The 461,373-nt window shown below is 28.1% G+C and carries 388 protein-coding genes, 4 tRNA genes, 3 rRNA genes, 4 pseudogenes, 5 riboswitches and 3 other annotated features (2 of these 407 running past the window's edge); of the genes and pseudogenes, 337 read left to right on the forward strand and 62 right to left on the reverse strand.

Annotated elements, in window-relative coordinates; translation table 11 throughout:
* Nucleotides 1-777: the 3' portion of an NPCBM/NEW2 domain-containing protein gene (locus AC2A4K_RS02525; RefSeq protein ID WP_322504544.1), read on the forward strand. 2,163 nt of this gene lie to the left of the window's left edge; 777 of the gene's 2,940 nt are visible here — the last part of the coding sequence; its start codon lies off the left edge, out of view; its stop codon occupies nucleotides 775-777.
* A gap of 68 nt (nucleotides 778-845) precedes the next feature.
* Here AC2A4K_RS02525 and AC2A4K_RS02530 read toward each other — a convergent pair whose 3' ends face one another.
* On the reverse strand, nucleotides 846-2,207 hold the full coding sequence (locus AC2A4K_RS02530) for a uracil-xanthine permease family protein (RefSeq protein WP_322504543.1): 1,362 nt from the start codon (nucleotides 2,205-2,207) through the stop codon (nucleotides 846-848).
* Nucleotides 2,208-2,479: 272 nt separating this feature from the next.
* A riboswitch (purine riboswitch) is annotated at nucleotides 2,480-2,581 on the reverse strand.
* A 363-nt stretch (nucleotides 2,582-2,944) separates the two neighbouring features.
* Here AC2A4K_RS02530 and AC2A4K_RS02535 point away from each other — a divergent pair.
* The 4 genes from AC2A4K_RS02535 to AC2A4K_RS02550 all read left to right on the forward strand — a co-directional run bounded on the left by AC2A4K_RS02535 (nucleotide 2,945) and on the right by AC2A4K_RS02550 (nucleotide 6,835).
* Nucleotides 2,945-4,360: an alanine/glycine:cation symporter family protein gene (locus tag AC2A4K_RS02535; RefSeq protein ID WP_322504542.1), complete on the forward strand. Its 1,416-nt coding sequence runs from the start codon at nucleotides 2,945-2,947 to the stop codon at nucleotides 4,358-4,360.
* 213 nt (nucleotides 4,361-4,573) lie between these two features.
* Nucleotides 4,574-5,392 (forward strand): purine-nucleoside phosphorylase, encoded by an 819-nt coding sequence (locus AC2A4K_RS02540; protein ID WP_322504700.1) that lies wholly within the window; start codon nucleotides 4,574-4,576, stop codon nucleotides 5,390-5,392.
* A 90-nt stretch (nucleotides 5,393-5,482) separates the two neighbouring features.
* On the forward strand, nucleotides 5,483-6,160 hold the full coding sequence (gene pnuC / locus AC2A4K_RS02545) for a nicotinamide riboside transporter PnuC (RefSeq protein ID WP_322504541.1): 678 nt from the start codon (nucleotides 5,483-5,485) through the stop codon (nucleotides 6,158-6,160).
* Nucleotides 6,161-6,193: 33 nt separating this feature from the next.
* Entirely contained in the window at nucleotides 6,194-6,835 is a 642-nt protein-coding gene (locus tag AC2A4K_RS02550; protein WP_322504540.1) for a Crp/Fnr family transcriptional regulator, read from the forward strand.
* Between the two features lie 158 nt (nucleotides 6,836-6,993).
* On the opposite strand, the gene AC2A4K_RS02555 is transcribed toward AC2A4K_RS02550, so the two are convergent.
* Both AC2A4K_RS02555 and AC2A4K_RS02560 read right to left on the reverse strand, forming a co-directional pair.
* Nucleotides 6,994-7,497 (reverse strand): hypothetical protein, encoded by a 504-nt coding sequence (locus tag AC2A4K_RS02555; RefSeq protein WP_322504539.1) that lies wholly within the window; start codon nucleotides 7,495-7,497, stop codon nucleotides 6,994-6,996.
* A gap of 91 nt (nucleotides 7,498-7,588) precedes the next feature.
* On the reverse strand, nucleotides 7,589-8,113 hold the full coding sequence (locus tag AC2A4K_RS02560; protein ID WP_322504538.1) for a hypothetical protein: 525 nt from the start codon (nucleotides 8,111-8,113) through the stop codon (nucleotides 7,589-7,591).
* A gap of 154 nt (nucleotides 8,114-8,267) precedes the next feature.
* On the opposite strand from AC2A4K_RS02560, the gene AC2A4K_RS02565 reads away from it, so the two are divergent.
* The 3 genes from AC2A4K_RS02565 to AC2A4K_RS02575 all read left to right on the forward strand — a co-directional run bounded on the left by AC2A4K_RS02565 (nucleotide 8,268) and on the right by AC2A4K_RS02575 (nucleotide 9,519).
* Nucleotides 8,268-8,585, forward strand: coding sequence for a hypothetical protein (locus AC2A4K_RS02565; RefSeq protein ID WP_322504537.1), 318 nt, complete (start codon nucleotides 8,268-8,270; stop codon nucleotides 8,583-8,585).
* Between the two features lie 12 nt (nucleotides 8,586-8,597).
* On the forward strand, nucleotides 8,598-8,858 hold the full coding sequence (locus AC2A4K_RS02570; protein ID WP_322504536.1) for a hypothetical protein: 261 nt from the start codon (nucleotides 8,598-8,600) through the stop codon (nucleotides 8,856-8,858).
* A gap of 124 nt (nucleotides 8,859-8,982) precedes the next feature.
* Nucleotides 8,983-9,519: a YcxB family protein gene (locus AC2A4K_RS02575; protein ID WP_322504535.1), complete on the forward strand. Its 537-nt coding sequence runs from the start codon at nucleotides 8,983-8,985 to the stop codon at nucleotides 9,517-9,519.
* 83 nt (nucleotides 9,520-9,602) lie between these two features.
* Here the strand turns inward: AC2A4K_RS02575 and AC2A4K_RS02580 are convergent, their stop codons facing one another.
* Entirely contained in the window at nucleotides 9,603-10,361 is a 759-nt protein-coding gene (locus AC2A4K_RS02580) for a DeoR/GlpR family DNA-binding transcription regulator (RefSeq protein WP_322504534.1), read from the reverse strand.
* Between the two features lie 237 nt (nucleotides 10,362-10,598).
* Between AC2A4K_RS02580 and AC2A4K_RS02585 the strand changes: the two genes are divergently transcribed.
* The 20 genes from AC2A4K_RS02585 (at nucleotide 10,599) to AC2A4K_RS02680 (ending at nucleotide 33,281) form a co-directional block, all read left to right on the forward strand.
* Nucleotides 10,599-11,351 (forward strand): ABC transporter ATP-binding protein, encoded by a 753-nt coding sequence (locus AC2A4K_RS02585; protein WP_322504533.1) that lies wholly within the window; start codon nucleotides 10,599-10,601, stop codon nucleotides 11,349-11,351.
* Nucleotides 11,344-13,791 (forward strand): extracellular solute-binding protein, encoded by a 2,448-nt coding sequence (locus AC2A4K_RS02590; RefSeq protein WP_322504532.1) that lies wholly within the window; start codon nucleotides 11,344-11,346, stop codon nucleotides 13,789-13,791. Before AC2A4K_RS02585 ends, AC2A4K_RS02590 begins: the two co-directional genes overlap by 8 nt.
* Before the next feature lie 6 nt (nucleotides 13,792-13,797).
* Nucleotides 13,798-13,983, forward strand: coding sequence for a hypothetical protein (locus tag AC2A4K_RS02595; RefSeq protein ID WP_322504531.1), 186 nt, complete (start codon nucleotides 13,798-13,800; stop codon nucleotides 13,981-13,983).
* Between the two features lie 279 nt (nucleotides 13,984-14,262).
* Nucleotides 14,263-15,348: a 2-aminoethylphosphonate--pyruvate transaminase gene (gene phnW / locus AC2A4K_RS02600; RefSeq protein WP_322504530.1), complete on the forward strand. Its 1,086-nt coding sequence runs from the start codon at nucleotides 14,263-14,265 to the stop codon at nucleotides 15,346-15,348.
* 2 nt (nucleotides 15,349-15,350) lie between these two features.
* Nucleotides 15,351-16,166, forward strand: a complete 816-nt coding sequence (gene phnX, locus AC2A4K_RS02605) for a phosphonoacetaldehyde hydrolase (RefSeq protein WP_322504529.1) — start codon at nucleotides 15,351-15,353, stop codon at nucleotides 16,164-16,166.
* Nucleotides 16,167-16,439: 273 nt separating this feature from the next.
* Nucleotides 16,440-16,709 (forward strand) — a binding site (T-box leader).
* A gap of 221 nt (nucleotides 16,710-16,930) precedes the next feature.
* On the forward strand, nucleotides 16,931-18,280 hold the full coding sequence (gene brnQ, locus AC2A4K_RS02610; RefSeq protein ID WP_322504528.1) for a branched-chain amino acid transport system II carrier protein: 1,350 nt from the start codon (nucleotides 16,931-16,933) through the stop codon (nucleotides 18,278-18,280).
* 270 nt (nucleotides 18,281-18,550) lie between these two features.
* The gene (locus tag AC2A4K_RS02615; RefSeq protein WP_322504527.1) at nucleotides 18,551-19,423 is read left to right on the forward strand and encodes a YitT family protein; all 873 of its coding nucleotides are present in this window, start codon (nucleotides 18,551-18,553) and stop codon (nucleotides 19,421-19,423) included.
* A 131-nt stretch (nucleotides 19,424-19,554) separates the two neighbouring features.
* Nucleotides 19,555-20,901, forward strand: coding sequence for an FAD-dependent oxidoreductase (locus AC2A4K_RS02620; protein ID WP_322504526.1), 1,347 nt, complete (start codon nucleotides 19,555-19,557; stop codon nucleotides 20,899-20,901).
* 246 nt (nucleotides 20,902-21,147) lie between these two features.
* Nucleotides 21,148-21,501: a hypothetical protein gene (locus tag AC2A4K_RS02625; protein ID WP_322504525.1), complete on the forward strand. Its 354-nt coding sequence runs from the start codon at nucleotides 21,148-21,150 to the stop codon at nucleotides 21,499-21,501.
* A 200-nt stretch (nucleotides 21,502-21,701) separates the two neighbouring features.
* Entirely contained in the window at nucleotides 21,702-22,526 is an 825-nt protein-coding gene (locus AC2A4K_RS02630) for a Cof-type HAD-IIB family hydrolase (RefSeq protein WP_322504524.1), read from the forward strand.
* A gap of 63 nt (nucleotides 22,527-22,589) precedes the next feature.
* Nucleotides 22,590-24,011: an NAD(P)/FAD-dependent oxidoreductase gene (locus AC2A4K_RS02635; protein WP_322504523.1), complete on the forward strand. Its 1,422-nt coding sequence runs from the start codon at nucleotides 22,590-22,592 to the stop codon at nucleotides 24,009-24,011.
* A gap of 4 nt (nucleotides 24,012-24,015) precedes the next feature.
* Nucleotides 24,016-24,906, forward strand: coding sequence for an NAD(P)/FAD-dependent oxidoreductase (locus AC2A4K_RS02640; protein ID WP_322504522.1), 891 nt, complete (start codon nucleotides 24,016-24,018; stop codon nucleotides 24,904-24,906).
* Nucleotides 24,907-25,169: 263 nt separating this feature from the next.
* Nucleotides 25,170-25,547: a gamma-glutamylcyclotransferase family protein gene (locus tag AC2A4K_RS02645; RefSeq protein WP_322504521.1), complete on the forward strand. Its 378-nt coding sequence runs from the start codon at nucleotides 25,170-25,172 to the stop codon at nucleotides 25,545-25,547.
* 317 nt (nucleotides 25,548-25,864) lie between these two features.
* Nucleotides 25,865-26,449 (forward strand): beta-class carbonic anhydrase, encoded by a 585-nt coding sequence (locus AC2A4K_RS02650; RefSeq protein WP_322504520.1) that lies wholly within the window; start codon nucleotides 25,865-25,867, stop codon nucleotides 26,447-26,449.
* A gap of 316 nt (nucleotides 26,450-26,765) precedes the next feature.
* Nucleotides 26,766-27,413: a putative ABC transporter permease gene (locus tag AC2A4K_RS02655; protein WP_322504519.1), complete on the forward strand. Its 648-nt coding sequence runs from the start codon at nucleotides 26,766-26,768 to the stop codon at nucleotides 27,411-27,413.
* Nucleotides 27,414-27,444: 31 nt separating this feature from the next.
* Entirely contained in the window at nucleotides 27,445-27,765 is a 321-nt protein-coding gene (locus AC2A4K_RS02660; RefSeq protein WP_322504518.1) for a hypothetical protein, read from the forward strand.
* 499 nt (nucleotides 27,766-28,264) lie between these two features.
* Entirely contained in the window at nucleotides 28,265-28,654 is a 390-nt protein-coding gene (locus AC2A4K_RS02665; protein ID WP_322504517.1) for a zinc ribbon domain-containing protein, read from the forward strand.
* Nucleotides 28,655-29,058: 404 nt separating this feature from the next.
* A complete protein-coding gene (gene htpG, locus AC2A4K_RS02670) occupies nucleotides 29,059-30,930 on the forward strand; it encodes a molecular chaperone HtpG (RefSeq protein ID WP_322504516.1) in 1,872 nt (623 codons plus the stop codon).
* Nucleotides 30,931-31,539: 609 nt separating this feature from the next.
* On the forward strand, nucleotides 31,540-33,063 hold the full coding sequence (locus tag AC2A4K_RS02675; protein ID WP_322504515.1) for a sodium-dependent transporter: 1,524 nt from the start codon (nucleotides 31,540-31,542) through the stop codon (nucleotides 33,061-33,063).
* A gap of 104 nt (nucleotides 33,064-33,167) precedes the next feature.
* Complete coding sequence (locus AC2A4K_RS02680; protein WP_322504514.1) at nucleotides 33,168-33,281, forward strand: MetS family NSS transporter small subunit; 114 nt, start codon at nucleotides 33,168-33,170, stop codon at nucleotides 33,279-33,281.
* A gap of 92 nt (nucleotides 33,282-33,373) precedes the next feature.
* On the opposite strand, the gene AC2A4K_RS02685 is transcribed toward AC2A4K_RS02680, so the two are convergent.
* Nucleotides 33,374-34,192, reverse strand: coding sequence for an aldo/keto reductase (locus AC2A4K_RS02685; protein WP_416173359.1), 819 nt, complete (start codon nucleotides 34,190-34,192; stop codon nucleotides 33,374-33,376).
* A gap of 299 nt (nucleotides 34,193-34,491) precedes the next feature.
* Between AC2A4K_RS02685 and AC2A4K_RS02690 the strand changes: the two genes are divergently transcribed.
* The 4 genes from AC2A4K_RS02690 to AC2A4K_RS02705 all read left to right on the forward strand — a co-directional run bounded on the left by AC2A4K_RS02690 (nucleotide 34,492) and on the right by AC2A4K_RS02705 (nucleotide 40,061).
* Complete coding sequence (locus AC2A4K_RS02690; RefSeq protein ID WP_322504513.1) at nucleotides 34,492-35,484, forward strand: LacI family DNA-binding transcriptional regulator; 993 nt, start codon at nucleotides 34,492-34,494, stop codon at nucleotides 35,482-35,484.
* A 317-nt stretch (nucleotides 35,485-35,801) separates the two neighbouring features.
* Complete coding sequence (locus AC2A4K_RS02695; RefSeq protein WP_322504512.1) at nucleotides 35,802-37,466, forward strand: glycoside hydrolase family 13 protein; 1,665 nt, start codon at nucleotides 35,802-35,804, stop codon at nucleotides 37,464-37,466.
* Between the two features lie 142 nt (nucleotides 37,467-37,608).
* The gene (locus tag AC2A4K_RS02700; protein ID WP_322504511.1) at nucleotides 37,609-39,258 is read left to right on the forward strand and encodes a PTS transporter subunit IIBC; all 1,650 of its coding nucleotides are present in this window, start codon (nucleotides 37,609-37,611) and stop codon (nucleotides 39,256-39,258) included.
* An 11-nt stretch (nucleotides 39,259-39,269) separates the two neighbouring features.
* Nucleotides 39,270-40,061 carry an endonuclease/exonuclease/phosphatase family protein gene (locus tag AC2A4K_RS02705; RefSeq protein WP_322504510.1) on the forward strand — a complete coding sequence of 264 codons (792 nt, stop codon included), beginning with the start codon at nucleotides 39,270-39,272 and terminating at the stop codon, nucleotides 40,059-40,061.
* Nucleotides 40,062-40,252: 191 nt separating this feature from the next.
* Here the strand turns inward: AC2A4K_RS02705 and AC2A4K_RS02710 are convergent, their stop codons facing one another.
* Entirely contained in the window at nucleotides 40,253-40,816 is a 564-nt protein-coding gene (locus AC2A4K_RS02710; RefSeq protein WP_322504509.1) for a TetR/AcrR family transcriptional regulator C-terminal domain-containing protein, read from the reverse strand.
* A gap of 150 nt (nucleotides 40,817-40,966) precedes the next feature.
* Here AC2A4K_RS02710 and AC2A4K_RS02715 point away from each other — a divergent pair, with 150 nt between their 5' ends.
* Nucleotides 40,967-42,670 (forward strand): oleate hydratase, encoded by a 1,704-nt coding sequence (locus tag AC2A4K_RS02715; protein WP_322504508.1) that lies wholly within the window; start codon nucleotides 40,967-40,969, stop codon nucleotides 42,668-42,670.
* 583 nt (nucleotides 42,671-43,253) lie between these two features.
* Nucleotides 43,254-45,866 (forward strand): 3'-5' exonuclease, encoded by a 2,613-nt coding sequence (locus AC2A4K_RS02720; RefSeq protein ID WP_322504507.1) that lies wholly within the window; start codon nucleotides 43,254-43,256, stop codon nucleotides 45,864-45,866.
* A gap of 348 nt (nucleotides 45,867-46,214) precedes the next feature.
* Here AC2A4K_RS02720 and AC2A4K_RS02725 read toward each other — a convergent pair whose 3' ends face one another.
* Nucleotides 46,215-46,871 carry a hypothetical protein gene (locus AC2A4K_RS02725; protein ID WP_322504506.1) on the reverse strand — a complete coding sequence of 219 codons (657 nt, stop codon included), beginning with the start codon at nucleotides 46,869-46,871 and terminating at the stop codon, nucleotides 46,215-46,217.
* 211 nt (nucleotides 46,872-47,082) lie between these two features.
* On the opposite strand from AC2A4K_RS02725, the gene trmB reads away from it, so the two are divergent.
* A complete protein-coding gene (gene trmB / locus AC2A4K_RS02730; protein WP_322504505.1) occupies nucleotides 47,083-47,742 on the forward strand; it encodes a tRNA (guanosine(46)-N7)-methyltransferase TrmB in 660 nt (219 codons plus the stop codon).
* 274 nt (nucleotides 47,743-48,016) lie between these two features.
* Here trmB and AC2A4K_RS02735 read toward each other — a convergent pair whose 3' ends face one another.
* Nucleotides 48,017-48,313, reverse strand: coding sequence for a hypothetical protein (locus AC2A4K_RS02735; protein ID WP_322504504.1), 297 nt, complete (start codon nucleotides 48,311-48,313; stop codon nucleotides 48,017-48,019).
* A gap of 396 nt (nucleotides 48,314-48,709) precedes the next feature.
* Here AC2A4K_RS02735 and AC2A4K_RS02740 point away from each other — a divergent pair, with 396 nt between their 5' ends.
* The 4 genes from AC2A4K_RS02740 to AC2A4K_RS02755 all read left to right on the forward strand — a co-directional run bounded on the left by AC2A4K_RS02740 (nucleotide 48,710) and on the right by AC2A4K_RS02755 (nucleotide 52,153).
* Nucleotides 48,710-49,993 (forward strand): glycoside hydrolase family 125 protein, encoded by a 1,284-nt coding sequence (locus tag AC2A4K_RS02740; RefSeq protein ID WP_322504503.1) that lies wholly within the window; start codon nucleotides 48,710-48,712, stop codon nucleotides 49,991-49,993.
* A 463-nt stretch (nucleotides 49,994-50,456) separates the two neighbouring features.
* Entirely contained in the window at nucleotides 50,457-51,038 is a 582-nt protein-coding gene (locus AC2A4K_RS02745) for a hypothetical protein (RefSeq protein WP_322504502.1), read from the forward strand.
* Nucleotides 51,039-51,161: 123 nt separating this feature from the next.
* Entirely contained in the window at nucleotides 51,162-51,317 is a 156-nt protein-coding gene (locus tag AC2A4K_RS02750; RefSeq protein WP_322504501.1) for a hypothetical protein, read from the forward strand.
* Nucleotides 51,318-51,625: 308 nt separating this feature from the next.
* A complete protein-coding gene (locus tag AC2A4K_RS02755; protein ID WP_322504500.1) occupies nucleotides 51,626-52,153 on the forward strand; it encodes a hypothetical protein in 528 nt (175 codons plus the stop codon).
* Between the two features lie 5 nt (nucleotides 52,154-52,158).
* Here AC2A4K_RS02755 and lepB (AC2A4K_RS02760) read toward each other — a convergent pair whose 3' ends face one another.
* Nucleotides 52,159-52,701, reverse strand: a complete 543-nt coding sequence (gene lepB, locus AC2A4K_RS02760) for a signal peptidase I (RefSeq protein WP_322504499.1) — start codon at nucleotides 52,699-52,701, stop codon at nucleotides 52,159-52,161.
* Nucleotides 52,702-52,968: 267 nt separating this feature from the next.
* On the opposite strand from lepB (AC2A4K_RS02760), the gene AC2A4K_RS02765 reads away from it, so the two are divergent.
* From AC2A4K_RS02765 to AC2A4K_RS02780, 4 genes are all read left to right on the forward strand, one after another.
* Nucleotides 52,969-53,811 (forward strand): metallophosphoesterase, encoded by an 843-nt coding sequence (locus tag AC2A4K_RS02765; protein ID WP_322504498.1) that lies wholly within the window; start codon nucleotides 52,969-52,971, stop codon nucleotides 53,809-53,811.
* 265 nt (nucleotides 53,812-54,076) lie between these two features.
* Nucleotides 54,077-54,916 carry an alpha/beta fold hydrolase gene (locus tag AC2A4K_RS02770; protein ID WP_322504497.1) on the forward strand — a complete coding sequence of 280 codons (840 nt, stop codon included), beginning with the start codon at nucleotides 54,077-54,079 and terminating at the stop codon, nucleotides 54,914-54,916.
* A gap of 91 nt (nucleotides 54,917-55,007) precedes the next feature.
* A complete protein-coding gene (locus tag AC2A4K_RS02775) occupies nucleotides 55,008-56,303 on the forward strand; it encodes a WG repeat-containing protein (protein WP_322504496.1) in 1,296 nt (431 codons plus the stop codon).
* A gap of 513 nt (nucleotides 56,304-56,816) precedes the next feature.
* Complete coding sequence (locus AC2A4K_RS02780) at nucleotides 56,817-57,308, forward strand: GNAT family N-acetyltransferase (protein WP_322504495.1); 492 nt, start codon at nucleotides 56,817-56,819, stop codon at nucleotides 57,306-57,308.
* 53 nt (nucleotides 57,309-57,361) lie between these two features.
* On the opposite strand, the gene AC2A4K_RS02785 is transcribed toward AC2A4K_RS02780, so the two are convergent.
* Nucleotides 57,362-57,697 (reverse strand): hypothetical protein, encoded by a 336-nt coding sequence (locus tag AC2A4K_RS02785; protein WP_322504494.1) that lies wholly within the window; start codon nucleotides 57,695-57,697, stop codon nucleotides 57,362-57,364.
* Nucleotides 57,698-57,703: 6 nt separating this feature from the next.
* Complete coding sequence (locus AC2A4K_RS02790) at nucleotides 57,704-58,120, reverse strand: YtxH domain-containing protein (RefSeq protein WP_322504493.1); 417 nt, start codon at nucleotides 58,118-58,120, stop codon at nucleotides 57,704-57,706.
* An 891-nt stretch (nucleotides 58,121-59,011) separates the two neighbouring features.
* Between AC2A4K_RS02790 and AC2A4K_RS02795 the strand changes: the two genes are divergently transcribed.
* From AC2A4K_RS02795 to gloA, 11 genes are all read left to right on the forward strand, one after another.
* Complete coding sequence (locus tag AC2A4K_RS02795) at nucleotides 59,012-60,349, forward strand: hemolysin family protein (RefSeq protein WP_322504492.1); 1,338 nt, start codon at nucleotides 59,012-59,014, stop codon at nucleotides 60,347-60,349.
* Between the two features lie 502 nt (nucleotides 60,350-60,851).
* Nucleotides 60,852-61,904: a Fe(3+) ABC transporter substrate-binding protein gene (locus AC2A4K_RS02800; protein WP_322504491.1), complete on the forward strand. Its 1,053-nt coding sequence runs from the start codon at nucleotides 60,852-60,854 to the stop codon at nucleotides 61,902-61,904.
* Nucleotides 61,904-63,499: an ABC transporter permease gene (locus tag AC2A4K_RS02805; RefSeq protein WP_322504490.1), complete on the forward strand. Its 1,596-nt coding sequence runs from the start codon at nucleotides 61,904-61,906 to the stop codon at nucleotides 63,497-63,499. Before AC2A4K_RS02800 ends, AC2A4K_RS02805 begins: the two co-directional genes overlap by 1 nt.
* A complete protein-coding gene (locus AC2A4K_RS02810) occupies nucleotides 63,499-64,176 on the forward strand; it encodes an ABC transporter ATP-binding protein (RefSeq protein ID WP_322504489.1) in 678 nt (225 codons plus the stop codon). The genes AC2A4K_RS02805 and AC2A4K_RS02810 overlap by 1 nt, the downstream gene beginning before the upstream one ends.
* A 563-nt stretch (nucleotides 64,177-64,739) precedes the next feature.
* On the forward strand, nucleotides 64,740-65,429 hold the full coding sequence (locus AC2A4K_RS02815) for a nitrite/sulfite reductase domain-containing protein (protein WP_322504488.1): 690 nt from the start codon (nucleotides 64,740-64,742) through the stop codon (nucleotides 65,427-65,429).
* 177 nt (nucleotides 65,430-65,606) lie between these two features.
* The gene (locus AC2A4K_RS02820) at nucleotides 65,607-65,780 is read left to right on the forward strand and encodes a (2Fe-2S)-binding protein (RefSeq protein ID WP_322504487.1); all 174 of its coding nucleotides are present in this window, start codon (nucleotides 65,607-65,609) and stop codon (nucleotides 65,778-65,780) included.
* Nucleotides 65,781-65,916: 136 nt separating this feature from the next.
* Entirely contained in the window at nucleotides 65,917-66,288 is a 372-nt protein-coding gene (locus tag AC2A4K_RS02825; protein ID WP_322504486.1) for a GntR family transcriptional regulator, read from the forward strand.
* Between the two features lie 36 nt (nucleotides 66,289-66,324).
* Nucleotides 66,325-67,188, forward strand: coding sequence for an ABC transporter ATP-binding protein (locus AC2A4K_RS02830; protein ID WP_322504485.1), 864 nt, complete (start codon nucleotides 66,325-66,327; stop codon nucleotides 67,186-67,188).
* 1 nt (nucleotide 67,189) lies between these two features.
* Complete coding sequence (locus tag AC2A4K_RS02835) at nucleotides 67,190-67,816, forward strand: ABC-2 transporter permease (RefSeq protein WP_322504484.1); 627 nt, start codon at nucleotides 67,190-67,192, stop codon at nucleotides 67,814-67,816.
* A gap of 1 nt (nucleotide 67,817) precedes the next feature.
* Nucleotides 67,818-68,486 carry an ABC-2 transporter permease gene (locus AC2A4K_RS02840; RefSeq protein WP_322504483.1) on the forward strand — a complete coding sequence of 223 codons (669 nt, stop codon included), beginning with the start codon at nucleotides 67,818-67,820 and terminating at the stop codon, nucleotides 68,484-68,486.
* 173 nt (nucleotides 68,487-68,659) lie between these two features.
* A complete protein-coding gene (gloA, locus tag AC2A4K_RS02845) occupies nucleotides 68,660-69,040 on the forward strand; it encodes a lactoylglutathione lyase (RefSeq protein ID WP_322504482.1) in 381 nt (126 codons plus the stop codon).
* A 435-nt stretch (nucleotides 69,041-69,475) separates the two neighbouring features.
* Here gloA and AC2A4K_RS02850 read toward each other — a convergent pair whose 3' ends face one another.
* Nucleotides 69,476-70,330, reverse strand: coding sequence for an AraC family transcriptional regulator (locus AC2A4K_RS02850; RefSeq protein WP_322504481.1), 855 nt, complete (start codon nucleotides 70,328-70,330; stop codon nucleotides 69,476-69,478).
* Between the two features lie 185 nt (nucleotides 70,331-70,515).
* Here AC2A4K_RS02850 and yiaY point away from each other — a divergent pair, with 185 nt between their 5' ends.
* The 4 genes from yiaY (at nucleotide 70,516) to AC2A4K_RS02870 (ending at nucleotide 76,292) form a co-directional block, all read left to right on the forward strand.
* Complete coding sequence (gene yiaY, locus AC2A4K_RS02855; RefSeq protein ID WP_322504480.1) at nucleotides 70,516-71,664, forward strand: L-threonine dehydrogenase; 1,149 nt, start codon at nucleotides 70,516-70,518, stop codon at nucleotides 71,662-71,664.
* Between the two features lie 306 nt (nucleotides 71,665-71,970).
* A complete protein-coding gene (locus AC2A4K_RS02860) occupies nucleotides 71,971-72,294 on the forward strand; it encodes a CGGC domain-containing protein (RefSeq protein WP_322504479.1) in 324 nt (107 codons plus the stop codon).
* A gap of 127 nt (nucleotides 72,295-72,421) precedes the next feature.
* A complete protein-coding gene (gene gloA2 / locus AC2A4K_RS02865; protein WP_322504478.1) occupies nucleotides 72,422-72,805 on the forward strand; it encodes an SMU1112c/YaeR family gloxylase I-like metalloprotein in 384 nt (127 codons plus the stop codon).
* Nucleotides 72,806-73,100: 295 nt separating this feature from the next.
* Complete coding sequence (locus AC2A4K_RS02870; RefSeq protein WP_488458838.1) at nucleotides 73,101-76,292, forward strand: endo-beta-N-acetylglucosaminidase; 3,192 nt, start codon at nucleotides 73,101-73,103, stop codon at nucleotides 76,290-76,292.
* A 181-nt stretch (nucleotides 76,293-76,473) separates the two neighbouring features.
* Here AC2A4K_RS02870 and AC2A4K_RS02875 read toward each other — a convergent pair whose 3' ends face one another.
* Nucleotides 76,474-77,259, reverse strand: coding sequence for a MerR family transcriptional regulator (locus AC2A4K_RS02875; protein WP_322504476.1), 786 nt, complete (start codon nucleotides 77,257-77,259; stop codon nucleotides 76,474-76,476).
* A gap of 346 nt (nucleotides 77,260-77,605) precedes the next feature.
* On the opposite strand from AC2A4K_RS02875, the gene AC2A4K_RS02880 reads away from it, so the two are divergent.
* From AC2A4K_RS02880 to AC2A4K_RS03005, 26 genes are all read left to right on the forward strand, one after another.
* Entirely contained in the window at nucleotides 77,606-79,405 is a 1,800-nt protein-coding gene (locus AC2A4K_RS02880) for an FUSC family protein (RefSeq protein ID WP_322504475.1), read from the forward strand.
* A 262-nt stretch (nucleotides 79,406-79,667) separates the two neighbouring features.
* On the forward strand, nucleotides 79,668-80,177 hold the full coding sequence (locus AC2A4K_RS02885; protein ID WP_322504474.1) for a DedA family protein: 510 nt from the start codon (nucleotides 79,668-79,670) through the stop codon (nucleotides 80,175-80,177).
* Nucleotides 80,178-80,252: 75 nt separating this feature from the next.
* On the forward strand, nucleotides 80,253-81,578 hold the full coding sequence (locus AC2A4K_RS02890) for a glycosyltransferase (protein WP_322504473.1): 1,326 nt from the start codon (nucleotides 80,253-80,255) through the stop codon (nucleotides 81,576-81,578).
* A gap of 235 nt (nucleotides 81,579-81,813) precedes the next feature.
* Entirely contained in the window at nucleotides 81,814-82,446 is a 633-nt protein-coding gene (locus AC2A4K_RS02895) for a hypothetical protein (protein WP_322504698.1), read from the forward strand.
* A gap of 249 nt (nucleotides 82,447-82,695) precedes the next feature.
* Nucleotides 82,696-83,400, forward strand: coding sequence for a response regulator transcription factor (locus tag AC2A4K_RS02900; protein ID WP_322504472.1), 705 nt, complete (start codon nucleotides 82,696-82,698; stop codon nucleotides 83,398-83,400).
* Nucleotides 83,375-85,609 carry an MFS domain-containing histidine kinase gene (locus AC2A4K_RS02905; RefSeq protein WP_322504471.1) on the forward strand — a complete coding sequence of 745 codons (2,235 nt, stop codon included), beginning with the start codon at nucleotides 83,375-83,377 and terminating at the stop codon, nucleotides 85,607-85,609. The genes AC2A4K_RS02900 and AC2A4K_RS02905 overlap by 26 nt, the downstream gene beginning before the upstream one ends.
* 165 nt (nucleotides 85,610-85,774) lie before the next feature.
* Entirely contained in the window at nucleotides 85,775-86,353 is a 579-nt protein-coding gene (locus AC2A4K_RS02910) for a class I SAM-dependent methyltransferase (RefSeq protein ID WP_322504470.1), read from the forward strand.
* A 372-nt stretch (nucleotides 86,354-86,725) separates the two neighbouring features.
* Entirely contained in the window at nucleotides 86,726-87,409 is a 684-nt protein-coding gene (locus tag AC2A4K_RS02915; RefSeq protein ID WP_322504469.1) for a response regulator transcription factor, read from the forward strand.
* The gene (locus AC2A4K_RS02920) at nucleotides 87,406-88,548 is read left to right on the forward strand and encodes a HAMP domain-containing sensor histidine kinase (protein WP_322504468.1); all 1,143 of its coding nucleotides are present in this window, start codon (nucleotides 87,406-87,408) and stop codon (nucleotides 88,546-88,548) included. Before AC2A4K_RS02915 ends, AC2A4K_RS02920 begins: the two co-directional genes overlap by 4 nt.
* Before the next feature lie 317 nt (nucleotides 88,549-88,865).
* Nucleotides 88,866-89,063, forward strand: coding sequence for a hypothetical protein (locus AC2A4K_RS02925; RefSeq protein ID WP_322504467.1), 198 nt, complete (start codon nucleotides 88,866-88,868; stop codon nucleotides 89,061-89,063).
* A gap of 16 nt (nucleotides 89,064-89,079) precedes the next feature.
* Nucleotides 89,080-89,625 carry a TVP38/TMEM64 family protein gene (locus AC2A4K_RS02930; protein ID WP_322504466.1) on the forward strand — a complete coding sequence of 182 codons (546 nt, stop codon included), beginning with the start codon at nucleotides 89,080-89,082 and terminating at the stop codon, nucleotides 89,623-89,625.
* A gap of 434 nt (nucleotides 89,626-90,059) precedes the next feature.
* The gene (locus tag AC2A4K_RS02935; protein ID WP_322504465.1) at nucleotides 90,060-91,097 is read left to right on the forward strand and encodes an FUSC family protein; all 1,038 of its coding nucleotides are present in this window, start codon (nucleotides 90,060-90,062) and stop codon (nucleotides 91,095-91,097) included.
* Between the two features lie 425 nt (nucleotides 91,098-91,522).
* The gene (locus AC2A4K_RS02940) at nucleotides 91,523-94,699 is read left to right on the forward strand and encodes a LamG-like jellyroll fold domain-containing protein (protein ID WP_322504464.1); all 3,177 of its coding nucleotides are present in this window, start codon (nucleotides 91,523-91,525) and stop codon (nucleotides 94,697-94,699) included.
* 485 nt (nucleotides 94,700-95,184) lie between these two features.
* Complete coding sequence (locus tag AC2A4K_RS02945; protein WP_322504463.1) at nucleotides 95,185-95,478, forward strand: DUF202 domain-containing protein; 294 nt, start codon at nucleotides 95,185-95,187, stop codon at nucleotides 95,476-95,478.
* A 586-nt stretch (nucleotides 95,479-96,064) separates the two neighbouring features.
* The gene (locus AC2A4K_RS02950; protein WP_322504462.1) at nucleotides 96,065-96,727 is read left to right on the forward strand and encodes a YveK family protein; all 663 of its coding nucleotides are present in this window, start codon (nucleotides 96,065-96,067) and stop codon (nucleotides 96,725-96,727) included.
* A gap of 18 nt (nucleotides 96,728-96,745) precedes the next feature.
* Nucleotides 96,746-97,438: a CpsD/CapB family tyrosine-protein kinase gene (locus tag AC2A4K_RS02955; RefSeq protein WP_322504461.1), complete on the forward strand. Its 693-nt coding sequence runs from the start codon at nucleotides 96,746-96,748 to the stop codon at nucleotides 97,436-97,438.
* 34 nt (nucleotides 97,439-97,472) lie between these two features.
* A complete protein-coding gene (locus AC2A4K_RS02960; protein WP_322504460.1) occupies nucleotides 97,473-99,395 on the forward strand; it encodes a polysaccharide biosynthesis protein in 1,923 nt (640 codons plus the stop codon).
* A gap of 163 nt (nucleotides 99,396-99,558) precedes the next feature.
* Nucleotides 99,559-100,701: a DegT/DnrJ/EryC1/StrS family aminotransferase gene (locus tag AC2A4K_RS02965; protein WP_322504459.1), complete on the forward strand. Its 1,143-nt coding sequence runs from the start codon at nucleotides 99,559-99,561 to the stop codon at nucleotides 100,699-100,701.
* 35 nt (nucleotides 100,702-100,736) lie between these two features.
* On the forward strand, nucleotides 100,737-101,969 hold the full coding sequence (locus AC2A4K_RS02970; protein ID WP_322504458.1) for a nucleotidyltransferase domain-containing protein: 1,233 nt from the start codon (nucleotides 100,737-100,739) through the stop codon (nucleotides 101,967-101,969).
* 14 nt (nucleotides 101,970-101,983) lie between these two features.
* Complete coding sequence (locus AC2A4K_RS02975) at nucleotides 101,984-102,397, forward strand: hypothetical protein (RefSeq protein WP_322504457.1); 414 nt, start codon at nucleotides 101,984-101,986, stop codon at nucleotides 102,395-102,397.
* Between the two features lie 58 nt (nucleotides 102,398-102,455).
* Entirely contained in the window at nucleotides 102,456-103,376 is a 921-nt protein-coding gene (locus AC2A4K_RS02980; protein WP_322504456.1) for a hypothetical protein, read from the forward strand.
* Between the two features lie 29 nt (nucleotides 103,377-103,405).
* Nucleotides 103,406-103,693, forward strand: coding sequence for a lasso peptide biosynthesis PqqD family chaperone (locus AC2A4K_RS02985; protein WP_322504455.1), 288 nt, complete (start codon nucleotides 103,406-103,408; stop codon nucleotides 103,691-103,693).
* On the forward strand, nucleotides 103,668-104,123 hold the full coding sequence (locus AC2A4K_RS02990) for a lasso peptide biosynthesis B2 protein (protein WP_322504454.1): 456 nt from the start codon (nucleotides 103,668-103,670) through the stop codon (nucleotides 104,121-104,123). Before AC2A4K_RS02985 ends, AC2A4K_RS02990 begins: the two co-directional genes overlap by 26 nt.
* Before the next feature lie 160 nt (nucleotides 104,124-104,283).
* Nucleotides 104,284-104,496, forward strand: a complete 213-nt coding sequence (locus AC2A4K_RS02995; protein ID WP_322504453.1) for a hypothetical protein — start codon at nucleotides 104,284-104,286, stop codon at nucleotides 104,494-104,496.
* Nucleotides 104,497-104,651: 155 nt separating this feature from the next.
* Nucleotides 104,652-104,846 (forward strand): hypothetical protein, encoded by a 195-nt coding sequence (locus AC2A4K_RS03000; protein ID WP_322504452.1) that lies wholly within the window; start codon nucleotides 104,652-104,654, stop codon nucleotides 104,844-104,846.
* Between the two features lie 760 nt (nucleotides 104,847-105,606).
* A complete protein-coding gene (locus tag AC2A4K_RS03005) occupies nucleotides 105,607-105,837 on the forward strand; it encodes a hypothetical protein (RefSeq protein ID WP_322504451.1) in 231 nt (76 codons plus the stop codon).
* A gap of 139 nt (nucleotides 105,838-105,976) precedes the next feature.
* Here the strand turns inward: AC2A4K_RS03005 and AC2A4K_RS03010 are convergent, their stop codons facing one another.
* On the reverse strand, nucleotides 105,977-107,857 hold the full coding sequence (locus tag AC2A4K_RS03010) for an ABC transporter ATP-binding protein (protein WP_322504450.1): 1,881 nt from the start codon (nucleotides 107,855-107,857) through the stop codon (nucleotides 105,977-105,979).
* A 511-nt stretch (nucleotides 107,858-108,368) separates the two neighbouring features.
* Here AC2A4K_RS03010 and AC2A4K_RS03015 point away from each other — a divergent pair.
* The 18 genes from AC2A4K_RS03015 to AC2A4K_RS03100 all read left to right on the forward strand — a co-directional run bounded on the left by AC2A4K_RS03015 (nucleotide 108,369) and on the right by AC2A4K_RS03100 (nucleotide 127,233).
* Nucleotides 108,369-108,986: a sugar transferase gene (locus AC2A4K_RS03015; protein ID WP_322504449.1), complete on the forward strand. Its 618-nt coding sequence runs from the start codon at nucleotides 108,369-108,371 to the stop codon at nucleotides 108,984-108,986.
* Nucleotides 108,987-108,988: 2 nt separating this feature from the next.
* Complete coding sequence (locus AC2A4K_RS03020; protein WP_322504448.1) at nucleotides 108,989-109,633, forward strand: acetyltransferase; 645 nt, start codon at nucleotides 108,989-108,991, stop codon at nucleotides 109,631-109,633.
* Nucleotides 109,634-109,651: 18 nt separating this feature from the next.
* On the forward strand, nucleotides 109,652-110,809 hold the full coding sequence (locus AC2A4K_RS03025; RefSeq protein ID WP_322504447.1) for a glycosyltransferase family 4 protein: 1,158 nt from the start codon (nucleotides 109,652-109,654) through the stop codon (nucleotides 110,807-110,809).
* The gene (locus AC2A4K_RS03030) at nucleotides 110,775-111,881 is read left to right on the forward strand and encodes a glycosyltransferase (protein ID WP_322504446.1); all 1,107 of its coding nucleotides are present in this window, start codon (nucleotides 110,775-110,777) and stop codon (nucleotides 111,879-111,881) included. The genes AC2A4K_RS03025 and AC2A4K_RS03030 overlap by 35 nt, the downstream gene beginning before the upstream one ends.
* A gap of 19 nt (nucleotides 111,882-111,900) precedes the next feature.
* Entirely contained in the window at nucleotides 111,901-112,785 is an 885-nt protein-coding gene (locus AC2A4K_RS03035; protein ID WP_322504445.1) for a glycosyltransferase family 2 protein, read from the forward strand.
* 27 nt (nucleotides 112,786-112,812) lie between these two features.
* Nucleotides 112,813-113,889 (forward strand): EpsG family protein, encoded by a 1,077-nt coding sequence (locus AC2A4K_RS03040; RefSeq protein WP_322504444.1) that lies wholly within the window; start codon nucleotides 112,813-112,815, stop codon nucleotides 113,887-113,889.
* 20 nt (nucleotides 113,890-113,909) lie between these two features.
* Entirely contained in the window at nucleotides 113,910-115,019 is a 1,110-nt protein-coding gene (locus AC2A4K_RS03045) for a glycosyltransferase family 1 protein (protein ID WP_322504443.1), read from the forward strand.
* A gap of 17 nt (nucleotides 115,020-115,036) precedes the next feature.
* Nucleotides 115,037-116,233, forward strand: coding sequence for a glycosyltransferase (locus AC2A4K_RS03050; protein ID WP_322504442.1), 1,197 nt, complete (start codon nucleotides 115,037-115,039; stop codon nucleotides 116,231-116,233).
* A 79-nt stretch (nucleotides 116,234-116,312) separates the two neighbouring features.
* Entirely contained in the window at nucleotides 116,313-117,341 is a 1,029-nt protein-coding gene (locus AC2A4K_RS03055) for a glycosyltransferase family 2 protein (protein ID WP_322504441.1), read from the forward strand.
* A 17-nt stretch (nucleotides 117,342-117,358) separates the two neighbouring features.
* Nucleotides 117,359-118,513, forward strand: a complete 1,155-nt coding sequence (locus AC2A4K_RS03060) for a CDP-glycerol glycerophosphotransferase family protein (protein WP_322504440.1) — start codon at nucleotides 117,359-117,361, stop codon at nucleotides 118,511-118,513.
* 13 nt (nucleotides 118,514-118,526) lie between these two features.
* On the forward strand, nucleotides 118,527-118,949 hold the full coding sequence (locus tag AC2A4K_RS03065; protein ID WP_322504439.1) for an FAD synthase family protein: 423 nt from the start codon (nucleotides 118,527-118,529) through the stop codon (nucleotides 118,947-118,949).
* A gap of 15 nt (nucleotides 118,950-118,964) precedes the next feature.
* Nucleotides 118,965-119,933: a glycosyltransferase gene (locus AC2A4K_RS03070; protein ID WP_322504438.1), complete on the forward strand. Its 969-nt coding sequence runs from the start codon at nucleotides 118,965-118,967 to the stop codon at nucleotides 119,931-119,933.
* A gap of 3 nt (nucleotides 119,934-119,936) precedes the next feature.
* A complete protein-coding gene (locus AC2A4K_RS03075) occupies nucleotides 119,937-120,884 on the forward strand; it encodes a carbohydrate deacetylase (protein ID WP_322504437.1) in 948 nt (315 codons plus the stop codon).
* A gap of 25 nt (nucleotides 120,885-120,909) precedes the next feature.
* Complete coding sequence (locus AC2A4K_RS03080; protein ID WP_322504436.1) at nucleotides 120,910-122,106, forward strand: glycosyltransferase; 1,197 nt, start codon at nucleotides 120,910-120,912, stop codon at nucleotides 122,104-122,106.
* A gap of 13 nt (nucleotides 122,107-122,119) precedes the next feature.
* Nucleotides 122,120-123,298: a glycosyltransferase gene (locus tag AC2A4K_RS03085; protein ID WP_322504435.1), complete on the forward strand. Its 1,179-nt coding sequence runs from the start codon at nucleotides 122,120-122,122 to the stop codon at nucleotides 123,296-123,298.
* A gap of 27 nt (nucleotides 123,299-123,325) precedes the next feature.
* Complete coding sequence (locus tag AC2A4K_RS03090; protein ID WP_322504434.1) at nucleotides 123,326-124,447, forward strand: glycosyltransferase; 1,122 nt, start codon at nucleotides 123,326-123,328, stop codon at nucleotides 124,445-124,447.
* A 67-nt stretch (nucleotides 124,448-124,514) separates the two neighbouring features.
* Nucleotides 124,515-126,053 (forward strand): oligosaccharide flippase family protein, encoded by a 1,539-nt coding sequence (locus AC2A4K_RS03095; RefSeq protein ID WP_322504433.1) that lies wholly within the window; start codon nucleotides 124,515-124,517, stop codon nucleotides 126,051-126,053.
* A gap of 112 nt (nucleotides 126,054-126,165) precedes the next feature.
* Nucleotides 126,166-127,233: an acyltransferase family protein gene (locus tag AC2A4K_RS03100; protein ID WP_322504432.1), complete on the forward strand. Its 1,068-nt coding sequence runs from the start codon at nucleotides 126,166-126,168 to the stop codon at nucleotides 127,231-127,233.
* Between the two features lie 18 nt (nucleotides 127,234-127,251).
* Here the strand turns inward: AC2A4K_RS03100 and AC2A4K_RS03105 are convergent, their stop codons facing one another.
* The gene (locus AC2A4K_RS03105) at nucleotides 127,252-130,056 is read right to left on the reverse strand and encodes a hypothetical protein (protein WP_322504431.1); all 2,805 of its coding nucleotides are present in this window, start codon (nucleotides 130,054-130,056) and stop codon (nucleotides 127,252-127,254) included.
* A gap of 646 nt (nucleotides 130,057-130,702) precedes the next feature.
* On the opposite strand from AC2A4K_RS03105, the gene AC2A4K_RS03110 reads away from it, so the two are divergent.
* The 21 genes and pseudogenes from AC2A4K_RS03110 to AC2A4K_RS03210 all read left to right on the forward strand — a co-directional run bounded on the left by AC2A4K_RS03110 (nucleotide 130,703) and on the right by AC2A4K_RS03210 (nucleotide 155,495).
* The gene (locus tag AC2A4K_RS03110; protein ID WP_322504430.1) at nucleotides 130,703-131,350 is read left to right on the forward strand and encodes an RNA polymerase sigma factor; all 648 of its coding nucleotides are present in this window, start codon (nucleotides 130,703-130,705) and stop codon (nucleotides 131,348-131,350) included.
* 364 nt (nucleotides 131,351-131,714) lie between these two features.
* Complete coding sequence (locus AC2A4K_RS03115) at nucleotides 131,715-134,606, forward strand: hypothetical protein (RefSeq protein ID WP_322504429.1); 2,892 nt, start codon at nucleotides 131,715-131,717, stop codon at nucleotides 134,604-134,606.
* Nucleotides 134,607-135,141: 535 nt separating this feature from the next.
* Nucleotides 135,142-135,837: a YveK family protein gene (locus tag AC2A4K_RS03120; RefSeq protein WP_322504428.1), complete on the forward strand. Its 696-nt coding sequence runs from the start codon at nucleotides 135,142-135,144 to the stop codon at nucleotides 135,835-135,837.
* A gap of 11 nt (nucleotides 135,838-135,848) precedes the next feature.
* Complete coding sequence (locus AC2A4K_RS03125; protein WP_322504427.1) at nucleotides 135,849-136,502, forward strand: CpsD/CapB family tyrosine-protein kinase; 654 nt, start codon at nucleotides 135,849-135,851, stop codon at nucleotides 136,500-136,502.
* Nucleotides 136,503-136,633: 131 nt separating this feature from the next.
* A complete protein-coding gene (locus tag AC2A4K_RS03130; RefSeq protein WP_322504426.1) occupies nucleotides 136,634-137,302 on the forward strand; it encodes a sugar transferase in 669 nt (222 codons plus the stop codon).
* A gap of 20 nt (nucleotides 137,303-137,322) precedes the next feature.
* Entirely contained in the window at nucleotides 137,323-138,369 is a 1,047-nt protein-coding gene (locus tag AC2A4K_RS03135; RefSeq protein WP_322504425.1) for a mannose-1-phosphate guanylyltransferase, read from the forward strand.
* A gap of 26 nt (nucleotides 138,370-138,395) precedes the next feature.
* Entirely contained in the window at nucleotides 138,396-139,130 is a 735-nt protein-coding gene (locus AC2A4K_RS03140; protein WP_322504424.1) for a WecB/TagA/CpsF family glycosyltransferase, read from the forward strand.
* Nucleotides 139,131-139,146: 16 nt separating this feature from the next.
* Nucleotides 139,147-140,361 (forward strand): glycosyltransferase, encoded by a 1,215-nt coding sequence (locus tag AC2A4K_RS03145; protein ID WP_322504423.1) that lies wholly within the window; start codon nucleotides 139,147-139,149, stop codon nucleotides 140,359-140,361.
* Nucleotide 140,362: 1 nt separating this feature from the next.
* A complete protein-coding gene (locus AC2A4K_RS03150) occupies nucleotides 140,363-141,205 on the forward strand; it encodes a glycosyltransferase family 2 protein (protein ID WP_322504422.1) in 843 nt (280 codons plus the stop codon).
* A complete protein-coding gene (locus AC2A4K_RS03155; RefSeq protein WP_322504421.1) occupies nucleotides 141,189-142,112 on the forward strand; it encodes a glycosyltransferase family A protein in 924 nt (307 codons plus the stop codon). Before AC2A4K_RS03150 ends, AC2A4K_RS03155 begins: the two co-directional genes overlap by 17 nt.
* On the forward strand, nucleotides 142,112-143,362 hold the full coding sequence (locus tag AC2A4K_RS03160) for a hypothetical protein (RefSeq protein ID WP_322504420.1): 1,251 nt from the start codon (nucleotides 142,112-142,114) through the stop codon (nucleotides 143,360-143,362). Before AC2A4K_RS03155 ends, AC2A4K_RS03160 begins: the two co-directional genes overlap by 1 nt.
* Nucleotides 143,334-144,473: a glycosyltransferase gene (locus AC2A4K_RS03165; RefSeq protein ID WP_322504419.1), complete on the forward strand. Its 1,140-nt coding sequence runs from the start codon at nucleotides 143,334-143,336 to the stop codon at nucleotides 144,471-144,473. Before AC2A4K_RS03160 ends, AC2A4K_RS03165 begins: the two co-directional genes overlap by 29 nt.
* 11 nt (nucleotides 144,474-144,484) lie before the next feature.
* Complete coding sequence (gene murJ / locus AC2A4K_RS03170; protein WP_322504418.1) at nucleotides 144,485-145,996, forward strand: murein biosynthesis integral membrane protein MurJ; 1,512 nt, start codon at nucleotides 144,485-144,487, stop codon at nucleotides 145,994-145,996.
* Nucleotides 145,997-146,132: 136 nt separating this feature from the next.
* Nucleotides 146,133-147,149 (forward strand): UDP-glucose 4-epimerase GalE, encoded by a 1,017-nt coding sequence (galE, locus tag AC2A4K_RS03175; protein ID WP_322504417.1) that lies wholly within the window; start codon nucleotides 146,133-146,135, stop codon nucleotides 147,147-147,149.
* A 34-nt stretch (nucleotides 147,150-147,183) separates the two neighbouring features.
* A pseudogene (locus tag AC2A4K_RS03180) lies at nucleotides 147,184-148,908 on the forward strand (phospho-sugar mutase).
* Between the two features lie 290 nt (nucleotides 148,909-149,198).
* Entirely contained in the window at nucleotides 149,199-150,215 is a 1,017-nt protein-coding gene (gene galE / locus AC2A4K_RS03185; RefSeq protein ID WP_322504416.1) for a UDP-glucose 4-epimerase GalE, read from the forward strand.
* Nucleotides 150,216-150,384: 169 nt separating this feature from the next.
* A complete protein-coding gene (galU, locus tag AC2A4K_RS03190) occupies nucleotides 150,385-151,338 on the forward strand; it encodes a UTP--glucose-1-phosphate uridylyltransferase GalU (RefSeq protein ID WP_322504415.1) in 954 nt (317 codons plus the stop codon).
* Nucleotides 151,339-151,629: 291 nt separating this feature from the next.
* Nucleotides 151,630-152,322, forward strand: a complete 693-nt coding sequence (locus AC2A4K_RS03195; protein WP_322504414.1) for a VanZ family protein — start codon at nucleotides 151,630-151,632, stop codon at nucleotides 152,320-152,322.
* A gap of 256 nt (nucleotides 152,323-152,578) precedes the next feature.
* A tRNA-Met gene (locus tag AC2A4K_RS03200) sits at nucleotides 152,579-152,654 on the forward strand.
* Nucleotides 152,655-152,968: 314 nt separating this feature from the next.
* Nucleotides 152,969-153,044 (forward strand) — tRNA-Met (locus AC2A4K_RS03205).
* A gap of 258 nt (nucleotides 153,045-153,302) precedes the next feature.
* A complete protein-coding gene (locus AC2A4K_RS03210) occupies nucleotides 153,303-155,495 on the forward strand; it encodes an alpha-galactosidase (RefSeq protein WP_322504413.1) in 2,193 nt (730 codons plus the stop codon).
* A gap of 67 nt (nucleotides 155,496-155,562) precedes the next feature.
* Here AC2A4K_RS03210 and srtB read toward each other — a convergent pair whose 3' ends face one another.
* Entirely contained in the window at nucleotides 155,563-156,309 is a 747-nt protein-coding gene (gene srtB, locus AC2A4K_RS03215; protein WP_322504412.1) for a class B sortase, read from the reverse strand.
* Nucleotides 156,310-156,852: 543 nt separating this feature from the next.
* Between srtB and AC2A4K_RS03220 the strand changes: the two genes are divergently transcribed.
* The 8 genes from AC2A4K_RS03220 (at nucleotide 156,853) to AC2A4K_RS03255 (ending at nucleotide 164,713) form a co-directional block, all read left to right on the forward strand.
* Complete coding sequence (locus AC2A4K_RS03220; protein WP_322504411.1) at nucleotides 156,853-157,380, forward strand: signal peptidase I; 528 nt, start codon at nucleotides 156,853-156,855, stop codon at nucleotides 157,378-157,380.
* 50 nt (nucleotides 157,381-157,430) lie between these two features.
* Complete coding sequence (locus AC2A4K_RS03225) at nucleotides 157,431-158,162, forward strand: BsaA family SipW-dependent biofilm matrix protein (RefSeq protein ID WP_322504410.1); 732 nt, start codon at nucleotides 157,431-157,433, stop codon at nucleotides 158,160-158,162.
* Nucleotides 158,163-158,194: 32 nt separating this feature from the next.
* Nucleotides 158,195-159,028: an LPXTG cell wall anchor domain-containing protein gene (locus AC2A4K_RS03230; RefSeq protein ID WP_322504409.1), complete on the forward strand. Its 834-nt coding sequence runs from the start codon at nucleotides 158,195-158,197 to the stop codon at nucleotides 159,026-159,028.
* Nucleotides 159,003-159,722 (forward strand): hypothetical protein, encoded by a 720-nt coding sequence (locus tag AC2A4K_RS03235; RefSeq protein ID WP_322504408.1) that lies wholly within the window; start codon nucleotides 159,003-159,005, stop codon nucleotides 159,720-159,722. The genes AC2A4K_RS03230 and AC2A4K_RS03235 overlap by 26 nt, the downstream gene beginning before the upstream one ends.
* 19 nt (nucleotides 159,723-159,741) lie before the next feature.
* On the forward strand, nucleotides 159,742-161,445 hold the full coding sequence (locus tag AC2A4K_RS03240) for a vWA domain-containing protein (protein ID WP_322504407.1): 1,704 nt from the start codon (nucleotides 159,742-159,744) through the stop codon (nucleotides 161,443-161,445).
* 303 nt (nucleotides 161,446-161,748) lie between these two features.
* The gene (locus AC2A4K_RS03245; RefSeq protein ID WP_322504406.1) at nucleotides 161,749-162,465 is read left to right on the forward strand and encodes a LytR/AlgR family response regulator transcription factor; all 717 of its coding nucleotides are present in this window, start codon (nucleotides 161,749-161,751) and stop codon (nucleotides 162,463-162,465) included.
* 11 nt (nucleotides 162,466-162,476) lie between these two features.
* Nucleotides 162,477-163,766 carry a sensor histidine kinase gene (locus tag AC2A4K_RS03250; RefSeq protein ID WP_322504405.1) on the forward strand — a complete coding sequence of 430 codons (1,290 nt, stop codon included), beginning with the start codon at nucleotides 162,477-162,479 and terminating at the stop codon, nucleotides 163,764-163,766.
* Nucleotides 163,767-163,906: 140 nt separating this feature from the next.
* The gene (locus tag AC2A4K_RS03255) at nucleotides 163,907-164,713 is read left to right on the forward strand and encodes an SGNH/GDSL hydrolase family protein (protein WP_322504404.1); all 807 of its coding nucleotides are present in this window, start codon (nucleotides 163,907-163,909) and stop codon (nucleotides 164,711-164,713) included.
* Nucleotides 164,714-165,152: 439 nt separating this feature from the next.
* Here the strand turns inward: AC2A4K_RS03255 and AC2A4K_RS03260 are convergent, their stop codons facing one another.
* Entirely contained in the window at nucleotides 165,153-165,707 is a 555-nt protein-coding gene (locus tag AC2A4K_RS03260; protein ID WP_322504403.1) for a spore coat protein, read from the reverse strand.
* 198 nt (nucleotides 165,708-165,905) lie between these two features.
* Here AC2A4K_RS03260 and AC2A4K_RS03265 point away from each other — a divergent pair, with 198 nt between their 5' ends.
* From AC2A4K_RS03265 to AC2A4K_RS03280, 4 genes are all read left to right on the forward strand, one after another.
* Nucleotides 165,906-166,349: a PTS sugar transporter subunit IIA gene (locus tag AC2A4K_RS03265; RefSeq protein WP_322504697.1), complete on the forward strand. Its 444-nt coding sequence runs from the start codon at nucleotides 165,906-165,908 to the stop codon at nucleotides 166,347-166,349.
* Nucleotides 166,350-166,459: 110 nt separating this feature from the next.
* Complete coding sequence (locus tag AC2A4K_RS03270; protein WP_322504402.1) at nucleotides 166,460-166,735, forward strand: PTS sugar transporter subunit IIB; 276 nt, start codon at nucleotides 166,460-166,462, stop codon at nucleotides 166,733-166,735.
* Between the two features lie 153 nt (nucleotides 166,736-166,888).
* A complete protein-coding gene (ulaA, locus tag AC2A4K_RS03275) occupies nucleotides 166,889-168,160 on the forward strand; it encodes a PTS ascorbate transporter subunit IIC (RefSeq protein WP_322504401.1) in 1,272 nt (423 codons plus the stop codon).
* Between the two features lie 365 nt (nucleotides 168,161-168,525).
* Entirely contained in the window at nucleotides 168,526-169,320 is a 795-nt protein-coding gene (locus AC2A4K_RS03280) for an HAD family hydrolase (protein WP_322504400.1), read from the forward strand.
* Nucleotides 169,321-169,602: 282 nt separating this feature from the next.
* On the opposite strand, the gene AC2A4K_RS03285 is transcribed toward AC2A4K_RS03280, so the two are convergent.
* The 3 genes from AC2A4K_RS03285 to AC2A4K_RS03295 all read right to left on the reverse strand — a co-directional run bounded on the left by AC2A4K_RS03285 (nucleotide 169,603) and on the right by AC2A4K_RS03295 (nucleotide 171,652).
* Nucleotides 169,603-170,262: an NAD(P)H-dependent oxidoreductase gene (locus tag AC2A4K_RS03285; protein ID WP_322504399.1), complete on the reverse strand. Its 660-nt coding sequence runs from the start codon at nucleotides 170,260-170,262 to the stop codon at nucleotides 169,603-169,605.
* Between the two features lie 277 nt (nucleotides 170,263-170,539).
* Nucleotides 170,540-170,971 (reverse strand): nucleoside 2-deoxyribosyltransferase, encoded by a 432-nt coding sequence (locus tag AC2A4K_RS03290; protein WP_322504398.1) that lies wholly within the window; start codon nucleotides 170,969-170,971, stop codon nucleotides 170,540-170,542.
* A gap of 234 nt (nucleotides 170,972-171,205) precedes the next feature.
* Nucleotides 171,206-171,652: a MarR family winged helix-turn-helix transcriptional regulator gene (locus AC2A4K_RS03295; RefSeq protein ID WP_322504397.1), complete on the reverse strand. Its 447-nt coding sequence runs from the start codon at nucleotides 171,650-171,652 to the stop codon at nucleotides 171,206-171,208.
* A 228-nt stretch (nucleotides 171,653-171,880) separates the two neighbouring features.
* On the opposite strand from AC2A4K_RS03295, the gene AC2A4K_RS03300 reads away from it, so the two are divergent.
* From AC2A4K_RS03300 to AC2A4K_RS03375, 16 genes are all read left to right on the forward strand, one after another.
* The gene (locus AC2A4K_RS03300; RefSeq protein WP_322504396.1) at nucleotides 171,881-174,178 is read left to right on the forward strand and encodes an ABC transporter ATP-binding protein; all 2,298 of its coding nucleotides are present in this window, start codon (nucleotides 171,881-171,883) and stop codon (nucleotides 174,176-174,178) included.
* On the forward strand, nucleotides 174,171-176,027 hold the full coding sequence (locus AC2A4K_RS03305) for an ABC transporter ATP-binding protein (protein WP_322504395.1): 1,857 nt from the start codon (nucleotides 174,171-174,173) through the stop codon (nucleotides 176,025-176,027). Before AC2A4K_RS03300 ends, AC2A4K_RS03305 begins: the two co-directional genes overlap by 8 nt.
* A 285-nt stretch (nucleotides 176,028-176,312) precedes the next feature.
* Nucleotides 176,313-177,197: a hypothetical protein gene (locus AC2A4K_RS03310; protein WP_322504394.1), complete on the forward strand. Its 885-nt coding sequence runs from the start codon at nucleotides 176,313-176,315 to the stop codon at nucleotides 177,195-177,197.
* A 266-nt stretch (nucleotides 177,198-177,463) separates the two neighbouring features.
* The gene (locus AC2A4K_RS03315) at nucleotides 177,464-178,513 is read left to right on the forward strand and encodes an AEC family transporter (protein WP_322504393.1); all 1,050 of its coding nucleotides are present in this window, start codon (nucleotides 177,464-177,466) and stop codon (nucleotides 178,511-178,513) included.
* 284 nt (nucleotides 178,514-178,797) lie between these two features.
* Nucleotides 178,798-179,796 (forward strand): 2-hydroxyacid dehydrogenase, encoded by a 999-nt coding sequence (locus AC2A4K_RS03320; RefSeq protein ID WP_322504392.1) that lies wholly within the window; start codon nucleotides 178,798-178,800, stop codon nucleotides 179,794-179,796.
* A 217-nt stretch (nucleotides 179,797-180,013) separates the two neighbouring features.
* Nucleotides 180,014-181,594, forward strand: a complete 1,581-nt coding sequence (locus tag AC2A4K_RS03325; RefSeq protein WP_322504391.1) for a sensor histidine kinase — start codon at nucleotides 180,014-180,016, stop codon at nucleotides 181,592-181,594.
* Nucleotides 181,563-182,231 carry a response regulator gene (locus tag AC2A4K_RS03330; protein WP_322504390.1) on the forward strand — a complete coding sequence of 223 codons (669 nt, stop codon included), beginning with the start codon at nucleotides 181,563-181,565 and terminating at the stop codon, nucleotides 182,229-182,231. Before AC2A4K_RS03325 ends, AC2A4K_RS03330 begins: the two co-directional genes overlap by 32 nt.
* 80 nt (nucleotides 182,232-182,311) lie before the next feature.
* Entirely contained in the window at nucleotides 182,312-182,491 is a 180-nt protein-coding gene (locus AC2A4K_RS03335; RefSeq protein WP_322504389.1) for a hypothetical protein, read from the forward strand.
* A 226-nt stretch (nucleotides 182,492-182,717) separates the two neighbouring features.
* On the forward strand, nucleotides 182,718-183,248 hold the full coding sequence (locus AC2A4K_RS03340) for a hypothetical protein (RefSeq protein ID WP_322504388.1): 531 nt from the start codon (nucleotides 182,718-182,720) through the stop codon (nucleotides 183,246-183,248).
* A gap of 351 nt (nucleotides 183,249-183,599) precedes the next feature.
* Nucleotides 183,600-183,740 (forward strand): hypothetical protein, encoded by a 141-nt coding sequence (locus AC2A4K_RS03345; protein ID WP_322504387.1) that lies wholly within the window; start codon nucleotides 183,600-183,602, stop codon nucleotides 183,738-183,740.
* Nucleotides 183,741-184,139: 399 nt separating this feature from the next.
* Nucleotides 184,140-184,808, forward strand: a complete 669-nt coding sequence (locus tag AC2A4K_RS03350) for a GerMN domain-containing protein (protein ID WP_322504386.1) — start codon at nucleotides 184,140-184,142, stop codon at nucleotides 184,806-184,808.
* Between the two features lie 262 nt (nucleotides 184,809-185,070).
* Nucleotides 185,071-185,709 carry a manganese efflux pump MntP gene (locus AC2A4K_RS03355; RefSeq protein WP_322504385.1) on the forward strand — a complete coding sequence of 213 codons (639 nt, stop codon included), beginning with the start codon at nucleotides 185,071-185,073 and terminating at the stop codon, nucleotides 185,707-185,709.
* A gap of 449 nt (nucleotides 185,710-186,158) precedes the next feature.
* Nucleotides 186,159-186,572, forward strand: a complete 414-nt coding sequence (locus tag AC2A4K_RS03360; protein ID WP_322504384.1) for a hypothetical protein — start codon at nucleotides 186,159-186,161, stop codon at nucleotides 186,570-186,572.
* A gap of 308 nt (nucleotides 186,573-186,880) precedes the next feature.
* Nucleotides 186,881-187,996: a 4-hydroxybutyrate dehydrogenase gene (locus AC2A4K_RS03365; protein WP_322504383.1), complete on the forward strand. Its 1,116-nt coding sequence runs from the start codon at nucleotides 186,881-186,883 to the stop codon at nucleotides 187,994-187,996.
* Nucleotides 187,997-188,004: 8 nt separating this feature from the next.
* Nucleotides 188,005-188,187, forward strand: a complete 183-nt coding sequence (locus AC2A4K_RS03370) for a hypothetical protein (RefSeq protein WP_322504382.1) — start codon at nucleotides 188,005-188,007, stop codon at nucleotides 188,185-188,187.
* A 31-nt stretch (nucleotides 188,188-188,218) separates the two neighbouring features.
* Nucleotides 188,219-188,899, forward strand: a complete 681-nt coding sequence (locus AC2A4K_RS03375) for a TrkA C-terminal domain-containing protein (RefSeq protein WP_322504381.1) — start codon at nucleotides 188,219-188,221, stop codon at nucleotides 188,897-188,899.
* Between the two features lie 99 nt (nucleotides 188,900-188,998).
* Here the strand turns inward: AC2A4K_RS03375 and AC2A4K_RS03380 are convergent, their stop codons facing one another.
* A complete protein-coding gene (locus AC2A4K_RS03380) occupies nucleotides 188,999-189,451 on the reverse strand; it encodes a MarR family winged helix-turn-helix transcriptional regulator (protein ID WP_322504380.1) in 453 nt (150 codons plus the stop codon).
* Nucleotides 189,452-189,712: 261 nt separating this feature from the next.
* Here AC2A4K_RS03380 and AC2A4K_RS03385 point away from each other — a divergent pair, with 261 nt between their 5' ends.
* Together AC2A4K_RS03385 and AC2A4K_RS03390 are read left to right on the forward strand one after the other, a co-directional pair.
* On the forward strand, nucleotides 189,713-190,843 hold the full coding sequence (locus AC2A4K_RS03385; protein WP_322504379.1) for an AI-2E family transporter: 1,131 nt from the start codon (nucleotides 189,713-189,715) through the stop codon (nucleotides 190,841-190,843).
* Nucleotides 190,844-191,266: 423 nt separating this feature from the next.
* Nucleotides 191,267-192,658 carry a peptide MFS transporter gene (locus tag AC2A4K_RS03390; RefSeq protein ID WP_322504378.1) on the forward strand — a complete coding sequence of 464 codons (1,392 nt, stop codon included), beginning with the start codon at nucleotides 191,267-191,269 and terminating at the stop codon, nucleotides 192,656-192,658.
* A gap of 128 nt (nucleotides 192,659-192,786) precedes the next feature.
* Here AC2A4K_RS03390 and AC2A4K_RS03395 read toward each other — a convergent pair whose 3' ends face one another.
* Together AC2A4K_RS03395 and AC2A4K_RS03400 are read right to left on the reverse strand one after the other, a co-directional pair.
* Nucleotides 192,787-193,002, reverse strand: coding sequence for a hypothetical protein (locus AC2A4K_RS03395; protein ID WP_322504377.1), 216 nt, complete (start codon nucleotides 193,000-193,002; stop codon nucleotides 192,787-192,789).
* Nucleotides 193,003-193,015: 13 nt separating this feature from the next.
* On the reverse strand, nucleotides 193,016-193,237 hold the full coding sequence (locus AC2A4K_RS03400) for a hypothetical protein (RefSeq protein WP_322504376.1): 222 nt from the start codon (nucleotides 193,235-193,237) through the stop codon (nucleotides 193,016-193,018).
* Nucleotides 193,238-193,483: 246 nt separating this feature from the next.
* Between AC2A4K_RS03400 and AC2A4K_RS03405 the strand changes: the two genes are divergently transcribed.
* The 5 genes from AC2A4K_RS03405 to speB all read left to right on the forward strand — a co-directional run bounded on the left by AC2A4K_RS03405 (nucleotide 193,484) and on the right by speB (nucleotide 199,379).
* The gene (locus AC2A4K_RS03405; RefSeq protein ID WP_322504375.1) at nucleotides 193,484-195,034 is read left to right on the forward strand and encodes a nitrite/sulfite reductase; all 1,551 of its coding nucleotides are present in this window, start codon (nucleotides 193,484-193,486) and stop codon (nucleotides 195,032-195,034) included.
* Nucleotides 195,035-195,378: 344 nt separating this feature from the next.
* Nucleotides 195,379-196,194: an adenosylmethionine decarboxylase gene (gene speD, locus AC2A4K_RS03410; protein ID WP_322504374.1), complete on the forward strand. Its 816-nt coding sequence runs from the start codon at nucleotides 195,379-195,381 to the stop codon at nucleotides 196,192-196,194.
* 17 nt (nucleotides 196,195-196,211) lie between these two features.
* Nucleotides 196,212-197,666: an aminotransferase class I/II-fold pyridoxal phosphate-dependent enzyme gene (locus tag AC2A4K_RS03415; RefSeq protein WP_322504373.1), complete on the forward strand. Its 1,455-nt coding sequence runs from the start codon at nucleotides 196,212-196,214 to the stop codon at nucleotides 197,664-197,666.
* 14 nt (nucleotides 197,667-197,680) lie between these two features.
* On the forward strand, nucleotides 197,681-198,535 hold the full coding sequence (gene speE / locus AC2A4K_RS03420) for a polyamine aminopropyltransferase (RefSeq protein WP_322504372.1): 855 nt from the start codon (nucleotides 197,681-197,683) through the stop codon (nucleotides 198,533-198,535).
* Nucleotides 198,528-199,379: an agmatinase gene (gene speB, locus AC2A4K_RS03425; RefSeq protein ID WP_322504371.1), complete on the forward strand. Its 852-nt coding sequence runs from the start codon at nucleotides 198,528-198,530 to the stop codon at nucleotides 199,377-199,379. Before speE ends, speB begins: the two co-directional genes overlap by 8 nt.
* A gap of 239 nt (nucleotides 199,380-199,618) precedes the next feature.
* Here the strand turns inward: speB and AC2A4K_RS03430 are convergent, their stop codons facing one another.
* Entirely contained in the window at nucleotides 199,619-199,882 is a 264-nt protein-coding gene (locus AC2A4K_RS03430; protein WP_322504370.1) for a DUF1294 domain-containing protein, read from the reverse strand.
* 233 nt (nucleotides 199,883-200,115) lie between these two features.
* Between AC2A4K_RS03430 and AC2A4K_RS03435 the strand changes: the two genes are divergently transcribed.
* The 4 genes from AC2A4K_RS03435 (at nucleotide 200,116) to AC2A4K_RS03450 (ending at nucleotide 209,743) form a co-directional block, all read left to right on the forward strand.
* On the forward strand, nucleotides 200,116-203,646 hold the full coding sequence (locus AC2A4K_RS03435; protein ID WP_322504369.1) for a sialidase domain-containing protein: 3,531 nt from the start codon (nucleotides 200,116-200,118) through the stop codon (nucleotides 203,644-203,646).
* A gap of 342 nt (nucleotides 203,647-203,988) precedes the next feature.
* Nucleotides 203,989-207,510 carry a sialidase domain-containing protein gene (locus AC2A4K_RS03440; RefSeq protein WP_322504368.1) on the forward strand — a complete coding sequence of 1,174 codons (3,522 nt, stop codon included), beginning with the start codon at nucleotides 203,989-203,991 and terminating at the stop codon, nucleotides 207,508-207,510.
* 630 nt (nucleotides 207,511-208,140) lie between these two features.
* Nucleotides 208,141-208,959: a cohesin domain-containing protein gene (locus AC2A4K_RS03445; protein WP_416173358.1), complete on the forward strand. Its 819-nt coding sequence runs from the start codon at nucleotides 208,141-208,143 to the stop codon at nucleotides 208,957-208,959.
* Between the two features lie 142 nt (nucleotides 208,960-209,101).
* Nucleotides 209,102-209,743, forward strand: coding sequence for a TasA family protein (locus AC2A4K_RS03450; protein WP_322504367.1), 642 nt, complete (start codon nucleotides 209,102-209,104; stop codon nucleotides 209,741-209,743).
* Between the two features lie 119 nt (nucleotides 209,744-209,862).
* On the opposite strand, the gene AC2A4K_RS03455 is transcribed toward AC2A4K_RS03450, so the two are convergent.
* A complete protein-coding gene (locus AC2A4K_RS03455; protein WP_322504366.1) occupies nucleotides 209,863-212,514 on the reverse strand; it encodes a heavy metal translocating P-type ATPase in 2,652 nt (883 codons plus the stop codon).
* Between the two features lie 342 nt (nucleotides 212,515-212,856).
* Between AC2A4K_RS03455 and AC2A4K_RS03460 the strand changes: the two genes are divergently transcribed.
* The 10 genes from AC2A4K_RS03460 to AC2A4K_RS03505 all read left to right on the forward strand — a co-directional run bounded on the left by AC2A4K_RS03460 (nucleotide 212,857) and on the right by AC2A4K_RS03505 (nucleotide 226,406).
* Nucleotides 212,857-213,513: an FMN-dependent NADH-azoreductase gene (locus AC2A4K_RS03460; protein WP_322504365.1), complete on the forward strand. Its 657-nt coding sequence runs from the start codon at nucleotides 212,857-212,859 to the stop codon at nucleotides 213,511-213,513.
* Nucleotides 213,514-213,712: 199 nt separating this feature from the next.
* Nucleotides 213,713-215,344: a glycoside hydrolase family 13 protein gene (locus AC2A4K_RS03465; RefSeq protein WP_322504364.1), complete on the forward strand. Its 1,632-nt coding sequence runs from the start codon at nucleotides 213,713-213,715 to the stop codon at nucleotides 215,342-215,344.
* A gap of 1,126 nt (nucleotides 215,345-216,470) precedes the next feature.
* Complete coding sequence (locus AC2A4K_RS03470; RefSeq protein ID WP_322504363.1) at nucleotides 216,471-217,607, forward strand: ABC transporter ATP-binding protein; 1,137 nt, start codon at nucleotides 216,471-216,473, stop codon at nucleotides 217,605-217,607.
* Complete coding sequence (locus AC2A4K_RS03475) at nucleotides 217,600-219,153, forward strand: ABC transporter permease/substrate-binding protein (protein WP_322504362.1); 1,554 nt, start codon at nucleotides 217,600-217,602, stop codon at nucleotides 219,151-219,153. The genes AC2A4K_RS03470 and AC2A4K_RS03475 overlap by 8 nt, the downstream gene beginning before the upstream one ends.
* Before the next feature lie 316 nt (nucleotides 219,154-219,469).
* Entirely contained in the window at nucleotides 219,470-220,045 is a 576-nt protein-coding gene (locus AC2A4K_RS03480; RefSeq protein ID WP_322504361.1) for a sigma-70 family RNA polymerase sigma factor, read from the forward strand.
* On the forward strand, nucleotides 220,038-221,117 hold the full coding sequence (locus AC2A4K_RS03485) for a DUF4179 domain-containing protein (RefSeq protein WP_322504360.1): 1,080 nt from the start codon (nucleotides 220,038-220,040) through the stop codon (nucleotides 221,115-221,117). Before AC2A4K_RS03480 ends, AC2A4K_RS03485 begins: the two co-directional genes overlap by 8 nt.
* Before the next feature lie 297 nt (nucleotides 221,118-221,414).
* Nucleotides 221,415-222,836, forward strand: coding sequence for a PTS system trehalose-specific EIIBC component (treP, locus tag AC2A4K_RS03490; RefSeq protein ID WP_322504359.1), 1,422 nt, complete (start codon nucleotides 221,415-221,417; stop codon nucleotides 222,834-222,836).
* Between the two features lie 425 nt (nucleotides 222,837-223,261).
* Entirely contained in the window at nucleotides 223,262-224,929 is a 1,668-nt protein-coding gene (treC, locus tag AC2A4K_RS03495; protein WP_322504358.1) for an alpha,alpha-phosphotrehalase, read from the forward strand.
* Nucleotides 224,930-225,209: 280 nt separating this feature from the next.
* Nucleotides 225,210-225,917 carry a trehalose operon repressor gene (gene treR / locus AC2A4K_RS03500; protein WP_322504357.1) on the forward strand — a complete coding sequence of 236 codons (708 nt, stop codon included), beginning with the start codon at nucleotides 225,210-225,212 and terminating at the stop codon, nucleotides 225,915-225,917.
* 360 nt (nucleotides 225,918-226,277) lie between these two features.
* Nucleotides 226,278-226,406, forward strand: a complete 129-nt coding sequence (locus AC2A4K_RS03505) for a hypothetical protein (RefSeq protein WP_322504356.1) — start codon at nucleotides 226,278-226,280, stop codon at nucleotides 226,404-226,406.
* Nucleotides 226,407-226,758: 352 nt separating this feature from the next.
* On the opposite strand, the gene AC2A4K_RS03510 is transcribed toward AC2A4K_RS03505, so the two are convergent.
* A complete protein-coding gene (locus tag AC2A4K_RS03510; RefSeq protein ID WP_322504355.1) occupies nucleotides 226,759-228,945 on the reverse strand; it encodes a stage V sporulation protein D in 2,187 nt (728 codons plus the stop codon).
* A gap of 239 nt (nucleotides 228,946-229,184) precedes the next feature.
* On the opposite strand from AC2A4K_RS03510, the gene AC2A4K_RS03515 reads away from it, so the two are divergent.
* From AC2A4K_RS03515 to ribH, 5 genes are all read left to right on the forward strand, one after another.
* On the forward strand, nucleotides 229,185-229,853 hold the full coding sequence (locus tag AC2A4K_RS03515; protein ID WP_322504354.1) for a peptidoglycan recognition protein family protein: 669 nt from the start codon (nucleotides 229,185-229,187) through the stop codon (nucleotides 229,851-229,853).
* Between the two features lie 89 nt (nucleotides 229,854-229,942).
* Nucleotides 229,943-230,060, forward strand: a riboswitch (FMN riboswitch).
* Nucleotides 230,061-230,500: 440 nt separating this feature from the next.
* On the forward strand, nucleotides 230,501-231,610 hold the full coding sequence (ribD, locus tag AC2A4K_RS03520; protein WP_322504353.1) for a bifunctional diaminohydroxyphosphoribosylaminopyrimidine deaminase/5-amino-6-(5-phosphoribosylamino)uracil reductase RibD: 1,110 nt from the start codon (nucleotides 230,501-230,503) through the stop codon (nucleotides 231,608-231,610).
* A 25-nt stretch (nucleotides 231,611-231,635) separates the two neighbouring features.
* Complete coding sequence (locus tag AC2A4K_RS03525; protein WP_322504352.1) at nucleotides 231,636-232,292, forward strand: riboflavin synthase; 657 nt, start codon at nucleotides 231,636-231,638, stop codon at nucleotides 232,290-232,292.
* Between the two features lie 96 nt (nucleotides 232,293-232,388).
* Nucleotides 232,389-233,588 carry a bifunctional 3,4-dihydroxy-2-butanone-4-phosphate synthase/GTP cyclohydrolase II gene (locus AC2A4K_RS03530; RefSeq protein WP_322504696.1) on the forward strand — a complete coding sequence of 400 codons (1,200 nt, stop codon included), beginning with the start codon at nucleotides 232,389-232,391 and terminating at the stop codon, nucleotides 233,586-233,588.
* Nucleotides 233,589-233,730: 142 nt separating this feature from the next.
* On the forward strand, nucleotides 233,731-234,192 hold the full coding sequence (gene ribH / locus AC2A4K_RS03535; protein ID WP_322504351.1) for a 6,7-dimethyl-8-ribityllumazine synthase: 462 nt from the start codon (nucleotides 233,731-233,733) through the stop codon (nucleotides 234,190-234,192).
* Between the two features lie 138 nt (nucleotides 234,193-234,330).
* Here ribH and AC2A4K_RS03540 read toward each other — a convergent pair whose 3' ends face one another.
* Complete coding sequence (locus tag AC2A4K_RS03540) at nucleotides 234,331-234,738, reverse strand: secondary thiamine-phosphate synthase enzyme YjbQ (RefSeq protein WP_322504350.1); 408 nt, start codon at nucleotides 234,736-234,738, stop codon at nucleotides 234,331-234,333.
* A 308-nt stretch (nucleotides 234,739-235,046) separates the two neighbouring features.
* Here AC2A4K_RS03540 and AC2A4K_RS03545 point away from each other — a divergent pair, with 308 nt between their 5' ends.
* The 14 genes from AC2A4K_RS03545 to AC2A4K_RS03610 all read left to right on the forward strand — a co-directional run bounded on the left by AC2A4K_RS03545 (nucleotide 235,047) and on the right by AC2A4K_RS03610 (nucleotide 251,788).
* Nucleotides 235,047-235,589, forward strand: a complete 543-nt coding sequence (locus AC2A4K_RS03545) for a sigma-70 family RNA polymerase sigma factor (protein ID WP_322504349.1) — start codon at nucleotides 235,047-235,049, stop codon at nucleotides 235,587-235,589.
* 12 nt (nucleotides 235,590-235,601) lie between these two features.
* Nucleotides 235,602-236,726, forward strand: a complete 1,125-nt coding sequence (locus tag AC2A4K_RS03550) for a DUF4179 domain-containing protein (protein WP_322504348.1) — start codon at nucleotides 235,602-235,604, stop codon at nucleotides 236,724-236,726.
* Between the two features lie 623 nt (nucleotides 236,727-237,349).
* A complete protein-coding gene (locus AC2A4K_RS03555; protein ID WP_322504347.1) occupies nucleotides 237,350-237,598 on the forward strand; it encodes a CPF_0552 family protein in 249 nt (82 codons plus the stop codon).
* A 229-nt stretch (nucleotides 237,599-237,827) separates the two neighbouring features.
* Entirely contained in the window at nucleotides 237,828-240,032 is a 2,205-nt protein-coding gene (gnpA, locus tag AC2A4K_RS03560) for a 1,3-beta-galactosyl-N-acetylhexosamine phosphorylase (protein WP_322504346.1), read from the forward strand.
* A gap of 183 nt (nucleotides 240,033-240,215) precedes the next feature.
* Entirely contained in the window at nucleotides 240,216-241,967 is a 1,752-nt protein-coding gene (locus AC2A4K_RS03565) for a sensor histidine kinase (protein WP_322504345.1), read from the forward strand.
* 12 nt (nucleotides 241,968-241,979) lie between these two features.
* Nucleotides 241,980-243,572: a response regulator transcription factor gene (locus AC2A4K_RS03570; RefSeq protein WP_322504344.1), complete on the forward strand. Its 1,593-nt coding sequence runs from the start codon at nucleotides 241,980-241,982 to the stop codon at nucleotides 243,570-243,572.
* Nucleotides 243,573-243,724: 152 nt separating this feature from the next.
* Nucleotides 243,725-245,110, forward strand: a complete 1,386-nt coding sequence (locus AC2A4K_RS03575) for a carbohydrate ABC transporter substrate-binding protein (protein ID WP_322504343.1) — start codon at nucleotides 243,725-243,727, stop codon at nucleotides 245,108-245,110.
* A 79-nt stretch (nucleotides 245,111-245,189) separates the two neighbouring features.
* Complete coding sequence (locus tag AC2A4K_RS03580; RefSeq protein WP_322504342.1) at nucleotides 245,190-246,116, forward strand: carbohydrate ABC transporter permease; 927 nt, start codon at nucleotides 245,190-245,192, stop codon at nucleotides 246,114-246,116.
* Between the two features lies 1 nt (nucleotide 246,117).
* Nucleotides 246,118-246,999 (forward strand): carbohydrate ABC transporter permease, encoded by an 882-nt coding sequence (locus AC2A4K_RS03585; protein WP_322504341.1) that lies wholly within the window; start codon nucleotides 246,118-246,120, stop codon nucleotides 246,997-246,999.
* A 413-nt stretch (nucleotides 247,000-247,412) separates the two neighbouring features.
* Nucleotides 247,413-248,108, forward strand: coding sequence for a TVP38/TMEM64 family protein (locus tag AC2A4K_RS03590; RefSeq protein WP_322504340.1), 696 nt, complete (start codon nucleotides 247,413-247,415; stop codon nucleotides 248,106-248,108).
* Entirely contained in the window at nucleotides 248,098-249,210 is a 1,113-nt protein-coding gene (locus tag AC2A4K_RS03595; protein WP_322504339.1) for a (Fe-S)-binding protein, read from the forward strand. The genes AC2A4K_RS03590 and AC2A4K_RS03595 overlap by 11 nt, the downstream gene beginning before the upstream one ends.
* Nucleotides 249,210-249,797 (forward strand): CDP-alcohol phosphatidyltransferase family protein, encoded by a 588-nt coding sequence (locus AC2A4K_RS03600; protein WP_322504338.1) that lies wholly within the window; start codon nucleotides 249,210-249,212, stop codon nucleotides 249,795-249,797. The genes AC2A4K_RS03595 and AC2A4K_RS03600 overlap by 1 nt, the downstream gene beginning before the upstream one ends.
* Before the next feature lie 367 nt (nucleotides 249,798-250,164).
* Nucleotides 250,165-250,797 carry a DUF47 domain-containing protein gene (locus AC2A4K_RS03605; RefSeq protein WP_322504337.1) on the forward strand — a complete coding sequence of 211 codons (633 nt, stop codon included), beginning with the start codon at nucleotides 250,165-250,167 and terminating at the stop codon, nucleotides 250,795-250,797.
* Entirely contained in the window at nucleotides 250,790-251,788 is a 999-nt protein-coding gene (locus AC2A4K_RS03610) for an inorganic phosphate transporter (protein WP_322504336.1), read from the forward strand. Before AC2A4K_RS03605 ends, AC2A4K_RS03610 begins: the two co-directional genes overlap by 8 nt.
* Nucleotides 251,789-251,993: 205 nt before the next feature.
* Here AC2A4K_RS03610 and AC2A4K_RS03615 read toward each other — a convergent pair whose 3' ends face one another.
* The 3 genes from AC2A4K_RS03615 to AC2A4K_RS03625 are packed head-to-tail and all read right to left on the reverse strand — an operon-like array spanning nucleotide 251,994 to nucleotide 255,547.
* Nucleotides 251,994-253,877, reverse strand: coding sequence for a PTS fructose transporter subunit IIABC (locus AC2A4K_RS03615; RefSeq protein ID WP_322504335.1), 1,884 nt, complete (start codon nucleotides 253,875-253,877; stop codon nucleotides 251,994-251,996).
* 3 nt (nucleotides 253,878-253,880) lie between these two features.
* Nucleotides 253,881-254,801, reverse strand: coding sequence for a 1-phosphofructokinase (gene pfkB / locus AC2A4K_RS03620; protein ID WP_322504334.1), 921 nt, complete (start codon nucleotides 254,799-254,801; stop codon nucleotides 253,881-253,883).
* On the reverse strand, nucleotides 254,801-255,547 hold the full coding sequence (locus AC2A4K_RS03625; RefSeq protein WP_322504333.1) for a DeoR/GlpR family DNA-binding transcription regulator: 747 nt from the start codon (nucleotides 255,545-255,547) through the stop codon (nucleotides 254,801-254,803). The genes pfkB and AC2A4K_RS03625 overlap by 1 nt, the downstream gene beginning before the upstream one ends.
* A gap of 162 nt (nucleotides 255,548-255,709) precedes the next feature.
* On the opposite strand from AC2A4K_RS03625, the gene AC2A4K_RS03630 reads away from it, so the two are divergent.
* Nucleotides 255,710-256,162 carry a hypothetical protein gene (locus AC2A4K_RS03630; RefSeq protein ID WP_322504332.1) on the forward strand — a complete coding sequence of 151 codons (453 nt, stop codon included), beginning with the start codon at nucleotides 255,710-255,712 and terminating at the stop codon, nucleotides 256,160-256,162.
* 92 nt (nucleotides 256,163-256,254) lie between these two features.
* On the opposite strand, the gene AC2A4K_RS03635 is transcribed toward AC2A4K_RS03630, so the two are convergent.
* On the reverse strand, nucleotides 256,255-257,355 hold the full coding sequence (locus AC2A4K_RS03635; RefSeq protein ID WP_322504331.1) for an AI-2E family transporter: 1,101 nt from the start codon (nucleotides 257,353-257,355) through the stop codon (nucleotides 256,255-256,257).
* 239 nt (nucleotides 257,356-257,594) lie between these two features.
* Here AC2A4K_RS03635 and AC2A4K_RS03640 point away from each other — a divergent pair, with 239 nt between their 5' ends.
* The 3 genes from AC2A4K_RS03640 to AC2A4K_RS03650 all read left to right on the forward strand — a co-directional run bounded on the left by AC2A4K_RS03640 (nucleotide 257,595) and on the right by AC2A4K_RS03650 (nucleotide 261,453).
* Nucleotides 257,595-258,254, forward strand: coding sequence for a cysteine hydrolase family protein (locus AC2A4K_RS03640; protein WP_322504330.1), 660 nt, complete (start codon nucleotides 257,595-257,597; stop codon nucleotides 258,252-258,254).
* Nucleotides 258,255-258,337: 83 nt separating this feature from the next.
* Nucleotides 258,338-259,825 carry a glutamate/gamma-aminobutyrate family transporter YjeM gene (gene yjeM / locus AC2A4K_RS03645; RefSeq protein ID WP_322504329.1) on the forward strand — a complete coding sequence of 496 codons (1,488 nt, stop codon included), beginning with the start codon at nucleotides 258,338-258,340 and terminating at the stop codon, nucleotides 259,823-259,825.
* Between the two features lie 176 nt (nucleotides 259,826-260,001).
* Nucleotides 260,002-260,061, forward strand: a riboswitch (Fluoride riboswitch).
* A gap of 81 nt (nucleotides 260,062-260,142) precedes the next feature.
* Nucleotides 260,143-261,453 carry a voltage-gated chloride channel family protein gene (locus AC2A4K_RS03650; RefSeq protein WP_322504328.1) on the forward strand — a complete coding sequence of 437 codons (1,311 nt, stop codon included), beginning with the start codon at nucleotides 260,143-260,145 and terminating at the stop codon, nucleotides 261,451-261,453.
* A gap of 240 nt (nucleotides 261,454-261,693) precedes the next feature.
* Here the strand turns inward: AC2A4K_RS03650 and AC2A4K_RS03655 are convergent, their stop codons facing one another.
* The gene (locus AC2A4K_RS03655) at nucleotides 261,694-262,905 is read right to left on the reverse strand and encodes an ammonium transporter (RefSeq protein ID WP_322504327.1); all 1,212 of its coding nucleotides are present in this window, start codon (nucleotides 262,903-262,905) and stop codon (nucleotides 261,694-261,696) included.
* A gap of 301 nt (nucleotides 262,906-263,206) precedes the next feature.
* Between AC2A4K_RS03655 and glsA the strand changes: the two genes are divergently transcribed.
* The 22 genes from glsA (at nucleotide 263,207) to AC2A4K_RS03765 (ending at nucleotide 288,784) form a co-directional block, all read left to right on the forward strand.
* Entirely contained in the window at nucleotides 263,207-264,139 is a 933-nt protein-coding gene (glsA, locus tag AC2A4K_RS03660; protein ID WP_322504326.1) for a glutaminase A, read from the forward strand.
* 417 nt (nucleotides 264,140-264,556) lie between these two features.
* Entirely contained in the window at nucleotides 264,557-265,279 is a 723-nt protein-coding gene (locus tag AC2A4K_RS03665; RefSeq protein ID WP_322504325.1) for an MgtC/SapB family protein, read from the forward strand.
* Nucleotides 265,280-265,739: 460 nt separating this feature from the next.
* Nucleotides 265,740-267,254 (forward strand): 16S ribosomal RNA (locus tag AC2A4K_RS03670).
* 187 nt (nucleotides 267,255-267,441) lie between these two features.
* Nucleotides 267,442-270,346, forward strand: a 23S ribosomal RNA gene (locus tag AC2A4K_RS03675).
* Between the two features lie 53 nt (nucleotides 270,347-270,399).
* A 5S ribosomal RNA gene (rrf, locus tag AC2A4K_RS03680) occupies nucleotides 270,400-270,517 on the forward strand.
* The 16S, 23S and 5S rRNA genes sit together here with 1 tRNA gene alongside, the layout of an rRNA operon.
* 6 nt (nucleotides 270,518-270,523) lie before the next feature.
* Nucleotides 270,524-270,598: transfer RNA gene (locus AC2A4K_RS03685), tRNA-Glu, on the forward strand.
* A gap of 165 nt (nucleotides 270,599-270,763) precedes the next feature.
* On the forward strand, nucleotides 270,764-271,456 hold the full coding sequence (gene sfsA / locus AC2A4K_RS03690) for a DNA/RNA nuclease SfsA (protein WP_322504312.1): 693 nt from the start codon (nucleotides 270,764-270,766) through the stop codon (nucleotides 271,454-271,456).
* A 221-nt stretch (nucleotides 271,457-271,677) separates the two neighbouring features.
* A complete protein-coding gene (locus AC2A4K_RS03695) occupies nucleotides 271,678-272,217 on the forward strand; it encodes an NAD(+) diphosphatase (RefSeq protein WP_322504311.1) in 540 nt (179 codons plus the stop codon).
* Nucleotides 272,218-272,325: 108 nt separating this feature from the next.
* Nucleotides 272,326-272,495, forward strand: a riboswitch (Lysine riboswitch).
* A gap of 133 nt (nucleotides 272,496-272,628) precedes the next feature.
* Entirely contained in the window at nucleotides 272,629-273,924 is a 1,296-nt protein-coding gene (lysA, locus tag AC2A4K_RS03700) for a diaminopimelate decarboxylase (RefSeq protein ID WP_322504310.1), read from the forward strand.
* Nucleotides 273,925-274,338: 414 nt separating this feature from the next.
* Nucleotides 274,339-274,557: a DUF3006 domain-containing protein gene (locus AC2A4K_RS03705; RefSeq protein ID WP_322504309.1), complete on the forward strand. Its 219-nt coding sequence runs from the start codon at nucleotides 274,339-274,341 to the stop codon at nucleotides 274,555-274,557.
* A 2-nt stretch (nucleotides 274,558-274,559) separates the two neighbouring features.
* Nucleotides 274,560-275,090, forward strand: coding sequence for a signal peptidase I (gene lepB, locus AC2A4K_RS03710; protein WP_322504308.1), 531 nt, complete (start codon nucleotides 274,560-274,562; stop codon nucleotides 275,088-275,090).
* A gap of 24 nt (nucleotides 275,091-275,114) precedes the next feature.
* Nucleotides 275,115-277,220: an ATP-dependent zinc metalloprotease FtsH gene (ftsH, locus tag AC2A4K_RS03715; protein WP_322504307.1), complete on the forward strand. Its 2,106-nt coding sequence runs from the start codon at nucleotides 275,115-275,117 to the stop codon at nucleotides 277,218-277,220.
* A gap of 270 nt (nucleotides 277,221-277,490) precedes the next feature.
* Nucleotides 277,491-279,608, forward strand: coding sequence for a HelD family protein (locus AC2A4K_RS03720; protein ID WP_322504306.1), 2,118 nt, complete (start codon nucleotides 277,491-277,493; stop codon nucleotides 279,606-279,608).
* Nucleotides 279,609-280,002: 394 nt separating this feature from the next.
* Nucleotides 280,003-280,839 carry a transporter substrate-binding domain-containing protein gene (locus tag AC2A4K_RS03725; protein WP_322504305.1) on the forward strand — a complete coding sequence of 279 codons (837 nt, stop codon included), beginning with the start codon at nucleotides 280,003-280,005 and terminating at the stop codon, nucleotides 280,837-280,839.
* A gap of 34 nt (nucleotides 280,840-280,873) precedes the next feature.
* A complete protein-coding gene (locus tag AC2A4K_RS03730; protein WP_322504304.1) occupies nucleotides 280,874-281,545 on the forward strand; it encodes an amino acid ABC transporter permease in 672 nt (223 codons plus the stop codon).
* Nucleotides 281,542-282,264: an amino acid ABC transporter ATP-binding protein gene (locus AC2A4K_RS03735; protein ID WP_322504303.1), complete on the forward strand. Its 723-nt coding sequence runs from the start codon at nucleotides 281,542-281,544 to the stop codon at nucleotides 282,262-282,264. The genes AC2A4K_RS03730 and AC2A4K_RS03735 overlap by 4 nt, the downstream gene beginning before the upstream one ends.
* A 220-nt stretch (nucleotides 282,265-282,484) precedes the next feature.
* Complete coding sequence (locus AC2A4K_RS03740) at nucleotides 282,485-284,293, forward strand: LTA synthase family protein (protein ID WP_322504302.1); 1,809 nt, start codon at nucleotides 282,485-282,487, stop codon at nucleotides 284,291-284,293.
* A gap of 165 nt (nucleotides 284,294-284,458) precedes the next feature.
* Nucleotides 284,459-285,370, forward strand: a complete 912-nt coding sequence (locus AC2A4K_RS03745; protein ID WP_322504301.1) for a decaprenyl-phosphate phosphoribosyltransferase — start codon at nucleotides 284,459-284,461, stop codon at nucleotides 285,368-285,370.
* A gap of 82 nt (nucleotides 285,371-285,452) precedes the next feature.
* Nucleotides 285,453-286,088, forward strand: a complete 636-nt coding sequence (locus AC2A4K_RS03750) for an HAD family hydrolase (protein WP_322504300.1) — start codon at nucleotides 285,453-285,455, stop codon at nucleotides 286,086-286,088.
* Between the two features lie 9 nt (nucleotides 286,089-286,097).
* Complete coding sequence (locus AC2A4K_RS03755; protein ID WP_322504299.1) at nucleotides 286,098-286,436, forward strand: EamA family transporter; 339 nt, start codon at nucleotides 286,098-286,100, stop codon at nucleotides 286,434-286,436.
* Nucleotides 286,429-286,761 (forward strand): EamA family transporter, encoded by a 333-nt coding sequence (locus AC2A4K_RS03760; protein ID WP_322504298.1) that lies wholly within the window; start codon nucleotides 286,429-286,431, stop codon nucleotides 286,759-286,761. Before AC2A4K_RS03755 ends, AC2A4K_RS03760 begins: the two co-directional genes overlap by 8 nt.
* A 178-nt stretch (nucleotides 286,762-286,939) precedes the next feature.
* Entirely contained in the window at nucleotides 286,940-288,784 is a 1,845-nt protein-coding gene (locus tag AC2A4K_RS03765) for an LTA synthase family protein (protein ID WP_322504297.1), read from the forward strand.
* Nucleotides 288,785-288,882: 98 nt separating this feature from the next.
* Here the strand turns inward: AC2A4K_RS03765 and AC2A4K_RS03770 are convergent, their stop codons facing one another.
* Nucleotides 288,883-290,064, reverse strand: coding sequence for a cation diffusion facilitator family transporter (locus tag AC2A4K_RS03770; protein WP_322504296.1), 1,182 nt, complete (start codon nucleotides 290,062-290,064; stop codon nucleotides 288,883-288,885).
* Nucleotides 290,065-290,325: 261 nt separating this feature from the next.
* On the opposite strand from AC2A4K_RS03770, the gene AC2A4K_RS03775 reads away from it, so the two are divergent.
* Nucleotides 290,326-291,990, forward strand: coding sequence for an N-acetylmuramoyl-L-alanine amidase (locus AC2A4K_RS03775; RefSeq protein WP_322504295.1), 1,665 nt, complete (start codon nucleotides 290,326-290,328; stop codon nucleotides 291,988-291,990).
* 134 nt (nucleotides 291,991-292,124) lie between these two features.
* Nucleotides 292,125-293,426 (forward strand): M18 family aminopeptidase, encoded by a 1,302-nt coding sequence (locus tag AC2A4K_RS03780; RefSeq protein WP_416173357.1) that lies wholly within the window; start codon nucleotides 292,125-292,127, stop codon nucleotides 293,424-293,426.
* A gap of 120 nt (nucleotides 293,427-293,546) precedes the next feature.
* Here AC2A4K_RS03780 and AC2A4K_RS03785 read toward each other — a convergent pair whose 3' ends face one another.
* A complete protein-coding gene (locus tag AC2A4K_RS03785; RefSeq protein WP_322504293.1) occupies nucleotides 293,547-293,753 on the reverse strand; it encodes a hypothetical protein in 207 nt (68 codons plus the stop codon).
* A gap of 327 nt (nucleotides 293,754-294,080) precedes the next feature.
* Between AC2A4K_RS03785 and AC2A4K_RS03790 the strand changes: the two genes are divergently transcribed.
* Complete coding sequence (locus AC2A4K_RS03790) at nucleotides 294,081-294,920, forward strand: Cof-type HAD-IIB family hydrolase (protein ID WP_322504292.1); 840 nt, start codon at nucleotides 294,081-294,083, stop codon at nucleotides 294,918-294,920.
* A 172-nt stretch (nucleotides 294,921-295,092) separates the two neighbouring features.
* Here the strand turns inward: AC2A4K_RS03790 and AC2A4K_RS03795 are convergent, their stop codons facing one another.
* The 3 genes from AC2A4K_RS03795 to AC2A4K_RS03805 all read right to left on the reverse strand — a co-directional run bounded on the left by AC2A4K_RS03795 (nucleotide 295,093) and on the right by AC2A4K_RS03805 (nucleotide 301,089).
* Nucleotides 295,093-298,413 carry an MMPL family transporter gene (locus tag AC2A4K_RS03795; protein WP_322504291.1) on the reverse strand — a complete coding sequence of 1,107 codons (3,321 nt, stop codon included), beginning with the start codon at nucleotides 298,411-298,413 and terminating at the stop codon, nucleotides 295,093-295,095.
* A 261-nt stretch (nucleotides 298,414-298,674) separates the two neighbouring features.
* Nucleotides 298,675-300,270: a peptide chain release factor 3 gene (locus AC2A4K_RS03800; protein WP_322504290.1), complete on the reverse strand. Its 1,596-nt coding sequence runs from the start codon at nucleotides 300,268-300,270 to the stop codon at nucleotides 298,675-298,677.
* Between the two features lie 213 nt (nucleotides 300,271-300,483).
* Nucleotides 300,484-301,089, reverse strand: coding sequence for an ATP-binding protein (locus AC2A4K_RS03805; RefSeq protein ID WP_322504289.1), 606 nt, complete (start codon nucleotides 301,087-301,089; stop codon nucleotides 300,484-300,486).
* A gap of 401 nt (nucleotides 301,090-301,490) precedes the next feature.
* Between AC2A4K_RS03805 and yidA the strand changes: the two genes are divergently transcribed.
* Genes yidA through AC2A4K_RS03840 form a run of 7 tightly spaced genes read left to right on the forward strand, consistent with a single transcriptional unit; the run spans nucleotide 301,491 to nucleotide 308,361 of the window.
* The gene (gene yidA / locus AC2A4K_RS03810) at nucleotides 301,491-302,291 is read left to right on the forward strand and encodes a sugar-phosphatase (protein ID WP_322504288.1); all 801 of its coding nucleotides are present in this window, start codon (nucleotides 301,491-301,493) and stop codon (nucleotides 302,289-302,291) included.
* Nucleotides 302,292-302,344: 53 nt separating this feature from the next.
* Nucleotides 302,345-302,992, forward strand: coding sequence for a sugar transferase (locus tag AC2A4K_RS03815; RefSeq protein ID WP_322504324.1), 648 nt, complete (start codon nucleotides 302,345-302,347; stop codon nucleotides 302,990-302,992).
* Nucleotides 302,993-303,010: 18 nt separating this feature from the next.
* Nucleotides 303,011-303,733 (forward strand): WecB/TagA/CpsF family glycosyltransferase, encoded by a 723-nt coding sequence (locus AC2A4K_RS03820; protein WP_322504287.1) that lies wholly within the window; start codon nucleotides 303,011-303,013, stop codon nucleotides 303,731-303,733.
* 3 nt (nucleotides 303,734-303,736) lie between these two features.
* Nucleotides 303,737-304,816: a glycosyltransferase gene (locus AC2A4K_RS03825; protein WP_322504286.1), complete on the forward strand. Its 1,080-nt coding sequence runs from the start codon at nucleotides 303,737-303,739 to the stop codon at nucleotides 304,814-304,816.
* Between the two features lie 14 nt (nucleotides 304,817-304,830).
* Complete coding sequence (locus AC2A4K_RS03830) at nucleotides 304,831-306,051, forward strand: O-antigen ligase family protein (RefSeq protein WP_322504285.1); 1,221 nt, start codon at nucleotides 304,831-304,833, stop codon at nucleotides 306,049-306,051.
* Nucleotides 306,052-306,065: 14 nt separating this feature from the next.
* A complete protein-coding gene (locus AC2A4K_RS03835) occupies nucleotides 306,066-307,007 on the forward strand; it encodes a glycosyltransferase (RefSeq protein WP_322504284.1) in 942 nt (313 codons plus the stop codon).
* A 58-nt stretch (nucleotides 307,008-307,065) separates the two neighbouring features.
* Nucleotides 307,066-308,361: a lipopolysaccharide biosynthesis protein gene (locus AC2A4K_RS03840; RefSeq protein WP_322504283.1), complete on the forward strand. Its 1,296-nt coding sequence runs from the start codon at nucleotides 307,066-307,068 to the stop codon at nucleotides 308,359-308,361.
* A 36-nt stretch (nucleotides 308,362-308,397) separates the two neighbouring features.
* On the opposite strand, the gene AC2A4K_RS03845 is transcribed toward AC2A4K_RS03840, so the two are convergent.
* On the reverse strand, nucleotides 308,398-309,537 hold the full coding sequence (locus AC2A4K_RS03845; RefSeq protein WP_322504282.1) for a glycosyltransferase: 1,140 nt from the start codon (nucleotides 309,535-309,537) through the stop codon (nucleotides 308,398-308,400).
* A 538-nt stretch (nucleotides 309,538-310,075) separates the two neighbouring features.
* Between AC2A4K_RS03845 and AC2A4K_RS03850 the strand changes: the two are divergent.
* From AC2A4K_RS03850 to AC2A4K_RS03860, 3 genes and pseudogenes are all read left to right on the forward strand, one after another.
* Nucleotides 310,076-310,840, forward strand: a pseudogene (locus AC2A4K_RS03850) (glucosaminidase domain-containing protein); the annotation flags it as partial.
* Nucleotides 310,841-310,903: 63 nt separating this feature from the next.
* Complete coding sequence (locus tag AC2A4K_RS03855; RefSeq protein ID WP_488458851.1) at nucleotides 310,904-313,207, forward strand: N-acetylmuramoyl-L-alanine amidase; 2,304 nt, start codon at nucleotides 310,904-310,906, stop codon at nucleotides 313,205-313,207.
* A gap of 75 nt (nucleotides 313,208-313,282) precedes the next feature.
* A complete protein-coding gene (locus AC2A4K_RS03860; RefSeq protein ID WP_322504280.1) occupies nucleotides 313,283-314,179 on the forward strand; it encodes a beta-1,6-N-acetylglucosaminyltransferase in 897 nt (298 codons plus the stop codon).
* A gap of 163 nt (nucleotides 314,180-314,342) precedes the next feature.
* On the opposite strand, the gene AC2A4K_RS03865 is transcribed toward AC2A4K_RS03860, so the two are convergent.
* Together AC2A4K_RS03865 and brnQ (AC2A4K_RS03870) are read right to left on the reverse strand one after the other, a co-directional pair.
* On the reverse strand, nucleotides 314,343-315,347 hold the full coding sequence (locus AC2A4K_RS03865; RefSeq protein ID WP_322504279.1) for an LCP family protein: 1,005 nt from the start codon (nucleotides 315,345-315,347) through the stop codon (nucleotides 314,343-314,345).
* Nucleotides 315,348-315,654: 307 nt separating this feature from the next.
* Nucleotides 315,655-316,929 (reverse strand): branched-chain amino acid transport system II carrier protein, encoded by a 1,275-nt coding sequence (gene brnQ / locus AC2A4K_RS03870; protein ID WP_322504278.1) that lies wholly within the window; start codon nucleotides 316,927-316,929, stop codon nucleotides 315,655-315,657.
* 423 nt (nucleotides 316,930-317,352) lie between these two features.
* Nucleotides 317,353-317,568: a binding site (T-box leader), on the forward strand.
* A gap of 207 nt (nucleotides 317,569-317,775) precedes the next feature.
* On the opposite strand from brnQ (AC2A4K_RS03870), the gene trpS reads away from it, so the two are divergent.
* From trpS to AC2A4K_RS03915, 9 genes are all read left to right on the forward strand, one after another.
* Nucleotides 317,776-318,774, forward strand: a complete 999-nt coding sequence (trpS, locus tag AC2A4K_RS03875; protein WP_322504277.1) for a tryptophan--tRNA ligase — start codon at nucleotides 317,776-317,778, stop codon at nucleotides 318,772-318,774.
* Between the two features lie 697 nt (nucleotides 318,775-319,471).
* Complete coding sequence (locus AC2A4K_RS03880; RefSeq protein ID WP_322504276.1) at nucleotides 319,472-320,584, forward strand: anaerobic sulfatase maturase; 1,113 nt, start codon at nucleotides 319,472-319,474, stop codon at nucleotides 320,582-320,584.
* Between the two features lie 284 nt (nucleotides 320,585-320,868).
* A complete protein-coding gene (locus tag AC2A4K_RS03885; protein WP_322504275.1) occupies nucleotides 320,869-321,702 on the forward strand; it encodes a phosphate ABC transporter substrate-binding protein in 834 nt (277 codons plus the stop codon).
* Nucleotides 321,703-321,924: 222 nt separating this feature from the next.
* Nucleotides 321,925-322,743, forward strand: coding sequence for a phosphate ABC transporter substrate-binding protein (locus AC2A4K_RS03890; RefSeq protein ID WP_322504274.1), 819 nt, complete (start codon nucleotides 321,925-321,927; stop codon nucleotides 322,741-322,743).
* A 78-nt stretch (nucleotides 322,744-322,821) separates the two neighbouring features.
* A complete protein-coding gene (gene pstC, locus AC2A4K_RS03895; protein ID WP_322504273.1) occupies nucleotides 322,822-323,709 on the forward strand; it encodes a phosphate ABC transporter permease subunit PstC in 888 nt (295 codons plus the stop codon).
* 2 nt (nucleotides 323,710-323,711) lie between these two features.
* Nucleotides 323,712-324,533 (forward strand): phosphate ABC transporter permease PstA, encoded by an 822-nt coding sequence (gene pstA, locus AC2A4K_RS03900; RefSeq protein ID WP_322504272.1) that lies wholly within the window; start codon nucleotides 323,712-323,714, stop codon nucleotides 324,531-324,533.
* 17 nt (nucleotides 324,534-324,550) lie between these two features.
* Complete coding sequence (gene pstB / locus AC2A4K_RS03905; protein ID WP_322504271.1) at nucleotides 324,551-325,312, forward strand: phosphate ABC transporter ATP-binding protein PstB; 762 nt, start codon at nucleotides 324,551-324,553, stop codon at nucleotides 325,310-325,312.
* 24 nt (nucleotides 325,313-325,336) lie between these two features.
* Nucleotides 325,337-325,990, forward strand: a complete 654-nt coding sequence (gene phoU, locus AC2A4K_RS03910; protein WP_322504270.1) for a phosphate signaling complex protein PhoU — start codon at nucleotides 325,337-325,339, stop codon at nucleotides 325,988-325,990.
* 101 nt (nucleotides 325,991-326,091) lie between these two features.
* A complete protein-coding gene (locus AC2A4K_RS03915) occupies nucleotides 326,092-326,784 on the forward strand; it encodes a response regulator transcription factor (RefSeq protein WP_322504269.1) in 693 nt (230 codons plus the stop codon).
* 178 nt (nucleotides 326,785-326,962) lie between these two features.
* Here the strand turns inward: AC2A4K_RS03915 and AC2A4K_RS03920 are convergent, their stop codons facing one another.
* The 6 genes from AC2A4K_RS03920 to AC2A4K_RS03945 all read right to left on the reverse strand — a co-directional run bounded on the left by AC2A4K_RS03920 (nucleotide 326,963) and on the right by AC2A4K_RS03945 (nucleotide 332,614).
* Nucleotides 326,963-327,586 (reverse strand): DUF3793 family protein, encoded by a 624-nt coding sequence (locus AC2A4K_RS03920; protein WP_322504268.1) that lies wholly within the window; start codon nucleotides 327,584-327,586, stop codon nucleotides 326,963-326,965.
* A 40-nt stretch (nucleotides 327,587-327,626) separates the two neighbouring features.
* Nucleotides 327,627-328,043 carry a flavodoxin gene (locus tag AC2A4K_RS03925; protein ID WP_322504267.1) on the reverse strand — a complete coding sequence of 139 codons (417 nt, stop codon included), beginning with the start codon at nucleotides 328,041-328,043 and terminating at the stop codon, nucleotides 327,627-327,629.
* Between the two features lie 471 nt (nucleotides 328,044-328,514).
* The gene (locus AC2A4K_RS03930) at nucleotides 328,515-328,979 is read right to left on the reverse strand and encodes a DUF3284 domain-containing protein (protein WP_322504266.1); all 465 of its coding nucleotides are present in this window, start codon (nucleotides 328,977-328,979) and stop codon (nucleotides 328,515-328,517) included.
* Nucleotides 328,980-329,148: 169 nt separating this feature from the next.
* Entirely contained in the window at nucleotides 329,149-330,807 is a 1,659-nt protein-coding gene (locus AC2A4K_RS03935; protein ID WP_322504265.1) for a glutamine--tRNA ligase/YqeY domain fusion protein, read from the reverse strand.
* 415 nt (nucleotides 330,808-331,222) lie between these two features.
* Nucleotides 331,223-331,378, reverse strand: a complete 156-nt coding sequence (locus AC2A4K_RS03940; protein WP_300348435.1) for a zinc-ribbon domain-containing protein — start codon at nucleotides 331,376-331,378, stop codon at nucleotides 331,223-331,225.
* 147 nt (nucleotides 331,379-331,525) lie between these two features.
* On the reverse strand, nucleotides 331,526-332,614 hold the full coding sequence (locus AC2A4K_RS03945; protein ID WP_322504264.1) for a GerAB/ArcD/ProY family transporter: 1,089 nt from the start codon (nucleotides 332,612-332,614) through the stop codon (nucleotides 331,526-331,528).
* A 96-nt stretch (nucleotides 332,615-332,710) separates the two neighbouring features.
* Here AC2A4K_RS03945 and AC2A4K_RS03950 point away from each other — a divergent pair, with 96 nt between their 5' ends.
* The 13 genes from AC2A4K_RS03950 to AC2A4K_RS04010 all read left to right on the forward strand — a co-directional run bounded on the left by AC2A4K_RS03950 (nucleotide 332,711) and on the right by AC2A4K_RS04010 (nucleotide 348,180).
* Nucleotides 332,711-334,132 carry a spore germination protein gene (locus AC2A4K_RS03950; RefSeq protein ID WP_322504263.1) on the forward strand — a complete coding sequence of 474 codons (1,422 nt, stop codon included), beginning with the start codon at nucleotides 332,711-332,713 and terminating at the stop codon, nucleotides 334,130-334,132.
* On the forward strand, nucleotides 334,107-335,231 hold the full coding sequence (locus AC2A4K_RS03955; RefSeq protein WP_322504262.1) for a Ger(x)C family spore germination protein: 1,125 nt from the start codon (nucleotides 334,107-334,109) through the stop codon (nucleotides 335,229-335,231). The genes AC2A4K_RS03950 and AC2A4K_RS03955 overlap by 26 nt, the downstream gene beginning before the upstream one ends.
* Before the next feature lie 125 nt (nucleotides 335,232-335,356).
* Nucleotides 335,357-336,490, forward strand: a complete 1,134-nt coding sequence (locus tag AC2A4K_RS03960) for an AlbA family DNA-binding domain-containing protein (RefSeq protein WP_322504261.1) — start codon at nucleotides 335,357-335,359, stop codon at nucleotides 336,488-336,490.
* A gap of 77 nt (nucleotides 336,491-336,567) precedes the next feature.
* Entirely contained in the window at nucleotides 336,568-336,981 is a 414-nt protein-coding gene (locus AC2A4K_RS03965; protein ID WP_322504260.1) for a hypothetical protein, read from the forward strand.
* A 228-nt stretch (nucleotides 336,982-337,209) separates the two neighbouring features.
* Nucleotides 337,210-338,430, forward strand: coding sequence for a tyrosine--tRNA ligase (gene tyrS, locus AC2A4K_RS03970; RefSeq protein WP_322504259.1), 1,221 nt, complete (start codon nucleotides 337,210-337,212; stop codon nucleotides 338,428-338,430).
* Between the two features lie 421 nt (nucleotides 338,431-338,851).
* Complete coding sequence (locus tag AC2A4K_RS03975; RefSeq protein WP_322504258.1) at nucleotides 338,852-339,544, forward strand: metallophosphoesterase; 693 nt, start codon at nucleotides 338,852-338,854, stop codon at nucleotides 339,542-339,544.
* A 172-nt stretch (nucleotides 339,545-339,716) separates the two neighbouring features.
* Entirely contained in the window at nucleotides 339,717-340,508 is a 792-nt protein-coding gene (gene yjbM, locus AC2A4K_RS03980) for a GTP diphosphokinase (RefSeq protein WP_322504257.1), read from the forward strand.
* A gap of 209 nt (nucleotides 340,509-340,717) precedes the next feature.
* Nucleotides 340,718-341,503 (forward strand): hypothetical protein, encoded by a 786-nt coding sequence (locus tag AC2A4K_RS03985; RefSeq protein WP_322504256.1) that lies wholly within the window; start codon nucleotides 340,718-340,720, stop codon nucleotides 341,501-341,503.
* A 145-nt stretch (nucleotides 341,504-341,648) separates the two neighbouring features.
* The gene (locus AC2A4K_RS03990) at nucleotides 341,649-342,764 is read left to right on the forward strand and encodes an ATP-binding protein (RefSeq protein WP_322504255.1); all 1,116 of its coding nucleotides are present in this window, start codon (nucleotides 341,649-341,651) and stop codon (nucleotides 342,762-342,764) included.
* A 13-nt stretch (nucleotides 342,765-342,777) separates the two neighbouring features.
* A complete protein-coding gene (locus tag AC2A4K_RS03995) occupies nucleotides 342,778-344,115 on the forward strand; it encodes a vWA domain-containing protein (protein ID WP_322504254.1) in 1,338 nt (445 codons plus the stop codon).
* A 179-nt stretch (nucleotides 344,116-344,294) separates the two neighbouring features.
* Nucleotides 344,295-345,686, forward strand: a complete 1,392-nt coding sequence (locus tag AC2A4K_RS04000; protein ID WP_322504253.1) for a DUF2334 domain-containing protein — start codon at nucleotides 344,295-344,297, stop codon at nucleotides 345,684-345,686.
* A 170-nt stretch (nucleotides 345,687-345,856) separates the two neighbouring features.
* The gene (locus AC2A4K_RS04005) at nucleotides 345,857-347,350 is read left to right on the forward strand and encodes a YjjI family glycine radical enzyme (RefSeq protein WP_322504252.1); all 1,494 of its coding nucleotides are present in this window, start codon (nucleotides 345,857-345,859) and stop codon (nucleotides 347,348-347,350) included.
* Between the two features lie 8 nt (nucleotides 347,351-347,358).
* Complete coding sequence (locus AC2A4K_RS04010; RefSeq protein ID WP_322504251.1) at nucleotides 347,359-348,180, forward strand: YjjW family glycine radical enzyme activase; 822 nt, start codon at nucleotides 347,359-347,361, stop codon at nucleotides 348,178-348,180.
* A 114-nt stretch (nucleotides 348,181-348,294) separates the two neighbouring features.
* Here AC2A4K_RS04010 and AC2A4K_RS04015 read toward each other — a convergent pair whose 3' ends face one another.
* Entirely contained in the window at nucleotides 348,295-349,074 is a 780-nt protein-coding gene (locus tag AC2A4K_RS04015; protein WP_322504250.1) for a DeoR/GlpR family DNA-binding transcription regulator, read from the reverse strand.
* A gap of 444 nt (nucleotides 349,075-349,518) precedes the next feature.
* Here AC2A4K_RS04015 and ulaG point away from each other — a divergent pair, with 444 nt between their 5' ends.
* The 7 genes from ulaG to AC2A4K_RS04050 all read left to right on the forward strand — a co-directional run bounded on the left by ulaG (nucleotide 349,519) and on the right by AC2A4K_RS04050 (nucleotide 355,946).
* On the forward strand, nucleotides 349,519-350,583 hold the full coding sequence (gene ulaG, locus AC2A4K_RS04020) for an L-ascorbate 6-phosphate lactonase (protein WP_061426562.1): 1,065 nt from the start codon (nucleotides 349,519-349,521) through the stop codon (nucleotides 350,581-350,583).
* 24 nt (nucleotides 350,584-350,607) lie between these two features.
* Nucleotides 350,608-351,042, forward strand: a complete 435-nt coding sequence (locus AC2A4K_RS04025) for a PTS sugar transporter subunit IIA (protein WP_322504249.1) — start codon at nucleotides 350,608-350,610, stop codon at nucleotides 351,040-351,042.
* Nucleotides 351,043-351,228: 186 nt separating this feature from the next.
* A complete protein-coding gene (ulaA, locus tag AC2A4K_RS04030; RefSeq protein WP_322504248.1) occupies nucleotides 351,229-352,695 on the forward strand; it encodes a PTS ascorbate transporter subunit IIC in 1,467 nt (488 codons plus the stop codon).
* Between the two features lie 114 nt (nucleotides 352,696-352,809).
* Complete coding sequence (locus AC2A4K_RS04035) at nucleotides 352,810-353,100, forward strand: PTS sugar transporter subunit IIB (protein WP_003457096.1); 291 nt, start codon at nucleotides 352,810-352,812, stop codon at nucleotides 353,098-353,100.
* A gap of 107 nt (nucleotides 353,101-353,207) precedes the next feature.
* Nucleotides 353,208-354,242 (forward strand): hypothetical protein, encoded by a 1,035-nt coding sequence (locus AC2A4K_RS04040; RefSeq protein ID WP_322504247.1) that lies wholly within the window; start codon nucleotides 353,208-353,210, stop codon nucleotides 354,240-354,242.
* A 138-nt stretch (nucleotides 354,243-354,380) separates the two neighbouring features.
* Nucleotides 354,381-355,079: an L-ribulose-5-phosphate 4-epimerase gene (gene araD, locus AC2A4K_RS04045; RefSeq protein ID WP_322504246.1), complete on the forward strand. Its 699-nt coding sequence runs from the start codon at nucleotides 354,381-354,383 to the stop codon at nucleotides 355,077-355,079.
* 18 nt (nucleotides 355,080-355,097) lie between these two features.
* On the forward strand, nucleotides 355,098-355,946 hold the full coding sequence (locus AC2A4K_RS04050; RefSeq protein WP_322504245.1) for an L-ribulose-5-phosphate 3-epimerase: 849 nt from the start codon (nucleotides 355,098-355,100) through the stop codon (nucleotides 355,944-355,946).
* A 40-nt stretch (nucleotides 355,947-355,986) separates the two neighbouring features.
* On the opposite strand, the gene AC2A4K_RS04055 is transcribed toward AC2A4K_RS04050, so the two are convergent.
* From AC2A4K_RS04055 to AC2A4K_RS04070, 4 genes are all read right to left on the reverse strand, one after another.
* Nucleotides 355,987-356,787 carry a tetratricopeptide repeat protein gene (locus tag AC2A4K_RS04055; RefSeq protein ID WP_322504244.1) on the reverse strand — a complete coding sequence of 267 codons (801 nt, stop codon included), beginning with the start codon at nucleotides 356,785-356,787 and terminating at the stop codon, nucleotides 355,987-355,989.
* A 516-nt stretch (nucleotides 356,788-357,303) separates the two neighbouring features.
* A complete protein-coding gene (locus AC2A4K_RS04060) occupies nucleotides 357,304-358,614 on the reverse strand; it encodes an alpha-L-fucosidase (RefSeq protein ID WP_322504243.1) in 1,311 nt (436 codons plus the stop codon).
* 173 nt (nucleotides 358,615-358,787) lie between these two features.
* Nucleotides 358,788-359,114 carry a HesB-like protein gene (locus AC2A4K_RS04065; protein WP_322504242.1) on the reverse strand — a complete coding sequence of 109 codons (327 nt, stop codon included), beginning with the start codon at nucleotides 359,112-359,114 and terminating at the stop codon, nucleotides 358,788-358,790.
* Nucleotides 359,115-359,215: 101 nt separating this feature from the next.
* Nucleotides 359,216-359,560 (reverse strand): HesB-like protein, encoded by a 345-nt coding sequence (locus AC2A4K_RS04070; protein ID WP_322504241.1) that lies wholly within the window; start codon nucleotides 359,558-359,560, stop codon nucleotides 359,216-359,218.
* A gap of 367 nt (nucleotides 359,561-359,927) precedes the next feature.
* Here AC2A4K_RS04070 and AC2A4K_RS04075 point away from each other — a divergent pair, with 367 nt between their 5' ends.
* Nucleotides 359,928-360,659, forward strand: a complete 732-nt coding sequence (locus tag AC2A4K_RS04075) for a hypothetical protein (protein WP_322504240.1) — start codon at nucleotides 359,928-359,930, stop codon at nucleotides 360,657-360,659.
* Between the two features lie 540 nt (nucleotides 360,660-361,199).
* Nucleotides 361,200-362,213, forward strand: coding sequence for a pectate lyase-like adhesive domain-containing protein (locus AC2A4K_RS04080; protein ID WP_322504239.1), 1,014 nt, complete (start codon nucleotides 361,200-361,202; stop codon nucleotides 362,211-362,213).
* 147 nt (nucleotides 362,214-362,360) lie between these two features.
* Here the strand turns inward: AC2A4K_RS04080 and leuS are convergent, their stop codons facing one another.
* Nucleotides 362,361-364,811, reverse strand: coding sequence for a leucine--tRNA ligase (leuS, locus tag AC2A4K_RS04085; RefSeq protein WP_322504238.1), 2,451 nt, complete (start codon nucleotides 364,809-364,811; stop codon nucleotides 362,361-362,363).
* A 90-nt stretch (nucleotides 364,812-364,901) separates the two neighbouring features.
* Nucleotides 364,902-365,108, reverse strand: a binding site (T-box leader).
* A gap of 160 nt (nucleotides 365,109-365,268) precedes the next feature.
* On the opposite strand from leuS, the gene AC2A4K_RS04090 reads away from it, so the two are divergent.
* The 4 genes from AC2A4K_RS04090 (at nucleotide 365,269) to AC2A4K_RS04105 (ending at nucleotide 367,258) form a co-directional block, all read left to right on the forward strand.
* A complete protein-coding gene (locus tag AC2A4K_RS04090) occupies nucleotides 365,269-365,412 on the forward strand; it encodes a hypothetical protein (protein WP_322504237.1) in 144 nt (47 codons plus the stop codon).
* A gap of 159 nt (nucleotides 365,413-365,571) precedes the next feature.
* A complete protein-coding gene (locus tag AC2A4K_RS04095; protein WP_322504236.1) occupies nucleotides 365,572-365,745 on the forward strand; it encodes a hypothetical protein in 174 nt (57 codons plus the stop codon).
* A 35-nt stretch (nucleotides 365,746-365,780) separates the two neighbouring features.
* Nucleotides 365,781-365,960 (forward strand): hypothetical protein, encoded by a 180-nt coding sequence (locus tag AC2A4K_RS04100; protein WP_322504235.1) that lies wholly within the window; start codon nucleotides 365,781-365,783, stop codon nucleotides 365,958-365,960.
* 41 nt (nucleotides 365,961-366,001) lie between these two features.
* A complete protein-coding gene (locus AC2A4K_RS04105) occupies nucleotides 366,002-367,258 on the forward strand; it encodes a chloride channel protein (protein WP_322504234.1) in 1,257 nt (418 codons plus the stop codon).
* Nucleotides 367,259-367,387: 129 nt separating this feature from the next.
* On the opposite strand, the gene AC2A4K_RS04110 is transcribed toward AC2A4K_RS04105, so the two are convergent.
* A complete protein-coding gene (locus AC2A4K_RS04110) occupies nucleotides 367,388-367,954 on the reverse strand; it encodes an NUDIX hydrolase (protein ID WP_322504233.1) in 567 nt (188 codons plus the stop codon).
* 460 nt (nucleotides 367,955-368,414) lie between these two features.
* Between AC2A4K_RS04110 and AC2A4K_RS04115 the strand changes: the two genes are divergently transcribed.
* From AC2A4K_RS04115 to AC2A4K_RS04130, 4 genes are all read left to right on the forward strand, one after another.
* Entirely contained in the window at nucleotides 368,415-368,774 is a 360-nt protein-coding gene (locus AC2A4K_RS04115; RefSeq protein WP_322504232.1) for a hypothetical protein, read from the forward strand.
* 410 nt (nucleotides 368,775-369,184) lie between these two features.
* On the forward strand, nucleotides 369,185-374,068 hold the full coding sequence (locus AC2A4K_RS04120) for a S8 family serine peptidase (protein WP_322504231.1): 4,884 nt from the start codon (nucleotides 369,185-369,187) through the stop codon (nucleotides 374,066-374,068).
* 602 nt (nucleotides 374,069-374,670) lie between these two features.
* The gene (locus tag AC2A4K_RS04125; RefSeq protein ID WP_322504230.1) at nucleotides 374,671-375,657 is read left to right on the forward strand and encodes a biotin--[acetyl-CoA-carboxylase] ligase; all 987 of its coding nucleotides are present in this window, start codon (nucleotides 374,671-374,673) and stop codon (nucleotides 375,655-375,657) included.
* Between the two features lie 175 nt (nucleotides 375,658-375,832).
* On the forward strand, nucleotides 375,833-376,948 hold the full coding sequence (locus tag AC2A4K_RS04130) for an NERD domain-containing protein (protein ID WP_322504229.1): 1,116 nt from the start codon (nucleotides 375,833-375,835) through the stop codon (nucleotides 376,946-376,948).
* A gap of 98 nt (nucleotides 376,949-377,046) precedes the next feature.
* On the opposite strand, the gene AC2A4K_RS04135 is transcribed toward AC2A4K_RS04130, so the two are convergent.
* Nucleotides 377,047-377,238: a hypothetical protein gene (locus AC2A4K_RS04135; RefSeq protein ID WP_322504228.1), complete on the reverse strand. Its 192-nt coding sequence runs from the start codon at nucleotides 377,236-377,238 to the stop codon at nucleotides 377,047-377,049.
* Nucleotides 377,239-377,717: 479 nt separating this feature from the next.
* Between AC2A4K_RS04135 and AC2A4K_RS04140 the strand changes: the two genes are divergently transcribed.
* From AC2A4K_RS04140 to purD, 13 genes are all read left to right on the forward strand, one after another.
* On the forward strand, nucleotides 377,718-378,452 hold the full coding sequence (locus tag AC2A4K_RS04140) for a DUF4184 family protein (protein WP_322504227.1): 735 nt from the start codon (nucleotides 377,718-377,720) through the stop codon (nucleotides 378,450-378,452).
* Between the two features lie 213 nt (nucleotides 378,453-378,665).
* On the forward strand, nucleotides 378,666-378,971 hold the full coding sequence (locus AC2A4K_RS04145; protein ID WP_322504226.1) for a hypothetical protein: 306 nt from the start codon (nucleotides 378,666-378,668) through the stop codon (nucleotides 378,969-378,971).
* A gap of 299 nt (nucleotides 378,972-379,270) precedes the next feature.
* Complete coding sequence (locus AC2A4K_RS04150; protein WP_322504225.1) at nucleotides 379,271-379,921, forward strand: dUTP diphosphatase; 651 nt, start codon at nucleotides 379,271-379,273, stop codon at nucleotides 379,919-379,921.
* Nucleotides 379,922-380,126: 205 nt separating this feature from the next.
* On the forward strand, nucleotides 380,127-380,912 hold the full coding sequence (gene kduD / locus AC2A4K_RS04155; RefSeq protein WP_322504323.1) for a 2-dehydro-3-deoxy-D-gluconate 5-dehydrogenase KduD: 786 nt from the start codon (nucleotides 380,127-380,129) through the stop codon (nucleotides 380,910-380,912).
* 143 nt (nucleotides 380,913-381,055) lie between these two features.
* Nucleotides 381,056-381,160, forward strand: a riboswitch (TPP riboswitch).
* A 149-nt stretch (nucleotides 381,161-381,309) separates the two neighbouring features.
* Nucleotides 381,310-382,620 (forward strand): phosphomethylpyrimidine synthase ThiC, encoded by a 1,311-nt coding sequence (thiC, locus tag AC2A4K_RS04160; RefSeq protein WP_322504224.1) that lies wholly within the window; start codon nucleotides 381,310-381,312, stop codon nucleotides 382,618-382,620.
* Between the two features lie 239 nt (nucleotides 382,621-382,859).
* Entirely contained in the window at nucleotides 382,860-386,663 is a 3,804-nt protein-coding gene (locus AC2A4K_RS04165) for a phosphoribosylformylglycinamidine synthase (RefSeq protein WP_322504223.1), read from the forward strand.
* A 66-nt stretch (nucleotides 386,664-386,729) separates the two neighbouring features.
* Complete coding sequence (gene purE / locus AC2A4K_RS04170; RefSeq protein ID WP_322504222.1) at nucleotides 386,730-387,209, forward strand: 5-(carboxyamino)imidazole ribonucleotide mutase; 480 nt, start codon at nucleotides 386,730-386,732, stop codon at nucleotides 387,207-387,209.
* Nucleotides 387,209-387,916 (forward strand): phosphoribosylaminoimidazolesuccinocarboxamide synthase, encoded by a 708-nt coding sequence (gene purC, locus AC2A4K_RS04175; protein ID WP_322504221.1) that lies wholly within the window; start codon nucleotides 387,209-387,211, stop codon nucleotides 387,914-387,916. Before purE ends, purC begins: the two co-directional genes overlap by 1 nt.
* A gap of 36 nt (nucleotides 387,917-387,952) precedes the next feature.
* Nucleotides 387,953-389,401 carry an amidophosphoribosyltransferase gene (gene purF, locus AC2A4K_RS04180; RefSeq protein WP_322504220.1) on the forward strand — a complete coding sequence of 483 codons (1,449 nt, stop codon included), beginning with the start codon at nucleotides 387,953-387,955 and terminating at the stop codon, nucleotides 389,399-389,401.
* Nucleotides 389,402-390,403, forward strand: a complete 1,002-nt coding sequence (gene purM, locus AC2A4K_RS04185; RefSeq protein WP_322504219.1) for a phosphoribosylformylglycinamidine cyclo-ligase — start codon at nucleotides 389,402-389,404, stop codon at nucleotides 390,401-390,403.
* Nucleotides 390,391-391,005 (forward strand): phosphoribosylglycinamide formyltransferase, encoded by a 615-nt coding sequence (gene purN / locus AC2A4K_RS04190; RefSeq protein ID WP_322504218.1) that lies wholly within the window; start codon nucleotides 390,391-390,393, stop codon nucleotides 391,003-391,005. The genes purM and purN overlap by 13 nt, the downstream gene beginning before the upstream one ends.
* A 12-nt stretch (nucleotides 391,006-391,017) precedes the next feature.
* Nucleotides 391,018-392,523, forward strand: coding sequence for a bifunctional phosphoribosylaminoimidazolecarboxamide formyltransferase/IMP cyclohydrolase (gene purH, locus AC2A4K_RS04195; protein ID WP_322504217.1), 1,506 nt, complete (start codon nucleotides 391,018-391,020; stop codon nucleotides 392,521-392,523).
* A 298-nt stretch (nucleotides 392,524-392,821) separates the two neighbouring features.
* Nucleotides 392,822-394,072, forward strand: coding sequence for a phosphoribosylamine--glycine ligase (gene purD, locus AC2A4K_RS04200; protein ID WP_322504216.1), 1,251 nt, complete (start codon nucleotides 392,822-392,824; stop codon nucleotides 394,070-394,072).
* A gap of 315 nt (nucleotides 394,073-394,387) precedes the next feature.
* Here the strand turns inward: purD and AC2A4K_RS04205 are convergent.
* A tRNA-Leu gene (locus tag AC2A4K_RS04205) sits at nucleotides 394,388-394,476 on the reverse strand.
* A 332-nt stretch (nucleotides 394,477-394,808) separates the two neighbouring features.
* Between AC2A4K_RS04205 and AC2A4K_RS04210 the strand changes: the two genes are divergently transcribed.
* From AC2A4K_RS04210 to aroQ, 15 genes are all read left to right on the forward strand, one after another.
* Nucleotides 394,809-395,171 (forward strand): YccF domain-containing protein, encoded by a 363-nt coding sequence (locus AC2A4K_RS04210; protein ID WP_322504215.1) that lies wholly within the window; start codon nucleotides 394,809-394,811, stop codon nucleotides 395,169-395,171.
* Nucleotides 395,172-395,610: 439 nt separating this feature from the next.
* Nucleotides 395,611-396,153 (forward strand): NADH peroxidase, encoded by a 543-nt coding sequence (locus tag AC2A4K_RS04215; RefSeq protein WP_322504214.1) that lies wholly within the window; start codon nucleotides 395,611-395,613, stop codon nucleotides 396,151-396,153.
* Between the two features lie 532 nt (nucleotides 396,154-396,685).
* Entirely contained in the window at nucleotides 396,686-397,333 is a 648-nt protein-coding gene (fsa, locus tag AC2A4K_RS04220; RefSeq protein WP_322504213.1) for a fructose-6-phosphate aldolase, read from the forward strand.
* A 226-nt stretch (nucleotides 397,334-397,559) separates the two neighbouring features.
* Nucleotides 397,560-398,441: a potassium channel family protein gene (locus AC2A4K_RS04225; RefSeq protein ID WP_322504212.1), complete on the forward strand. Its 882-nt coding sequence runs from the start codon at nucleotides 397,560-397,562 to the stop codon at nucleotides 398,439-398,441.
* A gap of 152 nt (nucleotides 398,442-398,593) precedes the next feature.
* Entirely contained in the window at nucleotides 398,594-403,651 is a 5,058-nt protein-coding gene (locus AC2A4K_RS04230; RefSeq protein ID WP_322504211.1) for an endo-alpha-N-acetylgalactosaminidase family protein, read from the forward strand.
* Between the two features lie 593 nt (nucleotides 403,652-404,244).
* Nucleotides 404,245-404,376 (forward strand): hypothetical protein, encoded by a 132-nt coding sequence (locus AC2A4K_RS04235; RefSeq protein ID WP_322504210.1) that lies wholly within the window; start codon nucleotides 404,245-404,247, stop codon nucleotides 404,374-404,376.
* Nucleotides 404,377-404,557: 181 nt separating this feature from the next.
* Nucleotides 404,558-405,571 carry a 3-deoxy-7-phosphoheptulonate synthase gene (gene aroF, locus AC2A4K_RS04240; protein ID WP_322504209.1) on the forward strand — a complete coding sequence of 338 codons (1,014 nt, stop codon included), beginning with the start codon at nucleotides 404,558-404,560 and terminating at the stop codon, nucleotides 405,569-405,571.
* 158 nt (nucleotides 405,572-405,729) lie between these two features.
* Nucleotides 405,730-406,782, forward strand: a complete 1,053-nt coding sequence (gene aroB / locus AC2A4K_RS04245) for a 3-dehydroquinate synthase (RefSeq protein ID WP_322504208.1) — start codon at nucleotides 405,730-405,732, stop codon at nucleotides 406,780-406,782.
* 348 nt (nucleotides 406,783-407,130) lie between these two features.
* Nucleotides 407,131-408,495 carry a 3-phosphoshikimate 1-carboxyvinyltransferase gene (gene aroA, locus AC2A4K_RS04250; protein ID WP_322504207.1) on the forward strand — a complete coding sequence of 455 codons (1,365 nt, stop codon included), beginning with the start codon at nucleotides 407,131-407,133 and terminating at the stop codon, nucleotides 408,493-408,495.
* A gap of 92 nt (nucleotides 408,496-408,587) precedes the next feature.
* Nucleotides 408,588-409,661, forward strand: coding sequence for a chorismate synthase (gene aroC, locus AC2A4K_RS04255; RefSeq protein WP_322504206.1), 1,074 nt, complete (start codon nucleotides 408,588-408,590; stop codon nucleotides 409,659-409,661).
* Nucleotides 409,662-409,690: 29 nt separating this feature from the next.
* On the forward strand, nucleotides 409,691-410,812 hold the full coding sequence (locus AC2A4K_RS04260; RefSeq protein ID WP_322504205.1) for a chorismate mutase: 1,122 nt from the start codon (nucleotides 409,691-409,693) through the stop codon (nucleotides 410,810-410,812).
* Nucleotides 410,813-411,512: 700 nt separating this feature from the next.
* Nucleotides 411,513-412,328, forward strand: a complete 816-nt coding sequence (gene aroE / locus AC2A4K_RS04265; protein WP_322504204.1) for a shikimate dehydrogenase — start codon at nucleotides 411,513-411,515, stop codon at nucleotides 412,326-412,328.
* A gap of 174 nt (nucleotides 412,329-412,502) precedes the next feature.
* Nucleotides 412,503-413,012 (forward strand): shikimate kinase, encoded by a 510-nt coding sequence (locus tag AC2A4K_RS04270; protein WP_322504203.1) that lies wholly within the window; start codon nucleotides 412,503-412,505, stop codon nucleotides 413,010-413,012.
* A 24-nt stretch (nucleotides 413,013-413,036) separates the two neighbouring features.
* Complete coding sequence (locus AC2A4K_RS04275) at nucleotides 413,037-413,498, forward strand: GNAT family N-acetyltransferase (protein ID WP_322504202.1); 462 nt, start codon at nucleotides 413,037-413,039, stop codon at nucleotides 413,496-413,498.
* A 99-nt stretch (nucleotides 413,499-413,597) separates the two neighbouring features.
* Nucleotides 413,598-414,032: a type II 3-dehydroquinate dehydratase gene (gene aroQ / locus AC2A4K_RS04280; protein WP_322504201.1), complete on the forward strand. Its 435-nt coding sequence runs from the start codon at nucleotides 413,598-413,600 to the stop codon at nucleotides 414,030-414,032.
* Between the two features lie 20 nt (nucleotides 414,033-414,052).
* Here the strand turns inward: aroQ and AC2A4K_RS04285 are convergent, their stop codons facing one another.
* Entirely contained in the window at nucleotides 414,053-414,394 is a 342-nt protein-coding gene (locus AC2A4K_RS04285; protein ID WP_322504322.1) for a winged helix-turn-helix transcriptional regulator, read from the reverse strand.
* Between the two features lie 256 nt (nucleotides 414,395-414,650).
* Here AC2A4K_RS04285 and AC2A4K_RS04290 point away from each other — a divergent pair, with 256 nt between their 5' ends.
* The 12 genes from AC2A4K_RS04290 (at nucleotide 414,651) to AC2A4K_RS04345 (ending at nucleotide 426,085) form a co-directional block, all read left to right on the forward strand.
* On the forward strand, nucleotides 414,651-415,757 hold the full coding sequence (locus AC2A4K_RS04290; protein WP_322504200.1) for an NADH:flavin oxidoreductase: 1,107 nt from the start codon (nucleotides 414,651-414,653) through the stop codon (nucleotides 415,755-415,757).
* A gap of 511 nt (nucleotides 415,758-416,268) precedes the next feature.
* The gene (locus AC2A4K_RS04295) at nucleotides 416,269-417,117 is read left to right on the forward strand and encodes a prephenate dehydrogenase (protein ID WP_322504199.1); all 849 of its coding nucleotides are present in this window, start codon (nucleotides 416,269-416,271) and stop codon (nucleotides 417,115-417,117) included.
* A 198-nt stretch (nucleotides 417,118-417,315) separates the two neighbouring features.
* Nucleotides 417,316-417,831, forward strand: a complete 516-nt coding sequence (locus AC2A4K_RS04300) for a hypothetical protein (RefSeq protein ID WP_322504198.1) — start codon at nucleotides 417,316-417,318, stop codon at nucleotides 417,829-417,831.
* Between the two features lie 97 nt (nucleotides 417,832-417,928).
* Nucleotides 417,929-418,384 carry a GNAT family N-acetyltransferase gene (locus AC2A4K_RS04305; RefSeq protein WP_322504197.1) on the forward strand — a complete coding sequence of 152 codons (456 nt, stop codon included), beginning with the start codon at nucleotides 417,929-417,931 and terminating at the stop codon, nucleotides 418,382-418,384.
* A gap of 122 nt (nucleotides 418,385-418,506) precedes the next feature.
* On the forward strand, nucleotides 418,507-418,839 hold the full coding sequence (locus AC2A4K_RS04310) for a PadR family transcriptional regulator (protein ID WP_322504196.1): 333 nt from the start codon (nucleotides 418,507-418,509) through the stop codon (nucleotides 418,837-418,839).
* A 1-nt stretch (nucleotide 418,840) separates the two neighbouring features.
* Nucleotides 418,841-419,698: a permease prefix domain 1-containing protein gene (locus tag AC2A4K_RS04315; RefSeq protein WP_322504195.1), complete on the forward strand. Its 858-nt coding sequence runs from the start codon at nucleotides 418,841-418,843 to the stop codon at nucleotides 419,696-419,698.
* A 62-nt stretch (nucleotides 419,699-419,760) separates the two neighbouring features.
* Nucleotides 419,761-420,243, forward strand: coding sequence for a thioredoxin family protein (locus AC2A4K_RS04320; RefSeq protein ID WP_322504194.1), 483 nt, complete (start codon nucleotides 419,761-419,763; stop codon nucleotides 420,241-420,243).
* A gap of 343 nt (nucleotides 420,244-420,586) precedes the next feature.
* Nucleotides 420,587-421,477, forward strand: a complete 891-nt coding sequence (locus tag AC2A4K_RS04325) for an ABC transporter ATP-binding protein (protein ID WP_322504193.1) — start codon at nucleotides 420,587-420,589, stop codon at nucleotides 421,475-421,477.
* Nucleotide 421,478: 1 nt separating this feature from the next.
* On the forward strand, nucleotides 421,479-422,690 hold the full coding sequence (locus AC2A4K_RS04330) for an ABC transporter permease (protein ID WP_322504192.1): 1,212 nt from the start codon (nucleotides 421,479-421,481) through the stop codon (nucleotides 422,688-422,690).
* 597 nt (nucleotides 422,691-423,287) lie between these two features.
* Nucleotides 423,288-423,770 carry an Lrp/AsnC family transcriptional regulator gene (locus tag AC2A4K_RS04335; RefSeq protein ID WP_322504191.1) on the forward strand — a complete coding sequence of 161 codons (483 nt, stop codon included), beginning with the start codon at nucleotides 423,288-423,290 and terminating at the stop codon, nucleotides 423,768-423,770.
* Nucleotides 423,767-424,945 (forward strand): aminotransferase class I/II-fold pyridoxal phosphate-dependent enzyme, encoded by a 1,179-nt coding sequence (locus AC2A4K_RS04340; protein ID WP_322504190.1) that lies wholly within the window; start codon nucleotides 423,767-423,769, stop codon nucleotides 424,943-424,945. Before AC2A4K_RS04335 ends, AC2A4K_RS04340 begins: the two co-directional genes overlap by 4 nt.
* Nucleotides 424,946-425,059: 114 nt before the next feature.
* Nucleotides 425,060-426,085, forward strand: coding sequence for a phospholipase C/P1 nuclease family protein (locus AC2A4K_RS04345; protein ID WP_322504189.1), 1,026 nt, complete (start codon nucleotides 425,060-425,062; stop codon nucleotides 426,083-426,085).
* A 55-nt stretch (nucleotides 426,086-426,140) separates the two neighbouring features.
* On the opposite strand, the gene AC2A4K_RS04350 is transcribed toward AC2A4K_RS04345, so the two are convergent.
* Entirely contained in the window at nucleotides 426,141-426,614 is a 474-nt protein-coding gene (locus AC2A4K_RS04350; protein WP_322504188.1) for a hypothetical protein, read from the reverse strand.
* 305 nt (nucleotides 426,615-426,919) lie between these two features.
* On the opposite strand from AC2A4K_RS04350, the gene AC2A4K_RS04355 reads away from it, so the two are divergent.
* From AC2A4K_RS04355 to AC2A4K_RS04365, 3 genes are all read left to right on the forward strand, one after another.
* Nucleotides 426,920-427,471: a GNAT family N-acetyltransferase gene (locus AC2A4K_RS04355; protein ID WP_322504187.1), complete on the forward strand. Its 552-nt coding sequence runs from the start codon at nucleotides 426,920-426,922 to the stop codon at nucleotides 427,469-427,471.
* Between the two features lie 38 nt (nucleotides 427,472-427,509).
* Complete coding sequence (locus AC2A4K_RS04360; protein ID WP_322504186.1) at nucleotides 427,510-428,037, forward strand: nitroreductase family protein; 528 nt, start codon at nucleotides 427,510-427,512, stop codon at nucleotides 428,035-428,037.
* A gap of 133 nt (nucleotides 428,038-428,170) precedes the next feature.
* Complete coding sequence (locus AC2A4K_RS04365) at nucleotides 428,171-428,674, forward strand: GNAT family N-acetyltransferase (protein WP_322504185.1); 504 nt, start codon at nucleotides 428,171-428,173, stop codon at nucleotides 428,672-428,674.
* 70 nt (nucleotides 428,675-428,744) lie between these two features.
* On the opposite strand, the gene AC2A4K_RS04370 is transcribed toward AC2A4K_RS04365, so the two are convergent.
* Nucleotides 428,745-429,509, reverse strand: a complete 765-nt coding sequence (locus tag AC2A4K_RS04370; protein WP_322504184.1) for a hypothetical protein — start codon at nucleotides 429,507-429,509, stop codon at nucleotides 428,745-428,747.
* Nucleotides 429,510-429,926: 417 nt separating this feature from the next.
* Here AC2A4K_RS04370 and AC2A4K_RS04375 point away from each other — a divergent pair, with 417 nt between their 5' ends.
* From AC2A4K_RS04375 to AC2A4K_RS04445, 15 genes are all read left to right on the forward strand, one after another.
* Entirely contained in the window at nucleotides 429,927-430,445 is a 519-nt protein-coding gene (locus AC2A4K_RS04375; RefSeq protein ID WP_322504183.1) for an RNA polymerase sigma factor, read from the forward strand.
* Nucleotides 430,446-430,568: 123 nt separating this feature from the next.
* Nucleotides 430,569-431,981 carry a DUF4179 domain-containing protein gene (locus tag AC2A4K_RS04380; RefSeq protein WP_322504182.1) on the forward strand — a complete coding sequence of 471 codons (1,413 nt, stop codon included), beginning with the start codon at nucleotides 430,569-430,571 and terminating at the stop codon, nucleotides 431,979-431,981.
* A gap of 376 nt (nucleotides 431,982-432,357) precedes the next feature.
* Entirely contained in the window at nucleotides 432,358-433,560 is a 1,203-nt protein-coding gene (locus AC2A4K_RS04385) for an alanyl-tRNA editing protein (protein WP_322504181.1), read from the forward strand.
* Nucleotides 433,561-433,732: 172 nt separating this feature from the next.
* The gene (locus AC2A4K_RS04390; RefSeq protein WP_322504180.1) at nucleotides 433,733-434,737 is read left to right on the forward strand and encodes a glycosyltransferase family 2 protein; all 1,005 of its coding nucleotides are present in this window, start codon (nucleotides 433,733-433,735) and stop codon (nucleotides 434,735-434,737) included.
* Nucleotides 434,738-434,913: 176 nt separating this feature from the next.
* The gene (locus AC2A4K_RS04395; protein ID WP_322504179.1) at nucleotides 434,914-436,089 is read left to right on the forward strand and encodes an AI-2E family transporter; all 1,176 of its coding nucleotides are present in this window, start codon (nucleotides 434,914-434,916) and stop codon (nucleotides 436,087-436,089) included.
* A 474-nt stretch (nucleotides 436,090-436,563) separates the two neighbouring features.
* Nucleotides 436,564-437,406 carry a zinc transporter ZupT gene (gene zupT, locus AC2A4K_RS04400; RefSeq protein ID WP_322504178.1) on the forward strand — a complete coding sequence of 281 codons (843 nt, stop codon included), beginning with the start codon at nucleotides 436,564-436,566 and terminating at the stop codon, nucleotides 437,404-437,406.
* Between the two features lie 456 nt (nucleotides 437,407-437,862).
* Entirely contained in the window at nucleotides 437,863-438,627 is a 765-nt protein-coding gene (locus AC2A4K_RS04405) for a DeoR/GlpR family DNA-binding transcription regulator (RefSeq protein ID WP_322504177.1), read from the forward strand.
* Nucleotides 438,628-438,683: 56 nt separating this feature from the next.
* A complete protein-coding gene (locus AC2A4K_RS04410) occupies nucleotides 438,684-439,472 on the forward strand; it encodes an HAD family hydrolase (RefSeq protein WP_322504176.1) in 789 nt (262 codons plus the stop codon).
* Nucleotides 439,473-439,962: 490 nt separating this feature from the next.
* Entirely contained in the window at nucleotides 439,963-440,760 is a 798-nt protein-coding gene (locus AC2A4K_RS04415; RefSeq protein WP_322504175.1) for an HAD family hydrolase, read from the forward strand.
* Between the two features lie 231 nt (nucleotides 440,761-440,991).
* Complete coding sequence (locus AC2A4K_RS04420; RefSeq protein WP_322504174.1) at nucleotides 440,992-441,885, forward strand: SPL family radical SAM protein; 894 nt, start codon at nucleotides 440,992-440,994, stop codon at nucleotides 441,883-441,885.
* A 126-nt stretch (nucleotides 441,886-442,011) separates the two neighbouring features.
* On the forward strand, nucleotides 442,012-442,914 hold the full coding sequence (locus AC2A4K_RS04425; RefSeq protein WP_322504173.1) for a carbon-nitrogen hydrolase family protein: 903 nt from the start codon (nucleotides 442,012-442,014) through the stop codon (nucleotides 442,912-442,914).
* A gap of 341 nt (nucleotides 442,915-443,255) precedes the next feature.
* Nucleotides 443,256-444,089, forward strand: a complete 834-nt coding sequence (locus tag AC2A4K_RS04430; protein WP_322504172.1) for a helix-turn-helix domain-containing protein — start codon at nucleotides 443,256-443,258, stop codon at nucleotides 444,087-444,089.
* A gap of 161 nt (nucleotides 444,090-444,250) precedes the next feature.
* Nucleotides 444,251-444,505 carry a hypothetical protein gene (locus AC2A4K_RS04435; RefSeq protein WP_322504171.1) on the forward strand — a complete coding sequence of 85 codons (255 nt, stop codon included), beginning with the start codon at nucleotides 444,251-444,253 and terminating at the stop codon, nucleotides 444,503-444,505.
* 907 nt (nucleotides 444,506-445,412) lie between these two features.
* Nucleotides 445,413-447,503, forward strand: a complete 2,091-nt coding sequence (locus AC2A4K_RS04440; RefSeq protein WP_322504170.1) for a sialidase family protein — start codon at nucleotides 445,413-445,415, stop codon at nucleotides 447,501-447,503.
* A 52-nt stretch (nucleotides 447,504-447,555) separates the two neighbouring features.
* Complete coding sequence (locus tag AC2A4K_RS04445; RefSeq protein ID WP_322504169.1) at nucleotides 447,556-448,710, forward strand: cyclically-permuted mutarotase family protein; 1,155 nt, start codon at nucleotides 447,556-447,558, stop codon at nucleotides 448,708-448,710.
* A 44-nt stretch (nucleotides 448,711-448,754) separates the two neighbouring features.
* Here the strand turns inward: AC2A4K_RS04445 and AC2A4K_RS04450 are convergent, their stop codons facing one another.
* Entirely contained in the window at nucleotides 448,755-450,419 is a 1,665-nt protein-coding gene (locus AC2A4K_RS04450) for a GxGYxYP domain-containing protein (RefSeq protein ID WP_416173355.1), read from the reverse strand.
* A gap of 182 nt (nucleotides 450,420-450,601) precedes the next feature.
* On the reverse strand, nucleotides 450,602-451,297 hold the full coding sequence (locus AC2A4K_RS04455; protein ID WP_322504167.1) for a MurR/RpiR family transcriptional regulator: 696 nt from the start codon (nucleotides 451,295-451,297) through the stop codon (nucleotides 450,602-450,604).
* A gap of 79 nt (nucleotides 451,298-451,376) precedes the next feature.
* Between AC2A4K_RS04455 and AC2A4K_RS04460 the strand changes: the two genes are divergently transcribed.
* From AC2A4K_RS04460 to AC2A4K_RS04500, 9 genes and pseudogenes are all read left to right on the forward strand, one after another.
* Complete coding sequence (locus AC2A4K_RS04460) at nucleotides 451,377-451,991, forward strand: AAA family ATPase (protein ID WP_322504166.1); 615 nt, start codon at nucleotides 451,377-451,379, stop codon at nucleotides 451,989-451,991.
* A 156-nt stretch (nucleotides 451,992-452,147) separates the two neighbouring features.
* A complete protein-coding gene (locus AC2A4K_RS04465) occupies nucleotides 452,148-453,449 on the forward strand; it encodes a PTS sugar transporter subunit IIC (protein ID WP_322504165.1) in 1,302 nt (433 codons plus the stop codon).
* A 219-nt stretch (nucleotides 453,450-453,668) separates the two neighbouring features.
* Complete coding sequence (locus AC2A4K_RS04470; RefSeq protein ID WP_322504164.1) at nucleotides 453,669-454,868, forward strand: MFS transporter; 1,200 nt, start codon at nucleotides 453,669-453,671, stop codon at nucleotides 454,866-454,868.
* A gap of 62 nt (nucleotides 454,869-454,930) precedes the next feature.
* A complete protein-coding gene (locus tag AC2A4K_RS04475) occupies nucleotides 454,931-456,154 on the forward strand; it encodes an MFS transporter (RefSeq protein ID WP_322504163.1) in 1,224 nt (407 codons plus the stop codon).
* Nucleotides 456,155-456,244: 90 nt separating this feature from the next.
* Nucleotides 456,245-457,069, forward strand: a pseudogene (locus AC2A4K_RS04480) (SDR family oxidoreductase).
* 233 nt (nucleotides 457,070-457,302) lie between these two features.
* Nucleotides 457,303-457,425, forward strand: a pseudogene (locus AC2A4K_RS04485) (NAD-dependent malic enzyme); the annotation flags it as partial.
* Between the two features lie 52 nt (nucleotides 457,426-457,477).
* A complete protein-coding gene (locus AC2A4K_RS04490) occupies nucleotides 457,478-457,921 on the forward strand; it encodes an N-acetyltransferase (protein WP_322504162.1) in 444 nt (147 codons plus the stop codon).
* Between the two features lie 29 nt (nucleotides 457,922-457,950).
* Nucleotides 457,951-459,075 carry a DUF4037 domain-containing protein gene (locus AC2A4K_RS04495; RefSeq protein WP_322504161.1) on the forward strand — a complete coding sequence of 375 codons (1,125 nt, stop codon included), beginning with the start codon at nucleotides 457,951-457,953 and terminating at the stop codon, nucleotides 459,073-459,075.
* Between the two features lie 155 nt (nucleotides 459,076-459,230).
* Nucleotides 459,231-459,407, forward strand: coding sequence for a hypothetical protein (locus tag AC2A4K_RS04500; RefSeq protein ID WP_322504160.1), 177 nt, complete (start codon nucleotides 459,231-459,233; stop codon nucleotides 459,405-459,407).
* Between the two features lie 196 nt (nucleotides 459,408-459,603).
* Here AC2A4K_RS04500 and AC2A4K_RS04505 read toward each other — a convergent pair whose 3' ends face one another.
* Nucleotides 459,604-460,065 carry a DUF2798 domain-containing protein gene (locus tag AC2A4K_RS04505; protein WP_322504159.1) on the reverse strand — a complete coding sequence of 154 codons (462 nt, stop codon included), beginning with the start codon at nucleotides 460,063-460,065 and terminating at the stop codon, nucleotides 459,604-459,606.
* 281 nt (nucleotides 460,066-460,346) lie between these two features.
* On the opposite strand from AC2A4K_RS04505, the gene AC2A4K_RS04510 reads away from it, so the two are divergent.
* Nucleotides 460,347-460,760, forward strand: a complete 414-nt coding sequence (locus AC2A4K_RS04510; protein ID WP_322504158.1) for a MarR family transcriptional regulator — start codon at nucleotides 460,347-460,349, stop codon at nucleotides 460,758-460,760.
* A gap of 174 nt (nucleotides 460,761-460,934) precedes the next feature.
* On the opposite strand, the gene AC2A4K_RS04515 is transcribed toward AC2A4K_RS04510, so the two are convergent.
* Nucleotides 460,935-461,373, reverse strand: the 3' portion of a protein-coding gene (locus AC2A4K_RS04515) for an HAD-IA family hydrolase (RefSeq protein ID WP_322504157.1). It continues 290 nt past the right edge of the window; the window shows 439 of its 729 coding nt (coding positions 291-729); its start codon lies beyond the right edge, outside the window — the gene reads right to left on this strand; it ends in the stop codon at nucleotides 460,935-460,937.

Here is a 461,373-nt window from a genome sequence, read left to right on the forward strand (position 1 = left end):
AATGGCCCAATAGTTATTAATGAAAAAACTTATACTTCAGGATTAGGTACTCATGCTAATGGTGAAACACAAATATTCTTAGGAGGAGATTCTTATAATTTTACATCAATTATAGGTATTGATGATGAAACTGAAGGGGGATCAGATCAATGGGGACGCCCATCAGCGACTTTTGAGATTTGGGCTGATAATGAAAAAATATATGATAGTGGAAGAATGGGATATAAAGATGAGAAGACTGTAAACCTAGATATACATGGAACTCAAATATTAACATTGAAGGTCACAGATTATGGTGATGGAAATGCTTATGATGAATGTAATTGGGCAAATGGAGTATTTTCCATTATAGATGAACAGGAAGTTGATAAATCAGTTCTTAAGAAGAAAATAGAAGAGGCAAGAGAGATTTTAAATGCTGCTATAGAAGGAATTGAAAATGGACAGTATCATTTAGGTGCTAAAGGAATTCTAGAAGAAGAAATAAAGAATGCAGAAGTGGTATCAGAGAATAAACTTTCTACTAAAGATGATGTGGAGCTTGCTTTAATTAATTTAGAAAAATCCATTGATAAATTTAATTCTTTAATAATAACAGTAGAAACTGATGATCTAAATAAGAATGGAAAAATAGATTCAGGTGATTTAGCAATTGTATCTAAAAATTATGGAAAAAGTTTAGGTGATGAATCTTTTAATGAATCTGCTGATGTAAATAAGGATGGTAAGGTCGATTTATTAGATTTAGATTTTGTTACAAAACGTATTTTGAAGTAGCTTATAAAATAAAAAAAGGATACATGAAGTTTTTATTTCATGTATCCTTTTTATCTATTATTAATACTTTAGCTTGCTTTTATTTCTTCATCATCGTACATATTTTCAAATTCCATAGATTTAGGACTTTCTTTTAACACAGCATTTAATATTAAGGCTGCTATTGTTCCAGTTGATATTCCAGAAGAGAAAATCATTCTTATTGCTTCAGGAAGATTTTGAATTACATCAGGTCTAAATGTAACACCAAGACCAAGACCCATAGAAATTGCTATTATTAAAAGATTACGTTCTGTAAGATCTATATTACTTAAGGTTCTTATACCAGCAGCGGCCACAGTTCCGAACATCATTATTCCAACGCCACCTAAAACTGGGTTTGGTATTCCTGTTATTATAGCAGCTACCTTAGGTAAAAAGCCAAGTATAACTAATAGTATTCCTGCCATAACAGCCACATGACGGCTAGCTACTTTTGTAAGAGAAATAATACCTATATTTTGGCTAAAAGAAGTATTAGGACAAGAACCTACTAATCCACCTAAGGCACTTCCTACACCATCAGATAATACTCCAGCAGCCACTCTTTTATCATCAATATCAATGTTAGATGTTTCTCCAATAGCTTTTAAACAACCAACAGTTCCGATTGTAGCAACAAAGTAAGCAGGGATAAATGCCATTACAGCTTTAGCATCAAAAGTTACTCCGAATTCAAGTATCTTAGGGAATGATAACCAACTAGCTTCTTTCACAGGAGTAAAATCAACTAATCCAAGAGGAATACAAATTATATATCCAACAACTATACCTATAAGTATTGAGGCACTACTAATCATTCCTTTTCCATAATTATTAAGTAAAAGAGTTATTACCAATACAAACATTGCTACAGCTAAGTTTTCTAAGCTAGCATAATTAGATGAACCAGCACCGCCAGCAGCCCAATCTATTGATACAGGAAGTAGAGTTAATCCTATTAATGCAACTACAGTTCCAGTAACAAGAGGAGGAAAGAATTTCATTAAAGGTTTTATAAAGAAGCTTAAAATAACTTCAAATAAAGATCCAAGTATTGTAGCCCCAATGATCCCCGGTAAGCCAAGAACTGAACCTACTGAAATTGCTGGTGATACAAAGGTGAAATCAGTCCCCATAATACATGCAACTCTTGCACCAACCTTTCCAACTCCCTTAGCTTGTATAACTGTAGCAAGTCCAGAAGCTAAAATTGAAGCACTTATTAATGCCGTTGTAGTCTTATTATCGAAGCCAAGAGAGGTAGCTATAACTAAAGGAACAACGATAATTCCTCCAAAGGCAGCGAATATATGTTGAAGTCCAAATAAAACTTTTTTAGGTAAATCTAAATCATCATCTACTCCATAAATTAAGTTAACTTCCGTATTTTTCACTTTTTGCTTTTCCATCTTTTCATCTCCTTATAATTTTCATTAGAATAATTAAATCTAAGATTTTTAATATATTTCTTAAATAAAAATTCTCTATAAGTCTAGAAAGAATACAAGATATTAGTTCAAACTTGAAAACAATCTTAAAAGAACTATTTATTTAAAAGGATATATTTTTAAATCTTAAAACTCATATAAAGAAAGTTTTCTTAGAACTTTTAGGAAGTTATACTTAATAAAAAAAGCAACACCTTTTTAGAGGTGTTGCTTTTATACACTAGTATTTCTAGATATATCGTACAACTCCTCGTAGTCTGCTGTTTTACGGTTAGCAGGTAGAAACTTTCGGACCATATTACCGATTATATACGAGTTAAAATTATTATATATTATATCACGAAAAATTTAAATATCAAGTGTTTGTATTGTTCGTTGTCTAAAATTTATTTATTTTTATAAAAAATTTAATGATATGATTCTTCATAATTATTTAACATAATTCTAATAAAATTAAAAGGAGTATGAAAAAAACGAAAAATATATAGTTATAATAAAAATATATTCGAAAATGGTATATTTTAAAAGTTATATAGATGAATTAATGTATAGACAACCTTGCAATAAATAGTGCATATACTATGATAATTGAGGTTAAATAATGAATAATGAAGGATTAAAAATAATTCTTGCATTTTATTTATTTGTAGTGTAGAATTAATAAAAAGTTAAATTTGTGTTTTACGGAGGATGAAGGGATGGAATTGTTAAATCAAATAATTTCAAATGTTAATAATGTATTATGGAGTTATATCTTAATTGCGTTACTTATAGTTTTAGGAATTTATTTTTCTATTAAAACAAGATTCGTACAATTTAGGTATTTTAAAGAAATGATAAGACTATTAGGAGATGGTATAACAGCATCTTCTAAAAAAGATAAGAAAAAAGGAAGTATATCTTCTTTTCAGGCTTTTTGTATTAGTACAGCATCAAGAGTTGGTACAGGAAATATCGCTGGTATTGCAATTGCCATTTCTTTAGGAGGTCCAGGAGCTATTTTCTGGATGTGGTTAATAGCATTAATAGGAGCGGCTTCAAGCTTTGTTGAATCAACATTAGCACAGGTATATAAACAAAAAAATCCAGATGGTACATTCAGAGGAGGTCCTGCTTATTACATGCAAAAAGGACTTAATAAAAAATGGATGGGTGTAGCATTCTCAATACTTATATCAATATGTTTTGGATTAATATTCAATTCAGTTCAAGCAAATACAATAACTATAGCATTTAATAATGCTTTTGGAACAGATAGATTATTAGTAGGGGTAATAATAACTATTATAACTTGCTTCGTAATATTTGGAGGAGTTACAAGAGTTGCTAAGGTTTCAGAAGTTATAGTTCCTGTAATGGCATTAGCTTATATAGGGGTAGCTGTATTTATCTTAATAACTAATATAACAGAGTTACCTTCAGTTTTAAAATTAATATTTGAAAATGCTTTCGGATTTAGAGAAGTAGTAGGTGGTACTTTAGGTGGTGCCGTACTTATGGGAATAAAGAGAGGGCTTTTCTCAAATGAAGCTGGTATGGGTAGTGCACCTAACGCAGCAGCGACTGCAGATGTAAGTCACCCAGTTAAGCAAGGTCTTATTCAAACATTAGGTGTATTCACCGATACATTATTAATATGTAGCTGTACAGCATTTATGATACTTTTATCAGATGTTAATTATATGGACAAGTCTATAACAGGAATATCTCTTGCACAAAATGCATTAACAACTGAATTAGGATCATGGGCAGGAATATTCTTAGCAATATGTATATTATTATTTGCTTTCAGTTCAATAGTTGGTAACTACTATTATGGAGAGTCAAATATAGAATTTTTAAATAGTAAAAAATATTTCTTAGTTATATATAGAGTATTAGTTATTGGTATGGTTTTATTTGGATCAGTAGCAGAAATACAAATAGTTTGGAACTTAGCTGATTTATTTATGGGACTTATGGCAATATTAAACTTAATAGCAATAACATTACTTAGCAAAAAAGCTTTCTTAGTTTTAAAAGACTATACAAAGCAAAAGAAAGCAGGAATAAAAGAGCCTGTATTTAAAGCATCATCTATTCCAGGATTAGAAAATGTTTCAGAGTGGAAATAGAGTTATAGAATATTATTTAAATTAAGATATATTAAAGACAAATATTATAATTATCAGAAAAATAAGTACGTCAAATTTTAATTGACGTACTTATTTTTTTATACAATTATATGAATTTTTTAGGTGAAAAACTCTTGGACAAATGTCCTTGAAAACATTTACCTAATATTTAATAATAAGCTTGTAGGAAATAAATGAGGAGGAGAATCAATGATTAATCTATCAAAAGAAATTAAAGAAGCTTATGAATATATAAATTCTAAAAGTAAATATTCTCCTAAGATAGGTATAGTTTTAGGAACTGGCTTAGGAGATTTAGCAAATGAAATAGAGGACGCTGAATATTATAGATATATGGATATACCTAACTTTCCTGTACCTACTATTGATGGACATGAAGGTATTTTAATAATTGGAAAGTTACATGGTAAAGAGGTTGTAGCCATGAAAGGAAGATGCCATTATTATGAGGGGCATTCAATGCAAAGGATAACATTGCCTATTAGGGTAATGAAGCTTTTAGGAGTTGAAACACTTATAGTTACTAATTGTTCTGGACAGGCTAAAGAAAGTATTGAGGCAGGAGATTTACTAGTAATAAGAAATCATATAAACTTTGCTGGAGATAATCCATTAAGAGGAGAAAATTTATCTGAATTTGGTGAGAGATTTCCTGATTTAGGCTATCCATATGATAGAGTGTTAAGAGAAAAAGTTAAAAATATTGCAAAAGATTTAAATATAAACTTAAAAGAAGGGGTATATGCAATGTTCTCTGGACCAAGCTATGAAACTGCTGTGGAGACATTAATGGCAGCTTCTTTAGGGGCCGATGTTGTAGGAATGTCAACAGTTCCAGAGGTTATAGTAGCTAATCATTGTGGAATGAAAGTCTTAGGATTTTCAGGAGTACCTTGCTTAGCGGCAGCATACTCAGATGAAGAAATAACTCACGAAGAGGTCTTAGAGAATTTTAAAAGTATTGCTGAAAAATGTACAAGTATTGTGAATCAATTTTTAAAGGAATATTAGAATCAAAAAGTGGATTTGTTCTTTAAATATTTAGAAAGAAATTAATATAAAATCTTAAAGGGAAATTAGAAAACTAAGGAGGATATTATTATGGAATTAATGAAAAAATTTACTTCATATACTTGTAGCCCATTATTTGTTGTAATATCATGTGCTATATGTTTATTAGTAGGATTTTCAATAAACTCAAGCGCAATAGAAATGTTTGCATCGGTAATGGGAATAATAAATGTATGGTTATTATCTAGAGAAAAGGTATCAAACTTTATATTTGGAATAATTACAGTATTAGCTTATTTATACATATACTACAACACAGGATTATATGCTTTAGCAATATTAGCTTGTTTCCAAGTTGGTTTTAACATATTTGGTTGGTATTATTGGGTTAAAAATGCAGATCAAGAGGATAACGTAGTAACATCAGGATTAACCAATAAAGGACAAATAATATGGACTATTGTTATATTAGCAGCATGGGCAGTTTGGGGATATATAGAAATAAATATATTACATGCTCAAAACGCAGTACTAGATAGTTTAACAGCTGTACTTGGCTTAGTAGCTCAGTATTGGTTAAGTAAGAAGTTATATGAAAACTGGATTTTATGGATATTAAGCAACATATTGTTTATAATTATATATATATTAAATGGATACTATGTAATGTTAATTTTAGTTGCTATTCAATTAATCTTATCAATATCAGGATTATTGGAATGGTACGCTAGTTATAAGGAACAAGGTGAAAATAAATTAACACTATAATAGATAAAACTATTTTTATGGGTGTGATTATAAGTGAAAGGTTGCGAATTAATAGAGTTTATAAATAACTGTCCAAAAGAGATTAAAAAAGAATTAAAACATAGAAGTTTTAAATATGGAGAAAAGTTATTAATTCAAAATGAAGGTTGCGATTTTGTATATGTCTTATTAGAAGGAAAAATAAAGACATATCATTCAGATTTTACAGGTGCTATATACTTAGAAGACATTGATAGTGAAGCAACCATATTTGGTGAATTAGAAGCTTTAATTGATAAGGAAGTTGTCACAACAGTAGAAGCTTTATCAGAATGTAAAACATTAGAGATAAGTAAAGAAGCTTTTGTTAAATGGATGGAATTAGACAATAAGTTTTCAGTGTTTATAAGTAAGCTTATAGCAGAAAGAAATTATGATTGTTGTAAAAGAGAGCGAGTTAATGCTTTCTACACTTTAAGATATAGGGTTATGTACATCATATTAAACACACTTTATAAAAATAATTTGGTTATTACCAAAGATTTATTAGTTGAAGGGGTAGGATCAAATATTAGAAGTATAAATAGAATAATAAATCAGTTGGTAGAAGAAGGAATTCTTGATTATAATTCAGGAAAAATAAAAGTTAAATCAATAGAAAAGCTTAAAGAAGAAGTAGATTATTACAAGCCTTAAGAAGCTTACAAAATAAATTTTAAACTACAAAATTAAAAAAATAAGGTGCATTTAAGTTCTTAAGAATTAAGAGTTAAAGCACCTTATTTTGTTATTCTATAGATATTTAAACTATAGTAATATTTATAAATAAAAACTTGTTTAGACTAAACTTTAAGCTATTTATTAACTACCTGATTCATTATAAGTTCTATAAGTTCTATAGATTCTTTTAGTGGTCCTCTTGATGAATTGGTATATCCATTCTTAGAAGTACCGTATTGAAAGTAGTTAGATATATCTAAGTTTTCAGAACTAACTAAAAGAAAGAATAGTTTAGTATATTTCATAGGCATAAAGCCATCACCAGTTAAATTCATTTCTTGTTCATCATCATATAAAAATTCTAAGGAAAGTTTTTTTGTCTTAAGAGAATCTACATAGTTTTCGGAAACAATATCCTTAACAGTAGAGATTTCATCTTTATCAATTCTTCTGTTGGTTAAATCAACTATTTCTTTGAATATTTTATCATCTTTTGAAACCTCAATAGGAGCACCATCATAGTAAACAACGATTTTATTAGGTGGTTTTATGATTTCCTCATTAGATATATTACATCCTTGAAATAAAAAATTAATGGGTAGTAGCATTAATAATAAAATTGTACTAACTTTTTTCATACTAATCTCCTTAATAATTTAAATAATATAATCTAATAAAATATAAAAATAAGGTATAGTAGAAATTTATTTTGCTATAGCTTATTTAGTATTATTTTTTATTAGTGATGTTGTTCATAAGAAGTTCTACTAGTTCTTTAGATTCATTTAGGGAGCCTCTAGAGGAATCAGTATATCCTTGTATATTACTATATTGAAAAGTACCTATTATAGAACTAGAATCATAATTTGAATTATCACTAATTACTAAAGGAAAGAAGAGTTTGGTATATTTTATAGGGGTGAAGCCATCACCAGTTAAATTCATTTCTTGTTCTTCTTCATATAAAAATTCTAAGGAAAGCTTTTCTTTCTTTAGAGAATCCACATAGTTCTCGGAAACAACATCCTGAGCAGTAGAAATTTTATCTTTATCTATTCTTTTGTTAGTCAATTCAACTATTTCTTTGAATATTTTATCATCCTTTGAAATTTCAATAGGAGAGCCATCATAGTAAACAAAAATTTTGTTAGGTGATTTTATAATTTCATCTTTAGGTGAGCTACCACATCCTAAAAAAAGAGTGCTTATTGGCAGAATAAAGATTAGTATAATAAGTGCACTAAATTTTTTCATACAATCCTCCATAATTAATTGTTTGTAAATATAATTATACTCATTAATAATATCCAAATAGTTACAAAAAAAGAAATTTAAAGGATTAAAATATATATAATGATAATAAAATATGATAGAATGAAAACGGATACTTAAGAGGAGGAGAGAAATTATGGATGATTACTATAATAATTATGATGATGGAAGCGATAATGGAGAGAAAAGCTTAGCAAAAAGAATAGCCAATCAAATAATATCTTTTATAGTGTTGCTTACAATTTTTTCAATAGGTTTTAGTTTTTTACAACCGATGGTTTATCATAGCAAAACTGAATTAAGAGCAGTACAAAAGGAAAGAGAAGCTTTAGAACAAGGTCAAATAGATGCTAAAGAGACAATAAAAAAACAAAAAGAAGAATTGATTTCTCAGCAAAAAGATTTAGAAAAGAAAAATGCTGATCTTAAGAATGAATTAGATAAATTAAATTGATTAGAGGTATAAATGATGAGTAGGATTATTGATTTTATAAAGACTCATAAAGTAGTTATTGTATTAGCGGTGATTTTAGGTATTACGCCTAACCTTATGGTTCATGATTACTCAAAGGAATACAATGAAGAGGTTGCAAAAATAAAGACTATAAAAAATGATACAGAAAAATTATATGATGACAAAGAACTGAAAAGTCTTAAAGGTAATGTAAAAAATCTTAAAGATGAGAATGCTAAATTAGAAAAAGAAATACAAGCTAAGCAAAAATAATTTTATTTGTAGTAGCTAGACCTTTTAGAATTTAGTTCTGACACAAATTTTTTTGAATATTTATTAATTTATCTTGTTTTGATAAAATACTTATTATAATAAATATTTCATGAGGGAGTTTAACATGAGCGAAAAGAAATTATTTACCATAAAAACCTCTATGGATAAAAAAGATTACCATAGGTTTTTGTACATAGCTACTTTTTTAAGAAAGAAATTTACAATACCAGTTATTATAATAATTACTGCTTTAATGGCAGGATTTGTTTCTTATAATAATGGAGCTTTTGAAATAAAGAGCTTTTTAATTTATTGGTTAATATTATTAGCTATAACTCTATTTGCAATAATTGTGAAAATTGAATTTCAAAATAGAGAAAGAGTCAAGGCTGATAAAGCTGGAGTTTTAAAGGCAATAGAAACTTTAGATTTCTTTGATGATGTTGTAGTGGTTAAGAGTACAGCTTTTAAAGGAAAAAGTAAAGTTAAGTATTACAAATTTTATGAGGTAATAGAGACTAAGGATTATTTTTTAATATATTTCAATAGAAGACAGGTTTCCATAATAAGAAAGATTGATTTAGAAGGTTCTTTAATAGATGAATTAAGAACTTTATTAATAGAAAAAATAGGACCTAAATACAGAAAACTTTTTAAGTAAGATATTAGAATATACAGTTTATAGAAGAGATTAAATAAAAAACTTAATTTAATCTCTTCTATTTTTTATTTTTAGGTTCTGTTTTAAACTTCAGCTATAATAAGCTTATCTTCTTCAAAGGTTTTTTGAAGATTTTTATCTAAGAATGAGTCAGTAACAATATAATCTATAGCATCAATAGGAGCTATATTAATAGTTACATCTTTTCCAAATTTACTACTGTCGGCAACTATGAAAACTTCCTTGGAACGTTCAAGAATATGTTTTCTAGTAACAGCTTCTTGCATATCAAAGTCAGAAATTCCATTTTTAGCAGTGATTCCACCAGCTCCTAAAAAACTTTTTTGTATATTTAATTCAGAAAAGTTAAAAAGGTAATTATAAGATACAATAGAACGTTCACTATGTCTTACTGATCCACCAATTATTATGATTTCAAAATCTGTATTTATTAATTCATTAGCTACTAATAATGAATTAGTTATTATTAATAGATTTTTCTTATCTGAAAGATTTTTAGCTATATGATGAGGGGTTGATCCACTATCTATAAAAATACAATCACCATCATTTATAAATTCACTACATTTTTTACCTATAGCATCCTTTTGAGAAAGTTTAGTATTCATTCTAGATTCCATAGATGGTTCACTAAAGTTTAAATCCTTAAGTTTAGCTCCACCATAAACTTTTTGAATTTTACCTGCCTTTTCTAATATGGATAAATCTCTTCTTACAGTTTCAATTGATACTTGAAATTCTTTTGAAAACTCTATAATAGTTACAACATCTTTTTGGGATAAAAGTTCTAAAAATTTGTTTTGTCTTTCGCTAGGTAACATTTTAATCCTCCCATAAAAATAGATATAAAGAAATTTTATCATATTATTACTATTAAGTTAAAGAATTTAGGATAATTTACAAAGTTAAAATAAAGAGTTGATAAACATATAGTAAAGAGTTTATAATAACTTTGTAATATTTTACTTAGTTTTAACATGTTCATAATATGGTTTAACTTAAGAGAAGTTATACTTAAGTTAAAGAAATTAAGTAGTGATTTATTAGGGGGAATAAAAGTGTTAGAACTAAGAAATATAAAAAAAGCTTTTGATGGTAAATCAGTATTGGATGGAGTTAGTTTTGAAATACAAAAGGGAGAAATAGTATCAATGCTAGGTCCAAGTGGAAGTGGGAAAACTACTTTGCTAAATATAATTTTGGGATTTACAGATGTTGATAATGGAGAAATAATTTTTGAAGGAAATGATATAAGTAATGTATCAATGAAAAAGAGAGGGTTTAATATAGTTTTTCAAGATTATGCTCTTTTCCCAAACCTTAATGCTTATGAAAATATAATTTATGGGTTGAAAAACAAGAAAAATACAATATCAACAGAAGAATTAGATGAATTAATTGATTTATTGGGATTAAAACCTCATCTAAATAAAAAAATACAATATTTATCTGGGGGACAGAAACAAAGAGTTGCTTTAGCACGTACCTTAGCTACAAGACCGAAAATATTACTTTTAGACGAGCCTTTAAGTGCTTTAGATGGAGTAATAAAAGAAACTATAAAAGATAAAATAAAAACTATAACTAAAAAATATAATCTTACAACAATTATAGTAACACATGATCCAGAGGAAGCACTAACAATGTCAGACAAGATTTTAGTTATAGATAAAGGAGAGATATCTCAATTTGGAACTCCAAAAGAAATTATAAATAAGCCTGAAAATAACTTTATACAAGAGTTTATATTAAGACAATTAATAATAAAAAAAGAAAATATTTATAATTTATTTGGAGAATGTTATGCATAGAAAAAAGATAGAAATAAAATCACTATATTTAATAATTTTAGTTTTTTTCATGGTTTTTCTTATTTCTCCTTTATTTATACTTTTTATAAATTCATTTAAAGAAGGAGATGGATTTGGGTTATCAAATTATATGTTGATATTTAGCAGTAAAGAAGTTTTTATAGCTCTAATAAATAGTTTGAAAATTTCTTTAATAACAGCAACAATAACAACAACTTTAGCTTTCTTATTAGCATATGGAGTAAATTGTACGAACTTTTCAGAAAGAATAAAAAAGTTATTAAATATATCAATATCAATACCTATGCTTTTACCAACAATAACATATGGGTTTGCCATTATGTATTCCTTTGGAAAAGAAGGATTAATAACAAGATTTGTAGGGAGAGAGATCTTCGAAATTTATGGTTTTAATGGGCTATTAATTGGGTATTTGATCTATACATTGCCGTCAGCATTTTTGCTTATAAATAATTCATTTCAATATATTGATAAAAAATTTATTTTAGTTTCAAAACTTATGGGAGATGGGAATATAAAGAGCTTTTTTAGCACTATTGTTAGACCATTAATTGGGACACTATCAGGAAGTTTCTTATTGTCTTTTGTACTTAGTTTCACTGATTTTGGTATACCAGCATCTTTAGGTGGTACATATAGTGTAATTTCAACAAAGCTTTATGAGGTTATGTTAGGATCTATGCCTAACTTTGAATTAGGAGCTGCCATTGCAATATTTATGTTAATACCATCAGCTATGGGTATATTACTTCTTGGGTACTTGGAAAAATTTGATTTCCATTATGACAAGATATCAAAAGTTGAACTTACTAAAAATAAATTTAGAGATTCAATTTTTTCTATATTTTCAATTTTAATAATGATTGTAATTATATCTATTTTCATAGTTATATTTATAGTTCCATTTGTTAATGATTTTCCTTATGACATGAGCTTTACTACAAAGTTTTTTAAAGAAGCTTTTGAATCTAATCAAATAATAGATATATTCAAAAATTCTTGTTTAGTAGCATTTATGACAGCATTAATTGGAACGTTTATTGCATATGTAGCTGCTCTTATAAATGTTAGAACAAATATGAGTAATAAAGAAAAAAAATCAATAGATGTTTTTTCTATGATAACTAATACTGTTCCAGGAATGGTTTTAGGATTAGCTTACTTATTTTTATTTAATAAAAGTAATTTAAAAGGTACTTTTACAATAATAGTACTCTGCAATATTGTACATTTTTTTACTACTCCATATATGATGGCAAAAAGTTCCCTTTCAAAGATGAATCCATCATGGGAAACCACAGCAGAATTATTAGGAGATAGTTGGGGGAAAACGATTTTTAGAGTAGTAATTCCTAATTCAATATTAACAATAATAGATATGATAAGTTATTACTTTATAAATTCAATGGTTACTATAAGTGCAATTATATTTTTAATTACAGCTAGAACTACAGTGATAACAAGTAAAATTAAGGAATTTCAACATTATGGAGATTTCAATAATATATTTATTTTATCCATTCTAGTTTTTATTACAAATATTATAGTTAGAGTTTTTTCAGAGAGCATAAAAAGAAATTTAGCTGATGATAAGAAAAAAGTTGAAAATAAGAGACTTAAATTTTTAAACAAAAGATTTAAAATTGCTACTTCTTTAGGTGTTATTTTAGTTTTAATCATTGGTTTTATTTCTTGTAGAAATAAAGTAGAGGATAAAATAATCATTTATACCAATGCAGATGATGAAGCAATCCAATTTATAAAAGAGAGTTTAGATAGTGAAGGATATGAAGATATGTATATTGTTCAACCTATAGGTACATCAGAATTAGGTGGTAAGTTATTAGCTGAAGGAAAAAACATGGAGGCTGATATAGTAACCATGAGCTCATATTTTTTAGAAAGTGCACAAGTTAAGCATAACATGTTTGAGACCTTAGATTTCAAGTTAGATACATTAGAAGAATATCCAGATTTTTATCTGCCTATTTTATCTAATACAGGAACCATGTTTATAAATACTAATTTTATAAATTATAAGGGATTAGAGTTTCCAAAATCATTAAAGGATCTTACAAAAGAAGAGTATAAGGGATTGATATCAATACCAAACATAATGAATTCTTCAACAGGATGGCTTTTAGTACAAGGTGTAATAGGAGCTTATGGAGAAGAGGAAGGAAAAGAGATTATGAGAGGAATTATTAATAACTCAGAATCTCATATAGAGTCATCAGGTTCAGCCCCTCTTAAAAAAGTTAGCGTTGGAGAAGTTGCAATAGGATTTGGGTTAAGGCATCAGGCTATTTTATATAAGAAACAAGGAAAAGCAATAGACTATGTAGATCCACTAGAAGGGAATTATTCTCTTACAGAGGCAGTAGCTGTTCTTAAAAAAGATAATAAAGATAGGCAATAACTATCTATGAGAATGACAGAAATAATATTAAGTAAGGCAAGAAAAAAGTTAATAAATAATTATCCTGTTCCTTTATATAAAGGAGAAATAGTTCAGGATTTTAATAAACCTAGTTATCAAAAAAAGTTTGAAAAGAATTTAACTGCAGAACTATTAAATGAACATCAAGAATTTTTTAATGAAGCAAAGTAATTTTAAATATAGGATCTGTTTTCGGTACGTGCTGATTTTTAGATAGAACCGTAAGATTATCTTAATGAGCAGTTAGTATTGCATTATATGCGTAAGAATAATAGCGTTAAGAAGCTTTTTCTGTTTGAGCATAGCGAGTTTAAAAGCTTTAGCTATTATTCTGAAGCGGATGATAGCAATACTTTGCGAAATTAAGTTAGGTCTGAAGGGCTAGCTAAAAATCAACACTAGTTTAAAAAAGAGCCAAAGTATAAATTATAAAGTGAGAGGGAGAGAAAAATGAATTATAAACTTTTAACACCAGGACCTTTAACAACAACTAAAACAGTAAAGGAAGAAATGCTTTTTGATCGTTGTACATGGGATGATGATTACAAAGGAATAACTCAAAAAATAAGAAAAGATATTTTGGAAATAGGAAATGTTTCAGGTGATGAGTACACTGTTGTTTTAATGCAAGGTAGTGGAAGTTTTGGAGTTGAGTCAGTTCTAACAAGTGCAATAAAAGATGAAGATAAAGCTTTAATTATTACTAATGGAGCTTATGGAGAAAGAATTGTTAGTATGGTTAATTGCTTAAAAATTAATAATTTAGTTTATAGCTGTGATTACGATAAGTTACCTGATAAGTATGAAATAGAGAATATTCTAAAGGAAAACCCTGAATTAACACATGTTATTATGGTTCATTGTGAAACCACAACAGGAATATTAAATCCCCTTGAGGATATAGCAAAGTTATGTAAAAAATATAATAAAAGTTTTATAGTTGATTCTATGAGTAGTTTTGGAGGAATTCCAATAGATATCAATGAATTAAAAATAGATTATTTGATTAGTAGTGCTAATAAATGCATACAAGGGGTACCGGGCTTTAGTTTTATAATAGCTAATACTGAAAAACTTTCAAAGTGTGAAGGAATATCAAGAAGTGTTTCTTTAGATTTATATAGCCAATGGAAAGAGATGGACAAGGATGGTAAGTGGAGATTTACATCTCCAACTCATGTAGTTGCAGCTTTTTCTAAGGCTTTAGATGAGTTAAGAGAAGAAGGTGGAGTTCAAGCAAGATATGATAGATATAAGAAAAACAATGAACTTCTTAGAGCTAGATTAAAAGAAATAGGAATCGAAGCATATATAGATGAAAACTTACAATCCCCTATAATAACTACATTCTTTTTAGATAGAGATAAGTTTGAGTTCGGAGAGTTTTATAAATATATAAAAGAAAGAGGGTTTGTAATTTATCCAGGAAAACTTACCTATGCAGATACATTTAGAGTGGGAAATATTGGAGAAATTTATATAGAGGATATAGAAAAACTTTGTAGCATAATTAAAAATTATATGGAGGGAAAATAAAGATGAAAAGAGTAGAGGGAGTAATATTTGACTGGGCTGGAACAACTGTGGATTTTGGATGCTTTGCACCCATAAATGTATTCATAGATATATTCAAGGATGCAGGAATAGATGTAACTATGGAAGAGGCTAGAAAGCCAATGGGGATGCTAAAGAGAGATCATATAAGAACTATGCTTGAGATGGATAGAATTAGGGGGTTATGGAGAGAAAACTATGGTAGAGAATTTACTGAAGATGATGTTGAGAAACTTCATAGTAAATTTGAAAAAACTCTTTTAGAATCTCTTTCAAAATATACTGAACCTATACCAGAAATTTTAGATGCAATTAAATATTTAAGAGAAAATAACATAAAAGTTGGATCAACAACAGGATATACTAATTCAATGATGGATATAGTAACTAAGGGAGCAAAAGAAAATGGTTATGAACCAGATTTTTGGATTACTGCAGATTCAACAAATTCATGTGGGAGACCATATCCTTATATGATTTTTAGAAATTTAGAAGAATTAAAAATTTCCTCTGTTTTAAGTGCAATTAAAATTGGAGATACTGAATCAGATATAAAAGAAGGAAAAAGTGCAGGAGTATGGACTGTTGGAGTTGTTGTTGGTAGTTCTACAATGGGTTTAAGTTATGAAGAATTTAATTCTCTTTCAGTCGAAAAAAAAGAAGAGGCAATACAAGAGACAGAAAAAAAATTCTTAGAATGGGAAGCTGATTTTACTATAAGAACTATGGGAGAAATCGGAGAACTAATAGAAAAAATTAATACATTAATATCTGAAGAGAAAAGTCCGAAAAAATATTAGTTTTTATAAGAAAAAATAGCATATTTAACTGGCTATAAATATACACTAGTTATTATAAATAAAAAACTATATTAATCAAAAGGGATTAATATGGTTTTTTATTAAACCTTTTAAGAACTTTAAGAGATTAGTTTTTGTTTTAAAATAAGAAAAATTATTCATTATAATTTATTTTTTATTAATTAAAAATAGAAATGAATAAAAAATAAATAAAAAATACACTTGTAGTTGACAGATGGAAAAATAAAAGGTAATATACATATAAATTCAAAAGCAAATTCTATGAAGAGAAAAAGTAAGAAATATTTATTGTTCCACAGAGAGTTGACAATTTGCTGAAAGTCAATGTTCAAGGTATATCTGAAAATCATCTCGGAGAAGTAAAACTGAAGCTATATTTTAGTAAGTTTTATCGGATTTTCACCGTTAAAGGAAAAGCGTATTATTTAGTACGTATTTTACGAGTGCTATAAGTTTAATCTATTTTATTTAGGTTATATTTATAGAATTAGGGTGGTAACGCGATTAAACCTCGTCCCTTTTTATAAGGGGACGAGGTATTTTTATTTTTAAAGGGGGCTTTTTTATGGACATAGAAGGTGAAATTATAATTTTTTACAGTGATTAAAAAGTAAGACTATATTTTATATTAATTTTTAGAGTGAGTAAAATATTAATTTAGATTTGATTTAAATTAATATTTATTTAAAACATAATTATTATTTAAAATACGGTCAATAAAAAAAGAAATGGGGCAGGTATTTATGAAAAAATTATCAAGAAAAGATTTGTTATTAGTAAGTTTAATGTTATTTTCATTATTTTTTGGAGCTGGAAATTTAATTTTTCCGCCATTTTTAGGACAAGCTGCTGGGGGAGCCACTTGGATTACTATTTTAGGTTTCTTCGTTACGGCAGTAGGATTTCCTGTTTTGGGAGTAGTTGCTGTGGCTAAATCAGGAGGTTTACATGCCTTAGCTAGTAGAGTAAATCCGCTTTTTGCAACGTTTTTTACTGTACTTATATATATTTCAATAGGACCAGGGTTAGGGATACCTAGAGCAGGAAGTTTGCCTTTTGAAATGGCGGTAGCACCTTTTTTACCAAAAGGACTTATATCTAATAATTTAGCTTTATTTATATATACTTTTGTATTTTTTGCTGTGGCATATTGGTTATCTTTATCACCAGCAAAGTTAGTAGATCGAATGGGAAAAGTTTTAACACCAAGCTTACTTATATTAATATCATTGATTTTTATAGCCAGTATTTTTAAGCCTTTAGGAGCCTATGGAGAGGTAACTGGGGTTTATAAAGAATCACCATTTATAAGTGGATTTTTAGATGGATATATGACTATGGATACAATTGCCGCTCTAAATTTTGGAATTGTTATAGCTCTTGTAATCAAATCAAAAGGGGTAAAAGAAGAAAAATACGTTGTTAAAACATCTGTAAAAGCAGGAATAATAGCAGGAGGATTATTGATTTTAATATATTCAATGCTTGCTCATTTAGGAGCTACAAGTGGAGGAAGATTTGGACTAACAGAGAATGGGGCTCAAACTCTTGGGAACATTATGACATATATATTTGGAAAACCAGGTGCGATTTTATTAGCAGTAATATTTACACTGGCTTGCTTAACAACTTGTGTAGGGCTTATAACTTCTTGTAGTCAGTATTTTCAAACTTTAACTAAAAAAATAAATTATGTTTCTTGGGTTAGGATATTAACAGTAACAAGTATGATTTTAGCTAACATGGGGCTTAATAAGATATTAGCAGTATCAGTACCAGTATTAAATGCAATATATCCTATGGCAATCATGCTTATTCTTTTATCGATGTTAGATAAATTTATAAAGGAAAATTCAATTGTCTATGGTACAACTATAGCATTTACCACAGTAGTTAGCGTTTTTCATGCATTAAGTGGAGCAGGTATAAATATAGAGTTTATAAATAGACTTTTTGAAAAATTACCATTTTACTCAAAGGGATTAGGATGGGTTTTACCAGCCTTCTTTGGATTGGTAATAGGCTTAGTATTAAAGTCTTTTGTAGAAAAGATTAGAGAAAAAGATACAGAAAAAATCTTAGAGGTAAATTAAATTTTTTATATTAAAGTAGTAGAGGACTTTTCACTCCAACTTTATAAAAATTTTTCTTTGACATATGAAAAAATACTATTATCGAATATTAATATTTTAACTTATATAGAGAGAAAATAATAAATAGTTAGTAAAAAGTATAAAATATCATAAATTGTAAAAATAGTAATTAAAACTATTTAAAAGAAAATTATTGATGATATAATGAATTAAATAAATTTTCAAACAATAAGTAATAGTAAAAAAATAACTTTGAACGGAGTGAAGTGAGTGAATAAAAAGAACAAAAGAATTTATCAGGTTGCCTATAGAATTACTGCCATAATTCTTTTTGGGGCTTTAGCTGGAATTGGGGTTAATTTTTTCTTGACACCTGCACATATTTATTCATCAGGGGTTACAGGAATATCTCAGCTATTATCATCAATTGGTGGGGATTTCTTTAATATTCATATTGATATTTCAACATGGGTTCTAATTTTAAATCTACCACTTGCTTATTTATCCTTTAGAAAACTTGGTAGGAAATTTACTTTATATAGTTTTCTTTCAATAATTTCATTATCATTTTTTATAGGTTTTATTCCAACAAGAGCACTTACTGATAATCAATTATTAAATTCTATATTTGGTGGAGTGTTTATGGGAGCTGGAGTAGGAATGTGCTTTAGAGCAGGATTCTCTACTGGTGGTACAGATATAATAGTTTTAGTTGTACAAAAAATGACTGGTAAATCAGTTGGACAACTAGGATTCTTAGTAAATGGAATAATACTTTTAGTTGCAGGATTAGTTTATGGATGGGAATTAGCTCTTTATAGCTTAGTTTCAATCTATGTTACTACTAAAGTTATAGACTTATTTTATATACAGCAATTTAAACTTACAGTAACTATATATACTAAGAAAGAAAAAGAAGTAGTTGATAGCTTAATTAAGAGTCAAATGAGAGGAGTTACAATTGGAAGAAATCTTTATGGTGGATATACTAATGAGCCATTAAGTTCAGTTACTACAGTAATTTCAAAACATGAATTACTAATTGTTAAGAAAAATGTTATGGATATAGATCCAGAAGCTTTTGTAAATATACAACCAACAGTTGAGGTTGTAGGAAAATTCTACGATAATTCTCTTATATAGTTTAATAAGTGAAGGATTATTTTAGTTAATTTAACTAAAGTTATAATCTTTCACTTCTTTTTTTGATTTTATAAATAAAAAACTTATGATATCATCATTAAAGGAAAGTATTTAGTATAGAAGGTGAGCTTATGATAAATGTTGATTTCTCTAAATTGACTGGACAAGTTATAACTAGGGGAGATTTAGAATATGAAAAAAGTATAGAATCATGGAATAGAGCTATAAAAAAGTATCCTTTAGGAATAGTATTTTGTAATAATATTGAGGATGTAAAAAATGCCTTAGCTTGGGCTAAAGAGAATGATATTTCTTTTAGAATAAGAGTTGGACGTCATAATTATGAAGGTTATTCTACAGGAAATGACGTATTAGTAATAGACTTAAGTAAAATGAATAATATAATTATTGATGAAAATAACATGATGGTCACTATAGAAGGTGGCGTTAAGAATGAAGAAATATATGAAGCATTAGGAGTTTTAGGATATCCATTTCCAGGAGGTGGATGTCCAACAGTTGGAGTTGTAGGATTCGCACTAGGTGGAGGTTGGGGATATTCAAGTAGATTATTTGGACTTGGATGTGACAATCTTTTAGAAGTAAAGTTTATAAATAGTAGAGGGAAAATTATTATTGCTAATGAAAAAGATAATCCAGATTTATTTTGGGCTGCTAAAGGTGGGGGAGGTGGCAACTTTGGTGTAGTTGTTTCGATGACCTTTAAAATTCCTCAAAAAATAGAGATGGCAACTTTAATAGATATAGATTATCCTAATGTAGAAAAAGAAGAAATGGTTTATGTAATAAAGACATTACAGGAAACATTTAAAAATTTAGATAGAAGAATGAATTTAAAAACAGCTATCTATAATTCAAAAGATAAAGGCATAGGAGTTAAAATTACAGGATTATTTTATGGAAATAAAGATGAAGCAAATGAAATATTACTTCCATTTAAATTACCAACAAAAGTTAATTTTAATTTGAGCTACATGAGGGTATTAGAAGCTAATAGAAAAATAGAATATAGTCATCCTCCATATGAAAAGTATAAATCAACAGGAAGATTTATATTTAGAGATTATGAAACTTTTGAAATTGAAAATCTTATAGACATAGTTTCCAATAGAGCAGAGGGAGCATATTATGCTGCTATATCTTTTTATGGATTAGGTGGAGCAGTATCAGATGTAGAAAAAGATTCATCAGCATTTTATTATAGAGATGCAAGATTTATTATGGGCATACAATCTGTTTGGGAAGATGATGTTTTTGCAGAAGAGAATATAAAATGGATAAAAAATAATTTTGAATATATAGAGAGTATAACTAAAGGATCATTTATAAATTTTCCTTTTGAAGGTCTTAAAGATTATGAAAGAGAATATTATGGTGAAAATAAGGACAAGCTAAGAGAGATTAGAAAGATATATGATGAAAATAGCCTTTTTTCTTTTGAACAGGGAATAAAATAGAGTTATATAAATCAAAAAGCATAGAAAGCTTAAAAGTTTTCTATGCTTTTTACATATATGCATTAATTTTAATATATTGATTAACAGTTAATTATATATTTTTCATATAATCTATATATACATTTATTTTAAAAAGAAATAATAATTAGGAGTTGTTGATAATTTTTCTAAATGTATTATTATATATTTAAGAAAATTATAAGTGTAGTTAAGCGAAAAATATTAATAAACAAAAGGAGAAATAAAATGGCTCATAAATCATCAATTATTTTAAATAAAGAAAAATATGACTCCTACTTTGATAATACAGTTAAAAATACAATTTTTCATCATTTAAAATGTTTATTATTAGGAATAGTGACTTTAGGATTAGCTTACCCATGGATTCTTTGCATGAAGTATGAAGAAAAATGTGAGTATACAGTTATTTGTGGGAAAAGACTAAAATTTATAGGTGATCCTAAGGAATTAATAGGACATTGGTTACTTTGGTGGATATTAATAATAATAACTTTAGGATTTTATAGTTTAGTAGTATCAGTTAGATTTGAACAATGGACAACTGCAAATACAATTTTTGAAGATATTGAAATAAAATAAAAGTATTTGATATTTAAAAGTATAGGAATTTATTGAAAATTTCTATACTTTTTTATAATATAATCAATTTATTTTTATTATTACATATATAAGTATAAGATTATTATTATTATCTAAAACAAATATTTAACTTATTAACAAGAAGGGTATATAATAAATATGTAAAGAGAGAGAATTAACAAAAGAAAGAAGTGGTTAGTATGAGTATAAAATTAATATGCATTGATATGGATGGAACTCTACTTATGGATCAGCAAAAGGTTGCTGAGGAAGATAAAAAAGCAATAAAAGAAGCTGTAGAAAAAGGAATAACTGTAGCCATAACAACAGGAAGAGTTTATGATTGTGCAAGAATGTACTCAGACACAATAGGATTAAAAACTCCAATTATAGCTTGTAATGGAGCATATATTGGTGGTGCTAATAATGAAGAGATATATAATAATCCTCTTAAGCTTGAAGATTTAGAGGACTTTAATAGAATAACAAAGAAAAATAATCTATTTACATATGTTAATACGAACTGGGGAATTATTTCAACAAAAGAATTACCAGACAACCATGTGTATAAAGTTTTAAATAAAACATTACCAGAAGAAGAAAGAGTAAGATTAGAAGTTGTTAAAGATTTAGATGAAGCATTTAAGAAATATGATGGAGAAATATTAAAAGGCGTATGCGTAGAAAAAGAATTTAAAGATAAATTAAAAGAAGCAAAAGAAGAATTAATTGCTTGTACAACAGATTTAGAAGTTGTATCTTCATGGGATGATAATTTTGAAATTATGAAAAAAGGAAGTTCAAAGGGAGAGGCTGTTAAGATGCTTGCTAAGCATTTAGGAGTTTCTCAAGAGGAAGTAATGTGTATAGGTGATAGTGAGAATGACCTATCAATGCTAACTTGGGCAGGAACTGGAGTGGCAATGGGAAATGCTATAGATTCAGTTAAAGAGGTTGCTAACTATGTAACATCAGATAATAAACATGCAGGTGTTGCAGAGGCTATAAGAAAGTTTGCACTTTAAAATTATTAGACAAGCTTAATAGCCTTTTATTAAAGTGAAATTTTGGTTAAAAGGAGATACAGTATGAAAGATATTATAGTAATAGGAGCTGGAGTAGTTGGATGCTCAATAGCTAGAGAATTATCAAAGTATGATTTAGATGTTTTAGTTGTAGATAAAAATAGTGATGTATCAGAGGGAATATCAAAAGGAAATAGTGGTATAGTACATGCTGGATATAATGAAAAAGTTGGTACTTTAAAGGCAAAATTAAATATAGAAGGAAATAAAATGTTTGATGATTTATCAAGAAATTTAGAATTTCCTTTTAAAAGAAATGGTGCACTTATTTTAGCATTTTCAGATGAAGATATGAAAGCTTTAGAAGGATTAAAGGAAAATGGCGAAAAACTTGGAGTTGAAGGACTTGAAATACTTAATAAGGAAGAAGCTTTAGAAGTTGAATCTAATTTAAATAAAAGTATAGTTGGAGCTTTAAGTGTAAAGACATCTGGTATAGTAAGTCCATATGAAATGACAATTGCTTTAGGTGAAAATGCTGCTGAAAATGGAGTAGAGTTTAAATTAAACTCAAGGGTAACTAATATAGAAAAAGTATCAGAAGGATATAAAATAACTTTAAATAACCAAGATGTATTAAATGGAAAAGTTATAATAAATGCATCAGGATTAGAGGGAGCATTCCTAAACAATCTTGTAAGTATGAAGAAAAGAGAAATAGAGCCAGTAAAGGGTGAATATTGTTTATTTGATAAAGTAGCGGGAGCTATGATAAATAAAACTTTATTCCAAGTTCCAAATAAATTAAGTAAAGGAATTTTAGTGACTCCAACAGCAGAGGGAAATCTTTTAGTTGGACCTAATGCAGAGAGCGGGGAAAAATTAGGAACATCTAGAGAAGGTATTGATGAAATTTTAGAGAAGAGTAAAAAATCAGTTGAAGAGTTACCTGTAGCTAGAATTTTAAATACATTCTCAGGAATAAGACCTAAAACTAAAGATGGAGATTTCATAATAGAAGAAGCAGAAGGTGCTGAAAACTTTATTAATGTTATCGGAATTGATTCACCAGGATTAACTGCAGCTCCAGCTATAGGGGTATATGTAGTTAATATGCTTAGAGAAAAATTAGATTTAGTAGAAAAGAAAAATTTTAAAGGAACTAGAGAAAAAATAGCTAGATTCGCAGAACTTTCTTTAGAAGAAAAAAATAAATTAATAAAAGAGAAACCAGCATATGGACATATGATTTGTAAATGTGAATTTGTTACTGAAGGTGAGATAGTAGAAGCTATTCATAGACCTATACCAGCTACTACTGTTGATGCCATTAAGAGAAGAACTAGAGCTTCAATGGGAGGATGTCAAGGTGTTGGTTGTACACTTCCTATAAGTAAAATCTTAAGCAGAGAATTAGGCGTGGATATAAGTGACATAAACAAAAATAGTGAAGGTTCACCAGTTATTGGTTTTAAGGAGGATTAATGCTATGAGAGAATATGATTTAATTATAATTGGGGGAGGAGCATCAGGTCTTCTTTCAGCTATTAATGGTAAAAAAAATGGAATAGAAAATATTCTTTTAATAGAAAAAGATCCAAGCTTAGGTGGAGCTTTAAATTCAGCTGATTATAACATAAGTGAAAATGGTAATTTAACAGGAATAGAATATAAAGAAAGTTTATTAAAAGAATTTAATGAATTAGATGTTGATGTTAAATTAAATACTATGGTTTTAAAAATAGAAGATTCTAATGAGGTTCTTTGCACAAGTAGTGAATGTGGAGTAGAAAAGATAAAAGGTAAAAACATAGTAATCGCTAATGGTGGTAAAGAAAAAAGTAGAAATGCAGTTCAAATACCAGGAGACCGTATAGCTGGTGTTTTAACTGTAGGAATGGCTAAAAAAGCTTTTGGAATTAAAAATATGGTTCCAGGTAAAGATATCTTTATAGTAGGAGATAATACTTTTTATATGATTCAAGAGGATTTAAAGAAACATAACATTAAAATTGCTGGAATCATAACTGATAAATCTAAAGATGAAGTTTTTGATTTAAGTGAGAACTTATATTCTGGTTATGAAATAACTTCAATTCATGGAGAAGGAAGAGTAAATTCTGTAACTATAAAAAATGGCAATGAAAAGAAAGTTATAAAATGTGATACAGTAATGTTTGCTTATCCAATGATTTCAGATGGCTTAGTTGCACTAAGAAGTGGATTAAAATTAAATCCAAGCACAACAGGTCCAGAGGTAGATGAAAATTTAGAAACTTCTAAGAAAAGTATTTATGCTTGTGGAAATGCAATTTATGTGCATAAATCAATAGAAGAAATTGAAGATGAGTGTAAAAAACTTATTAGTTATGTAAAATAAATTTGATTAAATTTTATATTACTATTTATATCATTAAATCTTAGAATAGTAATATAAATAATATATAATATATTATTTAATAAATCCATTAAGAAATAATATTTGGCAATATTACATAAGGATTTATAAAATTTTAACTCTACTAAAAAATTAATTTAACTTTTTAGTGGAGTTATTTTAGTATATTATGGTAGAATAAGTTAACAGATTATAGATATATTGGAATAATATATATGGTATACGTTAAGAAAAGGGGAGAGTATATGGTTTATTTTGCTTATGGAAGTAATCTAAGTTTAGAACAAATTAAAAGAAGATGCCCTGAAGCTATTCCTATGGTTAGGGTATATCTTGAGGATTATAAATTAGTTTATAATAAATATGCAGATATAATTCCATGCCAAGGGGAAAGGGTATATGGAGCTATTTATGAGCTTTCAATAAATGATTTAAAAAATTTAGATGAATTTGAAGGGTATCCATATCTTTATGAAAAGATAAACTTAAAGGTTCAAGATAGTAATGGTGTTTTTTATGAGGCATTTGCTTATGTGATGGTTGAAAAAGGAAATAAATTACCGGAAGATGATTACTTAGATATAATAAATAAGGGATACCAGGATTGGAATATTGTTTTATAAATCTAAAAATAAGGATTATGGTGAAATTTTTCATCATAATCCTATTATTTTTAATTTTTCTAGGTTATGTTTTAAGTAAATATTGATTTTTAGATTTAGTTAAAAATCAACACTAATTTGAAACAAATCGCTTTTTTAATACTAAGATTAAAGGAGAATACTTAGTTTTTTCTCTTAATAAGGCTCTAAAATTAATATTTTAGAAGAAAAAAGCTTTTAGGACATGGTTCAATATTATGATATAGTATTATAAACGTTAATTTTTAAAAATCTAAAATGTAAAATATAAATAATAAATATAATTTAGAGGTATTGGTATGGAAAAAAACATAAAAAGACTAGATGAGATTTTATTATTTAATAAAAATTTTGTGGAAGATAAAGAATATGAGAAATATAAGGCTACAAAAAAACCAGAAAAAAAATTAGTAATCCTATCCTGTATGGATACAAGACTTACAGAGCTTTTACCAAAAGCTATGAATATTAAAAATGGAGATGCTAAAATAATAAAAAATGCAGGAGCTACAATAATGCATCCTTTTGGAAGTATTGTTAGAAGTATACTTGTTGCCATTTATGAGTTTGGTGCAGAGGATGTTTTAGTTGTAGGTCATCATGGATGTGGAATGAGTAATTTAAATCCTGTAGATATGATTGAGAAAATGGAAAGTAGAGGAATATCAGAAGAGACTATTTTAACTATAAAACATTGTGGCATAGATGTAGAAAAATGGCTTCATGGATTTGGGTGTGTAGAAGACTCTGTAAAGGAGAGTGTAACAGCCCTAAAAAATCATCCTTTAATGCCTACTGATGTTAATATACATGGACTTATTATTGATCCGCATACAGGAGAACTTCAAGTTGTAGTTAATGGATATGAAGAAAGCACTTTATAAATAATAAAATTAGTTTTATGCATAATTTTTAAGATTTTTTCTTAGAAATTATGCATTTTTATTTATAAAAATCAAAATTGGTTTAAAAGAGAGACTTAATATTAAAAGATTCAATAATTAAAAAATTCAATAATTCAAAAATAATAATGCTTATACACTATTATGAGTATTGATAAGTAAAATATTAAAATTCATAGGATTTTAAAGATATTAAACTAATCATAAAAATAATGGATAAAAGCAAAATATTAATTATATGTTAATTTTTTCTAAACATGATATAATTGTATTATTACATAAATATGGAGGTGAGTATATGTTCAATATCAGCAATTCTATGAATATATATAAAATAGTATGGATATTTACTATAGGATCTATTTTAGGTTATTGTGTTGAAATGATTTGGTGTTATGTAAAACATGGATATTTCGAAAGCAGAAAAGGCTTAATTTATGGTCCAATTAGTCCAGTATATGGAATAGGGGGGATAGTTCTTACATTAATACTATATAGATTTATTAATTATAATGGAATAATAATATTTTTCATAAGTGCAATTATAGGAGGAATTTTTGAGTACTTATGCTCATGGGTACAAGAAAAGACTTTAGGAAGTGTTTCATGGGATTACAACAGTAAAAACCTCAGTATCCATGGAAGAACGAGTGTTGAATATTCAGTATTTTGGGGAATACTAGGAGTGTTTTTCTTAAGAGATATTTATCCACTATTTGATAAATTTATGGGTTGTTTTTCAGATGGAGCAATAAAAATAATTACAATTATATTCTTAGTATTATTAATACCGGACATCATTATTTCAGCTTTAGCTGTAAGAAGAGAAGTTGCAAGAATGAAAGGTGTACAAGCAAAAAATGCTTTAGAGAGATTTTTAGATAGAAAGTATCCAGATGAATTTTTGAAAAAGATTTATCCAAATATGATATTTAAATTTAAATAATTAAAAGTATTAGTACTATGGGGTGAGGAATATGAGTATTTCAAGAGAATTTAAAGAGGCATTAAGTAAACATAGAGAGTTGGAATTAGAGGATTTTGAAGAATATAATGATATGTTTACATTTTTATTAGGTAGTTTTAGTTTTTCTCGTAAAAAGCTAAAGAAAGAATTACTTAAATATTTAAAAAAATACAATTTTCAATGTGAAGATACTAATATGAATATTAATGGCGATCCAGTTATAAAAATATATGGTCAATTTTTTAGACTTTCCCTTAGAAATTGTGATGAAGGATCTACATTATTACCAATACAAGTGGCATTATTAACTTTAGTTGAGGATAAATATTAAATTAAATGAGGTTAGTATAATAAGATGTTTTGAAATTATTTAATAATAAATAACATAGGGATTATGAACAATAAAAATTTATTTGAAGAAGAGAAGTTGTATTAAAAAATTTTATTTTAAATTTTTGATACAACTTTTTTACTTGGCTATGTTTAAAATAGTGTTGATTTTTAGATAAAATAGTAAGGTATTCATAATGAGCAAATTAGTATTGAATAATTAATAAAGTGACTTTTCGCTTTACTCTAAGGTGTAAGTTCAAGATATAAAATTAAAAATTTTAACTTTCACTTAAAAATGAATTTAAAGTGACATATTATTAAATTACAGATTATACTATTTATTTGAATTTTTAAGTAGTAGTTTAGAATAGATTGCTATTGAAGTATAATTAAATATATGAAGAAAAATGTAAAGAGAAAGTAGAAATAAGCTATAGGTACAGAGGCAAAATAAATAGATACATTTTTAAAGATAATATTTTTTATAGGAGAAAAGCATGTTTTTTATAGGTATATTTGGAGTCGAAAATAAACAAAAAGAAATAAAAGATTTAGATCAGATAGAATGTTCCAACTGTGGAGTTAAAACTAAAGGAAAGTTAATAAAAATATATGAATATTTTCATATATTTTTTATCCAACTTTTTAGATGGAATGAAAGATATTATATTATATGTAAAAGATGTAATTCAATATATGAGATTTCAAAAGAAAAAGGAAAATCTATTGAAAAAGGAGAAGATGTAGCCTTAGAAAAGGAAGATATGAGGGGTGTTCAAGAAGGGAAAAGGTATGGTAAAAATGCTCTAGAAAGAAGATGTCCTAATTGTGGGCAGGTTTTAAAAGAAGATTATGAGTATTGTCCATACTGTGGCAAAAAATTATAATAATCTAAATATAATTTTTAGATTATTATAATTTTAACTTTGAAGATACAAGTAAGCAGATATCTTTAGAGCCAGTAATAAAGTTATAAAGACAGTATTTTAAAATTGCACTTAGAAACTATGTTTTAGGAACAATCATATTTCCAGTACAAATAGCTGCATTAACATTAATAGAGAAAAAATAAAAGTTTTAAATAGAGATACATTAAAATAAATCACAGATATCAGTGATTTATTTTGATGTATCTTTTTATTTTAAAAGAGATAATATTATCAATAAGTTATAAAAAATAATTGATATTGACATTAATTTCAAAAAATGATATATATAAATTATATGGTTAGCACTCGTTATGTTAGAGTGCTAACAAAAGAGATTTTTGTTTTGGAAGGAGTAATTCAAAATGGAGAAAAGAGAATTTAAAGCAGAATCAAAAAGGTTATTAGACATTGTAATTAACTCAATTTATACAAACAGAGAAATCTTTTTAAGAGAATTAATTTCAAATGCCAGTGATGCAATAGATAAGGTTTATTATAAGACTTTAGGAGATAGTTCCTTAACTTTTAATAAAGACGATTATTATATAAAGATAATACCAAACAAAGAAAATAGAACTCTTACAATATCAGATAAAGGTATTGGTATGACAGAAAAAGAACTTGATGAAAATTTAGGTGTAATAGCTAAAAGTGGTTCTTTACAATTTAAAAAAGAAAATGCCCTTGAAGAAGGTTTTGATATTATAGGACAATTCGGAGTTGGATTTTATTCAGGTTTCTTAGTTGCGGATAAAATAACTGTAATAACTAAAGCTTTTGGATCAGATAAAGCATATAAATGGGAATCAGATGGGGTAGATGGATACACTATTTCAGAAACTGAAAAAGATTCTTTTGGAACAGATGTAATTTTACACTTAAAACCAAATAATGAAGATGAAAATTATGATGAATTTTTAGAAGAATATAAATTAAAAAGTTTAATTAAAAAATATTCAGATTTTATAAGATATCCAATTAAACTTAATGTTACTAAATCAAGAATTAAAGAGGGAACAGAAAATGAACATGAGGAATACGTGGAAGAAGAAACAGTAAATAGCATGGTTCCTTTATGGAGAAGAAATAAAAATGAACTTACAGATGAAGATTATAATAATTTCTATGTGGAAAAAAGATTTGGATTTGACAAGCCTTTAAGACACATGCATATAAGTGTTGATGGGATGATAAGTTATAATGCAATTCTTTATATTCCAGAGAACATACCATATGATTATTACACAAAAGAATATGAAAAAGGTTTAGAACTATATTCAAATGGTGTTTTAATAATGGAAAAATGTTCAGAACTTTTACCAGACTATTTTGGTTTCGTAAAAGGTATAGTAGATTCTCAAGACTTATCACTTAATATTTCAAGAGAAATGCTTCAACATGATAGACAATTAAGTCGTATTGCTAAGAACATAAAAACTAAAATTAAAAATGAATTAGAATCTATGCTTAAAAATGATAGAGAAAGTTATGAAAAATTCTATAAATCTTTTGGTAGACAATTAAAATATGGTGTTTACGATGATTTTGGAATGAACAAAGATGAATTAAAAGATTTATTAATGTTCTATTCATCTAAGGAAAAGAAAATGGTAACTTTAGCTGAGTATGTAGAAAGAATGGCTGAAGATCAAAAATATATTTATTATGCTGTTGGTGAATCAAATGAAAGAATAGAAAAAATGCCACAAACTGAAATGGTATTAGACAAAGGATACGAAATTCTTTACTTCACTGAAGATGTAGATGAATTTGCAATAAAAATGCTTATGAACTATAAAGAAAAAGAATTTAAATCAGTATCAAGTGGTGATTTAGGAATAGAATCAGAAGAAGAAAATAAAAAAGAGAATGAAGAAAATAAAGGTATCTTTGAATCTATGAAAGAAGCTTTAGGAAACAAAATAAGTGCAGTTAAGGCTTCAAGCAGACTTAAAAATTATCCAGTATGCCTATCAGCAGAGGGCGAAGTTTCAATAGAAATGGAAAAAATCTTAAGTGCTATGCCTAATAATCAAGGGGTAAAAGCTCAAAAGATTTTAGAAGTTAATACAAACCACGAAGTATTTAACTCATTAAAAGATGCCCTTGAAAATGATAAAGATAAATTCAATTTATATACAAAATTACTTTACAACCAAGCTTTACTTGTTGAAGGACTAAGTATTGAAGATCCAGTTGACTTTACAAATGATATATGTAAGTTAATGAAATAATTTAATTATAAAAGGGGATGTATCAAAACTCGTATATAAAACTTATAAATATATTCCGAGAATTACTGAATTTCACTAAGAATTTATAGCAATTACTCCGAATAATTTGCTAAAGCTCAGAACTCCCGCTGGTCAAACAGCTTCGCTTCTTAACACAAATTATTCTACGTAATAGCTTAAATTCTAAAGTTCATTCAGATATTCTCTTCATATTATTTATAAGTTTTATTGATGAGTTATTTTGATACATCCCCTTTTTATTTTAGATTAAATTTTATACTTAAAGAAGTTAAGGAACAATACTAAAAATCGGTGATTAATAAAAGAAAATATTTAAGAATAAATGCAAAAAGTAGTTGCTTAATTAAAGTAACTACTTTTTTATGAAATAAATCGTAGAACATTTATATCAATTCTAATGTTTACTAAAATTTATATATACTTTAAATAATAAAATGATAATAAATTAGGAGTTTTATAAATATAATAATAATAAAATTAATTTAAATATATTATTTATTTAAAAAACACTTGAATTTATTGATAAGTTGTAATATTATATATTAAAAGATAAATGGAAAATAAAGAGATAAAAGAGGGGGCATTAAAATGGATGAAAAAAGAGAGCAGTGGGGATCAAAGGTTGGCTTTATTTTAGCAGCTATAGGTTCAGCCGTAGGATTAGGTAACATTTGGAGATTTCCTTATGTGGCTTATTCAAATGGGGGAGGAGCATTCCTGATACCTTACTTCTTTGCAATATTTACAGCAGGAATTCCACTTTTAATTTTAGAATATTCTCTTGGACATAAATACAGGGGGTCAACACCACTTGCAGTAGCAAGAGCATCCAAAAAGTGGGAGTGGATAGGTTGGTGGCCAACTATAAGTTCAGCAATTATAGTAGCTTATTATTCAATGATTTTAAGTTGGGCAGCGAATTATTTTGCATTAAGTTTCACTAAAGGTTGGGGCAGTGATTCAAATGCATTTTTCCATAATGATTTTCTTAATTTAAGTTCATCACCTTTTGATTTAGGTGGAATTGTTTGGTATGTGTTAGGTGGAATAGCATTAATTTGGGTTATAAATTGGTTTGTTTGTTATAAGGGAATTAAAAAAGGAATTGAAAAGGCCAATAAGATTTTATTACCTACGTTAGTTATAATCATGATAATAATAGCGGTAAAATCAATAACTTTAGAAGGCGCAGCAGAGGGATTAAATACATTATTTACACCAGATTGGTCTATGGTTATGAAACCATCTGTTTGGATAGCAGCTTATGGACAAGTATTTTATTCACTTAGTTTAGCCATAGGAATAATGATGACTTATTCAAGTTACTTGCCTAGAAAGACAGATATAAATAATAGTGCTTTTGTAACAGCCTTTGCTAACTGCAGTTTTGAATTCTTATCAGCTATAGCAGTCTTTGCAATATTAGGATTTATGGCAACATCTCAAGGAGTACCAGTTTCTGAAGTTGTATCAAGTGGAGTTGGACTTGCTTTTGTAGCCTTCCCACAAATATTTAGCGAAATGGGTGCTGTAGGCTCATTACTTGGACCATTATTCTTTTTATGTTTAATATTCGCAGGAATAACATCTTCTGTTTCTTTAACTGAGGCGGTTTCAGCACCATTTAGAGAGAAATTTGGATGGAGTAGAAAAAAAGTTGTAACTGGAATGTGTATAATAGGATTTTTTATAAGCTCAATATTCGCAACTGGAGCTGGATTATATATGTTAGATATAGTTGATGCCTTTATAAATAACTATGGAATAGTAATTGTTGGATTATTAGAGGTTATATTAATTGGCTGGATTGTTACACCAGAGAAAATTAGGGAACATGCTAATGGAATATCACATTTTAAAGTAGGAAAATGGTGGGATATAACTATTAAGTTTGTAACTCCAGCACTTTTAATATATATGACAGTTCAAAATATTATAACTGAAATAAAAACTCCATATGGTGGATATGAACTATCGGCATTGTTGGTTTACGGATGGAGCATAATAGCCTTTGGAATAATATGTGCTTTAATAATTTCTAAAAAGCCTTGGAAAGATAAGAAAATTGAAGATTATGTTGATGAAGAGGAAGAGGTTGTTTCAAATTGTTAATTAAAAGCTATAGCTAAAGAGAAGCGGTAAGTTAAATAAGACTTTTATAAAATTAAAAATTTATAATTGAAATTAAGATGAATTTCAATAGAGGAGGGAATAAAATGAATTCAACATCAATAGTATTTTTTTTAATAGGAGCAACTGTTTTATGGGGAGGTTTTGCACTAACTCTTAGTATGTTATTAAAAAATGAAAGAAAATCAGTTCAAAATTAAATAGGTAGCATTTTAAAATTCCCATATATAAATAGTACATAAGTCTAAATTTAGACTTATGTACTATTTTTTTATTTTAATTATATAAAATTTTAAAATACTATATGGTCTGGATCAGGACCAACTCTTTCATCAGTATTTAAAGTTGCTATTTTAGCCATATCTTCATCACTTATTTCAAAATCAAATATTTTTGAATTTTCTTCAATTCTATGAGGGGTAATTGATTTTGGAATTGTTACTACACCCATTTGAATATCCCATCTTAGAACTATTTGAGAAATAGATTTATTATATTTTTCAGCTAGATCTTTTAAAATAGGTAATTCAAATACTTTTCCACGCATAAGAGGACCCCATGCTTCTAATTGTATGCCATTTTCTTTACAGAATTTTAGAAGTTCTGGTTGAGCTAGTTGTGGATGAAATTCAACTTGATTTACCATCGGCATTATTTCAGCAGTTTCTTTTAATTCTTCTATGTGATGTTCTTTAAAGTTAGAAACTCCAATAGCTCTTATTTTACCATCCTTATAAAGCTTCTCTAATGCTTTCCAAGTTTCTTTATTTAATGCTTTTGGCCAGTGGATTAGATAAAGGTCTAAATAATCAACCCCTAACTTAGTTATTGTTTCATTAAAAGCTTTAAGAGTATTTTCATATCCTTGATCAGTATTCCAAACTTTACTTGTAATAAAAATTTCTTCTCTTGGAATTCCACTTTCTTTTATTGCGATTCCAACACTATCTTCATTTTCATAGCGAGAAGCACAGTCTATGTGTCTGTAGCCTAAATTAAGTGCTGTTTTTACAGAATTTATAGTAGTTTGGCCGTTTTCTACTTCAAAAGTACCAAAGCCAAGTATTGGCATTTTAACACCATTTTTTAATTCAACATATTTATTCATCATAAATTCTCTCCTCTTTACTTATTAAAAGTTTAAATTAAAATTTTTTAGTATATAAAATTTATATAACTATATTAATCTTATAAATTTAAGTATAAAAATATATTAATATATTAATTAAATTTTATCAATAAATGAGAGATTCATATATTTTTTTATTTTTCACCTCATTAAAAATTAAAAAAAGTTTTTATTAAGCATAAAGATAACTTTAATTAGGGCTTTTCTATTTAGGTACTTTGTGGATTGTAAAAGAGTTTTATGGTATATTCTAGATAAACAAGTTGGGAAGGAGTGATTTTGTGAAAGTTACTATTAAAGACGTGGCTAGAGAAGCTAACGTAGCCCCTTCTACTGTTTCAAGAGTTTTATCTGATAGTCCTAAAATTAGTGAGGAAACTAAGGTAAAGGTCAACAAAGCCATAGAAAAATTAAATTATAAACCCAATGCCATAGCAAGAAGTCTTGTTAACAACAAAACTAAGATATTAGGAGTAGTTCTTCCTAATGAAGCAGATGATTTATTTAAGAATCCTTTTTTCGTGGAAGCTATGAGAGGAATGAGTATGTCAGCAGACGAGAATGGATATCATATAATGTATGCATTTAGTAAAAATGATGATGATGAATTAAAAATAATAAAAGAATTTGCAACTAATAATTTATTAGAAGGATTATGTTTATTATCAGTTAGAGAAGATGACAGAACTATAAAATATTTAAAAGATATAAATTTTCCATTTGTAGTTATTGGAAGACCAGATGAAGAGGGTGTATTATGGGTTGATAATGATAACTTTGAAGCTATGTTTAAACTAGTGGATAAATTTATAAAAGATGGAGAGTCTGACTTAGCTTTTATTGGAGGAAAAAGAAACTGGAATGTTTCAAAAGATAGATTAAATGGGTTTAAGGATGCTTTTAAAGCAAATAATTTAAGTTATGATAGCACTATGGTTATTGAAGGGGAAGATTTTTCAGAAGGCTGTGGGTATTTGGCTATGAAGGAGATAATTTCAAAAAGAACTCCTAAAATAGTTGTTACTACAGATGATTTTCTTGCTTTCGGAGCAAATAAATTTTTAAATGAAAAGGAAATTAAAGGAGTAAAAATAGTAGGTTTTAATAATACACCTATGACAAAATATCAAAATCCACCAATTTCCTCTATAGATATTAATGCTAGAGAATTAGGATATGAGGCTACTAAACTACTTATAGACTATTTAAATGGCAACTTAAAGAACAGAAACGACTACTGTATAGTGGATACTGAGTTCATTGATAGAGGATAGGATTCCTCATACAATTTGGGCAAACGTTTGCACAAAAAAGTGAGAATAAATGAGAAAATAGAAGTTATAAAGAGAAAATAGTATAGAATTTTGCTGAAATCGATTTTGTAAAGGGTTTAATTATCTGATATTATAAAAATGTAAAATGAGACTTAATTCAAAGGAGCTTCGCGAACTTGAATTTTAGTCGAATTTATCTTATTACTATGTTTTTTAGATTATCTAAAAAACAAATTTTTTTGGAAATTGGGCAAACGTTTGCACAATTTTGAAATTTAAGGCATTCAAATAATATAATAAAAATGCAAGGAGTAGTTATGAATAAAAAGTGGTGGAAAGAATTAATCGCTTACCAGATTTATCCTAAGAGTTTTATGGATTCAAATGGTGATGGAATTGGTGATATTCCAGGGATAATATCTAAGTTAGATTATCTAAAGGATTTAGGGATTGACTTAATTTGGCTATGTCCAATGTATAAATCACCAAATCATGATAATGGATATGATATTAGTGATTATAAAGACATCTTAGATGAATTTGGAACTATGGATGATTTTAATGAATTACTTAATGAGGTTCATAATAGAGGGATGAAACTTATTATAGATTTAGTAATAAATCATACTAGTGATGAACATCCATGGTTTATAGAATCAAGATCTTCTAAGGATAATCCTAAAAGAGATTGGTACATTTGGAGAGATGGAAAAGAGGAAAAAGAACCTAATAACTGGGAAAGTATTTTCAAAGGTTCAGCTTGGGAATTTTGTGATAATAGTGAACAATATTACTTACACTTATTTGCTAAGGAGCAACCAGATTTAAACTGGGAAAATAAAGCGGTAAGAAATGAATTATATAAAATGATAAATTGGTGGCTTGATAAAGGAATTGACGGATTTAGAGTTGATGCTATAAGTCACATAAAAAAAGAAGATGGTCTTAAGGATATGGATAATCCAGAAGGGCTAAAATATGTTTCATCCTTTGAAAAACATATGAATGTAGAAGGTATAAATGATCATCTTAAAGAGTTGAAAGAGGAAACTTTTTCAAAATATGATATAGTTACTGTTGGAGAAGCTAATGGAGTTAGTGCTCATGAAGCTGATCACTGGGTAGCAGAAGATGAGGGAACATTTAATATGATATTCCAATTTGAACATCTTAGTCTTTGGAATTATGAAGAGGGACAAGGATTTGATGTAAAGGCATATAAGGATGTTTTAACTAATTGGCAAAATTCTTTAGAAGGTAAAGGATGGAATGCACTTTTTGTTGAAAATCATGATATACCTAGAGTTGTTTCAACTTGGGGAAATGACGATGAATATTTAACTCAGTGTGCAAAAGCTTTTGGAACAGTTTATTTCTTGCAAAAAGGAACACCTTTTATATATCAAGGACAAGAACTTGGTATGACAAATGTTAAGTATCATAGCATATCTGATTATGATGATGTTAGAACTATAAATACTTATAATGAGAGAATTGAAAATGGTGTTTCAGAAGAAGTAGCCTTAAAAGAAGCTTGGGTAACTTCAAGAGATAATTCAAGGACACCTATGCAATGGAACTCAAGTAAAAATGCAGGATTTACTGAGGGAAAACCTTGGATAGGAGTTAATGAGAATTATAAAACAATAAATGTAGAGGTTGAAGAAAAGGATGAAAATTCAGTTTTAAACTTCTATAAAAAGCTTATAAGACTTAAAAAGTCTAATGAAGCTTTAATCTATGGTGTATATGATTTAATTCTTGAAGAGGATAGAAGTATTTATGCTTATACAAGAACTTTAAATGAGGATAAGTTCTTAATAATAGCTAATTTAACTGGAGAGAATGCTAACTACAGTTACGAGGGAGAAAAACTTAATTCTAAAGACTTACTTCTTAATAACTATGAAGTTTGTGAACACAGTGATTTAGTAGAATTTACTTTAAAACCTTATGAGTGTAGAGTATATAAACTTTCTTAATAAATTGAGACTTGATTCAGAGTGGAGTTTTTACTTTGAATTTTAGCTAGATTTATCTAAAGACAAAACTTAGGGGTAGAGTGTGTATGGACTATAACCTGAGAGTGAGTGTTATAAGATTAATAATTGGAGGTATTTGAGAATGAAGAAATTTAAATTAGGGTCTTTTGATTTCTGGCAAAAGTTTGGTAAGGCATTACTTGTAGTTGTTGCTGTAATGCCTGCTGCCGGACTTATGATTTCAATAGGTAAGGTAATGGGAATTTACATCGATGTAGATTTCGTAAGAACTATAGCGAGAGTTATGGAGGATATAGGTTGGGCAATAATTGGTAACTTAAACTTACTATTTGCCGTTGCAATAGGTGGTTCTTGGGCTAAAGAACGTGCAGGGGGAGCTTTTGCAGGTACCATAGCATTTGTTCTTATTAATAGAATTACTGGGGTAATATTTAGTGTAAGTAATGCTATGTTAGCAGCAGATTCAACTGCCACAGTTCAATCATTTACAGGACAAACACTTTTAGTTAAAGATTACTTTGTTTCAATACTTGGCGCTCCAGCACTTAATATGGGTGTATTTGTAGGTATTATTTCAGGTTTCTTGGGAGCAGCTTTATATAACAAGTACTATAATTATAATAAATTACCTAATGCATTAGCATTCTTTAATGGTAAACGTTTTGTTCCTTTCGTTGTTATAGTAGGTTCAACAATAACAGCAATTATACTTTCTTTTGTATGGCCATTTGTACAATATGGATTAAATACTTTTGGACAATGGATAGCTACATCAAAGGATACAGCTCCAATAATAGCACCATTCTTATATGGTACATTAGAGCGTTTATTATTACCATTTGGATTACACCATATGCTTACAGTTCCAATAAACTATACAGAACTTGGTGGAGTATATCATATACTTACAGGTCCAACAGCTGGACAAGTTGTTGCAGGACAAGATCCATTATGGCTTGCTTGGATAACTGACTTAAATAACTTTAAACAAGCAGGAGACATAACTTCATATAATCAACTTATAGGCTCAGTAGTACCGGCTCGTTTCAAAGCTGGTCAAGTAATACTTTCAAGTGCATCATTAATCGGGGTAGCACTTGCTATGTACAAAAATGTTGATCCAGATAAGAAGAAAAAATATAAATCAGTATTCTTCTCAGCTGCTATAGCAGTATTCTTAACTGGTGTAACTGAACCAATAGAATTTATGTTCATGTTCATTTCACCAATATTATATGTGGTTTATGCTGTTATAGCTGGTTTAGGATTTGCCATAGCGGATGTAATAAACTTAAGAGTACATGCTTTTGGATTTATAGAACTTTTAACTCGTTCACCACTTATGATAAATGCAGGCTTAACTCAAGATTTAATAAACTTTGTAATAGTTGCAGTAGTATTCTTCTTCATAAACTACTTTGTATTTAGCTTCTTAATTAAGAAATTCAAAATAGCTACACCAGGACGTATGGGTAACTATATTGATAGTGAAGATGAAAACACTGGTTCAACAAATAGCAATGCTTCAATGGATGAATTAGCAGTTAAGGCTATTGAGTTATTAGGTGGAAAAGAAAATATAGTAGATGTAGATGCTTGTATGACTCGTCTTCGTGTTACTGTTAAGGAAATTGATAAGGTTGGAGACGAAAAGGCTTGGAAAGAAAATAAAGCTTTAGGTCTTATAGTTAAAGATAAAGGAGTTCAAGCTATATATGGCCCTAAAGCAGATGTATTAAAATCAGATATTCAAGATATCTTAGGTATTTAGGAGTTTATAAAATGAAATTACTTACTTTAAACTGTCATTCTTGGCTAGAGGAAGAACAATTAGAGAAGATAAAATATTTAGCAAAGACAATAGTTCAAGAAAAATATGATGTCATAGCTCTTCAAGAGGCTAGTCAAAGTATTAAGGCTAGTATTAAAGAAGGAAACATAAAAGAAGATAACTATGGATTATTATTAGTTAAAGAAATAAACAAACTAGGTGGAGAAAAGTACCACCTAGTTTGGGATTATTCTCATATTGGATATGATATATATGAGGAAGGCTTATGTATATTAACTAAGCATGAAATAGTAAATAGTGAAAGTTTTTATGTATCACAAAATCAATCAAAGGCTTTTTGGAAATCAAGAAAAATAGTAAAAGCAACAATAAATATAAATAATGAGCATATAGATTTTTATTCTTGTCATATGGGTTGGTGGAATGATGAGGAAGAAAGTTTTATAGTTCAAGTTAAAAATTTACTTTCACATGCAAAAGAAAGTAAAAATAGAGCATTCTTTATGGGTGACTTTAATAATAATGCTTTCTTAAAAAATGAAGGATATGATTTTCTTAAAAGTAACGGATTGATTGATACATATAATTTAGCAGAAAGCAAGGACTCTGGTGTTACAGTTAAAGAAAATATTGCTGGCTGGGATGATAACACTGAAGAGTTAAGAATAGATATAATTTTTACAAATGAAGATACTGAAGTCTACGAAAGTAAAGTTATATTTAATGGAGAAAACAAAATAGTTATATCAGATCATTTTGGAGTAGAAGTTTTATTAAAATAATAAAATTTTTATATTAAAACAAAAGCATAATTTATCTAAATGTAGAAGCTATTAAGTAAGTATTTAATAGTCTATAGATATAAGATGAAAGCTATTTTTAATCCCTTTTATTTAAATGGGGCTGTATCAAAATTTTTATTCAGTTATTTTGATACAGTCTCATTTTTTATGATATTTCATAGTTAAGATAGTTAACTTTCATTTGTAATTCTACCTATACTTCCTTCTAAAATCTTTGATATGTTTTTTACCAATTTTTCAGGTGATTCCTTCATTCCAGATTCTATCCATTGAAGTAAAAGTGCTGTGAAACTTAGACTATAGAAATTACAAAGGAATTTCTCATTATAGTCAGAGAGATTGAATAATTCCTTATTATTTTCTATAACATTTATAATAATTTTATTTATAGAATTACAGATAAAAGTTTCTATATATTTTCTGTTTGAAAAACGGATAAGTGAATAGCTGATTTCTTTATTTTCATAAAAATAATCCAAAAGATCATAAAAACAAAGTTGCCAATGTTGGAAGTCTAAGGATTCATGAATTTTTTCATCAATTTCTGTTTTACAAATCCATTCTAATAAATCATAAATATCCTTAAAGTGTCTATAAAAGGTTCTTCTATTAAGTCCACAATCTTCTGATATTTCTTTAACTGTGATTTTTTCAATGAGCTTTTCTCTCATAAGTTTTTTTAGTGAGTTAGCAAAAAGTTCTTTTGTCATTTTTGATATTATTTCACTTCTCATAATACACCACCATATAATCATTTTTTGCACAAATTTAAATATATGTGACAGCATGTCTCAGAATGAAAAACTTGATTATTTTCATCATATTCTTCTAGGAATATAATGTCAATATAAAGAAGAATAAGAATTAGAGAGGATGATGAGTTTATGGAAAATTATCTAAGAATAAAAACTGATGTTCCAGAAGGTATAGATAAACGTAAGGCTTACTTAGTAGGTGGCGGTATTGCTTCTTTAGCTGCTGCATTTTATTTAATACGTGATGGTCATATGCCAGGAAAGAATATAACTATTTTTGAAAAGCTAGATATTGACGGTGGATCACTTGACGCTGCAGGAGATCCAGAACATGGATATGTTTGTCGTGGTGGAAGAGAATTAGAATCACATTATGAATGTACATGGGATCTTTTTGGAGAAATACCTTCATTAGAAAAAGAAGGATATTCTATTTTAGATGAATTTAAAGAACTTAATGATAAGGATCCTAATAGTTCAAATTGTAGATTACTTAGAAATTGTGGTGAGAAAATTAATCTTGATGACTTAGGACTTACTCATGAACACGTTAAAAAAATTACAAAGTTATTCCTTGCGACTGAGGATGCACTTGATGATGTTACTATAGAGCAGTTTTTTGACCCAAGTTTCTTTGAAACAAACTTTTGGCGTTTATGGTACTCAATGTTTGCTTTCAATCCATGGCATAGTGTATTAGAAATGAAGAGATATATGGAACGTTTCATACATGCTTTCCCTGGATTTGCAAAGATGGATTGTTTAGTGTTTACAAAATATAATCAATATGAATCATTCGTATTACCACTTACTAAATATTTAAAAGAAAAAGGGGTAAATTTTGAATATAAAACTGATGTTAAAGATTTAGATATAGAAGTTATAGGAAAACAAAAAACTGTTACAGGAATTCATTTAGTAAGAGATGGACAAACTAAAGAACATATAGATGTACTTCCTAGAGATTTAGTAATGGTTACTAATGGTTCTATGACAGAATGTACTGGATATGGGGATTTAGACACTGTACCACAATTAATAAGAGAACCTGGTTCTATTTGGACATTATGGGAAAACATTGCTAAAAATTCTCCTGATTTTGGACATCCAAAAGTATTCTGTGGAGATATAGATAAATCAAAATGGGAATCTTTCACTATTACTTGTAAAAAATCTAAACTTACAGATAAAATACATGAATTAAGTGGAAGAGATCCATTTGCAAAAAATAAAACTGTTACTGGTGGAGTTATTACTGCCACTGATTCTAATTGGTTAATGAGTGTAACTTGTAATAGACAACCACAATTTAAAGAACAACCAGATGATATAGTTGTATTATGGGCATATGGTTTAAGACTAGATAAAGAAGGTAATTACATTAAAAAGAAAATGGAAGATTGTACAGGAAGAGAACTTCTAGAAGAACTTCTTTATCACTTAGGACTTGAAAAAGATATTCCTGAAATATTAAAAACAGTTAAGGTTATTCCAACAATGATGCCTTATATAACTGCTCAATTTATGCCAAGAGCTAAGGGGGATCGTCCTGAAGTTGTCCCTGAAGGTTGTGTTAACTTAGCATTCTTAGGACAATTTGTAGAAATACCAGGTGATGTTATATTTACAGTTGAATATTCCGTACGTTCAGCTATGATGGCAACTTATAAATTATTAAACATCAATAAGAAACCACCTATAGTATATCCTTCACAATTTGATATTCGTGCTATTATAAATGCAATGAAAACATTAAATAGTGGAAAATCATTTCCAGGTGAAGAATTTGCTAAGAAATTACTTAAAGGCACAAACTACGAAGGATTAATTTAAGTTTGAAATAAGTATAATTACTAAGTTTATATTATAAATGTGTGTAATTTACAATAAAAAGATAAACTATTTAAAAAATAGCACCAGCATGGAAAAAATCATGTTGGTGCTATTTTTTAGTGTTTATTTTTATTTATACCAGATTTTAAATTTTAATTTTTGGCTATGTTTTAGGTGAGTGTTGATTTTTAGCTAACTCTTCAGACCTAACTTAATATCGCAAAGTATTGCTATCATCTACTTCAGAATAATAGCTAAAGCTTTTAAACTCGCTCCGCTCAAACAGAAAAAGCTTCTTAATGCTATTGTTCTTACGTAGATAATGCAATACTAGATGTTCATTAAGACGGTCTTACAGTTCTATCTAAAAACCAATACTAGTTTAAAACAGAGCTAAAATTTAAAGAGTAACAAATAAATTAAGTTTTGAAAAGCTAGATGAAAATAAAAATTTACTTAAAACAAGAAGAAAATAAATTAGCAATTTGGAATTTTAGTCTATAATAATAAATATAAAATATTTAAAGAGTATGATTTAATAGAGTGGTTTTACTATAAAGAATTAATGGAAAGGAAGGCTATTATGATTAATTTAAATGAAGAGCAGCAAAAGGTTGTAAATGAACAAGATAGTAATATTATTTTGCTTGCTTCTGCTGGTACAGGAAAGACTAATACTTTAGCAGAAAGAGTAGCATCTATAATTAAAAATGGAAATTCAAAGCCTTCAGAAATTTTATGCATTACCTTTACTAATAAGGCGTGTAAAGAGATGAATGATAGAGTAATTAAAATTGTAGGGGGAGAAGCTAAGGATATAACAATAAGGACCTTTCATAGCTTTTGCTTTGATATAGTTAAAACTTATGCAAAGAGAAATACTGATATATTTTCAGATTTTATAATATTTGATGAAGATGATTGTAAGGAAGTTATAAGTAAATTAAGTTATTATTATGCAACAAGTAACTTAATGGCTACTACTATGCAAATACAAAAAGTTATTGATTTTATAAAGATTGAAAAGGCTAGAAGAGAAACTTTAGAGGATAGAGTTTTAAATGAATATAAAACTGTAATTGATGAAATTTTTAAGTTTAGCGAAGAGAAAATAAATCAAGTTTGTAGTGACAGAGGAAATTTAAATTTAAAGCTTAAAACATATATTAAGTTTCATGGACATGAATTAGTTACACTATATGATTCTAAGCTTAGGGAGGATCATGCTTTAGACTTTAATGATTTAATAATACTTACTAAGGAATTATTTAAGGATGAAAAAGTGGTTCAAGCTCTTAAGAACAGATTTAAATATATAAATATAGATGAAGTACAAGATACAAGTATTATAGAGTATTCAATAATTGAAAAACTTTTTGAGGGAAATAATGTTCTTATATGCGGAGATTTCTTTCAAACCATATATAGCTGGCGTGGATCGGATCCAGAAATGATTTTTAATAAATTTAAAGAAAAATATAAGCCCATAGAAGTTGTATTTTCTAAAAATTATAGAGCAACTCAAAACTTAAGCCAAGCTTCTTTGGAGTTTTTAAATAATGCTTTTTCAAAGAAAGTATCTAGTATGTATAAGGATGGAATTTCAGCAGAATCCCAAAATACTGGTGAGAAAATAATATTAAAGGAAACAAGAGGATTAAGAGAAGAGGCTAGATTCATTTTTGATTCTGTAAATAATTTATGCAGAAAAGGAGAAGATTTAAAAAAAGTTTGTGTACTTACAAGAGATAATAACTACAATATAGGACTTAGTGAAGAGCTTTATCAAATTGGTGGTTATGAGGGAGCTGATTTTGAGTTTATACTTGTAGATCAATTTAAGTTTTTTAGAAGACAAGAGGTTAAAGACATATTAGCCTTTTTAAAGTTAATAGCTAATAGATATGATTCTCTAAGCTTAAAAAGAATAGTAAATAGATTACCTACTGGTATTGGTATGAGAACTTTAGAAGCTATAGATTCTTTACAATACAAAAAGGTAGGGATAAGATTATCAGACTATATAGATCCTCTTGTACTAGAATATGGAGAAAAATTTTCCTTACTAATAAATGAGTTTGAAAAAGAAAATATAATAGTTTTTGATGTAGAAAGTACAGGTGTTGATGTTACAGAGGATGAAATAATTCAGATAGCAGCTATAAAATTAAATAAAAACGGAGAGGTAATAGAAAAGTTTGAAAAATTCCTAAAAAATAAGAAACCAGTTAAGGATTCTTTTTATGTTCATGGTTTTTCAGATGAAATGCTTCAAAAAATTGGTGAGGATAAAGAAAAAGTTTTAAAAGAGTTTGTGGAGTATTCTAAGGATGCTGTAATAGTAGGTCATAATGTTCAGTATGATATAAATATATTATCTAGCGAGTTGGAGAGAAATGGCTTAGGAAAACCTAAGTTTAAAACTTTTTATGATACCTTAGATATATATAGGCGATTTTATCCTGGAAATATAAATTATAAGTTAGAGAATTTAAGTAAGGTATATGATACCAAACATAAACCAAGCCATGATGCTATGGATGATATCATTGCTACTGGAGAACTTTTGGTTAGGGCAATTAATGAGAAGATAATTCCAACTTCAATGGAAAGAATGGCCTTTATGTCAAAGCATTTAAAAGCATTCACGGTTATTAGTAAGAAATTAAATGAGCTTTTTCAATTATCAGAGAGTAAAAGACCATATGAATTGGTTGCTTGTGTAATGAATGGTTTTAATATTAAAAGCATGTATTCTGGAGATGAAAATAAGGAAAAGTTAAATAGGCTTAGAGATTTGTATGCTTTATTTAGAGACTTAGATGATAAAAGTAAAGGAAATAGAGATGCCTTATTAGATATTATACGAATAACAGGGCTTTCTAATGGAGAGTTAGAATCATTAATAATAAATAGGACAAAGAAGCCTAGAATACCAATAATAACAGTACATCAAGCAAAAGGATTAGAATTTGATACTGTATTTTTAGCTGGTATTCAAGAAAATACATTTCCTTCATATATGTCTATAAAAAGTGGAAACCTAGCTGAAGAAAAAAGAGTGTTTTATGTAGCTATAACTCGTGCTAAGAAAAGGTTAGTAATAACATATAATTCTCAAGGAAAATATGGCCGCAGAAATGAAATAAGTCAATTTATAAATTATATTCATAATGATTTTTTTAAGATTATATAAGCTTCATTTCAATAATTAAAATAGGCTATATTTTAAACTAGTGTTGATTTTCAGATAGAACTGTAAGTTAGGTCTGAGGGAATATCTGAAAATAAACACTTAAATAAAACATAGCTTTAAAATAAAATATTATTAAGATAGGAATAACCCAATTGAGAGTTAAAACTTCAATTGGGTTATTTTCCATGTATTTAGAACAAATATTTTATTCGCTTAATTTATTTTTTAAATATGATTTTTAGAATTTCAGAATGAGTAGAAAAAGTTTTTTTAAAAATTTTTTATTGATTTTATCATTATATATAGATTGAGAGTTAGAATTTTTTTGGTTTTTAGTAAATTCTTTAATTAAGCAGGAGCTTCAGTTTGATTGGTTTCTTCAGAGTTCTCAATAGTTTCTGATTGTGAAGTAATAGCGGAATCTTCATTTTTAGAATTAGGTTCTTCGTTTAAATTTTCATCTGAAACAATGCTTGGAGGAAGTTCATCAGAGTTTAGAACGTTGTTAGTTTCTTCCTCTAAGGATGGAGAAATATTTTCTGGAATTTCATGAGTTATATCTTCATGAATATCTTCTTCATCTTTAGTAATATTTTCATATTCTAATAAATCATCCTTAGGTAAGGTTTCTAAAATAATTTCAGATGAATCAAAGTTTTTATCTGTATATATTATAGAATTCATAGAAATTGGTTCTGATTCAGAAGTATCTTTTGGTATTTGAGTTTGTTGATTCATAAGAGATATAACTTCTAAACATATATCTTTTTCTATTGAGGTATAAGTATTTTGAAATTTTTCTAAGTTATTTAAAATTAAATTTGCTTTTTCAACTATTTTATTAGGTTCAGCCACAGTTAAATTTTCTCTTAGTATAGATTCTAAATAGTAATATTGATGTTCTAAATATTTCAGTTCATTTGAGCAGTCTATACACAGTCCATTATTTAGTTTTAAAAATATACCTCTTTTTTTACAGGCAGTACATTCTTTAATCAGTGACATAAAAATACTCTCCAACAAAATTAATCATAATATTATAATATTGGCCTTAGTGATAATGTGTTAATAAATTTTTTGAGAGTCAGAAAATATCTATAGGAACTTTAATAATAATATGTACTAATTTTCAAATATTTAGATAAATACTAAGGTTGATATACTTCCTATAAATCTGTATAATAATTCTGAAACTAAACAATGGAGTGGATTAAAAATGAGAATGAGAAGAAAGCCTTGGGCTAGACCAGAATTAGAAGCATGTGACTTCTTTGTAGCTAACCCAAAAGATAACAAAGGAAATTGGAATAATACTTTTAAAAATACAGAAAACCCAATATATTTAGAATTAGGATGTGGTAAAGGAACATTCATGGCAGTTCATGGTTCAGAGCATCCAGAAATAAATTACATAGCAATAGATATAAAGGATGAAGTTCTTGTTTTAGCTAAAAGAAACATAGAAAAAGCTTATGAAGAAAAAAATCAACCTTTAGATAATGTTAAATTAATGCCTCAAGAAATAGCATTAATAGACACTATATTAGACAATAATGATAAAATAGAAAGAATTTATATAAACTTTTGTAATCCATGGCCTAAAGACAGACACAAGAAGAGAAGATTAACTCATACAAGACAGTTAACAAACTATAGAAACTTCTTAGTTGATGGTGGTGAAATACACTTTAAAACTGACGATGATAATCTTTTTGAAGAGTCTTTAGAGTATTTCAAAGAATGTAATTTTGAAATAACTTACATAACTTGCGATTTACATAATAGTGATTATAAGTATAATGTAGTAACAGAACATGAGGAAATGTTCTCAAAACAAGGAATAAAAATAAAATTCTTAATAGCTAAGAAATTATAGTATTTTAGTTATAGGAGGCTGTGTCAAAACTTAATAATAAAACTTACAAATATATTCCGAGAACTACTAGATTTCGCTAAGAATTTATAGTCATTACTCCGAAGAGATTGCTAAAGCTTCAAAACTAGCTTCGCGTCGAACATTTCAGCTTTTTAACGCAATATCTTCTACGTAATAACTTAAATTCTAAAGCTTATCTAGATATTCTCTTCATACTATTTGTAAGTTTTATTAAAAAGTTGTTTTGATACAGGTCCCTTTATTTAATTAATGATTAGACTCTTTTTTCTACTCTAAATGGCCTATTTAATGGAATTGATAATAAGTATATTACCAATTCATCATACTCTTCTTTAGTAATTTCAAAAGGAGTCCACCAACCACTTCTAGGCCAACCACCATCTAATAATATTTTATTTAATACTTTTAATTTAGGAATAACCTTGTCAAAGGGTAACCCCATAAGAATTCCATTATCTAATATTAAATCAGCAACAGTTCCTTTTTTATCTACAAACTCGCCTTTGGATCCATATGCTTCAGGTTCTAAGCTATATTCAATAATTCTCATAAATAAAAATCTCCTTTAAAGTAAATCCCTTATTATATAGCTGAGCTTTTAAGTTATTCTACTAGAAGTAGTTAGAGTTTAGTAGTAGTGGTAGATGAATTTAATAGATTCTTAAAAATATGATTACTTATAATATTTTAGTTTTTGTCTAGTTTCTAGATTTAGGTGATAAATTTTAGAAACATAAAGAACTTTAAAAAAGTATATTTATTACAGTGATGAAATGGTATACAATGTATCTGAAGTTGATTGGAGGCTTTATATATTTTTGATATTCTTAAGTCAACTTTGAGTTAAGTTGTAAAGTAAAGCATTTAAATAAAAGTTACTGTTTTAAATAAGTATTGATTTAGAACATGGCTAAATAATAAATATTTGAACTTGGGGGTAAGGGAAATGAGTTTATCAACTAATGAATTAAAAGAAATTGTGAGAAAAATTGGTAAAGATTTATCAACTAAAATAGACGATAAGGAATTGCAAGGATTATTTTATAATTGTTTCATAAATACAATGGATACAACTGTAGAGGTTTCAGAAGGAGATGCTTTTGTAATCACTGGAGATATTCCTGCAATGTGGCTTAGAGATTCTACATCTCAAGTAGAGCATTACTTACCATTTGTTAATGAGTATCCAGAGCTTAAAGCTATTTTTACTGGATTAATAAATAGACAAGTAAAATGCATATTCATAGATCCATATGCAAATGCATTTAATAAAGAGGCTAATGGACAAAAGTGGGATAATGATATAACTAAGGACAGTCCATGGGTTTGGGAAAGAAAATATGAAATAGATTCACTTTGTTATCCAGTTAGATTAATACATAAATACTGGAAAGAATCAGGAGATGAGACTTTCTTCAATGAAGATATCAAGAAAGCTTTCAATATGATAATAGATCTTTGGAGAGTTGAGCAATATCATAGAGAAAAATCAGATTATAGTTTCCAAAGATTAAATTGTTCAGTAACTGATACATTAAGTCATGAAGGTTTAGGAACTCCAGTAGAGTATACAGGAATGACATGGTCAGGATTTAGACCAAGTGATGATGCTTGTGAATATGGTTATTTAATTCCAGCTAATATGTTCGCTGTAGTTGCCTTAAGATATATTTCAGAAATTGCAGAGAAAGTTTACAAGGATGAAGAGCTTAAAGAAAAAGCTGATAGCTTAAGAGAAGAAATAGACAATGCTATAGAAAAGCATGGAAAAGTTTATAAAGAAGGTTTCGGAGATGTTTATGCATATGAAACTGATGGTATGGGTAACTATAACTTCATGGATGATGCTAACGTACCAAGTCTTTTATCAATTCCTTATCTAGAGTACAAAGGAATTGAAGATGAAGTTTATCAAAACACTAGAAAATTCATCTTAAGTAAAAACAATAGATTCTTCTTCGAAGGAAAAGCTGCTAAAGGAATTGGAAGTCCACATACTCCAGATCAATATATCTGGCATATAGCTTTATCAATGCAAGGATTAACAACAAATAATCAAGAAGAAATAGATGCATTAATCAAACTATTAAAAGAGACTCATGCTGGTACTGGATACATGCATGAAGGATTCCATGTAGATGATCCAGCTCAATTTACAAGAGACTGGTTTGCATGGTCAAACTCATTATTCTCACATTTCATATATGAGAAAGTTATAAATAGAAAATAATAACTATGTTTTAAACTTGTGCTGATTTTTAGATAGAACTGTAAGATCATCTTAATGGGTAATACTTTGCGAAATTAAGCTAGATCTGAAGGATAGCTAAAAAGCAACACTCATATAAAACAGAGACAAAATAATAAATTTGTTCACCTGAACTTATTTAGTGATTATTTTAAAGTATTATATTCTTTGAATATTAATCTCCGTTGTTGTTTAAAATATAAAATTTATAATTTTTAATAATAATCATCTAAATTAAGTAATTTATATATTCATATATTTCAAAGGAAGTATCAATTGATACTTCCTTTTTTATGGATAAAAATTCATATGTATAACAAAAAATGAAATTTTATTTTATAAAAATGAAAAAAAGATATGATAAAAAGTTTTATATTTATTTAATAAGAGAGTTTGTTGAGAATAAACATTGGATAAAAAGGTAAAAATAGACTGAGGTGAATTTATGAGAAAGTTGAGTCTAGTTTTATTAAATATATTTTTAGTATTTAATTTAATATCTTGTGGATCACAAGGAAGTGATATTGTCATAAATTTTGTTGATAATGAAATCGAGGTTGAAGAAAACGAAAAAAGAGATATAACAATACAGTCTAAAGATAAATTCAAACAGTTTAGAAATAATAAAACTAAAATAAATAAAGAAGATTTGAAAAGTTATTTTGAAAATGATTTAACATTAAAAAAATTTGAGGCTCCTAAGAAAACAATAGAAGAATATGAAAATTGGTTTATAAATATGGCTAGAGATAGAGGTGAAAGTGCTAAGGAAATTTCAGATGCTTTTAGATCAGTAGATATTTTAATAGGAGAGGATATAGTTAAGTTTCCTGTAATATTAGATACTGTTATTTTTAATGATAGAGAAGCATATGCTATAGCTTATTTGTGTGAAGAAAGTGAAAATTTAGATATGGAAGCACAAGAGGCTATGGAATTAAGAAGGTTTGATGATGTTTTAATAATAGGAGTTTATAAAGACTCTGCAGATATATTTTATAAAGATAAGTACAAGTATAAATTTTAATTACACAAAATACGTTTTTAAAGGAGTAATCTTTAAAGAAAATTGGTTTCATTATTTACCATAATAATATTTTCTTATTATGAGAAAAATAAAATGAAACTTAATTGAAAAGGAGGATTACTTATGTCAAAGGATAGTCAACCAGATAACAAGGTCGCTAGAATGGAGAAGTGTAATTTTCAAACTCCAATAACAAGCGAAGAGGGCAAAAATCATAATAGAACAGCTAAAAAACATTCAGTAAAGAGAGAAGGATTCCAAAGTCCACATATAAATTAGAATATTATGAACAATAAGTTATAATTTAAAATTTTAGAGATTATAATAAACTTTAAAAAGTTCTAAATTTGGTGAAAAATAGGTTGTTTTCAAGGGTATTTTATTAATATAAAGGGATTAGAATCAAAAAATGTTTATTTTTTGAAAAAACACTTGAAATTTATTTAACGATATGTTAATATAATGTTAACAGGTTAAAGCATAAACCTAATTTCCCTATATTTCATATATATATGCATTTGTCCTATAAGTATCCCTTAGCTTATAGGACTTTTTGTTATATGTTGAAAATTAATGGAGGCGTTATTATGGTAAATAAAAAGTTTGGCATATTAACAAAAATAGTTTTATTATTTTTACTATTAGTACCTATAACTTTTAGAGTTTATAATCTTTATTATGTTGATTCAAACTGGGATATAAATTCTAAAGTTGTTAAAAGAGGAAAGGTATATAGGGATTATATTAAAGAAAAGAATTTAGTTGGAGTTCCCCAAATTTATTATAAATATAATTCTTTAACTCCTGAAGAAATGATGACTTTAGATGTCTTAGCAAATACTAAGGGATATAATGTTGAGGAAGTTATTCCTGATGTTCAGAAATATGTATTATCAGAGCAGGATGAAAGCAAAGGAGCAAAACTCACAGAAAGTCAAAAAGAAGAAGTAAATAATTATATAGATGAAATAAAATATAGTGTAAATCAATCTTTAGAAAAAAATTCAAGATATATATATACTATGAAAATAATATTGTCAGTATTTACAGGTTTAATGATAGTTTTAAGTATTTATGGGATTTGCATGATGATTATTTTTATAAATGAGAAATAGGCCTTTTATTTTAAAAGGCCTATTCTTTCTCTTGGGTATATAGTAAAAAAGGCTTTTCCATCTAAATCTTTTTTGGGAACATAAGGATTTTCCCATTTCCTCGCATCTTCTGAACGTGCCCTGTTATCTCCAAAAAACAAATAATGTCCTTGAGGAACATTAAAAGTTTTATTCAATATTTCATTATTTTTTACGTATGGTTCATCAATTAAAATATCATTTACGTACACAATACCATCTTTTATCTCAACTTTTTCCCCAGGAAGACCAATAACTCTTTTTATAAGTAGTTCTTTAGAAGATTCATGACTAAATACAAATATATCACCTCTATTTACACTAGTAAAAATTTTACTAACAAGCACTTCATCCTCTTCCATTATTGTTGGTTTCATTGATCCAGTAGGAATATATGCTTTAAAAAATAGATAATTATTTATAAAGTAGGAAACTCCAAAAACAACTATGAAAAAAATTATTACATCCTTTATCCTTAAGTATGATTTCTTTTTAAAAGTAGATACATTTCTTTCAGATAATGAACTCATAAAATATTATGTTGCCTTAAATATTATATTGAATTTTATCAAATTTATCTAAAAACTTATTAGTTTTAATTTTAAAAGTAATATATAATTTATAGTTTTTAGATAAAAGAATATGAATTGCAACAAGGCACCTCCTGTCTTAAAATAATAATACCATAAAAATCAATAAATTTGAATAAATGTAATAAAATGTATTTGGATTAAAAGTTTTAAATAAAAAAATATTTACATATATAAAATATAAGAACAAAAAAATAAGAGGTTAATATGAATGAGGTTTCGGATTGGTTGAAGATCACTTCGATTTTAGGTATTGCAGCAACTACTTATTTAATATATGAAAATAATAGTATAGCAATAAAAGAATATGAGTTATTTACTAGAAAAACTCCCTTGGCTTTTAGGGGATTTAAAATATTACATTTAAATAATTTATATGGCAAAAGTTTCGGAATTGATAATTATAGACTTATAGAGAAAATACAACTTTTAAAACCAGATATTATAGTTACTACAGGGAATATGCTTACAGCTAGACTAGATAAAGATTTTGTTTTTTTAGAGCTTTGTAAAAAATTAAGAAGTTTTTATCCAATTTATTATGCAATAGAAAGCCCACTTACTTTAGAGAATGAAAAGAATAATAAATATAAAATTTATTTAGAAAAATTAAAAGAAGCTGGAATAATACTTTTAAACAATAATAAAGTTTCTTTAATAAAAAAGGAAGATAAATTAAATATTTATGGGATTCTTATAGGGGAAGATGAAATAAAAAAATACTCTTTCAAAGAAAAGAATAATGATATTACTTTTTCAAGGGAAGAGATAGAAAATAAATTGGGGGAGCCTAATAGAAGTGAGTTCAATATTGTCTTAACAAATGATGTTATAAATTTTGAAGCTTATGTAAAGTGGGGTAGCGATATAACTTTTTCAGGATATAGCAGAATAATAAATAGATATATTTTTAATAATCTTATGGAAAGAAAAAAGGGGATTTTTATAGAGAGAGATTCTTCTATGATTTTAAGTAGAGGACTTGGAAATAAATTTTTTAGGATAAGAATTAAAAACAGACCGGAAATAACCTTAGTTACTATAAGGTAATATTGCATAGATTTAAACAATGTTAATGCTATGTAAAATTTTGTTCAAATATCATAGATATTGCTACATACCACCACAAAAGGTGATAGAATTTAAGCAATATAAAATGAGACTTAATTCAGTAGAGCTTTGAGAACTCTGAATTTTAGCCGAATTTATCTAAATAATATGACTTTTAATTTTTCTAATTAAAGTTAAGAGTTACTAGATCATAAGACAAAATGTGAAAAGCTTTTAAATCAGAATATTAAGGAGTGTAATATGTATGCTATATCATAAGGTAGTAAATAATAAATATCTCCACAATGATAAAGAATGGATTCTGATGCTTCATGGAATAGGTGGGAATTTAAATATATTTAAAAAGCAAGTAGATGTACTTTCAGAAAATTATAATTTGCTTTTAATAGACCTTCATGGCCATGGAAATTCACAAAATCATACTTTAGAAAATATGAAAAAAACTAAAGGTGAAATATGCTTTAAATACATTTGTGAGGATATCATAGAGGTAATAAATAGTTTGAATATAGAAAAAGTAAATGTATTAGGTATATCTCTTGGTACTATAGTTGCAATGCAGTTTGAAAAATATTTTCCAGAGAGAATTTCTTCAATGATATTAGGTGGAGGAATCGTGGGAATGAATTTAAAATCTAAACTTTGTTTAAATTTAGCTATTTGTGCCAAGAATATTATTCCAAGAGAAATTTTTTATAAAATTGTAGCTTATATGTCAATGCCATGTAAAAATCATAAGCTTTCAAGAAGTATATTCTTAAAAGCTTCTGAAAAATTAGATAAAAATGAATGTTTTAGATGGGTTGAACTTATGAGGAAACACTTGGAAAATTATAAATATAGTAAAAGTCATATTAAGAAGATTTTTATTATGGGAGATCAAGATCATGTTTTCTTGCCAACTATTAAAAGGTTTGTACCAAAAGAAGATATTGTTATTTTTAAAAATTGTGGTCATATATGTAATATTGATTCTTTTGAAAATTTTAATAATCTTGCATTAAACTTTTTAGTAAACAACCATGGATATATGTTAACTACAAAAGAAAGAAGAAAATATGTATGCAAATATAACTTTACATAAAATATTTTTGTAAAAAGCTAAGAGATAAATATTTTAAGAGACAAAAGTTAATTAAAATAATAGGAGGGTATATTTAAGGGGAGAGTTTAATATGAGACTAAAAAGTATTTGTTGTATGGCGATGACTACTATATTATTTACATCAGTATTAACTGGTTGTGGAACAAGCAGTGCTAAGGAAAAAGCAGAAGATGAACTTTATATTGTAACAGAGGATAAGTCTACAAAATCTTTAAGAAATTCTAAGCCAGGAATGTTTGGTATAACAGAAGATGGAGAAATACTTATGGAAAAAGGATATGAAGGAAAAATTGGGTATATAGATAAAAATGGGAAAAAATCTATAGATTTTAAATTTGAGAAAGGTAGTGAGTTTACTTACGGAATGGCTGGTGTTAAAGATGGTGATAAATATAAAATCATAAATCAAAGAGGGAAAACACTAGTAGAGAAAGAGGACGGAGTCTTATCGCCTTTAAGTGATAAGCTTATAAGGTATGAAAAGTTAGCTAATGAAATTTTAACTAATGAAAATACCACAGAAGCCATAGAGTCTTTAGCTGAGTCTGGTAAAACATTAAAATCAACTGGAATAATAAATATTGATGGTGAAGTTGTGGTTGAACCAGGAAGATATGATGTTATTTCTTCAGATATTGGAGATGGATATATATTAGTTCAGAAAAATAAATTGTATGGGCTTTTAGACCCTGATGGAAATGAAATAGTACCTTGTGAGTACACTTCTATAGGAACCATGAATGAAGGATTTATTCCGGTGTCAAAAGGAAATCTTTGTGGAGCTTTAAATGAAAAGGGAGAAGTTATAGTTCCAATAGAATATTTTTACGTTGGGCCAATGAATGAAGGGGTAGCACCTGCAAGGCTAGATGAAACAGGAATAGGCTTTTTAGACAAAGAAGGAGCTTGGGCTATAATGCCAGACTTTGATGGAGTAACGGAAATGAATAAGGGCTTTGCATTTGCTAGAAAAGACGGAAAGCATATAATAATTGATAAAGAGGGAAATGAAATAGAAAGTGAAATAAACTTTGAAAATAACATATCTATAAATGGATTTAGTGACAGTGGACTTGCTGTTGTTGATATTTTAGATGGAGAATCAAAATATATGTCTGTTATAAATACTAAGGGAGAAGAAATTAAGAATCTTGAGAAGAAGGATTATGCTTCTTTAGAAGTTTCTCCTAGTGGATTAATAGTTTCTGTTAACCAAGAGGGAAAAAAAGGGTTACTTAAAGAGGACGGCAGTGTAATTTTAGAAGAGGAATATAGTGATATAAGGGTTATATCAAAAGATGTTATCTTAGTAGATAAGGATGGAACTTATTCATACTTGGATTCTACAGGAAAAATATTATATTAATTTTTATTTTAAAAATAAATAATAAGAGAAGTTAAATTTTGTTATTAGAGAAGGTTTTTATTAAGTCTTACTATATTAAATAGTGCTTAATAAGAACCTTTAATTTTTATAAAATTATTTGAAGAGTAATCATTAAACTTAAAAAAGATATTAATTTCTAGATAAAGTTTATAATTTCAAGTATTTGAAAAAAATACAATGAGATTAAGTAGCATAATATGATAAATATTCATAAAGTGAGTATTCATGGTTTTTAATGAAGAATAAGTTACTGGAAATCATGTTAAAAAAGCTCTATAATTTAATGTAAATGATTATGGCAACTCATATTATAATTAGTAAGTTAAAATTATTATTTAAAAAATTATAAGATTTTAAACTAAACACTTAAAAGAGATGCCTTAATTAAATTTTACATAGTAAAAACTCATTTTTTCTGTGAGTAATCATACATATAAGTAAAATAAGATTTGTTATATTTCTTAATATAAGATTTTATAGGAGGGATAGGAAATGGAGAATAAAGAAAATAGTAAAAAGTCTTTTATGGCAAAGAATAAACTAGAAAAAATTTACAGTACCTCCCTGCCTAGTGGGTATAGATTCACTGAATTTAGACCTGGTGATGAGAATAACTGGGCATATATTCAATATTCAGCAGGTGCATTTAAAGATTATCAGTTAGCTGTAAGAGCTGTTTTTAAGGAAGTTGATAAATTTAGAAGGGAATTTTCAAAAAGATGTACATTTCTTGAAAATGAAAATGGTGAGAGAATAGGAACCGTTATGGTTTTGCCTAGTGCCACAGAAGAGATAGGAGTTCAAGAGATTAAATATTTAGCTATTGTTCCAAAATATCAGGGACAAGGCTTTGGTAAGGTGCTTATATCAAAGGCATATAAAATAGTTAATGATATAGAGGGCGCTACTAGAATTAATTTAGAGGCAGATAATGATAAGTCTGTAGGCTTTTTTGAAAATTTAGGCTTTGAAAAACTTGGTTAATTAAAAACCCATTCCAAAGAAATCTTCAGAGATTTAGATTGGAATGGGTTCTTTTATTTTTTAAAGAAAATTTGATTAATTATTTTAGCTATTTCTCTTACAGTTTCAACATTAGATTCTATATTTTCTTTAGCAACGATTAATTCTGCTGTAGTTTCAGTTGCAACATCTGATATATCCTTAACGTTTTGACATGTATCATTAAGATTGCTAGCTATAGTAGGTAGATCTTGAATAGTTTTATTTAGGTTGTCCTTATTTTGATCTAAGAGGCTATTTATATTTGATATTAACTTTAATACTTTATTTAAAGTTAATATTAAATAAACTATAGCCACACAACCTAATACAGCTAACAATAAATAAATTACATTTAAATCTATATACATAGGCTACTATTTATCTTCTTTAACTTCTTCAGTTTCAGTAGCAGCAATTTCATCTGCAACTTCAACAGGTTCGTCTAAATTTTCTTCTACAGCTTCCTTAGTGTTTGTACCTTTTTTGCTATTAAGGTATTCTCTTATTTTGCTTTTAGCTTCACAAACATTTTCTTTTCCTTTTGTAACTTGTGTATTTAAGTTTTCTCTTAATTCAGAAGTTTTATCATTTAATTTTTGAGCTGCTTTCTTTGAACCCTCTTTTATATCATTTCTAGTTTCTTTTCCTGATTTAGGAGCTAATAATACACCACCTAATACCCCTGCTAATGTTCCAATAGCTGCACCAGTTACTGCAAATTTAGCTTTTTTGTTTCTTTCTACTCTTGCTTTAGCTTTTCTTTTTTCTTCGATTAATCTTGATAAACTCATAATTAGTACCTCCCAATAAATTTTTCGTTTCGTTTAATTAAATTATACTATACAGTATAAAAAAATCAATAATAATTATTACTTAATATATTTATCTTATAGAAACATATTTTGAAGTTTGTTCTAAGAAAATGTAATATACTATCAATAAGCTTTATATACATTTATATTAAATAAAAATTATATAATATTTTGATCTATATATTAAATTTTATTTAATTATAAGCTTGTAAATAAAAATCTATAAATAATTTTTTATTTATAGATTTCTATTTGAATTTGTTAGTTATGATTATTAGAATTCTATTCATTATTTCCTCTTTCTATATATTTTAGCTTTTAATGTTGTTTTGGTGTATTTTATTGAATTTAGAATTATATCTTTGCCAGTGTTACACAAGAGAATAGTTGTTCCAAGAATGAATTTAAAGAGATTCAAATTTTCTTTCACAATAAACCACCTTACTCATATTATTTATTATAAAAAAGGGAATAGGGGGAATGATTAAGTCCTTATAAACTTGAAAGCTACAGCTTGTAAAATTATTAATAAGCAAATATATATTTTAGAGAAAGTTAACTAAACTTCTAAAATAGTGAAAACTTAAGATAAATTAAGTCTTATTTTATTATATGTAGGAAAGATCATATAAGTTAAATATGAGAGTATTATATTTCAAGTATATGTAATAAATAATATAAGTGACTTAAATTATTTATTTAGTATAATTTAGGCTAAATTGTGCATATTATATAATTGAATAAAACGTACCAGTATGGTATTATGGTCTAAAATTGAATATCTTATTGTTACTGTTTTAACAATAAGTTTTGAAATGGTAAATAAGATAAATAAATCAAAATTCATTTTTTTAGAGGAGGAGTTAAAGGATGGACCCGAGTCCCAGTATTTTACCAAAAATTATTCTAATATTATTTCTTATCTTAATTAATGCATTCTTTGCAGCTGCAGAGATGGCTATGGTATCTGTAAATAAATCTAAGATAAAGATGCTTGCAGAGAAAGGTAATAAAAAAGCACTTTTATTAAGAAAGGTTTTAAAATCACCTGGCAACTTTTTATCTACTATTCAAATAGGAATAACATTTGCAGGATTTTTTGCCAGTGCATCAGCAGCGACTAGCATTTCAGAAACTCTAGCGCAATTCATGTACAAGCTAAATATTCCATATAGCAACGAGATATCAGTTATACTTATAACTGTACTTTTGTCCTATATAACTTTAGTATTTGGAGAATTACTTCCAAAGAGAATTGCATTACAGAAGCCAGAAGAAATTGCTTTAATGGCTATAAGACCAATCAATTTTATTTCTAAAATATCAACACCATTTGTAAAGATTCTTTCAGCATCAACAAACTTTTTTATAATGATTTTAGGTTTAAATAAAGCTGAAAGCCAAGAAAGTGTATCTAAAGATGAAATAAAATCTATGATAAGTATAGGACAAGAAAATGGTGTAATTGATAAAACCGAAAAAGATATGTTAGATAATATATTTGAATTTGATCACAAAGTTGTTAAAGAAGTTATGACTCCAAGAGGAGAAGTCTTTGCTATAAAATCATCAACTCCAAATGAAACAATTGCTAAGAAACTTATAAGTGAGCAATTTTCAAGAGTTCCTGTTTATAGTGAAACTAGAGATAATATAGTAGGAATACTTTATCTAAAAGACTTTTTTGAAGCTGTTGTAAAAGTTGGGGTTGATAACATTAAATTAGATCAATTAATACGACCAGCTTACTTTGTTCTTGAAAATAAAGCTATAGATGATTTATTTAAAGAACTTCAAGATAGTAAGCAACATATGGCTGTAATAATAGATGAATATGGTGGTTTTTCTGGAATTGTTACTATAGAAGACTTAATTGAGGAAGTTATGGGTGATATATTAGATGAATATGACGACTCAGAGAACTTCATAGATAAAATAGATAATAATACCTATGTAGTTGATGGTTTATTAACATTAGACAAATTAAATGATTTTTTAAACCTAAATCTTGAAAGTCAAAATATAGAGACTATTGGTGGTTTTGTTGTTAACTTAATAGGAAATATTCCGCAAAGTGAAAATCAAATGGTTGAATATAACAATCTTTCTTTCCAAGTTTGTAAAACAAATAAGAAGAGAATAGAAAAGCTTAAGATATGTTTAAACAATTCAGATAGTTTTAACTCAGATGTTATATTAAATAACTAAAAAGGAAAGTGAATTAAAGTTCATTTGAAATAGATAAAGTGTTTTACACTTAATGATTAAAGAGCTTATAAATTATGATAAATAATTTATAGGCTCTTTGTTTTTATAAGTTAGAAAAAAATTTTAAATAGAAGTTTTATGTTAAATACTATTTTAATAAGAAAAATAATAATGTTAAAAGTTTTTTTAAGAAAAGTTTACCAATAATATGTACTAAGTGAAAATTTTTATCCGTTAATAATAAAAATCATTGACTAAAATAACGATAATCATTATCATCTAATTAGTAATCGATTTATTTAAAATGAGACTTAATTCAGAAAAGTTTTGCGAACTTTGAATTTTAGTCGAATTTATTTGGAGCATAGCAATTCTTGGTGACAGCTCAAATAAGTTGGAATCTTAGAATTGATAACTGACAGGAAAAATAGAGGCTTAATTTAGAGTAAATTTGTAAACTCTAAATTTTAAACTAAAGGATAAATTAAGGGGGAAAAATAAAATGTTAAGAAGAAAAAAATTAGTTGCGTTAACAGTAACAGCTATAATGGCTATGGGGATTTTAGCAGGATGTTCATCTAAAAAAGCAGAAGCTCAAGATACATCTAATGCATCAGGAGAAAAGGTGGTTAATGTTTACTCAGCAAGACATTATGATGTAGATAAAAAACTATTTAATGACTTTGAGGCTGAAACAGGAATAAAGGTAAATTTAGTTGATGGTAAAAGTGATGAATTAATAGAAAGAATGGCTAGAGAAGGAGAAAACTCACCTGCAGATGTATTTTTAACAGTGGGGGCTGAAAATATATCTTTACTTAAAGGAAAAAATTTAATTCAAGAGATATCATCAGAAAAAATAGAGAACAATATACCACAAGAATATAGAGGAAAAGACTGGGTTGGATTAACTTCAAGAGCGAGAGTGATTGTTTATAATAAAGATAAAGTAAATCCAGAATCAATAAAGACTTATGAGGATTTAACAAAGCCAGAATTTAAGGATAAAGTTTTAGTTAGAAGTTCAAGTTCATCATACAATGTAGCTTTACTTTCATCATTTATTCAATTAAACGGAGAAGAAAAAGCAAAGGAATGGGCTCAAGGAATGGTTAATAACTTTGCAAGAGTTCCAGAAGGAAATGATAGAGATCAAGCTAAAGCTATAATGGCTGGAATTGGTGATGTAGGTGTTATGAATTCATATTACATAGCTAAAATGATAACATCATCAGATCAAGAGGAAGCAAAGGCTGGAAAAGAAGTAGGTGTTTTATTCCCAGAAAACACACATATGAATTTAAGTTTTGGGGCTATAACTAAGAATTCTAAAAATAAAGATAATGCAGTAGCATTATTAGAATACTTAACTGAAGAAAAGGCTCAAAAAGCATATGCTGAGGAAAATGGAGAATTTGCATTAAATAAAAAAGTAGAAAAAACTGATCTTCAAAAATCTTGGGGAGATTTCACTGTTCAAGATGTTAATTTTGAAACATTAGGAGATTTTAAAGAAGAAGCAGTCCTAACTTTCGACCAAGTTGGGTGGAAATAATGAAAAAGCTTAGATTTAATGGCTGGGCAATTTTAAGTACAATCATCAGTTTGATGATTGTACTTCCTAATATAGACATAATTATTCATTTATTTCAAAAGCCTAATAAAACATGGTATCACATAAAAGAATATTTACTAAAAGATTATGTAACCACGTCTATTATAGTTGTGGTATTTACAGTAATATTAACTGTGATAATAGGGGTAACTCTTGCGTGGCTTGTATCAGCATATGATTTCCCATTTAGAAAATTCTTTAGATGGGCTTTAATACTTCCATTAGCTATACCACCATATATTGGAGCATATACTTATGCTGGAATGGTTAGCTATACTGGAGTTATACAAAGATTTTTTAGAAATACTCTAGGTATGGAAGTAAATCAAAAGTATTTTGATATTATGTCAATTGAAGGAGCAATATTCATATTTACTTTATTTTTATTTCCATATGTTTATATGGTTACTAGAGCATTTCTAGAGAAACAATCCGCTGGATTAATAGAAAGTGCAAGACTTTTAGGAAGCAATTCTATCGAAATATTCTTTAGAGTTATTATGCCTATAAGTAGGGGAGCAATAGTAGCAGGTGCTACTTTAGTAGCCTTAGAAGTTTTAAGTGATTATGGAGTTGTTTCTTATTTAGGGGTTCAAACATTCAGCTCAGCTATATTTAAAAGTTGGATTTCTCTAGGAGATGTTGATTCGGCTATAAGGTTAGCTGGAATGCTTATGGTTGTTGTATTCATTATACTTTCAGGAGAAAAGGCTTTAAGAGGAAGAAAAAAATATAGTTTTACTAATACAAAAGTTAGACCTATAAAAAGAAAGAAGCTAAAGGGACTAGGAGGAGTTTTAGCAACTACTTATGTGATTATAATATTTGCCTTAGGATTTATGATCCCTGTAATGCAAATGATAGCATGGGCATTTATGAGTTATAAAAATATTTATTATAATCAATTTTTAAGCATGATAATGAACTCAGTAATGCTTGCAGTAGGATGTAGTTTATTAATAGTAATCATGGCTTTAATAGTTGCTAATTATGTTAGAACTAGAAATGGAATTTTATCTAAGGCTTATGCAAAGGTAACACTTATGGGATATTCAATTCCTGGAGCTGTTGTTGCTATAACTATGATTCTTTTCTTTGTGGATATAGATAGTAGAATAAAAGGATTAGCTTTAAGTACTAGTATAATAATGTTGATTTTTGCATATGTTGTAAGATTTTTAGCAATAGGATATCAAAATATAGAAGGTGGTTTTGAGAAAATAGGAAATAAGTTTACTGAGGCATCTAGAACTTTAGGGTATGGAGTTACTAAAACATTCTTTAAAGTTGATATACACCTATTAAAACCAGCGATTTTGGGGGCTTTTGCCTTAACTTTCGTTGATATAATAAAAGAATTGCCTTTAGTTTTAACTTTAAGACCTTTTAATTTCTATACATTATCAACAAAGGTATTTGAATATGCAAATGATGAAATGATACCAGAATCAGCTATACCTTCTTTAATAATAGTTTTTGTTAGTTTTATTGCCATATATGTTTTATATAAGGTTGCTGATAAGGAGGAAGCTTAATGTTTGTAGAAATTAAGAATTTACATTTTAAATATAGAAATTCTAAAAAAGATACTATAGAGAATTTTAATATGGAAATAGAAAAGGGAGAAATACTTGCTATTTTAGGTGAAAGTGGTAGTGGAAAAAGTACTATGCTAAGAATTATAGCTGGTTTAGAAGAGGCTTATAGAGGAACTATTAAAATTGGTGATAAGATAGTTTTTTCTAGTGGTAAATTTATTGAGCCAGAAAACAGAGGCATAGGAATGGTATTTCAAGACTATGCTTTATTCCCTCATATGACTGTAAAAAAGAATATACAGTATGGATTAAAAGGAAAAAGTAGAGATGAGAAAGAAAATATTGCCACAGAAATGCTTACCCTTGTAAACCTAATTGAGCATAAAGATAAGTATCCTTATGAGTTAAGTGGGGGACAACAACAAAGAGTAGCCATAGCTAGAGCAATAGCACCAAAACCTTCAGTATTGTTATTAGATGAACCTTTTTCAAATTTAGATGCAGATCTTCAAGAAAAAATAAGAAGTGAGATAAAGGAAATATTGAGAAAGGCAGGTATAACATCTATATTTGTCACTCATGATAGAGAGGATGCTAAAGCTTTAGCAGATAAATTTATAGAGCTTAAAGACGGAAAAATAATAAAGAGTGGCTCTGCTTTAGGTGAATGTTGATTTTTAGTTAGCTCTTTAGACCTAGTTAAAAATTACACCAGTTTAAAATAAAGTCTAAATGATAAGCCTATAGGAGAGTTAAAATTATAGGTTTATTAAATAATAACTTTATAGAGTGGATTAGATAATTTATATTCTTTAATCAATCTTACAAGACTAATGTATTTAAAAGGGTTAAGAGAGATTAAGAAATAGGATGTATCAAAACTTAAAATAATAAATCTCATAAATAGTATTAGGAAAATATCTTAATGCATTATAGGTTTTATTTTAAGTTATTTGATACATTCTTTTTTATTTTTTACTAAAACCAATTAGTCAGATATAAGATAATTTAATAAAAAAAAAACTCTTATTATTAATAGATCTAATAAAAGATAAGAGTTATTTTTCGTATAATTTATAAGGTTAAGAGAAAAAATAAAATTTTATTTAGAATTAACATGTTTTTTATCAACTTAGTAACCTGAGTTACTTTTGGAAAAGATTTTTTAGTGTATACTAACATTAATAAAGTTGATTTTAATATTTTACATAGGTTTTTATATAGAGGAGGAGTTTTTATGGACGGCATAGGAATAGGAATACCTAAGATGGTTAGTGGAACTCATTATGGGAATTTACAAAAGGTTAGAGATGGAAAAAGAACTTTTGGAATAACTCCACATATACCAGGAGGATTTATCTCACCTGAGCAACTAGAAAAAATAGCTAAGGTAGCTAAGAAATATAATGGAGTTATTAAAATAAATTCAGGACAGAGAATACTAATAACAAATTTAAATGGAGAAGATTTGCCACAAATTTGGGAAGAACTTGGTATGGAACCAGCTGTTAAAAAACAAAATTCAGTAAAAAATGTAGAGATGTGTCCAGCTGGATTCTGCAAAAGATCAAAATTCAATACTATAGGTACTGGAATGAAACTTTTAAACAAATATAAGCATATGGATATGCCATGTAGAACTAAAATAGGAGTTGCTGGATGTAGAAATGCATGTGGAAGTGTATATTCAAAGGATGTTGGAGTTATAGCTGATAAAACAGGATTTTTAGTAACTGCTGGCGGTTCAGCAGGATATAATCCTAGAATGGCGGATATACTAATAAAGGATGTAGATGAAAAAGAAGCTTTAAGAATTGTGGATAAAATTTTTGAAGTCTACAAAGGAGAAGCAGAAGATGGTGAAAAACTAGGAGATTTTATAGATAGAATAGGAATTGAAAGTTTTAAAAAGAAAACCTTAGAATAATTAAGAAAAACAATCCTAATTTAACTAAATGATCTAAAAACATTTAAAATAGCTTAAAATAATGTGTGCGTTGAGTATTTTTATCTGATATTATATGTTTAAAGATAAAGATTATTAATTAAGAATAAAAATTAAGAATATAAAATATACAGGTAAAATGAGAGGAGAATTTTTGTTATGGCAAATGTTTGTTTATGTAAAGGTGTTTCAGAAGAGAAGATAGTTGAGGCAATAAAAGATGGAGCTCTTTCTTTTGAAGAAGTAGGAGAAAAAACAGGAGCAGGAACAGGTGCTTGTAGAGGCGCTAGATGCAAATGTAAAATTGAAGAGTTAATAGAAGAAAATAAATAATAATATAAACCGAAGAGGTGCACGTTTTTGTGCACCTCTTTTTTTATTTAAAAAAATATATTGACACTATATGGAATTGGTGTATATACTGTATATAAAGAATATATACAGTATATACACAGAAAGAGGTGAGTTTTTGAATATAGTAGTTTCAAACACTTCAGGGGTACCCATTTATGAACAAATAGCTAAGGCTATAAAAAATGATATTTTATCAGGAGAATTAAAAGAGAATTCATCATTACCATCAATAAGAAGTTTAGCTTCTGAACTTAGAGTAAGTGTAATAACAACTAAGAGAGCTTATGAAGAGCTTGAGAGAGATGGATTTATATATACTCTGCCTGGTAAGGGGTCATATGTAGCAGAGCAAAACAAAGAGCTTTTAATAGAAGAAAAACTTAGGGAGATAGAAGAAAAATTTAGTGAAGCAATAGATATAGCAAATAGCATAGGATTAGACTTTGAGGAACTAGTTAGAATGCTTAAGACTTTGAAGGAATTATAAAAAAAATAAGGGATAGGTTTAAGGAGGAAAATTTATATGGAAAATGTGCTTGAAGTAAAGAATATAAGTAAAAATTATAAAGAATTTTCTTTGAAAGATGTGAGTTTTAATATACCTAAAGGCTTTGTAATGGGGTTAATAGGTCCAAATGGAGCCGGAAAAACAACCACTATAAAGGCAATCATGAATTTAATACATCTAGATGGTGGAGAGATAGATATCTTTGGTGAGGATATTAAGAAAAATGAAATAGAAATAAAAGATAGAGTTGGATTTGTTTATGATGATTGTTGTGCTTTTGAGGATTTTACTATAAAGGAAAATAAAAATATTATTGCACCTTTTTATTCTAAATGGGATGAAGAAAAATTTAAGTATTATATAAGTAGATTTGAATTAAATGAAAAGAAGAAATTAAAAGAATTATCTAAGGGACAAAAAATGAGATTTTCTTTAGCAATAGCACTTTCACACAAAGCAGAACTTTTAATATTAGATGAACCAACATCAGGATTAGATCCAGTTTTTAGAAGTGAACTTCTTGATATTTTATTTGAAATAATAGGTGAAGAAGAAGTTTCAGTTCTTTATTCAACTCATATAACAACAGATCTTGAAAGATTAGCTGATTATATAACATTTATAAATAAAGGGAAAATTGAATTTTCTAAAGAAAAAGACCTTTTATTAGAGGAGTATTTCATAGTTAAAGGTGCTTTAGATGCCTTAAATAAGGATATTGAAAAAGAATTAATTGGATTAAGAAAAACAAGATATAACTTTGAAGGGTTAACTAAGAATATGAGAAAAATAAAATCAATATGTGAAGATAGTATTATTTTTGAAAAAGCCACTTTAGATGATATAGTTGTTTATTACTCTAAAAAGGATGTGAAATAGTATGAAAGAATTGATTAAGTTAGATTTTTTTATACAAAAGAAATATATTAAGAGTTCAATTATAGTTATGCTTTTACTAGGAGTTACTTTCGCATTAACTCAAGGATTAAATTATTTGTTCACTATGGGAACTTTTATCGTATTTTATTTTATGATAATTCCAATTGAAGTTGAACGAAAAACAAAATTCAATGTATATCTAAATTCATTACCAATGAAAAAAACAGATTATGTTTTTAGTAAATATGTAGCAACATTAGTTTATATGGTAGTAGTTAATGTCTTTTTATATTTTTTATGTACAATATTAGGTTTGATTTCAGGAAATGTCTTTACGCTAACATTAAGAGAGATACTTCCTAGTATAACAATTCAACTATTTTATGTGGCAATAACTTTACCTATATATTTAGTTATAAATTATAAATTTTATAGAGTATTTAATATAATCTTCATCATGATAATAACCATAATGGGTTCAATGTTATTTAATTGTCTTGAAAATGTAAAATTACAGGCTTTATTCGATATTACTAGAGGAGGATATGGGTTAATATTTGGACTAATAGCTTTAATAATATCTTTAATCGTTTCTATGATTATTTATAAAAAAAGTGAGGTGAAGTAATATGAAAAATTTAATAATTAAAGATTTGAAGAATATAAGAGTGTTAGCTATACTATATATCTTTGCAATGGCCTTCGGATATTCTCCTTTTTTTATAGATTTACCAAAAGAACGTTATGAGTTTTTAATAAATAGTATATTTATCTATTTTACTTTATTAGCTTCAATGATTAGTGTTAATCTTATAGTAGCTAAAAATACCAATAAAGGGACAATGACAAATAGGTTATTAAGATCACTACCAATCGATGCAAGAAAGGTAGTAGGAACAGCCTTCATATTACCTATAATAATTTTCTTAATATTTGCTTTGCCTAATATAATTGCTAGTATAGGCGTAAGTTTTATCGTTGGAGAAAAGATTATTGTAAATTCTCTAAACCTGCTTTTAGCATTTATACTTTTCTATATATACGCATCAATAACATTTAGTATGGCAATAGTATATCCAGAAAGTAGTACAATGTCTTATTTAAGAAGTATTCCGTTATTTATTCTAATAATAGGACTTTCTTTAGTGGAAAAGTTCTTAAAAAGTATAAATTATGATATTTCAAATATTTTAAATTCATTACCACTTATCATAGGGATATTATCAGTAATAGCAGTAGTTATGTCCTTTATTTTATACAAATTCTCATTAAATAAATTTCTTGTAAAAGAATTATAACTAGATAACTTAATAAATATATTGAAAAATATGTCTATAGATAATATTAGAAATAACTATACTATTTTTATATAGTTATTTAAAAGTTATCTATAGATTTTTTTATAGATGTAATAGTACATAAATGGTAATATATAATAAAAAATATTATTTATAATAATGGAGGGTATAAAATGGCAAGCAAAATGTTACACACATGCATAAGAGTAAAAGATTTAGATAAATCTTTAAAGTTTTACAAAGAGGCGTTAGGTCTTGAGGAAACAAGAAGAAAAGATTACCCAGAGTACAAGTTCTCTTTAGTTTATCTTTCAGATAAAGAAGATGGGTATGAAGTAGAATTAACTTATAATTATGATCAAGAAAAGCCATACGATTTAGGAAATGGATTTAGTCATATAGCAGTTGGAGTAGAAGATGTAGAAGCTGAAAGAGAGAGACACATAGCTTTAGGATATGAAGTTACACCTATGAAACGTCTTTCAGATGGCGCTGCAACATATTACTTTGTAACTGATCCAGATGGATATAAAGTAGAAGTAATAAAACTTTAAAATAAAGGGTCTGTATCAAAGGTAACTTAAAATAAAACTTATAAATATATTCCGAGAATTACTAGATTTCACTAAGAATTTATAGCAATTACTACGAAGAGTTTGCTAAAGCTCAGAACTCCTGTTGGTCAAACAGCTTCGCTTCTTAACGCAAAATCTTCTACGTAATGGCTTAAATTCTAAAGTTCATATAGATATTCTCTTCATATTATTTATAAGTTTTATTATTTTAAGCTTTGATACAGTTATTTTATTTTTTAAATAAAGTTATTTTTAAAACTAATGTTGATTTTAGATAGAACTGTAGTACCATCTTAATGAGTAGTTAGAGTTTCTATTATTTTGGAATAGATAATAGAAACTCTTTGAGAAATTAATTAGGTTTGAAGGGCTAGCTAAAATCAACATTCAACTAAAAAATAAATTGAAATAGTATTAAATTTTGATTCCTTCCTTAGCATATTTTAGAGAATATTGTTTTGGAGTTAGTCCAAACTTCTTTTTAAATAATCTTATGAAGTGAGAAATGTTTTCATAACCTAAATCATATGCCACTTCAGTAACTGAGCTTAATTTAAGAAGTCTTGCAGCTTCATTAAGCTTTAAGTTTGTAAGATAGTCATTAGGAGTCATTCCCATAACTTTTTTAAATTTAGAAGAAAAGCTAGGAAGTGACATATTAAGGTCATAGGCAATTTCTGAAACTGTTATATTGTTTTTTAAGTTTGATTTCATTATTTGAATTGAACGACTTATTGGATTGTTAAAATCATTAGAAATAATATCTTTAGCACCTTTAGTATTTAATAGACTATAGGTTATTTCTTGAGCATATAAATCAAGTAAGAATTCTTTATGAGTAGTATCATTGGTAGCAGTTTCTACAATTCTTTTAGTTGTCAATTCTATCAATTCATTATTTTCACTAAAAAAAGGTTTTTCTAGTTTAGAGTTTTTAAAATCTGTATCTAATTCATAAGAGAGTTTTTCTGAAACTGTATTTATTAAATCTTCATTTAATTCTAAAACTAATGCCCTAGTTGGCTTTTCAATTTTCATTTCTACACTTGAATTAGGAGGAAGGAGCATATACTTAGATGAATCATAGGTTATATTTTCTCCATTATTAATTCGTACATTTTTTTCTCCATCAACTATGGTACATAATCTTTTATATTCATAGGATTTGTATGTATCTTTATAATTTTTATCAAAGGTGTAGTACAGAATTCTTAAATATTCAGTTTCTATACCATCTGCTAACTCAAGTTGTCTGTCAAATCTGTCCATAAAATTCACCTCATAATAAATAATATATAAGCTATGATAAGGTTGTCAATTTATGTCGATTTAAAAATGAGATATTTTTTGAAAAAATCGATTAGTTAAATTTTTAACATTAAATTAAAATTAAATTATAACTTGGGGATAAATATTGGGAATACATTTGAGAGAAGGACTTGGAGGAAGAGAATATGAGTTATAAATTTTTTATGCCAGCTATAAGTTTAATGGGAGCAGATTGCTTAAAAGACGCTGGAGAACAAGTTGCAGAATTAGGATTTAAAAAAGCTTTAATAGTAACAGATAAAGTTTTAGGACAAATAGGAATAGTTAAAAAGGTAACAGATGTTTTAGATAGTAAAAATATTGAATATGCAATATATGATGAAACTAAACCAAATCCAACAGTTAAAAATGTTAATGATGGTTTAGCCCTATTAAAAGAAAAAGAATGTGATTTCGTTATATCATTAGGTGGAGGTTCAGCTCATGACTGTGCTAAAGGAATAGCTTTATTAGCTACTAATGGTGGAGAAATTAAAGACTATGAAGGTGTAGATAGATCTAAAAAGCCGCAATTACCAATGGTAGGTATAAATACAACTGCTGGTACTGGTAGTGAAATGACTTTATTCGCTATTATAACAGATGAAGAAAGACATATAAAAATGGCTTTAGTTGATAAACATTTAACACCAATTATAGCAGTTAATGATCCAATGTTAATGCTTGCTATGCCAAAATCATTAACAGCAGCTACAGGTATGGATGCTTTAACACACGCTATAGAGGCTTATGTTTCAACAGCGGCTACACCAATAACAGATGCTTGCGCAGAGAAAGCTATAGAACTTATAAGCACTTACCTAGTTAAGGCTGTTGAAAATGGAGAAGATGTAGAAGCGAGAGACATGATGGCTTATGCTGAATACTTAGCAGGAATGGCATTTAACAATGCAAGTTTAGGATACGTTCATGCTATGGCTCACCAATTAGGTGGATTCTATAACTTACCTCATGGAGTATGTAATGCAATATTATTACCACATGTTCAAGAGTACAATAAAGCTACAAGTGCCGCTAGATTAGCTAAAATAGCTAAGATAATGGGTGGAAATATTGAAGGATTAACAGATGAGCAAGGCGCAGATCTTTGCATAGATATGATAAAATCATTATCTCAAACTGTAGGAATCCCAGAAGGTCTTGGAGTATTAGGAGTAAAAGAAAGTGACTTCGAAACTTTAGCTACTAATGCTTTAAATGATGCTTGTGCATTAACAAATCCAAGAAAAGGAAATTTAGAAGAAGTAATAGCTATATTTAAAAAAGCTATGTAATTAAATTGCCACTTAATTAAATTTCATAATATATGAGCTATATTAGAAGCCAATTACAATAATTTTATTTAAGAGGTTTCTGATATAGCTTTTTTATAATTAAAAATAAGCTATGGTTTAAACCAGTGTTTATTCTTAGCTAGTCCTTAAGACATAGCTTAATTTTAAGTAAAAGTTCAATTTTTCAATTTGGTATCTTGAATTGACACTTCTGAAAGAAGTAAAAAGACGCCTTCTATTTATTGAGGTGTTATTTAAAACATATGGTATAATAACTGTGTATAACAGAATGGAAGGAATGATTTAATGAGCATAGCTATAATGGCATGTAGAAAAATGATAGGAAAGTGTGCTGCATCAGGGTGCTTTAAGGCATATAATAATTCAACAGCGGCCTTCAGTATTTATGGAGAAAATAAAGAGGATTTAGCTAGTTTCTTTTATTGTGTTGGCTGCAAGGATACATTAGTTGAAGGGGAAAATTGGATACATAAAATAAAGCAATTAAAAAAGAATGGTGTTGAAACAATACACATATCTCATTGTATAGAAGTTGAATGTGATGACTATAAAAAGCATGAAAGAATTTTAGAAAAAGAAGGATTTAAAATTGTTCACGGAACACATTAATATTTGATGATAAATATGTTTTAAAGATGGTATTAACTTTTAATTATATCTAAATGAATAGATAAAAATTAATACTTATATAGAAGTAGAGTTGAGTAATTAGTTTATATTAATGAGGAGGTATTAAATGAATTTAAAGAAGATACATCATGTAGCAATTATTGCTTCAGATTATGAGAAATCTAAAAATTTCTATGTTAATATACTAGGTCTTGAAATAATTAGAGAAGTTTACAGAGAAGAAAGGGATTCTTTCAAACTTGATTTAAAGATTGGAGAATGTCAAATAGAGTTATTTTCATTTAAAAATCCTCCAAAAAGACCAAGCTATCCAGAGGCTTGTGGATTAAGACACTTAGCCTTTAAAGTTGATGATATCAAATTAGAAGTAGAAAATCTTTTAAGTAACGGTATTGAAGTTGAAGACATAAGAGTTGATGAGCTTACTGGAAAGAGATTTACCTTTTTTAGTGATCCAGATGGATTACCAATAGAACTTTATGAATCTTAAAAAATAATATCAATTTAAATATGATTGAAAGAGGTCATATCAAAATAAAAAAATAAAGTCTTATAAATAGATTAGGAATTTTAGAATATTTATAAACTTTATCTTAAGTTTTTTTGATATAGCCTCTTTTGGTATTTACAAGATAAATTAATAGCTATAAATTAGTTTAGAAATTATAATTGTTAAAATTAAAAGTAGAATAGATATGGGTATAATTATTTGTTCTAAATTGAACCTTTAAATAATATACATATTATGTTAAGTAAATATTATGTGAAATGAGGGAAAAGAATGTATGTGTAGGTTATTAAAGGGTGGAATGAATAAAAAAAAGCTAATTTGTTCAATAATTGCTTGTTCAGTTGCATTAAGTCCTATGACAACGTTTGCTAAAGGCATAACAGGTGAAAGTAATATTAACGTTTCTTCAGAGAGGGAAGTAAAATCTAGAGAGGAGTTTTCAAATCAACCAATAGCATCTTATTGGTTTCCAGAAGATTTGTTAAATTGGAGTCCAGAAAATGATAAAGATGCTGTTTTTAATAAAAGTACAATTCCATTAGCTGAAAGAGTAGATAAGGATCGTTTAGAAACTGTTAATGAGAATCAAAGTAAAGATGTTAAAATAGCAGCCTTATCTATCATGAATGAGAGTACTACTGGAAATCCGTCTCAAGGTTTTAATGAATTTAGTTCAAACACATTTTCATATTGGCAATATATTGATTCATTAGTATATTGGGGAGGGTCAGCTGGAGAAGGAATAATAGTTCCACCAAGTGCAGATGTAACAGATTCAGCACATAAAAATGGAGTTCCTGTATTAGGTACAGTATTTTTTCCACCTGGAGCTTATGGTGGAAAGTTTAGTTGGGTAAAAGAATTTATTCAAAAAGATGAAAATGGTAATTTTCCAATGGCTGATAAATTAATTGAAGTAGCAGTAGAATATGGATTCGATGGTTGGTTTATAAATCAAGAAACAGCAGGTGGTAATTCTCAAGATGCAAAGGATATGCAAGAGTTTATAAAATATTTTAAAGAAAATGCACCAGAAGGCATTGAAATTATGTGGTATGATTCTATGACAAATTCAGGAAGCATATCATGGCAAAACCAATTAAATGATAGAAACAAAATGTTTATGGTAGATGATGCTGGGAATAAGGTTTCAGATAGTATGTTTCTAAATTTCTGGTGGAGCTATGGAAATCTTTTAAGAAATTCAAGAGATTACGCAAACAACAATGGAATTGACCCATATGATTTATATGCAGGAATTGATGTCCAAGCCAATGGATATAACACAGGAATAAGCTGGGATCAATTTGCTCCTAATGGGAAAAATCCATACGTTTCATTGGGATTATATTGTCCAAGTTGGACTTATTTTTCTTCAAATTCACAGGATGAATTTATGGAAAAAGAAAGTACATTTTGGGTAAATAAGATGGGAGACCCATCAGAAGTTTTAAGTAATGCTTCAAATTCAACTTGGAGAGGACTTTCAAATTATGCTGTTGAGAAAACAGTAGTTAATTCAATTCCTTTCATAACAAACTTTTCAATGGGAAATGGAGAAGCATATTATGTTGATGGAGAAGTTGTTTCAGAGGAGCCTTGGAATAATAGAAGTTTAAATGATATTATGCCTACCTATAGGTGGATAATAAATAATGAAGATGGTAACTTATTAAAAGCCGATATGGATTTTGAAACAGCTTATTATGGAGGAAACTCAATAAAGCTTGAAGGAAATTTAAGTGAGAATAAGTCTTCCACAATAAAACTATATAGTGCAGATTTATTAATACCATCAAATATTGAATTCTCAACAGTTGCTAAAGCAAATAATGAAGGGGTTAAACTTGATTTAGTCTTACAATTCCATGATGGAAGTGAAGCAATAATAGAGGGTGATAAAGACTTAGGAATAGATTGGACAAAGGTTGTTTATAATATGTCACCATTTGAAGGAAAATCAATAAAGAATATATCTTATAAGTTATCTAGTGATACTAATTTAGAAAATATAAAAGTTAATTTAGGAAATATAACAGTTAAAGATAATAACCACAGTGAAGTTGCAGATATAGAATCATTCTCTATAGATGAAGCAGAATTTAATGGAGGAATAAATGCTGGATTAAGACTTTCTTGGACTATAGATGGAAATAAAGAAAATATTAATCACTATGAAGTTTACAGCGTTAATGAAGATGGAAGTAAAGAATTTTTAGGAGCAACACCAAATACAAGTTACTTTGTAGGAAATCTAAAGAGAGTAAATTCTAAAGAAATCAATACTGATATAGAAGTTGTTGCCATAAATAAAAATTATGAATCTGGAAATAGTAAAACTGCTACCTTAGAATGGCCAGAATATCCGGCTCCAGAAGCTAAATTTGAAGTATCTAAAACCTTAGTAGCACCAGGAGAGAGTGTTACATTTACTAATACTAGTAGTGAGGTAACTGAGAATGTAGAGTGGGTATTTGAAGGAGCTAATATAGAAACTAGTACAGAAGATAATCCTACTGTAACCTATGAAAAAGAAGGAGTTTATTCCGTTACTTTAAAAGCTAAAAATTCATCAGGAGAAGACATTGAAATTATGGAAGAAGGTATAGTAGTCACAGAAGATGCCAAGAACATTTATAATATGGCATTAAATAAATCTACTACGGCTTCAGGATATGTTAGTGGAAGTGAGGCTCCAAGATTTGCAGTTGATGGTAGTTATAATACAAAGTGGTGTGCTGTTGGAAATGGACCACATTGGATAACTATAGATTTAGGAGAAGATAAGTTAATAGGAAGTGTGGGAATAAAGCATGCTCAAGCTGGTGGGGAAAGCCAATCCATGAATACTAGAGCATATACTTTATCTGTTAGTAGTGATGGAGAGAACTTTGAAGAGGTTTATAAAAAGAATGATAATCAGGGAGCTTCATCATTAGATAATTTTAAACCTGTTAAAGGAAGATATGTGAAGTTAAAAGTTGATAAGTCAACACAAGGGGGCGACGGTGCTGCTAGAATATATGAGGTTGAAGTAAATGGCATAGATTATAATGTGAAAAATGACTTAAAGAAATTAATAGATTCATCTAAAGAGGATTTATCAAATGCAGTAGAAGGTATGGAGATAGGTAATTATCATATTGGTGCAAAAGCTGATTTAGAAAAATTTATTACCAGTGCAGAAGGAGTCTATAATAATGAGAATTCTTCAGAAGAAGAAGTTAAAAATATTATTAAGGACTTAGAAAATGCCTTAGATAGATTTAACAAGCTAGTTATTGATGAATTTACTGGAGATATAAATAAGGATGGTGTAATAAATTTAGGTGACTTAGCTCTTGTTTCAAGATATCAAGGAAATGTAGACAATGACAATGAGTTAAGTATAAATAGTGATTTAAATCTTGATGGAGTAGTTGATCAGTATGAAGTTCAATTTATTACTGAAAAGATGTTAAATTAATAATAATTTTTATATAAATAGATTTTTAGAGATTATATTGAGCTCAATATAATCTCTTTTTTGTTTTATTATTCTTAAGAAGTAATTTGTAACTTTAAAATATAAATTAAAGATAGAGCTAGTTTATGTGAATTTTATTTAGATAAAAATTATAAAAAGCTATTAAACATACAAAAGAACTTTATATTCTTATTTGAAATTGAAAATATTCTTTTGGAAGTGTTGAAAGAACCACATTTAATATAGGTCCTTTAATAATTATATTATTTTTTTCTATATAATTTTTAAGTTCATATATAGCATTATTTCTTTGATCCTCTTCATAAGAAAGGCATAGATATTCGCCTTTAGGTATAACAAAGTTATGTAATTTTTTATAATCTTTTAAGAGAAAATAAATCTCTGAACTATCCTTGCTTCTGTCACCTAAGCCTTTAATATAAATTCCCTTTTCAAAAGATCGACTCTGAATAATTTTATTTATTTCCATTTTAAATTCTGAAAAAACCTGTTCTCTATGGGAAACTACAAAATTTATAGGCTTATTAATACTTTTCTTTAGTACATATCTTTCATCAAAATGTTTTTTATAAATATAGTTAATATTACTAACCTTAATGTTATTTTCAAAGTTTAATTTAAGCTCTAAAATATCATCTTTAATTATTTCTAAACTTTCAATTTCTTTTTCAATATAGTTTATTTTGTTATCTAGGAAATCTGTGAATTCTTTAGAATCTGTATTTTTATTTAAAATTAAATCAATTTCTTTTAAGGGAGTTCCTATTTTTCTTAAATATTTTATAAATCTTAGTTTTCTAAATTGATCTTCAGAATAATATCTATAATTAGTTTTAGGATCTATATGAGAAGGAACTAGCAATCCTATTTTATCGTAATTTCTTAATCTATCTATGGAAATTTCATTTATTTTAGAAACATCGCCTATGGAAAAAAGTTTATCCAAAAAAAATCTCACCTCATTTTAAAATTTATTCTTTACTCTAGTATTATACTAGAGTTTATAATAAGTATTATTAAAATTAAATTAAACCCAAAAATTATTTGTGAGGGAGTTTTTACTCCCTCTAATTTTGCTTTAAATTAAAGTTATGTTTTAAGTGAATACTAATTTTAGTTAGACTTTCAAATATGTTTAAAACATAGCCTAAATTTAAAATTACTTAGAAAACTACAGTTTTGAATTTTAATAGAAGAATTTAATGCTATCAATAAAAGTATTTACCAAAGCTTTTAAGAGCATTTATAGATTTTATTGCATATTACAAAAGATAAAAATAGAAGGAGGATTTATGGATAAAAAAAAGATAGGTAAGGCTTTATTATTTGGCATTATTACTGTGGTATTAATGCTTTTTTATGGAAGTGTTTTCGGCTTGGAAAATGGTGGAATAGGAATGATGATAGGACTGACAAGCTATGCACTTACAAGGATTGATTTAACAGCTTATCCAGTTTACAAAACAGCTACATTCATAGGTTTAAATGTGTACTTGGCCATAAGTTCATATTTTATAACAATAAATCCATTCTTAGGCCTTATTATTAATACTATAAATTTATTTAGTATTTTATTTATTTATATGAGAGAGTTTAAGAGTAGTATAGCCTATCTATTCTTGATGACTTATATAATTATGTGGGAAGATCCTACGACCTTAGAAAACTTACCTAAGAGGATAATTGCAATAATATTAGGGGTTTTCATCATAATAATAATAAACTTTATTTTTAATAAAAATAAGTTTAAGAAAAGTTCTAAAAATATAATTTTAGGAATTATAAAGAATCTTCAAATGGAAATAGAGAATATATTAAATGGAAATTGTAAAAAAGAAGAAAATTCCAATATACATAAAGAGTTAAGAAAATTAATGCTTTTACTTGATGAAAGAAATAGTAATGCTCTCATGTCAAATAATAAAGATAATATTTATTTTAATATTATTCTTATATTAGAAAGAATAAATACTATAATTTACAATACAGGAAAAGGAAATTTAAATGAAAATTTTAAAAAAGATTATTTAGAAATCTTAAAAAGTGAGTTAGAAGCACTGGAAAATGCTTTAAATAAAAAAGTTTTTCTGGTGGATGATAATAGTATTTTTAAAAACTTAGGTGAAAAATATAGTCCTTATAAAGTGGATAAAAAAGAAATAAGAGAAGGTATTGAACTTATTAGAATGTTAAGAATACTGTTTAATCACTTAAATAAGTATAAACAAGATGAATTAAAGAGCATATATGAAAGCAAAAGGAATTTTAAAGCATTAATTAGAAATAAAAGCAATTGGGGATTAAGAAGCTTAGGAGTATCTTATTCATTTAAAGTAGCTCTAACAGTATCTATAGCAATTTTCATTCTAGAAATTTTAAAACTTCCACAGGGAAAATGGATGGTTACTACGGTTTTTGTACTTCTTCAACCTTTTAAAGAGGATACTGTAACAAAAGCAAAGCATAGATTTAAAGGAACTGTATTAGGGGTTTCAATGTATTTGATTATATATACATTTATTCCTAAAGCTATTCCTATGCAATTGTTAATGCTAATTCTTTTATTTTGTTATTATATGTTTACTGATTATGATAAAAAGGTTATATGCATGGCTTTATTAATATTAAGTTTAGAAGGCCATGGACAAGTATTGATACCTGCTTTTCATAGATTTATATATGTTTTCATAGGAGCAATAATTGCATTAATAGCAAATAAATACTTTTTTCCATATAGCAAATCCAATATTATTCATGATTTAAAAGATAGATATGTGGAATTAACTAATAATCTTATTGAAGAATTAAGAAATGCAATAGAAAATGGGTTTAATAATGAAAATGTATTTAGATTAATGTTAAACTGTAGCTTCTTAGAATCAAAATTAATAGGTAATGAGAAGTTTGAAAATAGTGATTCATTTAATCAATTTGTAAGGAAACAAAGTGACATCATAAGAAGAATGAGATTATTTATATTATTAGCTCACTATTCAAAATGGCAAGTTTCCTCATCTGGTTTAGTTATTGATAAGACTTTTTTAAATAACTTTATTAATAAAATAGAGAAAGAATGCAAAGAAAATAATTAATAAGATAACAAATAAAAAAAGAGAATATAAAAACTTTAATTTAAAGTTATTTTTGATATAGCCTCTTTTTTTGATTAGGAATATAGGAGAATTTTTTTGTACTAAAAATTTATTAAGAAACTCTTTAGAAAATCTTTAGATTTATCTGAGGGGTTTCTTTATTTTTGGAATTTATTATAAGAGTATAGCAAATGAGAAGAGAAAAACTTAGTTTGGTAGAAGTTTTTTAGATATAGAAATTAATTAAGAAGGGGTAAGGGGTATGGATTTAGGAACTATAAATAATTATTTTGCACAATATGGACTTGTATTTTTATTTGTTATTATTCTTTTGGAATATATGAATTTACCAGGTTTTCCAGCAGGAATAATAATGCCAGCTGCTGGGGTAGTAATCTCAAGAAGTGATATGAATTTCTTTGTGGCACTTTTGGTATCAGTAATAGCAGGGCTTTTGGGAAGTTGGATACTTTACTGTATAGGAAGGTTTGGGGGTGATATCATCCTTAGAAAATATTTAAATAAATTTCCAAGTCATGAAGATTTCATAAATAAAAAGATAGAGTATTTAAGAGAAAAAGGTTATGCAGGAATTTTAATAAGTAAGCTTATTCCAATGGCTAGAACAGTAATAGCAATACCAGCAGGAGTTTTAAGATTAAACTTTATAAAATATAGTGCTTATTCAGCCTTAGGAATTTTAATATGGAATACAGCTTTAATATCATCTGGATATTTCTTTGGAGAAAAGATTCTACAGTTCTTTGGATAAGAGGTTTAAGTTATAAAAGAGAATTTAGATAGAGATTTAGAAATATAAAAAGAGTTTGGGGAAAGGAGATTAAAAATGAGAATAGCAATGTTTACTAACAACTATAAACCTTTTGTAGGCGGGGTGCCAATATCTATAGAAAGATTATCTAAAGAATTAAGAAACCTTGGACATGAAGTTTATATTTTTGCACCAAGTTATGATGAAACTTTATACGAAATAAATAGTGATGAAGAAGAAAATGTAATAAGATATAAATCCTTAAAAAACAAAAAATTAAAGGGGGAAATAGTTATTCCCAATATGTTTGATTTAGACATAGAAAAGTATTTTAGGAAGTTAAATATAGATGTTATACATGTTCATCATCCAATGTTAGTAGGAAATACGGCTCAATACTTAAGTAAAAAATATAATGTACCTTTAATCTTCACATACCATACTAGGTATGAACAGTATTTACACAATATAAAGGCATATGAAATCTTAGAAAAACATCAAAAAGATAATTCAATAAATCCTTTAAGAAAAGCTGAAGAGAAACTATTAAAATACACTAAAGAAAAGTTTGTACCAGGATATATAAAATTATTTTCTAATAGCTGTGATTTAATATTCTCACCTACTGCTTTAATAAAAGATTATTTAGAAGAAACTGGAGTGAAATCAAATATAAAGATTATGCCTACAGGGTTAGATGAATCTTATTTTAAAGAGGATGAGGAGAGTAATAAAGAAGTTAAAGACATTAGAGAAAAGTATAAAGGAGATAAAAAATATTTATTTTGTACAGTATCAAGATTAACTAAAGAGAAAAATTTAGACTTTATGATTAAAGGATTAAATGAACTAAAAGAAAAGGTAGGTGATAACTTCAGAATAATGATTATAGGGAAAGGTCCTTATAAGAGAGAACTTGAAGAAAATATAAATGAATTAGGATTACAGGATAACGTAGTGTTCTTAAACAGCATAGACAACAAGGTAATAACTAATTATTATAGAGCTTCTGATCTATTTCTATTTTCCTCAAAGTCTGAAACTCAAGGTATAGTTCTCCTAGAAGCAATGGCTGCAAGAGTTCCAGTGGTAGCATTAAAGGCAAGTGGAGTTGTAGAAGTTGTTAAAAATAAAGAAAATGGCTTTATGACTGAAGAGTACACTTCAGAATGGAGCCTAAAAATAAAAGAAATATTAGAAAACAAGGAGTTATTTAAAGTATTAAAACAGGGTGCTTATGATACGGCCTTAAAATACATGGCTTCAAATATAGCAAAAGAGGTTGAAGAAACGTATAGCTTTTTAGTGTATAAGAAAAAAGCATATTCAGGCTACAGAGATACTTTTAGAAATTATATGAGCTTATCAACAATTTTAAAAAAGGTTAATCTAAAAGCTTAAGTGAAAGTCCAAAATTTCAATTGGTTATTTTAGGATTATGTAATCTAAGTTAAAAAAGAATTTATTTTATTAGAGTATTTATTTTTAGATAGAACTGTAAGATCATCTTAATGAGCAGTTAGTATTGCATTATTCTGGAGTAGATGATAGTAATACTTTGCGAAATTAAGCTAGGTCTGAAGGTCTAGCGAAAAATAAATAAACTTTAAAATATAGTGAGGGGTAGGTGTAATTGGTGAAGGCAGTTGTAAAAAGGGCTTATAAGGTTTACTTGGATTTTGTTTTAAAAACAAGTACAGTAAGCTTTGAGAATTTTTATGAGATAGATGATGAAATCATGGATAATTGTATTTTAGGTTTTTGGCATGGTGATAGTTATTCCATGAATCTCCTACTAAAGAAGTTAAACCGGTATTATAAGGTCAAAAAAAATCAGGAGTTAGATGTAAATGTAGTTGTTACAGCAGATTCTAGGGGAGAGTATATAGAATACATGTTGAACTCATATGGAGCTCATGCATTAAGAATGCCAGATGGTGTTAAAATGAAGAATTTTCTTAAGGAATTAAGAGAAAAGAGCAGAGCAGAATCAGTTGTGGTATTGGCTTTAGATGGGCCAGTAGGTCCATTACATGAACCTAAGAAAATAGCTTTTTCCCTAGCGAAAGACTCTAAGAAGCCTTTTGTAGGAATAAAGGTTGAACACTCAAGAAAATTAAAATTGAAAAACAGATGGGATAACTATGGAATACCACTTCCTTTTACTAAGATACAGTTTTCAGCAGATGTTTTTGGAAATATAGATAATGATGTGTTAACAAATTTTAAAGAATATAAGGAAATAGTCAAAGAGAGACTATGTTCTTAACAATAAAAAAGCTTTCTATGATATTATTATATTGAAATAATTGGGATTAACAAAAGATTATGAAGTTAATGGGAGTTTAAGAGTAATTCAAAATTAAGCTAGGTCTAAGAGGAGAGTTAAAAATAAATGTTCACCTAAGATTGAGCTTAAAGTTAATACTTTGTAATTTAAACTACTGTTAATTTTTTTGAGTTAACAATAGGGTTCTAAGAAATTTCAATTAATAGTATGGAAGGAAGTAGAAATAAAATGAATAAGTTTAATATTTTAGTTGTTGAAGATGAAAAGGAAATAGCAGATGCTATTGAGATATATTTAAGAAACCAAGGATACAATGTGTTTAAAGGAAGCAATGGTTTAGAAGGATTAGAAATAGTTGAAAGAGAGGATATTCATTTAGCTATAGCGGATATAATGATGCCTAAGATGGATGGAGCAACAATGGTAATGAAGATCAGAGAGGAATATGATTTCCCTGTAATAATGTTATCAGCAAAATCAGAGGACATGGATAAAATTTTGGGATTAAATATTGGTGCAGATGATTATGTAACAAAACCTTTCAATCCTTTAGAGCTTCTTGCAAGAGTTAATTCTCAACTAAGAAGATATTCAAAATATTTAAATATGATGAAGAAAGATGAGAAAAAATCAAATGCTTATGCTATTGGTGGATTAGAAATAAATGTAGATAGAAAAGAAGTAACTTTAGATGGAGAATCAATAAAAGTAACTCCAATAGAATTTAAAATACTTCACCTACTTATGAGAAGTCCAGGAAGAGTTTTCTCAGCTGAAGAGATTTATGAAAGAGTATGGAATGAAAATGCAGTAAACACTGATACTGTAATGGTCCATGTAAGAAATATAAGAGAAAAAATAGAGATAGATCCAAAGAATCCAAAATATTTGAAGGTGGTGTGGGGCGTTGGCTATAAAATCGAAAAGCAGTAATTTAGAAAATAAAATAATTAAAACAGATGGAAAAACAAATTGGATTATTACCTTAATAATAGTAACTTTATTAGGAATATTATCTGTGGGAATGTGCTTATCTTACCCTATAATAGAAAAGAATTCAAAAGCATATGATGATAGTAATTATAGTTTGTTTAATAATGGAAATTTAAAACGAGAAATAAAGAACACTAATTATGCTATTTATTATGATTCTTTAGAGAAAAAGGCAAATGATGCAGGAGAGGAATTAGTCCCAGGAGAGAGTTTCTTTACTTTAAAAAGAGAGAATATAAATAAAGAAAATAGTCGTTATGATGAAGCTAAAAAGGAAGATATAGTAGAGTTAAATGAATCGGTTAAAAGAATGATTTTAGATTTAAATAATCTAGTGAACTTAAAAGTTTATGCTTTAGATGAAAATGGAGATTTAGTTTATACCAATGAAAAAAATCCATGGGTATTAGAAGGACTTGCTAAGAATTATCCTATGGGAAATTCAGATGTAAGCAGTAAATATAGATTCTCTGTAACTTTAAAATATGATGATAGAGGAAAGCTTACTATAGGTGATATTTATGGTGAGGATGAATATAGAGTTAAGCAATCACTAATCTCAAATAATGGTTATTATGAAGATTACATGCATTTAAACAATGAGTATGATGCTAAACCAATAGAAAATATGACCTTTGTGTATGCAGTCCCAAATACTTTAGAAGTTGGAGATGAGCTATACTATAATGAACTTAATAGAGACGACTATGCAATTAGGGATGCAAGTAGCATATTCGTTTTAGTAGGAGTTATAATTTCTGCATTATTAGCTTTAATAATACCATTTAAATATTCAAAGGATATATTATGGTTCAATAAGCTTTTAAAAATGCCTTTAGAGTTATTTTTAATTATAGCTTCCTGTGCTATTCCTATAATTGTGGAAAGTGGATCCTTAATAATAGCTCAAACCCTAAATGGTGATCTTTTAAATGTTCTAAAGAGTGCAGATATATGGTATTTAGATAGTATTGCATATATTTTAAATATACTTTTCTGGATATTTATATATGGAGGAATATTCTTTGGAATAACTTATATTAAGAATATTTTTAATATGGGATTCAAAAAATATTTAAGAGAACAGGTATTAATATATAGATTTAAAGAAGTTATATTTGCAGGTATAAGAAAAATATCAAGATATATTAAAGGAATAGATTTAAATAAGAAAAGTGATAAAGTACTTGTAATACTTATAGGAATTAACTTTATCTTAGTATCATTACTTTGCTTAGTTTGGTTCTTTGGCATATTTGGAGTAATTTTATATTCAGCAGCTTTATTATACTTTGGTAGAAAGTACGTTAATAAGTGGAAAGATGACTACAATAAGCTTTTAGAAAAAACTAAGGAAATAGCAAGTGGAAACTTAGATTCTAAGACTGATGAAGATTGTGGTTTCTTTAATCCAATGAGAGATGAATTAAATAATATTCAAAAGGGATTCAAAGCAGCAGTTGAAGAGGAGGTTAAGAGTCAAAGAATGAAAACAGAGCTTATATCAAATGTTTCTCATGACTTAAAAACTCCATTAACATCAATAATTGCTTACGTTGATCTTTTAAAAGGAGAAGAGGATGAAGAAAAGAGAAAGGATTATCTAGATACTCTAGATAAGAAATCTCAAAGATTAAAATATTTAATAGAAGATTTATTTGAAGTTAGTAAGGCTACTAGTGGAAATGTTAGCTTAAATATAATGAATGTAGATATTTCATACCTTATGAAGCAAGCTATCATAGAATTAGATGACAAAATAAGTGAAGCTGGATTAGATGTTAGGCTTTCAATGCCAGACAATAAGGTGATTTTACCTTTAGATAGTCAAAGAACTTACAGAGTCTTTGAAAACTTAATAGTAAATGTGGTTAAATATGCTCTTCCAAATTCAAGAGTATATGTAGAACTTCAAGATAGAGAATCAGATGTAGAAATTACTATTAAAAATATATCTGCAGAAGAAATAACATTCAATGTTAATGAAATTTCAGATAGATTTGTAAGAGGAGATAAATCTCGTAACACAGAGGGTTCAGGATTAGGGCTTGCAATAGTTAAGAGCTTCGTTGAACTTCAAGGAGGAAGATTCAATATAGAAGTAGATGGAGATTTATTCAAATCTATAATAAACTTCAAGAAGAACTAAAACAAATTTTCTTAAGAATTCTTAATAATTTCTTTTGAAATCTTAACATTAATCTTATAAAGGACTTAAAGATTAATCTATAAAATATCTATTAAGCTAGTTAGTTTTTAATTAGCCTAATGGATATTTTTTTTTATTAAGTTTTAAATGAGTGGAGGAAATAAGATGTTTGATTTCATAAAAGAATTTATTAAGGAACCTAAATTTATAGGAGCTATTGCGCCAAGTGGGAAAGAATTATCAAATAAAATGATAGAAGATATAGATTTTAAAAGTTGTGATTGTATAGTTGAGTATGGGCCAGGTACTGGAGTGTTTACTGAGAAGATAATGGCACGAAAAAGAGAGAATACTGTATTTTTAGTCTTTGAAACAAATTATGAGTTTTATAAAAGTCTAAATGATACATATGGACACAAGAAAAATGTTAAAATAATAAATGATAGTGCCGAAAATATTAAGTTTTACTTAGAAGAACTTAATATAGAGAGTATTGATTATATAGTATCTGGATTACCTTTTACTTCATTACCTAAAGAAGTATCAAAAGCTATATTAAAAGCTTCAATTGAGGTCTTAAAAGCGAATGGATATTTAATAACATTTCAGTATTCATTAGCTAAAAAGAAATTTTTTAATGAGTACTTCAATGACATGAAGGTAAAGAGAAGTTTAATAAATTTACCTCCGGCATATGTATTAACCTTTCAAGGAAATCAATCTAGAGTTTGTTCAAAAGTATAGAATATTGCTTTAAATATATTTTAGAATTCAAAAGTGACTTTGCATATATGAATTTATAAGTACGGATTTATAGGATAAAATAATCAAATAGTAAATTATTTAGATTATGTCAATTAGGATATCTTAGATTCTTAATAAATGTATTAAAGGTTATATAAAAATTAAAGGAGGGAGTCTTCTAATAAAAGTTTTATATTATTTAAGTTAATAGTTAATTGAATCTTAAATTATGAATTGAGATTAAAGTTACATTTCGAAATTTGATTAGTTATAAATAACTTTATAAAGATAAGTAGTGAAGTGTACAAATTAAATTTAAACTAAGGTAAAACAAAATTTTAAGTTACTTTTATTAGAATTTAGAAGAAGATTATGAGTGAAAAAATATTAGTGGTAGATGATGATTTAAGTATAAGAAACTTAGTTCAGGTATATTTAAAAAATGAAAATTTCCATGTTGAAACAGCTTCAAATGGAAAAGAAGCATTAGAAATGATAGAAAATGATGAATTTGATTTAGTTATTTTAGATATAATGATGCCAGAGCTAGATGGAGTATCAACTTGCATAAAAATTAGAGAAAAATATATGATGCCAATAATATTTCTTTCAGCTAAAGGGGAAGAAATTGATAAGATACAGGGATTAATAGTAGGGGCAGATGATTATATATCTAAACCCTTTGGAGCTATGGAACTTATTGCAAGAGTAAAAGCTCAGCTTAGAAGATACAAGAAGTTCAATCAGAGTACAAAGGATAAAAATATAATTGAAATAGAGGATTTAAGAATTAACACTAATACTCATGAAGTAACTATTAGGGAAGAGAATATTAAACTAACTCCAAAAGAGTTTTCTATATTAGAGTGTTTAGCAAAAAATAAAGGGGTAGTATTTAGCGTAGAAAAACTTTATGAAAGTGTTTGGGGAGAAAAATTTGCTGTTTCAGATACATCAATAGTAGTTCATATAACAAATTTAAGACAAAAGATAGAGCTAGATCCTAAAAATCCTCAATATATAAAAACTGTATGGGGAGTTGGATATAAAATATGAAAAAGAAAATCTTTAATAAATTAGCTTTTAGATTAATTTTATTAATACTAAGTAGTATATTAATTAGTATGGCTATTTCTTTTTTTATAGGCAATGGGTTTTCAATTTCAATACAAAATGAGTATATATATATTTCTTGGTATAACTCTAACATTCCAGGTGTTATTTCAATAGCAAAAGATCCTTATATACAGGGGCAAGCCTTATTAAGGGAGTTTAATTTTTATTCATTACTTATGGTTTTATTTCCAGTAATTATTTTTTTTATGATATTTTTAACTGTTATTAATAAAAGAATAAAATATTTAGAGTACATTACTAGAAGTTTAAGTGAGATTAAAAATGAAAAATATCTAAAAAAGTTAGATGTAATAGGAAAAGATGAAATTTCGGAATTAGCTAAAGGAATAAATATAATGTCTGAGAGATTAAAAGAAAATTATGAAAAAGAAAAGAAGAATGAAGAGGCTAAAAATGAACTTATAGTAGCAGTATCCCATGATTTAAAAACTCCTTTAACATCAATAATTGGGTATTTAGATCTTTTAAATGACAATAAATATGATTATTCAGAGGAACAAAAAGCATATTTAGATATTGCTTATAAAAAAAGTTTAGATTTAAAAAAACTAACTGAAGAATTATTTGAATATACTAAATTAGCAAATGACTACATAGAGTTAGAAAAAATAAAATTTAATATATCAATATTATTAAATCAGTTAATAGGAGAATATACTCAATTTTTTAATGAAAAAGGTATAGATGTTAAGATTGAAAATCCTTTTAGTGAAATTAATTGTGAGATAGACATACAAAAGATAATTAGAGTTTTTGAAAATTTAATAAAAAATGCAGAGAAATATAGTTATCCAGGTAGTAAGTTTAAGATTACGGTTGAAAGAGAACCAAATATTGTGAAGTTTATATTTGAAAATGAAGGAGATAAAATAGAAAAAGAAGATTTAGAAAAAATTTTTGAAAAAATGTATAGGCTAGATAAGGCTAGAAATTCAGAAAATGAAGGCTCAGGATTGGGGTTAGCTATATCTAGAAAGATAGTTGAGCTTCATGGTGGCAAACTGTGGGCAGAGTGTAATGAAAATAAAATAAGTTTTAACATGACATTACCTATATAAATTTAAAATAGAATTAAAAATAAATATTAAATAAAGGATACTTAAAACTCAGTAGATTAGAGTTTTATTATAAGAAGTATAAATTAGCTTAAAAAGATTTATGGAGTTTAGCTGATTTATACTTTTTTTATTATCTTATATTTGGTTGTGCTTAAAAAAAGAAAAAGTCAAAAGTTTAGTTAAAAGTTAATATCTATGTAAAGTATAGTTTAAATAAAAAATAAACTCTTAATAATTCTTAATAAATTTCTAGATTATATCTTAATAAAGTTTTTTTAATATATGAGTATAGAAATTAATAAAAAGGAGAATTAGTTATGAGTAAAGATAGATATGATAATTTAAAAGCTATGAAAAGAAATGACATGATTTTTAGAAGTGGGGTTATAGGAAGTACTTTAGGAATAATTATTTTTTATAAATTTTATTTAGCTTTAGCGGTGATAATAAGCACATTTACAGCTTATTATTTTATAAAAGAAAAAAATACTAGAGTTAAGCTTAATAAGGCATAAGGAAGAGGTAAATATTATGAAAGAGATTATTTATTTTCTTACATGTTTAGTGCAACCTATATTTTTACCAATTCCAGAGGTTGTAACAGTTCTTGCAGGAAGTGCAGCATTAGGATCGTTTAAGGCTTTTATTTTAGGACTTTTAGGAACTACAATAGGAATTTTAATTATGTATTTTTTATCAGTTTTAGGAGCTAAAAAAATAATAGATAAATTAGTAAATAAGAAGCATTTAGAAAAATATAAAAGCTATGTAAAAAGAAACGAAATATTATTCACAGGATTATTATTTATATTTCCAATATTGCCAGATGAAATTGTATGTGTTGGAGCAGGGGTTACAGGAATATCTTTAAAGGTGTTTTTACCTATAACAATATTATCAAAATTAATCACTTCATTTACTTTGGCATACTCATGGGAAGTGGCAAATATTTTATCTTTAAGTAAGATGGAACTAGTGCTTATAGAATTAATAATTTTAATTTTATTAGTTTTAATAAAAGAGATATTCAAATTAAGGAATCTGAATAAGAACGTAATTAATTACTATAATTATTAAATTACTTTTTGTTTTTTTATGATTATGCTTTGAATTAATGCTAATTTTAGTAGAATTTTATCTGCGGAAAATAATAGCGTTAAGAGACTTTTTCTGTTTGATGCGTATTTCTTAGTAATACGATATAACTAAAGTTCTATTATATAAGTGAAAATCCAAATTTAAATTGGGACTTTCACTTATAATTAAGTTTGGTCTTAAGGATTAGATAAAATTAACATTCAATTAAAGTAGAGTCTTTGTTATATATCTGTAATTATATAAGATTTAAAGAAAATCATAATATTAATTAAAAAATATGCACCTAATTTAAATTCTTCAAAGAAATATTCATTTTTTCACTGAAAAATATAAAAAATAGATTTTGTTAAATTTTACAAATGTGGTATAATGCTCGACAGAAGAAATGAAGAAGAAAAAAGGGGCATAAACATATGGAGAAAAAGAGAGAAAAGAGAATAACAGGTAAGCTTCTTATAGGCAATTTAATTATGATAATTGGAATAGTTGCCTTTGTTACTTTATATGGAGCAGTTTTTGGAAGCTCAAATAGTCTTATAGGTGTATGCACTGTAACGGCAATGCTTATGTATGGATCAATTCACTTAAGCTTAAAGTTAAATGAAGCTATCATAACAACTATATTATCTTTTGTTTTAATGGGAATTTCTACTCAGTTAAGTTCGTTAAATCCATTTTTAGGACTAGCAATAAACTTTATAAGCGTATTTATAGTAACCTATTTAGTTACTAATAAGATGGAAACTAAAGCTTATTTACCATTTATATTATGTTATGTTTTTATTGGAGGAACACCAGTCACTTGGAGAGAATTTCCTATTAGACTAGTGGCTCTTTTATTTGGAGGAATACTTATATCTTTAGTTTATTATTTTAGTCATAGAAAAAAAGATGATTCAGATCATATGAATATTACTGAAATGATAAAAACTATGGATAAAAATACACTTCAATTTAACTTTTCTTTAAGAATGGCAGTTGGTTTATCAATAGCTATGTTTATAGGAAGTGTGTTTGGCTTCCAAAAAGCAATGTGGATAAGTATAACAGTAATGTCAATAACTCAACCACATTTTGGTGATACAAAGACAAGAGTAAAACAAAGATTCTTTGGAACTTTAATAGGGGCAGCAATATTCATTTTATTATTTGTTTATATTGTTCCTTCAAATTTTAGTACCTTAGTTTTACTTGTTCTAAGTTATATTTATACCTTTGTTAAAGAATATAAAGTGCAAATAGTTTTTATAACAATGAATGCTTTAGGAGCAGCAATGATTTTATTTGAACCAGGAATTTCAGTGCCTATGAGGATAGGATTTATAAGTGTCGGGATAATAATAGGTTTAATAGTGAACAAAGTTATTTATGGAAAATTAAAATTAGATAAAGAAGATGAAGAGATAGAGAAAATCTGTAGATCTATGGATAAAGTAAGTAATGGCTTTTAAGGAAGTTCTATTTATCATAACCTCTAGTTAGAATTGTCTTACAGGTTATCTGAAATTTGTACCAAGACATTTATAAAAAAAGAAATAAATTAAAACAGAGCCTATAAATAAAAATGGAGTAAAAGTCTTTCATATAAAAGAGACTTACGAAATATAAGTAATGGTTCAGTAATCTAGCTATTCAAAAAGTAAATAGTAGGGGGAAGACCATTAATAAAAGATGATAGTAAAGTTTGTTTAATAACTTTACTATCTTTTTTATTTTAACTAATATTCCTTTTAAAAATATTAGTTCTATTTTAGTTATTTAAAATTAGTTTTAGATAGAATAAGGATTTTCATAAAAACCACATCGCTATATTAAGAATATAGGTTTTTAAGAGGCGTATATATAGTATGTATAGTTATTTTAGTGGGAGGAATTTATGAAGTTAAAGAAATTATTAGCTTTAACAACAACATTACTTTTAAGTACATCCTTATTAGGAGGAATAGAAGTATTATCAAAAGAAAAATTTAGCATACCTATGGAAGGATTAAAAGGATATTGGACCTTTGAAGAAAGTAGTGGAAATACAATAATAGATGAAAGTGGAAATAGTAAGAATGCTACTATTAGAGGGGATGGAGTTATTATAAATAATGGAGTGAGCAATAAAGGATTAGAACTTACAGGAGAAAAAGGAACTTTTTTGAGTATTCCGTCTATATTAAACATGGCAAATGAGGACTCAACAGTTTCTTTTTGGGTAAATATAGATGAAGAAACTTCTGATAATAGAGTTGAAAACACAATTCTATTACAACAGGAGGGGGCAGGGCGCTCAATACTTTATTATGCTCCTAGTAATCAGAGAGATAGGTTAGGATCTTTTGTTGGTGGAAGTAATATTTATGGAGAAGAATCCTTAGAACAAGGAAAATGGTATAACTTAACCATAGTAAGTAAAAAAGATAAAAAAGAAATTGATTTTTATGTAAATGGAAAGCTAGATAGTACACATACTGTAGGAGCATTTCCAAATTCTAATGATCCTCTAAGAATTGGAGATCATAAAGGAAATGATGGGTATGCCTTAAATGGAATTATAGATGAAGTTTTAATATATGGAAGAAGTCTATCTGAGGATGAAATAAGCAATATATATTATGAAAATGCAACTATTGATTCTTTAAAATTAAATCTAGAAAATTTATTAAATGAAGCTAAAGAACTTTATTCTTTAACAAATGGAATGATTGAATCTTCTTTAAATGAAAGACTAGAAAATGAAATGATTTTAAGTGGAAAATTTTTAGAAAATGAAAGTACAAATAAAGAAGAATGTTTAAATAGAATAAATAATTTGAAGAAAATTATTGAGGAAGTAAATGATTTTGTAAATGAAGAGCTTAAAGATAAGGTTGTAATAAGCTCTAATATGGACAATGTCTTTAGAACTGTAGACAAGGCTTTATACGGTGCTAATCATAGATATCATAAGGATGGATATGGTTCATATGATAGTGAAAACTTAAAAATTAAAGAGGAATTTGATGTGCTTTATGATGAATCTTCTTTCGGTTCTGTTAGATATCCAGGAGGAAAGGTTGCAAACCTTTTCCAGTGGAAAAGATCAATTGGAGACGTCAGTGAGAGAAAACATACAATTCATGGTGATCCAGAGCAAGTACCAGAGTTTCCTTACTTTGGATTAGATGAGGCTGCTAGATATGCTGAAGATAAAAATAGTGAATTTATTTATGTTTATAATATGGGAAATGGAAGTAAAGAGGATGCTGCTGATTTAGTTGAATATTTAAATTGTGAAGTTGGAGAAAATCCAAATGGAGGAATAGATTGGGCTCAAGTCAGAGCTGATAATGGTCATCCAGAGCCATACGGAGTAACAAATTTTGAAATTGGAAATGAGTTTCAACTGGGCGAGCAAGGATATTGGATAAATAATACTTCAGATAGATTAGCTTCATATATAGATGGAGGATTAATTAACTTTACAAATCAGTATGTAGTTGAAGAAGAGGATTGGAGAAATAACACAGCTGGAAAGAGTAACGGAAAGCCTAATCAAGAGAAGGAAATAAGATATTATCCAATAAAAGAAGAAACATTAGTTTTGAAGGTTGGACAGGAAATTTGGACAAGAGTAGATTCACTAGAAAATAGTGAAGGAGGAAAAGTTTTTGAATATGATAATTCAACAGGAAAAATAAGTTTCGGTGATGGAATTAAAGGAGACATTCCTTCAAATAATTTAGATATAAAAGTTTCTTATAGTGCATATAGAGATGGATATGTTGATTATTATGAAGAAATGAAAAAAATAGATCAAAATATTAAGGTTTATTCAAGCTATGATTCTCATGAATTTGTAAGAAGAATGGGGACTAACAAGTACTATGATGGAGTAGTTATTCACCCTTATTCAGGAACAATAAACAGTTCTGATCCTAAATATTATGAAAAGATACTATATAGAGCTGAGGAGAGAGTAGCAGATGTTAAAGCATATGAAGATTTAATGAAAGCTACATTAGGAGAAGAAAAGAGTAAAGATAAAAAGGTGGTTGTTTCAGAGTATGGAATGTTTAGAGATGATAGTAGATTTGTAAAATCTCAAGTAAATGCTCTTTATACAGCAAAATCTTTAATAGGCTTAGCTGATATAGCCTCTGTTCCATATGCAAATAAACATTGTTTAATAGACTTCCCTGATGGAGATCTACTAGGACCAGGTCAACAGGCTATAATTCAAAGTATAGTGAATAAGGAGACTGGAGAAATAGAATTTGTAGCAACCCCAACAGCTAAAATATTCACTTTATTTAATAAGATGACAGGAAAGCATGTTCTAGAAGAAAAGGTAATAAATAATAAGCTTTTAAATATTGATGGAAATAGAAATTTAGAAGCAGTTGAAACTATGGTAAGTAAGGATGATGAAGGAAATCTTTATTTAATGATGGTTAATTCTGCTAAAGAAGAAATAGATGTAAGAGTACAAATTCAAGGCTTTGATTTCGCAGGAAAATCAGGAAACATAATGAGAGTCGATGGACCAAGTTATGATGCTGAGAATACTGTGAATGATAAGGATAATGTTGTTGTTGAGGAAGAGGATTTAAGCCCTTCTGAAAATTCATATTTAGATTATAAGCTTACTCCTCATTCTGTTACTGCTATTAAAATAAGCAATGAAGAGAGTGATTATAAGGGAGAACTTCAAAATACAATAAATGAATTAAGAGCATTATATGAAGATAGCGTAGAAGGATTTAATCTTGGAGAATATCATGAAGGGGCTAAGGCTAGATTAAATGAAGTTTTAGATAAGGCTCAGCTAGTATTAGAAAAAGAAAATTCTACTAAGGAAGAAGTAATACAAGTACTACAAGACTTAAAATTAGCAAAGGATAGTTTCAATAACTTTAAAATATTAGAAACAACTGGAGATTTTAATAATAATAAAAAGATAGATATAGGAGATTTAGCTCTTGTTTCAAGAAATTATAATTCATCTAATAGCCCATATGACTTAAATGGAGATAGATTAGTTGGAGAGTATGAACTTAATTTCTTAAACTTTAGAATTTTAAATTAGATAATATATTTTATAGATAAATGATATTTAAAACTTATTAAAAAAATTAATAAGGATAATTAAGTAGGGTTCAAAGTTTATACTTAAATGATTAAGTTTTTAGTAAAATAAGTTTCTAATAAATAGAGGTTGTGCTTCAACTTCTACCAGAGAAAAAACTAGAAAGTTTTTTGGAGAGATGGTAGAAGAGAAGGCAGCCTTTTTTTATTAGCTTTTGGTAATATGATATATAAAAAACAACTATAAGTTTTAATTATATAACAAGGATAAAGATATTTCACAGTGATATAATTACTTATAAGAGAGGGTTTCTATAAGATAATCAATTTATAAATAAGCTTTGTTTTAAGTTAATTTTTACTTTTTTTAGTGCTTTAGATTTATGAAATAAAATAATTAAGATTCATTATAGTAGATTTAAAGTTCTATATGAGGTTAACATTGTTTTAAAACAGAGCCTATAAATAAAAATGGGGGGAAAGGCTTTGATAAAAAAAGAACTAGAGAAATATAAGGCATATAATGAAATAACACCTAATATGGGATTAAGCGATAAACTGGCAGTAGATAGAACCATATTAGCTAAAGAGAGAACGGACTTGGCTTATTTTAGGACAGCTGTAAGCTTTGTTGTAGCAGCAATAACTTTGTATAAATTATTTGAAGGAAATGCTTGGGGAATATGCACGGCCTTAATACTTATTATAAGCGCTATATATGTAAGTATTAGGGGAATAAAAGTATCTTTAATTACAAAGAAAAGGCTTAATTTAAAATAGGCCTTTTTTTTATATAAAAAATATTATATTAGCATTTTATTGTGAATATATATTGTGCATATGAAATATACATGTAGAGTTGATTTTTTATGGTGTAGATATTAGATAGTTAAGTTAGATTATCTAAAATTAAAAAATAATATATGAAAATAAATATTTATAAGAACAATATTATATTAAGGCCACAAAGTAATTGTTATTGATAATAGGAAGATAAATTTATTGTTAAATAAGTTTATTTTAAGTTAAAAATAAATTTAAAAAGTATAAAAGAAGAAAATTGTATAAAAAAGTAAAAAATGTCTAGAGTTTTTTTATTATTTTAATAATATAAATTAAAAAATAATTAAATTTAAAAAAGATATAAAAGTACAATATTAATAAAAAATAAATAAAAAGAATTAACTGTTAAAAAATACAATATAGAATATTAAATAAATAAAAAATGAAAATTATTATGAAATTTTTACTACTTGAGCAATGTCGAATTTAGCATAAAATCGATTCTTTAAAGAAAAAATTAATGATGCTATAATTACATTAATTAACTCAAAAGAATTAATATGGAAAAGTAAGGGGAGTAATAATGGAAGAAAAAACATTGGATATTCAAGAAGTTCTATATGCCTTAAAAAAAAGATATAAACTTATGATAATCATTATATTATTACCAGTTTTATTTTCAGTGTATAAAGCTTCTCAAATGAAACCAAGTTATGAATCTAGAGTGAAATTCTTTGTTGGTAAAGAGGGAATAAAAGGCACTTATTCGCCTAGCGAGCTTGAAGCATATAAAAGTATGATTGGAGCTTATGTAGAAATTTTTAATAATGAAGATGTTGTAGCAAAACTTTTAAAGAAAGCTAATGTAAATTTGCCTGCTAACTATGTTAGAGCTGGATTATCTTTTATTCCTGGTGGTGGTTCAATACCAACATTAGAAATAAGTTATAGGTCTTACAATAAAGATGAGGTTGATCAGATTATTAAAGTTATGACCGATGGATTTGAAAGTACAGTTGGGGAGTATATAGAAAATTCTAATATTGATATATTAGATTCTCCAAAATCAAGGATAATTGTTCCGAATAAGAAAAAAGTTATCTTAGTTGGAGTTATAGCTGGATTAATATTGGCTTTAGGTGTAGTTTTTGTTTTAGATTATTTAGATAATTCTATAAAGAATAAAAAAGAGCTAGAAAAGACTTTACCTATTCCGGTAATAGGAGAAATACCAATACATGATTAGAGAGAAGGGAGGGGTTAGGTGTTTTTAGTAGATAAAGACCCAAAGTCAATAGCAGCAGAAAGCTATAGGGTATTAAGAACAAGTTTAGAGTATTCATCTATAGATAAACAATTGAAGAGTATTGTTATAACTAGTTCTGAGCCAGGTGAAGGAAAATCAACGGTTGCTGGGAACTTAGCTTCAATAATAGTACAAAATAACAAAAAAGTAATAATGATTGATTGTGATTTAAGAAAACCAACAATTCATAAAAAGCTTGGGATATCAAATGCTATAGGCTTAACAGAATATATTGTTGGAAAAAATGAATTAAACAATGTAATACAAGTATTAGATGAGAATTTTAGTGTTATAACATCGGGAAAGATTCCACCAAATCCTTCTGAAATCTTGGCTTCAAAGGCAATGGAAAATCTTTTAAAGGCATTAAGTGTATGCTATGATTATGTAATTTTAGATACACCACCTTTAAGAGCTGTTACTGATGCTCAGATTTTGGCTGGTAAATGTGATGGAACAATAATGGTTGTAAGAGCCGAGGCAACATCAAAAGACTCAATAATGAAAGCGTATAAAGAGCTTGAAAAAGTTAGAGCAAATGTTTTAGGGGCAGTCTTAAATGGGATAAAGGGAAATAATAAAAGTTATTATTATTACACTGAAAAAAACAAAGAGAAAAACAATAAGAAAAAAGTAAAGGTTAGGGCTTGATAGATTTTAATATTATTTATTTTGGAGGGGGAAAATGGGTAAAGAGGGTAAAGTTAAAGCTCTTCTTTTGATGTCATTAGATATTCTAACAATAGTAATCTCTTATATATTAGCATTTATCGTAAGATTTAATTTTGATTTTAGCATTGAGCAAAAAAAAGGACTAATATTATTTTTACCAGTAATAGTGATGATATATATATTTATGCTATCTATATTTAAAATGTATAAGAGTATATGGACTATTATGGGACTTGATGAAGTAGCCTTTGGAGTAATAGCCTGTTCACTTGCTACGAGTATTATATTACTTACTATTACAATAATACCAAAGAAAGTAGATCATATTATTGTTCTTCTAGCAGGGGTATTTATAATGATTTTTACGATAGGGATACGAGTATCATTTAGAATTTACAGAAGAATGCTTGTTCATGGAAAAGTTTTACTTAAATACAATAATAAGGATAATATGGAGAGGGTTTTAATAATAGGAGCAGGTTCTTGTGGACAACTTATAATAGAAGAAATTAGAAAGCAAAATCCTATTAAACAAAAGGTCATTGGAGTTATAGATGATAATCCAAATAAGATAGGAACATATTTAAGGGGAATTAAAATACTTGGTAATAGAAATAAAATTAAAGATATTGTAAGGGAGAAAGATATTGATTTAATTTTAATAGCCATGCCTTCAGTTAGTGGAGAAAAGAAGAAGGACATTATAGAAATATGCCAAAGCACAAAAAGAAAAGTAAAAATAATTCCAGGAATGTATGAACTTATAGGCGGAAAAATAAGTTTAAGTAGAATGAGAGATGTGGATTTAAGGGATTTATTAGGAAGAGAAGAAGTAAAGTTGGATAAGGTTGGAATAAAAGATTATATAGAAAATAAAGTTGTTATGGTAACTGGTGGAGGAGGATCTATTGGATCAGAGCTATGTCGTCAGATAGCTAGGTTTTCTCCTAAATTACTTTTAATTTTAGATATTTATGAAAATAATGCTTATGAGCTTCAGAATGAGATAAAAAGAAATTTTCCAGAACTTAAAAAGAAAGTATTAATAGCTTCAGTAAGAGAAGAAAAGAGACTTGATAATATCTTTAATGAATATATGCCACAGGTAATTTTCCATGCGGCTGCTCATAAACATGTTCCTCTTATGGAGAGTAGTCCAGAAGAAGCTATTAAAAATAATGTAGTTGGAACATTAAATGTTGCTGAATGTGCTCATAGATATGGAGCAGAGAGGTTTGTATTAATTTCAACTGATAAGGCTGTTAATCCAACGAATGTCATGGGGGCATCAAAGAGAATTTGTGAAATGATAATACAAGCTATAAATAAAGAATCCAACACAGAGTTTGTAGCTGTAAGATTCGGAAACGTTCTTGGGAGTAATGGATCAGTAATTCCATTATTTAAAAAGCAAATAGCAGAAGGGGGACCAGTAACTCTTACTCATGAAAAAATAACAAGGTATTTTATGCTTATTCCAGAGGCAGCACAGCTTGTTCTTCAAGCTGGAGCCTATGCAAAAGGGGGAGAAATATTTGTATTGGATATGGGCAATCCTGTACGAATATATGATTTAGCAAAAGATTTAATAAAACTTTCTGGATTTGAACCAGATATTGATATAAAAATAGAAATAAAAGGACTTAGACCAGGTGAAAAATTGTATGAAGAACTTCTTATGGACGAAGAAGGGCTAAGAAAAACAAGTCATGAAAAAATATTTATTGCAAGACCTGGTGAGTATGATTTAGAAAGATTAAAGCTTGGAATAAATGCTTTAAAAGAGATAGCTGATCTTGGGGATGTGGAGACATTAAAAACTGCACTTCAATTTATTGTGAAGACATATACAAGATTAGATGATGTAGATTCTGAAAATAATAAAATTTTTAATGAGGTTGCATCAACCAAGCCAAGTGAATTTATACTATCTTAAATATTAAATTTCAACTAGGATATATGCTTATAATTTGAGTATATATCCTAGCTGAAAGGTGATTAGTTTAAGTTGGTAATTTTTTAGATTAAATATATAGTTATGGTAGTAAAAATAGTAATTTTAAATGGTGGTTATTTAGAATAATGTAGGGGGACTTATTTTGGAAAAAAAGAGAATATTTTTAGCTTCACCTCATATGGGAGGATTAGAAGAACAGTTTGTTAAAGAGGCTTTTCAAAGTAATTGGATAGCACCTCTTGGACCAAATGTAAATGCTTTTGAAAAAGAGATGGCAGAATATGTAGGGGTAAAAGGGGCTTCAGCTATGGTATCTGGAACAGCTGCTCTTCATATGGCATTAAAATGTATTGGAATAAATGAGGGGGATAAGGTTTTTTGCTCAAGTTTAACCTTTGCAGCAAGCTGTAATCCTATAATTTATGAAAAGGGCAAACCTGTATTTATAGATTCAGAACCAAATGGATATAATATGTCTCCAAGAGCTTTAGAAAAAGCTTTTAGAAGCTGTGAGGAAGATGGACAACTTCCTAAAGCTGTAATTGTGGTAAATCTATATGGACAAAGCGCTGATTTAGATAAGATTAAAAAAATATGTGATTTTTATAATGTACCAATAATAGAAGATGCGGCAGAATCTTTAGGAGCAACTTATAAAGGTAAGATGAGTGGAACCATAGGGGAATATGGTATATATTCATTTAACGGCAATAAGATAATTACGACTTCTGGTGGGGGTATGCTTGTTTCAAATAATGAAGAAATGATAGAAAAAACAAGATTCTGGTCAACTCAATCTAGAGAAGCTGAAAGACACTACGAACATAGGGAACTTGGCTATAATTATAGGATGAGTAATGTGGTTGCAGGAATAGGAAGAGGACAGTTAAGAGTATTAGAAAAGAGAATAGAAAACAAGAAATATATTTTTGAAAGTTATAAAGAGGCTTTTAAGGATATAGATTATATAGAGATGGCGCCAATATGTGAGTATGGAGAGCCTAATTATTGGCTTAGTATAATGACTTTAAAAGAAGAATCAAAAATTAAACCTATAGACATAATAAAAGCTCTTGAAAGAGAAAATATAGAATCAAGACCGATTTGGAAACCTATGCATCTTCAGCCATTCTATAAAAAGTTTGAATTCTTTAGTCATAATGAAGAAGGAATTAGCGTTGGAGAGGATATTTTTAATAGAGGACTTTGTCTTCCAAGTGATACAAAAATGACAGATGAAGATATAAAAGAGGTAATAAGAATTATAAGAGAATTATTTTTATAATAATTTTAATATGAAAGTTAAAAGGGGCGTAATTAATGAACAATTCTCAAGTTCAAATAATCAAATTATTAAATCTAGCTATACATGGAGAGAAGCTTAAGGATTTTAAAGAAATTTCAAAATGGGATGAAATAATTGAGGAAGCTAAGGCTCATGAAATAAGTGCATTAATTTATTCAGCTATATATGGGATTAAATCATTAGATGGATTAAGCAAAGAGAGACTTGATTATTGGAAAAAAACTACTTTCTTTACTGGAATAGGACAAATATCACATTATAATCAAGTTGGAAAATTGTTTGAAAAATTTAACGAGGAAAATATAGATGTAATAGTTCTTAAGGGATTAGTTGTGAGAGAGCTATATCCAAAGTCAGAATTTAGAACTATGGGAGATGCTGATATTTTAGTACATGAAGAGGATTTAGAAAGAGTAACAACTCTTCTTCAGGGACTGGGATATAAACTAGAAGAATGCGAGGATGAACATGGGGCACATTTAGTTTTTAGCCATGAAAAATATAGACATGTTGAAGTTCACTGGACTTTAGTAAATGATGATTATTTCTTAGGAACAAAAGAATTTGAGAAAAGTATATGGGCAAACTCTATGAAGATTAATATTGGAGAGGCAGAAGTTTTATCTTTAGGATGGGAAGATCTAGCCCTTCATCTATGCTTGCATATGGCGGTGCATATAGTATGGGGAGGATTTGGACTTAGACAGTTATGCGATTTAGTACTTCTTGTAGAGCAAAAAGGTAATGAGATAAATTGGGAAAGCTTTATGATTAAAGGAATAGAATGTGGAGCTGAAAAATTTATCTTAGCTATATTTAAATGTTGTGAAAAGCTATTTAATATGGAAATTCCCAGTGAGGTCGAAAATAGTGGAAGTGTTGATGAAAACTTAATAGATGATTTAATACAAAATATTTTTAATAGTGGAGTTTTTGGAAAAAAGGACGTTATAGGAACTTTAGGGGCTGATTTTGCTTATAGTAAAGATGAAAAAGAGAAAAAAAGAAGTATTAGTGAAAAATATTTAGAATTAGTATTTCCTAAGGTAGAAAATATGTCAGAAAAATATCAATATGCTCAAAATAACAAAATATTAACTCCTATAGCTTGGGCACATCATTTAGGAGCTGGTGTGTTTAATAAAGACTATTCCCTAAAAAGTAAAATAAGATTTTTAACAAAATCAGTTAGTGTTTCAAAAAAGAAAAGGGAACTTTTGGAGGAGCTTAATTTAACTAAAAAATAGATATGGGGGACATTATGAGTTTATGCAAGGGGCAAATTAAAATTGGAAAAAGGAAAGTAAAAAAAAGAACTATGCGGTTCTTTTTTGAAAGATATCTAAAAAAAAATTATAAATATACAACTTCAGAATTTAATAATAAATATAAATTTGAAGTTTTAGATCCTGTTAAAATTGATAATCTAGATTTCCTTATTGATATAGATTTTTATGGGATTAATCCTAAAGAAATAGAATTAAGAAGTATAGATAATATAAATAAGGATGAAATTAAGTTTTACGAAGAATGGGTGAAAAGAAACTTAGGGGTTGAACTAGAGAGCTTAGAATGGCAAAAACGCTCCTTTAGATGGGGAACAATAAGAGCAAAACTTACAAAGTTACATAAGGATGATCATGGATGTGTTACGGTAAAGCTTAAATATAAATAATTTTAGGCTTTTAAAAAATATATCAATTATTCTAAAAATATATTATTGAGGATTAAGTATGAAAAAATATTATTATAGGGTTTATGGTTTAAATGTGAAATCAGATATAGAGATTTCAGAGCTTTCACCAACAGAAGAGGTAGAGGAAAATAAAATAGATATTAAAATCATAAAGGGAATAATCCCAAAGGAAGTTATTGACGGAATACCAAGTTATTCTTGGTTTAAATATGATGTCAATAAAATGGTTTTTACTGTTAAGAACGTTGGAAGTTTTTACGTATATGATGGAGAAAACATAATCGTACAGCCTTCAGAAAATACAGATAAACAAATGGTAAAAACATTTATATTGGGAACATCTTTTGGAATGATTTTATCACAAAGAAATAAGGTTGCAATTCATGGTGGATCTATATTAATAGGAGAAAAGGCAATAATTTTAACTGGTCAAAGTGGAGCTGGAAAATCAACATTAACAAATGCCTTTAGGCATTATGAATATCCTTTTATAGCGGATGATGTGTCTTCAACTAGGGAGTTTCAAGATGAAATATTCGTTGAGCCAGCTTATCCTCAACAAAAAATATGTAGAGATGCCATGGAGAAGATGGGATATAATATTGAAGATTTTAAGTTGATAGATGAAGGTAGAGAAAAATATGTAATACCTGCTCATAAAAGTTTTATAAAAGAAAAAAGAAAGTTAGAAGCTATATTTGAAATTGAACCTTATGAGGGAGAAGAAGTTAAAATAGAGGAAGTTTTAGGTGGGGATAAGATGAAAGCAATCTTAAGAAATATATATAGAATAGAACTTATAGCACCTCATGGAATTCCACCAGTTTATTTTAAAAAAGTTATAAATATAGCAAAAAAAGTTTTAGTCTATAGAATAAAAAGACCTAGAGATCAGTTTTCTGTAGATAAACAAATTAAGCTTATAGAAAGCGAATTAAAGTTAAAGTGCAATTGTTAAATTTATTTATATAAAGGTAGGGGATTATGATGAATAATAAATTGTTAAATTTAGATACAGTAGTTTCTCAAAAAGAGGATGTAGATGTAACTGAGTTAAATGGAGAAAAGGTCATGATGGACTTAGATAAGGGTAAATACTTTATGTTAAATGAAACAGGAAGTGTTATATGGGATTCAATTAATGAACCTAAAGCTATTTCAAAAATAATAGAGTCAATAATAAAAGAATACGATATAGATAGGGAAACTTGTGAAAGCAAAGTTTTAGAGTATTTGGAGAAGCTAAATCATGAAGAGCTTGTCTTTATTAAATAGAAAGATTAAAACTTTTTTTAAAATAGATTTTGAAAGTAAAGTTATGTTTTGTAAGGCATTTATACTTTGTGGATTTTACAGGTTTATTATACTAAACATAAACTTTGGTAAAGTAAAAAGGCTACTTGGTGAAAAAGGTAAGGAAAGTAATTTCAAAAGTGACATAGAGCATTATAAAATTGCAAAAAAAGTAGGATTTATTGTTAGACTTGCAAGTTCACATACTCCATGGGAAAGTAAATGCTTAGTACAAGCTATGACAGCACAAAAGCTTTTAAAGGATAAAGGGGTAGAAACAACTTTATATTTAGGAGTAGCTAGGGATGGTAGTAATATGTTAGCTCATTCTTGGCTTAGATGTGGTGAATTGTTTGTAACAGGTGGAAATGGAGATTTAAATTATATAAGAGTTAACTGCTTTGCAAAATAAATTAAGTTAACCAATATTTTATTATTTTAATTATAAGATTATTAATTTGAAATCAAGTTAATATAAAAATTTTCGCTATATAACTAGTCATTAAAGAAGTTTCAAATTCAATTGATGACTGTTAAATATAAATATTAATAAACGTTAGGAGTAGAAATTTATGAAAAAATGGGAAAATCCAGAATTAATGATTTTAGGAGTTGAAAACACAAAGGAAGAAGATTTAATTCCATTAGCACCACCAGATCAGAATTGTGACTGTATAAACTACGGCAATGGAAACCCAGGTGCAGGAAATGGTAATAGTGGACATACACATGGTACACAACCACAGTTTTGCCCTTGTTGCGCAAATAATCCAAGTTTAAGCTAATAAAAAGAGTTAATGATTTTTAGTTTAATCGCAAGAGTATTAATTTAAAATCTATTTGCTATATAAATAGTTATTAAAGAAGTTTTAACTTAAAAGTTTTAAATTTAATTGATGACTATTAAATATAAATATTAATAAATGTTAGGGGAGAATTTATGAAAAAGTGGGAAAATCCAGAATTAATGATTTTAGGAGTTGAAAACACTAAAGAAGATATGCTTGATATTGAAGCAAAGAAGTGGTGTCCAATATGTAAAGAACACTATGCACCTGGACATGGAGAGCATCATTGTCCAGTTAACCCTTTACCAGATGAAGGTGAAGGTGGACCAATTCCAACTTTTAGCTAATACTTAATAAAAAGAGCCAATGATTTTTTAGTCATTGGCTTTTTTATTTATATTTTTATTTCATTTAATTTTTCTAAATTTTTTTTAAAAGAATTCTTTTATAAGTAAGGAACTTGTTGTAAATATAAGGTCAAAGTTAAAGCACATGTATAATTTTATGTGAAGAAAATAAGTGAGAAACTGCATCAGATTTATATTATTTAAAGTTTAAAAAAGATTAACAAAAAAATATTTGTTGAAAAAAGTTATATAGATATTTATATACAATGAGAGAAAAGCTTGTTAAATAGAGGATTATAAAGCTAAAGGCATGAGGATAATAAATTTAAAAAGGAAAAGTAGTATTAAGTAGAATTAATTTTTTTGAAATAATTTTACTAAAACTGTATAAATACTAAATTAATTATTAAAAAACAAGTGAATATTAAAAAAAGATTTATTTTTAGTATTTGACAATAAAGTAAAATATTGTAAAATAGTTTTTAAAGAGTAATTCTTTAAAATCATATAACTTTAGGAAATTATTATGAATAATAAATTCTTAAGTTTGGATTCAATTAATAAGCTTAAACCTATTTCATAAGTAATAAATATAATGATCAATAAATATCATATAGATAGAGAAAATTGTGAAAGTGAAAAAAGATATATAAATTTTCTTTGCTATATAACTAGTCATTAAAGAAGTTTTAACTAAAGGTTTCAAATTTAATTGATGACTATTAAATATAAATATTAATAAATTTTAGGGGTGAAGTTTATGAAAAGATGGGAAAATCCAGAACTAATGATTTTAGGCGTTGAAAACACAAAAACAGATACTTTTGGAAGCGGAGATGGCAATGGTAATGATGGTGGAAGACCAGCTTGGTGTTACTGCGAAGATTTTCAGTTTAATCCTATTGATGCAGGAAATAAGGGACATGATCATGGAGCATGGATAGACAAAGGCTGTCCTTGCTGCCAGGGTATTAAGCCTAACGCTAGTTAAGAAATATAAAAAATGACTGATTAATTCAAGTATGAATTAATCAGTTGTTTTTTTATATAAATAATCTAATAGAAATATTTCGTAAAATTAAGAATTTTAAAGAATTATCTAAAAATCAACATTACTTAAAATATAGGAATTAGTTAATATTTTCAATAAGAGTTATCTTTTCTAGATTTTCTTTGTTTATCTCATTTATAAAACCATCTTTAAGTTCTAAAATTCTATTACATATACCCAAAGCTAATGGTCTATGAGTTATTATTATGCAGAGCGGCTTATGAGGAAGATTTTTAACTTCCTTAATAACTTTAAGTTCTGTTTCAGGATCTAAGGCTGATGTTGCTTCATCCAGAATTAAGATCGGCTTATCTCTTAAAAATGCTCTGGCTATGGCTATTCTCTGAGCTTGTCCTCCAGATATTCCAAGACCATTTTCTCCAATAACTGTATTAAAGCCTTCAGTTAATTCTTCTATAAAATCAAAAGCACAGGCTTTTTTAGTTGCTTTAATTATTTCATCCAAAGTTGCATTAGGTTTACCATGTCTTAGATTTTCTTCTATGGTTCCTGAAAAAAGAGTATCTCCCTGAGGAACATAGGATATAAGTTCTCTATGAATAGGTGCTAATTCATTCCTATAATAAAATTCCTTTGATTTATTTTCATCTTCTTCCTTCAAAGAATCTATAGCTATTAAAGAATCAGCATATTCACTTGAACTTAAAGAAACATTTCCATCATTAATATTAAGTAGTGAAAGAAGAATTTTAATTAATGTTGTTTTACCTTGTCCAGATGGTCCAATTAATCCTATTATTTCACCAGCTTCTATAGAGAGATTTAAATCTTTTAAAATTGGTTTGTTTTCATCATAGGAGAAGGAAACATCCTTAAAATTAATATTTAAATCATTAGTTATATATTCTTTTGAGTAATTAGAGTTAATTGAATTTATATCCATAGAGTCCTCAAAATTCTTCCTATTAGTTTTTAATTTTTTAGGTGTACATAAAGCATCTAAACCATCTTCCAAATCTTTATGATTCTCCAGAGACAAGGATTCAATTTCCATAAGTCTTTCAGTGGCAGCTATGGAGCCAACTAAACTAGGAAATGTACCAGCTAATGCTGAAAAAGGACCTTGAATTTTATTATAGAGTTGAAGCATTGCCATAAGAGTTCCATAAGTTCCTATTCCTTTTGAAAGATTTAATGCTCCCCAACAAAAGATTGTGAAATATGCTATAGAAGAGCAGATACTTAAAGTCATTCCAGACTTTATCCCTATTTTAGTATTTTTCATACTAAGGTGAAATCTTTTCTTTTGGATTTCGCTTAACTTATCTAAATTGACTTTTTCTAGACAAAAAGTTTTTACGATTATTAAATTTTTTATGCTTTCTTGAATAAAAGTCTTATATTTAACATCTTCCTCTTGAATTTCTTTGTAGATTTTTTTTAGTTTTCTTGCAAATAACCTACTTATTAACAATAAGAACGGACCTATAAAAACGGCTACCATTGCTACCGCAGGAGCTAAGTAGATTAAAGTTGTAAGCGATGCAAGAAGGGTTACTGATAATGATATTATGGCAGGAATTGTTTGCATAACGGTTCCTGTAATAGTACCAACATCGCTAGTCAATCTACTTAAAAGACTCATACTATGATGTTTAGAAGATTCTTGCCAGTTACTATAAGTTATATGGGCATAAATCTTTTTTTGAAGGGTTTGAGACATCTTAGTTGAGGTATAAGTTTTTATTAAAGTGGTTATTGGTGAACTTAATATATTAAGGAGCATTATAGAAGCCATTATTGTTAGCCATTTTATAACATCAGGAGTATTTCCAGAAATAGCACTATCAATTAGATTCTTTGAAACTAAGGCATTATAAACTCCTATTAAAGAAAATGTTGAGCTTATTATTACTATCAAAATTAGAGAGGGGAGTATTAATTTTGACTGGAGATATATCCATTTCATCTTTTTAAATAATTCTTTTAATTCTTTCAATATAAAAACACCTCTCAAAACTTAAAATTTATAAAAATCATACTAATAATAGTAGCATAATGTTTTTTATAAATAAGAAACTTGATGTAAATTTAAGGTAAAAATTAAAATTTATGAATAATTTTTTTTAGGAGAGCATAAAGTTTTAAAGTTGAAATATATTCATGGTATTTTAAAGTTTGAAAAAAATTAACAAAAAATATTTGTTGAAAAAAGTCATATAGATATTTCACGGATAATATAAGAAAAGCTTGTTAGATAAAGGGTTATAAGCAAATGAAATTAATAGGAAATTAACTTTAAAAAGAAAAATCAGTATTAAATAGAGATGATTTTTTTTACAAATTTATTATAACTATATGGAAATTAAATTAATCATAAAAAAATAAATAAATAGAAAAAAATGTGAATTTTTTAAGACTTTAACAGAAAAATAAAATGGTGTAACATGATTTTCGAAAGAATAATTTTTTCGTAAATAAAGATTATAAAAACTAATAAGGGGACAAATATGGCAGAGAAAAGATATCAATTTTTTATAAAAAGAATTTTCGATATATGCATTGCTTTAGGAGGACTGATATTTTTATTACCAGTTATAGCTATAGTTGCAATATTAGTTAGAACTAAGTTAGGAAGTCCTATTATATTTACTCAAGAAAGGGTTGGAAAAGATAATAAAGTTTTTAAAATGATGAAGTTTAGAACAATGCGAGATGGAGTAGATAAAATGGGAAATATCCTTCCAGATGAAGAGAGGTTAACTCCTTTTGGAAAAAAACTTAGATCTTCAAGCTTAGATGAACTTCCAGAATTAATAAATATACTAAAAGGTGATATGAGTTTAGTAGGGCCAAGACCATTACTTGTTGATTATCTTCCTTTATATAGTAAAGAGCAAATAAGAAGACATGATGTTATGCCTGGGTTAACAGGATGGGCTCAGATTAATGGTCGTAATGCTTTATCATGGGAGAAAAAGTTTGAGTTGGATATTTTTTATGTGGATAATTGGTCGTTAAAACTTGATTTTAAAATATTTATTTTTACTTTTTATAAATTGTTTAAAAAGGAAGGAATAAGTCAAGAGGGTATGGCTACCACAGTTAAATTTAATGGGAGTAATTAATAATGAAGGATTTAGTAATAATAGGTGCTGGTGGAGTAGGACAAGAGTTGATTTCAATTATTAATCAAATAAATAAGAGAGAAAAACGTTGGAATGTATTAGGATTTATTGATGATAACCAAAGTATACAGGGCACTGAGATCCTAGGATATAAAGTTTTAGGAGGAGTGAATTGGTTACTAAATTACACTGCTTATAGAAAAAATATTGATGCTGTAATAGCAATTACTAATTATGCTGTAAAAAAGAATATTGTAGAAAAAATTAATGGTAAGGTTAGCTTTGCAACATTAATACATCCAGATATTTATATTCACGAAAGTAATAATATTGGGGAAGGAACAATTATTTATCCAGGAGTTATTATTACCGTTGATATAAAGATAGGAAATCAAGTCATTATAAGCCCAAAATGTGGAATAGGTCACAATTCGGTAATTAAAGATTATGTTTCTCTTTTATGGAATGTTAATATTTCAGGGCATGATCATATAGAAGAAGGTGTTTTAATAGGTTCGGGTTCAACTATTATTCAAAATAAAAGAATTGGACAAGGAGCTATAATTGGGGCTGGAGCCGTTGTAGTTAAGGATGTAGATAAATGGACAACTTCCGTAGGAGTTCCAGCTAGGACTATTAATTTATGAATTAAAGGAGGTGTGAACATGAAAAAAGTCCTATATGTAACTACAGTTAGTAGAACTGTAAATGCATTTTTAATTCCTCATATAGAGATGCTTATAGACAATGAATATGAGGTTCATTGTGCTTGCTCTATAGACAAAGAGATTGATAAGAGGTTAATAAAAAAAGGTATTAATATTCATAATATATCCTTTAGTAGAAATCCTTTAAGTTTAGATAACTTAAAGGCTTTTAAGGAGTTAATAAAGATACAAAAAGAAAATAAATATGATATGGTTCATGTTCATACTCCTATAGCCTCTATATATGGAAGGCTTTTAAAAATTAAATTTAAGAAGTTAAAAACAATTTACACAGCTCATGGATATCACTTTTTAAAAAATGGACCAAAGATTGGTTGGATTTTATATTATCCTATAGAAAAAATTATGGCTAAGCTTACAGATGTAACTATCAATATAAATCAGGAAGATTTTGAAATAACTAAAAATAAGCTGAAACCTAAAAAGGCTTATTTGGTAAATGGTGTTGGATTAAATCTCGATGAATATAGTTCTTTAGGAAAAGAAGAAAAAAGTAAAAAGAGAGAGGTGTTAGGCTTAGAGGAAGAGGATTTTGTAGTAATAATGATTGCCGAGCTTAACGAAAATAAAAACCAAATTCAACTCATAAAGGCAATGGAATTGTTAAAGGATAAATATCAAAATATAAAATGCCTAATTGTTGGAGAAGGTGATAAGCTTCAAGGTTTAAGAGAAGAGGTTAAAAATAGAAAGTTAGAAAAAAATATAATTTTCTTAGGGTTTAGGACAGATATAAATGAATTAATAAATGCAAGTGATATAGGAGTACTTCTTTCATATAGAGAAGGGTTACCTAGAAACTTAATGGAGATTATGGCTAATGGCAAAAGAATAGTTGCTACCAATATAAGAGGAAATAGAGATATTATTTGTAATGACTTTATTGGAAGTTTAGTTGAAATTGATGATTTTGAGGCTACAGCTAAAGCTATAGAAAATTGCTATTTAACATCAGCTAATGAAGAGGGAATTTTAAAAGAGGTTAAAAACTATGCGATTTCAAGTGTATTAGAAGAACTTAAATTTATATATAAGAACCTTCAAGAAGGAGGGAGTTATAATGAAAAAATGTCTTCATATATTACCAATGAATAAGTTAAGTGGAGCAGAAAAAATGGCACTTCTAATGTGTAAGAATATGAGGGGATATACTCCAGTAGCGGTATGTGGTGGAAGAGCCTTAAGAGAAATTTTTGAAAAAGAAGGAATAGAAAGCTATGACATAACTTTTTCAAATAAGAAATTATTCAAGACACTAAGTAGTTTAAAGAATATTATAGAAAAAAATGATATAAAAATAATTCATGCTCATGATAATAATGCTTCCTTAAATGCTTATTTAGTAAAAAGAATTTTTAGACTAGATGTTAAGGTTATATCTCATATACATAATTGCTACCCATTCCTAAAAGATAAAAATGTAAATAAGCTTTTGGATAGTTATCTTAGACCTAGATATGACTATAACATAAGTTGTGGAAAGTTAGTTTTTGACTTTTATAAGGAAAATACTAAGTATTTTAGAGAAGATAAAACAGAAATATTATCTAATGCTATGGACATAAAAGAAATAAATAGTTTTGACAGAAATAAAAGCAATGAAATTATAAATGAGTTTAATATTCCAAGGGATAAAAAAATATTTGGATTTATAGGTAGATTAGATGAGCAAAAGGGTATTATTCCATTTATAAGAGAATTTTCAAAACACAAGGAAACTTTTAGTGATTGTAAATTTCTTTTAGTGGGAAGTGGTTCTCAAGAGGATAAAGTTAAGTCTCTAATAAAAGAATTAAAATTAGAAAAATATTTTATATTAACTGGATTTCAAAAGGATACGTATAAATTCTATCCAATAATAGATGTATTTTTCTTGCCGTCTTTATATGAAGGACTGCCAATGGTTTTACTGGAAGCAATGGCATTTAAAAAGCCAATAGTCTCTATGGATGTAGGAAGTATCGGTGAGGTAATAAATCGAAAAACAGGTGTCTTAATAAAGGAAGGAAATTACAAAGAATTTATAAAAGCTTTAGAAGACATGAAGAATGATAAAGACAAAGCCATAAAATATGGGGAAGAAGCAAATAAATTTGTAAGTGAAAATTACAATATAGAGTCTTATGTTAAAAAAATAGAAAAAAATTATAAAAAATTAATAAGTTGATTTAACAAGGAGTAGTAGTGTGGAAAAGTTACTAACAGTGTTTACACCATCATATAATAGGGCATATATATTACACAAGTGTTATGAAAGCTTAAAAAAACAAAGTTGTAAGGATTTTAAGTGGCTAATAGTAGACGATGGGTCTACTGATAATACAAAAGAATTAGTAGAGATGTGGAAAAATGAAAATAATGGTTTTGAAATAAATTATATTTATCAAAATAACCAAGGTATGCATGGTGCACACAACACAGCATATGAAAATATAGATACAGAATTAAATGTATGTATAGATTCAGATGATTATATGCCAAAGGATGCAGTGAAAAAGATAAAGAAAAGTTGGAATAGAGTAAAGCATAATAAAAAAATAGCTGGCTTAGCTGGGTTAGATGCTTATGAAAGTGGCGATATAATTGGAGGAAGTTTTCCAGAAGAATTAAAAGAATCTACTCTGTTTGAGATAAATAATAAATACAAAATACCAGGCGATAAGAAGTTGGTATATAGAAGCGAGTTAACTAAAAAGTTTCCATATCCAATATTTGAAGGAGAAAAATATGTTGGACTAGCTTATAAATACTATAAGTTAGATGAAGAGTATAGATTAGCACTAACAAATGATGTTTTATGTATAGTTGAGTATTTAGAAGATGGTTCATCTAAAAATATGATAAAGCAATATAAAAAAAATCCAAAAGGATTTGCTTTCTATAGAGTTGAAAATATTAAGAACTCAAGAGCCACATTAAAATTTAAGTTTAAAGAAAGTGTGCATTATGTATCCAGTTCTTTTCTTAGTAGAAACAAAAATTTCTTAAAAGAATCTCCATACAAAATATTAACTTTATTATCAATTCCATTAGGAGCTTCACTTTATTTATATATAAAGAAAAACGATTGATTAACAAAAGAATGAAAGGAGAAATTAATGGCTGCTTTTTATTTTGCTTTAATATCATCATATGTACTTTCTTTAATAGCTAGAATAGTGAAAACAAAAAAAAAATATCCTAATTTATATTTTTCTATTTTTGTTATATTGATTTTGGCATTACTTGCTGGATTAAGATGGGGAATAGGTGATACTCCGGCCTATGTTCATTTATATAGTTTAATAGAACCGGGATATGATCCAAAGGGTGGATACGAACCAGGATTTGTTTTATTTTTAGCAATTTTAAAAGGTATATCAAAGGATCCACAGTTTATGATATTTGTTACAGCCGTAATTACTACAGTACTAAATTTATGGACTATAAGAAAGTATTGTAAGGATAGTTACTTTGAATTAGCTGTTTTTACATATATAGCATCAGGATATTATTTAGTAACTATGAATGGAATAAGACAATCTTTAGCAGCATCGATAATTTTTGCAGGAACTTCTTTCATAATAAAGGGAGAATTTAAAAAGTATTTATTCTTATGTATTTTAATGACCACTTTTCATACTTCAGCTTTTGTTATGATTCCAGCGTACTATGTTGTACGAACTGAAGCTTGGTCTAAGAAAATATATCAACTATTAGTATTATTTTTAATAGGTATGATTTTATATGAGCCATTAATGGAAATTATATATAAATTATTAGGAAATTCTAAATATGCTGATTATCAAAACTTTAATGAAGGTGGAAGTAATATATTGAGAGTTATAGTATTTGCTGTACCGGTAATTTTATCTTATATAAAGAGGGATAAATTAAAAGAATGGACGGAGGCAAATGTTTTTATAAACATGTCATTAATTAGTTTTTTAATAATGGGATTTTCTTTATATAATTGGATATTTGCAAGATTTACTATATATTTTCAAATTTATAGCTTCGTACTATTAGCATATATTATAAAGAAGTGTTTTTTTGGAAGTGAAAGACGGTTAATTTATTTTGGATTTTTAGTATGTTATTTCTTATTTTTTATATATGAATATAAGATAAGTTTAAGAATTGTTTATAGTAGTAATTTTAGTATAAGCAAATATTTTTATTATGTGATTGAATAAAGGTTAATTAGGAGGATGAAATGAAAAGAATACTTCATATAGTAGGTGGAATGAATATAGGTGGAACAGAGACTATGCTTATGAACCTATATAGAAAAGTTAATAAAGACGTAAGTTTTCATTTCATATCCTACTATGAAAAAGAAGCTTATTATGATAGAGAAATTGAGTCTTTAGGGGGAAAAGTAATAAGAATAACTTCGCCTAATAAGGTTGGTATGGTTAAGTCAATAAGAGAATTATGTATGGTTATAAGGGAGAATGGTCCTTATGAAGCAGTTCATGCACACACTCTGTTTAATTGTGGAATTGCTATGATTGCAGCCAAAATATGCGGAGTTAAAGTAAGGATATCTCATGCACATACAAACTTAGATAATGATATGAGCTTTATTAGAAAAGTATATATGTCATTAATGAGAGGCATTATAAAAATTTTTTCTACCAATTATTTAGCATGTAGTGATGATGCAGGAAAATATCTATTTGGACAATGTATAACAAAAAATAAGAATTACATTAAACTTCCTAATTATATAGATTATTTAAAATTCTTAAATTGTAAGGAAAGTAATATAAGAAAAGAGTTAGGAATAAATGAATCAGATGTTGTGGTTGGCCATATAGGAACATTTAAGACTTCTAAAAATCATAGTTTCTTAATAGATACAATAAATAGCATGATTAAAGAAAATAACAATGTTAGATGCATATTAGTTGGAGATGGAGAGCTAAGAAATGAAATGGAAAGTAAGTGTAGGAATTTAGGAATATATGATAGATTTTATTTCTTAGGATTAAGAGAAGACACAGAAAAAATTCTAAATTCATTAGATTTATTTATTTTTCCATCTATATATGAAGGACTAGGGTTAGTTATGTTGGAAGCTCAAGCTTGTGGCTTACCTTGCTTAGTCTCTGAGGCCATACAGCCTGAGGCAGATTTAGGGTTAGGGTTAGTAAATAAAATAGAGTTAAAAGATGAATCTAAAGTCTGGAGTGAAGAGGCTTTAAAGTTAGTTGGAAGAAAAGATAAGAATCAAAAATTAATAAAAAAAGCTTTTAAGAATAAGGGATACGATTTAGAAAATATAATAAATACTTTATTAAAGGTTTATAAGTTTAATTAAGATAGGAGGTGAAGTTATTGAAAAAAGTATTAATAGGATCCTTCGATATGGAAGTTGGAGGGGTTGAGAGAAGTCTTATAAGTATGCTTGATAACTTTGATTATGATAATTATGAAGTTGATTTAATGTTATATAGTCATACTGGAGATTTAATGCCTTTACTTACTAATAAAGTTAATCTCTTAAAAGAAGATAGTAAATATGCAACCTTTAGAGAATCTATAAGTGAAACCTTAAAAGAGGGGCATATTTTCCTTGGGACTTCAAGAATTTTAGCAAAAATATTTGCAAATTTAAAGGGAAAGTTAAACAAAGTCCATGAGTATGGTATTTATCAGATGCAGCTTATGTGGAAATACAGTCTTCCTTTCTTACCAAAAATAGAAAAAGAATATGATGTTGCAATAAGTTATCTTTGGCCTCATTACTTTATAGCTGAAAAAGTAAAGGCTAAGAAAAAGATAGCTTGGATTCATACTGATTATTCAACTATAGAAACAGATGTTAAATTAGATCTTAAAATGTGGAATAAATTTGACTATATTATTGCTGTATCAGAGGAATGTAAAAATGCTTTTTTAGTAAAATACCCTAGCTTAAAGAAAAAACTTAAGGTTATAGAAAATATAACTTCACCGGAATTTATAAAAAAGATGGCAGAAGAAAAGGTAGAAGAAAACATAGAAAAAGATAATAGCTTTAAAATACTTTCTGTAGCAAGGCTTTCTCATGCTAAGGGAATTGATAATGGAGTAAAAGCCTTAAAGCTTTTACATGAAAGAGGATTAACTAATATTAAGTGGTATGTAGTAGGCTATGGTGGCGATGAAGAGGTTATTAGAAGTTTGATAAAAGAAAACAATCTTCAAGAAAGTTTTATCTTATTAGGAAAGAAAACTAATCCATATCCTTATATGAAGACATGTGATTTATATGTACAACCTTCTAGGTATGAAGGTAAGGCTGTAACTGTAGGTGAAGCTCAAATATTAGGGAAACCCGTTGTGATAACAAACTACACCACAGCAATAAGTCAAGTTAAAGAAGGCTTTGACGGATATATATGTGACCTATCTGTTGAAGGGATAGCAGATGGAATAGAAAAACTATTCAAAGATGAAGCATTAAGAAAAAGTTTGACTCTTAATTGTGAAAAAAGTGATTATGGAAATCCGTATGAGTTAAATAAACTGTATGAATTGATAAATTTATAAGGTTATAAGTCATTAAATAATTAAAGGATAATTTATTTAATGTTTTGAAAAATATTGGGTTAGTTTGTGGAGGAGTTTTATGTTGCCTAAGGTAAGTGTAATTGTTCCTATATATAAAGTAGAAAATTACTTAAATAGGTGTGTTGATAGCATAATAAATCAAACATATGAAAATTTAGAAATAATATTAGTTGATGATGGCTCACCAGATAAATGTGGAGAAATAGCTGATTGTTACGAAAGAAATGACAGGAGAATAAAGGCTCTTCATAAAAAAAATGGAGGATTATCAGATGCAAGAAATTATGGAATGGATTTTGTAACTGGAGATTATGTTCTTTTTGTAGATAGTGATGATTGGCTTAAGGCAGGGATGATAGAAGTACTTGTGAAAAATTCCATAGAATTAAATGCAGATGTTGTTCAATCAGGATTTTATTATGCTTATGAAAATTATTTGCTTTATGATAATAGATATTATTTAGAGGAATCGAAGCCTATAGTTTTAAAGAGAGAAGAATTAATGTATGAGCTTGTTGTAAATGAAAGAGTAAAAAATTTTGCATGGGGAAAGCTTTATAAAACAAGTTTAGTAAAAGATATATCATTTAAAAAAGGTGTTCTTTTTGAGGATGTTTTTTGGGCACATAAGGTAATGGATAGAGTAAACAAATATGTAATTATTCATAAACCAATGTGTTATTATATGCAGCGTGAAGATAGTATAGTAGCCACATATACAGAAAGGAACTTAGATATTTTAAAAGGACTTAAGGAAAGACATAGGTTTATAGAAGAAAAATATAGTAGCTTAATAAGTGAATCTCATAAGATACTTTTCAAAACAAGTGTCATTCATTATCAGTTGCTAAAAAAGAAGAAAAATATAAAAAATAGAGAAAACCACATGTATGGTATTAAAAAATATATTAGAGATGACTATAAAGGTATAAAAAAATCTCTTGAAAATGAAACAGAATTAATGTGGCAGTTAAAATTATTTAAAATCAATCCTACTATAAGTGAAATGTATATGCTTACAAATAAAGTTCTTAGAAAATTAAAACTTAAGAAGGCTGAGGATGGCTTAATGAAAATAGACCTTTAAATAAGGAGTAATAAAGAATGAATGAGAAAAAAGAAAAGTTCAGTAAAGCAATAGTAATAGCAATAACTAAAATTTTTAATTGCCTGCCAATAAAGAAAAACAAGATTTTTTTTTATAGTTATTATGGAAGTCAATATGGATGTAATCCTAAGTATATTTCAGAATACATAGTTAAAAATTATCCAGGAAAATTTGATTTGGTTTGGGCTTTTAGTTCATTAAAATCTAAGGGAAATATACCTGGAGTAAGAAAAGTCAAAATAACATCATTAAGATACATTTATGAATTATGTACATCTAAGATAATTATAACAAATTTTAGAACAACAGATACTTTTATAAAAAGAAAAGATCAATATTATATTCAAACTTGGCATAGTTCTTTAAGACTTAAGCAGATAGAAAGAGATGCAGAAGATACTTTGCCAAAAGATTATGTTAAAATGGCAAAGTCTGATTCTAAAAAAATAGATTTGTTATTATCTGGATGTAAGTATAGTACAGATATTTTTAAAAGAGCATTCTGGTATGATGGAGAAATTTTTGAACATGGAACGCCAAGAAATGATATTTTCTTTGAGAAAAATACTATGGCAAATCAAGAGATAAAATATAAGCTAAATATAAATAAGGATAAAAAGATAATATTGTATGCTCCTACTTTTAGAAAAAATAATGGATTAGAAGTTTACAACATAGACTATTCTTTAATCATCAATAGTTTGAAAAATAAGTTTAATAATGATTGGTTTTTTTTAGTTAAGTTACATCCGCATTTAGTTTCTAAGTCAAGGGATTTAGTATTTGGAGAAGGTGTAATAGATGTAACTTCATATGATGATATACAGGAGTTATTAAGTGTATCAGATATATTAATTTCTGACTATTCATCATTAATGTTTGATTTTGCTTTAAGTGAAAAACCATGTTTTTTATATGTACCAGATTTAGATGAATATACAAAGGCAGATAGAAAATTATATTTTGATATAAAAGCTCTTCCTTTTATATCAGTAAAAAATAATATTGAGTTAAAAGCTGCTATAGAAGATTTTGATTTATATAAATACAAGAAAGGTTTAAAAGATTTTTCAAAAGAAATAGGGAGTTTTGAAGAAGGAAAATGTTGTGAAAATTTATTGAAACATATAGAGGAAGTTTGTTTTAAATAAGGGGGATATAGGGATGAAAAAATATAGGATAGGTTATACAACAGGGGTTTTTGATATGTTCCATATTGGACATTTAAATATAATAAAAAGGGCAAAAGAACAGTGTGATTATCTTATAGTAGGGGTTAGTACTGATGAGCTAGTTCAAGAATATAAAAATAAAAAACCAATAATACCTTTTGATGAAAGATGTGAAATTGTACAAGCTTTAGAATACGTAGATAGAGTTGTTGCTCAAGAAAATAGAGATAAATTTTGGGCCTGGAAAAACCTAAACTTTGACGTAATGTTTGTTGGAGATGACTGGAAGGGTAAACCATTATTTATAGAAGTTGAAGAGGAATTTAAAAAAGTTGGTGTAGATATAGTGTACTTTCCATACACAAAGGATACATCTTCAACTATATTAAGAGAAAAATTAAGTTTTATTAAATAAAAATGAGGTAGTTAAATGAAGCCAGAAATAAGTATTATAGTTCCTATATACAATGTAGAAAAATATTTATCCAAGTGTATAGAAAGTATATTAAATCAAACATTTACTGATTTTGAATTAATTCTAGTTAATGATGGATCAAAAGATGGAAGTGGAAAGGTTTGTGATGAATATGCTTTAAAAGATAATAGAATAAAAGTAATACATAAGATTAATGGTGGAGTAAGCTCAGCTAGAAATTCAGGAATTAATTTAGCTTTAGGAAGATATATTGGATTTGTAGATCCTGATGATTATATAAGAAAAGATATGTATGAAAAATTATATTATATATGTAAAGATGAGAATGCAGATATATCTATATGTAAGTTAGGTAGAGAAATTAATGGGAATTTAGTTGATAAAGAAGATACCGAGTCAATTATTGAATTAAATAACATTGATGGATTAAGAGAATTATTTAAAGGGATTTTATACAGGTTTTCATTATGTAATAAATTATTTGAACGAGAATGTTTTAGAGACGTAATGTTTCCAGAAGGAAGAATACATGAGGATTTATCAACAACTTACAAGCTTTTTGCAAATGCTAAAAAATCGATATACCTCGATTATACTGGGTATATATATGTAAAAAGAGAAAATAGTATTCTTACAACCACTTATAATGAAAAAAGACTACAAGCATTTATTGGTTGGGATGAAATATTAGAATTTATGATGAATAAGTATCCAATGCTTGAAGAGAGAGTTGTTGCATGTTTTGGATACGCATGTATAGATCATATTAACTATATTATAAATCAAGTTATTGGATTTGATGATAAGTATAGATTATTAAATTTTATAAGAAATGAAGTAAAGAAAAGATTTCATTTATTAATTAGAAATAAAATATTAACAAATAAGATGAAAATAACAATGATATTGTTAAGTTTAAATAGTAGATTATTAATAATTTTAAAGTCTAAAAGGAAAAAGTGATTTATGAAAAAGTATTTGATTATTAATGCAGATGACTTTGGTTTAAGCAATTCCATTAATGAAGCAATAATAAATTTGTTAAATGAAAACAGAATATCATCTGCTACATTGATGCCTAATGTTGCTTCTTATGATCAAGCTGCTAGTTGGAGTAAAAATAATTCTAATAGTATAGGATTACATCTTACACTTGTAAATGGAGGATCAAATAAAAAATTTAATAGTTTAACAAGAAAAGCTTCATTAGAGGATGATTCAGGGTATTTATTTGAAGATAAGTTTTATTTTATGAAAAATTTCAAATACAAGGAATTGAAGAAAGAAATTGATATGCAATTTAAAAAAATTGTAAATGATGGTATAAAAATTTCTCATGTAGATACTCATAGATATGCAATATATCCAACTCATAACCCATTAGCATATATTTATTTATGTAAAAAATGCAAAGAATACAAAGTAGCAACGAGATGGTGTAGAAGAGGTCCATATTTTGTGGGTGAAAAAATTTCCAATTTATGTGATTCATATCCAGCTTCACAATTTTTTGCTTCTATAGCGGACATTTATAATGTTCCAATACCTGATTATGTTTTTAAATTTCCGTATAAAGATTTACTTATTGACTATGAGGAGAAAAAGAAGGGATTTATAGAAATGTTGAGTAAATTACCAAATGGAATAAGCGAGGTTCATATACACCCGTCTGTAGATGATAGGGATATAAGAGAGATTACTGAAACATATGAAGAGAGGATACATGAATACAATTTATTATTAGATAAAGATGTCATTGATGCTATAGGTAAGTTTGGAATTAATATAATAAAGTATTCTGATATATCCTCTATAATAAAGCCACAAAATAAACTTAAATCTTTTTTCAATATTATAAGATATGGAAGTAATTACGCTTTTAAAATTTTATATAAAAAGATAAGAATTAGTTAATTAGAATATAAAGGTGGTATAGTAAATGAAAAAGAAAATACTATTTGTTATAGATTCTTTACACTGTGCTGGAGCAGAAAAAAGTTTAATAACACTTTTATCATTAATAGATTACTCAGTTTATGAAATTGATTTACAATTATTTGGATATGGTGGATCATTAGAAGAATTAATACCCAAAAAGGTTAAGTTATTAAAACCTCTTCAGTATACAGAGTTTGCAAATTTAAGTATAAAAGAATCAATTTTATATTCTATAAGAAAAATGAATTTTAAAATGTTGAATTCTAGAATTAAATTTTCTAAGGAAATAAGAAAAGAAAAATATAGTAATGCTCAAAAGGCTAGGTTATTTTGGCAATGTGCTTCAAATGCAATAGAAATTAATGAGAAAGAGTATGATATTGCTATAAGTTATGCTCAAGGAATTCCAACATTTTATGTATCAGATAAGATAAAAGCAAGAAAGAAGTATGCTTGGGTTAATGTAAGCTATAGGTTAGATCAAGTCGAAAAAACATTTCAAAAAAAATATTATGATAGGTATAACAAAATTATAGCAGTCTCTCATTCAACTAAAGATATATTATTAGAAACTTTTCCTGAATATCATAGCAAGATTGAGATTATATATGATATAAATGATCCAAATTTTATTTTTAAGATGGCTAATATAGGGAAAAGTTACGAAGATGAATTCAATGGCATTAAAATACTTACAATTGGAAGACTAGCTATGCAAAAAGGTTATGATATTGCATTAGATACATGTAAGAAGTTAAAAGAAAAAGATGTTAATTTTAGATGGTATGCTTTAGGAGTAGGACCGTTAAAAGAGGAAATAGAAAAATATATAAAAGAGAATGATTTAGAAAATAACTTTAAGCTACTAGGAGTCAAACCTAATCCATATCCATATATAAAAGATTGTGACATTTATGTACAAACATCTAAATTTGAGGGGTTTGGATTAGCTATTGCAGAAGCAAGAATGTTAAATAAACCTATAGTAACTACTAGATTTGATGCTGTTTTTAATCAGATGATTCATGAAAAAAATGGACTAGTTGTTGATATGAATTCGCAAGGTGTTTATGAAGGAATAGTTAAGTTAATTAATGATAGTAATTTAAGAAGAAGTATAGTTGAATATTTAAGAGAAGAGAAAAAAGGTAATTTAGAAGAATTTGAAAAGTTTCATAAATTACTTGAATCTAGTTAAAGGATAAATTTATATGAAAAGTATATTATTTATGGCAATAAATATGAATATTGGGGGAACTGAAAAGGCTTTATTAACAATGATAAATCAATTATCAAAAGAAAAGTATAAAGTAACTATTTTATTATTAGAAAAGTATGGTGGATTTTTGGAGCAAATTCCAGATTGGGTTGAAGTTAAATATGTCAATGAATATAAAGAATTAAAAAAATATATTAATGAACCACCACAAACTTTAGTTAAAGAGTTGTTAAAAAAGAAAAAATATATTAATGCACTTGAAGTTTTTTTAAATTATTTTATGTCAAAGTTTAAAGGTGATATTTCTTGTTATTATAGATATTTATTAAAGAATGTAGATAGTTTAGAAGAGAAATATGATATTGCTGTAGCATATGCTGGACCGATGGATTTCATAACATATTTTGTTGCTAATAAGATAAAGGCGAAGAAGAAAGTACAATGGATTCATTTTGATATAACTAAAGTTGGATTTAACAAGAAGTTTGCTGAAAAAGCATATAGTAAGTTTGATAAGATTTTTGTTGTTTCAAGGGAAGGGAAAAATAAAGTAGATAGTTTAATACCAAGCTTAAAAAATAGAACAGAGGTATTCTTCAATATTATATCTTCAGATTTTGTAAATAAGATGGCAAATAAAGACGAAGGATTTACTGATGATTTTGATGGAATAAGAATATTAACTGTTGGAAGATTGAGCAAAGAAAAGGGACAAGATATAATAATTCCAGTTTTAGAAAGATTAAAAAAGGATGGTTATGAGGTTAAGTGGTACTGTATCGGTGAAGGTGTTATGAGAAAAGAACTTGAGTACATGATAAAAAATAAAAATCTTAAAGAAAATTATATTCTCCTAGGAAGTAAAACAAATCCTTATCCTTTTATGAAAGAATGTGATATATATGTTCAAAGTTCAAGACATGAAGGTTATTGTATAACTCTCGCTGAGGCTAAATGTTTTAACAATCCTATAGTAACAACAAATTTTACTGGAGCTAGTGAGCAGATTAAAAATGGAAAAAACGGTTTAATAGTTAATTTCAATGAGGATCAAATATACATGGCTATTAAAAGAATTATAATAGATAAAAAGTTAAGAAATTTAATGAAAAGTAATCTAGCACAAGATTTAGTTGATACTACAGGGGAAATAGAGAAGTTTGATTTTTAAGTTTCTAGAAGAGGGATGATGAGCGTAATGAAAAAAATATTATTCATGGTTAGTAGTATGAATATTGGTGGCGTTGAGAAATCGTTACTTTCTTTGTTATCAATAATTCCTAGAGAAGAATATGAGGTTACTGTTTTACTTTTAGATAAGAGTGGAGGGTTTTTAAATCATATACCTAGTTGGGTTAAAGTTGAAGAGGCAATGTGGTTTAAAGATATAAAGCCTATAATAATGGAAGCACCACAAGTAATATTAAAAAATTATATAAAGAAAAAGAAGTATATTGACGGAGTGCTATTCACATTTTCCTACTTTATAGACAAGCATTTTAAAAATAGATATCTTTATTATAAAAATATTTTAAGAAGTATTCCTATAAAAGAAGATGAATATGATGTTGCTATAGCTTATGCAGGACCAACAGAAATAATAGATTCATATATAACACATAAAGTTAAGGCTAAAAAAAAGATTGGATGGGTACATTTTGATGTATCAAAACATGATATTAATACTAATTTATATTTAAAATTATATAGTAAAATGGATAAAATTTTTATTGTATCTAAAGAAGGAAAGGCTAAGTTCGATAAAAAATTTTCATCAATATCAAACAAATCAGAAGTTTTTAAAAATATAGTTTCAAAAGAAGTGATAAGAGATATGGCTTGTGAAAAAGTAGATTTTGATGACGCTTTTGAAGGAATAAAAATAATAACTGTAGGGAGACTTTCAGTAGAAAAGGGCCAAGATTTAGGAATAAAGGCATTAGCTAGATTAAAGAAAGCGGGATATAAAGTTAGATGGTATTGTGTTGGTGAAGGAAATTCGAGGAAAGAATATGAATCTATTATAAAGGAATATAAGTTACAAGATGATTTTATTTTATTAGGTGCTAAGACAAATCCATATCCTTACATGAAAATGGCAGATATATATGTTCAGACATCAAGACATGAGGGATATTGTTTAACTCTTGCAGAAGCAAAAGTATTAAATAAAGAAATAATAACAACGAATTTTACTGGTGCTAATGAACAGATAGAGCAAGGTAAAACAGGACTTATTGTAGAAAGTAATTGGGAATCTGTATATGAAAATATTAAACATATTATTGATAATAAATTGAGAAGAGAAGAAATTTTATAAAATGTATCTAAATTTATATTTGGTATAACTAAGCAAAGGTGTAATGATATCTAAAAGAGAGGTTAAAATGAGAACAAAAAATGCAGTTAAAAATATTTCTATGAGTTTAATGGCTCAAATTGTAATTATAATATTGGGTTTTATATCAAGAAAAGTATTTATAGATAACTTAGGAACAGAATATTTAGGAATAAACGGATTATTAACAAACGTATTATCAATGATGGTCTTGATTGAAAGTGGTATTGGTATAAGTATAGTCTATAATTTATATAAGCCTTTAGCCGAAGGTAATAAGGAAAAAATAACAGCATTGGTTACTTTATATAAGAAGGCATATAAAGTATTAGCTTTTATAATTATTGGAGTTAGTGTTACATTATATCCTCTATTAGGAAAAGTAATGAAAACAGAGAAACAAATATCAGGATTATTATTAGTTTATGGTATATTTGTGCTTAAAAATGTAGTTTCATATTTAAATGCATACAAATGGGCCTTGATAAATGCGGATCAAAAGGGATATGTTTTAACTAGAAATAATTTGATTTTTCAGATAGTAACAACTATTTCAAAAATCATAGTGCTTATGATAACACAAAATTATTTGCTTTTTTTGTTTGTAGAATTGTTAATATTTGCAATTCAGAACCTTGTTAATACAAAAGTAGTTAAAGAAATGTATCCATATGTAAATTCTAAATATAATTATTCTATAGATTCAGAAACTAAAAATAACATAAATAAAAATGTGAGAGCTATGTTCTTACATAACATTGGAGGATATCTTGTTTTTAGTACAGATAATATTTTAATATCTTCATTTATAAATGTTTCAACAGTAGGATTATATTCAAATTATACTATGATTATAGGACAATTATCTGGATTGCTATCTCCAATAATCGGGGGGATAGGTGCTGGTATTGGAAATTTAATTGCAACAGAAAATGAAGAAAAGGTTTATGAGATATTTAAAACTACATTTTTCATAAGCTTTTGGATATACTCTTTTGCAACTATATTTTTATATAATTTACTAGAGCCGTTTATAAACTGGTGGATTGGAGAAGGATATTTACTAAATGAGTTTGTATTTTCAGTAATATTGATTAATTTTTATATTAATGGTATGAGAAGTGTTATAGGAACATATAAAAGTAAAGCAGGATTATTTGTACAAGATAAATACATGCCTGTTTTAGAGGGAATAGTAAACTTGGTAATGTCACTAATACTAATAAAATACTTAGGACTAGTAGGTGTTTTTTTAGGAACAACAATAAGTACACTTATTGTTCCTTTTTGGAACCAACCAAGAATAGTCTATAAAGAATTATTCAAAAAATCAGTAAGCAAATATTTTGTTACATATTTAGTTTATTTAATAATAATGTTATTAGTGGGATATTTAACAACTAATATATGTAATTTTGTAGTTAATGGATATAGTTTTATATCATTGATAATTAGAGGAAGTATATGTGTAATTATTCCTAATATAGTTTATTGTATATTATTTCTTAGAACAAAAGAATTTCAGTATTTATGGTCCTCTATTAAGAATCAAATAAAGAATACAAGACTTTATAAGATAGATTTATAAATTTTACTTATATATAATTAAAATAAGAGTTAAATAACAAGAAAAAGATATTAGAAAATATTATAAATTTTTATAAAATAAAGAATTGAATAACAAGATAATAGGAGATGTTATGGAATTAAGTAGGGAGCAAATTAAAATAACAAAGGGTATAGCAATATTATTTATGTTATTATTACACTTATTTTGCATTAAATCCTATGAAGGATTGTACACACCTTTAATATTTATTGGTGATGTCCCACTGGTATATTATTTGGCTTTATTTGGAGATTGTTGTGTAGTGATATATTGCTTTTGTAGTGGATATGGATTGATGATAAGTTATGAAAATAATAGACAAGAATATTTAAGAAAAAATTTAATAAGAATTTTTAAGTTGTATATTAATTTTTGGATTATATTATTTATTTTTGTAGTAGTTTTAGGATTTATAACTGGGAAAAGTAATGAGTATCCAGGTAGTTTGAAAACATTTTTGCTAACTTTTACAGCAATATCTCCAGGTTATAATGGAGCTTGGTGGTTTTTAACTACATATATAATATTAGTTTTAGTATCACCTTGTATAAATAATATTATTAAGAAGCATAATGTTTATGGAATTCTAATAATTTCATTTATATTTTATTTTTTAGCATATATACAAAGAATAAAAGGGATAATAATGTTAGAAAATGAAATGTTAAATTGGGCAATCAGGCAATTAGCACTCTTTGGAACATCACAACTTCCTTTTTTTATTGGAGGAGTATTTGCTTATAGAAGGATTTATTCTAAGCTATATAATATTTCGAAGAAAATAAAGTATAAAAATGCCTTGGGAATTTCAGTAATATTTTTAATGATTATAGCTCATGGGTTTGTAGAGAGTTTATTTGTGGCAGTATTTACTGGAGTAGTGTTTATATGTATTTTTAATATTATAGACAAACCTAGATGGGTTAATAATTTATTGGATTACTTAAGTAATCATTCAACAAATATGTGGTTAATTCATATGTTCTTTTATATGATTTATTTTAAAGAATTAGTTTTTGCACCTAAATACAGTTTTTTCATATTTTCATGGCTAATAATTTTATGCCTAGTTAGCTCATATATTATTAAATTAATAGAAAAGCCTATAAATAAGGTTTTGGATAAATATTTAAATAAGAATAATGCTATGGCAAAGTAAATTTGCCATAGCATTTTTTTATTTCTCTTCAATTTTTAAATTTGGATTTTGTTTTGCTTTAGGATCGCATAGTTGTAAAGTTTGTGGAGAAAGGGTGTTATTTATTGATAATAGATTTATATTATTAAGTGTTTTATCTGTAAGCCCTATCACTACATAGGATGAATTAGGAAGGTTTATAGTGTTTGAATCTAGAATTAAGTCTTCTTGAGGAACTAAATCTCCAGCACTTCCACCAGTTCTATCATCATAGAAGTTAAAAAGTCCTATAGTACTATTTGAATTAATTATATTATTTCTTAATACTATATCTTTTTTCATTGCATAATGAGGAAGTTTCAATAAAAAGTCAGTATTGTTTATTGTGCAATTCTCTAAAGAGATATTAGCACCTTTATACCAGTATGGGAATTGGATTTTGAAGTTTGTTATTTTAGAATTTTTAATATTGTAACTTGCATCATAGTATCCAGCATTACAATTCCAGTTAGAAAGTGTGCAATTGTTTAAAACAAAAGTTCCATGAAGATTACCAGAAACATTTTCTAATTTGCAGTTTTCATAAATTCCACCATGGTTTTCTTTTGACTTATCATGAATATAACAATCTTTAAAATTACCAATAGATAATGATGAATAAATGCCCGGTTGAGGGGTTGAGTCTCCGATATCACATCTAAGATATAGTCCAGTACCAATCTTATTTTCAGCACTCTTTTTAATTATAGAATTTTTAACAACAAGTTTCCAATTATCATTATCTACATATCCAATTTTGATACCTCCATTAATAGTATTACTATAGAATCGGCTATAGCCGGTTCTTAGTTTGTTTCCATGTCCTAAATTAGCATCTGTTAATCCTTTTGAATTTCGTACTATATAGGAATTTGTTCTTTCCCAAAAATATAATTTGCCACCCTTCATTTCTTCAATAATAAAATTATGACCAGCAGCTGTTAAAAATTCATTATAAGGATTATCATAAAAATTAAGTCCTCTAAAGGTCGCATCTTGCATTAAGTCCCAACCATCTTCTGCATCAAAGGCACATTTAGCTAGTGATTGTCCTGATTTTGTAAATTCACAGTTTTCTACTAACATATCTTTCATAGCAGCAGGAGCTAAGCCAACAGCTCTACAGTTTTGAAATTCTACATTTTTAAATGCACAGTGAGTTGGTACTCTAAAAAGTTGAACTGAAAGGTCCGTTGGTTTATCTGTACTTAGTAATGTTACTTTCATGAATTTAGCATCTTTAGGAACGCTAATTCTCCTATATTGGTATCCATCAACTGATTTTAGGAACTTTTTATTCTCATCATAGAAGTGAGATATCAAATTCCAAGTAGATGCTGAATTACCTTGATAACCTAAATATCTACTAATACTTAAATAACCAATATCTCCATATCCAGTTATATCTATGAAATTTGAAGTAGTTCTACTATCAGAAGCAATAGCTTCACCGTTACTTCTATCTACATCTCCAAGAGTAAAAGCATCATCAATTTTTTTAGGATAAATATAAGTGTAACCAAGAGATTTATCTCTTGAATTAGCGATTCCATTAGTTCCACCATATCCAGTTATATCTTTTACAACTAGGTTTTCAAAGGAGCTATATTTGCTTTCTCCACCTATACTTATGCCATGAACCCATTCTGAACTATTAGGTGAGTTAGCATAGTCGTGACTATAATAATCTCCTTCTATAATTCCATTTATTACGTGTGAATCAAAGGTGTTATTTAAATCAACCATTAAAGCTCTATCACCAGTAAATTGATTTTGTTTAAAGGTAGCACCATTCATATCAATAGTAAAATCTGTTGGTATATATATTGGCTCTAAGTGGTCTATTCTGTAAACTCCTTTTAAAAGAGTAACTTTATTAAATCCTTCTGCTTTTTTGTCATCTAAAAACTTTTGTAATCCAAGTCTTGTATTTTTAGATTCTTCCATAACAGCATTTTTATTATAATCAGGTGCATATTTTACTATGGTTTCTCCCCACCATTGACCAGGTTCTCCAGTACCTTTTGTGTCTGCAATGATACAAGTATAAGTCTTAGGTGATGGAATTATGCTTTTTGCGGCTTCTTCAAGAGCAGCTTTTACTGTTGTAGAGGTTGGGTTTGTTATATTTAGAGTTTTTACATCTTTTACTTCATAATTATCTGTATTTTTAATGTTATATTTTATTAAATCAGCTTCGGTCATTATATATTCATTAATTAAAGCTTGGTTTTCTGTAGAATTTTCACATTTACAAACATAATCACATTCACATTTTCCAGAGTAAACTGTTTCTGCTGTGCAATCATGAGGAGCTTTAAATTTACAAGAGAACTCACATTCACATTTTGGTTTTGGAATTTCAGTATTTTTTACTAGGAAAAAGTTAAAAAGTTCATGAGAGTTTCTTCCATACTGGTCAGTAGCTATTATTGAGAATTTTTGTTCACCTAAATTTGCGAATTTTCCAAGGTTTACTGAATGATCTCCACCTTTTAAGTCTTTCATTACGATATCATCTTTTCCATCTATTTTAACTGTAACAGTGAAAGTATAATCAAAAGTTTCTTCAACATATTCAGTGTGGTTGTAGTCTGTTATATAAAAGTCTATGATTACATCTTCACTTGGAGTTACTACAGGTTTTATATAATAGGTTGAAATATAGGGAACTTCGTTAGGATTAACACTACTTAATGGAGTATTTAAAGAAGACGAATATATCCCGTATGCTCCAGAAAGGAATAGGGGAGCAATTAAAAATTTTAAAAGGTTAAAGCTAGATTTTTTATCACATTTTTTCATAAAAAGAAGTCTCCTTTATTTATATATTGAGGGATAAAATTTAATAAGTTTTTCTAATAATAGTTTATTAAATAGGAATTTAAGTTGTTCTACCAATTATTAATATTTAAACAAGTTATTTATTATGTCATTTAAAAATAAATATCTTTTTTATTTCTAATTTTCACAGCTCATTCTCACTTTAATTCATATTTATATAGTGAAGACTTATTTATCACTACAAATGTAGGGTTTAGTTTACTTAATAAAAGAATTGTTTAGTGAGGAGAGTATTTTTATTTTCTTTACTTTTACTAGCAAAAGAATAAGCTGTTTCATTTATGTATTTATTGTAAAAATATAGAAAATAATAAGTTTTTTTATTGAGTTTTAGAATTTATAATGATAAAATTAATTTACAATAAATAACATAACAGTATAAGTTATGTAAAATAACTTGTGGTAAATAGTTTTAAATAACATAACTGATAAATATTGATTTGGAATGATAGGATTTCTAAGTTTAAAGTTAAATACTCTAGGAAAGTAAAATTTTTGTTTGTGGAAATTAGAATTTTATTGGTAGTAGTTATCAGATGAATTTTTGGTTTGAGAGATTTTAAAATTAAGAAAATGATAGGTATTATGTTAGGGGAGAGTATGAGTTATGGAAAGAAGAGCAAGTGAGTTAAGAAACAAGAGGTTAGTTTGGCTTAGAGAAAATGCAAAGAAAGGAAATAAAGTTGCAATCAATGAACTTATTTTAAGAGCAAAGGATGGGGATAAGGATGCTATGGCAGAAATCATAGGGTTATATGAAGGATTAATTCATAAGCATGCGTCTAGATTCTTTTTAAATGGTTATGCTCTTGAGGATTTAGAGCAGATTTCTAGATGTGTTGTTATTGAGTCAGTTCATAAGTTTGATGGAGATTTTGGTTCAGATTTTATATTTTTTGTAAGTACTAATGTTAAAAATAAGCTTGGAACAATGGGGAGAAAAAAGGATAATAATGAAAACTTTTCAAGCTTAGAAGAACCTACTAGATCTGGAGTTATTATTAAGGATACTCTTGAAGATAAAGTTTCGATAGAGGATGAGTATATAGAAAAGGAAAGAATAAGAGCTTTAATAAAAGTATTGGGGTCATTACCTAAAAGTGATAGAGAATTCATATTATATGTTCATAAGGACAGAGGAAATCTACAAAAATATTATGAAGAGCATAGAGATGAAATGACTTATGGGAAGGTTAGACATAGAAAAGATAGCTTATTAAAAAAGATTAGAGAAGCAATGAAAGATTATAAATAGATAATTTACTTTTTAGATGATATGTCAAAGTGAAAAAGAATAAAACCTATAAACTATTAGATTATTTAATAATCCTAGGGGAAAGGGTATAAGTTTTATTTTAAGTAGTTTTTGATATATCATCTTTTTATTTCTTCAATATTTAAACTTATTATTAAAAACGCTAGTGGTGTATAAAATGAATTAAGTTTATTTAATATAATTAAGTTAGGCTATGTTTTAAATTAGTGTTGCTTTTTAGATAGAACCGTAGGAATATCTTAAAAGCAATATTCTCTAAAACAGAGCCTTAAGTTAAAGAAAAATAAACTATGTTAAATATTATTTTGAAATTTAAGTTTAATTTGAGGGAATAGGTGAATTTATGAGTAGATTAGAAAAGGAAAGAAGTGTTTCTTTATTAGAACCTAAAAATAGAGGAGTTTTTACTGTTAATTTCAAGCATCCATTACTGGTGGATAGTAAGAGCAATGTAAAGTCCATTACTAAGAGTTTAGGTGCTGATGTAGGAAAAGATTATCATAAGGCCAAAGAGATAGTTGATGAAATTAAAAGTATTATAAATAACAAGGAGTGTTATGGTGATTTTAATGGGTATTTAAAATGTAAGACAATGTATAGTAAAAAGGCTGTTGATATTATTTTTGATAATACTATTTTTAAAAATGGATTATATGATGATTTTAAAGGAGATATATTAGAAAAGTATATTCCTTTAAAAAGTAGAGGAGAAGATGACAAAAATTTATTATTAAATAAAACATCAGAGTATAAGGAGAAGAAGATTCAATTAATAGGAAGAGGAAATAAATCTATAAAAAGAATATTGTCTCAATACATAGGATCAGTAAAAACAAATTTTTTAGAAGTGAATAGAAGAATTAATATGGAAGGAAGTTTTGAAGCACATGTTTGTAATAAATCAAATGAGCTTGAATTCGTATGTACATTTTTATCAAAAGAAGCCTTAGTATATGAACTTAAAAAGAATCTATATTATTCAATAGAAGCTTTGCTTTTAAGTGAAAAGTTAAATAACAAACATGGCCTTTACTCCAATGATGAGACAAATGAAGAAAGCAAGTTAAGCATATTCAGAAATTTAACTGAAGGAAGACATGGAGAAAATAGTTTTAATCTATTATTTTATGATTTTAAATCAGGAAGTGATTTTGCATATATTAAGGAAGAAACTCATTCACTATATAGTAAAATAACAGAAAAAATTAAAAGCTTAGCTAAGGATTCATGGATAGGATTTTGTAATATTAATAAGAAGGCAAATTTTATTTATGGGGATAATAAGGATGAATTAATAAAGGAAGCTTACTATAAATTTTTAACTAAAGAGGATAAAGAGTTTTCTAAAAGGTTTAATATCTTAATTGAAGATATCCTTAAAGAAGTAGAACATAAGAGAGTTAATATATTAAAGAAGTTTATTGAAGAAGCTAAGAATCTTGGAAAGGGTATAAATTGGACTCTTAAAATTTTAGATAGAGAATCTGGGAAAGAAGTTAATTTTTCTAATAAAGATAGGTTATGTCATAAGAATGAATTATATGATGGAGCTGGATTATGTGATGAAGATAAATTATGTGATGAAGATCAGTTATTTGATGAAGATAGATCATTTAATGAACATGAATTATCATATGTTGAAAAGAATAACTTAAGTTTAAATGATTTAAAGAACATATCTTCTATGGCATCTGTTTATTTTAGTTTATCTTATAGAAAAGATGAAAAAGATTTAAAGGGAAAGTTAGAGAAGAATCTTAGTGATTTAGAATTAATTAATAAAAAGCCAGATAAGCATTTGAGAGAAAAGTTTTTTAGAATTTTGGAGGGCTTTTCAAGTGAGGGTGAGAACTTAAGAGAAATAACATTGAAACCATTAATTAATGGAATAAGAATAAAGGGAAACTTCAAGCCTTTATGGGTCAATGAGGAAGAAAACTTTGAGGATACTATATTATCTTATTATGAAGATGGATTAAATAATGAAAAGAGTATTTCTAATGAGGTAAGAAAAAACATGGTTAACTCCCATAGAATACTTTGGGTTTTAGAAGAAAATGAAAATAGTATATATAATGAAGAAATATTGAAATACTTAATAATAAATGGATATTTAAATAAGAGTAGGCTTTGTTTTATCGAAGATGAAAGCTCAAAAGGTTATTTTGAAAATAGAGAATATAGAAAGTATAGAGAATATATAAAATGTAGAGAAGATAAAGAGGAAAAAGAAGATAAGAAATATAGCGGTTATGATTTTAGTAATTATTATAGAGTGAATGCTGCAATAAGAAAGCTAGATTATCTTTTGAACTCTCTAGGAAAAGAAAGTGGAGTTGGCGATAGTTTTGTTAGGGGAAGAGAAGAATTATATAAGAATAAGTTAATTAATAAAGTGGTTTTACTAAATAGTTTAGACAAGATTATTTTAAATAGAGAGTTTGCTTATAAGGATGAGAAGAGAGCTTCTGAAGATAAAAAGAATATAGAGGATTTAATTAGCCTAGGGGCAGAGAGGGAAGATTCCAATTTAAATAGTGTATTCTTAAGCTTAAAAAAATCCTTTGAGGAAAATAAAATCAATGTTTATGAAACAGTTAGAAATCTTGAGGAATTAATGAGGGAGTTTGAGGAAGAAAAAGAAGCGAGTATTGGGTGTAGTAGCAAGTTTTCTTGTGAATTTAAGTGTAGTAAGCCTTCTTATAAATATGAAAAACTAGTTTACTTGGGATTATACTTAAATAAAACTTTTAGAGAGGACTTTATAAAGCGTATTAACTCATCAAATTGGCAGGAGCTAGAAAGTTTTAATAGTAAAATAGCTTATAACTATAAAGGAAGATCTGAAGGGAATTTATGCCCAGAATATATCCTTGAATGTACTATAAAAGAGAAGTTACTTTCATACTTATTAAATCCTGAATTAGTGAAAGAAAAAATTAATAATGAGGAATTTGAGGAAGCAGTTATGTCTATTATGGAAAGTCTTTCTGGGAAGATTCTAGAAGGAGTTAAAAGGCTTATAGTAGATGATAATTTAGAGAAATGGGAGAAGGGAGTTAATAGTATAGAAGAGAGCTTTATTAGTAGAAGAAAAAGCATAGAGAATATTATAAATGAAAATTTTTATGTTGATTATGAAGTATTAAATGAAGATAAGGTTCTTTCTTTTATGAAGGATATTTTAATTAATAATAAAATTTTTAGGGAGATTAAAGGAGAGATAAAAATTTGATGAAGTTTAAAAATATTACCAATTTAGAAAATATTAACAAATGGTAATCTAAAGGTATTTATTTGCTTTATAAGTAAATAAATACCTTTTGTTGAGATAAAAAAGGTGTTGATAACAAATTAACAAAAAGTTAACAAAAAAATATTTTGTAGAAAAAAGTCATATTGTTTATGGTTATGAAATTGTTTTCTTAAAGTGAATAATGTTTAAAAAAAGTATAAAAAAGTTAAAAATCATAGTAGAAATATAGTATATAGAAAATTAATTAAAAAATATTGATAAATATTTTAATAAATATTTTAATATTATAATAAGTTTCAATAAAAAGGAATACTTTTTTGTTTTTTATAGATTTTAATTTTAAAAAAAGTTTTTAAAAATATAAAAAATGAAAAAAATTAGAAATGCAAGAATTAGTAGCCACTTTATGAATTTTTTATTTTGTTATATTATATTTAGGTGAGATAGTTTGTTGATAAAACAAAAAATAATATTAAAATTAAACTTAAAACAATTTAATAAAGTAGGAGGGTTCATGGAAGAGAATACTATAAGCTTACAAGAGATTGCTTATGCTTTAAAGAAAAGATGGAGATTAATAGCTTTAATAACTATTGGAGCAACCTTAATCTCAGCAATATTAAGTTTTTTTGTTATAAAACCACAATATGAAGCATCAACTAAGCTTTTTATTGGTAAGCAAGAATCACAAGATAATAATGCATACAATAGTAATGATGTAATGATGTATCAACAATTAATGAAGACTTATGCAGAACTTGCCAAGACTTCAGATTTAGTTACTAAGGCTGTAGATAATGCAGGACTAGACTTTAATAGTAAACAAGTTAAAGGCTTACTTGATAATTTACAAGTTGTTCCAAGTGCTGATACACAAATTTTAGATTTAACATATAAGGGAGAAAATCCTGAAGATGTTTTAAAGATTACAGAAGCCATAACTAATGAATTTATTTCTGAATCTAAAAAACTTATTCCTAATGGAAATATTCAAATAATACAAGCACCACAGCTTCCAGAGCATCCAGTTAGTCCAAACAAGAAGCTTAACATACTTATTGCTTTTGTTTTAGGCCTTATGGTTGGGGTAGGAGTAGTACTTTTACTTGAATATTTAGATAATACATTTAAATCAAGGGAAGAGTTAGAAAAGACTTTAGATTTACCTATAATAGGAACAATACCAGATTATAATAATCTTGATGCTTAGGAGGAAAGAGAATGTTAATACTAGAAAGCAATCCTCAGTCAGTAGCTGCTGAGAGTTATAGAACTTTAAGAACAAACATACAATATTCATCTTTTGATAATCCTGTTAAGTCAATTGTTATGACTAGTTCAGAGCCAGGGGAAGGAAAATCAACTACAAGTGCTAACTTAGCTCTTTCTTTTGCTCAAGATGGAAAGAGAGTAATACTTATAGATTGCGATTTAAGAAAACCTGTTGTACATAAAGAGTTTGGAATAAGTAATTCTGTGGGATTATCAGAGTTTTTAATTGGTATGACCGAATTTGGTAAGGTTGTTTATAAGCATGAATCAGGACTTCATGTATTACCATCTGGGACAATCCCTCCAAATCCAGCTGAGATGCTTGCTTCTAAAGCGATGGAGCATTTATTAGAACAATTAAAAGAAAAATATGATTACATAATATTAGATATGCCACCAGTGAATGCTGTAACAGATTCAAAAATACTTTCAACAAAGGTTGATGGAACAATATTAGTTGTAAAGTATGGTTATACAAAAAAAGATGCTGTTGTTGAAGCAGTAAAAGGATTAAAAGCAGTTAAGGCTAATATAATAGGAACAGTATTTAATGGAGAAGAATCTCAAAGAGGAAAATACTATCATTATTATAAAAAAGATTAATATTTAAACATAAGCAGTCTAACACTCACTAAAGTAGGAGTGTTAGGTTGTTATTTATGATATGAAAAATTAATGTGCAAAAGAAAACGTGTTTAGGTTAAAAATAAAATATGTTAGGGGGATAGAGTTAAATGTATGAATCTTTAGAGAAAATTTCAGATGAAGATAAAGAACAATTATCAGATCATGGAAAAAAGAATTATTTATTCTGTAAAAGATTAATTGATATTTTGGGTTCAGGAATCGGATTAATAATATTAAGTCCTTTATTTTTAATCGTAGCAATAGCTATAAAAATTGAGGATAGAAAAGGAACTGTTTGGTTTTCTCAAAAAAGGGTAGGCCAGTATGGTGAAGAATTTAATATGTATAAGTTTAGATCAATGGTTAGTAATGCAGAAGAATTAAAAGCTAAACTTATGGAGCGAAATGAAATGTCTGGACCAATGTTTAAAATGAAAAATGATCCTAGAATAACTAAAGTTGGAAGATTCATAAGAAAAACTAGTATAGATGAGTTACCTCAACTCATAAATGTTTTAAAGGGAGAAATGAGCTTAGTTGGTCCTAGACCAAGCCTTCAAAAGGAAGTATCTCAGTTTGAACCATGGATGAGAGAAAGACTAGAGGTTAAACCTGGTTTAACATGTTATTGGCAAGTAATGGGGAGAAATGATATAGATTTTAATGATTGGATGAAGCTTGATGTTAAGTATGTTCATGATAGAAATCTATGGTTAGATTTAAAGTTAATTTTTAAAACATTTTTTGTGCTTTTTGGAGATAAAAGTGCAAGTTAGATAAAAGGGGATGAAAGTATATGTTATGTGCATTAATAATGGCTGGAGGGAAGGGGACAAGATTTTGGCCTTTATCAACAGAGGAAAAACCAAAACAATTTTTAAAACTTATAGGCGATAAAACCATGATACAAATGACTATAGATAGGGTGAAACCTATAATTCCCATAGAAAGAATATTTGTTTGTACTGGTGAAAGATATATAGATTTAGTAAAAGAACAGCTTCCAGAATTACCAGAAAAGAATATTATAGTGGAACCTGAAGGAAGAAATACAGCACCATGTATAGCTTTATCTGCATTAGTTATAAAGAGATATTATAAAAATGCAACAATGGTAGTTTTACCTTCAGATCATTTAATAAGTAATGAAGGTAGGTTTAGAGAAATACTTTTAGATGGAGAAGAATATTTAAAAGAACATAAAAGTGCAATTCTTACATTAGGAATGACTCCAAGTAGAGCGGAAACTGGTTATGGATATATTAAATTTACTGAAGAACAAAACTTAGTGAATAATAGTGAAGTAATAAAAGTTGAAAAATTTGTTGAGAAACCTGATAAAGAAAAAGCTGAGGAATATTTATTAGATGGTTCATATCTTTGGAATGGAGGAATGTTCCTATGGACTGTTGATAACATAATTAATAGAGTAAAAGAGCATATACCAAATACATATGAAGCGTTAAAAGGAATTGAAGAGATTAGTGAGGAAAATCTTCAAGAACTTATAAATAATAACTATAAAAATACTGATTCAATTTCAGTTGACTATGCAATTTTGGAAAATGCAGATGAGATAAGAGTTATTCCAAGTGATATAGGATGGGATGATATTGGAACTTGGAGATCTGTAGAAAGGTACAGAAAAAAAGATTTAAATAATAATATAGTAAATGAAAATGTAAGGGTAATAGAGTCAAAATCAAATATGGCTATTAATAAAGAAAAGAAAGTTGTTATGATTGGTGTGGAAGATATCATGACAGTTGAAACAGATGACGCTATATTTATTGTAAAAAAAGATTATATGGATAATCTTAGAGATTATAAAGAAGTATTATAAAAAATAATGATGAAAGTGTTGATGATATGAGTAGAATGAATTTTCTTAATATAGAAGTTGATAATCTAACTATGGACGAAGCACTAGATAGAGCTGAAAAACTAATTTTAAATAAAAAGCCAAGTTATGTTGTTACACCAAATGTTGATCATATAGTTAAATTAGAGACCGATAAGGACTTTCAAGATGTATATAGAAATGCAGATTTGATTTTGACAGATGGAATGCCATTAATATGGATATCAAAAATAAAAGGGAATCCAATAAAGGAGAAAATTTCAGGATCAGATTTTTTTCCAAAACTTTGTGAAAGAGCTGCTGAAAAAGAGTATAGTTTATTTTTATTAGGCGCGGCAGAAGGCGTTGCAGCTAAAGCAGCTGAAAATTTAAAAGAAAAGTATAAAGGGCTTAATATAGTAGGAACGTATTCACCAAGCTATGGATTTGAAGAAAAAGAGGATGAAATAAAAAAAATAATTAAAGTTATTAACAATGTAAGACCAGATATATTAGCAGTTGGACTTGGCGCTCCAAAACAAGAAAAGTTTTTGTATAAATATAGAAATCAACTTAATGTACCAATTTCATTAGCAATAGGGGCTAGCATAGATTTTGAAGCTGGAAATGTAAAAAGAGCTCCTAAAATTATGCAAAATATGGGGCTTGAATGGTTCTATAGATTATGCAAGGAGCCTAAAAGGATGTTTAAAAGATATATAATTGATGATTTTAAAATATTTAAAATTTTTATTAAATATTAAAGATTTGGAGATATAAATGAAGAAAAATATTTTATTTATAAGTACATTATTACCTTATCCATTAAATAATGGTGGAAAAATAAAAACATATAATACATTGAAAATACTATCCGAAAGTTATGATATAGATTTAATTTGCTATTATGAAAATGAAAATGAATTGAAGTATATCGAAAATTTAAAAGAAGTAGCAAAAAATATTGATGTTTTCAAATCAAAAATAACAACTAATGATAATAAAAAATATATGTGTAAGTTAGCTTTAAAAAGTTTATTTACAAGTTTACCGTTAACAGTACTTAAATTTTTTAGTGGAAATTTTTCACAGTTAATACATAAAAAAATAGAAGAAAATAAATATGAGAAATTATATATAGATCATTTACAAATTTCTATTAATATAAAAAATTTTAATTTAAAAAATTTAGATTACATATTAGATGAGCATAACTGCGAGTATTTAATAATGAAAAGAAAAGCTAAAGAAGAAAAGAATATATTTAAAAAAATATTTTTTGGATTAGAATATTTAAAGCTTAAAAATTATGAGAAGAATATTGGAGATAAAGTTAATAAGATCATAGCTTTATCAGAAAATGATAAAAAAGAGTTAGATAACATCGGAATTAAGATGAATAAAATAAAGGTGATACCGATAGCTTTCTCTACAGACTACATAAAAGAAAATTTGAATGAAAAAAAAGAATGTTTAAACATATTATTTTTAGGAACAATGAGCTGGATGCCTAATTATGAAGGTGTGCTATGGTTTTTAAAAAATGTTATTCCTATTTTAAGAGAAGAAAAAATGAATTTTAAATTTTATATAGTAGGAAAAGGTGCAAGTGATGAAATAAATCAATATGATAATGGAAAAGATATTGAAATTTTAGGTTTTGTAGAGGATTTAAATCAATATTTTGATTTATGCGATTGTATGATAGTGCCAATATTTTTTGGAAGTGGCCTTAGAGTAAAAATAATAGAAGCTTTTGCTAAAAAAATGCCTGTAATATCAACAACTATAGGAGCTGAAGGGTTAAATATAGAAAATAAAAAAAATATATTAATAGCAGATTCTTCTAAAGAATTTTTAAGTTCATTAAAAGATATAAATAATCCTAAAATTAGAGAAAAGTTGGCTAGAAATGGAAGAATAGTTTTTGAAAATGAGTATTCTTTTGAAGCTATAAAAAATAAAATTTTAAAATTTCTAAAAAAGGGAGAATAATATGAATAAAATATCTTTAGTAATGGCTACTGTAGGAAGAGTCCATGAAGTTGAAGCATTTATTAATACTTTAGAAAAACAGAAATTCTCTAATTACGAACTTATAATTGTAGATCAAAATACTCATTATTTATTGGAAGAAATTTATGAAAAATATAAAGATAAAATAAAAATTAAGTATATTAGAAGTGAGAAAAAAGGTTTATCCTTAAATAGAAATATAGGAATAAAATATGTAACTGGGAATATAATAGCTTTTCCAGATGATGATTGTGAATATGATGAAGATACTTTACTAAATGTAGATCAATACTTTAATAATAATGATAAAGAAATATATTGCTGCAAAGTAGTTGATAAGAATACCGGAGCAAAATTTGGCAAAACAAGTGATTTAAATGAAATGTTAGCATTTAATAATATAATGAAAAATTGTGTTAGTATATCTATATTTATTAAATTTAAAAATATAGAACACATTAAATTTGATGAGAAGTTAGGTGCTGGGACTTACTTTGGTAGTGGAGAAGAAAGTGATTTGATTTTTAAGTTGCTTCATTATGATTATAAAGGAGATTATTTTTCTGATAAAGTTGTTTTTCATCCAGCTCGAAATGATGATAACCCAAGTATTGAAAATAATAATAAAGATAGTTTAGGTTTAGGTGCTTTAATGAAAAAAGAAATATATTATAGAAAGAATTATAAGTTAATTATATTTTTCATAAGTAGATTATTTAGACCAGCAGTAGGATGTATTATAAAACCTAAAAAGTCAAAATTTTACATGGAATCAATAAAGTATAGAGTAAAGGGATATTTAGAATATGAACAAAGAGAATAAAATAAATATAATTACTGCAACCTATAATAGGGGAAAGTATTTAAAAAATATTTATAAAAGTATATGTGAACAAAAATATAGTAATATACAATGGGTTATTGTTGATGATGGTAGTAAAGACAACACAGAAGAAGTAGTAAATAAATATATATCAGAAGGTATTATAGCTATAAAATATATAAAAAAAGAAAATGGTGGTAAACATACTGCTTTGAATATAGCAATTGATAAAGTTGAAGAGGGATTGGTATTTATAGTAGATTCTGATGATATTTTATCAAAAAATAGTTTGGAAAAAATAAATACATTATGGAGTAATATTAATAAAAAAGAATATAATTATAACATTATTGGCATTGGAGGCTTAAAGGGATATATAAATAATAATGTTATAATTGGTGATAAAATACCGTGTGATAATTTTTTAGATGATACGTTATTAGGCTTAACATATAATTATAAAGTTTTAGGAGATAAATCTATAATTTTTGATTACGAAGTTCTTAAGAATTATAGGTTTCCAGAATTCAAAGGAGAAAAGTTTCTTACAGAAGCTGTAGTATATAATAGAATAATGAATGAAAAAAATAAGTTAAGATGGGTAAATGAAATATTTACATTATGTGAGTATTTAGATGATGGATTAACTAAAAAATATGATGAAATAATGAGTGAAAATTGGAATGGAACCAAATTATATTTTGAAGAGTTATTGAATTTAAATATAGGTAATGATAATAAGAGAGAGATTATAAAAAATTATTTAAGATATGGTTATGTAAATAATGAATTTAATTCTATAACTAAAAAATATAAACTTAAAGGAATTCCTAAATTAAATGCTTTAAAAGAAGGAATAATTTTATCAAATAAAATAAAAGTTAAAAAGCTTTTAAGGAGAAAATAATGAAAAGATTAAAAAGTCATAGTTATATAATATTAATTTTTATATTTTCTTTTATAATAATTGACTTTTTTAGAAGATTTATTATATGTAATTTTTTAAAAATAGATAGTAATCTAATTGGATATGTAAACTATGTTGTTTACATACTATTGTTTTTTACAATTTTATTTAAGTTAAAATATAAAATGTATGAATTAAAAGTATTATATGGATTTATTTTTATACAAATATTGTTTTTTATAAATTTTAGGGTTAATGGATATGGAATTGATAGATATTTTTATGAAGAAGTATTTGTATTGTTGCCATTACTTTTAATTGGAATAAAGTTAAATAAGTTTGATTTTAAGAAGGTATATTTTTTAGTTCTTAAATTAATTAATATTCTAGTTGGAATTCTAGTTTTTTTAGGAGTCATTGATTTTATAACTAATTCTGGAGTACAGAAGTTTTTAGCATCTCATAATTACTTTGAAAGTTTATTAAATAGTGACTTACTTATGCAAAGTGGAGTATATAGATATTATTCTTTTTATGGGCATCCACTGAGAGTTGCTCAAATGATTATATTATTTTATATATTAAATGCTATAGCATATCAATATTTAAATAAAAAAATAAATATGTTTATTATATCTATAGTTAGTATAGTAGGAGTTATTATTACTAGTAGTAAGGCTGGAATAATAATATTACTAGCTTTATTAATAATAAATTTTAATATATATAAAAGTATAATTGGTAAAATATGTATTAATACTTTTTTAGTAATAACTGTGGTATCAGTAGCACTTAGCAAAGTATTTAGGGAAATTGTTTTAGCAAGATTAGTTAATATAGATTTTTCTTCAGGAAGAAATGAAGTTTTTGACTATATAAAAATGGGATATTTGCCTAAACCAACTTTTTTAGGAAAAGGTGTTGATTATAGCGGATATTTATTAAATATAATGAATACTAGTATTTCAAGTTTTGAATATCCATTTTTAATATTTTCATATGAGTGCGGAATAATAATAACCATAGTAATGTATGCTCTATTTCTGTACCCAGCAATAAAGTTGTTTTTAAAAAAACATTTCAAAATATTTATATACTTTATAGCTTTGACAGGAATAATAAATATTTATAATGGAATATCTGTAATGGGAGATTATATGATTCAATACTGCTTCATAATAATGTTATTCAATAATTTAAATAACTATTTGGGGGAGAAGAATGAAGAAAAAAATATTATTCGTGATTGATAATTTAAATGGTGGAGGAGCTGAAAAAACATTAGTAACTTTGCTAAATAATTTTGACTTTAACCAATATGAATTGACTTTATTTTTATTTTCAAAAGAGGGAGTTTATTTAGAGGAGCTTAATAGCAATATAAAATTAAAATATTTATTTAATTTAAAATATTCTAAGAGTAAAACAATTATAAATAAAATAAGACGAAAAATATTTTTCTTATTAGCTTCTAAGTCATTATTAACAAATACAATAAAAAATAAAATAATTTCAATTATAGGAGAAGATTATGATACTTATATAGCATTCATGGAGGGACTATCAACTAAGATAGTTGACATTATAGGAGATAATGAGAAAAAGAAAATTGCTTGGGTGCATACAGATGTAAGTAAATACAATTGGTATACAAAATATTATAAGTCATATGATGAAGAAAAAAAATGTTATTTAAATTTTGAAAAGATAGTATGTGTTTCACAGGATGCTCTTAAAGGATTTGAAAACAGATATTTTAAAGATAAAAATAAATTAACAGTAATATATAATGTTCTAGATAAAGATAAGATTTTTAAAAAAGGAAATGAAAAAATTATCTTAGAAGGGGATTTTAAAATTTCTAATATAGGAAGGTTAGAAGAAGAAAAAGGACAAGATGTATTAATAAGAGCATTTACTAAAAGTAATTTAAATAAAGAAAATAATTATTTATACATAATTGGAGAGGGAAGCAAAAAGAAATACTTAAAAAACTTATGTGAAGAATTAAAAGTCAATAAAAAAGTTAGATTTCTTGGTTTTAAAGATAATCCATATAAATATATTAAAAATTCAGATGTTGTGGTTTCAGCTTCTAGAAATGAAGGCTTCTCGTTAGTTGTTGCTGAGGCAATAATATTGGGGAAGATGGTTGTATCAACAAATTGTTCGGGACCAATTGAAATTTTAGAAAATGGAAAATTTGGTGTGATAGTTAATGATGAAAATGAATTAGTTAATATATTAAATGAGATAGATACTAATAGAAGATTAATAAGTAAATATGAAGCATTAGCTAAAGAGAGAAGTAGTATTTTTGATTTAAATAATACTCTAGAGAAAATATATAATATACTATAATGGAGAATAAAATGAAAAATAATAAAGTTATAAAATCGGTAACATTATTGACAGCTTTAAGTTTGTTTTCAAAACTTTTAGGTTTTCTTAGAGATATATTAATGGCTAGTAATTATGGTACAAGTTATCAAGCCGATGCATATAATATGGCTATTACTATTCCTAACATAGTCTTTGGAATAGTAGGGGTTGGAATAACTACCACTTTTATTCCTATATTTTCTGAGATATTAATGAAGAAAAATAAAGATGAAATGTTTGAGTTTGCTAATAACATAATGACTTTAGTATCAGCATTAACTATTTTTTTAGGCGTTATTTCTTTTGCTTTTTCAGATGAAATTGTGAGAATAATAGCTCCAAATTTTACGGGAGAAAGATATTTACTTACAGTAACCTTAACCAAAGTTAGTATAATCAATATTTTCTTTATGGGTATTGTTGCAGGATTCAATGCTATATTACAAACATTAGATGATTTTAGAGCAACTGCATACATGTCTATTATCATTAATATACCAATAATAATATACTTGTTATTAGGAAATACTTTTGGTGTGCTAGGACTAACAATAATAACTGTTTTAGGTAATGCATTGCAAATAGCTATACAGATACCATATTTAATAAAATATAAATATAAATTTAAGCTTAATTTTAATATTAAAAATGAATATATAGGAAAGATAATAAAATTATTAATTCCAGTAATAATAGGAAGTGGAGTGGCGCAAATTAATGATGTAGTAGATAAGATGTTAGGATCATATCTACCAACAGGTAGCATAACAGCATTAAATTTAGCACAGAGGTTGAATTCAATAATACATACTGTTTTTATAACTGCTATAGTAACAGTAATATTCCCTATAATGGCTAGTTATGTTAATGATAATTTAGAAAAATTTAAAGGTTTGATTTCAAAATCAATAATAATAATAATAATTGTTATGTTACCAGCAATACTTCTTATTGTTATTTTAAATAAAGAAATAATAACTTTGATTTTTGAAAGAGGAGAATTTGATGCAAATTCTGTTAATATGACAGCAACAGCATTAATGTTTTACTCAATAGGAACAATATTTTATGGGCTACGGGATGTACTAAGCCGTGCGTTTTATTCATTACAAGATTCTGTTATACCAATGAAAAATGGAATAATAGGAGTTTTAACCAATATAATTTCAAATATTATGCTTATAAGAATTTTAGGAATAGGTGGACTTGCCTTGGGTACAACTATTTCTGCAATAGTAACAACTGGACTTATGTTAAAAGATATGAGAAAAAAAATTGGTAAGTTTATGAATAAGGAGTTTTATAAGAATTTAATTAAAGTTATATTCTCATCAACTATAATGGTTATAGAATTAATAATTCTTTTAGAATGTGGTATAAGTAATTTATTTATTTTATGTCCAATAGCTATTTTAACATATTTAATTTTAGTATATATATTAAAAGTTGAAGAGGTATTTTTCATAAAAGAAATTGTTTTAGAAAAAATAAGAAAAAAATAAAAATTTATGTTTTTATAAATTAAGTTTCTGCTATAAATTTTTTTGTAGTAGAAATTTTTCTTTATCTTTTTAAAGATTTACAGTTACGTTAAGAACTAGTTCTTATATTATTTTTGAATAGGAGTGATCAATTAGAATGAAGATATTATTAACTGGTGGAATTGGTTATATAGGAAGCCATACAATAATAGAACTATTAAAAGATGAAAATAATTCTGTTGTTGTTATTGATAACTTAATAAATAGTAGAAAAGAAGTTAAGGATATAGTTGAAGATATAACAGGTAAAAAAATAAAATTCTATGAAGGTGACTTAGTCAATTTTGAAGACATAGATAATATTTTTGAAAATGAAAAAATAGATGCTGTTATACACTTTGCTTCTCTTAAAGCAGTCGGAGAATCAGTTGAAAAACCCTTAGAATATTATAATAACAATATTATTGGAACCTTAAATCTTTTAACAAGTATGAGAAATCACAATGTTAAGAAGTTTATATTTAGTTCTTCAGCTACCGTTTATGGAGAAAGTGAAATCGTGCCTGTACATGAAGGACTTCAATCAGGTTTTGCAACAAATCCTTATGGTAGATGTAAGACAATGACAGAGGATATGTTAAGAGATATATATGTATCAGATAATTCATGGGATATTGTTCTTCTTAGATATTTTAATCCAGTTGGAGCTCATGAAAGTGGGTTAATTGGTGAGTTACCTAATGGAATACCAAATAATCTTATGCCTTATGTTTCAAAAGTAGCTGATGGAGAGTTAGACTATGTAAGAGTATTTGGAAATGACTATAACACTCCAGATGGAACTGGAATAAGAGATTATATACATGTTGTTGATTTAGCCAAAGGACATGTAGCTGCTATGAAAAAGTTAGAGGATGGTTCAGGAGTTAGTACATATAACTTAGGAACTGGACAAGGATATTCTGTATTAGAAATAATTGAAGCTTTTTCAAAGGCATCAGAAAAAGAAATACCTTATAAAATAGTTGAAAGAAGATCAGGAGATATTGCTATTAGCTTTGCTGATCCATCAAAAGCTGAAGAGGAGCTTGGATGGAAAGCAGAGAAAAACTTAGAAGATATGTGTAAAGACTTTTGGAAATGGCAATGTGTAGGAATGAAAAATTTAAAATAGCACAAGCATAAAAATTTTACTTGGAGGATTAAAGATGAATCATTTAGAAAGACTAAAAATGTGGATAGAATCAGCTAAGGTTTCAAAAAAAATAAAATAAGAATTAAAGAATTTAACAGATACAATAGAAATTGAGGATAGATTCTACAAAGATTTAGAATTTGGTACTGGTGGATTAAGAGGAGTTATTGGGGCTGGTAATAATAGAATGAATATATACACTGTATAAAAGGCTACTCAGGGATATTCACAATATTTAAAAAAACACTTTGAAAATCCATCTATAGCTATTGCTTATGACTCAAGAAACATGTCAAAGGAGTTTGCAAAGGCAACAGCATTAACTTTTGCTGCTAATAATATAAAGGTTTTCTTATTTGAAGATTTAAGACCAATTCCAGAACTTTCATTTACAGTGAGAGAGCTTAAATGTTCAGGAGGAATAGTTATAACAGCTTCTCATAACCCAAAACAATATAATGGATATAAAGTTTATGGAGCTGATGGAGGACAAATAACTGACGAAACAGCTAAAGAAATTATAAGATATATTGATTCTTTACATATATTTGAACATGTTAAAACTATGTCTGAGAAAGAAGCATTAGATAAAGGGTTATTAACTTATATTGGAGAAAATGTGGACAAAGTCTACATTAAAAATGTTAAATCTTTATTTATAAGAAAAAGCTTAGTTCAAGAAAAGGCTAAGGAGTTAAAAATAATATATACTCCGATTCATGGTTCAGGTAATAAACCGGTTAGAAGAGTTTTACATGAACTTGGATTTGAAAATTTAAAAGTTGTTAAAGAACAGGAAAAGCCAGATGGAAACTTTCCAACAGCATCATATCCAAATCCAGAGGATAAATCAGTATTTAAATTAGCTTTAGAAATGGCTAAAACTGAAAATCCAGATATAATTTTTGGAACTGACCCAGACTGCGATAGAATAGGGGTTGTTGTTAAGGATAATTCAGGAGAATATAAAGTTTTAACAGTAAACCAAACAGGAATGCTTTTAGCAGATTATATATTAAAATCACTAAAAGATGAAGAAAAATTGTCTTCAAAGGGAGCTATTATAAAAACAATAGTTACTACAGAAGGCGTTAAAAATATAGCGGACTTTTATGGTGTAGAGCTTATAAATACACTAACTGGATTCAAATATATTGGTGAAAAAATAGGAGAGTTTGAAAAAACTAAGAGTAATGATTTCATCTTTGGTTTAGAAGAAAGCTATGGATATTTAGCAGGAAATTTTGTAAGAGATAAGGATGCAGTTATAGCTTCAACTTTAATTGCTGAGATGGCGTTATATTATAAAGAAAATGTACTAACTCTTTACGAAGCTTTAATAGAGTTATATGAAAAGTTTGGATATACGCAAGAAAAACTTATATCTATAGAATTAGCAGGAAAAGAAGGACAAGAAAAGATAGCTAAATGTATAGATTCTTTAAGAAATAATCCTGTTAAAGAGGTTTTGGGAGTTAAGGTTAAAACTTCATTTGATTATAAATTAAGTAAAGAAATAGATAACGATACTATGGAAGAAAGAGAAATTAATCTTCCAAAATCTAATGTTTTAAAATATATACTAGAAGATAATTCATGGTTTGTTATTAGACCATCAGGAACAGAGCCGAAAATGAAGATTTATTTAGCTATAGAAGCTAAAACTCTAAAAGAATCAAATGAAAAAATAGAGAAATTTGAAAAAGCCGTAATGGACATTGTAAATAAAGAACTTTAATTTTATATTTAAATTTAAGAAAATTAGATATTATTCATATAATATAAAGACATAGCAAGTTCTAACTCCTCTGAATTTGCTATGTTATTTTTTTGAAAAATATTGCATATAAATTTAATATTGTTTTATTTTATATATAATAAGATGATAAAAAAATATAATATAACTTTCTTATGAATAAAAGTTATACTAATATCAACTTTTTATTTTTTAGATATTGTTAATTTGTAAGAGTTAATTATTTTATGATATAATTTTAGATGTAATTTTTTGGTGAGGGAGAAGTTTTAATGAATATATTATTAACTGGCGGAATTGGCTATATAGGAAGCCATACGATAATAGAATTATTAGGGGATGAGAATAATTCTGTTGTTGTTATTGACAACTTAATAAATAGTAGAAAAGAAGTTAAAGATATAGTTGAAGATATAACAGGTAAAAAAATAAAATTCTATGAAGGTGACTTAGTCAATTTTGAAGACATAGACACTATTTTTGAAAATGAAAAAATAGATGCTGTTATACACTTTGCTTCTCTTAAAGCAGTCGGAGAATCAGTTGAAAAACCTTTAGAATATTATAATAACAATATTATTGGAACTTTAAATCTTTTAACAAGTATGAGAAATCATAATGTTAAGAAGTTTATATTTAGTTCTTCAGCTACCGTTTATGGAGAAAGTGAAATTGTGCCTGTACATGAAGGACTTCAATCAGGATTTGCAACAAATCCTTATGGTAGATGTAAGACAATGACAGAGGATATTTTAAGAGATATATATGTATCAGATAATTCATGGGATATTGTACTTCTTAGATATTTTAATCCAGTTGGAGCTCATGAGAGTGGGTTAATTGGTGAGTTACCTAATGGAATACCAAATAATCTTATGCCTTATGTTTCAAAAGTAGCTGATGGTGAGTTAGATTATGTAAGAGTATTTGGAAATGACTACAACACTCCAGATGGAACTGGAGTAAGAGATTATATACATGTTGTTGATTTAGCAAAAGGACATGTAGCTGCCATGAAAAAGTTAGAGGATGGTTCAGGAGTTAGTACATATAACTTAGGAACTGGACAAGGATATTCTGTATTAGAAATAATTGAGGCTTTTTCAAAGGCATCAGGTAAGGAAATACCTTATAAAATAGTTGAAAGAAGAGCAGGAGATATTGCCACTAGCTTTGCAGATCCATCAAAAGCTGAGAAAGAGCTTGGATGGAAAGCAGAGAAAAACTTAGAAGATATGTGTAAAGATTTTTGGAAGTGGCAATGTGTTGGAATGAAAAATTTCAGATAGAATTAATCATATGTTGTAATAATCTAGGTTAAAAGTATTTAAATATATTTTTGTATTTAAATTAATCAAGGATAGAACTTGACAATTAACTTACAATAGTTTTACTAAAATAGAGTCATGAAAAAGTATTTTGAAGTCTTTAAATTTTATTGTACAAGGGGATAAGAGAATGAATAAGAAAATAAGAAAAGCTATAATACCAGCAGCAGGTCTTGGAACTAGATTTTTACCTGCAACAAAAGCTCAACCTAAGGAGATGCTTCCGATAGTGGATAAGCCAACTATACAATACATAATAGAAGAAGCTATAGCCTCAGGAATTGAAGAAATTCTTGTTATTACAGGAAGAAGTAAAAAATCAATTGAGGATCACTTTGACCGTAATATTGAACTTGAAATGGAGCTTGAAAAGTCAGGTAAGACTGAACTTTTAGATTTAGTTAGAGATATATCAGAAATGGTTGATATTCATTATATAAGACAAAAAGAACCAAAGGGACTTGGACATGCTATACATTGTGCAAAGACTTTCGTTGGGGATGAGCCATTTGCTATATTACTTGGAGATGACGTGGTTTATAATGATGAGAAACCATGTTTAAAGCAATTAATTGATTGTTATGATGAATATAGAACTAGTGTATTAGGTGTTCAAACTGTTCCAGAAGAGAATGTTTCTAAGTATGGAATTGTTAATGGAAAACATATTGAAGGTAGAGTTTACAAAGTAAAGGGATTAGTTGAAAAACCATCTCAAGAAGAAGCACCTTCAAATGTAGCTATATTAGGAAGATATATAGTAACACCTAGAATATTTGAAATATTAGAAAATACTAAGCCAGGTAAAGGTGGAGAAATTCAATTAACAGATGCCCTTTTAGAGCTTATGAGCGAAGAAGCTATGTATGCTTATGATTTTGAGGGTAGAAGATATGATGTTGGAGATAAACTAGGATTCTTAGAAGCTACTGTTGAGTATGCCTTAAGAAGATCAGATCTTAGAGATGGATTTGTTGATTACTTAAAAGGATTATCTACTAGCCAAGATATATTTGGAGAAAAAACAGTTACTAAAAAGGAAGAAGAGAAAGAAGAAGAAAAAGTTCTTGTTACTCAAGCGTAATTAAGAATAGGTTGTATCAAAAGTTCGAAATAATAAAATATAAATCTTTAATGAAAAAGCTCTGTGCATTTACAGAGCTTTTTTTATTAAAACTTAGATTTTTAACTATATAAATAATTTATAATATTTTAAATTTAAGCTTTATTTTAAAGCACAAATTAAGATTATAAAGAGAAAGATTAATAAAATGTAATAAGGGTTGACTATAATTTTAAATATATGGTTATAATTAACAGATGATATTTAAAATTTATTTATAGCAGTATGGAATATACTAAGATAGGAGAATTTATGGTTATTATTTCTCAAAATACATTTTTAATATGGGGTATTTTATTTTTTTGCTTCTTCAGAGTGGCAATTAAAATCAAAGGAATAATTAAAAAAGAACATATTTATAAAAGCATATATTCTAGTGAAGAATTTATGTTTGATTTATTTTGTATTTACATAATTGGCGTAATTTCAAGAGTTTATTTCCCACTAACTATTGCTTGGGGAAACCACATCGTTTATAGTCCACCAGAAATATGGCTTAGACCAATTTGGAGCATAAAGCAAATATATCTTGATGTAGGGCTTTCAGGTGTAATATATCAATTAACTGGCAATTTAATAGTACTAAGCCCAATGGCATTTTTCATTTGTTATTTTTATAGTATAGATGAAGAAAAATTAACCTTAGGAAAAAGGATAATAAAAAGGATAAATAAACTTTTAGAAAGCTTTGAAAGAAGAAATAAAGAGGGAATAAGAGAAAATTCTTATATACCATCAATAAAAACTATATTAAAAGTATGTTTTTTAATAGCCTTATTCATAGAAAGCTCTCAAGTGGTTTTATCTTTAGTTTTTCCTAATACAAAAAGATTCTTTGAAATTAATGATCTTATATGTAATACTTTAAGTGGAATTTGGGGATATTATATTTATAATTTATTTATTAATATAACAGTTAAATCAAGAAATATATGCAAGTTTTAAGTGAAAAGGATTATCTAAGTAGTAATGTTAACTTGAAGAAAAGCGTAAGTTAATATTTGAAAATAAAACCTCAACTAAAGAGTAAAAATTCTCTAAAAATAACTTGAAATAAAAAAAGTTTTTATTAAGGCATTGAGGTTATGACTAGCTTATAAGTAGTTTGAGTTAAGTTAAAATATATTCTTTGGAAAATAACCTTTGACTTCTTAAAGAATTAGGAATATACTTAGTACATGTCAACGAGACAATTTAATGACGCGGGATGGAGCAGCTGGTAGCTCGTCGGGCTCATAACCCGAAGGTCGTAGGTTCAAGTCCTGCTCCCGCAACCATAAAAAGTTCTACTTAAAAAAGTAGAACTTTTTTTATTGTTTTTATTTTAGATAAGAAAATGCATTTATATATTAAGTAGTAATATTAACTCTAAGAAAAGCCTAAGTTAATATTTGTAGATAAAACCTCAACTAAAGAGTAAAAATCCTCTGAAAATAACTTGAAATAAAAAAAGTTTTTATTAAGGTGTTGAGGCTATGACTAACTTATAAGTAGTTTAAGTTAAGTTTAAATATATTCTTTGGAAAATAACCTTTGACTTCTTAAAGAATTAGGAATATACTTAGTACATGTCAACGAGACAATTTAATGACGCGGGATGGAGCAGCTGGTAGCTCGTCGGGCTCATAACCCGAAGGTCGTAGGTTCAAGTCCTGCTCCCGCAACCATAAAAAGTTCTACTTAAAAAAGTAGAACTTTTTTTATTGTTTTTATTTTAGATAAGAAAATACTTTTATATATTTAATTTTAATGAAATTCTCTATATAATTCTATTGAAGGATAAAATTAGTATGTTGGTTTGATAAAGATATAAATAACTGTAAATACATATATCTAAAAATCAATATTCATCTAAAAAATAGTATAAATAGGGGGAAGAGTTAGTAAGGCTTTATTCAAGAAGCTTATATAGCTCTAAGTGGATTATGAGTATAAATTATAATGAGAATTTTAAAACCTTTCATTTAAAGACAAAGAATACAAGTTATGTTTTTAAAATCTTGGAAACAGGACATGTAAGTCACTTATATTGGGGAAGAAAGCTAAAGACCGATAACTTAGAATATTTTTTTAGAAAAAGATGTTTTGGAAGTTTTTTAGCCGATACAGATAATATAGAAGGCTTTCAATTGGAATTAGTTCCACAGGAGTGTCCAACTTTTGGAGCGACTGATTTAAGAAGTCCAGCCTTAGAGTTTCAATATGAAGATGGCACATCAGCTACTGATTTAAGATATAAGTCTCATAGAATTTACAATGGGAAACACAATCTTGCAGGATTACCAGCTGTATATATTGAAAATAAAGAAGAGGCTACATCACTAGAAATAACCCTAGTAGATTCTCTAAAAAATCTAGAAGTTATTTTAACATATAATGTTTTTAAAGATTTTGATGCTATTACAAGAAGTTTAAAGATAGTAAATAATAGTAATGAAAAAATAAATATAGAGAGAGTTTTAAGTGCTAATGTAGATTTTAAGGATGATCAATTTGATTTTATTCAACTTTCAGGGGCATGGGGAAGAGAAAGACATATTGTTAGAACACCTCTAAGAAGTGGAAGTCAAGCTGTTGAGAGTAGAAGAGGAGCAAGTAGTCATGCTCAAAATCCTTTCATGGCTTTATGTAGAAAAGAGGCTAATGAAGAGAATGGAGATGTTTATGGATTTAGCTTAGTCTATAGTGGAAATTTCTTAGCTAATTTGGAAGTTGATATGTATAGAAATGCAAGAGCTCAAATAGGAATAAATCCTTTTGATTTCAAATGGTTACTTGATTCTAAAGAGGAATTTCAAGCTCCAGAGGTTGTTTTAGTTTATTCTCCAAATGGTTTAAATGGAATGTCTCAAATTTACCATAAGCTTTATAGAGAAAGATTAGCGAGAGGAGAGTATAGAGATAAGGTAAGACCTATACTTATAAATAACTGGGAAGCTACTTATTTTGACTTTAATGAAGTGAAAATAAAGGAAATCGCCAAAGAGGCTTCAGAACTAGGAATGGAACTTTTTGTTCTTGATGATGGATGGTTTGGAAACAGAAATGATGATAGAAGTTCCTTAGGAGATTGGTTTGTTAATGAAGATAAATTAAAAGGTGGACTTGGTAAGTTAGCTAAGGATATAAATGATATGGGATTAGGATTTGGATTATGGTTTGAACCAGAGATGATTTCACCTATTAGTAAACTTTATGAGAATCATCCAGATTGGTGTATTCATATTCCAGGAAGGGCTAGATCTCAAGCAAGAAAACAGTTAATTCTAGATTTATCAAGAAAAGAAGTTTGTGATTATATAATAGAGTCTGTTAGTAATGTACTTGAAAGTGCTAATATATCTTATGTTAAGTGGGATATGAATAGAAATATGACTGAAGTCTGTTCTTTAGGTTTATCTCCAGATAGACAAAGAGAAACAGCTCATAGATACATCTTAGGGTTATATACAGTTATGGAAGAGATAACAAGTAGGTTCCCTAATATATTATTTGAGAGTTGCTCTGGTGGTGGAGGAAGATTTGATCCAGGAATACTTTATTATATGCCTCAAACTTGGACAAGTGATGATACTGATGCCATAGAAAGACTTAAAATACAGTTTGGAACATCTATGGTCTATCCACCAATTTCTATGAGTTGTCATGTTTCAGCCGTACCTAATCATCAATCTGGTAGAGTAACGCCTCTTGAAACTAGAGGAATTTCTGCTATGGCAGGTAATTTTGGATATGAGCTTGATATTACTAAGTTAAGCGAAGAAGAAAGAGAAGAGTTAAAAGAGCAAATAAGTCTTTATAAAGAAATTAGAGAAACTGTTCAATTTGGTACTCTTTATAGATTAAAAAGCCCTTTTAATAGCAATGAAGTAGCTTGGATGATAACTTCAGAGGACAAGAAAGAGATTGTAGTAAGTTATGTTAGACAATTAGCTCTTGTTAATGAGACATTTAAAAATTTAAAACTTACAGCATTAGATAAAGATTCAGAGTATGAAATTATAGGAGAAAATTTAACTCTTGGTGGAGATGAGCTTATGTATATAGGTTTAAATATTCCAGAACTTAATGGAGACTATGTTTCAAAACTTTGGAGATTAAAAAAAGTAGAAAAGTAATTTAATAAAAGAATGCATGATTACTTAAGTTTAGCTTGTAATCATGCATTTTATTTTTATCTCTATTTTAAACTTCTTTTGCTACCACCACTATTCTAGCATCATCAAATTCATATCCACAAGTAACTAGAGTTAATATCTTATTATCTGGTTTTAAATCCATATCTGCTCTTTTAAAGAGTGATTTATCGACTTGTTCTTTTAAATATGCTTCATAGGATGCTTCATTTGGGAAGTTTAATTTTATTTGAGATTCTAAATCCTTAGCATTACTTAAATAAACTGAGAAAATTTCAAAATTTAATTTCTTACCATCTCTATAAAGAGTTATATATTTATTTGTATTAAAGAAATTTTCATTCTTAAAATGCTTCATTTGGGCAAACATAGTATCATTTCTCATATTATGACCATAAATAACAATATTAGTATCATTATTTAAATCATTTTCTGAGTCAACAAATATTGAACCAGAAAAGCTCTTTTCTTTGTTAAAGTTACGGTGTAGATAAAAATTATTATCTTCTCCTTGAACTACTGGAAAATCTATGTTTGTTCCATCAACTTTTATCCAAAATTTATAGTCTGGATTTATATCTTTTAAGTTCTTTTCATTTTTAGCATCTTTCTCAGATTCTTCTGGGTCTGTATTAGTAGCAGAATCAGATAGAGGAGAAAGAGTTCTTAAGCTTTCATAATTATTTGAGTCAGTATAATATCCTAAGCGCCTTTGATATATTTGTAGAGCACAAAAGAAAATTATAACTATTAAAACTAAGCTTATAATTTTTTTACTTCTTCTTGAGTTTTTCATTATATTCACCTCTAAATAATAACTTGTTTTTTTATGGCTATGTTTTAGACGAGTGTTGATTTTTAGTCGGATTTATCTAAATTGTAGAAAGTCTTAAGGACCGTTTTAGTAAACTGAAATCTTAGAGTTTCTAGCTATTAGAAAATACAATACTATATTTTTATTAATATGGTATTACATTCTATCTAAAAAGCAACATTAGTTTAAAACAACCATTTTTATATAAATTTGTTTTGAAAGTTTATTAGTAATTAAACAATATAATCAAAAAGTATATATATGTATTAATTTAAAACAAAAAGTTAATTATATTTGTGCTTTAGTGGTTTTTACTATTCTAAAAAAACCACGATAGTTTCAATATTACACCAATTTATTTATGAATACAACAATAGATTTATATGTTTAAAAATTCACATTTACGTAATAAAAAATGTAATTCACGCCATATTTATTGAGGCAAATTATTTATGGTGTTATAAATAATTTGCAAGCTAGAAATTAAAAAGCTTAATAACTTATAAGGGTGAAAAGGAACAGTTTATGAAAAATGGTATAAAGATTTTCTATAATATTTTGTTTTATGGTTTTTTAGGCATACTTATAGCGTTTTTACTTTTAGGTTTTGTTGCTAAAAAAAGCAATTCTGGAGTTAGTATAGGCGGTTATAGAGTATATGATATTTTAACTGGAAGTATGAGTCCAACCATAAAGCCAGGAAGTTTAGTAGTTGTAAAAGAAACTTCACCAAATAATATAAAAGAAAATGATGTAATAACCTTTAAAAGTGATATTACTAATAATATAACAACTCATAGGGCTATAAAAATAATAAATAATAATGGAAATATTGAGTTTATTACTAAAGGTGATGCTAATAATACTCAAGATCCAATGCCTTTAGAAGGAAGTTTACTTGTTGGAAAAGTAATGTTTCAGATTCCTTATTTAGGTGGAATATTAAGAAGTATTCAAAATAATAAAGTGATATTTATAGGTAGTTTACTACTAATTATTCTCTTAGTTGGATTCATATCTAATAGATACACAAGGGGGAAAAAGTTAGTTTAGTTTTAATAAGAATAATATAAATAATTGTTGAATTTAGGAGGTAATTTGAATTGAGTAAGAAAAAAATTATAGGACTTTGCATAGCAGGTGTTTTAGCAGTCGGAAGTATAGGAGGATCTTTAGCATGGTTTACATCAAGTGATTCTGTAACAAACCCATTTGCAACAGCAAGTACTGATAATCCTAATGATCCAAATTCAGGTATAAAAATACATGAAAACTTCGATAGAACAAAAGCTGATAATACATTACCAGGGGATAATGTAACAAAACAAGTAAGTGTAACTAATACAGCTACATATGATCAATTAGTTAGAGCAAAAATAACAAAAGAGTGGAAAGATTCTAATGGAAATGTAGTAACTAGTATTTGGACTAAAGATGGACAAATAGTTCCTGCAAATACTGAAGGAGCTACAGAAGAAGCATTAAATACAGATTACATAGTTTTGAACTTTAAAAACGATGCTGATGGCAATAGATTAACTGATTCATCAAGTCCAGAACAAGGAAAATGGATACAAGAAACAGATGCTAACTTAGGAGCTGATGGTGGATATTATTACTATAATGGTGTCTTAGCACCAAACACTAATACTGGAAACTTACTAGAAAGTGTAACATTATCACCAAACACTCCAAATGAATATAAAGGATTAAAATTTGATGTAACTATTGATTCAGAAGCTGTACAAGCATCAAATGGAGCAGCAAAAGACTCATGGAAAACAGCACCAACTTCAATTGTAGATTTAGGCAATCAAGAAAATTCTAATAAATAGAAAATTTACAGTAATACAAGGGAGTGAAAAGGGTGAAGAATTTAAAAAAATCCTTTTTGTTAACCATAGTATTTTTGATTATAATGTGTAAACCAGGGGTTGCAAGTACATTTGCAACCCCTAATGTTGAATTAGAAGGAAATGCTAAAGGTATAGTTTTTATCAGTGGAGATGAACCATTTTTGTGGTCTGATAATGTTCTTCCAGGAGATAAATTAGAAAGAAATATTGTTCTTAGAAACAATTATGATAGTCCATATAAAATTTTTATGAAAGCTAGTAGGGTTACAAAGAAGGAAAAATATGATTTGTTAGAAAAGATGGATTTAAGAGTAACTTACGATGTAAGCAACATATACACTGGACCTGTAAGCGGAGAAAATGGATTAGAAGAAAATATATTTTTAGGAACTATAAATCCTGGAGAAAGTAAGACGCTTAATGCTGTAGCTAGTTTCCCAGGAAAGACTATGGGAAATGAGTACAAAAACAAAAAAGGTCAAGTAGATTGGATTTTCACAGCAGTTAGATTAGATGGAGGAAGAAGTAGAAATAAACCAAATGAATCAGATAATAACAGTACAGCTAAATATTCTAAAGATAATGATTATGCAAATAGTTATGAGACACAAAAAGTATCAAATAATAGCATTGAGGTGGCAAAGACATCATCTAGTAAAGCTTCTAACAACAATGAAGAGAAACACTCTATCCCATATACAGGGGATAGAGGATACATTAATTACTTTATAATAATTGTGATTTGTTTAGGAGCACTTTTAATTATAAATTCTAATTTTAAAAAAGATGCTAAATTTATAAATAAAAAGAGGAATGAACATGAAGATAATAAGAAAAACATATAAGATTCTAATTTGTGGAGTTATTATTATTAGTGTTTTTTCAGTTACAGTATTTGCAAAATATTTTACTTCTTTAGATCAAAAAATTAATAAGTTTGGAGTTGGAAGTATTGATGCTAAAATTGCAGAAAAGTTTGAAACTCCAGATTCCTTTAATGGAGAAAAAATAAATAAAAATGTTAAGGTAGAGAATACTGGTAAAAATGATGAACTTGTTAGAGTAAGTATAATACCAAGGTGGGTAGATGAAAATGGTAATCCATGGCCTGGAAATACAAATTTACTTACTTTAAATTTAGAAAATACAATAAACTTATCTGATTTAAATAATAATAATAATCTTTGGATATATGGAAATGATGGATATTATTATTATTCAAGTAAGCTCCCACATGCTACAGATAAGGAAATTTCAAAAGAGATAAGTGAAAAAATTACGCCAGAAGAAAGATACAATGATTCTTTACTTAAAAATAGTGATGGCACTTTAAAAGATAATTACACAAAAGAATTTTTAAGTTCTGTAAAACTAAACACAGAAAAAATGAGTAATGAGGAATTAGCTAGATATAAAGATAAGAAGCTAATTATTGATGTAAAAGTAGAAGCCATAGAACCAAGAAAAGAAGTAATAGATGAAAATTGGAATGGTATAGATTCTAAACTTAAATATTATTTAATGGGAATTTGTAATTAAAGAAGTAAGGTGAAGTAATATGAAAAGCATAAAAAAATTAATAGTAGCTTTAGTTGTTTTTACTTTAAGTATAAATTTCCCTTTAATAACGACTAAGGCAGAAGAAGCTCAAAATCAGCAAACTGTTAAAACAAGTTCAGGAGCTAAAATAGTAAAAACGGCAACTTCAGTAGGTAATGGCGAGTATGAAATAAACTTAAAAATGCTTGGAAATAGTTCGAAAATAGTAGATCCAGCAGATATAGTATTAGTTATGGATGTTTCTAATAGTATGGCGCCTAATATTAATGAGTTAGTAGATGGCATGAATACATTAGTAGAGAATACAGTGAAAAATTTAAAAGGAGCTAGAATATCAGTTGTATCTTTTGGAAGCAAGGCTAAAAAAGATATTGGGTTTGAAGAAAGAGAATACTATAATAATGATGAAGACTATATAAGAGCTATTGAAAAATCTTATGCTTATAATGGTTATAGCGATGATGATGACGATGAGGGAAGTAATTATTTTATGGGAAATACTAATATTCAGGCAGCTTGGATGTTAACAAATAGTATTCTTCAAGATGATGACAGAAAAGATGTTCCTAAGTATGTGGTATTTTTTACTGATGGAGTACCTAATAGGCTTGTAAAAAAGTATGATGATTATTGGAGTGTAATACAAAATACACTATATTATTATAAAAATGTATTTATGGAAAATAATACGTATGCTAAAACTTTTTCAATAGGGCTTTTAGATAACATAAGAAAAGATAGCGAAAAAGATAGAGCAGATTCTCTTTTAAAAGAAATGCAAAACTCTGGATATTATAAAATAGACAGTAGAGCAACTAATTATGATGAAGATGATGACGACGAACATAGTCATGATGATAATATTGATAATAGTAGTACTTTAAAGCAAATTTATGGAAGTATATCTAATAAGATAATAATGGATAATATGCTTGCTAAAAATTTAGTTGTTAAAGATGTAGTAAATCCAAATTTTGAAATTGTTGAAAATGCTTATGGTGAGGGAAAGACTTCTAAAGTTTTAAATTTAAAAACACAGGAAGAAAAGAATATTACTCCAAGTATTAATAATAATGAATTAACTTGGGATGTTGGAGATTTAGATACTTCAGGGTTAGAAATAAAATTTAGAATTAAACCTAAAGATGATTATTGGGGATCTAATGAGCCTATATTTACAAATGAAGAGGCTACTGTGGAATATTCTAATCCTATTACAGGAGCTGAGGAAAGTGGTACTTTTAATAAGCCAACGGTAAATATACCATATAAAGAGGGTAAAATAAATGTTAAAAAGAATATAATCGGATTAAAAGAAGAAACTAATGATAATTTTACTATATGTTTAGACGGAGGGGATAAGGGCAAGTATTATTTAAAGGTAGTTGGAAATGGACAAAACAATACCTTGGATGTTTATTTAAAAGATGAGAACACAGATATATCAAATAATAAGGATATGTCTAAAAATTACTTGTTAGCAGGTGAATATAAAGTAGAAGAAATAGATTCCTTAGGTTATGATATTGATAATATATCAATAAATGGGCAACAAGTTTCTATGGACAACCCAGTCTTCAATATTGATAAAGATAATAGAAATATAGATATATTAATATCAAATAACTCAACTAAAAAGAATGGCTTTTTTGATATTGATGAAATAGAAAATAAAATAGGTAGTTTTATGGGGATTAAATAAAGGCTTTAATAAAAAACCTTATGCTAAATCAAACTTAGCATAGGGTTTTTTGAATTTTTATCAATAAAATGCATTTTACGCTTTAAAGTTGACATTTTACGCATTTTAACTATGAAAAAAATTAAGAGAGAAGTAATATTTAATTGGTAATTATTAAAAAATTAAAGTGAAAATGATTTTTTAATATAAAAAAAGTATAAAGTGTTAATAAAGTATGTATTAAGTTAACAAAACAAGTTGAGTTTTTTAGAATTAATCATTATAATTTACATGAAATGTTAACTGGTGAGAGAAGGTAAAAACATGATAAACGTAGCAATATGTGATGATGAAAAGATTCAAAGAGAAATAATTAAAGATATGCTTTTAAAAATATGTAAAAAAAACAATTTGAATATAATAATTGATGAATTCAGTTCAGGAAAAGAACTGCTAGATAAATATAAAGTAAATACAAGAAAGTATAATATAATTTTATGTGATATTCTAATGGATGATTTAAATGGAATTGAGTTAATAAAGAAAATAAGAAAAATGAATACATCATTTCAAGCTATAATTATAACTGGAAGTGTTGAATATGTTTTTGAAGGTTATGATATTGGAGCCTTAAATTATTTAGTAAAACCAGTGTCTATAGAAAAATTAGAAAAAGAGTTTATTAGAGCCGTAAAAAATATTAATTCAACTATGCCATGGATGTATTCAGTTCATGTAAATGGCAAGAGAGTATTTATTAATATTTCAGAAGTTTTATATTTTGAGGTTAATAATAAAACAATCACAGCTAACTTGGAAAAAGAAAAAATAGATTTTAATATGAAAATAAAAGAATTAGAGAATGAAATAAAAGATAAGAATTTTATTAGATGTCATAGAAGTTATTTAGTTAATGCTAATAAGATAGAGGAATTTTTATTGAATAAACTAGTTCTTAAAAATAAAGTTGAAATACCTATAGGAAGAAGTTATAAAAGCGAGATAAAAAATTATTTGTTGAAAAAAGCTAATAATATATAGGTATAGGATTAATGAACTTATCTTATTTTATACATACAGCTTATATAATAAGTGTTTTTTCTATAGGTATTACTATGTTTTTTGAAACTAGAAAAAAAATTGGGAATAGTAAGAGTTTGCTTAGTGTTGTACTAATAACTATTGGAATAGTATTAGTACATTATCTTTTTGGAATAGAAAATAATTCATATCTTTCAGAGGCAGTAATTATATTTATAATCTTTGTATTTTATATGAAAAAAGAAAGAATAGGTAATTGCATATTAATTACTTCAGTTTATTGTTTAGGGATTTCCTTAAGTAAATACTTTCTTATTTATCTGTATTCAATAATGTTATTATATTTAAAAAATCCTAGAATAAAACTAGAAAATCTATATTTAAAGGCTAGTATAAGTATATTTTTAATGATTTTATTTTTAGTAATAATAGTTAGATTTTTTGCTAAAGGTAAAAAAATATATAGTAAAACATATATAAAAAAATATACTATTACTATAATAATTTTAGGTCTTATAATTATTTTTTCAGATAGATTTTTTAATGAAATAGATTTTGAGAATGATATTGTTTATTATGCATCACTTGCAGCTATTAGTATATCTATTGAATTAGGATTTGTTTATTTTAGTCTTTATAAAAAGTCTAAAGAATACAAAATGAGAGTTCAATTAGAAGTTCTTGAAAAACAATTAGATTATCAAAAAAAATATTATGAACAGGTTATAACGAATTATGATGATACAAGAAAGACTTTTCATGACATAAAAAACCATGTTAATGTAATAAGTTATTTATTAAAAAATAAGGACTATGATAGCATGGAAGAGTATCTCAATAACTTAAATAATAAAATTATATATAGTGATATTAATATTTGTTCAAATAAAATAATAAATGCAATTTGTTTAGAAAAGTTAAATAGATGCAAAGAAGAAAATATAAATATTGAGTTTGATATTAATATAAATAAAGAATTAAATATAAATGCTTTAGATGTATGTATTATTTTTGGAAATTTAATAGATAATGCGATAGAAGCTTGTGAAACTAATGATTCACAAAAAGATATTAAAGTAATTGTAAAGACAGAGTTTAATCAATTAAGTTTAAAAATCATTAATTCAAAAGAGAAGAGTTTGATAAGGGTTGGCGATAAAATTTTAACTAGTAAAGAGGATAAAAAAAATCACGGTATAGGATTAGAAAATGTTAAACAATCTGTTGCAAAAAACAATGGCAAGATAGAGTTTAATGATTTAAAAGATTTCTTTGAGGTAACTTTATATGTAATGTGTTAGAGAAAAAATGAGTAATTAAAAAAGAAAGTATATAATTAAATGGATTAATTTTCAAAATATACTATAAAAAACTCCATTTTTTAGATAAAATATAAAATATATAACAAATTATCTCACAAATAAAAATATGGAGGAAAACTATGAAGAAAGAAAGAAGAGTCAAAAATCCTAAAAAGACTTCTTCTAATAGAAGTAAATCTAAAGCTTTAGATATTTCAATAATAGTTTTAATAATAGCTTTAGTATTAGTTATAGGTATAGGAACCATAAAGGATAAGAAAATTTTAGCTAAAAATATGGAAAGTTACAGTACAGATTCAACTAATCAGCCTGTAAATAATGAAAAAAAACCTTCATCATCAAATCCTTATGAAAAAATAAAAAATGGTGAAGAAGTTAACATATTAGTTTTAGGTAATGGAATAGGTCTTAGTGAAGGCAAAACAGATGAAAGTGGTAATTGGACAAGTAACCTTTCTAAATGGTTAGAAGAAACATATAAATCAAAGGCTAATATAACAAATTTATCACAAGATAAAGCTACAGTAAAAACTGGATTAGAAGCATTAGAACAAAACAAAGATAATTTTGATTTAGCTTATATAATATTTGGTCAAAATGATCAAAAAGCAGTTAATCCTAAAGAATTTAAAGAAGATTACGAAAAAATAATAGAGAATTTAAAAGGTAGAAATGAAAATATTGTTATAGTTCCTATAATAGAAAATTCTATTAGAAAGAAAAATGAATATACAAATATAATTGAAGAGCTTGGAAAAGCTAATAATTTAACTGTTATAGATATGGCAACAGTATTTACAAAGGACCCAGCACCTTACGCTAAGTTAACAACAAAGGGTGGAATATATCCAAATAATTTAGGATACAGTGTATATTTTTCTAATATAAAAAGTTCAATAGAAGCTAATGTATCAGCTTTAAATTAGTATAGAGATTTCTAAGTTAGACTTTGTTTTAAGTAGTCATTATTTTTAAGCTTATAATAAGAAGTAATAGTTTTAAAGTGAAATACTATCACTTGTGAATCTGGAACTTCTTTGGCAATATTTCTACTAGAACAAGTTTATTTAAACTAACTTCGTTGTATTAAGGATTAGTGTTTATAAATAAAGAAAATTTAGTTTGTTGGAAATATTAAATATCACATTCATAGCATAGTAGTACTAAGATTTGATTTAATTTCAAATTAGAAATTTATGCATTGAATGTGATATTTTCTTTGGCTATGTTTTAGACAAGTATTGATTTTTAGATAGAACTGTAAGACCATCTTAATGAGCAATACTTTGCGAAATTAAGTAGGTCCGAAGGAATAGCTAAAAATCAACACACACCTAAAACAGGACCTAATTTTTATATTAAGGCCTATTTTATTTGAGTATAGCCATGTGAAAGCATATAGTTTGAAATTTGTTCTCCATGTTCTTGTTCTTCTTTTTGTATATGATTTAGAACTTTTCTTATTTTTGTATCTAAACATTCAAATATGGTTGAGTTATAGCTTGAAGATATATATTTTTCTGTACTTAGAGCATCTTGACATAATGTACAATCTTCATTGAAATTTTCATTAGGGGTTATTTCAGTTGCTGTTTCCATACCAAAATTTGAGTTCATTTGATTTTGGTACATATTAAATTGACTATTATTAAATCCACTATTAGAAGAGGATTGAGAACCGCCTTGATTAGAATTTTGCTGTGATTGAGCCTCCTTTTCTATATCGGGAACATCACCATTAAGTATTCTTTTTAAGCTTGTTAGGTGTTGCTTTTCATGCTCTAAAATTGAAGAAAAAAGTTGTTTAAGTTCAGGGTCTTTAGCTTCTTTTATGCCTTTTTCGTACTTTGCTATACAAAGCTCTTCGTTAGCTTTTTCTTCGTTAATAAGCATAGATTCCTTAGTAGTTAAATTTGACATATCTTTTCACCTCGTTGAATAATCTTTGTTTTATTTTAGTATTGAACTAAAATAAATAAATATACTTATAAAATTGACTTCAAAGAGTATAGAGTGATAATATACTTAGGTGAATTTATTATATATATTGGTTTTTTTAGGATTTATTTTTACATTTGGGGGATTACTAACATATATTAAATTTCATATAGAAGGTTGGTGAATTTTATTAGGAATTTATTAAGTGAGAATAGAATTATTCTCAATGCTAAAGTTTTAAATAAAGAAGAGGCAGTAAGATTAGCTGCAAAACCTCTTTTAGAAGAGGGATATATTTCAGAAGAATATGTAGAAGGGATTTTAGTGGAGCTAGAGGATATTGGACCATATATGGCTATTATGCCAGGTGTGGTTATTGCTCATTCAAGACCGAGGGAATATGTGAAAAAAGAATGTGCCAGTATGATGACATTAAGTGAGCCAGTTAAATTTGGGCATGAGACAAATGATCCTATAGAGATAATATTCGTAATTGCTGCCAAAGAAAATAATGGTCATTTAGATGCTCTTCAGGATTTAGCTAGAGTATTAATAAATGAAGAATCTGTAAATAAGATTAAAAATGCTGAAAGAGCAGAAGAAGTAATGGAACTTTTTCTTTAAATTTATTAAGTCAAAATATTATCTTATATTGATATTTTTTTAGGGCGTAATTATTCCTTGGGAAATAATTATTAAAATCTTTTTAGTATTTAATAAAGGGGGAGAAACTTATGAAGATTATAACTGTTTGTGGATTTGGTGTTGGAACAAGCTTGCTTCTAAAAATGACAGTTGATGGTGTATTGAGTGAAGAAGGAATAGAAGGCGAAGTTGAAGCAATGGACATGACTAGTGTATGTGGAAGCTCCGCAGATATTATTTTAACATCAAAAGAAATAGGGGAACAAATAAAAGATCAAGTTCATGGAAAGTTGATTTATATATCTAATTTTATGGATACTGAAGAAGTTAAGGGGAAAATACTTCAGTTTAAAGAAAATATATAATTTACAGTCCCTATTTTAGGTTAATATTGATTTTTAGCTAGACTTTTAGATATAGTTTGCTAAAAAGCAAGTTAGTTTAAGACAGAGCTAATTTATGTTAAAGGTTGTGCTTTTATAAAATTTTATAAATATTAGTGAAAAGGAATTATTAAAATGAAAGAAATATTAGATTTTTGTGTAAGTTTTTTTAGAAATCCAGCTTTATTTATGGGACTGGTAGCTGCTATTGGATTAATACTTCAAAGAAAATCAATAGATGCAGTTTTAAAAGGTATGTTTAAAAGCATAATTGGAATGGTAATTTTAATTAAAGGAGTAGATATAGTAGTAGCATCAATAACTCCTTTAGCTAATGCTTTTTCAAGTCTTTTTAATACTCAAAGTAATAGTAGTCTAGGTGATTTCAATGTGTTCCTAGGGGAATATGGAAGTTATGTTGGATTAATACTTCTTTGTGGATTTATAATCAATATATTAATAGCTAGATATACTAAATTCAAAACTATATATTTAACAGGAAATATATTATTTTGGTATCCTATGCTTTTCTGGGCTGTTGGAATTGAAAATAATATAGGTGGATTTAAATTATTTTTATTTACTTTATTTATGTATATCTTAGTTATAACAATATTCCCATACATATTAAGAAAGCATGTTCCTTATGTAACAGGTAATGAAAGTTTTACTATTGGACATACTGCCTCAATATATTGTTTATTAGGTTCTTACATTGGAAAACTTGTTGGACAAAAGGACAAGAATATAGAGAAATTAAATATTCCTAAATCTTTAAGTTTCTTTAGAGATACAAACATAACAGCTGCTATAGTTATGTTTATTATGTATATACTTGTTGGATTATTCATAGGAAAAGAGAGTAGAGGAACTATTTATGGAAGTGAGCCATTACTTACTTATGCTTTAATTCAAGGGATAACATTTGCTGCAGGTATGATAATACTTTTAACTGGAGTAAGAATGATTTTAGGAGAGATAATACCATCTTTTAAAGGAATAGCTGATAAATTGGCTAAAGGAGCTATACCAGCTTTGGATATTCCAATGATATTCCCATATGGACCAAATGCATTATTAATTGGATTTATAATATCACTTATAACAAGTATAGGAACTATATTTTTACTTGGAGCATCTGGTATATTAACTTTTGCTCTTATTCCATTAGTAGTAGCTTGTTACTTTGATGTGGCTCCGGGAGCTATTTTTGCAAATGCAAGGGGGGGATGGCCAGCTGTTATAATAACGAGTGCCTTAGGAGGAATAATTCTAATGTTGCTAGCTGCTATTTCTTTAAATATAGTAAGTGGAACTGTAGGAAACTTTATTCAAACTTATGGAGGAAATGAGTTTTCAATCTGGGTAATAATAAGTGACTTAGTAGGAAAACTTTTTAGCTTATAAAAATAAACTTTGTATTATAGGTTAAGTATATTTATATATAATAAAAGAAGAGTTGTAAATGTAATTTATATTCATTTGCAACTTTTTTTATATAAAGGCTATTGCTATTTTAAAGTAGAATATATAAATTAAAAAAATAAGCATAAATACTAAAAGAAAAATAAAAAAATATTATATTTATGAGATGAGGTTTTTATATAAATTTAAGGAGAAGAAAGAATAAAGGAAGTATATTTATTATATTTAGGTTAATTATCATGAAAAGGTTTATAATAGGAAGAAAAAATGTGATATTATAAGAACTGTGAAAACTAGGACAAGTTTTCTTATTTGTATTTTATATTTAAATAAGGATGGTGAAAATTATGGAGAATTTAAAAGGAGTAGTATTTTTTGATGTAGATGGTACATTAATTGATTGTAGCAAAGGACTATACAAACCATCAAATAAGACTAAAGAGGCAATAAAAAAGTTAAAAGAGAACGGATATTTAACTATGCTTGCAACAGGCCGTCCAATGAGCTTTGTTGATGAAGGGTTAAAAGAGTTAGAATTAGATGGATATATAGCATCTAATGGAACATACATAGAATTAAATAATGAAGTTGTACTTAATAATGATATAGAATTAGAGAAATTAAAAGAAATCATGGATTATTGTGTTGAACATGATATTAACTTTATTTTAGAAGGACAAAAAGCCAGCTATGTTTTAAATAAAGATGTAGTGAAACATATAGTAGAAACATTCTCACTTCCAGAAGAGAGTTTTAAGGCTGATTGGACAGAAGAAGAGCTTTCTGCAAACAAGCTTGTTATAATCGATAATGAAAAAGAGGATTTCAAGGATATTTTTGAAAGATTTAAGGATGAGTATGTATTTATGCAACATCCAGGTCAAATATCTTATGATATGTATAGAGTAGGGTGTACAAAGGCTCATGGAATAGAACACTTAATAAATGAATTAGGATTAACAGATAAGGATACATATGCTTTTGGTGATGGGGAAAATGATATAGAAATGTTCCAAAGAGTTAAATATGGAATAGCTATGGGTGATGCTCATGAAACATTATTACCACATGCATATAAGCAAACAGAAAATGTACCTAATGAAGGTATCTATAAAGCTCTTATAGAATTAGGTCTAATATAGGATTAAAAATAGCTATATTTCTAAGTTATTATTGATTTTAGGTTATTAATTTAAAACTAATTAAATTAAGCAAAAGCTCAAATTTTTAATTTGCTAGCTTGAGCTTACTAATGGAATTTAGTTAGACTGTATCTTAAATAAAGAATAGAATATACTTATAAAAATAGCATTAAATTTTAGTTTGAATTAATAATTAACTAAAATATTCACATAGTTATTACAAAAAGTAAAAGAGAATGTATAAAAAGTAACTTAGAACTTTAATACATCCTCTTTTATTAGCTATTTAATAAATGTTACTACATCATCAAACTTTTGTCTTGCTTTTGGTCTTGGTTCTTCTTTTCTATAGCCAAAGGCAACAGTAATACCAATCTCAAACTCATCTTTATCTAATACACCTTCCTTAATAAGTATATCTTCTAAAGTTTTCTTATCATAGCCACCTATAGCACATGAATCTATTTTAAGAAGTGATGCTGTATACATCATATTCATAAGAGCTAAGTGACTTTGAGTATTTGAATACATTAATATTAAATCATCTCTATTTTCTATATCAAATCTTGAAATTTCAAGTTCTTTTAAGGTGTTTTTTATTTGATTTGATATTTCTTCAGGAACTTTTCTTATATCCTTTAGTAAATGATCTATATATTCTGAATCATACTTAATAGAGTTGCCATTTCTAGTAAGAATAACGACAAATTTGCTACAAGTAGGTATTTGCCTTCTTCCTCCCCATGAAGCTTCTCCTAATTTATCTTTATATTGTTGATTGTCTATAACAACAAATTTCCATGGTTCAAGTCCCATTGAACTTGGTGCAAGTCTTCCGGACTCAAGTATTAATTTAAAATCCTCATCATTTATTTCTTTTGTATCATCAAAAATTTTACAAGCATGTCTAAACTCTAAGGCTTCAATAATTTCTTTCTTCATTAAAAACACTCCTTATACTATTATAATTTTTTTTAATATACTTTTATTAAATATTATTATAAAAATTAAGAGATATTATGAATTTAGAGTTTTTTGTTTGGTAAAATAAGTTGATGGATTTATAATGAATTAAAAAAGAATAGCTTTTTAATTCATTATTATATTCTTTTTATTTAAAAGGCTATATTTTAAACTAGTTTTGATTTTTAGATAGAACTGTAAGACTATCTAAAAATCAACATTCACCTAAAACAGAGTCTTATTTAAAGATATAAGACTAAAATACAGGACCTGTATATTCAGTTTTTTCTAATTTATCAAAGTCATAAGTTTTTAATGCCTCTAAAGAATCTATGTAAGAAGTTAAACTATCACTTATCATTAAGTTAACTGGTTTTCCAGTTAGGTTTACTACTATAACTGGCTTACCCATTGCATATGCATATCCACATTCCCAGGCTGTTCCACTATCTGAATAGTTTCCATTGCTTATTATAGAAACCATAACATCAGCGTTTTTAATTCCACTTAAATCAGCATGAAAAGTTTCAGTTCTCCATTCCTTTGAACCAAATTCAAGATCGCTTTTAAGCTCGAAAGGGGCAAAGACATCAAATCCTCTATCTTCCCTTAATATTTTAAGAACTCCATGCATTCTTTCAAGTTCAGCATCATTAAAAAATGGACTAGCTAAATAAACTTTTTTCATTTGTTTTCCTCCAATTAATTCATATAGTAATAATATTATAATAGCTAAATATTCTTTTGTCATTTTATAAGAGATTAAGAGAGAAAAAAGAAATAATACAGTATTAAACGCTGTGTCTTATAGTCAGTATGAATATATTGATTATTTTAATAAAATGAATATTCTTAGAGTATTAACATATATAAAATTAAAAATGATAAAGCACATACATTTTATGTATGTGCTTTATTGTAGTTATTCTATTTTAGAAAAAATACAATTAAGTTCTTTTGCTAAATCTTTTACTTTAGCTAATTCGCATGGTGAAAGTGAAGAAATTTTTTCCCTAAGATGTTTTTTAGTTTTCTCTCTTTGCTTTATACAAAAGTTATGTCCTTTTTCTGTTACCCTAACCCTAATAATTCTTCTATCATTAGGGTCAGTAAATCTTTCAACTAAATTTTCTTGAATAAGTTTATCTATAATTGGAGTCATATTTGATTTTGATATAGATAAATGCTTTGCTATTTCAGAAACGGAAGCCTCTCCACCACAATGTAAATGAAATACAACCTTGGCATGTGATGGTGGAATAGACAGTCTTTTAACAATATCGTCATGACTAAATACTTTTCTATTTAAACATAATAACAATGTATAAAGCTCTTCGGAAGCTCCATTCAAAATTTCTACGGTACTCATTTTTACCTCCTATCATTAAGTTGATAAAATTAATTTGATGTATAATATAATAAGTGGATAATTTAAAAAAATCATTATATAGTAGCAAACACCTTATATTATAACTATATATACATATTATACACTAAAAATAGTTATTGACATAGAATAGTTATAAAAATATAATTAATATTAAAATATAACTAATAAGAGATCAATTAAAAATATACAAAGAAAAGAGGGAAATACATGTCAAAGCTAATTAAATACTTAAAACCATTTACGGCATCAATTTTAGCTGTTATAGTACTTCTTTTTGCTCAGGCAATGTTTGATTTATCTTTACCAGATTACATGTCAAACATCGTTAACGTAGGAATTCAGCAAGGTGGTATAGAAAATGCTGTTCCTAAAGTGATTAGTCAATCAGAATTTGATAAGCTAACACTATTTATTAGCAAAGATGAGAAGAAAAAAGTAGAAAGTAATTATATATTGTTAGATAAAAACACTCTATCTCAAAGTGATTATGATAAATATATTAAAGATTATCCAGCTTTAGAGAATGAGGCAATTTATAAGCTTAACACAAAAGATAAAGATGTTATAAATGAATTAAATCCTATTATGGGAAAAGCAATAATTATTGTAGGTGGAATTGAAGAAAAAGGCTTACAAGGATTAATGGAAAACTCAGGTCAAACAGGTGCTTCAGAAAATGCTCCAGCTAATATGGAGGCAAAGGCACCAACAGGTAATCAAATGAAAGGATTACCTGCAAATACAGATCCATTCTTTATGATAAAAAATATGCCAGAGGCTCAAAAGAATGATATGCTAAAGCAAATTAATGATAAGTTTGCAGATATGCCAGAGAGTATGATTACTCAAACAGCTGCATCTTTTATTAAAACTCAATATACTGATTTAGGTATGAGTGTAGAAAATATACAAAGCCAATATATACTAAGAACTGGAGGAATAATGGTTCTTTTAGCCTTAGGAAGTATGGTTGCTGCAGTAGCAGTAACATTAATAGCTTCAAGAGTTGCTGCTGGCTTTGGAAAAAATCTTCGTGGTATGGTTTTTGGAAAAGTTGTTAGATTCTCAAATGCAGAATTTGATAAGTTTTCTACAGCATCACTTATAACACGTAGTACAAATGATATTCAACAGATACAAACTCTTATGGTTATGCTTCTAAGAATAGTTTTCTATGCACCTATTTTAGGTCTAGGAGGTATTTTCAGAGTTGTAAAAACTGATACTGGAATGTCATGGATAATTGCCGTAGCACTAGCTGCTATACTTTCATTAGTAATAGTTATGTTTGGACTAGCTATTCCAAAATTCAAGTTAGTTCAAAAACTTGTTGATAAACTTAACTTAGTAGCTCGTGAGTCACTTACAGGTATGCTAGTAATTCGTGCTTTCAATACAGAAAAGTATCAAGAAGATAAGTTCGATGGAGTAAACAAAGATCTCACTAAAACAAACCTTTTTGTTAATAGAATAATGGGTGGAATGATGCCACTTATGATGCTTATAATGAACCTTATAACTGTTCTTATAGTTTGGGTTGGAGCTCACAATGTAAATGATGGTGTTATGCAAGTCGGAGATATGATGGCATTTATCCAATACACAATGCAAATCATCATGGCATTCTTAATGATATCTATGGTATCAGTAATGCTTCCAAGAGCATCAGTTTCAGGTCAACGTATAGCTGAGGTTTTAGATACTGATGAAAGTATAAAAGATCCTGAAAAGAAAGGTGAATTTGATGAAAGTAAAAGAGGATATGTTGAATTTAAAGATGTTTCATTCAAGTATCCAGGTGCAGAGGAATATATTTTAAAAGATATTTCATTCACTGCGAAACCAGGTAAAACAACTGCTTTCATTGGAGGAACTGGTAGTGGTAAGTCTACTTTAGTTAACTTAATACCACGTTTCTACGATGTTACAGAAGGAGAAATCTTAGTTGATGGAACAGATATAAGAAATGTTTCACAACATGATTTAAGAGATAAAATAGGATATGTTCCTCAAAAAGGAGTATTATTCTCAGGTACTATTGAAAGTAACTTAAAATATGGTGATGAGGATGCTCTTTTAGAAGATTTAGAAGAAGCAGCAAATATTGCTCAAGCTTCTGAGTTCATAAATACTAAAGCTTTAAAATATGCAGAAGAGATTTCACAAGGTGGTACCAACGTATCTGGTGGACAAAAACAGAGACTTTCTATTGCAAGAGCTTTAGTTAAAAAACCTGATGTATATATATTTGATGATAGTTTCTCAGCTCTTGACTTTAAGACAGATGCTGCTGTTAGAAAATCTCTTAATGAGAAAACATCACATAGTACTATGCTTATAGTTGCACAAAGAATAAGTACAATTATGGGAGCTGATCAAATAATCGTACTTGATGAGGGTAAGATTGTTGGTAAAGGAACTCATAAAGAACTTCTAGAAAATTGTGAGGTTTATAAGCAAATAGCTTTATCTCAACTTTCAAAGGAGGAGCTAGGTAATGAGTAAAGAAAGAAAAGGCGGAATGGGCGGTCCAATAGGTAGAATGGGCGGCGGTCCAAGAGCTGTTGAAAAAGCAAAAGATTTTAAAGGAACAATGAAAAAGCTTGGGGTTTACTTAAAGCCTTATAGTTTATCTATAGCTATAGTAATATTATTTGCTATAGGAAGTGCTGCCTTCTCAATAGTTGGACCTAAAGTTTTAGGTAAGGCAACTACAAAAATATTTGAAGGAATAATGGAAAAAATAACTGGTGTTCCAAATGCTTCTATAGATTTTGGATACATTGGTAATATAGCTATTATTTTAGTAGCTTTATACTTAATCAGTGCCTTATTTGGATTTATACAATCCTTCATAATGGCAGGTGTTGCTCAAAAGGTTTCTTATAATTTAAGAAAACAAATTTCAGAAAAGATGGATACTTTACCTCTTAAGTATTTTGATACAAGAACAAATGGTGAAGTATTATCAAGAATAACAAATGATGTTGATACTGTGAGCCAAACTTTAAACCAAAGTTTATCACAGATAATAACTTCAGTAGTTACTTTAATTGGTGTATTAATTATGATGTTCTCAATAAGTTGGATTATGACTTTAGCAACATTCATAATACTACCAATTTCAATGATTCTTATATCATTAGTTGTTAAGAAATCTCAAAAATACTTTAAATCTCAACAAGAATATTTAGGACATCTTAATGGCCAAGTAGAAGAGGTTTATGGTGGTCACAATATAATGAAGGCTTTCAATAGAGAAGAGGTTTCAGCTAATGAATTTAATGAATTAAATGATACTTTATATAAATCAGCTTGGAAATCACAATTTTTATCAGGTATGATGATGCCAATCATGTCTTTTGTAGGAAACTTAGGATATGTTTTAGTTTCAATACTTGGTGGATGGTTAACAGTTAAAAGTATTATAACAGTTGGGGATATACAAGCGTTTATACAATATGTACGTTCATTTAACCAACCAATATCTCAGATGGCTCAGGTTGCTAATATAATGCAATCAACAGCAGCTGCAGCTGAGAGAGTATTTGAATTCTTAGATGAAGAAAACGAAGTTAAGGATCCAGAAACTTCAGTAGATACTTCAGAGATAAAAGGTGAAGTTGATTTTGAGGATGTTCACTTTGGATATAATCCAGATAAAATAATCATAAATGACTTCTCAGTAGATGTTAAACCAGGTCAAAAGGTTGCTATAGTTGGACCTACAGGAGCAGGTAAGACAACAATAGTTAAATTATTAATGAGATTCTACGATATAAATAGTGGAAGCATTAAAATTGATGGCATTGATATAAGAGACTTCAAACGTAATGATTTACGTAGTTTATTTGGTATGGTTCTTCAAGATACTTGGTTATTTAACGGAACAATAATGGAAAACTTACGTTATGGAAGATTAGATGCAACTGATGCAGAGGTTAAAGAAGCGGCTAAGGCTGCCCATGTTGACCATTTCGTAAAAACTTTACCAGATGGATATAATATGGTTTTAAATGAGGAAGCAAGTAATATATCTCAAGGACAAAAACAACTTTTAACAATTGCTAGAGCTTTCTTAAAAGATCCTAAATTATTAATACTTGATGAGGCTACAAGTTCAGTTGATACTCGTACAGAACTTTTAATCCAAAAGGCTATGGAGAAGCTTATGGAAGGAAGAACAAGCTTTATTATAGCTCATAGACTTTCTACTATACGTGATGCAGACTTAATTCTTGTTATGAAAGATGGGGATATAGTTGAGCAAGGAAACCATGAAGAGCTTCTAAAGAAAGGTGGATTCTACTCATCACTTTATAATAGCCAATTTGAACAAAGCAGTGCTTCATAATAAAGAAATAAAATTTAAATAAGATTTTAATTATAGCTGATAGGGCTTGGAGATGGAATACTTTCTCTGCCTATATCAGCTATATTTTTTTATTTAATAGAGAGTCTATTATTAATAATTTTACTTTTTTAAAGATTAGTGAAGAAATTGGTATGATATAATTGTAATTAGTTGAAATAGATAAATAAGTTGATTTTATCTAAATAAATAGAAAAGTTATTAATAGCTTTCATAATTTGGGGCTTTGTAGGAAGTTATTTAATAATAAGTTGTTGTGAGGTTTTTATGAAATTCAGATTTTTTTACGTGGGGGATAAAACCTTAAGTTATAGAGAAGAGGGGCTACTTAGGGTTTTAAATTGTGAAAATTATTTCTTTGAGAATAGTGTTTTGGAACATAAGAAAACTTATAATAAGAATTTAAAGAAAGTGTTTAAGGAAGAAGAGAACTTTAAGAGAGTATGTTTAAATAAAAAAGAGACTGCTATTGATTTTTTCTCATTAAAAACTAAAAGTTTTATTAATAAGTACTTAGATGATGAACTTTCATTTAAAAGCATATTTAAATTAAATAAATGTGATAAAGGAAATGATGCTATTAATATAATCTTTTTTGATTCATTAAATAGAGAGTATGATATTCCTAGAGAGAGTATACAGTTATTCTTAAATAAATTAAATGAACTTTTTAAAGAAGTATATTCAGAAAAGGTGTTAATTATATTTAATGAAGAAGAATTTTTTAACAGTATTATAGAATTTAATCCGGAAATTGGAGAGATATCATTATTATTAAATAGTTATGATGTGGATTTAAAAGAGGTTGTTTATAGTTTCACTGACTTTATTTTATTGAAAAATAATCTATATGAGAAATGGTTCCTTTATAGAAAAGAATTAAGTAAATGCAAAGTAACTTTAGGTAAAGGAAAAGGTGAAAACTTTTCAGGTGATATAATATTAAGGATTTTAGGCGGTTTTTCCAAAATTCAAGAATATAATTTATTTAAATTAATATTAATTAGTAATGATTATATAAATTTGAATGAAATTTCACTTATAGAGGATGCTTTAAAGGATTATATTCCTTTAAATTCGAAATTGATAATTAAACAATTAACAAACAAATTTTTAAATAATGAAGTGAGATTTTTGCTTTTTTCAAAATAAAAAACTAAATACATCCATGAATTGAAGTTCTTAAAGTAGCTTATAAAGCTATTTTAAGAACTTTTTTGTTTTTAGAACATAGCCTTAAATAAATATTTTAATTGTTAATTATTTAACTTAAATAACTTAAATAATTATTTAAAAACTTAAATAAATTGTTTGAAAGGGGCAAGGCTTGTACAATATTTCTTGTAAGGAAAATATTCGACAAAAATCAACATGATTTTAAATGTTAAAAAAAACACAAAATAGGAGGAAGGTTAAGAATGTTAGAAATCATTCAAAAAACACTTACGGATAATGCAATTATAGGTGCAATATTTTCATCAATAGCAATTATATTTTTAGGATTTTATATTAGAAAAAGAAATATAGTATCAGGTGCTGCATCAAAAATATTAACTAAAGTAGTTTTAACAGTTGCAATTCCAGCATTAGCATTCACTTCATTCATGAAGGATGTTAACCAAAAGGAATTACAAGAAGGTATTAATATTTTAATATGGGGATTTGTAGTTTACATATTATTAATCGTCTTAACAAAGTTTATCTATGCAAGATATAAGGGAGATAAGCAAGACGTATTTAGAGTACTTACTATATTTGGATCAACAACTTTCTTTGGTATTCCAATAGTTAAAGCTGTATATGGTTCAGTAGGTGCAATGTATTCATCAATATTCAATATAGCATACAGAGTTTTCTTATATTCATATGGTTACATCAAAATGTCTGGTGTGAAAATGGACAAAGAAAACATGAAGAAGAACTTAAAAGAAATGTTATTAAATCCAATTATTATAGCAACTTTCTTAGGATTATTCATATGGTTATTCCAAGGAATGTTACCACAAGTTCAAATTGGAGATAAGAGCTATGCTTTCTTAAGAATAGATAAAACTTTACCATGGTTATATCAACCACTTACATATTTAGATAAGTTATGTTCACCACTTGCATGGTTAGCTATAGGTATTACTTTAGCAGAGGTACCATTTAAGCAAGCTGTAGGACAAAAAGATCCATGGATATACAGTTTAATAAAAATAATGTTAGTTCCAGCTATAAACTTAGTATTATTAGTAGTATTAACTAAAACAGGTATATTACCAGTTTCATTCGAAGGAATGGCTACAACAGTTATCATGTTAGCAACTCCAACAGCAACAGTTGCGGCAGCTTACGCAATAAGCTTTGATAAAGAAGCTTTATTAACATCAAACTGTTCATTATTATCAACAGTTGTTGCCGTAGTAGCAATGCCATTCTGGATAGTAATTTTAGAAATAATCAAAAACATAGGATTATTTGCTTAAGATTATAAAGATTTAAAACTTAATTTGAATTTTTCATATTAAATATAGTTCAATAATTATTGAATTTCGTGAAGAATTTCTATTGTTTATTCCATAGATTCAGCTAAAGCTCAAAACTTGCTTCGCTTCGAACAGTTTTCGCTTCTTAACGCTGAATCTATTCCAAAAACAATGAAAATCTAATTACTCATTCAAATATTATTTCACTTATATTTAATATAGAAAAATTCAGTTTCAAATTTAAAATAAAGCAGAAAAGATGGGGAAAAGAGGAGGATTTTCATATGATAAAATTAGTATGTTATGGAGTTAGAGAAACAGAGGTACCATACTTCCACAAGTTAAATGAAGAGTTCGGATATAACTTAACTTTAGTTGAGAAAAATTTAAACCATGAAAATGTAGAAGAAGCTATCGGAGCTGGAGCTATAATGGTAAGAGGAAACTGCATGGCTGATAGACAAAACTTAGAACTTTTAAAGAGTAAGGGACTTAAGTATGTTTTAACTAGAACAGTTGGATTTGACCATGTTGATTTAGAAGCAGCTAAAGATCTAGGATTACAAGTTGCTAGAGTACCTGGTTACTCACCAAATGCTATAGGAGAGTTAGCAGTATCTTTAGCTATGATGCTTTTAAGACATACAGCATACACTACTAATAGAACAAGCAATAAAAACTTCATAGTAGATGGATTCATGTTTAGTAAGGAAATAAGAAACTGTACAGTTGGAATATTAGGGGCAGGTAGAATCGGATTAACAGCTGCCAAATTATTTAAAGGTTTAGGAGCTAAGGTTGTAGCATACGACGTATTCCAAAGCGATGCTGCTAAGGAAGTAGTTGAATTTATGCCTTTAGATGAAGTTTTAAAAGTTTCTGATGTAATATCAGTACATATGCCATACATAAAAGGTCAAAACTACCACATGATTAATGAAGAATTCATATCAAAAATGAAAGATGATGCTATCATAATCAACACTGCAAGAGGAGAATTACAAGACGTAGAAGCTATAGTAAAAGCTCTTGAATCAGGAAAATTAGGTGGATTCGGAACTGACGTTTTAGAGGGTGAGTCAGCAGTGTTCTTTAAGAACTTAGAAGGACAAAAGTTAGAAAATGAATCATATGAAAAATTAATAGGCTTATACCCAAGAGCTTTAGTAACTCCTCATATGGGCTCATATACAGATGAAGCTTTAAGAAATATGATAGGAATATCATATGAAAACTTAAAAGAGTATTTAGAGGGAAATACTTGTAAGAATGCAATAGCATAATAAAAATAGAGAGTTATTTAGGGTAATTAAAATTAGACTTAAATAAATGAAAAAGCAGTATATCAATAATTTAATTACTAAGAAGATATAGATTATATTTTCTAGGTTTATAAATTATGATATACTCTTTTTTTGTGAAAAAATATTAAAAAAAATTTAAAAGATAATTGGAGTAATTTTATTAATATGATATAATTCCTTCACGGTGGTGAAAGCTATGAAAGTAAAATTTGAAAATAAAATATTACTGTGGGCTATACTTATCGCCTTTATTCCTTTAGCTTTATCTTTTACTTTATTTATAGAAGATAAGATCTCCTATATGGATGAGGGGATAAGAAATACTTTAAAAGAAACAGCCTTTAATATAAGTCAAACACCTTTTGTTCAAGAGGGTCTTAGTAAAGAGGAAATAGATCCAAAGATTCAAGAGTATACTAAACAATTTATTGAATCTAGAAAGGATGTAGACATAATTGTTATTGCTGATATGAGAGGAGTTAAATACTCTCATTTAGATGAAGGGCAGATAGGAACAGTATTTGTAAATGAGGATAAAAAAGAGGTTTTAGAATATGGATCTAGTTATTATTCTTTAATGCAAGGATCAATGGGAGAAACCTTAAGATGGTTTCAACCTATAATGTATGATGGTAAGCAAGTTGGATTTGTTATGGTAGGAAAATACTATAATGAAATTCAATTATTAACTTATAAGACTTTAATAAAGTACATATGGCTTTTTATAATAGTTTTTTCAATTACTATATTAATATCTAAGCTTTTTGCTAAAGAGGTTAAAAAGGCAATTTTGGGGATGGAACCAGAGGAGATTGCTACTCTTTATAAGGAAAAGAACATTATATTAAATACAGTAAGTGAAGGGATTATAGCATTAAATAAAAATAATGAAATAACAGAAGTAAATGAAAATTGCTATAAGCTTATAGATGGATTTTCAAAAGAAAGAGTCTTAAAAAAATTGGTTCCTTATATAGAAAAAAATAAATCAATAGAGATGAAGGAAATCATAGTCCAAGGGAAAAAGGTATTCATAAATATACATCCTATTATGAAAGAAGGAGAATATTTAGGTTCTGTAATAACTTTAATGGATAGAAATGATATTAGAAAGATTGCAAAAGAGATTACTGGAGTTGATGAGGTTGTTAAAAACCTTAGAGCTAATGTACATGAATTTAGAAATAATCTTCATGTAATTTTAGGGCTAATTCAATTAGGAGAATATGAAGAGGCTAGAAAGTACATATTAAAAACACAAAAAATGCATGAGAATAATTCCTTGAAGTTTTCAAGTATAGAAGATTATTATGTTAGAGGATTACTTCTTAGCAGAGAGTTAGTTGCAAAAGAGAGGGAAGTAAAATTTATTCTAACAGAGGAATCTTTCTTGTTTGGGAATCATAATTACGTTGATTCTTATGATATTGTTACGATTTTAGGTAATCTTATAGAAAATGCTTTTGACTCTTGTGCATCTTCAGATATTGAAAATAAACAAGTTGAAGTTACTTTATATGAAGATGATGAGAGAATTGAAATACAAGTTAGAGATAATGGGAAACCTATAGATAAGAACATAAAAGAAAAAATATTTGAATTGGGAGTTTCCTCAAAGGGAGAAGGAAGAGGAACAGGATTATCATTGGTTAAGAATAGAGTAGAGCTTTATGATGGTTGTATTGATATTGAGGAATTCAATGGAGAAAAAATATTTATTATAACTATTTTAAAAGGAGAAAATGATGGCAAAGAAGATACTTATAGTAGAAGATGATCCAATGGTGGCTCTTATTAATAGAAGATATTTAGAAAATATGGGATTTAAAAATATATTAGGACCAGTGCAAACAGAAGAAGAGATAATAAAAGTTTTAGATGAAGAAGAGGTTGACTTAATACTTTTAGATGTATATCTTCCTAAAAAAAATGGTATTGATATATTAAAAAGCTTAAGATATAAAAAGTATTTAACAGATGTAATAATGATAACAGCGGCTAATAGTGTTGAAGAGGTGAAGAGAGCCTTTGCCTATGGAATAACTGACTATTTAGTTAAGCCTTTTGAGTTTGAGAGATTTGAAGAAGCATTAAATAAATATAAGCAAAAAAATAATATGCTAAGCAAAGGATCTTCTTTAAGTCAAAAGGATATAGACGTTATTTCAAAGATCTCAGAGGAAAAATTTGAGTTGCCTAAGGGTCTAAATGAAAAAACATTAGAGAGAATTTTAGAATTTTTAAAAGAAAATCAAGGAAAAGTATGGACATTAAGAGAGATAGCTTGTGAACTTAGAATAAGTAATGTAACTATAAAAAAATATATGGATTACTTAGAAAATATAAAGAAAGTAAATGTAACCTTAACTAGCGGAAATGTAGGAAGACCTGAGTATAAATATACTTTAAGTTAGTAAATTAAGATTTATATAGTAAATATTTCCTGGTGGATATAGTATAATTAAAATAAGAAATATTCACTAGGAGGGGTATTATGGAATATAACAAACATAGATATCTAGGATTTTTAGGATTAATTTCATTAATTGGACTTAAAGGGTTTACCACAGGAAATAGTTTATGGTATATTTTCTTTGTTAATTTCTTATGGTTCACATTTTTTTATGAGAATAGTTGGGTTTATACTGGCAGTCCATTTAAAGTTAGTAAATAAAGTAAGATTAGATTTAAAAACTTCTCTAATTCACTATAAAATTTATAATTGCTTTAAGGAGAGCTAAAATACTGCTTCCTTTTGAGTTTATAAAGAACAAATAAAATCAATTTTGTAATATATATTTATATAAAATATATTATAATAATGTAAGAATGTAAATTATTATTATATATTTGCATATTAGGAAAAATACATAAGAGAAAGAGTTGAGGGAGAAGAAACTATGAATAGAAAAAAAATTGTTGCTAGTTTAATAATGACTTCTTTATTAGTTATATCACTTGTTGGTTGTACTAACTCTAACCAAAAAGCTAATACTGATAGTAATCATTCAAAGATCCAACAAAGTGCTCAAAACGAAGCTAACTTTAGTGATTTAAGTACTTACGTAGGAAAGACTTATGATGAAGTAACAGCAAACAAAGGAATTGGAACTGAAAAAATAGAAGATGTTGAAGGCAAGAAGGTTATTGTATCTTCAAGCTATTCTGTAAGAATGTTTAACTATGATGCAAATCTAGTACTTGAACTTGATGATTCTAAAAATGTAAGTGCTGTAAGTGTTCATTTTAAAGGAATAACACCTGATAACATATTAGGAAATATTAAAGAAAGTTTAGGTGAACCAAAGATTAACAAGGATGAGGAAGGTAGTGATTCCAAAGTTTACGAATGGGAAAAGGATGGATATCAATATAAACTTTCTCAAGTTGGTGAAGAAACTATAATAACTGTAAATAAAAATGCTATTTAATGAATATTAAGAGACTTGTAGTTTTCAAAACTATAAGTTTCTTAATTTTTTTACCTTTAATAAGTAGTATTTATAATAAAGAAGAAGATATTTTATTAAAATTAACTTTATTATAATTTATTTTTAAATATAGTACGGGAGAGGGAATAATACAAAGAAAATATATTAAACTTTAAAAAAAATAGGATATTTTAAGTGTATATGCATTAAAATAAGGAGTTATTGATTTTTACATAGTTTTAACATAAGAGTATCATGAATTTAAAGATGAGGATGACCTTAAAGTAAGGATTCCTTATTAAAATTTTAAATTTGCCTATGCTAATATTTAAATGTAAGAAGGTGTTTTATATGGGAAAAAATCATAAAATAACTCATTATGATTCTGAAAATGCAATAAAAGTAGAAAAAGAAAAAATGGCTGAAGTTAGAAGAGAAGAAGAAAAAATGGCACATAAAATTAAATCTCATGAAAAGTGTTGTGGAAAATAATTAAGTTCAAAAGCCTAAAAGTCAAAGCATTAATATAAGGATATAAATGAATTTATTAAAAGAATAAATTTATTTATATCCTTATTTTATTTTAGTGACTGTAAAAAATTAAGAAAAAGCTTCTTAACGCTATTCTTCTTACGTATATAATACAATACTAGATGCTCATTAAGATGGTTTTACAGTTCTATATAAAAATTAATACTAGTTTAAATCATAACTTATTTTTATTAAAATTATAAATTAGAAGAACAGAAAGTACAGTTATGGATAAATATTATTTAAAGTAGTAGATACTTATATACCAATAACATATTCATATATTATATAAATTTAAAAGGAAAGTTTTAAACTACTCTATACTATAAAAAGAGATTAATTAAAATTTGAGGTGAATTTATGAAGAAATTAGTATCTATTTTATCCATAATTCTTATACCTTTATTTTTAGCTGGATGTTTTACTAAAGAAAACAAAGATAATAACAATAATAATGAAACTTCTAGTGAAATTAATGAAACAGGAGAAAATTCTTCATTTATTAAGGAAAATGAATTAAAAGAAGAGGGAAAAGTCAATAAAGAAGAAAGTGAAATGAAGGATAACGAAGATACAAATGAGAATAATAAAAATGATGAAGTTAGTAGAGAAAACATGATTCTCAGAATTTTTTATCATGATAATGATTATAAACTTTATTATGTTGATAAAGAAGTAGAGGTACAAGATAAAGCTATTGTTAAGGCTGTTACAGAGGAACTAAAAAATGATTTACATGAAAGGTTATCAGTTGGTATTCCAATAGAGGCCGAAATAAAAGATGCTAAGCTTGAGAATGGAGTTTTAACTGTTAATTTTTATAAGAATTCTTTTAAAAATATTAATTTAGGAAGTGGTTTTGAGACTAGTATGCTTAAGTGTATGGTTAATTCTTATGGTTATAACCTAGGTGTTGATAAAGTCATTATAAAAGTTGATGGAGAAAATTATGCTAGTGGACATATATATTTAGAAGAAGGAGAATATTTTCAAGTTGATTATAGTGAGGTAAGTGAACTAAAAGAATAAAAATAATTATATTGAATATTTACGTTGAATTTAATATATACTTGATTTTTATAAATATTTATGATAAAGTTTTTAAGTATTTAATAAACTTTGTTTCCATATGAGGGAGTAGTTAGCTCAAATTGAATGAGTGATTAAGTCAACAAATTGACCAAAGAGATTTGGTCTGGCTTAGTCTTAAATAGCGAGACTTATATGCAGTTTTTTACTGCATATAAGTCTTTTTTTATGCATATTTTAATAAGTAGGAGGAATGTTTGTTATGAGTATTTTATCAATTATTTTAACTGGATTTGGGCTTGCAATGGATGCTTTTGCAGTTTCTGTTGCCAAAGGAATAACACTAACAAGAGTAAGAGTTAAAGATGCATTAAGAATCGCTTTATTTTTTGGAGGATTTCAAGCAATTATGCCTTTAATAGGTTGGGGAGCTGGAAGATATTTTGCTGATTATATAAAAGCATTTGATCATTGGATAGCTTTTATACTATTAACTTTAATCGGAGGTAAGATGCTTTTTGAAGCAATAAAAGAAAAGAAAGAAGAAGCGGGTGAGGTTTCAGTAACTTTAGAGGCTTTTGAAGATAGTGGCCTAGAGTTGGTTCGTAGTAGTAATGATGAATTAAGCACTAAGAATCTTACACTATTAGCTATTGCAACTAGTATTGATGCATTAGCAGTTGGAGTTAGCTTTGCATTCTTAGGAATTTCCATAGTGCAATCTGTAATAATAATTGGAGTTATAACTTTTGTTTTATGTTTTTTAGGTGTAATAATAGGAGAAAAGTTAGGGGATATATTTAAGAATTATGCTGAGATAATTGGAGGAGTAATTTTAATACTTATAGGTATAAATATATTATTAGAACATACTGGAATTATTGAAAAATTATTTTCTTAGTATCATAATTAAGTTAAATAGGATAAAAATAAAAATATTACTTGTAATATAGAGTGAACAAGTGTTATAAATATATAGGTAGATTTTAGAAAGATGACTTTAATGAAAAATATTTTAGGAAAATGTTGATTTTTAGCTAGCACTTTAGACCTAACTTAATTTCGCAAAGTATTGCTATCATCTACTCCAGAATAATAGCTAAAGGTTAAGTGAAAGTCCAAATTTTTAATTTGGTATCTTGAACTTATGAAATCGAACTATAGTGAGATTGTATTCCTTATAAAAATAAGAAAAAGCTTCTTAACGCTATTATTCTTACGTAGATAATGCAATACTAATTGCTCATTAAGATGGTCTTACAGTTCTATCTAAAAATCAACATTACATTAAAATATAGCTTAATTAAAGTTTTTAGATAGTTTATAGAAATAACTAAGGAGGTAATTTACATGTATGTTGCATTTGGAAACAGAGTTTTAGATAGTGAAGAAATAAAAAGAGATATAGAGCAGAATACTGATGTGAGAGTAGTAAGTGATTTATGTAAAAGTTCAAAAAGAGAGGACATAGTTGCTTTTAAATTAAGTATAGATATGGATATATTAAGAGGGCTTATAAAAGAGAATAATGACCTTAAGGATTTAAATGATGAAGAGCTTTTTGAAGATTATTTAGATTTAGCGGAAGAAGTTGCGGGCATGATATTTGAGTATATGCCAGAAGATGCCGTTTTAGACATAAGATCGTATAAATGGGATATGTCTTACAATGATGTAAAATTAATAATGGTTATGGCACATGAAGATCTTGGAATAGCAAAGGTTAATGATGTTATGAAAAGACTTTTAAGGCAGGTAGATTAATTTAGAATATAAAATTTATAAATTTGAATTTTATATTGCATATAATAATTAAAACCTATAAATACTGCATGATTTTATGCAATATTTATAGGTTTTTTGTTTTGATTTTTTACAAAAACTTATTTTAATGATTTATTATATGTAATTTATATTGGAGTAAGAATAGAAATTTTAGTATAATAAAATTATTAATATATTGTGAATGAAATTAAAGAATAACAATATACTGATTTAAGTTCAGGTTCTTTTATGTAATTGTTGATTTTAAAATTGAAAAAAATATTTTATTGTTTTAGTAGGTGATTATAATGAAACTTTTTAGTTTAAATACAGAAATATTAAGCTTTAATAATGCTTATGATTTTGCAAAAGAATTAAATTTAGGAGAAAAAGATTTAGTGTTTACTAATAAAAGAATATATAAGGGAAGTTTTGAAGAGTTAAATTTAAAATGTAATTATATATTAAAAGATAAATACAATTTTAATGAGCCTAATGATGAAATTGTAGATGAAATTTTTAAAGATATAAGAGACTTAGATTTTGATAGAGTTATAGCAATTGGAGGAGGATCCATATTAGATGTAGGAAAGCTTTTGTCTTTAAAAGATGTAGATAGTACAAAAAAATTATTTAAAAGAGAAATTCCTGTTATAAGAGATAAGGAACTTATTATTGTGCCTACAACTTGTGGTACTGGTAGTGAAGTTACTAACATATCTATTGTTGAGATAAAGAGTGAAAATACAAAACTTGGATTAGCAGTAGATGAACTTTATGCAGATAAGGGAATTTTAATTCCTGAACTTTGTAAAACAATGCCTTATAAAGCTTTTGTTTATAGCTCAATTGATGCCTTAATCCATAGTATTGAGAGTTTTTTATCTCCAAATTCAACTCCTTATACAGATTTATTTGCTTTAAAAGCTATAGAAATGATTTTAAGTGGCTATAAAGAGATAATAGACAGAGGAGAAGAGTATAGAAATAATATAATGGATAAGTTTCTAATTGCAAGTAATTATGCGGGAATAGCCTTTGGAAATGCAGGAGTCGGTGCAGTCCATGCATTATCATATCCTTTAGGGGGTAAATATCATGTTCCTCACGGAGAAGCAAATTACGAATTCTTAATGGCAGTACTTAATTTTTATAAGAAAAATAATGCAGAAGGAAAGATTAATGAACTAACAAGATTAATAAGTAATATTGTTAATTCAGATGAAAAAGAATGTTATTTAGAGTTAGAAAATTTATTAAATAATCTTATTAGAAGAAAAGATTTAAAAGAATATGGAATGACAACAGAAGAAATAGATATATTTGCCCATAGTGTTATAAAAAATCAACAAAGATTGTTAAAAAACAATTATGTATCTATGAGTATCGATGATATAGTAAAAATTTATAAAGCTCTTTATTAGGGGGATATATGAAGTTAGTAAGAATGATTATAATGGCTGGAGAGATTCTGCTTATAGTTTTATTACTTTTAGGAATGTTATCTAAAATTACAGGAATTGATACTGAGAAAAAGTCAATTGATAATAAATCAAAAATTAAAGTGGAGGATGAATTAACAGAGAAATTGTTAGTTTGCAATATATTAATTTGAAAATTTAAAGGTTATTAGGGAGGAAGAGGTTTTGGTTTTAGTACTTACATTTATTTTATTTTTAATGATATTTTTAATTATAGTAGACTTTTTTGCTATATTATTTAGACTTACAGGGGTTCCTATAGAAAAAGCAAGATTCCAGGTTACCTCTCTTTTAACAGGAACAGGATTTACAACCAAGGAAAGTGAAATAATAGTTCAACATCCTACTAGAAGAAAACTTGCTATTTGGCTTATGGGATTTAGTTACGCAAGTACAGCAACTATAATATCCTTCGCAGTAAACATAATAACTAGTAGTGTTATAGATGTAGGTTCTATAGCAATAATAGTATTATTTATTGTATTTATTTTATTTTTTCATAAAAGTTCTTTACTTGAGAAACTAGAAAATAAAATAGAAAAATTTATTGTGCAGTCTAAAATTTGGGACAAGTTGAATTCAAAGCACTTAACTTTAATAACTCATACTAGAGGATTTGGGGTTTATGAAATATATCTTTCAAGTAAAACCATAATTATCGGAAAGAGTATAAGAGATAGTGGACTTAAACCTATGGAAATTGAAGTATTAAATATAGATAAGGGAGATAAATTTATTAATTTTCCAACTCCTGATTATGTTTTTGAAACTTACGATAAAATAACTGTGTATGGAAATTTAAAAAATATAAAGAGTATGTTTGAGCACATAAATGAAGTGAAATAATGTCATTTGTACATATGGTATAAAAATATAGAAAATCTATAAATAGCATTTAGATAAGAAATCTTTAAGCTATTTATAGATTTTTTTATGTATAGATGTTTAAATTTTTAAGTTGTTTAGGTTCTTAATCATTTTGTTTAATATGTTGTCAAAAGCAGCAAGCTCTTCCTCTTTTAAACCTTCTAATAACAATTTGCAAAATTCATTACTTATTTTATTTAAAACATCAATTGTTTTAGTAGCTGAGTCAGATATATAAAGTCTAACTATTCTTTTATCTTTCTCATCCTTTTTTATTATTAGCATTTCTTTTTTTAATAAGCCTTCTATAGATCTTGAAATTAATCCTTTTGAAAGGCCAGAAAATTCTACTATATCCTTTGCTGTATTATATTCTAAATTTTCTTGTAAGAAAACTAATATTTCAAACTCATTATGTGTTAATCCTAAATTACTTAAAGTCGGTGAAATAAATTTCTTATATGTCTTTTTGGCTTTAGTAAATGAAACTAAAAATGCGTTACCATTAGGATTTAGAGTTTTTAAATCCATTAACCTTCCTCCTTAAATAGTTCAATTGTAAACTTTATATAAATTATACCTTAAGATAGTTTATAAGTAAACCATAATTGCTATTTTTATAATTTCTATACATATTATATAGTTTAAAAATTCTTTTTTCATATCATATTTTTGAAAGTTTAATGTATAAAAGATTAATATTTTAAAATTGGGTCAATAATATAATGATGAAATAATAAAAATCTTTTAAGAAGTTATTTCATATTAATTTAGAATTTTAGGAGAAAAATATTGGAGTACAAGGATAAAAATTTCAAAAAATATATTTTTTTAGCCACATATATAATATTTTTAACTTTCTTGTTTATAAATATAAAAGAGGTATTAGGTTTTTTATCAAATCTTTTAGGTATAATAAAACCATTTCTTTGGGGAATAGCTATAGCATTTGTTCTTAACATTCCAATGACATTAATAGAAAAATGCTTAGGAAATGGAAAGTTTGTTAGAGGTGTTAAGAGAACATTATCAATAACAATAACTTTAACTATTTTTGTATTAGCAATAGCAATCCTTACTATATTTATAATTCCTCAACTAACGAATAGTATTACTACTTTAGTAGAAAATGTACCTAATTATTTAATAGCATTTGAGCAAATGTTACAAGAAGGTGCAATAAATAATTCACAATCGCAAGTTATCTTGCAAAACCTTACAAATGAACTTGTTAATATGTGGAAAGATATTTTCAAAGTTACAAGCCAGATTGTTGGAAGCTCCCTAGGATATTTATTAGATTTTACTTTGGGGGTCACATTTGGAATAGTTAATTTTTTCTTAGCTTTAATTTTAGCAATATATATGTTAGCTAGTAAGGAATTACTAATAAGCCAAGTAAAGTTAATAATATATGCATTTATGAAAAAAGATAAGGCAGATAGACTTGTTGAGCTTGGACAAATGTGCAATTATACATTTTCTAAATTTATAGCAGGACAATGTACTGAATCTATAGTTATTGGAGTACTATGTTTTATAGGGATGACTATTTTAAAAATGCCATATGCTTTATTAATAAGTGTAATGATAGGGGTGACGGCCTTAATACCTATTTTTGGAGCTTTTTTAGGAACAATACCATCAGCATTTATTATCTTAATAATAAATCCAATGAAAGCCTTGTGGTTTATATTATTTATAATAGTTCTTCAACAAGTAGAAGGGAATTTAATATATCCTAGAGTTGTAGGTAGCTCTATAGGGCTATCAGCCTTATGGGTTATGTTTGCAATATTAGTTGGTGGAAGTTTATTTGGAGTTATGGGAATGTTAATAGGAATACCTATCTTTGGAGTCTTTTTCAAGGTGTTAAAAAGAATAACTAATAAACAACTTAGAGAAAAAGGGATTCATAAGTGATTAGAATAGCAATAACTAAATAGTAAAAATAAGAGTTTTTAGATTAGATCAATATAGTAATAAATATATTGGTCTAATTTTTATGTTTTTTTAATCTTGTTTATTGCTAAAGAATAAAATTTAACGATAAAATTTATTAATATATTAATTAAGTTACATAATGATGAGTAAAGTACTAAAAGTGTGTATTTAATAAAAAAACAAATGTGTTGTTACGGTGCACATAGAAAAAAGGAGTATTTAAGAGGAAATATGATTAAATTATTAATAAACTTACAATAATTTGTGAAAGTGACGTTTGATTAGAATTAAAAATGTATTTATAATTAAAAATGTGTTAACGAAATAATAACTTTAATGATAAATTAATATAATACAAAGAAGTTAATAAAGTTATAATTAAAAGAGGGGGCTTAATATAAAATGGCAGAGGCAGTTAATGCTACTGATATTGAAGTAGCGAAGAGTAAAGGAAGATTAAAACAACCAGCAGGTTTATATTTACTATTCTTTACAGAGATGTGGGAAAGATTTAGTTACTATGGTTTAAGAGCATTATTAATGCTTTACTTAACAGCATCATTTGTAACTGGGGGGTTAGGATTTGATGTTTCAACAGCAGCAACTATATATGCTTGGTATACATGTCTTGTATATTTTACTCCAATTATAGGAGGAGAGCTTGCAGATAGATACTTAGGGCAAAGAAGATCAATTATCATTGGGGCAGCAGTAATGATTTTAGGAAACTTAACTTTATTTGCATGGCAAAGTAGAATGGCATTATTTGTTGGATTAGGATTAATAATTATAGGAAATGGTTTCTTTAAACCAAATATATCAGCAATGGTTGGTCAATTATATGAAGAGGGTGACAAAAGAAAAGATTCAGCTTTCACAATATTCTATATGGGTATAAACTTAGGATCTTTTATAGCACCAATTATTTGTGGATTTTTAGCAGAAAACTATTTTGCGACTAAATCAGGAGAAATGATACTTCATTATGGATTTAAATATGGATTCTTAGTAGCAGCTATAGGTATTATATTAGGAGAAATAATATTTATAACATTATCACCTAAATACTTAGGGGATATAGGTAAGAAGAAAAAAGAAAAAGTTAAAAAAGAGGTTGTAAAAGAAGATAGACCTTTAACTAAACAAGAGAAAAAGAGAATAGCAGCTATATTAATACTTACATCATTCGTTATATTCTTCTGGACTGGATTTGAACAAGCCGGAACAACATTAACATTATTTGCAGAGCAAACAACAAATAGAAATTTATTTGGATGGACTGTTCCAGTAGCATTTTTCCAATCATTAAACCCATTATTTATACTTTTATTAGCGCCAGTATTCTCTAAATTATGGTTTAAACTTGCTAATAGTAAAAAAGGAGATCTATCAATACCAGCTAAAATGGGAATGGGTATGATAGTTCTAGGATGTGGTTTCTTATTAATGACAATTGCAACATTATCAGTAAATGGAGATCTTGCAAATCCAGCTGTAAAAGTTAGTATGTTATGGTTAGTTGGAACATATTTATTTAATACAATGGGAGAACTTTGTCTATCACCAATAGGACTTTCAATGGTAAGTGGACTTGCACCAGTTAAATATGTATCATTATTAATGGGAGTATGGCTTGCAAGTAACGGTGTAGCGAATCTTTTATCAGGATACATAGCATCATTTATAGCATCATTTGGAGCTTTAGAAATTTTTGCTTCAATAGCTGGAGTAAGTATTTTATTAGGACTAAGTCTATTATTACTAAGCAAAAAAATTACTGCTATGATGGAATAAAATGATACTAGATTTAAAATTTCTTTAAGGAGTTTTTAAAGAAGAAACATTGAATAAATTGAATTAGGATATTTAAGTTTTATATAAAGAAAAAGACACATTAATTAAATTAATGTGTCTTTTTTATATTAAGTTCTGAAATATTCTTCATCTAAAGCTAAAAGCATTTCTTCAGTTATTGGAACTGGTAAGCCTGCATAATCAGTAAACTCTTTTGCATCTTTTTCTCGTTCTTCTTTTCTTAATTCGTGGTAGTGCTTAATTTTTTTACCAGTCTTATGCTCTAAGTCTTTCCACTCTTTATAAACTTTCACTAAATCTTCTTTTACTTTGCTATCACCCATAAAAACATCTCCTTTAAATAAATGTATCATTGTAGTATTCCTCTAATTGGAGTATTTCATCTTCTGTTAGAGGATTGTCTAATTTAGCAAATTCAGAAAATCTTTTTGCGGCATCTTCTCGTTCTTCTTTTTTTAATTGGTGGTGGTGTTTAATTTTTTCATCAGTTTTATGTTCTAAATCTTTCCACTCTTTATAAGCTTTTATTAAATCTTCTTTTATTTTATTTTCTCTCATAAAAATCAACTCCTTACAAAACCTATAAATATATTATATAATAAGAATATAAAAATTAAAATTGTGTAAACAAACAAAATTTTTTATTAACAATAAATCTGGAAATGTTTCAAGTATAATAACATTTATATTTATTGGAGAAAAAAATAATGAAAATCATATAGGTATTTACCTATATGAGGTATAAAGAAATAATTGTTTACTAATAAAATGTTGAAGTTTAAAATTTTAATGAGGTGATATAAAATGAATACATTAAATGAGATTTTATCAAAGGAAATTGAAGAGTTTAGAGAAAAAGGACATAAGTTTTTAAATAAAGAAATGACTGTTGGTGAATTTAAAAAAGCTTCAGGTGGAATGGGAGTTTATGCACACCGTGGTGGAAAAGAATTCATGGTAAGATTAAGAGTTCCATCAGGAGTTGCTGGATTAAATTTATTAAAAGAAGCTTATAATTGGGCTGAAAAATACAACTTAGATAAGGTGCATTTAACAACTCGTGAAGCAATACAATTACATGGAATATCTATAGATGCTGCATGTGATATAATGCAAGAAGGGTTAACTAAAGGGATTTACACTAGAGGAGGAGGCGGAAACTTCCCAAGAAACGTAGCTTTAAATCCTCTATCAGGAGTTCAAATAGAAGAAACTTTTGATGTAACTCCATATGCATTAGCTGCTAATGCACATTATATGAGTAAAATATATACTTATAAATTACCAAGAAAAATAAAAACTGCATTCTCAAATACAGAAGCAGATGCAGCACATTGTACAGTTACAGATTTAGGTTTCTTAGCTGTTGATAATAATGGAAAGAGAGCATTTAAACTTTACATAGGTGGTGGATTAGGAAGAAATCCAAGAACATCTGTTGAATTTGATGAGTTAATAGATGAAAAAGACATATTATACTGCCTTGATGCTATGACTAATTTATTCGTAGCTGAAGGTGATTATGAACACCCAGGAAAAGCACGTATTAGATACATTGTTGAAAGAATGGGTGAAGAGGAATTTAAAAACTATTTCAGAAAGTATTTAAAAAAGGCTAAAGCTAAAGGTGGTTTAGACCTTGAAGTTAAAGAAATAAAATACAACAAAAAAGGTGAAAAAACTGATATCAAGCATGAAAGATTAATTCCTCAAAAACAAGAAGGATTATATACAGTATTATTCCATCCTGTTGGAGGACAATTAAATTTAGATATTTTAAAAGCTTTAATAGAAGCTATAGAAGGATTAGAAGAAGTTGAAGTTAGATTAGGAATGGATGAAAATCTATATGTTAGAAACTTAAATGGAAAAGAAGCAGAGGCTATATTAGAACTTACTCAAGGTAAAGGTGGAGAAACTTTAGCTGAGAGAAGTGTAGCTTGTATAGGTGTTCCAATATGTCAAATGGGTGTATTAGAAAGCCAAAGAACTTTAAGAGAATTCGTAGAATTATTAAAAGAAAATGGTATTAAAGAAGGATCATTACCAAGAGTTCGTTTTTCAGGTTGTCCAAACTCTTGTGGTATGCATGAAATCGGAGAAATTGGATTTGCTGGTAAGAAGAAAAAAGTTGGAGAGGTATTAGAAAATGTCTTTGAATTACATTTTGGTGGTAAACTAGGCATAGGTGAAACTCGTTTAGGATATTATTATGGTGATATAATTCAAAACAATGTTCCTGAATTTTTAATCAAGGTTGCAAAGGCTGTTGAGGTCCAAAATTCAACTTTTGAAGAATGGATTGAAAATAACAAAGAAGAATTTAAAGATATATTTAATGAATATATAGTATAATTATTAACAAAAAGTTCACAAACTCCAAAAAAACTTTACAAATGAGTTTTTTTGGAGTTTTTTTATTTTTAATTAAATTTACTTTAAGAGTGCATTTTTAAACACTTCTTCAGTTTACTTTATTAAAGTTTAAGTTTAGTAATACTAAGTATTTTACTTAGTTTTTGTTACCGAAATATTAACGCAATACTATTTAACTGACTAAATGCCAAGGATGGTCGGTTTTCCCTATAGTAAAATTTAAATCTGTGATATATAATAAATTCAAAAATTACATTTAATAAATTTAAATGAATTTTAAATTTATATTTATACAGTAAATAAGTTGTTTAAAGAAAGGGTTGATGTTAGGGTTGAAAGAAAAAATATGCCTTTACGGTTTTAATAATCTTACTAAGACATTAAGTTTTAATATTTATGATATTTGTTATGCAAAGACAGAAAGAGAAAAAGAAGACTATATAAAATATATAGATGAGCAATATAATTCTGAACGTCTTACAAAGATTCTTTGTGATGTTACAGATATGATAGGAGCTCATGTTTTAAATATTTCAAAACAAGATTATGAACCACAGGGAGCTAGCGTAAATGTTCTTATAACAGAAGAGGCATTACCAGTAGCACTAATTGATCCATCATGCAATAGATTAGAGCTTTCTTCTCTAGAGCTTAGAGATAGTGTTGTTGGACATTTAGATAAGAGTCATCTTACAGTGCACACTTATCCAGAGTTTCATCCAAATAATGACATAATATCTTTTAGAGTTGATATAGATGTATCTACATGTGGAAAGATATCTCCATTAAATGCTTTAGATTATTTAATTGGAAGCTTTGATTCAGATGTAATAACTATTGATTACAGAGTAAGAGGATTTACTAGAGATGTAGATGGAAGAAAGTGCTACATAGACCATGACATAAAATCTATTCAAGACTATATAGATGGAGAGACATTAAAAAGATATGATGCTATGGATGTGAATGTTTATCAATCAAACATATTCCATACAAAAATGATGCTTAAGGATATTGTTTTAAATAACTATTTATTTAATTCTGATCCATATGAATTATCTCCAAATGAGAGAAGAGAAATAAGAGATAGAATATCAAAAGAGATGATTGAAATATACGGTGGTGTAAATATTTATTAGGAAAAGGAGGGATTTCTGTGAAAAGACTTTCTCAAGAAAATGCTCCTATTTATGAAGCATTAAAATGGTATAAGGGACAAAGGATTGTTCCTTTTGATGTACCAGGTCATAAGCAGGGAAGAGGAAATGCAGAACTAAGAGAGTTTTTAGGAGAGGATTGTGTTTCAGTTGATGTAAATTCAATGAAGCCTTTAGATAATCTTTGCCATCCAACTTCTGTAATAAAAGATGCTGAGGAATTAGCAGCAGAGGCTTTTGGAGCAGATAAGGCATTTTTCATGGTTAATGGTACTACGTCAGCAGTGCAAGCTATGATTATGAGTGTTTGTAAGGATGGAGATAAAATTATAATGCCTAGAAACGTTCATCGTTCAGCTATAAATTCTTTAATAATAACAGGAGTAACTCCTGTATATATAAACCCTGGTATTCACAGTAGACTTGGAATATCTTTAGGAATGGCAATAGAGGATATAAAAAATGCCATAAAAGAAAATCCAGATGCAAAAGCTATATTTGTTAACAATCCAACATACTATGGAATTTGTTCAAATTTAAGAGAAATAGTTAAGTTAGCTCATGAAAACAATATGTATGTATTAGTTGATGAAGCTCATGGAACTCACTTTTATTTTGATAAAAGACTTCCAGTTTCAGCAATGGAAGCAGGAGCTGATATGGCAGCAGTTAGCATACATAAAACAGGTGGTTCTTTAACTCAAAGTTCAATGCTTCTTATGAAGTGTAATAGAATTAAGCCTGATTATGTTAGAACAATAATAAACTTAACACAAACAACTAGTGGATCTTATTTATTACTATCCTCTCTAGATATTGCCAGAAGAAATCTAGCTTTAAATGGAGAAGATATATTTGAAGAGGTAGTTAACATTGCAGAGTATGCAAGAGAAGAAGTAAATAAAATCGGTGGTTATTATGCTTTTTCAAAAGAAATTAATAATGGTGATGACATTTACGATTTTGATGTAACAAAGTTAACAATAAACACTCTAGATACAGGGTTAGCTGGAATTGAAGTTTATGACATATTAAGAGACGACTATGGAATTCAAATTGAACTTGGAGATGTGGCAAATATTCTTGCAATAATATCAGTTGGTGATACTAGATATAACATTGAAAGATTAGTTTCAGCTTTAAGTGAGATTAAGAGAATTCATGAAAAAGATAAAAAAGATATATTTGATTATGAATATATAGATCCTATAGTTAAAGTTAAACCGAAGGAAGCTTTTTATGCTGATAAAAAGAAAGTACTTCTAAAAGAAAGTGAAGGTTTAATTTCTGGAGAATTTGTAATGTGTTATCCACCTGGAATTCCAATACTTGCTCCAGGTGAGCTTATAACTAAAGAGACTATAGATTATATTGAATATTCTAAGAAAAAGGGAAGTTTAGTAACAGGCCCAGAGGATATGGAAATTGAATATATAAATGTTTTAGATTGTTAGGAGGATTTTTAATTATGGAATTATGGTACACAGAAGAGCATACAGATAAGGTGCGTTTCTCAATAAAGGTAGATGAACAAGTTTATAGTGGAAAGAGTGATTTCCAAAGAATAGATGTTTTTAAATCTCAAGAATTTGGAACTTTCTTTACATTAGATGGACTTATGATGGTAACAGAAAAGGATGAATTTATATACCATGATATGATAGTTCATATTCCAATGGCTACAAATCCTAATATTAAGAATGTATTAGTTATAGGAGCTGGAGATGGTGGAACTGTAAGAGAGCTTACAAGATATGAAACTATAGAAAAAATAGATATGGTTGAAATAGATAAGCTAGTAGTTGATATTTGTAGAGAATATTTACCACAAACAGCTAGTAAGTTAGATGATCCTAGAGTAAGTTTATACTTTGAAGACGGATTAAAATTCGTACGTTCAGTAGAAGATAAATATGACTTAATAATAGTTGACTCAACAGACCCATTCGGACCAGGAGAAGGACTATTTACAAGAGAATTTTATGGAAATTGCTTTAAAGCATTAAAAGAAGATGGAATACTTGTAAATCAACATGAAAGTCCATATTATGAAGCTTATGCAAGAGGAATGAAGAGAGCTCATAAGAGAATAAAGGAATGTTTCCCTGTTTGTAGAGTTTACCAAGCTCATATTCCAACTTATCCATCAGGACATTGGCTATTTGGCTTTGCTTCAAAGAAATATGATCCATTAACTGCTGACATAGAAAAATGGAATGATTTAGGACTAAAAACTAAGTATTATAATACGGACTTACACAAAGGATGTTTTGCATTACCTAACTATGTTAAGGAAATGTTAGAGAGCGTTGATAATGAATAAGAATATAAGTACATTCATAGGATGTGAGTCAGATTATAATGAATCAAGCATAGTTGTTTTTGGAGCACCTTTTGACTCAACAACTTCTTTTAGACCAGGTACTAGATTTGCTAGTCAGGTAATGAGAGGAGAGTCTTGGGGATTAGAAAGCTATAGTCCATATCAAGATTTAGATCTTTATGATTTTAATATTTTTGATGGTGGAGAGTTGGAGCTTCCTTTTGGAAATTCAGAAGGGGCATTAGCTCAAATAGAAGAGTTTTCAACAAAGGTTGTTGAAGATGGAAAAATACCAGCTATGATAGGTGGAGAACACTTAGTAACATTAGGATCCTTTAGAGGAGTATTTAAAAAATATCCTGATGTCCATGTTATTCACTTTGATGCTCATGCAGATTTAAGAGATCATTACTTAGGTCAAAAATTATCTCATGCTACAGTTATGCATAGAGTTTGGGACTTAGTAGGGGATAATAAAATATTCCAATTTGGAATACGTTCAGGTGAAAGAGAAGAGTTCTTATGGGGAAAAGAGCATGTTTACACAAATAAGTTTAATTGTAATAACTTAGAGTATGCTTTAGAACAGGTTAAAGATAAACCTGTTTATGTAACAATAGACTTAGATGTTCTAGATCCATCAGTATTCCCAGGAACAGGTACACCAGAACCAGGTGGAGTACAGTTTACTGAACTTTTAAATTCAATATTAAAATTTAAGGGATTAAATATTGTAGGATTTGATATTAATGAATTATCACCTCAATATGATCAAACAGGAGCATCAACTGCTGTTGCGTGTAAAGTTTTAAGAGAAATGCTATTAGTAGCAAATAATAAATAGGCTCTGTTTTAGATAAATGTTGACTTTAAGCTAGCTCTTTAGACCTAGCTTAATTTCGCAAAGTATTGCTATCATCTACTCTAGAATAATGTAGTACTAACTGCTCATTAAGATGGTCTTATAGTTCTATCTAAAAATCAACACTAGTTTAAAACATAGCTAATAAATAAAATAATAATAAATATAGAGGGTTATATAGGATTCTATAAATAGACAATCCTATATAACCCTCTTTTGATTTATCTGATAATGTAAAGAACTAAAAGAGCTTGGGCAGCGAGGATTAAAGGTATTCCTATAGTAAACTTTGCATGCTTTGTTTTATGACGAAAAACATGCATTCCCCATAAGGCTCCAATGCCTCCTCCTAATATTGCCACACCTATTAGTGTATCCTCACTAATTCTCCATTGATGTTTTTTAGCCTTTTGTTTATCTATATACATTAGTACTATTGCAACTAAATTTATAACAACTAAATATGCTATTAAAAGTTCCTTCAATAATCATTCCTCCTAATTTTTTCATTAGTATTTAATATCCTTATTTTAGTTTAATTATAACTTATTTTAAAAGAAAATTATCATGAATAAATATATAAATTTCAGGTAATTTGAGGAAAAGCTATTAAAAATATTAACAGAAAATTTTTTTGAAGATTATCATTAAATAGCAACATGAAACAATAATATATATAATCACATAATAATTATTATATAGGAGAGGGTGTTTAGTATTGAAAAGTAAAAAGATAATAGCATCTTTAGTAGTTGGCTTATTTATTTCAAATAGTATTGGAGTTATGGTTAAGGCTAATCCTTTAGATTATTCGGAAGGTACTAAATTAGAAGAGAAGAAGGCAATTATTGAACAAGCAGTTCCACAAAGTGAAATGACTGCTACTGCTATGTCACAAGAAGGACAAGATCCAGCTTCAAGTGCTATTGATGGGAATTTAAATACTATGTGGCACACAAAATGGAATGAAAGTGACAAGTTGCCTCAGAGTTTAAATATTGACTTAGGAAAGTCTAGAAATATAACTAGCATATCTGTATCTCCAAGAGTTAGTGGAGAGAATGGAATAATAACAAAGTATGAAATTTATGCTATTAATAATGGTGTTGAAACATTAATTTCAGAAGGAAATTGGGAACAAAATAATTCAACTAAGATTGTTAATTTAAGTTCACTAGTTCAGGCTGAAAAAATAAAAATTACTGCTCTTCAAGGGGTAGGAGGTTTTGCTTCAATATCAGAAGTTAATGTTTATGAAAGTGGAGAAGAGGTTGATTCTATAGTTAACTATGGGAATAAAAGTATAGCAGACAATAATAGTGTGGTTGACATAACAGAGGACTTAAGTAAACTTGAAAGTTTAGAAGAAGGAACAATATTAGTAAGATTTAAAAATAAACCAGTCGGTAATGTAGAGAGTCTAATAGGGTTAAGTGATAATTCAAAAGACAATAACTATTTTTCATTATATGTTAATGAGGGAAGAGTGGGATATGAATTAAGAAGACAAGATGGTAATGGAACAACTAATTTATCTCATGTTTATGCAGATGTTGCATTTAATGAAGGAATAAATACATTAGCTTTAAAAGTTGAAAAAGGTGTTGGGGCTAAAATATATTTAAATGGAAGTTTAGTTAAAACAGAAGGAAATGCTAATATTCAATTTTTATCAGCAATAAATCTTAATAAAGGTATGATAGGAAAAACTGACAGAGCTAGTGGAAATGAATATCAGTTTAATGGAGATATAGATTTTATGGAAATATATTCAGCACCAGTATCTGATAAATATCTATTAGATAAAACAGGAGAAACTTTAGCAAGGGAGAATGATATTTTGCCAGAAAACGTTTATAAAAGTAAACCTGTAGATATTTTTGCTCCAGGAGAGTTAGAATCAAATAACTTTAGAATTCCAGCTATGATAACAACTACTGAGGGAACTGTAATTGCTGGTATAGATGCTAGAGTTGGAGGTGGACATGATTCACCTAATAATATAGACACGGCAGTAAAGAGAAGTATAGATGGGGGAAAAACGTGGGATGAAGGACAAGTTGTAATAAATTATCCAGACAGTGCATCAACCATAGATGCTAGTTTATTGCAAGACGAAGATACAGGCAGAATATTTTTACTGGTAGATGCTTTCCCAAATGGATACGGTGCATTCAAAGCTGAATTTGGAAGTGGTTTTGAGGATTTCCAAGGAGAAAGATGTATGCAGCTTTTTGATAGTTCAAACAATAAATATTTTGTGAAACCAGGAGGAACTGTTGTTGACAAGGATGGTAATCCAACAAATTATACTGTAGATGCTAATAATAATTTATATGAAAATGGAGAAAAAATAGGAAATACATTTGCTAGAGAATGTGTTTTGAAAGCTTATGGTACATCATATTTGGCTCTAATTTATAGTGATGATGATGGACAGACTTGGAGCGAGCCAAATTTAGTTTCAAGCCAATTCAAAGAAGAATGGATGAGTTTCTTAGGAACTGGTCCAGGAGCTGGTATCCAAATAAAAAATGGAGAGCTTAAGGGAAGACTTGTGTTCCCAGTTTATTATTTGAATCAATATAAAAAACAATCAAGTGCAGTAATTTATAGTGATGATAATGGAGCTACTTGGCAATTAGGAGAGTCTCCTAATGATGGAAGAATAATTAATGGACAAGGTCCTCTAGATTCTCAAACTATAAATAATTCTGCTTATGAGTTAACAGAGAGTCAGGTTGTAGAGATGCCAAATGGTCAGTTAAAACTATTTATGAGAAACTGGGGTGCTCATACTGCCATAGCTACAAGCTTCGATGGTGGAGAAACTTGGCATGAGGAAGTTGAAATGGATACTAATTTAAAAGAGCCGTATTGTCAGTTAAGTGTTATGAATTATAGTCAGAAGGTTGATGGAAAAGATGCCTTAATATTTGCTAATCCAGAGGCTACGTATCCTAATAGAGTTAATGGAACTGTTAAGATAGGTTTGATAAATGAAAATGGAACTTATGAAAATGGAGAACCAAAATATGATTTAGAGTGGAAATATAAAAAACTTGTTAAACCAGGGTATTACGCTTATTCATGTTTAACAGAATTACCGAATGGAAATATTGGTTTGTTCTATGAGGGGACTCCAACAACCAATATGTCTTATACAGAAATGAATTTAGATTATATAAAATTTAATGCTAATGAGGATGCAAATCCCGCTAAGGTTACTTCTGTGGAAAGCTTAGATGAAGATTTAAAATATAAGGTAGGTGACAGTATAGGAATTAAGGTTAATTTTGATCAAGTTGTAAGTATTATGGGAAGTAGAGAATTAATATTAGATATAGATGGAGTAGATGTTCCTTTAACTATGAAAAACTATGGAGAAGATAAGAGTGTTACCTTTGAAGGAATCATACCAGAGGAAGTAAGTACCGGTTCCTATGAAATAAAAGTTAAAGGTAATGATGCTATGGAACTTTCAACAGTTTATAATAGAGTTTCATCTTTAGGAAGTATAGATAATACAGGAATAAATATAGAGATTGGAGAGGTTAAGACAACTGTTGGTAATTCAAGCTTAGGAGTGGTGAGTGAAGTTCAGATAGGAACTAACTTCGATGTTACTTTAGGAGTAGAAGACTTAGCAGAGGATAAGGATGCATATTCAGCAGAATATATATTTGAATATAATCCAGAAATATTTACTTTAAATGAAGTAACTTCAGCTAGGGATAATTTATTTGTTGATAGTAAAGAAATTGAGCCTGGTAAGGTTAGAATATTAGTTGCTTCTTTAGGAAATGAAATAGGAAAAACCTCAGAATTAGTTAAGGTTAATTTAACTTCAAAGGCTTCTTCAGAAGCAGAGATATTAGGAGTAACAACTGCCTTGATTGGAATTGGTGATGGAAGTACTCATGAATTAGAACTTGTTAATAAAGAAGTTAAAGTTAATGAAAAAGCTTCTGGAGAAATAATAGTGAATCCTGTTCAAAATTTTGATATTCCAGAAATAAACAAGAAGGATGTTAAGTTAACATGGACAGCTCCAATAACAACTGAAGGGTTAGAAGGATATGTAATCTATAAAGATGGAAAGAAAATAAAAGAACTTCCAGCTGATGCTACAGAGTTTGTGATATCAAAATTAAATAGACATACTATTTATAACTTCAAAATAGCTGCTAAATATTCTAATGGAGAATTATCTACTAAAGAATCTAAAACAATAAGAACTTTAAGATAGAATAATTTGCGAAATTAAGTTAGGTTATAAGAGTTAACTAAAAATCAACACTGGTTTAAAATATAGATAAATCTAAAAATTATTTAATTAAATGGCTCTAAGAGATAGAATTAAGTCTTTTAGAGTCATTTTATATTTTAGAGATTTATACATTTTTATAAAGAAGGTATTTAATTTAAGATCTAAATTTATATAAATTTTGTACTTTAAACTTAGACTTTAGACAAGAAATTATATTTTTATGTATCTAAAATCATACTTCACGTACTTTTAGTCATATTAATGATTTTTTAAAAGTATACATAATAATGAGGTTAATTTTTATGTTAAGGGGGAGAGTTTATGAAAAGTAGAAAAATAATAGCGGCACTTATTGCTGGTCTAGTTATTTCTAACATAGGAGGATATGTAGTAAAGGCAAATCCAACTTTAAGTGATAATGATGTGGTTATAGAAGATAGGCAAGCTGTTGTTGAAACAGCTATTCCACAATCAGAGATGACTGCTAGTGCAACTTCTCAAGAAGGACAAGATCCGGCTTCAAGTGCTATTGATGGAAATCTAAATACTATGTGGCATACAAAATGGAATGGCAGTGACGCACTTCCTCAAAGTTTAACAGTGGATTTAGGAGGAGCTAGAAAAGTTAGTTCTATAGCTGTTACACCAAGAACTAGTCAAAGTAATGGAATTATAACTAAGTATGAAATCCATTCTGTAAATAATGGAGTTGAAACTTTAGTTGCAGAAGGAAGCTGGGAAGAAAATAATTTAGTTAAAACTGTAACTTTTGATAGCCCTGTTGATGCAGAGAAAATAAAAATAACTGCACTTCAAGGAGTAGGTGGATTTGCTTCAATAGCAGAGTTAAATGTTTATGAAACTCAGGGAGAAGTTAGTGATCTTGCTAACTATGGAAACTTGAAGATAACTAAGGAGGAAGAAAGATTAAATATAACTAGTGATTTAGAAAAATTTTCTTCTTTAGAAGAAGGAACTATAGTAACTAGATTTAATATGGATGATACTTCAATTCAGAGTTTAATTGGTTTAAGTGATGGAAATAAAGCAAATAACTATTTTTCACTTTATGTAAGTGGAGGAAAAGTAGGTTATGAGCTTAGAAGACAAGAAGGAAATGGAGATTTTAATATACATCATAGTACAGATGCTACTTTTAATAAGGGAGTAAATACTTTAGCTTTAAAAATAGAAAGCGGTGTAGGAGCTAAGATATTTTTAAATGGTTCTCTAGTTAAAAGTGTATCAGATCCAAATATTAAATTTTTAAATGCAATAAACCTTAATAGTGGATTTATTGGAAAAACTGATAGAGTAAATGGGTCTAATGAGTATTTATTTAGAGGAGATATAGATTTTATGGATATTTATGCTGAACCTATAAGTGATAATTACTTATTAAGAAAAACAGGAGAAACTAAAACACCAGCCGAGGATAGTTTATTACCAGATGATGTTTATAAGACAGAACCAATAGATTTATTCTATCCTGGATATTTAGGATCAAGAGGATATAGAATTCCAGCTTTAGAAACTACTAAGGAGGGAACTATTTTAGCATCTATAGATGTTAGAAATAATGGAGATCATGATGCTCCACATAATAATATAGATGTTGGAATAAGAAGAAAAGAGTTAAATGGAGATTGGGAAGAGGCTCAAGTAATAGTAAATTACCCGGGCCAATCAGCAGCTATAGATACTTCTCTTATGTCAGCTATGATTGAAGAGGATGGAGTTGAAAAAGAGAGATTATTCCTTATAGTTACCCATTTCCCAGAAGGATATGGATTCCCTAATACAGGTGGCGGAAGTGGATATAAAGAAATTGATGGAAAGTATTATTTTATATTAAAGGATGCTCAAAATAACGAATACACAGTTAGAGAAGAAGGTATTGTTTATGATGCAGAGGGTAATCCAACTGATTATGTAATGGAAAATGATAAAACTCTTCTTCAAAATGGAACAGAGATTGGAAATGCTTTATTAAGTAATGCTCCACTTAAGGCTATTGGAACAGCATATATTCATATGACTTATAGTGATGATGATGGTAAGACATGGAGTGAAGTTGAGGACTTAAATCCAGGACTTAAGAAAGAGTGGATGAAATTCTTTGGAACTGCACCAGGAAAGGGTATCCAAATAAAAAATGGAGAGCATAAAGGAAGATTAGTATTCCCTATATACTATACTAATCAAAATAACTTCCAATCAAGTGCTGTGATTTATAGTGATGACTTCGGAAAGAATTGGCAGTTAGGAGAGTCACCAATAGATACAGATTCAGTAAGTTCTGAAACAGTTTCTTCAGGAACTCAGTTAACAGAGTGCCAAGTAGTTGAAATGCCAAATGGACAACTTAAATTATTTATGAGAAATACAGGTTCATATACAAGGATTGCTACTAGCTTTGATGGAGGAGCAACATGGCATGATGAAGTTCCAGAGGATACTTCTTTAAGAGAACCATATTGTCAGTTAAGTGTTATAAATTATAGTGGAAAAATAAATGGTAAAGATGTAATTATATTCTCAAATCCAGATGCAAGTGGAAGAACAAATGGAAGTGTTAAAGTTGGCTTAATAAATGAAAATGGAACTTATGAAAATGGTGAACCAAGATATGAGTTCGATTGGATTTATAATAAAACTGTTAAACCAGGTTCATTCTCTTATTCTTGTTTAACAGAGTTACCAGATGGAAATTTAGGGTTATTCTATGAAGGTGAAGGCGCAAGCAGAATGGCATATACCGAGTTTGATTTTAATTATCTTCAGTTTAATGCCTCAGAAGATGCGCCAGCAGCTACTGTTAAATCAATTGAAAGCTTAGATGAAGATTTAGTTTATAATACTGGAGATAAAATTTCAGTTAAGGCAAATTTAAACCAAGTAGCAAGTATTATTGGAGATAGAACTTTAACTTTAGATATCGGCGGAATAGATGTTTCATTAAATATGGTTAATTATGAAGGCAAAGATTCAATTATATTTGAGGGAACTATACCAGAGGGAATTGCTCCGGGAAGCTATGAAATAAAGGTTAAAGCAAATGAAGCTATGGAATTATCTACTGTTTATGATAAAATTTCAACTTTAAATGCATTAGATAATACTGGGCTTACAGTTCAAGTTGGAGAGGTTAAGACAACTGTCGGTAATTCAATTTTAGAAGTAGATAGTGAAGTTCAAGTAGGAACAGCCTTTAATGTTACTTTAGGAGTAGAGGATTTATCAGAGGATAAGGAGACATATTCAGCAGAGTATATATTTGAATATAATCCAGAAATATTTACTTTAAATGAAGTGACCTCAGCTAGTGATACTTTATTTGTTAATAGTAAAGAAGTTGAGCCTGGTAAGGTTAGAATATTAGTTTCTTCTTTAGGAAATGAGATAGGAAAAACATCAGAATTAGTTAAGGTTAATTTAACTCCAAAGGCTTCTTCAGAAGTTGAAGTGTTAGGAATAACAACTGCCTTAATTGGAGATGGTGATGGAAGTACTCATGAATTAGAACTTGTTAATAAAGAGGTTAAAGTTAATGAAAAGACTTCTGGAGAAATAATAGTGAATCCTGTTCAAAACTTTGATATACCAGAAGTAAATAAAAAGGATGTTAAGTTAACATGGACAGCTCCAATAACAATTGAGGGATTAGAAGGATATGTAATCTATAAAGATGGAAAGAAAATAAAAGAACTTTCAGCTGATGTTACAGAGTTTGTAGCGACTGAATTAAGTAGACATACTATTTATAACTTTAAAGTAGCAGCAAAATATTCTAATGGAGAATTATCTACTAAAGAATCTAAAACAATAAGAACTCTAAGATAGAGTAAAACAAAGTTTTATTATATAAAACTTTGTTTTAGATTAATACTGATTCAGGTTAATTCTTTAGAGTGTTAATGTTATTTTAAAATTCTATTTGAAAATCAACAATAATTAAAAATAGAATTTAAACTAAAAATTATTTAATAAATGGCTTTAAGAGATTAAGTAAATCTTTTAAAGCCATTTTTTGATTTCTATCAAACAGAAAAAGCTTTTTAAGGCTAGTATTCTTACTTAGATAAAATGAGACTTAATTCAGAGATAGCTTAATGCGAACTCTGAATTTAAGTCGAATTTATCTAGAGCGTAGAAACCTCTGGATGACAGTTTTAATAAGCTGGAATCTTAGAATTATTAGCTATAGGAAATGTAATACTAACGGCTTATTAAGATGGTCTTACAGTTTTATTTTAAAAAATCAACACTAGTTTAAAATAGAGATTTTAATGAAGATAATAAAGAGATTTTATAATTTTTAGAATTAAAGTATCTTAAAATGTTGAAAAAAAAGGGTGAAAAGTATTTTTTTATGAATTAAAGAGTATATTTTACATATTTTTAGTCATATTAATAGTCTTTGAAACGTATACATAATAATGAGGTTAATTATTAAATTTAGGGGGAGAGTTGATGAAAAGTAAAAAAATAATAGCAGCACTTGTAGCTGGTTTAGTTATTTCTAGTACTGGAGGGTACTTAGTAAAGGCAAATCCAGCTTCAAGTGATAATGATGTAATAATGCAAAGTGAAGAGGTTAAAATAACTATAGGTAATTCATCTTTAGGCGTATCTAGTGAAGTTGAGGTGGGAACTGCTTTTGATGTTTCTTTAGGAGTAGAAGATTTAGCAGAGGATAAGGATGCATATTCAGCAGAATATATGTTTGAATATAATCCAGAAATATTTACTTTAAATGAAGTGACTTTAGCTAGTGATACTTTATTTGTTAATAGTAAAGAGGTTGAGCCTGGCAAGGTTAGAATATTAGTGGCTTCTTTAGGAAATGAAATAGAAAAAACATCAAATTTAGTTAAGGTTAATTTAACTCCAAAGGTTTCTTCAGAAGTTGAGGTATTAGAAATAACAACTGCTTTAATTGGAACTGGGGATGGAAGTACCCATGAATTAGAACTTGTTAATAAAGAAGTTACGGTTAAGGAACAGGGTTCAGGAGTTATAGTTGTAAATCCAGTTAGAAACTTCGATATTACAGATATAAATAAAAAGGATGTTAAGTTGATATGGGATGCACCAGAAACTATAGAAGGATTAGAAGGATATGTAATCTATAAAGATGGAAAGAAAATAAAGGAACTTCCAGCTGATACTACTGAGTTCGTAGCATCAAAATTAAATAGAAATACTATTTATAACTTTAAAATAGCTGCTAAATATTCTAATGGAGAGTTATCAACTGAAGAATCTAAAAATATTAGAACAGCTAGATAATGAATAAATTTATAACTTGATGTAAATAAATAGAAAAATAGTAATATTATGTGATGGTAGTGAATATAAATATTTATGTAGTCGATTAAATTAAGTATATATATTATGTATATAAAAATGAAATGTTTGGGGGAGAATTTTTATGAAGAAAAAAGTAATTGGAATGTTATTAGCAGGTACATTAATGGTAGGAGCAGTTGGATCATACGCTTGGTTCACAGATCAAGCTAAAGTAAATGGAGACATAAAACTTACTATGGGTACATTAGATGTTAAAGTTATTGATTCTGAAAGAGGATGGACAGTTGAAGATGAAACTTCAGAAATATTAAACAAAGATAATAGAAATTCATTTAAAAATGTTAGACCAGGAGATACTTTTGCAAGAGATTTCTTAGTTCAAAACGTTGGAACTTTAAAGCAAAATGTAACAGTTGAAATAAATCCAGAGTTATTAAACCTTGAATTAAAAGATGGAATAACTTTTGATGATGTATTTAATGTAAGCTTCTCAACTGAGTTATCACCACTAGCATTAGAAAATGATGGAAAAGTAACATTTGAATTAGATTCAGTTGAAACTGCTGTTGAAAATGAAATCGGTGGATATACTGATGCTAAGAAAGTTGTTGTTAACTTAGAAGTAGATCCAGAAGCTATGGGTAATGAGTTTAATGCTTTAGGAAATGTTTATAAAGAAGTTATAAACTTAAATAACATAAAAGATGCTGATGGAAACAAAATTCCATTATTAGTTGTAGATGCTCAACAAGTTAATAAATAATAATAAATTAAAATAAAAAAAAACAGAGTCTTTTGACTCTGTTTTTTTATTGTGATTAAGGTTTAAGGGATTTTAAAGTTTATAATTAGATTTTTAAAATAAATAATATTTTAAAAATATTATTTATAATTTGGTTTAAATCTTTTTAATCTTAAAGCGTTTAGTAATACAGATACTGAACTAAAGCTCATAGCAAGAGCACCTATCATTGGGTTAAGTAATGGACCACCAAATATATGAAGTATTCCCATAGCTACTGGGATACCTAAGGTATTGTATCCAAATGCCCAGAATAAGTTTTCTCTTATATTTTTCATTGTTTGTCTGCTTAATTGAATAGCTCCAACAACATGTAGAATATCACCTTTCATTAGAACTATGTCAGCAGATTCCATTGCTATATCTGTTCCAGAGCCTATTGCCATTCCTATGTCAGCAATAGCTAGGGCAGGGGCATCGTTTATACCATCTCCAACCATGGCAACTTTTTTGCCTTCATTTTGAAGTTCTTTAACTTTTTCAGCTTTTTCTTGAGGAAGAACCTCTGCTATAACTCTATCTACACCAACTTCTTTTGCAATAGCCTTAGCAGTTTTCAAGTTATCTCCTGTTAACATAACAACTTCAAGTCCCATTTTTTGAAGAGTTTCTATAGCTTTTTTACTTGTTTCCTTTACTGTATCAGCAACGGCAATTATTCCAGCTATCTTTCCATTTAGGGCAATGAACATTGGAGTTTTACCTTTTGAAGCTAATTCTTCAGAAATTTTTAATAGACTTCCAAGAGCTATATTTTTTTCATTCATAAGCTTTTGATTACCTAGTAAAACTAAATTATCATCAATAGAGCATTCAATTCCCTTACCTGGTATTGCTTCAAAGTTTGAAACAGTTTTTAAAGTAAGATGTTTTTCTTCAGCATCTTTAACGATAGCTTCCCCAAGAGGGTGTTCAGAACCTTTTTCAGCTGAGGCAGCTATTATAAGAAGTTCTTCTTTTGAAAAATCTTCACATATAATATCTGTAACCTTAGGTTTTCCCTGAGTTATTGTTCCTGTTTTATCAAATACTACAGTATTTAAGTTTTGAGTAGTTTCTAAAGCTTCACCACTCTTAATAAGAATTCCATTTTCAGCTCCTTTACCTGTACCAACCATAATAGCTGTTGGAGTAGCCAATCCTAAAGCACATGGACAAGCTATTACTAAGACAGATATAAATATTGTAAGAGCGAAGATTTTACTTTCACCAGAGAAATACCAAGCTAAACTTGAAATAACAGCTAAGGTAATTACTACAGGCACAAAATAACCTGAAATTGTATCAGCTAATTTAGCAATAGGAGCTTTAGAACCTTGAGCATCTTCAACTAACTTAACTATTTGAGAGATTACAGTATCTTTACCTACTTTTGTAGCTTTATAAACAATTCTTCCGTTTTTATTGATACTAGCACCAAACACAGTGTCTCCAACATTTTTTTCTGCTGGAATACTTTCACCAGTTAGCATACTTTCATCAATTGATGTATATCCTTCAACAACCTCACCATCTACAGGAAGTTTTTCACCAGGTTTAACAAGAATTAAGTCACCAACTTGAACATCATCAATAGAAACAACTTTTTCTTTTCCATCAACAAGAATAGTAGCAGTTTTAGGAGCTAATCCCATTAATTTTTTAATTGCTTCAGATGTTTTTCCTTTAGTTAAAGTTTCTAAATATTTACCTAAGCTTATTAAAGTAAGTATTGTTCCTGCTGATTCAAAATATAATTGCATTGCATAATTACTATCTCCCATATAGATATGGTATATAGCAAATATTCCATAAGCATATGCGGCACCAGCACCTATAGCAATTAAGGAATCCATGTTTGGACTTCTCATAAATAAGTTTTTAAATCCATGAATGAAGAAATCTCTACATATGAATATAACTATAGTTGTAAGAACAAACTGAATAAGTGCGAAATTTAATGGGTTATACATTGGATCTATTATATGAGGTAAGTGAAGACCAAACATATGTCCCATTGAAATTATAAATAGTGGAATAGTAAACACTGCTGACCATATAAGTCTATTTTTCATTTTTTTAGTTTCTTTTTCCTTAGTTTTTTGATGTTCATCTTCTTGTGAAGCATCTAAAAGTTTATATCCTAGTTTTTCGACCTTAGCTTTTATGTCGTTTATAGAAACTTTGTCTTTATCAAAGTTTATGTTTAGGGTAGAGTTTGCAAAGTTGACATTTGATTTTTCTACACCATCCATTTTACTTGTTACTTTTTCAATTCTAGCTGCACAGGCAGAGCAGGTCATACCTTCAACTTTAAATGAAGCTGATTGATTATTGCCTTTTAATTCAAAGCCTAATTTTTTTACTTTATCTTTAATTTCATTTATTGAAACTTCATCTTTGTTGTATTCTAATTGAAGATTTTCACTAGCTAAATTAACTGATGCATTAGAAATTCCAGGTAGTTTATTTAATGTTTTCTCAATTTTTGCTGCACATGAAGCGCAATGCATACCTGATACCTTAAAAGTTTCTTTTTTAGTATTTTGAACTATTGAAAAACCAAGTTTATTGATTTTTTCTTCTATTTCTTTAAATGTTATTAGGTTTTCATCAAATTCTAAGTTTAATTTTTCTGTTGCAAAATTAACATTAGCTTTTGATATGCCATTGACTTTTCCTAGAACTTTTTCGATTCTAGCAGCACAAGCGGCACAACTCATGCCTTTTATTTTTAATGATTTATTTATCATAAAATAATTAGCTGTTAAATTTCTTCTATAAATTTAACATTAATAAGAAGAAATAACAGTTTGCCTCCTTTAATTAAATTAACCACCCCCAGGGGGTGGGGTATAATACTAATATACTCCTTGAATTTTTTTTTGTCAACAATGAAGTAATAATTTTTATCAATTAAATTTTAGAAGAATTTAATCGAGTTTTTTAGGAACTATATTTTTAGTTTATCTAAGATATAAAAAATTATTTAAAGAGCAAAGACTAAATTTTTTTGATATAGATACTAATAAAAAGTAAGAAAAATCACAAGATAAGATAAGAAGTTACTTTAGAAAATTAAATGAGGTGAGCATATGAAAAAGTTACTTTATATTACAGTGAATTCAAAACCAGAAAAGTTTTCATCAAGCAAAACAATTGGAAGAGCTTTTGTAAGTAGGTTTTTAGAACTAAATCCTGAATTCGAGGTTGAAGAAGTAGATTTATATAAAGACTTTATACCTAGATTAGAGGATAAACATTTTTCAGGAAGAAGTTGTGTAGTTGATGGTGAAAAACCTGATTTAGATGAACAAACTAAAAAAGAAGTTAAGAGAATAATTGAATTAAGCGAACAATTTAAGAGTGCAGATTTATATGTAATTGCAGCACCATTATGGACATTATCTTTCCCAGCACCTTTAAAAGAGTACATAGATTGTATTGTGCAAAATAAGATAACAATAAAAATTTCTCAAGATGAAGTAAAAGGATTATTAGATGATAAGCAGAGAGAAATGGTTTATATACAATCTTCAGGTGGAGAGATACCTTGGTTTGCTAAGGGTGGATTAAATATAGGACTAAACTATGTTGAAGATATAATGAAATTCTTGGGGATAAAGAAATTTCATCAGCTTTTAGTTGACGGCACAGGCTCTAGTATAGAACAAAAGTTTAAGGCTGAAGATAAAGCTGTTGAAAAGATCGATGATGTAGTAAAGAGTATATATTTTAGTAACAAAGGTTAATCATATAATTTAAAAGTATTTGGCTATGTTTTAAAGAAGTAAATCAAAGCATAGCCTAATTTATTTAATAAAAGGCTTAGATATAGAAATGAGATTTATAAATTGTTTCATAAATTACTTGTTGACAGAAAAACCTTTACATTATATTATGGAGATAACATATACGTACAAGTTTGGAGTTGCATAGGAGGAGAAGAGAATGGAGAAAAAATGGTGGCATAGCTCAGTGGTATATCAAATATATCCTAGAAGCTTTAATGATAGTAATAATGACGGAATTGGTGATATAAATGGAATAAGAGAAAAGCTTGATTATTTAAAAGAGTTAGGAATTGATGTTATTTGGTTAAGTCCGGTATATAAATCACCTAATGATGACAATGGATATGATATAAGTGATTATTGTGACATAATGGATGAGTTTGGTACTATGGAAGATATGGACAACCTTCTTAAGGGGGCTAAAGAAAGAGGAATAAAAATTCTTATGGATTTAGTAGTAAACCATACATCTGATGAGCATAAATGGTTTATTGAGGCTAAAAAGTCAAAGGATAATGAGTATAGAGATTATTATGTTTGGCGAGATCCAGTTAATGGTAAGGAACCAAATGAATTAGGTTCAACCTTTGGGGGAAGTGCTTGGGAATATGATGAAGCATCAGGACAATATTATTTACACTTATTTAGTAAGAAACAACCAGATTTAAACTGGGAAAATGAAAAAGTGCGTAAAGAGGTTTGGGATTTAATCAATTTCTGGATAGAAAAAGGAATTGGTGGATTCAGAATGGATGTAATTGATCTCATCGGAAAGGTTCCAGATGAAATGATAAAGGAAAATGGCCCAAAACTTCATGAATATTTAAGAGAAATGAATGAAAAATCTTTTGGGAAACATGATTTGTTAACAGTTGGGGAAACTTGGGGAGCAACTCCAGAGGTTGCTAAGCTTTATTCAAATCCTAAGAGAAATGAATTAAGCATGGTATTTCAATTTGAACATATAAGTTTAGATAAAATTCCTGGAAAGAGAAAGTGGGATTTAAAACCTCTAGATTTAAGAGATTTAAAGAGAGTTTTATCTAAGTGGCAAACTGAGCTAGATGGAGATGGATGGAACAGCTTATTCTGGAATAACCATGACTTACCAAGAATAGTTTCAAGATGGGGAAATGATAAAGAATATAGAGTTGAAAGTGCAAAAATGCTTGCAACACTTCTCCATGGAATGAAAGGAACTCCTTATATATATCAAGGTGAAGAGCTTGGTATGACTAATATAAGGTTTGAATCTATAGACATGTATGATGATATAGAAATTCATAATATGTATAAAGAAAGAATAGCTCAAGGATATAAACATGAAGATATTATGGAATCTATTTATGCTAAAGGAAGAGATAATGCTCGTACACCAATGCAATGGGATGATTCAGAATTTGGTGGTTTTTCAACTGTAGAACCTTGGATTGGAGTAAACTCAAACTATAAAACTATAAATGCCAAAGAAGCATTAGAAAATAAAGATTCAATTTTCTATCACTATAAGAAGCTTATTGACATAAGAAAAAATAGTGAAACCATAATTTATGGTGATTATGAATTATTAAATCCTGAGGATGAAAATGTATTTGCTTACACAAGGGAACTAAATGGAGAAAAAATACTAGTTGTATGTAATTTTAAAGAAAATCCAGCAGAGTTTTCTTTAGAAGAAGAGTTAGAAAAAGATCCAGAGATTTTACTAAGTAATTACAATGATTCAGGGATGGACTTAGGAAGATTAAGTTTAAGACCTTATGAATCTATAATGTACAAAGTTAAATAGATTAGTATATAAAATAAGTAGGTCTGTATTTAGAGTGAATTTTAAATACAGGCTTTTATTTTAAGATTAAAGGTATAATTACTAAGCTTTTTAGGTTTAGTTTAGGATAAATGATGGATTGAAATATAATGTTATATAAGAAAAGAGAATGGATGTTTGCAATTGTTTGTGTTATATGTTATAATATGAATTCAGCTTGTGGGTTTAAAAAGCTGATTGGAAAATATAAAAAATTTATATTTAATAATTAAATAAAGTTTAGAGTTTGTTCTCAGGTTTAAAAAGGTATAGAAGAGAGAGAAAATATACAAATTAAATTACAAGTCGGTAAATTGTAATTCACTTCAAAAGAGAAGATTTTTCACTTCAATAGGTTATAGATATTATTTTATACTAATGTTTTAATAAAAGTTATAAAAACATGATAAATGGTATGAAAATAATATAACACCTAAAATATTCTTATAAATCCAGTAAATGATTTTAAAATATAGTATTAATTTAGGATAGTTCTAATTATATAGGATTATTTAGTGAACATTTATAGACCATTTATTAAAATAATAAAGTGCTAGTTAGAGATTATTTATAATAATATTTGATTAGTTTAGTTTTGATTGATAAAAATAGAATATATTCATGCTAGTTGTTAACTCAAGAGAGAAACTAGATGATTTTTAATGCTTAAATTTAGGCCTGAAATAAACAATAAATAAAATAAAGAAATATGATTTATAAAAATAATAAATTAGATATTTAAAGGAGGATTAATTTGTTAATATATAAAATTTGTAATGAATTTAGTAAAAATAAAAAAAATAAAAGAAAAACAAGTAAAGATGTGAAGAAGATTTTAAAAGATGTTAAAAATAAATAGTTTTATTATGTAGAGCACTGTTTTATATAATAGTGTTTTTTTATTATTTAAATTATATATTTAATAGTTTTTAAATGAGGAAATATAACTATTAATGTGAAAGAAGATGACATTCAGTGTGTAGTAAATTTTAGATAACAAGTTTAAGGTTAGATGTATTGAGATTTGCATTTAACTTTATATCATGTTACAATGAACTGGCAACTTGATATAAAAATAAAAGTTGGCAGTAGAAAAGGGGGTTTTTTAATGATAGAAGTAAGAAATGTATCTAAACAAATTGGGGATAGAAAGATACTAGATAATATTTCTCTAACTATTGATAAAGGAAGTTTAGTTGTTTTAATAGGTTCTAGTGGATGTGGTAAGACCACTACTTTAAAGCTTATTAATAAGTTAATAACACCTACTTCAGGTGAAATATTTATAAATGGAAAACCTTTGTCTAAAGAAGATCCAATTGAGTTAAGAAGAAAAGTTGGATATGTAATTCAGAATAATGGTTTATTTCCACATCTAACTATTAAGGAAAATATAGAACTTATTCCAAGACTTAAGAAGGATAAGGAAATTGAGAAAATAGAACAGACAACTATAGATCTTTTGAATATGGTTGGATTAGATCCAGAAATTTATTTAAACAAATATCCATCAGAACTTAGTGGAGGACAGCAACAGAGGGTAGGATTTGCCAGAGCCTTTGCAACAGATGCAGAGATAATTTTAATGGACGAGCCATTTAGTGCTTTAGATCCAATAACTCGTACTTCACTTCAAGAAGAGCTTTTTACAATTCAAGAGGAATTAAAGAAAACAATTATTTTCGTTACTCATGATATGGATGAAGCTTTAAAGATAGCTGATAAGATATGCATAATGAATGGAGGAAGAATAGCTCAATATGACACTCCAGAAAATATTCTTAGAAATCCAGCAAATGATTTTGTTAGAGATTTCATAGGATCAGATAGAGTTTGGAATAACCCAGATTTTATAAAAGCTAGGGATATAATGATAAAAAATCCTGTTTCTGTTAAAGGTGCAAGAACCATATTACAAGGAATTGAAATAATGAGAAGTAATAAGGTAGATAGTTTATTAATTGTAGATAAAGAAAATATCCTTAAGGGTATTGTTACCTTTAAGGATATAAAGACTACAAATGAAAAATCTAGAGCACTTTCAGAAATTATGAGTGAAAATCCACTTAGAGTTAATGAAGAGGATAGTTTAGTGGATATTTTAACTATAATGAATGAAAATTCAGTAGGGTTCATACCAGTTGTTAATGCAGAGGAGAAACTGGTAGGACTTATAACAAGAAGTAGTTTACTTTCAATATTAAGTGATCAGTTCTTGGATATGGAGGTGAATATATTTGAATAATTTATTACAATATATAGTTTCACAAAAAACTCAGATATTAGATTTATTAGTTCAACATATATATTTAACACTTGCAGCTATAGGAATAGCTATAGTTATAGGAATACCTTTAGGGATTATTGTTTCTAGGGTTAAGTTTTTAAGAAAGCCGATTATTGGATTTGTTAATTTAGTACAAGCCGTTCCTTCAATGGCTTTATTAGGATTACTTATTCCAATACTAGGAATAGGAAGTACACCAGCGATTTTTATGGTAGTAGTTTATTCATTACTTCCAATTGTTAAAAATACTTACACGGGAATTGCAAGTATAGATCCTGTGGTATTAGAATCAGCTAAAGGAATTGGACTTACTAAGAATCAGAGCTTATTTAAGATACAATTACCATTAGCATTACCAATAATAATGTCTGGTATAAGAATATCAGCAGTTACTGCTGTAGGTCTTATGACTTTAGCGGCCTTCATTGGTGCTGGTGGACTTGGATACTTAGTATTCTCAGGAGTTCAAACAGTAAATAATAATATGATTTTAGCAGGAGCTATACCAGCTTGTATTTTAGCTTTAATAGTTGATTTTATTTTTGGAAAAATAGAGGTAGCTGTTACACCAAAAGGATTAAATAATCAGGATAAAAAGAAAAATACCTTTGTTCTTAAAATCATAGGAGTGATAATGGCAATAGCTATTTTGTTTATGGGAGTTTCTTCATTCTTATCAAGTAAGAAAAATAAAATAGTTATTGGTTCAAAAAACTTTACAGAGCAGCTTATTTTAGGAAATATGTATGCAGATTTAGTTGAGGATAAGACAGATTTAGAGGTAGAAAGAAAGTTAAATCTAGGGGGAACATCTGTTGCTTTTGGAGCTCTTGAAAAAGGGGACATAGATATGTATGTTGACTATACTGGTACATTACTTGTCAATGTTATGAAAGAAAAAAATATTGATAATAGTGTAGATTATTATGAAGATATAAAGAAAAACATGGATAGTGAACATGGATTAACATTATTAGATCCAGTAGGATTTAACAATACCTATAATTTGGCTATATCAAAAGAGTTATCTGATAAGTATGGAATAAATACCATATCAGATTTAGCTAAGCATAGTAGTGATTTAATACTATCACCAACTATGGAGTTCCAAAATAGAGAAGATGGTTTAGTTGGATTACAAAAGCATTATGGAATGAATTTTAAAAATGTTAAATCTTTAGATGGAAGTCTTAGATATTCAGCTTTAACAAGTGGAGAGTCACAGGTTATCGATGCTTTCTCTACAGATGGACTTCTTAAAAAGTTTGACTTAAAAACTTTAGAGGATGATAAGAATTTCTTTGTTAACTATAGTGCTGTACCTATAGTTAATAATAAAACTTTAGAAAAATATCCAGAGTTAAAGGATGTATTGAATTCTTTAAATGGAAAAATAGATGAACAGACTATGATTGATTTAAACTATCAGGTAGATGTTTTAGGAAAGTCACCAGAAGAGGTTGCTAAAACTTTCTTAATTCAAGAAGGTTTAATAAAAGAATAAAATAAAAATTATAAAAAGCATATTAAGATTATATAATCTTAATATGCTTTTTTATTTATCTAATTTATAATTAGTATAGTTTTGTAATAAATACCTTTTAATTTAGTTATGCCTTAGGTGAATGTTGATTTTTAGTTAGCACCTCAGACCTAACTTGAGGAGAATTATATAAAGGCCGTTTAGTTAGTAGTATTTTAAAATCAATTAAAATATTTATTTGAAACAAAAATTTAGAAACTTTTTGAAACTTTCTGACCACTTAAAAAGACTAATGTATGTAAGCATCGATGTTAAAGCTTTGGTTAGGAGGAGAAAGATGGGAAAAACTATGAGTATATCATATCTAGATATAGATATAAAAAATGAATTAAGTGAAATTAAATTAATAAAAGAATCAATTAAAGGAAATAAGGAGTCTTTTGGAATTCTTATAAAAAATAATAAGGAATATTTGTATAAAATGGCTTTTTTATATGTTAAGGAGGAACAAGATGCTCTTGAGGTTATACACGAAACAGTGTATAGAGCGTTTTTAAATATTGAAAAATTAAAAAAGGCAAAATTCTTTAATACATGGATAACAAGAATTCTAATAAATGTATCAATTGATTTTCTAAAGAAAAAAGGAAAAAGTGAGATATTAGATAAAAGTACACCCATAATAAAAGAAAAATCTGAAGTATCAACAGAAGAAAAATTAGATTTATATAATGCAATAGATTTGTTAAATGATAATTATAAGACAGTAATAATTATGATGTACTTTAATGATATGAAAATAAAAGATATTGCAAAGGTTATGGAAATTCCAGAAAACACAGTTAAAACTTATTTGAGAAGAGCAAAACAAGCTTTAGGTGAGGTTTTAAAGGAGGGCTATTTGAATGAATAAAAAAGGTTTAGATAAGATAAATTTACCAGATAATTTAGATAATATTATAGATGATGCAATAAGTATGGCTGAGGAAGATAAAAAGAAAAATAGGAAAGGTAAAGGATATAAAAAAGTATTTAAAAATATTGCGGCAGGGATTGCTATAGTTACTATACTAGGGCTTGGTACAACTACTTTAACTTATGGAATACCAGAAATTAAGAATGCTTTTGAAAAAATACAAAATGAAATGTTGAATAAAGGTGATTACTCTAAATATGCAACAGAGGTTAATCAAACTGTTTATGATAATGGAGTTGGTATAACTTTATCAGAAATTCTTTGTGATGGACAGAATTTATATGTAACTTATATTGTTGAAAGTGAGGAACCTTTTAAATATATAAATTATGATTATGACCCAGTGAAAGACTATGATTTAACAAAGGAACAAGCTGAAGAAATAGTAAATACTCAAATGTTAGATGAATCATATTCTAAAGTTAGTTTTACACAAAAAAAATTAGATAATAGTGGAATTGCAGGACTAGAAGGAAAATATATAAATGAGCATACTTTTGTAGGCGTTGAAAAATATGATTTAACTACTTTGAATATGGAAATTCCTGTTAAATTTGATTTTGAAATAAATTATAAAAGACTAATAGTATCTTCATGGAACAGTGAAAGAGAAAAAGATCAAGAATTTAAAGGAAGTTGGAATTTTAAAGTGCCAGTTAAAGTTGATAAATCACTTACTAAAGAGATTAATGTTGATGATATAAATAAAGAGGGAATAGGAGTAAGTAAAGTTTATGAAACTCCATTTGAAATAAAAATTTTAACAAATCATCCTAAAGATACGGAGGTATTAAACTATATTGTTGAGGTATATGATAATAATGGAGATAGACTTAAGCTAGAATCACAAAAGTGGGAAGATGAGTATTCAATTGTAACATTATTTAAAGATGATAAGAAAATTAATACAATAAAAGTAGTATTTTATGATGAGTCTTTAAAAGCTATCGATGATGAAAATTTAGAAAAACATATAAGCTATTCTAAGGAAATAAATTTAAGAAATTAATTTTAAAATATATTTCAGTAACTAAATATAATTAATTAGTGGATAATATATTTAGTTTTAAAAGAAAGTACAATAGATAAGAGTAATATAATTTTAAAGAGATAAGCTGTGGTATAGATGTGTTACTATAGCTTATTTTTATTTCTTTAGGATAATTTAATAAAGTTAGTACTGAATGAAATAAAGTTCTAAGGAAAAACTTTTGAAAACGATAAATGAAAAGGTTGACATGACTTATACGTATATGTTAGTATAAATACATAAGATATACGTACAAGTTAAATGGAGGGGAAAAAGATGAGTAAGTTTGAAAAAGATGCAAAGTTACTAACCGAGTACATAGGTGGAAAAGAAAACGTAGCTTCAGTAACTCACTGTGCTACAAGAATGAGATTCGTTTTAAATGATACAAGCAAAGCAGATGTAGATAAGATAAAAGCCATTCCTTGTGTAAAAGGGACATTTACACAAGCGGGACAGTTTCAAGTAATTATTGGACCTGAAGTTTCAACTTTCTATAATGATTTTGTTGGACAAACAGGGATAGAAGGACAAAGTAAGGATGAAGTTAAGAAAGCTGCTAAGAAGAACATGAATATAGTTCAAAGAGCAGTGGCAGGACTAGCAGAAATATTTGCTCCATTAATACCAGCTATCATAGTTGGAGGTCTTATATTAGGATTCCGTAACGTAATTGGAGATATGAAACTATTTGAAGATGGAACAAAAAGCTTAATTGAAATATCTCAGTTCTGGGCAGGAACTCATAGTTTCTTATGGTTAATAGGTGAGGCTATATTCCACTTCTTACCTGTAGGGGTTGTTTGGTCTATTGCTAAGAAAATGGGTGCAGACCAAATGTTAGGAATAGTTATTGGTATAACATTAGTATCACCACAATTATTAAATGCATATAGCGCAGGTAGTGGGGCAGTAGCTCCAGTTTGGGACTTTGGATTCGCTCAGGTTCCAATGATAGGATATCAAGCACAAGTTTTACCAGCAATCATGGTTGGATTCACTTTTGTTTACTTAGAAAGATTCTTTAAGAAAATTACACCAGGTCCTATACAAATGATAATAGTACCATTCTTTTCAGTAATACCAACAGTATTATTAGCACACACTGTTTTAGGACCAATAGGTTGGAAAATAGGAAGTGTAATATCAGGAGTTATAGTAGCAGGTTTAACATCATCATTTGGATGGTTATTTGCAGGAATCTTTGGTATGATCTATGCACCATTAGTTATAACAGGATTACATCATACTTTATTACCAGTTGACTTACAACTTATAAGTGATATAGGTGGAACATTCTTATGGCCAATAGTTGCATTATCAAACATAGCTCAAGCATCAGCAGTTCTAGCTATGATATATGTAAATAGAAAAAATGAAGATGAAAAACAAATATCAATACCAGCATGTATTTCAGGATATTTAGGGGTAACTGAACCAGCAATGTTTGGTGTTAACTTAAAATACTTATATCCATTCATAGCATCTATGATTGGTGCAGGTGTAGCAGGTATGTTCTCAATGGCAATGGGATGTATGGCAAACTCAGTAGGAGTTGGTGGATTACCAGCAATCCTATCAATGCAACCATCTAGCATGTTAATGTATCTAATAGCAATGGGAATAGCAATAGTTGTACCATTTGTTTTAACAATAGTGTTCTCAAAGACAAAATTAGCTAACATGGCTTCAAAATAATATGAAAAGGGTGGGGGATGACTCCACCTTTTATGCTATCTAGTTTTTTATTTCTTGATTTAACTATAGTTCGATAATTATTGAATTTTACATCTAAATCAAGAAATCTAAAAGATAATAATAATTTAAGGCTTAATAAAATTTTTCGGTTGTACATGAATGATGAGATATTTGAATAAGCTTTTAGAATTTCATTTTTTCTGGATTAAAAAATACGTTAAGAAGTTACATTTGTTTGAAGCGTAGCGAGTTATGTAACTTTAGTATTTTTACGAAAGAAATAATAGAAATTCTTAGCGAAATTCAATAATCACAGAATTATGTACAACTGAAAAATTAAATACGCTTAATGAGAGTTGACAGAAAGAATAATTTAGAATATATTTAAGATAACTTATACGTACAAGTTGTGTGAGGTGTGAATTATGAAAGATTTTAAGAAAAGTGTTGTATATCAAATATATCCAAAATCATTTAAGGACTCTAATGGAGATGGTTTTGGAGATTTAAGAGGAGTAATTGAAAAATTAGATTATCTTAAAGAGTTAGGAGTAGATTATATTTGGATGACTCCTGTCTACGTATCTCCTCAAAAGGATAATGGGTATGATATAGCAGACTATTATAAAATAGATCCTAGATATGGGACTATGGAAGATTTTGAAGAATTAGTTAAAGAAGCTAAAAATAAAAATATAGATATTATGCTTGATATGGTATTTAATCATACTTCAACAGATCATGAATGGTTCCAAAGAGCTTTAAAAGGAGAAGAAAAATATAAGAATTATTATATTTTTAAAGAAGGCAAAAAGGGAGAACCACCTACAAATTGGATTTCAAAATTTGGAGGAAATGCTTGGGAGTATGTTGATGAGCTAGGAGAGTACTACTTACATTTATTTGATGTTTCACAAGCAGATTTAAATTGGGATAATCCAGAGTTAAGAGAGGAAATTTATAAGGTAGTAAACTTCTGGATAGATAAAGGAGTCAAAGGATTTAGATTAGATGTTATAAATTTAATTTCTAAACCAGAAAAATTTGAAAATGATTATGAAGGTGATGGAAGAAGATTCTATACTGATGGTCATAGAATACATGAGTATCTAAAAGAGCTTAATGAAAGAACTTTTGGTAAGGATGTAGACATAGTAACCGTTGGAGAAATGTCATCAACAACTATAGAAAATTGTATAAAATATTCTAATCCTAAAGAAAAAGAATTATCGATGGTATTCAATTTTCATCATTTAAAAGTTGATTATAAAGATGGACAAAAGTGGTCCTTAATGGATTTTGATTTTATTGAGCTTAAAAAAATATTTAATCATTGGCAAAGAGGAATGATCAATGGGGGAGGCTGGAATGCTGTTTTCTGGTGTAACCATGATCAACCAAGGGTTAATTCAAGATTTGGAAATGTTGAAGACTATCTTAATGAGTCCTCAAAAATGTTAGCTACTTCAATTCATATGATGAGTGGAACTCCTTATGTATATCAAGGAGAAGAAATTGGAATGACAAATCCAGAATTTAATAATATTGATGATTATAGAGATGTAGAATCAATAAATTATTTCAATATATTAAAAGAAGAAGGAATTGATGAAAAAGAGATAATGGAAATTCTTAAGAGTAAATCAAGAGATAATTCAAGAACTCCTGTTCAATGGAATGGAGAAAAGAATTCAGGGTTTACTACAGGAACTCCTTGGATAAATGTAGCTAATAACTATGATCAAATAAATGTTGAAAAAGCTTTAGAAGATAAGGATTCTGTGTTCTATCATTATAAGAAACTTATAGAACTTAGAAAAAATGAAGATGTAATAGCATATGGAGATTATGTTCAACTTTTAGAAAATCATCCTAAGATATATGCTTATGAAAGAAATTACAATGGTGAAAAGTTACTTGTTATAAATAACTTCTATGGAGAAGAGTGTTCATTAGATTTATCAAAAGAAATTGAAGAATTAGAAAAATATAATAAGTGTATTTTAATATCTAATTACAATTATAGCACTTTAGATTTATCTAGTTTAAATTTAAGACCATACGAATCAGTAGTTTATAAATTAAAAAAATAAAGAAAATAAAGAAAATAAGAAAAGCCTCGCTTAAATGAAAGTTATTTAAGGGAGGTTTTCAATTTGGAGGGGTATTTTAGCAAAAGTCGATTTTAGTTGGTTTTCTAAAATTAGTTAAAAATCGATAATTATCTAAAATAGGGTTTTATGTTAAAATATAAGTAAATTTAAATATAAAAAAGTTTTGTTAAAATAAGGCTAAGTGAAAGTATTAAGTTGATTTTAACTTTAAAGTTTAGAAATAATATAATTTATAATAACAGTTTAGGGAGAGTTAGAGATGTCTAGTAAGTATTTAAATATATATAACGAAATTGTTGGAAAAATAGATAGTGGTATTTTTGAAACAAATAGTAAGTTACCTTCAGAATCACAACTTATGGAGGAGTATGAAGTATCGAGGGATACTGTAAGAAAAGCTTTAAATTTATTAGAGCAAAATGGATATATTGAGAAGGCTAAAGGTAAGGGATCTTTTGTACTTGATATGAATAAGTTTAATTTTCCGGTTTCAGGAATAAAGAGTTTTAAAGAAATAGAGAAAAACTTAGGAAAGAAATGTGAAACAATAGTTGAAGAGTTAACTTTAAAAAATCCAAGTGAGAGTATAATGAAGAAGCTTGAGGTTTCACCTAATGAATATGTTTGGAGCTTAATAAGAACTAGAAATATAGATGGAGAAAAGATAATCTTAGATAAAGATTATTTAAATTCAGAGTTTGTTCCAAGATTAACTGAGGAAATCTGCAAAAATTCTTTATATGATTACATAGAAGGAGAGTTAGGATTAAAGATAGCTTATGCAGAAAAAGAAATAACAGTTCAAAAAGCTACGGAAGAAGATAGAAGGTTATTAGATTTAAGAGGATATGATATGGTGGCTGTGGTTAAAAGTTACACATACTTAGAAGGAAGAAATTTATTTCAATATACAGAATCAAGACATAGACCAGATAAGTTTAAGTTTGTAGATTTTGCAAGAAGATAAAAACAATTAATTTAGTTGTTAATTCCTTTGAAAATTATTTTTATAAAAAAGAAATATAATATCACATTCATAGTTGGTAAATACTTAGACAATAAACTATGAATTGTGATATTTTTTATAGAAAATTTTAAGAAATAATATAGCCATAAATACGTAATTAGCTATCTTATTATATAACTTTAATAATGCTTTTTACAGATAGTTGAAAGATAGAAATTAAATTATAATTTTTTAGATTTAAAAAATTTATACTAAAAATCCCTTGGATAAAAAATAAGTTAGGGGTAATAATAATTTTTAATGATTATTTCTGTTTTAAATAATAGACTAATAATTAAAAATTTAAATGGAGGTGAAGTAGTGGAAAAGTTTTATGGTCCTTTAGGGTTAGAAGGCTATGTATCAAAATACATAGATAAAAATGGATGTACTTTAGAAGAAGCTTGTAATGAGTTAGAAGTAAATGTTGAAGACATATTTAATAAATAGAGCTGAAAATAGATAAAAATAGCTGTATGTTAGTATCTAATACATTAATATTGAAATAAAAAAAGGAGAGTACAAATGTACTCTCTTTAATGTAATAATGTTTAACACCTAAAATAGCAAAGGAAAAAGTTTCGATGTAGTAAAGGCTAATTTAGGAAAGCCACTTAAGTATTAAACAACCTTTAAAAAGTTAATAATGTTTACAGCTTATTTATAAACCTTTTTAAAATTCATGTCAAATAAGTGAAATTAAATAATTTTAATATTGAAGGCTATATTTTGAAATTAAATCTATTTTAGCTAGTAAATATTATCTAAATAAGGAATGTATACATTTTACATTACCAAATCTTTAATATCCTAAAGTTAATGTGATTTTTGAATTTCCAGCCACTACTTCATCAGGAGAAATACTTTGTTTAGTTACAGATGGTCCTTCACCAACAAATTCACCTTTAAGTCCTAACTGATTAAGAAGTTTTTCAGCAGATTCTTTAGAATAGTTAGTGAAATCAGGAACAATAACATCACTATTTAAATTTGAGCTATCACCTGCAATTAAAGTTATCTTCGTATCTGGTGAGATTGGATAGCCTGTAGCAGGATTACTATCAACTATAAATTCACCTTCACCTTCTACAGTATAAGAAATTCCTAAATCTTTTAAAATTTTAGTCGCATCATTTACAGGTAAACCACAAACTTCAGGAATTATAACAGTTTCCTTTTGAGGAAGCTTTTCGTCTAATTTAAATTCTGTTAAATCTATATAGTTAAATATATTTTGGAATAGCATTCCTGCTAGTGGAGCAGCAACTCTACCACCATAATATTCTCCATTTTTAGGATTATCAACAGAGACCATTACGGATATTTGAGGGTTATCATAAGGGGCAAAGCCAACAAAGGAAGCAACATAGCCACCACCATAGCCACCAGTTTCAGGATTAACCTTTTGAGCAGTACCAGTCTTACCAGCCACTCCATAACCTTCTTTATAGGCAGATTTAGCAGAACCATTCTTAGCAGCATTGGCTAAGGCTGCATTTATTTGTTCAGCAGTCTCTTTGCTTATTATATTTTCTGTTTTCTTAGGTACAAAGCTCTCATCTATAACTCTTTCATTATTTTCATTTATATAACTTATTTCCTTAACTACATGAGGTTGAATTAATGTACCCCCATTAGCAACTGCATTAACGGCTGTCATAAATTGAATTGGATTAACTGTGTTAGTTTGTCCAAATGCAATAGTAGCAAGGTCCATATCAGTTATGTTTTCAGTTTTCTTAACAATTCCAGGAGATTCACCAGGTAAATCTACACCTGATTTTTTTCCAAGACCAAAATTTTTGATATATTTATTTAACTTTTCTGCACCTAATTTTTCTCCTAAATTCATAAAACCAACGTTACATGAATTCTGTATTATCTCTGTAAAGGTCTGAGTTCCATGACCTCCTCTTTTCCAACATTTAATAAATCTATCACCTTTTTGAAGGCCGCCTCCACAAGTATAGGTCTCATCTTTACCGGCTAATCCTTCTTCAACAGCGGCAGATGCTGTTATTATCTTAAAGATAGAACCAGGTTCAAAGGAATCTGAAACAGCTCTGTTTCTCCACATTTTTTGAATTCTATCTGATGAAGTGTTACCTGGGAAGTTTTCTGCTCCATCATAAGGTTTATTTGGATTAAAATCAGGTTTATTAGCCATTGCTAAAATTTCACCATTATTTGGGTTCATTATAATTACTGAAGTAGCATCGGCATTATTATGAATAAGGCCTATTTCAGCTATTTGCTCCGCAAAGTATTGGAGTTTTTCATCAATTGTTAAAACTACATCTTTACCATCTACAGGAGCAGTAAATCTAGAAATAGTATAAGGATAGTCAGCTCCATCTTTAACCATTTCAGTTATTTTTAATCCAGGAGTTCCTGCTAAAACACTATCGTATTTTAATTCAACACCATTCAATCCAACACCATCTGAATTGGTAGTTCCTAAGACATGGGAAAGGAAATTATCGTTAGGATAATATCTTTGAGTATCGGGGGAAACCATTACCCCAGGAATTTCAAGCTCTTTAACCTTATCTGCCTTATCTTTTTCTATTCTTCTAGCAACTATTGCAGCACCAGCAGGTGCACCAGAAGGAAGTCTAAATTCTATTTTCTTTAAAACAGCATCTTTATCCATCTCAAGAACCTTAGAGATTTCTAAAGCTAATTCATCATTGGTTTTTCCAGTTTTCTTTGTATAAGATCTGATTGCATTTAAGTTAAAGTCAACTCTGTAAAGATTTGAACTTACAGCAAGCTCATTTAAATCTCTATCAAGTATTTTTCCTCTTCTTGCAGATATTTTAACTTCGTTTGTCCACTGTTCAACAGCAAGTTCAGCATATTCTGGTCCCTTAACTACCATTACATAAGATAATCTAAGGCTTAAGACGAAAAACATAATTATAATAAACGCTAAGATAAACGAGAGTCGTTTCCTGATTACAGCCATATCTCTGTATAATCTTTTCAATATTTCATACCTCCTTCAAAAAAACTATATCTATACATAATATTAGTGGAAGGAAGATTTAATTATTAAATTCTAAAAAAAATTATAAATGGAATAAATTATTAATTATTAGAAATTCAGTAGAGATTGGATTAGTTTTTGTTTATTATTTACATATAAGGTTTTTGCATAAAAACATTTAGTGAAAAGTAGATTAAAAAAGAGTTGATTTTATAATATAGAAAAGGGGATGAGAAGGTTTGGATAATAGTAAAATTAAGAAGGGAAATTCCTTAGAAAGACGAAGAAAATTTTTAAGAAGAAGAATTATATTTTTTCTTGGTATTATATTATTCTTAGGAATCATTATTTTCTTTACTTTTTCGATTATAGGAAGAGAAGAAAGTTATAGAGATTTATATAATAAAAATCTTTCAAAAAGAGAGTTAGATAAAATGAGGGGAGATTTAAATATACAAGATGTTGAGTATAAGTGGGGAAATGGACTTAAGAAAGGAAATTATCCTAAAAGATTGATTATACATCATTCAGCTACAGATTCACCAAAGACTCCAGAGGAAATTCATAAATTCCATTTAGAAAAGGGATGGAGTGGAATCGGATATCATTTTTACATAAGAGAAGATGGAACAATTTATAAAGGACGGGATGAAAATATAATAGGTGCTCATGCTAAAAATGCAAATTATAACACCTTAGGTATATGTGTTGAGGGAAACTTTGAAAAAGAAGGATTAAATGAGGCACAGAGAAATTCTCTTATTAAACTAGGAACTTACTTAAGCTTAAAATATCCTATAAAAGATATAATTCCTCATAGAGATGTTGTGGATACTTTGTGTCCAGGAAGTCTTTTCCCTATGGATAATATAAAAAGTAGTATTATTGAGGAAATAAAAAAGATGTAGTGAATATTTAATTAGAATGGAAATTTATAAACTAAAAAGAGAATTGACAGTAAAATTTTAAAATGGTAATTTATAGACATAATTTAATATAAATTCTTCAGGGCAGGGTGGAATTCCCTACCGGCGGTAAAGCCCGCGAGCTAATATTTAGCATGATTCGGTGAAACTCCGAAGCCGACAGTAAAGTCTGGATGAAAGAAGAATATCTAATAGGTTATCTTTTTATTTGTGTATTTTTATATGCTAATAAAATAGATTATTATAACTTAGAATTTTTTGCTCTGAACTTTTGTTCAGAGCTTTTATTTTTGTTAAATTACTTAAACACTAATATTATTTTTATATAAAATGTTGTATCTCTATTATAAATAATCGGCATTTTATATAAGATTAATTGATGGTTTTCTTTTAAAGAAAATAAAGTAGTTTTAGCTTGAATTTCTGTTTTATATATTTTCTAAATGGATAACGAATAAAGCCCTGAGTATATTCAACTCAGGGCTTTAATTTTTATTAGGTAATTCTTTTTAAGTTGAAATTCAATTTGAAAATTTGAAATTCAATTTGAAAATTTGAAATTTTAAACTTACACATTTTAGATAAAAATGTGCTTCCCATAAGTAAGAATTTTGGAAGGAGAGGGTAACTTGGATGAATTTTTTATGAAAAAGGCTTTGGAATTAGCTAAAAAAGGTGAGGGATATGTAAATCCTAATCCTTTAGTAGGTGCTCTTATTGTTAAAGATGGAGAAATAATTGGACAGGGATATCATGAGTTTTTTGGAGGAAATCATGCTGAAATCAATGCAATAAATAGTGCTATTAAAGATGTTGAGGGTGCAACAATATATGTGACTTTAGAACCGTGTTGTCATTATGGAAAAACACCACCTTGTGTAGAAGCCATAAAGAGAAATAAGTTTAAAAGAGTTGTAGTTGGAACATTAGATCCGAATCCATTGGTTTCTGGAAAGGGCGTTAGGATTTTAAAAGAATCTGGAATAGAAGTTGAAGTTGGAGTATTAGAAGAAGAATGCTTAAGGTTAAATGAGATATTTAATTTTTATATAGAAAAAAATAAACCTTTTGTAGCAATTAAATGGGGGATGACTTTAGATGGAAAAATAGCAACAAAGGATTTTAACTCCAAATGGATAACCAATGAAAAATCTAGAGAGTTTGTTCATGGATTAAGGAAAAAGTATAGTTTAATAATGGTTGGTATAAATACTGTTTTGAAAGATAATCCAGATTTAAGATATAGGCTAAATGAAAGTGAAGCTAAAAACAAAAGAATAAAAAGAAATCACTTTAGAGTAATTCTTGATAGCAAACTTAGAATACCTTTAAGTGCAGAAGTATTAAAAAATCAAGATGAATCAAAAACATTAGTTTTCACAACTAATCAGAAGGATAAGGAAAAGTATTTTTCATTAAAAAATATAGGAATAGAGGTTTTAGAAGTAGATTCGTATAAGGGAAGAATTAATATTGACGAGGTTTTAGATATCTTAAAGAGAAAAAATATTGATTCTATTCTTATTGAAGGAGGAGGAAATTTAAATTTTTCTTTTTTAGAAAAGAGAAAGGTAAATAAGATATATGCTTTTGTAGCACCAAAAGTTTTTGGAGGAAGCAATGCTTTAAGTCCTGTTGAGGGAGAAGGAGTAAGTAAGGTTTGTGAGGCTTTTGAGTTTAAGAAGGTAAGTTTAAAGACCTTTAATAATGACGTTTTAATAGAATGTGATTTTATTTAAGAGGTAGAAAAAGGAGGTGAATTACATGTTTACAGGAATAATAGAGGAAGTTGGTGAGGTTTTTGCTATATATGGAGGAGAAAAATCTTCATTAGTAAAAATAAAATGCTCTAAGGTTTTAGAGGATACGAAAGTTGGAGACAGTATAGCTACTAATGGTGTTTGTTTAACCATAACAAACAAAGGAAATGATTTCTTTACAGCATATATTATGGGAGAAACTTTAAGAAGAAGTAATCTTGGAATATTAAAAAAAGGTTCTAAGGTTAATTTGGAGAGAGCTATGGGACTTAAGGATAGATTTAATGGACATATAGTAACTGGTCACATAGATTCAAAGGGAAAGATAGTTTTATTTAAGAAAGAAGCAGAAGCTATTTGGTTGGAAATCAATATACCTCATGAATTTAGTAAATATATAGTTTACAAAGGATCAATAGCTATTGATGGAATAAGCTTAACTGTTGCAGAGGTTAAAGGAGATAATTTTAAGGTTTCACTTATTCCCCATAGTCAAGAGGAGACAACTTTAATAAAGAAAAATATTGGAGAATTAGTAAATATAGAGTGTGATACTATTGGAAAATATGTTGAAAAGCTTTTAGGATTTAAGGAATATGTGGGAGAAAAGAAAAAATCATCTTTATTAGAGAATTTATTACGTAGTAATGGATTTATGTAAAAAATTTGATGGCCTTTTATAGAGAAGTTTTTGCAAGAAAAATATACTTTTAATATTTTGAAAGGTGGTGTAGGGGAAGTGGATTCCCTTAAGAATATGAGAGATTTTAATTTAATAGAAGAGGCAATAGAAGATATAAAGAATGGAAAGATAGTTATTGTTATTGATGATGAAGGAAGAGAAAATGAAGGAGATTTAGTTATGGCTGGTGAGCTTATAACTGGAGAAAAAATAAACTTCATGGCTACTTATGGAAAAGGGCTAATATGTGCTCCAATAAGTGAGGAGATTGCAGAGAAACTTAGTTTAAATCCAATGGTTTCACATAATACAGATAATCATGAGACTGCATTTACCGTATCCATAGATTATACGGAGACAACTACAGGAATTTCAGCCTTTGAGAGAGCTGATACGATTAGATACTTAGTTAGTGAGAATAGTAAGCCTGATGATTTTAGAAGACCGGGACATGTATTTCCTTTAATAGCTAAAAATGGTGGGGTGTTAAAGAGAGCAGGACATACAGAAGCAGCCATTGATTTAGCTAAGTTAGCAGGTCTAAAAGAAGTTGGAGTTATTTGTGAAATAATGAAAGATGATGGAACAATGGCTAGAACAGAAGAGTTATTAGAATTTGCTAAGGAACATAATATGAAAATAATAACCATAGAGGATTTAATAGCTTATAGGACTGAAAGAGATAATTTTGTTGAAAGAGTTGTTGAAACAAATATGCCAACTAAACAGGGTGATTTTAAGGCTATTGGATTTATAGATAAGCTTACAGGAGAGCATCATGTAGCTTTAGTTAAAGGAGAAATTAAATCAGATAAGCCAGTTTTATTAAGAGTACATTCAGAATGTTTAACTGGAGATGTCTTTGGTTCAAGAAGATGTGATTGTGGAGAACAATTTGAAAGAGCAATGGAAAAAATCAATGAAGAGGGAAATGGAATACTTCTTTATATGAGACAAGAGGGAAGAGGGATTGGACTTATAAATAAGTTAAAAGCGTATAAACTTCAAGACGAAGGATTAGATACAGTTGAGGCAAATTTAGCATTAGGTTTTCCAGAAGATCTTAGAGATTATGGTGTTGGAGCACAAATATTAAAAGAATTAGGAGTAAGAGAAATAAGGCTTATAACTAATAACCCTAAGAAAATAACTGGATTAGAGGGATATGGACTTAAAATTGTTGAGAGAGTTCCAATTGAGATAAAATGTAATGAAAAAAATAAGTTTTATTTAGAAACTAAAAAAGAGAAAATGAATCATTTAATAATGCAGTAATTTTAAAAGTTGGTTATGTTCTAGGGAAGTATTGATTTTTAGCTAACTCTTTAGATCTATCTAAAAATCAACACTAGTTTAAAATAGAGACTAAAAGTTTTACTTTTATTAAAAAATATAATGTTTAAAGGAGATAATTGAAATGAAAGTTTTAGAAGGTAATTTAGTTGGACAAGGTAAAAAATTTGCTATGGTGGCAGGAAGATTTAATGAGTTTATTGTTTCTAAACTTATAGGAGGAGCTGCCGATGCCTTTAAGAGACATGGCGTTAATGAAGAGGATATAGAATTAGCATGGGTACCTGGAGCTTTTGAAATACCTTTAGTGGCTAAGAAGTTAGCCAAGTCTGGAAATTACTCTGCTGTGGTATGTTTAGGAACAGTAATAAGAGGAGCAACAAGCCATTATGATTATGTATGTAGTGAAGTTTCAAAAGGAATAGCTCATGTTAGTTTAGAGACTGAAGTGCCAGTAATATTTGGAGTTGTTACAACTGAGAACATAGAACAAGCTATTGAAAGAGCTGGAACTAAGGCTGGAAATAAAGGTTTTGATGCAGCAGTAGCAGCAATAGAGATAGCAAATCTTTTAGAAAATATTTAAAGATTCAGGCTATGTTTTAAAAATCAACATTTATCTAAAGCAAAGCTAAATTTTATTTAGGATTTAAGTGAAAAAATATGGCTATATTAAAATAAATAATTTTTATTTTGATATAGCCATTTATTTTAAGTTTAAATGTTAACCTTCAAGTATTTTTACATAAAAAGTTCTATTTCTTGGACCATCAAAATCGCAGAAATAAACATCTTGCCATTGGCCTAGAATAAGTCTTCCTCTATGTAGTATTAATTGTTGAGAAGCTCCTACGGTAGAGCTTTTTAGGTGTGAGTGAGAATTGCCTTCAAAGTGTCTATATTTAGAATCATTAGTTGGATAAATCTTTTCAAATCCATAAATCAAATCTTTAACCACGTCAGGATCTGCATTTTCATTTATTGTTATTCCTGCAGTAGTATGTGGACAATAAACAACAACAATTCCATTTTCAATATTACTGTTTTTAATATCCTCTCTTATATAAGATGTAATTTTACTCATACTCTGAGGTGTATGAGTTTCTAGTGTATGCTTAAAAAAATTATTCATAAAAACACCCCTCTAAATCTTAGTATATACAAATTATATAACAAATAGCTATTTAGGTTATGATTTATTTCAAACTAAATATGATTTTTAAACTATAAAATTTAAAAAAGATAGTTAGTATAGAATCAGTAATTTTATAGTTGAAAATAGTGCTGTTAGGTAAATGAGAATTCTCAGAGATTATAATAATTGTTCTTAAAATTAACAAATAAAAAACTTTGTAAAAAATGATAGGTTTTTATATTCCAATTCGTATATAAATAGTGTACTAGTACTTAGGGGAATTAAATTAGGAGGAAATAGGGAATATGGAAGATAGCCTTATTATAAAATACATTAAACTAAAGAAAGAAGAAGGAATAGATATGCTTATAGATAAATATTCTCCACTTATTAAGGGAGTTATTAGAAAGTATTTATTTAATTTAAGGGAATATGAGGAAGAATGTTTGAATGATATACTTCTTTCAGTTTGGAATAATATAGAGAGTTTTGATGAGAGAAAAAATACTTTTAGAAATTGGATAATATCAGTTTCTAAATATAGAGCAATTGATTATAAGAGAAAGCATATTAAAGAAGTAGAAAATTTAGAAATAGATCTAAATATGATTCAGGATTCAATAAGTGTTGAGGCTGATATTTTAAGAGAGGAACTTCAAGAAGATGTATATGCACTTTTAAAAAATCTTAATCACAAAGATAGAGAAGTTTTTATTAAGTATTATATTGAAGAGTTAGAACTTAAAAATATATCTAAAGTTATGAATATTAAAGAATCTACATTATACAACAGGCTTTCAAGAGGAAGAAAAAAACTTAGAAAATTGATTCACTTATATGATTTTTAGGGAGAGTTGGGTATGAAAAAAGATAAATTTAGAATTTTAAATGGTTTAGATAATAGTAAAGATAAAATAGATGAAATAAATCTTAGTGAGGTTGAAAAGAATTCCTTAAAGTTAAAAATGAGAGGAATCATAAATGAAGACAATAAGCTAAAGAATATAAAAAAGAAAAATAGAAATAAAATAATAGCCGCTTCAGTTTCATTTATTATTGTAGGAACTTGTATTTTAAATAGTGAAAATGTAAGAGCTAGTATGACTTCTTTAGGAAAGAAAATCGAAAGTTATTTTGGAAAAGAGAAGGATTCATTAAAGTCATACAAGGAAGAGGTTTTAAAATCAGTAGAAGATAAAGGAATAACTTTTTCTTTAAATGAACTTATTTTAAATGATGAAGAGCTAGTAGTAAGTATGATGGTTGATTATGGAGACTTTGATTTTGAAAGTGTTGGAATAAAAGAAAGTAAAGCAGATAATGTCTCAGTATATCCTTATGCAGGAATTGCAATAACTTCAAATGGACAAGAGATTGATATAACAGGTATGGGTGGAAGTTATGATTATAATGAAGAAAATAAAGTAAGTAATGTAATTATGCACTTTGATATGACTGGTGCTGATTTAGAGAAAGATTATAATATTAAGTTTAATGTAGATGATATGGTATTAAATGAAAGGTTTAAGGATGAGAAATTTGTTAAGGGAAATTGGACTTTAGACGCTGATTTTAATGGAAAGAAATTAAAAGAAAAAGTAGAAGTAATAAATATAGATAAAACCATGAACATTGAGAAGTATGGACATGTTGACTATGTATTAACTGAGATAAGAAAAACACCAGCTTCAACAGTTATAAAATATGATTACAAAGAGCCATCAGAAATTATTGAAGAGGGAGAAAAGCATAGATATATTGAGTTAGAATTTTATGATGAGAATGGAAAAAAATTAGATTTTTTAAGTAAAGGAGGAAGCTGTGAAAAAGGTTTTTCTTATGAATATAAAGGAAATAAAGAGCTTAACAGAATAAAGGTTGTTCCAGTATTATATGAAGAGAGAAATGCCTTTTTAAAGTTTATAGGAATGGGATTTAAGAGCACTAGGTTAACAGAAAAAGAATTTTATATTGATTTAAAATAGTTTTTATTAGGCTATGTTTTTAAGTGAATGTTGATTTTTAGATAGTATGACAGACCTATCTTAATTTTGACAATAGTTTAAAACATGGTCTTTTTTTAATTTGAGTTAGTAGGTAGTTAAAAATTAAAACTAAATTATAAAATTCCTTATTAAAAGGAAACACAAATTTTTTGGCTTTTAATTATTTTTAGGATTAATATTAAAGCTTTTGGATAGAATCACATATGAAGAATTTATATTGGAGGAAGTAGTATGTTTGATTTTATTTTTGACAAAGAAGATAAGGCCATGAGAGAAATGAACTTAATGGAGGAGAGAAAATTTATAATGATGTTTCTTACGTATATGTATTTGTAATTTATAGTAGTAATAGTTACTAATTATAAATATATAAAATTAAAATGTTTAAATATTAAAAATACTATTTAATAATTTTATGAAATTAAAATTATTTCTAGTGAATTAATTTTAATTTATTATTAAGAGGATTTAAAATAAGAGAGAATTGTATATTATAAATTTACTTTGTGAATAATAAGTAAGGAAATTGTGAGAAAAAATTACCACTATATGCTAATATATATTTAATATTGAGATTATTTAAATTTAGGGAGGAATTCAATATGTATACTATAATGGCAATAAAATTATCACCTAGAACAACTGTGGCACCTAAAGTTCAAGAGATATTAACTAGATATGGTTGTATAATACATACTAGAATAGGATTACATGAAGCTACTGAAAATACATGTTCAACTTCAGGTCTTATTCTTTTAAACCTTACACCAAACGAAAAAGAGGAAATAGAAAATCTAGATAAAGAGTTAAATTCTTTAGAAGATGTAACTGCTAAAATATTAAATCTTTAATAATCAATTACTTATTAAAAATCACCATGATTTATATTATGGTGATTTTTTAATGATAATTTATAGAAATTATCATTAAAATTAATATACTCAAAATTTTCAATAATTTAGTAAATAAATTGCATGTAAACGTTAATTGGTAGATGTTAATATTAAATTGTAAGAAAAAGGTGAGATTACTATATAAGACTTTAAAAGTCATACAGTAGGGTAAATGGAGGAGAGAATTATGGGAGAATTAAAAGGAAGAGTTACAATACCGACTGATTCCAATATGAAAGAAGAGATAAAAGGTATTATAGATAAATGGGGAGCTGATGCCTTAAGAGACTGCGATGGAACAAAGCTTTCTAAGGACATAGTTGACTTAGGTGTTAAGTTATATTCTACATACTTAACAGTTAGAAGTGATCAGGATTGGGCTAGAGAGAACAAAGATGAGTTACAACAGCTTTACTTAATGTCAGAACCTGTTATTGCTAAATCAGAAAAAACTGAAATAAAAATATTAGCTGGATATTATTATCAGCAATTTGAAATAGATAAAGTTCATGATGAAAAGAAATGGTGGGAAGTTATAGATAGAACTACTGGAGAAGTTATAGAACCTTCAAAATGGAGTTTTGATAAAGAAAGTGAAATCTTAACTGTTGAAGAAACTACACCTTATCATGAATATACAGTAAATTTCTTAGTTTATATGGTTTGGGATCCAACTCAAATGTATAACCATATAACTAACGATTGGGGCGATAAAGCTCATGAAATGCCTTATGATTGTAGACAAGCTAAAACTAGTGTACATGTTAAAGAGGCTTTAAAGAAGTGGATAGGCGAAAATCCAGAAGTTGATGTAGTTAGATTTACAACATTCTTCTATCACTTCACATTATGCTTTAATGAAGTTGCTAAGGAGAAGTTTGTTGATTGGTTTGGATATAGTTCATCAGTAAGTCCACTTGCTTTAGAACAGTTTGAAGAAGAAAAAGGGTATAAGTTAAGACCTGAAGATATAGTTGATGCTGGTTATTATAATTCAACATTTAGAGTACCGACAAAACAATATAAGGATTTCATAGATTTCCAATGTCAACATGTTTCAAAAATGGCTAAAGAGTTAGTTGATTTATGTCATGAAAATGGAAAAGAAGCAATGATGTTCTTAGGTGATAACTGGATAGGAACAGAGCCTTATGGAAAGTATTTCCCAAGTATAGGAATAGATGCCGTAGTTGGTTCAGTAGGCAATGGAACAACTATGAGAATGATTGCTGATATTCCAGGAGTTAAGTACACAGAAGGAAGATTCTTACCATATTTCTTCCCAGATGTATTTAATGAAACAGGGGATCCTGTTGGGGAAGCTAGAGAGAATTGGTTACAAGCAAGAAGAGCCATATTAAGAAGTCCATTAGATAGAATAGGATATGGTGGATATTTAGGTCTTGCAGTTAAATTCCCAAAGTTTGTTGAGCAAGTTGAAAAGATATGCGATGAATTTAGAGAAATTCATGATACTATAAAGGGAACTAAAGCTTACACAACACCATTTAAGGTTGGAGTATTAAACTGTTGGGGTAAATTAAGAAGTTGGCAAACACAACAAGTAGCTCATGCTTTATGGTATAAAGAGATATATTCATATGCTGGAATAGTTGAATGTTTAAGTGGTATGCCTGTAGAAGTAGAGTTTATAAGTTTTGATGATATATTAGAAAATGGTATTCCAAATGATATTGGAGTTATGATAAATGCTGGAGATGCTTATACTGCTTGGAGTGGTGGAGAGTATTGGAAAAATCCTAAATTAGTTTCTATGATTAGAAATTGGGTTAATAATGGTGGAGGATTCATAGGTGTTGGAGAACCAACTGCAATACATTATGAAAATAAGTTCTTCCAGTTAGCAGATGTTTTAGGAGTAGATAAAGAGGTTGGATTCAGTTTAAGTACAAGAAAGTATAATGAATTAAATCCACATCATTTCATAACAGAAGAAATTGGAGAGTTACCAATAGATTTTGGTGAAGGAATGAAAGGTGTTTATGGAAAGGGAGATAGTTACCAAGTTATAAGAATGGATTTTGGTAATGAGCATTGCACTAAGAATAATTTTAGAGGAGATACAACTTGTGCTGTAAACACATATGGAAAAGGTAGAAGTGTTTATTTTGCAGGATTCCCATACACTCCAGAAAATTGCAGAATTTTATTAAGAGCAATTTATTGGGCTGCAAGTAAAGAAGATGAAATGAAAAAATTCTATGTAACTAATATAGATACTGAGTGTGCTGCATTCTTAGAAGTAGGAAAGATGGCTGTAATAAACAACACTCAAGAAGAAAAGGTTACAGATGCATATATAAATGGTGTTAAGGTTGAAACTTTAACTTTAGCTCCTATGGAAATTAGATGGCTAGATATAAATAAATAAGCTTTTTCTTTTAATTCCCTTATATTAAAGGTCCTTAGTGAAAATTACACTAAGGACCTTTTTAATGTTTACAGAATGTTGTACAAATCTTAATAAAAAACTGGTGTTGAAATTATTGTTTTAATTTCAAAAAAATAACATATATGATAAAATATTAAAAGAATGTAGAAATTATGCTGAGAGGTGAGGAAGATTATAAAGAAAATAATAAATACCTTAGGTGAAATATCGAATTTTCTTAGAAAAACTTCTATCAAAAATAGGCTTATAGTCTCTTTTTCTATAGGAATAATATTTTGTAGTAGTATATTAGGAATACTCTTATACCAAAAAGCTACTAATGCACTGAAAATTAATGCAATAAATTATTCAGAAAATATGCTTTCGATCATGGATGAAGACATTTACAAAAATAAAGATTTTTTAGAAAGAGCATCCGTTGAATTATCTATAAATGAAGAGATAGTAAATCATCTTATAAATTATAAGTTTATGGATGGAAAAGAAAAAAATGAATTTCTAAAATATATGAATGATTATTTATCGAAGAAACTATCACTCCTACCTAACTTAGCAGAGGTTGAAATAATATCAAAAGACTACGATGTAGTTTATATGCAGGGATTCAAATATTTTAAAAGAGAGGATATCGAAAAGTATGCTGATGAAGCAGAGGATGGATTGCTTTGGTTTTCTACTCTTTTAAACAATGAGGAACATATATGTATAGCAACTCCAGTAAAACAAGATGAAAATACTGTTGGATATGTTTTTATGGCTATAAAAAATGAAGTTTTTGCATCTTCTTTTTCTCTTTTAAATATGGGAAATGGAAGTGAGACATTTATAATTGATGAAGAAAACAACATAATAATTTCTGAGAATAGTATTAATGAGGATTTTATATTAAATGAACCATATTTAAATAAATTCCTTGAAAATAAAGATTCAAGGGATACAGTTAGGAAGATATTGGTTAATGAAGAAAATTATGTAGCAACCTATAGAAAATTAAAGGGGTTTAACTGGTATATAGCATCAATAACTCCTTATGATTTTATAAATTCAGATATTCAAAGTTTAAGAAAAGAAATGATTATAATAAGTGTGCTTTTTATTTTAGTAATTTTAATATTTTCATACTTTCTATATTCAAGCATTAAGGTGCCTTTGTACAATCTGTTAAACAAAATGAAAAGGGTATCTAAAGGAGATTTAACTGTTGAAGTAAATGACTTTTATAAGGATGAAATTGGTGTGATTTCTGATAGTTTTGATTCTATGCTAAGAAGAGTAAATGAATTAATTAAAAAAACAAAGTTACAAGAAATAGAGAAAAGGGATTTAGAAATAAGAATGTTACAAGCACAAATTAATCCTCATTTTCTTTTTAATACATTAAATTCATTAAAGTGGACAGCCTTAATGAATCAAGATTATACAGTAAGCGAAGGACTTAGCTCTTTAGCAGAACTTTTAAGAAATACTATTATAGATAAAAATGAACTTGTGACTATTAGAGAAGAACTTGACAATATAAAAAACTATGTTGTCATTCAAAAAATAAGATATGGTAATTCTTTTGATGTTGAATATGAGGTGGATGAAAATTTACTAGATAATAAAGTAATAAAGTTTATTCTTCAACCCATAGTTGAAAATTCAATAATTCACGGTATTGACGAGAATAAGGAAAATCAAAAGATTATTATTAAGATTACTGAAGAAGACGAAAAGATTTTAATATCTATTAAAGACAATGGAAAAGGTTTCAATAGTGAGGAAAAGGTAAAAGACAATAAACTTTCTGGTATTGGATGGAACAATGTTGATGAAAGAATAAAGTTAACTTTTGGGGTAGGTTATGGAACAACTATTAGTAGTGAAGTAAATAAAGGGACTGTTGTTAGAATAATAATTCCAAAAAGAATTTAAGGGGGAATTTTTATGCTTAAGGTTATTATTGCTGATGATGAGAAAATAGTTAGAATTGCCATGCAAAATATAATCGATTGGGAGGCACATGGGTTTAGTATAGTTGGGTTAGCTCAAGATGGGGAAGAGGTTTTGGATATACTAAATAAAAATGGTGCTGATTTTATAATAACTGATCTTAAAATGAAGGGATTAAATGGAATTGAATTAATTGAAAAGCTTAAGGAGCTAGATTTTAAAGGGAAAATACTTGTTCTAAGCAATCATGGTGAATTTGAATTAGTTAGAGAGGCTATGAAAAAGGGTGCAGCTGATTATTTACTAAAAATAACTCTTAGACCAAAGGAATTAGAAGAAATTGTAGATAAGTTCCGTGAGAATTTAGAAGAATTGAAAGAAGATGAAAAAAAGGAAGAAAAGTTAAAGAATGAGTTTAATAAAACTAAAAAAATAGCAGAACTATCTTTAATAAGAGAATATCTTAAAGATGAACTTTCATATGATGAGCTTTTAAGTAAATTTCCTAATTTAAGCTTTTTAAATAAAGAGGATGGAGATTATAGTGGAGCATGTATTTGTATAGACAATCATAAAAAGGTTTATGAAGATAAGATAAAAGATAAAAATAAATTAACTGTTACTATAGAGAACATAATAAAAGAAGAGTTTAGTTCTAATGAAATCAAAATTATTCCAATAAATAATCATAAATATCTTTTTATTTCAAAAATGGATTCTACTAATTTAAAGCTTAAAACAGTTAATATTCAAAATTTAATAAAGCTTTATTTAAATATTAAAGTAAGTGCAGTTATTTTATCTAAAATTGAGAATGTACAAAGGCTGAAAGAATTATTTAAAAAGGGAGAAGAAATTCTTAGCTTAAGATTCTATGGAAAAGAAAGTTCTTTAACTGTTATTGATGATTTTCCAGGCTTTGGAGATGCTATAAAACTTAAGAAAGAAATTACAGATGCTATTTTAGAAAATATAGAATTAGGAGAGATTTCTGCTAACAAAGAGCTTATAAAAGAGCTTGTTAGAAGATGTTCTAATATGTATATAAAACCTGAAGATTTAATAAACCATGTTAATTTTATTTGTGAGTTAATAGAAAATCATGAGTATGTTCAGGAAGAAAATTCAAATGATTTGAAGCTTCTTAAAGAAACTATATTAAAGAGTGAAAATATGGATGAACTAATAAATAGTTCTCTTAAATTAATAGATTATATAAATCAAAGATATATAAAAAGTAAGGAATTAAATTATAAAAAAGAAGTTAATGAAATTATAAAGTTTATAGAGAAGAATGTGGATAAAAGAATAACATTAGTTATGGTAGCTAGTGCTGTTAATTTGAATGAAAGTTATTTAAGTAGGATTTTTAAAAATGAAACAGGTAAAAATCTTATGTATTTTATAAATGAAGTAAAAATGAAAAAGGCAAAGGAATTATTAAAATATCCAGATAATTTAGTTAAGGAAGTGGCTAATAGCATTGGAATGACAGACCAATTTTACTTTAATAGAGTTTTTAAAAAGTTTTATGGCGTAAGTCCATCTAAATTTAAAAAAGACTACAGCAATAAAGTTTTGTCATAGATATGGATTATTTTTGCTTTGGATAAATATTGTAAAAAAAGTACATGTTTAAGTAAAATACTTATATTCAAAAAATTTCCATTAAGAAGTATCATAAGAATGTAAAGAAAATGTTTACAAGAAATGAGTAAGGGTATTGGAGGAGAGAGATTATGAAAAGAAAATTGGTTAAAATGCTAACAGTTGCATGTGTTACAGCTATTGCAGCATCTACATTTGTTGGATGTGGTAGTAAGGATGAAGCACCTAAAGATAATGAAAAGCCATCAACTGAGCAATCTGAAGGCTCAGGAGAGAAGAAGGTTTTAGAAATAGCTGTTTTTGAAGGTGGATTTGGTAAAGATTACTGGGAAGCTTGCATAGATGCTTTCGAAGCTGCAAATCCAGATGTAGAAGTTAAGATGGAGGCTAACCCTAAAATTGGTGATATTATAAGACCAAAATTATCATCAGAAAATACACCAGACTTCATATACTTAAGTTCAAACGACCCATCAGGTATAGCTAATGCTTTAGTAAAAGATAAAGCTTTAGTAGATTTAACTGATGTATTTGATAGAGAAGACCCAGACAATGCAGGACAAAAATTAAAAGATAAAATATTACCAGGTTTCTTAGATACACCACTTACAACTCCATATGGAGATGGAAAAGTGTTCTTAGCACCACTTTATTATAACGTAACAGGTATGTGGTACAACAAAGCTTTATTTAAAGAAAAAGGATGGGATGTTCCAAAAACTTGGGATGAATTCTTTACTTTAGGTGAAAAAGCTAAAGAGGAAGGAATAGCTCTTTATACTTATCAAGGACAAGCTCCAGGATATAACGAAGCTATCGTATTCCCAATGTTAGCTAGTGCTGCAGGAGAAGAAGCTGTAGAAAAGATATTTAACTATGAAGAAGGCGCTTGGAAAGATCCAAATGTTAAGAAGGCATTAGATGTATTCCAAAAGATGGCTGATGAGGATATGGTTCTTAATGGAACAGTTGGTATGTCTCATACTCAAGCTCAGGTTGAGTTCTTAAATGGAAAAGCATTATTCTTACCATGTGGTAGCTGGTTAGAAGGAGAAATGAAAGATGCTATACCAGAAGGATTTGAATTCGGATTTATGGCTCCACCATCATTTAAAGAAGGGGATACTCCATATGTAACAACTACAATAGAGCAAATGTATATCCCTGCTAAATCAGATCAAATTGACTTAGCTAAAGATTTCCTAGCATTCCAATACACAGATGCTATGGTTCAAAAGAACGCAGAAATAGCTAAAGCTGTAGTTCCAGTTAAAGGAGCAGTTGAAAAAGCTAAAGGTTCATTAGATGCATCAGGATATGAGTCTTATAAGGTAGTTGAAGAGGGAGCTAAACCAATCCCACTTTCATTCAAACCAACTAATTCTAAGATTGACTTTAGACAAGATAGCGTATTTGCACCAATAGGAAGTATCATAAACAAAGAGTTAACTGTTGACGAGTGGATAGAGAACTTAGAAGCAGATTCTCAAACTATGGCTAAAGAAATTGTTGAATAATTACTAAATATAAAGCAAAAGCATTTAGAAGAAGGAGAAATTCTTCTCCTTCTTTAAAAATTATAGGGGGTGAAATTTCATGAACAGTAATAAAAGAAAAATATTTTTAGCAATGTGTGTATTGCCAGCACTTATACTATTTACAATATTTATGCTATATCCAATTGGAAAAGGGTTCATGATGTCTTTATATGAATGGAGTGGGATTTCAGGGGAACCAGTATTTGTAGGGTTAGAAAACTTTCAAGCACTTTTAAGTGATAGATATTTTAAAGAGGCATTTGGAAATACATTTTTCATAATAGTCTTATTTCCAACAATAACAATAACTCTTTCTTTATTCTTAGCAGTAGTAATAACTCAAAGTAAATTAAAAGAAAGGAATTTCTACAGAGTTATATTATTTTTCCCAAATATATTATCAATGGTTGTTATAGGGGTTTTATTTACATACGTTTATGACCCATCAATAGGAATACTTAAAGCGTTTTTTGAAATGATAGGGCTGGATAAGTTGGCTGGCTTAGCATGGCTTGGAGATTCAAAATTGGTTTTATGGGCCTTAATTATAACTATGGTATGGCAGGCTGTAGGTTATTACATGGTAATTTATATAGCTGGATTAGATGGAATATCACCATCACTTTATGAAGTTTGTTATTTAGAGGGAGCTTCAGCTTGGCAAAAGTTTAGATATGTAACATTACCACTTTTATGGGATGTTGTTAGAGTAACATTTGCCTTCTTTATTACTGGTGCACTTAACCTAAGTTTCATATTTGTAACTGTAATGACTAAGGGTGGACCAAATGGAAAATCAGAGGTTTTATTAACATACATGTATAAGCAAGCATTTACAAATTCTCAATATGGATATGCTATGGCAGTTGGAGTAACTATATTTGCCTTTGCTATGATCCTTGCATTAATAATCAATAAATTAAGTGACTCTGATGCAAGAGAGGAAAAGAGAATTAAAAAATTACAGCAGAAAGGAGTGAGATAACATGTTAGAAACTAAAAAGAAAAAGAATGTAGGGTTAGATACTGAAAATAAAACTAAAAAAATAATATCCCATACTTTATTAAGAGTAATATTAATAGCTGCAACTATTCTAGTTATAGTACCAATCATATGGACAATAATGTCTTCATTTAAAACTACTAAAGAGTTCTATGCAAGCCCATGGTCTCTACCAACAAGTTTTGGATTTGCAAACTATGTAACTGCATTTACTGAAGCTAACATGGGAGCTTACTTCCTTAACTCAATATTAGTAACTGTAATAGCTATGACTTTATCATTATGCTTAAGTGTACCAGCATCTTATGTTTTAGCTAGACAAAAGTTCTTTGGATGTAATTTAATAAAAAATTTATTTATGGCTGGATTATTCATTCAACCTGTATATATCATAGTTCCTTTATTTACAATATTAGAAAAAATGAACTTATTAAATAATCTTTTTGCACTAGCTCTTGTATATGCAGTATTAAGTTTACCTTTCTCAATCTATATAATGAGTGGATTTATGAAAGGTATTGCAAAAGACTATGAAGAAGCTGCAATGATAGATGGATGTACTAATCTTCAAATTTTAACAAAGATAGTAGTTCCATTAGCTAAACCAGGTATAATAACTATAATGATATTTAACTTCATGAACTACTGGAATGAGTATGCTATGGCAATGACTTTCATAACAGACGCTGAAAAGAAAACTTTACCAGTAGGTTTACAAAACTTAATGGAAGTTCAAAAGTTTGCCACTGACTGGGGTGCATTATTTGCTGGTCTAGTAATAGTAATGGTACCAACAATGATAATCTATTCATTAGTTCATAAGAAGCTAACAGAAGGTGTTAACATTGGAGGAGTTAAAGGTTAAAAAATAATTTTTTAATATATAATCAATATAGTTTTTAAAAAATCAGGTATTACTTTAAGAGTAGTACCTGATTTTTTATTTGTAATAGTGTTTATCATATGAAATAAATTTAAATAGAATAAAAGTTTTTATATAGAGTGGCTCAAAATATTAGATAGGATTAAGAAATGTTTTATTGATTCTATTTAGAAGTATTTGAACACTCTATTTTTTTATTTACAATGAGGAGTATGTTCATTTATGAATTTTACTATATAATTAATTAGTGTGTATAATATAAAATTTTTATATATTAAGTACATGATTTTATATCATAGATTTTTGAGGAAAATTATTTTAATAAATTATTTATAGAATTTAATAATTTAAAGTTAATAATATCAAATTTATTAAATAAAAATGGAGGGGATAGGGTGAAAAAAAACACAAAATCATGGGTTATTACCTTAGGAATTTTAATAATTATTTTAGGAGTATATTTTTTTGTTCCAATTGTAAATAGTAAAGTAAATCAAATGATTTTTTATTTAAGCAGTATGAATTTGGATATGATAAAGGAGTATATATTATCTTTTGGAATATGGGCGCCAATAACATCATTTTTCTTAATGATACTTCAATCTGTAATTGCTCCAATACCAGCTTTTTTAATAACTTTAAGTAATGCAGCTATATTTGGATGGGTTAAGGGAGCTATATTATCATGGAGTAGTGCCATGGCTGGAGCTGCCTTATGTTTCTTTATAGCAAGAGGATTAGGAAGAGATGCTGTTGAAAAATTAACTAGTAAGTTTGCATTAAAAGATATAGATGGATTTTTTGAGAAATATGGTAAGCATACTATATTAATAGCTAGATTATTACCATTTATATCTTTTGATATAGTTAGCTATGCAGCTGGATTAACATCAATGAGTTTTTGGTCATTCTTTATAGCTACTGGAATTGGTCAATTACCAGCAACAATAATATACTCTTATGTAGGTGGAATGCTTACGGGAGGAGCACAATTACTTATGAGTGGACTTTTAATACTATTCGCTTTAAGTATAGCTATATATGTAGGAAAAAAAGTTTGGAATGAAAAGAGAGGTAAAAATGCCAAATAGAGAACTAAAGAAAAATTTAGAAAATTGTATTGACTGTGGACTTTGTTATAAGGTTTGTCCAATGATGAATAAGTTTGGAGAAAGTCCTAAAAATATATTAAATGCTATAGATGAAAATAAGATAAGTTATGAGGAAATTTCATATTCTTGTATGCTTTGCAATGCATGTACTGAAACATGTCCAAAGGATATAAATTTAAAAGAAATGTTTCATAAGTTTAGAATAAAATCTTATAGAGAAAATTTAAAGGATACTAAGAAAAGATTTAACTTAAAAGTTGTTCAAAGTCATCAAAAGGGGAGTTTTTCTAAGTTTTTAACATCAAAAGACAATGATAAAAAGATTAAAAGAGTATTTATTCCAGGGTGCAGTCTAAGTGGATACCATAATGATATTATTTTTAAAATAAAGGACTACTTAGAAATGAACTTGGGAGAAATAGAGATTTTATTAAAGTGTTGTGGAAAGCCTTCAAAGGATATAGGAAATTTAGATTTATTTGAAAAGAATTTAAAAGATATAGAGAAGAATATAAAAAATAAAGGCGTTGATGAAATAATAGTAGCCTGTGAAAATTGCTATAAGACTTTTGGAGAAGCTTTTAATGAGATTAAGGTAATAACACTATGGGAAGTTATTAATGAGCTTGGAGTACCTGTAGAGCTTAAAAATAAGTATTTGAATTGTAAGGAAAAGTTTGCTTTACATGATCCATGCCCAATAAAAAAAGAAAATCAAATACATGAAGCAGTTAGAAATATACTTAATGAATTAGGAATTAAAATAGTCGAGTTCGAAAAAAATAGAAGTAAAACTGAATGTTGTGGCTGTGGAGGTATGGTAGGAGTTACTAATAAGGAGCTATGGGAAAGTCAGAAAAATAAGAGAGCTAATTCCACAGAATGTGAAAATATAATTTCCTATTGTGAATCATGTGTAAATACCTTTAAATCATCAGATAAAAATGTGTTACATATATTAGATTTGATTTTTAATGAGGATGTTATTAATGGTAAAGTTAAAAGTCAGAAAAATATAAGTACAATTAACCAATGGATAAATAGAATTAAATTAGCAAACAAAGTAGGGAGAGAAAATTAATGTTAGATACTTATGGAAGAAAGTATGTAAATCCATTTATAAATTTAGGTGCTAATATTTTATTAAAGTGTAGGCTAACACCAAACAGTGTTAGTATAATAGCCTTAATAATAGGAGTTTTAAGTTCTGTATTGCTTTATTTTGATAAATTGATTTTAGCTGTAGCATTTCTTTGGATATCAGGATATTTGGACTCAGTAGATGGTGCTATGGCAAGAAAAAAGAATTTAACTAGTGCTTTCGGAACACTTTTAGATATAACTTTTGATAGAATCGTAGAATTAAGCATAATTTTAGTTTTAGCTTTAAAGTTTGAAGGTAGTAGGTTAGAATTATTAGTTTTAACAATGATGATTTTAATATCAATGACAATATTCTTAACAGTAGGAGCTTTAGCAGAAAATAACGGAGTTAAATCTTTTAGATATCAAGCTGGAATAGCAGAAAGATCAGAAGGTTTCATTTTCTTTTCTTTAATGATTTTATTATCAGCTACGAAATTAGGGGTAGTAACTAACATTTTTTCAATAGTTATCTTTATAACTATAATACAAAGAGCTCTAGAAGCAAAAAAACTTTTAACATAAAATAAATTTTGAATTTAAAAGTTCTATTAAATATAATTATATAAATGATTAGTATGATTTTTTATATGATTCTTTATTTTAATAGAACTTTTTTGCTTATTAATGAAATATTAAAAGATAGATTGATGCTTACATAAATAATTGTTAAGCTGATTTACACTTAATTAACGATAAAAAAGGTTTTTATGAAAGTATTTTTAATTAAATTTAAAAAATACAAGCTTAATACTAAATAAATGGATAAATATATATTTCTGTGTTAAGTGTAAGTTAATTAATTAATTCAATGTTAAAAATAGAAAAAACTTGTGCTATACTAAGTTTGTTAAATAAAAATTCATAATAAGAATCAGGAGATGAAAAAAGAATGTTTAACTTAAATCCTAAAGATGATAAATTTTATGATATGTTTATCGATGAAGCAAAAAATGTAGAAAAAGCAGCAATAATCTTAAGTGAAGCTTTAGGCGATCTTGAAAACAAGACAAGCCACGTAGCAAGAGTAGAAGAGTTAGAACATAAAGGAGATGAAATAGTTCATAATCTTATAGAAGAACTAAATAATTCTTTTATAACTCCTATTGATAGAGAAGATATATTTTCTATAACAAAAAAAATGGATGATATTTTAGACTCAATAGAAAGTACTATGCATAGATTCATTATGTTTAATATAAATGAGTCAAGAGAAGGTGCTAAGGTTTTAGGAGGCTTAATAATTGATGCGACTAAAGAATTAGTAGCTTTAATGGAAGAATTTAAGCATATGAAAAAGAGAAATAAAGAAATTACAGAGAGAGTAATTTCAATAAATAAAATTGAAAACAAAGGAGATGTTTTCTATAGACAAATAGTTTCAGAACTATTTGCTGAGGATGGAAAAACTCCAGTTCTTGAAATAATAAAATGGAGAGAAATATATAAATTCTTTGAAGCAACTTTAGATAGTTGTGAGGCTGTAGCTAATATAGTTGAGGGAGTTGTGATGAAGTATGTCTAGTACTTTAGCGGTAACTATTGTTATAATTCTCTTAACATTACTTTTTGACTTTATAAATGGATTTCATGATACAGCAACTGCCGTTGCTACATCAATTTCAACAAGAGCGCTTTCACCTAAAGCTGCCATAGCTTTATGTGCCGTATTTAACTTTATAGGGGCTTTTTTAGGAACAGAGGTTGCTAAGACTGTTGGTGATGGTATAGTAGACCAAAGTAAAATGCCTTTATGGGTAATCGCAGCAGTTATATTAGGAGCTATAATATGGAATCTTATTACTTGGTATTTTGGAATTCCAAGTAGTTCTTCTCATGCCTTAATAGGGGCATTAATAGGTGGAGGAATAGCTTATTCTCATTCAATTAACATAGTAAGTTGGGGAACACTTTTTGATGAAGTAATTCTTTGGCTTATATTATCACCAATTATAGGTCTAATAGTTGGATACATATTTATGATTGTACTAAATTGGGCTTTAAGAAAATGTAAGCCAGGTCCTGTAAATAGAATTTTCTCAAAGCTACAAGTTGCATCAGGTGCTTTAATGGCATTAAACCACGGTGGTAATGATGCTCAAAAATCAATGGGTATAATTACTATGGCACTTTTAAGTGGTGGATTTTTATCTACTTTTGAAGTACCAACTTGGGTTATAGCTTTATGTGCTATTGCTATGGCTACAGGAACTTCAATAGGTGGACAAAAGATAATAAAAACAATGGGAAGTGGAGTTGCTAAATTAAACCCAGTTAACGGATTCGCGGCACAAACTGGAGCCGCAGGAGTTATTGGAATAGCCACTATGTTCCATGCACCAGTAAGTACAACTCACATAATAACAACTACTATAATGGGAGTTGGAGCTTCTAAAAACCCTAAGGCTGTTAAATGGGGTGTTGCTAAGAATATAGTTTGGGCTTGGATATTAACAATTCCAATAAGTGCTGGTATAGCAGCAATAGTAGTAGAAATATTTAAAGTTATATTATAGTTTAAACAAGTATATATAGGCTTAGATGTTAAGTCATTAAAATAAAGCTTAGATAAAATTTCATTGGTTTTATCTAAGCTTTTATTTATTTACAGGTTATATACATTTTATAGGTAATAACTCTATGTTAATTTAAAATAAGAAAGATAAATAAAGGTGATGTATTAGAGAGTTTTTACTAATACATCACCTTTTAATTTATATATTATTTATTTCTTTCAGAAACAGGTTTCTTTAAGAATCCTATTAGAAGAGCTCCTACAATTGAGCCTATTACTATTGATAAGATATATAAGAATGGGTTTCCTTCAACTACTGGAATTACGAATATTCCACCGTGAGGAGCAGGTAATCCTATCTTAAATACCATTGATAATCCTCCCGCTATAGCAGAACCTATAACACAGGCTGGAATGACTCTGAATGGGTCAGCAGCGGCAAATGGAATAGCTCCCTCAGTTATGAAAGTTAATCCCATTATATAGTTAGTAGCACCAGCATCTCTTTCATCCTTAGTAAATTTATTTTTGAAGAAAGTAGTTGCTAAAGCTGTTGCAAGTGGAGGTACCATACCACCAGCCATTATAGCAGCATGTGGATAGTAGTTGCCAGAAGCAATCATTGCTATACCAAATGTAAATGCAGCTTTGTTTATAGGACCGCCCATATCTATAGCCATCATTCCACCTAATACTATTCCAAGAAGAACTAAGTTTCCAGTACCCATATTGCTTAGCCAGATTGCAATGTTATTATTTAAAGCAGTTACAGGACCTACTACTACTACGTACATTAAGACACCAGTTATTAAGATACCGAATAGAGGATATAATAAAACCGGCTTAATACCTTCTAATGATTGAGGTAATTTACTAAATATTTTCTTTAAGAATACAACAACGTAACCACCTAGGAAACCTGCGATTAAGCCACCTAAGAATCCAGAACCGCTATTGTATGCAATTAAACCACCAACCATAGCAGGTGCGAAACCAGGTCTGTCAGCTATACTTGATCCAATGAAACCAGCAAGTACAGGAATCATAAGGAAGAATGCGTTTGCACCACCTATATCATTTAATAGCTTGGCTATTGGGTTAAAACTAGGATTATTAATATCAGCTGAGTGTATGCCGAACATGAATGAAATAGCTATTAGGATACCTCCACCAACAACGAATGGTAGCATGTTTGAAACACCATTCATTAAGTGTTTGTAAAAGCCTCTTTTTTCTGACTTACTAGATGAAGAACTAGATGAATCTCCAGAATGAGAGTAAACTGGGGCAGATCCATTTAAGGATTCGTTTATTAATTCTTTAGGTCTCTTCATAGCTTGAACTACTGGGACTATTACGACCTTTTTACCGTTAAATCTAGCCATGTCAACTTGTTTGTCTGCTGCAACTATTATTCCGTCAGCTTTATCAATATCTTCTTGAGTTAATTTATTTTTAACCCCTGTTGAACCGTTTGTTTCAACTTTTATATTTATATCCATTTCCTTAGCTGTTTTATTAAGTGAGTCAGCAGCCATATAAGTATGGGCTATACCAGTTGGGCAAGCTGTAACAGCTAGTATATATTTTTTGTTTGAATCGTTTTCTTGAGGGTTAGAATCCTCGGATTCATCATTTTCTTCAAATTTATCAAGAAGTGAAAGAACTTCTTGTGGAGTTTTAGCATTTAAAAGTCCATTTTTAAATTCAGGGTTCATTAATAACACTGAAAGTCTTGATAGAGTCTCTAAATGTTCATTATTAGCGCCTTCAGGAGCAGCTATCATAAAAACTATGTTAACAGGTTCACCATCAAGTGAATCATAATCTACACCATCTTTATATATACCAAGAGCTAAGGCAGCGTTTTTAACTGCAGAAGTCTTAGCATGAGGAATAGCTATTCTTTCACCTATACCAGTTGAAGATAGGCTTTCTCTTTTTAAAATTTCTTCTTTATAAAGAACTTTATCATTTAGTTTTCCAGCATCCCATAAAACATCAACTAATTGATTTATAATTTCATCTTTATTAGTTGCTTTAAGATTAAGTTTAATTGTATCAATGCTTAATAATTGAGAAATTTTCATTTGTTAATCCTCCCAGTATCTTTTTATTTCTATAATTGGTAGTAGTTTATTAACATCTTCAGCAAGAGCTAAATCTAAGGAGAATGCACTAGCACTTCCTGATGCTATTCCGTTTTTAAAAGAAGCAATTAAATCTTTAGTATCAACATATTTAGCTAAGAAACCACCTACTAAGGAATCACCAGCTCCAACAGAATTTTTAACCTCTCCTTTAGGTGCATTTCCTTTAAAGACACCATCTTTAGTTATTAATAAAGCTCCATCTCCAGCCATAGATATTATTACATTTTCAGCTCCAAGAGAAACTAACTCTTTTCCGTATTTAATAAGTTCTTCCTCAGAGTTGATTTTTACATCAAATATCTCTTCAATTTCATGATTGTTTGGTTTTATTAAAAATGGTTTATTTTTTATGGCTTCTAAAAGAGCTTTCCCAGAGGTATCAACTACTACTTTTACATTTTTTTGAGAAACTTTTTTTTGTATTTGAAGATATAAATCTCTAGGAAGAGTAGTAGGAATACTACCTGCAAGTACTAATATATCTCCTTCTTTTAATTTATCTAATCTATTGAAAAGTGAATTTAAATTTTCGTCAGATATCATTGGGCCAGATCCATTTATTTCTGTTTCTTCATTAGATTTAATTTTTACATTAATTCTTGAATCTCCATTTACTTTTATAAAGTTTGTTTTTACTCCTAAAGAGTTTAATTTATCTTCAATAAATTTACCAGTGAATCCTCCTAGAAATCCAAGAGCTACATTGTCTACCTTTTGATTGCTTAAAATTCTTGAGACATTTATTCCTTTTCCACCTGGAAATTTAAAGTCTTTAGAAGTTCTATTGACTTTTCCAAGTTCTAGATTTTCTACATCTATTACATAATCAATAGATGGATTAAGAGTAAGTGTATAAATCATTAAATATCAACCACCTTTATATCAGTTTTTTTATCATATGTATTATCTTCTGGTTTTTCGTTTGTTACTATTATGCATTTATCAATATCAGCAAATTTTATAGTTGAAATTTCTCCAAACTTAGAGTCATCAACTAACAAATAAGATTTTCTAGAGTTCTTTATTGCACATTCTTTTAATATGGCTTCCTCAGTATCAGGAGTAGTTAATCCATAAGTGGGATGTACTCCGTTGGCACCAATAAAGCATTTGTCAAATCTGAACTTTGAAAGACACATCAGTGCATCAGATCCTGTTATTGCCTTTGTAGAAATTTTTACATTTCCACCAATCATGTAACATTTAATATTTTTTTGAATAAGTGTATCTATATGAGATAATCCATTACTTACCACAAAAATATCTTTGTTTTCTAAGTAATCGATTAATTCATAGGTTGTAGTTCCTGCATCGATAAAGATACAATCTCCATCTTTAATTAAAGAAGCTGCATATTTTGCTATAGCTCTTTTTTCATGAATGCTTTTGGATGATTTTTCATTATAACTTAATTCTTTCGATACATTATCTAGTGATTTTGCGCCACCATGAACTCTTTTAAGTAAGTTTATTGATTCTAAGTAGCTAAGATCCCTTCTTATAGTTGATTCAGAGCTTTCTGTTGATTCAAGCAATTCGTTAAGACCAACAAATCCTTTTAATTTTAATAAGTTTAATATTATTTCATGCCTTTTTTCACTTAACATAATAACCTCCTAGAACCTTGTAATTAGATTATACATCCAAAAACAATCAAAATCAATAATAAACGTTCAAAAAATAAAAAATATTTATATAATAATTTTAACCACAATAACATATAAATTATTAAAAAGTCAGAAAATTCTTGAAATAAGAGGTGTTCAAAGATGTTGAATAGGGCAAGTGGAGAAATTAATGTTATGGCTCCAGGTGATGGAACTGTTCTGGAGTATGTTGTTTTAAATAAGGCTTTCAAATTAGGTGATTTAGAAGATTTGATTAGTTTAAGTTCACATAATGAATTTTTCTTTTCACCAGTTGATGGAGAAGTTACTAATATTTCAAAAGAATTTGGAGTTATAGAAATAAGAGTAAATAATGAAGTAGATATACTAGTAAGTACCCATATAAATAAAAATATAAAATCTGTAGAACCTATGATTGATATTGGAGGAAATGTTTTAACAGGACAACCTCTTATGTATTTTGAAAAAGAAGATGACTATGATTTACCAATTACAGTAGCAATAAAAAAATCTGATTCAATATTGAGATTAATAAAATCAAAGAATAAAGATATACTTGTAGATGAGTTTGTAATGAAATTAAACTTAAGCTAGAGCTTGCTTTAGGTGAATGTTGATTTTAAAACGGAGCCTATTTTTATAAAGATAAAAGATAGACTGTATAAAATTATACAATCTATCTTTATTTATTCTGCTCTATATTCAAATTTATTTATTAATTTTCTAGTATATATTTTAAGGACTGACATAACTGGACTTCCAAGAATCATACCTATAGGACCATAAACGGCACCACCTATAGTTACACCTAGAATTACTAAAAATGGACTAAGACCAACTCTATTTCCTATAAGTTTAGGGTCTAGGTACCAAGCATCAAATTGTTGTAATAAGAAAAGATAAATTAGAACAATAAGCGCTTTCATTGGACTTACAAATACATTTATAAAGAATCCAACAACCATTCCTATAAATGGACCAAAATAAGGAATCATATTAGTTATTGCAACTACTACTGATAATAGAAGAGCATATTCAGAGTTCATTAATGATAGTCCTATAAATGCTAAAATTCCTATGATTAAGGAATCAATAGCTTTTATACCTACATAAGTTCCTATCTTATAGTTAAGTATTTTTACAAAATCTATTAATTCATTTCCAAATCTTTTACCAAAAATAATTTTAGTAACTTTAGAGCTTGTACTAAGGAACTTGTCTTTATCTACTAAGACATAGATTGAAATTAAGAATCCAAATACCCAATTTATTATTGAACTAGTTAGACTAATTGCCGTATCTAATAACCAATTTGATAATACTGTAACTAATGAACCTATAAAAGTAATTACCTTATTTGCATCACTTTGAGGTAAATAAGAGTTTATTCCTTCAGGAATTTTTAAATGCGTCATTATTTCAGTAAATAAGTTTTGGACATAGATTGTAAATGCAGGTATGTTATCTATTAATTCAACTAAGCTTGTATATAATTTAGGCAGTAAGTAAGTGGCTGCTAAAGAAATTGATACAACAAACAATAGATAAGTTATTACAATACTAAGTCCTCTCGATAACTTGAATTTCTTATTAAATAAATTAACGATTGGATTTAATATGTAAGCAATAATAAAAGCTAGTAAAAAAGGTGATAGTATAGCTAATACAGTATGCGCTCCAGACATAACGCTTGGTACGTTATCGATTAATTTTATTGATAAATAGGATACTATTACTACTAATATTGCTTTTATATATATTTGATTGTTTTTGAAAAACTTATTCAATATGTAACCTCCTTTTGTATGATTATTATTTAATTATATTTGGTTAAAATAAATTAATCAATTATAAGATACATAAGACTATCATAAACTAATTTATGGTATTTAAACTTAAAAATTTATTAAGTTTAAATACTTTAATTAAGTGTTAAAAATATCTACAATTATTGATAAAAGAATTGATTGATTAGATAATATAAAATATATAAAATATTATATTTAAGTATAGGGGGAATTATATCATGAATAATAAAGAAATATTATTGAATGAAACTCATGAAATGATGGAGGGAATTTATGAAAGACTTCAATCTTTAGAAAATATATCACTAGAGGATTTAGATAAAGAAAGAACAATGCTTTTAATAGTTGATATGAATAAAGGATTTGCAAAAAAAGGTGCTTTATATAGTTCAAGAATAGAAAGTTTAATAAATCCAATAAGTAAATTGGTTAAAGTAGCTTTAGAAAAAGGAATAAAAGTTAAAGCATTTACTGATTATCACACAGAGGAGTCTGTAGAGTTAAGAGCATACCCTAAACATTGTATGATTGATACTGAGGAGTGGGAATTAGTAGATGAATTAAATTTAGAAGGAATAGAAGTTATAAAGAAAAATTCAACCAATGGATTTTTAGAAGAAAAATTTAATTTTGATGAAAATAAAATAGATAACATAATAATAGTAGGGGATTGCACAGACATATGTGTTTATCAATTAGCTATAAGTTTAAGAACAGATTTTAATAGAGTTAATAAAAATGGAGAGATATATATACCTAAAAAACTTGTAAATACATTTGATGCACCTATGCATAGAGCTAATTTTATGAATTATGTATTCTTAAATTCTATGCTTGATAATGGAATAAATGTTGTTGAAGATATTATTACAGAATAAAGGGATATATTTCCTAAATAAATAATTAAATAATTAGTAAAACTAGATACTAATAGTATAACTTATGATGAGGAGTTGTTTTTATGAGTGAGAAAAAGGGTAGGCTTAATCTAAGTCAATTAGTCCTTATGATATTTACTACAGTATTTGGTTTTGCTAATATGCCAAGAGCTTTTTATTTAATGGGGTATGGAGCAATTTTATGGTATATAATAGCAGCTATAGCCTTTTTGATACCTTTTGCATTTATGGTTGCAGAATATGGTGCTGCCTTTAAAACAGAAAAGGGTGGTATATATTCATGGATGGAAAAATCAGTAGGAGATAAGTATGCCTTTGTAGGAACTTTTATGTGGTATGCAGCTTACTTGATTTGGATGGTTAATGTATCATCAAGTATTTGGATACCTTTATCAAATGCTATTACAGGTAAAGATACAACCAACACTTGGCATTTTCTTGGTTTAAATTCAACTCAAACCTTAGGCTTAATGGGGTGTATATTAATAATAGTTATAACCTTAATCGCTACAAAGGGTATAGATAAAATAAAGAAAGTTACAAGTACAGCAGGTATTTTCGTAATGTTATTAAATGTACTTTTAATATTAGGAGCCATCTTAATATGGGTTTTGAATGATTTTACTTTAGCTCAACCAATTTCAAGTACTATGGATTTCATAAGTTCTCCAAATCCTGATTATCAAAATATAATAGCTGTATTATCTTTTTCAGTCTTTGCAATATTTGCTTATGGAGGAATAGAGGTTGTTGGAGGATTAGTTGATGAAACCGAAAATCCTACTAAGACTTTTCCTAAGGGAATAATATTAGCGGCAATTATTATATCTATAGGATATTCTTTAGGAATATTGATGTGTGGAGTATTTACAAATTGGCAAGATATATTATCTTTTGATACGGTTCATATGGGAAACGTAGCTTATGTACTAATGAGAAATTTAGGATATCAATTAGGATTAGCATTTAATTTAGCTGAGAGTAGTGCTTTAAGTTTAGGCTTATGGATTTCTAGATTTGTGGGGTTATCAATGTTCTTTGCCTTAGTTGGAGCTGTTTTTACTGGTGCATATTCTCCTTTAAGACAATTAATTGAAGGAACACCAGAGACAATTTGGCCTAAAAAAATTGCAAAGCTAGATGACGGAGTACCTAGAAATGCAATGATAGCTCAGTGTGTTATTGTTGTTGTAATAATATTATTAGTATCCTTCGGTGGAGAAGGAGCATCAAAATTTTTCTCGAAATTAGTTCTTATGACTAATGTTGCAATGACTATACCATATATGTTTATATCAGGAGCCTTTTATTCATTTAAAAGAAAGAAAAATATAAATAAGCCTTTTGAAATATATAAAGGAGAAGGAGCTGCCCTGTTAGGAACCTTTGCTACTGTTTTAGTAGTGGGATTTGCTAATGCATTTACAATAATATCACCAGCTATAAATGGAGATTGGAGTTCTACTTTATGGATGATAGCCGGACCTGTATTTTTCTCTTTAGTAGCATTGGGATTATATAGTAGATCAAAAGTGAATAGAAATTATTAAATATAAAAATGATTATTTAAATTTGTTATAAATTTTAGATGGAGTTATGTTGAAAGAATATTTTAACATAACTCTTATTTGTTTTTTAGGCTATGTTTTAAAAGTGAGTTGATTTGCATAGGTTTAAGATATTAAATATGGACAAGTATTAATAATTATGGTACTATTTTAAAGTAATTTTTACGGGCGATGGAGTTCGCCATTAAATGCTTTATGCTAATGACTCCTACAAAATATAAGTTATATAGTTATAACTTATATTTTGTAGGAGTTATTTTTTTGCTAAAAAATTTTAAAATAAGAAAGGAAAAATATCAATGAAGCACAAATGGAAGGAATATTTAAAAACAAATAGCAATAATACAATTCTTCTAGGAAGAACATTTTTAAAGTGGCTATTAATAGGAAGTTTAATAGGTGTTTTTATAGGTGGTGTAATAGCAGTATTTTTAAAATCCTTAGAATGGGCAACAGATTATAGAATGAATCATGGCTGGGTTTTATTTCTATTGCCACTTGGGGGAGCACTAGTAAGTTTTTTATATTATAAGTATGGAAGAAATTCAGTAAAAGGTAATAATTTAATTATTGAAAATATAAATGAATATTGTGGAGATGTACCACTTCGTATGGTTCCATTAGTTTTCTTTGGAACAGTTGTGACGCACTTTTTTGGTGGATCAGCTGGTAGAGAGGGTACTGGAGTCCAGATTGGTGCAAGTATAGCGGAAGCTATAGGAAAGCTATTAAAATTAAATAAGGAAGATTCAAAGATAATGCTTATGGCAGGAGTTAGTGGTGGATTCTCAGCTATATTTGGAACACCTCTTGCTGGAACAATATTTGGATTAGAAGTGTCTGTTTTAGGTAAGATGAGTTATGAAGCCTTAATACCAAGTTTTTTTGCTAGTATTGTTGGGAATGAAGTGGTTAAAAGACTTGGAGTACATCATTCTCATTACGAGGTTTTTGGAATACCTGAACTTTCAACACTAGTTTTACTAAAAATAATGATTGCGTCTATTTGTTTCGGACTAGTAAGTAAGTTGTTTAGTAAGTTAACTTATAAGTTAAAAGAAGTATTTTCTAACGCATTTAAGTGTACAGCATTAAAAAGTTTTATAGGAGGGTGTGTAGTAATACTATTAGTATATTTAATTGGGAGTAGAAAATATTTAGGGTTAAGTATTCCTTTATTATCGGATGCTTTTACAGAGCATGTAGCTCCTTTAGACTTTTTAGGTAAGTTAATATTTACTTCTGTAACCTTAGGTGCTGGATATCAAGGGGGAGAAGTTACACCTTTATTTGTTATTGGGTCAACTTTAGGAAATTCTTTGTCAGGATTATTAGGTTTATCTCCATCATTTTTAGCATCTTTAGGGTTGGTAGGAGTTTTTGCAGGTGCAACTAATACTCCAATAGCATCATTTATACTAGGATTAGAGATGTTTGGATCAACTGGAGCGCCATATTTATTTATGGCTTGTGCAATAAGTTATATTTTTTCAGGGCATACAGGAATATATAGCTCTCAGAAAATAGGTGTTAGTAAAAGTAATCTAATAGTTTTTCCTAAAAATTCAACACTTTCTTCATGTAATAAGAAGGGTATTGTTATAAAATAGAGAATCAGAAGTGAATATAATAGCTTGATAAGTGAAAATACATAAGGTAACTATGGATTTAGTTTTTTAAAAGGAAGAAAATACTTATTATATAGAAGTTTGAGATAGGACAAGAAATCTTTATAAAAGTATTTATTCATAAACATATACCCCGTTAAATAAATATAGTTTAATCTACTTATATTTATTTAATGGGGTATTAATTTGAATAAGTTATGTGATTTTCTCACTGATTTTGGATTATTCCCAATATGCATCTTCTCCTAAAAGTGTGTTATCTAATCCTCTAAGTTGTTCTTTTTTAGTTGTTTCTATAGGATAAATCTTATTAATTACTTTTAATAATAAGAATGTGACAACAAATGAATATACAGCAACTATAATAACTCCTAGAAGTTGAATTGAAAATTGGTGGAATCCACCTTGAACTTTATTTATTGCTAGGCTTGCAAATATTCCAACTAATAAGCTTCCAGTAAGTCCACCCATACCATGAACTCCCCAAACATCAAGAGCATCATCCCAGTTCATTTTTTTCCTAAATTTGATACTAAAGAAGCAAACAATAGGTCCGATTATTCCTATGATTATGGCAGATTTAGGATCAACATATCCAGCACATGGAGTTATGGTTGCTAATCCAGCAACGGCACCTGTAAGTAAGTCAGTAAACAATAATTTTTTGTTTATTATTACGGATATTATCATCCAAACTACCATAGCAACAGCGGCTGCGATGGCTGTGTTAATAAATGCGGCGGCTGCAATTTCATTAGCTGCAAGAGCTCCACCTGTATTAAATCCAAACCATCCAAACCATAATAAACCAGTTCCCATAGCAACAATTACTAGATTATTAGGATTCATTTTTTCTCCAGGTTTAGTAAATCTTTTTCCTAAATATATTACAGAGGCTAATGCACCAAAACCTGCACTAACATGGATTACAGTTCCGCCTGCAAAATCGATAAATCCTAATTTGCTTAGGAATCCGCCACCCCAAACCCAGTGACAAGTTGGTATGTAAATTAATAATGTCCAAAAAATAAGTATTAATATGTAGCCTTTTAAATTTAATCTGTCAGCGAAGGCTCCAGTCATTAATGGAGCTGTTATTACAGCAAACATTAATTGATAAGCAAAGAACATAACAAATGGTATTGTTGCACCATAATGAAGGTTAGGAGCTAAACCAACTGACTTCATAGCAAAAAATTGAGTGAAGCTACCTATGATTCCAGCATAATCGGTTCCATAAGCTAAACTAAATCCCCCTAATATCCATATTAATGTTACGATTCCCATGGAAATAAAACATTGCATCATCATCATAACTACATTTTTCTTTCTGACTAATCCACCATAAAAAAGAGCTAAGCCTGGTGTCATTAGGCATACTAGTGCAGTACAAATAATCATAAACGCAGTATCGCCAGTATTAATTCCATTCATAATTATTATCTCCTTCCTAAGTTTTTTCTAAAGTAAAAAGCTTTTCATCTATAAATTATAATATTCTTTAAATTAATTTTAAAGAATAAAAGTTAATAAATAGTAAATTAATTTACAAAAAATACATAAATAAAACTATAAGAGAATCAAATTTATTTTTGTTTTAAAGAAATTGTAATTTTGGAATTAAATTCACAAATTATCAATGGAAAAATTGTTGGAAGTTTAAATTATGACTTTTGATTTTGAATTTATTAACTGATTATAATGAATTTAGAAGATTAATTGAGAGGTGATTTTTATGGATATAAATGACATAAATTTAGATGCATTAGTAGAAGAGAATAGAAAGTATACAAAGGATGGACATGTAGCTACATATATTCCAGCACTTGCGAAAGTTAATCCTAATCAATTAGGGGTTTGTATTTATTCTTTAAAGGATAATAAGGAATATTCAGCTGGAGACTGTGATGTAAGATTTGCAGTTGAAAGTGTATCAAAAGTTCCTACATTAATACTTGCTATATTAGATAATGGAATAGAAAAAGTATTTTCGGAAGTTGGAACAGAACCATCAGGATTTCCTTTTAACTCAATTATGAATATGCAAATAAATCATAAGAATAAACCATCAAATCCATTTATTAATGCAGGAGCCATTAAGGTAGTATCTTTACTTAAAGGTAAAGATGATAATGAACGTTTCAAAAGGATTTTAGATTTTTACAAAAAAATTATGAATGATGATGAAATTACATTAGACACTGAAATTTATTTATCAGAAAAAGAAACTGGAGATATAAATAGATCTCTTGCTTATTATATGAAAGGTAATAAAATTATGGAGGGAGATGTTCCAGATATTTTAGACTCATATTTTAAACAATGCTCAGTTTTAGTTACAGCTAGAGATTTATCAAGATTAGGAGCTGTTTTAGCAAATGAAGGTGTTATGCCTTGGAATGGTGAAAGATTATTTTCAATAGAAACAGCAACCGTTGTTAAATCATTAATGACTACTTATGGGTTATATGATGAATCAGGAAGCTTTTCAGTTCATATTGGATTACCATCTAAGAGTGGTGTAGGTGGAGGCATTTTATCTGCTGTACCTAATAAATGTGGTATAGGATTATTTAGTCCAGCTTTAGATGTACCAGGAAATAGTGTTGCTAGTTTAAAATTACTTAAACAAATAACAGATGAATTAAAATTAGATATATTTAGATAATAATGAAATATAAAGAGAAACAGAAGATTATTTAGATAAATAATCAGATTCATATAAATAAATATAATTAATAAGAGAACTACATAAGATTAGAATTTAACTAATTTTATGTAGTTTTCTTATTAACTTTTAAAAAAAATTAGTAAAATCAATAATTATTTTTAGATGTTTTTAAATAGTTACGTTTTAGACTAACATTTAAGTAAAATAGAACCTTTTTAATAAATAGTAATTAAAAAAATAATTATCAACTTTTAATTTATTAATTTAAATTGAATAAATCAAAAGTTGATACAATTGATAATATTTAAAGAAACTTTTTTCTTTAAATATTATTGAAAGGCAATATTTATCTTTTATATCAAGCATACTTTAGTAATAGAAAGTTTATTTTATGGGTTTTTAGGGAGTTTTTTTATGGAGTTAACTTTAGGTATAAAAGATGTAATTTTAAGATTATTACTTGCAAGTTTAGTAGGGGGAATTATAGGGTATGAAAGAGAATACCATAATAGAGCGGCTGGTTTTAGAACTCACATATTAGTTTGTGTAGGAGCAACTATAGTTTCTCTTATTGAAATAAAATTAGGAGAAGAGGTATTTCAGTTAGTAAATAACAATTTTTATGCTCAAAATGTTGTTAAAGTTGACTATGCTAGATTAGGAGCACAAGTTATTTCAGGGATTGGTTTTTTAGGTGCTGGAACCATATTACAAAATAAAGGTTCGGTAAAAGGATTAACAACTGCTGCTTCTTTATGGGCCGTAGCCTGTCTTGGGTTAGCTTTAGGAATGGGATATTATGATTTGGGGATTTTAGGATCATTGTTTATATTTTTAACTTTAGCAATATTAAAGAAATTTCAATCTAGATTTATAACAAAGGCTGGAGAGAAAAGATTTGAGATAATATATGAGAAAGATTCACATGTATTAGAATTTATAGATAGAATTTTTGCTCAGAAAGGAGTTAAAATCAGTAGTATTGAGTTTATAACAAAGAATAATAGTGAAAATTTAAATTATAAAAGTGCAATATATAAAGTTTATTTACCTAATTATGTAGAAGTTGGTGAAATAATAAATAAATTAAGTATAAATGATGGAATCATAAAGATAAGTGAATATAGTGAATTATAATTGATATGTTTTGGGTATGGTTTTGAGAAAAAACTATCCTTAAATGTCTAAGTTAGCAATAATTTTAAGTTAAATTCTTGTTTTTCTACAAGTTAAGAAAAATAATCAATGAAAACTTGTCCAAGTGTATCAATGCAGTTAATTTAAAGAATTATTTAGAAAAATGAAGAAAATTTGATTTGGTTTGTTAAAATGATAATATTTATCGTAATTTAGATTTCAATATATGATAAGATAAAACACGTCGCTGAGAGACACACAAACAATTTACTTCAAAAATTAAATTTGATTAAAAAATCAAAAAGAATTAAGAAAAAGTTGTTGACAAAGTTTCTAAGTGGTGTTAAACTAAGTAAGTCGCTTGAGGGCGACGAAGAAATGGTCTTTGAAAATTAAACAGAAGATATTAACATAAACCAGCAATTCTTTTATAAGTAATATGAGTAATAGATTAAACTTTTAAATTGAGAGTTTGATCCTGGCTCAGGATGAACGCTGGCGGCGTGCTTAACACATGCAAGTCGAGCGATGAAGTTTCCTTCGGGAAACGGATTAGCGGCGGACGGGTGAGTAACACGTGGGTAACCTGCCTCATAGAGTGGAATAGCCTCCCGAAAGGGAGATTAATACCGCATAATGTTGAGAGATGGCATCATCTTTTAACCAAAGGAGCAATCCGCTATGAGATGGACCCGCGGCGCATTAGCTAGTTGGTGGGGTAACGGCCCACCAAGGCGACGATGCGTAGCCGACCTGAGAGGGTGATCGGCCACATTGGGACTGAGACACGGCCCAGACTCCTACGGGAGGCAGCAGTGGGGAATATTGCACAATGGGGGAAACCCTGATGCAGCAACGCCGCGTGAGTGATGAAGGTTTTCGGATCGTAAAGCTCTGTCTTTGGGGAAGATAATGACGGTACCCAAGGAGGAAGCCACGGCTAACTACGTGCCAGCAGCCGCGGTAATACGTAGGTGGCAAGCGTTATCCGGATTTACTGGGCGTAAAGGGAGCGTAGGCGGATGATTAAGTGGGATGTGAAATACCCGGGCTCAACTTGGGTGCTGCATTCCAAACTGGTTATCTAGAGTGCAGGAGAGGAGAGTGGAATTCCTAGTGTAGCGGTGAAATGCGTAGAGATTAGGAAGAACACCAGTGGCGAAGGCGACTCTCTGGACTGTAACTGACGCTGAGGCTCGAAAGCGTGGGGAGCAAACAGGATTAGATACCCTGGTAGTCCACGCCGTAAACGATGAATACTAGGTGTGGGGGTTTCAACACCTCCGTGCCGCCGCTAACGCATTAAGTATTCCGCCTGGGGAGTACGGTCGCAAGATTAAAACTCAAAGGAATTGACGGGGACCCGCACAAGTAGCGGAGCATGTGGTTTAATTCGAAGCAACGCGAAGAACCTTACCTACACTTGACATCCCTTGCATTACTCTTAATCGAGGAAATCCCTTCGGGGACAAGGAGACAGGTGGTGCATGGTTGTCGTCAGCTCGTGTCGTGAGATGTTGGGTTAAGTCCCGCAACGAGCGCAACCCTTGTCGTTAGTTACTACCATTAAGTTGAGGACTCTAGCGAGACTGCCTGGGTTAACCAGGAGGAAGGTGGGGATGACGTCAAATCATCATGCCCCTTATGTGTAGGGCTACACACGTGCTACAATGGCTGGTACAGAGAGACGCAATACCGCGAGGTGGAGCCAAACTTTAAAACCAGTCTCAGTTCGGATTGTAGGCTGAAACTCGCCTACATGAAGCTGGAGTTACTAGTAATCGCGAATCAGAATGTCGCGGTGAATACGTTCCCGGGTCTTGTACACACCGCCCGTCACACCATGAGAGTTGGCAATACCCGAAGTCCGTGAGCTAACGCGTAAGCGAGGCAGCGGCCGAAGGTAGGGTCAGCGATTGGGGTGAAGTCGTAACAAGGTAGCCGTAGGAGAACCTGCGGCTGGATCACCTCCTTTCTAAGGAATACATCTTAGGACAACTAAGATGATATAGAATTCTGGATAATATCTCTGTTTAATTTTGAGAGACTATCTCTCAAAATTGTTCTTTGAAAATTGCACATAATTTAATTTATAGAAAACAACAAGCCAAATTGGCAAACCAATTTCTATTCTTTGTAAAATGAGAACTATAACTAATATAGGTCAAGCTACAAAGGGCGTATGGTGAATGCCTTGGCATCAGGAGCCGATGAAGGACGTGATAAGCTGCGATAAGCTTCGGGTAGGCGCACATAGCCTGAGATCCGAAGATCTCCGAATGAGGAAACTCACATGGGAAACCCCATGTATCGTTAAGTGAATACATAGCTTAATGAAGGTAACCCAGGGAACTGAAACATCTAAGTACCTGGAGGAAGAGAAAGAAAAATCGATTTTCTTAGTAGCGGCGAGCGAAAGGGAAAGAGCCCAAACCGGAAACTTGTTTCCGGGGTTGTGGACATAACATAAAAGTGGAGGCTATTGTAACTGAAGAGAGCTGGAAAGCTCCACCGTAGAAGGTAATAGTCCTGTAAGTGAAACGAGAAGACCACGAGTTATGATCCAGAGTACCACGAGACACGTGAAACCTTGTGGGAAGCAGGGAGGACCACCTCCCAAGGCTAAATACTACCTGATGACCGATAGTGAAGCAGTACCGTGAGGGAAAGGTGAAAAGAACCCCGGGAGGGGAGTGAAATAGAACCTGAAACCGTATGCCTACAACCGCTCAGAGCCCCTTATGAGGGTGATGAGGTGCTTTTTGTAGAACGAGCCAACGAGTTACGGTATGTAGCAAGGTTAAGTACTTAAGGTACGGAGCCGAAGGGAAACCGAGTCTGAATAGGGCGACTAGTTGCATGCCGTAGACCCGAAACCGGGTGACCTATCCATGGCCAGGTTGAAGCGAGGGTAAAACCTCGTGGAGGACCGAACCACGTTGCTGTTGAAAAAGCATGGGATGAGCTGTGGATAGCGGAGAAATTCCAATCGAACCCGGAGATAGCTGGTTCTCTCCGAAATAGCTTTAGGGCTAGCGTCGAGTATGAGTAGTGGAGGTAGAGCACTGAATGGGCTAGGGGGCATAGCGCTTACCGAACCTTATCAAACTCCGAATGCCACATACTTTGAGCTCGGCAGTCAGACTACGAATGATAAGATCCGTGGTCAAAAGGGAAACAGCCCAGATCGTCAGCTAAGGTCCCAAAGTGTAAGTTAAGTGGGAAAGGATGTGAGATTTCTAAGACAACTAGGATGTTGGCTTAGAAGCAGCCACTCATTAAAAGAGTGCGTAATAGCTCACTAGTCGAGAGATCTTGCGCCGAAAATGTAACGGGGCTAAACTTACCACCGAAGCTACGGGCTTGAACTTAGTTCAAGCGGTAGGAGAGCGTCGTAACCGGGCTGAAGTCGTACCGTAAGGAGCGGTGGACTGGTTACGAGTGAGAATGTTGGCATCAGTAGCGAGATGTGGGTGAGAATCCCACAGGCCGAAAATCTAAGGTTTCCTCAGGAAGGTTCGTCCGCTGAGGGTTAGTCGGGACCTAAGCCGAGGCCGAAAGGCGTAGGTGATGGACAACTGGTTGATATTCCAGTACCACTACCATCGTTATTATCGATGGCGTGACGCAGGAGGATAGTGTGTGCTAGCTATTGGATGCTAGTCTAAGCATTTAGGCAGTGAAAGTAGGCAAATCCGCTTTCATAATGCTGAGGTGTGATGGGGAAGGTTCCACGGAACCGAAGTACATGATTCCACGCTGCCAAGAAAAGCGTCTAGAGAGAGAAGTAGTGCCCGTACCGCAAACCGACACAGGTAGGTGAGGAGAGAATCCTAAGGCCGGCGGAAGAATTACAGTTAAGGAACTCGGCAAATTGACCCCGTAAGTTCGCGAGAAGGGGTGCCTACGAGAGTAGGCCGCAGAGAATAGGCCCAAGCAACTGTTTAGCAAAAACACAGGTCTCTGCTAAAGCGTAAGCTGATGTATAGGGGCTGACGCCTGCCCGGTGCTGGAAGGTTAAGGGGAACACTTAGCGCAAGCGAAGGTGTGAACTTAAGCCCCAGTAAACGGCGGCCGTAACTATAACGGTCCTAAGGTAGCGAAATTCCTTGTCAGGTAAGTTCTGACCCGCACGAATGGCGTAATGACTTGGGCACTGTCTCAACTGTAAATCCGGCGAAGTTGTAGTGCGAGTGAAGATGCTCGCTACCCGCGATTGGACGGAAAGACCCCGTAGAGCTTTACTGTAGCTTAGCATTGAGTTTTGGTATTGTCTGTACAGGATAGGTGGGAGACTAGGAAACCAGGGCGTCAGCCTTGGTGGAGTCATCCTTGGGATACCACCCTGACAGTACTGAAATTCTAACTGGCGGCCATGAATCTGGTCACAGGACATTGTTAGGTGGGCAGTTTGACTGGGGCGGTCGCCTCCTAAAAAGTAACGGAGGCGCCCAAAGGTTCCCTCAGAACGGTCGGAAATCGTTCGTAGAGTGCAAAGGCAGAAGGGAGCCTGACTGCGACACCCACAAGTGGAGCAGGGACGAAAGTCGGGCTTAGTGATCCGGTGGTACCTCGTGGGAGGGCCATCGCTCAACGGATAAAAGCTACCTCGGGGATAACAGGCTGATCTCCCCCAAGAGTCCACATCGACGGGGAGGTTTGGCACCTCGATGTCGGCTCGTCGCATCCTGGGGCTGAAGTAGGTCCCAAGGGTTGGGCTGTTCGCCCATTAAAGCGGCACGCGAGCTGGGTTCAGAACGTCGTGAGACAGTTCGGTCCCTATCCGTCGCGGGCGTAGGAAATTTGAGAGGAGCTGTCCTTAGTACGAGAGGACCGGGATGGACTGACCTCTGGTGTACCAGTTGTTCTGCCAAGAGCACAGCTGGGTAGCTAAGTCGGGAATGGATAAACGCTGAAAGCATCTAAGCGTGAAGCCAACCTCAAGATGAGATTTCCCATAGCGTAAGCTAGTAAGATCCCTTGAAGAACACAAGGTTGATAGGTCGGGGGTGTAAGCATGGTAACATGTTCAGCTGACCGATACTAATAGATCGAGGGCTTGACCAAATATAGTAAATTAAATATGTGCAATTTTGAAAGAACAAAATCTTTCTAAAACATCTGGTGATGATGTTCTTTAGGGTAACACCCGTTCCCATTCCGAACACGACGGTTAAGCCTTTAGAAGCCGATGGTACTGCACGGGAGACTGTGTGGGAGAGTAGGTGGTCGCCAGGTTAGTTTGGCCCCTTGGTCAAGCGGTTAAGACACCACCCTTTCACGGTGGTAACAGGGGTTCGATTCCCCTAGGGGTCACCATTAACTCGATAAGCTTAGCTTATCGAGTTTTTTTTATGTTTATATAGAGTGTTTCTAACTTGTTAATAAAAGAGTTTTTATGTAGAATATAATAACAAGGAATATAAAAATAAATATTTTATAATAAAAATTAAAAGTCTAATAAAGATAAAGAGGTTACTATAGATGAATTATAATAGTATTATTAAAAAAGCTATTTTTTTAAGAAGACCAAATAGATTTCAAGCCTATGTAGTTTTAGATGGAGAAGAGTTATTGGTTCATGTTCCTAATACAGGAAGATGTAGAGAAATATTAAAAGAGGGATGTACTGTACTTTTAAGAAAGGGAACTACTCCAAATAGAAAAACTCCCTATGATTTAATAGCAGCATACAAGGGAGAAACTTTAATAAGTATAGATTCTCAAATTCCTAATAAAGTTGTGGAAGAAGCACTTAGAAACAATAAAATAAAGGAATTAAGAAAATTTAATAATATAAGTAGAGAGAAAACTTTTGGAAAATCTAGATTTGATTTTAAATTACAAGATGGAAATGAAAATACATATTTTTTAGAAGTAAAGGGTGTAACCTTAGAAGAAAACGGGGAAACTAGATTTCCAGATGCACCAACTGAAAGAGGAAGAAAACACATATTAGAGTTAATTGAAGTAAAAAAATTAGGTATGGGAGCAGGAATAATTTTTTTAATTCAAATAGAGAATGTTTCTAAGTTCTCTCCTAATGATGATACTGACCCAAAATTCGGAGAGGCCCTAAGATTGGCGAAGGCTAAAGGGGTAGATGTATTTGCGTATAATTGTAAAGTTACAGAAGAAGAAATAGAGTTACTTAATCCGGTTGAAATAATATTATAAATTATAGGAAATATAATTTATTTATTTTAAGTAGATAATAGTAGAATTTTTAAGATATAGATTAGAAATATAATAAAGAATATAAATTAGTATTTGAGATTATGAAAGGTGGTGAACTTTAGTTAGCTTAATTTATATATTACTATTTTAATATTAAATGATGAAAATTAATAAATTTTATATTGTAATATATTAAACTAGCCTCACTAAAGATATTAATTATGAAATTTAAATATTGTCCACTATGTGGTGAAAAATTAGAGCTTAAGGATAGCTGGGATGAGGGAATGGTACCTTATTGTAAGAGACATGGCATGATGTTTTTTGATTTGCCTAAACCATGTATTGTTGTTGCTGTAATAAAAGGTGATGAAATAATTTTATTAAAACAAAGTTATATATATAAAAACTCTAAAGTACTAATATCTGGATATGTTGGAGTAGATGAGTGTGCTGAAGAAACTGTTTATAGAGAAGTAAAAGAGGAAACAGGTATAGTAGTTAAGGATATAAAATATTTAGGAAGTGACTTTGTAGATGGCAAAGAATTACTTATGTTAACTTATTTAGCATATTATGAATCAGGTGAAATAAAAAAGTCAAATGAAGTAGAAGGAGCTGCTTGGTACAATATAGAGGATGCTCTTTGTGAGTTAAATGAAGATAGAATTGGAAAAAGAGTAGTAAAAAAACTTTTAAAAGAAATTGGATATGAAGGTACTAAAGCTTTTAGATGTGAAGGAAATGATTGTAATGTATAAAAATTTTTATTAATAATATTTTCTTAGGGTATTGCATTAATTAAAGTTTTTTAGTAACATTATAGAAAATCAATTAATATAATAAAAATATAAATGAATTAGAAATAGGACCAAAGTAGAGGTGCTGTAATTAAGAGTATTCATAAGTAGCTGACGAGCGATGAGATATGATGAAAGGAATTATGGCCGAAGGATAATTGATGGTAATTAATTTTTCTGGGTATATGTAAAATATGCATATAACTGTCACTTTAAAAAAGTGGAGTGCTACAAGGTACGCTAAGTTGCGATTAAAGCAGCAAAGGTGTTCCTTTGCTGTTTTATTTATTGGAATTAAATGCCAAAATCTCGGTAGCTTTGCATACTTTTATACTCTGCCACTAAAAACTTAATTGTGTGGAGGGAAAAGATATGAAATTATTTGGATCAATGAAAGTAGAAGGAAATGAATTGTATGTGGGAGGAATAAAAGCAAGTACTTTAAGTAAAGAGTATGGAACTCCTTTATATATAGTTGACGAAGAGTTAGTTAGAAGCAATTGTAAAAGGTTCTACAATGCTATGAAATGTGAAGAAAGAGGAAACAGAGTTACCTATGCAGGGAAGGCATTTATAAACATGTCAATGTGCAATTTAGTTAATGAGGAGAATTTATATTTAGATGTAGTTTCAGGGGGAGAACTTTATACAGCATATAAAGCTGGGTTCCCGTTAGAAAGAATATATTTCCATGGAAATAACAAATCTAATTATGAAATAGATTTAGGTGTTAGATTAGGGATAGGAAGATTTATAGTAGATAATTTGCATGAATTAGAAATTTTAAATTCAATAGCGCAAGAATATGGAAGGATTCAAAAGGTTTATTTAAGAATAACTCCAGGAGTAGAAGCTCATACTCATGAATATATAAAAACAGGACAGTTGGATTCAAAATTTGGGTTCCCTGTGATTGGAGATACTGTATATGATGTGGTTAAAAGAGCTATAGAGTTAGAGTATATAGAACTGAGTGGATTACATTGTCATATAGGATCACAAATATTTGATTTAGAACCTTTTGAGGACACAACAGAGATAATGTTAAATCTTATAAATGATATAAAAAATAAATTTGGATATGAAATAAAAGAGCTAGATTTAGGTGGTGGATTTGGTATATATTATACGGAAGGAGATCAACCTAAGGAAATAGAGGAATATTGCTCAGTTATAATAAATAAGGCTGAGGAAGTTTGTAAAAATTTAAATATGAATATTCCTATATTAAGTGTAGAACCAGGAAGAAGTATTGTAGGAAATGCAGGATTAACTCTTTATACTGTTGGAGCTATAAAAGAAATCCCTAATATAAGGAAATATGTTAGTGTAGATGGTGGAATGAGTGATAATATAAGGCCAGCATTATATAGTGCAAATTATGAGTCATTAATAGCTAATAGAGTTTATGATAATTCTAAAGAAGTAGTAACTGTAGCAGGAAAATGCTGTGAATCAGGAGATGTACTTTTAAATTCTATAGAAATGCCTAAAATGGAAACTGGAGATATATTAGCAATAATGTCCACTGGAGCTTATGGTCATTCAATGGCTAATAACTATAATAGGATACCTAAAGCGGCTGTAGTTAGTGTAAATAATGGAAACTCGAGAGTGATGTGTAAAAGAGAAACTTATGAAGATCTGCTTAGAAACGAATGTTTTTAATTTATGATATAAGTTGCATGGTAAAAACTATGCAACTTTTTTTATTTAAAATGATTTAGAATACTTCATTAAAGTATATAATAAAAGGTGAAGTAGTAAATAAATTAATAAATATGAATTTAATTAGAGTTTATATATACTTATATCAAATTTTTAGTTAAAATTGATTGAAAAATATTTAATAAAAAAAAGACATAAAAAAGACATAAAAGGATGATAAAATTATAGTAAAATATTTTTCAAACTTGAGGAAAAAACTATGAATTAAAGTTTACAAAGTTATGGTAATTTATGATATACTTATATTTGATACTTTTAAATTTTTTAAAGTAGAAAATTCTAAAATTGGTGAGAATTAATTTAAAATAAATTTTTAATATTTCTCATATTAATATTCGGAACAAGGAGTATAAAATGAAAAAATTGATAGTTGATAGAATAGAAGGACATTTTATTGTATGTGAAGATGAAAATGAAAAGATTTTAGAATTAAATAAGGATGACGTAATAGGAGAGATAAAAGAGGGGGATGTTTTAGTAAAAGGTAAGGATGGAAAGTTTCTTTCTGATAAAGCGCTTACAATGAAAAGAAAAAAAGAAATAGAAGACTTAATGAAAGGTATGTGGGAATAGGAATGGGCACTAGTAATTCAAAAAAGACATCATTCTTTTTAGATTGGATTGTACCAATCTTAGCAGCTTTACTATTAGCTTTTTTGATTCACAAATTTTTATTGTTTAAAATAAAAGTTCCTACAGGGTCAATGATGCCGACAGTAGAGATTGGAGATCAATTATTTGTTACTAGAATATACAATACTTCCAATATTAAAAGAGGAGATATAGTTGTATTCAATTCAGATGAATTTAGTGAACCGCTTCTTAAACGTGTTATAGGATTACCAGGTGATCACGTTGAAATAAAAAGTGATGGTTCAGTCTATGTAAATGGAAATAAACTTGAAGAAGATTATGTTAAATATCCAGGTGGAAAAACTGATATGTCTTTTAATGTGCCTGAAGGAAAATTTTTAATGTTAGGTGACAATAGAAATAACAGTGATGATGCTAGATATTGGAATGATCCATATGTAGATGGAAAAGACATAGAAGCAAAAGCACAGATAACAGTATATCCTTTTAATAGAATAGGATTTGTAAAATAAACGTTAGAAAAGGAGGAATGAGAGATGTTTAAAGATAAAAAAATGCTTAAATATATTCTCATATATGGTATTATAGCATTTGGTATAGTACTAACCTTTAACATGGTTAAAGATGAAATGCTATATGAAAAAGTAGATTATAGTACTTTTATGCAAATGGTAGAGAAAAAAGAAGTTAAAGCGGTGAATTTTTCAGGAAATCAAATTGAAATAACACCTTCAGATAGTAGTGAATTAAAAGGAAAAATATTATATACAACTAACCCAGCAGTTGCTGGTATTACTCAACCAGAGTTACTTAAGGACTTAAATGCATCAGGTGTAAGTTTTAATGTTACTAAACCTGAAAACTATCAATTTTTAGGATTCTTAATGTCATGGATATTCCCATTATTACTTATATTCTTTTTAGGAAGAATGATGTTCTCTAAGATGAATAATAAAATGGGTGGCGGAGTGATGTCATTTGGAAAAAATAATGCTAAGCTTTATGCTGAAAATGAAACTGGAATAACATTTAAAGATGTTGCAGGTCAAGAAGAGGCAAAAGAATCATTAGTAGAAATAGTAGACTTTTTACATGATACTAGTAAATATGTTGCTATTGGAGCTAAGCTTCCTAAAGGAGCTTTATTAGTAGGGCCTCCAGGAACAGGTAAAACTTTACTTGCTAAAGCTGTTGCAGGAGAAGCAAAAGTACCATTTTTCTCAATGTCAGGTTCTGACTTCGTAGAAATGTTTGTTGGTATGGGAGCTGCAAGAGTAAGAGATTTATTCAAGCAAGCTGAAGAAAAAGCACCATGTATAGTATTTATAGATGAGATTGATGCTATTGGTAAGAGTAGAGAAGGTTCTATTCAAGGTAATGATGAAAGAGAACAAACTCTTAATCAATTATTAACTGAAATGGATGGTTTTGATTCCTCTAAAGGAGTAGTTATATTAGCAGCTACTAATAGACCAGAGGTTTTAGATAAAGCTTTATTAAGACCAGGTAGATTTGATAGAAGAATAATTGTTGATAGACCAGACTTAATAGGAAGAGAAGAAATATTAAAAGTTCACTCTAGAGATGTTAAGTTATCAGATGATGTATCTTTAGAAGAAGTAGCAAAATCTACTCCAGGTGCTGTTGGAGCTGATTTAGCTAACATAGTTAACGAAGCTGCCTTAAGGGCTGTAAAGCATGGTAGAAAGTTTGTAATTCAAGAAGATTTAGATGAAGCTGTTGAGGTTATAATAGCTGGTCAAGAAAAGAAAGATAGAATTCTTTCACCAAAAGAAAAGAAAATTGTTGCTTACCATGAGGTTGGGCATGCATTAGTTGCTGCTTTATTAAACAATACAGATCCAGTTCATAAGATAACTATAGTTCCAAGAACAATGGGAGCTTTAGGTTATACAATGCAACTTCCAGAAGAAGAAAAGTACTTAGTTTCTAAGGATGAAATGATAGATCAGATATCAGTTATGCTTGGAGGTAGAGCAGCTGAAGAAGTAGTATTTAATACAATAACTACTGGGGCTTCAAATGATATAGAAAGAGCTACTCAATCAGCTAGAAATATGATAACTATATATGGTATGAGTGATAGATTTGATATGATGGCTTTAGAAGCTATGAGTAGTAGATATTTAGATGGAAGACCAGTTAGAAACTGTTCAGAGACTACAGCTGCTATAGCTGATGAAGAAGTATTATCTGTTATTAAGAAAGCTCATGAAAAATCAATTAAGCTTTTAATTGAAAATAGAGAGTTATTAGATGAAATAACAGGAGTTCTTTTAGATAAAGAAACTATAATGGGTGAGGAATTCATAGAAATAGTTTATGGGAAATATCCAGAAAAAAGAGAAGCCGATGAAAAGGCTAAGAAAGAAATTCAAAGCCTAAGAGAACAAGCATTAGCTAAGAGAAAAGAAAAAGAAGAAGCAATTAAGAAGGCTAGAGAAGAAGCCTTAAGATTAGAAGAAGAAGAAAGAAAACAAGCTGAATTAAAAGCTATGATTGAAGCTCAAGAGGAAGCAGCAAGATTAGCTAAAGCTAATAATGAAGCATTGGATTTAGCTAAAGAACCTGAAGATCAAAAGAAAGATGATAACTCTACAAATAAAATTGATGGTGAATAAATCTTAAACAACATTCTAGAAAAAGTTTTAAAATTTGGCTGTGTTTTAAACGCAGGTTGATTTTAGATAGAACCGCAAGTTATGTCTGAATGATTAGCTAAAATCAATAGCTAATTAAACAGAGTTTAATTTTATATGGCAATAAAAAGTGTATGAAGTTAAAAATGCTTCATGCACTTTTTGACTTTTCATTTATATTTTTGTTTAGAGGAAATCTTAGTGGTATAATTGGTTATAATGTAAGAGAGAAAATAAGAAAGGAAGATTTTAATGACTGATAAAAAAGATATAGAGTTTTTAGTTGAAGAGAAAAAATTAGAGGAAGTTTCTAATATATTAAATGAAGAAATGCTTTCATATATAAATAAAAGAAAATTTGTAACAGAATACATATTAGATTATAGAAAAAATGCAGTTGAAGAATATAAAGATGATGAAGATAAATTAATAGAATATTTTGATCATGAGAGATATGTAAAAGAACAGGCATTTACTACAATAGATAGAAGATTAAAGGAATTAACAATATTAAAAGATTCTCCTTACTTTGGAAGAGTTACATTTAATGATTTAGAATTTGAGCAAAAAGATACATTATATGTTGGGAGATTTGGAGTAACTCCAGAGGGAAGTTATGAGCCAGTAGTAGTTGACTGGAGAGCACCAGTTGCTTCACTTTTCTATCATGGAAGCTTAGGAGAGGCAACATATAATTCACCAGATGGACCTATAAAATGTGACATAGAAGGAAGAAGACAGATTATAGTTAAAAAAGGAGAGTTAAAAGGGGTATTTGATTCTGCTATAGATGTAAAAGATGATATATTACAAATGGTTTTAAGTAATAATAGTTCTGATAAGCTTAAAGATGTAATAATGACAATACAAAAAGAACAAGATGAAATAATAAGAAAAGATAGAACTGCTAATGTAGTAGTAAATGGAGTAGCAGGTAGTGGTAAAACAACAATTGCTCTTCATAGAGTAGCATATCTTTTATATAACTATAGAAAAGAATTAGAAGATAAAGTTCTTATTTTAGGACCAAATGGTATATTCATGGAGTATATTTCACAGGTATTACCTAGTCTTGGAGAAGTTGGAGTTAAGCAAGAAACTTTTGCTAGCTTTGCTTTAAAAGAGATGGATGAGGAAGTATATATTATGAGTTTTGACAAGTATTTAGAAAAAATACTTTCAAAGGATGAGGAATTCATAAAAGATGCTACTTATAAAAATTCATATGATATAATTAATGATTTAGATAAACTAATTATTGATATGGATAAGGAGTATTTTAATATTAAAGATGTAAAATACTTTGGTGAAGTAGTGCTTTCTAAAGAAGAGATAGAAGAGATGTTCACTAAGCATTATGAATACATGCCTTTATTCAGAAGAAGCGATAAAATTAAGAGAATAATCTTATCTAAAATAAAGGATAAGAGAGATGAAAAAGTTTGGGAACTTAATCAAGAATTAAGAAAAGAGAAGGAAAAATTAACTCCAGAAGAGCTTTTAGTTGAAGAAAATAACTTAGAATTTAGAAGAAAATTAAGAATAAGAGAAATTGTTAAAGAAGTAATGGATTCAAGAGCTAAGTTAGATAGTTGGATTTCTAGAGAAAGTATTGTTGATATATATGATAGATTTAATGGAGATAAAAAGGAATACACATTAAATGATTTAGCACCAATGCTTTATTTAGCTATAAAGTTAGAGGGGAAAAAAGCTTCTAAAGATTATAGACATGTGGTTATAGATGAGGCTCAGGATTATTCACCACTTCAATTTAAAGTTGTAAGAGAGTTAACAGGAACTAAATATTTCACAATTGTTGGGGACGTTAATCAAAGACTTGTTAAATATTTAGATGTAGCATCAATGATGGAATTAGAAAAAATATTTAATGATGTGAATCCAGAAATATATGACCTAAATAAAAGTTACAGAAGTACTTATGAAATAATAGAATATGCAAATAAGTATCTTAACGAAGATAGAATAATACCACTTGTTAGACATGGTAAACCTGTAGAAGAATTAGAATTTAATAACACTGAGGAATTTGTGGATACAGTTATTGAGTCTTTAAGAGAGTTTTCTAATGATGGATTAGAAAGTATAGCTATAATAACAAGAGATAAAAAAGAGTTAGATATGGTTTATAACTTAATCAGTGATAAAGTTCATTTAGTCAAGTTTGACAATGAGGATGTACTATATAAAGGAGGAAATGTTATAATACCATCATATTTTGCAAAGGGATTAGAATTTGATGGAGTTATAATGGTTGATAGTAGAGAAAGTGAAGAGAATGAGGATTTAATAAAATATATAATGAGTACTAGAGCTCTACATAGATTAAAAGAAATAAAGTTTAGATAAATTCTTATTTTGTTTATTAAAAGCATAAAGGTATTAGAGAGATAATTCTCTAATATCTTTATGCTTTTTTATATTTAGAATTTATTTCGTTTTTGGGAAGTTTATATAAAATTTGTTTAACATAATAATAAAATGTATAAAAACACAGGAAATATACAGAGGATATTTATGATGAATTTATAAAAAATATGCAATAAAATTGATTAAATAATTATATAATACCTTTTCAAAAGGAGTAAATTAATAAAATATATACTATAAAAATAAATTAATAGCAAAAAACAATGATGAGGAATATATTGGTTTTAAAAAATATATTGCAATTTTATTCATCAATAACGTATAATTATACAAGAAGGAAGCAATAAGTGAATAAATATTAGGGGGAATAAATATGAAAAAGAATTTGTTTAAAAAAATATTATCAATAGCTATGATCGGGGGATTAACTTTAAGCTTAGCAGGATGTGGGGCAAATGCTACTAAGGGAGAAAATGATTCTAATGGAAAAGTAGCTAAAATAAAAGAAAATGGAAAGTTAGTTGTTGGATTAAGTGCAGATTATGCGCCTTATGAATTTCATATAATGAAAGATGGAAAAGATCAGATAGTTGGATTTGATATAGACATAGCAAAGGAAATTGCAAAGGATATGGACGTTGATTTAGAAATTAAAGAAATGGACTTTGGGGCTATAGTTCAATCAGTTAAAAGTGGAGCCATTGATCTTGGAATTTCAGGAATAACTCCTGATGAAAAAAGAAAAGAAGCTGTAGATTTTTCAGATATTTATTATGAAGCAGATCAAGGAATTTTAATAAATAAAAACAATAAGGACTCTATAAAAGGCATTGAAGATTTAAAAGGAAAGAAAGTTGGAGCTCAAATAGGATCTATACAAGCTGAAATAGCAAATGGAATAGAAGGAGCAGATGTCAAACTTTTAGATAATGTAAATACTTTAATTTTAGAATTAAAAACAGGAAAGCTCGATGCTTTAATAGTAGAATTACCAGTTGCAAAAATAGCTACTGAAGTTAATGAGGAGTTAGCTACTGCAGACAATGGTATAAAAAATTCAGAGGGAGGATCAGCTATAGCAATACAAAAAGGAAATAAGGATTTAGTTGATCAAGTAAATGCTACAATTAAAAAATTAAAAGATGATGGAAATATGGATCAATTTGTAAATGATGCTATTGAATTAGTTCCATATCAAAAGAAAGAGTAATAATAAAAGTTTTAATAATTAGGGGGCAATACACATGGAGGGCTTAGACTTTGGTTTTTTAAAAGAGTATTTTCCAATATTTTTGGAAGGTGCTAAGTGGACATTAATAATTTCAGCAATAACAGTTATTTTGGGAGCTTTATTAGGAACAATTTTATGCTTTATGAAGCGTTCTAAAATTTCAATATTTAAAGTTAGAATATTAAAAGTAATTTCTAGTGCTTACGTAGAATTAGTAAGAGGAACACCTCTTTTATTACAAATATATATAGTTTATTTCGGATTACCTTCATTTGGGATACAATTAGGAGTGCTAACTTCATGTATTGTTGCTATTTCATTAAACTCAGCAGCTTATGTTTCAGAAATAATAAGAGCAGGAATAGATGCTATTGATAAAGGTCAGTTAGAAGCGGCTAGAAGTTTAGGTATGACAGAAGGAATGGCTATGAGGCTTATAATACTTCCGCAAGCTATAAAAAATATACTTCCAGCTATAGGAAATGAATTCGTTGCTATAATTAAGGAATCATCTATGGCATCTACAATAGGTGTAGCAGAACTTATGTATTCATCAAAGATAGTCACAGGGGCTACCTATAAAGGATTTGAGCCACTTATTGTTATCGCTATGTTCTATTTTGTTATGACGTTTAGTTTAGGAAGAGCTATAGCTTATATAGAAAGGAAGTTGAATAAAGCATGATAAATGTTAGTAATTTATATAAAAATTTTGGGAAAAATGAAGTGTTAAAAGATATAAGTGAAACAATAGAAAAGGGAGAAGTTGTTGTTATAATTGGCCCTTCAGGATCAGGAAAAAGTACATTTTTAAGATGTTTAAATCTATTAGAGGAACCTACTTCAGGAGTAATTAACTTTGAAGGAGAAGATATAACAAATAAGAATGTTGATATAAATAAAATAAGAGAAAAGATGGGAATGGTCTTTCAACAATTTAATCTTTTCCCACATAAAACAGTTATGGAGAATTTAACTATAGGACCAACTAAAATAAAAAAAGTTTCTAGTGAGAATGCTATAAAGAAAGGAAATGAGTTATTGGAAAAAGTAGGTCTTTTAGATAAAAAAGATGCTTATCCTAATTCTCTTTCAGGAGGACAAAAGCAAAGAATAGCCATAGCAAGAGCTTTGGCTATGGAACCTGATGTTATGCTTTTTGATGAACCAACATCGGCTTTAGATCCTGAAATGGTAGGAGAAGTTTTAAATGTTATGAAGTCTTTAGCAAAGGATGGAATGACTATGGTTGTAGTAACCCATGAAATGGGTTTTGCAAAGGAAGTAGGAGATAGAATTTTGTTCATGGATGAAGGTAAAATTATTGAAGAAGGCACTCCAGAGGAGATATTTGAGAATCCTAAAAATTCAAGAACACAAGATTTTTTATCAAAAGTTTTATAGTAGCCTTTAGAAGATTAAATTTTAATAGGTTTAATCTTTTAAATAAATTAATTAGTACAAAAAGAGGACATAAAGATTTAAAGCTTTATGTCCTCTTTTGTATTTTTAAGAAAAAAATAAATTCTTAACAAAACTTAATTATTTTTTATGAAAAATTTACTGTAAATGATATAATAATGAGAGTAAAGATTAAAATAATAAAGATAGTGAGGAAAATTTTATGAAGGAAAAAGTAAAAAGCTTTTTTAAGTGTAACTGGGTTTTTATTTTCCTAGTGATAACACTTCAAATAAAATCAATGTTGCTTTTATCAATGCTTAGAACACCAGGATCTACAAGTATTAACTTATCTTCAATGTATTTTACTCCTCCAGCTTGGTGGGGACATATAGCAATAGTAACATTAATAGCAAGTTTTGTTTACTTGTTTAAAGGTAAAGGAAGAATGTGGTCAGCTATAGTAATCGATATATTAGTGACATTACTATTTATAGCTGATATTTGGTACTACAGAGTAAATGGTACTTTTTTATCAATAAGACATATAATTGAGCCAGGGATTTTTAATCCTGTAGGAAAGAGTTTATTTAATTTTGCTCCTGTAGATTTAGTATTTATAGTAGACTTTATATTATTATTTTTAGTTTATAACTTTACAGGTTTAAAAAATGTAAAGTACAAGAGTAATATAAAAACTAGATTAATTGCATTTATATGTGTATTTGGAATAAGTGCAACTGTAATAGGAATATCCCATTATTATATAGATATTGAAAGGAAATCTGATAAAAGTTTCCTTAGAATATCATGGGCACCATTCCAAACAATTAGTGATATGAGTCCTTTAGGATATCATGGATATGATATTTATTACTATTCAAATAGAGAGCAGACTTTAAGTGATGCTCAGAAAAATGAAATTAAAGAATGGTTTAATGAAAACAAAGAGGACTTACCAGACAATAAATACAAAGGAATGCTTGAAGGCAAGAATCTTATAGCTTTACAGGTTGAATCTCTTGAAAACTTTGTTATAGGCCAAAAAGTATATGGTCAGGAGATTACTCCAAATATAAATAAGCTTTTAAAGAATAGTTTGTATTTTGATAATATAAAGGAACAAAATAACTCAGGAACAAGCTCAGATGCCGATTTAATGGTTAATACATCAATATTACCAGTTAGAGAAGGAACTACATTCTTTGGATATCCATGGACTGAATATAATACTCTACAGGATTTACTAGAAAGTAAAGGATATACAACAATTTCAACACATCCAGAGGTTCCAGGAAATTGGAATTGGGCTGAAGTTCATAAAGCATTTAATGCAGATGAAATATGGGATGCATCTCAATTTGATCAAAGTGAAATAATAGGACTTGGAATGTCAGATGAGTCTTATTTAAAACAGGTTGGAGATAAACTAAAAGATCAAAAACAACCATTCTATACATTCTTAGTAACATTAACAAGTCATGGACCTTTTGATATGCCTAAGGATAAGCAGTATTTAGACTTGCCTGAAGATTTAAATAACAATATGCTAGGAGCATATTTCCAAAGTATTAGATATACAGATCAAGCAATTGGAGATTTCTTAAACCAATTGAAAGAGGAAGGTCTTTTAGATAATACTGTAATAATGCTTTATGGAGATCATGGCGGAGTTCATAAATTCTATGAAGATCAAATAAAAGACGCACCATTAGCAGGTGATTGGTGGAAAGATGATCATAAAGAAATACCTTTCTTAATATATAACCCAAGCATTAAAGGGGAAACTATATCAAAAGAAGGTGGGCAAATAGATTTCTTACCAACTGCAGCATATCTTTTAGGATTTAATAGAGATGCATTTGATAATACATCAATGGGTAGAGTTTTAGTAAATACAAATAGAAATGCAACAATATTAAATGATGGAACAATAGTAGGAAATCCAACTATTGAGGAAAGGGTTCATTTAGAAAATTCATTTAATATTGCAGATATGGTTATACAAGGTAATTATTTTAAGAATAATTAATAAAATTAAAAGCTATTAGTTCGATTTTGAAAATAATCTAGCTAATAGCTTTTAAATATGTATTTTTTTAGTAAAAAACGTAAACTATAAACAAAATAAGTATGGTATAATATTAATCGTTGTAAAACTTGGAAAAACAAGTATTTTATTGATGGAGGCCTACTGATGGAATTTAAAGAAAAAAATAATAATGAGATAAGCAGTAAGCAGGAAAGTTTTTTTGTAAGTCTATTCAAATTGATGAGACCTAAGCAGTGGATAAAAAACTTTTTTGTCTTTGGGGCTTTAATATTTTCATATAGTTTCCTTGATTTAAATAAGGATATTTATGCAATTATTACATTTATACTATTTTGTTTAATATCATCTACTGTCTATATTATGAATGACATTTTAGATGTAGAGAAAGACAGGGTACATCCTAAAAAAAGGTTTAGACCTATTGCAAGTGGAGCAATTTCAATAAAGGAAGCTGAAATAGCTTTATTTATTTTGCTAGTATTTAGTATGACATGCGCCTTTTTTATTAATAGGAAGTTGTTTTTTATACTAGCAGTATATTTTATAAACAATATTTTTTATTCATTTAAAATAAAAAATGTAGTAATATTAGATGTTATTTCAATTGCTTTTGGATTTATATTAAGAGTCATTGCTGGGGGAGTAGTTATTGATGTTTCATTATCTGGATGGATATTATTATGTACTTTCTTTATAGCATTATTTTTAGGATTTGAAAAAAGAAGAAATGAGATAATTAAATTAGAAGAAAAGGCTACTGAACATAGAAAAATATTAGATGATTATTCGGATGAATTATTAAAACAGTTTTCGGATATTACATTAACTTGCACTGTTATAGCTTATGCTATGTATACATTCGTAGCTTATGACACTTCTTATATGATGATAACAAATGTTTTTGTTATTTATGGACTTTTCAGATATAAATATTTAAGCATGAAAAAAGGTCAAGGGGGAAGTCCTACCGAAACAATATTAACAGATAAAAGTATAATAATTGATGTAATATTATGGGCAGTTACAAGTGTAATAATACTTTTATGGATAGTTTAATAGTTTAAATTTACTTAGTTATATATTATTTTTATGATATATAAAGTTAATTGTGTATTTATTTAAGAAATGAGGTATAAGGATGAAATCTATAAAGATTGCTTTATTTGATATTGATAAGACCTTAATAAATGGTGATTCTATGTTTAAGCTATTAAAGTACACTATAAAAAAATATCCGAGAGCTAAATGGAATTTACCAAAACTTTTTTTTATGTTAGTCTCATATAAATTAAAGTTTATTGATACTAAAAAGGCAAAAGAGAATATGTTTTATACTCTAAATTATTTAAATAATAATGATCTTGAAGAGTTTTATAATGAGGTAATAAAAGCTACAGTATATAATGATGCCATAGAAGAGATTAAAAAGCTAAGAGAAATGGATTATTACATATTATTAGTATCTGCTTCTCCAGAATGTTATTTGAAATTTTTTGAAATAGAAGATTACGTAGATGGAGTAATAGGAACAAAATTAAGTTTGAAAAATGACAGATACATAAATAAGATAGAGGGAGAAAATTGCAAAGGAAAAGAGAAAGTAAAAAGAATAACTGAGTATCTAAAAGAAAAAGATTTATGCATCAATAAGGCTGAATCTGTAGCTTATTCAGATTCCCTTTCAGATTTACCTATGTTTAATTTGGTAGGAAAGGCATATTTAATAAATTATAATAAGAAAAATTTAGATTATGAAATACTAAGATGGAAGTAGGAGAAGGTTGTGAAAGAAAATAAGCTTTGGAAGGGAATATTACTAATAGTAATATCAGCTTTGTGTACTTCATTTGGACAACTTTTTTGGAAAATTGGAGTAAATCAGAGCATATGGATTATATTATTAGGATTTATTCTTTATGGTGTTGGAGCATTAACGATGATAATAGCATTTAAATTTGGTGAATTATCAATTTTACATCCTCTTATGTGTATAGGATATATTTTTGCTCTAATAAATGGATTTGTATTTCTAAATGAAAGAGTGTCATTTTTACAATTGGTAGGAATAGTTGTGATAATTATAGGAATTGTATTCATAGCAAGGGGGGATGAAGGTGAATAAGATATATTTTTTATTCCCTATAATGACTCTTTTGGGAGCATTAGGTGGATACTTTTTTAAAAGAGGAGCAGATAACTTAAATGGACTATTATCGCTTATTTTAAATTGGAGAGTTTATATTGGCGGAATATTTTACGTAAGTGCAGCACTTTTAAACATAGTAGCACTTAAGTTTTTACCATATAGTATTGTTTTACCTTTAACTGCCATGACATATATATGGACAATGATAATATCAAAAATAGCTTTAGGAGAGAAGATAACTAGAAATAAAATAATAGGAACTATTTTAATAATAATAGGATCTATTTTTATAGCTATGTAGTTTAAATGAATATAAATTTATAACTAGTAATTTGCAAAAAAAATATGAATATGGTGTGTTTTTAAAATTTCATAAGCTAATATAAAATTACACTTTATACATTTATTAATTTAAGAGTGTTTTAGCTAAGTGAAAATAAAAATAAATTATATTTAAAAATAAAAAAGGAGGATATTTTATGCCAAAGAGTAATGGACTTTTAAGTAAAATAGGTAGGTTTCTTAAGAAATTTCCTTTAGAAATACTATTCTATCTTTTACTTGTATTTAAAATTACTGTATTTTGTACAATGCTAAAGAGTAATAGCGGAATGGAACTAAATTTAGGGTTTGTATATGGATTAATAGATTATAAAATAATATATCTTTTATTCCCATTATTATTCATAAGTTTTGGATTCTTATTTAAAAGATGGGGGAAATTCATATACTTATATATTGTGGATTTAGGAATTTCAGCACTTTTAATTTTTGATTTACTTTACTACAGACTTTATGGAACTTTTCCATCAATAAAGTTCTTAATTTATCCAGATTTATTTAATCCTTTAAATAAGGACTTGCTATTCTTTAGAAGTAGAATGCTTTTATTTTTAATAGATTTAGTGTTACTACCTATACTTTACATATTATTTAGAAAGTACACTAAGAATTGGTATTTTGGTAAGCTTAAATATAGAATTATAGCATTTTTATTAACATTCTTAGTTCCTAGTGGATGTATATTGGGAAAATACTATTTATATGATGTTAAGGATATAACTAATGGAGAAAAGGGATTCTTAAGAGTTGCTTGGACACCTACTAGTGGACTTTTCAGAGCTACTCCTTTAGGATATCATTTCTTTGATATTTATAAGACTTTAGTTCTTGATAAGGATATAAAATTAAGTGATCAAGAAAAGCAAGAGGTACAAAGCTGGCTTGATGCTAACTATGAGAATTTACCTGATAATCAATACAAAGGGGAGTTAAAAGGTAAAAATTTAGTTGTTATACAAGTTGAATCTTTAGAGGACTTCGTTATAGGCAAAAAAGTAGATGGACAAGAAATAACTCCAACACTAAATTCAATGTTAAAGAATTCATATTATTTCCCTAATATTTATGAAGAAAATTTAACTGGATTTAGTTCAGATGCTGACTTAATGGTTAATACAGGTATGTTACCAGTAACTAATGCTGCAACATCATTTGCATATCCAAGTAGAACATTAACAACTTTACCATCTTTATTAGAAAAGGATGGTTATACTACGGTTTCAGCTCATCCTGAGGTTGCTGGAAGCTGGAACTGGGGAGAAGTACATCATAGTTTATTAAAATTCCAAAATTCATACACATTATATGATTTTAATGAAGATGAAATAATAGGATTAGGAATATCAGATAAGAGTTATTTATCACAATTAGCAACGAAAGCAGGAAGTTTAAAACAACCATTTTATCTATTTACAGTTACTTTAACAAATCATGGTCCTTTTGAAATTGATGATGCGCATACAACAATAAAAGTACCAAGTGAAATAGACGGAACTCTTTTAGGACAATACTTTAAGACTGTAAGATATACAGATGAAGCTATTAAGATGTTTATGGATAAATTAAAGGCTGAGGGTAGATTCGATGACACAGTATTTGTTATATATGGAGACCATGCTGGTCCTAATAAATACTATAAAGATCAATTAAAAGATGTTAATTTTGACGGAAACTATTGGAAACTTGATGAGAAGAAAGTTCCACTTATAATTTATAACCCATCAATAAAAGGAAAGACAATAGAAACTAAAGGTGGTCTTATAGATGTTATGCCAACAGTTTCATATTTACTAGGTGTTAATGATGGAAGCTTAAGAAATGTAATTGGAAGAAATCTTTTAAATACAAATAGAAATATAGCACCACTTCCAGGTGGAGAAGTAGCCGGAGAAGCTAAATCACAAGATGAGTTAAATCACGTTAAACAATCTTATGATATATCAACTAAAATAATAAGATCAGATTACTTTAAAAATAATTAATACTCATGTCTCATTAATAGTGGAGGAGTAGGTAATTAAAATTTATCTTAAACAGAATTAAAAAGAGTAGAAATGAGAATTATCATTTCTACTCTTTTTTAACAAGTAAAATCTCTATCTATAGTTATTATACAGTTATATTGTGGATGAGTCTCTTTAACAGCATTTATTATGCTTTCCTTTAACTCACTTTCAGACATAACTTTTTTTAGTTTTTCTGGGTTTACAACCACATCAAATATAAGATTTTTCTTTTCACCATGACCAATAATCCTAAAATCATGCATTGATTCTATTAATGGATTATATTTGATTATTTTATCTATTTCTTCTTTAGCTTGTTTTATTTCATCATCTTCTATACAGATAGGGTCCATATGAATTACTAAATAAATTTTAAGCTTTTTAGAAATTTCTCTTTCAGCCATATCTATAATATCGTGTATTTTCATAACATTTATATCAGATGGTATTTCAGCATGAATTGAAGCCATACATTTTCCTACACCGTAGTTATGAATTATAAGGTCATGAACACCTATAATATTATCGTATGATAAAACCATATCTCTAATATTTTTTGCAAGCTCAGGATCAGGAGCTTCTCCTAATAGTGGATTTATAGTTTCTTTTATTAAAGTGAATCCAGCGTATAATATAGCTAGTGAAACAATAACTCCTATATATCCATCAATAGGAAATGTAGTAAACTTAGCTGCTAAGAATGATATAGCAACGCATGTTGATGTGAACACATCACCTAAAGCATCAACTGAAGTAGCTTTAAGAGCTGAAGAATTTATTCTTTCACCTGTAATCTTATTAAATCTACTTAACCAAAATTTGAAGAATATTGAGATTACAAGTAGAATAAAAGGAATTAGTTCAAAATTGACATGGGTGGGGTTCATAATTCTTTCTATTGATGATTTTGTGAATTGAAAACCTACTAGCATTACCATGAAAGCAACTATTAGAGCTGAAATATATTCAATTCTACCATGACCAAATGGATGTTCCTTGTCAGCGGGCATTTTGGCTAGTTTAAAACCAATCATTGTTATTACAGAAGAGCCGGCATCAGAAAGGTTGTTAAAGGCATCAGCTGTTATAGCTATACTTGCTGAAAGTAATCCAACAGAAATTTTAATTAAGAACAAGAGTGTATTAATAATTATTCCAACTATACTGGCTAGATAACCATATGCACTTCTAACATCTTCATTTTCTGTATTTTTATAATCCTTAATGAATAATTTTATTATAAAATTTGAAAACATAAGTATCATCTCTCCATTTTTATATTAAATTGTGAATCTAATACTAGTAATTATAATATTTAAGCTTTCATAAGATAAAATACTAAATAATAGATTGACTAAATAAAATCCAGAAGTTTCAAAAACTAACCTGAACTAAATCTCATTTTATTATAACATAATATTTTATATTGAAAAATATTGAAATAGAATATAAAATAATAAGGCAATTATAAAAAAATCAATATAAGGATAATTATAGTATATAGGGAGAGGTTAGGGATGAAGAGAAGGAAAATAAGTGCTTTAATACTGTCGTGTGTTTTTGTTGCGAATATTTCAAGTTTTAATGAAGTGGTTTTAGCAAATGAAAATAGTGGAAACGAAAGTCATAGTGAAAGCAATAAGGAAAGCAATTGTATAGCGGGTGATTATCATGAAGTTAATGAGGGAAATTTAAAAAATTCGAAGAATACACCAGTTATAAATGGAATAAAGGTAAATAAGCAATTAATAGATATAAACTATTCTCAGGGTGTTACTATAAAGCCTAAATATATAGTTATACATGACACTGATAATAGACAAGCTGGAGCTAATGCTATGGCTAATAGAAATTATTTTGCAAACCATCCAAATGCTAAAGCATCAGCTCATTACATAATTGATGAGGGAAATATTGTTCAAGCTTTAGAAGATACTTGGAAGGGATGGCATGTTGGAGATGGTAATAATCCTAATATAAATAATTCAACAACTATAGCCATAGAGTTATGTGTTAATAAGGGAAATAATTTTGATAAAACTCTAGAACATGGAGTTGAACTAACTAAGTATTTAATGAATAAATATAATATACCTTCAGAAAACGTTGTGATGCATAGAGATGCAAGTGGAAAAACATGTTCAAGAATGATGATTGAAGATAGACCGAGCTTATGGCCTTACTTTAAGAATAAAATTTCTGGTGGAGATGGAAATGTAGAAGATGATGGATTAAAGCCTAAAATGCAAGGGAAAGTTGTGAATGCATCTGTTCTAAATGTAAGAGAAAGTCCAAGCACTTCTGGGAGAATTGTACACAAATTAAATAGAAATCAAGTTGTAGGAATATATGAAGAGCTAAATGGATGGTATAAGATTGATTATATAGATGGATTAAAGAAAAAATATGGATATGTAAGTAAAGAGTATATATCAGTAATAGGTGAAACGCCTGGAGACAGTGATAATACAGGAAATAATCAGGAAAATACCATAAATAAAAATGGTAAGGTTGTAGGTATATCCTCAAATTTAAATGTAAGAAAAGGACCAGGTACATCATATAGTGTTGTAGGCTATCTTTTAAATAGTGAAGAGGTTAAGGTTAATTATGAAAAAGATGGTTGGTATAACATAACTTTTAATGGAAATAAAGAAGGATATGTAAGTAAAAAATATATTTCTTTGGAAAATGATAGTACACCAGAAAATCCAGAAAAACCGTCAGTAGAGCCAGAAAAGCCATCAGTCTCAGTAAATAAACAAGGAATAATTAAAGTTAATAGCACTCTAAACATGAGAAGCGGTCCTGGAAGCAATTATGGTGTTATAGGAACTTTACGTAATAATGATAAGGTAGAAATACTTAAGGAAGTAGATGGCTGGTATGAAATAAAATTCAATGGTAAGACTGGATATGCTTCAAAGTCATATATAACTATAGTTAATGAAGGATCGAATAATGAAAGTAACAATGAAAATAAAGAAGGAACTGTTTATGGGGTAAGTACAAATTTAAATGTGAGAACAGGTCCTGGAACTAATTATCAAGTATTAGGTTATCTATTACCGGGAAATAAGGTTAAGATTTTAGGAGAAGAAAATGATTGGTATAAAGTTCAATTTACTACTAATAGTGGAATAAAAATTGGATATGTAAGCAAAAAGTATATTAAGGTGTAATTATCTGTAAATCTATTGAAAAACTAATATATTTTCAGTGAAAACAGGGTTTTTCATAGTGTTTTAATATTTTGTTAATTATAAGTTTTGTGGTAAAGTATAAATAAAAGTATCTATTTAGATAGAAAGGTGAGATACAGATGGAAAAAGTTATCGCAAATGAACTAATTAATTTTTTATATGAAAGTCCAACAGCTTTTCATGCTACAAAGAATGTAAAAGACACATTGGAATTTGAAGGATTTAAAGAATTAAAAGAGACAGATAGATGGGATTTAGAAGTTGAAGGCAAATATTTTGTTACTAAAAATGATTCAGCTTTAATTGCTTTCAGAGTTGGTAAAGGTGACATTGCAGAGAATGGATTTAAAATAATAGGTGCCCATACTGATTCACCAGGATTTAGAATAAAGCCAAATGCAGAGATAACAGTTGAAAATACTTATGTTAAGTTAAATACTGAGGTTTATGGTGGACCGATATTAAATACTTGGTTTGATAGACCATTAGCTTTAGCAGGAAGAGTATCATTAGTAAGTAAAAATCCATTAAAACCAGTTAATAAAATAGTTAATATAAATAGACCAATACTTATAATTCCAAACTTAGCAATTCATATGAATAGAGAAGTTAATGATGGATATAAAATAAACAGACAAAAGGATACATTACCATTATTATCACTTGTTAATGAAACTTTAGAAAAAGGTAACTATCTAATTGAGCTTTTAGCAAAAGAATTATATTGTGCAAAAGAGGATATTCTTGATTTTGAATTATATCCATATGAATATGAAAAAGGTTGTTTAATGGGCTTAAACGAAGAATTTATATCTTCAGGAAGATTAGATGACTTATCAATGGTTCATGCTGGTATTAAAGCATTAATGGATGCAGAAGTATCACAAGCTACTAATGTAATGGTATGTTTTGATAACGAAGAAGTTGGAAGTGCTACTAAACAAGGTGGAGATTCAGATTTCTTAAAAACAATATTAGAAAGAATTGTACTAGCTTTAGGTAAAGATAGAGAAGATTTCTTAAGATCTTTATCAGAATCATTTATGATTTCAGCAGATTTAGCTCATGCTGTTCATCCAAACTTAGGAGAAAAACACGATCCTGTAGTTAGACCAGTTTTAGGAAAAGGACCTGTAATAAAAATAGCAGCATCACAAAGCTATACTAGTGATAGTGATTCAGCAGCTGTTTATGAAATGGTATGTAGAAAAGCTGGCGTTAATGTTCAAAAGTTTGTAAATAGATCTGATATGAGAGGTGGTTCAACTATAGGACCAATATCATCAACTCATTTACCAATAAGATCAGTTGATATGGGAACTCCAATATTAGCAATGCATTCAATAAGAGAGTTCGGTGCTGTAAAAGATCACTTTGATTGTATAAAATCATTCACTGAATTCTTTAAAATTTAGTCTATTAATAATTTTCAATATATTAGTTAATATAATTTCTATTAATTATAAGAATAAAAAAGTGTATCAAATACTGATACACTTTTTATTTTTTGGAGTTGTTTTGTAAATGTTGATTTTTTACATATCATCGTCATCAAAAATATCTTCTGTATAATCAAATTCATTGTATGCTATATTGTTACAAACTATATCATCTTTAACGGGACTAGGTAGTTTTGAATAAGTTTTTCCTGTTTTTGAATAAGAAACTAGATCATGTCCTTCAGGACTATAAAATGTCCTATCTTTAGGAGTATATAATTTGCTTTCATTTTTTTCGCTCATTTTTTATTTCTCCTTTCAATTTTAAACTATATAAACTTGACTATAATTTAGAGTGAATTAATTTTCTTTAAATTAAGTCTACTTTTAGTTTCTCCAAAATGATTTAAGTTATTTAAAATAGAGTTTAAGTTTATTTGGTAATTATTAAGGTTTGTAGTAAATCTATGAGTTGGATTGTTAAATCTATTATTATTAAGTTTTATATAGGTTATATTTACGTAAAGTCTGATTAATAAAGTTGAAAAAACAAATACTATATTTTAGGATAGGATATAAGAAGAAAAAATAGGTAATAACGAATTGGTAATTTGAAGGGAGAATTTAAGTATGGCATATAAATTAATATGTATAGATATGGATGGAACATTATTAAATAACAAGCATGAAGTTAGTGAAAGAAATAAAGAAGCCATAAAAAAAGCTACGGAAAAAGGCGTGAAAGTAGCTGTAACAACTGGTAGATTATTTGCTTCAGCAAAATATTATGCAAGTCTTATTGGTGTTAAGACACCTATAATATCATGTAATGGAGCTTTTATAAGAGAGAAGGATGAAGATAAAGTTATATATGAATCTGTTTTAAATGAGGAACAAATAGAAAGAATATATGATGTTATAAAGAAGTATGATATTCAAATGGCATATTTTAATACACCTGATACTGTTATATCTGAGAATATAGTTCCAGAAGAACATGGATATAAGGTTATGAATAGAATGATGGGAGAATCTGATGAAAAAGTAATGTTTTCAGAAGGAGTAGATTTTAGAGAGTCTTTTAAAACTCATGGAAAACATATACTTAAAGCTATTTGTATAGAAAATGATAATAATAAATTAGATGAATTATTTAAGGCAAAAGAAGAGTTAAAGAAATATGCGGATTTTGAAGTGGTAAGTTCATCACCTAATAATTTTGAAGTTATGAATAATGGAACTTCAAAGGGAAATGCAGTAAAAGTTCTATCAGATATGCTTCATATAAATAGAGAGGAGATTATTTGCCTAGGTGATAGTGAAAATGATCTTAGTATGATAGAATTTGCTGGACTTGGAATTGCCATGGGAAATGCTGAAGAGTTTTTAAAGGAAAAAGCAGACTATATAACAGACACAAATGAAAATGATGGAGTAGCTAAGGCTATAGAAAAATTTGTATTAGATTAAGTGAAAGTCCAAATTTTGAATTTGGTATCTTGAGCTTATGCAAAATTATTTTTTTATGTAGTATAATTTTAAAAGTAAAGTATAATTAAAAAGAACTTATAAAATATGTAGAGAGTGAAAGCTCTTTCTATATTATTATAAGTTCTTTTATTTTAATGATTTATAAAGTTTTTTATTTTGGGTTTGTAGTTGTTTTAGATTCCTTCTTTGTGGTAGTAGATGTTCCTTTACTTGTGGTGGTAGTAGTTGTTGTAACTACTGTTGTAACAATTGTAGTTGAATCATCTAAATTTGAATCTTCTTTTGAGATGATTGGTTTAAATGGCCACCAGTTTGCTTTACCAAATATTTTTACCATTGCTGGTATGAATAAAGGAAGAACAACAACAACATATAAAAGAATACCTGTTAAAACTACCATAGAAATTTCAATTAATGTGAGTACTCCAGATGGAAGTAACGCTGCAAAGGTACCGCTAAGGATTATTACAGCAGAAATTATAACTCCACCCATACTTTTCATTGTTCTTATTATACGATCTTTTATAGTTCCATCAACATCTTGGTTAAATTTTGTCATTATAAATATGGAATAATCTATTCCTAAAGCCATTAGTACAACAAAACCAAAGAATGATGTTATCCATGATATTCCTGGATATCCCATTATTTTAGTAACTACAAGTTGAATTATACTTATGGATGTAAAATAAGTTAATAATAATGAAATCATTAAATATATTGGCATTGTTAAAGATCTTAATATAATAATTAATGTAATAAATACACCAACTATTACAAAAATTAAGGCTTTATCATAATCGGTATCAGCCATTTTTTTTGTTTCATAGGTTGTGCTAGCCATTCCACCAATACCAATATTAGCATTTTCTAGTTTCGTACCTTTAACGCTATCTTGAACAATAGATTCTAATTGAGGAATAGCATTAACAGCCTCATTAGAATAAGGATTTTCATTAGTTATTATATTTATTACGGCAAGTTTGCCATCTGGACTTATATATTGATTTAGTGATTGTTTGAATTCATTGTTATTGAATACTTGTACTGGAACACAAATTCCTGAAATATTATAAGAAAGATTTGACCAGTCATTTATGAATCCATTAGCATATTTAAGACCATTTTGAATTTCAGTTATTCCATTAGACCCTGCTTCAAGACCATTTGATAATTCGTTTATTTGTCCTGAAAATTCTTTGAATCCATCTTGAATTTTAGATTGTCCATTAGCTATTTGGCTTAATGCATTTGAAATTTCAGGTACCTTAGAAGAAATTTCTTCACCACCTGCTAGAGATTTTCCAAGTCCACTATCTAAGGCGTTTAATCCATTTTCAATTTCAGAAATTCCTGAGTTGAAACTTTCTAAATCATTTATTACAGTATCTTTTTTATCATTTAAATTGTTTATTAGAACCTTTAATGCCCCTATACTTTCATTTATAGATTTGATTTCTGGACTATTATTAAGAACTCCTTTTAAATTGTTAGAAGCATTATTTAATTTATTAGCATCTTCAGATAATTTTTTAAAGTTTTCATCATTAGCGATTTCAGGATGAGCTTTTAAATATTCACTTAAGTGAGAATTTAATGATGAAAGAGAGTTTTTTAGATTACTTGTATCAACATTAAATGCATTAGGATCTCCAGCTAAGGAACCAATAGTATTTAAGTTATTAAGGACATCATTAGCTGAGTTAAGTATATCAGTATAACCTTTTTCAAGCTGTGATTTGCTTAATTTTAAAGCACTTACTTTATTTAAAGCTCCATCTATAGAATCCTTTAATTCTGTAGCGCCAGTATGTTCTTCTCTTATGCTTTCAACAAGTTCATTAAGAGCACCTTGAAGATCTGAAACGCCTTCCTCAGTTTTTTTAGTACCTTCTTGAAGTTGTGCAGTTCCTTCTTCAGCACCTTTCAACTGGCTTTTAGAGGAATCTATTTTTTTACTAGCATCATTTAATCCACTATTTATTTCATTTAATCCACTATTAGCCTTATCTATTCCTTGGTGAACCTGACTAGCTTGATCATTTACATAAATCTCATCAATACGAGTACCTGTAGGTCTAGTAACACTTAAAACAGATTTTATGTCATCGCTAGAATTTTGTAAGTCATTAGAAAGTTTTTCTATAAGAGCTACGTATTCTGGTTTTCTCATATCATCATCATTTTCTATGTAGATGGAAACTGGAGAAGCTTGTCCTATTCCGAAGTCATCTGCTATTATATTAAAACCTTCCTTTGCAGAATATGTATTTCCTATTTCATTTAGATTATTAAATGATTGGTTAAAGTTATTAAATAAAATAGGAATTAAAAGTATAGCGAATATAATTCCTAATACAGGTATAGGCTTAGCAAAAGCCTTATTAGCTAGTTTAGCCCAAAGCTTATTTTCTTCAGCTTTAAAAGTTCCTTTAACAGGCCAAAAGATATTTTTGCCTAATATAATCATTACAGCAGGGAAAATTGTAAATAATGCTGTGATTAAAAATAATATACCAATTGCCACGGCAACAGCACTTCTATATAGATTAAATTCTATAAAATTAAGAGAAGCGAAAACTACAAAAACTGGGGTGGCACTAGATAAGACTGTTTTACCAGCTGTCTTAAAAGTAGTTTTTACAGCAGTGAATCCCTCATTTCCATTTGCCAATTCTCTTTTAAATCTATTTAATAAAAGGATTGAATAGTCTGTTCCTATACCAAACATAATACATATCATAAATATCTGGGTATAGTTTGAAAGTGGAAAATTAAATTTATCTGCTAAAATAGCTACAACTGATTGAGCTCCCAGATAACTTATTCCTACAGTAAGTAGAGGAATAAATGGAGTAACCACTGACCTAAATAATAATATAAGTACTATAAATATAAATATAACGGTTATAGTTTGAGTTTTATTTAATCCTTTTTGTGCAGCAACATTAACATCGTTTTCTATAAGACTTTGACCTGTTACATAGGTTTCAACACCTGGAGTTTTTAGTTTATCATTTAATGTCTTTTCAATCGTGCTTACAGAGGCTCCCTTAGGATCAATTGTCATTAAAGCTATGATAGTTTTACCATTATCTGAATTAAGTTGATTTTTTAGTTCTGGAGTATCAAAACTATCATTTATGCTCTGAATATAATCACTATTTTCTTCAGACTTTAACCTATCAATTGTATTTTTTATATTTTTTAAGTTCTCATCTGTTAATTTGCTATCAGAGTGGAAAATAGCTATGTAGCTATCATTACTGTTAAATTGATTATTTTCTTCAAGTATTTCTGAAATTTTAGAAGAATAATCATTAGGTAATTGAACTCCACCTTTTTCACTAACTAGCTTTGAGAGGGAAGGAGAAGTAAAAAATAAAAATGCTACAATTGCACACCATAGTACTAAAATAAAAAAGCTAAGTGGTTTATTAAGTTTAAATTTTTTCAATAAATTCTCTTTCATGTGGTCCCTTCTTTCTTTTACCACTTTAAATTATAATTAATTAATAAAAAGTTCATAGTTAATTATAATTTAGAGTGGTATGAGATTTTAAAAAAACTAGCTTTTTATTAAGTTTTTGTAAGTTAATTTAGAATGCTTATAAATTAATAGTACTATATATTTCTATAAATATGAACTTAGTGTTAATAGAATTAAAGCGAAAAAACACATGATTTTTTAAGAGTTTTCTTAAAAATCATGTGTTTTCTTTAAAATAGTATATTAATCGTTAGATTTACCGACACCAGAAAGTATTATTCCAGGATTATGATCTATAGCCCATGAAATACCCCAGTCATTTTGGAATATAAGTAGATTTCTATCTTTAAAGTCTTTAACTTTCTTAGTATCAGAAGTTAAGTTTAATGAATCTACATCTATATTGTCATTTTCAATCCATCTAACATATCTAAATGGAAGTCTTTCCATTTTTATATCAACGTTGTATTCATTTTTTAATCTGTATTCTAAAACTTCGAATTGAAGAACACCAACAACACCAACTATGATTTCTTCCATACCTATGTGTAATTCTTTAAATACCTGAATAGCACCTTCTTGAGCTATTTGAGTAACACCTTTTATGAATTGTTTTCTTTTCATAGTATCTATAGGTTTAACTCTAGCAAAGTGCTCAGGAGCGAATGTAGGAATTCCTTCAAATTTGAATTTTTTAGGATTTAAACATAAAGTATCTCCGATTGAGAATATACCTGGATCGAATACCCCTATAATATCTCCAGCATATGCTTCTTCAACAACCTCTCTATCTTGAGCTAAGAATTGTTGAGGTTGAGCAAGTTTAACTTTCTTACCACCTTGAACATGGAATACATCTTTTCCTTTTTCAAATTTACCAGAACATATTCTCATGAAAGCAAGTCTATCTCTATGAGCTTTATTCATATTAGCTTGTATTTTAAATACGAAAGCTGAGAATGGCTCTTCCATAGGATTAATTTCTCCTATTGATGAGTTTCTTGGTAATGGAGAAGTAGTTAATTTTAAGAAATCATTTAAGAATGGTTCAACTCCGAAGTTTGTAAGAGCTGATCCAAAGAATACAGGAGTTAATTCTCCTTTTCTAACTTTCTCTAAATCAAATTCATCACCAGCAATATCTAATAATTCAACATCTTCCATTAGTTTACTATGTAAATCTTCTCCTAAAAGTTCTTTGAATTTAGGGTCTTCTAAATCTCCAGTTATAGTTGTAACCTCACTTTGACCATGATTTCCACCGTCAAACATGTGAATTGTATTTGTAGCTCTATCGTAAACTCCTTTAAAGTTGTTTCCACATCCTATTGGCCAGTTCATTGGATAAGATTTTATTCCAAGTTCACTTTCGATATCTTCTAAAAGTTGGAATGGATCTCTAGTTTCTCTATCCATTTTGTTTACAAAAGTGAATATTGGAATTTCTCTTAATGAAGCAACTTGGAATAGCTTTCTTGTTTGATCCTCGACACCTTTAGCTCCATCAATAACCATAACAGCTGAGTCTGCAGCCATAAGTGTTCTATATGTATCCTCTGAGAAATCTTGGTGACCAGGAGTATCAAGTATGTTTATGCAGTATCCGCCATAGTTAAATTGCATAACAGATGAAGTAACAGAGATACCTCTTTGCTTTTCAATTTCCATCCAGTCAGAAACTGCGTGAGTAGCAGCTTTTCTAGCCTTTACAGAACCAGCCATTCTAATAGCTCCTCCATAAAGTAAGAATTTTTCAGTAAGAGTAGTTTTACCAGCATCAGGGTGAGAGATGATGGCAAAGGTTCTTCTTTTCTCTATTTCCTTAATTAAATCGCTCAATCTAATTTCCTCCTTGATTTTCTATGTATATTAAAATATTAACTATTTTCCTTCATTAATATATACAAATATGAAAGATTAAGAAAATAATTTAGTTTACCTCTTAAATAGCCTAGATTATTATAACATAAAATAACTGTCAAATTAATAAATAGTTTTAATATAAAAAATAGGTCATATTGTTTTATATTAATATGACCTATTTTTATATTTTTACTTAGTATTTTTCTTTTTTAGTTCTTTTATAGTAGGTAGAGTTTCCTTATTTTCTAATCCTACAATTGAAAGTATTTGTCTGGCTCTATCTTTAGTTGAACCTTCTATTATAGTATATTTAACATTTTCACTATCTAAGAATTGCTTTAGTGCATTATCAACAGCAGAAGCAGTTGATTCATCTTGCCATCTAACACCATCTTGAGTATAACCAAACTCTCTAGGAACAAAGAATACGTAGTCGTATTTTGGAAGGTCCTTAAGGGCTAAGTGATAAAGATCTTTTAATATTTCAATTTCTTTTTCAGATCTTTTTTTGTCGCCTAACATAAATCTTCCATATATATATGGTACAAAAGTTGCATAGTCAGTTAGGGCATAATCAAATTGATTTAATGATTCTTCTAAACGAAGTTGTCCTAAATAAATACCGTATTGCTCAGAAATAGTTTCTATCATGCCTTTTTCTTTAAGGTATTCTGTACTGTATTCAGTTGCGGCTCCAACATCTAAGCCTCTAATTTTAAATTCAACATAAAGTTGTTGTATTAAAGTTGTCTTCCCACATCTTGGACCACCAAGAATTGCAATTCTAATTGGCATATTAAACCCCCATTAAAGTATGTATTTATAATAAGTTAAAATTTTCATTAAAATTATTTCTGTTTGAGTATATTTTTTTACGAAAATTACATTATTTTGATTTGAATAAACTCAAATATCTAAATAAATGACAAATTTCATTATATCAATTTAGAAGTTTTATTTCAATCTTTAATAAAGAAAATGATGTTTCAAAAAGTTTAAAAAAATATAATAAGAGAAGACAAATTGTTACAATTCAATTGTTATATTTTAAAAAAATACAAGCATATGGTATAATTTTAAGTAAATATGCCAAAAAATGATGAAATGAAATATGTATTTTGATATAATTACGTAGTATTTATAAAAATAAGATGGCTATATATACTTTGTTTTAATATATTTAAGAGGTGAATTTAATGTATAAATTAGTAGCGATAGATATGGATGGGACTTTATTAAGAGAAGATAAAACTATATCTGAAAGAACTAAGGATGCTATAAAAAAAGCTAGAGAAAAAAATGTTAAGGTTGTTTTAGCAACAGGAAGACCAGTTGATGGAGTTAAAAGATATTTAGAAGAATTAGACTTATATCACAATGATGAATATGTTTTAACTTTTAATGGAGCTATAGTTAAAGAGATTGGTCCGGATAGAGTAATTTGTAGAGATACTTTAAGAGGAAACGATTTAAAATATTTACATGAAATAAGCAAAAACGTTGGAGTTAATATACATGCTTTTTCTAAAGATGGCTGTATAACTCCTAAAATGAATAAATATACGGAATTAGAAGGTAGAATAAATGGAATAGATGTTTATGAAACCAATTATAATGATGTCAAGGAAGATGAAGAAATAATAAAAATAATGATGATTGATGAACCAGAAATTTTAGAGGCTGGAATTAAAAAGTTACCAAAAGAGGTATATGAAAAATATACTGTAGTAAGAAGTGCTCCATATTTCTTAGAGTTTTTAAGTAAAACTTGTCATAAGGGTGAAGGTGTTAAGTCACTTGCTGAGAGTTTAGATATAAAAAGAGAAGAAGTTATAGCAATTGGAGATGCTGGTAATGATCTTCATATGATAGAATATGCTGGGCTTGGAGTTGCCATGGGAAATGCTTTTGATGAAGTAAAAGAAAAGGCTGACTTTGTTACTAAGAGTAACGAGGAAGATGGGGTAGCTTTCGTTTTCGAAAAGTTTGTTCTTTAATTAAAAGTGAAAAATAAAATTTGAGGAGAGTGCTAGTTTTGGTTGAAAAAAATATTTTTGCCAAAGAAGAGTTGGAAAATAAAGTTAAAGAAGATAAAATAGGATATTTATTTATAAAGAGACTTATAGATATATTAGCTTCAGCTTTAGGATTAATAATATTAAGTCCAATATTTATAATAGTATCAATTTTAATAAAATTGGATTCTAAAGGGCCAATCTTTTTTTCTCAAGAAAGAGTTGGTTTAAATGGTAAAACTTTCAATATGTACAAGTTTAGATCAATGGTAGTAAATGCAGAAGAGATTAAAGAGAGATTAAAAGAACAGAATGAAATGTCTGGTCCTATGTTTAAGATGAAAAATGATCCTAGAATAACTAAGATAGGAAAATTCATAAGAAAAACAAGTATTGATGAGTTACCTCAATTAATAAATGTCCTAAAAGGAGAGATGACTTTAGTTGGACCAAGACCAAGCTTGCCAAAAGAGGTTGTTGAGTTTGAACCTTGGATGATGGAAAGACTTACTGTTAAGCCGGGAATAACATGTTATTGGCAAGTTATGGGGAGAAATTCAATTGGATTTGAAGATTGGATGAAACTAGATGTTAAATATGTACATGAAAGATGTCTAAGTTTAGATATGAAACTTATATTTAAAACATTTTTCGTACTATTTGGAGATGAAAATGCTAGTTAATTTTAAGGAGAGTAATTGATGGTTAAGATTTTCAATCTAGATTTTTATGATAAGAATTTAGAAGATATAAAGATAGAATTAGAAAAGGATATAGATGAGAATAAAAAGGTAAGAATATATACGCCTAATGTAGATCACATAATTAATATAAAAGCAAATAATAATGTTTTTGACAAATACAGTAAGGCTGAGTATATAATTGCGGATGGATGGCCAGTTGTTGCTACTGCAAAAGCAAAAAAAACTCCAATATACAAAATAACTGGTGTTGATTTAATGGATGAATTATTAAAGATAGCTGATAAAAAGAGTTTAAATATCTTCTTTTTAGGTGCTACAGATGAAACATTGACAAAGTTAACAGATAATATTAAAAGAGATTTTAATGGCATAAAATCTGTAAGTTATAATAATGGTTATTTTAGTGAAGAAGATAATGATGAAATAGTGAAAAAAATAAATGAAACAAATTCTAATATACTTTTTGTTGGTATGGGATCTCCTAAACAGGAAATTTGGATTACTGAAAATATAGAAAAACTTAATGTAAATATTGCGATAGCTATTGGAGGAGCATTAAAAATATATTCAGAAGAAATTGAAAGAGCTCCGAAATTTGTTCAGAAAATAGGTATGGAATGGTTCTACAGATTTATGAAAGAACCTACAAGACTGTTTTCTAGATATTTTGTTAAGTATCCTAAATTTATAAAACATTTTATGGATGAAATGAAGAGGTAATTAATGATAAATGTTTTAACGATTGATTTAGGTAGAGATTATGGTGGCGCTGAAAAAGTAATAGAGAATTTGTTTTTTTATAATTATTCAGATATAAATATGCATTTAGTAGCTTTGAAGGATACTAAATTTTTTGAGGTGATAGAATCTAAAGATAATAAGCAAAATTGTGTATTTATTGAAAATGATAAAAAGAAAATTTTAAAGAGTTTATTTGAAGTGAAAAAGTATATAGAAAATAATAAAATAGATATAATTCATGCTCATGGAGTTACCTCTGAAATTTTTGGAGTTTTATTAGCTAAGATGACTAAGCGTAAATTAGTTACTACTATTCATAGTAGGGCTGATTTTGATACTACAAATGAATTGAAAGGGAAAATATACTGTTTTCTTCAAAAAGTATTATTAAAATATAATAGTAAATATATAGTTGTTTCTGATGCTTTAAGTGATTTTTTTATTAATGAAATGAAAGTAGATTCGAAAAAGATTGATACTATTATAAATGGAATAAAGCCTTTAGAAAAAAGAAAAAAAAATTTAAATGATGTTTTTACAATAAGTACAATAGGTAGACTAACTCCAGTAAAAGCACATAAAAAATTAATAGATGCTTTAATAGAATTAAAAAAAGAAAATGTTAAGTTTAAGTGTGTAATAGCAGGAAATGGAGAATTAGAAAAAGAGTTAAAAGAATTTGCAAATGAAAATAATATGACAAATGAAATAAAGTTTTATGGCTTTATAGATGATGTTAGGGATGTTTTAGATGAAAGTAACTGTTTAATAATACATTCTGATATGGAAGGGTTACCTATAACACTATTAGAGACTATGAGTTATGATGTTCCTATAATTGCTCACCAAATAGGAGGAATTGCTGGAGTCATTAATGAAAAAAATGGAATACCAATGAAGAGAAATGATGCTAATGAAATTAAAAATAAAATTAAATTCTGTATGCAAAATGAAGAGGAAATTAAATTAAGAGCAAAACAAGCAGAAATAGATTTTATTAACAAATATGAAATTAGTAAGTTTATAAATTCTTATTGTGAATTATATAAAAGTTTACAATAGTGGAGGATGTTTATATGAATTTGAAAAATGAAAAATACAATTTAATACCCATAATAGTATTATATTTATTCGCTTTAGTTTTAATAAAAGTAATTGTTCTAGATAATTTTAATTATTTTTATTTTGTAACACTTATTTCAGGATTATTTATACTTTATAGAATAAGAATATTAGGGAGCATAAGAGGATTCTTAGATAAAAATAGAGATTTGAAGCCTTTTTATTACATAACTGCTATATATGCGATATATGTTTTAGTACTTACTTTAGTAAAAATGCCTAGTGCAATAGTTTATTCTGCAAATATAGTAATTCCATTTATAACTATGTTATTTTTAATTTATGATTTTGTTAATAGTGATTACATAATAGAGAAATTAAATAAATTTATTTTTTATATATTTTTAATAACAGCAATAGCAGCAATTGTTATGGTTATTCTAGGGTATAGTAAAATAGATTTATCTTTTGAACATGGAATATATTTAACACCAACAAAAACCTATCTTATGTGGGATCATGAGATTAGATTATCATGGCTGACTTCACATAAAAGTAGATATGCTCTTTACTGCTTAATAGGTATATTCTTTGTTAACTATAATAAGTTTGTAAATAAGAAAATGAAGATTTTTACAATAATATTACTTTACATAAACTTGATACTATCAAGTTCTATTACATCTATTGCAATAGGAGGACTAGCATTAATATTTATATTAAAAGATATGATATTAAGTTTATTCTGTAGATTCAGATGGTTAAAAATATTAACTATGGTAGGCGTACCTATAATAGGGGTTGTGGGTATTTGGATTGTAAGTATGAAAAGAAACATATTTACTTTAGGGTCTAGATTATATATTTGGCAAAGTGCAATGCATCAAATAGGCTCAGATCCTATGGGAAATGTATCTATGGGAAGTGATTTTCTTATGACAAATCCTAATTTGGATTTCCCATTTACAAATGGACATAATATTTTCATAAATGAATTAATTGAAAGAGGAATTATTGGTTGTATTTTATTTGTAGCATTAATATTAGCAATGTTATTTATATATTATAGAAATAGAAGAATAGAATATTTAGTTGCCAATATATTATTTATTGCTGGTGGATGTATAGATTATACTATAGCAGCTGAAATGACTTATATTTTTTGGTTTATAAATGCTTTATGGATTGCAGAATCTATAAAAAATAATAGAACTGAAAATATATTTTATAAATAGGGAGGCTGCATAGGGTGAATTCAGTTAAAATTTCAGTAATAATGGGTGTTTATAATGAAGAAGAAATATGGGTTCGTGAAAGTATTGAGTCAATATTAAATCAAACATATAAAAACTTAGAGTTTGTAATAATACTAGATAATCCAGAGAATAAAAAATTAAAATCAGTAATAGAAGAATATTCTAAAAATGATGATAGAATAAAATTTTATGTAAATGAGAAAAATTTAGGATTAATAGATACTTTAAATAAAGCTATAAGCCTTTCAAGTGGTGAGTACATTGCAAGAATGGATTCAGATGATATAGCAATTAACACTAGATTAGAAGAACAAATGAATTTTATAATTAATAATCCAGAATATGAGCTTATCGGAACGAAAGTTCAGTATATAGACGATATTGGAAATGAAATTCTTTTAGAAGATAATAGAGTTTGTAGCTATGAAGATATAAAAAAATATTTAAAATATGATAACCCATTTGCTCATCCAACTATTATTTATAAGACTGATACAGTTAAAGAGTTAGGTGGATATGACAAAGCATTGTATGCAGAGGATTATGAATTAATAATAAAGTTTGTTGTTAATGGGAAAAAGGTGTGTAATTTAGATAAAAAATTATTAAAGTATAGGTTAAGAGATACTGGAATTTCAATAAGTAAGAAAGATTATCAGATTACAACAACTCAGTTTTTACAAAAAACTTATAAGAAGCACTTGAAGGATAATACTTTATATAATTTAAATTTAAAAGAATTAGATAGGTTGTTACTTAAAGATGATTCAAGTTGGAATAAGAAAGCTTATGAATTACATAAAAAGGCTTTAGACCTAGGAAAAAATAACAATAAGGTTTCAAAAGGTTTTTATGTTTTATTAATAAGTATAATTTCGCCTAAATATTTTACTTGGTATAAAAATAAAGTAGCTGTAAAAATATTATTTAAATAAGAGTTATTAATGAAAAATATAAAGTGAAATAATTTTATTATAATATAGAGGATAATTAATGAAGAATTTAATTAATAGTTTTAAAAATAATAAATTCTTAAACAATTTTATTGTCTTGCTAACTGGAGAGGGTGTTGTATCATTAATTGGAATGCTTAGTATGATGATAATCATAAAAGCTATTGGGTTAGAATTTAATGGTATGATATTATCAATTCAAACATATTGTCTATTATTAAATAATATTTTTGGATTTAAATCTTTCCAAGCTCTAATAAAGTATGTTGCAGTAGCATTTGAGCGTAAAGATAATGAGAAGGTTAAGGATTATATATATCAGTCATATGCACTTGATATAATTGCTGTAATATTAGCAACATTTTTTAGTTTTGTATTCTTAAATATGTATGGAAGATTTATGGATTGGAATAGTCATATGATCTTTTATGCAAAAATATTTATATGGGCATCAATATTCCAAATACAAGGAACACCAATTGGTATATTAAGAACATTTAACAAGTTTAATTATATAACCTATAGTAATGTTTTAGTAGCTATTGCAAGATTAATATTATATTTAATAGGAATAGTAGGCGGATTTAATTTCAATTATTATTTTTATTCAGAGGTAATATTATTTATACTTCCAAATGTATTAATAAACTATTTGGCTTACAAAGCATTAAAAGAGAAAAAATTAACAGATTTCTATAAAAGAAAGTTAAATATAGATAAGGGATTCTTTATGTTTAATTTTTATAGTAATATATCATCAACCATAGATATACCAGTAGGAACTCTTACAACTGTAATAATAAATAAATATTTAGGTTATTCACAAATATCTATATATAAAGTTTTTGAGAAAATAGGTTCAATTATTGGTAAATTAGGTTCACCACTAGGACAAATAATTTACCCTGAAATGAACGAAAGAATAGCTAAGAAAAATTATAAAAGTGCTAAAAAAATGAATGATAAGCTTATGTATTCAATTTTTGCTTTAGGAACTGTAATAATAGTTTTAGCTTATTTTACTCATGAATTATGGTTAGGATTCTTTATTCCAAATTATGATGATTATGTATTCTCATTAATGTTTTATTTAATATTTGTTGTATTTATAAATGGAACTGTAGGAGTACATAGTTTGTTTATAGCATTAAATTATATAAAATATACAATTCCTATTTTATTAGGTGTTAATGCCGTATATTTAGTTGCAATTTATTTCTTAGTAAATACTTTTGGATTAAATGGAGTAATATTAGCTTTAAGTTTACAAGCCTTTGTAGTTGTTATGTTTAAGCTAGTAATTATGAGAAAAAATAATTATAGAGAAAAAATATAACAAAAAAGCTACTAGTTTTTACTAGTAGCTTTTTTGTTAAAGTAGAGAAGAGATTAGTTTATTTAATTCAGTAGCTTGATTTTCTAATGAATATTTAGATACATATTCACTACAATTTTTTTTCATGTCATTTAATAAATCTCTATTAGTTAATAATAGTGTTAAAGTTTTAGCTAAATCCTCTTCAGTAGAAATAACTTTACCACATCTTCCATCATTACTTAATTCCTTGACTCCCCCAACATTAGTAGAAACAAAAGGACAATTTAATGACATTGCTTCTACAATTACAGTGGGGAAAGCTTCTTTCTTAGATGTTAAAGCTAATATAGATGCTGACTTTATATATGGATAAGGATTATTTGTATATCCAAGTAATTCTATATTATTTTGAAGGGAATTTTCTTTTATTAAGTTAGTTAGTAATTCGCGTTCATTTCCTTCGCCTAAAATTTTAACTTTTATATTAGGAAGACTCTTTTTTACCTCTTTTATTGAATTTATAAGTAATGAAAAATTCTTATTTTCATCTAAACGTCCTATAGCTATTATATCTATTGGATCAATAGAAGTTTCATCAGATTTTTTTATGATTTCATCAAAATTATATCCATTAAATATCTTAACCGTTTTATTTGAAAACTCTGGATATATAGTTTTTATCATAGATTCAGTTTTTTCAGAAATCGAAATTATGTAATCTGCTTCCTTCAAAGCTTTTTTTTGATTTTTATATAAATGTTTCATTTTAAATTTTTCTTTACCGCTAAATTTAGAATAGTCTAGGTTTTCTATAAACTCATGAAACCACATTAATTTTTTTCCTTTAAAAGTAGAGGCTACAAAACTAGGGTATAAGTAATTGAAGGATATTACTATATCAAAATCTTCTTTTATATAAAATTTTTTAATAAATGAAGGAAAATTTTCTAGTAAAAAGAATAAAAACTTTCTTTTTATTTTATAAGGAATAGAATTTTCAAGATGTGTGTTTTTAAATAAAAAACCTAGGTATTTAAATAAAGTACTATTAGTATCAAAGTTATGATGACCTTTTTCTATTTCAAATAAACTTATATCAAAGTTATAATTTTTTAAGGCATTTAACAAGTTGGAAAGTATTTTTTCAGAACCACCACCATTACTAAATGTCCATGGTATAAATAAAATTTTCATTTAAAACTCCTTAATTTTATATATAATTTTACATATTTATTATACTATAAAGTGAAAAAATTAAAAGTATGAAATGATTTTATTATCAATTTTTGTTAAAAAATTGATAATAAAGTTAAGTAAAAACTCTTATATTTTAACAAATTTAAAAAAAATTGTTTTTGCATTAAATATTTTTGAAAATTAATGGGTAATATGATAAGATTATTGTGTTAATATACGGTAAAATAGAAATTTATAGATAGAGAGGATTTATATGAAAAGAATAGCGCTAATTGTTGCAATAGCATTAAGTACTAGTTTAGTAGGGAATTTAAGTGTACAAGCTAGTGAGGTTAATTCAAACCAAAAGGATACAGTTATTACTGAGAAAAAAGATGACACTTCTAAAGATTCTAATGAAGGTACAGCTAAAGAAAAAGATTCTAAAAATCTAGAAAACAATCAAGATGACATAAGTAAAGATGAAATTGACATAAATAAAGATAAGAATTTATATGATAAATTTGAAACTGAATCACCAAATAATGGAGTTATGATGTTTGCAGTTCAAAATGTAGCTAATGAAAACATTATTTCTGATACAAAAGTAACTCAAAAAATAGCAGAAGAATGGGCAAAATCAAAAGGTGCTACAGATGAGTTTATAGGATTAGCAAGTTTATATTGGAAATATGCTAAAGATCATGGCGGAGTAAATCCAGCAGTAGCTTATGCACAATCAGCGAAGGAGACTGGTTATGGTAAGTTTGGTGGAGTAATAGATGCAACTTATCATAATCCTTGTGGATTAAAAACAAGACAAGGTGGAGAGGATAATGATCCAAATGCTCATTTCAGATTTGAAAACTGGGATCAAGGTGTACAAGCTCATCTAGATCATTTAGCTTTATATGCTGGTGCGAATGGATATCCAAGAAAGGATACATATGATCCAAGACATTTTGATAGTATTTGTGGAAAAGCTAAGACTGTAGAAGAATTAGGTGGAGCTTGGGCACCAAATCCATCTTATGGATTAGAAGTTTTAAATTTATATAATGAAATGGCAGCTAAAGCTGATGAAGTTAAGAATGGATGGATTCAAGAAAATAATAACTGGTATTACTATGAAAATGATAAAAAAGTAACTGGATTAAAGGATATTGATGGTTATACTTATTATTTTGATGAAAATGGAATTAGACAAGCTGGGTTTATTGATATAAAAGGAAATAGATATTACTTCAATGAAGACGGAAAAATGCATAAAGGTTGGAAAGACATTGGAGATAAGAGTTATTATTTAGATGTTAATACTGGAGAAATGGCGACTGGATTAAAGGTATTAGGTGGAAATACATTCTACTTTACTAATGATGGAGTAATGAGTAAAGGCTTTACAGAAATAGATGGAAAAACTTATTACTTTAATGACTTAGGAAGAATGCATAAAGGATGGATAGATTTAGGAGATAAGAGCTATTATTTAGATGTTAATACTGGAGAAATGGCAATTGGATTAAAGGTATTAGGTGGAAATACATTCTACTTTACTAATGATGGAGTAATGAGTAAAGGCTTTACAGAAATAGATGGAAAAACTTATTACTTTAATGACTTAGGAAGAATGCATAAGGGATGGATAGATTTAGGAGATAAGAGCTATTATTTAGATGTTAATACTGGAGAAATGGCAACTGGATTTAAAGTACTAGGAGGGAAAACATTCTATTTTACTAATGATGGAGTAATGAGTAAAGGAATAGTAGAAGTTGATGGTGAAACTTATTACTTTAATGATTTAGGAAGAAGAGAAACAGGTTGGATAACTTCAGGAAATAATAAATATTATTTCAATGAAGATGGAAAAGCTCACAAAGGTTTCTTAGATTTTGATGGAAAAAAATATTATTTCAATGAAAAAGGTGTTATGCAAAAAGGTAAACTTGTCATTGATGGAAAAACTTATTACTTTAATAATGATGGAGAAATGATTACTCACGGTTGGTTTGAAGATAATGGAAAAAAATATTATTTAAATGAAGATGGTACACTTCAAGTAGGTTGGAAAAAAATTGATGGTAATTTATATTATTTTAATGCTGATGGAGCTATGAGAAGTGGATGGCTTGATATGGGCAGTAAAAGATATTATTTCAATGAAGATGGAAGAATGCACATTGGATGGCTAGATTTAGATAATAAGAGCTATTATTTTGATGAAAATGGAGTAATGGCAACAGGCTTTAAAGAATTAGGTGGAAAAACATTCTACTTTACTAATGATGGAGTAATGAGTAAAGGATTAGTAGATATAGATGGAAATACTTATTACTTTAATGATTTAGGAAGAATGCAAGTAGGTTGGATAACTACTAATAATAATAAATATTATTTCAATGCTGATGGAAAAATGCATAAGGGATGGAAAGACATTGGAGATAAGAGTTATTATCTAGATATAAATAATGGAGAAATGGCAACAGGCTTTAAAGTATTAGGAGGAAAAACATTCTACTTTACTAATGATGGAGTAATGAGTAAGGGACTTGTTAAAATAGATGGAAATACTTATTATTTTAATGATTTAGGAAGAATGGAAACAGGATGGGTAACTATAGGTGTTGAAAAATATTATTTCAATGCTGAAGGTAAAATGCAAACAGGTTGGATGACTATAGATAATAATAAATATTATTTCAATGCCGATGGAAAAATGCATAGAGGTTGGAAAGATATTGGAGATAAGAGTTATTATCTAGATATAAATAATGGAGAAATGGCAACAGGATTTAAGGAATTAGGTGGAAATACATTCTACTTTACCAATGATGGAGTAATGAGTAAAGGGTGGACAGAAATAAACGGTGATAAATATTACTTTAATGATTTAGGAAGAATGCAAATAGGTTGGCAAATTATTGAAGGAAAAGAATATTACTTCTATCCTGAAAGTGGAATTATGGCAAAAAACACTACAATAGATGGAAAAGAAATTGACGAGAATGGTGTAGCAACAGATATTTCTAGAAAATTAATTGTAGTAGATCCAGGACATAATTATGGTGGTGACTATGGAGCAGAGTCAACTATTGATGGTGTAAAATATAGTGAAACAGAATTAGATATGTTTATTGCTGATAAATTAAGAAATGAGCTTGAAAAGCAAGGATATTCTGTTATATTAACAAGACAATTATTTGAGAGACCTATGGATGATTTAAGTACAAGTATTGCTAAAAGAGTAGATTTGGCAAATGGACTAAATGCTTCTGCATTCATCAGTATACATCATGACTCATCTTCTAGTATTATGGCTAAAGGAGTAACAACATTTTATAGTAGTTGGAAATCCGGATTAGATAATACAGATATAGTTCCAGGAAAAGATCCTAATGGGTATGATTGGTATGATTTAAGTGTTGATTTAACTCCAACAAAAGAAGCTTTAGTTGGAAAGGACTTAGCTAAAACTATAGTAAATAATTTATCATCAGATGTTAATTATTCTAATAGAAAAGAGCATGATAGAAACTTAGGTGTTACTAAGAGAACTAATATGCCAGCAGTATTAGTTGAAAATGGATTTATTACCAATCCAGATGAAGCTAAGAAAGCTGCAGATCCTAAAAATCAACAAAAAATAGCAGAATCAATTGCAAAGTCAGTTAAACAAGTTATAGGGTAATAAATTGAAATTTGGATATTACTAGGAATATATTTCGTATTCCTAGTAATATTTTAGGTTTATGGAGGAAGACGAATGAAAAAAAAACATGCATATATGATTATTGCACATAATGAATTTGAAATTTTAGAAAAGTTGATTAGATTATTAGATGATGAAAGAAATGATCTATATTTACATATAGATAAAAAGGTTAAGGATTTTCCATTTGATTATTTCAAAAATTTAGTTAAAAATTCTAATATAGAGTTCGTTGAAAGAAAAGATGTTAGATGGGGAGCACCAACTCAAGTTGAATGTGAATTAGTTTTATTAAAAGCAGCAACTAAAAAGGGATATTCATATTATCATTTAATTTCAGGAGTAGATTTACCCCTAAAAACTCAAGATGAAATACATGAATTTTTTGAAGAAAATAAAGGAAAAGAATTTATACATTTTTGTAGTGATGAAGAAGCAAAATCTGTTGAAAATAGAGTGAAAAATTATCACTTTATGAAATATTACAAGTCATCAAATAAATTACTTGGATATGGGATAAGAAATTTTAATAAAGTAATTGGTAGGATACAAAAAGCAACTAAGTTTGAAAGAAAATGGGATGATAACATTAAAATTTCTTTTGGTGCACAATGGTTTAGTATTACAGATGATTTAGCTCAATATGTTGTTAGTAAAGAAGAATGGGCAAAGAAAAGTTTTAAGTTTTCTACATGTTCAGATGAATTGTTTTTACAAACTATAGTTTATAATTCAAGTTTTTATGAGAATGTCTATTTAAAAGGAGAAAACAATTATAAATCTTGTATGAGATATATAGATTGGAAGAGAGGAAATCCTTACGTATTTAGAAAAGAAGATTTTAATGAATTAATAGGTTCTGGTAGACTATTTGCAAGAAAATTTAGTTCTACTGTGGATAAAGATATAGTAACTGATGTTTTTAATTATTTAAACTCCAAAAGCAAATAAAATTAATTACTATAATGATTAAAGTAATTATATAGATATTAACAAGAATATAAGTTATCTTATGCCATTTGTGGAAATTAGGTAGTTTGATACAAAGGTAAAACTATCTATTATTTTAGAACATTAGCTTTGTATATAATACAAAGCTAATGTTTATTTTTTATTAGCTTTTTATATCTTCAAAGATATAATCATGTATTTGCTTAACTGTAGCATCTTTGTCAAAAGTTAAGTAATAAACTCCTTTTATCATCTCACCCTTTGAATAATTATCTTTAGGGAATCTTTCTTGTTCTAAGCCAGATCCTCCCATAGAAGCAACAGTTGTTGCAAGACTTAAAATATCACTAGATGAAAGGTTAGTAGTTACCATAGGCATAAGTTCATTTAATATCGATGGATATTTAGTTGGAGAAACTTTAGTGAATTTTTCAAATAGTTTACTTAAAACTATTCTTTGTCTTTCAGTTCTTTCTCCATCTCCACCAGAAGTATATCTTATTCTACAGTAAGCTAATGCTTGAGTTCCATCTACATGCTGAGTACCAGCTGAAGTTATATTAGGTGAATTTGTTTTATTTAAAGTATTAAGTTCATTTATATAATTATTTATATATTGAAGTTCATCAGATCTTATATCTAACTCGATTCCACCAACAGCATCTATTATTTTAGGTAATGATGAGAAGTTAACTGTAGCAAAATCTTTAATATTTAAATCAAAGTTTTCATTTAAAGTTTTTAAAGCTAACTCATGACCACCAAAAGCATAAGCATGGTTTATTTTATCTTTTCCATGTCCTTGAATTTCTACATAAGAATCTCTCATTATTGAAGTTAATTTAAGTTTTTTATGTACTTTATCAATTGTAGCAATCATTATAGCATCAGATCTGCCAGTATTTCCTTCAGTAGCATCAACTCCAAATAAGGCTATGTTTGTTATTCCATCATATTTAGAAAGCTTTTCATCAATATCCTTATTAATTCCTAAATTTTCTTCGTTTAAATCAACTTTATTCATTTTGTTAAGCATCGTTAAGCCATAGGTAGCAGCTCCACCTACTAAACCCACTATCAAAAGACCAATAATCGAAAGTGTTATTATTAACTTACGATTTTTAGCGGGCTTTTTGGATTTCCCTTTTTTATTATTATTTCTTGCCAATGTAAGCATCCTCCCTTTTTTAAATTACAAAACAATTGTAGCATTCTATTATATAAGTTGTAAAGTTATGGATAAAATTGTTGAAATTTTGATAAAATAATTCTATTTATTTATAAAAATATTAAATAGAAAAGTATTAAAATTATGTTTAAATATACTAATCAAAAATTAAAAATCGACATTAATTTAAAAGTACAATAATAAATAAAAAGCTCTGTTTTAAATGAGTGATTATTTTAATTAGCCAAATAAAAAAACAAAAGAAATTTTATACATTAATTTCTTTTGTTTTTATAATTTTTATATTTTAAGCTGTAGCAGTTCTTCTGCTAGGAATAATGCTAGGTATTATAAATCCTACTAATGCAGGTAATAACCAACCAAATCCCTTAGAGTATAGTGGAAGTAGAGAAACTAAGTTTTCTAATCCAGGCATAAAACCAGCTAATGTTATTAATATACTAAATACTAAAGTAACATATACAGTAACTTTATGAGTAAGTGGATTAGTTATTCTCTTATGGAATAAGTTTAATAATATAAGAACTATTGTTACTGGGTATATAATACCAAGTAAAGTACCTGATAAAGATATTATTTTATCTAATCCCATGCTGGCAACTAGTATACTTGTTACAGTCATTAAAATAACATTAAATTTATAAGGTAGTTTACCATTAGAAACTCTTTCAAAGAAGCTTCCACCAGCAGAAAGTAATCCTATTGATGTTGTTAAGCAAGCTAATGCCATTGATATTCCGATTAATATTGCACCTGCATGTCCTAGAATACTCTCAGCAATAAAAAGTAATAATTGAGATTTTGATAAATCTAAAGCTTGGTTCCCAGTGTGAGCACCTAAGAATATTAATCCACCGTAAATTATTGCTAACCCACCGATTGCAATAGCTGCAGCTTTAATAAGTATTTTAAAGCTTGCTTTTCCAGTATATCCTTTAGATTTTATTGAACCTAATATTATTGAAGAGAATATTACAGCTGCAATAGCATCCATTGTTTGATATCCTTCAAGTAATGATACTGGAAGTGCATCTGGAGTATATGATGTAGTTAAGGCATCTATAGGATTAAGTACACCTTTAGCTATTAAGAAGAATAGTATAGCTAATAATATAGGTGTTAAAAATTTACCTAAAACATCAATAACCTTTGATGGTTTTAATACAAATATTAAGTTTATTAAGAAATAAGCAACTATTATTGCAAAGTAATTTATGTTAGGGAAGTTAGGCGCAAAAGCCAATTCATATGTAGTAGCCGCTGTTCTTGGTATAGCTAATAATGGTCCTATAAGTATAAACAATGCTATTGAATATATTAATGAGAACTTCTTACCAACTTTATCTCCGAATAATTCAAATCTTCCGTTAACTCTCATTGAAGATAGTATTCCAAGTAGAGGAACACCAACACCAGTTATTATAAATCCTATAATACCTAAATAGTAGTCAGGTCCTAAATTTCTTCCTAAAAAAGGTGGGAAAATAAGGTTACCAGCACCTAAAAACATTGAAAATAATGCAAAGCCGATTACTAAAAAATCTGATCTTTTGTTATTCATAACACACCTCATCTTTCTGTAAAATCAAATCAATAAAATATTTAACTCATAAAATGTTCTTTGTTTAAGATTGTTTATATAGAAATTTTTAAAATTTATGAGAAATGAGTAAATATAATTTGATTCTATAACAATATTTTTTACTTTATTTACATTATTATTATTCATGTGATTTTTAATTTTATTTATAAAAGTTATAATAATATATTATCATAATGTTAAATAAAATCAATAAAAATATTTTATAAATAAAATAAAAAGATTATAAATTTGATAATTTAATAAAAAAATAAAGAAAACATTGAATTAGTGTTAATGTGATTTAAAGATAAACATATATAATTTTTAACTTATCAATAATTGAAAAAATAAATATTCTTGACTAAAAGTAAAAAAATGATAAAATAACATTAAAGTTAATATAAAATATCTATGAAAAGAATTAGTAAGCTTAAAAGCAGACTTACAGAGAATCATATATTGCTGAGAGTATGATAGTTATGATTAGGTTGAATGGATCTTTGAGATGTTTAGAGGAATTTTTAGTATTCTAAACCGTAATCCTTACGTTACAGGGTAGAGATACAAAGATTTTATCTTTGTAATATTAGGTGGTACCGCGATATATTCGTCCTATAAGTTTTAATGACTTATAGGACTTTTTTATTTCTTAGTTAATAAATAAGATGAGACATTTAAAGTTCAAGATTTTTAAATGACATGAATTTAATTAAGAAAGCTACTTAAGAAAAACAAGTTAATTTTTATAATATAGTAATTAAAATAAAGGAGGTGTATCTGTCTCTTCATACAATTATATAATTTTAGTGAAAAGACAGAGTCATAATGGAAGATAAGAAAAAAGTTATTTTTAGTGGAATAAAACCATCAGGAGATTTGACATTAGGAAATTACTTAGGAGCAATAAAAAATTGGACTAAGTTACAAGAGGAATATGATTGCTATTTCTGTGTTGTTGACTTACATGCAATAACAGTAAAACAATTGCCAGCTGACTTAAGAAGAAGAACTTTAGAGGTTTTAGCTATATATATAGCTTCAGGTATAAATCCAGAAGAAAATACTTTATTTATTCAATCACATGTACCAGCTCATTCGGAAGCTTCATGGCTTTTAACATGCAATTCATACATGGGTGAATTAAACAGGATGACTCAATATAAAGATAAATCAAAGAAAATGGGAGATTCAATAGGAGCAGGATTATTTAACTATCCAGTTCTTATGGCTGCAGACATACTTTTATATAATGCTGACCTTGTTCCAGTTGGAAAGGATCAAATGCAACATTTAGAACTTGCTAGAGATATAGCTACTAGATTTAATAATACTTATAGCCCAACATTTACTATACCAGAAGGATATGTTCCAAAAGAGGGAGCAAAAATAATGGATTTACAAGATCCAAGTAAGAAAATGTCTAAATCAGATGCTAATCCAAATGGTTTCATATTAATAATGGATGAACCTAATGTTATAAGAAAGAAAATTTCAAGAGCTGTAACAGATAGCATTGGAGTTGTAAATTATACTGATGAACAACCAGGAGTTAAAAACTTAATAAATATTCTTTGTGCTATAAAAGGATATACTCCAGAAGAGGTTGTTGAAATGTATAATGGAAAAGGATATGCTGATTTTAAAAAGGATGTTGGAGAGGCAATAGTTGAAGAGCTAGCACCAGTTCAAGAAAAAGTTAAAGCTTTATTAGGAGATAAGAAAGCTTTAGAGGAAATATACAAAAAAGGTGCAGAAAAAGCAAACTATGTTGCAATGAAAACTCTTAGAAAAATGCAAAAGAAAATAGGATTAATTCCAAGATAGAAAAGCTCTATTAAGTAAAAGTTCGCTAGATATAGCTTAGTAATTGTTGAATTTCGTGAAGAATTTCTATTCATTCTTCCATAAATATAACTAAGGCTTCGAAACCCCCGATGGTCAAACAGTCTCAGATTTTTAACATTATATTTATTACAGAATAAATGAAATTCTAGTCACTTATGCAAGTATTACTTCGCTTATATCTAGCGAACTTTCTTTATGGAGCTTTTTATTGTTTATTAAGAAAATAGATCTTAAGTTTATCTAAAGCTGAAAAGCTTGATTCGCTTTAAGTGAAAGTTCAAATTTTTAATTTTGTACATTGAACTTACACATTTGAACGAAGTGAAAAGGTGCTCCATTTAGAAAAAAACTTCTTAAGGACAAATTCATTCAAATATCAGTTTTATATATGATGAATTTTTTTATAGAGTTTATTATAGGAGTTAGATATAAAAAGTAATAAATTAAGTTCTAATAACTTAGCTAGATAGAAATTTTCAATATAATTAGAAATTTTAGATTAAGCTATTTTTGTTTAAGTATATACGAGTTATATTAGAACGAAATTATAACCAATTATTAAAATATCTTAGATTATATATATGATAAACTTTATTCAAAGGAGTTTTTATAAGATTCATTTTGAGGATTAATAGATTGTTTAAATTATTTAGTAAAAATAAAAGGGGGAATTGGTATGCCACCATTAAGTTTGCTTATTAAGCCAGCTTCAAGTGGATGTAATTTAAAATGCACTTATTGTTTTTATCATTCTTTAAGTGACAATAGAAATGTTAAAAGCTATGGAGTTATGAGAGATGAAGTTTTAGAAAATATGGTCAAGAAAGTTTTAAATGAAGCTGATGAGCATTGTAGTTTTGCTTTTCAAGGAGGAGAGCCTACCTTAGCAGGACTAGAATTTTTTGAAAAGTTAATTGAGTTTCAGAAAAAGTATAATCATAAGAAGTTAAAAATATATAATAGTTTACAAACAAATGGAACTTTAATAGATGAAAAGTGGGCAAAATTTTTAAGCGAAAACAATTTTCTTGTGGGATTATCTATTGATGGTCCAAAAGAAATACATAATTTAAATAGAAAAGATTGTTTAGGGTTAGATACTTTTAATAAAGTAGAAAAGACAGCAGAGCTATTTAAAAAGTATAAAGTTAAATTTAATATATTATGTGTTGTTACTTCTAACACTGCTAAGCATACAAACAAAGTATATAAGTACTTTAAAGAAAAAGATTTTAGATTTATTCAATTTATAAATTGTCTTGATCCTTTATATGAGGAAAAAGGAAAGTATAAATATTCCCTTAAGATACAAGACTATACTAAATTTTTAAAAGAGTTATTTGATAATTGGTATAATGATTTTATTAAAGGCCATAGGATTAGTATCAGATATTTTGATAGCTTATTAGAAACAATTATATTTAGAAAGTCATCATCTTGTGGGATGAATGGGGCATGTACTTGTCAGTTTGTAGTAGAAAGTGATGGAAGTGTTTATCCTTGTGATTTTTATGTTTTAGATAAATGGAAACTCGGTAACATACAAGAAATGACAATGAGAGAACTATTTGAAACAAAAAGGAATCATGAGTTCATAAAATCATCATTCAAGGTAGATGAAGAATGTCAAAAATGCAAGTGGTTTACTCTTTGCAAAGGCGGATGTAGAAGATATAGAGATTCAAAAGAAGATTCTGAACTAAATCTAAACTACTACTGTCAAAGTTATAAAGAGTTCTTTGAATATGCATTACCTAGACTAATTAACGTAGCTAATACGATAAAGTAATATAGAGTTTGAAAAATTATATATTTAATTTTTATATAATAGTAAATAGTATTAGCAATTAAAATATAAAACTTATGAATAGTATGAAGAGAATGTCTGAATATATTAATAAATTTTATTTTAATTGTTTATAGACATAAAAGGCTAAGATGGATTTGGATTCTATTTTAGCCTTTATTTTTTTATTAACATGGACTTAACTTTAGCATAATTTCCTTTTAACATTGAGAAGATAATATAAGAGTGTACTCAATATTAACTGAGATTTTGGAGGGAAATTGAATATGTTTAAGAAGAGATTAATAGCAATTATAGGGACTATATTTATAGGTACAACAGCAATGATAGGATGTACTTCTTCAGGTGGGGCAACTAAATCTTCAAATGTTGTAGTAAGCGTATCAGGCTCAACTTCTGTAGGACCAGTTATGGAAGCTGAAGCTGAAGCTTTTAAAACTAAAAAACCTGATGTTTCTATAGAAATAAATCAGATAGGTTCATCAGCAGGTATTAAAAATGCTATGGATGGAGTTTCACAAATAGGCATGGCTTCTCGTGATCTTAAGCCAGAAGAAAAGCAAGCTGGTCTTAAAGAAGTAGAAATAGCTTATGATGGAATAGCATTAATAACTAATAAAAATAATCCAGTTAAGGATTTGACTATAGCCCAAATAAAAGATATATATACAGGCAAAATAACAAATTGGAAAGACGTAGGTGGGAAGGATGCACCAATAGTAGTTGTTTCAAGAGAAGATGGATCAGGAACAAGAGATGCTTTCCAAGAGATAGTAGGATTTAAGGCAGAAGAGCTAACTGTAAATTCTCAAATATCAGATGGTTCAGGAAACATAAAATCATTAGTTGGAGGAAATGAGAATGCAATTGGATACATATCATTTAGTTATGTAGATGATACTGTAAGTGCATTAAAAGTTGATGGGGTAGATGCAATACCAGAAAATGTTATAAACAAATCTTACAAAGTTTCAAGACCGTTCTTAGTTGTTTACAAGGAAGATTCTTTAACAGAATCAGGTAAGAGTTTTATAGATTTCATATTAAGTGAAGAAGGGCAAGATATCGTGTCTAAAGAACACTTAATAAAAATTAAATAGTTCGCTTATATATTTAATATACATTTATCCTAACGATAACTTAAAGTTATTGTTAGGATTTTTTCTATTTTTTTTTTACATAGATTTAACATAGAAATAATATTAACTTAACTTAAGAGAAATATCATTAATTTGTAAGCGAAATAAAAATAGAAAGTTAAATAAAAATAAATGATTAGATTTTAAATGTATATTAAATTGATATAAGCGGAGGATAAAAAAATGAATAGGAGAAGAATTATAGTTGCATTAATTAGCATTTTATCAATGGGTTTTTTAATGACAGGCTGTGGAGAAGGGTCAAGAGCAAATATAGTAAAAATTTCAGGGTCCAGTTCAGTAGGGCCAGTTATTGAGGTTGAGGCTGAAGCATTTAAAAATGAAATGCCTGAGGTGACTGTTGAGGTTAATCAATTAGGTTCATCAGCAGGAATTAAAGATGCTATAAATGGAACTGTAGAAATAGGAATTTCATCAAGAGATTTAAAAGAAAAAGAATTAGAGACTGGAATAAAAGAAAAACCTATTGCCTATGATGGAATGTCAGTAATAGTTAACAATGAGAATCCAGTACAAAATCTTACTATGGAACAAATAAAAGATATCTATACAGGAAAAATAACAAATTGGAAAGAAGTCGGAGGAGAAGATACTCCAATAGTATTAGTTTCAAGAGAAGATGGATCAGGAACAAGAGATGCTTTCCAAGAAATAGTTGGTTTTAATTCAGAAGAGATAAGTTCACAAGCACAAATATCAGATGGATCAGGAAGCATAAAGACTATGGTAGCAGGAAATAAGAATGCAATAGGATATATATCATTTAGTTATGTAGATGATTCAGTTCATGCAGTTAGTGTTGATGGAGTAAAACCTACATCAGAAAATGTACAAAATAAAACGTACAAGCTATCAAGGCCATTTTTATTAGTTTATAAAGAAGATAATTTAAGTGAAAATTCAAAGAAGTTTATAGATTTTATGATGACTAAAGAAGGACAAGAAATAGTAGAAGAGGAAGGATTAATAAGTGTAGGATAAGCTTATTAATTAAAAAGAATTAATTTGAAAAAAATGCGAAAGATATTATGGAAAGATCATTTTTAGGTGGAGGTAAATATGGAAGCTAAAAGTCAAAATAATAAGAATAAGTACTTTATAGAGAGCTTAACTGAAAAAATATTCTTAGTAAGTGCCTCAATAGCTGTAATAAGCTTACTTTTAATAATAGGATTTGTTTTTTATAAAGGATTAAGACCATTTATAATAGAAGGATATTCTTTTTGGGACTTTATATTTGGGACACAATGGATACCAAGTGCAAATAAATACGGAATATTACCTATGATAGTAGCTTCTTTAGGTGCTACAATAGGATCATTAATAATAGGAGTACCTATAGGAATATTAACAGCAATATTCATAGCAGAGATAGCACCCAAGAAAATAGCAAAGATTATGTCTGGAGCAGTAGAACTTTTAGCTGGAATACCATCTGTTTTATATGGGGTATTTGGATTGGCTGTAATAGTTCCTACAATACAAGATATATTTAACTTACCAAAAGGGCAAAGTTTATTAGCTGTAATAATAGTATTAGCCATAATGATGTTACCAACTGTTATCACAGTTTCAGAGACAGCCATAAGAGCCGTACCAAATGCATATAAAGAAGGATCATTGGCTTTAGGTGCATCAAAAACTGAAACAATATTCAAAGTTGTTGTACCAGCTGCTAAATCAGGAATAATGACAGGAGTAGTATTAGGTATAGGTAGGGCTATTGGAGAAACAATGGCAGTTATATTAGTAGCAGGTAATACACCGGTTATTCCAGGTTCTATAATGGATAGTGTAAGACCACTTACAACTAACATAGCTTTAGAGATGGGATATGCTTTTGGAACTCATCAAGAAATGTTATTTGCAACAGGAGTAGTATTATTTACATTCATATTAATACTAAACTTAGTGCTAAGTAAACTTTCCAACAAGGGTGGTAAATAAATATGAGAAAAGTTAAAGATAATATATTAAATGGATTAGTTTGGTTATCAGCAGCCTTTACAATTGGAATCCTTGTAATAATATTAGGATTTATATTCGTAAAAGGTATAGGAAAAATAAATTTATCATTTTTAACAAGTAACTATTCAGCAAGCGGTGGTGGAATATTACCAATGATAGTAACAACACTATGGACAGTTGTACTTTCATTAGCAGTAGCTACACCAATAGGAGTCTTAGCAGCGGTTTACTTACAAGAGTACGCTAAGCAAGGGAAAATGGTTAAGTTTATAAGATTTGCAACTGAGAGCTTAGCAGGAATTCCTTCAATCGTTTATGGGTTATTCGGAGGTATATTCTTTGTAGTTGCTTTAAAAATGGGATACTCAATTCTAGCAGGATCATTGACAGTATCAATAATAATTTTACCTGTAATAATTAGAACAACAGAAGAGGCATTAAAAACTGTGCCTGAATCATATAGAGAGGCTTCTTTAGGATTAGGAGCTACAAAGTTTCAAACTTTATATAAAGTAATATTACCAAGTGCAATGCCTGGAATACTTTCAGGAGTAATATTATCAATTGGACGTATAATTGGAGAGTCAGCAGCCATATTACTTACTGCTGGAACTGTTGCACAAATGCCAAAGGGAATTTTCTCAAGCGCAAGAACACTTACAGTTCAAGCTTACCTTGTAACAAAGGAAAAAGGAGATATAGAAACAGCAGCTGCGGTTGGAATAGTGCTTATAGTAATAATATTAGCTTTAAATATTTCAGCTAAGTTAATAGCTAAAAAGTTCAATAAGGCAAACTATTAATTTAAGGTGGTATTAAGATGAGTGATAAAAAAACAAAAATTCAAGTAAGAGATTTAGATCTATTTTACGCAAGCAATCATGCTTTAAAGAAAATTAATATAGATATAAAAGAAAACGAAGTTACAGCATTAATAGGACCTTCAGGATGTGGTAAATCAACTTTTCTTCGTACTTTAAATAGAATGAACGATTTAATTCCTATAGTTAGAATCGAAGGTGAAATACAAGTTGATGGAAAAGATATATACAAAGATGATGATGTTATAGCACTTCGTACTAAAGTAGGAATGGTATTCCAAAAACCTAATCTTTTCCCAATGAGTATATATGATAATGTTGCTTATGGACCAAGAGTACATGGAATAAAAGATAAAAAAGTTTTAGATAAAATTGTTGAAGATAGTTTAAGAGATGCAGCTATATGGGATGAAGTTAAAAACAGACTTAAATCATCTGCATTAGGTCTTTCAGGAGGACAACAACAAAGAATATGTATTGCTAGAGCAATAGCTATGAATCCGGAGATAATTCTTATGGATGAACCAACATCAGCTTTAGACCCAATTTCAACATTAAAAGTAGAAGAGCTTATAAGAAAGCTTGAAGATAAATATACTATAGTAATAGTAACACATAACATGCAACAGGCAGCTCGTATATCAGACAAAACAGCATTTTTCTTAAATGGAGAGCTTGTAGAATTTAGTGATACTAATACAATATTCACAAATCCAAGAGATAAAAGAACTGAGGACTATATAACAGGAAGATTTGGCTAAAAATATAAGGGGTGATTAGAAAAAATGAGTATAGATGATTTAAGAGTAAGCATAAAAGAGCTAAAGGCAGAAACTAAACAAATGATGGAACTATGTGAAATAGCAATAGAAAAATCAGTAGACTCAATAGTTAATAAGGACTTGGCTCTTGCTAGAGAAGTTATAAAAATGGATGATGAAATAGATAACTTAAGGAATAAAATAATTGAAAAATCTATAGAGTTAACGGCATTAAAACAACCAATGGCTAAGGATTTAAGAAATATATATGCTTTATCAACTATAGTTACTGATCTTGAAAGAGTAGGAGACTATTCAGTTAACATAGCTATGGAAACAATAAAAATAGATAGTGAAGATCATATTACAGGTATGGTCGGCATACCTAAAATGAAATCAGTTTGTTTAAATATGTTAAAAGATGCTAAGAATGCTTTAGACAGCAATGAAACAAAATTAGCTTATGATGCAGCATTAGAGGATAATATTGTTGATGATTTATATAACGATGTATATGTAAATTTATTATCAGCAATGCATAAGGATCCTAATAATATAAACCAAGGGGTTAAGTTAATATTTGTTGCTAGATATTTAGAGAGAATAGGTGATCACATAACAAATGTTTGTGAGAACATAGTTTACGCCATAAAAGGTGATATGACTGAACTAGGATAATAATCTAAAGATATATCATGTAATGGTATATCTTTTTTTGTTTTCAATATTGTGATAAGCTATAAAATAGGGTAGTGTTTTGGGTAAAGGAGGGACAGAGTATGACTAACAAAAAAGTCCTAATAGTAGATGATGAGGAACATATTAGAGAACTTATAAAATTTAACTTAAAAAAAGAAGGATATGATACAGCAGTAGCTGTTAATGGAACTGAAGCGCTAAAAATTATAAAAGAAAGTAAATTTGATTTAATACTTTTAGATTTAATGCTACCAGAAATTGATGGATTAGAGGTTTGTAAAGAAATTAGAAGAAATGAAGAAACTGCAGACATTCCAGTAATGATGATTACAGCAAAAGGTGAAGAGTTTGATAAAGTTTTAGGCTTAGAACTTGGAGCAGATGACTATATAACAAAGCCATTTTCGATTAGAGAACTTATGGCTAGAATAAAAGCTTTACTTAGAAGAAGTAATGTTAAGAAGGAAGAGAATATAACCAAATTTGGAGATATTGTAGTTAACTTCCAAACAAGGGAAGTAACAAAAGAATCAAAGAATGTGGAATTAACTCTAAAAGAGTTTGAACTTTTAAAGCTTCTTATAAAGAATAAAGGTAATATCTTAACAAGAGAGCTTTTACTAGATAAAATATGGGGTTATGAATACATAGGAGAAACAAGAACTGTTGATGTTCATATTAGACATTTACGTAAAAAGATTGAAAGTGATGACAAAAACCCACAGTATATTCAAACCATAAGAGGTGTAGGATATAAGTTCACAAGCAATTAATAATATACTTATTATTTATTTAAGATTATTATGATAAATTTTCAAATCAACATATAATAAATTCTCTAAAGATTTTAAGAGATATTTTAAATAGATACTATTTTAAAATAGAGCTAAAACTAAAAATAAAACCACTCAGAAAATGGCAGAAATCTGAGTGGTTTTTTAGCAATGAGAGTTAAATGTTAAATTTATATACATTATTCATCAAGTTATAAACTTCTTTTAAATCTTTACCTGCAAGTAAATGATTCATTACAATTTCTTTTGAACTATCATAAAGTTCAAAAATCCTTTGAGCTTTTTTTTCTTCTTCGTATACTTTCCAATAACCACAAAGTAAGCATTTACTTTCAGAGCATTCCATGAAACATTTTACATCTTCAACAGGAATGCCTAAAAATATTCCTAATTCATGTGGACAATGAAAAGTAGAGTATCTATTAATTAAATGATTTAAAATATCATCTAAACTCATTTCTAAATTATAGCCGAGTTTTTCTAGAAAATCCATTGAAGACGTTCTATATATTGTATTCATTAAGTTTATCTCATCATAGATAAGAATAACTTTTGCATTGTTAGTTTCTCTAAGCAAAACATATTTTAGTTGAAGATCATTTAAGAAATCTTCACCATACATGTTCCAAAGTTTAAATAAATTATGACCTTGTTTTGAAAGAGTAATGGTGGAAGAAGGTTTAATCCCTGTTATTACAGGAGAAATTAAATATGATATAAAAGATCTCATGTATTTTTCGTTGTTAAGAGTTTCTAAGAGATTAATAAATTTAGTATTCATTTACTTACTTCCACCTTTCTTTTAAATAAGTCTAATTTAATTAAAGTGCCTTACCAGCATCTTTACATTTATCTATATCTTGCCCTTCAGGATTATTATTAACGATTATTGTATTAATTATACTTGCGCCGTAATCTTCCATTCTATCTTTCCAATTATCCATCCATTCACCAGTTCCCCAGTCATATGAACCGAATAAAAGAGTAGGCTTTCCAGATACAAGTCCTGAAATTTCTTCAACAAATGGATCCATTTCTCCTTCTTCTATTACTTCACATCCCATAGCTGGTGATCCTAAAGCTAATACATCACATTCTTCAACATCCTTTGTAGAAGCATCTGAAACATTTAGAAGTTTTACATCTAAACCATTTTCTTTAGCTCCTTCTGCTATAAGATTAGCCATAGTTTCTGTATTTCCTGTTCCTGACCAATAAATAATGTTTAATTTTTTCATATATATCACCTCATAAATTAAATCTTTTTAATTGTTAATGAAAATCAATTTCAATTAGTTTATGTCATTATAATACAATAAGAATATAAAGATGTCAATAATAAATGATAATAATTTTCAATAAACTTTTTTATTTAATAATTGAATTACTTAAAGAGTAGAATTGTAGTGTATTAAGAATTAGAGAAACTCCACTAAAATTCAGAGTTTGTGTAAATTCTCTCTGAATTAAATTAAATTTTATATAAGTAAGAGTAATAAATAGAGTTAAGAAGTTTTTGCTTATTTTTATAAAAATACAATCTAATTATGTTACATTATATAAGTTCGATATGCCAAATTAAAAGTAGAGATTTTCAGTTGAAATTAAGTTGAATCTGAAAATATAGGTAAGAATCCATATTCATGTAAAATATAACTAAAGATTAAAATAACTGAGCAAAGATAATACTTTAACTCAGTTAATAATAATTAATCAGTTTTTTTTGTACTACGTTCAATATTTTCTTTTCTTCTTTTAAGTTCCTCATTTAATCCTTGAACAAAGTATTGAAATCTTGTTCTAATACTTTTTTTATATAAAAATTTATGCATAACATTATTTAGCATACCAAATATTCCTGACACCGTTTGTTCTTCTTTTAATGTAAGTCTACAACTAGAATCATCTATTTTTTCAAATATATAAGTAGAAGAGTATTCACTAGTATCTGTTACTGTTTTAATAGAATAGACTTCATTTTCCTTAAAGTCAGTTATTGTTATTGTAGCCTCAGCTTTTTTCTTAGAATAATTACCAATCTCTCTTTTGGTTGATGTTCCTATTGGGTTTTTTATATCAAGTTTTGGAAAATCTCTTTTAGCAGTTTTTATGAATATTGCAAATACCTCTTCAACAGGGTAATTAATTACAGTTTTATTTACGAATTCAAGCATAGTTACCTCCTAAATTTATATCTTATGTTACATATTTATGTTTTAAAATTTTGAATAAGTATATATATAATTATAAAATAATTTTAAGAGAAAGTAATATAAATTTCTATTGAATTATTTTATATATAATTAATAAGTAATAAAAAAGACCACAAATGTGGTCTTTTTATTATTTTAATTTAAATGAACTCTTTAATGAAACTATTCTATTAAATACTAAATTATCATCACTTGTAAAGTTAGGGTCAACATTGAAGTAACCATGTCTAAATAATTGATATTTATCTTGAGGTTTAGCAACTTTAGCACTTGGCTCAATGAATCCATTACATACAGTTAATGAATTAGGATTTATTTGCTCAAGGAAGTGCTTTCCTTCATTTTCTTCACAATCATCTAAGATTAATGGTTCATATAATCTAAATTCAGCCGGGATACAGTTATTAGCATCAACCCAGTGGATTGTTCCTTTAACTTTTCTTCCAGTGAATCCAGTTCCACTCTTAGTTTCTGGATCATAAGTACAGTGGATTTCTGTAACTTCTCCATTTTCGTCTTTTATAACTTCGTTACATTTTACAAAATAAGCACCTTTTAATCTTACTTCGTTTCCTGGGAATAATCTGAAATATTTCTTTGGAGGATTTTCCATGAAATCTTCTCTTTCAATATAAAGTTCTCTTGAGAATGTAACAGCTCTTTTTCCTGCAGATTCATCTTTAGGATTGTTTTCTATTTCAAGAACCTCTGATTCTCCTTCAGGATAGTTTGTTATAACTAATTTAAGTGGGTTTATAACAGCCATAGCTCTTGGAGCAGTTTCTTGAAGATCTTCTCTTATGAAATGCTCAAGCATTTGAGAATCAACTGTAGAATCTGCTTTAGCAACACCTATAGCTTTACAGAAGTTTCTTATTGACTTAGGAGTATAACCTCTTCTTCTAAGTCCAGCAACAGTAGGCATTCTTGGGTCATCCCATCCATCAACTATACCTTCATCAACTAATTGCTTTAATTTTCTTTTACTCATAACAGTATTTGTGATGTTAAGTCTTGCAAACTCAATTTGTCTTGGAACACTTTCCATTTCACATTCTTCAACGAACCAATCATATAGTGGTCTGTGATCAGCAAACTCTAAAGTACAAATAGAGTGAGTTATTCCTTCTATAGCATCCTCTAATGGATGAGCAAAATCATACATAGGGTAGATGCACCACTTATCACCAGTGTTATGGTGGCTAGCATGAGCTATTCTATAGATTATAGGATCTCTGAAGTTTATATTAGGTGAACTCATATCTATTTTAGCTCTTAAAACTTTAGAACCATCTTCAAATTCGCCTTTTCTCATTCTTTCGAATAAATCTAAGTTTTCTTCAACAGATCTATTTCTATATGGACTTTCCTTACCAGGCTCAGTAAGTGTACCTCTATATTCTTTAATTTCTTCTGGAGTTAAATCACAAACGTAAGCTTTACCTTTTTTGATTAAAAGTATAGCTCTTTTGTACATTTCATCAAAGTAGTTTGATGCGAAATGTAGTTCACTCCAGTTATAGCCTAACCAGTTAACATCTTCTTTTATTGATTCAACGTATTCAGTATCCTCTTTAGTAGGATTAGTATCGTCAAATCTTAGGTTAGTTCTTCCATTGAACTCTTTTCCTAATTCAAAGTTTAAAACTATAGACTTTGCATGACCTATATGTAGATATCCATTAGGCTCAGGTGGAAAACGAGTTATTATTGTATCATGTTTTTTGCTATCTAAATCATCTATTATTATGTTTCTTATAAAATTTGATGAGTGTTCAGCATTTGACATTGTTTATCATCCCTTTTCTCTCATTTTTATATACTCATAAATATACCATAAAAAGCTAAATCTATCTATAATATATTAAAAATTTGAGTATATAGTTTAAAATAAAATATATATAATTAAATTGAAACTTTAAATATTTAAAAAATAAAGTAATAATATGTATCCTATGGAATTTTTAATGCTAAATTAAACGGAATTTAACAAGAAGTTTTTTAAGCTTATTAAATCTAATTATGAATGTGTACTTTAACAAAAAAGTAGAAAAACAATTATATTAAAGTAGGTATATAAATCATAAGTTAGATTGCTTTATATAATATTTCCAAATAAGATTAATTTTATGAACTAGAAATGAAAAAAGTTCTGCAGAATGCAGAACTTTTTAATTTATGAATAAACTTGCGTTAATTATCAATTATCTATTCATTTTTTGAGCTTTTCTTGCTTTTCTGCAAGCTGGGCATCTAACTGGATCGTTTTCGAATCCTTTTTCTTTGAAGAACTCTTGCTCTCCTACAGTGAATACGAAATCCTTTCCACAGTCTTTACAAACTAAATTCTTATCTTCCATTTCTTTTACCTCCTGTAAAATTTACTAGGTACGTTTAAAATCTATACTATAAAACTAAATTTTACAGGACAGAAATAAAGTACATATCTACTAAATTTTATTTTATATATAAATTATATCATATAGAAAAAAGAATACAATACTTTTTTATTCCAAATACTTAAATTTCTGGCGCTTAAAATTAGCTATTGTATATATGATAATTGGGCATATAAAGAACACCCCTAAAAGTATGTATTGGTAGTACTTTAACAGTATAAATAGAATGTATATATTCTTAGACATAAAGAAAGAAAATCCATATACTATTAAAGAAATTAGTGCTATAAAATTACGCTTATATTTTACTCTATCTTTCCAAATTGTATATAAAGAAAATATGGTTATTAGATATTTAACAACCCAGGATAATATAGAAGAAATCATAACAAAAACATTACCATTCTCTACGAAACCTCCAAAATAAATTCTTTGAGCTTGAACGAACTGAGGATAGAATATGTTTGATGCTCTCAAAGAACCAAATGTTGCTATAAGCATTGTAACAAATAAAGCACAAGCAACACATGTTAAAAATATTGTGTTCATTGAGACTTTTTTTAGATTCTCCTTATCGTCTATTCTTGGAATGATAGGGAGTACTATAGCCAAACTTGATAAAGAGCCTAGTTGGCTTAAGGCACAAAGCGTATATTCTGAAATTCTTCTATCTTTAAATATAGGAAGAAGTAATGTGTAGTCTATATATTGAATGTTTAGCAATGCTAACATTAAATTTATTGCTATTACAATACTTATTGAGACTATACATATTATAAGTATGCTATTAAATCTGTTTTTCCCTATTAGAAACACGGTAATTATAAAGAAAAATAAACAATACCATGTTGGTGTTTCAAGAAAAATATTAACGTTTATAGAAGTAGAACTAACAGAAGCTGATTCTATACATACCAATATTAAAGTTAAAGAAAATATTAATATATAAATGTTGCCAAAGGTTTTGCCAAGAACAATGTAGCAAGTCTCCTTAAAATCATAGTAGTTTATTTTAGATATTATATTAAAAATATAGAAAGCTACAAAGAAGAAAACAACTCCAGATACTATAGTGAAAATCCAAGAATCTCTTCCCCCTATTTTTATAAATAATGATGTATAGTTCACTAAAGATGTACTTATTGCGGCAACAATAAAAAATATAAAATGCCTTGCAGTTAGCTTTCCCAAAGACATCACCTCATTTCTTTTATAATTTCAAAGTTTAGTATTCTCAAAATAATGAATATTAAACATAATACTAGCGGATAATATTTTTGGGTGATAAATAAAATGCAAAAAGAATTAGAATTTCTAAAGGAAAAATTAAAAGACAGCTTTGATGTTAAATATAGGGAGGTGGATACTGCTTTAGGACCAGCCACAATTGTTTTTATGGATGTTTTATGTTCTACTCAATTTATTAGTGAGTACATAGTAAAGCCATTAACCTTAGTAAAAGATGGCATAAATAATGAGTATGATGTTATGACTAAGGTTATAGATATAAACATAACAAACTGGTCTAAGGATAAAAATGATACATTACTACATGTCTTATCTGGAGATGTAGTAATAATATTTAAAAATTACGATAAGGTAATATATTGTGAAACAAAGGGATATACGAGAAGAAGTGTTGGAATTCCAATAACAGAGGCAGTAATAAAAGGACCAAGAGAAGGATTCAATGAGGCCTTTGTTGATAATGTTACTTTATTAAGAAGAAGAATAAAAAATCATAATTTGAAATTTGAACCATTATATGTAGGAAAAGATACTCAAACAGTAGTATGCATATCTTATATAAAAAATAAGGCTCCAAAAGAGTTGGTTGATGAAATAAGAGAAAAGATAAAAAACCTAGATTATAATTTTATATTGGATACAAATTATATTGAAGCTAAGCTTAGAGAGGATAGGACTTTATTTGATACAGTTGGATATACAGAAAAAGCAGATGAGGTTGCGGCTAAGTTGCTAGAAGGAAGAATTGCAATAATAGTTGATGGTACACCTTTCGTTCTTACAGTACCATTCTTTTTTATAGAGAACTTTCAAACACCAGATGATTATTATTTAAATAGGTATTTTACTAGTTTTACTAGAATTTTAAGATGGATTGCCTTTTTTATTGCTATGTTTTTACCAGGAATTTATGTTGCATTAGTTACGCATCATTTTTCTGTATTACCTAGTTTATTTATTTTTAGGTTAGCTGTTGCTAGGGCAGGAGTTCCGTTTCCTATAGTGGCAGAGGTTATAATAATGATGTTATTATTTCAAATAATAAAAGAAGCAGGATTAAGGTTACCTCAACCTATAGGAACTTCCATGAGTTTAGTTTCAGGATTGATTTTAGGAGATGCTGCTGTAGGAGCAGGTATTGCTTCAAGAGTAACAATTGTAGTTGTGGCATTAGCCGCAGTTTGTTATTTCTTAATTCCAAAGCTTTATGGTCCGGTTTCTGTATGGAGTATAGGAATAGTAGTTTTAGCCGCACTTTTTGGAGTTCCGGGTATTGTCTTAATAAGTGTTGTACTAATATCTCATTTGGCAAACCTAAGAAGTTCCAAGTATCCATACTTATTCCCACTAGGAACCTTAAATAGTTATAAGTTTAAGGATATCATTACTAGAGGAAGATTAGATGAAATATCAAAAGATATAGTTAGCAAGGATGGTAAAAATGAACCTAAAGAAAGTTATAGCTAGTTTACTAAGTATAATAATTATGTCAGTCATGTTTATTGGTTGCTATAATTATAAAGATATAAATAAGGTTACCTTTGTAACAAGTATTATATTTGATGAAAGTGAAGTAGGAAATATATATATATATTTAGATTGTGTAAAACCTTATAGAAGTTCAAACGAAAGTTCAGATAAGGGTAGAAGAGTTCTGTATAAGGGTTCTGGAAAAACAGTTTTAGAAGCTATGAAAGAGATAAATATGTATTCTAGTAGTAAGTTGGATTTTACTCAATGTAAAGGATATATATTCACAGAAAAAGCAGCAAAAAATGGTATAAGAAAATACATAGATATTATAAATAAGAATCAAGAATTTATGATTAGACCATATATGTTTGTTTTATTTGGTTCTCCTGAAGAACTTTTAAATGATGTTACTGTAGATGAAGAATATTTAGGAGTTTTTATTGATGAGTTAGTTCAAAAATCTAACAGGAGTTCTAGAGTTATAGCTATTGATGCTAATGATTATTTAGAAACTAGAACCAATTATGGAAATTTAATGGTTTTAGGTGCCTTAAGTATAAGAGATGATATGAATGAGAAAAAATTAGAATTAAGTGGAGGTGCTTTACTAAAAAATGAAGTTTTAGTAAGACGAATAACTGCTGAAGAAGGAATGAGCTATAATATTTTAATAGGAGAATTAAAAGATGGAACTTTAGAAGTTATGAATCCACAAGATCCAAATACATTTGTAACATTAAATATATCTAATGCTCGTACTAAAACATCCTTAAGTTATGATGGAGAAAATATAGTTCTACATAAAGATATAAAAATTAAATGTTCAATTGGTGAATCACAATCAAGACTTATTGTTAATGAGAAGGTAATAAATATCTTAGAGTTAGAAGAAGGAGCTACAATAAAGCAATATTTAGAAATCCTGTTTGGTAATTTTAAAGAAAGTGGAATAGATATTGTTAATGTTGGAAACTTATTCTATAGAAAATACCCTGATGAAGTTTTATTAAAAGACCCTATAACTATAACTAATTTAGAGGTTAATGTTAATGTTGAAATTGATGGAACAACAATTACAGGAAATACACTCTAAAATAATTATAATATAAGGAATTAAAATGAACCCATGGAATATAATGTTCTATGGGTTTTAAATTTGTGCTATATTTTATTTAAAGTATTAGGTCGTAAACAGAGCTTATTAAGAAGAGGGTTGTTATGGATAAAAATAAGTTAAGAAATTTGATAAAGAAAAATGAATATGAAAAGTTAGACTTTAAGCTAAAAATAGAGCTTTTCACAGAAAGTGCAAAAAAGGAATTGGCTAAGGATATATGCGCTATAGCAAATTCTAGAGGGGGAAGAGGCTATATAATAATTGGGGTTGAAGATAAGACAAAAAGGATTGTTGGAGTTGAGGCTGATTATCTTTCAGAGGAAAGAGTTCAACAAGTAGTAGCATCAAGAATTGAGCCACCAGTACCTGTTAGTTTAGAGGAATGCTTTTTAGATGGTAAGAGATTATTAGTAATAGTAATCTTTAATAGTTATCAAAAGCCATATCAAATTAGAGAAAATGGAGCTTTTTATATAAGAAGGGGATCAACCACTGATATTATGAGGAAACAGGAGCTTCTTTCTGAGTTTCAAAAGGGAATAAGCTTTAATTTAGAGACCTGCCCAATTGTTAATAGCAACATAGAATTTTTAAATGAAGAACTTGTAAATAGATATTTTCACTTAAAGGGCATTAAGGTTTCAAAGGAAAATAGAGAATTTTTATTAAGTAGTAGCAATATAATTTATAAAAATAGTATTTCTGGAAAATCAATGTGTACATTAGGAGGGTTATTAGTATTCTCTGATGTAAATAATCTATATGTGCCACATAATATGATAAAGATAAGAAGTTTATTAGGTAATGGACAAACCTTTATAATAAGAGGAAATATTTTAGATATGATGAAGAATGCTGAGAAAAAAATAAGAGAGATAGTACCTAATGAATATCCCGTAGCTTTAATAGTTGACACTATAAGAAATATTATGATTTATAGAGATTATTCTCAATATAATAAAATAATTGAAATTGTACTAGGAAATAAGGACTTAACTATATACTGCCCAGGTGAAATTGTAAAAAGATATAAAGATGGGCGTTTAGGATATGTAAAAAGGAATATGTGGATATATGAAAAAATAATAAGTTTAGATAGTAGAGATGGAGAAATGAATTATAACTTAGGAGGAAAAGAAATAAAAGAAAGCTTTACTAACAATGTAAGAGTTATAGAGATTAATGAGGAAAATATAACTAAATTTATATTTAATAAATATAGCACAATAGGTTAATAATTTTAAAAAGTTCTGAATATTATATATAAAGGAAGTTTTTACCTGATTAAAATTATTATTAAGGGGTGGTAAAGATGATTCAATTATTCTTTAACCAAAGAGGTGCTGGAAAAAGCAAAAATTTAGTTAAGCTAGCTAATGAGGAGATTGAAAAATCAAAAGGAAGTATTATATTTATTGACGATGATAATAAAAGAATGCTTCAATTAAACAAAAAGGTTAGGCTTATACCTATGAACAATTACTGTGTAAATAGCTATGAACAGTTTTATGGTTTCTTACAAGGAATAGTCTCTAGAGATTATGATATTGAAAGCATATATATTGATAGCATAGCGAATATTTTAGAGGATGTAAATTTAGAAGAATTAGAAAGTTATTTAGAGAGAATAGAACTTATGAGTAGAGAATTAGATGTAAACGTATTTGTAACTGTTCATGGTGATATAGAAAGAATGTCTGAAAATATAAAAAAGTATGTGGCGTAAAGATTAGCTAGTTTAGAAAATAATTTGTTTTATATAGATTATTGTAGTATTTATAAAATATTTAATACTATAAGTAGAATAAGAACTATAATTAAAAGTTATAGTTCTTATTTTTTTTAAAATCAATTGAGAATTAATATAATAAAGGATATACTATATACTATATGATATGCTAAATATAGCACCAGCCAGTGAGCTGGATTAAAATTTTTTTGGAGGGATAAACAAATGGCTAATGTATTGGATACGTTAATGGAACGTGGGTACATAAAACAGTTTACTCATGAAGCTGAAACAAGAGAACTTTTAGAAAAGGAAAAAGTTACTTTTTATATAGGATTTGACCCAACAGCTGATAGTTTACATGTAGGACATTTTATAGCGATGATGTTCATGGCTCATATGCAAAAAGCAGGTCATAGACCAATAGCTTTAATAGGTGGTGGTACTGCTACAATTGGAGATCCAAGTGGTAAAACTGACATGAGAAAAATGATGACTAACGAGACTATAGCGCACAATGTTGCTTGTATCAAAAAGCAAATGGAGAAATTCATAGATTTTTCAGATGATAAGGCTATACTTGTTAATAATGCTGATTGGCTATTAAATCAAAACTATGTTGAATTCTTAAGAGAAGTTGGAGTTCACTTCTCAGTTAACAGAATGCTTTCAGCAGAGTGCTTTAAACAAAGACTTGAAAGAGGACTTTCATTCTTAGAATTTAACTACATGTTAATGCAAGGATATGATTTCTACGTTTTAAATAAAAAATACAATTGTAAAATGGAGCTAGGTGGAGACGATCAATGGTCAAACATGATAGCTGGTGTTGAACTTGTAAGAAAGAAATCACAAGAGAGTGCATATGCTATGACTTGTACATTATTAACTAACTCAGAAGGACAAAAGATGGGTAAAACAGTTAATGGTGCATTATGGTTAGATGCAGAGAAAACTTCTCCATACGAGTTTTACCAATACTGGAGAAATGTTAATGACGCAGACGTTGAAAAATGCTTAAAATTATTAACATTTGTTCCAATGGATGAAGTTAGAAGACTTTCAAGTTTAGAAGGATCACAAATAAATGAAGCTAAAAAAGTTTTAGCATTTGAAGTAACTAAACTTATACATGGTGAAGAAGAAGCTGCAAAGGCTCAACAAGCTGCTGAAGCTTTATTTGGAAAAGGTGGAGACATGAGTAATGTTCCAACTTATGAAATGGGAAAAGATAAGTTAGGAAATGAACTTTTAGATATTTTAGTTGAAGCTGAAATAGTTCCATCAAAGGCTGAAGGAAAGAGACTTGTTAAGCAAGGTGGATTATCATTAAATGGAGAAAAAGTTGCTGATTTCAAAAAGACATTGGAAGAAGCTGACTTTGAAAATGGTGAAGTATTAATTAAAAGAGGTAAGAAAAACTACAATAAAATAGTTTTAGCATAGTACCTTTTAAAGAGGAGTGTATTAGAGTATATCCCCCAATTAAAGTTAATTGGGGGATATTCTAAATACACTCCTTTTAATTTGAAATCAATTAATAAGAGGCTCTGTTTTAGGTGAGTGTTGATTTTTAGCTAGTCCTTGAGAACTAGCTTAATTATAAAAATAGCTGATGAAGATTACATAATATTATTTGAGTTAATAGTAATTTTTTAATAGGTTTTCTTAGTAAATAAAAATAGGTTAGTACTTTTAGAAACTTGTATATATAATTAATAAGAGTGTATAATAAATTACTGATAAAAGAGGCTTAGTTAAAAGATAGGTTATATTTAGCTAATTTATTTTAGTATGTTAAAGAAGGTTTTCTTTAATAACTATAAGTGGCTATAAGGTAAAATAGAAATATGAAAGGTGATGAAATATGGCGTTATATGCTATCTCAGATTTGCATTTAGCACTTAATACAGATAAACCAATGGATATCTTTGGTGAGAAATGGCGTAATCATCATGAGAAGATAAAGGAAAATTGGGAAAATAAAATTACTGAGGAAGACACTGTTTTAATAGCAGGAGATATTTCTTGGTCAATGAAGGCTGATGAGAGTAAAGATGATTTAGACTGGATAAATTCACTTCCAGGCAAAAAAATAATAATTAAGGGAAATCATGATTATTGGTGGGGAAGTATCTCAAAGTTAAATAAAATGTATGAAAATACAAAATTTATTCAAAATAATTTTTTTATATATAAAGATTGGGCTATATGTGGAACTAGAGGATGGATTTGTGAGGGGTCTGATAAATTTACCCAAAAAGATAAAAAGATTTTTGATAGAGAGCAAATAAGATTAAGATTATCTTTAGAAGAAGCTAAAAAAGCAGGATATGAAAAGATAATATGTATGATACATTATCCTCCTACAAATGAAAAGTTTGAGGATTCAGCTTTTATGGAGATATTTAAAGAATTTGGTGTGGATAAGGTTATATATGGACATCTTCATGGTATGGCTCTTAAAGGTAAGCTATTAAATGAAGAGAGAGATGGAATAGAGTATAAGCTTACAAGTTGTGATTTTATAGATTTTAATCCTATAAAAATATTAGATTAAAATTTATATTTTACATTAAATAGATCAAGAATTAATCAGAATTTTTCTTGGACAATTTCTTAATTTTAGATAAATTAAAACTTCGAAATATTTAGTTTTAATACTTTTTTTGGTATAATGAGCGAGGAGAGTTAAATAATCTCTCTAAGAGAGTTAGGAAATAGGTGGTTCTATGGCTATACAAAATTGGAAAGACTTTTTAACTCCTTATGATCAAGCGGTAAGTGAATTAAAGGTAAAGTTAAGAAGTATTAGAAAAGAATTTAGAAGAAAAAATGAGTATTCTCCAATAGAATTTGTAACTGGAAGGGTAAAGGAAGTATCTAGTATATTAGAGAAGGCAAATAAGTATAATATTCCTGTAGATAGAATTCAATATGAGATGGAGGATATTGCAGGTATAAGGATAATGTGCCAGTTTGTTGATGATATAGATACTGTTGTCAATATTATAAGGAAGAGAAGAGATATGCAGGTTCTTTATGAAAAGGACTATGTTAGCAATGTAAAGCCAAGTGGCTATAGAAGCTATCATGTTGTTATAAGATACCCTATAAATATGGCAGAAGGGCAAAAAGATATACTTGCTGAGTTTCAAATAAGGACTTTGGCTATGAATTTCTGGGCTACAATCGAACATTCTTTAAATTACAAATATAAAAAGAATCTGCCAAAAGATATACAGTTAAAATTAAAGCGTGCAGCAGATGCAGCATTTACTTTAGATGAAGAAATGCTTGAAATAAAAGATGAAATAAAGGATGCTCAAACTTTGTTTGAAGTTAAATCAGATATTATAACAAATATAATGAATAGTATTTTAACCCTTATTTCAATAGGAAAGGTAGCAGAAGCTTCTAGATATCAAATAAGTTTAAATAAACTTATTGAAGAGGGAGAAGTTTGGGAACTCAATAAATTATTACAAGCTGTTCAAAGAGATATAGATAAGTATAATATTTAAATTAAAATAATTTAAAATACCTCCTTAGCTTTAAGGTGGTATTTTTGTATGTAGGGGTCTTTATATTTAATAATAATTATTATATAATAAAATATATTAATTAAATTTATATTAGTAATTGAGATAAGATTGTTTTAAGATTAAATTTATTATTAAAATATATTGAGATTTTATTGAGATGGATAAAATAAACTTGAGGATGTGTGTTTATGAATACTATGGATAATTTAGAATTAAAAAAGGTTAAGGAAAATCCTTTATATATAAAAGAGATAGAAAATCCTTCTGAACAAGTTCAATTAGAGGCTATTAAGAAGAATCCATTTACAATTCAATACATTGAAAATCAATGTGAAAAGTGTAAAGAGGAAGCTATAAGAAGGAATCCAACTACTATAGAATATGTAAAAGAACCATCAGAGGAATTATGTATATTAGCAGTTAAATCTTTATGGAATGCTTTAAAACTTATTAGCAATCCATCAGAAAAAGTAATAGAAGAAGCTGTTAAAACAAAAGGATGGGCTATACAATTTGTGAAGAATCCTTCAGAAAAGTTAAAACAAATAGCTGTTTCAAGAGATTATGATGCTATAAAGTATATTGAAGATCCTTCAGAAGAAGTACAACTAATTGCAGTAAAAAATCATTGGTCAGCAATTAAGTTTATAAAAAATCCAACTTTAGAGGCTATGAGAGCTGCTGTTAAAGAGGATGCAGAGTCGATAAATTTCTTACCTAATTATACTTATGAAGATTTAGAGATGTTCATAGGAGATAATATAAATGTTGTTAAATATCTTTATGAAAGTATAGATATTGATATGGTTGTTGAAATTCTTATGAAAAAAGTTGCTGAAGAAGATGTAGATGAAAAATATCTTTTAGATTTTATAGATTTAGAAGTTTTAGAAATGAATAAGGTAGAATTTATTAAAGAGTATGGAAGTAAAAGAGCAAAAATAATATTAGTAGATAGTATGCTATCTATCTAAAAATCAACATTAGTTTAAAATATAGTTAAAATAAAAAAGTTAAAATAGAATTATTAAGAAATTTTGAAAAATGTATTAGAATTTTTATACGAGGTTAGAAGGTAAGTTTTTACGGATATATTAGGAGAAAGAAGGGACGACCAAGGTGGATTTTAAAGAAGCATTAAGCACAGTTAATTTAGTTCTTATGACAGGAGAGGTACCTCTTTTAATTGGAGAAAGTGGTATAGGTAAAACTTCTTTAGCAAAAGAGCTTAGTAAAGTAAATAATTATCATTTAGTTACTATAGATGGAAATCTTCTTAAAGAAGGAGAGATTGGTGGCCTTCCAATGGTTGAGAAGAAGGAGATTGTCTTTGAAGGAGAAATAGTAAAAAGAAGTGTAACAAGATATGCTACACATGTTAAGCTTATGGAAATTGATGAGCATATTGAAAAAGGAGAAAAGATTCTTTTATTTATTGACGAGTTAAATAGATGTGAGCATGCTGTTCAACAAGAGCTTATGAATCTTATATTAAATAGAGAGATAAATGGATATAAATTAAGTGAAGATGTGTACATATTAGCTGCTATGAACCCATCAAATAAATATGATAATTATGAAGATAGTGATTATCAAGTTATTGAAATGGACCTAGCTCAAGAAGATAGATTTGTTTGGATTGATATTAGCTCAAATCTTAAGGAATGGATGAGTTGGGCTATGGGAGAAGGAAATATACATGAACATATAATAGAGTTTTTATCAACATTTCCAGAGTATTTCCATACACCTAATTCTTTAGAGACTATAAAAGCTACTCCAAGAAGTTGGGAAAGGGTTTCTAAGGCCTATAGAGTTTATTTAGCAAATAAGAAGAGTTTCTCTAAGGAAATACTTTATAGTGCTTTAAAAGGAAATGTAGGCTCAACTATAGCACAAGAATTCATATCATATATAAGTAATCTTAATAAGCCTATTATTTCAAATGAAGAAATATTTGAAAGTGATGTTTTAGGTTTTAATGTTAGAGAAAGAATAATGAGTGAAAATCACTCAAGAATGTATATTATAGCTAAGAGTGCTTTATACTATCTTGAAGGATTAAAAGAGTATAATAAAGAATTAGAAGTATTTTCAGATTTATTATCTTGTTATCCAAAAGACTTAAGACTTGGAATAATGAAAGAAATAAAAAGTGACCATTCAGAAACTTTATACGGTAGATTATTAAATGAGGATAAGTTCTTAGAAGCATTCTTTGATATATATAGCTAGGTGGTGAAATCTTATGGATTTTGAAAGAACTAGAAGAAAGCTTCTTAATATAGTTATGGAAGCTGAGGAGGAAAATAAACCCTTAACAGAAGATTTTAAAAGAGAGTTTTGGGGATTAATAGAAAAAGTTATAATCTCTCTTTATGACAAAGAAAACTCATTTTTCGGTCAATTCTTAATTCATGTCAAAAGGGAAATAAGAACTGATATAAAATGGCCTATAGCTACTAAGCCTGAGATGAGTTATTTTACTATGATGTTTAACCCAAGAATAGTATTAGAATGTGATTTGAAAGAGGTTCAGGCGCTTTTAAAGCATGAGGTTTATCATATAATGATGTCGCACTATGCTAGAGAAAAAGCTTTAAGTAGAAAATATTCAAAGTTAGCTGTTAGTATAGCTATGGATATAGCAATAAATCAATATATAAAGAATTTACCGCCATATAGTAAGAGATTGGATTATGTAAATCTAGAGTATAATATAGATTTAAAACCAGACATGCCTATGGAAAAGTATGCTGAAGAAATTCAAAAAGCTATTGAGAGAAGAAAAAAATATGGTATTACTGATAAGGATGGAGAAGCAGGAGATTTAGTAGATCAAGAAGGATCTCATGAAGTATGGGAAGAGGTTTCAGTAAGTTTAGATAGTTTAGAGGGAACAACTAAAAAGACTGCCATAAATGCTTATAAGGGAAAGGCTCCTAAGGATTTAGAAAAGATAATTCTTTTAATGAAGGAGAAGCCTGAAATCAAATGGAGTGAATTTTTAAAAAATATACTTCCTACAACTAGAGGAAGTTATAAAAAGACAATAACTAGAAAAGATAGACGTCTTCCAGAAAGGTTAGACTTAAGAGGGAAATTACCTAATTCCATTCCAAAAATATTAATAGCCATAGATGTTTCAGCCTCAATTTCTGATAAAGAATTTGAGAATATAATAGTTGAAGTCTTAGGGATTGTTAAAAATAAGAGTGCTGAAATAAAAATTATTGAATGTGATGATGAAATAAGAAGAATATATGACTTAAGAGGAATAAAGGACATAAAACCAAGAAGTAAAAAAAATGGCTCAACTAAATTTTCACCTGTCTTCAGATATATAAAAGAAAATAATATGAGAAATCATATACTTGTGTATTTCACAGATGGCGCTGGAGAGAAAGACTTAGAGGTTAAGCCTATAAATTATAGAACTCTTTGGGTTTTAACCGGTAAGGAAGAATTAAGTCTTAATAGAGCTTTCGGAACTGTTAAACATTTAGAAAAAGAAAAAGGTGAAAAATATACAATTATGGACGGATTACAAGAAATGAAGGATAATCTTCATGATTGGGCTAGATAAATAAATAAAATATAGCACATATTGATTTAATTGGAAATCAATATGTGCTATATTAATTTTTAGATACTTAAATAATTATATTTATTTAAATAAGCAATAGCTATTAAATTTTTATATAAGAATTTAGTTGGGGGCTAGTGATTATTATATATAAATAAACTTCATAAAGGAGGGATTGGGTGAAAGAGAAGGTTAAAAATGTGCTTTGGGTATTATTAATGATCGTAATAATTTCATTAGTGGTAATATCTTTGAAAATAATGAGATTTAGAGAAAATGCTATAACTAATATTGAAGTAAAGGGAGATAAAATAACTTTTGATTGCGCAATTAAAAGAGAAGATAAAAAATATTTAACTGTAGAAGGTGAAAAAAATAGGTCTGTAGTTAAAGTAGATGGATTGAAGATTTTTCTAGATAATAATTTATTAACTTTTGAAGATAAGATATATGAAAAGAACTTAAGATATTATATTTCAATAGATGATATGGTAAAAAATGGACAAGCATACATAGATAGAAATAAAGTTTTAAGTAAAAAAAGTAATAATTACATAGACTTAGAAAAGGAAGAAATTTTAAAAGGTAATGAATTTTTAGGATTAAGAGGAGAAGTTTTAGAAGAAAATAATAAGAAATATTTATCTATAAATGATTTTAAAGAACTTCTTGATTTAAGAGATGATTGGTACAAAAATAAGAATTCAATATACTTTTTTGAAGGAGAAAATCCTAATATAGATTCAAAATATAAAGTGGAAGCAGGAAAAGCAGCTGTAATCAGAATGGAGGATGTAGCAGCAGGTGGTGTTTTTTTAAAAGATAATAACATAGAAAAGATGAAGTATTTAGGTGATTATTTTAAGGCTAATGATATAGTTTTTCACATAGCATGGATACCAAGATACATAAATCCTAAAGAGGGGATTGATAATGATCTTCTTAAGGATAATAGCTTTGAGAATGTTCATTTTATAAATATGTTAGACCATTTGATAAATAGAGGAGCAGTAATAGGGCTTCATGGATATACACATCAACATAATAAAGAAATAAGTGGAGTTGGAGTGGAATTAAAGTGGAATGTTAATAATAAAGATAGTGAGATACTAAATGTAGTGGAATCCTCTTTAAGAACTTCGAATACATTAAACATACCAATAGGTTTCTTTGAAAGTCCTCATTATAAGGATGATAGAAAGCAACAAAAAATAATAGAACAATATTTCCCAATTATGTTTGAACCTTATGCAGGCTATTGGAACTTAAATCCATTAATTAGTCTTAGCAATAAATCAACATTATATGTTCCAGCTCCTTTAGGATATGTAAAAGATAATGGAGAAGCTGTAGCAAAAAGAATTAGAAACTGCGGAGATGAGATTTTCACAGGATTTTTCATACATCCATATAAATTTTTAGGAAGTATAAATGATAAAAATGATACTGAAAATAATGACGAAATCTATAGTTTTGATGAAGATTCAATGATAATAAAAATAATATCTTCATTAAAAGAAAGAGGTTGCAAGACTATAACAGTAGATGAACTTAACAGTCAGGTTAAATAATTAAAGCTTCTTTGTTCAATGAATAGAATTTCATTGAATAAAGGAGCTTTAATTTTAAATTATGGATTAAATAAAACTTGTTAGTGATTATATATTACTTAGAGGATTGTACACGCTTACATAAAAACGGTATAATAAATTTATATATATGTTTTACAGGAGGGGAAGAGATGGAAAGAGTCTTAGAAATACTAAAGGATAATTCATTAACATATCACCAACAAATTAAAAACTTAGCTGCTTATGCAGAAAATACAATTGAGGTTTTAAACGTTGATGAAGAAACAAAAAAATTAATAGATGATGGGTGCATATGTACGCTTTTCGAGGGGAATGCACCATTTAGACCTAGATATATAATTCCAGATTATTCTTTATTAATGGAAAAGGGATGTGAGTTTTTAAAACTTTCAGCTCCAGAAGATATATGGGAGGCTACAAATAATCTATTAATTTTTTATAAGCATGTACCTTCAATAACTACATTTCCAGTTTATCTTGGAAATTTAGACGAGCTTTTAGACCCATTTATAGAAGATGAGAAAGAAGCTAAAAAAGCAATTAAACTATTTTTACAGCATATAGATAGAACCTTAACTGATTCTTTTGTACATGCCAATATAGGGCCAAGAGAAACAGTAGCAGGTAGATTAATATTAGAAGTTATGGATGAACTTCAATGTGCAGTTCCAAATTTAACTATGAAGTATGATGTTGAAAATACTCCAGAAGATTTTATGAATCTTTGTGCTAGAGTTGCTTTGAGTACAGCTAAGCCAAGTTTTGCAAATCATAAAATGGATGTAAAAAGTTTTGGGACTGATAGATATGCAATAGCAAGTTGTTATAATGGATTTCATATTGGTGGAGGTGGATATACCCTTGTAAGAATAAAATTAAATGAAGTAGCTAAAAAAGCTAGTTCAGTAGATGACTTTTTAGAGAATGTATTACCTTATGTTAGTACCAAGATGATTGAGTATATAGATGAAAGAATAAGATTTTTAGTTGAGGAAACTCAGTTCTTTACATCTAATTTCTTAGTAAAAGAAGGTTTTATTCAGAAAAAACTATTTACAGGAATGTTTGGTGTAGTAGGATTAGCAGAGGCTGTAAATAGCTTATTAGGAGCAGAAAAACAAAATGATAGATTTGGATATTCAGAAAAAGCTAATAAGCTTGGATTAAGCATAATAGAAAAATTAAATAAAATAGTATCACAGCATGAAGCAAAGCATGTAAATTGTTTTGGAGGACACTATGTTCTTCATGCACAAGTAGGAATAGATTTAGATCAAATGGTATCACCAGGATGTAGAATACCAGTTGGAGAAGAACCAGAATTATTTAAGCATATAATGCAATCAGCACCATTCCATAAGTATTTTTGTAATGGAATAGGAGACATATTTGTATTTGAAGATACTTATAATGAGCATCCTGAAGCTTTAGTTGATATTATAAAAGGAGCTTTTAATTCAGGAATAAGATATATGTCTGTTTATGGTAGTGGAGCAGATGTAATAAGGGTTACAGGATATTTAGCAAAGCGTTCAGAGGTTGAAAAGCTTGAAAGAGGAGAGGCTGTTCTTAATAATACAGATGTCTTTGCTATGGGAGCTAAGAATAATTGCCATGCCTTTGAAAGAAAACTTAGAAAGTAAGTGATATTATGGCTTTAGTAAATAAAATAATTCCTTTTTCTTGTGTCGATGGACCAGGAAATAGAATGGTTATATTTTTTCAAGGATGTAATTTTCAATGTCTATATTGCCACAATCCTGAGACTATCAATAAATGTATAGCTTGTGGAAAGTGTGTTGAAAATTGTGAAGTAGGAGCATTATCAATTAAAGATGGAAAAGTTATTTGGGATGAAGAGGAGTGTGTTGCTTGCGATAAGTGCATAAAAATATGTGAGCATATGTCTTCTCCAAAGGTTAAGGATTATTCAGTAGAAGAACTTATAAAAAAGATAGAAAATGATAGGTTTTTTATAAGAGGAATAACTGTTAGTGGAGGAGAATGTACTCTAAACTCAGATTTTTTAATAAAACTTTTTAAAGAAGTTAAAAAGATGGGATTAACATGTTTTGTTGACACTAATGGAAATACTGAATTAAATCATGAGATTATAGAATTTACAGATAAATTTATGTTAGATGTTAAGTCTATTGATGAAGAAGAAAGTATATGGTTAACTAAATCATCAAATAAATTAGTACTAGAGAATTTAAAAAGAATATTAGATTTAAATAAGATGTATGAGGTTAGAACTGTTATAGCACCAGGTTTAGATAGTGAAAAAACAGTGGATGTTGTGTCTAAAATAATTGGTGATAAATGTAGGTATAAACTTATAAAGTATAGACAGTTTGGTGTTAGAGAAGAGGGCATAGAAGCTCATGGTAGAATAAGTCCAAGAGATGATTATATGAATCAGTTGAAAGATAAATCTATATCTAATGGATGCAAGGATACAATAATAACTTAATATTTTATGTATTAAATTTAAGTAATGAAAAAAGATAAAAGTAATTAATTTGCTTTTATCTTTTTTAGTTAAGTTTTATAAATTTTAATAAGAAAAAAATATTGAAATATTATTTTATGAGAATATTATTTTTACTCCTTTTTCTCTTAATTTTTCAAGTTCAGACGTATCATCTTCTATCTCATTTGTGATTACATAATTAACTTTAGAAATATCTCCACTAGAAAAATTATGATGTATCCCTATTTTTGAGTTATCTGCTAAGACGAAAGTTGGGCCATTACAATTTTCTAGCATCTTCATATTTACTGTGGTTTCCTGGAGAACAGATGTACTAATTCCTGTATTAGCATTTATACCACTAACTCCTATAAAACATTTAGTTGCAGTTATTTTAGAAATTATCTGAGTGGCTATATCACCAACCATAGATTGCTTTCTTCCATATACTTCACCGCCTGTAAGTATTATCTCTACATTAGGCGATAAATTCATACCTAAGATTTTACCATTGTTTGTAATTACCATAACTCTTTTATCTTCTATATATTCTAAGAGTTTTATTGCAGTTGAACTGGAGTTTATGAATATACTATCGCCGTCTTCTATAAATTCAGCAGCTTTTTTAGCTATAGAATCTTTAATTTTTTCTCTTTCAACATTACTATGATTGAAATAAGGATCTTCGCTCAAAGCTCCTTCAATAAGTTCAGCACCACCATATTTTCTTCTTATAACTCCTTCTTTTTCTAGGTTTTGAAAATCTCTTCTTATTGTTATATTAGATGTTTTTAATAAAGTAGCTAATTCTTCTGTTTTAGCAAATTTATTTTCTTTTAAATATTTTAATATTGCTTGTTGTCTTTTAAAAACAAAGCCTTTTGCGTTTTTCATTATAAATGCCTCCTAATCGATATTGTTTGGTATTATTTTCTATAAATATCTCTCCGAATATTATAAATCTAAAATAAAATTATATATAGATGATTTAAAAAAGTACTAAAATTTGTAGATAGTAATTTTAAAAAATATGAAGTTATATTTAAGTTTAATAATTAAATACTGAAGTTTATTATAGCTAACATTAAATTTCATATTACTATTTATAATAATTGTACATAAAAGAATAGTATAAATCAACGTAAATAGAATGAAAAATAATCAAAATGAACATAAAAATTAGAAATTATTTGATTGATGGCACAAAAAAACAGAAAAATAACAAAAACAATCAGAAAATACTTGCAAGGAAAACAATTACAGTATATAATTTAATCATAAAGTGATTGAACAAACTTAATAAACGTTCAAAACAATCAAATGGGTGGAGGTATAATTATGAGTAAAGTAAATGAAATAACAAGAGAATCATGGATTTTAAATACATTTCCAGAATGGGGAACTTGGTTAAATGAAGAGATAGAAAATGAAGTGGTTAAACCAGGAACATTTTCTATGTGGTGGCTTGGTTGTACAGGTATATGGCTTAAAACTCAAGGGAATACAAACATATGTATAGACTTTTGGTGCGGAAGTGGAAAAAGAACAAAGAAGAATCCTTACATAAATCCAGAGCATCAAATGGCAAGAATGTGTGGAGGTAAGAAACTACAACCTAATTTAAGAGTTGCACCTTTTGTATTAGATCCATTTGCAATAAAGAATGTTGATGCAATAATATCAACACATGATCATAACGATCATATAGATATAAATGTTGCAGCTGCAGTTTTAAAAAATTGTTCAGAAGATGTTCCATTTATAGGACCACAAGCATGTGTTGATAAATGGATAGGATGGGGAGTGCCAAAGGAAAGATGTATAGTTGTTAAACCTGGAGATGTAATAAAAATAAAAGATATTCAATTACATGCTTTAGAATCTTTCGATAGAACAGCTTTAATAACAGCTCCTCCAGAAGGAGATTTAAGAGGAAAGATGCCAGTAGATATGGATTATAAGGCTGTTAACTATTTAATAGAAACTCCAGGAGGAAATCTTTATCATAGTGGAGATTCACATTATTCAAATTATTATGCTAAGCATGGAAATGATTATAAAATAGATGTTGCCCTTGGCTCATATGGAGAAAATCCAAGAGGTATTACAGATAAAATGACATCAGTAGATATTTTAAGAATGGCTGAAGCATTAAATACTCAAGTAGTAATACCATTCCATCATGATATATGGTCAAACTTCCAAGCTGATACAAATGAAATCTTAGCATTATACGACATGAAAAAATATAGATTACAATATAAATTTATACCATTTATATGGCAAGTAGGTGGAAAGTTTACATTCCCAGAAGATAAGGATAAGAGAGAATATCATTATCCAAGAGGATTCGATGATTGTTTCTCTGTAGATATAAACTTACCATATAACTCATTCCTATAAGATTTAAGAGTGGAGGAAATAATCATGTTAAAAGAATTAATAGAAAAAGGTAGATATTCTTTTCATGATGGCTTTGATAATTGGGAAGATGCAGTTAAGGCTGCATGCGCTCCCTTAGAAAAAGAAAAAGTTATCGAAAAAGAATATGCGGATTTAATAATAAAGAGTATTAAAAAACATGGACCATATATAGTGATTGCACCAAAGATTGCTATACCACATGCACAAGAAGAACATGGAGTTAATGAAACAGCTATATGTTTTATGAAAACGAATACTCCTGTAAGTTTTGGTGAGGGTGAAGAGTATGATGCTCAATTATTCTTTGTTTTAGCTTCAGTAGATAATGAAGTACATTTAAAGAATTTAACTAAAATGGTTGAGTTAATTTCAGATGAAGAAACTGTAGAAAAGCTTTTAGAAGCTCAATCAGTTGAGGATCTTAAAAAATTAGTATAAGAGATTTTGAAAAAACAAGTTTTGAAGTTTCTACAGTGCTTTAGGTAGGTTTTAAACTAAAGTACTGTAGAAACTATAGTAAATAGGTAAGACTAATTTGATTTAGTTTTCAGTTAAGTTATAAATTAAAACAGTTTAAATAATATTAGAACAAGTTAAGAAAAGGGATATGGGAGGAGAAGTATTATGGATTTTATAATCTGCATTTGGGAGTTTTTCCAAAATAACATTCTGACAAAACCTGCATTTTTCATTGGATTTATAGTTCTTATTGGTTACTTATTACTTAAGAGACCTTTTTATGATGCTTTGGCAGGATTTATAAAGGCAACAGTCGGTTATTTAATTTTAAATGTTGCAGCAGGTGGACTTGTTAGTAACTTCCGTCCAATTCTTGCGGGCCTTAAAGATAGATTTAATTTACAGGCGGCAGTTATAGATCCTTATTTTGGACAAACAGCGGCTCAAGAGGCTATAGGGAATATAGGAAAATCTTTTTCTATGATGATGGTAGTTTTACTTATAGCATTCTTATTCAACTTAGTACTTGTATTACTTAGAAAATTTACAAAGGTTCGTACAGTATTTATTACAGGGCATGTAATGGTACAACAATCAGCTACAGCTTTATGGTTAGTATTTTTATGTTTCCCAAATTTAAGTAATATGGGAGTAGTAGTAATGCTAGGATTACTTCTTGGAACATACTGGGCAGTATTTTCTAATCTTACAGTTGAACCATGCCAAGATCTTACTGAAGGTGGTGGATTTGCAATAGGTCATCAACAAATGTTAGGAGTTTGGATAACTGATAAAATAGCTGGAAAAATAGGAAATAGTAAAAAGAGTATTGAGGATTTAGAACTTCCAGGATTCTTATCTATATTTAGTGATAACGTTGTAGCAACTGGCATATTAATGACTGTTTTCTTCGGAATAATTATGGGAATACTAGGACCAGATTTAATGCATACAATCGATAAGGGATTTGATCAAAATACAAATTTCTTATTTTATATACTAGAAAAATCACTTAACTTTGCAGTTTACTTAAGTATATTACAAATGGGTGTTAGAATGTTCGTTTCAGAACTTACTGAATCATTCCAAGGTATTTCAAATAAAATACTTCCAGGATCAGTACCAGCTGTAGATTGTGCAGCAACTTATGGATTTGGACATCCAAATGCAGTCACTATTGGATTCTTATTTGGAGCAGTAGGTCAATTTATAGCAATAATAGGACTTGTAGTTTTCCAAAGTCCAGTACTTATAATAAGTGGATTCGTACCATTATTCTTTGATAATGCTACATTTGCAGTGTTTGCTAACAGAAAAGGTGGATTGAAGGCTGCCATGATAATTCCATTCGTTTCAGGAGTTATACAGGTTTTAGGTGGAGCATTTGCTGCTTACTATTTTGGATTAGCTCAATTTGGAGGATGGCATGGAAACTTTGATTGGGATACATTATGGCCAGTAGTTGGAGTTCTTATGGACAAGTTTGCTTATGTAGGGGTTGGAATAGCAGTAGTAGGAATGCTTTTAATACCTCAAATTCAATATTTTAAAAATAAAAAGGGTTATTTTAAGTTAGTTGAAGATTATGAAGGATATTTAGAAGACAAAGAAAAGGAAAAAGTACAAAATTAGCTTCAAATCAATTTATAGTTAGTACCACTGTTAAGTACTAACTATCAAAATAAAATAGATCAAAATTAAAATATATAGATAAAAATAATTGGTGTTAATTAGGAGGAGATATTTATGTTAAAAGTAATAGCAGCATGTGGAAATGGAATGGGATCAAGTCAAATTATAAAAATGAAAATAGAGAAGATATTTAAAAAGTTAAATATTCCTGTATCAATTCATCATACAAGTATAGGAGCAGCAAAAACAGAAGCTTCAAGTTATGATGTAGTATTCTGTTCAGATGCATTAAAAGGAAATTTTGATAAAGCAAAGGCTTCAGGAACTATTGTTATAGGACTTAAAAATCTTTTATCAGAAAAAGAAATTGAAGAAAAGATTGTAGAAAATATAGTAAATAAATAAATATAAAAGTTATGATATAGTACTTATTTCTTAGAGGGTTAAGAGATAGGTACTATGTTATAAATGAGACTTTATTTTAATTATTTATAATCTAGGAGGAATATAAGATGAAAATAGAAAAGAAGTTTTTAACTGACTTACATAGATGTTATGCAACAAGTAGTACTGTTATTGATGGAGATAGAAAAATACTTATAGCAACTGAAGGAGAAGGTCCTTGCTTCATGTATGAGGGCGATGATTTTAAACAATCAACTGTTTGGGATGGTCCAGGAGGAACAATGTCTATAATTCCTATCCCAGGAAAAAATGGCGATTTTCTAGCAGTTCAAAGATTTTTCCCTACATTTCAATCAGAAGATGCTGAGATAGTATGGGGAAGATATGAAAATGGAAAGTGGGAAATAAAAACATTATTTAAGCTACCATATCTACATCGTTTCGATATTTTAGAAGCTAATGGAAAGTTGTATTTCTTAGGAGCAGTTTTATGTAATAGTAAGCAATTTAAAGATGATTGGAGCGATCCAGGTAAGATATATGTAGGAGAAATTTCAGAAGATTTAAATAATCCTATTGAGCTTAAGGTTATAAAAGACGGATTAACTAAAAATCATGGATATTGTAGAGCATATCATGATGGAAAAATGGTTGGTTTAGTAACATCTCAAGAAGGAGTATTTAGAGTAACACCACCTCAAAGTGATAATGAGGAATGGATTATTGAAAAAATAATGAATAGACCTACAAGTGATGTAGCTGTTGTAGATATAGATGAAGATGGTGAAGATGAATTAGTTACTATTGAAGAATTCCATGGTAAACATTTCAGAATAAATAAAAAGTATGGAGATGAATATAAAATTATTTATGAGTATCCAAAAGAAATGGATTTTGGACATGTTGTTTGGGGTGGTAAGCTAAGAGGAGTTCCAACTATAATAGGTGGTTATAGAAGATGCGATAAAGATTTATTTTATATTCAATGTACTGATAAAGAAAAATTAGAATTTGAAACTGTAGTTATTGAGTCAGGGGTTGGACCAAGTAATGTTGCCGTTTTAAATGAAGATGATAGAGATATAATAATATCTGCAAATAGAGAGCTTGGACAAGCTGCCCTATATATTGTTACTGATTAATAAAAGATAATAAGTTTATTTTAGTTTGTTAATTAATAAGAGAGCTTTATTTTAAAGTTTATTAAGCGAATTAATACTAAATACTGAAAAACAAATTTTGCTATAAGGGTTATTAAGAGTCTAAGGAGGATCTTTTATATGTTAGAGAACTTAAAAAAAGAAGTTTACGAAGCTAATATGCTTCTTCCAAAATATAATTTAGTAACATTTACATGGGGCAATGTTTCTGCCATAGATAGAGAAAAAGGACTTGTTGTAATTAAACCATCAGGAGTTGAGTATGACACAATGAAACCAGAAGATATGGTTGTGGTTGATTTAGGAGGAAATGTTGTTGAAGGAAAATATAAACCTTCATCAGATACAGGTACTCATTTGAAACTTTACAAGGAGTTTAAGAATATAGGAGGAATAGTTCATACCCATTCTAGATGGGCAACAATATTTGCACAAGCAGGAAGAGGAATAAAACCATATGGAACAACTCAGGCAGACTATTTTGCTGATGAAATTCCTTGTACAAGAGACATGACTAGAGAAGAGATTGAAGGAAATTATGAATATAATACAGGAGTTGTAATTGTTGAAAGATTCAAGGACATGAATCCAGAGAATATTCCAGCAGTACTTGTTAAAAATCATGGTCCTTTTACTTGGGGAAAGGATGCTAAAGAGGCTGTTCATAATGCTGTTGTTCTAGAAGAAGTAGCAATGATGGCATACAATACAGAAATATTAGCAAATAAAAATGTAGATAGTATGTCTGATGATTTATTAAATAAACACTTTTCAAGAAAGCATGGTCCAAATTCTTACTATGGACAAACAGGAGCTTAAGAAAAGGAGTTGATTAAAATGAAGGAATATTTTATTGGATTATATGAGAAAGCTATGCCAAATACACTTACTTGGAGAGAAAAACTTCAATGTGCAAAAGATAATAATTTTGATTTTTTAGAAATGAGCATAGATGAAACTGATGAAAAGTTAAAAAGACTTGATATGACAAAAGAAGAAAGAAAGGTTTTAGTAGACCTTATGTATGAAGTTGGTCTTCCAATAAGAACTATGTGTCTTAGTGGACATAGAAAATATCCTATAGGGAGTGCAGATGAAACAACTAGAAATCGTGGTATGAGAATAATGGAGAAGGCTATAGAGTTAGCTGATGATTTAGGAATTAGGATAATTCAATTAGCAGGGTATGATGTTTATTATGAAGAGGGTAGTGAAGAAACAAGAAAATTATTCTATGAAAATCTAAAAAAAGCTGTTGAAATGGCTGCCAGATCAGGAATAATTTTAGCTTTCGAAACTATGGAAACTGAGTTTATGAACACAGTTGAAAAAGCTATGAGTTATGTTAAAAAGGTTGATTCACCATACTTAGGGGTTTATCCTGACTGCGGAAATATAACTAATGCTGCTACTAAATATAATAAAAATGTTATTGAAGATTTAAGAATTGGTAAAGGTCACATAATGGCTGTTCATCTTAAGGAAACAAAACCAGGTAAGTTTAGAGAAATTCCATTTGGAACTGGACATGTTGATTTTGAAAGTATAATAAAAGAATCATATAACATGGGAGTAAGAAGATTTGTTACTGAGTTCTGGTACACAGGTACTGGTGACTATAGAGTTGAGATAAAGAATTCAAGAGAATTTATAGAAGAAAAATTCAATAGAGCTTTAAGAAAATAAGGTTAAAAAAAGCATTAGATTTGATCTAATGCTTTTTTTACTATATTTTTAACTCTGCTATTGCAGCTCTTATTTTATCTTTGTTAAGTACTGAGAAATAAGACTCTCTTTTAGTTAAAGCTTTGTCAAAAACCTCTAAAGCTCCTTCTATATCTCCTTCATCTTTAAGAATAAGCCCATAATAATAGTATGGCTCTGGAATACCAGGATCATTTTCTAAAAGCTTTTTATAAAGTTCTTTAGCCTTTTCTACATTACCAGTAAAATAGTATGATTCAGCTAAATTATCAGTTATAACAACATTATCAGAATCATATTCATAAGCTAAAAGATTATATTGTAGTGCTTCATCGTAATCTTTATCTAAAACTAAGAAATATCCTAATGTTTCATAAACTGTAGTATTTTCATACTCAGTGTGAAGTTTTCTTAGATTTTCAATAGCTTTCTTTAAGTCTCCATTTTTCCAAGTTATAAGAGAGTCTGTCATTGTATAAGAAGCTCTTAATCTTTCAGGTAATTTATCATAGTCAATAGCCTGTAAAAGCTTAGTTGCTTCATCTAAATTACCTAAATAAAGTGTAAGGTATGCATATTGAAGTCTTATGCTATCACTAGTATTTTTATATGTACAAGCTTTTTTATAAAGTTCTAAGGATTTTTCCCTTTCACCATTTTTAAAGGCAACATTACCCTTATAAGCTAAAATGTATGGCTTTTTCTTATTATATTTGTATAAAGCATAGATTAATACAACAAGCAATGCAAGAATGTATTGTTTCATCATTACTAATACAAATGCTAATATTAAAGCAATTATAAAGTCATAAGCTGTTTTCATTTTTATTACGCCTCCAGTAAAATACAAAATGTTGTAATTATGTTATAAGATTAATTTTAATGGAATTTTATACTTAATACAACTTTACTTAATTAGGTTTACAAAAAGTTATTTCAAACTTAGACTTTATTTTAGGTTGAAGGTTAAGTAAAAGTTTTAATTTTGAACCTTGAACTTATGTGATGCAACTATATATAGTGAGATTATATTTCTTTTTGATTATGCTCAAACAGAAAAAGCATCTTAACGTTATTATTCTTACGTAGAAACTTTTCATAATAGTTTGGGCAATTTGGAATCTTAGAGTTTCTAGCTATGAGGAACTGCAATACTAATTGCTCATTAAGATTGTCTTGCAGTTCTAGTTAAAAATCAACACTAGTTTAAAATGGAGCATAAACTTAAAAGAGATATGTATTTTAAAATACATATCTCTTTCTTTAAAAAGTATAAAGCTCTATTTTAGAATATATTTAACGTTTTACTACATTTAATAAGAACATTATTTATTAAGAGTTATCCAATATATGCACCAATATGATTAATCATAGGTGGATTTTTATATTTAGTAAATGAAATCTTAATTTTATCAGTTTTGATATTATTAAGTTTAGCTATGTGTCTATATCCTATAGAAGAGCCATTGTAAAGTTCAAACCAGCCATTGTTATAAGCATAAACTTTAAATTCTTCTACGTTTTGACCTTCGGCAATCCATTCTCTTATTTCTAAAATATTAAATTCAGTAACAGTTTTAAAATCTATTTCTATATAAGGATTTACTGCATTTTCATTAGCTATCCAATAGGATTTCTTATAATCGTCAATTAGGTTATAGCTATCACTAGATGATGAGTTTGTAGCCAATATAGAAGAGCCTTTAATAAGATTATTAGAAAAAGTCTCTTTTATATATTTTGAAAAATCAGAAAGTGTACGGATGTCATTACCATTTAATAAGCCATCTGTATTAGGAGATAAAACTAATATTAGATTAGTATTTCTTCCTAAAGAATTGTTATAAACGTGCTTTAAAATAGATAATGCATTTTCTTTGTGGTTTACACAATCAGATAAAGAGTAAATACTTTCCCCAACAATCCAAGTGTCACCGTGAATATCTCCATTTCTTACCTCTTCATTGTTTAAATCTTCTTTTAAAAGATCTAAATTTACAGAAGAGTAGAAAGATGTTTTTAATGCTTTTACATCAGAGTAATACATCCAACGTACATCAGGGCCTATAGGACTAGAGATCATACATTTAGGATTTATTTCTTTGATAATTTTAAAGTATCTCTCAAAGTTAAGTGATTCATAGGACTCATCTAAGGAAGTCATATCCATAATAACTTCGCTTATAGGAGAATAATTAGTCATAAGTTCTTTTAATTGCGAAATATAGTAATTATCATATTCTTCAGGAGTTAAGTTCAAAGTGAGATAATCTTTTAAAGTAAGATGAATACCAAATTTAAGTCCAAACTTTTTGCAAGATTTACTAACTTTTTTTACCAAATCCTCACAACTATTTTCAAAATAAGGATTATTTATATTAACTTTTGAACAGTTGCTTTGCCATAAACAAATACCATTATTAAGCTTAGCTGTTAAAATAACTTTTTTAAATCCAAATTTAAATAAGTTTTCTGCCCAGTTATCTGTGTTAAATGAAGTTTCTTTTTTAAACAAAGAAGGAGCTTCATCATTATTCCCACAATTTGCTGTAAATGTATTAGAGTGAATGTCTAAGAAAGCTATTAATTCATCTTCTTGGTATTTTCTTTGTTCTTTAGTTGGAGTTACTTTAATTAGAGTTGTATTCATTATCTCTCCCCCTTAAAATAAAAGCTTTTATTAAATTATAATACTTATTTTATACATAAACAACCATAAAAGTAAAAAAATGAAAATGATTTAATGAATATAAAATTTGTTAAAAAAAGAACTGTAGCTAGTGAAATTTAACTCACTAATGCTACAGTTCTATATTTAAAAAATTAATGACAGCTTGAGCAAGAAGAACATCCGCCTTCGCTTTCTTTAACTGGTTTTAAAGATAATCCTCTGCCATCATTTTCCTCAGAAGAAAGTAGAACAAATCCTTCAAAATCTTTAACAAGTTCTTTATCAATAAAGAATGTTATATCTTCAATTTTAACAACTTCATCATTATCTGATTGTTCATCCAGAACAATATTAAATACTGGGCCTCCTCAGCCAACTCCTGCTAGATTTATTCTTATGTCAAACTTTTCTATGCCGTTTTCTTGTAGAAAAGATTTGAACTCAGTATAAGCTTCATTACTCATTTTAACAACTGACATATCTATTTCCTCCTAAATTTTAATTTAAAGCAAAAATTGCTTTATACAACTTATTATTAATATATTTTAAAATAATATCACACTAAATTGAAATATTATAATTAGTGACAGCTACCACAGCTACCACAATTTCCGCTGCAACTTCCACCTTCATAATCGCTCATTAGAGGATCAAGAGTTAATCCTTCACCGAAGTTTTCCTCATCAGAAAGTATTGAGAATCCTAAGAAGACATCTATTAAAGAAGGATCAATAACAAAAGTTAAATCTTTTATTACTTCAACTTCATCGCCTTCATTTTTTTCTCCAGCAGTTACAGAAAACATAGGACCCATAGGGCCGTTTCCACCAAAGTTTATTCTAATAACATCACTATCTATATCATTAGCTTTTAGAAACTCTTTAAATTCAACATAAGCGTCATCGCTCATTGCTACCTTTTTCATTTAATCACCTACTTAAATTCAATTAATTAATAATTAATATTGATTGATTAAATTATATAATTTTACATAAAATAAATCAAGACTATTTTAGTAGGAATTTAATTGATAGAACTTACTTTTATATAAAGATAAGAAAAATAGAGGAGAATTACATATAAATATAAGAAAAATAGATGATAATTATTATGTTTTTGTAATAATATGAAAATTTTTATAAAAAACAGGTTGAGAAGTTCTCTTTATCAAATTAAAATAAAATAGTTAAATAAAATATGAAGATATACTAAATATATAGTTAATATAAAGTAAGTAAGGATTATTTTTATAAAAATAAATTATCCTTAGGTAGTTTAGGAAGGGAAAAATTATGGTACCATATACGCTAAATTATTGTGAAGACAAAATAAGAGAATATAAAAATAAAATAAAAGAAAATAAAAAAGGTAATTTTACTATTAAATATAGTGATAAAAGTGAATTTGATGGATATTTATATGAGCATAAAGAACATATAAATGAAAATCCAATAGAGCTTTTTGAAGGTGAAAAGCTTTGGATGAGAATTTCACCTCATGAGATTCAAGGTGCTTTTGAAAGTATAAAAAGAGCAGAAGGCAAGGTTGGAGTTCTTGGATTGGGTTTAGGATATTTTGTTCAAGAAATAGCTAAAAAAGATGATGTAAAAGAAATCGTTGTTTATGAAATGAGTCAAGAGATAATCGATCTATATTTAGAAAGCTTTGGGGAAAATCCTAAGATTAAGATTATAAAAGGGGATGGATTTAAAGCAAAAGGAGAACAATTTGATTTTTTCTATGTTGATATATACGAATATAAATTAACTAAAAAAGTGGTTGAGGATTATGTTAGCTTAACAAAACTTCATGACATAGAAGAATATAGTTTCTTTGGGGTTGAATCATTTATATTAAGCTGTCCAACAAGTGAAATAATGTGGGTCTATATATTAGAAGAGTGGATGGATATGTCAAAAGATTTATTTACTAGATTTAATCATAGTAAATATATAGAATATTTTTCGCCTATAGAGGAAAAAGAAGTCTTAAAAGTGCTTAAAGAGTTTGGAAAAGTTCTATAAAAAGTTCTTAATCATTAATACTATGCTTTAAATTACGTTGATTTTTAGATAGGTCTATAATTTATTGAACTAGTAAAAGGTAGTAAGAAAAGTAAATAGTTTATTTAGTAAGGTTATAATTATGTTTTATTAAAAATCTTAAAAGAACTTCTTGAATGGTATTTAAGAAGTTAAGTGTTCATAGATTCTTGCTTTTAAAAACATATTATAACCTTTTTGTTTCTAAATTTTAACTTTATAAATTTGAACAGAACATATAATTTAATATAAATTATATATTTTAGATTAAATTTTTGATTATATTGGATTAATAAAAAGAAAAATATTTAATTTTGCATAATATTAAATTAATTATTTATGAGAGAGATTCTTGAAAATAGTAAATATACATAAATAATTCACAAGATTTTAGTAGAGTTAAAAAAAATCTATGATATGTCAAAAAAATCTATAATTTATTTTTTGAAAACCTATACAAAAAATGATATAATTAGTGCATAATAGAATTATAAAAAATATTTAAGAAGAGGTGAGTTTAATATGGCACATAAAAAAGTCGCAAAGATAATAGCAACTGCTATAGTAGTAAATAACCTCTCTAGTAGCGTAGTTTTAGGTAAAGAAGTTAATTTAAAAGAAAATAATAAAGATAATGCAATAATAAATCAAAGTATAAATGACAATAAAAAATATAGTGATATTTTTAGAATAGAAAAGACCGTTGGAGATACAGAAAGCTTCTTAAAAATAATAAATGATGGGAACTTAGAAGAAATAAAACTGTCAAAAGATATTGATTTAAGCAATTTGATTTCAAGTGGAATAGATATAAAGACTTCGAATCTTGTAATAGATGGACAAGGGCACAGTTTCTATGTTCCTAAATTAGCTGAAAATCTTAATAGAGATTTTTTTACACTACAGGGAGATGGAATAGTATTAAAAAATTTAAAGATAATATGTAATGATGAAAATGAGGGAGATAGTGGTAAGAATAATCTTATTAATATTTCAGGAGATAATATAACTTTAGAAAACGTTTTGATAAGATCTAACTTTAATAGAGCAGTTAGTATTTCAGATGGAAAAGATATTAATATAAATAATTGTAGAATAGAAAATAATCAAGACAATGGAAATGGATTAAAAGTTGAAAATGGACAAGTAAATTTAAATAATTTTGATTTGAAAAATAAAAGTGGAATTGGCCTTGATATTTTAGGAAAAGATTCAAAGGTTAATTTAGTTGGAGATATAAAAATAAGTTCTCCAATTGAGATAAGGGGTCAATTTAGAGATGGTGGCAGTATAAGTTGTGATAACAATCAACTAATTCACGAAAAAAGAGTTTTTGGTTATACTTATTATGATGTTGCAAAAGAAACAGAACTAATTAGAAATAAAGTAGAGTTTTTAGAGGCAATAGATAATAATATTGTTAAGAATATGAAATTAATGGATAATATTGATTTAAGAGGATATGAATCAGAATATTATAAGGTTTTTGAAAAAGAATTAAAAATTGATAAAAATAATTATCACATAACAATGTAAAAGATAAAGGTATCTAAACGGAGTCAAATCTCAGCGTTTAGATACCTTTTTATAATATAATATATAACTTGATGTTAAAAAGTGTTAATTATTAAGGTTAATTAGTAATTTTCAATTAATCAAAAAATTTGCAACGTTAATATTATATTACTTAACAACTATATTTACAAGTCTACCTTTTATAACTATTACTTTAACAACTGTTTTTCCTTCAGTTGCAGCTACGATTTTCTCATCGGCTAAAGCAGCAGCCTTGATTCCTTCTTCATCTAAATCAGAAGAAACCATTATTTTGTTTTTGATTTTTCCGTTAACTTGAATAGCTATTTCAACTTCATCTTTAACTAAAGCTTTAGGGTCAAATTTTGGCCATGCTTCATTGAAGATTGAGTATGAATTTTCAAGTAAGTTCCATTGTTCTTCACTAAAGTGAGGTGCAAATGGTGCTAATAATCTTAAATAATCAGAAACAACTTCTTTTAAGAAATCAAGATTCATTTCTTTTTCTTGAGTGTATTTAGATAAAGCATTTATGAATTCCATCATTCTAGCTATTGCTGTGTTAAATTGAAGTTTATCTGTATCATCTGTAACAGATTTTATAGTATTGTGTCTCCAGTAGTTAAGCTCTTTTTCAGCCTTATCTATTGTAGTTTTATTATTTTCACCTTTGTTTATAGCTTCTCTAGCAGTGTCTATGATTCTTTCAATTCTTTCAACGAATCTGTTTACAGATTTGATTCCATCATCACTCCAAGCTCCACCTTCAGTGTAAGCAAAACCAAACATTAGATACATTCTAAATACGTCTGCACCATATTCTTGGATGTAATCATCAGGAGAGATTGTATTTCCTTTAGATTTACTCATTTTTAATCCATCTGGTCCTAAGATTAATCCTTGGTGAGTTAATGAAGTAAATGGCTCATCAAAGTTTAAGTATCCCATATCTCTTAATGCTTTAGTTATAAATCTTGCATAAAGAAGGTGCATACAAGCATGCTCAGGTCCACCAACATATTTATCAACAGGTAAGATCTTGTTGATTAGCTCAGGATTAAATGGAGCCTCTGTGTTTTTATTATCAGGGTATCTTAAGTAGTACCATGATGAACATACGAAAGTATCTAAAGTATCAGTCTCTCTTTTAGCTGGTTTTCCACAGTGAGGACAAGTTGTGTTAACAAATGACTCACTCTTAGCTAGTGGAGATTTTCCGTCTGGAGCAAACTCAACGTCGTATGGTAATTGAACTGGTAATTGACTTTCAGGTACAGGAACTATACCACACTCTTCACAATAAACTATAGGAATTGGAGCTCCCCAATATCTTTGTCTTGAAACTAACCAGTCTCTTAATCTGAAGTTAACTTTCTTTTCTCCAAGATCCATTGAAGCTAGTTTTTCAACTATTTTTTCTTTAGCTTCAGCTGTAGTTAATCCATCAAATTCTCCTGAATTAACTAATATACCATGTTCGCAGAATGGAAGCTCAGTTTCGCTACCATCTTTAGCAGCTATAACCCTGTTTATTGGAAGATTGAATTTTTCAGCGAAAGCAAAGTCTCTTTCATCATGAGCTGGAACGGCCATAACAGCACCAGTGCCATAAGTAGCTAAAACATAATCTCCAACCCAGATAGGAACTTCCTTACCTGTTAGTGGGTGAATAGCATAAGAACCAGTAAATACACCAGTTTTTTCTCTTGAGATAGATTGTCTTTCTATATCAGACTGTTTTTTAGCTTCTTCCTTGTAATTTTCAACAGCTTCTCTTTGGTCTTCTGAAACTATTTGATCTACTAATGGGTTTTCTGGAGCTAAAACAACGTAACTAACTCCACATAAAGTATCAACTCTTGTTGTAAATACATCAAAGCTTAAATCACTATCTTTAACTTTGAAATTAACTTGAGAACCAGTAGATCTTCCTATCCAGTGCTTTTGCATAGAAACTGTTTTTTCAGGCCAATCTAAACCGTCTAATTTATCTAATAATTCATCAGCATAATCAGTTATTTTAAAGAACCATTGAGTAAGATCTTTCTTAGTAACCTCTGTTGAACATCTTTCACATTCACCATCAACAACTTGCTCGTTAGCAAGAACTGTTTGACATGATGGACACCAGTTTACAGGAGCTTTTTTTCTATAAGCTAATCCTTTTTCATATAATTTTAAGAATAACCATTGAGTCCATTTGTAGTATTCTGGTGAACAAGTTACGACCTCATTATCCCAGTTAAACATAGCTCCCATAGCTTTTAATTGTTCTTCCATTTTAGCTATATTTTTGATTGTAGAATCTTGTGGGTGAATTCCTGTTTTTATAGCAAAGTTTTCAGCTGGTAAACCAAAAGCATCGAATCCCATAGGTTGGAATACATTGTATCCTTGCATTCTCTTAAATCTAGCCCATGAATCAACAGGTCCATAGTTAAACCAGTGACCTGCATGTAATTGGCTACCTGAAGGGTATGAGAACATCTCTAAAACATAAAGTTTCTCACCTTCTTTATTTGGATCAAATTTATAAAGGCCTGATTCAGACCACTTATCTTGCCATTTCTTATCTATGGCAGTACTGTAGTTACCCATTAACTAATCCTCCTCTAAGTTTATATAATTAATATTATTTACCAGAATCAAATAAAAACAAACAAAAAAAAACCTTTGTCTCTTAAAATATTAAGAGACGAAAGGATATTCGCGGTACCACTCTTATTAGGAAAATTTCTTTTCCTCACTCGATATTATAACGGGATTTCCCGTATGTGCTTTTTTTCACACATATGCTCATAGGCAAGTTCATATTTTCATACCATTGTGTCACAGCAAACCACAACTCTCTTTAGGCTATGAAGTAATATTACTACTCCTAATCAAAGCTTTTAATGATTCAGTTTTTATATATTATATATCAAAAGTTTAAAATAAGTCAATTAAAGTTTCTAATAAATACCTAGGATGAAAAATTTATAATTACAAAAGATATTTTTGAAGTATTTTTATTTAAAATTAAGCTTCAATAGAAATAGAAAGAGGTAAAATAATTATGGAAAAAAAATTAAAATCAGCAACAAATAATCAATGGACATCAACAACTGTTGATCCTAACATGGTTCCTGCGAAGGATAGGCAACCAAAGACTGCAGGAGATAACCAATGGACATCAACTTCTAAAAACCCAATGAAATAGCAAGATTATGGACTTAATTTAGAAATCAAATTTTTCTAAATTAAGTCCATTCTTTTTATTAATTTAAAAATCAACTTTCAATAAGTAATCAAATTTAAGTTAAGAAAATATATTAAGTTAAAAGGATTAAAGTTAATTAATGTTTCAAAGGAGGAGAGTATGTTAAGTGGATTATTGGGAGGTCTATTTGTTGCATGGATTTTAAGTTTATTTGATTTTGATAGTATGGTAATAAATTCAATACATGAGGTTTTTGATATAGAGGTATCAAAAGATCTTTATTATGTTATTTTTGCTTTGATAGGATTAATAAGTCATATTTTGAAATATTGACGTTTTTATATTAGTAAATATAGGGAGTGAATTAAGTGTTAGGTGGATTATTATGGGGTTTATTAATTGCTTGGATATTAAGTATATTTAATTTTGATCGTATGTTTATAAATGCGGTATATGAGCTTTTTGGACTAAGAATATCAAGTGATGTGTATTATGTAGTACTTGCATTATTAGGATTAATATGTGGTATTATAAATAAAGAGGATTAAATGTTACAAAACAAAGGATTAGTTAAGGAGAAACTTTAGGAATGAAAAAATATTTTAGTTTAGGAATTTTAATTCTTTATGGTGTATTTCTAGGAGGAATAGTAGGAGCTGTCAGTTGGCTTTTTTTATCTATTGTTAGTTTAGGAATACATTTTATATGGAATGAATTACCTGGAAAATTTAATTTTCCATACTGGACAATATTAGTATGTAGTATTGGTGGAATTTTAGTAGGATTATGTCAAAAATATTTAGGGGAATATCCAAAACTTATGCCAGAAGTTATGGCAGAATTCAAAGAAACCAAGAGAGTAGATTATAAAAATGTTCCAAAGGCCTGTGTATCAGCCTTAATTACCTTATTTTTTGGAGCAAGTTTAGGACCAGAAGCTGCTCTTGTTAATATTATAGGAGGACTTTCTACTTTAGTTGGAGATGTTTTAAAATGGACTGTTAAGGACAAAGAGTTACAAAAATACGATAGTGTAGTAACACAATTTAGTATGGAAGCTGCATTAGGACTTATATTTCATGCACCATTAATAGGACTAACACCTTTAATAGAAGATGATGATTCTAAAGTAAGAAAGAATATTAAAACAATAATTTATTCAATTACAACAGCTGCTGGATTTGCTGTTTTAATTCTATTATCGCAAATTGATAATAGACCATCTTTTATAGTTCACTTTGGAAATTTTAGTCTTGGAATTGGTGAAGTAGTATCAATAATACCATTAATAGTTTGTGGAATTTTAATGGCATTATTATATGGATTATATGGGAAAATTCTACATAAAGTTTTTTTACCCTTAAAAAACTATAAGATAATAAGAGCATTAATTGGAGGACTAATTTTAGGTATAGTTGGTACACTATTACCATATACACTATTTTCAGGAGAACATGAAGTAAAAGAATTGGTTAAGGAATGGAGTACTTTATCAGTATGGATTCTTATATTAATTAGTTTAGTGAAATTGTTCCTAACAGAGGTTTGTTTATCTACTGGATGGAGAGGTGGACACATATTTCCAGTAATATTTTCAGGAGTTTCAATGGGATATGCTCTTTCAGCCATATTCTCAATTGACCCAGTTGTCACAGTTACTATAATTACAACTGCATTTACAAGTGCGGTTTTAAGAAATGCTGTAGTTACTTTACTTTTGTTAGTATTATTCTTCCCAAGTTCATTAATATGGGTTATGTTAATAGCTGCATTTTTATCAGCTTATGTCTTAAAGAAATGGGATGCACGAGGAAATCAAAAAGAGGATATTAAAAAGGTTGCATAATTTTTATAATAAATAATTAAACTTAAAAATGAATTTAGTAGTTTAAAAGCTATGTCTTAAATAAATAGGATTTTTAGATATTATCTAAAAATACATATGAATTTAAGACATAGCTTTAATTTTTTTATCTTAAAATTTAGTTTGAGTTTCTAGTTTGCTTATTAGCTTTTCATATATTGGAATCATGTGAGGTTCACTACAATAATCTTTTATTTTATCAAAAGGAATCCACATAACACCACTATTTTCATCTTCCTTAAGAGTAAGTGATTCATTTTCAGAGCATTCAATTAAATAAGTAAGATTTAGATGTAGGTGAGATGATACATATTCACCTCTTTTTATATGACCATTTACAGTCAAAACATCTAGTGCAAAAGCTTTCTCTAGAAGAGGTTTAGCATCCTTAACACCAGTTTCTTCTTTTAATTCTTTTAAAGCAACTTGAAGTTGATCTTCATCTCCATCTGAATGACCGCCAGTCCATGCCCATGAATTATATATATTATGATGAATCATCAAAAACTTATTTCTATCTTTATTTACTGCAAAGGCAGAACTAGTTAAATGGGTAATTGTATTATTTCTTGTTAATATATCATCAAAATCATTTAAGCATTTTAAAAATAATTCTTTATCTTTTTTTTCTTGTTCATTAAATGGAATATAATTTTTTATATCCTTAATATAGTTCATCTTAAACACCACCTAAGTATTTTTTTATTTAAATTATATCTCATAATAAAAGGGAATGTATGTTAAAAAGAATAAATTTTTATACTAGGTGCTTAGGTCTCGTTGTTTTAACTTATTTAAAATTTTAATATTAACAATAGAAGATTAATAACATTGATTTATATGATACCATTTATTTTTGAAATTTATTAATTAGAGAATCTCTATGAAAACATATATTTTTGTGCACATTAACAAAAAATTAATTAAAATTTAAATAAATATTTCCTTTTTTTCTTTTGTAAGATATAATCATATTACTAATGGGAATTAAAGTTAATCTAAATAACTTTTAATATTTTATTGCCGATTAGGATCAAAATATAAAAATTATATTATCTTTTTATATAATTAAAAAAGATAGAAATACTAATTATTATAGGTAAAGAGTACAAAGGAAATAAGTAAGGAGATGATTTTGATGGAAAAAAATATAGAAATTAATAAGGGCATAGTTTCAACTTGTAAAGAGGAATATTCAAATGCTATGGCTTTAGTAAAAGAAAAGTTAGAAATATATTTAGATGAGCCAAAAGTTTTTTCAAATGAGTATGCTTTAGGTACACCAGGATTTAAAGATAATTTAAGAGATAATATCCAAAGAGCCTCTGCAATAATTTTTGATTTTGTGGCAGTTTATAAGAGATACGAAGAAAATGAAGATATAAAACATATTTTAGAAAAGGCAAGAAATGTTTATGCTGTATTAGGAGAAGCATCAATAAATATTAATAGTGATGTTTTAGAAGCATTAAGAAGAATTTCAACAATAGAATTTTAATAATTTTTATAAAAAGGTTAGTAACTTTTAAAGTTTACTAGCCTTTTTATTTTTGGCGCTGTTTTATGTGAACATTGGTTTGGGGATAACTCTTCAGATCTAGCTAAAAATCAATACTAGTTTAAAACAGAGTCTTATTTTTCTATAAATTTCAAAGAATATTATTTTCTACATGAAAAAATATTACTAAAGATAAATAAAAAATTAACTTGATCAAGTTAAAAAATAATAAATTTATATTATTAAGAAAATAAATGTAATATATTTACAAAAGAATGGAGTTACATTATAATCGAATTTACATTGATAAAATGATAAAAATATTCATTTTATGTTTGGGGTTTATTAAATAAAATGAAAAAATATTATGTAATTGTTATCAGTGATTTAAATGAAGAGGGGGAAATTTTATGATTAAAAGGAAAGTAAAGTCCATGTGTGGGCTTTCTTTAGCATTGGTCTTAGCCGCTAATGTTAGTCCGGTAGTTTCTTATGCTACGGTTAGAGAGGAAAATGGTAATGACTCTAAAATTACTAGAGAATATAAACTAGATTCTTCATATCTAAAAAAGGATGATGCTGAGGTTGTTGAGAAAAAAATTATTGATGGTGTTGATACAAAAACAGATGAAAATATTTCTGTAATAGTTGAATTTGTAAGTCCACCAAAGGCAGAGGAGTTTAATAAAAGTGGAGAAGCAAAGATGTTTGCCCAAGATAAAGTTGAGAGAGATCATCAAGTTTTTGAGGGATTTTTAAATTCTATGCCTAAAAAATACAACTCAAAAGGTAATACATCTATAGAATATTCTTATAAAGAAGTATTCAATGGGGTTAGTTTAACAATACCAGGATCAGAAGTAAAAAATCTACTTAATTGTTCAGTAGTAAAAAGAATACATCCAGATGTAGAAGTACAAGTAGATTTACCTGAAAAGGTTGAAACTAATAGTGAAGGAATAACTAATAAGCCAGAGGGAAAAATGGCAGATAGTATTCCTCATATTGGAGTAGATGAGTTACACAAAGAAAATGTAACAGGAAAAGGAGTTAAGGTTGGTGTTTTAGATACAGGAATAGACTACAATCATCCAGACTTAACTAATGTATATAAAGGATTTAGAGCTGAAGATGGAGATGCTAATTCTCAAGATATGGACAATGTTATTGGATGGGACTTCATAGGTGGAGATGCAGATCCAATGGAAACTACCTATGAGGATTGGCAAGAGAGTGGAGAACCAGAGTTTGATTCCAGGGGAAATGCTTATTATACAGCTCATGGAACTCACGTATCTGGAACAATAGCAGGACAGGCTGAAAATACAGAAAATAAGATGGCAGTTAAAGGAGTAGCACCTGATGTAGAGCTTTATTCATATAGAGTTCTTGGTAAATATGGTTCTGGAGCTACTTCAGGAATAATAGCGGCTGTAGAAAAGTCTGTTAAAGATGGAATGGATGTAATTAATATGTCTTTAGGAAGTCCTAGTGGGACTCCATTTGACCCGTTAGTAACAGCTGTTAATAATGCTTCTTTAGCAGGGGTTGTAACTGCAATATCTAATGGTAATTCAGGTCCAAATCCTGTAACGGTAGGTTCTCCTGGTACTGCTCAGTTACCAATAGCAGTGGGAGCTTCAACAACACCTTTAATCGTAGCTGATTATGAGTTAGAGGTTGGAGAAGGAATAAAACTAACAACTGCCAATCAAGTTATAACAGATTTTTCAAAATCTATAGAAAGTTCTCATAATAAAGAGTATGAAGCTGTTTATTGTAACTTAGGCTATGCAGAAGACTTTAATGGGAAAGATTTAACAGGAAAGGTAGCCCTAGTGGATAGAGGAGATATTACATTTGTCGAGAAGGCTACAAATGCAAAAAATGCTGGTGCAGAGTATGTAATTATAATGAATAACACTACTGCTAATGAAATTCCTAATCAAGGAGAGAGTAAGGCTGCAAATGCAATAGCTGTAAACCAAGCTGAGGGAGAAATAATAAAAGCTAATTTATCTGATGAAGGAACTATAACTTTATCATTAAATAAACTTTCAGATAAAGAACTTAAAGGAGATGAGATTACTGAATTTAGCTCAGCTGGGCCAGTTCTTACAACGGATGAAATAAGACCAGACATTGTGGCTCCAGGAAGTCAAATATTCTCTACAGTTCCAGAGTATATGAATGATAAGAATACAGAAGTAGATGATTATTCAGTTGCTTATGGAAGAATGAGTGGAACATCAATGGCAGCTCCACATATAGCTGGTGTGGCTGCGCTTATACTTCAAGAAAATCCAGATTATAAGCCAGAAGATGTTAAAGCTGTAATGATGAATACATCAGAAAATCTAAATCAATTTAGAGGTGATGAATATAGTGTTCATCAACAAGGAGCAGGAAGAATCAATGCTTATGAAGCGGTTTATGATGATACTCATATAACTGCTGAAAATATAGTTTATGACGGAGTTGATAATAGAGAACTTGTTAATAAAACAGGCTTACTTTTCTTTGGAAAATATTCTAAAGAGGAAGAGAAGCCCAGTGATAAATCTAAAATAATTCCTATAACAATAGAAAATAATTCAGATAGTGAAAAGACTTATAATGTAAGTGTTAAGTATTCAGAAAGTGATAGAGCGAAAGATGCGGTAACTAATGGGGTTACTGTTAATATGGAAGATACTATTACTGTAGAGCCTAATTCTAGTGTAACAGTAGATGCAACTCTGAATATGCCAGGAAGTGCTGAAACTGGAATATACGAAGGTTATATAGTTATTGTTGAAGAAAATAGTCAAAAAGATTATCAAATGCCATTCTCTGTATCATATAAAAATTCAGGATTTGATCAATTATTTTATCCAAGTATGATGGGTGGATTCGCTGAAGGACTTACATCTATGACTTCATCAGATTTATTCAATAGAGATGAAACACAATCAAATCTGTATGCAGATATAGAGGTTGGAATTCAAATAAATGAACCTGTTTCTCAAATATATGGATTTGTTAAATATAAAGAAAGTGGAGAGTATTTAGGATATGCTGGTGGAGATATGGATGCTTCATGGATGCCAACAGGTAGTCAGGTCCTTATAAGTGCATTGGTTCCAAATGGAAGAATCCAAAAGCTTAAAGATGGAAATATAACTAATGAGCATATTTTACTTGAAAATGGTATTTATGAGTTAGAGTTAGTTGCCGTAAGACCAGATGGAACTACATTCAAAGGTTCACTACCTATGGCAATAATAAACGATGCTGAAGAAAATAAAATGTCATTAAATTTTGAACCAGGAGTAACTGAGGTTACTGAAGATATGTATTCAACTAAGGCTTGGGCTGATGGAAATAACTATGAGGCTTTATGGGTTGAAGGAAATATAAGTAATGGAATAGTTGAAGAACTAAAAACAAAGTATGGTATGGATTACTTAGATCAATCTGAGGTAAATAATCCTTTATTCACTTATGTAACAGGTGGTGGAATGCTTTCACCTTTAGGAGCTTGGGCTAAAGAAGATGGAGATTTCTTATTGGCTGGTATAGAAAAAGCTGATTTAGAAAAGGGACCTTTCGTATTAGAAGGTAGATCTATTAATCCAGGTAAAGTTGCTTCTAAATCAGAACCTTATATTTTTATAAATGAGGGAGAAAGTTATTTAGAATTTAAATTAGATAAAGATTATGCAAAGACAGGAGAAGAAGTTAAAGCTGCTTTAGCATTTAATAATGTTGAAGATGTAGCAAAGGGTACTTTTGTTCTTTATGATTTTGGAAATGCTATTTATGATGTTGCTGATATACAACCTTCAGAAGCATTAAAGGCAGAATTAGAAAAAAATAATAATGAAATTGATATAAACTTTGAAAAAGTAGCTTCAGATTATGATACAAAGACTAGTTACAAAATAAGCTTTGAAATAACTGGTGATAAGGTTGTTGGAATAACTGGTGATTTAGATTTATTTGATATAACTTACAAGTTATCTGATATAAGAGGAATTAATGAGGACTTTTTTGTAAGTATAGGTGAATTTACAAACAATGCTTTTGCATGTAGTGATGCTACTTTCCAAAATTCTAATGGACAAGACGTAAAAGTAGAGAGTAAAACTGTTAAAGATTTTATCAAATCAGTAGACACTAAAGAAACTTTAGTTTATGGATCTATAGCAATGACTGGTTTGGGTTCAACAGATATAGAAATATATGCTTTAGATAGTAAAGGCAATAGATATGATACTGATAATGAAAAAACTTATAGATATGATAGATTATATTCATTTAATCTTCCAATTACAGATGGCGAATATAAAATTATTGCTGAAATGCCAGGACACTTTAATGTTATAGGTAATATTAAAGGGGGAAAATATGTAAATGGAGAATTAGTTGGTAGACAAGTTAATCTAGATACAGATAGTTACTTTGCTCCAAATTTAAGAACTATAGCAGGAGATGCAAACGAAGATGGAGCAATTGATATGCATGATGTTAATATTGTTATGAGCTATTTAGATAAGGAAATTCAAAACACCGAAGGAAATTCACCTGATTTTGATCAAAATGGAACTGTCACTATTGAAGATTTTATAGCTTTATTTAATAACTATGGAAAACAAAATTTCAACATAGATGATTCTAAAGTTCCAGAGTTACTTGTTGATGGAAAAGATATAATAGATGTACTTGAAGAATTAGGTTTATTTGAAAATGGAGAAGGATTTGGTATAGAACTAAATAAAGACGTAAATGAATCATTCCAAGGAGAAAAAGTAACATTTACAGCTAATACAGAATATGATCCAGGATACTATACTTTTAAATTCTATACTAGAAAAGATGGAGAAGCAGAATGGACTTTATCAAGAGAAGAAAGTCAAGATCCCGTATTTGAATGGACTCCAGAAGAGGCTGGTAACTATGAAGTCAAGGTTAGATCACTTCATCCAAGTGGACAAGAAATTCAAGATACTACTACTCATCTTGTTAAATCATTAGATAGTATAGTTGTATCTCCTGTAAATAACTTTAGAGCTACAACTATAAATAAGAAAGATGTAACTGTAGAGTGGAAGGCACCAGAGAATGCTGAAGGATTAACAGGTTATGTTCTTTATAAAGATGGTAAAAAAGTTGGAGAAGTAGATGCAGATGACACTAGTTATACATTTAAGGGATTAAATAGACATACAATTTACAACTTCAAAATAGCTGCTAAGTATGTCAATGATGAACTATCAACTAAGGAATCATTAACACTTAGAACAGATAGATAAAAAAGATTTAAAGACCTATTAAAGTGTAAAAGAAAATTATATTATTTAGGACTAAGATATTTATACTAAGATTTAAATTTGATTAGGATTACTTTCTAGGGCCCTAAAACTTAAAACTTCTTTGATTTTAGAAGACTTAAGTTGATTTAGGGACTTAGATTTATGATTACTTAAAGTATAAATCTTAAATATATGTTCTTAAGATTTAATATAGTTTCTCATGTTTACAACTTTATAAGGTCTTTTTTTATATGTTTTAGGTGAATGTTGATTTTTAGCTAGCCCTTTAGACCTACATAATTTTAAGTGAAAATCAAAATTTTTAATTTTGTATTTTGAACTTATACATTTGAGTAAAGCGAAAATGTGCTTCCTAATTTTTAACAAGGATTAATTAGAATTGTAGACTTTAATTATTAAAAAGGTTGCCAATAGAGAGTATAAAAAATATAATCAAGGTAAGTATTAATTAGTAATAAAGAGAGTTAGTATTATCAATCTTTTATAAAATAAAGATTTTCTTTGAATATATAAGAATAAATTTAGTGAAAAATTTATTACAGGAAAAATTAATTTTTAAATAGAAACAGGAGGCAGGCTTAGTGTCAGTTAAAGAGTCAGTATTAAAGATTCTAGAAGAAAATAGGGAGACTAGCATATCAGGAGAGGAGCTAGCTAAATATTTATCAGTTTCTCGCGCAGCTGTATGGAAGGCCATAAACGCTTTAAGAGGAGAAGGATATAATATTACTGCTGTAACTAATAGAGGATATCAATTAACTAAGGATAATGATTTATTGTCAGTAGAGGGAATAAAGATTTTTTTAAACCCCAAATATAATGAAAATTATATAAGAGTATATAAAACTATAGATTCAACTAACCAAGAGGCTAAAAAAATTTTAATGGATGATGACATACCTCATGGAACAGTTTTAATTTCAGAAGAACAAACAGCAGGAAGAGGAAGATTTCAAAGAAAGTTTTTCTCACCATCTAATAAGGGTATATATATGAGTGTTATTTTAAGACCTAATATAGAACTCTCAAAGGCTATACATATAACAACCTCTGCAGCTGTGTCAGTTTGTAGAGCAATAGAAAATCTAACAAATAAGAGACCAAAGATAAAATGGGTTAATGATATATTCCTAGATGGGAAAAAGATTTGTGGAATATTAACAGAGGCAACTGGTAATTTTGAAAGTGGAAGAGTTGAGAATGTTGTTGTTGGAATAGGAATAAATTTTAAAACCAAGGAAGCTGATTTTCCAGATGATATTAAAGATGTTGCAGGATCTATATTTAAGGGAGAAGAGCCTAATATTACAAGAAATCAGTTAGTTGCTGAAATATTAAATGAGCTTCTTTACATGTGTGATAATTTAGAGGATAAAAGTATAATGGAAGAGTATAAGGTTTTATCTTTTGTCTTAGGAAAAGAAGTAAGTTTCTTAAAGAATAACAGGTTAAATAAGGCCAAGGCTATTGATATTAGTAATGAAGGTGCTTTAGTTGTTCAGTATAAAAATGGTGAATTAGACTGCTTAAATTCAGGAGAAATATCAATCAAGACTTGTAAAAAATAATTGCAGTTGATTGTAGAATTAAAAAAAGTTAAAAACTTAATTCATTTATATGAAAAATTTTTTGAGTGTTAGATGTATTTGTTATTAAAATATATCTAACACTTTTTATTTAGATAAATAATGAAATATTAACAAAATATTACAAAATATGCTACAATATGAATGAACAATTAGGATGAGGGTTGCTTATGTTGAAGGAACTTTTTTGGGAATTTCATCTATAAAAGGTCCTATATGGCTTAAGGAATTTAGTGAATACAATAGACAATTAGAAGACTTAAAAGAGTTAAGTTGTAAAGTGAAAAGTGAAAAAAAGAATTTTATAGATAGAGATATTATGCATTTAAACTATGGAATAGAGGGAGAGAAAAATGTTAGTTATGAAATAAAAAATTCCTTTATCCCTATGTTAGCTTTGCATGATATTAGGATAGAAGACGGAGAAGCAGTAGCTCAAATGGATTATGTCCTAATAACTAAAAGTTTTATTTTAGTTCTAGAAACTAAAAAATTAACTGGAGATATAAGTATAAATGAATCAGGAGAGTTTATAAGATACTTTAAAAATAAAACAGGAAAAGTTTATAAAAAAGAGGGAATATATAGTCCAGTAGCACAAAATGAAAGACATGTTAGAATATTAACTGAATACTTAAAGAAAAATAAAATAATTAAAAAAGTGCCAGTTTATTCATGTGTAGTTATTGCAAATTCAAAAAGTGTTATAAATAAATATAAGGCGCCAAAAGAAATAAAATCTCAAATAATAAAATATGATCAGTTAACATCTTTTATAAATTCAAAACTTCAGTATCATAAAAAATTAAAGGATGGTATAAATTTTGATGAGCTTATGTATTCAATAGGAAACTTTCTAGTTGAAAACAATAAACCTATTAAGTTTGATTATTATAAAAAATATTCTTTAAGTGAAGTTGATTTTATTGAAAAAGAAGGTTTAGAAGAAAAATTAGAAAGTAATAATAAAAATCAATTTATTAAGGAGTATCTTGAAGAAGATGATGATTATTTTAAAAAAGAAAATAATTTAAAAAGCAAAGATATAATCGAACATAACAATAACGAGGAATTAAAAAATAAGCTTAAGAAAGTTAGAATTTCCTTTGCAATAAAAGAAAAATTACCAGCATATTATATTTTTAATGATGAAACACTAGAAGATATTTTGAATAAAATGCCAAAAACTAAGGAGGAACTTTTAAAAGTTAGGGGCTTTGGTAAAGTAAAAGTTAATAAATATGGTGAAGAAATTATAGGCGTTTTAAATTAAGGCTCTGTTTTAAACTAATGTTATACATAAACTAAAGGGAGTCCATTGGACTGCCTTTAAATCTTTTTAACAGGTAATTTGATTGGAATGTAAAGTAACTAATATTCATAGATATCAGCGTTACACTTATCACATGTACCGTTATTACGCTTATATTCCTCTTCTGATATTTCAGTTTCGCAAGTGTCACAGGCGAATATTTCGTCTCCTTTATATTCAAAGTTCCTTAGGAATTGCTCATTATTTTCCTCTTCATCATATTGATAATATGATTTTATTTTATTTAACATCTTAATTCCACCTTTCTAAATTTTAGTTTTAATGCTTCGGATTATCATCATATTTTTCACTTAAGTATATCATAAATTTTCATGTTAAAATATTATTTAGTCTTTCGTTACATAATACCCATGTTCTTTACTTATAACCTATTTTCAGAGAGGTATCACATATTAAGATTCATTTAAAACATAGTCTAAATTAAAAATGAAATTGACTAGAGAAAAAGAATTGATTCTGTTACCTTCTAATGTTATATTTTTCTTTTTAATGATTTAATCAAAGGAATTAGTATATAGAATTTGATTTTTTATAATTATAATAGCTATAGATATTATTATGTGTTTAGGAAGAAGGAGGCAGTTTTAAAATAAGTATAAAAACAATTCAATTGGATATTAATAGATTGAAAGCAAATTATTAATCATTTTTAGGACACTCTTTATGTGTTATAATAGGATAACATTTAACATATGAGGGGGGACTAGGTATGCCTTTTACGCTGGCACATCCAGCAGCTGTGCTTTGCTTGAAAAATAAGAGATTTAATTTTACAGCTTTAGTTTTAGGGAGTATGGCACCTGATTTTTTATACTTTTTAAATTTTAGACCTTATGGTAATTTAGGACATGAGATTTTAGGCTTTTTTATATTAAATTTACCCCTATGTATTTTATTAGCTTATTTTTTTCAAAATTTTATAAAGAGCCCATTAATAAGTCATTTACCAAGACCATTTGATGGATGGTATGGATACTTGAGAACAGAACAATTTGGTTTACATTCTTGGAAAGAGGGGCTTGTTTTTATATATTCAGCTTTATTAGGAATGGTAACTCATATAATATGGGATGCTTTTACTCATAAAACAGGTTTTTTTGTTGAACATATTTCTTTTCTTCAAAAAAAGGTGTTAACTTTAGGAGATTATAATGTTTATGGATATAGTTTATTACAACATGGAAGCACTTTAATTGGAATAATTATAGTTTTATGGTTTCTTTATGAAATTAGAGATAATAGAAATAGAATTTTATGGGGGCATAAAAGTTTTAAGGAAAAATTAATTTATGATTTAATAGTGATTTGTGTTACTGTGCTAGTTTTATTTTTAAGTTATGTAGTCTTTAAATATTTCAATATGAGTTATGGAATAGGCAATTTAGTAATAGCAATTATAAATGGAATTTTCATCGGGATTATTATTGCTACATTTAAAAATTAAATTATATATCATTTATTATTAAAAAAGTTAAGTAGATATAAGAACTTTAATCTATTTAACTTTTTATTATTTTATATAAAAATTGAGTATTCAACTAAAAAATAAATTAGATATTTAATTAGTTATTTAATTTTTAATCATAGTAGAGTTCACTTAAAGTTGTGTTAAATGGTATAATATAGCTATTAAAGATCAATTGAAAGGAACGAGAGTATGGATAAAATTCTTTTAATACAAAACATATTAGAAGCATTGGTATTTGTTGTGTCAGCAATTTTTTTTGCAGTTATATATGGATTTATTGATAAAAAATATAAATTATCAGACAAAATTTTTGGAGCTTTTAAAATGAATCCTAAGAGAGAATGGATTGTTCATGTTATTATAGCTCTTATATTGATTGTAGTTGTTTATTACTTAGGAGCCTATGTATTTAAAATATCTGGATTAATAATTATTGGTATAATAGGAGCGATTGCTGGAATTGGTATCTATAATTCAAATAGAAATAATTTTTAAAATTAAATATTACAAGATAGAAGAGCAGAATTAATTTAAAGTCTGTTCTCTTTTATTTTGTATATTAAGATGAAAGTAATAAAAAATACTATTTTTATTCACTTAAGATAAAGTATATATTTAAAAATTTATAGTTAATTATGAATTAATATAAGTAAAATGTTGCAAATGTAAGCTAAAGGAAAATATATTAATAAAATGTTAATAAAAAGCCTCTGCTTTGAGAATTTAAAGAATTTAAGTGTTTGTGAATATATAGAAAGTAAAATATACTTTTACTAAAGATGGAGGTGAGTTTAATGGCTGGTGAACAAAGAATTAGAGATGTTTATATTGAATATCAAAATGGTGGAGAGACTCCTAAATATGAGACACCATTAGCCGCTGGAGCAGATGTTTTTGCAGCTAAAGATATGGTTATAAGACCTTTTGAAAAAGTGGCAATTCCATTAGATTTAAAGTTTGCAATTCCTGATAATATGGAACTTCAAATTAGAGCTAGAAGTGGACTTTCTTTAAGAACAAATCTGAAAATTTCAAACTCAATAGGAACTATTGATGCTGATTCAGTTAGCAATATATCAGTAATTTTAGAGAATAATTATAATATAGCTAATCTTCCTTATGAAATAGCTAATGATATAAGTATATTAGATGACTTAAAAAATAATTATACAGAGGTAAGATTAAGTGAATATTTAGAGTCGAAAGGACATGATTTAAGTTCTTATGAAGAAGAAGGAAAGAGAGCTTATAAAAAGTTATTAAAAACATATATTTATTTAGATAAGAATGGAAATCCATATGGAAGTATATATATAAAAAAAGGAAATAGAATTGCCCAAATGGTTTTAGCTAAATATTATAAGGCTAACTTTATAGAAACTGATGATGTTTCAAAATTCAAAAGTGTAAATAGAGGTGGCGGATTTGGTCACACAGGTTTCTAAATATTTTTGATTAATTTGTAGATAAGATTTAAATTATAATATATTAAAAAGACGGAATATAAGAAAGTTTTAGAATGAGATAACAACTTATTCTAAAGCTTTTTTATTTTATTAATTTTAATTATATTCACAAGAAGTTGAAAATGTTTTCTGTAAGAGGTAGTATAAAATATGAATAAGTTTTAAAACTTTCAAAGGGGTTGAGATTGTGAATAGTTTAAGTGATTTTTCAATGGATTATTTTTCATTACATGGAAAGGTAGCTATGGTTACTGGTGGAAATAAAGGTATAGGACAGGCTATTTCTGTTGCTTTAGCAAAGGCTGGAGCGGATTTGTGTATAGTGGTTCATAGTGAAAAAGATTTAGATGAAACAAGAAAATTAATAGAAAAAGAAAGAAGAAGGGTTGAATTTATTCAAGCTGATTTAGAAGAGAAAACTGATGTTATAAAAGTTATTGAAGAGAGTAAAAAGCTTTTTGGGAAAATAGATATTTTAGTTAATAATGCAGGTACCATAAAAAGAAATAGTTTATTTGAATATACTGATGAAGATTGGCAATTCGTCTTAGATGTTAACTTAAATAGTGTTTATTATTTAAGTAAAGAGATAGCAAAAACTATGGTAAAAAATAGACATGGTAAAATAATAAATATAGCTTCAATGCTTTCATTCCAAGGAGGTAAATATGTTCCAGCTTATACTGCAAGTAAGCATGCAGTAGCAGGACTAACAAAATCCTTTGCTAATGAACTAGCTGAATTTGGAGTAAATGTAAATGCTATTGCACCAGGCTATATAAAAACGGCTAATACAGAAGAATTAACTTTAAATGCTAGTAGAAATTCAGAGATATTATCAAGGATACCAGCAGGTAGATGGGGAGAGCCTTTTGATTTGATGGGAGCTGTAATATTCTTAGCAAGTAGAGCATCAGATTATATGGATGGACATATTTTAGCTGTTGATGGAGGATGGTTAGCTAGATAAGTGACTTGCAAAAAGTTGATGATGAAACCTATAATAAGTTTAAACAATTACTAAATTTTAGTGCATAATTACTTGTTTTTATAAATTTACTTGAAATTATAAAATTTTAATAGTATAATTTAGAAAAAAAGTAAATATTTAATCGTAAGTGCTAGGGGTGCATTTTATATGCTGAGAGGATAATAGCTATCTAACCCTTAAAACCTGATGTAGTTAGTACTACCGTAGGGAAGCATAAACTGTTGTTTATTTATATTTATGCTAAAAATTTGTATAAGTATATCTATATAAGTGTTTATTAAGCTTGCCTTATGGCAAGCTTTTATTTTTTATAAAAAACTAGGATCCTATATTAATTTAACTGCGCAGTTAAAAAATTAAAATAAGGAGAACTAATATGAATTACACAACTCAAATGGATGCTGCTAAAAGAGGCATAATAACAAAGGAAATGCAAGTGGTTGCAGAAAAAGAAGGTATTAATGTTCAAACTTTAATGAATTTAATGGCTGAGGGAAAAGTTGTAATACCAGCTAATAAAAAACATAAGAGCATAAGTGCAGAAGGTGTTGGACAAGGGTTAAGAACTAAAATAAATGTTAATCTAGGAATTTCAAAGGATTATGCCAATATAGAATTAGAGTTAGAAAAGGTTAAAAAAGCCATAGAAATGAATGCAGAATCCATAATGGATTTAAGTAACTATGGTAAAACTTATGATTTTAGGAAAAGACTTGTTGAGATATCTACAGCTATGATAGGAACTGTACCAATGTATGATGTAGTTGGGTTCTATGATAAAGAACTTAAGGATATAACTATTGATGAATTTTTTGAGGTTGTAGAGAAACATGCAAAAGATGGAGTAGATTTTGTTACTATACATGCTGGATTAAATAGAGAAGCAGTTGAAACTTTTAGAAGAAATAAAAGATTGACTAATATAGTTTCTAGAGGAGGATCTCTCCTTTTTGCATGGATGGAATTAAATAATAGAGAAAACCCTTTCTATGAATATTTTGATAGATTATTAGATATATGTGAAAAGTATGATTTAACCTTAAGTTTAGGTGATGCTTGTAGACCTGGTTCAATAGCTGATTCAACTGATGCTATACAAATAAAAGAGTTAATTACTCTTGGAGAGTTGACAAAAAGAGCTTGGGAAAGAAATATTCAAGTAATAATAGAGGGACCTGGGCATATGGCAATGAATGAAATAGAAGCTAATGTTTTATTAGAGAAAAAATTATGCCATGGAGCACCATTTTATGTTTTAGGCCCAATAGTAACTGATATAGCACCAGGGTATGATCATATAACGAGTTCCATAGGAGGAGCTATGGCAGCTTCTTATGGAGCAGATTTTCTTTGCTATGTAACACCAGCAGAACATTTAAGACTTCCTAATTTAGAAGATGTAAGGGAGGGAATAGTTGCTTCAAAGATAGCAGCACATGCGGCAGATATAGCAAAAGGAATCCTAGGAGTAAGAGAGAGGGATAATAAAATGAGTGAGGCTAGGAAAAGATTAGATTGGGATGAGATGTTTTCTTTAGCCATAGACAGTGAAAAAGCAATTAGGTATAGAAAAGAATCGAATCCTGAACATAAAGATAGTTGTACAATGTGTGGGAAAATGTGTTCTATAAGAAATATGAATAAGATTCTAGAGGGAAAAGATATAAATCTTTTAAGAGAAGATTAAAAATATTGGAGATATATTAAAAGGAAGATTATTCTAAACTTTTAATATATCTCTATTTTTATGATTAAATACGAATTATTTTGGAATATAAATGATAAAAAGATGATTAAATATATTAAAAACCGAACGTTTAAATAAATTTAATTATTGACAATACGTATTTATAATGATATTCTCTATTTAACGAATGATTAATATTTAATCATAAATAATGTTCGTGTTTTGAATGGGGGATTAAAATGTCTGGTATTAGAATGGTATTTGTAGAAAAAAAGGCTGGTTTTAATGTTGAAAGTCAGATATTACTTAAAGATTTTAAAGATAACTTAAGAGTCGAAGCTTTAGAGGATATAAGAGTTTTAAATAAGTACATACTAGGAAATATGGAAGAAGAGCAGTATATAAGGACTGTAAATACTATTTTGTCAGAAGCTCCAGTAGATAGAGTTTATGAAGAAAATTTTGAAATAGGACAAGATGAAAATGCTTTTGGTGTTGAATATTTACCAGGACAGTATGATCAAAGAGCTGATTCAGCTTCAGAGTGTATAATGCTTCTTACTGAGGAAGCAAAAGTTCCTGTTAAATCATCAAAAATCATTGTTTTAAAAGGTGATTTAAATGATGAAGAGATAGATAGGATAAAAGCTTATTATATTAATCCTGTTGATTCAAGAGAAGTAGATCCATTATCAAAAGTTTTAGAAGATAACTTAGATGAACCTAAGGGCGTTGAAGTTTTAAATGGATTTTTGAATCTAACTGAGGAGGAACTTAAAAACTTTCATATAGAAAATTCTTTAGCTATGAGTTTAGAAGATTTAAAAATGATAAGAGATTATTTTAAATCAGAAGATAGAAATCCAACAATAACTGAGATTAAAGTTATTGATACTTATTGGTCAGATCATTGTAGACATACAACTTTTGAAACAATAATTAGAGATGTTGAAATAGAAGAAGGTCAATATTCAGAACCTATTAAAAAAGCTTATGAAGATTATAGAAATTCAAGAGCGTATGTTTATGAAGATAAGTTAGAGACTAGAGATATTAAATTAATGGATTTAGCTACTATAGCAATGAAAGAACTAAGAAAAAGAGGAAAACTTGATGACTTAGATGTTTCAGATGAAATAAATGCTTGTTCTATAAACATAGAGATAGAAACAAATAATGGAACTGAAAAATATCTTTTAATGTTTAAAAATGAGACACATAATCACCCAACGGAAATAGAGCCTTTTGGAGGCGCGGCAACTTGTTTAGGAGGAGCTATTAGAGATCCACTTTCAGGAAGAAGTTATGTCTACCAAGCTATGAGAGTTACAGGCGCAGCAGATCCAACAGCTGGAATTGAAGAAACTTTAAAGGGAAAGTTACCTCAAAGAAAAATAACCTTAGGAGCTGCACATGGATATAGTTCATATGGAAATCAAATTGGACTTGCAACAGGACAAGTAGCAGAGATTTATCATCCAAATTATGCTGCTAAGAGAATGGAAGTTGGAGCAGTAATAGCAGCTGCACCAAAAGAGAATGTTGTAAGACTTGAACCTTCAAAGGGAGATATTGTAATACTTCTTGGAGGAAGAACAGGAAGAGATGGTATTGGAGGAGCCACTGGTTCTTCAAAGGAACATACAGAGGAATCAATAAATCAATGTGGAGCAGAGGTTCAAAAGGGGAATGCTCCAACAGAGAGAAAAATTCAGAGACTTTTTAGAAATAAAGAAGTAGCTCAAATGATAAAGAGATGTAATGATTTCGGAGCTGGTGGAGTATCAGTAGCCATTGGAGAATTATGTAGAGGTATTGATATAGATTTAAATAAGGTTCCTAAAAAATATGCGGGACTAGATGGAACAGAACTTGCAATATCAGAATCTCAAGAAAGAATGGCAGTTGTTGTTGAAGCTAAGAATGCCAAGAGATTTATAGAACTTTCAGAAGAAGAAAATCTAGAATCTACAATTGTAGCGGAAGTTACAGATACAGATAGATTGAGAATGATGTGGAAAGACAAAACAATTGTTGATATAAAGAGGACTTTTTTAGATACAAATGGGGCAAAACAAGAGATTTCTTTAAAGGTAAAATCACCAAGTGATTATCCATACGAAGTTAAAAATTGTGATGTTAAAGAAGAATGGTTAAAATCACTAAGAAATTTAAATATTTGTAGTCAAAAAGGATTAATTGAGAGATTTGATTCAACTATAGGCGGAGGAACAGTTCTTATGCCTCTAGGTGGAAAATATCAATTAACACCAGCAGAGGGGATGGCTGCTAAGATTCCGGTTTTAGGAGGAGAAAGTAAAGAAGCTTCCCTAATGACATATGGATTTAATCCTTATTTAGGAGTATGGAGCCCATTCCACATGGCATTTTATTCAGTTATTGAATCAGTAACAAAAATAGCTGCTATGGGAGGAGATTATAAAAAGGTTAGATTAACCTTCCAAGAATACTTTGAAAAGTTATTAAAGGATAAAGAAAAATGGGGTAAGCCTTTTGCAGCTTTACTAGGAGCTTATAAAGCTCAAATGGATTTAGGATTACCAGCAATTGGTGGAAAAGATTCAATGTCAGGAAGTTTTGGAGACTTAAATGTTCCACCAACTTTAGTTTCATTTGCAGTAGGACTTGAAAATGCTTCAAGAGTTATTTCACCTGAGTTTAAGAATATAGGATCAACTTTAGTTCTTGTGAAGAGTGAAAGATTAGAAGATGGAACTTTAAATATGGAAGAATTCAAAAATAACTTAGAAAAGCTTTATGAATTAATAGGACAAGAAAAAGTAATTTCAGCATATTCTCTTAAGTTTGGAGGAGTATCAGAAGGAATTACTAAGATGTCATTAGGAAATAAAATTGGGGCAGAATTAAATAATGTTTCTCAAGAAGAGCTTTTTGGATTTAATTATGGAAGTTTAATCTTAGAGGTTAAGGACGGGGTTAACCTTGAAGAGGAATTTAAGGGAACTAATCATAAGGTTATAGGAAGCACAATCGTGGCTGATGTTATAAAGTGTGAGGAATATGATTTTGAGGTTTCATTAAGAGAGTTAGAAAAATGTTATGAAGAAAAACTTGAGGATGTATTTAAATCTAAAATAGAAAATGAAGAGGGATGTGTTTCAGATTTAATAAGCAATAGTGAAGATGGGGCAGATATTTTAGATAATGGACAAGTGCATATAGGAAAAGAAAAACTTAAATCAAAAATAACAATAGTAGAAAAACCAAGAGTAGTTATTCCAGTATTCCCAGGAACTAACTGTGAATATGATTGTAGAAGAGCCTTTGAAAAAGAGGGTGCTGAGGTTCATGAGGTTGTTATTAGAAATTTAAATAAAGAAGCTTTGATTGACTCAATAGACATGCTTAAAAGAGAAATTGATGAAGCTCAAATAATTATGTTACCAGGTGGATTCTCAGCAGGGGATGAGCCTGATGGATCAGCTAAGTTTATAGCTACAATATTTAGAAATCCTAAAATAAAGGATTCAGTTATGAAACTTTTAAATGAAAGAGATGGATTGATATTAGGTATTTGTAATGGCTTCCAAGCTTTAATTAAGTTAGGACTTCTTCCATATGGAGAAATAATTGATATTGAAGAAGATATGGCAACATTAACTTACAACAATATAAATAGACATATGTCATCTATGGTTAGAACTAAGATTACTTCTAAGAAATCTCCTTGGTTTAATGAGGTTTCACTTGGAGAAATTCACAATATTCCAATATCACATGGAGAAGGAAGATTTGTTGCACCAGAAGACTTGTTAAAGGAGTTAGCAGAAAACAATCAAATAGCTACTCAGTATGTTGACTTAGAAGGCAATGCAACTATGAATATGCCATATAATCCAAATGGTTCAAGCTTAGCAATAGAAGGAATAACAAGTAGAGATGGAAGAATCCTAGGTAAAATGGGCCATTCAGAAAGAATTGGAGATAATCTATACAGAAATATACTAGGACAATTCGACCAACAACTATTCAAGTCAGGTGTTAATTACTTTAAGAAATAATTAAGTTTGAAGGGCTAGCTAAAAATCAAAACTATAAAAACTTAAAAGTATAGGGAGGAAATTTTAATGAAGGTAGCAATATTTTTCGGAAGTAAGTCAGATATAGATGTTATGAAGGGAGCGGCAAATGCTCTTAAAGAATTTGGAGTTGAGTATAAAGCTTATGTTTTATCAGCTCATAGGGTTCCAGAAAAACTTCTTGAAACTTTAGAAAAAATTGAAAAAGAAGGCTGTGAAGTAATTATAGCAGGAGCAGGGTTAGCGGCTCATCTTCCAGGAGTTATAGCTTCTCATACTATACTTCCTGTAATAGGAGTTCCAGTAAGAGCGGCAGTAGAAGGAATGGATGCATTATTATCAATAGTTCAAATGCCAAAATCAATTCCAGTAGCAACTGTAGGAATAAATAATAGTTACAATGCAGGTATGTTAGCAGTTCAAATGCTTTCATTAAAATATCCAGAACTAAGAGAAAAACTAGTTCAATTTAGAATTGACATGAAACACAAATTTATAGAAGAAAATGGAGAAGGAGTAGAGTTATAATGGTTAATCAATTAGAAATGTTATATGAAGGAAAAGCTAAAAAAATATATGCAACAGATAAAGATGATATGGTAATTGTTCACTACAAGGATGATGCTACAGCATTTAATGGAGAAAAGAAAGCAGAGATTGAAAGCAAAGGTATTTTAAATAACGAAATTACTAGTCTTATATTTGAGATGTTAAATAAAGAAGGAATAAAGACTCACTTCATTGAGAAGTTAAATGATAGAGATCAATTATGTAAGAAGGTTGAAATAGTTCCTTTAGAAGTAATAGTTAGAAATGTTGCTGCAGGAAGTATGGCTAAGAGATTAGGTCTTGAAGAAGGATATGAATTAAAAACTACTGTTTTTGAATTATCATATAAAGATGATTCTTTAGGAGATCCATTAATAAATGATTATCATGCTGTAGGAATTGGAGCTACAACTTTTGAAGAATTAAATAAAATCTATGAAATAACTGCTAAAGTAAATGACGTTTTAAAGGAAGCTTTTAAAAAGCAAAATATAAACTTAATAGATTTCAAACTAGAGTTTGGAAGATGTAATGGAGAGATATTATTAGCTGATGAGATTTCACCAGATACTTGTAGATTCTGGGATGCTACAACTGGAGAAAAAATGGATAAAGACAGATTCAGAAGAGACATGGGAAATGTCATTAACGGATATAAAGAAGTTTTAAGTAGATTAAGAGGGTAAGTTTATATAAGTAATTAAGTAAGAGGAGTAGAAAATATGGTGAAGCCAAATTTTGATATTATGGATCCACAAAACGATAAATTTAAGGATGAATGCGGAGTTTTTGGAGTTTTCGCAAATAAACCAATAGATGTTGCTTCTATAAACTATTATGGACTTTATGCTCTTCAACACAGAGGTCAGGAAAGTGCTGGTATTGCAGTAGCAAATGGAGATGATATAAAGGTTCATAAGGGATTAGGGGTTTTAACTGAAGCCTTTGAAGCTAAAGATTTAGAAGAATTAAGAGAAATTAATGGTCATATATCAATAGGGCATGTTAGGTATTCTACAGCTGGAGCTAAGACTGTTGAGAATGCACAACCTCTAGTTAGTAATACTAAGCTTGGTCCTATATCTACTGCTCATAATGGCAATTTAGTTAATGCTGATGTAATAAGAAGCCTTTTAGAGGATGGGGGACAAGTATTCCATACTAGCGTTGATTCTGAAGTACTTATAAGTTTGATTGCTAAAAGAGCTAATAATAATGGGATTGAGAGAGCAGTTATAGATGCTATATCGGCAGTAAAGGGTTCTTTCGCTATGGTAATAATGACAAAAAATAAGCTTATAGGAATAAGGGATCCTCACGGAATAAGGCCTTTATGCTTAGGAAAGTTTGAAGAGGGATATATATTAACTTCAGAAAGCTGTGCTTTAGATACAATTGGAGCAGAGTTTGTGAGAGATATAAAACCAGGAGAAATTGTAGTTATTGATGAAAATGGTATTAAGAGTTACAGATATTCAGAAAACACTGTTTGTCAAACTTGTGCTTTTGAATACATATACTTTGCAAGACCAGATTCAGTTATAGATGGTTTAGATGTTCAAACTACAAGAGTCAACCAAGGGGAAATATTATTTAAGGAGCATCCAATTGAGGCTGATATTGTAGTAGCTGTTCCAGATTCAGGAATACCGGCGGCTATGGGGTATGCCAAAGCTTCAGGAATTCCTTATGATGTAGGATTTGTGAAAAATAGATATGTAGGAAGAACTTTTATATCACCATCACAGGAAATTAGAGAAAGAGCTGTGGCTGTAAAGCTTAATCCTTTAAAGGTTAATGTAAATGGTAAAAGAGTTGTTTTAATAGATGATTCTATTGTTAGAGGAACAACTTCAAAACATTTAGTCGAGTCTCTAAGAAGAGCAGGTGCTAAAGAAGTTCACTTTTTAGTTGCATCACCAATGGTTAAATATCCATGTTACTTTGGAATTGATACACCATATAGAAGTCAATTAATTGGAGCCAATAGAAGTGTAGAAGAAATTAGAGAAATGATAGGTTGTGATTCTCTAGGATATTTAAGTTTAGAAGGAATGTACGAAAGCTTTGAAGGAAGAAGAAATTTCTGTGTAGGATGTTTCAATGGAGTTTATCCAGTCGCAGCGCCTATGGAAGCTTTAGAGGATAATCTTGAAAGGGTGGAGAATTAGATGTTAACTTACAAAGAAGCAGGAGTAAATATTGAAGAAGGATATAGATCAGTAAAGCTTATAAAAGAATATGCTCAAAAAACAATGAGTGAGTATGTATTAAATGGATTAGGATCTTTTGCTGGTATGGTTGAACTTCCAGAAGGATACAAAAAACCAGTTTTAGTTTCAGGAACAGATGGAGTTGGAACAAAACTTGATATTGCTTGCAAGAAAAGAAAGTTTGACACTGTTGGAATAGACTGCGTTGCAATGTGTGTTAATGATATCTTATGCCATGGAGCTAAACCTTTATTCTTCTTAGATTATATAGCTTGTGGGAAGCTTGAAGCAGAGGTTTCTTCTGATTTGGTAAAGGGAGTAGCTGAAGGATGTCTTCAATCTGACTGTTCTTTAATTGGAGGAGAGACCGCTGAAATGCCAGGTATGTATAAAGAAGGTGACTATGATATTGCTGGTTTTGCAGTAGGAATAGTAGACAAGGATAAAATAATAAATGGTAAGGATATAAAAGCTGGTGACAAGCTTATAGGAATTGCTTCTTCAGGAGTTCATTCAAATGGATATTCTCTTATAAGAAAGGTGTTCGAAAATTTAGATCAAGAGTTTAATGGAAAAGCTGTATGGGAAGAGTTATTAACTCCTACAAAGATTTACGTTAAACCTGTATTAAGACTTATAGAAAAGTTTAATATCAAGGGAATGGCTCACGTAACTGGTGGAGGATTTTATGAAAATCTTCCAAGGATGTTAAGTGGCGCGGGACTTAGTATAGTAATAAATAAAAATAGCTATGAGATTCCAGAAATATTTAGAAAAGTTATGGAGCTTGGAGTTCGTGAAGAAGAAATGTACAATACTTTCAACATGGGAATAGGATTTGTTTTATGTGTTGATGAATCAGAGGTTGAAGGAATTTTAAAAGAACTTTCAGAAGATGGAGAAAAAGCTTTTGAGATTGGGTATATAAATGCTGGAGGTGAAGGAGTTTGTATAAAATAGCTATATTAGCTTCTGGCAGTGGATCTAATCTTCAATCAATTTTAGATAATATAGAAAATGGAAATATAAATGGAGAAGTTTCTTTGGTTATTGGAAGTAAGGATGGAATTTTTGCTTTAGAAAGAGCTGAAAAACAAGGGATAAAAACTTCGGTTGTTTCTAAAAAAGAGTTTGGAGAGAATACTTCAGATGAGATATTAAGACTTGCTAAAGAAAATAATATTGATCTAATAGTATTAGCTGGTTATCTTTCAATATTAAAAGGAAAGCTTTTAGAAGAGTATGGGAATAGGATAATCAACATCCACCCATCTCTTATTCCTTCTTTCTGTGGAAACAAGATGTATGGAATAAATGTACATAAAGCAGCTATAGAAAAAGGAGTAAAATATTCTGGTTGTACAGTTCACTTTGTTAATGATGAAGTTGATGGAGGGGCTATTATTGAACAAGAAATAGTTCAAGTTGATTTTGAAGACACTCCAGAAAGTCTTCAAAAAAAGGTGTTAGAGAAAGAACATATATTACTACCTAAGATTGTTAAGTACTTATGTGAAGAAAAAATAGAAATTAATAATGGAAGAGTAAAAATATTAAACTAGGGAGGTCTTTTCATGAAAAAGAGAGCTTTAATAAGTGTTTTTGATAAAGGTGGAGTTTTAGAACTTGCAAAATTTTTAAGAGATAGAGATGTAGAAATAATCTCAAGTGGTGGAACTTATAGATATTTAAAGGAAAATAACATAGAGGTTAAAGAAATAAGTGAAATAACAGACTTCCCAGAGATGTTAGATGGAAGAGTAAAGACTCTACATCCTTTAGTTCATGCTGGAATATTAGCAATAAGGGATAATGAAGAGCATATGAAAACTTTAGAAGAGAGAGAAATAAACACAATTGATTATGTAGTTGTTAATTTATATCCTTTCTTTGAAAAAGTTAGAGAAGATTTAAGCTTTGAAGAAAAGGTTGAGTTTATTGATATCGGTGGACCAACAATGTTAAGAGCGGCAGCTAAGAATTTTAGAGATGTAGTGGTTCTTTCAGATAAAAAAGATTATGAAAAAGTAATAAATGAAATTAAGGAAAATAACGAAGTTTCATTTAAATTAAGAAAAACTCTTGCAGGAAAGGTATTTAACTTAATGAGTGCTTACGATGCTGCAATTTCTAATTTCTTGTTAGAAGGCGAAGAAGAGCATCCAGAATATCTTTCAGTTTCATATAAGAAGATACAAGATCTTAGATATGGAGAAAACCCTCACCAAGGAGCTGCTTACTATAGTTCAACAGAATTCGATGGTGCTATGAATAGCTTTGATATTCTAAATGGAAAGGCTTTATCTTATAACAACATAAAAGATTTAGATATAGCATGGAAAGTTGCATGTGAATTTGAAGAACCAGCTTGCTGTGCGTTAAAGCATAACACACCTTGTGGAGTAGCTGTAGGGGAAAACTCTAAGGAAGTTTATTTAAAAGCTTATGATGCAGATCCAGTTTCAATATTTGGTGGAATAGTTGCTGTAAATAGAAAGATAGATAAGGCTACAGCAGAAGAAATGGTTAAAATTTTCTTAGAGGTTGTAGCGGCACCTGAGTTCGATGAAGATGCTTTAGAGGTTTTAAGAACTAAGAAAAATTTAAGAGTTATAAAATGTAATAATACTCCTCAAGCTAAAAATTATATGGTAACAGTAGACGGTGGCATATTAGTTCAAGGAGAAGATAATAAGCTTGCTGATGAGTATAAAGTTGTAACAGAAAAACAGCCAACAGAAATGGAATTAAGAGACATGGTTTTCGGAATGAAGGTTGTTAAATATGTAAAATCTAATGCCATAGTAGTTGTGAAGAATGGTGTTGCTACTGGTATTGGTGGTGGACAAGTTAATAGAATTTGGGCTACTAAAGAAGCTTTAGAAAGAGGAAAAGGTGGAGCTGTACTAGCTTCAGATGCTTTCTTCCCATTTAGAGATTGTGTTGATGAAGCTGCTAGAAATGGAATAAAGGCAATAATTCAACCAGGTGGTTCTATGAGAGATGGAGAATCAATAGAAGCTTGTAATGAACATGGAATAAGTATGGTATTTACAGGCATTAGACATTTTAAACATTAGAAATAAGATAAGTTTTAGCTTAATGTTTAAAGCTAAAATAAAGTAAAAATAATTACTTAGCCATAGTTAAATAATTTAAAGCTAAAATGCTTAAGTGAATTATTTAATCTATGGCTAAATAAATTTGTAAAAATTTATTTTATAAACTGTAATTTAAAGCAATTAGGAATATAAAATTAAAATATATTTTGGGAGGTGAATTAGGTTATATAGTTAATTTGTTTTTTTTAGGAATAGTTAATTTAGATATTCTAATAGCTATGTAGAAAATAAGTTTAATTTATATTACCTTTTATATATGAAGATACTTTTAGTTGGATCAGGTGGAAGAGAACATGCTTTAGCATGGAAATTAGGAAAGAGTTCTAGAGTAGATAAGATTTATGTTGCTCCTGGTAATGGAGGAACTGCTAAGGAAGATAAGTGTGAAAATATAGATATTACTAATATAGAAGAACTTTTAGAGTTTGCTAAAAGCAATAATATTGATTTAACTATTGTTGGGCCAGAGGAGCCACTTATTAATGGCATAGTTGATACATTTAAGGAAGCAGGTCTAAAAATATTTGGTCCTGATAAGGCGGGAGCTATGCTTGAAGGTAGCAAGAGCTTTTCAAAGGATTTTATGAAAAAATATGGTGTGAAAACAGCTGATTATGAAGTTTTTTATAATTATGATGAAGCTAAAAGTTATCTAGAAAACTGCAAATATCCAAGAGTTATAAAAGCAGATGGTTTGGCTGCTGGTAAAGGGGTTGTAATATGCGAAAATAAGGATGAGGCAATAGAAACCTTAAATTTATTTATGATAGATGATGTATTTAATGGAGCTGGAAAGAAAATAGTTGTAGAAGAATTTTTACAAGGAGTAGAGGCTTCTATACTTTCGGCAACAGATGGAAAGGTAATACTACCATTTTTATCTGCTAAGGATCATAAACAGATATTTGATGGAAACAAAGGTAAAAATACAGGGGGAATGGGAGTAGTTTGCCCTAACAAGTATGTTACTGAGGATGTTTTAGCTGATTTTTATAAAAATATATTAGATAAAACCTTAGTTGGAATAAGAGAAGAGGGATTTGATTTTAAAGGAGTCATCTTCTTTGGAATAATGATAACAGAGGATGGACCTAAACTTTTAGAATATAATGTTAGAATGGGAGATCCAGAAACACAAAGTGTTTTATCTTTAATGGAAAGTGATTTATTAGAAATAATAGAAAATGCCTTAGATGAAAAATTAGATCAAACTGAGCTTAAGTGGAACAATGGATATTGTGTAAATGTTGTTCTTGCTTCAAAGGGATATCCTGAAGATTATGAAAAAGGTTATGAAATAAACATTGATGAAAGTATTAAAGGAGAGTATTTTATAGCAGGAGCAAAAATTCAAGAAGATTCTTTAGTAACAAGTGGTGGAAGAGTATTATCAGTTATTGGTAAGGGAGAAACTTTAGAGGAAGCAAAAGAAAATGCATATAAAAACATAGCTAAAATTAATTTTGATGGTATGTATTTTAGAACAGATATAGGAACAGCAAAATAAGTTAGTTATTTCAGTAAAATATATAAATTTGTAGATTTAAATTATAATATACTTATGTAAATTAATTAAATATAAGAAAAAATTTTTTAGTGTGAAATAGGAAATGAAGATTTTCTCATTGTATAATTAGATGATTTGAATTTAAAAGGCTTTATTAGAAAAAAATATTAGATATAGTTAAACAATCTAACAGCAGTGAAATTAGTTTGTTTTAGCTATATCTAATAAAAAAATACTCTAATAGAGCTTTTGTGTTTGGACTCATTATTAGTTTTTTTCAAAATAAAAAAACTCTTAAACTAGGTTTAAGAGTTTTGGTGCCGAAGACCGGAATCGAACCGGTACGGTGTGTTAGCACCGCAGGATTTTAAGTCCTGTGCGTCTGCCAGTTCCGCCACTTCGGCATGTCCTGTTGACAATACTTATTATATATACATAAAAGATAAATGTCAACAAAAAAATAAAAATTTTTTTAGAAAAATTACTTAAATTAAAATAAATAGTTCAATAAAATAAAAATAGGGTAATATTAAATTTATAATCATAGAAATAAAGGAAATAATTTAAGAAATTTTTAAGTTAATATTTCTTAAATTATTGATATTATATGCTTTGAATAGTTGAAGTAATTTAAAAAAGATGATATTTTATTTAAAATACTTATTAAATAAAATATTAGCTAAAAGAAGAATTTTTTATATAATAAAGTAAATAAATTTAGGAAGGAGAATATATATTGAGCTGTTTAGGGAATATACTTTGGATGATATTTGGTGGATTTTTTAATGCTATAGGATGGTTATTCTGGGGATGTGTGTGGTGCATAACTATAATAGGAATACCTGTAGGACTACAATGTTTTAAATTAGCAGGATTACAATTTGCTCCATTTGGAAAAGAAGTCGTAACAGTAGATGATGGTGCGGGAAATTTATTATTAAATATATTATGGTTGATTTTTGGAGGGTTTACTCTAGCAATTGGTAATTTAATAAGTGCAGCACTGTTTGCAATTACAATAGTTGGAATTCCATTTGCTATACAATCACTAAAATTAGCTAAATTATCACTTATGCCTTTCGGAAAAGCAGTAAGGTAGTGAAGCAATTTTAATTTGTGTAAGTTTAAATTAATTTCTATATAAGACTAAATTAAAAAGATATAGTTTATTAAGAGATAAAGAGAGTTAGTTCACAACGGCTCTCTTTTTTATTTTTTATAAATATAAGCTAAAAATAACCAGAGTCATTAATCAGAAAATGGAAGTGATAAAATATAAATGATTTCATATTATAAATCATAATTGTATTTACTATATTATAATACAAAAAGATAATTGGATATTATTTTTTATTAAAAGTATAAATTATTTAAAATATATTGATAACAAATAACAATTATTATATAATATTAACAAAGGTTAAGAAAAAATTAACAAATATAGTTTGTAGATTATAAAGAAAGATATTTAAAGAGATAATTTTCTTAATAATCTAGGAACTAAATTATATGAGTACATATTTTAGGAGGTTTTTATTATGAAAAAATTTGTTTGTACAATTTGTGGATATGTTTATGAAGGAGAAAAAGCACCAGAAAAATGTCCAATCTGTGGAGCTGGTTCTGATAAATTCGTAGAACAAAGTGGAGATTTAGATTTCGCTGATGAACATAGAATCGGAGTTGCTAAAGGTGTAGATGAAAGAATAATCGAAGGATTACAAGCTAACTTTACTGGAGAATGTACAGAAATAGGAATGTACTTAGCTATGTCAAGACAAGCTGATAGAGAAGGATTCCCAGAAGTTGCAGAAGCTTATAAGAGAATAGCTTTCGAAGAAGCTGAACATGCTGCTAAATTTGCAGAAATGTTAGGAGAAGTTGTTGAAGCTGATACAAAAGCTAACTTAATAGCAAGAGTAAATGCAGAACAAGGTGCTTGCCAAGGTAAAAAAGACTTAGCTACTTTAGCTAAAGCATTAAACTTAGATGCAATCCATGACACAGTTCATGAAATGTGTAAAGATGAAGCTAGACACGGAAGAGCATTCCAAGGATTATTAAAAAGATATTTTGAATAATAGCAATAAAAAGCTACTTAAGATGTAATCTTAAGTAGCTTTTTTTAATTTATTGGCTATGTTTTAGGTGAATATTAATTTTAAGATAGTACTTTAGACTTATTTAAAAATCAACACTGATTCAAAACATAGTCATTATATAGAATATAAAGTAACCTATAATTTTAATTTCAGTGTTACAATGAAATTTTTATTATTATAAAGAATATTCTTAATTACCATGATAATAATATATTAGAAAGTTTATTAAAAATACAAAATAAAATTAAGAAAATTAATTATATTATTTGTATATGCTTTACATGATAAAGATTACATAGGGAATACTCTAATTATGCAATAGAATATATTAATTTTATAAAATATTATATTATAGCATAATATTTAGAAAAAATAAATTAATAAATTGTAAATTTTAAATAAAATTATTGAATATTTTTTTGTGTGATGTTAATATCTATCTGTGGAAACGATTAAATAAAAGTATGAAATTCAAATTAATATTTGTAAAGCAATGAAAAGGAGAAATGAAATGAAAATATTCATTGATACTGCTAATGTAGAAGAAATAAGAAAAGCTAGTAAATTAGGAGTTTTAGCTGGAGTAACAACTAATCCTTCATTAATAGCTAGAGAAGGTAGAAACATAAAAGAAGTAATTGAAGAAATCTGTAGCATAGTTGATGGGCCAATAAGTGCTGAAGTTATGGCTTTAGAGTGCGATGAAATGGTTAAAGAAGGAAGAGATTTAGCTAAATTACATAAAAATATAGTTATAAAAATACCAATGTGCGAAGAAGGCTTAAAAGCTGTAAGAATATTAGCTAGTGAAGGAATAAGAACAAATGTTACTTTAATATTCTCACCATTACAAGCTTTATTAGCAGCTAGAGCAGGAGCATCATTTGTAAGCCCATTCTTAGGAAGACTTGATGATATAGGAAATCCAGGTATAGAAGTTATAACTCAAATAGCTGAAATGTTTAGCTTACATGGTATAGATACTGAAATAATATCTGCAAGTGTTAGAAATCCAATGCATGTTTTAGACTCAGCTATGGCAGGATCAGATATTGCAACAATACCATATAATGTTATAGTTCAAATGATAAAACATCCTTTAACTGATGCTGGAATGAAGAAATTCATCGAAGATTATAACAAAGCTTTCAATAAATAATAAAAATAATTTCTGAATATACAATATAATTAATACGCATAATTAATTTTTAATACTTTATAAAAATATATTTTTACTTATAGTCAACAATTAATCCCTTAAAAAGAACTATCCATTAGGATAGTTCTTTTTTATTCAATCAATTTATGTTTGTTATATTGATTAAAGTAAATATATAATTATAATAGTTAGTTTATAAAATTTTATGATGTATGGGAGAGCGTTCATGGGAGAATTTATAATTGTTTTTGTTACTGTAATTAGTATAATAATACTTGCTGTTAGAAATAGAAGGATGAAAAAAGATACTAAAAAGTCAATTGTAGAACTCCTTAAAGGAATAAATAGTAGTTATAAGGGAGTTCTTAAGGAAAAATCTTTCTTTTCTAAAATCATACAAGTTACATTAATAGTTTTTGGTGGGATAACATCTTTTGTAAGTATATATACAGGTATAGCAAGAAATGTTAAGTTTGAAAATAAGATTTTTGAAGGTGGATTGAAGGTTATATTAGTTTTAATAGCATTAATAATTGTCCACTATGCCATTGGGTACATATTATATATAAGTTTGAAAATTCAAAGTTTTATAATCAAGGTTGAAAATAAAAATTTAAAAATTGATTTTTTAATAAGTTATTTTTTAATCAGTACTTATTTAGCAGTTTCAATTGTATTTCCTAAAGCTTTTACAGAGAATTTAGCATTAGGCTTAATTGGAATGATTATATGTTATTATTTAAATATGAAAACACTAATAACTCTAATGGTTAACCCTATTAATGTAAAAGGAGCAAAAGAAGAAAGTTTATTTAAAAGAATAATAGTTGCAGCAATATTAATATTATTTATGCTAATTTTAAACCTATATCTTATGGTATGTTTAGTAGGTAGTGTAAATCCAGAGGCATTCACAAATGTTCAAGGAAAATTTGATTTATTCTATTACACAATAATAACATTTGCTACTATTGGATATGGAGATATAGTACCAAATATATTTTTAGCAAAAGTAATTTCTATTTTAATATCAGTAACAAGCGTAGTTTGTATAAGTGTATTTTTAAGTAGTATATTATCATATAAAGAAGAGTTGTCTAAGGAATAGACAGCTTTTTTTGCATTTACAAAAAACTTAATGATAAATAAAACTTTTGTAAATAAATTACATAACAAAGTAGAAAATGTACATGTTAATAAATGTGAAATAAGTATAAAATTGTTTATGTAAACATTTAAATTGTATAGGGGGAGTATAACATGGGTAGAAGATGTATGAATAAAAAAATCGCTGCCATAATAGCTGCGGCAGTTATTATTGGACAATTACCAATTTCAGCACTTGCTACACCTGTAAATGAAGCAGGTAATGAGGTTAAAAATGAAGTTGCTGAAACTGTAACTCATAGTGATGAAGATGTAGAACCATATATTCAAAACTATGATAGACCAGAAGGTATTACATGGACAACTTTAAAAGGAAAAGCAACTACTAGTGTATCAGATGGATTTTTATCATTCACTAATAGTGGTGAAACTAGAGTAATAGAGGATCAATCACCTAATATAAAGAATGGTGAATTAGAAACTAAATTCATAGTTGGAGGTTCTCAAACAGGAATATTATTTAGAGCTACTGAATCAAATTATGGAATGATTAACTATAATTCAGGTACTGGTTGGGTTATAGAAAATGCATCTCAATGGAAAGATATTTCAGGACCTAAGTTAGAAGTCGGAGATGAAGTAATAGTTAAAGCTAGCTTTGTTGAAAAACATGTAACTGTTAATGTTTCAGTTAATGGTGGAGAATTTGAAAAAATATTTGATGAAGAAACAGATATAGTACCAGTACAAGCTGGTAAAGTTGGATATAGAGGTTGGGGTGGTTCTAAAACTACTAAATATGACTATATGAAATACGCTCCTATGACAGTTGATAAGGGACCTATTGTTTCAATAAATGAGACAAATGTAGAAACTTATCCAAGAGTTAAACCTACTTTACCATCAAGTGTTACAGTTAACCATGAGAATGGAATGTCTAGTATTAAGGAAGTTGCTTGGAACTATATCCCTAAGGAAAGTTATTCAAAGCCAGGCACATTTCAAGTAGAAGGAACAGTAGCCGATACTGATATAAAAGCAATAGCTAATGTAACTGTAAGTTCAGATTTAGCATATTATGAAACTGATTTTGAAACAGAGGAAACAAGAGGAGATTGGAAATTAGTAAAGGGAAGTGGAACTCCAACATATGAGGGTGGAACAGCTCAAATTCCTATGAATGGAGTAGCTACAGCTGTTGACATGAATTCACCAGATGTTAAAAACTTTACTTATGAAACAGACTTTACTGTTAACAATGATGGTGGAAGAATAGGGTTATTATTTAGATATGTATCAGAAACTGAGTGGGGAGCTGTTTGTTATGATGCTGGTTCTTGGGTATGGAAAACTGGAGATGGCAAATATGGAGCATTCCCAGGTTCATTCTCATTAGAAGCTGGTAAGACTTATAGAATTAAATTAAAAGTTGAAGATACTAACATAACTATGTGGATAGATGAAGAAAAAATAGGACAAGTTGCTGTATCAAACTTGCCTGATGCTAAAGGAAAGATAGGTTTAACAGGATGGTATGGAAATAAAACGGTCACTTTAGACAACCTTGTTGTTGAAGAGTTGGGTGGATTAATGGCACCTGAAGTAGGACCACTTGAAGAACAAGTAATAGAGTCAGATGATATGAAGGTTGTTTTAGACAATAGATTCCCAACAGTTGTTAGATACGAGTGGAAGGGAACAGAAGATGTTCTAGCTGGAGCAGCTGTAGATGATTTAGAGGCTCAATATATGGTTGAAATTAATGGTGAGAAGAGAATTCCAAAGGTAACTAGTGAATTTGCAAATAATGAAGCTACTTACACATTAAACTTTGAAGATATTGGAATGACTATTACATTAAAGATGACTGTTGATGGAAATAAGTTAAGAATGGAAGTTATAGATATTCAAGAGGGAGAAGTTAAACTTCAAACTTTAAACTTCCCAAATCACAGCTTAGCTTCAGTAAGCAGTTTAAATAATGGTAAAACTGCATCTGTATTAACAACTGGTGACTGGAATAACATTAATGAAGAATTCACAGATGTTGCTAAAGCAAGACCAGGAGTTAAAGGAAAAACTTATGCATTTATAAATGATGATAAGTTTGCTGTTACTGTAAATAATAATACTATTGAAGGTGGAAATAGGGTTGTTTTAACAACTGAAAATGATACTCTTCCAGACAATACAAATTATAAGAAAACTGGAATATCAAATGGTACTTGGACTTACAAGGAAGTTCTTCAAGATGAAACAGCTCAAGGAAGTAAGTTATATCAAGGTGAAATGCCATGGTCAGAGGTTATAATTGCTAGAGATGAAAATGAAGATGGTCAAGTTGATTGGCAAGATGGTGCTATTCAATATAGAGAAAATATGAAGATTCCTGTAGGTGGAGAAGACATAAAGAATCAAATGTCATATATTGATTTTAACATTGGATATACTCAAAATCCATTCTTAAGATCTTTAGATACAATTAAGAAGCTGTCTAACTACACAGATGGATTTGGTCAATTAGTTCTTCATAAAGGATATCAAGGAGAAGGACATGATGACTCTCACCCAGACTACGGCGGACATATTGGTATGAGACAAGGTGGTAAGGAAGATTTTAATACTCTTATAGATGAAGGTAAGAAGTATAATGCTCAAATAGGTGTTCATATAAATGCTACAGAATATGTAATGGATGCTTTTGAATATCCAACTGAGTTAGTTAATGAGAATGCTCCTGGATGGGGATGGTTAGACCAAGCTTATTATGTTAATCAAAGAGAAGATATAATGACTGGTGAATTATTCAGAAGACTTGATATGTTAATGGAAGATGCACCAAACTTAGGTTGGATTTACGTTGACGTTTATACAGGTAATGGATGGAATGCTCATCAATTAGGAGAAAAGATAAATGAATATGGAATTATGATTGCAACAGAAATGAATGGACCATTAGAGCAACATGTTCCATGGACTCACTGGGGTGGAGACCCTGCATATCCAAATAAGGGTAATGCAAGTAAGATAATGAGATTTATGAAAAATGATACTCAAGATTCATTCTTAGCAGATCCATTAGTAAAAGGTAATAAACATTTATTATCAGGTGGATGGGGAACTAGGCATGATATAGAAGGAGCTTATGGTACTGAGGTATTCTACAATCAAGTATTACCAACTAAGTATCTACAACATTTCCCAATTGTTAAAATGGAAGAAAATGAAGTATTATTTGAAAATGGAGTTAAATCAGTTAGAGAGGGTGCTAATATAAACTACTATAGAGATGGTAGACTAGTAGCTACTACTCCAGAAAATTCAATTGGAAGTACAGGAATAGGTGATACTCAATTATTCTTACCTTGGAATCCAATTGATGAAGTAAACAGTGAAAAAATTTATCATTGGAATCCATTAGGAACTACTTCAGAATGGACTTTACCAGAAGGATGGACTTCAGATAATAAAGTTTATTTATATGAATTATCAGATTTAGGAAGAACTTTAGTTAAGGAAGTACCAGTTGTAGATGGAAAAGTTACTTTAGAAGTTAAACAAGATACTCCTTATATAGTAACTAAAGCTCCAGTTGAAGAGGCAAGAATAGATGATTGGGGATATGGTTCTGAAATAGCTGATCCAGGATTTGATTCTCAGACTTTTGATAAGTGGAATAAAGAATCTACAGCTGACAATACAGACCACATCACTATTGAAAACGAAAATGTTCAAAAGAGATTAGGTAACGATGTTCTTAAAATAAGTGGAAATGAAGGTGCTGATGCTAAGATTTCACAAAGTATAAGCGGATTAGAAGAAGGTACAACTTATTCAGTTTCTGCATGGGTTAAGAATGATAATAATAGAGAAGTTACACTAGGAGTTAATGTTGGTGGCGAAGAGGTTACTAACGTAATAACAAGTGGTGGTAAGAGAAGACAAGGAGAAGGTGTTAAGTATATAGATGATACTTTCGTAAGAATGGAAGTAGAATTTACTGTTCCTAAGGGAGTAAATTCAGCTGAGGTTTACTTGAAGGCTTCAGAAGGTGCTGCTGACTCTGTTGTAATAGTTGATGACTTCAGAATTTGGGATCATCCAGGTAAAACAAATAGAGATGGATATGTATTCTATGAAGACTTTGAAAACGTAGATGAAGGAATATCACCATTCTATTTAGCACCAGGAAGAGGACACTCAAATAGATCTCATTTAGCAGAGAAAGATATATCTATAGGTGCTAATCAAAGAATGAATTGGGTTCTTGATGGAAGATTCTCATTAAAGTCTAATCAACAACCAGATGAAACAGGAGAAATGTTAACTACAGACGTTTCATCATTCCAATTGGAGCCAAATAAGACTTATGAATTTGGATTCCTATATTCATTAGAAAATGCTGCTCCAGGATATACTGTGAATATTAAGACTAGAGATGGTGAGAAAGTTGTAAGTATTCCTTTAGAGGCTACTGGTGCAAGCTATGCACAAGATGTTTTCACTAAGACTAAGTCAGTAACTCATAAATTCACAACTGGTGATTTTGATGGAGATTACTACATCACATTAGAAAAAGGTAAAGGATTTAAAGAGGTAATATTAGATAATCTTTATGTTAAAGAAATAGATGATTCAATTGAATCACCTGAATTAGCTCATGTAAACTTAAATACAGTAGAGCATGAATTAGAAATAGGTCAAAGTGTACCATTTGCAGTTAATGCATTAATGAATAATGGAGCAACTGTTAACTTAGAAGAAGCTGAGGTTGAATATAAGATTTCAAACCCAGAAGCTTTAACTATTGAAAATGGAATAATGACTGGTGTGGCTGAAGGCTTTGTTAATGTTCAAGTTGATGTTACTGTTGACGGAAATAAGATTTCTTCAAATTCAGTAAAAGTTAAGGTAGGAGATCCACAAGTTGAAGAAGAGGTTGTTGTTAACCCTGTAAGAAACTTTGAGATTACTAACAAAGATAAGAAGACTGTATCTGTGGCTTGGGAAGCTCCAGAAACAACTTATGGATTAGAAGGATACGTTCTTTACCAAGACGGTAAAAAAGTTGCAGAAATAGGTGCTGATGAAGTTGAATATACTTTCAAGAAATTGAACAGACATACTATTTACAACTTTAAGATTGCAGCTAAATATTCTAATGGAGAGATTTCATCTAAAGAATCATTAACTATTAGAACTGAAAGATAATTAAAAAAATTAATATTTTAGATTGAAGTAAATTTTAGAAGTAGTATGAAATTTAAACTCATACTACTTCTTTTAATTTGGGCTTTGTTTTAGGTGAATGTTGATTTTTAGCTATACTTTCAGACCTAACTTAATTTCGCAAAGTATTGCTATCATCTACTCCAGAATAATAGCTAAAGCTTTTAAACTCGCTACGCTCAAACAGAAAAAGCTTCTTAACGCTATTATTCTTACGTATATGATGCAATACTAGCTGCTCATTAAGATGGTCTTACAGTTCTATCTGAAAATCAACACTAGTTTAAAATATAGACTTAATTTTTAATTTATTTTATAATAAGTTTTTTAAATGAATAATTTAATTAGAGTTGAGTAATATATTTTTAAAAGAATATTTTTTTAGAATTATGTATTTGATTATATGAAAGTATTTTCTTTACTGATTAAAAATATAGAACTATATTTTTATATCAACATATCATAAAATTAAAACTTAAAAAAGTTTTATATTATTGACTTTGAAATTACAAAGTGTATAATAAATTTAAAAAAAGTTTGGAAACAACTGTTTAAAAAATTTTTAGGAGGATGTTATGCTAAATTTATTAGTAAGAGGATTAGTAGCACAATTTTATAGCTTTTACTCTAGCTGGGGCTTTTATTTTAGTGCTGGATATTTTATGTGCAAAAAAAACTATAATCTTTTGACTAATGGGTTTGTATAATTAATTTAATAGATAGTAATATTATAGTAATATCGTATTATAATTTATTGGATAGAACTCATTAAAAATGGGTTCTATTTTTTTATAACTAAATTTTAATAATAAAAGGTTATTAAATAGTTGAGCTTTTAGATTTAGACTATTTTAAATAAAAAGGTTAAAATAAAAAGGAGGGCGAATTATGATAGTTATATTAAAACCAAGAACAAAGGAAGAGGAGATTTTAAAATTGATAAACAAGATTGAATCACTTGGAGTCGAGGCTCAAAGGATTTCTGGAAAAGAAATGTGTGTAGTCGGTTTGGTTGGAGATACAAGTAAAATTGATCCATCTAAATTAGAAGCTAATAAAAATGTAGAAAGAATAATGCATGTTCAAGAGCCTTTCAAAAAGGCAAATAGATTATTCCATCCAGATAACTCAATAATTGATGTCTTAGGAAATAAAATTGGTGGAAAGAAAATAGCCTTAATAGCTGGTCCTTGTTCTGTTGAAAGTGAAGAACAAATTACAGAGATAGCCAAGGAAGTTAAGGAACTGGGAGCAGGTTTCTTAAGAGGTGGCGCATTTAAACCAAGAACTTCACCATATAGTTTCCAAGGATTAGAGCTTGAAGGATTAGAGCTTCTTAAAAAAGCTAAGGAAAAAACAGGACTTCCAATAGTTACAGAGATAATGTCAACTAATATGATAGAAAAGTTTGTTCAGGATGTTGATGTTATTCAAGTTGGAGCAAGAAATATGCAAAACTTTGATCTTTTAAAGGAGCTTGGAAAGACAAATAAGCCTATTCTTTTAAAAAGAGGATTATCGGCAACAATAGAAGAATTAATAATGTCAGCAGAATACATTATGGCTGGTGGAAATGAAAATGTAATTCTTTGTGAAAGAGGAATTAGAACATTTGAGACTTACACAAGAAATACTTTAGACTTAAGTGCTATACCTGCTATTAAAAAATTAAGTCATCTACCAGTAATTGTTGACCCAAGCCATGCAGCGGGAAAGGCATGGATGGTAGAACCACTATCAAAAGCGGCAATAGCTGTTGGAGCTGATGGATTAATAATAGAGGTTCACAATGATCCAGCTAATGCATTATGTGATGGACAGCAATCAGTTAAGCCAGAAGAATACGGTAAGCTTTTAGATGATTTAAGAGCTATAGCAAATGCTGTTGGTAGAGAATTATAAAAGAGCATTTAATTTAGTGGGAGTTTTTACTCCCATTAAATTTATAGTTAATTAGGCAATACAATTTAATATTTGGTTTTTAATGTTTACAGGGTAAGATTAAAGGTGCTTTGGCTTTTAAAACATAGCTAAAAATTAAAGTGTTTGGAGTGAGAAAAATGAAAGTTTTAAGAGTTAATTTAGAAGAGAAAAGTTACGATATAGTTATTCAAAAGGATTTAAAAGATTATTTTGGAGAATACATAAAGACTGTATTTGATGGAAAGAAAGTAGCTATTATAACAGATGATAATCTAAATGATATATATGGAGAAAGTATAAAAACTAATATAGAAAATGAAGGGTTCGAAATTAAAATTATTTCTGTTAAACCAGGAGAAAAGAGTAAGTCTTTTGACACATTACCAGGTATATATAATGAACTTTTAGATTTAAAGCTAACAAGAAGCGATTTAATTATAGCCTTAGGTGGGGGAGTCGTTGGAGATTTAGCTGGATTTGTGGCATCAACCTTCTTAAGAGGAATTGATTTTATACAAATACCTACATCATTATTAGCTCAGGTTGACTCAAGTGTTGGAGGGAAGGTTGCTGTTGACTTAGAAAGAGGAAAGAACTTAGTAGGAAGCTTCTATCATCCTAAATTAGTATTAATAGATCCAAATATGCTTGGAACTCTTCCAGAAAAGTATTTTAATGATGGTCTTGGAGAAGTAATAAAGTATGGATGTATAAAAAGTAAAGAGCTATTTGAAAAGTTAGAAGGTTTTGAGAACAAAGAGGATTTAAAAGAAAATATAGGCGATATTATTTATGAATGTTGCGATATAAAAAGAGAAGTTGTTGAAAATGATGAGAAGGATTTAGGAGAGAGAATGGTTTTAAATTTTGGTCATACTTTAGGGCATGCTATAGAGCAAATTTATAACTATGAAACTTATTCTCATGGGGAAGCTGTTGCCATAGGAATGAACATGATAAGTAAGATTGCTGAAGAAAAGGAACTTACTAAAAAAGGAACAGCTGAAAGAATTGAAAAGTTACTAAAAAAATATGGGTTAGGAACTGACGTAAATATTGAAGATAATGGATTAGCAAGAGAGGCTATTAAGTTAGATAAGAAGAACTTAAATGGAAGCTTAAATGTTATTCTTTTAAAAGATATTGGAGAAAGCTATATATACAATACAACTGTTGAATTCTTTGAATAAAGCGGTATGTTTTAGGTGAATATTAATTTTAAGCTAGCCCTTCAGACCTAGCTTAATTTCGTAAAGAGTTTCTATTATCTATTCGAGAATAATAGCTAAGGGTTAAGTGAAAGTCCAAATTTTTAATTTGGTATCTTGAACTTATGCAATCGAACTAACTGAGATTGTATTCCTTTTAGATTCCGCGTCGAACAAAAGAAGCCTCTTAACGCTATTATTCTTTCATAGATAATGAAACTCTAATTACTCATTAAGATGGTCTTACAGTTCTATCTAAAAATTAATATTAGGTTAAATCAATATTAGATTACAATGTGACTGAAAATTAAGTATAGGGAGTGGGTAAAGGTGAAAAAGGTAATTATAACTCCTAGTAAGTTAAAGGGGAAGGTTAAAATACCTCCTTCAAAGAGCAGGGCTCATAGAGCTATCATTTGTGCCTCTTTAAGTAAAGGAGAAAGTATTATTACTAATATAGATTTTTCAGAAGATATTATTGCTACTATGGAAGGAATGAAATCCTTAGGAGCAGATATTCAAGTAGAAAAAGATAAACTAATTATAAATGGAGAAAAGATTTTTAAATCTTTTAAGGAAAAAATTATTGATTGTAATGAATCAGGTTCAACTTTAAGATTTTTGGTGCCTATATCTTTAATCGAAGAGAATAAGGTTAATTTTATAGGAAGAGGAAACTTGGGAAAAAGACCATTAAAGACTTATTATGAAATATTTGAAGAGCAAGGAATTCAGTATTCTTATAAAGAAGGAGAACTTGATTTAAAGATAGATGGTGCTTTAAAAGGTGGAGAATTTAGAGTTAAGGGAAATATAAGTTCTCAATTTATAAGTGGTTTATTATTTACCCTTCCTTTATTAAAAGAAGATTCAAAGATAATAATAACTACAGAACTTGAATCTAAGGGGTATATAGACTTAACTTTAGATATGATAGAAAAGTTCGGTGTAATAATAGAAAATAGAGATTACAAAGAGTTTTTAATAAAAGGGAATCAAAATTACAAGCCTATGGATTATAAAGTTGAAGGTGACTATTCTCAGGCTGCTTTCTATTTTTCAGCAGGGGCCTTAGGTAATAATGTTGAATGTCTTGATTTAGATCTAAATTCTTATCAAGGGGATAAAGAGTGTATTGAGATTTTAGAGAGAATGGGATGTAATATATTAAAAGATGATTTTATAGAAAGAAAACATAATAAGCAATGTAATTTAGAAGGAAATTGCATAAATAATAATCCTAAAGAAGTTAATAATGAGTATTTAGAAGAATTAGCATTGAAAATAGTTGGAGGAAATTTAAAAAGTACTATTATAGATGCTTCTCAATGTCCAGATATAATTCCTGTTTTAACTGTGGTTGCAGCTTTAAGTGAAGGAGAAACTAGAGTTATAAATGGAGAAAGGCTCAGAATTAAGGAGTGTGACAGGTTAAATGCAATATGCACAGAGCTTAATAAGTTAGGAGCAAATATAAGAGAGCTAGAAGATGGGCTTATAATAAATGGAGTTAAAGAGTTAAATGGTGGAGTTGTTTATAGTCACAAAGACCATAGAATAGCTATGAGTTTAGCTATTGCTTCAACTAGATGTAATGATAAAGTTATTATAGAGGAACCTGATTGTGTTAAAAAATCTTATCCTGGTTTTTGGGAGGATTTTAAGATGTTAGGCGGAATATTAAGTGAAAATTAAAAGTTTTAATTTATTTGAAATATAATTATAAAATATCATAGATTGAAAGGAGGGAGTTATTAGGGGGAGGATAGAACCCTAATAGCAAACCAATGGGCGGAGTTTGGGGCAATAAGATAAAGTTATCTATATTCGGTGAATCTCATGGAGAAGGAATAGGAATAGTTGTAGATGGAATAGAGCCTGGGATTAAAATTAATGTTGAAAATATAGAAAAAGACATGGAAAGAAGAGCACCGGGAAGAAATAATTTATCAACTCAAAGAAAAGAAGGAGATAAACCGGAAATATTAAGTGGAATATTTAATGGAATGACTACTGGAGCTCCTATTTCCATGATAATAAGAAATACAGATAAGAGATCAAGAGATTATTCTAAAATAAAAGATGTTATGAGACCAGGACATGCAGATTTTCCAGGGTACGTTAGATATAAAGGATTCAATGACTATAGAGGAGGCGGCCATTTCTCAGGAAGAATAACTGCACCCTTAGTTTTTGCTGGAGCCTTAGCAAAGGAAATTCTTAAAGAAAAAGAAGTGTTTATTGGTTCTCATATTAAACAAGTTGGAAAGGTAAAAGATTCTTCTTTTGACTCATTAAGATTAAGCAAAGAAGATTTAGAAGTGTTACTTAATAAAGAACTTCCAGTAATAGATAGTAACAAGATAGAAGAGATTAAAGAAGAAATTACTTCATATAGAATGGAAGGCGATTCTATTGGGGGGATTGTTGAGTGTGGAATAGTGGGCTTAGATGCTGGAGTAGGAAATCCATTTTTTGATTCCTTAGAGAGTACTATAGCTCATTTAGCTTTTTCAGTTCCTGCTGTAAAAGGAATCGAGTTTGGAAAAGGATTTGATTTTGCCAATATGAAAGGCTCTGAAGCCAATGATGAATACTTCATAGAAGATGGAAATGTTAAAACATATTCTAATAATAATGGTGGAATAACTGGAGGGATTTCTAATGGAATGCCAGTTATATTTAAGGTTGTTATAAAACCAACTCCTTCAATTTCAAAGGAACAAAGAAGTATAAACATTAAAAATATGGAGTGTGAAACTTTAAGTGTAACGGGAAGACATGATCCTTGTATAGTTCAAAGAGCGTTAGTTGTTATAGAAGCTATTGCTGCCCTTTCAATTTTAGAATTAATGAGATAAGATAATTTTTAAGAAGAGAGGTGGAAGTTTTGAGTGATAAATTAGCTCAGTGTAGGGATAAAATTGATGCAATAGATAAAGAGCTTATGAGACTTTTTGAAGAACGAATGAATGTTGTTTTAGATGTTGCAAGTTATAAGCAAGAAAACAATATGGCTATTTTTCATAAAGATAGAGAAAATCAAGTCATAGAGAAAAACCTAAAGAGAGTAGAGAATAAAGAACTTTTACCTTATGCAGAAGAAATGCTTCATGCCTTAATGGATATAAGTAAGGAGTATCAACAACATAAAATTGGTATGAGAGAAATTCCACTCAGTAAAGGAAATAAAATAAACATTGGATTTCAAGGAGAAAAGGGATCTTTTAGTGAAGAGGCTTTAATTGAATATTTTGGAGAAGAATATGGAACATTTAGTTTTGAAGAGTTTGAAGATGTCTTTGAAGCCTTAAAATTTAGAAGAATAGATTATGGAGTATTACCAATAGAAAACTCTTCAACAGGATCTATTACAGATATATATGATTTATTAAATAAATATGGTTTTCATATTGTTGGAGAAAAAAATTTAAGAATAGAGCATAATCTAATAGGAATTAGAGGAGCACAGCTTAAGGATATTAAGGAGATATATTCCCATTTACAAGGCTTTGAACAAAGTAGTGAGTTTTTAAAAAGTTTAAAAGGATGTAAGAAGATACCTTATTATAACACGGCTATAAGTGCAAAGTATGTAAGTGAATGTGGAGATAAAAGTAAAAGTGCAATTGGAAGTAAAAGAGCTGCTGATATATATGATCTTGAAGTTTTAAAGGCAAGTATAAATAATGTTAAGGAAAATTACACAAGATTTATAATTATAGGTAGAGAACTAGAGAGTAATGAGTTATGTGATAAAATGACAATAAGTTTTTCTCTTCCTAATAAGGTTGGCTCTCTTTATGATAAATTAAAGATATTCTCAGAAAATAAAGTGAATATGAGAAAAATTGAGTCTAGACCTATAGGAGATGGAACTTTTAGTTATTTATTTTATATTGATATAGATGGAAATATAAATGATGAATCCATAAAAGATATCCTAAATTATTTAAGGGATTCCATAAGTGACTACAGAATTTTAGGGTGTTATAAAAGAGCTGAGTTTTAGTTTGTTTATAAATAATGGGTGTCAAATTTACATGACATCCATTTGTTTTAATAAAGAATAAATTTTTCTTTAATATCCCATATAAGAAAAATTAAAGGAGTAGAATAATAATTATTATTAAATAATTATTATAAGAATAAAGAAGGTATTAAATTTGGAAATTAAAGCTTTGATTAGATTTTTGAAGTTATTAATATTAATAACTTTTATATTTATATTAACTACTAGTAATTTTGCTATAAAGGCATTTTTGGCCGTTATGGAATTTATCTTTTCAATTATATTTTATAAAGTAAAAAAAATATAAAATATAGCACTGTTAATTAGTGTATATTTTTTTTAGTTACATATTCCTATTAAAACAATTTATAAAATATAAAAGACACCTAGCAGGGTAACTAGGTGTCTTGCATGAACTTGTGTATTTGGTTTTGGATATTTAAACGATAAAACTTAAAATTATCATTAATCTTTTGACAGGGGATGTAAAAAGATTAATTGACTTAATTAATTTATAAGTTTTTTCAATTTTAGTTAAACATAGAATTATGAATTAATTATGGAGTTTTATATAGTAATAAACAAGGTGAAATATGATAAGATAAAATCTTTTTTAGTTAAACTTTTATGATATTGACTAAGTATATAAGAAAAAGTTAGATTTTATAATTTCTTAATATAGATGAAGCGGGGTGATTTTTTGAAAGTCTTTGGATTAATAGGTGAAAAGTTAGGACATAGTCTTTCACCAAGTATACACAATAAAGTTTTTAAAGATAACAATATAGATGGACTATATAATCTTTTTTCTGTAAAACAGGAATACAAAGATAGAATATTAGAAAGTTTAAAAACTTTAGGGGTAACTGGATGTAATGTTACAATACCTTATAAGGAAGTTGTAATGAAACAATTAGATTTTATTTCAAAGGAAGCAGATGCTATAGGAGCAGTAAATACAATATTAATAAAAGAAGGAAAATCCTACGGATATAATACAGATTATTATGGTTTTGGAAAAATGCTAGAGAGAGCAGAAATTAATATTGAGGGAAATAGCTTTTTTGTCCTTGGAGCGGGTGGCGCTGCCAGAAGTATCTTAAAATATTTAGAAGATAACAAGGCTAGCAAAATAGTTTTACTTTCTAGAGATAAACATAAAGCCATTGAAAAATTTAAGGGGTTTAAAATTCAATTTATGAGCTATGAAGAATTAGAAGAAGTTAAAGGAGAATTTGCTTTAGTAAATACAACTCCTTGTGGTATGTATCCTAATATTGATTCAGTAGCAGTATCTGAGGAAGTGATAAAAAACTTTAAAGTTGCTATAGATATAGTTTATAATCCTTTAGAAACTAAATTTTTAAAGCTTGCGAAAAAGCATGGACTTAAAACAGTTGATGGTTTGTTTATGTTAGTTGGACAAGGCGTTAAGGCTGAGGAAATATGGAATGGCATAAGTGTAAATAAGAGTACTGAGGAAGAAATTTATGAGGATTTAAAATGTAAATTTTAAAATAAATAATTTAGAGATAATATTATATTTTAAATTATAAAATTCTTAAGGTTAATTTTGTAATAAAAAAGTGTTAAATTAAATCCCAAAATTAGTTAAATGTGATATAAATTAATTATAAATATAAAATATTAGTTTAGGGAAAGAAAAACATTGAGAAAAGGGGATTAATATATGAAAAAAAGAGGAGTACTTTTAATTGGAATGCCTGGATCAGGAAAAACAACTATAGGTAGAGAGCTTTCAAAGGCATTAAAAATGAATTTTATAGATATTGATGAATTCATAGAAAAAAGTACAGGAAAAGAAATTAAGGAGCTTTTTGCTCAAGGAGAAGAGGTTTTTAGAGATTTAGAAAGTAAAAGTTGTGAGCTTTTATCAACTTTAAAAAATGTAGTTATATCTTCAGGTGGTGGTATAATCACAAAGGAAGAAAATATGAGCAATTTTAAAGAGTTTGTAACTGTTTTTATAAACAGACCTTTGGATTTAATTATGGAAGATATAGATACAGAAGGAAGACCACTTTTATGGGCTGGAAAAGAAAGACTTACTAATTTATATAGAGAAAGAATTGATTTATACAAAAAGTATAATGATATAGAAATTATAAATGATGGAAGTGTTGAAGATGCTGTTAGAGGTATAGTTAGGGCTATTTCTGAATTAAGTTTGGAAAATTAATAATGGTTCTTAGGAGAATCTGTTATGTATATTAGGAATTATAAGCCAGAGGATTGCAGAGAAATTATAAATTTATTTTATGAGACTGTCCATACAGTCAATAAAAGAGATTATACAGAGGCTCAATTAAATGTATGGGCTACGAAAAATATAAATTCGGAATTATGGAATAAGTCATTTTTGAAAAATTTTACTGTAGTTGCTTGTGAAGATGATTTGATTATAGGCTTTGGAGATATTACTGACACTGGGTATTTAGATAGGCTTTATGTTCATAAGGATTATCAAAGAAAAGGAGTAGCTACTAAGATAGTGGATTCTTTAGAAAACTATGCTAAAAAGTCAGGGGTTAGTATTATGAGTACCGAAGCATCTATAACAGCTAAAAATTTTTTCAGGGATAAAGGCTATAAAGTAATAAAATCTCAGCAAGTTAAACGAGGAAATGAATTACTTGAAAATTTTGTTATGGAAAAGAAAATATAGTGGTTTTAATATTATTCACGTATAAGTAGAAACTTCTAAATAGAAAGTAGGTGAATTTTAACCAACAGAAAAAACTAGATTAGTTTGGTTAAAGATATTATGAAAATAATGGTTATAAATGGACCTAATTTAAATCTTTTAGGGATTAGAGAAAAAGATATTTATGGTGCTAAAGATTTTAATCAGGTTATTAGTTATATAGAAGAAGAAGGAAAAAGCTTAGGACTAAACATAAGCTGTTTTCAAAGCAACATAGAAGGTGAAATAATAAATTTCATTCATAATGCATATTTTGAAAAGTATGATGGAATAATTATAAACCCTGGGGCCTATACTCATTATAGTATAGCAATTTATGATGCTTTAAAAGGTGTTAAAATACCAACTGTTGAAGTGCATTTAAGCAATATCCATAAAAGAGAAGAGTTTAGACATAAATCAGTTACAGCACCTGCTTGTATTGGTCAGATAAGTGGATTTGGCGAATACGGATATGTTATGGCAATGAATGCATTAAAAAATCATATTAAATAAAAATAAGCTCCTTCAAAGTTTTACTTTGAAGGAGTTTCTAAGTTGCCAAAGTATTTTCTAGACCAATCTTCCAAACATTCTAAGACTGGTGCAAGCTCTTTTCCTTTTTCACTTAGATAATATTCAACTCTTGGAGGATTCTCATCGTAAACTATCTTTTTGACAAGTTCATCTTCTTCTAATTCCTTAAGTTTTTCAGTTAACACTTTATGGCTTATTCCACACGTGATTCTCTGAAGTTCAAGGAATCTTTTTTCGCCTTTATTTAAGTGACACAAAATAACTGCCTTCCATTTGCCGCGTATAAGTTCCATTGCTAAATCTAATAGGCAGACATAGTTTTTATCTTTATATTTCAACAAAGTTATCATCTCCAAAATTTGTTTCTATTTTAAAATCTAATGATAACATTATATATTAATGATTTTTATAACTCAAATAAATATAAAAGGCCACTTACTAAAAAGTGCGTACTTACATAAATAATATTAATTTTATATACTATGTTCATAGATTGAGGAAAAAATTTATAAGCTTATAAAATATGATTCTCATAAAAGAAAAACGGAGTTTATTAATATAAAAAATAAAATTTAGTTTTATTTTTAGGAGGAAAGTATGAAAACATTATTTGATAAAACTAACTTAGGAACAATTAACATGAAAAATAGATTTTTAAGAGGAGCATTATGGACAGCGTTAGCTGATGAGAAAGGTCATATGACAAATGAATTATCAGAAATATATGAAGAATTGGCTAGAGGTGGAGTAGGGACAATAGTAACAGGATATGCTTTTGTAACAGAGAACGAACAACCTAATCCAGGAATGATGGGAATATATGATGATTCTTTTATACCAGAATATAAGAAATTTACAGATAAAATTCATAGACTTGGATCTAATATAATAATGCAAATAGTATATGGTGGATTTATGACTGAATTTAATGTAGGAGAAAGAGTTATATGGGGACCTTCTACTACTAGGAATGAAGTTACAGAAACTTTATCAAAAGAAATGACTAAGGAAAATATAAAGTATTTAGTTAATGCATATGCAGAAGCAGCATTAAGAGTTAAAAAATCAGGATTTGATGGAGTTGAGATACATGGAGGACATGGGTATTTAGTAAGTCAATTCTTATCTCCTTATTATAATAAAAGAATAGATGAGTATGGGGGAAGTATAGAAAATAGAGGTAGATTTGTTTTTGAAATATTTAAAGCAATGAGGGAAAAAGTTGGAGATAATTTCCCAATACTAATAAAGCTAAATTCTTCAGACTATGTAAAGGAAGGTGGATTAACTATAGAGGATAGTCTATATGTAGCTGAAAGATTAGCTGAATTAGGAATTGATGCTATTGAGGTTACTGGAGGAAATGAATCCATAGAAGAAGTTATGAAAAATAACTTAGGACCAGCAAGAACTAAAGTGGCTGTTTCAAAGGAAAGAGAATCTTATTTTAAAGAATATGCTATAAAGCTAGCTGAAAGAATAAACAAACCTGTAATTTTATCAGGTGGTAATAGACACTTTGATGTTATGGAAGAGTTATTAAACGATACAAATATAGAATATTTTTCACTTTCAAGACCTTTAACAGCAGAGCCAGACTTAATAAATAAATGGTCTTCAGGAGATTTAAAAAATCCTAAGTGTGTGTCATGCAATCAATGTTATAAAACTTATGGAAAGAGATGTATTTTAAATATTAAATAGATTAATAAAAGCATAAAGATGTATTAATTATAAAAAAGGCACAATCAATATATAGGATGTGCCTTTTTTTATAATTAGAAATAAAGCTTTACTAGAATATGAATTTTAAGACTAATTATAGTATTAAAAACTTAGTTATATCTAGATTCAGAATAAGTTTACATTAAATTAAAAGAAATAGAGGGAATATTTAAGGTAAAAGAGTTATCATTGTATTATATAAAGTTGAGAATTTTAATATAGGCTATAAGAGAATTTTTAGGTTTTACAAAAATACTATTAAGAAAACAACTAATTTGGTTTTACACATGTTTTTATTCTTTAATAACTATATAAAATTCATAAACTTTATGATCTTTTAGTAACATTTTAAATTTTATTATTTGTTTTATTACATATTTATTTGGGGTATATATAAATTTGTAATTTATTTTACTTAAGGTTTTATGTAAGCAATTTCTACAAGGGGGTGAATTATTGCTTTAATTTAATAGATTAAAGCAATGTAGGTATGAATATAACCATAGTAGGACTTGGAGTTATTGGGGGTTCTTATGCTTTGTCTTTAAAAGATTACAAGGAATTCGATATTTATGGAATTGATGTAAATAGGGATTCGTTGCTTAAGACAAAAAGCCTTGGAATAATAAAAGAAGGAGCCTTATTTAAGTCAGAAGAGTCAAAAGAAATAATCAGGAATACAGACTTGATTATTCTTTGTATTTATCCTAAGGATATTATAAATTTTATAAATATCTATAAAAGTGAATTCAAAGAAAACTTAATTATTACTGATGTTACTGGGATAAAGGAATGCTTTATAGAAAGTGTATTAGAAATATTACCAGAAGGAATTGATTTTGTATTCTCTCATCCCATGGCAGGAAGAGAAAAAAGAGGCTTTGAATATGCTTCAGCAGAAGTATTTCAAAAGGCTAACTTTATAATAACTCCTGTTAATGAGAATAAGGAAGAAAGCTTAAAATTAATAGAAGACCTAGCCTTTAAAATGGGATTTTCTAATGTAAAAAGGATTTCTCCTAAAATACATGATGAAATAATTGCTTTTACAAGTCAATTACCACATGCTATTGCAGTATCTTTAGTTAATAGCGATGATTTAGGCATTGATACAGGAAAGTTTGTAGGGGATAGCTATAGAGAATTAACTAGAATTGCAAAGATAAATGAAGAGTTATGGAGTCAATTGTTTTTAGGGAATAAAGAAAACTTAATAAATAGAATAGAATCCTTTCAAAGAGAGTTAGAGAAGATAAAAAGGGCCTTATGCTGTAATGATCAAGAGAGTTTAAAAACTTTATTTAGAAATTCTACTGAGAAAAGAGAGAATTTAGAGTAGTTTAAAGTAAAATATTTTTTGGCTCTGTTTTATATTAATGTTAATCTTTAGCTAGCTTTTTAGGCTTGGCTAATGACGAACACTATTTTAAAACATAGCTTTTTATTTATTAGTTCATAACTTTTATATTTTAAGAGGGTAATGAAATATGAAAGTTAAATATAAATTTTATTATAAGGGTAAAAGGGGATTATGGTTATGGAAGAGAGAGTAGAAAACTTACAGAGAATAATAAAAAGTATTTTAGCAACTACAGATGATCAAATTCAAGGAAATTTAAAAGAAACTTTAAAGCTTAGAATGTCCGTATCAGAGAATTTATACGGAGAGGTTAGACATTTAAAGTGTTTAAGAGAATTAGCGGAAAAGGAATTTCAAGAGTTTTTTAAAAAAGAAAAGTTTCCAGAGGATTATAATGAGTTTGTAAAAGTATGGTCAAACATTTCAGAAGAAGCAAAGGTTCTATGTAGAGATCCTAAGTATGATTATGATGAACAAAAATACAAATATGAATTTATATACTTTGAAGTTTATTGTAATGTTTATCTAAAATATTCCTTAGGATTACTTTTCAATGGTAATAATAAAACTACTATTGATGAATTAAGTGAGTATAATCATTTAGAAATAATTCAGATGTATAGATATTATCTTCATCAAATAACTCTTAGAAAGTTAGAGAAGAGTCTAAAATTAGATAAAGTTAATAGTTAATCTTTTAAAGGAGTTGTATTTTTTAGTTGTAATACAGCTCCTTTTTGTATTTAAGTTTATGTAAATTAAGATTTAATTTAAAGGAGTTGAGAGGAAAATGGAAGTTATAGCTTATGGTATGGAATATATAGGAGGAGAGGTTAAAACAGATATAAACCTAGTTCCTTTTAGAGAAGAATTTTTTGAAGAATATAAAAATATATATAATGAATGTTTTTATGAGATGAGAAAGTCTTTAGATATAGAGCCATATTATTTTTATTCTTCAATTGAGCAATTAGAAGATAAAAAAGATAAAATATTTGTTTTAAGAGAAAATGAGGAATTAATTGGTTCAATTTCAATAATAGATGGTGAAATTGATGATTTAATAGTAAATCCCAAATATCAAAGAAAAGGGTATGGTAAAAAAATATTATTATATGCAATTAATAATATGCAGAATATGGGGATAGAAATAATAAAATTACATGTTGCTAAATGGAATGAAAAAGCATTAAAGCTTTATGAGAATAGTAGCTTTAAATGTGTAGAGATAGAAAAGATAAGATAAATTTAAAATTAAAAAGCTAAATTAGTATAAGATACTGATTTAGCTTTTTTTATTAATTATACAATAAAGTAATCTATACTATATAGTACTTTATGGTATAATTATACTAAGGAGGGATAATATTGGAACTAAATAAAGAAATCATAAAAGGACATGTAGAAAGTATAGTATTATCACTTTTACAAGAAAAAGATTTATATGGATATGAAATTTCAAAATTAATTAGAGAGAATAGTAAGGAAGTCTTTAAAGTTAAAGACGGAACTTTATATGTTGTTTTAAAAAGATTAGAAAAAGCTGGTCTTGTAATATCATATTGGGGTGATTGTAAAAGTGGTGGTGGAAGAAGAAGGTATTTTAAAATTACAGAAGAAGGAATCAAGTATCTTAAGGAAAAAAAGGTTGAATGGGAATTTTTAAAAAGTGTTATGAATGTTTTTTTGGGGGGAGAGTAAAATGAGAGAAATAGATAGTTATATTGATTCTTTATACAAGCACATTGATGGGATTTCAAAAGAAAATAAAGAAATTAAAGAAACTATGAGAAGTCATCTAACAGAATCTGTAGAAGAGCTAAAGTTAGAAGGATTTAGTGAAAAAGAGAGTATTAAAATCGCCTTAGAAAGATTTGGAGAAGTAAATGAAATAAAAGAAGAGTTGGAAACTGTAGTGGAGAAAGGAATTAAACCATTACTATATACAGTCGGTATTTCACTAATAATACTTTTAGCTTTTTTTACTCATTTAGTATTTATGAGGTTTGATTATATAAGATTACTTGCTTTAATTATTGTCGCTGTACCTATGTATATAATAATTAGAGGAGGAGTTTTAATTTATTATAAAGTAAAAGGAATTAAGTATGAAATAGACTGGAAAAAGGAATTATATAAATTTTTATTTTCTAATTATCTTATATTTCTAGTGGGTTGGTATATATTCCCTATAGAGATTAGAGGAAGCTCAGATATAAATTTTCAAGTTGATTTAATGCCATTTAAAAATTATATAGAATTAATGAATAATGGAGTAACTATAGGCTTTATTATTAAATGGATAATAATTAGAATAATTTTATTTATGCCATTAGGATTTTATCCTGTATTTTTAAAAGGTAAATTCAATAATAGACTAGGTTGTATAGCAGTAGGTTCTTTAGCTTATTTTATAGTTCCAATATTACAATTCATATTAAGTTTTGGATTAATTTCTGTTCCTGTAATATATATTGGAATAGATAATTGGGTTATAAGTATAGTAGGCGTTTTAATTGGTTATTTTTTATGTAATTCAATAGTAAAGAAGCACATTTAATATTAAATTATTTTTAATATATTAATATAAAGAATAAGACAAAATATATATGAGGTGAAATCATGTTAGATATGAAAAGTGGATTAACTTATGAAGAATATTTAAGAACTGCTACAGACGAAGAAAGAGAAATGATTAAAGAATTTTTTAATAGAGTTGCAGTTTGCAAAGAGAAAATAAAAGAGATAGATAGCATTAAGGATAAAGTTGATATAGCTGTATTTTCAATAACTAGATGTAAAGATGCTGCCTCAGCAATTCCATTTTTAATTAAATTAAGTGAGAACAATAAGAATATAAACATAAAGTTCTGGGATAGAGAAGGAAATGAAGAGCTTTTAGAAGAATTATCAGGTGCTAGAAGAGTGCCTTCAATTTTAAAAATAGAAAATGGGCAAATAGTAAAAAGTTACATAGAATTTCCTAGGGTTGTAGATAAAAAAATAAACCATAATCCAGAGGAAAAAGAGAATTTAGTAAATGATTTGAGAAGTAATAAGTACGATAAAGAAATAGAAGAAGAAATTTTTAATATTATCAAATAAAAGGTCAATTAAGACCTTTTATTTTTTTATGAATTCTATAATATTTTTCAAGTATTCATCAGGGAAATCAGTATGAATAAAATGACCACAATTTTTTATTAATACTAAATTACCTATTATAAATTTTACTTTTAACTTATCAGGGTATTTCTGATAGATTAGAAATAAAAACTTTAACAGTATTAATATTAAGTTTATTAATAAGTTCAGTAGCACTTTTACTGATTTTAGTTTTTAAGTAAAAATTAAGGTGTAATTATATTTCAAAATAAGAGAAAAAATGGTAATATCTTAAGTGATACTAAATTTTAACAGATTATTTTAACAAAAAGGGGGACTTCAAGTGAGAATTGAGGCTCAAAATATAAGCAAAACCTTTGGTGAAGTACAAGCCTTAAAAGATTTAAGTTTTGTAATTGAAAAAGGAAAGGCTTTAGGTTTATTGGGAAGAAATGGAGCAGGAAAGACTACTGCAATAAGGATATTACTTGGCATACTTCCAAGTGATACTGGAAAAGTTTTGGTTGATAACAAAAAATTAAGTTTTGATGAAAATGCTTTTGGCTATTTACCGGAGGAGAGAGGTCTTTATCTTAAGTACACAGTAAAAAGTCAACTTATGTATTTTGCTTCACTTTATGGAATGAAGAAAAAGGATGCTTTAAAAAGCATAGAGTATTGGCTTGAAAAATTTGAAATCAGTGATTACTTAAATAAAAAAGTTGAAACATTATCAAAAGGAAATAAACAGAAGATACAATTAATAGTTGCAGTAATGCATGATCCTGAGGTAATAATCTTAGATGAGCCATTTAGTGGATTAGACCCTGTAAATGTAGAGTTATTTAAAACTGTAATAAGAGAATTACTAGCTAAAGGAAAAACTTTAATTTTTAGTAGCCATAGAATGGCCGATGTTGAAGCCTTTTGTGACGACATTATAATGCTTAAAAAAGGTGAAACAATACTTCAAGGAAATCTTAATAAGATAAAAGAAGAGTATGGAATTAAAGGACTTGTAGTAGAAGGAGAAAAAGAACTTCAAGACTTCTTAAAAGAATTAGGGTTTGATTCTTTAGAGTTCAAAAAAGGAAGTTATAGAATAAATCTTAAAGATTTAGAAAAAGGAAAAGAACTTTTAAGAAAAATCACTAACACAAATTTAGATATAAGAGGTTTTTATTTTGAAAGACCATCTTTAAATGATATTTTCATAGAAAGGTTAGGTGATTAATATGAAAAAGTTTTGGAGCATTTTTAGTTTTACCTATAAAGAGACCATTAAGAATAAAGGACTTATAATATCAACAATAATTACTTTAATATTAATGCTTGGATTTTTTAACATGGATAAGATAGTAGGTTTATTTAAAGGTGAGGGATCCAAAGATTTAATAATGGTAAGTACAGAAGCAGATAACAGTTTCTTAAATAAAGATACTTTAGATAGGTTGAATGATGATAACTTTGAAATTACTTTAACTAGTAATAGTGGAGAAGTAGATAAAGTTAAGAACGAGATTGAAAATGGAAAGTCAGATTATAAGGCTTTACTTGAAATTTCAACAGGACAAGAAGTCACAGGGAAACTGTATGTAAATGAATTACCTAGTGATTCTTTAACGAAGAAGGTTAATACAATTTTAAACGATACTAAGTTTATGTTCTCAATAAAGAAATTCAATTTAACTCCAGATGAATATGCTAATATAATGACACCAGCTCAATTAGATGTTGTTCAGACAGGAAATGCTTCTCAAGAGAGAATGGTATTGGTTTATGCACTTGTATTTGGAATATATATAATAACTCTTACTTTTGGTTCTATGGTTGCTAACTCAGTTATAGAAGAAAAGAGTAATAGAATAATGGAAACATTAATAACAATGGCTAAACCTATGGAGCTTTTCTTTGGAAAAGTTTTAGGGGTATGTGCCGTAGGATTAACCCAAATAGCTGTGTTTTTAGGTTTTGGTCTCATAATGCTTAAAACGTCAGGGGTAAGCTTAGATGTTTTAAGTTCATTAAATTTAAATGCTAGTATAATATTTGCATTCATAGCATATTTCCTTTTAGGATATTTAACATTCTCAATGCTATATGCTGCAGTAGCTTCACTTGCTACAAGCGCTCAGGATGTAAACTCTTCTATGGGAGCTATAACTTTAATATTTGTTGGGGTTTTCCTACTTGCAATGAATTGTATGTTTAATATTGAATCAACATTAGCAAAGGTATTTAGTTATATTCCATTTGCGTCACCTTTAATAATGTTTGAGAGAATAGTTTTATCAAAAGTTACCTTTATGGAAGTTTTAATAACTACTATTATTAATGTTGGATTCATAATTTTAGTTGGATTCTTTAGTAGTAAGTTATATAAAAAAGGAACTTTACATTATGGCAAAAAGGCTTCATTAATAAAAATTTTAAGAGGAAAAGAATAATATATATGTGAGATTATAAAAAAATATTGAAAAAAATATTGAATTTAATAAATTTTATGTATATAATATAGAAAAATGAAAAATGATTAGAAGCAGTGAAAAGAAAGAGTAAATTAAGTGTACTTTTCAGAGAGCTAAAGTTTGGTGTGAATTTAGTAAGAAAGCTTAGTTGAAGCAGTCTTGGAGTTTCTTATTGAGAACTAAAAGTTGAAGTAGAAGGTTTAGTGAACTTATCTTAAGTTTTAGGATGAGTTAAAACTTTTAATTAGATTAAGACGAGTTCCTCCCGTTAAAGAGGATAGAAATTTATTAATAATTGGAACATAAATTTATTTAGTTTTGACCATACTATTAAAGATTTCTAACTGAGGTGAGTAAAAGTAATTTTACTTATTAGGGTGGTACCGCGAAGTAGTTCCTTCGTCCCTTTTTAGGGATGAGGGAACTTTTTTATTTATTTAAAAAATATATATTAAGCTGAAAATATATAGTAAATAAAAAATAACTATTAAGTTATATTAATTTTGATAGTAGTTAAAAATGCTAAATATATTAAATAGTTTAAATAAAGATAAATAACAAAGGGGGCCAATGGTCATGGAAGAAATTTTAGAAGTTTTAGAGAAAAATAGTAGATATACAGACCAAGAAATAGCTGTTATGACAGGAAAGACAGTTGAAGAGGTTAGAGATGCTATAAGAGACTATGAAGAAAGAAGTATAATTGCAGGATATACTACACTTATAAATTGGGAGAATACAGGAAGAGAGACAGTTACAGCATTAATAGAAGTACAGATAACTCCTCAAAGAGGTGTTGGCTTTGATAAGGTTGCGGAAAGAATATACCAATTTCCACAGGTTAAAGCTTGTTATTTAATGTCTTCAGGTGGATTTGATTTAACTGTTATCGTAGAGGGAAAAACAATGAAAGAAGTTGCAATGTTTGTTTCAGATAAACTTGCAATTCAGGAATGCGTAACAGGAACAGCAACTCACTTTGTACTTAAAAAGTATAAAGATCATGGAACAATATTTAGAGAAAAGAAAACAGATGATAGGGAGATGTTATTTATATGATGCTAGAGAATATGATATTAGACAATGTGAAAAATATGCCACCTTCAGGTATTAGAAAATATTTTGATTTAATAAACGAAATGGAGGATGTTATTTCTTTAGGTGTTGGGGAACCTGATTTTGTAACACCTTGGAATGTTAGAGAGGCAGGAATATATTCTCTAGAACAAGGGCATACTCACTATTCATCAAATGCAGGATTTATAGAATTAAGAGAGGAAATAGCAAAGTATTTAAATAGAAGATTTTCTCTTAGATATAATCCAAAGGATGAAATACTTGTTACTGTTGGGGGAAGTGAAGGAATAGACTTAGCCCTTAGAGCTTTAGTTGGCCCTGGGGATGAAGTTATAATACCTGAGCCAAGCTTTGTAGCTTATAAGGGATGTACAGCATTCACAGGAGCCACTGCTAAAACAATAGATTTAAGAGCAGAGGATGATTTTAAATTAACACCAGAACTTCTAGAGGAAGCTATAACTGAAAAGACAAAGGTTGTAATAATTCCTTTCCCTAATAATCCAACTGGGGCAATAATGAATAAAGAAGAGCTTGCAGGAATTGTTGAGGTTTTAAAAGATAAAGATGTAATAATTATTTCAGACGAAATATATGCAGAATTATCATATGATGAAGATCATGTTTCTATAGCTAGTTTCCCAGAAGTAAAAGAAAAAACTATTGTTATAAATGGGTTTTCTAAAGCTTATGCTATGACTGGATGGAGACTTGGATATGTTTGTGCTCATAAAATTTTAATTGACGCTATGAAAAAGATACATCAATATGCAATAATGTGTTCGCCAACAACAGCACAGTATGCTGCTATTGAGGCTCTTAAAAATGGTGATGAGAGTGTAGCTGAAATGGCAAGAGAGTACAATAGAAGAAGAAGAGTGTTAGTTGAAGGGTTTAGAAGCATGGGATTAGATTGCTTTGAACCATTAGGTGCCTTATATGTATTCCCATGTATTAAATCAACTGGAATGAGTTCAGATGAGTTCTGTGAAAAACTTCTTCTTGAAGAGAAGGTATTAGCTGTTCCAGGGAATGCTTTTGGAGATTGTGGGGAAGGATTTATAAGAGCCTGTTATGCAGCTTCAATGGAAGATATTATGGAGGCTGTAAAGAGAATAAGAAGATTTGTTGAAAGAAATAATGTACAAGGGAAGTAGATAATTCTCTTTAATAGGTAGTAGAGGTCTAAATTTGACTTTTACTACCTTTTTTAACGTTAAATATTTTTTGTTGCTGGTGATATAATTGTATTAAGGTGGGAGGCGACAATCATGGATAACATGAAAAAGATAGTAAAGAAAATGCCTAAGGTTATGAAAAAATCTTTAAAAAAATCTAACACCCATGATATGTTATTAGAACAGGCTAATAGAATGGTACTTAGTGATAATAATTTATATCTTGATAATAAGAGCTTTTCTAAGGTGCTTAAATGGTGTATGGATATACTTGAGTTAAATTACAATGTTAGTAAAAGCTTTGGTTGGATTAGACCATCATATTCTAGAAAACCAGATATAATGATTAGATCAGCACTAACTTTATTCTCCTTCCATTTCTATCATGGAGAGCATAAGGATAATTATTTCGGAAGAATTGGCAAAGGAAAAACTGCAATGTGTAAGTTTATATTCTTTGGTAGAAAAGCTCTAAAATATAGAGATATGGGGAAGAGAAGAAAGTGCATGAAGTATTTAAGTTTTGCTTGTCATTACTTAGCTGATATGAGTGAACCTCATCATGTAACACATCATATTGCGAGGCCAAATGATAAGATAATGAGCATATTAAAAAAATTTGATATAAATAAAATAGGAAAAGGAAATTTTTCTAATCATCGTAGATTTGAAAATCTTGCTCAAGATTGGATAAAGGGTGATAAAGATATAACTCTTCTTTTAGATGAAAATAAAGATAAGGATGAGAATATACTTTTAAAAGGGGTACCTACTCATGGCGAAATATTTTCATATATATTAAAGGATGAAGGAGATAAAGTATTTAAGGAAGATGATAAACAGAGAGTTTTAGATATATATTATAAGAATAGTAACCTTAGTTTTGATGACTATTGTAGATATTTAGGTAATGAAAGTTCAGAATATGCAAAAGAATTAATTTATGATGCTTTTAAGGATGATACAAGAGAGCAGGCTTTAGCTGCCATTAAGACACTTAATATGGCAGAAATTCAATTAGCAAGATTTTTATATTATTTCTGCAATTACAACTTTAGAGAAGAAAAATTTGTTGAACCTAGATTAAAATTTTATAATGTAAGTTTAGGAGTAAGTTAGAAATAAAAAGTCTATATAAACATATTAAATTTCAGTATGTTTATATAGGCTTTATTTATAAATTTATACATAGGACCTTACCATGAAGAGCATTTAAAAGCGTCTTCTTTTTTAAATAGTCTAATTTAAAATATAATGTAGTGGCTCCTGTTATGTATATTGTTACAATAAATTTGTTTTTTGCTTTTCTAATCTCTATCTTCTGTATATCCTTAAACATGTAGTAATTATATCCATAGATTATAGCGTCATCTATTATGTAAAAACATATGAATTTATAAGATATAAAAATTAAAATAAGGCAATAAATTGCTGGCACTACTATATTTATTAGGTTCTTATCATGTAAATAAGACATGGCGCCAAATAAAAGTATTAGTAGTGATAATAAAAACATTATTATAGAAACAAGGCTCATTATTCTTATGGTAACAGCCTTTTTACCTTTTCTAATTTTTTTTGTTCTATGAAGTAGAATTATATTTACCAAAATATATATTCCCAAAATAATAAGTGCCAATAGAACCACCCTTATCCTTAGATTTTATTTATAAGTTTACAACAATTTTTTTCTATAGTCAAAGTTTATTATTGATACTTTTTTCTTTAATTTCCTATGAAATTAAAGGTATTATGGCCATAAATTATATAGTTAAAGATTATAAAGATTTTTATCAGAATAGCTTTAAATAAATAAATTATTATCGTTCATAAGGTGTGTTAATGAATTTAGCATGTATATTTAAGTTGTAGCATAAAATTATTAGTTTCATAAAGTTTACAAGAAAGAGAAAAGGTGTATAATAAGTTTTATCATAAAAGGGGGGATATTTTATGAATTTATTAGAAAGTAGCCGGTTTGTTTTAAGACCGTGGAAAGAAAATGATTTAAAGGATTTGTATGAGTATGCAAGTAGTGAACTTGTTGGTCCAAGAGCAGGATGGCCAGTTCATAAGAGCATAGAAGATAGTAAAGTAATATTAGAACACTTTATTAAAAGCGAAGAAGTATATGCTATTGAATTAAAAAATGAAAATAAGGTCATAGGTAGTATAGGGCTTCATCATAGAAAACCAGATGAGAGACTAGATGAATTAAACCAAAGAGAAGTTGGATATGTTTTAAATCCTAAATATTGGGGTCAAGGAATAATGCCAGAGGCAGTTGGGGTATTAATGGATTATGGATTTAATAAATTAAACTTAGATTTGATTTGGTGCTGTCATTATGAAGAAAATTTAAATTCAAAAAGAGTTTGTGAAAAGAGTGGATTTAAGTATAAATTCACTAAAGAAAAAGTTTTAGAGCTTTTAGATCAAAGAAAAGTTAAAGCTCTTTATTACAATTTATCTAAAGAAGAATATTTAAAGGGTAAAGTTAATTAATAAAATATAGGAATAGAGAATTTTTAGGGGGAACAAGTATGCTTGAATTATTAAAAACAAGAAGAAGTGTGAGAAAGTATAAGAATATTGAAGTAGAAAAGGAAAAAATAGAATCAATTTTAAAAGCTGGACTTTTAGCACCTTCATCTAAAAATAGAAAGCCTTGTGAGCTTTTAGTTATTAAGAATAAAGAAGTTCTAGAAAAACTTTCCAAATGTAGAACTAGGAATGAAAGTATTTTTGTAAAGAATGCAAATTTAGCTATTGTTGTAATGGCTAATACAAAGATTACACCAGATGTATGGATAGAGGATGCTGCCATAACAGCTACTTTAATTCAACTTGAAAGTCATGATTTAGGATTAGGCTCTTGTTGGATTCAAGTTAGAGAAAGAGAATTTGATGAAAATACTTCAACTGAGGAATACATAAAGGGGATCTTAAATATACCAACTGAGTATGCTATTGATTCAATAATATCAATTGGATATCCAGATCAACCTTTAAGAGTAAGTAGTGATGAGAATTTATTAGAAACAAGAGTTCATTTTGAAACTTTCAAGTAAGTTTATTAAATGGGATTCTTAGGAGAGTTTTTTATTTTAAGCTTGAAATTGAGTTAGCTTAAAAATAAGCTCAATTAATATATATTTTTTTAAATAGGGTAATATTAAGTTAGGAAGCTAGGTGAATTGTTTAATGGATGATTTGAAAATACGTAGATTTGAGCAAAAAGATGGAAGTGAAGTTTCTAAATTGATTGAAAGAAACTTTTTAGAAGTTAATATAAAGGATTATTCCGAAGAAAGTATGAAAAAGTTAGCTTCTCATTATAATGAAAATAAAGTTTTATATATAGCAAAGAATTCACATATGTATGTTGCTGTTTTAAAAAATAAAATAGTTGGCTGTGGTGCAATTTCAAGTTTTTGGGGAAAAGATGATGAGAGCATATTATTAACTATTTTTGTTTTACCTGAATTACATGGAAAAGGAATAGGTAGAAAAATCATAGAGACTTTAGAAAAGGATGAATATTTCTTAAGAGCAAGACGAATTGAAATTCCATCATCAATTACAGCATGTGATTTTTATAAAAAAATGGGATATAATCATAAATATAATCTTAAAGAGTTAGACAAAGAAGGACATTATAGACTTGAAAAGTTTAGATATAGACTTCAATATGATCAAAATTATTAAAATATAAAAAAAGCATTATATGACTTTAAGTCATATAATGCTTTTTTTATGAAAAACAATGTGTAAATTATCAATTTAAATTTCCAGATTCTATTTTCCCAGATGAGGAGATTGTTCCATGGTCTATTGTTCCACTACCACCATTTTTCAAAAATTCATAACTACTTACAATAAATGAATAGGTATCTGTTTTTTCATTGTAGCCAAAGAGATTTACTAAAGTTCCATATTTTAAATTTTTGCTATCAAATTTAGTATCAGAACAGAAGAAAAGACTACTATTTGGATCTTCTTCATAAGATAAATTTTCACCAGAACCTATTGCTTTTACTGGAGTTATATATTGTACATTTCCACCTAATTCTAAATCAGCGATTTTATCAGCCAAATCTTTTAGAGGTACTTTAGAATTATTTTCTTCTCCATTATTTGAAGGGGAAGCGTTATCCTTAGAATTTTCTTTAGAAGAATCAGAGGAATTATCAGATTTATTTGAAGTTTTATCATCATTAGTGTTCTTATTAATTTTATCATTATTTTTAGATGATTGAGAACTACTTGATTCACTAGATTTTTTGGGAGAGTTAGTTGAATTATTAGTAGCTTTATCATTGTCAGAAGAATTATTTTCTTTATTAGTATCAGTCTTATCTTTTGATTCTTCTGTAGCATTATTTTCACTTTGTGATGCATTAGAATTATCTTGATTTATTGCTTGTGATTGAGAAGTCTGAGTATTAGCATCTGTATTATTTAAATTTCCGCATCCAGCTAAAACAAAACTTGATGCTATTAAAGTTCCTATTATTACACTTATAATTAGTTTTCTTTTCATATTAAACATCTCTTTTCTTTAAGTTTAAAATAAATTTTCCTGTTATTTAAATAGATACTTCTATGTATTTTAATATGGTTTATAAAAGCATATTAAGGCTAATTAATATGGTGTAGAAGTATGGCCAATAATTAATGTTGAATTAAGATATTGGTTTAGAGTTTTATATTTTTATTATAAGAAATTAATAATAAACAAACAAGAAATATGTAGGCAATATGTTAAATATGAGTAAATATTGTCTGAGTGGTATTTAAAATATTTATAATAAAGACTATGTTTTAGATGAATGTTGATTTTTAGCTAGTTTAAAACATAGACATAATAAAAATTATTTTTGTAGGGAGCATTTTTACTAGTTAAACCATCTAATAAGTATAAAGCTTAGCTAAGTTATTACATTTTAGGAGGAAAGTTGTGGAGTTATTATCATTTTTAGAACACAGAAAAACTTCAATGGTTTCTCAAGCAAAAAAAGGGGATAAGGATGCCTTTCTAAGTCTTATAGATGAAAATAGATTAAGCATTTATAGGGTTGCTAGAGGAATTTTAAATAATAAGGAAGATATTGAGGACGCACTTCAAAATACCATAATAAAATCTTATGAAAAGATTGGAACTTTAAAAAAAGATGAGTTTTTTAAAACTTGGATAATAAGAGTTTTAATAAATGAGTGCAATCTTATATTAAGAAGAAATAAAAAAACAGTATTTTTAGACAAGTTAGAAAATGAAGAATCTTATAGTGATGATTATGGAAATATTGAGTTAACCTCTGTAGTTAATTCATTAAGTGAAGAGTTAAGGATAACTACAGTATTATATTATTTTGAGGATATGTCTACAAAGGAGATATCAGAAATGTTAAATGTAGCAGAGGGAACTGTAAGATCAAGACTTGCTAGAGCAAGAGAAAAACTTAGAAGTTCTATATAACATAAAAATACTAGAGGTGTTTTTCTTGGAACTTAAAAATATTATGGTAAAAAATCAATTTTTATAAGGTTGATAAAAAGTTTTGAGGTTCAATGAACTTAACTTTAATGGAGGGTTTAATTAATGAAAAATATAGATGATTTATTTGATAGGGAAGTTAAAAATAAATTGAAAATGGAAAATAGTAAAATACCAGAGGATATTAATAAGAAAATGGATGAAGCTATTAATAATTTAGGAAAGAGAAAAAGAAATTATAAGAAAGTTTCAGGGATATGTGCAGCTTGTATAGTTGGAACTTTAATATTTGGAGTAACAATGCCAACCTATGCACAAAACATTCCTGTTATAGGAAAGATATTTGAAATATTTAATGGTGAAATATATGAAAATTATGATAAATATGCTTCAGATTTAGATGTTACTAAAGAGAGCAATGGATATAGAGTAACAATAAATAAAATTGTTTATGACACTATAGACTTAGAAATTTTTTATACTATTCAATCAGATAAGTCTTTAGAGGATGGTCTAGATTTATTAGATGTTAAGCTAGAAGTAAATAATAAATGGTTAAACTCTGGATTTAGTGGTGGAGGAATAAAGATAGATGATTTCACATATGTTGGTAGCAAAAGATATTCTGTAGCAACTGAAAGGCTTGCTCCAGAAGAATTTAAAAAGAATATGTTAGGAGGAGACATAAAGATTCCTAATAATTTTAATTTAAGTATAGATATAAGTAGTCTAGGAACTGTTACTGAGGATGTTAAAGTGAAAGGAAAGTGGAATTTTGATATACCTATAAGTGATGATTTAGTTAAAGAAAATATAAAGGAACAAGACCTTAACATAAACTTAGGAAAAGATTTAAATGATACAATATTAACTAAATTGATACAAACTCCTATAAATACAGTTTTACAAGTGATACAAACAAAAGAGCCATATGATTATAGTGATTTAGACCTTGTAATTTTTGATGATAAAGGAAAATATTTATATGCAAAAGGGGGGCGTGGAATTGGACACAGTGATGAAAATGGAAACTCTAAGATGTTCTATACTTACAATTTAAAAGAAGTTAATGAGGAGAGTGAGAGCTTAACCATAATTCCATATATCCAGAGAAATGATATGAATGAGGAAACTTCTTCTGGTGAAGTTACTTTCCCTAAAGAACTTAAATCAGAGTTAAACTTAACTGGAGAAAGTGAAGTAAAATTAGATAATGGAGAAGTTTATTCTAAGATTAATAAAATAGAAAATATTGAAAATGGAACAAGAGTATATTATGAATCTAAGTATTCAATATATGGAGCACCAAACTATATTATAAATAATGAAACAGGAGAAAAAATTGAGCCTATAGGAAATAAAGAAATGGGATATGCAGATAAGATTAAACATGTAAGTGGAAATGAGTTTTATATAGAATTTCCTAAAGAATTAAAAGAAAATGATTATACTGTTGTATTCTTAGATAGAAGTAGCAATGAACCTGGTGGAGATGCTATTAAAATAGATTTGAAATAAGTTTAATAAAAAGAGCCAGAGATTTTCTAGATTTTTAGAAATTCTCTGGCTTTTAATCAGTTTATAAGTTAATATAATTATTAAAATTCTTTTTGGATTTTGTAAGTTTTAATTTAGTAAATAAATGATATAATTTATTTTAGAGTTTAATTTAAATAAGAGGGGTTTCTAAAATATTTTAAGGAACTTAAAATTAAAAATATATTTTAGTGCTTTAGACTTTAAAAGTGGAGTAATACGATGGCATTATCAATATATGATTTATGCTATTATGTATTTAAAATTGTAAAATTTAGAGGTAATTTTATGTGTTAGAAAATATGTTTAAGTTAGAACTCATCTATTATTAAAGAAGTAATCGAGGTGTAAAGATAAAATGATAAAGCTTTATTATGAAAATCAGTACATAAAAGACTTTAAAGGAGAAATTCTTGAAGTTAAAGAGGTAGATGGAAATTTTCATGTTGTCTTAGATCAAACAGCCTTCTTTCCAGGTGGGGGTGGCCAACCAGGTGATTTAGGGCTTATTGGAGGAATTAAGGTTCTTGATGTTTATGAAGAGGCTGGAAAGGTATATCACGTTTTAGAGAAAGAGCCTAAAAAATTAAAAAATCTACAATGTGAATTAGATTGGGAAAGAAGATTAGATGGAATGCAACAACATTTAGGTCAACATCTTCTTTCAGGTTGTTTTTACGATTTATTTGGAGCAAATACTTGTGGATTCCATTTAGGTGAAGAAGTAAGTACAGTTGATATTGTAGGTTTTTTAGATGAAAAGACTATAAGAGAAGCTGAAAAAGAAGCTAATAGATTAATCTTTGAAAGTTTAGAGGTTAAGAGTTATGCTCCAACTAAAAAAGAGCTTAAAAAGATTAAAACAAGAAGAGCTTTGCCAAAAACAGATGAGGAAATCAGAATAGTTGAAATTGTAGGATTAGACTTAAATGCTTGTTGTGGAGTTCATCCAAGCAATACAAGAGATCTTCAGATTATAAAAATAAGAAGATGGGAAAAGCATAAAAATGCTACAAGAATAGAGTATGTAGCTGGAAAAAGAGCTGTTTCTGATTTCTTTATGAAAGATGAAATCTTAGGTGAAATATGTAAACTCCTAAAATCAGGAGAAGGTGATACATTAAATGCTGTTAAAAATCTTTTAGATAATAATAGAAATCTTCTAGATGAAAATAGAAAGATTAAAGCTGAAATAGGCGATTATAAGATAAAAGAAATGTTAAGTAAGTCAGAGAGAATTGGTGATATCACTTTAGTTAATGAAATTTTTGAAGGTGATGATATTAAGCACATAGGAAAATTAGCAAATAAAATAACTGATGAATATAATTCTATAGTTTTATTTGCAGTAAGAAATGGTGATAGAGTCAACTTAATCTTTAATAGTTCTAAAGATATTAAAAAAGCTAATATGAATGAAATTCTAAAAGATACAATAACTTTAATTGATGGAAGAGGTGGCGGAAATCAGTTTGCAGCTCAAGGTGGAGGAAAAAATAACGGGAATACAGAGGTCGCTATTGATTATGCCACTGATAAATTAAGAAAAATTTTACTTTAATAAGTTAAATTAGCATATAGAAATTAATTTTATAGTTTTTTATTTAGAAAATATTAATTTTTAATAAGGTTAGTTTTAAAACAATTTATTTAAAGAGTATTAAGTATTAGGGGATATAAAATTTAAAAAGGCTAATGGACATAATTTAAGACTATAATGGAGTTGAAGAAAAATGACAGTAATGAGTGATAAGTTTTTAAGTATAATAATTCCTGCGTACAATTCAGAAAAATATATAGAGAAAAATCTTATGTTTTTAGAAAGGCAGACATCAAATAACTTTGAGGTTATAGTTGTTGATGATGGATCAACAGATAATACATGTGAAGTCAGTGAGGCATGCTTAAAGAAGTTTAAGATAGCTCATAAAGTTATTAGATGCGAAAAAAATAGGGGGCAAAGTGTTGCTAGAAACATTGGAATTAAGTATTCAAGAGGAAAGTATCTTTTATTTTTAGATTCAGATGACTTTGCGGAAAACAACTTAGTTCAAATTTTAGAAAGGAATCTTTTTAATGAACCTGATATAGTATTTTTTGATCACAAAAGGATAAAAGAAGATGACAGTGTAAATATAAATAGAGAACAAAGTTTTGAGTTTGGAAAAGAAAAGTCAGGTAAGGATGTTTTTTATGCTTATAAGGATAATAAAGTAAGACTTTGGACAGGAAGTCTTATTTATAATAAAGAGTTTTTAAAGAGGAATAATCTTAGATTTTTAGAAGGAGCTCATGGTGCAGAAGATTTAAACTTTATATTTAAAGCACTTTTAAGTTCAGAAAAAGTTAGAGGAATAGAGGATAGTCTAGTATTTTATTATCAAAGAGAGGATTCTTTAACAAATAATCCTGATATATATAAAAATATAACAGTAATAAAGTCAATGAAGGATGTATCTAAGTTTATTGAAGAAAAAAAACTAGAGAGAAATTTAAAAGATATTATAGAAAAAGAGTTTACTGCTGAACATATAATGTATCAAGTATTGGGGTTTTTAAATAGTAAAACAAAGGAAGACACTTTAAAAGTGCTTAGAGATGAGAGTGTGAAAAAAGCTTTAAAGAAGGCAACTTCAAGAACAAATAGATATGGAAGAAACATGTATATGTATATGAAATTAGCTGCTTATACACCTAATTTATTTGTAAAAATGTATTTAAAGCGTACGGGAAAATAAGTTTTTAGTATATATATAAATTTGAAAACATATTTTAGAAGAAATAAAACTTAATATTGTCTTAACAGAAAGTTAACAATATGATATATTAGAAAAAACTAAGCAATTTTTATGATATACAATCATTGGGTTATTATAAGAAAATATAATAAGACCATAAATAAGGATGTGATGACATGTTTTCTAATGATAAAAAGTTAAAAGGAGCGTTAATTGTAGTTACCTATGGTATAGTTTTAGCTTTTGTATTTATGAAATATTCCACAATTTTTGGTGGGTTGGGATATATTACAAATCTTATAAGACCATTAATTTTAGGTATAGCAATAGCTTTTATTTTAAACATACCTATGAAATTTTTTGAAAGAAAATTATTTAAGAAATTAGATAATAGTAAAAAATCGTGGGTTAGAAATGCCAAAAGACCTTTAGCCATTACAGTTACAATAATAGTTTTAGTAAGTGCTATAACTGCAATAATATTATTTGTTGTACCTGAAATCACTTCAAGCATTATTAAACTTACAAACAGTATTCCAGGTTATTTAAAATCCTTTGAAATTACTATGAACAATTATGCTGATTCAACAGTAATTTTAAGTAAGGTTTGGGATCAAGTTATGAATGCTTGGCAAGAAATATTAAAAACAGTTACCCATTTATTTGGTGGACTTGCATCTTATATTGTTAGTATAACAGTTGATGTAACAACAGCTATTATTGATTTCTGTTTAGCCTTTGTATTAGCAATATATATGCTTTCAAGTAAAGAAAAATTAATATGTCAACTTAAAAAAGTTATGTATGCATATATTAAAAGAGATATTGTAGAGAAAATATTAGGAGTTGGACAAACTGTCAATAAAGTATTTTCAGGATTTATTATTGGACAATGTACTGAGGCTTTAATTATAGGAACACTATGTTTCCTAGGTATGTCATTATTAAGAATACCATATGCTTTCTTAATAAGTGTTCTTGTTGGTACAACAAGTTTAATACCTATTTTAGGAGCATTTATAGGAACAATTCCTTCATTCTTCTTAATACTTATAATAAGCCCAATAAAAGCAATCTGGTTTATTATATTTATATTATGTCTTCAAAGAGTTGAAGGAGATTTAATCTATCCAAGAGTTGTAGGGGGATCAGTAGGGTTATCATCTCTATGGGTTTTACTTGCAATTATGATTGGTGGTAGTGCCTTTGGACTTATTGGAATGTTAGTAGGAGTTCCAACAATGGCTGCTATATATTGTATATTTGGAAATGTTACTAACAATAGATTAAAGAAAAAAGGTATTAAAATAAATGAAGAGGAAATACAAGATAGCGGAAAAATTCATGTTTAATAAAATCTAAATCTTATAAATTGAATAATTAAAAATTTAGATAAAAAGGTGTTGTAGCTTAAAAAGCTATGATGCCTTTTGTTTTTTTAGGCTCTGTTTTAGATGAATGTTGATTTTTAGCTAGCCACTCAGATCTAACTTAATTTTAAGTGAAAATCAAAATTTTTAATTTTGTATTTTGAACTTACACCTTTGAATGAAATAAAAAGGTGCTTCCTAAAAGAACAGCATGTATTAACTGCTCATTAAGATGGTCTTATAGTTCTATCTAAAAATTAATACTAGTTTAAAACATAGCTAAGTATTGATATTTTAATAGAGTTAATATATTAATTTGCATATAGTATTTTAAAGAGAAATGAGAGGAATTTGAACATAAAACTTTTATAAAATAATAGAATTGTATGGACAAATGGTAAATTACAAGTTATAATTGATAATAATTATCAATTGAATATGAGAGGGGGAAGAGAAATGAATAATATACTTTTAGCTTTTTTATTAACTTTATTAGCTAGTTTAGCTACTGGAATAGGAAGCTGTATAGCATTTTTTGCAAAGAAAACAAATAAAAAATTTCTTTGTATAAGTCTTGGTTTTTCTGCTGGTGTTATGATTTACGTTTCTATGATAGAAATATTTCAAGAGGCAAAAAACTCACTTGTTGGAGCTATGGGGCTTAAAGCCGGTAGTTTAGTTACTGTTATTTCATTTTTTGCAGGAATAGCAATAATTGCTTTAATAGATAAGTTTGTACCTGAAGAAGAAAATCCCCATGAAGCAAGAAGTATTGAGGATATAGATGAAGGTAATGTATCTTCAAATTTAATATATGAGGATTCTAAAAATGAATCTTTTAAAGATAAAGCTCTTATGAGAACAGGGCTAGTTACGGCTTTAGCAATAGCTATACACAACTTCCCAGAAGGATTAGCTACTTTTGTTTCAGCACTTAATGGAGCAAGTTTAGCTATTCCAATAACAATTGCAATAGCAATACACAACATACCAGAAGGAATATCAGTTTCGGTACCTATTTACTATGCTACTGGTGATAAAAAGAAAGCTTTTCTATATTCCTTCCTATCAGGAATGTCTGAACCTATAGGTGCCATAATAGGATATACATTACTTAGAAATATTTTTAATGATATGACTTTAGGAATATTATTGGCTGCAGTAGCTGGAATAATGGTGTTTATATCTTTAGATGAGTTATTACCAACAGCAAGGAAATATGGAGAGCATCATCTTTCAATATACGGATTAGTTGCAGGAATGATTGTTATGGCAGTTAGTTTATTATTATTTTTATAACTAAAATAAGGGAATATATCAAAATAACTCAAAAAACTTAAAAATATATTCCGAGAATTACTGGATTTTAAGTGAAAGTCCAAATTTTAATTTGGATTCTTGAACTTATCCAATGGAACTTTAGTTACATTGGAGTCATCTATATAGCAATTACTCCGAAGATTTTACTAAGGGGAAGAACTCCCGCTGGTCAAATAGCTTCTTTTCTTAACGTAAAATATTCTGCATAATAGCTTAAATTCTAAAGTTTATCCAGATATTTTCTTCATAATATTGATAGGTTTGGTCATTGAGTTTTGATATATTCCCTTTTATTATTGATTCATAGTAAATAATATCATATAATAATAAATGAGAAGAGAATGATATTAAATAATAACAAATAATAATAAAAGCGATTTGATTAAGAGATTTATATAAATTGGAGTTTAATTAGGTAAAAAGGAGAGTAAGACTATGTTCATGGAGGAACGATTAGAGGAGACTTTAAGAATATTAAAAAGAGATGGAAAAGTTTTTGTTAAAGATTTAAGTGAGAGATTTGATGTCACTGAAGGCATGATTAGAAAAGATCTTCAAAAGCTTGAACAAGAAGGATTACTTAAAAGAACTTATGGTGGAGCTATATTAGAAAGACAAACTGTTCATGATGATAGTATCATGCCTAGACTTATGAAAAATTTAGGCGAAAAAGATGCCATAGCAAAACTTGCTTTAAATGAAATTGAAGATGGAGATTTTATATTTTTAGATGCATCTACTACAAATTACTCAATTGCAAATATGCTTTTAAATACTAAAAAGCACATAACTGTAGTAACAAATATGAATAGAATAGCAATACTTTTTGATTCACATCCTTCCATAGATGTTATATGCATAGGTGGTATGTATAATAAAAATTTAGGGGGAACCGTAGGAGGTAGAGCTGTTGAGGATGTTAAAAATTATAGATTTCATAAATCATTTGTAGGTGTTGGTGGAATAAATTTAGTAGAAGACTTTATAAGCAATTTTAATTTAGAAGAGGCCAGCATGAAAAATGCTATAATTAAAGCTAGTTTAAAAACTTATTTAGTTGCAGAAAATGAAAAATTTTATACAGATGGTGTTTGTAGTTTTACAAAATGTGAAGATGTAGATTTTATAATAAGTGATAAAAAACCAAATGAAGAAATTTTAAAATTACTAAAAGAGAGAGAAATATCTATAATATATTAATTTTTATTTTGTAGTTAATTTAGTTTATACTTTTTTTTACTTAGGAGGATATATATATGATAAAATTTATAGCAACAGATATGGATGGAACTTTATTAAATAGTAACAAGGAAGTAAGCCCAGAATTTTATGAAGTTTTTGAGGAACTAAAGAAGAGGGATATACTTTTTGCAGCAGCAAGTGGAAGACAATATTATACTCTAGCAAAAGAATTTGACAAGATAAAAGAGGACATGCTATTTATAGCTGAAAATGGAACTTTTGTTGTTTATAAAGGAAAAGAGCTTGTAGTTAACGGATTAGATAGAGAAGTAGCTAATGAACTTATAAGAATAGGAAGAACCATAGAAAATTCAAATGTTGTTTTATGTGGTAAAAATTCAGCTTATGTTGAATGTGATGATGAGAGATTCTTAGAAGAAGTTAGAAAATACTATGAAAGATGTGAAATAGTAGAGGACTTAGAAAAAGTTGATGATACAGTTTTAAAAGTTACTATGTGTGATTTTAATGGATCAGAGAAAAATAGTTATAAATATTTTAAAAAATATGAGAAAGAGCTTCAGGTAGCAATAGCAGGAGATATATGGCTTGATGTAACTGCTGGTGGAGTTAATAAGGGAGTTGCCATAAAAGAAATTCAAGAACTTTTAAATATAGGATTTGATGAGACTATGGTATTTGGAGATTACTTAAACGACTTAGAAATGATGAAAAGTGCATATCATAGCTATGCCATGGAAAATGCTCATGAAGACTTAAAGAAGGTTTCAAGATTCATAACTGAGAAGAATAATGATGAAGATGGAGTTATGTACCAAATTAAAGAGGTCGTTGGACTTTAGTTAGTAATATCAACTAAAAAGTTTATTACTTTGAAATTAAATTTTATTGAGTTATTAGATATTTTTATTTATAAATATTAGCTAATAATATTTTATATTATAAATCTTGAGTAGTTAAGTGCATAAAGAATTATCAAAAGAGGTTATTACTATATTTTATGAGATATTCATAATAATTCAAGTGAAATTCTATATATAACTGGAACTTTAGTTATAAATATACAGAAAAAACAATATTTTTAGTGGAAATTAAATTATTTTAAAAAAGTGCTATTTAATTAGAAAAATAGTACTTTTTTTTATTTAAGGCACTTTTATTGTCTTATAAATGAGTTTTGAGAAGAGGAACAAAACATTAAAAATGATATAATATAATTTGCTTGATTTTTATTTGGAATGGGTTAACCAAATAACAAAAACTTGGGAAAAACTTGTAGAGAGCGGAGATATGCTAAATGCATATTTCTTTTTTACTTAGGAGGAAATGAAGATGAATAAGAAAAACATAAGATTTATTGCATCTGATATGGATGGAACATTATTAAATAGCAATAAGGAGTTAAGCAAAGACTTTTATGATGTTTTTAATGAGCTTAAAAAAAGGGACATACTTTTTGCAGCAGCTAGTGGAAGACAATACTATAATTTGATTAACAAGTTTTCAGATATAAAAGAAGAAATGTTATTTATATCCGAAAATGGAACTTTTGTTGTTTATAAAGGAAAAGAAATTGTGGTAAATGAACTAGATAGAGAAATGGCAAATGAGCTTATTAGAGTTGGAAAAACTGTAGAAAATGCTCATGTTGTTTTATGTGGGAAAAAATCAGCTTATGTTGATTGTGATGATGAGAAATTTTTAGTAGAAGTAAGAAAGTATTACGATAGATTTGAAATAGTAGAAGATTTAGAAAAAGTTGATGATACAATCTTAAAAGTTACTATGTGTGATTTTGAGGGAGCAGAAAATAACAGTTTAAATCATTTTGATAAATATAAGGACAAGCTTCAAGTAACTGTAGCTGCCTATTTATGGTTAGATATAATGGCAAAAGGAGTTAATAAAGGAGCTGCAATAAGAAAAATACAAAATCTATTAGATATTAAGTTTGAAGAGACTATGGTTTTTGGAGATTACTTAAATGATTTAGAGATGATGGATAGTGCGTATCATAGTTATGCAATGGATAATGCTCATGAAAAATTAAAAAAGGTTTCAAGATTTGTAGCTAAGAGCAATGATGAAGATGGAGTTATGCATCAAATTAAAGAAGTTGTAGGATTATAGAATTGAATAGTAATTTTTAATAATATGGAGAGAATCATAATAGTTTGTTGTGATTCTCTTTTTATATTTAATTTAAATCAATATTCACCTAAAATAGGACTAATTTAAAAGGAGAAATTATTTTTTATCTATAAACACAAGGACTTTTAATAAGAATATAATTAAAATAAGATATATAATATAAAATTCAGCTTTTAGTTTAGATTATGATTAAAAGAAGGAGAAGAATTTATGGAGTATATACCAGCTAAAAAAATTATATCGGGCTATGTGGAGAATAATTCATGGTTTGGGCTTAATTACAACATGAACATATATAAAGGATGTTGTCATGGATGTATATATTGTGATTCAAGGAGTAATTGTTATAATATAATAGATTTTGATAGAGTAAGAGCTAAGGAAAAATCTACAGAAATAATAGAAAAAGATTTAAAGAGTAAAAAGAAAAAAGGAGTAATAGGAATAGGAGCAATGAGTGATCCTTATAATCCTTTTGAAAAAAAATATTTGCTTACTAGAGAAGCACTTAAATTAGTAGATAAATATAATTTTGGCATAAGCATTGCCACAAAGAGCAGCTTAATTACAAGAGATATAGACATTTTAAAAAAGATACAAGAACATTCAGAGGTATTAATAAAAATTACTATTACAACATATGATGATAACTTATGTAAAAAGATAGAGCCTAATGTAAGTCTTAGTAGTGAGAGATTTAAGGCTATAAAAGAATTAAGTGATAATGGAATATATGTTGGAGTACTTCTTATGCCAATCCTTCCTTTCATAAATGATAGTGAAGAAAATATTATTAATATTATTAGAAAAGCTTATGAATGTGGAGCAAAATTTGTATTTTCTTATGGGCTTGGAGTTACTTTAAGACAAAATCAAAGAGAGTATTATTATAATAAATTAAGAGAAATCTATGGAAATGATGAGATGGTTAAAAAATATGTTGCTACTTATGGAGAAAAATATGAGTGCCCATCTATGAAATCTTCAAAGCTTTGGAAAGTATTTAAAGAAGAGTGTGAAAAATATGAACTTCTATATAAGATGGATGACATAATTAAAGATTATAAAAGTAGATATGAAAAAGTTCAAATGAGCTTATTTTAATTGAAGTGATTTTATAAATATAAATTATGTAGGTATAGATGATGTCTTTAATGATTAGGATAAATTCATTATCCAGAAAGAAAATATAGAAAATTAAGTGTTAATTTAATGGGTGAGAGGTAATTTATGAAAAGTTTTAAAATTGGATTAGTGCAAGAAAAAGCTTTTGCAAATAGTATAGATATGAATTTAAAGTTAGGATTAGAATATGTGAGAAAGGGAAAAGAACTGGGGGTAGATATAGTGCTTTTCCCAGAGATGTGGTCAAATGGATATAACCCACCATATGAAGATGCCTTTGACAATCCTTTTGATGAAAGCTATGAAGAGGAAAGAAAAAAATGGCTTGAAGAAGCTATTGATGAAGAGAGTAATTATGTCAAATCATTTAGAGAAGTTGCTAAAAAGTTGAAAATTGGAGTTGTTATTACCTATCTTTCAAAAGGAAAAAAGGCTCCGCAAAATACCGCTTTAGTAATTGATAAAACTGGAGAAATTTTAATGAAATATTCAAAGGTTCATACCTGTGATTTTTCATTAGAAGCTTTGCTTCAAGGGGGAGAAGAATTTAAGGTTTGTGATTTTAATGGTGTTAAATTAGGTATTATGATTTGTTATGACAGGGAATTCCCAGAGAGCGCTAGAGTACTAATGCTTAAAGGAACAGAAATTATCCTTGTGCCTAATGCTTGTGATATGAATCCAGCTAGAATAAATCAATTATCAACCAGAGCCTTTGAAAATATGGTGGGAGTTGCTATGGCTAATTATCCAGGAGAAAAATGGGGGAATTCTTGTGCATATAGTCCTATAGTTTTTGATGAGAGTGGAAATTATATTGATAATAACATAGTTAAAGCTAATTCTTTAGAAGAAGGTATAATTGTGGCTGAATTTGATTTAGACAAGATACGTGATTATAGGAGAAATGAAACTTGGGGAAATGCTTATAGAAAAGTTAAAGCTTATGACAAATTGATAGATACTAAAGTAGAAGAACCTTTTATAAGAATAAATAATAAAAAATAGATAAAAAGGATTATGGTTTATAACAAAACCATAATCCTTTTTTAGTTATGAAATTATAATAGTTAATATTTTAAGAAGTGGTTTAATAACAAGAGAGAATAATATTATATAGGTTTTTAAATATATGGTATAATAAGGTAATTTAAAGAGAGATATAAGCTAGGGATATAGGTTTAATAGATAATAATTCAGAGTTTAATTAATGCTTAGAAAATGGAAGCCATATTATAGCTAAAAGTTGATTAATACAGGGATGCAACCTATGGTTGACAAAAAGAAATTGCTAGTTGGTAGATTAATATATATGAATTTTGTATAGTTTTTCTATGGAGGTGAAGAGTATGAAGCTAGCTGAAAAATTACAATTAATAAGAAAGAAGAATGGATTATCTCAAGAAGAATTAGCAGAGAAATTAGGAATATCAAGACAAGCGATTTCAAAGTGGGAATCTGGACAATCAACACCAGATTTAAATAAGCTAATAATACTTTCTGAACTATATAATGTAACCATAGATAGTTTGGTTAAAGAGAGCGATGATTTTGATACTCTTAAAAGGAAAGAAATAAATAATGGAGAAAAACAAGAAGCAGAAAAAGTAGGTAATAAAGAAACACAGGTAATTATTAACTTTAACAGAGGTTCATTGGAGTATGAATATAAGAGTAAAAGGAGATTATTTGGATTACCACTTGTGCATATTAACTTAGGAAGAGGTTTGAAGAAGGCAAAGGGGATAGTTGCTATAGGAAGTATATCATATGGGATCATATCTTTAGGATTTATCTCTTTTGGAGTTTTGAGTTTGGGATTTATATCTATGGGGTTAATCAGTTTGGCAGTTTTAGCAATAGGAATATTATTATCAGTAGGAGCCATTTCTATAGGTACATTTTCAATTGGAGCAATATCCATAGGGGTATTTTCAATAGGTTCACTATCTATAGGAAAATATGCAGTAGGTGCAAGTGCAATAGCATCAGATGTAGCAATAGGAGATTATGCAAAGGCTAATATAGCCATAGGAAATATAGCTGAAGGAGCAAATACACTTCCATTAGATGCATCTGTAGAAGAGGTGAGAAATTTAATTAAACAGGAATATTCTAATTTAAGTGAGGGGTTTATAGAGAAAATTAACTTTTTTATTAGCTGTATTAGAATAGGAGGATAGATAGAATTTTTACTAAAGTCTTTTTAGATTCTAAAGGCTTTCAACCAATAAGATTAAATAGAAAAGTTGAAGTTATATATGATAGTTTATCAAAAAGAGCTGTAGGTTTTAAGTACAAAATTTGATTCTAATATAGATTATGAAAAATAAGGAGAGATTTTATGGAAATATTATTAGGTGTAATATTTGTATTTATTGCTTCATGTGCAATTGCAAGTTTATTAAAGATAGTGGTCTTAGGAGGAAATAATTCAGGGGAACCTTCTAATAATAGAAGAGATAGTTATTTTATAAATAGTTCAAGTGATTATAATTGGAATGATTGTGATTGCAATAATGGTTGGGATAACTGCGATTGTAATGATTCTTGGGGTGATTGTGGATGCGATAGTGGAGGGGATTGTGGTTGCGACTAATAAAGGTACTAATTGAAATAAGAAAGACTATGACTTTAAATAAAAGTCATAGTCTTTTTAGTTTATTGATCCATTTTATCTATTAATTTCATAAAGTCAGTTGGAGTTACTTTAGGACAAAATTAAATAGAGCATTATTTTACTCTATGGCTATATTAAATTATCTTTATGAGAAGCTTAACATATTCATATTTAATTCTTAAAACTTTAAATTCAAGTTAAAATTGATAGTTAAATTTAAGAAAATTATTTTCGAAAATATAATTTAGTGAAAAAAATTTTCTTGTGTATAGAATTTAATAAGAAAAATATTGCTTTAAAGGCTAAAATCTTTAATTTTCAGAGTAAATTGATAGGTACTTCTTATACTAAAATTAAATTTAAACAGAGGGATATAAAGATTAACAGCAAATTTGTGAAAAATTAATAGAAAAACTTACCATAAAAATATCTTTATTGTATTGAAATTTCTTTAGAAAAGGATTACAATATGGAATATAAGAAAAATATTTTCAAAAAAATCTTATTTTGAAAACATTTTTCAAAAATAACAAAGTTTTTTAGGAGAATTGATTTTATAAGAAAAACTTAAATTATGTTTTAGTGTCCTAAGAAGGGATTAATTAAATATCTATTTAGTATTTAATAATTTTTATTAAACATTCTAGTAATCAAATTTTAGTCGTTGCATTTCAAAAATTATATTCTTAAAAGATTTAAAGAGAATTAAGAGAAAAAATCTTTTTATTAAAATAAGTAACTATCATAAAAATAACACTTAATATATTCTAAAAGATAAATCCACAAATTATAGAAACAATAAGAAAAAATTTTACTTCGTGTGTTTTAGCATTAAAAATTAATGCTATTTCAAAATAATAAAAAATTATTTATGGGAGGATGTAAAATGAATTACAAAGGGATAACTTTAAGTTTAGCGGCTGCTATGGTTATAAGTAGTGGTAATTATGTATTAGTTAAAGGAAGTACTTTAAACTCAGAAGGAAATAATAGTGGGTATGAGGTTAATGTAAACAATGAGGAAACTTTAAATTCTCTAGGAGAATATAAGAACATCAATCTAGAGAAATCTAATGCTTTAAATATTACTGGAGATTTAGAAAAATATAAAAGCTTAGATCAAGGTACTATTTTAGTAAAATTCAATTTAAAAGATTCTAAAATACAAAGCTTATTAGGAATAAGTAATAGCAAAACAAAAAATGGATATTTTAATTTTTACGTTACTAATTCAAGAGTTGGTTTTGAGGTTAGAAATCAAAGAAATGAAGGAGATACACAAAGTGGTACTGAAAATTTAGTACATATTTATAAAGATGAACCCTTAAATGAAGGGGATAATACTGTTGCTTTAAAGGTTGAAAAGAACAAAGGGTATAAACTTTTTATTAATGGAAAGTTAGTAAGAGATATTGAAGATAGTAATACTAAGTTTTTAAATAATATAGAAAATTTAGATAGTGCTTTTATTGGAAAGACTGATAGATATGGACAATCTAATGAATATAATTTTAAAGGGAATATAGATTTTATGAATATATATAAGGAACCTGTAAGTGATGATTATTTAATAAATAAAACTGGAGAGACTAAGCATAAAGATGAAGTGCTTGTAGATGGAGCTATTAAAACTGATCCTATAGATTTATTTTATAAGGGATTCTTAAATTCTAACAATTATAGAATACCAGCTCTATTCAAAACAAAGGATGGTACTTTAATAGCTTCTATAGATGCTAGAAGACAAGGTGGAGCAGATGCACCTCGTAATGATATTGATACTGCTGTTAGAAGAAGTGAAGATGGAGGGAAAACTTGGGATAAAGGAAAAATAATAATGGATTATCCAGATAGATCATCCGTTATAGATACAACTTTAATTCAAGATGATGAAACGGGAAGAATATTCTTATTAGTAACACATTTCCCTTCAGGATATGGTTTTTGGAATGCTAAATTAGGAAGTGGATTTAAGAATATTGATGGAAAAGAATACTTGTGTCTTTATGATTCATCAGGTAAAGAATTTACTGTAAGAGAAAATGCAGTCTATGATAAAGATGGTAATAAGACAGGGTATACAACAAATAATCTAGGAGATTTATTTAAAGATGGAACCAAAATAGATAATATAAATTCCAGTACATCACCTTTAAAATCAACAGGTACAAGCTATATAAATCTTGTATATAGTGATGACGACGGAAAGACTTGGAGTGAACCAGAGAATATTAATTTCCAAGTCAAAAAGGATTGGATGAAGTTCTTAGGAATAGCTCCAGGTAGAGGAATACAAATAAAGAATGGAGAGCATAAAGGAAGACTAGTAGTGCCTGTTTATTATACAAATGAAAAGGGTAAACAATCTAGTGCTGTTATATATAGTGATGATAGTGGTAAAAACTGGACAATGGGAGAATCTCCAAATGATAATAGAAAATTAGAAAATGAAAAAATAATAAATTCTAAAACTTTATCAGATGAATCACACCAATTGACTGAATGTCAAGCTATTGAAATGCCAAATGGACAATTAAAATTATTTATGAGAAATTTAACTGGATATTTAAATATTGCAACAAGTTTTGATGGTGGAGCTACTTGGGATGAGACAGTAGAGAAGGATACAAGTGTTTTAGAGCCATATTGTCAACTAAGTGTTATAAGTTACAGTAAAAAAGTGGATGGAAAAGATGCTGTTATTTTCTCAAATCCAAACTCAAGTACAAGAGATAGAGTAAATGGTACTGTAAGGGTAGGATTAATCAATCAAGTAGGAACATATGAAAATGGTGAACCTAAATATGAATTTGATTGGAAATACAATAAGTTAATTAAACCAGGTTACTATGCTTATTCTTGTTTAACAGAATTAAGCAATGGAAACATCGGAGTTTTATATGAAGGAACACCAAGTGAAGAAATGTCTTACACAGAAATGAATTTGAAATATTTAGAGAGTGGCTCTAATAATTAAGAATTAATTTATTTAAAGTTTAATTTTTTTATTTTGAAAGGGGTAAAGGATTATGAAAAAGATATGGAAGTATGGAGTATTACTTACGCTACCGCTTGTTTTAGCAGGGTGTGGAAATAAACCTAGTGAGGCTAATAATAAAAATAAAGAGATTACTTCAATTAAGTGGACTGTTGATGGTGAGTTAGAGGCTCAAAAAGGACAAAGTAAAAATATAGGAACAGCAGGATTACTTTATGGTAAAACAAAAGATTATATAGTTGTTGGAGGAGGAGCTAACTTCCCAGATGAGCCAGTAGTTAAAGGAGGAGCTAAAAAGCTTTATCCAGATATATATGTTTTAAAAAATGAAAATGGAAACTTAAAACAAGTAAATCATACAGTATTAGATTATGAAATTGGTTATGGAAGTTCAATAACTGCTGAAGAAGGGATTTATTATGTAGGTGGAAGTCCTAATGAGGATGAAGGTAATAATGTTTCTCTTATTACAACTGATGAAAAGGGAGAGATTAATTTAAAACACGTAGGAGATTTACCTTTTACATTTAGTGATGGTTTTGCTGTTAAAAAAGACAAGGATATTTATTTAGGTCTTGGAAAGCAAAATGGAAAAGCTAGTAATAAGGTATATAAATTTAATATTGAAACAGGGAAAACTGAAGAATTAAAAGAAATTCCTGGAGAAGCTACTAGAAATCAATCAGTTGCTCAATTACTAGGTGATGATATATATGTATTTAGTGGTGGAGATAAAACAGCTTATACAGATGGTTATAAGTATAGCATTAAGGATAATTCATGGAGCCAAGTAGCTAATGTTAAGATTGGAAATGAAGAAATTTCACTTTTAGGTGCTAATTCAGTAAAATTAAATGATGATGAAATGCTTGTTATAGGTGGATTTAATAAGGCTGTTTATGATGATGCCGTTAAGAATTTAAATACTTTAAAAGATGAGAGTTTAGCTGAATTTAAGAAAGAGTATTTTGGAAGAGATCCTCAGGATTTCTCTTGGAATACAAAAATATTAGTTTATAACTCAAAGAATAATGAGTGGAAATCAATTGGAGATGTACCATTTAATGCCCCATGTGGAGAAGCATTAATACTAGATGGTGATAATATATTCTCAATAAATGGAGAAATTAAGCCTGGAATTAGAACAAATAAGATTTATTCAGGTGAATTAATTTATAAAAAATAAGTAGAAAGACTATGACTTTAAATAAAAGTCATAGTCTTTTTAGTTTATTGATCAACTTTATTTAAGTTTTTATTTATTAACTTCATAAAATCAGTTGGAGTTACCACCTTAACTTTAGGATTCTTAGTTAATTTATTTACTACATCATAGACATTGTCCATAGTATTACTCCATACATGAACATATACAAATGTGTAGGAGTTAGGATCATTTATCTTAGTATGACCTGCAAGAACTCTATTATTTATGTTAGAGATAAGTTCATCTTCATTCTCTAATCCTTCCCAAAGTAAATCACGACAAGAAACTACAGGTTTATCATTTGACCATATTATTTTCCCTCCATAACTATTATTTTTATAATAATTAAGATAAAAAAGTCCATTTATGTTTGATTTAGTAGTGTATTTATTCCATAGATCTTTTTTATAAAAGGCATCATCATCAAGTATTAATACATAATTCTGATCAACTTTTTTCATATAATTATTTAATCGGGTTGTGTAGTTATCTAATTTATTAGATGGAAACTTACTTGGATATATATATCCATTCCCAGATGGAGAAACAACAAAGTTGTCATTACAAATTGAATTTTTAGCACTTTTATAGTATTCTTCAAAAACAGTAGGAGCTAAGTAGTAAAGTGATTGGCTTATTGACCATCCTAAATTAAATTTACCTCTATAAGGAGAACCAAACCAATTTTTATTATTATAATTGCTTCCAAGTAGCCACTGTTGATTATCTCCATCGGACATAATAAAGGTTACATAATGAAATCCATCTTCTTGCTTTATTTCTTTTACATTTTTTTGAGTTAGATCCTTTATAGGAAAAGAGCTTAAAACAGAAAGATTATAAGACCAATCAGCAGCAATCATATCAATTCCATACTTTGAAGAAAGTGAAACATTTCCGTGTTCATCAGGTCCCCAACCTAATATACATCCATTATCCTCCATAGAACTAAAAATTTTATCTCTTAAATCTGTACTATTAATGTCTTCATAGAATATAAGAGATTTAGACATTATTGCATAATCTCTTAGGGCAGTGGTTTTATCTGGAGATAACTGTATAACTGTTGAATGGTTTAACCCAGAATTCCATAAGTTATTAAAAGCCCAGTATTTATCTGTATTCCTACAATCATCAATTAAATTAGTAATTCCATGTTCATTTAACCTAGATTCTATAGATTCATCAATAGCTAAAGCATTTTTTAATGAAGCAAGAGTACATGCATTGTTAATTGAAGGTGATCTGTAATTACTATATAGTACATATCCTTTAATATATTGTTTAAAAATGTTCAATAATTCCCATGGGTCTTCAATTTTAATATTTTTAATTTTATATTCTTTTTTAAAATTTTCTAGCCAGATTTTATAGTCACTTTCACTTGAAGGAAGGATATAAATTTGAGTATCTGTCTTATTGGAAATAAGTCCTTGGAGGGTTGCAATCATGGTTTTTTCTGCATTACTCATTTGGCTTTCCATTATTACATAAAGTGACTTGGGAATTATAGAATTTTTTATATAGGGAACATTATCTTTATTTAATAGAGTTAATGAGGATTTAGAATTTAGAAGAAGATTAGAATTTAGGAGAGTAAATGCTTTGGTAATAGTAGGGGAAATGGTAACTATGCAATTTATAACAACTAATAAAATTAAGAAAAATCTTTTAAATATTTTCATTATAAATCCTCCTGTGGCTTTTATTAATAAATAGCTTTTGTTAAATCAATAAATTTATTCTTTATAAAAACCACAAGAGTAAAATTAATAAATACAATGTTTTAAATTTTTATAACATGTTTTTAAAGACGTTAAAACTATTTTATAATTGTATTTTATAAAGTAAAGTATAGGCATAGAAATCTTTATAGAGTTTGTGTTAGAAGTTCAATAGCGATAATACATTCACCAGAGAAAAAGTTGCTTTCTACTTTAAATTTAGGATTAGTCCTAGTCTTTATAGAAAGATTAGATAAGCTACTTATTTTATTGTTCTCAGAGCCTGTAAAGCTTATAATTTCTAAATTGTTTTCTTTAGCTTTAGTTGCTAATTCAACAAGTCTAGGTGTATCACCAGATTGGGAAATTATTATTAATAAGAGTTTATTAGCATTATCTTTATTTAAAAATTGTATGTGAAGTTTTGAAGTTATATTAAATCCTTTTAAAAATAAGGATTCCGATATATAATCGGCAACAATTTGAGAAAAGCCCATACCTGTTACGACTATTTGCTTATCTTTATACTTATTAAGAAGTTTTAAAAAGTTTTCTTTATATGGATTTAGGGAATTTTCAATAGCTTCATAAGGACTATTAGATTTTCTTCCTAAACTTTTATTTAAATTGTCGTAATGGAGAGCATAAATCATATCAGCATAACCATCAAAACCTAGTTTTTTTATAAGCTTATAAATAGTTGCAGTAGAAGTAAAGTTTTCTTTAGCTAGTTTTCTAATACTTATATTTTTTATGTCATTTATATTTTTTTCTAAGTAATTTAGAATATTTATTTCAAGTTCATTTAGATTGTATTTATCAGTAGAATAAAAAAATGTCATAAAATCACCTCTATGAAGTACTGTTTTTTAAGATAAATTATAACATATTTAAATACTTATTTTAGATAGGAGAGTTATTATGAGTAAAAAATTCATTCAAGATCCATGGGCAAATATAAGAACAAGAAATGGTTTAAGAGGAGACGAGGTTATATCTTCCCTTCAAAAATCAATAAGAAGAGGGCTTGTTGAAGAAGCTTGTAAATTTGCTTATGAAATGTACATAACTTCACCTCAAATGGAGGATAAACTTTGGAGAAGACTTATAACAATCACTGTTGAAGATATTGGAATGGGAGATACTAATGCACCAATTTTAATAAATAATTTAAATACTATGAGAAAAGAGTTTGACTATGCAGATGGAGATAGACCTATATTCTTCATACATGCTATTAGATATCTTTGTGCATGTGAAAAAGATAGATCAAGTGATTTACTTAAAAATATAGTTATTAAAGGCTTTGCAATGGGAGAAGTTCCAGAAATTCCTGATTACGCTTTAGATAAGCACACAGTTAGAGGCGCTGAAATGGGAAGAGATTCATTCCATTTTTTACATGAAGCAAGTAAAGTTATACCTCAAATGAATGTAGATAATGACTATAAAGAAAGATATGAAGAAATACTTAAGGTTTATAAAGCAGAAGATGCCGTTGAATCAGCATTTAAATATAATGGATTTCAATATTAATTAAAAGATAAATCTCTTTAAGGGGTAGGACTAATTGAGAGATAAATTAACATCTCTCAATTCAAAAAATTCTTTGAGGAAGAATTTTGAGTTTTATTTAATAGGACAAGTGTATACGAGATTAAGGATTAAAATTTTATAAGGGGATAACTTAAGATGGAAAACAAATTTTTAGCTAAATTAGATGAAAAACTGTCTCCTTTAGGAGCGAAATTAGGGAACCAAATACATTTAAGAGCCATATCAGCAGGAATGATGATGCCTCTTGCACTTATAGTTGTTGGAGCTTTATTTTTAATAATAGCTAATCCACCAATAACTATGGATTTAGTAGATGTGAATACATCAAATATACTTATTAAATTCTTAATTAATTGGAAAAACTTTTCCACTGAAAATTATGCTTTATTAACAGCACCTTTTAATATGACAATGGGGATATTTGGTCTTCTAAGTGTTTTCGGAATTTCTTATTCATTGGCAAAGGAATATAAGTTAAATGCACCAATAGTAGGATTAATATCAACTTCTATTTTTCTTATGGTTGCAGCTCCTGCTATTGAGGGAGGAATAAGTACTCAATTTTTAGGGGCAGATGGATTATTTGTAGGAATAATAATATCAATTTTGTCAGTTGAAATAACAAGATTTATAGAGTTAAAGGGATTAAAAATGAAATTCCCAAGTTCAGTTCCACCAGCAGTAACATCTTTTGTCAACTCTATACTTCCAGTGTTAGCTAACATAGTAATAATATATGGGTTAAATATTATCTTAGTTTCTATGATAGGTAAAAATATTCCTGAGGCAATAATGAGCATATTAACACCAGCTTTATCAGTTGTAGATAATATTGGGGGATTCTTATTTATAATAACTTTTGGAAATATTCTTTGGTTATTTGGAATTAATGGAACATCAATAATATTTCCAATACTATTTTCACTTGGAATAACTAACACTGGAATTAATAGTGAGCTTATAGCGGCAGGACAAGATCCAACAGCACTTATGAATCTTCAGATGTTTAGAATAGCTATAATGGGGGGAGCTGGAAATACCTTAGGTTTAGTTCTACTAATGTGTAAGAGTAAATCTATACATTTAAAGTCATTAGGTAGATTATCATTAGTACCAGGTATTTGTGGAATTAATGAGCCAATAATATTTGGAGGACCAATAGTATTTAATCCAATACTTGCCATACCATTTATTTTAACGCCAATAGTTACTTGTGGCTTAACATATTTTGCTCAATTAACTGGGTTTATAACACCAGGATACATAGTAGATCCATCATTTACACCATTTTTTGCACAAGCATATTTATCATCTTTAGATGCTATGAATGTTCTTTTTGTATTTTTACTTATACCAGTAAGTATGGTACTTTATTATCCATTCTTTAAAATCTTTGAGAAAAATACAATGAAGAATGAAATGGTTGCTACTAACTAAATAAATTTATGATTTAAAATAATTATTGAATTTCTTTAGTTAATTATATATACGGATTAATAAAATAAAAACTCTATAAAATAAATAATAAGTTTAAAGCATTTAGGAGATTATACCTAAATGCTTTTTTTATTAATTTTAGATTACATATTTTAATAAATGAAGAAGGCGAAGAATAGAATAAATAATATAAACTTTGTTAAGTAAGTAGGAGAAGAGATGAGAATAGAAAATAGTGTGTTTTTCAGAAAAACAGAATTAAGAAGTTTTTGCACATATAGATTTATTTTTGGGATAAGCTACAGTCTTATGATTCCCATAATTCCATTGTTTTTTGATTCTATAGGTATGGAGACTGTTGTAATAGGTACTGTTATGTCTTTATACGGTGTTAGTAAGACACTAGCACAAATGCCTTTTGGAATTATTTCAGATAGGATGGGGGATAAGTTAAGTTTAAAACTGAGCATTGGTCTAATGGCATTTGTTCCAATTGGATATACCTTAACTAATAATACATTAGCGGTAGGAGCTTTATATGTAATACAGGGAGCAGTTTTAGGTATGGCGGCTCCGGCTACTTATTCTATACTAGCTAGGTCATTAGATTCTAGAAGAAGAGGAGAGTGTACAGGTTTTGCATCAGCAGTTTTCACCTTTAGTGGAGGAATAGGTGCAGCAATCGCAGGATATATTGTAACGCAGTTAAATGATTATAATACTGTATTTTACTTAGCTTCCTTTGGAGTATTTATTACTTTAATTTATATTTCCTTAAAGATAACTAAGGTGAAAGTAAGTAAAGCATGTGGAGGAAATAAAGTAGGTTTAACCTGTATATTAGGAGAGTTAAGAAGAAAGGGTCTTATGCACAAGGTTTTAGTTCTTGGATCAATAGCCTTTCTAGGAGACTATATATATTCTTGTGTTATAGCACTTTTTCACTTTTATGGACAAGATGTTTTAGGAGCATCGGTTTCTTATACCTCATCAATAATATCAGTTTATCTTTTGGTATTTGGCTTAGGAGCTCCAATAGCAGGATATGTTAGTGATAAGATAGGAAATAAGAAGCAACTATTTTTATCTTTTACCGTAATGAATTTAACATTACTTTCTTTAATAATAATTAGAAGTATACCAGTTTTTACAGTAGTTATAATAATGTATTTTTTAGGAGCTACTTTTTTAAACGCAGCTCTTCAAAGTTCTCTTTCAGAATTTGGGGACAATCACATAGTAAAAGGCTTTGTTTTTGGTTTTGTTGGTTCATCAGAATCTTTAGGTTATGCCTTAGGACCACTTATTTCAGCATATATTTATGAAATTAATAAAAATTATCTATTTTTAGGTTTACTAATAGTTTCAGTCTTAGTTACAGCTTTATATATAATATTCTTTAATAAAGTTAAGATATAGGATTGAATAATAATTTAAAGTATGAAGGATACTAAAGAAAAACTCAATTTAAGGAGTTTGCCATGGACATAAGAAATAATGTTTTATTTAAGAAGAAGGAGCTATTAAATTTTTGTATTTTAAGATTTATATTTGGTATAAGTTATAGTTTTATGATACCAATAATATCTCTTTATTTTGATTCACTTGGAATAGGCACATTATTAATAGGAATAATAATGTCACTTTATGGAGTGAGTAAGGCATTAGCTCAGGTTCCTTTTGGTATGGTTTCAGATGCCATAGGAGATAAGTTATTACTTATAGTTGCTCTTGTTTTAATGTCTTGTATTCCTTTTGCATATACCATTTTTCATACAAAGATTTTAGCAGGGAGTATATATATAATTCAAGGGGCAGTTTTAGGAATGTCAGCACCAGCAAATTATTCTATACTTTCAAGATCTTTAGATGAAGAAAAGCGAGGAGAATGTACAGGATATGCCTCAGCGGTCTTTACTCTTGGAGGTGCTATTGGAGCTATTATAGGAGGATTTATAGTATCTAATATAAATAACTATAATATGGTTTTTTATGTATCATCAATAGGAATAATAATTTCACTTATATTTACGGTATTTAAAATTAATAAGTCGGAAAAGATCATGGATAAGTGCAAAAAGTCAAAGGGAAAACTGGGGTGTAGAATAAGGGTTATAGTAGAGGATATTAAAGAAAATAAACTGGCACCTAAAATAATCTTATTAAGTTCAGTAGCCTTTTTAGGTGATTTTATATATGGATGCATAGGCTCTATGTTTCCTTTTTATGGTCAAGATGTTTTAGGAGGAACAATATTTTATACTTCATCAATAATTTCAATTTACTTATTTGTTTTTGGCTTATTTGCTCCTTTAGGTGGATGGACTAGCGATAAAATAGGAGTGAAAAGACAATTGTTTTTATCCTTTATAGTTATGAATCTATCTTTATTTGCATTATCTTTTATAAGAGGTATAACCTTATTTACCATTGTAATAATCATTTATTTTTTAGGAGCAACATTTTTAAATGCATCACTTCAAAATTCATTAATGGAATTTGGAGAAGATGAGAATATAAAGGGAATAGTTTTTGGATTTGTTGGAGCATCAGAATCTTTAGGCTATGCAGTAGGTCCATTAATTTCATCATATGTATATAAAATAAATAAAGGATGGCTATTTCTAGTGTTATTAGGAATATCACTTATAGTATCATCAATATTTTTATTGTTAAAGAATAAAGCTTTAACAATAAAAGTATAAACACTAAAGATGAAATAAATATAGTTAAGTATAAAAATAAATTAGAAGGATTACATAGTTGTAATAACTGTAAATAGGAGTGTAGAAATAATGAAAAAAGTTATCTTAATTACAGGAGCAAGCTCTGGAATAGGTTATGCAACAGCTAAATTATTATTAGAAGAAGGGAATACTGTATATTGTACTGCAAGAAGAGTAGAGAGAATGAAAGAGCTTGAAAAAATTGGTGGTAAGTTAATGCATTTAGATATCAGAGATGAAGAATCAGTACAAAAAGCAGTAGAAACCATAATCAAAAACGAAAGTAGGATTGATGTGGTCTTTGCTAATTAAGGATATGCTTGTGCAGGAGCAGTAGAAACTATAGATATAGATGCTGCAAAAGCAGAGTTTGATGTTAACTTATTCGGAGTAGTAAGAACTATTAAGGCTGTTATGCCTCAAATGAGAAAGCAAGGATATGGACATATTATTGTAACATCTTCTTTAGTAGGAGTGGTTTCCACACCAATGATGTCCTTCTATCCAGCTTCAAAGCATGCATTAGAAGGTATGATTGATGGTTTTAGAATGGAAAGTGCGAAAAGTGGAATTAAAGTGGTGAAAATACAACCTTCATTTATTGATACTGAATTTATAGATCCAGCTATGAAAACACTTGAGAAGGCATCAAAATCAGAATGTGCTGGAGCTTACAAAGAAGAATTTATGTTATTTAAAAAAAGCTTTACTAAATTAATTACCAATGCACCACCACCAATAAAGGTGGCAAGAGTTGTATCAAAAATAATTTCTAAGAAAAAGCCTAAAAGTCAGTATTCCGTAAATATTGACTGTGTATTATGTAAAATATTAAAAAGAGTATTTGGAGATTTGGCAATAGATAAATTAATGACTAGAATATTTTTGAAATAAAGAATAGTTACTATGAATAACAAAAACAATGTAGTAAAAATATAATACATTATTTTTGTTATTTTTTTTATGTTCAGAAATGATAATTTATATGGCTTTTTTTATATTAAAAAATGTCAAAGTATCCTTTATGACCAAAATTAATTTTAAATTCTCATAATATTTAAATATTTTTATTTTGTTGATACTATGTAACCATAGTAAACTATAAGAAAAAGAGGGAAATGATTTAAATGAATTATTTGGGAGAGAGTTTAAAATTACATGCAGAAAAGGTTGAAACAATAGATAATTTAAGTTTAGCTTATACACAAGGAGTTGCAGAGTCTTGTAGAAAAATAAATGAAAATAAAGAACGTTATATAATTAAGTTAAAATAGTAGATTATTGAAAGGTGAGAAATATTATATGGAAGAGAAAATAATGGTAGAGATAAAAGAACTTAGAAGAGAAGAAATAGATGAGATTATGAGAATATGGCTTGAAAGTACAATAAAAGCTCATGATTTTATTGAAAAAGAATATTGGGAAAAGAATTATAATGTTGTAAAGGAAGTTTATATCCCAATGGCTGAAACCTTTGTTTATTATGAGGATAAAAAAATAAAAGGTTTTATAAGTATAATCAATAAGGAGTTTATAGGTGCTTTATTTGTCGATGTTGAAAGTCAAGGATTAGGAATAGGTAGTAAGTTACTTGATTTTGTTAAGCTTAGATATAAAAATATAAGTTTAGCTGTTTATAAAATGAATGAAAAAGCAGTTAAATTTTATATAAATAATGGGTTTAAAATAATTAAGGAACAAGAAAATGAGGATTCAGGATTTGTAGAATATATAATGAAAAGTTAAAGGGATTATAAGGGAAATGAGGAGTAGATATGAAAGGTTTGGAATTAAATGAAAAGTTTTATTTTGAAGTAGTGAAGCCACTGATTGAGGATGAATTTCCTATGATAAAAGAGAAATATGCTGCTGGGCTTATAGGATATGGATCAGATGTTTTAGGAAATGATGATGAATTATCCAGAGACCATGAATGGGGGCCAAGATGTCATATATGGCTTAGTAATGATGATTATGATAAGTATGCAGTAGATATAGATAAAATGCTGTTAGATAAGTTACCTATATCATATAAGGGATACTATACAAGATATGTTTATGATAAGGATTATAGAGCATTAGTAACAGTGCCTACAAAGAAGAATTCATTTCATCATATTGGAATAACTACAGTGGAAAGGCATATGAAGATTCAATTTGGAATTAAGAAAAAGCATGGTGAATACAGTTTATCAGATCTGGAATGGTTATGCATTCCAGAACAAAAGCTATTGGAACTTACAAGAGGAAATATTTTTGAGGATAAAATAGGTGAAATTACAAATGTAAGAGAAAAATTTAAATATTATGATGATGAGATATGGAAATATAAACTTTTATATTGTTGGGATGAAATATCATACTTAGAGTTAATTCCTTTATGTTTTGCTAGAGGAGATGAAATTGGTGGAAAGATATGCTTAAATAGGGTAATTGAAAATATAATAAGGATAACATATTTATATAATAAGACTTATTATCCAGGTTATTTAAAATGGTATGGCTATGAATTTTCTAAATTACCTAAAATAGCTAAGGATATAGAGGAAAATATAAAACTTTGTCAGGAATCATCAGATATAAATATAATTATGAATAATATAAGATCTATTATTGAAGTCTTATTAAAGACACACAATGAAATAGGTATTACTGAAACTTTAAATATTGAAAATAGTAAGACTAATAGAGGACTTTGTAATATTTCTGTTGGTAATGTTACGAATTCTATAGAGAAAAGTTTATCAGAGAAATTTAAGGCTCTAGGTGTAAGGGGAGCATGTGACCAATGGATTACCAATTCAGATTTATTGGTTTGGTCTGAAAATTTTACTGAGTTAAAAAGAATATATGAAAATAAAACTTTAGATAGAAGTGGAATTGGTGATATGATTGTGTAATAATTAATATTATAAGAGAAATTTTTCTTAATAATATAAGTGATATCTTTAATTTGAGGTAATTAAGATTATATTTAGTAAAAAAAGATAATAAAGAAAAACATAAGATTATACAATAACTAAAGGTTTTATATGGTATAAGGAGAGTGAGCAAAATGAAAAAGTGTTTATATTGTGGAAAAGATTTAGAAAAAGAACCAAAGGAAAATTATATAGAAAATAAAGTAGGATATTTCTGTAGTGAAGATCACTTTGATAAATATATACTTTCTTTAACTCCAGAAGAGTATATAAAAGTTCAAAATTCTTTCTGCGTATGTAGTGATGAATAGTTTAAATTATTTTTTATTTGCAAAATTTATCAATAATATTAATTTATAATATATATCATGCATTTAAACATTCTTAAAATTTTAATAAAAAGGAAGTTTAAAGGCATAATTGAGAAAAAATTTAAGATAAATAAGATATAGCAACATGTATCAAGAGCTTATGATACATGTTGCTTTTTTAGTTAGGTTTAGAGTTTTACTTAATAGCAAAAACTTTTCCAAAAGAAAATCTAACTAAAGGAGATATTATTAATAAATTAAGTGGTAATGCTATAATAAAATTTCTTGCAATACAGTAAGGGTATATTTTTATTGCTTCTAAATTGAAGCCAGCAACAACTATAGAGCCATAAAGAGACATTAATAAAACCATTCCTATAACCATACAAGTAGATATAGCTATAACAATTTTAAGAGGATGTGTATTTTCAGTTGGTTTAACTATTTTAAAGGCAAGAGGTTTAGCAAGTTTACTCACTACAAAAACATCTAAAAAAAGTGCTACAATGAATCCAAACCAAAAGTCTTTAAATAAGTTTGAAAGCAAGCTTGAATTTAGTCCATCATTTAAAATCATATTATATACTGTCATACAAAGTACCATGCCAAAACACATCATTAATGTAAAAGTAAATTTTTGAAATTTAGTGTTTCCCATAAAAAAATCCTCCTAGGTAAAAAAATAAAGTCAACTAAGTTGACAAGCTATATTATAACAATAAAGAAAAGAAAAAGTCAACTAAGTTGACTTGGGGTATCAGGATTATAAATTTAGGTTAAATAATTATTTAGAGATTAAACTACATAGTAGGGAATTTTATATTGAATTATGTAAATTTAAATGAAAGATTAAAATGCAAATCTTAATGTGATAAAATGTATTAAAGTACGAATAAGTAAAAAAGATAATAAATAAAATTATTATAAATAGGTGAGGTAATGAATAAAGAGTTAAATATAATAGACTTAGTAAGTGAAAAACATATAGTTCTTAGAAGAGAAGTTGAAGATAGATGGTTAAAAGAAAATAAAGAGGAAATTTCTCATACAGAGGCAATGCTTTTGGCTAAAATTAGTATGGGGAAAATATCTATTGCAGAGGTTGCTAGGCAGGCGAATGTTTCAAGACAGGCAATGTTTAAATGTGCAAAGAAATTAGAGAGTAGAGGCTATTTAAAGTTTAAAAAGACAGAAAGTAATAGTAAATATACAGAACTTACTGAAATGGGAGTAGAATATTGCAAAAAAAATAATGAGCTTAAATTGATTATAGAGAAAGAGATAGAAAAGACTATAGGTAAGGAAAATTTAGAATTTATAAAAGAAATATTAAAAAAAAGATGGATAGAATAGAATGTTAACTAGGATATAGCATTAAATATAAGTATAGTGAACTAGACAAAAAAAGCTAAAACCCTTCTATAATAATAAACACATAAAAAGGAGCTATATTAAATATTTTATATAGCTCCTTTTAGGATTTTGTATAAATGTATATTAAAAGTTTAAGTTAACCGGGGGATTAACTTAATTCAGTATGTCGTAAATATCATTTAAATTTCTTACTACTAAGATATTTCTATATTTTATTTTTGTGAAAATGTAGGATTTAAGATCTCTACATAATATTATTGGAGTAATACCAAACTTCATAGCAGCTTCACAATTTTTAGGATTATAATCAATAAATATTGATTCCTCAGGTTGAACATTAAGTTCTTGTAAAGCTAGTCTAAACATAAGTTCATTTGGCTTAGTTATTCCTTTTTGAGAAGAAATTATAAATGAAGAGAAATATTTTCTTAAATTCATGTTTATAAATATGCCTTCTAAAGATGGCCAAGCATCTGATACTATTGCTAGTTTATATGATTGACTTAGTTTTTGAAGAGTACTAGGCACATCTTCAAAGAAGGTATATTTTTCATAATTGTATACATAATCATTTGTTATTGATTTAATATCA

Source organism: Clostridium sp. LIBA-8841 (assembly GCF_057782475.1).

Bases quoted from the DNA above. Each gene is read 5' to 3' on its own strand.
- galE (WP_322504416.1), top strand. From the start codon at position 149,199: ATGAATATATTATTAACTGGCGGAATTGGCTATATAGGAAGCCATACG.
- AC2A4K_RS02775 (WP_322504496.1), top strand. From the start codon at position 55,008: ATGAGACTAAAAAGTATTTGTTGTATGGCGATGACTACTATATTATTT.
- AC2A4K_RS03860 (WP_322504280.1), top strand. From the start codon at position 313,283: ATGAAAAAAAAACATGCATATATGATTATTGCACATAATGAATTTGAA.
- AC2A4K_RS02890 (WP_322504473.1), top strand. From the start codon at position 80,253: ATGAGAATAGCAATGTTTACTAACAACTATAAACCTTTTGTAGGCGGG.
- AC2A4K_RS03640 (WP_322504330.1), top strand. From the start codon at position 257,595: ATGAATAATAAAGAAATATTATTGAATGAAACTCATGAAATGATGGAG.
- AC2A4K_RS02640 (WP_322504522.1), top strand. From the start codon at position 24,016: ATGAGAGAATATGATTTAATTATAATTGGGGGAGGAGCATCAGGTCTT.
- AC2A4K_RS04440 (WP_322504170.1), top strand. From the start codon at position 445,413: ATGAATTACAAAGGGATAACTTTAAGTTTAGCGGCTGCTATGGTTATA.
- AC2A4K_RS03160 (WP_322504420.1), top strand. From the start codon at position 142,112: ATGAAAAGATTAAAAAGTCATAGTTATATAATATTAATTTTTATATTT.
- AC2A4K_RS02770 (WP_322504497.1), top strand. From the start codon at position 54,077: ATGCTATATCATAAGGTAGTAAATAATAAATATCTCCACAATGATAAA.
- AC2A4K_RS02655 (WP_322504519.1), top strand. From the start codon at position 26,766: ATGTTCAATATCAGCAATTCTATGAATATATATAAAATAGTATGGATA.
- AC2A4K_RS04415 (WP_322504175.1), top strand. From the start codon at position 439,963: ATGAATAAGAAAAACATAAGATTTATTGCATCTGATATGGATGGAACA.
- AC2A4K_RS02830 (WP_322504485.1), top strand. From the start codon at position 66,325: ATGGAAAATGTGCTTGAAGTAAAGAATATAAGTAAAAATTATAAAGAA.
- AC2A4K_RS04500 (WP_322504160.1), top strand. From the start codon at position 459,231: ATGAAAAAGTGTTTATATTGTGGAAAAGATTTAGAAAAAGAACCAAAG.
- AC2A4K_RS03135 (WP_322504425.1), top strand. From the start codon at position 137,323: ATGTTATGTGCATTAATAATGGCTGGAGGGAAGGGGACAAGATTTTGG.
- AC2A4K_RS02975 (WP_322504457.1), top strand. From the start codon at position 101,984: ATGAGTTTATGCAAGGGGCAAATTAAAATTGGAAAAAGGAAAGTAAAA.
- araD (WP_322504246.1), top strand. From the start codon at position 354,381: ATGTTAGAGAACTTAAAAAAAGAAGTTTACGAAGCTAATATGCTTCTT.
- AC2A4K_RS04345 (WP_322504189.1), top strand. From the start codon at position 425,060: ATGGATAACATGAAAAAGATAGTAAAGAAAATGCCTAAGGTTATGAAA.
- galU (WP_322504415.1), top strand. From the start codon at position 150,385: ATGAATAAGAAAATAAGAAAAGCTATAATACCAGCAGCAGGTCTTGGA.
- AC2A4K_RS03075 (WP_322504437.1), top strand. From the start codon at position 119,937: ATGAAAAAGTATTTGATTATTAATGCAGATGACTTTGGTTTAAGCAAT.
- AC2A4K_RS03390 (WP_322504378.1), top strand. From the start codon at position 191,267: ATGGCAGAGGCAGTTAATGCTACTGATATTGAAGTAGCGAAGAGTAAA.
- AC2A4K_RS03045 (WP_322504443.1), top strand. From the start codon at position 113,910: ATGAAAAGAATACTTCATATAGTAGGTGGAATGAATATAGGTGGAACA.
- yjeM (WP_322504329.1), top strand. From the start codon at position 258,338: ATGAGTGAGAAAAAGGGTAGGCTTAATCTAAGTCAATTAGTCCTTATG.
- AC2A4K_RS03935 (WP_322504265.1), bottom strand. From the start codon at position 330,807: ATGTCAAATGCTGAACACTCATCAAATTTTATAAGAAACATAATAATA.
- AC2A4K_RS03330 (WP_322504390.1), top strand. From the start codon at position 181,563: ATGGCAAAGAAGATACTTATAGTAGAAGATGATCCAATGGTGGCTCTT.
- AC2A4K_RS03380 (WP_322504380.1), bottom strand. From the start codon at position 189,451: ATGGATTTAAAAACTCTAAATCCTAATGGTAACGCATTTTTAGTTTCA.
- AC2A4K_RS04360 (WP_322504186.1), top strand. From the start codon at position 427,510: ATGCTTGAATTATTAAAAACAAGAAGAAGTGTGAGAAAGTATAAGAAT.
- AC2A4K_RS04315 (WP_322504195.1), top strand. From the start codon at position 418,841: ATGAGAGAAATAGATAGTTATATTGATTCTTTATACAAGCACATTGAT.
- AC2A4K_RS03735 (WP_322504303.1), top strand. From the start codon at position 281,542: ATGATAAATGTTAGTAATTTATATAAAAATTTTGGGAAAAATGAAGTG.
- AC2A4K_RS02900 (WP_322504472.1), top strand. From the start codon at position 82,696: ATGAATAAGTTTAATATTTTAGTTGTTGAAGATGAAAAGGAAATAGCA.
- AC2A4K_RS03940 (WP_300348435.1), bottom strand. From the start codon at position 331,378: ATGGAAGATAAGAATTTAGTTTGTAAAGACTGTGGAAAGGATTTCGTA.
- speB (WP_322504371.1), top strand. From the start codon at position 198,528: ATGAATAAGAATATAAGTACATTCATAGGATGTGAGTCAGATTATAAT.
- AC2A4K_RS03005 (WP_322504451.1), top strand. From the start codon at position 105,607: ATGAAAAGATGGGAAAATCCAGAACTAATGATTTTAGGCGTTGAAAAC.
- AC2A4K_RS03020 (WP_322504448.1), top strand. From the start codon at position 108,989: ATGAAGGATTTAGTAATAATAGGTGCTGGTGGAGTAGGACAAGAGTTG.
- AC2A4K_RS02935 (WP_322504465.1), top strand. From the start codon at position 90,060: ATGGAGAAAAAGAGAGAAAAGAGAATAACAGGTAAGCTTCTTATAGGC.
- AC2A4K_RS02940 (WP_322504464.1), top strand. From the start codon at position 91,523: ATGAAGTTAAAGAAATTATTAGCTTTAACAACAACATTACTTTTAAGT.
- AC2A4K_RS03120 (WP_322504428.1), top strand. From the start codon at position 135,142: ATGGAAGAGAATACTATAAGCTTACAAGAGATTGCTTATGCTTTAAAG.
- AC2A4K_RS03315 (WP_322504393.1), top strand. From the start codon at position 177,464: ATGTTAGAAATCATTCAAAAAACACTTACGGATAATGCAATTATAGGT.
- AC2A4K_RS02680 (WP_322504514.1), top strand. From the start codon at position 33,168: ATGAATTCAACATCAATAGTATTTTTTTTAATAGGAGCAACTGTTTTA.
- AC2A4K_RS02645 (WP_322504521.1), top strand. From the start codon at position 25,170: ATGGTTTATTTTGCTTATGGAAGTAATCTAAGTTTAGAACAAATTAAA.
- AC2A4K_RS03655 (WP_322504327.1), bottom strand. From the start codon at position 262,905: ATGAATGGAATTAATACTGGCGATACTGCGTTTATGATTATTTGTACT.
- AC2A4K_RS02560 (WP_322504538.1), bottom strand. From the start codon at position 8,113: ATGAAAAAATTTAGTGCACTTATTATACTAATCTTTATTCTGCCAATA.
- AC2A4K_RS04365 (WP_322504185.1), top strand. From the start codon at position 428,171: ATGGATGATTTGAAAATACGTAGATTTGAGCAAAAAGATGGAAGTGAA.
- AC2A4K_RS03030 (WP_322504446.1), top strand. From the start codon at position 110,775: ATGAAAAAATGTCTTCATATATTACCAATGAATAAGTTAAGTGGAGCA.
- AC2A4K_RS04005 (WP_322504252.1), top strand. From the start codon at position 345,857: ATGGAAAGAGTCTTAGAAATACTAAAGGATAATTCATTAACATATCAC.
- AC2A4K_RS03750 (WP_322504300.1), top strand. From the start codon at position 285,453: ATGAAATCTATAAAGATTGCTTTATTTGATATTGATAAGACCTTAATA.
- AC2A4K_RS03770 (WP_322504296.1), bottom strand. From the start codon at position 290,064: ATGTTTTCAAATTTTATAATAAAATTATTCATTAAGGATTATAAAAAT.
- AC2A4K_RS03080 (WP_322504436.1), top strand. From the start codon at position 120,910: ATGAAAAAGAAAATACTATTTGTTATAGATTCTTTACACTGTGCTGGA.
- AC2A4K_RS03855 (WP_488458851.1), top strand. From the start codon at position 310,904: ATGAGTAAAGGCTTTACAGAAATAGATGGAAAAACTTATTACTTTAAT.
- purD (WP_322504216.1), top strand. From the start codon at position 392,822: ATGAAGATACTTTTAGTTGGATCAGGTGGAAGAGAACATGCTTTAGCA.
- AC2A4K_RS02785 (WP_322504494.1), bottom strand. From the start codon at position 57,697: ATGTATATAGATTTAAATGTAATTTATTTATTGTTAGCTGTATTAGGT.
- pnuC (WP_322504541.1), top strand. From the start codon at position 5,483: ATGGAATTAATGAAAAAATTTACTTCATATACTTGTAGCCCATTATTT.
- AC2A4K_RS02660 (WP_322504518.1), top strand. From the start codon at position 27,445: ATGAGTATTTCAAGAGAATTTAAAGAGGCATTAAGTAAACATAGAGAG.
- AC2A4K_RS03015 (WP_322504449.1), top strand. From the start codon at position 108,369: ATGGCAGAGAAAAGATATCAATTTTTTATAAAAAGAATTTTCGATATA.
- AC2A4K_RS04380 (WP_322504182.1), top strand. From the start codon at position 430,569: ATGAAAAATATAGATGATTTATTTGATAGGGAAGTTAAAAATAAATTG.
- AC2A4K_RS03345 (WP_322504387.1), top strand. From the start codon at position 183,600: ATGGGAAAAAATCATAAAATAACTCATTATGATTCTGAAAATGCAATA.
- AC2A4K_RS02880 (WP_322504475.1), top strand. From the start codon at position 77,606: ATGGATAAAAAAAAGATAGGTAAGGCTTTATTATTTGGCATTATTACT.
- AC2A4K_RS02870 (WP_488458838.1), top strand. From the start codon at position 73,101: ATGTGTAGGTTATTAAAGGGTGGAATGAATAAAAAAAAGCTAATTTGT.
- AC2A4K_RS04070 (WP_322504241.1), bottom strand. From the start codon at position 359,560: ATGAAAAAGGTAGCAATGAGCGATGACGCTTATGTTGAATTTAAAGAG.
- AC2A4K_RS02565 (WP_322504537.1), top strand. From the start codon at position 8,268: ATGGATGATTACTATAATAATTATGATGATGGAAGCGATAATGGAGAG.
- AC2A4K_RS02725 (WP_322504506.1), bottom strand. From the start codon at position 46,871: ATGTCACTGATTAAAGAATGTACTGCCTGTAAAAAAAGAGGTATATTT.
- AC2A4K_RS02530 (WP_322504543.1), bottom strand. From the start codon at position 2,207: ATGGAAAAGCAAAAAGTGAAAAATACGGAAGTTAACTTAATTTATGGA.
- AC2A4K_RS03305 (WP_322504395.1), top strand. From the start codon at position 174,171: ATGAGTAAAGAAAGAAAAGGCGGAATGGGCGGTCCAATAGGTAGAATG.
- AC2A4K_RS02800 (WP_322504491.1), top strand. From the start codon at position 60,852: ATGTTAAGAAGAAAAAAATTAGTTGCGTTAACAGTAACAGCTATAATG.
- AC2A4K_RS03300 (WP_322504396.1), top strand. From the start codon at position 171,881: ATGTCAAAGCTAATTAAATACTTAAAACCATTTACGGCATCAATTTTA.
- AC2A4K_RS02555 (WP_322504539.1), bottom strand. From the start codon at position 7,497: ATGAAAAAAGTTAGTACAATTTTATTATTAATGCTACTACCCATTAAT.
- AC2A4K_RS03745 (WP_322504301.1), top strand. From the start codon at position 284,459: ATGGAATTTAAAGAAAAAAATAATAATGAGATAAGCAGTAAGCAGGAA.
- AC2A4K_RS02910 (WP_322504470.1), top strand. From the start codon at position 85,775: ATGTTTGATTTCATAAAAGAATTTATTAAGGAACCTAAATTTATAGGA.
- AC2A4K_RS04145 (WP_322504226.1), top strand. From the start codon at position 378,666: ATGGATAAAATTCTTTTAATACAAAACATATTAGAAGCATTGGTATTT.
- AC2A4K_RS04305 (WP_322504197.1), top strand. From the start codon at position 417,929: ATGGAAGTTATAGCTTATGGTATGGAATATATAGGAGGAGAGGTTAAA.
- AC2A4K_RS04455 (WP_322504167.1), bottom strand. From the start codon at position 451,297: ATGACATTTTTTTATTCTACTGATAAATACAATCTAAATGAACTTGAA.
- thiC (WP_322504224.1), top strand. From the start codon at position 381,310: ATGAATTACACAACTCAAATGGATGCTGCTAAAAGAGGCATAATAACA.
- AC2A4K_RS04135 (WP_322504228.1), bottom strand. From the start codon at position 377,238: ATGTTAAATAAAATAAAATCATATTATCAATATGATGAAGAGGAAAAT.
- AC2A4K_RS04490 (WP_322504162.1), top strand. From the start codon at position 457,478: ATGGAAGAGAAAATAATGGTAGAGATAAAAGAACTTAGAAGAGAAGAA.
- AC2A4K_RS03470 (WP_322504363.1), top strand. From the start codon at position 216,471: ATGATAGAAGTAAGAAATGTATCTAAACAAATTGGGGATAGAAAGATA.
- AC2A4K_RS03965 (WP_322504260.1), top strand. From the start codon at position 336,568: ATGATTCAATTATTCTTTAACCAAAGAGGTGCTGGAAAAAGCAAAAAT.
- ftsH (WP_322504307.1), top strand. From the start codon at position 275,115: ATGTTTAAAGATAAAAAAATGCTTAAATATATTCTCATATATGGTATT.
- AC2A4K_RS03445 (WP_416173358.1), top strand. From the start codon at position 208,141: ATGAAAAGTAAAAAAATAATAGCAGCACTTGTAGCTGGTTTAGTTATT.
- trpS (WP_322504277.1), top strand. From the start codon at position 317,776: ATGGAAGATAAGAAAAAAGTTATTTTTAGTGGAATAAAACCATCAGGA.
- AC2A4K_RS03295 (WP_322504397.1), bottom strand. From the start codon at position 171,652: ATGAGTACCGTAGAAATTTTGAATGGAGCTTCCGAAGAGCTTTATACA.
- AC2A4K_RS03025 (WP_322504447.1), top strand. From the start codon at position 109,652: ATGAAAAAAGTCCTATATGTAACTACAGTTAGTAGAACTGTAAATGCA.
- AC2A4K_RS02650 (WP_322504520.1), top strand. From the start codon at position 25,865: ATGGAAAAAAACATAAAAAGACTAGATGAGATTTTATTATTTAATAAA.
- AC2A4K_RS03255 (WP_322504404.1), top strand. From the start codon at position 163,907: ATGAAGAAAGAAAGAAGAGTCAAAAATCCTAAAAAGACTTCTTCTAAT.
- AC2A4K_RS04340 (WP_322504190.1), top strand. From the start codon at position 423,767: ATGATGCTAGAGAATATGATATTAGACAATGTGAAAAATATGCCACCT.
- yiaY (WP_322504480.1), top strand. From the start codon at position 70,516: ATGAGTTATAAATTTTTTATGCCAGCTATAAGTTTAATGGGAGCAGAT.
- AC2A4K_RS02735 (WP_322504504.1), bottom strand. From the start codon at position 48,313: ATGAGAATTATTGAATATAGCTTAGAACCTGAAGCATATGGATCCAAA.
- AC2A4K_RS03325 (WP_322504391.1), top strand. From the start codon at position 180,014: ATGAAAGTAAAATTTGAAAATAAAATATTACTGTGGGCTATACTTATC.
- pstA (WP_322504272.1), top strand. From the start codon at position 323,712: ATGAGAAAAGTTAAAGATAATATATTAAATGGATTAGTTTGGTTATCA.
- AC2A4K_RS02805 (WP_322504490.1), top strand. From the start codon at position 61,904: ATGAAAAAGCTTAGATTTAATGGCTGGGCAATTTTAAGTACAATCATC.
- leuS (WP_322504238.1), bottom strand. From the start codon at position 364,811: ATGGGTAACTACAGTACTGCCATAGATAAGAAATGGCAAGATAAGTGG.
- AC2A4K_RS02930 (WP_322504466.1), top strand. From the start codon at position 89,080: ATGAAAGAGATTATTTATTTTCTTACATGTTTAGTGCAACCTATATTT.
- AC2A4K_RS04320 (WP_322504194.1), top strand. From the start codon at position 419,761: ATGTTAGATATGAAAAGTGGATTAACTTATGAAGAATATTTAAGAACT.
- AC2A4K_RS03925 (WP_322504267.1), bottom strand. From the start codon at position 328,043: ATGAAAAAATTAAACATTATTTATTGGTCAGGAACAGGAAATACAGAA.
- AC2A4K_RS03220 (WP_322504411.1), top strand. From the start codon at position 156,853: ATGAAAAATGGTATAAAGATTTTCTATAATATTTTGTTTTATGGTTTT.
- AC2A4K_RS02745 (WP_322504502.1), top strand. From the start codon at position 50,457: ATGAGAAAGTTGAGTCTAGTTTTATTAAATATATTTTTAGTATTTAAT.
- AC2A4K_RS04410 (WP_322504176.1), top strand. From the start codon at position 438,684: ATGATAAAATTTATAGCAACAGATATGGATGGAACTTTATTAAATAGT.
- AC2A4K_RS03790 (WP_322504292.1), top strand. From the start codon at position 294,081: ATGGCATATAAATTAATATGTATAGATATGGATGGAACATTATTAAAT.
- AC2A4K_RS04050 (WP_322504245.1), top strand. From the start codon at position 355,098: ATGAAGGAATATTTTATTGGATTATATGAGAAAGCTATGCCAAATACA.
- AC2A4K_RS03595 (WP_322504339.1), top strand. From the start codon at position 248,098: ATGCCAAATAGAGAACTAAAGAAAAATTTAGAAAATTGTATTGACTGT.
- AC2A4K_RS02755 (WP_322504500.1), top strand. From the start codon at position 51,626: ATGGTAAATAAAAAGTTTGGCATATTAACAAAAATAGTTTTATTATTT.
- AC2A4K_RS04470 (WP_322504164.1), top strand. From the start codon at position 453,669: ATGAGAATAGAAAATAGTGTGTTTTTCAGAAAAACAGAATTAAGAAGT.
- AC2A4K_RS02995 (WP_322504453.1), top strand. From the start codon at position 104,284: ATGAAAAAATGGGAAAATCCAGAATTAATGATTTTAGGAGTTGAAAAC.
- AC2A4K_RS04015 (WP_322504250.1), bottom strand. From the start codon at position 349,074: ATGAAAAACGCAAAAGGCTTTGTTTTTAAAAGACAACAAGCAATATTA.
- AC2A4K_RS04025 (WP_322504249.1), top strand. From the start codon at position 350,608: ATGTTAAAAGAATTAATAGAAAAAGGTAGATATTCTTTTCATGATGGC.
- srtB (WP_322504412.1), bottom strand. From the start codon at position 156,309: ATGAAAAACTCAAGAAGAAGTAAAAAAATTATAAGCTTAGTTTTAATA.
- AC2A4K_RS02675 (WP_322504515.1), top strand. From the start codon at position 31,540: ATGGATGAAAAAAGAGAGCAGTGGGGATCAAAGGTTGGCTTTATTTTA.
- AC2A4K_RS04420 (WP_322504174.1), top strand. From the start codon at position 440,992: ATGGAGTATATACCAGCTAAAAAAATTATATCGGGCTATGTGGAGAAT.
- AC2A4K_RS02960 (WP_322504460.1), top strand. From the start codon at position 97,473: ATGGGTAAAGAGGGTAAAGTTAAAGCTCTTCTTTTGATGTCATTAGAT.
- AC2A4K_RS04010 (WP_322504251.1), top strand. From the start codon at position 347,359: ATGGCTTTAGTAAATAAAATAATTCCTTTTTCTTGTGTCGATGGACCA.
- AC2A4K_RS03720 (WP_322504306.1), top strand. From the start codon at position 277,491: ATGACTGATAAAAAAGATATAGAGTTTTTAGTTGAAGAGAAAAAATTA.
- AC2A4K_RS04225 (WP_322504212.1), top strand. From the start codon at position 397,560: ATGGGAGAATTTATAATTGTTTTTGTTACTGTAATTAGTATAATAATA.
- AC2A4K_RS02885 (WP_322504474.1), top strand. From the start codon at position 79,668: ATGGATTTAGGAACTATAAATAATTATTTTGCACAATATGGACTTGTA.
- AC2A4K_RS04465 (WP_322504165.1), top strand. From the start codon at position 452,148: ATGGAAAACAAATTTTTAGCTAAATTAGATGAAAAACTGTCTCCTTTA.
- purH (WP_322504217.1), top strand. From the start codon at position 391,018: ATGAAAAAGAGAGCTTTAATAAGTGTTTTTGATAAAGGTGGAGTTTTA.
- AC2A4K_RS03100 (WP_322504432.1), top strand. From the start codon at position 126,166: ATGGAATTAAGTAGGGAGCAAATTAAAATAACAAAGGGTATAGCAATA.
- AC2A4K_RS02590 (WP_322504532.1), top strand. From the start codon at position 11,344: ATGCATAGAAAAAAGATAGAAATAAAATCACTATATTTAATAATTTTA.
- AC2A4K_RS03285 (WP_322504399.1), bottom strand. From the start codon at position 170,262: ATGAAGAAAGAAATTATTGAAGCCTTAGAGTTTAGACATGCTTGTAAA.
- AC2A4K_RS03350 (WP_322504386.1), top strand. From the start codon at position 184,140: ATGAAGAAATTAGTATCTATTTTATCCATAATTCTTATACCTTTATTT.
- ribH (WP_322504351.1), top strand. From the start codon at position 233,731: ATGAAAGTTTTAGAAGGTAATTTAGTTGGACAAGGTAAAAAATTTGCT.
- pfkB (WP_322504334.1), bottom strand. From the start codon at position 254,801: ATGATTTATACACTTACTCTTAATCCATCTATTGATTATGTAATAGAT.
- AC2A4K_RS04300 (WP_322504198.1), top strand. From the start codon at position 417,316: ATGGAAGAGAGAGTAGAAAACTTACAGAGAATAATAAAAAGTATTTTA.
- AC2A4K_RS03960 (WP_322504261.1), top strand. From the start codon at position 335,357: ATGGATAAAAATAAGTTAAGAAATTTGATAAAGAAAAATGAATATGAA.
- AC2A4K_RS02580 (WP_322504534.1), bottom strand. From the start codon at position 10,361: ATGTTACCTAGCGAAAGACAAAACAAATTTTTAGAACTTTTATCCCAA.
- AC2A4K_RS02715 (WP_322504508.1), top strand. From the start codon at position 40,967: ATGGAAAATTATCTAAGAATAAAAACTGATGTTCCAGAAGGTATAGAT.
- AC2A4K_RS04115 (WP_322504232.1), top strand. From the start codon at position 368,415: ATGGAAAAAAATATAGAAATTAATAAGGGCATAGTTTCAACTTGTAAA.
- ulaA (WP_322504401.1), top strand. From the start codon at position 166,889: ATGAAAGAAATATTAGATTTTTGTGTAAGTTTTTTTAGAAATCCAGCT.
- aroB (WP_322504208.1), top strand. From the start codon at position 405,730: ATGAAAGTTTTAAGAGTTAATTTAGAAGAGAAAAGTTACGATATAGTT.
- pstC (WP_322504273.1), top strand. From the start codon at position 322,822: ATGGAAGCTAAAAGTCAAAATAATAAGAATAAGTACTTTATAGAGAGC.
- AC2A4K_RS02720 (WP_322504507.1), top strand. From the start codon at position 43,254: ATGATTAATTTAAATGAAGAGCAGCAAAAGGTTGTAAATGAACAAGAT.
- ulaG (WP_061426562.1), top strand. From the start codon at position 349,519: ATGAGTAAAGTAAATGAAATAACAAGAGAATCATGGATTTTAAATACA.
- AC2A4K_RS04475 (WP_322504163.1), top strand. From the start codon at position 454,931: ATGGACATAAGAAATAATGTTTTATTTAAGAAGAAGGAGCTATTAAAT.
- AC2A4K_RS02985 (WP_322504455.1), top strand. From the start codon at position 103,406: ATGAATAATAAATTGTTAAATTTAGATACAGTAGTTTCTCAAAAAGAG.
- AC2A4K_RS03955 (WP_322504262.1), top strand. From the start codon at position 334,107: ATGAACCTAAAGAAAGTTATAGCTAGTTTACTAAGTATAATAATTATG.
- AC2A4K_RS02950 (WP_322504462.1), top strand. From the start codon at position 96,065: ATGGAAGAAAAAACATTGGATATTCAAGAAGTTCTATATGCCTTAAAA.
- speE (WP_322504372.1), top strand. From the start codon at position 197,681: ATGGAATTATGGTACACAGAAGAGCATACAGATAAGGTGCGTTTCTCA.
- AC2A4K_RS03440 (WP_322504368.1), top strand. From the start codon at position 203,989: ATGAAAAGTAGAAAAATAATAGCGGCACTTATTGCTGGTCTAGTTATT.
- AC2A4K_RS03290 (WP_322504398.1), bottom strand. From the start codon at position 170,971: ATGAAAAAAGTTTATTTAGCTAGTCCATTTTTTAATGATGCTGAACTT.
- AC2A4K_RS04080 (WP_322504239.1), top strand. From the start codon at position 361,200: ATGGCACATAAAAAAGTCGCAAAGATAATAGCAACTGCTATAGTAGTA.
- AC2A4K_RS03480 (WP_322504361.1), top strand. From the start codon at position 219,470: ATGGGAAAAACTATGAGTATATCATATCTAGATATAGATATAAAAAAT.
- AC2A4K_RS03110 (WP_322504430.1), top strand. From the start codon at position 130,703: ATGGAAAGAAGAGCAAGTGAGTTAAGAAACAAGAGGTTAGTTTGGCTT.
- AC2A4K_RS04435 (WP_322504171.1), top strand. From the start codon at position 444,251: ATGGAAATATTATTAGGTGTAATATTTGTATTTATTGCTTCATGTGCA.
- purC (WP_322504221.1), top strand. From the start codon at position 387,209: ATGGTTAATCAATTAGAAATGTTATATGAAGGAAAAGCTAAAAAAATA.
- aroF (WP_322504209.1), top strand. From the start codon at position 404,558: ATGATAGTTATATTAAAACCAAGAACAAAGGAAGAGGAGATTTTAAAA.
- AC2A4K_RS03525 (WP_322504352.1), top strand. From the start codon at position 231,636: ATGTTTACAGGAATAATAGAGGAAGTTGGTGAGGTTTTTGCTATATAT.
- glsA (WP_322504326.1), top strand. From the start codon at position 263,207: ATGGATATAAATGACATAAATTTAGATGCATTAGTAGAAGAGAATAGA.
- AC2A4K_RS03195 (WP_322504414.1), top strand. From the start codon at position 151,630: ATGGTTATTATTTCTCAAAATACATTTTTAATATGGGGTATTTTATTT.
- brnQ (WP_322504278.1), bottom strand. From the start codon at position 316,929: ATGAATAACAAAAGATCAGATTTTTTAGTAATCGGCTTTGCATTATTT.
- AC2A4K_RS04230 (WP_322504211.1), top strand. From the start codon at position 398,594: ATGGGTAGAAGATGTATGAATAAAAAAATCGCTGCCATAATAGCTGCG.
- AC2A4K_RS03530 (WP_322504696.1), top strand. From the start codon at position 232,389: ATGAGAGATTTTAATTTAATAGAAGAGGCAATAGAAGATATAAAGAAT.
- AC2A4K_RS03250 (WP_322504405.1), top strand. From the start codon at position 162,477: ATGAACTTATCTTATTTTATACATACAGCTTATATAATAAGTGTTTTT.
- gloA (WP_322504482.1), top strand. From the start codon at position 68,660: ATGGCAAGCAAAATGTTACACACATGCATAAGAGTAAAAGATTTAGAT.
- AC2A4K_RS03945 (WP_322504264.1), bottom strand. From the start codon at position 332,614: ATGTCTTTGGGAAAGCTAACTGCAAGGCATTTTATATTTTTTATTGTT.
- brnQ (WP_322504528.1), top strand. From the start codon at position 16,931: ATGAAAAAATTATCAAGAAAAGATTTGTTATTAGTAAGTTTAATGTTA.
- AC2A4K_RS03370 (WP_322504382.1), top strand. From the start codon at position 188,005: ATGAAGTTAGTAAGAATGATTATAATGGCTGGAGAGATTCTGCTTATA.
- AC2A4K_RS02970 (WP_322504458.1), top strand. From the start codon at position 100,737: ATGAACAATTCTCAAGTTCAAATAATCAAATTATTAAATCTAGCTATA.
- AC2A4K_RS03235 (WP_322504408.1), top strand. From the start codon at position 159,003: ATGAAGATAATAAGAAAAACATATAAGATTCTAATTTGTGGAGTTATT.
- AC2A4K_RS04060 (WP_322504243.1), bottom strand. From the start codon at position 358,614: ATGAATACAACTCTAATTAAAGTAACTCCAACTAAAGAACAAAGAAAA.
- tyrS (WP_322504259.1), top strand. From the start codon at position 337,210: ATGGCTAATGTATTGGATACGTTAATGGAACGTGGGTACATAAAACAG.
- AC2A4K_RS03665 (WP_322504325.1), top strand. From the start codon at position 264,557: ATGGAGTTAACTTTAGGTATAAAAGATGTAATTTTAAGATTATTACTT.
- AC2A4K_RS03115 (WP_322504429.1), top strand. From the start codon at position 131,715: ATGAGTAGATTAGAAAAGGAAAGAAGTGTTTCTTTATTAGAACCTAAA.
- AC2A4K_RS03085 (WP_322504435.1), top strand. From the start codon at position 122,120: ATGAAAAGTATATTATTTATGGCAATAAATATGAATATTGGGGGAACT.
- AC2A4K_RS03065 (WP_322504439.1), top strand. From the start codon at position 118,527: ATGAAAAAATATAGGATAGGTTATACAACAGGGGTTTTTGATATGTTC.
- AC2A4K_RS04275 (WP_322504202.1), top strand. From the start codon at position 413,037: ATGTATATTAGGAATTATAAGCCAGAGGATTGCAGAGAAATTATAAAT.
- aroC (WP_322504206.1), top strand. From the start codon at position 408,588: ATGGGCGGAGTTTGGGGCAATAAGATAAAGTTATCTATATTCGGTGAA.
- AC2A4K_RS04335 (WP_322504191.1), top strand. From the start codon at position 423,288: ATGGAAGAAATTTTAGAAGTTTTAGAGAAAAATAGTAGATATACAGAC.
- lysA (WP_322504310.1), top strand. From the start codon at position 272,629: ATGAAATTATTTGGATCAATGAAAGTAGAAGGAAATGAATTGTATGTG.
- AC2A4K_RS02860 (WP_322504479.1), top strand. From the start codon at position 71,971: ATGAGCATAGCTATAATGGCATGTAGAAAAATGATAGGAAAGTGTGCT.
- AC2A4K_RS03450 (WP_322504367.1), top strand. From the start codon at position 209,102: ATGAAGAAAAAAGTAATTGGAATGTTATTAGCAGGTACATTAATGGTA.
- AC2A4K_RS04130 (WP_322504229.1), top strand. From the start codon at position 375,833: ATGAGGGTTGCTTATGTTGAAGGAACTTTTTTGGGAATTTCATCTATA.
- AC2A4K_RS03320 (WP_322504392.1), top strand. From the start codon at position 178,798: ATGATAAAATTAGTATGTTATGGAGTTAGAGAAACAGAGGTACCATAC.
- AC2A4K_RS04370 (WP_322504184.1), bottom strand. From the start codon at position 429,509: ATGAAAAGAAAACTAATTATAAGTGTAATAATAGGAACTTTAATAGCA.
- AC2A4K_RS03570 (WP_322504344.1), top strand. From the start codon at position 241,980: ATGCTTAAGGTTATTATTGCTGATGATGAGAAAATAGTTAGAATTGCC.
- speD (WP_322504374.1), top strand. From the start codon at position 195,379: ATGTTAGGGTTGAAAGAAAAAATATGCCTTTACGGTTTTAATAATCTT.
- AC2A4K_RS04035 (WP_003457096.1), top strand. From the start codon at position 352,810: ATGTTAAAAGTAATAGCAGCATGTGGAAATGGAATGGGATCAAGTCAA.
- AC2A4K_RS04270 (WP_322504203.1), top strand. From the start codon at position 412,503: ATGAAAAAAAGAGGAGTACTTTTAATTGGAATGCCTGGATCAGGAAAA.
- phnW (WP_322504530.1), top strand. From the start codon at position 14,263: ATGAATTATAAACTTTTAACACCAGGACCTTTAACAACAACTAAAACA.
- AC2A4K_RS03105 (WP_322504431.1), bottom strand. From the start codon at position 130,056: ATGAAAAAATGTGATAAAAAATCTAGCTTTAACCTTTTAAAATTTTTA.
- gnpA (WP_322504346.1), top strand. From the start codon at position 237,828: ATGGGAGAATTAAAAGGAAGAGTTACAATACCGACTGATTCCAATATG.
- AC2A4K_RS02820 (WP_322504487.1), top strand. From the start codon at position 65,607: ATGGCAAATGTTTGTTTATGTAAAGGTGTTTCAGAAGAGAAGATAGTT.
- AC2A4K_RS02740 (WP_322504503.1), top strand. From the start codon at position 48,710: ATGAGTTTATCAACTAATGAATTAAAAGAAATTGTGAGAAAAATTGGT.
- AC2A4K_RS02595 (WP_322504531.1), top strand. From the start codon at position 13,798: ATGAGAATGACAGAAATAATATTAAGTAAGGCAAGAAAAAAGTTAATA.
- AC2A4K_RS02535 (WP_322504542.1), top strand. From the start codon at position 2,945: ATGGAATTGTTAAATCAAATAATTTCAAATGTTAATAATGTATTATGG.
- AC2A4K_RS03630 (WP_322504332.1), top strand. From the start codon at position 255,710: ATGTTGAATAGGGCAAGTGGAGAAATTAATGTTATGGCTCCAGGTGAT.
- AC2A4K_RS03550 (WP_322504348.1), top strand. From the start codon at position 235,602: ATGAAAAAAGATAAATTTAGAATTTTAAATGGTTTAGATAATAGTAAA.
- AC2A4K_RS03055 (WP_322504441.1), top strand. From the start codon at position 116,313: ATGTTGCCTAAGGTAAGTGTAATTGTTCCTATATATAAAGTAGAAAAT.
- AC2A4K_RS02705 (WP_322504510.1), top strand. From the start codon at position 39,270: ATGAAATTACTTACTTTAAACTGTCATTCTTGGCTAGAGGAAGAACAA.
- AC2A4K_RS04215 (WP_322504214.1), top strand. From the start codon at position 395,611: ATGAAAAAATTTGTTTGTACAATTTGTGGATATGTTTATGAAGGAGAA.
- fsa (WP_322504213.1), top strand. From the start codon at position 396,686: ATGAAAATATTCATTGATACTGCTAATGTAGAAGAAATAAGAAAAGCT.
- AC2A4K_RS03600 (WP_322504338.1), top strand. From the start codon at position 249,210: ATGTTAGATACTTATGGAAGAAAGTATGTAAATCCATTTATAAATTTA.
- AC2A4K_RS03890 (WP_322504274.1), top strand. From the start codon at position 321,925: ATGAATAGGAGAAGAATTATAGTTGCATTAATTAGCATTTTATCAATG.
- trmB (WP_322504505.1), top strand. From the start codon at position 47,083: ATGAGAATGAGAAGAAAGCCTTGGGCTAGACCAGAATTAGAAGCATGT.
- AC2A4K_RS04075 (WP_322504240.1), top strand. From the start codon at position 359,928: ATGGTACCATATACGCTAAATTATTGTGAAGACAAAATAAGAGAATAT.
- AC2A4K_RS03270 (WP_322504402.1), top strand. From the start codon at position 166,460: ATGAAGATTATAACTGTTTGTGGATTTGGTGTTGGAACAAGCTTGCTT.
- treR (WP_322504357.1), top strand. From the start codon at position 225,210: ATGTCTAGTAAGTATTTAAATATATATAACGAAATTGTTGGAAAAATA.
- AC2A4K_RS03485 (WP_322504360.1), top strand. From the start codon at position 220,038: ATGAATAAAAAAGGTTTAGATAAGATAAATTTACCAGATAATTTAGAT.
- AC2A4K_RS03930 (WP_322504266.1), bottom strand. From the start codon at position 328,979: ATGCTTGAATTCGTAAATAAAACTGTAATTAATTACCCTGTTGAAGAG.
- AC2A4K_RS04385 (WP_322504181.1), top strand. From the start codon at position 432,358: ATGATAAAGCTTTATTATGAAAATCAGTACATAAAAGACTTTAAAGGA.
- sfsA (WP_322504312.1), top strand. From the start codon at position 270,764: ATGAATTATAATAGTATTATTAAAAAAGCTATTTTTTTAAGAAGACCA.
- AC2A4K_RS02665 (WP_322504517.1), top strand. From the start codon at position 28,265: ATGTTTTTTATAGGTATATTTGGAGTCGAAAATAAACAAAAAGAAATA.
- AC2A4K_RS02780 (WP_322504495.1), top strand. From the start codon at position 56,817: ATGGAGAATAAAGAAAATAGTAAAAAGTCTTTTATGGCAAAGAATAAA.
- AC2A4K_RS03805 (WP_322504289.1), bottom strand. From the start codon at position 301,089: ATGCCAATTAGAATTGCAATTCTTGGTGGTCCAAGATGTGGGAAGACA.
- AC2A4K_RS03125 (WP_322504427.1), top strand. From the start codon at position 135,849: ATGTTAATACTAGAAAGCAATCCTCAGTCAGTAGCTGCTGAGAGTTAT.
- AC2A4K_RS03335 (WP_322504389.1), top strand. From the start codon at position 182,312: ATGGAATATAACAAACATAGATATCTAGGATTTTTAGGATTAATTTCA.
- AC2A4K_RS03545 (WP_322504349.1), top strand. From the start codon at position 235,047: ATGGAAGATAGCCTTATTATAAAATACATTAAACTAAAGAAAGAAGAA.
- AC2A4K_RS04055 (WP_322504244.1), bottom strand. From the start codon at position 356,787: ATGAAAACAGCTTATGACTTTATAATTGCTTTAATATTAGCATTTGTA.
- AC2A4K_RS04140 (WP_322504227.1), top strand. From the start codon at position 377,718: ATGCCTTTTACGCTGGCACATCCAGCAGCTGTGCTTTGCTTGAAAAAT.
- AC2A4K_RS02915 (WP_322504469.1), top strand. From the start codon at position 86,726: ATGAGTGAAAAAATATTAGTGGTAGATGATGATTTAAGTATAAGAAAC.
- AC2A4K_RS03625 (WP_322504333.1), bottom strand. From the start codon at position 255,547: ATGTTAAGTGAAAAAAGGCATGAAATAATATTAAACTTATTAAAATTA.
- lepB (WP_322504499.1), bottom strand. From the start codon at position 52,701: ATGAGTTCATTATCTGAAAGAAATGTATCTACTTTTAAAAAGAAATCA.
- ulaA (WP_322504248.1), top strand. From the start codon at position 351,229: ATGGATTTTATAATCTGCATTTGGGAGTTTTTCCAAAATAACATTCTG.
- AC2A4K_RS03785 (WP_322504293.1), bottom strand. From the start codon at position 293,753: ATGAGCGAAAAAAATGAAAGCAAATTATATACTCCTAAAGATAGGACA.
- AC2A4K_RS04040 (WP_322504247.1), top strand. From the start codon at position 353,208: ATGAAAATAGAAAAGAAGTTTTTAACTGACTTACATAGATGTTATGCA.
- AC2A4K_RS03070 (WP_322504438.1), top strand. From the start codon at position 118,965: ATGAAGCCAGAAATAAGTATTATAGTTCCTATATACAATGTAGAAAAA.
- AC2A4K_RS03060 (WP_322504440.1), top strand. From the start codon at position 117,359: ATGAATGAGAAAAAAGAAAAGTTCAGTAAAGCAATAGTAATAGCAATA.
- AC2A4K_RS03555 (WP_322504347.1), top strand. From the start codon at position 237,350: ATGTATACTATAATGGCAATAAAATTATCACCTAGAACAACTGTGGCA.
- AC2A4K_RS03765 (WP_322504297.1), top strand. From the start codon at position 286,940: ATGCCAAAGAGTAATGGACTTTTAAGTAAAATAGGTAGGTTTCTTAAG.
- AC2A4K_RS03975 (WP_322504258.1), top strand. From the start codon at position 338,852: ATGGCGTTATATGCTATCTCAGATTTGCATTTAGCACTTAATACAGAT.
- AC2A4K_RS04460 (WP_322504166.1), top strand. From the start codon at position 451,377: ATGAGTAAAAAATTCATTCAAGATCCATGGGCAAATATAAGAACAAGA.
- AC2A4K_RS03845 (WP_322504282.1), bottom strand. From the start codon at position 309,537: ATGAAAATTTTATTTATACCATGGACATTTAGTAATGGTGGTGGTTCT.
- AC2A4K_RS03340 (WP_322504388.1), top strand. From the start codon at position 182,718: ATGAATAGAAAAAAAATTGTTGCTAGTTTAATAATGACTTCTTTATTA.
- AC2A4K_RS03155 (WP_322504421.1), top strand. From the start codon at position 141,189: ATGAACAAAGAGAATAAAATAAATATAATTACTGCAACCTATAATAGG.
- AC2A4K_RS02765 (WP_322504498.1), top strand. From the start codon at position 52,969: ATGAATGAGGTTTCGGATTGGTTGAAGATCACTTCGATTTTAGGTATT.
- AC2A4K_RS02835 (WP_322504484.1), top strand. From the start codon at position 67,190: ATGAAAGAATTGATTAAGTTAGATTTTTTTATACAAAAGAAATATATT.
- AC2A4K_RS03210 (WP_322504413.1), top strand. From the start codon at position 153,303: ATGAGTATAAATTATAATGAGAATTTTAAAACCTTTCATTTAAAGACA.
- AC2A4K_RS03575 (WP_322504343.1), top strand. From the start codon at position 243,725: ATGAAAAGAAAATTGGTTAAAATGCTAACAGTTGCATGTGTTACAGCT.
- AC2A4K_RS03280 (WP_322504400.1), top strand. From the start codon at position 168,526: ATGGAGAATTTAAAAGGAGTAGTATTTTTTGATGTAGATGGTACATTA.
- AC2A4K_RS03395 (WP_322504377.1), bottom strand. From the start codon at position 193,002: ATGGGTGATAGCAAAGTAAAAGAAGATTTAGTGAAAGTTTATAAAGAG.
- AC2A4K_RS03920 (WP_322504268.1), bottom strand. From the start codon at position 327,586: ATGAATACTAAATTTATTAATCTCTTAGAAACTCTTAACAACGAAAAA.
- AC2A4K_RS03000 (WP_322504452.1), top strand. From the start codon at position 104,652: ATGAAAAAGTGGGAAAATCCAGAATTAATGATTTTAGGAGTTGAAAAC.
- AC2A4K_RS03705 (WP_322504309.1), top strand. From the start codon at position 274,339: ATGAAAAAATTGATAGTTGATAGAATAGAAGGACATTTTATTGTATGT.
- yjbM (WP_322504257.1), top strand. From the start codon at position 339,717: ATGGCTATACAAAATTGGAAAGACTTTTTAACTCCTTATGATCAAGCG.
- AC2A4K_RS04295 (WP_322504199.1), top strand. From the start codon at position 416,269: ATGAATATAACCATAGTAGGACTTGGAGTTATTGGGGGTTCTTATGCT.
- AC2A4K_RS04495 (WP_322504161.1), top strand. From the start codon at position 457,951: ATGAAAGGTTTGGAATTAAATGAAAAGTTTTATTTTGAAGTAGTGAAG.
- gloA2 (WP_322504478.1), top strand. From the start codon at position 72,422: ATGAATTTAAAGAAGATACATCATGTAGCAATTATTGCTTCAGATTAT.
- phoU (WP_322504270.1), top strand. From the start codon at position 325,337: ATGAGTATAGATGATTTAAGAGTAAGCATAAAAGAGCTAAAGGCAGAA.
- AC2A4K_RS04110 (WP_322504233.1), bottom strand. From the start codon at position 367,954: ATGAACTATATTAAGGATATAAAAAATTATATTCCATTTAATGAACAA.
- AC2A4K_RS03455 (WP_322504366.1), bottom strand. From the start codon at position 212,514: ATGATAAATAAATCATTAAAAATAAAAGGCATGAGTTGTGCCGCTTGT.
- AC2A4K_RS03310 (WP_322504394.1), top strand. From the start codon at position 176,313: ATGAAATTCAGATTTTTTTACGTGGGGGATAAAACCTTAAGTTATAGA.
- AC2A4K_RS03985 (WP_322504256.1), top strand. From the start codon at position 340,718: ATGAATACTATGGATAATTTAGAATTAAAAAAGGTTAAGGAAAATCCT.
- AC2A4K_RS02810 (WP_322504489.1), top strand. From the start codon at position 63,499: ATGTTTGTAGAAATTAAGAATTTACATTTTAAATATAGAAATTCTAAA.
- AC2A4K_RS02815 (WP_322504488.1), top strand. From the start codon at position 64,740: ATGGACGGCATAGGAATAGGAATACCTAAGATGGTTAGTGGAACTCAT.
- AC2A4K_RS03820 (WP_322504287.1), top strand. From the start codon at position 303,011: ATGGTTAAGATTTTCAATCTAGATTTTTATGATAAGAATTTAGAAGAT.
- treP (WP_322504359.1), top strand. From the start codon at position 221,415: ATGAGTAAGTTTGAAAAAGATGCAAAGTTACTAACCGAGTACATAGGT.
- AC2A4K_RS03090 (WP_322504434.1), top strand. From the start codon at position 123,326: ATGAAAAAAATATTATTCATGGTTAGTAGTATGAATATTGGTGGCGTT.
- AC2A4K_RS03040 (WP_322504444.1), top strand. From the start codon at position 112,813: ATGGCTGCTTTTTATTTTGCTTTAATATCATCATATGTACTTTCTTTA.
- purF (WP_322504220.1), top strand. From the start codon at position 387,953: ATGGTGAAGCCAAATTTTGATATTATGGATCCACAAAACGATAAATTT.
- purE (WP_322504222.1), top strand. From the start codon at position 386,730: ATGAAGGTAGCAATATTTTTCGGAAGTAAGTCAGATATAGATGTTATG.
- AC2A4K_RS02790 (WP_322504493.1), bottom strand. From the start codon at position 58,120: ATGAGTTTATCAAGATTAATCGAAGAAAAAAGAAAAGCTAAAGCAAGA.
- AC2A4K_RS02685 (WP_416173359.1), bottom strand. From the start codon at position 34,192: ATGATGAATAAATATGTTGAATTAAAAAATGGTGTTAAAATGCCAATA.
- AC2A4K_RS03915 (WP_322504269.1), top strand. From the start codon at position 326,092: ATGACTAACAAAAAAGTCCTAATAGTAGATGATGAGGAACATATTAGA.
- AC2A4K_RS03885 (WP_322504275.1), top strand. From the start codon at position 320,869: ATGTTTAAGAAGAGATTAATAGCAATTATAGGGACTATATTTATAGGT.
- AC2A4K_RS03140 (WP_322504424.1), top strand. From the start codon at position 138,396: ATGAGTAGAATGAATTTTCTTAATATAGAAGTTGATAATCTAACTATG.
- lepB (WP_322504308.1), top strand. From the start codon at position 274,560: ATGGGCACTAGTAATTCAAAAAAGACATCATTCTTTTTAGATTGGATT.
- AC2A4K_RS03095 (WP_322504433.1), top strand. From the start codon at position 124,515: ATGAGAACAAAAAATGCAGTTAAAAATATTTCTATGAGTTTAATGGCT.
- AC2A4K_RS04405 (WP_322504177.1), top strand. From the start codon at position 437,863: ATGTTCATGGAGGAACGATTAGAGGAGACTTTAAGAATATTAAAAAGA.
- AC2A4K_RS03360 (WP_322504384.1), top strand. From the start codon at position 186,159: ATGTATGTTGCATTTGGAAACAGAGTTTTAGATAGTGAAGAAATAAAA.
- AC2A4K_RS03795 (WP_322504291.1), bottom strand. From the start codon at position 298,413: ATGAAAGAGAATTTATTGAAAAAATTTAAACTTAATAAACCACTTAGC.
- AC2A4K_RS04510 (WP_322504158.1), top strand. From the start codon at position 460,347: ATGAATAAAGAGTTAAATATAATAGACTTAGTAAGTGAAAAACATATA.
- AC2A4K_RS03880 (WP_322504276.1), top strand. From the start codon at position 319,472: ATGCCACCATTAAGTTTGCTTATTAAGCCAGCTTCAAGTGGATGTAAT.
- AC2A4K_RS02635 (WP_322504523.1), top strand. From the start codon at position 22,590: ATGAAAGATATTATAGTAATAGGAGCTGGAGTAGTTGGATGCTCAATA.
- AC2A4K_RS02695 (WP_322504512.1), top strand. From the start codon at position 35,802: ATGAATAAAAAGTGGTGGAAAGAATTAATCGCTTACCAGATTTATCCT.
- AC2A4K_RS03775 (WP_322504295.1), top strand. From the start codon at position 290,326: ATGAAGAGAAGGAAAATAAGTGCTTTAATACTGTCGTGTGTTTTTGTT.
- AC2A4K_RS03355 (WP_322504385.1), top strand. From the start codon at position 185,071: ATGAGTATTTTATCAATTATTTTAACTGGATTTGGGCTTGCAATGGAT.
- AC2A4K_RS02840 (WP_322504483.1), top strand. From the start codon at position 67,818: ATGAAAAATTTAATAATTAAAGATTTGAAGAATATAAGAGTGTTAGCT.
- AC2A4K_RS04430 (WP_322504172.1), top strand. From the start codon at position 443,256: ATGAAGCTAGCTGAAAAATTACAATTAATAAGAAAGAAGAATGGATTA.
- AC2A4K_RS03730 (WP_322504304.1), top strand. From the start codon at position 280,874: ATGGAGGGCTTAGACTTTGGTTTTTTAAAAGAGTATTTTCCAATATTT.
- yidA (WP_322504288.1), top strand. From the start codon at position 301,491: ATGTATAAATTAGTAGCGATAGATATGGATGGGACTTTATTAAGAGAA.
- AC2A4K_RS04095 (WP_322504236.1), top strand. From the start codon at position 365,572: ATGTTAAGTGGATTATTGGGAGGTCTATTTGTTGCATGGATTTTAAGT.
- AC2A4K_RS04105 (WP_322504234.1), top strand. From the start codon at position 366,002: ATGAAAAAATATTTTAGTTTAGGAATTTTAATTCTTTATGGTGTATTT.
- AC2A4K_RS03650 (WP_322504328.1), top strand. From the start codon at position 260,143: ATGAAGCACAAATGGAAGGAATATTTAAAAACAAATAGCAATAATACA.
- phnX (WP_322504529.1), top strand. From the start codon at position 15,351: ATGAAAAGAGTAGAGGGAGTAATATTTGACTGGGCTGGAACAACTGTG.
- AC2A4K_RS04150 (WP_322504225.1), top strand. From the start codon at position 379,271: ATGGCTGGTGAACAAAGAATTAGAGATGTTTATATTGAATATCAAAAT.
- AC2A4K_RS03610 (WP_322504336.1), top strand. From the start codon at position 250,790: ATGTCTAGTACTTTAGCGGTAACTATTGTTATAATTCTCTTAACATTA.
- AC2A4K_RS04090 (WP_322504237.1), top strand. From the start codon at position 365,269: ATGGAAAAAAAATTAAAATCAGCAACAAATAATCAATGGACATCAACA.
- AC2A4K_RS03145 (WP_322504423.1), top strand. From the start codon at position 139,147: ATGAAGAAAAATATTTTATTTATAAGTACATTATTACCTTATCCATTA.
- AC2A4K_RS04355 (WP_322504187.1), top strand. From the start codon at position 426,920: ATGAATTTATTAGAAAGTAGCCGGTTTGTTTTAAGACCGTGGAAAGAA.
- AC2A4K_RS02570 (WP_322504536.1), top strand. From the start codon at position 8,598: ATGATGAGTAGGATTATTGATTTTATAAAGACTCATAAAGTAGTTATT.
- AC2A4K_RS04235 (WP_322504210.1), top strand. From the start codon at position 404,245: ATGCTAAATTTATTAGTAAGAGGATTAGTAGCACAATTTTATAGCTTT.
- AC2A4K_RS02575 (WP_322504535.1), top strand. From the start codon at position 8,983: ATGAGCGAAAAGAAATTATTTACCATAAAAACCTCTATGGATAAAAAA.
- purM (WP_322504219.1), top strand. From the start codon at position 389,402: ATGTTAACTTACAAAGAAGCAGGAGTAAATATTGAAGAAGGATATAGA.
- AC2A4K_RS03995 (WP_322504254.1), top strand. From the start codon at position 342,778: ATGGATTTTGAAAGAACTAGAAGAAAGCTTCTTAATATAGTTATGGAA.
- AC2A4K_RS02850 (WP_322504481.1), bottom strand. From the start codon at position 70,330: ATGGACAGATTTGACAGACAACTTGAGTTAGCAGATGGTATAGAAACT.
- AC2A4K_RS04395 (WP_322504179.1), top strand. From the start codon at position 434,914: ATGTTTTCTAATGATAAAAAGTTAAAAGGAGCGTTAATTGTAGTTACC.
- aroQ (WP_322504201.1), top strand. From the start codon at position 413,598: ATGAAAATAATGGTTATAAATGGACCTAATTTAAATCTTTTAGGGATT.
- AC2A4K_RS04330 (WP_322504192.1), top strand. From the start codon at position 421,479: ATGAAAAAGTTTTGGAGCATTTTTAGTTTTACCTATAAAGAGACCATT.
- AC2A4K_RS03540 (WP_322504350.1), bottom strand. From the start codon at position 234,738: ATGAATAATTTTTTTAAGCATACACTAGAAACTCATACACCTCAGAGT.
- AC2A4K_RS02980 (WP_322504456.1), top strand. From the start codon at position 102,456: ATGAAAAAATATTATTATAGGGTTTATGGTTTAAATGTGAAATCAGAT.
- AC2A4K_RS02925 (WP_322504467.1), top strand. From the start codon at position 88,866: ATGAGTAAAGATAGATATGATAATTTAAAAGCTATGAAAAGAAATGAC.
- AC2A4K_RS03165 (WP_322504419.1), top strand. From the start codon at position 143,334: ATGAAGAAAAAAATATTATTCGTGATTGATAATTTAAATGGTGGAGGA.
- AC2A4K_RS03585 (WP_322504341.1), top strand. From the start codon at position 246,118: ATGTTAGAAACTAAAAAGAAAAAGAATGTAGGGTTAGATACTGAAAAT.
- AC2A4K_RS02630 (WP_322504524.1), top strand. From the start codon at position 21,702: ATGAGTATAAAATTAATATGCATTGATATGGATGGAACTCTACTTATG.
- AC2A4K_RS03950 (WP_322504263.1), top strand. From the start codon at position 332,711: ATGCAAAAAGAATTAGAATTTCTAAAGGAAAAATTAAAAGACAGCTTT.
- AC2A4K_RS04120 (WP_322504231.1), top strand. From the start codon at position 369,185: ATGATTAAAAGGAAAGTAAAGTCCATGTGTGGGCTTTCTTTAGCATTG.
- AC2A4K_RS03725 (WP_322504305.1), top strand. From the start codon at position 280,003: ATGAAAAAGAATTTGTTTAAAAAAATATTATCAATAGCTATGATCGGG.
- AC2A4K_RS03130 (WP_322504426.1), top strand. From the start codon at position 136,634: ATGTATGAATCTTTAGAGAAAATTTCAGATGAAGATAAAGAACAATTA.
- pstB (WP_322504271.1), top strand. From the start codon at position 324,551: ATGAGTGATAAAAAAACAAAAATTCAAGTAAGAGATTTAGATCTATTT.
- AC2A4K_RS02920 (WP_322504468.1), top strand. From the start codon at position 87,406: ATGAAAAAGAAAATCTTTAATAAATTAGCTTTTAGATTAATTTTATTA.
- AC2A4K_RS02710 (WP_322504509.1), bottom strand. From the start codon at position 40,816: ATGAGAAGTGAAATAATATCAAAAATGACAAAAGAACTTTTTGCTAAC.
- AC2A4K_RS04165 (WP_322504223.1), top strand. From the start codon at position 382,860: ATGTCTGGTATTAGAATGGTATTTGTAGAAAAAAAGGCTGGTTTTAAT.
- AC2A4K_RS03580 (WP_322504342.1), top strand. From the start codon at position 245,190: ATGAACAGTAATAAAAGAAAAATATTTTTAGCAATGTGTGTATTGCCA.
- AC2A4K_RS03740 (WP_322504302.1), top strand. From the start codon at position 282,485: ATGAAGGAAAAAGTAAAAAGCTTTTTTAAGTGTAACTGGGTTTTTATT.
- AC2A4K_RS03245 (WP_322504406.1), top strand. From the start codon at position 161,749: ATGATAAACGTAGCAATATGTGATGATGAAAAGATTCAAAGAGAAATA.
- AC2A4K_RS02795 (WP_322504492.1), top strand. From the start codon at position 59,012: ATGGACCCGAGTCCCAGTATTTTACCAAAAATTATTCTAATATTATTT.
- AC2A4K_RS03830 (WP_322504285.1), top strand. From the start codon at position 304,831: ATGAATTTGAAAAATGAAAAATACAATTTAATACCCATAATAGTATTA.
- treC (WP_322504358.1), top strand. From the start codon at position 223,262: ATGAAAGATTTTAAGAAAAGTGTTGTATATCAAATATATCCAAAATCA.
- AC2A4K_RS03150 (WP_322504422.1), top strand. From the start codon at position 140,363: ATGAATAAAATATCTTTAGTAATGGCTACTGTAGGAAGAGTCCATGAA.
- htpG (WP_322504516.1), top strand. From the start codon at position 29,059: ATGGAGAAAAGAGAATTTAAAGCAGAATCAAAAAGGTTATTAGACATT.
- AC2A4K_RS03695 (WP_322504311.1), top strand. From the start codon at position 271,678: ATGAAATTTAAATATTGTCCACTATGTGGTGAAAAATTAGAGCTTAAG.
- AC2A4K_RS04390 (WP_322504180.1), top strand. From the start codon at position 433,733: ATGACAGTAATGAGTGATAAGTTTTTAAGTATAATAATTCCTGCGTAC.
- AC2A4K_RS02620 (WP_322504526.1), top strand. From the start codon at position 19,555: ATGATAAATGTTGATTTCTCTAAATTGACTGGACAAGTTATAACTAGG.
- AC2A4K_RS03840 (WP_322504283.1), top strand. From the start codon at position 307,066: ATGAAGAATTTAATTAATAGTTTTAAAAATAATAAATTCTTAAACAAT.
- AC2A4K_RS03405 (WP_322504375.1), top strand. From the start codon at position 193,484: ATGAATACATTAAATGAGATTTTATCAAAGGAAATTGAAGAGTTTAGA.
- AC2A4K_RS04505 (WP_322504159.1), bottom strand. From the start codon at position 460,065: ATGGGAAACACTAAATTTCAAAAATTTACTTTTACATTAATGATGTGT.
- AC2A4K_RS04425 (WP_322504173.1), top strand. From the start codon at position 442,012: ATGAAAAGTTTTAAAATTGGATTAGTGCAAGAAAAAGCTTTTGCAAAT.
- AC2A4K_RS03400 (WP_322504376.1), bottom strand. From the start codon at position 193,237: ATGAGAGAAAATAAAATAAAAGAAGATTTAATAAAAGCTTATAAAGAG.
- AC2A4K_RS02700 (WP_322504511.1), top strand. From the start codon at position 37,609: ATGAAGAAATTTAAATTAGGGTCTTTTGATTTCTGGCAAAAGTTTGGT.
- AC2A4K_RS03605 (WP_322504337.1), top strand. From the start codon at position 250,165: ATGTTTAACTTAAATCCTAAAGATGATAAATTTTATGATATGTTTATC.
- galE (WP_322504417.1), top strand. From the start codon at position 146,133: ATGAAGATATTATTAACTGGTGGAATTGGTTATATAGGAAGCCATACA.
- AC2A4K_RS03240 (WP_322504407.1), top strand. From the start codon at position 159,742: ATGAAAAGCATAAAAAAATTAATAGTAGCTTTAGTTGTTTTTACTTTA.
- AC2A4K_RS03825 (WP_322504286.1), top strand. From the start codon at position 303,737: ATGATAAATGTTTTAACGATTGATTTAGGTAGAGATTATGGTGGCGCT.
- AC2A4K_RS03465 (WP_322504364.1), top strand. From the start codon at position 213,713: ATGGAGAAAAAATGGTGGCATAGCTCAGTGGTATATCAAATATATCCT.
- AC2A4K_RS03615 (WP_322504335.1), bottom strand. From the start codon at position 253,877: ATGAAAATTTCTCAATTATTAAGCATTGATACAATTAAACTTAATCTT.
- AC2A4K_RS04445 (WP_322504169.1), top strand. From the start codon at position 447,556: ATGAAAAAGATATGGAAGTATGGAGTATTACTTACGCTACCGCTTGTT.
- AC2A4K_RS03460 (WP_322504365.1), top strand. From the start codon at position 212,857: ATGAAAAAGTTACTTTATATTACAGTGAATTCAAAACCAGAAAAGTTT.
- AC2A4K_RS03365 (WP_322504383.1), top strand. From the start codon at position 186,881: ATGAAACTTTTTAGTTTAAATACAGAAATATTAAGCTTTAATAATGCT.
- AC2A4K_RS03260 (WP_322504403.1), bottom strand. From the start codon at position 165,707: ATGTCAAATTTAACTACTAAGGAATCTATGCTTATTAACGAAGAAAAA.
- AC2A4K_RS02750 (WP_322504501.1), top strand. From the start codon at position 51,162: ATGTCAAAGGATAGTCAACCAGATAACAAGGTCGCTAGAATGGAGAAG.
- AC2A4K_RS04290 (WP_322504200.1), top strand. From the start codon at position 414,651: ATGAAAACATTATTTGATAAAACTAACTTAGGAACAATTAACATGAAA.
- AC2A4K_RS02625 (WP_322504525.1), top strand. From the start codon at position 21,148: ATGGCTCATAAATCATCAATTATTTTAAATAAAGAAAAATATGACTCC.
- zupT (WP_322504178.1), top strand. From the start codon at position 436,564: ATGAATAATATACTTTTAGCTTTTTTATTAACTTTATTAGCTAGTTTA.
- murJ (WP_322504418.1), top strand. From the start codon at position 144,485: ATGAAAAATAATAAAGTTATAAAATCGGTAACATTATTGACAGCTTTA.
- AC2A4K_RS02990 (WP_322504454.1), top strand. From the start codon at position 103,668: ATGAAGAGCTTGTCTTTATTAAATAGAAAGATTAAAACTTTTTTTAAA.